417 protein-coding genes and 1 riboswitch (2 of these 418 only partly in view) are annotated in these 461,373 nt (G+C 53.1%); of the genes, 327 read left to right on the top strand and 90 right to left on the bottom strand.

Annotated elements, in window-relative coordinates:
* From BCV73_RS16665 to BCV73_RS16590, 17 genes are all read left to right on the top strand, one after another.
* Positions 1 to 1,512, top strand: the 3' portion of a protein-coding gene (locus tag BCV73_RS16665; protein ID WP_089547966.1) for a beta-mannosidase. The gene continues 1,083 nt to the left of window position 1, outside the view; only the last 1,512 of its 2,595 coding nucleotides appear in the window; its start codon lies off the left edge, out of view; the stop codon is at positions 1,510 to 1,512.
* An 18-nt stretch (positions 1,513 to 1,530) separates the two neighbouring features.
* On the top strand, positions 1,531 to 2,538 hold the full coding sequence (locus BCV73_RS16660) for a zinc-dependent alcohol dehydrogenase family protein (protein WP_089547965.1): 1,008 nt from the start codon (positions 1,531 to 1,533) through the stop codon (positions 2,536 to 2,538).
* A 235-nt stretch (positions 2,539 to 2,773) separates the two neighbouring features.
* Positions 2,774 to 3,628, top strand: coding sequence for a hypothetical protein (locus BCV73_RS16655; protein WP_089547964.1), 855 nt, complete (start codon positions 2,774 to 2,776; stop codon positions 3,626 to 3,628).
* Positions 3,582 to 3,740, top strand: coding sequence for a hypothetical protein (locus BCV73_RS35080; RefSeq protein ID WP_163876363.1), 159 nt, complete (start codon positions 3,582 to 3,584; stop codon positions 3,738 to 3,740). The genes BCV73_RS16655 and BCV73_RS35080 overlap by 47 nt, the downstream gene beginning before the upstream one ends.
* A 252-nt stretch (positions 3,741 to 3,992) precedes the next feature.
* A complete protein-coding gene (locus BCV73_RS16650) occupies positions 3,993 to 4,763 on the top strand; it encodes a DeoR/GlpR family DNA-binding transcription regulator (RefSeq protein WP_089547963.1) in 771 nt (256 codons plus the stop codon).
* A 144-nt stretch (positions 4,764 to 4,907) separates the two neighbouring features.
* The gene (locus BCV73_RS16645) at positions 4,908 to 5,714 is read left to right on the top strand and encodes an HAD-IIA family hydrolase (protein ID WP_089547962.1); all 807 of its coding nucleotides are present in this window, start codon (positions 4,908 to 4,910) and stop codon (positions 5,712 to 5,714) included.
* Entirely contained in the window at positions 5,711 to 6,880 is a 1,170-nt protein-coding gene (locus BCV73_RS16640) for a sn-glycerol-1-phosphate dehydrogenase (protein ID WP_089547961.1), read from the top strand. Before BCV73_RS16645 ends, BCV73_RS16640 begins: the two co-directional genes overlap by 4 nt.
* Positions 6,881 to 7,649: 769 nt before the next feature.
* A complete protein-coding gene (murQ, locus tag BCV73_RS16635) occupies positions 7,650 to 8,564 on the top strand; it encodes an N-acetylmuramic acid 6-phosphate etherase (RefSeq protein WP_089547960.1) in 915 nt (304 codons plus the stop codon).
* Between the two features lie 34 nt (positions 8,565 to 8,598).
* A complete protein-coding gene (locus BCV73_RS16630; protein ID WP_076171073.1) occupies positions 8,599 to 10,020 on the top strand; it encodes an ABC transporter substrate-binding protein in 1,422 nt (473 codons plus the stop codon).
* Between the two features lie 89 nt (positions 10,021 to 10,109).
* A complete protein-coding gene (locus tag BCV73_RS16625; RefSeq protein ID WP_089547959.1) occupies positions 10,110 to 11,012 on the top strand; it encodes a carbohydrate ABC transporter permease in 903 nt (300 codons plus the stop codon).
* A gap of 132 nt (positions 11,013 to 11,144) precedes the next feature.
* Positions 11,145 to 12,005, top strand: a complete 861-nt coding sequence (locus BCV73_RS16620; RefSeq protein WP_076171078.1) for a carbohydrate ABC transporter permease — start codon at positions 11,145 to 11,147, stop codon at positions 12,003 to 12,005.
* Between the two features lies 1 nt (position 12,006).
* Positions 12,007 to 13,209, top strand: coding sequence for an anhydro-N-acetylmuramic acid kinase (locus BCV73_RS16615; RefSeq protein ID WP_089547958.1), 1,203 nt, complete (start codon positions 12,007 to 12,009; stop codon positions 13,207 to 13,209).
* A 21-nt stretch (positions 13,210 to 13,230) separates the two neighbouring features.
* A complete protein-coding gene (locus BCV73_RS16610) occupies positions 13,231 to 14,199 on the top strand; it encodes a GNAT family N-acetyltransferase (protein WP_089547957.1) in 969 nt (322 codons plus the stop codon).
* Between the two features lie 4 nt (positions 14,200 to 14,203).
* Positions 14,204 to 14,908 (top strand): PIG-L deacetylase family protein, encoded by a 705-nt coding sequence (locus tag BCV73_RS16605; RefSeq protein ID WP_089547956.1) that lies wholly within the window; start codon positions 14,204 to 14,206, stop codon positions 14,906 to 14,908.
* A 100-nt stretch (positions 14,909 to 15,008) separates the two neighbouring features.
* Positions 15,009 to 16,148 carry an exo-beta-N-acetylmuramidase NamZ family protein gene (locus BCV73_RS16600; RefSeq protein ID WP_089547955.1) on the top strand — a complete coding sequence of 380 codons (1,140 nt, stop codon included), beginning with the start codon at positions 15,009 to 15,011 and terminating at the stop codon, positions 16,146 to 16,148.
* Positions 16,149 to 16,170: 22 nt separating this feature from the next.
* Positions 16,171 to 17,091 carry an N-acetylglucosamine kinase gene (locus BCV73_RS16595; RefSeq protein WP_089547954.1) on the top strand — a complete coding sequence of 307 codons (921 nt, stop codon included), beginning with the start codon at positions 16,171 to 16,173 and terminating at the stop codon, positions 17,089 to 17,091.
* A gap of 312 nt (positions 17,092 to 17,403) precedes the next feature.
* Positions 17,404 to 17,928: a DinB family protein gene (locus tag BCV73_RS16590; RefSeq protein WP_089547953.1), complete on the top strand. Its 525-nt coding sequence runs from the start codon at positions 17,404 to 17,406 to the stop codon at positions 17,926 to 17,928.
* 8 nt (positions 17,929 to 17,936) lie between these two features.
* On the opposite strand, the gene BCV73_RS16585 is transcribed toward BCV73_RS16590, so the two are convergent.
* Positions 17,937 to 18,551, bottom strand: a complete 615-nt coding sequence (locus BCV73_RS16585) for a DUF1796 family putative cysteine peptidase (protein ID WP_089547952.1) — start codon at positions 18,549 to 18,551, stop codon at positions 17,937 to 17,939.
* A gap of 156 nt (positions 18,552 to 18,707) precedes the next feature.
* Between BCV73_RS16585 and BCV73_RS16580 the strand changes: the two genes are divergently transcribed.
* Positions 18,708 to 19,241, top strand: coding sequence for a pyrophosphohydrolase domain-containing protein (locus tag BCV73_RS16580; protein WP_089547951.1), 534 nt, complete (start codon positions 18,708 to 18,710; stop codon positions 19,239 to 19,241).
* Positions 19,242 to 19,351: 110 nt separating this feature from the next.
* On the opposite strand, the gene BCV73_RS16575 is transcribed toward BCV73_RS16580, so the two are convergent.
* Positions 19,352 to 19,555, bottom strand: a complete 204-nt coding sequence (locus tag BCV73_RS16575; protein WP_076171102.1) for a hypothetical protein — start codon at positions 19,553 to 19,555, stop codon at positions 19,352 to 19,354.
* Between the two features lie 294 nt (positions 19,556 to 19,849).
* Here BCV73_RS16575 and BCV73_RS16570 point away from each other — a divergent pair, with 294 nt between their 5' ends.
* The 3 genes from BCV73_RS16570 to BCV73_RS16560 are packed head-to-tail and all read left to right on the top strand — an operon-like array spanning position 19,850 to position 24,150.
* Positions 19,850 to 22,096, top strand: coding sequence for a hypothetical protein (locus BCV73_RS16570; protein WP_089547950.1), 2,247 nt, complete (start codon positions 19,850 to 19,852; stop codon positions 22,094 to 22,096).
* A gap of 39 nt (positions 22,097 to 22,135) precedes the next feature.
* Complete coding sequence (locus BCV73_RS36135; protein WP_343219906.1) at positions 22,136 to 23,134, top strand: SMI1/KNR4 family protein; 999 nt, start codon at positions 22,136 to 22,138, stop codon at positions 23,132 to 23,134.
* A gap of 2 nt (positions 23,135 to 23,136) precedes the next feature.
* On the top strand, positions 23,137 to 24,150 hold the full coding sequence (locus BCV73_RS16560; RefSeq protein ID WP_089547949.1) for a phosphotransferase: 1,014 nt from the start codon (positions 23,137 to 23,139) through the stop codon (positions 24,148 to 24,150).
* A gap of 109 nt (positions 24,151 to 24,259) precedes the next feature.
* Here BCV73_RS16560 and BCV73_RS16555 read toward each other — a convergent pair whose 3' ends face one another.
* From BCV73_RS16555 to BCV73_RS16540, 4 genes are all read right to left on the bottom strand, one after another.
* Positions 24,260 to 24,967, bottom strand: a complete 708-nt coding sequence (locus BCV73_RS16555) for a hypothetical protein (protein ID WP_089547948.1) — start codon at positions 24,965 to 24,967, stop codon at positions 24,260 to 24,262.
* 184 nt (positions 24,968 to 25,151) lie between these two features.
* Complete coding sequence (locus BCV73_RS16550; protein ID WP_076171113.1) at positions 25,152 to 25,379, bottom strand: sulfurtransferase TusA family protein; 228 nt, start codon at positions 25,377 to 25,379, stop codon at positions 25,152 to 25,154.
* Between the two features lie 47 nt (positions 25,380 to 25,426).
* Positions 25,427 to 26,497 carry a YeeE/YedE family protein gene (locus tag BCV73_RS16545; protein ID WP_089547947.1) on the bottom strand — a complete coding sequence of 357 codons (1,071 nt, stop codon included), beginning with the start codon at positions 26,495 to 26,497 and terminating at the stop codon, positions 25,427 to 25,429.
* A 118-nt stretch (positions 26,498 to 26,615) separates the two neighbouring features.
* Positions 26,616 to 27,416 (bottom strand): helix-turn-helix domain-containing protein, encoded by an 801-nt coding sequence (locus tag BCV73_RS16540; protein WP_256992882.1) that lies wholly within the window; start codon positions 27,414 to 27,416, stop codon positions 26,616 to 26,618.
* Positions 27,417 to 27,639: 223 nt separating this feature from the next.
* Between BCV73_RS16540 and BCV73_RS16535 the strand changes: the two genes are divergently transcribed.
* The gene (locus tag BCV73_RS16535) at positions 27,640 to 29,106 is read left to right on the top strand and encodes a sulfatase family protein (protein WP_089547945.1); all 1,467 of its coding nucleotides are present in this window, start codon (positions 27,640 to 27,642) and stop codon (positions 29,104 to 29,106) included.
* A gap of 115 nt (positions 29,107 to 29,221) precedes the next feature.
* Here BCV73_RS16535 and BCV73_RS16530 read toward each other — a convergent pair whose 3' ends face one another.
* The 3 genes from BCV73_RS16530 to BCV73_RS16520 all read right to left on the bottom strand — a co-directional run bounded on the left by BCV73_RS16530 (position 29,222) and on the right by BCV73_RS16520 (position 31,937).
* Positions 29,222 to 30,184 carry a serine hydrolase domain-containing protein gene (locus tag BCV73_RS16530; RefSeq protein WP_089547944.1) on the bottom strand — a complete coding sequence of 321 codons (963 nt, stop codon included), beginning with the start codon at positions 30,182 to 30,184 and terminating at the stop codon, positions 29,222 to 29,224.
* A gap of 216 nt (positions 30,185 to 30,400) precedes the next feature.
* Positions 30,401 to 30,991: a YjgB family protein gene (locus tag BCV73_RS16525; RefSeq protein ID WP_089547943.1), complete on the bottom strand. Its 591-nt coding sequence runs from the start codon at positions 30,989 to 30,991 to the stop codon at positions 30,401 to 30,403.
* Between the two features lie 148 nt (positions 30,992 to 31,139).
* Positions 31,140 to 31,937 (bottom strand): lipase family protein, encoded by a 798-nt coding sequence (locus BCV73_RS16520; RefSeq protein WP_318670971.1) that lies wholly within the window; start codon positions 31,935 to 31,937, stop codon positions 31,140 to 31,142.
* A 79-nt stretch (positions 31,938 to 32,016) separates the two neighbouring features.
* Between BCV73_RS16520 and BCV73_RS16515 the strand changes: the two genes are divergently transcribed.
* Positions 32,017 to 32,379: a DUF488 domain-containing protein gene (locus tag BCV73_RS16515; protein WP_256992881.1), complete on the top strand. Its 363-nt coding sequence runs from the start codon at positions 32,017 to 32,019 to the stop codon at positions 32,377 to 32,379.
* A gap of 185 nt (positions 32,380 to 32,564) precedes the next feature.
* Here BCV73_RS16515 and BCV73_RS16510 read toward each other — a convergent pair whose 3' ends face one another.
* Entirely contained in the window at positions 32,565 to 33,497 is a 933-nt protein-coding gene (locus BCV73_RS16510; protein ID WP_256992880.1) for an AraC family transcriptional regulator, read from the bottom strand.
* A 56-nt stretch (positions 33,498 to 33,553) separates the two neighbouring features.
* On the opposite strand from BCV73_RS16510, the gene BCV73_RS16505 reads away from it, so the two are divergent.
* Together BCV73_RS16505 and BCV73_RS16500 are read left to right on the top strand one after the other, a co-directional pair.
* On the top strand, positions 33,554 to 34,861 hold the full coding sequence (locus BCV73_RS16505; RefSeq protein ID WP_089547941.1) for an ADP-ribosylglycohydrolase family protein: 1,308 nt from the start codon (positions 33,554 to 33,556) through the stop codon (positions 34,859 to 34,861).
* A gap of 178 nt (positions 34,862 to 35,039) precedes the next feature.
* Positions 35,040 to 35,864, top strand: a complete 825-nt coding sequence (locus tag BCV73_RS16500; RefSeq protein WP_089547940.1) for a sugar phosphate isomerase/epimerase family protein — start codon at positions 35,040 to 35,042, stop codon at positions 35,862 to 35,864.
* Between the two features lie 106 nt (positions 35,865 to 35,970).
* Here BCV73_RS16500 and BCV73_RS16495 read toward each other — a convergent pair whose 3' ends face one another.
* Positions 35,971 to 36,825 (bottom strand): helix-turn-helix transcriptional regulator, encoded by an 855-nt coding sequence (locus BCV73_RS16495; RefSeq protein WP_089547939.1) that lies wholly within the window; start codon positions 36,823 to 36,825, stop codon positions 35,971 to 35,973.
* Between the two features lie 198 nt (positions 36,826 to 37,023).
* Here BCV73_RS16495 and BCV73_RS16490 point away from each other — a divergent pair, with 198 nt between their 5' ends.
* From BCV73_RS16490 to BCV73_RS16480, 3 genes are all read left to right on the top strand, one after another.
* Positions 37,024 to 38,904, top strand: coding sequence for a beta-L-arabinofuranosidase domain-containing protein (locus BCV73_RS16490; protein WP_089547938.1), 1,881 nt, complete (start codon positions 37,024 to 37,026; stop codon positions 38,902 to 38,904).
* Between the two features lie 211 nt (positions 38,905 to 39,115).
* Positions 39,116 to 40,009, top strand: coding sequence for an AraC family transcriptional regulator (locus BCV73_RS16485; RefSeq protein WP_256992879.1), 894 nt, complete (start codon positions 39,116 to 39,118; stop codon positions 40,007 to 40,009).
* Between the two features lie 104 nt (positions 40,010 to 40,113).
* On the top strand, positions 40,114 to 41,124 hold the full coding sequence (locus BCV73_RS16480) for a phytanoyl-CoA dioxygenase family protein (RefSeq protein ID WP_089547937.1): 1,011 nt from the start codon (positions 40,114 to 40,116) through the stop codon (positions 41,122 to 41,124).
* Positions 41,125 to 41,243: 119 nt separating this feature from the next.
* Here BCV73_RS16480 and hmpA read toward each other — a convergent pair whose 3' ends face one another.
* Positions 41,244 to 42,464 carry an NO-inducible flavohemoprotein gene (gene hmpA, locus BCV73_RS16475; RefSeq protein ID WP_089547936.1) on the bottom strand — a complete coding sequence of 407 codons (1,221 nt, stop codon included), beginning with the start codon at positions 42,462 to 42,464 and terminating at the stop codon, positions 41,244 to 41,246.
* A 272-nt stretch (positions 42,465 to 42,736) separates the two neighbouring features.
* Here hmpA and BCV73_RS16470 point away from each other — a divergent pair, with 272 nt between their 5' ends.
* From BCV73_RS16470 to BCV73_RS16450, 5 genes are all read left to right on the top strand, one after another.
* A complete protein-coding gene (locus tag BCV73_RS16470) occupies positions 42,737 to 43,498 on the top strand; it encodes a sigma-70 family RNA polymerase sigma factor (RefSeq protein WP_089547935.1) in 762 nt (253 codons plus the stop codon).
* Positions 43,499 to 43,591: 93 nt separating this feature from the next.
* The gene (locus BCV73_RS16465) at positions 43,592 to 44,413 is read left to right on the top strand and encodes a VOC family protein (RefSeq protein WP_089547934.1); all 822 of its coding nucleotides are present in this window, start codon (positions 43,592 to 43,594) and stop codon (positions 44,411 to 44,413) included.
* Between the two features lie 4 nt (positions 44,414 to 44,417).
* Positions 44,418 to 45,215: a VOC family protein gene (locus BCV73_RS16460; protein ID WP_218828152.1), complete on the top strand. Its 798-nt coding sequence runs from the start codon at positions 44,418 to 44,420 to the stop codon at positions 45,213 to 45,215.
* A 4-nt stretch (positions 45,216 to 45,219) separates the two neighbouring features.
* Positions 45,220 to 46,005 carry a VOC family protein gene (locus BCV73_RS16455; protein WP_089547932.1) on the top strand — a complete coding sequence of 262 codons (786 nt, stop codon included), beginning with the start codon at positions 45,220 to 45,222 and terminating at the stop codon, positions 46,003 to 46,005.
* Entirely contained in the window at positions 46,002 to 46,505 is a 504-nt protein-coding gene (locus tag BCV73_RS16450; protein ID WP_089547931.1) for a GyrI-like domain-containing protein, read from the top strand. Before BCV73_RS16455 ends, BCV73_RS16450 begins: the two co-directional genes overlap by 4 nt.
* 166 nt (positions 46,506 to 46,671) lie before the next feature.
* Here BCV73_RS16450 and BCV73_RS16445 read toward each other — a convergent pair whose 3' ends face one another.
* Positions 46,672 to 47,481, bottom strand: a complete 810-nt coding sequence (locus tag BCV73_RS16445) for a phytanoyl-CoA dioxygenase family protein (RefSeq protein WP_089547930.1) — start codon at positions 47,479 to 47,481, stop codon at positions 46,672 to 46,674.
* A 134-nt stretch (positions 47,482 to 47,615) separates the two neighbouring features.
* Between BCV73_RS16445 and BCV73_RS16440 the strand changes: the two genes are divergently transcribed.
* The 5 genes from BCV73_RS16440 to BCV73_RS16420 all read left to right on the top strand — a co-directional run bounded on the left by BCV73_RS16440 (position 47,616) and on the right by BCV73_RS16420 (position 52,878).
* Positions 47,616 to 48,434, top strand: coding sequence for a helix-turn-helix domain-containing protein (locus BCV73_RS16440; RefSeq protein WP_089547929.1), 819 nt, complete (start codon positions 47,616 to 47,618; stop codon positions 48,432 to 48,434).
* 151 nt (positions 48,435 to 48,585) lie between these two features.
* Positions 48,586 to 49,740: a serine hydrolase domain-containing protein gene (locus BCV73_RS16435; RefSeq protein WP_089550282.1), complete on the top strand. Its 1,155-nt coding sequence runs from the start codon at positions 48,586 to 48,588 to the stop codon at positions 49,738 to 49,740.
* A 241-nt stretch (positions 49,741 to 49,981) separates the two neighbouring features.
* Positions 49,982 to 51,163, top strand: coding sequence for a hypothetical protein (locus BCV73_RS16430; RefSeq protein WP_218828151.1), 1,182 nt, complete (start codon positions 49,982 to 49,984; stop codon positions 51,161 to 51,163).
* 312 nt (positions 51,164 to 51,475) lie between these two features.
* On the top strand, positions 51,476 to 51,880 hold the full coding sequence (locus tag BCV73_RS16425) for a CBS domain-containing protein (RefSeq protein ID WP_076171166.1): 405 nt from the start codon (positions 51,476 to 51,478) through the stop codon (positions 51,878 to 51,880).
* Positions 51,881 to 51,924: 44 nt separating this feature from the next.
* Positions 51,925 to 52,878, top strand: a complete 954-nt coding sequence (locus BCV73_RS16420; protein ID WP_089547927.1) for an aminoglycoside phosphotransferase family protein — start codon at positions 51,925 to 51,927, stop codon at positions 52,876 to 52,878.
* 99 nt (positions 52,879 to 52,977) lie between these two features.
* On the opposite strand, the gene BCV73_RS16415 is transcribed toward BCV73_RS16420, so the two are convergent.
* Complete coding sequence (locus BCV73_RS16415; RefSeq protein WP_089547926.1) at positions 52,978 to 53,241, bottom strand: hypothetical protein; 264 nt, start codon at positions 53,239 to 53,241, stop codon at positions 52,978 to 52,980.
* 333 nt (positions 53,242 to 53,574) lie between these two features.
* On the opposite strand from BCV73_RS16415, the gene pdxK reads away from it, so the two are divergent.
* Positions 53,575 to 54,387 carry a pyridoxine/pyridoxal/pyridoxamine kinase gene (gene pdxK, locus BCV73_RS16410; RefSeq protein ID WP_089547925.1) on the top strand — a complete coding sequence of 271 codons (813 nt, stop codon included), beginning with the start codon at positions 53,575 to 53,577 and terminating at the stop codon, positions 54,385 to 54,387.
* Between the two features lie 147 nt (positions 54,388 to 54,534).
* On the opposite strand, the gene BCV73_RS16405 is transcribed toward pdxK, so the two are convergent.
* The 5 genes from BCV73_RS16405 to BCV73_RS16385 form a co-directional block, all read right to left on the bottom strand.
* A complete protein-coding gene (locus BCV73_RS16405) occupies positions 54,535 to 54,831 on the bottom strand; it encodes a YxcD family protein (protein ID WP_076171759.1) in 297 nt (98 codons plus the stop codon).
* A gap of 5 nt (positions 54,832 to 54,836) precedes the next feature.
* On the bottom strand, positions 54,837 to 55,274 hold the full coding sequence (locus tag BCV73_RS16400; protein WP_076171176.1) for a hypothetical protein: 438 nt from the start codon (positions 55,272 to 55,274) through the stop codon (positions 54,837 to 54,839).
* 132 nt (positions 55,275 to 55,406) lie between these two features.
* Positions 55,407 to 55,973: a PadR family transcriptional regulator gene (locus BCV73_RS16395; protein ID WP_089547924.1), complete on the bottom strand. Its 567-nt coding sequence runs from the start codon at positions 55,971 to 55,973 to the stop codon at positions 55,407 to 55,409.
* A 243-nt stretch (positions 55,974 to 56,216) separates the two neighbouring features.
* Positions 56,217 to 56,780, bottom strand: a complete 564-nt coding sequence (locus BCV73_RS16390; RefSeq protein WP_076171181.1) for a beta-class carbonic anhydrase — start codon at positions 56,778 to 56,780, stop codon at positions 56,217 to 56,219.
* Positions 56,781 to 56,828: 48 nt separating this feature from the next.
* On the bottom strand, positions 56,829 to 57,152 hold the full coding sequence (locus tag BCV73_RS16385; RefSeq protein WP_076171183.1) for an iron-sulfur cluster biosynthesis family protein: 324 nt from the start codon (positions 57,150 to 57,152) through the stop codon (positions 56,829 to 56,831).
* 123 nt (positions 57,153 to 57,275) lie between these two features.
* Between BCV73_RS16385 and BCV73_RS16380 the strand changes: the two genes are divergently transcribed.
* The 21 genes from BCV73_RS16380 (at position 57,276) to BCV73_RS34805 (ending at position 82,348) form a co-directional block, all read left to right on the top strand.
* Positions 57,276 to 58,793, top strand: coding sequence for a carboxypeptidase M32 (locus BCV73_RS16380; RefSeq protein ID WP_089547923.1), 1,518 nt, complete (start codon positions 57,276 to 57,278; stop codon positions 58,791 to 58,793).
* Positions 58,794 to 59,002: 209 nt separating this feature from the next.
* Positions 59,003 to 60,013: an ABC transporter substrate-binding protein gene (locus BCV73_RS16375; RefSeq protein WP_089547922.1), complete on the top strand. Its 1,011-nt coding sequence runs from the start codon at positions 59,003 to 59,005 to the stop codon at positions 60,011 to 60,013.
* 25 nt (positions 60,014 to 60,038) lie between these two features.
* Positions 60,039 to 60,809, top strand: a complete 771-nt coding sequence (locus BCV73_RS16370; protein ID WP_076171190.1) for an ABC transporter ATP-binding protein — start codon at positions 60,039 to 60,041, stop codon at positions 60,807 to 60,809.
* 26 nt (positions 60,810 to 60,835) lie between these two features.
* Positions 60,836 to 61,681 (top strand): ABC transporter permease, encoded by an 846-nt coding sequence (locus BCV73_RS16365; RefSeq protein WP_089547921.1) that lies wholly within the window; start codon positions 60,836 to 60,838, stop codon positions 61,679 to 61,681.
* 233 nt (positions 61,682 to 61,914) lie between these two features.
* Positions 61,915 to 62,892, top strand: a complete 978-nt coding sequence (locus BCV73_RS16360) for an aromatic acid exporter family protein (RefSeq protein ID WP_089547920.1) — start codon at positions 61,915 to 61,917, stop codon at positions 62,890 to 62,892.
* A 265-nt stretch (positions 62,893 to 63,157) separates the two neighbouring features.
* Complete coding sequence (locus BCV73_RS16355) at positions 63,158 to 63,718, top strand: outer spore coat protein CotE (protein WP_089547919.1); 561 nt, start codon at positions 63,158 to 63,160, stop codon at positions 63,716 to 63,718.
* A 114-nt stretch (positions 63,719 to 63,832) separates the two neighbouring features.
* Positions 63,833 to 65,092, top strand: coding sequence for a putative amidoligase domain-containing protein (locus BCV73_RS16350; protein ID WP_179232019.1), 1,260 nt, complete (start codon positions 63,833 to 63,835; stop codon positions 65,090 to 65,092).
* Positions 65,093 to 65,155: 63 nt separating this feature from the next.
* Positions 65,156 to 67,927, top strand: a complete 2,772-nt coding sequence (gene mutS, locus BCV73_RS16345; RefSeq protein ID WP_089547917.1) for a DNA mismatch repair protein MutS — start codon at positions 65,156 to 65,158, stop codon at positions 67,925 to 67,927.
* A gap of 57 nt (positions 67,928 to 67,984) precedes the next feature.
* The gene (gene mutL / locus BCV73_RS16340) at positions 67,985 to 70,090 is read left to right on the top strand and encodes a DNA mismatch repair endonuclease MutL (protein ID WP_089547916.1); all 2,106 of its coding nucleotides are present in this window, start codon (positions 67,985 to 67,987) and stop codon (positions 70,088 to 70,090) included.
* Between the two features lie 138 nt (positions 70,091 to 70,228).
* Positions 70,229 to 71,020, top strand: a complete 792-nt coding sequence (locus BCV73_RS16335) for a class I SAM-dependent methyltransferase (protein WP_089547915.1) — start codon at positions 70,229 to 70,231, stop codon at positions 71,018 to 71,020.
* Complete coding sequence (gene miaA, locus BCV73_RS16330; protein WP_089550281.1) at positions 71,010 to 71,990, top strand: tRNA (adenosine(37)-N6)-dimethylallyltransferase MiaA; 981 nt, start codon at positions 71,010 to 71,012, stop codon at positions 71,988 to 71,990. The genes BCV73_RS16335 and miaA overlap by 11 nt, the downstream gene beginning before the upstream one ends.
* Positions 71,991 to 72,009: 19 nt before the next feature.
* Entirely contained in the window at positions 72,010 to 72,249 is a 240-nt protein-coding gene (hfq, locus tag BCV73_RS16325; RefSeq protein WP_076171204.1) for an RNA chaperone Hfq, read from the top strand.
* Between the two features lie 192 nt (positions 72,250 to 72,441).
* Positions 72,442 to 75,141: a penicillin-binding protein 1A gene (locus tag BCV73_RS16320; RefSeq protein WP_089547914.1), complete on the top strand. Its 2,700-nt coding sequence runs from the start codon at positions 72,442 to 72,444 to the stop codon at positions 75,139 to 75,141.
* Between the two features lie 140 nt (positions 75,142 to 75,281).
* Complete coding sequence (locus BCV73_RS16315; RefSeq protein ID WP_076171208.1) at positions 75,282 to 75,839, top strand: ribonuclease FAU-1 family protein; 558 nt, start codon at positions 75,282 to 75,284, stop codon at positions 75,837 to 75,839.
* Positions 75,836 to 76,492 carry a YdcF family protein gene (locus BCV73_RS16310; protein WP_089547913.1) on the top strand — a complete coding sequence of 219 codons (657 nt, stop codon included), beginning with the start codon at positions 75,836 to 75,838 and terminating at the stop codon, positions 76,490 to 76,492. Before BCV73_RS16315 ends, BCV73_RS16310 begins: the two co-directional genes overlap by 4 nt.
* A gap of 84 nt (positions 76,493 to 76,576) precedes the next feature.
* Positions 76,577 to 77,575: an AAA family ATPase gene (locus BCV73_RS16305; protein ID WP_089547912.1), complete on the top strand. Its 999-nt coding sequence runs from the start codon at positions 76,577 to 76,579 to the stop codon at positions 77,573 to 77,575.
* Between the two features lie 48 nt (positions 77,576 to 77,623).
* A complete protein-coding gene (hflX, locus tag BCV73_RS16300; RefSeq protein WP_076171215.1) occupies positions 77,624 to 78,928 on the top strand; it encodes a GTPase HflX in 1,305 nt (434 codons plus the stop codon).
* Between the two features lie 22 nt (positions 78,929 to 78,950).
* Complete coding sequence (locus BCV73_RS16295; protein WP_089547911.1) at positions 78,951 to 80,204, top strand: methionine gamma-lyase family protein; 1,254 nt, start codon at positions 78,951 to 78,953, stop codon at positions 80,202 to 80,204.
* 87 nt (positions 80,205 to 80,291) lie between these two features.
* Positions 80,292 to 80,705 carry a MerR family transcriptional regulator gene (locus BCV73_RS16290; RefSeq protein WP_076171220.1) on the top strand — a complete coding sequence of 138 codons (414 nt, stop codon included), beginning with the start codon at positions 80,292 to 80,294 and terminating at the stop codon, positions 80,703 to 80,705.
* Positions 80,706 to 80,738: 33 nt separating this feature from the next.
* The gene (glnA, locus tag BCV73_RS16285) at positions 80,739 to 82,067 is read left to right on the top strand and encodes a type I glutamate--ammonia ligase (RefSeq protein ID WP_076171222.1); all 1,329 of its coding nucleotides are present in this window, start codon (positions 80,739 to 80,741) and stop codon (positions 82,065 to 82,067) included.
* 155 nt (positions 82,068 to 82,222) lie between these two features.
* The gene (locus BCV73_RS34805; RefSeq protein WP_143811875.1) at positions 82,223 to 82,348 is read left to right on the top strand and encodes a sporulation protein YjcZ; all 126 of its coding nucleotides are present in this window, start codon (positions 82,223 to 82,225) and stop codon (positions 82,346 to 82,348) included.
* A gap of 85 nt (positions 82,349 to 82,433) precedes the next feature.
* Here the strand turns inward: BCV73_RS34805 and BCV73_RS16280 are convergent, their stop codons facing one another.
* The gene (locus BCV73_RS16280; RefSeq protein WP_076171225.1) at positions 82,434 to 82,817 is read right to left on the bottom strand and encodes a DUF1259 domain-containing protein; all 384 of its coding nucleotides are present in this window, start codon (positions 82,815 to 82,817) and stop codon (positions 82,434 to 82,436) included.
* 220 nt (positions 82,818 to 83,037) lie between these two features.
* On the opposite strand from BCV73_RS16280, the gene catA reads away from it, so the two are divergent.
* The 6 genes from catA (at position 83,038) to BCV73_RS16250 (ending at position 90,250) form a co-directional block, all read left to right on the top strand.
* Positions 83,038 to 83,688, top strand: a complete 651-nt coding sequence (catA, locus tag BCV73_RS16275; RefSeq protein ID WP_089547910.1) for a type A chloramphenicol O-acetyltransferase — start codon at positions 83,038 to 83,040, stop codon at positions 83,686 to 83,688.
* A 227-nt stretch (positions 83,689 to 83,915) separates the two neighbouring features.
* Positions 83,916 to 85,268 (top strand): extracellular solute-binding protein, encoded by a 1,353-nt coding sequence (locus BCV73_RS16270; protein ID WP_076171230.1) that lies wholly within the window; start codon positions 83,916 to 83,918, stop codon positions 85,266 to 85,268.
* A gap of 134 nt (positions 85,269 to 85,402) precedes the next feature.
* Positions 85,403 to 86,293 (top strand): carbohydrate ABC transporter permease, encoded by an 891-nt coding sequence (locus BCV73_RS16265; RefSeq protein ID WP_076171233.1) that lies wholly within the window; start codon positions 85,403 to 85,405, stop codon positions 86,291 to 86,293.
* A 15-nt stretch (positions 86,294 to 86,308) separates the two neighbouring features.
* Positions 86,309 to 87,187 carry a carbohydrate ABC transporter permease gene (locus tag BCV73_RS16260; protein WP_084203932.1) on the top strand — a complete coding sequence of 293 codons (879 nt, stop codon included), beginning with the start codon at positions 86,309 to 86,311 and terminating at the stop codon, positions 87,185 to 87,187.
* Between the two features lie 68 nt (positions 87,188 to 87,255).
* The gene (locus BCV73_RS16255) at positions 87,256 to 89,085 is read left to right on the top strand and encodes a sensor histidine kinase (protein ID WP_089547909.1); all 1,830 of its coding nucleotides are present in this window, start codon (positions 87,256 to 87,258) and stop codon (positions 89,083 to 89,085) included.
* Entirely contained in the window at positions 89,060 to 90,250 is a 1,191-nt protein-coding gene (locus tag BCV73_RS16250) for a response regulator transcription factor (RefSeq protein WP_089547908.1), read from the top strand. Before BCV73_RS16255 ends, BCV73_RS16250 begins: the two co-directional genes overlap by 26 nt.
* 95 nt (positions 90,251 to 90,345) lie before the next feature.
* Here BCV73_RS16250 and lexA read toward each other — a convergent pair whose 3' ends face one another.
* Positions 90,346 to 90,972 (bottom strand): transcriptional repressor LexA, encoded by a 627-nt coding sequence (gene lexA / locus BCV73_RS16245; RefSeq protein ID WP_076171240.1) that lies wholly within the window; start codon positions 90,970 to 90,972, stop codon positions 90,346 to 90,348.
* Between the two features lie 323 nt (positions 90,973 to 91,295).
* Between lexA and BCV73_RS16240 the strand changes: the two genes are divergently transcribed.
* The 5 genes from BCV73_RS16240 (at position 91,296) to BCV73_RS16220 (ending at position 94,106) form a co-directional block, all read left to right on the top strand.
* Complete coding sequence (locus BCV73_RS16240) at positions 91,296 to 91,592, top strand: LysM peptidoglycan-binding domain-containing protein (protein WP_218828150.1); 297 nt, start codon at positions 91,296 to 91,298, stop codon at positions 91,590 to 91,592.
* Positions 91,593 to 91,693: 101 nt separating this feature from the next.
* Complete coding sequence (locus BCV73_RS16235) at positions 91,694 to 91,876, top strand: DUF896 domain-containing protein (protein WP_076171246.1); 183 nt, start codon at positions 91,694 to 91,696, stop codon at positions 91,874 to 91,876.
* A gap of 237 nt (positions 91,877 to 92,113) precedes the next feature.
* Positions 92,114 to 92,629, top strand: coding sequence for a hypothetical protein (locus BCV73_RS16230; RefSeq protein WP_076171250.1), 516 nt, complete (start codon positions 92,114 to 92,116; stop codon positions 92,627 to 92,629).
* 39 nt (positions 92,630 to 92,668) lie between these two features.
* Entirely contained in the window at positions 92,669 to 93,463 is a 795-nt protein-coding gene (locus BCV73_RS16225; RefSeq protein WP_089547906.1) for an HAD family hydrolase, read from the top strand.
* 229 nt (positions 93,464 to 93,692) lie between these two features.
* A complete protein-coding gene (locus tag BCV73_RS16220) occupies positions 93,693 to 94,106 on the top strand; it encodes a FixH family protein (protein WP_089547905.1) in 414 nt (137 codons plus the stop codon).
* A 90-nt stretch (positions 94,107 to 94,196) separates the two neighbouring features.
* On the opposite strand, the gene BCV73_RS16215 is transcribed toward BCV73_RS16220, so the two are convergent.
* A complete protein-coding gene (locus BCV73_RS16215; RefSeq protein ID WP_076171258.1) occupies positions 94,197 to 94,736 on the bottom strand; it encodes a 1,2-dihydroxy-3-keto-5-methylthiopentene dioxygenase in 540 nt (179 codons plus the stop codon).
* Positions 94,737 to 94,941: 205 nt separating this feature from the next.
* Between BCV73_RS16215 and metH the strand changes: the two genes are divergently transcribed.
* From metH to BCV73_RS16105, 22 genes are all read left to right on the top strand, one after another.
* Positions 94,942 to 98,358 (top strand): methionine synthase, encoded by a 3,417-nt coding sequence (gene metH, locus BCV73_RS16210; protein WP_481855839.1) that lies wholly within the window; start codon positions 94,942 to 94,944, stop codon positions 98,356 to 98,358.
* 102 nt (positions 98,359 to 98,460) lie between these two features.
* Positions 98,461 to 99,396 carry a ribonuclease Z gene (rnz, locus tag BCV73_RS16205; RefSeq protein WP_089547903.1) on the top strand — a complete coding sequence of 312 codons (936 nt, stop codon included), beginning with the start codon at positions 98,461 to 98,463 and terminating at the stop codon, positions 99,394 to 99,396.
* Positions 99,397 to 99,854: 458 nt separating this feature from the next.
* Positions 99,855 to 100,643, top strand: a complete 789-nt coding sequence (locus tag BCV73_RS16200; protein WP_076171769.1) for a TIGR01457 family HAD-type hydrolase — start codon at positions 99,855 to 99,857, stop codon at positions 100,641 to 100,643.
* Positions 100,644 to 100,715: 72 nt separating this feature from the next.
* The gene (gene mutM, locus BCV73_RS16195; protein ID WP_089547902.1) at positions 100,716 to 101,531 is read left to right on the top strand and encodes a DNA-formamidopyrimidine glycosylase; all 816 of its coding nucleotides are present in this window, start codon (positions 100,716 to 100,718) and stop codon (positions 101,529 to 101,531) included.
* Positions 101,521 to 102,378, top strand: a complete 858-nt coding sequence (locus BCV73_RS16190; protein WP_089547901.1) for a deoxyribonuclease IV — start codon at positions 101,521 to 101,523, stop codon at positions 102,376 to 102,378. The genes mutM and BCV73_RS16190 overlap by 11 nt, the downstream gene beginning before the upstream one ends.
* 41 nt (positions 102,379 to 102,419) lie before the next feature.
* Positions 102,420 to 102,761 carry a cyclic-phosphate processing receiver domain-containing protein gene (locus tag BCV73_RS16185; protein ID WP_076171273.1) on the top strand — a complete coding sequence of 114 codons (342 nt, stop codon included), beginning with the start codon at positions 102,420 to 102,422 and terminating at the stop codon, positions 102,759 to 102,761.
* The gene (locus BCV73_RS16180; RefSeq protein WP_089547900.1) at positions 102,758 to 103,078 is read left to right on the top strand and encodes a thioredoxin family protein; all 321 of its coding nucleotides are present in this window, start codon (positions 102,758 to 102,760) and stop codon (positions 103,076 to 103,078) included. Before BCV73_RS16185 ends, BCV73_RS16180 begins: the two co-directional genes overlap by 4 nt.
* A complete protein-coding gene (locus BCV73_RS16175) occupies positions 103,075 to 103,848 on the top strand; it encodes an ABC transporter ATP-binding protein (RefSeq protein ID WP_089547899.1) in 774 nt (257 codons plus the stop codon). Before BCV73_RS16180 ends, BCV73_RS16175 begins: the two co-directional genes overlap by 4 nt.
* A gap of 7 nt (positions 103,849 to 103,855) precedes the next feature.
* Positions 103,856 to 104,926, top strand: a complete 1,071-nt coding sequence (locus BCV73_RS16170) for a 23S rRNA (cytidine(2498)-2'-O)-methyltransferase RlmM (protein WP_089547898.1) — start codon at positions 103,856 to 103,858, stop codon at positions 104,924 to 104,926.
* Between the two features lie 214 nt (positions 104,927 to 105,140).
* Positions 105,141 to 106,625 (top strand): serine/threonine-protein kinase, encoded by a 1,485-nt coding sequence (locus BCV73_RS16165; protein ID WP_089547897.1) that lies wholly within the window; start codon positions 105,141 to 105,143, stop codon positions 106,623 to 106,625.
* Between the two features lie 34 nt (positions 106,626 to 106,659).
* Entirely contained in the window at positions 106,660 to 107,688 is a 1,029-nt protein-coding gene (locus BCV73_RS16160; protein WP_089547896.1) for an SAF domain-containing protein, read from the top strand.
* Positions 107,689 to 107,731: 43 nt separating this feature from the next.
* Positions 107,732 to 108,484 carry a hypothetical protein gene (locus BCV73_RS16155; RefSeq protein WP_218828149.1) on the top strand — a complete coding sequence of 251 codons (753 nt, stop codon included), beginning with the start codon at positions 107,732 to 107,734 and terminating at the stop codon, positions 108,482 to 108,484.
* On the top strand, positions 108,481 to 109,326 hold the full coding sequence (locus BCV73_RS16150; protein WP_143811874.1) for a P-loop NTPase family protein: 846 nt from the start codon (positions 108,481 to 108,483) through the stop codon (positions 109,324 to 109,326). Before BCV73_RS16155 ends, BCV73_RS16150 begins: the two co-directional genes overlap by 4 nt.
* On the top strand, positions 109,327 to 111,234 hold the full coding sequence (locus tag BCV73_RS16145) for an ATPase, T2SS/T4P/T4SS family (RefSeq protein WP_089547893.1): 1,908 nt from the start codon (positions 109,327 to 109,329) through the stop codon (positions 111,232 to 111,234).
* Positions 111,224 to 113,299: a hypothetical protein gene (locus tag BCV73_RS16140; RefSeq protein ID WP_089547892.1), complete on the top strand. Its 2,076-nt coding sequence runs from the start codon at positions 111,224 to 111,226 to the stop codon at positions 113,297 to 113,299. The genes BCV73_RS16145 and BCV73_RS16140 overlap by 11 nt, the downstream gene beginning before the upstream one ends.
* Before the next feature lie 14 nt (positions 113,300 to 113,313).
* Positions 113,314 to 113,796, top strand: a complete 483-nt coding sequence (locus tag BCV73_RS16135; RefSeq protein WP_076171305.1) for an ABC transporter permease — start codon at positions 113,314 to 113,316, stop codon at positions 113,794 to 113,796.
* Between the two features lie 29 nt (positions 113,797 to 113,825).
* Positions 113,826 to 114,239, top strand: coding sequence for a hypothetical protein (locus BCV73_RS16130; protein WP_089547891.1), 414 nt, complete (start codon positions 113,826 to 113,828; stop codon positions 114,237 to 114,239).
* Positions 114,232 to 114,786 carry a hypothetical protein gene (locus tag BCV73_RS16125; protein WP_089547890.1) on the top strand — a complete coding sequence of 185 codons (555 nt, stop codon included), beginning with the start codon at positions 114,232 to 114,234 and terminating at the stop codon, positions 114,784 to 114,786. The genes BCV73_RS16130 and BCV73_RS16125 overlap by 8 nt, the downstream gene beginning before the upstream one ends.
* Positions 114,773 to 115,765, top strand: coding sequence for a hypothetical protein (locus tag BCV73_RS16120; protein WP_089547889.1), 993 nt, complete (start codon positions 114,773 to 114,775; stop codon positions 115,763 to 115,765). Before BCV73_RS16125 ends, BCV73_RS16120 begins: the two co-directional genes overlap by 14 nt.
* A gap of 148 nt (positions 115,766 to 115,913) precedes the next feature.
* Positions 115,914 to 117,467 (top strand): ABC-F family ATP-binding cassette domain-containing protein, encoded by a 1,554-nt coding sequence (locus BCV73_RS16115; protein ID WP_076171317.1) that lies wholly within the window; start codon positions 115,914 to 115,916, stop codon positions 117,465 to 117,467.
* Between the two features lie 101 nt (positions 117,468 to 117,568).
* Positions 117,569 to 118,600, top strand: coding sequence for a thiazole biosynthesis adenylyltransferase ThiF (locus BCV73_RS16110; RefSeq protein ID WP_089547888.1), 1,032 nt, complete (start codon positions 117,569 to 117,571; stop codon positions 118,598 to 118,600).
* A gap of 147 nt (positions 118,601 to 118,747) precedes the next feature.
* Complete coding sequence (locus tag BCV73_RS16105; RefSeq protein WP_089547887.1) at positions 118,748 to 119,437, top strand: response regulator transcription factor; 690 nt, start codon at positions 118,748 to 118,750, stop codon at positions 119,435 to 119,437.
* Between the two features lie 43 nt (positions 119,438 to 119,480).
* Here BCV73_RS16105 and BCV73_RS16100 read toward each other — a convergent pair whose 3' ends face one another.
* A complete protein-coding gene (locus BCV73_RS16100) occupies positions 119,481 to 119,999 on the bottom strand; it encodes a C40 family peptidase (RefSeq protein WP_089547886.1) in 519 nt (172 codons plus the stop codon).
* Between the two features lie 277 nt (positions 120,000 to 120,276).
* Positions 120,277 to 120,918: a thiamine diphosphokinase gene (locus BCV73_RS16095; RefSeq protein WP_089547885.1), complete on the bottom strand. Its 642-nt coding sequence runs from the start codon at positions 120,916 to 120,918 to the stop codon at positions 120,277 to 120,279.
* Between the two features lie 178 nt (positions 120,919 to 121,096).
* On the opposite strand from BCV73_RS16095, the gene BCV73_RS16090 reads away from it, so the two are divergent.
* Together BCV73_RS16090 and BCV73_RS16085 are read left to right on the top strand one after the other, a co-directional pair.
* On the top strand, positions 121,097 to 121,750 hold the full coding sequence (locus tag BCV73_RS16090; RefSeq protein ID WP_089550280.1) for a trimeric intracellular cation channel family protein: 654 nt from the start codon (positions 121,097 to 121,099) through the stop codon (positions 121,748 to 121,750).
* Between the two features lie 21 nt (positions 121,751 to 121,771).
* Positions 121,772 to 122,236 carry a low molecular weight protein-tyrosine-phosphatase gene (locus BCV73_RS16085; RefSeq protein WP_089547884.1) on the top strand — a complete coding sequence of 155 codons (465 nt, stop codon included), beginning with the start codon at positions 121,772 to 121,774 and terminating at the stop codon, positions 122,234 to 122,236.
* Between the two features lie 195 nt (positions 122,237 to 122,431).
* On the opposite strand, the gene BCV73_RS16080 is transcribed toward BCV73_RS16085, so the two are convergent.
* On the bottom strand, positions 122,432 to 123,163 hold the full coding sequence (locus tag BCV73_RS16080; RefSeq protein WP_089547883.1) for an alpha/beta hydrolase: 732 nt from the start codon (positions 123,161 to 123,163) through the stop codon (positions 122,432 to 122,434).
* 259 nt (positions 123,164 to 123,422) lie between these two features.
* Between BCV73_RS16080 and pdhA the strand changes: the two genes are divergently transcribed.
* The 12 genes from pdhA to BCV73_RS16020 all read left to right on the top strand — a co-directional run bounded on the left by pdhA (position 123,423) and on the right by BCV73_RS16020 (position 136,643).
* Positions 123,423 to 124,490: a pyruvate dehydrogenase (acetyl-transferring) E1 component subunit alpha gene (pdhA, locus tag BCV73_RS16075; protein ID WP_076171332.1), complete on the top strand. Its 1,068-nt coding sequence runs from the start codon at positions 123,423 to 123,425 to the stop codon at positions 124,488 to 124,490.
* Between the two features lie 54 nt (positions 124,491 to 124,544).
* On the top strand, positions 124,545 to 125,525 hold the full coding sequence (locus BCV73_RS16070) for an alpha-ketoacid dehydrogenase subunit beta (protein WP_089547882.1): 981 nt from the start codon (positions 124,545 to 124,547) through the stop codon (positions 125,523 to 125,525).
* Positions 125,526 to 125,557: 32 nt separating this feature from the next.
* The gene (locus BCV73_RS16065) at positions 125,558 to 126,877 is read left to right on the top strand and encodes a dihydrolipoamide acetyltransferase family protein (RefSeq protein WP_089547881.1); all 1,320 of its coding nucleotides are present in this window, start codon (positions 125,558 to 125,560) and stop codon (positions 126,875 to 126,877) included.
* 3 nt (positions 126,878 to 126,880) lie between these two features.
* Positions 126,881 to 128,302, top strand: a complete 1,422-nt coding sequence (gene lpdA / locus BCV73_RS16060) for a dihydrolipoyl dehydrogenase (protein WP_076171339.1) — start codon at positions 126,881 to 126,883, stop codon at positions 128,300 to 128,302.
* Positions 128,303 to 128,595: 293 nt separating this feature from the next.
* Positions 128,596 to 129,465, top strand: a complete 870-nt coding sequence (locus tag BCV73_RS16055; protein WP_179232018.1) for an AraC family transcriptional regulator — start codon at positions 128,596 to 128,598, stop codon at positions 129,463 to 129,465.
* 163 nt (positions 129,466 to 129,628) lie between these two features.
* Positions 129,629 to 130,903, top strand: coding sequence for an ABC transporter substrate-binding protein (locus BCV73_RS16050; RefSeq protein WP_256992878.1), 1,275 nt, complete (start codon positions 129,629 to 129,631; stop codon positions 130,901 to 130,903).
* A gap of 63 nt (positions 130,904 to 130,966) precedes the next feature.
* Complete coding sequence (locus BCV73_RS16045; RefSeq protein ID WP_076171346.1) at positions 130,967 to 131,854, top strand: carbohydrate ABC transporter permease; 888 nt, start codon at positions 130,967 to 130,969, stop codon at positions 131,852 to 131,854.
* 16 nt (positions 131,855 to 131,870) lie between these two features.
* Positions 131,871 to 132,746 (top strand): carbohydrate ABC transporter permease, encoded by an 876-nt coding sequence (locus BCV73_RS16040; RefSeq protein WP_084203934.1) that lies wholly within the window; start codon positions 131,871 to 131,873, stop codon positions 132,744 to 132,746.
* 253 nt (positions 132,747 to 132,999) lie between these two features.
* Positions 133,000 to 133,794, top strand: a complete 795-nt coding sequence (thyA, locus tag BCV73_RS16035; protein ID WP_076171348.1) for a thymidylate synthase — start codon at positions 133,000 to 133,002, stop codon at positions 133,792 to 133,794.
* 37 nt (positions 133,795 to 133,831) lie between these two features.
* Positions 133,832 to 134,320 (top strand): dihydrofolate reductase, encoded by a 489-nt coding sequence (locus tag BCV73_RS16030; protein ID WP_076171350.1) that lies wholly within the window; start codon positions 133,832 to 133,834, stop codon positions 134,318 to 134,320.
* A 278-nt stretch (positions 134,321 to 134,598) separates the two neighbouring features.
* The gene (locus BCV73_RS16025) at positions 134,599 to 136,086 is read left to right on the top strand and encodes a glutamate synthase subunit beta (protein ID WP_076171352.1); all 1,488 of its coding nucleotides are present in this window, start codon (positions 134,599 to 134,601) and stop codon (positions 136,084 to 136,086) included.
* Between the two features lie 113 nt (positions 136,087 to 136,199).
* The gene (locus BCV73_RS16020) at positions 136,200 to 136,643 is read left to right on the top strand and encodes a GNAT family N-acetyltransferase (protein ID WP_089547878.1); all 444 of its coding nucleotides are present in this window, start codon (positions 136,200 to 136,202) and stop codon (positions 136,641 to 136,643) included.
* 122 nt (positions 136,644 to 136,765) lie between these two features.
* Here the strand turns inward: BCV73_RS16020 and BCV73_RS16015 are convergent, their stop codons facing one another.
* On the bottom strand, positions 136,766 to 137,551 hold the full coding sequence (locus BCV73_RS16015; RefSeq protein WP_089547877.1) for a TioE family transcriptional regulator: 786 nt from the start codon (positions 137,549 to 137,551) through the stop codon (positions 136,766 to 136,768).
* 212 nt (positions 137,552 to 137,763) lie between these two features.
* On the opposite strand from BCV73_RS16015, the gene BCV73_RS16010 reads away from it, so the two are divergent.
* The 3 genes from BCV73_RS16010 to BCV73_RS16000 all read left to right on the top strand — a co-directional run bounded on the left by BCV73_RS16010 (position 137,764) and on the right by BCV73_RS16000 (position 142,063).
* Positions 137,764 to 138,735 (top strand): ATP-binding cassette domain-containing protein, encoded by a 972-nt coding sequence (locus tag BCV73_RS16010; protein ID WP_089547876.1) that lies wholly within the window; start codon positions 137,764 to 137,766, stop codon positions 138,733 to 138,735.
* A complete protein-coding gene (locus tag BCV73_RS16005) occupies positions 138,732 to 139,553 on the top strand; it encodes an ABC transporter permease (RefSeq protein WP_089547875.1) in 822 nt (273 codons plus the stop codon). Before BCV73_RS16010 ends, BCV73_RS16005 begins: the two co-directional genes overlap by 4 nt.
* A gap of 248 nt (positions 139,554 to 139,801) precedes the next feature.
* Complete coding sequence (locus BCV73_RS16000; RefSeq protein WP_089547874.1) at positions 139,802 to 142,063, top strand: type IA DNA topoisomerase; 2,262 nt, start codon at positions 139,802 to 139,804, stop codon at positions 142,061 to 142,063.
* Between the two features lie 70 nt (positions 142,064 to 142,133).
* Here BCV73_RS16000 and BCV73_RS15995 read toward each other — a convergent pair whose 3' ends face one another.
* Together BCV73_RS15995 and BCV73_RS15990 are read right to left on the bottom strand one after the other, a co-directional pair.
* A complete protein-coding gene (locus tag BCV73_RS15995) occupies positions 142,134 to 142,898 on the bottom strand; it encodes an HAD family hydrolase (protein WP_089547873.1) in 765 nt (254 codons plus the stop codon).
* Positions 142,899 to 142,911: 13 nt separating this feature from the next.
* Positions 142,912 to 143,829 (bottom strand): ArsR/SmtB family transcription factor, encoded by a 918-nt coding sequence (locus BCV73_RS15990; protein ID WP_089547872.1) that lies wholly within the window; start codon positions 143,827 to 143,829, stop codon positions 142,912 to 142,914.
* Between the two features lie 121 nt (positions 143,830 to 143,950).
* Between BCV73_RS15990 and BCV73_RS15985 the strand changes: the two genes are divergently transcribed.
* From BCV73_RS15985 to BCV73_RS15965, 5 genes are all read left to right on the top strand, one after another.
* On the top strand, positions 143,951 to 145,138 hold the full coding sequence (locus tag BCV73_RS15985) for an MFS transporter (RefSeq protein WP_179232017.1): 1,188 nt from the start codon (positions 143,951 to 143,953) through the stop codon (positions 145,136 to 145,138).
* Between the two features lie 117 nt (positions 145,139 to 145,255).
* Positions 145,256 to 145,981: a phosphonate ABC transporter ATP-binding protein gene (locus tag BCV73_RS15980; protein ID WP_076171370.1), complete on the top strand. Its 726-nt coding sequence runs from the start codon at positions 145,256 to 145,258 to the stop codon at positions 145,979 to 145,981.
* Between the two features lie 50 nt (positions 145,982 to 146,031).
* Positions 146,032 to 147,357 carry an FG-GAP repeat domain-containing protein gene (locus tag BCV73_RS15975; RefSeq protein WP_218828148.1) on the top strand — a complete coding sequence of 442 codons (1,326 nt, stop codon included), beginning with the start codon at positions 146,032 to 146,034 and terminating at the stop codon, positions 147,355 to 147,357.
* Positions 147,350 to 148,048: a response regulator transcription factor gene (locus BCV73_RS15970; protein WP_076171376.1), complete on the top strand. Its 699-nt coding sequence runs from the start codon at positions 147,350 to 147,352 to the stop codon at positions 148,046 to 148,048. Before BCV73_RS15975 ends, BCV73_RS15970 begins: the two co-directional genes overlap by 8 nt.
* Complete coding sequence (locus BCV73_RS15965; RefSeq protein WP_089547870.1) at positions 148,045 to 149,493, top strand: sensor histidine kinase; 1,449 nt, start codon at positions 148,045 to 148,047, stop codon at positions 149,491 to 149,493. The genes BCV73_RS15970 and BCV73_RS15965 overlap by 4 nt, the downstream gene beginning before the upstream one ends.
* Positions 149,494 to 149,564: 71 nt before the next feature.
* On the opposite strand, the gene BCV73_RS15960 is transcribed toward BCV73_RS15965, so the two are convergent.
* Positions 149,565 to 150,785, bottom strand: a complete 1,221-nt coding sequence (locus BCV73_RS15960; RefSeq protein WP_076171381.1) for a glucose-1-phosphate adenylyltransferase — start codon at positions 150,783 to 150,785, stop codon at positions 149,565 to 149,567.
* A 196-nt stretch (positions 150,786 to 150,981) separates the two neighbouring features.
* Between BCV73_RS15960 and glgB the strand changes: the two genes are divergently transcribed.
* Both glgB and glgA read left to right on the top strand, forming a co-directional pair.
* The gene (gene glgB, locus BCV73_RS15955; protein WP_089550278.1) at positions 150,982 to 153,087 is read left to right on the top strand and encodes a 1,4-alpha-glucan branching protein GlgB; all 2,106 of its coding nucleotides are present in this window, start codon (positions 150,982 to 150,984) and stop codon (positions 153,085 to 153,087) included.
* Positions 153,088 to 153,099: 12 nt separating this feature from the next.
* Positions 153,100 to 154,530: a glycogen synthase GlgA gene (glgA, locus tag BCV73_RS15950; protein ID WP_089547869.1), complete on the top strand. Its 1,431-nt coding sequence runs from the start codon at positions 153,100 to 153,102 to the stop codon at positions 154,528 to 154,530.
* A gap of 113 nt (positions 154,531 to 154,643) precedes the next feature.
* On the opposite strand, the gene BCV73_RS15945 is transcribed toward glgA, so the two are convergent.
* Positions 154,644 to 156,392, bottom strand: coding sequence for an alpha-glycosidase (locus tag BCV73_RS15945; protein ID WP_089547868.1), 1,749 nt, complete (start codon positions 156,390 to 156,392; stop codon positions 154,644 to 154,646).
* A 467-nt stretch (positions 156,393 to 156,859) separates the two neighbouring features.
* Here BCV73_RS15945 and BCV73_RS15940 point away from each other — a divergent pair, with 467 nt between their 5' ends.
* From BCV73_RS15940 to BCV73_RS15925, 4 genes are all read left to right on the top strand, one after another.
* On the top strand, positions 156,860 to 157,669 hold the full coding sequence (locus BCV73_RS15940; RefSeq protein ID WP_089547867.1) for a transporter substrate-binding domain-containing protein: 810 nt from the start codon (positions 156,860 to 156,862) through the stop codon (positions 157,667 to 157,669).
* A 169-nt stretch (positions 157,670 to 157,838) separates the two neighbouring features.
* A complete protein-coding gene (locus BCV73_RS15935; protein WP_089547866.1) occupies positions 157,839 to 158,498 on the top strand; it encodes an amino acid ABC transporter permease in 660 nt (219 codons plus the stop codon).
* Positions 158,485 to 159,207 carry an amino acid ABC transporter ATP-binding protein gene (locus tag BCV73_RS15930; protein WP_076171392.1) on the top strand — a complete coding sequence of 241 codons (723 nt, stop codon included), beginning with the start codon at positions 158,485 to 158,487 and terminating at the stop codon, positions 159,205 to 159,207. The genes BCV73_RS15935 and BCV73_RS15930 overlap by 14 nt, the downstream gene beginning before the upstream one ends.
* A 238-nt stretch (positions 159,208 to 159,445) precedes the next feature.
* Positions 159,446 to 159,600: riboswitch (cyclic di-AMP (ydaO/yuaA leader) on the top strand.
* Positions 159,601 to 159,603: 3 nt separating this feature from the next.
* Positions 159,604 to 160,263, top strand: a complete 660-nt coding sequence (locus tag BCV73_RS15925) for a 3D domain-containing protein (protein WP_089547865.1) — start codon at positions 159,604 to 159,606, stop codon at positions 160,261 to 160,263.
* A 73-nt stretch (positions 160,264 to 160,336) separates the two neighbouring features.
* On the opposite strand, the gene BCV73_RS15920 is transcribed toward BCV73_RS15925, so the two are convergent.
* Positions 160,337 to 161,179, bottom strand: a complete 843-nt coding sequence (locus tag BCV73_RS15920; RefSeq protein WP_089547864.1) for a polysaccharide deacetylase family protein — start codon at positions 161,177 to 161,179, stop codon at positions 160,337 to 160,339.
* Positions 161,180 to 161,451: 272 nt separating this feature from the next.
* On the opposite strand from BCV73_RS15920, the gene BCV73_RS15915 reads away from it, so the two are divergent.
* The 7 genes from BCV73_RS15915 (at position 161,452) to mobB (ending at position 167,176) form a co-directional block, all read left to right on the top strand.
* Entirely contained in the window at positions 161,452 to 162,474 is a 1,023-nt protein-coding gene (locus BCV73_RS15915; protein ID WP_089547863.1) for an NADH:flavin oxidoreductase/NADH oxidase, read from the top strand.
* Positions 162,475 to 162,719: 245 nt separating this feature from the next.
* Positions 162,720 to 163,388 carry a PspA/IM30 family protein gene (locus BCV73_RS15910; protein ID WP_089547862.1) on the top strand — a complete coding sequence of 223 codons (669 nt, stop codon included), beginning with the start codon at positions 162,720 to 162,722 and terminating at the stop codon, positions 163,386 to 163,388.
* A gap of 110 nt (positions 163,389 to 163,498) precedes the next feature.
* Positions 163,499 to 163,903: a DUF350 domain-containing protein gene (locus tag BCV73_RS15905; protein ID WP_076171403.1), complete on the top strand. Its 405-nt coding sequence runs from the start codon at positions 163,499 to 163,501 to the stop codon at positions 163,901 to 163,903.
* 49 nt (positions 163,904 to 163,952) lie between these two features.
* Positions 163,953 to 164,459 carry a DUF4178 domain-containing protein gene (locus tag BCV73_RS15900; protein ID WP_076171405.1) on the top strand — a complete coding sequence of 169 codons (507 nt, stop codon included), beginning with the start codon at positions 163,953 to 163,955 and terminating at the stop codon, positions 164,457 to 164,459.
* 14 nt (positions 164,460 to 164,473) lie between these two features.
* Complete coding sequence (locus BCV73_RS15895) at positions 164,474 to 165,235, top strand: DUF4247 domain-containing protein (protein ID WP_089547861.1); 762 nt, start codon at positions 164,474 to 164,476, stop codon at positions 165,233 to 165,235.
* A 130-nt stretch (positions 165,236 to 165,365) separates the two neighbouring features.
* Complete coding sequence (locus BCV73_RS15890; RefSeq protein ID WP_089547860.1) at positions 165,366 to 166,640, top strand: molybdopterin molybdotransferase MoeA; 1,275 nt, start codon at positions 165,366 to 165,368, stop codon at positions 166,638 to 166,640.
* On the top strand, positions 166,637 to 167,176 hold the full coding sequence (gene mobB / locus BCV73_RS15885) for a molybdopterin-guanine dinucleotide biosynthesis protein B (protein WP_089547859.1): 540 nt from the start codon (positions 166,637 to 166,639) through the stop codon (positions 167,174 to 167,176). Before BCV73_RS15890 ends, mobB begins: the two co-directional genes overlap by 4 nt.
* Positions 167,177 to 167,271: 95 nt before the next feature.
* On the opposite strand, the gene xerS is transcribed toward mobB, so the two are convergent.
* Positions 167,272 to 168,354, bottom strand: coding sequence for a tyrosine recombinase XerS (xerS, locus tag BCV73_RS15880; RefSeq protein WP_089550277.1), 1,083 nt, complete (start codon positions 168,352 to 168,354; stop codon positions 167,272 to 167,274).
* A 186-nt stretch (positions 168,355 to 168,540) separates the two neighbouring features.
* On the opposite strand from xerS, the gene BCV73_RS15875 reads away from it, so the two are divergent.
* Positions 168,541 to 169,029, top strand: a complete 489-nt coding sequence (locus BCV73_RS15875; RefSeq protein ID WP_076171413.1) for a GNAT family N-acetyltransferase — start codon at positions 168,541 to 168,543, stop codon at positions 169,027 to 169,029.
* A gap of 192 nt (positions 169,030 to 169,221) precedes the next feature.
* Positions 169,222 to 170,112 carry an aldo/keto reductase gene (locus BCV73_RS15870; protein ID WP_089547858.1) on the top strand — a complete coding sequence of 297 codons (891 nt, stop codon included), beginning with the start codon at positions 169,222 to 169,224 and terminating at the stop codon, positions 170,110 to 170,112.
* A gap of 156 nt (positions 170,113 to 170,268) precedes the next feature.
* Here the strand turns inward: BCV73_RS15870 and BCV73_RS15865 are convergent, their stop codons facing one another.
* The gene (locus tag BCV73_RS15865) at positions 170,269 to 172,653 is read right to left on the bottom strand and encodes a helix-turn-helix transcriptional regulator (protein ID WP_256992877.1); all 2,385 of its coding nucleotides are present in this window, start codon (positions 172,651 to 172,653) and stop codon (positions 170,269 to 170,271) included.
* 365 nt (positions 172,654 to 173,018) lie between these two features.
* Between BCV73_RS15865 and BCV73_RS15860 the strand changes: the two genes are divergently transcribed.
* The 4 genes from BCV73_RS15860 to BCV73_RS15845 are packed head-to-tail and all read left to right on the top strand — an operon-like array spanning position 173,019 to position 178,310.
* Positions 173,019 to 174,008 (top strand): ABC transporter permease, encoded by a 990-nt coding sequence (locus BCV73_RS15860; RefSeq protein ID WP_244867195.1) that lies wholly within the window; start codon positions 173,019 to 173,021, stop codon positions 174,006 to 174,008.
* Between the two features lie 30 nt (positions 174,009 to 174,038).
* The gene (locus BCV73_RS15855) at positions 174,039 to 174,926 is read left to right on the top strand and encodes a carbohydrate ABC transporter permease (RefSeq protein WP_089547856.1); all 888 of its coding nucleotides are present in this window, start codon (positions 174,039 to 174,041) and stop codon (positions 174,924 to 174,926) included.
* A gap of 39 nt (positions 174,927 to 174,965) precedes the next feature.
* Positions 174,966 to 176,498: an extracellular solute-binding protein gene (locus BCV73_RS15850; protein ID WP_089547855.1), complete on the top strand. Its 1,533-nt coding sequence runs from the start codon at positions 174,966 to 174,968 to the stop codon at positions 176,496 to 176,498.
* 33 nt (positions 176,499 to 176,531) lie between these two features.
* A complete protein-coding gene (locus BCV73_RS15845; RefSeq protein ID WP_089547854.1) occupies positions 176,532 to 178,310 on the top strand; it encodes a glycoside hydrolase family 35 protein in 1,779 nt (592 codons plus the stop codon).
* Between the two features lie 172 nt (positions 178,311 to 178,482).
* Here the strand turns inward: BCV73_RS15845 and BCV73_RS15840 are convergent, their stop codons facing one another.
* On the bottom strand, positions 178,483 to 179,565 hold the full coding sequence (locus tag BCV73_RS15840) for a GntR family transcriptional regulator (RefSeq protein ID WP_089547853.1): 1,083 nt from the start codon (positions 179,563 to 179,565) through the stop codon (positions 178,483 to 178,485).
* 584 nt (positions 179,566 to 180,149) lie between these two features.
* Between BCV73_RS15840 and BCV73_RS15835 the strand changes: the two genes are divergently transcribed.
* From BCV73_RS15835 to BCV73_RS15800, 8 genes are all read left to right on the top strand, one after another.
* The gene (locus BCV73_RS15835; RefSeq protein ID WP_481855838.1) at positions 180,150 to 181,004 is read left to right on the top strand and encodes an ABC transporter permease; all 855 of its coding nucleotides are present in this window, start codon (positions 180,150 to 180,152) and stop codon (positions 181,002 to 181,004) included.
* 11 nt (positions 181,005 to 181,015) lie between these two features.
* Entirely contained in the window at positions 181,016 to 181,912 is an 897-nt protein-coding gene (locus tag BCV73_RS15830) for a carbohydrate ABC transporter permease (RefSeq protein WP_089547852.1), read from the top strand.
* A gap of 79 nt (positions 181,913 to 181,991) precedes the next feature.
* Entirely contained in the window at positions 181,992 to 183,623 is a 1,632-nt protein-coding gene (locus tag BCV73_RS15825; RefSeq protein ID WP_089547851.1) for a type 2 periplasmic-binding domain-containing protein, read from the top strand.
* 61 nt (positions 183,624 to 183,684) lie between these two features.
* Entirely contained in the window at positions 183,685 to 185,310 is a 1,626-nt protein-coding gene (locus BCV73_RS15820; RefSeq protein ID WP_256992876.1) for a DUF4185 domain-containing protein, read from the top strand.
* 67 nt (positions 185,311 to 185,377) lie between these two features.
* A complete protein-coding gene (locus BCV73_RS15815) occupies positions 185,378 to 187,003 on the top strand; it encodes a hypothetical protein (RefSeq protein ID WP_089547850.1) in 1,626 nt (541 codons plus the stop codon).
* A gap of 73 nt (positions 187,004 to 187,076) precedes the next feature.
* Positions 187,077 to 187,928 carry a sugar phosphate isomerase/epimerase family protein gene (locus BCV73_RS15810; protein WP_089547849.1) on the top strand — a complete coding sequence of 284 codons (852 nt, stop codon included), beginning with the start codon at positions 187,077 to 187,079 and terminating at the stop codon, positions 187,926 to 187,928.
* A 178-nt stretch (positions 187,929 to 188,106) separates the two neighbouring features.
* Positions 188,107 to 191,163, top strand: a complete 3,057-nt coding sequence (locus BCV73_RS15805; protein ID WP_256992875.1) for an alpha-mannosidase — start codon at positions 188,107 to 188,109, stop codon at positions 191,161 to 191,163.
* Between the two features lie 44 nt (positions 191,164 to 191,207).
* Positions 191,208 to 191,876 (top strand): SGNH/GDSL hydrolase family protein, encoded by a 669-nt coding sequence (locus BCV73_RS15800; RefSeq protein WP_076171442.1) that lies wholly within the window; start codon positions 191,208 to 191,210, stop codon positions 191,874 to 191,876.
* A gap of 550 nt (positions 191,877 to 192,426) precedes the next feature.
* Here the strand turns inward: BCV73_RS15800 and BCV73_RS15795 are convergent.
* The 3 genes from BCV73_RS15795 to chrB all read right to left on the bottom strand — a co-directional run bounded on the left by BCV73_RS15795 (position 192,427) and on the right by chrB (position 195,303).
* On the bottom strand, positions 192,427 to 194,013 hold the full coding sequence (locus tag BCV73_RS15795) for a PucR family transcriptional regulator (protein ID WP_089547847.1): 1,587 nt from the start codon (positions 194,011 to 194,013) through the stop codon (positions 192,427 to 192,429).
* 170 nt (positions 194,014 to 194,183) lie between these two features.
* Positions 194,184 to 194,720, bottom strand: coding sequence for a chromate efflux transporter ChrA (gene chrA, locus BCV73_RS15790; protein WP_076171446.1), 537 nt, complete (start codon positions 194,718 to 194,720; stop codon positions 194,184 to 194,186).
* Positions 194,704 to 195,303, bottom strand: coding sequence for a chromate efflux transporter ChrB (gene chrB, locus BCV73_RS15785; protein ID WP_089547846.1), 600 nt, complete (start codon positions 195,301 to 195,303; stop codon positions 194,704 to 194,706). Before chrB ends, chrA begins: the two co-directional genes overlap by 17 nt.
* 267 nt (positions 195,304 to 195,570) lie before the next feature.
* Between chrB and ggt the strand changes: the two genes are divergently transcribed.
* From ggt to BCV73_RS35440, 34 genes are all read left to right on the top strand, one after another.
* Positions 195,571 to 197,151, top strand: coding sequence for a gamma-glutamyltransferase (ggt, locus tag BCV73_RS15780; RefSeq protein ID WP_089547845.1), 1,581 nt, complete (start codon positions 195,571 to 195,573; stop codon positions 197,149 to 197,151).
* A 189-nt stretch (positions 197,152 to 197,340) separates the two neighbouring features.
* The gene (locus BCV73_RS15775; RefSeq protein WP_089547844.1) at positions 197,341 to 199,020 is read left to right on the top strand and encodes a CocE/NonD family hydrolase; all 1,680 of its coding nucleotides are present in this window, start codon (positions 197,341 to 197,343) and stop codon (positions 199,018 to 199,020) included.
* Positions 199,021 to 199,191: 171 nt separating this feature from the next.
* Complete coding sequence (locus BCV73_RS15770) at positions 199,192 to 200,559, top strand: amidohydrolase family protein (protein ID WP_089547843.1); 1,368 nt, start codon at positions 199,192 to 199,194, stop codon at positions 200,557 to 200,559.
* A 55-nt stretch (positions 200,560 to 200,614) separates the two neighbouring features.
* On the top strand, positions 200,615 to 201,319 hold the full coding sequence (wrbA, locus tag BCV73_RS15765) for an NAD(P)H:quinone oxidoreductase type IV (protein ID WP_089547842.1): 705 nt from the start codon (positions 200,615 to 200,617) through the stop codon (positions 201,317 to 201,319).
* Positions 201,320 to 201,550: 231 nt separating this feature from the next.
* Complete coding sequence (locus BCV73_RS15760) at positions 201,551 to 202,363, top strand: ABC transporter ATP-binding protein (protein WP_089547841.1); 813 nt, start codon at positions 201,551 to 201,553, stop codon at positions 202,361 to 202,363.
* A 91-nt stretch (positions 202,364 to 202,454) separates the two neighbouring features.
* Positions 202,455 to 203,333, top strand: a complete 879-nt coding sequence (locus BCV73_RS15755) for an ABC transporter permease (protein WP_089547840.1) — start codon at positions 202,455 to 202,457, stop codon at positions 203,331 to 203,333.
* A gap of 51 nt (positions 203,334 to 203,384) precedes the next feature.
* Entirely contained in the window at positions 203,385 to 204,167 is a 783-nt protein-coding gene (locus BCV73_RS15750) for a cysteine hydrolase family protein (RefSeq protein ID WP_089547839.1), read from the top strand.
* Positions 204,164 to 204,616: a cupin domain-containing protein gene (locus BCV73_RS15745; protein WP_089547838.1), complete on the top strand. Its 453-nt coding sequence runs from the start codon at positions 204,164 to 204,166 to the stop codon at positions 204,614 to 204,616. The genes BCV73_RS15750 and BCV73_RS15745 overlap by 4 nt, the downstream gene beginning before the upstream one ends.
* Before the next feature lie 17 nt (positions 204,617 to 204,633).
* Positions 204,634 to 205,842: an amidase gene (locus BCV73_RS15740; RefSeq protein ID WP_089547837.1), complete on the top strand. Its 1,209-nt coding sequence runs from the start codon at positions 204,634 to 204,636 to the stop codon at positions 205,840 to 205,842.
* A gap of 15 nt (positions 205,843 to 205,857) precedes the next feature.
* Positions 205,858 to 206,688 (top strand): creatininase family protein, encoded by an 831-nt coding sequence (locus BCV73_RS15735; RefSeq protein WP_089547836.1) that lies wholly within the window; start codon positions 205,858 to 205,860, stop codon positions 206,686 to 206,688.
* Positions 206,685 to 207,566: a fumarylacetoacetate hydrolase family protein gene (locus BCV73_RS15730; RefSeq protein WP_089547835.1), complete on the top strand. Its 882-nt coding sequence runs from the start codon at positions 206,685 to 206,687 to the stop codon at positions 207,564 to 207,566. Before BCV73_RS15735 ends, BCV73_RS15730 begins: the two co-directional genes overlap by 4 nt.
* A gap of 76 nt (positions 207,567 to 207,642) precedes the next feature.
* Positions 207,643 to 208,962: an FAD-binding oxidoreductase gene (locus BCV73_RS15725; protein WP_089547834.1), complete on the top strand. Its 1,320-nt coding sequence runs from the start codon at positions 207,643 to 207,645 to the stop codon at positions 208,960 to 208,962.
* A 93-nt stretch (positions 208,963 to 209,055) separates the two neighbouring features.
* Complete coding sequence (locus BCV73_RS15720; protein ID WP_089550273.1) at positions 209,056 to 210,378, top strand: 5'-deoxyadenosine deaminase; 1,323 nt, start codon at positions 209,056 to 209,058, stop codon at positions 210,376 to 210,378.
* 61 nt (positions 210,379 to 210,439) lie between these two features.
* A complete protein-coding gene (locus BCV73_RS15715; protein ID WP_089547833.1) occupies positions 210,440 to 211,399 on the top strand; it encodes an XdhC family protein in 960 nt (319 codons plus the stop codon).
* Positions 211,396 to 212,052, top strand: a complete 657-nt coding sequence (locus BCV73_RS15710) for a nucleotidyltransferase family protein (protein ID WP_089547832.1) — start codon at positions 211,396 to 211,398, stop codon at positions 212,050 to 212,052. Before BCV73_RS15715 ends, BCV73_RS15710 begins: the two co-directional genes overlap by 4 nt.
* Before the next feature lie 194 nt (positions 212,053 to 212,246).
* Entirely contained in the window at positions 212,247 to 213,209 is a 963-nt protein-coding gene (locus BCV73_RS15705; protein WP_179232016.1) for an FAD binding domain-containing protein, read from the top strand.
* The gene (gene pucD, locus BCV73_RS15700; protein WP_089547830.1) at positions 213,203 to 215,479 is read left to right on the top strand and encodes a xanthine dehydrogenase subunit D; all 2,277 of its coding nucleotides are present in this window, start codon (positions 213,203 to 213,205) and stop codon (positions 215,477 to 215,479) included. The genes BCV73_RS15705 and pucD overlap by 7 nt, the downstream gene beginning before the upstream one ends.
* Complete coding sequence (locus BCV73_RS15695) at positions 215,476 to 216,006, top strand: (2Fe-2S)-binding protein (RefSeq protein WP_089547829.1); 531 nt, start codon at positions 215,476 to 215,478, stop codon at positions 216,004 to 216,006. The genes pucD and BCV73_RS15695 overlap by 4 nt, the downstream gene beginning before the upstream one ends.
* Entirely contained in the window at positions 216,003 to 216,512 is a 510-nt protein-coding gene (uraD, locus tag BCV73_RS15690) for a 2-oxo-4-hydroxy-4-carboxy-5-ureidoimidazoline decarboxylase (RefSeq protein WP_089547828.1), read from the top strand. Before BCV73_RS15695 ends, uraD begins: the two co-directional genes overlap by 4 nt.
* Before the next feature lie 16 nt (positions 216,513 to 216,528).
* Positions 216,529 to 217,509: a factor-independent urate hydroxylase gene (pucL, locus tag BCV73_RS15685; protein ID WP_089547827.1), complete on the top strand. Its 981-nt coding sequence runs from the start codon at positions 216,529 to 216,531 to the stop codon at positions 217,507 to 217,509.
* On the top strand, positions 217,506 to 217,865 hold the full coding sequence (gene uraH / locus BCV73_RS15680; RefSeq protein WP_089547826.1) for a hydroxyisourate hydrolase: 360 nt from the start codon (positions 217,506 to 217,508) through the stop codon (positions 217,863 to 217,865). The genes pucL and uraH overlap by 4 nt, the downstream gene beginning before the upstream one ends.
* A 23-nt stretch (positions 217,866 to 217,888) precedes the next feature.
* The gene (gene allB / locus BCV73_RS15675) at positions 217,889 to 219,310 is read left to right on the top strand and encodes an allantoinase AllB (protein WP_089547825.1); all 1,422 of its coding nucleotides are present in this window, start codon (positions 217,889 to 217,891) and stop codon (positions 219,308 to 219,310) included.
* Positions 219,307 to 220,566 carry a Zn-dependent hydrolase gene (locus BCV73_RS15670; RefSeq protein ID WP_089547824.1) on the top strand — a complete coding sequence of 420 codons (1,260 nt, stop codon included), beginning with the start codon at positions 219,307 to 219,309 and terminating at the stop codon, positions 220,564 to 220,566. Before allB ends, BCV73_RS15670 begins: the two co-directional genes overlap by 4 nt.
* Positions 220,566 to 221,834 carry a pyridoxal-phosphate-dependent aminotransferase family protein gene (locus BCV73_RS15665; protein WP_256992874.1) on the top strand — a complete coding sequence of 423 codons (1,269 nt, stop codon included), beginning with the start codon at positions 220,566 to 220,568 and terminating at the stop codon, positions 221,832 to 221,834. Before BCV73_RS15670 ends, BCV73_RS15665 begins: the two co-directional genes overlap by 1 nt.
* A 303-nt stretch (positions 221,835 to 222,137) precedes the next feature.
* A complete protein-coding gene (locus BCV73_RS15660; RefSeq protein WP_089547823.1) occupies positions 222,138 to 223,193 on the top strand; it encodes an ABC transporter substrate-binding protein in 1,056 nt (351 codons plus the stop codon).
* A gap of 279 nt (positions 223,194 to 223,472) precedes the next feature.
* A complete protein-coding gene (locus BCV73_RS15655; RefSeq protein ID WP_089547822.1) occupies positions 223,473 to 224,327 on the top strand; it encodes an ABC transporter ATP-binding protein in 855 nt (284 codons plus the stop codon).
* On the top strand, positions 224,320 to 224,976 hold the full coding sequence (locus BCV73_RS15650) for an ABC-2 transporter permease (protein ID WP_089547821.1): 657 nt from the start codon (positions 224,320 to 224,322) through the stop codon (positions 224,974 to 224,976). Before BCV73_RS15655 ends, BCV73_RS15650 begins: the two co-directional genes overlap by 8 nt.
* Positions 224,973 to 225,338 carry a GntR family transcriptional regulator gene (locus BCV73_RS15645; RefSeq protein WP_076171496.1) on the top strand — a complete coding sequence of 122 codons (366 nt, stop codon included), beginning with the start codon at positions 224,973 to 224,975 and terminating at the stop codon, positions 225,336 to 225,338. Before BCV73_RS15650 ends, BCV73_RS15645 begins: the two co-directional genes overlap by 4 nt.
* A 260-nt stretch (positions 225,339 to 225,598) precedes the next feature.
* Positions 225,599 to 227,344, top strand: a complete 1,746-nt coding sequence (locus BCV73_RS15640) for a sensor histidine kinase (protein ID WP_343219904.1) — start codon at positions 225,599 to 225,601, stop codon at positions 227,342 to 227,344.
* Complete coding sequence (locus BCV73_RS15635; protein ID WP_179232015.1) at positions 227,337 to 228,767, top strand: response regulator transcription factor; 1,431 nt, start codon at positions 227,337 to 227,339, stop codon at positions 228,765 to 228,767. Before BCV73_RS15640 ends, BCV73_RS15635 begins: the two co-directional genes overlap by 8 nt.
* Before the next feature lie 181 nt (positions 228,768 to 228,948).
* Complete coding sequence (locus BCV73_RS15630) at positions 228,949 to 230,625, top strand: extracellular solute-binding protein (RefSeq protein ID WP_089547819.1); 1,677 nt, start codon at positions 228,949 to 228,951, stop codon at positions 230,623 to 230,625.
* Between the two features lie 93 nt (positions 230,626 to 230,718).
* Complete coding sequence (locus BCV73_RS15625; RefSeq protein WP_089547818.1) at positions 230,719 to 231,609, top strand: ABC transporter permease; 891 nt, start codon at positions 230,719 to 230,721, stop codon at positions 231,607 to 231,609.
* A gap of 22 nt (positions 231,610 to 231,631) precedes the next feature.
* Positions 231,632 to 232,516 carry a carbohydrate ABC transporter permease gene (locus BCV73_RS15620; protein WP_076171504.1) on the top strand — a complete coding sequence of 295 codons (885 nt, stop codon included), beginning with the start codon at positions 231,632 to 231,634 and terminating at the stop codon, positions 232,514 to 232,516.
* 16 nt (positions 232,517 to 232,532) lie between these two features.
* A complete protein-coding gene (locus BCV73_RS35440; RefSeq protein WP_218828147.1) occupies positions 232,533 to 232,676 on the top strand; it encodes a hypothetical protein in 144 nt (47 codons plus the stop codon).
* Positions 232,677 to 232,692: 16 nt separating this feature from the next.
* Here BCV73_RS35440 and BCV73_RS15615 read toward each other — a convergent pair whose 3' ends face one another.
* The gene (locus tag BCV73_RS15615; protein ID WP_089547817.1) at positions 232,693 to 234,069 is read right to left on the bottom strand and encodes a serine hydrolase; all 1,377 of its coding nucleotides are present in this window, start codon (positions 234,067 to 234,069) and stop codon (positions 232,693 to 232,695) included.
* A 750-nt stretch (positions 234,070 to 234,819) separates the two neighbouring features.
* Between BCV73_RS15615 and BCV73_RS15610 the strand changes: the two genes are divergently transcribed.
* From BCV73_RS15610 to BCV73_RS15600, 3 genes are all read left to right on the top strand, one after another.
* On the top strand, positions 234,820 to 236,151 hold the full coding sequence (locus tag BCV73_RS15610) for an ABC transporter substrate-binding protein (RefSeq protein ID WP_076171508.1): 1,332 nt from the start codon (positions 234,820 to 234,822) through the stop codon (positions 236,149 to 236,151).
* Between the two features lie 79 nt (positions 236,152 to 236,230).
* Complete coding sequence (locus BCV73_RS15605; RefSeq protein ID WP_089547816.1) at positions 236,231 to 237,124, top strand: carbohydrate ABC transporter permease; 894 nt, start codon at positions 236,231 to 236,233, stop codon at positions 237,122 to 237,124.
* Between the two features lie 2 nt (positions 237,125 to 237,126).
* The gene (locus tag BCV73_RS15600) at positions 237,127 to 237,960 is read left to right on the top strand and encodes a carbohydrate ABC transporter permease (RefSeq protein WP_076171512.1); all 834 of its coding nucleotides are present in this window, start codon (positions 237,127 to 237,129) and stop codon (positions 237,958 to 237,960) included.
* Between the two features lie 102 nt (positions 237,961 to 238,062).
* On the opposite strand, the gene BCV73_RS15595 is transcribed toward BCV73_RS15600, so the two are convergent.
* Positions 238,063 to 238,974 carry an EamA family transporter gene (locus BCV73_RS15595; protein WP_089547815.1) on the bottom strand — a complete coding sequence of 304 codons (912 nt, stop codon included), beginning with the start codon at positions 238,972 to 238,974 and terminating at the stop codon, positions 238,063 to 238,065.
* 110 nt (positions 238,975 to 239,084) lie between these two features.
* Between BCV73_RS15595 and BCV73_RS15590 the strand changes: the two genes are divergently transcribed.
* Positions 239,085 to 239,978, top strand: coding sequence for an AraC family transcriptional regulator (locus tag BCV73_RS15590; protein WP_089547814.1), 894 nt, complete (start codon positions 239,085 to 239,087; stop codon positions 239,976 to 239,978).
* Positions 239,979 to 240,002: 24 nt separating this feature from the next.
* Here BCV73_RS15590 and BCV73_RS15585 read toward each other — a convergent pair whose 3' ends face one another.
* Positions 240,003 to 240,893 carry a LysR family transcriptional regulator gene (locus BCV73_RS15585; RefSeq protein ID WP_089547813.1) on the bottom strand — a complete coding sequence of 297 codons (891 nt, stop codon included), beginning with the start codon at positions 240,891 to 240,893 and terminating at the stop codon, positions 240,003 to 240,005.
* 111 nt (positions 240,894 to 241,004) lie between these two features.
* Between BCV73_RS15585 and aroC the strand changes: the two genes are divergently transcribed.
* From aroC to BCV73_RS15555, 6 genes are all read left to right on the top strand, one after another.
* The gene (gene aroC, locus BCV73_RS15580; protein WP_089547812.1) at positions 241,005 to 242,060 is read left to right on the top strand and encodes a chorismate synthase; all 1,056 of its coding nucleotides are present in this window, start codon (positions 241,005 to 241,007) and stop codon (positions 242,058 to 242,060) included.
* 68 nt (positions 242,061 to 242,128) lie between these two features.
* Positions 242,129 to 242,905: a hypothetical protein gene (locus BCV73_RS15575; protein WP_256992872.1), complete on the top strand. Its 777-nt coding sequence runs from the start codon at positions 242,129 to 242,131 to the stop codon at positions 242,903 to 242,905.
* 11 nt (positions 242,906 to 242,916) lie between these two features.
* The gene (locus BCV73_RS36130; protein ID WP_343219903.1) at positions 242,917 to 243,615 is read left to right on the top strand and encodes a CD3324 family protein; all 699 of its coding nucleotides are present in this window, start codon (positions 242,917 to 242,919) and stop codon (positions 243,613 to 243,615) included.
* Between the two features lie 9 nt (positions 243,616 to 243,624).
* Positions 243,625 to 244,980 carry an ATP-binding protein gene (locus BCV73_RS15565; RefSeq protein WP_089547810.1) on the top strand — a complete coding sequence of 452 codons (1,356 nt, stop codon included), beginning with the start codon at positions 243,625 to 243,627 and terminating at the stop codon, positions 244,978 to 244,980.
* Positions 244,981 to 245,144: 164 nt separating this feature from the next.
* Positions 245,145 to 246,098 carry a phospho-N-acetylmuramoyl-pentapeptide-transferase gene (gene mraY, locus BCV73_RS15560; protein WP_089547809.1) on the top strand — a complete coding sequence of 318 codons (954 nt, stop codon included), beginning with the start codon at positions 245,145 to 245,147 and terminating at the stop codon, positions 246,096 to 246,098.
* 122 nt (positions 246,099 to 246,220) lie between these two features.
* Positions 246,221 to 247,813 carry an amidohydrolase gene (locus tag BCV73_RS15555; RefSeq protein WP_089547808.1) on the top strand — a complete coding sequence of 531 codons (1,593 nt, stop codon included), beginning with the start codon at positions 246,221 to 246,223 and terminating at the stop codon, positions 247,811 to 247,813.
* 566 nt (positions 247,814 to 248,379) lie between these two features.
* On the opposite strand, the gene BCV73_RS15550 is transcribed toward BCV73_RS15555, so the two are convergent.
* The 3 genes from BCV73_RS15550 to BCV73_RS15540 all read right to left on the bottom strand — a co-directional run bounded on the left by BCV73_RS15550 (position 248,380) and on the right by BCV73_RS15540 (position 254,282).
* Positions 248,380 to 252,213: a S8 family serine peptidase gene (locus tag BCV73_RS15550; RefSeq protein ID WP_089547807.1), complete on the bottom strand. Its 3,834-nt coding sequence runs from the start codon at positions 252,211 to 252,213 to the stop codon at positions 248,380 to 248,382.
* Between the two features lie 392 nt (positions 252,214 to 252,605).
* A complete protein-coding gene (locus BCV73_RS15545; RefSeq protein ID WP_089547806.1) occupies positions 252,606 to 253,238 on the bottom strand; it encodes a GyrI-like domain-containing protein in 633 nt (210 codons plus the stop codon).
* A 69-nt stretch (positions 253,239 to 253,307) separates the two neighbouring features.
* Positions 253,308 to 254,282 (bottom strand): helix-turn-helix transcriptional regulator, encoded by a 975-nt coding sequence (locus BCV73_RS15540; protein ID WP_179232013.1) that lies wholly within the window; start codon positions 254,280 to 254,282, stop codon positions 253,308 to 253,310.
* Positions 254,283 to 254,451: 169 nt separating this feature from the next.
* On the opposite strand from BCV73_RS15540, the gene BCV73_RS15535 reads away from it, so the two are divergent.
* The 4 genes from BCV73_RS15535 (at position 254,452) to BCV73_RS15520 (ending at position 258,582) form a co-directional block, all read left to right on the top strand.
* On the top strand, positions 254,452 to 254,799 hold the full coding sequence (locus tag BCV73_RS15535; RefSeq protein ID WP_076171542.1) for a hypothetical protein: 348 nt from the start codon (positions 254,452 to 254,454) through the stop codon (positions 254,797 to 254,799).
* A gap of 500 nt (positions 254,800 to 255,299) precedes the next feature.
* The gene (locus BCV73_RS15530; protein ID WP_089547804.1) at positions 255,300 to 256,745 is read left to right on the top strand and encodes an ABC transporter substrate-binding protein; all 1,446 of its coding nucleotides are present in this window, start codon (positions 255,300 to 255,302) and stop codon (positions 256,743 to 256,745) included.
* Positions 256,746 to 256,839: 94 nt separating this feature from the next.
* Positions 256,840 to 257,733, top strand: a complete 894-nt coding sequence (locus BCV73_RS15525) for a carbohydrate ABC transporter permease (RefSeq protein ID WP_089547803.1) — start codon at positions 256,840 to 256,842, stop codon at positions 257,731 to 257,733.
* Between the two features lie 15 nt (positions 257,734 to 257,748).
* Positions 257,749 to 258,582 carry a carbohydrate ABC transporter permease gene (locus BCV73_RS15520; protein ID WP_089547802.1) on the top strand — a complete coding sequence of 278 codons (834 nt, stop codon included), beginning with the start codon at positions 257,749 to 257,751 and terminating at the stop codon, positions 258,580 to 258,582.
* A gap of 183 nt (positions 258,583 to 258,765) precedes the next feature.
* Here BCV73_RS15520 and BCV73_RS15515 read toward each other — a convergent pair whose 3' ends face one another.
* Positions 258,766 to 259,302 carry a DUF1697 domain-containing protein gene (locus tag BCV73_RS15515; protein WP_076171551.1) on the bottom strand — a complete coding sequence of 179 codons (537 nt, stop codon included), beginning with the start codon at positions 259,300 to 259,302 and terminating at the stop codon, positions 258,766 to 258,768.
* Between the two features lie 68 nt (positions 259,303 to 259,370).
* A complete protein-coding gene (locus BCV73_RS15510) occupies positions 259,371 to 260,375 on the bottom strand; it encodes a tetratricopeptide repeat protein (protein ID WP_218828146.1) in 1,005 nt (334 codons plus the stop codon).
* 222 nt (positions 260,376 to 260,597) lie between these two features.
* Between BCV73_RS15510 and BCV73_RS15505 the strand changes: the two genes are divergently transcribed.
* Positions 260,598 to 261,173 carry a TetR/AcrR family transcriptional regulator gene (locus BCV73_RS15505; protein WP_179232012.1) on the top strand — a complete coding sequence of 192 codons (576 nt, stop codon included), beginning with the start codon at positions 260,598 to 260,600 and terminating at the stop codon, positions 261,171 to 261,173.
* Positions 261,174 to 261,303: 130 nt separating this feature from the next.
* Positions 261,304 to 262,011 (top strand): DUF2785 domain-containing protein, encoded by a 708-nt coding sequence (locus BCV73_RS15500; RefSeq protein ID WP_089547799.1) that lies wholly within the window; start codon positions 261,304 to 261,306, stop codon positions 262,009 to 262,011.
* Positions 262,012 to 262,113: 102 nt separating this feature from the next.
* Here the strand turns inward: BCV73_RS15500 and BCV73_RS15495 are convergent, their stop codons facing one another.
* Positions 262,114 to 263,055 carry a copper amine oxidase N-terminal domain-containing protein gene (locus tag BCV73_RS15495; RefSeq protein ID WP_089547798.1) on the bottom strand — a complete coding sequence of 314 codons (942 nt, stop codon included), beginning with the start codon at positions 263,053 to 263,055 and terminating at the stop codon, positions 262,114 to 262,116.
* 164 nt (positions 263,056 to 263,219) lie between these two features.
* Between BCV73_RS15495 and BCV73_RS15490 the strand changes: the two genes are divergently transcribed.
* A complete protein-coding gene (locus BCV73_RS15490) occupies positions 263,220 to 263,834 on the top strand; it encodes an NADPH-dependent F420 reductase (RefSeq protein ID WP_089547797.1) in 615 nt (204 codons plus the stop codon).
* Positions 263,835 to 263,899: 65 nt separating this feature from the next.
* Here BCV73_RS15490 and BCV73_RS15485 read toward each other — a convergent pair whose 3' ends face one another.
* Complete coding sequence (locus tag BCV73_RS15485; RefSeq protein WP_089547796.1) at positions 263,900 to 264,778, bottom strand: LysR family transcriptional regulator; 879 nt, start codon at positions 264,776 to 264,778, stop codon at positions 263,900 to 263,902.
* A gap of 107 nt (positions 264,779 to 264,885) precedes the next feature.
* On the opposite strand from BCV73_RS15485, the gene BCV73_RS15480 reads away from it, so the two are divergent.
* The 12 genes from BCV73_RS15480 to BCV73_RS35065 all read left to right on the top strand — a co-directional run bounded on the left by BCV73_RS15480 (position 264,886) and on the right by BCV73_RS35065 (position 276,285).
* The gene (locus BCV73_RS15480) at positions 264,886 to 266,172 is read left to right on the top strand and encodes an adenylosuccinate synthase (protein ID WP_089547795.1); all 1,287 of its coding nucleotides are present in this window, start codon (positions 264,886 to 264,888) and stop codon (positions 266,170 to 266,172) included.
* A 260-nt stretch (positions 266,173 to 266,432) separates the two neighbouring features.
* Complete coding sequence (locus BCV73_RS15470; RefSeq protein ID WP_089547793.1) at positions 266,433 to 267,107, top strand: SOS response-associated peptidase; 675 nt, start codon at positions 266,433 to 266,435, stop codon at positions 267,105 to 267,107.
* 282 nt (positions 267,108 to 267,389) lie between these two features.
* The gene (locus BCV73_RS15465) at positions 267,390 to 268,043 is read left to right on the top strand and encodes a TetR/AcrR family transcriptional regulator (protein WP_089547792.1); all 654 of its coding nucleotides are present in this window, start codon (positions 267,390 to 267,392) and stop codon (positions 268,041 to 268,043) included.
* A gap of 70 nt (positions 268,044 to 268,113) precedes the next feature.
* Positions 268,114 to 268,641 (top strand): hypothetical protein, encoded by a 528-nt coding sequence (locus BCV73_RS15460; protein ID WP_089547791.1) that lies wholly within the window; start codon positions 268,114 to 268,116, stop codon positions 268,639 to 268,641.
* A 1-nt stretch (position 268,642) separates the two neighbouring features.
* Positions 268,643 to 269,059, top strand: a complete 417-nt coding sequence (locus tag BCV73_RS15455; RefSeq protein ID WP_089547790.1) for an SRPBCC family protein — start codon at positions 268,643 to 268,645, stop codon at positions 269,057 to 269,059.
* A gap of 181 nt (positions 269,060 to 269,240) precedes the next feature.
* A complete protein-coding gene (locus BCV73_RS15450; protein WP_076171583.1) occupies positions 269,241 to 269,843 on the top strand; it encodes a nitroreductase family protein in 603 nt (200 codons plus the stop codon).
* A gap of 175 nt (positions 269,844 to 270,018) precedes the next feature.
* Positions 270,019 to 271,290 (top strand): WD40/YVTN/BNR-like repeat-containing protein, encoded by a 1,272-nt coding sequence (locus tag BCV73_RS15445; protein WP_179232009.1) that lies wholly within the window; start codon positions 270,019 to 270,021, stop codon positions 271,288 to 271,290.
* A 108-nt stretch (positions 271,291 to 271,398) separates the two neighbouring features.
* Positions 271,399 to 271,830 carry a DUF2500 domain-containing protein gene (locus tag BCV73_RS15440; protein WP_089547788.1) on the top strand — a complete coding sequence of 144 codons (432 nt, stop codon included), beginning with the start codon at positions 271,399 to 271,401 and terminating at the stop codon, positions 271,828 to 271,830.
* Between the two features lie 173 nt (positions 271,831 to 272,003).
* Positions 272,004 to 272,753 carry an SDR family NAD(P)-dependent oxidoreductase gene (locus BCV73_RS15435; RefSeq protein ID WP_089547787.1) on the top strand — a complete coding sequence of 250 codons (750 nt, stop codon included), beginning with the start codon at positions 272,004 to 272,006 and terminating at the stop codon, positions 272,751 to 272,753.
* Between the two features lie 219 nt (positions 272,754 to 272,972).
* The gene (locus BCV73_RS15430; RefSeq protein ID WP_089547786.1) at positions 272,973 to 274,763 is read left to right on the top strand and encodes a glycoside hydrolase family protein; all 1,791 of its coding nucleotides are present in this window, start codon (positions 272,973 to 272,975) and stop codon (positions 274,761 to 274,763) included.
* An 88-nt stretch (positions 274,764 to 274,851) separates the two neighbouring features.
* Positions 274,852 to 275,955: a hypothetical protein gene (locus BCV73_RS15425; RefSeq protein WP_089547785.1), complete on the top strand. Its 1,104-nt coding sequence runs from the start codon at positions 274,852 to 274,854 to the stop codon at positions 275,953 to 275,955.
* Positions 275,956 to 276,129: 174 nt separating this feature from the next.
* Positions 276,130 to 276,285 carry an SRPBCC family protein gene (locus tag BCV73_RS35065; protein WP_218828145.1) on the top strand — a complete coding sequence of 52 codons (156 nt, stop codon included), beginning with the start codon at positions 276,130 to 276,132 and terminating at the stop codon, positions 276,283 to 276,285.
* A gap of 163 nt (positions 276,286 to 276,448) precedes the next feature.
* Here the strand turns inward: BCV73_RS35065 and BCV73_RS15420 are convergent, their stop codons facing one another.
* From BCV73_RS15420 to BCV73_RS15410, 3 genes are all read right to left on the bottom strand, one after another.
* Positions 276,449 to 277,828 carry an ABC transporter substrate-binding protein gene (locus tag BCV73_RS15420; protein ID WP_089547784.1) on the bottom strand — a complete coding sequence of 460 codons (1,380 nt, stop codon included), beginning with the start codon at positions 277,826 to 277,828 and terminating at the stop codon, positions 276,449 to 276,451.
* Between the two features lie 145 nt (positions 277,829 to 277,973).
* A complete protein-coding gene (locus tag BCV73_RS15415; RefSeq protein ID WP_089547783.1) occupies positions 277,974 to 278,798 on the bottom strand; it encodes a carbohydrate ABC transporter permease in 825 nt (274 codons plus the stop codon).
* The gene (locus BCV73_RS15410; protein WP_244867343.1) at positions 278,795 to 279,736 is read right to left on the bottom strand and encodes a carbohydrate ABC transporter permease; all 942 of its coding nucleotides are present in this window, start codon (positions 279,734 to 279,736) and stop codon (positions 278,795 to 278,797) included. The genes BCV73_RS15415 and BCV73_RS15410 overlap by 4 nt, the downstream gene beginning before the upstream one ends.
* Before the next feature lie 244 nt (positions 279,737 to 279,980).
* Here BCV73_RS15410 and BCV73_RS15405 point away from each other — a divergent pair, with 244 nt between their 5' ends.
* The 4 genes from BCV73_RS15405 to BCV73_RS15390 all read left to right on the top strand — a co-directional run bounded on the left by BCV73_RS15405 (position 279,981) and on the right by BCV73_RS15390 (position 283,839).
* Positions 279,981 to 280,406 (top strand): cell wall hydrolase, encoded by a 426-nt coding sequence (locus BCV73_RS15405; RefSeq protein ID WP_076171610.1) that lies wholly within the window; start codon positions 279,981 to 279,983, stop codon positions 280,404 to 280,406.
* Between the two features lie 66 nt (positions 280,407 to 280,472).
* Positions 280,473 to 280,979 (top strand): spore coat protein GerQ, encoded by a 507-nt coding sequence (gerQ, locus tag BCV73_RS15400; protein WP_089547781.1) that lies wholly within the window; start codon positions 280,473 to 280,475, stop codon positions 280,977 to 280,979.
* A gap of 347 nt (positions 280,980 to 281,326) precedes the next feature.
* Positions 281,327 to 282,634, top strand: coding sequence for a hemolysin family protein (locus BCV73_RS15395; RefSeq protein ID WP_076171613.1), 1,308 nt, complete (start codon positions 281,327 to 281,329; stop codon positions 282,632 to 282,634).
* Between the two features lie 287 nt (positions 282,635 to 282,921).
* Positions 282,922 to 283,839: an ArsR/SmtB family transcription factor gene (locus BCV73_RS15390; protein ID WP_256992870.1), complete on the top strand. Its 918-nt coding sequence runs from the start codon at positions 282,922 to 282,924 to the stop codon at positions 283,837 to 283,839.
* A 163-nt stretch (positions 283,840 to 284,002) separates the two neighbouring features.
* Here BCV73_RS15390 and BCV73_RS15385 read toward each other — a convergent pair whose 3' ends face one another.
* Entirely contained in the window at positions 284,003 to 284,455 is a 453-nt protein-coding gene (locus BCV73_RS15385) for an SRPBCC family protein (RefSeq protein ID WP_089547780.1), read from the bottom strand.
* Positions 284,456 to 284,743: 288 nt separating this feature from the next.
* Here BCV73_RS15385 and BCV73_RS15380 point away from each other — a divergent pair, with 288 nt between their 5' ends.
* The 6 genes from BCV73_RS15380 (at position 284,744) to BCV73_RS15355 (ending at position 291,131) form a co-directional block, all read left to right on the top strand.
* Positions 284,744 to 286,498, top strand: coding sequence for an ABC transporter substrate-binding protein (locus BCV73_RS15380; protein ID WP_089547779.1), 1,755 nt, complete (start codon positions 284,744 to 284,746; stop codon positions 286,496 to 286,498).
* 81 nt (positions 286,499 to 286,579) lie between these two features.
* Entirely contained in the window at positions 286,580 to 287,536 is a 957-nt protein-coding gene (locus tag BCV73_RS15375; RefSeq protein WP_076171622.1) for an ABC transporter permease, read from the top strand.
* 15 nt (positions 287,537 to 287,551) lie between these two features.
* Positions 287,552 to 288,481: an oligopeptide ABC transporter permease gene (gene opp4C, locus BCV73_RS15370; protein WP_076171625.1), complete on the top strand. Its 930-nt coding sequence runs from the start codon at positions 287,552 to 287,554 to the stop codon at positions 288,479 to 288,481.
* 14 nt (positions 288,482 to 288,495) lie between these two features.
* Positions 288,496 to 289,479, top strand: coding sequence for an ABC transporter ATP-binding protein (locus tag BCV73_RS15365; protein ID WP_076171628.1), 984 nt, complete (start codon positions 288,496 to 288,498; stop codon positions 289,477 to 289,479).
* Positions 289,472 to 290,437: an ABC transporter ATP-binding protein gene (locus BCV73_RS15360; RefSeq protein WP_076171631.1), complete on the top strand. Its 966-nt coding sequence runs from the start codon at positions 289,472 to 289,474 to the stop codon at positions 290,435 to 290,437. Before BCV73_RS15365 ends, BCV73_RS15360 begins: the two co-directional genes overlap by 8 nt.
* A 178-nt stretch (positions 290,438 to 290,615) precedes the next feature.
* A complete protein-coding gene (locus BCV73_RS15355; protein WP_089547778.1) occupies positions 290,616 to 291,131 on the top strand; it encodes a hypothetical protein in 516 nt (171 codons plus the stop codon).
* Between the two features lie 77 nt (positions 291,132 to 291,208).
* Here BCV73_RS15355 and BCV73_RS15350 read toward each other — a convergent pair whose 3' ends face one another.
* Positions 291,209 to 292,021, bottom strand: a complete 813-nt coding sequence (locus BCV73_RS15350; protein ID WP_089547777.1) for a DUF4367 domain-containing protein — start codon at positions 292,019 to 292,021, stop codon at positions 291,209 to 291,211.
* Positions 292,002 to 292,589, bottom strand: a complete 588-nt coding sequence (locus BCV73_RS15345; protein ID WP_076171639.1) for an RNA polymerase sigma factor — start codon at positions 292,587 to 292,589, stop codon at positions 292,002 to 292,004. Before BCV73_RS15345 ends, BCV73_RS15350 begins: the two co-directional genes overlap by 20 nt.
* Before the next feature lie 281 nt (positions 292,590 to 292,870).
* On the opposite strand from BCV73_RS15345, the gene BCV73_RS15340 reads away from it, so the two are divergent.
* On the top strand, positions 292,871 to 295,153 hold the full coding sequence (locus BCV73_RS15340) for a histidine kinase (RefSeq protein ID WP_089547776.1): 2,283 nt from the start codon (positions 292,871 to 292,873) through the stop codon (positions 295,151 to 295,153).
* 59 nt (positions 295,154 to 295,212) lie between these two features.
* Complete coding sequence (locus tag BCV73_RS15335) at positions 295,213 to 296,217, top strand: aldose 1-epimerase (RefSeq protein ID WP_076171644.1); 1,005 nt, start codon at positions 295,213 to 295,215, stop codon at positions 296,215 to 296,217.
* Positions 296,218 to 296,316: 99 nt separating this feature from the next.
* Here BCV73_RS15335 and BCV73_RS15330 read toward each other — a convergent pair whose 3' ends face one another.
* Entirely contained in the window at positions 296,317 to 296,799 is a 483-nt protein-coding gene (locus BCV73_RS15330) for a zinc ribbon domain-containing protein (RefSeq protein ID WP_076171647.1), read from the bottom strand.
* A 293-nt stretch (positions 296,800 to 297,092) separates the two neighbouring features.
* Between BCV73_RS15330 and BCV73_RS15325 the strand changes: the two genes are divergently transcribed.
* Genes BCV73_RS15325 through BCV73_RS15315 form a run of 3 tightly spaced genes read left to right on the top strand, consistent with a single transcriptional unit; the run spans position 297,093 to position 299,675 of the window.
* Complete coding sequence (locus BCV73_RS15325) at positions 297,093 to 298,031, top strand: helix-turn-helix transcriptional regulator (protein ID WP_089547775.1); 939 nt, start codon at positions 297,093 to 297,095, stop codon at positions 298,029 to 298,031.
* Between the two features lie 21 nt (positions 298,032 to 298,052).
* Positions 298,053 to 298,751 (top strand): AlkZ-related protein, encoded by a 699-nt coding sequence (locus BCV73_RS15320; RefSeq protein ID WP_179232006.1) that lies wholly within the window; start codon positions 298,053 to 298,055, stop codon positions 298,749 to 298,751.
* Positions 298,752 to 298,775: 24 nt separating this feature from the next.
* The gene (locus tag BCV73_RS15315) at positions 298,776 to 299,675 is read left to right on the top strand and encodes a hypothetical protein (RefSeq protein WP_343219902.1); all 900 of its coding nucleotides are present in this window, start codon (positions 298,776 to 298,778) and stop codon (positions 299,673 to 299,675) included.
* A 100-nt stretch (positions 299,676 to 299,775) separates the two neighbouring features.
* Here BCV73_RS15315 and BCV73_RS15310 read toward each other — a convergent pair whose 3' ends face one another.
* The 3 genes from BCV73_RS15310 to BCV73_RS15300 all read right to left on the bottom strand — a co-directional run bounded on the left by BCV73_RS15310 (position 299,776) and on the right by BCV73_RS15300 (position 303,359).
* The gene (locus tag BCV73_RS15310) at positions 299,776 to 300,540 is read right to left on the bottom strand and encodes an SDR family NAD(P)-dependent oxidoreductase (protein ID WP_481855794.1); all 765 of its coding nucleotides are present in this window, start codon (positions 300,538 to 300,540) and stop codon (positions 299,776 to 299,778) included.
* A 174-nt stretch (positions 300,541 to 300,714) separates the two neighbouring features.
* Entirely contained in the window at positions 300,715 to 301,944 is a 1,230-nt protein-coding gene (locus tag BCV73_RS15305; RefSeq protein WP_089547774.1) for an aminopeptidase, read from the bottom strand.
* Positions 301,945 to 302,126: 182 nt separating this feature from the next.
* Positions 302,127 to 303,359, bottom strand: coding sequence for an aminopeptidase (locus BCV73_RS15300; RefSeq protein ID WP_089547773.1), 1,233 nt, complete (start codon positions 303,357 to 303,359; stop codon positions 302,127 to 302,129).
* Between the two features lie 159 nt (positions 303,360 to 303,518).
* Between BCV73_RS15300 and BCV73_RS15295 the strand changes: the two genes are divergently transcribed.
* The 5 genes from BCV73_RS15295 (at position 303,519) to BCV73_RS15275 (ending at position 307,563) form a co-directional block, all read left to right on the top strand.
* Positions 303,519 to 303,791: a hypothetical protein gene (locus BCV73_RS15295; protein ID WP_076171655.1), complete on the top strand. Its 273-nt coding sequence runs from the start codon at positions 303,519 to 303,521 to the stop codon at positions 303,789 to 303,791.
* Positions 303,792 to 303,847: 56 nt separating this feature from the next.
* Complete coding sequence (cdaS, locus tag BCV73_RS15290; protein WP_076171658.1) at positions 303,848 to 304,516, top strand: sporulation-specific diadenylate cyclase CdaS; 669 nt, start codon at positions 303,848 to 303,850, stop codon at positions 304,514 to 304,516.
* 201 nt (positions 304,517 to 304,717) lie between these two features.
* Positions 304,718 to 305,170 carry a signal peptidase II gene (gene lspA / locus BCV73_RS15285; RefSeq protein WP_240913151.1) on the top strand — a complete coding sequence of 151 codons (453 nt, stop codon included), beginning with the start codon at positions 304,718 to 304,720 and terminating at the stop codon, positions 305,168 to 305,170.
* Between the two features lie 203 nt (positions 305,171 to 305,373).
* The gene (locus tag BCV73_RS15280; protein ID WP_179232005.1) at positions 305,374 to 306,627 is read left to right on the top strand and encodes a DUF445 domain-containing protein; all 1,254 of its coding nucleotides are present in this window, start codon (positions 305,374 to 305,376) and stop codon (positions 306,625 to 306,627) included.
* Between the two features lie 27 nt (positions 306,628 to 306,654).
* The gene (locus tag BCV73_RS15275) at positions 306,655 to 307,563 is read left to right on the top strand and encodes an aldo/keto reductase (RefSeq protein WP_089550266.1); all 909 of its coding nucleotides are present in this window, start codon (positions 306,655 to 306,657) and stop codon (positions 307,561 to 307,563) included.
* Positions 307,564 to 307,691: 128 nt separating this feature from the next.
* On the opposite strand, the gene def is transcribed toward BCV73_RS15275, so the two are convergent.
* Positions 307,692 to 308,207 carry a peptide deformylase gene (gene def / locus BCV73_RS15270; RefSeq protein WP_089547771.1) on the bottom strand — a complete coding sequence of 172 codons (516 nt, stop codon included), beginning with the start codon at positions 308,205 to 308,207 and terminating at the stop codon, positions 307,692 to 307,694.
* A gap of 28 nt (positions 308,208 to 308,235) precedes the next feature.
* A complete protein-coding gene (locus BCV73_RS15265) occupies positions 308,236 to 308,475 on the bottom strand; it encodes a helix-turn-helix domain-containing protein (RefSeq protein WP_076171668.1) in 240 nt (79 codons plus the stop codon).
* 333 nt (positions 308,476 to 308,808) lie between these two features.
* On the opposite strand from BCV73_RS15265, the gene BCV73_RS15260 reads away from it, so the two are divergent.
* The 5 genes from BCV73_RS15260 to BCV73_RS15240 all read left to right on the top strand — a co-directional run bounded on the left by BCV73_RS15260 (position 308,809) and on the right by BCV73_RS15240 (position 316,574).
* Positions 308,809 to 310,503, top strand: coding sequence for a M3 family oligoendopeptidase (locus tag BCV73_RS15260; RefSeq protein WP_089547770.1), 1,695 nt, complete (start codon positions 308,809 to 308,811; stop codon positions 310,501 to 310,503).
* 319 nt (positions 310,504 to 310,822) lie between these two features.
* Positions 310,823 to 311,983: a type III polyketide synthase gene (locus BCV73_RS15255; protein WP_089550265.1), complete on the top strand. Its 1,161-nt coding sequence runs from the start codon at positions 310,823 to 310,825 to the stop codon at positions 311,981 to 311,983.
* Positions 311,970 to 312,704, top strand: a complete 735-nt coding sequence (locus BCV73_RS15250; protein ID WP_089547769.1) for a methyltransferase domain-containing protein — start codon at positions 311,970 to 311,972, stop codon at positions 312,702 to 312,704. The genes BCV73_RS15255 and BCV73_RS15250 overlap by 14 nt, the downstream gene beginning before the upstream one ends.
* 503 nt (positions 312,705 to 313,207) lie before the next feature.
* Positions 313,208 to 314,350, top strand: coding sequence for an NAD(P)/FAD-dependent oxidoreductase (locus BCV73_RS15245; RefSeq protein WP_179232004.1), 1,143 nt, complete (start codon positions 313,208 to 313,210; stop codon positions 314,348 to 314,350).
* 40 nt (positions 314,351 to 314,390) lie between these two features.
* On the top strand, positions 314,391 to 316,574 hold the full coding sequence (locus BCV73_RS15240) for an MMPL family transporter (RefSeq protein ID WP_084203946.1): 2,184 nt from the start codon (positions 314,391 to 314,393) through the stop codon (positions 316,572 to 316,574).
* Here the strand turns inward: BCV73_RS15240 and coaA are convergent.
* Positions 316,560 to 317,480, bottom strand: a complete 921-nt coding sequence (gene coaA / locus BCV73_RS15235; protein WP_076171678.1) for a type I pantothenate kinase — start codon at positions 317,478 to 317,480, stop codon at positions 316,560 to 316,562. The genes BCV73_RS15240 and coaA overlap by 15 nt on opposite strands.
* Positions 317,481 to 317,764: 284 nt before the next feature.
* On the opposite strand from coaA, the gene BCV73_RS15230 reads away from it, so the two are divergent.
* From BCV73_RS15230 to BCV73_RS15200, 7 genes are all read left to right on the top strand, one after another.
* Entirely contained in the window at positions 317,765 to 318,700 is a 936-nt protein-coding gene (locus tag BCV73_RS15230) for a sugar-binding transcriptional regulator (protein ID WP_076171822.1), read from the top strand.
* A 240-nt stretch (positions 318,701 to 318,940) separates the two neighbouring features.
* The gene (gene deoC / locus BCV73_RS15225) at positions 318,941 to 319,609 is read left to right on the top strand and encodes a deoxyribose-phosphate aldolase (RefSeq protein ID WP_089547767.1); all 669 of its coding nucleotides are present in this window, start codon (positions 318,941 to 318,943) and stop codon (positions 319,607 to 319,609) included.
* 170 nt (positions 319,610 to 319,779) lie between these two features.
* Positions 319,780 to 320,958: a NupC/NupG family nucleoside CNT transporter gene (locus BCV73_RS15220; RefSeq protein WP_089547766.1), complete on the top strand. Its 1,179-nt coding sequence runs from the start codon at positions 319,780 to 319,782 to the stop codon at positions 320,956 to 320,958.
* Positions 320,959 to 321,005: 47 nt separating this feature from the next.
* Complete coding sequence (deoB, locus tag BCV73_RS15215; protein WP_089547765.1) at positions 321,006 to 322,187, top strand: phosphopentomutase; 1,182 nt, start codon at positions 321,006 to 321,008, stop codon at positions 322,185 to 322,187.
* A gap of 49 nt (positions 322,188 to 322,236) precedes the next feature.
* Positions 322,237 to 322,944 (top strand): purine-nucleoside phosphorylase, encoded by a 708-nt coding sequence (deoD, locus tag BCV73_RS15210; protein ID WP_076171689.1) that lies wholly within the window; start codon positions 322,237 to 322,239, stop codon positions 322,942 to 322,944.
* A 63-nt stretch (positions 322,945 to 323,007) separates the two neighbouring features.
* Positions 323,008 to 324,309, top strand: a complete 1,302-nt coding sequence (locus BCV73_RS15205; protein WP_089547764.1) for a pyrimidine-nucleoside phosphorylase — start codon at positions 323,008 to 323,010, stop codon at positions 324,307 to 324,309.
* A 142-nt stretch (positions 324,310 to 324,451) separates the two neighbouring features.
* Positions 324,452 to 324,892, top strand: a complete 441-nt coding sequence (locus tag BCV73_RS15200) for a MarR family winged helix-turn-helix transcriptional regulator (protein WP_089547763.1) — start codon at positions 324,452 to 324,454, stop codon at positions 324,890 to 324,892.
* Positions 324,893 to 325,028: 136 nt separating this feature from the next.
* Here the strand turns inward: BCV73_RS15200 and BCV73_RS15195 are convergent, their stop codons facing one another.
* The gene (locus tag BCV73_RS15195) at positions 325,029 to 325,349 is read right to left on the bottom strand and encodes a DUF4190 domain-containing protein (RefSeq protein ID WP_076171824.1); all 321 of its coding nucleotides are present in this window, start codon (positions 325,347 to 325,349) and stop codon (positions 325,029 to 325,031) included.
* 231 nt (positions 325,350 to 325,580) lie between these two features.
* Entirely contained in the window at positions 325,581 to 326,399 is an 819-nt protein-coding gene (locus tag BCV73_RS15190; RefSeq protein ID WP_313957627.1) for an AraC family transcriptional regulator, read from the bottom strand.
* A gap of 290 nt (positions 326,400 to 326,689) precedes the next feature.
* On the opposite strand from BCV73_RS15190, the gene BCV73_RS15185 reads away from it, so the two are divergent.
* From BCV73_RS15185 to BCV73_RS15175, 3 genes are all read left to right on the top strand, one after another.
* Positions 326,690 to 327,748 carry a Gfo/Idh/MocA family protein gene (locus BCV73_RS15185; RefSeq protein ID WP_076171700.1) on the top strand — a complete coding sequence of 353 codons (1,059 nt, stop codon included), beginning with the start codon at positions 326,690 to 326,692 and terminating at the stop codon, positions 327,746 to 327,748.
* The gene (locus tag BCV73_RS15180) at positions 327,745 to 328,602 is read left to right on the top strand and encodes a sugar phosphate isomerase/epimerase family protein (RefSeq protein ID WP_076171703.1); all 858 of its coding nucleotides are present in this window, start codon (positions 327,745 to 327,747) and stop codon (positions 328,600 to 328,602) included. The genes BCV73_RS15185 and BCV73_RS15180 overlap by 4 nt, the downstream gene beginning before the upstream one ends.
* 63 nt (positions 328,603 to 328,665) lie before the next feature.
* Positions 328,666 to 329,538: a sugar phosphate isomerase/epimerase family protein gene (locus tag BCV73_RS15175; protein WP_089547762.1), complete on the top strand. Its 873-nt coding sequence runs from the start codon at positions 328,666 to 328,668 to the stop codon at positions 329,536 to 329,538.
* 98 nt (positions 329,539 to 329,636) lie between these two features.
* Here BCV73_RS15175 and BCV73_RS15170 read toward each other — a convergent pair whose 3' ends face one another.
* The 5 genes from BCV73_RS15170 to BCV73_RS15150 all read right to left on the bottom strand — a co-directional run bounded on the left by BCV73_RS15170 (position 329,637) and on the right by BCV73_RS15150 (position 340,319).
* Positions 329,637 to 331,313, bottom strand: coding sequence for a COG1361 family protein (locus BCV73_RS15170; RefSeq protein WP_089547761.1), 1,677 nt, complete (start codon positions 331,311 to 331,313; stop codon positions 329,637 to 329,639).
* The gene (locus BCV73_RS15165) at positions 331,310 to 337,621 is read right to left on the bottom strand and encodes a DUF7507 domain-containing protein (RefSeq protein ID WP_256992869.1); all 6,312 of its coding nucleotides are present in this window, start codon (positions 337,619 to 337,621) and stop codon (positions 331,310 to 331,312) included. Before BCV73_RS15165 ends, BCV73_RS15170 begins: the two co-directional genes overlap by 4 nt.
* A 613-nt stretch (positions 337,622 to 338,234) precedes the next feature.
* Entirely contained in the window at positions 338,235 to 338,870 is a 636-nt protein-coding gene (locus BCV73_RS15160) for a helix-turn-helix transcriptional regulator (protein WP_089547759.1), read from the bottom strand.
* 116 nt (positions 338,871 to 338,986) lie between these two features.
* Positions 338,987 to 339,226 (bottom strand): indolepyruvate ferredoxin oxidoreductase subunit alpha, encoded by a 240-nt coding sequence (locus BCV73_RS15155; protein ID WP_076171713.1) that lies wholly within the window; start codon positions 339,224 to 339,226, stop codon positions 338,987 to 338,989.
* A gap of 22 nt (positions 339,227 to 339,248) precedes the next feature.
* Entirely contained in the window at positions 339,249 to 340,319 is a 1,071-nt protein-coding gene (locus tag BCV73_RS15150; RefSeq protein WP_089547758.1) for an Mrp/NBP35 family ATP-binding protein, read from the bottom strand.
* A 454-nt stretch (positions 340,320 to 340,773) separates the two neighbouring features.
* On the opposite strand from BCV73_RS15150, the gene BCV73_RS15145 reads away from it, so the two are divergent.
* From BCV73_RS15145 to mnmH, 5 genes are all read left to right on the top strand, one after another.
* Positions 340,774 to 341,139, top strand: a complete 366-nt coding sequence (locus BCV73_RS15145) for a globin domain-containing protein (RefSeq protein ID WP_234489955.1) — start codon at positions 340,774 to 340,776, stop codon at positions 341,137 to 341,139.
* Between the two features lie 31 nt (positions 341,140 to 341,170).
* Positions 341,171 to 341,713 (top strand): NADPH-dependent FMN reductase, encoded by a 543-nt coding sequence (locus tag BCV73_RS15140; protein WP_089547757.1) that lies wholly within the window; start codon positions 341,171 to 341,173, stop codon positions 341,711 to 341,713.
* A 179-nt stretch (positions 341,714 to 341,892) separates the two neighbouring features.
* On the top strand, positions 341,893 to 342,918 hold the full coding sequence (locus BCV73_RS15135) for a M15 family metallopeptidase (RefSeq protein WP_089547756.1): 1,026 nt from the start codon (positions 341,893 to 341,895) through the stop codon (positions 342,916 to 342,918).
* Positions 342,919 to 343,136: 218 nt separating this feature from the next.
* Positions 343,137 to 344,192, top strand: coding sequence for a selenide, water dikinase SelD (selD, locus tag BCV73_RS15130; protein ID WP_089547755.1), 1,056 nt, complete (start codon positions 343,137 to 343,139; stop codon positions 344,190 to 344,192).
* Positions 344,193 to 344,203: 11 nt separating this feature from the next.
* Positions 344,204 to 345,298 (top strand): tRNA 2-selenouridine(34) synthase MnmH, encoded by a 1,095-nt coding sequence (mnmH, locus tag BCV73_RS15125; RefSeq protein WP_089547754.1) that lies wholly within the window; start codon positions 344,204 to 344,206, stop codon positions 345,296 to 345,298.
* Positions 345,299 to 345,748: 450 nt separating this feature from the next.
* Here mnmH and BCV73_RS15120 read toward each other — a convergent pair whose 3' ends face one another.
* Together BCV73_RS15120 and BCV73_RS15115 are read right to left on the bottom strand one after the other, a co-directional pair.
* The gene (locus tag BCV73_RS15120; RefSeq protein WP_089547753.1) at positions 345,749 to 346,930 is read right to left on the bottom strand and encodes an MGDG synthase family glycosyltransferase; all 1,182 of its coding nucleotides are present in this window, start codon (positions 346,928 to 346,930) and stop codon (positions 345,749 to 345,751) included.
* A 368-nt stretch (positions 346,931 to 347,298) separates the two neighbouring features.
* Positions 347,299 to 347,847, bottom strand: coding sequence for a TetR/AcrR family transcriptional regulator (locus tag BCV73_RS15115; RefSeq protein WP_163875822.1), 549 nt, complete (start codon positions 347,845 to 347,847; stop codon positions 347,299 to 347,301).
* Between the two features lie 145 nt (positions 347,848 to 347,992).
* Between BCV73_RS15115 and BCV73_RS15110 the strand changes: the two genes are divergently transcribed.
* Positions 347,993 to 348,757, top strand: coding sequence for an SDR family oxidoreductase (locus tag BCV73_RS15110; protein WP_076164369.1), 765 nt, complete (start codon positions 347,993 to 347,995; stop codon positions 348,755 to 348,757).
* 33 nt (positions 348,758 to 348,790) lie between these two features.
* On the opposite strand, the gene BCV73_RS15105 is transcribed toward BCV73_RS15110, so the two are convergent.
* Entirely contained in the window at positions 348,791 to 348,991 is a 201-nt protein-coding gene (locus BCV73_RS15105) for a hypothetical protein (protein ID WP_089547751.1), read from the bottom strand.
* Positions 348,992 to 349,218: 227 nt separating this feature from the next.
* On the opposite strand from BCV73_RS15105, the gene BCV73_RS15100 reads away from it, so the two are divergent.
* Positions 349,219 to 351,621: a YcdB/YcdC domain-containing protein gene (locus BCV73_RS15100; RefSeq protein WP_089547750.1), complete on the top strand. Its 2,403-nt coding sequence runs from the start codon at positions 349,219 to 349,221 to the stop codon at positions 351,619 to 351,621.
* A gap of 95 nt (positions 351,622 to 351,716) precedes the next feature.
* On the opposite strand, the gene BCV73_RS15095 is transcribed toward BCV73_RS15100, so the two are convergent.
* Positions 351,717 to 352,286: an LOG family protein gene (locus tag BCV73_RS15095; RefSeq protein ID WP_089547749.1), complete on the bottom strand. Its 570-nt coding sequence runs from the start codon at positions 352,284 to 352,286 to the stop codon at positions 351,717 to 351,719.
* A gap of 234 nt (positions 352,287 to 352,520) precedes the next feature.
* Between BCV73_RS15095 and BCV73_RS15090 the strand changes: the two genes are divergently transcribed.
* The 3 genes from BCV73_RS15090 (at position 352,521) to BCV73_RS15080 (ending at position 355,237) form a co-directional block, all read left to right on the top strand.
* A complete protein-coding gene (locus BCV73_RS15090; RefSeq protein ID WP_089547748.1) occupies positions 352,521 to 352,901 on the top strand; it encodes a potassium channel family protein in 381 nt (126 codons plus the stop codon).
* Positions 352,902 to 353,048: 147 nt separating this feature from the next.
* Positions 353,049 to 354,443 (top strand): protoporphyrinogen oxidase, encoded by a 1,395-nt coding sequence (locus tag BCV73_RS15085; protein ID WP_076164379.1) that lies wholly within the window; start codon positions 353,049 to 353,051, stop codon positions 354,441 to 354,443.
* A gap of 251 nt (positions 354,444 to 354,694) precedes the next feature.
* Positions 354,695 to 355,237, top strand: a complete 543-nt coding sequence (locus BCV73_RS15080; RefSeq protein ID WP_089547747.1) for an HXXEE domain-containing protein — start codon at positions 354,695 to 354,697, stop codon at positions 355,235 to 355,237.
* A 104-nt stretch (positions 355,238 to 355,341) separates the two neighbouring features.
* Here the strand turns inward: BCV73_RS15080 and BCV73_RS15075 are convergent, their stop codons facing one another.
* Both BCV73_RS15075 and BCV73_RS15070 read right to left on the bottom strand, forming a co-directional pair.
* Positions 355,342 to 356,367: a hypothetical protein gene (locus BCV73_RS15075; protein ID WP_089547746.1), complete on the bottom strand. Its 1,026-nt coding sequence runs from the start codon at positions 356,365 to 356,367 to the stop codon at positions 355,342 to 355,344.
* Between the two features lie 122 nt (positions 356,368 to 356,489).
* Positions 356,490 to 357,365 carry a TetR/AcrR family transcriptional regulator gene (locus BCV73_RS15070; protein ID WP_089547745.1) on the bottom strand — a complete coding sequence of 292 codons (876 nt, stop codon included), beginning with the start codon at positions 357,363 to 357,365 and terminating at the stop codon, positions 356,490 to 356,492.
* 232 nt (positions 357,366 to 357,597) lie between these two features.
* Between BCV73_RS15070 and BCV73_RS15065 the strand changes: the two genes are divergently transcribed.
* The 11 genes from BCV73_RS15065 (at position 357,598) to BCV73_RS15015 (ending at position 371,947) form a co-directional block, all read left to right on the top strand.
* Entirely contained in the window at positions 357,598 to 358,128 is a 531-nt protein-coding gene (locus BCV73_RS15065) for a sigma-70 family RNA polymerase sigma factor (RefSeq protein ID WP_089550263.1), read from the top strand.
* 101 nt (positions 358,129 to 358,229) lie between these two features.
* Positions 358,230 to 358,661, top strand: coding sequence for an NUDIX domain-containing protein (locus BCV73_RS15060; RefSeq protein ID WP_089547744.1), 432 nt, complete (start codon positions 358,230 to 358,232; stop codon positions 358,659 to 358,661).
* Positions 358,662 to 358,849: 188 nt separating this feature from the next.
* Entirely contained in the window at positions 358,850 to 359,479 is a 630-nt protein-coding gene (locus BCV73_RS15055) for a hypothetical protein (RefSeq protein WP_089547743.1), read from the top strand.
* On the top strand, positions 359,476 to 362,631 hold the full coding sequence (locus BCV73_RS15050; RefSeq protein WP_256992868.1) for an ATP-binding protein: 3,156 nt from the start codon (positions 359,476 to 359,478) through the stop codon (positions 362,629 to 362,631). Before BCV73_RS15055 ends, BCV73_RS15050 begins: the two co-directional genes overlap by 4 nt.
* Positions 362,631 to 363,281, top strand: coding sequence for a response regulator transcription factor (locus BCV73_RS15045; protein ID WP_076164392.1), 651 nt, complete (start codon positions 362,631 to 362,633; stop codon positions 363,279 to 363,281). The genes BCV73_RS15050 and BCV73_RS15045 overlap by 1 nt, the downstream gene beginning before the upstream one ends.
* A 217-nt stretch (positions 363,282 to 363,498) precedes the next feature.
* Positions 363,499 to 364,941 carry a hypothetical protein gene (locus BCV73_RS15040; RefSeq protein WP_089547742.1) on the top strand — a complete coding sequence of 481 codons (1,443 nt, stop codon included), beginning with the start codon at positions 363,499 to 363,501 and terminating at the stop codon, positions 364,939 to 364,941.
* A gap of 6 nt (positions 364,942 to 364,947) precedes the next feature.
* Complete coding sequence (locus tag BCV73_RS15035) at positions 364,948 to 366,393, top strand: hypothetical protein (RefSeq protein ID WP_143811871.1); 1,446 nt, start codon at positions 364,948 to 364,950, stop codon at positions 366,391 to 366,393.
* A 40-nt stretch (positions 366,394 to 366,433) separates the two neighbouring features.
* Positions 366,434 to 366,979, top strand: coding sequence for a YEATS-associated helix-containing protein (locus tag BCV73_RS15030; protein ID WP_218828144.1), 546 nt, complete (start codon positions 366,434 to 366,436; stop codon positions 366,977 to 366,979).
* A gap of 431 nt (positions 366,980 to 367,410) precedes the next feature.
* A complete protein-coding gene (locus tag BCV73_RS15025; protein ID WP_218828143.1) occupies positions 367,411 to 370,008 on the top strand; it encodes a winged helix-turn-helix domain-containing protein in 2,598 nt (865 codons plus the stop codon).
* A gap of 297 nt (positions 370,009 to 370,305) precedes the next feature.
* Positions 370,306 to 370,998, top strand: coding sequence for a hypothetical protein (locus BCV73_RS15020; RefSeq protein WP_218828142.1), 693 nt, complete (start codon positions 370,306 to 370,308; stop codon positions 370,996 to 370,998).
* Positions 370,979 to 371,947 carry an NAD(P)-dependent alcohol dehydrogenase gene (locus tag BCV73_RS15015; protein WP_089547738.1) on the top strand — a complete coding sequence of 323 codons (969 nt, stop codon included), beginning with the start codon at positions 370,979 to 370,981 and terminating at the stop codon, positions 371,945 to 371,947. Before BCV73_RS15020 ends, BCV73_RS15015 begins: the two co-directional genes overlap by 20 nt.
* Before the next feature lie 21 nt (positions 371,948 to 371,968).
* Here BCV73_RS15015 and BCV73_RS15010 read toward each other — a convergent pair whose 3' ends face one another.
* Positions 371,969 to 372,808 carry a helix-turn-helix transcriptional regulator gene (locus BCV73_RS15010; RefSeq protein WP_089547737.1) on the bottom strand — a complete coding sequence of 280 codons (840 nt, stop codon included), beginning with the start codon at positions 372,806 to 372,808 and terminating at the stop codon, positions 371,969 to 371,971.
* A 137-nt stretch (positions 372,809 to 372,945) separates the two neighbouring features.
* Here BCV73_RS15010 and BCV73_RS15005 point away from each other — a divergent pair, with 137 nt between their 5' ends.
* From BCV73_RS15005 to BCV73_RS14930, 18 genes are all read left to right on the top strand, one after another.
* Positions 372,946 to 374,964, top strand: coding sequence for a beta-galactosidase (locus BCV73_RS15005; protein ID WP_089547736.1), 2,019 nt, complete (start codon positions 372,946 to 372,948; stop codon positions 374,962 to 374,964).
* A 114-nt stretch (positions 374,965 to 375,078) separates the two neighbouring features.
* On the top strand, positions 375,079 to 375,261 hold the full coding sequence (locus BCV73_RS15000) for a DUF2524 domain-containing protein (RefSeq protein ID WP_076164415.1): 183 nt from the start codon (positions 375,079 to 375,081) through the stop codon (positions 375,259 to 375,261).
* Between the two features lie 384 nt (positions 375,262 to 375,645).
* A complete protein-coding gene (locus BCV73_RS14995) occupies positions 375,646 to 376,251 on the top strand; it encodes a DUF418 domain-containing protein (RefSeq protein WP_089547735.1) in 606 nt (201 codons plus the stop codon).
* 60 nt (positions 376,252 to 376,311) lie between these two features.
* Positions 376,312 to 376,953: a serine hydrolase domain-containing protein gene (locus BCV73_RS35820; RefSeq protein WP_256992867.1), complete on the top strand. Its 642-nt coding sequence runs from the start codon at positions 376,312 to 376,314 to the stop codon at positions 376,951 to 376,953.
* A gap of 116 nt (positions 376,954 to 377,069) precedes the next feature.
* Entirely contained in the window at positions 377,070 to 377,807 is a 738-nt protein-coding gene (locus BCV73_RS35815; protein WP_343220538.1) for a serine hydrolase, read from the top strand.
* Between the two features lie 72 nt (positions 377,808 to 377,879).
* Entirely contained in the window at positions 377,880 to 378,230 is a 351-nt protein-coding gene (locus tag BCV73_RS14985) for an MmcQ/YjbR family DNA-binding protein (RefSeq protein WP_089547734.1), read from the top strand.
* Between the two features lie 132 nt (positions 378,231 to 378,362).
* Positions 378,363 to 378,491 carry a DUF6254 family protein gene (locus tag BCV73_RS35810; RefSeq protein ID WP_219845392.1) on the top strand — a complete coding sequence of 43 codons (129 nt, stop codon included), beginning with the start codon at positions 378,363 to 378,365 and terminating at the stop codon, positions 378,489 to 378,491.
* A 256-nt stretch (positions 378,492 to 378,747) separates the two neighbouring features.
* On the top strand, positions 378,748 to 379,104 hold the full coding sequence (locus tag BCV73_RS14980) for a MarR family winged helix-turn-helix transcriptional regulator (protein WP_244169119.1): 357 nt from the start codon (positions 378,748 to 378,750) through the stop codon (positions 379,102 to 379,104).
* Positions 379,105 to 379,174: 70 nt separating this feature from the next.
* Positions 379,175 to 379,993: an SDR family oxidoreductase gene (locus BCV73_RS14975; protein WP_089547733.1), complete on the top strand. Its 819-nt coding sequence runs from the start codon at positions 379,175 to 379,177 to the stop codon at positions 379,991 to 379,993.
* A gap of 48 nt (positions 379,994 to 380,041) precedes the next feature.
* A complete protein-coding gene (locus tag BCV73_RS14970) occupies positions 380,042 to 380,524 on the top strand; it encodes an anthrone oxygenase family protein (protein ID WP_089547732.1) in 483 nt (160 codons plus the stop codon).
* Positions 380,525 to 380,793: 269 nt separating this feature from the next.
* The gene (locus BCV73_RS14965) at positions 380,794 to 381,966 is read left to right on the top strand and encodes a cation:proton antiporter (protein WP_089550261.1); all 1,173 of its coding nucleotides are present in this window, start codon (positions 380,794 to 380,796) and stop codon (positions 381,964 to 381,966) included.
* Between the two features lie 465 nt (positions 381,967 to 382,431).
* A complete protein-coding gene (locus tag BCV73_RS14960) occupies positions 382,432 to 383,382 on the top strand; it encodes an ABC transporter permease (protein ID WP_089547731.1) in 951 nt (316 codons plus the stop codon).
* A gap of 18 nt (positions 383,383 to 383,400) precedes the next feature.
* Positions 383,401 to 384,276 (top strand): carbohydrate ABC transporter permease, encoded by an 876-nt coding sequence (locus BCV73_RS14955; RefSeq protein WP_084203646.1) that lies wholly within the window; start codon positions 383,401 to 383,403, stop codon positions 384,274 to 384,276.
* A 38-nt stretch (positions 384,277 to 384,314) separates the two neighbouring features.
* On the top strand, positions 384,315 to 385,955 hold the full coding sequence (locus BCV73_RS14950) for an extracellular solute-binding protein (protein WP_089547730.1): 1,641 nt from the start codon (positions 384,315 to 384,317) through the stop codon (positions 385,953 to 385,955).
* Positions 385,956 to 386,212: 257 nt separating this feature from the next.
* Positions 386,213 to 388,066 carry a cache domain-containing sensor histidine kinase gene (locus BCV73_RS14945; protein ID WP_089547729.1) on the top strand — a complete coding sequence of 618 codons (1,854 nt, stop codon included), beginning with the start codon at positions 386,213 to 386,215 and terminating at the stop codon, positions 388,064 to 388,066.
* The gene (locus BCV73_RS14940) at positions 388,059 to 388,865 is read left to right on the top strand and encodes a response regulator transcription factor (protein WP_179232003.1); all 807 of its coding nucleotides are present in this window, start codon (positions 388,059 to 388,061) and stop codon (positions 388,863 to 388,865) included. Before BCV73_RS14945 ends, BCV73_RS14940 begins: the two co-directional genes overlap by 8 nt.
* Positions 388,866 to 388,886: 21 nt before the next feature.
* On the top strand, positions 388,887 to 389,240 hold the full coding sequence (locus BCV73_RS14935) for a hypothetical protein (protein ID WP_143811869.1): 354 nt from the start codon (positions 388,887 to 388,889) through the stop codon (positions 389,238 to 389,240).
* A complete protein-coding gene (locus BCV73_RS14930; RefSeq protein WP_089547726.1) occupies positions 389,218 to 390,420 on the top strand; it encodes a macrolide family glycosyltransferase in 1,203 nt (400 codons plus the stop codon). Before BCV73_RS14935 ends, BCV73_RS14930 begins: the two co-directional genes overlap by 23 nt.
* A 71-nt stretch (positions 390,421 to 390,491) precedes the next feature.
* Here BCV73_RS14930 and BCV73_RS14925 read toward each other — a convergent pair whose 3' ends face one another.
* From BCV73_RS14925 to BCV73_RS14885, 9 genes are all read right to left on the bottom strand, one after another.
* Positions 390,492 to 391,268: a glycerophosphodiester phosphodiesterase gene (locus BCV73_RS14925; RefSeq protein WP_089547725.1), complete on the bottom strand. Its 777-nt coding sequence runs from the start codon at positions 391,266 to 391,268 to the stop codon at positions 390,492 to 390,494.
* Positions 391,265 to 392,281: a CehA/McbA family metallohydrolase gene (locus BCV73_RS14920; protein ID WP_089547724.1), complete on the bottom strand. Its 1,017-nt coding sequence runs from the start codon at positions 392,279 to 392,281 to the stop codon at positions 391,265 to 391,267. The genes BCV73_RS14925 and BCV73_RS14920 overlap by 4 nt, the downstream gene beginning before the upstream one ends.
* Positions 392,278 to 392,748, bottom strand: coding sequence for a hypothetical protein (locus tag BCV73_RS14915; RefSeq protein ID WP_089547723.1), 471 nt, complete (start codon positions 392,746 to 392,748; stop codon positions 392,278 to 392,280). The genes BCV73_RS14920 and BCV73_RS14915 overlap by 4 nt, the downstream gene beginning before the upstream one ends.
* A complete protein-coding gene (locus BCV73_RS14910) occupies positions 392,745 to 393,590 on the bottom strand; it encodes an ABC transporter permease (RefSeq protein ID WP_076164456.1) in 846 nt (281 codons plus the stop codon). Before BCV73_RS14910 ends, BCV73_RS14915 begins: the two co-directional genes overlap by 4 nt.
* Complete coding sequence (locus BCV73_RS14905; protein WP_089547722.1) at positions 393,587 to 394,750, bottom strand: extracellular solute-binding protein; 1,164 nt, start codon at positions 394,748 to 394,750, stop codon at positions 393,587 to 393,589. The genes BCV73_RS14910 and BCV73_RS14905 overlap by 4 nt, the downstream gene beginning before the upstream one ends.
* Positions 394,751 to 394,801: 51 nt before the next feature.
* Positions 394,802 to 395,827: an ABC transporter ATP-binding protein gene (locus tag BCV73_RS14900; protein ID WP_076164460.1), complete on the bottom strand. Its 1,026-nt coding sequence runs from the start codon at positions 395,825 to 395,827 to the stop codon at positions 394,802 to 394,804.
* 33 nt (positions 395,828 to 395,860) lie between these two features.
* Entirely contained in the window at positions 395,861 to 396,685 is an 825-nt protein-coding gene (locus BCV73_RS14895; RefSeq protein ID WP_089547721.1) for an ABC transporter permease, read from the bottom strand.
* 34 nt (positions 396,686 to 396,719) lie between these two features.
* Entirely contained in the window at positions 396,720 to 397,724 is a 1,005-nt protein-coding gene (locus BCV73_RS14890) for a LacI family DNA-binding transcriptional regulator (RefSeq protein ID WP_089547720.1), read from the bottom strand.
* Positions 397,725 to 398,348: 624 nt separating this feature from the next.
* The gene (locus BCV73_RS14885) at positions 398,349 to 398,699 is read right to left on the bottom strand and encodes a helix-turn-helix domain-containing protein (RefSeq protein WP_089547719.1); all 351 of its coding nucleotides are present in this window, start codon (positions 398,697 to 398,699) and stop codon (positions 398,349 to 398,351) included.
* 134 nt (positions 398,700 to 398,833) lie between these two features.
* On the opposite strand from BCV73_RS14885, the gene BCV73_RS14880 reads away from it, so the two are divergent.
* The 28 genes from BCV73_RS14880 to BCV73_RS14745 all read left to right on the top strand — a co-directional run bounded on the left by BCV73_RS14880 (position 398,834) and on the right by BCV73_RS14745 (position 430,299).
* On the top strand, positions 398,834 to 399,472 hold the full coding sequence (locus BCV73_RS14880) for a nitroreductase family protein (protein ID WP_089547718.1): 639 nt from the start codon (positions 398,834 to 398,836) through the stop codon (positions 399,470 to 399,472).
* Positions 399,473 to 399,598: 126 nt separating this feature from the next.
* Positions 399,599 to 399,973 (top strand): winged helix-turn-helix transcriptional regulator, encoded by a 375-nt coding sequence (locus BCV73_RS14875; protein WP_076164472.1) that lies wholly within the window; start codon positions 399,599 to 399,601, stop codon positions 399,971 to 399,973.
* Between the two features lie 72 nt (positions 399,974 to 400,045).
* Positions 400,046 to 400,594 (top strand): cysteine hydrolase family protein, encoded by a 549-nt coding sequence (locus BCV73_RS14870; RefSeq protein ID WP_089547717.1) that lies wholly within the window; start codon positions 400,046 to 400,048, stop codon positions 400,592 to 400,594.
* A 346-nt stretch (positions 400,595 to 400,940) separates the two neighbouring features.
* Complete coding sequence (locus tag BCV73_RS14865; RefSeq protein WP_076164478.1) at positions 400,941 to 401,579, top strand: glycoside hydrolase family 11 protein; 639 nt, start codon at positions 400,941 to 400,943, stop codon at positions 401,577 to 401,579.
* A 158-nt stretch (positions 401,580 to 401,737) separates the two neighbouring features.
* Positions 401,738 to 402,580, top strand: coding sequence for a formylglycine-generating enzyme family protein (locus BCV73_RS14860; protein WP_089547716.1), 843 nt, complete (start codon positions 401,738 to 401,740; stop codon positions 402,578 to 402,580).
* Positions 402,581 to 402,748: 168 nt separating this feature from the next.
* The gene (comA, locus tag BCV73_RS14855; protein ID WP_089547715.1) at positions 402,749 to 403,615 is read left to right on the top strand and encodes a phosphosulfolactate synthase; all 867 of its coding nucleotides are present in this window, start codon (positions 402,749 to 402,751) and stop codon (positions 403,613 to 403,615) included.
* Between the two features lie 212 nt (positions 403,616 to 403,827).
* Positions 403,828 to 404,808 carry an aldo/keto reductase gene (locus BCV73_RS14850; protein WP_089547714.1) on the top strand — a complete coding sequence of 327 codons (981 nt, stop codon included), beginning with the start codon at positions 403,828 to 403,830 and terminating at the stop codon, positions 404,806 to 404,808.
* A 165-nt stretch (positions 404,809 to 404,973) separates the two neighbouring features.
* Positions 404,974 to 407,229 (top strand): ATP-binding cassette domain-containing protein, encoded by a 2,256-nt coding sequence (locus BCV73_RS14845; RefSeq protein ID WP_089547713.1) that lies wholly within the window; start codon positions 404,974 to 404,976, stop codon positions 407,227 to 407,229.
* A 74-nt stretch (positions 407,230 to 407,303) separates the two neighbouring features.
* Positions 407,304 to 408,188, top strand: coding sequence for a YwqG family protein (locus tag BCV73_RS14840; protein ID WP_256992866.1), 885 nt, complete (start codon positions 407,304 to 407,306; stop codon positions 408,186 to 408,188).
* 204 nt (positions 408,189 to 408,392) lie between these two features.
* Positions 408,393 to 408,689 carry a putative quinol monooxygenase gene (locus BCV73_RS14835; RefSeq protein WP_089547711.1) on the top strand — a complete coding sequence of 99 codons (297 nt, stop codon included), beginning with the start codon at positions 408,393 to 408,395 and terminating at the stop codon, positions 408,687 to 408,689.
* A 166-nt stretch (positions 408,690 to 408,855) separates the two neighbouring features.
* A complete protein-coding gene (locus BCV73_RS14830) occupies positions 408,856 to 409,827 on the top strand; it encodes a helix-turn-helix transcriptional regulator (RefSeq protein WP_089547710.1) in 972 nt (323 codons plus the stop codon).
* A 74-nt stretch (positions 409,828 to 409,901) separates the two neighbouring features.
* The gene (locus BCV73_RS14825; RefSeq protein ID WP_089547709.1) at positions 409,902 to 410,318 is read left to right on the top strand and encodes a RidA family protein; all 417 of its coding nucleotides are present in this window, start codon (positions 409,902 to 409,904) and stop codon (positions 410,316 to 410,318) included.
* Positions 410,319 to 410,622: 304 nt separating this feature from the next.
* Positions 410,623 to 411,354 (top strand): AzlC family ABC transporter permease, encoded by a 732-nt coding sequence (locus tag BCV73_RS14820; protein WP_089547708.1) that lies wholly within the window; start codon positions 410,623 to 410,625, stop codon positions 411,352 to 411,354.
* Positions 411,345 to 411,671: an AzlD domain-containing protein gene (locus BCV73_RS14815; protein WP_076164501.1), complete on the top strand. Its 327-nt coding sequence runs from the start codon at positions 411,345 to 411,347 to the stop codon at positions 411,669 to 411,671. The genes BCV73_RS14820 and BCV73_RS14815 overlap by 10 nt, the downstream gene beginning before the upstream one ends.
* 334 nt (positions 411,672 to 412,005) lie before the next feature.
* On the top strand, positions 412,006 to 413,760 hold the full coding sequence (locus tag BCV73_RS14810; protein WP_089547707.1) for a sensor histidine kinase: 1,755 nt from the start codon (positions 412,006 to 412,008) through the stop codon (positions 413,758 to 413,760).
* Complete coding sequence (locus BCV73_RS14805) at positions 413,757 to 415,442, top strand: response regulator transcription factor (RefSeq protein ID WP_089547706.1); 1,686 nt, start codon at positions 413,757 to 413,759, stop codon at positions 415,440 to 415,442. The genes BCV73_RS14810 and BCV73_RS14805 overlap by 4 nt, the downstream gene beginning before the upstream one ends.
* A 212-nt stretch (positions 415,443 to 415,654) precedes the next feature.
* Entirely contained in the window at positions 415,655 to 417,319 is a 1,665-nt protein-coding gene (locus BCV73_RS14800; RefSeq protein ID WP_089547705.1) for an extracellular solute-binding protein, read from the top strand.
* Positions 417,320 to 417,342: 23 nt separating this feature from the next.
* Positions 417,343 to 418,239: an ABC transporter permease gene (locus BCV73_RS14795; RefSeq protein ID WP_076164511.1), complete on the top strand. Its 897-nt coding sequence runs from the start codon at positions 417,343 to 417,345 to the stop codon at positions 418,237 to 418,239.
* 16 nt (positions 418,240 to 418,255) lie between these two features.
* Entirely contained in the window at positions 418,256 to 419,140 is an 885-nt protein-coding gene (locus BCV73_RS14790) for a carbohydrate ABC transporter permease (protein WP_076164514.1), read from the top strand.
* Positions 419,141 to 419,147: 7 nt separating this feature from the next.
* Positions 419,148 to 421,811: a glycosyl hydrolase gene (locus tag BCV73_RS14785; protein WP_089547704.1), complete on the top strand. Its 2,664-nt coding sequence runs from the start codon at positions 419,148 to 419,150 to the stop codon at positions 421,809 to 421,811.
* 5 nt (positions 421,812 to 421,816) lie between these two features.
* Positions 421,817 to 424,246, top strand: coding sequence for a family 78 glycoside hydrolase catalytic domain (locus tag BCV73_RS14780; RefSeq protein ID WP_089547703.1), 2,430 nt, complete (start codon positions 421,817 to 421,819; stop codon positions 424,244 to 424,246).
* The gene (locus BCV73_RS14775; RefSeq protein ID WP_089547702.1) at positions 424,243 to 425,043 is read left to right on the top strand and encodes a sugar phosphate isomerase/epimerase family protein; all 801 of its coding nucleotides are present in this window, start codon (positions 424,243 to 424,245) and stop codon (positions 425,041 to 425,043) included. Before BCV73_RS14780 ends, BCV73_RS14775 begins: the two co-directional genes overlap by 4 nt.
* Before the next feature lie 13 nt (positions 425,044 to 425,056).
* The gene (locus BCV73_RS14770; RefSeq protein WP_089547701.1) at positions 425,057 to 426,037 is read left to right on the top strand and encodes a DUF6528 family protein; all 981 of its coding nucleotides are present in this window, start codon (positions 425,057 to 425,059) and stop codon (positions 426,035 to 426,037) included.
* 109 nt (positions 426,038 to 426,146) lie between these two features.
* Complete coding sequence (locus BCV73_RS14765; RefSeq protein WP_076164524.1) at positions 426,147 to 426,644, top strand: DinB family protein; 498 nt, start codon at positions 426,147 to 426,149, stop codon at positions 426,642 to 426,644.
* A 210-nt stretch (positions 426,645 to 426,854) separates the two neighbouring features.
* The gene (locus BCV73_RS14760; protein ID WP_076164526.1) at positions 426,855 to 427,766 is read left to right on the top strand and encodes an SDR family oxidoreductase; all 912 of its coding nucleotides are present in this window, start codon (positions 426,855 to 426,857) and stop codon (positions 427,764 to 427,766) included.
* A gap of 213 nt (positions 427,767 to 427,979) precedes the next feature.
* A complete protein-coding gene (locus BCV73_RS14755) occupies positions 427,980 to 428,543 on the top strand; it encodes a TetR/AcrR family transcriptional regulator (RefSeq protein WP_076169224.1) in 564 nt (187 codons plus the stop codon).
* A gap of 505 nt (positions 428,544 to 429,048) precedes the next feature.
* Positions 429,049 to 429,930 carry an oxidoreductase gene (locus BCV73_RS14750; protein WP_089547700.1) on the top strand — a complete coding sequence of 294 codons (882 nt, stop codon included), beginning with the start codon at positions 429,049 to 429,051 and terminating at the stop codon, positions 429,928 to 429,930.
* A gap of 39 nt (positions 429,931 to 429,969) precedes the next feature.
* Complete coding sequence (locus BCV73_RS14745; RefSeq protein WP_089547699.1) at positions 429,970 to 430,299, top strand: antibiotic biosynthesis monooxygenase family protein; 330 nt, start codon at positions 429,970 to 429,972, stop codon at positions 430,297 to 430,299.
* A 64-nt stretch (positions 430,300 to 430,363) separates the two neighbouring features.
* Here BCV73_RS14745 and BCV73_RS14740 read toward each other — a convergent pair whose 3' ends face one another.
* Positions 430,364 to 431,239 carry a LysR family transcriptional regulator gene (locus BCV73_RS14740; protein WP_089547698.1) on the bottom strand — a complete coding sequence of 292 codons (876 nt, stop codon included), beginning with the start codon at positions 431,237 to 431,239 and terminating at the stop codon, positions 430,364 to 430,366.
* 169 nt (positions 431,240 to 431,408) lie between these two features.
* Between BCV73_RS14740 and BCV73_RS14735 the strand changes: the two genes are divergently transcribed.
* The 13 genes from BCV73_RS14735 to BCV73_RS14675 all read left to right on the top strand — a co-directional run bounded on the left by BCV73_RS14735 (position 431,409) and on the right by BCV73_RS14675 (position 446,596).
* Positions 431,409 to 432,203: an SDR family oxidoreductase gene (locus tag BCV73_RS14735; RefSeq protein ID WP_089547697.1), complete on the top strand. Its 795-nt coding sequence runs from the start codon at positions 431,409 to 431,411 to the stop codon at positions 432,201 to 432,203.
* Positions 432,204 to 432,321: 118 nt separating this feature from the next.
* The gene (locus tag BCV73_RS14730; RefSeq protein WP_179232002.1) at positions 432,322 to 432,975 is read left to right on the top strand and encodes a glycosyltransferase; all 654 of its coding nucleotides are present in this window, start codon (positions 432,322 to 432,324) and stop codon (positions 432,973 to 432,975) included.
* 216 nt (positions 432,976 to 433,191) lie between these two features.
* On the top strand, positions 433,192 to 433,893 hold the full coding sequence (gene ric, locus BCV73_RS14725; RefSeq protein ID WP_089547695.1) for an iron-sulfur cluster repair di-iron protein: 702 nt from the start codon (positions 433,192 to 433,194) through the stop codon (positions 433,891 to 433,893).
* A 457-nt stretch (positions 433,894 to 434,350) separates the two neighbouring features.
* Positions 434,351 to 438,025 carry a nitrate reductase subunit alpha gene (locus BCV73_RS14720; protein ID WP_089547694.1) on the top strand — a complete coding sequence of 1,225 codons (3,675 nt, stop codon included), beginning with the start codon at positions 434,351 to 434,353 and terminating at the stop codon, positions 438,023 to 438,025.
* The gene (gene narH, locus BCV73_RS14715; protein ID WP_089547693.1) at positions 438,015 to 439,550 is read left to right on the top strand and encodes a nitrate reductase subunit beta; all 1,536 of its coding nucleotides are present in this window, start codon (positions 438,015 to 438,017) and stop codon (positions 439,548 to 439,550) included. The genes BCV73_RS14720 and narH overlap by 11 nt, the downstream gene beginning before the upstream one ends.
* Entirely contained in the window at positions 439,543 to 440,121 is a 579-nt protein-coding gene (gene narJ, locus BCV73_RS14710) for a nitrate reductase molybdenum cofactor assembly chaperone (protein WP_089547692.1), read from the top strand. Before narH ends, narJ begins: the two co-directional genes overlap by 8 nt.
* Complete coding sequence (gene narI, locus BCV73_RS14705; protein WP_089547691.1) at positions 440,108 to 440,800, top strand: respiratory nitrate reductase subunit gamma; 693 nt, start codon at positions 440,108 to 440,110, stop codon at positions 440,798 to 440,800. Before narJ ends, narI begins: the two co-directional genes overlap by 14 nt.
* Positions 440,801 to 440,850: 50 nt before the next feature.
* Complete coding sequence (locus BCV73_RS14700) at positions 440,851 to 441,315, top strand: GAF domain-containing protein (RefSeq protein ID WP_089547690.1); 465 nt, start codon at positions 440,851 to 440,853, stop codon at positions 441,313 to 441,315.
* Complete coding sequence (locus BCV73_RS14695; protein ID WP_089547689.1) at positions 441,312 to 442,397, top strand: sensor histidine kinase; 1,086 nt, start codon at positions 441,312 to 441,314, stop codon at positions 442,395 to 442,397. The genes BCV73_RS14700 and BCV73_RS14695 overlap by 4 nt, the downstream gene beginning before the upstream one ends.
* Positions 442,394 to 443,041 (top strand): response regulator transcription factor, encoded by a 648-nt coding sequence (locus BCV73_RS14690; protein ID WP_076164548.1) that lies wholly within the window; start codon positions 442,394 to 442,396, stop codon positions 443,039 to 443,041. The genes BCV73_RS14695 and BCV73_RS14690 overlap by 4 nt, the downstream gene beginning before the upstream one ends.
* Before the next feature lie 160 nt (positions 443,042 to 443,201).
* Positions 443,202 to 444,755: a nitrate/nitrite transporter gene (locus BCV73_RS14685; protein WP_089547688.1), complete on the top strand. Its 1,554-nt coding sequence runs from the start codon at positions 443,202 to 443,204 to the stop codon at positions 444,753 to 444,755.
* Positions 444,756 to 444,798: 43 nt separating this feature from the next.
* On the top strand, positions 444,799 to 445,815 hold the full coding sequence (gene moaA, locus BCV73_RS14680; RefSeq protein WP_089550260.1) for a GTP 3',8-cyclase MoaA: 1,017 nt from the start codon (positions 444,799 to 444,801) through the stop codon (positions 445,813 to 445,815).
* 55 nt (positions 445,816 to 445,870) lie between these two features.
* Positions 445,871 to 446,596, top strand: a complete 726-nt coding sequence (locus BCV73_RS14675) for a YwiC-like family protein (RefSeq protein ID WP_089547687.1) — start codon at positions 445,871 to 445,873, stop codon at positions 446,594 to 446,596.
* A 148-nt stretch (positions 446,597 to 446,744) separates the two neighbouring features.
* Here BCV73_RS14675 and BCV73_RS14670 read toward each other — a convergent pair whose 3' ends face one another.
* Positions 446,745 to 447,638, bottom strand: coding sequence for a ketopantoate reductase family protein (locus BCV73_RS14670; protein ID WP_089547686.1), 894 nt, complete (start codon positions 447,636 to 447,638; stop codon positions 446,745 to 446,747).
* Positions 447,639 to 447,797: 159 nt separating this feature from the next.
* Here BCV73_RS14670 and BCV73_RS14665 point away from each other — a divergent pair, with 159 nt between their 5' ends.
* From BCV73_RS14665 to paiA, 3 genes are all read left to right on the top strand, one after another.
* Positions 447,798 to 448,376 carry a TetR/AcrR family transcriptional regulator gene (locus BCV73_RS14665; RefSeq protein ID WP_089547685.1) on the top strand — a complete coding sequence of 193 codons (579 nt, stop codon included), beginning with the start codon at positions 447,798 to 447,800 and terminating at the stop codon, positions 448,374 to 448,376.
* Between the two features lie 143 nt (positions 448,377 to 448,519).
* Positions 448,520 to 448,972: a MarR family winged helix-turn-helix transcriptional regulator gene (locus BCV73_RS14660; RefSeq protein ID WP_089547684.1), complete on the top strand. Its 453-nt coding sequence runs from the start codon at positions 448,520 to 448,522 to the stop codon at positions 448,970 to 448,972.
* Between the two features lie 27 nt (positions 448,973 to 448,999).
* A complete protein-coding gene (paiA, locus tag BCV73_RS14655; RefSeq protein WP_089547683.1) occupies positions 449,000 to 449,518 on the top strand; it encodes a spermidine/spermine N(1)-acetyltransferase in 519 nt (172 codons plus the stop codon).
* 28 nt (positions 449,519 to 449,546) lie between these two features.
* Here the strand turns inward: paiA and BCV73_RS14650 are convergent, their stop codons facing one another.
* A complete protein-coding gene (locus BCV73_RS14650; protein WP_089547682.1) occupies positions 449,547 to 451,127 on the bottom strand; it encodes an MFS transporter in 1,581 nt (526 codons plus the stop codon).
* Positions 451,128 to 451,600: 473 nt separating this feature from the next.
* Between BCV73_RS14650 and BCV73_RS14645 the strand changes: the two genes are divergently transcribed.
* Positions 451,601 to 452,563 (top strand): hypothetical protein, encoded by a 963-nt coding sequence (locus tag BCV73_RS14645; RefSeq protein WP_089550259.1) that lies wholly within the window; start codon positions 451,601 to 451,603, stop codon positions 452,561 to 452,563.
* Between the two features lie 88 nt (positions 452,564 to 452,651).
* Here BCV73_RS14645 and BCV73_RS14640 read toward each other — a convergent pair whose 3' ends face one another.
* Positions 452,652 to 453,827: a serine hydrolase domain-containing protein gene (locus tag BCV73_RS14640; RefSeq protein ID WP_089547681.1), complete on the bottom strand. Its 1,176-nt coding sequence runs from the start codon at positions 453,825 to 453,827 to the stop codon at positions 452,652 to 452,654.
* Positions 453,828 to 454,035: 208 nt separating this feature from the next.
* On the opposite strand from BCV73_RS14640, the gene BCV73_RS35060 reads away from it, so the two are divergent.
* Together BCV73_RS35060 and BCV73_RS14635 are read left to right on the top strand one after the other, a co-directional pair.
* A complete protein-coding gene (locus BCV73_RS35060) occupies positions 454,036 to 454,176 on the top strand; it encodes a hypothetical protein (RefSeq protein WP_163875666.1) in 141 nt (46 codons plus the stop codon).
* 228 nt (positions 454,177 to 454,404) lie between these two features.
* The gene (locus BCV73_RS14635) at positions 454,405 to 455,802 is read left to right on the top strand and encodes an FAD-binding oxidoreductase (RefSeq protein ID WP_089547680.1); all 1,398 of its coding nucleotides are present in this window, start codon (positions 454,405 to 454,407) and stop codon (positions 455,800 to 455,802) included.
* Positions 455,803 to 455,890: 88 nt separating this feature from the next.
* On the opposite strand, the gene dgoD is transcribed toward BCV73_RS14635, so the two are convergent.
* Positions 455,891 to 457,039, bottom strand: coding sequence for a galactonate dehydratase (gene dgoD, locus BCV73_RS14630; RefSeq protein ID WP_076164573.1), 1,149 nt, complete (start codon positions 457,037 to 457,039; stop codon positions 455,891 to 455,893).
* A 233-nt stretch (positions 457,040 to 457,272) separates the two neighbouring features.
* Complete coding sequence (locus tag BCV73_RS14625) at positions 457,273 to 458,172, bottom strand: helix-turn-helix transcriptional regulator (protein ID WP_089547679.1); 900 nt, start codon at positions 458,170 to 458,172, stop codon at positions 457,273 to 457,275.
* Positions 458,173 to 458,339: 167 nt separating this feature from the next.
* On the opposite strand from BCV73_RS14625, the gene BCV73_RS14620 reads away from it, so the two are divergent.
* Positions 458,340 to 460,937 (top strand): glycoside hydrolase family 38 N-terminal domain-containing protein, encoded by a 2,598-nt coding sequence (locus tag BCV73_RS14620; RefSeq protein ID WP_089547678.1) that lies wholly within the window; start codon positions 458,340 to 458,342, stop codon positions 460,935 to 460,937.
* A gap of 196 nt (positions 460,938 to 461,133) precedes the next feature.
* Here BCV73_RS14620 and nspC read toward each other — a convergent pair whose 3' ends face one another.
* A protein-coding gene (gene nspC / locus BCV73_RS14615) for a carboxynorspermidine decarboxylase (RefSeq protein ID WP_089550258.1) crosses the window boundary here: on the bottom strand, positions 461,134 to 461,373 show its 3' portion. It continues 888 nt past the right edge of the window; 240 of the gene's 1,128 nt are visible here — the last part of the coding sequence; its start codon lies off the right edge, out of view; it ends in the stop codon at positions 461,134 to 461,136.

The following is a 461,373-nucleotide window of genomic DNA, read 5'->3' as shown; positions in this document are numbered from 1 at the left end:
CGTTATTCCCGCCTGATGGACATGGCGAAGGCAGCGAACATGAACATGCTCCGGGTCTGGGGAGGGGGCATTTACGAGCGGGATATTTTCTATGATGAATGTGACCGCCTGGGAATTTTGGTATGGCAGGACTTTATGTTTGCCTGTGCCCTGTATCCCGACTATAACCGCAATTTTATGGATAACGTCGCGGAAGAAGTGCAGCAGGTCGTCAAGCGGCTGCGCAGCCGGACATGCCTGGCCCTATGGTGCGGCAATAACGAAAATGACTGGCTGTATGAGGCGCTTCATGCGAGCGGAGACATTCCGCATCCTTTTTACGGCGAGAAAATCAATCATGAACTGATGCCTGCGCTTCTGGAGCAGCTGGATCCTTCCCGGACATTCTGGCCGAGCTCACCTTACGGAGGGAACGACCATAATTCCCGTGAGGAAGGGGACACGCATAACTGGCAGGTCTGGCACGGCAATATTGAGCCGAGGGTATTCGGCGAGCCCCAGCTTCAGGACTACAGTGTGGAAGGGTTGTCGTTCAAGAAATTCAAGGAGGACCGCACGAAGTTCGCCAGCGAGTTCGGCATGCATGCTTCCGCCAATTTGTACACGCTGCAGCGGAACGTGCCGCAGACGGAGCTGGTGCTTGGCAGTGCGGAAATGATGAACCGCAACAAGGATATCAATCATCTCAAGGGCGTTATGCTGATGGAGGGATACACCGGGATTCCGGGCAACTTGGAGGAATACATCCATTTTTCCATGCTCACACAGGCCGAAGGCCTCAAATACGGTATCGAGCATTACCGAAGAAACAAGCCGGAGACGAGCGGGGCGTTATTCTGGCAGTTCAACGACTGCTGGCCCGGCACCAGCTGGTCCGTCATCGACTATTACGGTCTGCCGAAAGCGGCTTACCATTACGCCCGCAAGTTTTATCATCCGCTGCTGTTGACGGCAGAGTATACGCCCGGGGATGCGGAACTCGTGCTGTGGGGCGTGAACGATACGCGGGAAACTGTTTCCAAGACGGCGGAGCTGGTTGTCTGCGGCATGGACGGCCGTCAGGCATATGTCCGGACGTTCGCTGCAGAGATTGAGGCATGCGGGAAACAGCGCATCGCAGTGGTGAAGCTGGACGACCTGCTTCAAGGTCTCGACGCCGCTGAAGCCGTCTGCGTCGTGCGCTGGATGGACGGCTGCGGGGAAGACAACTTTTATTATTTTTGCGACCATAAAGATATGAACTTCCGGCCCGTTAACTTGAACGTTCAGGTGAACCCCGAGGAAGGAAGCGTAACGGTATCCTCCGACTATGCCGCCCGAATGGTAAGGCTTGAGATGGACGAAGCCTGGCTGGATTGGGAGGATAATTATTTCGACCTGCTGCCGGGACAGACGCGAATTATCCATGTCGGACAGAAGGAAGACAAGGGGATTCCGTGGAATACCTTGAAGGTATCGGCATTAAACGGTGCGTCGGTCGCGATGAATGGAAGACAGCCGGTTACGAAATGAGGAAGGGGAGAATTGGCGATGAGAGCTGCAGTGCTTGTGGAGCAGGAACAGATGGATGTTAAGGAGCTAGAGGCCCCGGAGGCTGGCACCGGCGAGGTGCTGATTCGGGTGCGCAGCTGCGGCATTTGCGGAACGGACCAGCACATTTACCACGGCCATCCGGGTTCGGCGGAAGTGCATCCGCCAATCGTACTTGGTCATGAGCTGTCCGGCGAGGTGGTGGCGGTCGGGCAGGGCGTAAGCAGCTTAAAGGAAGGGGACCGGGTTTCGGTCGATCCGAATATTTACTGCGGAAGCTGCGAATTCTGCCGCAGCGGCAGGCTTCACCTATGCGACCGGCTGCAGGCGGTCGGCGTAACGCGGGACGGGGGCATGGCCGAATGCTGCCTCGTGCCAGCGGAAAATTGTTATATTATCCCGGACGCGATGAGCTATGAAGAAGCAGCTCTGCTTGAACCGCTCGGCTGCGTGCTGCACGGTTTCCGCAAGCTCGATATCCGGCCGCAGCATCAGGTGCTGATCATCGGCGGCGGATTTATCGGGCAGATCTTCCTGCAGCTTGTTCGCGAATGCGGCGTTTCGCGGATTACGGTCAGCGAACCGGCATCCTATAAGCATGAGATGCTGCGCAGCTTGGGGGCGGATTCGGTCGTATCGCCACTCGATCGGGATACCGCGGACGCGCTTGCTTCCAGTGCCGATGTCGTGATCGAATGCGTCGGGCGGACGGATTCGGTACAGACGGCCGTTCGCGCCGCCCGCAAGGGAGGACAGGTGCTGCTGTTTGGCGTGGCTGCTCCGGATGCGGAGGCCGCCATCCGTCCTTTCGACATTTTTTCGAAGGAGCTGCGGATCATGGGTTCGTTCATCAACCCGTTCACCCACACGGATGCGATCCAGCTGGTATCCCGAGGCAAAGTCCGGCTCGCTCCTCTCATCAGCCACCGCTTCACACTGGAGCAGCTGCCGGATGTGATGCGGAATTACCCTCAGCGGGGGGTCAGCAAAGGCATCGTTCAAATCTAAAAGGTGAAAGCAGGTTAGCCGGAATAGACACTGATAGAATCGGTGTCTATTTTTCCATTTTTGGGTAATCTATGATTGTTATCGCCTAAAATTGATTTATTGACTGAAAAAAGAAAGATTACCAGCTTTGACCAAGCATTTTTGGTCATTTTTTCACGAACTAACATAATTGACCGTCCGTTAATTTAACTATATACTTCTTATAATATAAAGATTAGCGAAGGAGGAAATCGGATTGGAAGACAGATCCATGACCGTAAAGATTGAGATAGATACGCTGGTAACGATGCTGAAAATGGCCTTCTCCTTTGAGAATTGGGATAACATGATTAAAATTTCTACCGAGCTTTATGAGTCCGCTTACGAGATGTATGTCGAACAAAAGGAACGGAATCGCCGGCTTCAGGTTACGGAACGCCCGATCGTCTATTATTTCGGGTACAGCCATCTCATGAAGGGGCTTGCCTACCAAAAGAAGAAAATGTACCAAGAGGCAAAACAGTGCATAGCCAACTATGAAGATCTAAGCTACATGTCTGACGGTTCTCCTGCCAACAATCAGGCTGTCGAAAACTTCCGTTTTTTCGCAAGAGCCAATATGTTTACGCTTAACATTCTTTCAGGGAATTTGGACTGCCTGGAGGATTATTCAGCGTTTATACAGGAAAATCCATCCGAAACTCTCCCTGGACTAATCACGATTTTAGAGGCAGCAAATATACATAACTATGACGTCGATCATATCCTGGATATTCTTGTCGTCGAAGATTCGCAGCTTATTCCGATTGACCAAAATCCTGTAGATCTCTCCTATTATATTTCTTTTTTGTATTTGCTGGCGGTTTATAGATTTAAAAAAGAAAATCACGCAGAAGCGCTCGATAGGACTTTACAAGCTTTGACATTATCTGATAAACTTGAAGATGACAAAATTTTCAAAAAATGCGTCGCCTTATTCGAATCTTTCAGATCTCATGCTTCACAGTCTCAACTAGAATCGTACTCGTCTATCCAAAAAAACATTCTCAAAGGAGCGATTGAAGATGAAGAAGGTATTGTTTTCGACGGTAGTAGCATTAGGACTATTTAGTGTTAGTCTGCTGACGGCATCCGCCTTTACGACGCTGAACCACGGTGCCAACTATGATACGGCCAACCATGGAGCCAACTATTCGATCCAGAACCACGGTGCAAACTATTAATCGGTTTTGCTAGCGGAGGTTAAGATACTTTATAGACGATTTTGAAGAACAGCCCGACAGCTTGTTGGGCTGTTTTTTTGTTCCCCTTATGCCTATTTGTGTCGAAAGTGGTCTCCGAGCTGTTGAACGATGGAAGGGATCGAATGCAGACGGCCTGATGGCCTGACGGTCTTATGCTTCTGCTTGAATTGGCGTTTGTTGTTATATCTTGTCATTTGTATTTATAATGAAGAAAAACGGTTGGAGGTTACTATGTTTGCAACCCAGCGAAGAGAAAAAATACTGGAGGCGCTTCAACGCGACAAGCAAATTGTGGTGAAGCAGCTGGCTCGCGAGCTGCAGGTGTCTGAGGGGACCCTGCGGACGGATTTGCGGATGCTGGAAGAAGAGGGTGTCCTGGAGCGTACCCACGGCGGAGCGGTTCCGGCGAGGACCAAACCGGTGCCGGCCGAGCCCCGGTATCCGAGCCGCAGCGAGCTGAACTACGAGGAGAAGCGGGCGATCGGGACAAAGGCTGCCGAACTCGTAACCCGGGGCCAATGCATTATTCTGGATGCCAGCTCCAGCGTGCTGGAGCTGGCGAAGGCGCTGGTGGAGCATGATTATCTCACCGTCGTGACGAATGGACTGGAGGCTGCCACCATCCTGAACCAGAATCCGCGGATCAACGTCATTTTGATCGGCGGGATCCTCCGCTCCGGCTCCAAAACGATCGAGGGGGTTCTGGGAAAAAGCATTTTGGAAGGGATTCATTCCGACCTGTTCTTTACTTCGGCGGAGGGGCTGAGCGTCAGGGAAGGCATGACCGATTTCAGCCTGTACGAGGCGGAGCTGAAGAAGCTGATGATAGCGAGCTCGAGCAAAACGGTTGCGCTGGTGGACCACACCAAGCTGGGCCGGCGGTCGATCGCCACATCCGCCAAAATGGAGGACATCGACGTGCTCATCACCGATGAAGGGGCAGACCCGGAGTTTCTGCGTCAGCTGGGTACGACGGAAGTGTTGATCGCTCCCTATTTATAATACGCGGCCCGTGATCGTGTCTGACTGAATTTAAATCGTCATATATTGCCATTTAAAAACGTTCACAAAAGCAAACAATCGTTGACAAACGCAGACAATCACAGGGAGAATGAACATATAAGAACACGGCGGGAGGATCTGAAAATGAGTTTGGAAACGGTGGACGGTTTTATTATCGATTTGGACGGGACGGTATACCGGGGGGCGCAAGCCATTCCGGGGGCCAAGGAGAGCATTGCGCTGCTCCGATCGCAGGGCAAGCGGATGGTTTTCCTCAGCAACCGTGGGAACATTTCACGGGCGATGTGCCATCAGAAGCTTCTTTCCATGGGGATCGACGTGCCTGCGGAAGAGATTCTGCTTACTTCCACGGTAACAGCGCGGTACCTTCAGCAGCACCACTCTGGAAGCCAGGCTTGGGTGCTGGGGCCGGACGGACTGCGGGATGAACTGGTACTGGCCGGCATCGGTCTGGCTGAGAGACCCGAGAATGCCGACTGGCTCGTCATCACGCTGCACGAGGAGCTGACTTATGCGGAGCTGAATCAGGCGTTCCGGGCCGTGCGCAACGGCGCCCGCATCATCGCGACCAATGACGATAAATCGTTCCCCGGGGATGACGGGGAGTGCATCGACGTCGGCGGCATGATCGCCGCCATCGTCGCGACGGCGGGCCAAGAGGTCGAAGTGGTCATCGGCAAGCCGTCGGCCTTGATGGCCGAAGCGGCTTTACAGGTGCTCGGACTGCCGCCGCAGCAGTGCTTGGTGATCGGGGACAGCCTGGGCTCGGACATCCAGCTCGGCCGCCGGGCAGGCATCCGCACCGCGCTGGTGCTGAGCGGATCGGCAACAAGGCGGGATGCGGAGACGGCCGCAGAAGGCCCGGACATGGTCTGGGAGTCGCTGGCCGAGCTTCAGCATCTCTTGAAGGGAAAGGAAGGAATCAAATGACGGATTGGTTGAAGGATATCAGGGAAGCGGCGGGACGTATGGATGACGCGAATGAGCGCCTCGCCGACATTTGTCCGGTCGTGCTGGAAAGCGGTGCGATCCGGAAGGCGGGCGCATTTTTACAAGACCAGGATTACCGCCGCGTCATCGTCACGGCTGACAAGAACACCTTTGCAGCCGCCGGCGAACAGCTGATGGAATCCGTTACGGAAGCAGGGGTTAACGCAAGCGTTACGTTCATTTCCCCTGATGAGCAGGGCGATGTCATCGCCGACGAGCGGTCGATTGTGCAGCTGCTGCTTGACGTGAAATCCACTAAGGCGGATGCGGTGGTTGCGCTCGGATCCGGAACGCTGCACGACGTATCGAGATTTGCCGCATACTCGGCAGGTATCCCGTTTGTATCCGTGCCGACCGCCCCATCGGTGGACGGATTTAATTCCAAGGGAGCGCCGCTCATTATCCGCGGCGAGAAAATCACGATTCAATCGATCGGCCCGGCGGCGATTTTCGCCGACCTGGATATTTTGACGGCTGCGCCGCGGACGATGGTCGCCGCCGGCTTCGGGGACATGCTGGGCAAATGCACGTCGCTGTTTGATTGGACATTCGGGAGTCTGACCGCGGATGAGCCTTATTCCGAAATTGTGGCGGAGATGACGACCAAAGCGCTGCAGCAGTGTGTGGATCACATCGACGCGATCGCGGACCGCACGCCGGAAGGAATCCGGGTGCTGACGCAAGCTTTGATCGAGTCCGGTTTTGCCATGCTGCTGTTCGGCCAGTCGCACCCGGCTTCCGGAGCGGAGCACCATTTGTCCCATTATTGGGAAATGGCGTTTTTACGTGAAGGCAGAAGGGCGGTACTGCATGGGGCCAAGGTCGGCGTCGCCTGTGCGGAAATTTCGCAGCTGTACCACCGGCTGGACACGGAAAATTCCCTGCCGGTTGCTGAGGAGCAGTTGGAACGCGTCCGCGCGGAGCTGGCCAAGGTGCCGTCACCGGATACGCTGCGGGCCTGGCTGCGCAAGGTTGGCGGCCCCGCTTCTATTCAGGAGCTGGACATCGATCCGGAGCTGCTGAAGCGGAGCCTCGCGGAGGCCGACCAGATCCGTCCGAACCGCCATACCCTGCTGCGGGCGGTGAACGATCAGCGGCGAACGTGATTTCGATGGGAAAACGCTGCAGCGATCACGGTCGGGTGAAAAAAACGCGTGAATAATTGACTATACTTAAATGGGGGCCGCCGGTATGGCGGCTTTTTTGCGTTTTCATGGTTTGGGACAATTTGTTGTTTAGCTCCTCGCCAGGAAGGAACAGCCTGCGCGAGAGATGATTGTTTAGTTGTGTAAATGAAGGAAGCCGGAAGGGCGTACCGATGACTGTATATTTCATTCCATATCTCGAAATGTATTCGCTAGGCTTGCATTAATCCCTTCATCTAAGATGGAAAAGGCTCCTTCCTCATAGAGGAAGGGCCAATTTTGCGGTGAAATTTTATTTCGCGAACCAAGGAGCATATGTGTTGTATTCATTCGGTATGAGGAAAGTACGAGGTAGTGTTTACTGCTGAACCTAAGGCAGTGTAGTGTTGCCAAGCAGTGAGTTAATACTCACTGCTTTAAGTACTTCTGTACAGAGCAAAGCGATTGTACAGAGCATTGCCCCCTGCAGCAGCGAGTGTTTGGACGGGCGAACGTCTTTGGCTTTGTGCGAAGCACAAAACAAGATAGAGAGCCCGGCCAAACAGGAGCAGCCCCAAGAAAGCGAGACCGGCCAAACAGAGCAGCCGCAGCCTGCACTTTTTTACAATTACCATAAAAGAATATTATTACTTCCGAAATAAAATATTATTTCAAAAACCGTTGACCGGAATGAAATTTATCGTTATTATGAAATCAAGAAATAGAAGTCAACACGGATAGGGGGATGGCTATGGATGAGTATCTGGCGGGGTTAACGACAGAAGGGATCAACGATAAAACATTGAGTATAGATGAATGTTCAACCGAAGAGATGGTTCGCCTGATGAATGAACAGGATTCCAAGGTTCCGGCTGCAGTCGCTGCAGAGATACCGCAAATTGTAAGGGCGGTGGACACACTCCATCATGTGCTGAAGAATGGTGGAAGAATGTTTTACGTTGGGGCTGGATCTTCCGGCAGGCTCGGTGTGCTGGACGCTTCTGAATGTCCTCCCACGTTCGGCGTGGATCCCTTGCTGGTACAAGGACATATTGCCGGAGGAGACGGAGCACTGAGAACTGCTGTTGAGGGTTATGAAGACAATGCTGAGGAGGGGGTCGCTTTAATTGAAAGGTGCGGCGTGACAGACAAGGATGCGGTTATCGGCATCAGCGCCAGCGGAAGCGCGACATTCGTCATCGCTGCCTTGAAGAAGGCAGGGGAAATCGGAGCCGCTACGATCGGCGTCGTCAATAACAAAAATTCCAAAGTGGAGCACGTCTGCGACGTATGCATAGCACCTGTCGTAGGGCCGGAAGTGATCATGGGATCAACCAGATTAAAAGCGGGGACTGCACAGAAAATGGTCCTGAACATGCTGACCACCTGTACGATGGTGAAGCTGGGCAAGACCTACAACAATCTCATGGTGGACTTGAAAGCAAGCAATATCAAGCTGCGGGACCGATCGGTGCGTATCATAAAGACAGCAACCGGGGTCGATGACAAGACGGCACTTTCCTATTTGGAAAGCGCTTCCATGAATTGCAAGCTGGCGATTATGATGATCAAAACCGGCTTGGACGCCCAGGCGGCGGAACAAGCGCTGGATCAAGCCGAGGGGAGCCTGAAGAAGGCGATCCGCAATTTTTCGAAAGTGGTCTAATACCAGAGGATATCCTTGAGGAGGCATGTTGTTCATGAAGAAAAGAATGCGTGTATTAGCATCCGTATTTGCCGTAAGCATGGCACTGACCACACTGACGGCCTGCGGCGGCAAAGGCGATTCCAAATCGGCCGAAGCGTCCGATCCGAACGCGAAAGATACCATTACGGCGCTGCTGCCGCCGGTATCGGGCAATTTCCAGGACACCTTCGCGGACATTCAAAAGGAATTTACGGAGAAATATCCGAACCTGACGCTGAAAATCGAACCGGCCAGCTGGGAGGACATGACACAGAAGCTTGATACCCAGGTGAACGCCGGCAGCCCTCCGGACATTGCGTTTATCGGTTCCGACGGCATCTCCAAATACGTTGACCAAGGCATGGCGCTTGACATCAAGGACATCGCCACACCGGAAATGATCAACGATTACGACAAAGGACCGCTGGAATACATGAAGAAAGGCGACGGCCTGTACGGCTTCCCGGCTTATATGGAAGTCCACGCGCTGGGCGGTAACCGCGAGTTCCTCGAGAAGGCGGGCATCGACTGGAAAAAGGTACAGCAGCAAGGATGGACCTTCGATGAGTTCCGTGAAGCCATCAAGAAAGGCGTCGTTTCCGAAGGCGGCAAAACGTCCCGTTACGGCTTCGTATTTGCTACGGCCGGCGTCACTTCAAAAGACTACTTGGGCATTCTGATCAAAAATGCAGGCATGCCTTCCGCATTTACGCAAGATTTGAAATACGCGTACACCAGCAAAAACTATCTTGAAGTACTTAAGGATATCCGCGCATTGATCGACGACGGCTCCATGCCGAAGGAATTGAGCTCCATTGACGCGGGTAAACGCTGGAACATGTTCCTGACCGGCCAAACGATGATCACCGGTAAAGGGATGGCGACCTTCGAAAAATCCGCAAATACGAACAATGAGAAAATCAAAGCCAACGACGGCAGCGCGGTCAAAGGCAGCATTCCTGTGACTTATACGGTTCTCCCGGTTCCGTCTTTCCTTGGTGAAAAAGCCGTTTCCAGCGTAGCGGTTGACGGTTACGTCGCATTCCGCGGCAAAAAGGAACCAAGCGAAGCCCATAAGCAAAACGTCGTGAAGGCGCTGTACTTCCTGGCCAGCGGCAAAGTAGCCGCAACCACGAACAACGACCTGTTCGTCGCTCAAATTACGGAAAGCGGCAGAAAAGCGGCAGAAAGCATGCCGGTGGAACGCGACGCGGACAACAAGGCAGCCGTTGAAACGATGCTGAAGAACGCGGCGCCGGCCCGTCCGGACATCCCGGCTGAGCTGGAAGCCAAAGCCATCAAGCTGGAGGACGAAGTGATCGTTCCGAAGCTGCAGGCACTCATTGCCGGCGAGATCAAGCCGGAAGAGATGTACGATGCCGTCAAATCCGCCGCGGTTTCCGCGTTCGGTGAAGACGGAGTAGTGAAAGACTAATCCCTGAATCAAGCGGATAGCCGTGTGCGGGTCACGCGGCTATCCGATATATAGGCTGTAAGAAGGGATAGGAAAGGAGTTTCGCAAAGATGGCTCAACTAGCTAAACCGGCCAAAAGACGCAGAATTAGGGGAGACGGAGCCTGGGCGTATGCTTTTATCGCCGTTGCTTTGGTGGTCTTCGCCATGTTTACCGCTTATCCGGTCGTGAGCGCGTTTATTATCAGCTTCCAGAAATACAAGCCGATCGGCTCGGAGTATGTGGGGTTCGATAACTACATCGCCACATTCAAGGATTCCTTGTTTTGGAAATCGGTGGTCAACACGGTCGTATACACCATTCTAACCGTCCCCGTATCGTTAATCATTTCCTTCGCCATTGCGATTCTGATCCTGCCGCTGAAGAAAAAGCTGCAGACGACGTTCAAGGCGGTCTATTACCTGCCTGCAGTCGCTTCGGGTGTTGCGCTGTCGGTGGTATGGCTGTGGATCTTCGATCCGATGCCGGAAGGTATTTTTAACAAGCTGATCGGCTTGTTCGGCATCAGCAACCAGAACTGGCTTGGCTCCAGCGCCACGTCGATGTTCTCGCTGGTCCTGATGGCCTGGCTGTCCAGCCACGGCACCAGCATTATCATTTATTTGGCCGCGCTGCTCGGCATCGATTCCAGCTATTATGAAGCCGCCGATTTGGATGGCGCCAACTTTTTTCAGAAGCTGTGGTACATCGTCATTCCGAGCCTGAAGCCGACGACGCTGTTCCTGCTGGTTACCGGGGTTATCGGTTCCTTCCAGGTGTTCCAGAACGCGTATCTCATGACAGGCGGCGGCCCGGACAACTCGACGACGATGGTAGGTCTCCTGATCTTTAACAACGCCTTCAAGTACTTCGAATTCGGTAAAGCGGCAGCCCAGTCCCTCGTGCTCGCAGCGATTATCGCGCTGATCTCGCTGGTACAGTTCAAGTTTATGGGCAAAGACGTGGAATATTAAGAAATACGTCGCTAAGGCGTCATTTCACAGAAGACAGACCGCGCTTCGCGGAAGTTTTTCTTGCGAGATCAGGATGCTTAAGCGAAAGAAGTTATACTTTCTGATCTCTTAAGTAAGGAGGAAGATCCGAACATGGCACTTTACAGCGAACATACCGGAAAGCCGGCGGCAAAGCGCGCCAGAAACGGTGTGATCATTATCATTTTGATCCTATTTGCATTAGCAACGATTTTCCCCATTTATTTCATGATCATGTCGTCCTTTGGCGATCCGATCGAAGCGGGGGCGGCGAACTATTCCCTGTTTCCGACCAAATTCACGCTGGACTCCTATAAATTCTTTTTTGATTACAGCGAATATTCGTACCGCTGGCTGCTGAACTCGCTGATCGTGGCGACGACGGTTATGGTATCGAATGTGTTTTTCGCCAGCCTGGCGGGTTACGCGTTTTCCAAAATCAAGTTCAAAGGCAGAACGGTTCTGTTTACGATCCTGCTGATCGCCATGATGATCCCTTATCAGGTGACCCAGGTTCCGCTTTACATTTTGATCGTCAACATTTTCAATATTCAAAACACCTACAGCGCCTTGATTTTGCCGGGCCTCGTCACGGTCTACAACATTTTCTTGGCCAAACAGTTCATGGGCAGCATCCCTGGGGAAATCCTTGAATGTGCCAAAATCGAAGGCTGCAACCAGTTCCAGATTTATTTCCGGATCATCCTGCCATTGTCCAAAACGGTGCTGGCGGTCATGGCCATCCTGACCTTTATGGACAGCTGGAACACGTTCTTCTGGCCGTTCCTCGTGACAAACACGATGGATATGCAGACGATTCAGGTCGGTCTGAAAAACTTCCGGTTTGCGAATACGACCTATTTTGCGCCGATGATGGCGGGTGCCACCATTTCCGCGCTGCCGATGTTCATCCTCTTCTTCAGCCTGCAAAAGTACTTCCTGGAAGGAGTCACGGTGGGAGCCGTGAAGGGCTGATATGGGGACAAAGGGAGAAAAAGCGGAGCTCCGTCGTCCCCGGTATGCCGTTGGTCTGATGTCCGGGACGTCGGTGGACGGCATCGATGCGGCAGTCGTGGAAATCAACGGCAATCGGGAGGAGCCTCCAGGCGTGCGTCTGGTCGCTTTTGAAAATTCGCCTTACCCGGCGGGTGTCAGGGAAGACATTTTTGCTTTATTCGATCCATGCAACGCAACCGTTGACCGAGTTGGAAAAATGAATGTGCTTTTGGGAGAACTGTATGCCGAGGCGGCTTTGTCCGTGATTGGAAAGGCGGGGCTGTCCGCCGGGGACGTTTCAGTGATCGGTTCACACGGTCAAACGATCTACCACGCTCCAAGCATGGAGCCGTACCATGGCCGTAACGTGCATTACACCGTGCAGATCGGAGAAGGTGCGGTCATCGCGGCAAGAACAGGGATTCCTTGCGTGTCGGACTTCCGGCCGGCGGACATGGCTGTCGGCGGCCAGGGAGCGCCGCTGGTTCCCTTTACCGAATATTTGCTGTACCGGGAGGAACACCGGACACTGCTGCTGCAGAACATCGGCGGCATCGGGAACATGACGGTGATTCCGGCCGGATGCAGCCCCGGTGAGGTATATGCTTTCGACACAGGCCCGGGAAACATGATCATCGACGGGGTCGTGGAACGGCTGTATCCGGGACAATTAACGATGGATATTGGAGGAGCGATCGCACGGTCGGGCACCGCCGATCCGCGTCTGCTCGGCCGGCTGCAGCAGGAGGCTTACTATTCGCAGCCGCTGCCGAAATCAACGGGCCGCGAGCTGTTCGGCTCCTCTTATATAGATAAGCTTCTGCATGATGCCGAAGCGCTTGGCATGGAGGCGGAAGACATTGTCGCCACAGTGACGATGCTGACCGCCTGGTCGATCGGCGACGCCTATCGCAGATATGTGATGGCAGGCCATCCCGCCGAAGCGATGATCGTTGGCGGCGGAGGCAGCTACAATCCGGTGCTCATGGAATGGATCCGTCAGGAGATGGCGAAGGCAGGCGTACAAGTGCTGACTCAGGAGGCCATCGGCCATAACAGCGATGCGAAGGAAGCCGTAGCGTTTGCCGTTCTTGCGGATTACGCGATCACCAACCGGCCGAATAACCTTCCGCATGTGACCGGCGCTTCCAGACCTGTCGTCATGGGCAAAATCAGCTATTAAAGGGATGGAGGAACTAACCAGATGGTTGTAACCACTTGGAGTGACCAATATACCGGTGCTGTCATTGACTTGTGGAACACGGTAGCTGTGCGGGACGGCTACAAGGAGATGACGGAGGCAAGCTTCAGCGGCATATTTACGGATAATCGCTATTTCGATCCGGAGAACACGTTTGTTCTCGTGGAAGAAGGCGAAGTGAAGGGCTTTGCCTGCGGCTGCACCGGCGGCGATCTGCCGCTTGGAGATCATGCGGGGTACATCACCTGCATCGTGCTTGCCGACGAAGCCTGCACGGATGACAACTACAAGATGATGCTGGAGCATCTGGAAGGGCGCTTTCAGTCGCTGGGCAAAAAGCAGGCCGACGTGCTGTTTTTCAATCCGATGATGCTGCCCTGGTACATACCGGATACGCCGCGCCACGAGCATAACAATGCGCCCGGTGTGCCGACAGGCAGCAGGCTCCATTCGTTTTTGCTGGGCCAGGGATACGTCGAGAGGGCGCAGGAATGCGCGATGTATCAGAATCTGTCTTCGTTCTCGATCCCGCAAGAGGTTCGCGGGAAAGAAGAGAAGGCCAATGCCGAGGGATACACGGTTGAGCTGTTTGACCAAGGCAAGCATCACGGCGTTAAGGACATGCTGCAGGGCTTTGATAATCCGCTGTGGCAGAAGGAAATCGCCCAATCGACCGAAGACGGGGTGCCTGTCGTCGTGGCGGCGCGCCACGGTAAGGTGGTCGGATTTGCCGGTCCGGTTATCCGCCAGGAGAGCGGGCGCGGCTATTTTGCCGGCATCGGCGTTCATCCCGAGCATGAGGGACACGGACTCGGCAGCATCCTTTTTTTTAAGCTGTGCGAAGCATTTCAGCAGATTGGGACGGATTATATGTCCCTGTATACCGGCAGCACCAATCCGGCTATCCGGATTTACGAGAAGGCAGGGTTTAAGACGGTCCGGACATTTTCGATCATGAGAAGGGAGTTTTAAAGCGATGAGCGAACAGAAATTGACGATTATGGCGATTGGCGGCCATGTTGGGGATGCGGAACTGACGGCGGGCGGCGTGCTTGCCAGCCATTCCTTGAAGGGCGACCGCATCGTCACGCTGGCACTGACGGCAGGGGAACGCGGCGTGCCTGCGGGTCAGGATATGGCGGAGTACCGCCAGCAAAAGGTGAACGAGGCCAAGGCGTTTGCCGACATGCTGGGGGGCGAGTCCATCGTGTTCGACATTCCCGACGGCGAGCTGAAGGATACCGAGGACATGCGTCTGAGAGTATGCGACGAAATCCGGCGCGTGAAGCCGAACATCATCATTACCCACTGGAAGAACAGCATGCACAAGGACCATGCAACGACGCATAACATCGTGAACGATGCGCGCTTTTTTGCCGGCCTGGCGTCCTTTGAGCGGGAACTGCCCGCGTTTTTCGCCTCCAAGCTCTACTATGCGGAAAACTGGGAGGATGCAGTGGATTACAAGCCGTACGTGTACGTGGACTTTTCACAGGAGGCTTTTGACCTGTGGGTGAAAGCGGTATCGCAGCATTGGTTCGTCACGAACAGCAAGTCCTTCCCATATCTCGAGTACTATAAGCATCTGGCGCGCGTGCGCGGAATCGAGGCGCGTAAGGAGTACGCAGAAACGTTTATGATTCCGGCGGAAACGATGCGCCTGCGCCAAAGCGAACTGTAAGCGGAGCCAGGCATTTCATGCCCGCTTGTGACTGTGACGATACCTCGGTTACAGTCATTTTTTTAGGGACGTACACTAATTTCATTACCAGGAGGTCTCAATGATCGCTAACGGAATTGACCGGATCGAAGATTATGCCCATCTGCTCCAAGGGAAGCGGCTCGGGCTGATTACGTCACCGACGGGCTTAAACCGTAAATTTGAATCCACCATTCAAATCCTGCATGAGCGGTTCCAGCTGACGGCGCTGTTTTCGCCGGAACACGGGGTTCGGGGGGATCAGGCAGCAGGGGCGCAGGTTGAAACCTACCGGGACCCGATTACCGGCGTGCCGGTGTACAGCCTGTACCGCAAGGACTCCAAGCGGCTGAGCGCGGAAATGCTGGATGAAGTGGACGCCGTCGTTTACGATATCCAGGATGTGGGCGTGCGCTACTATACGTTCATTTATACGATGCTGTACGCCCTGGAGGATTGCGCCAATGCGGGAAAAGAGTTCATCGTCCTCGACCGGATCAACCCGCTGGACGGGGTGACGGTGGAAGGCAACGTCCTGAAGCCCGGCTTTGAATCGTTCGTCGGCAATTACCCGCTCGCCGTCCGCTATGGCTTGACAGCCGGCGAGGTGGCGTCGATGGCGAACGAGCAAATGGGCTGGAACGCCCAACTGCATATCGTTCCATGCGGCGGCTGGGACCGGAACATGCTGTTTCCCGAAACGGGAAACCTCTGGGTCATGCCGTCGCTCGGGCTGCCGCGCTTTGACAGCGCGCTCCTCTACCCGGGAACCTGTTTGTTCGAGGGCACGAACCTGTCCGAAGGACGGGGGACGACGGCGCCTTTTGAAATCGTTGGCGCACCGTTTGTTGAGGCGGAGAAGCTGGCGGACGAGATGAACGGCATGAAGCTGCCCGGCGTCATTTTCCGGCCGGTTTATTTCAAGCCGACGTTCTCCAAGCATGAGGGCGAGCAGTGCGGCGGCGTGCAGCTGCATATTACTGACCAGCGGGCGCTGCAGCCGCTCGAGACGGGAATCCGGCTGATGTATACGCTGAAGCGGAACTATGAAGCATTCGAATTTTTGCCGCCGCACAAGGGCAACAAGCTGCCGTTCATCGACCTTTTGGGCGGGGATGATCTGTACCGGAGCGAGCCGCTGGATCTGCCGGCCTTGCTGGAACAGTTCCGTGAGGAAGCTCGCTCGTTTGCTGACATGAAGCAGCAGTATCATATTTATTAGACAGACGAAGGAAGGGATGACGATGCAGTACGTAGCCGGGCTGGATGGCGGCGGAACGAAAACGGCGGTCGCCGTCGCCGATGAGAGCGGCGAAGTAATCGCCGCCTTCGAATCCGGCGGCATCAATTACAACGGGCAGGACGAGGCCAGCATCGAAGCCAGCCTGCGCGACATGCTTGGGCGGATCGGCGAGGCCACCGGCGGGCTGGACCGCTGCGCCTATCTGTGCATCGGTGCCGCGGGGGTCAGCAATCCCGCCGTGAGTGCCCGCCTGACCGCCAAGGTCAGGGAAAGCGGCTATGCGGGCGGCCTCCTGATCACCGGCGATCAGGAAACGGCATTGAGCGGCGCGCATGAAAGCGAGTACGGCATGATCCTGATCGCGGGCACGGGCTCGATCTGTTACGGCCGCAACGAACGTGGCGAGACCCATCGCACCGGCGGATGCGGTCACCTGATCGATGATGAAGGCAGCGGGTACGCGATCGGCCGGGATCTGCTGTCCGTTCTGGTCCGGGCCCATGACGGCCGGCTGCCGGAAACGGTCATTACGGACCTGGTCTACGGGAAACTGGGCCTGAAATCAATACGGGACATCATCGGCTACGTGTACGACCCAGCCCGGAGCAAAAAGGACATCGCCGCGTTGGCGCCGCTGCTGACCCGGGCATGCGAGCTCGGCGACCCTGCTGCTCTGGGCATTGCGCAGCGCAGCGCGGCTTCGCTCGCCGAGCTGGTAACGCCCGTTGCCGAGAAGCTGGCGCTGCAGACAGGAGCGCTGGCCATGGCCGGAAGCGTGCTGCTTAACAACGTGTATATCCGGGACGCTTTTCTGGAGCGGCTGCAGGAACGCTATCCGGAAATCACCTGCATCACGGCCAAAAGAGACGCGGCCAACGGTGCGGTGCTGATGGCGCTGAATCGTCTGCGGGGAGCAAAATAGCAACATGACCAACGGTGAACCGTGAAGTCGACCGCCAACCGGCGCCAATAGCAAAACCTCCTTTCCTTGCGGCATATGCCGGCATGATAAAGGAGGTTTTTTCGTTGTAATCCTTAAGATAATGATAAGTTTCTCATACCTTCGTTTGGAAATGAGTCGTCATGCCGGCTGGGCTCCATGTCAGTACCAACCATCATGACGGATACCTGAACGATCCGCAGGAAGCAGGATATTTCAGCAATACGGAAGAAATAGGTAGGCATAGAGGGGCGTATAATGCAAAGGAAAATCGGAATGAGGTGCGCATTACATATGGATGACTTTGAGTTGATTGAAGGATACCGCCTTGATTTGCAAAAGTATTCCGCCTGGCAGTTGCGGTACATTCCCGGAGCCGAGATCTGGTCGATCGGCCAGATGTACGATCATCTGATCGCCGTTGCCATGGAGTACCTCGACTTTGTCCAAATTTGTGCAGAGAGTACGGGGGAACAGCCGCTGGGCAGAACACCGGCTGGAGATGACGTGTTCCGGCGCGGCGGCTTTCCGCCGGTCAAGATCAAGCTGGAAGGAGCGCAGGCCGCCAGTCCGAATAACGCGTTAAGCGGCGAGGAACTGGACGAGGGGCTGGCTAAGGTGATGGCAAGAATGCGGGAGTGGGAGCTGAAATTGGAAGAGATTCATCCGGGCGGCAAAATCCGGCACGGCGGCTTCGGCTGGCTGAATGCCCAGGAATGGTACCGGCTGATCGGCATGCACTTCCGCCACCATTTGCGGCAGCAAACGGAGCTGGAAGAGCGGCTGCCAGCGCATCCCGGGGAAAATAAAAAAGGATGATAACCGGGTTAACTGCGGATCGAATAGGGAGCAAGCACCTTTTTCCAAGCTTCGGCATCCCCTTCCCAGGTCGACCCGGCGGGCATCCGAACGATGCGGATCCGCGGGTGTCCCGAATCGATCTCGGCTGTATCCGGATCACTGCTGTGCAATACAAATAAATATCGGAGATGTGGATTTGAGTAGCTGTTCTCGATCGTCTCGAATATACGGAAGGCATCTTCGGTATGCTTGACCGTCCGGATCAGCAGCACGTCTTGGACGGATGAGAGGCAGCGGTTGAAGCGTCCGATCCGGCGTTCCAGCCTGTCGCGGAATTCTGGATAATCGAAGAGCGGGGGCAGCTTTGGATCGTATTTAAAATCGTGAAAGGACAGGCAGTTGCTGGCCTTATCCCGAACATAGTGGCAGTTGACCGAATGGCTGTAGACCTCCAGGTTCGGCAGCAGCATAAACCGTTCAAATCGCGATTCAAGCACCTGGCAGAAGCCCGGGGTTGAGGCGAAGTTGAACCAGTCGAAAGGACCGGCAGCCGTGCGCAGCCCGCTCCTCCGCAGCTGGGAGGCGACCTGGCAGCTGCTGCCTAGACTGAATATGGCATCGAAGGACTTAACCATGGTCATGGTCAATTCCCCCTTTCTGAGTACAGGACTGAACCTATCATATTCGCGACGCTCTTTATCGGAAACGGCATGAATCTATTTTCTACCAAAATGCTGTGACGATAAATTTGCTATAATACTAGAGATTACACCGATAAAGGAGCCAGAGAAATTAACATGACGGAATCCAAAACGTTGGGAAAAACCCAATTTCAGCAGGTCCGCGAGTTTCATGTGGGCTTTGACTGCCCCGCTCCGGAAGAGCCGCAGGCTTTGAACGACAAGCTGGCGATGAACCGCGCCGCCTTTATTATGGAGGAAGTGATTGAACTGCTGCATGCCACGGCCGGCAATGACGACAGGTTCCAGGCATTTTTCGCCGAGCTGATGGAACGGGCGCAGGATACATACCGCAAGCAGCAGCAAAAAGCTTATCCGGAGGACAAGCTGATCGGCCAGATCGATGCGTTCACCGACATTCTGTACTTTGCCAACGGCGGATTCGTCGAAGCGGGCGTGGAGCCGGACCGGATTTTTGAGCATGTCCATACCGCCAACATGGGCAAGCTCTTTCCGGACGGAAAGCCGCATTATAACGACGTGGGCAAAGTGATCAAGCCGGACCATTGGGAGCGGGACTTCGCTCCGGAACCGAAAATCGCGGCGGAGATCACCCGGCAGATCGAGCTCGGTCCGAAGCGGTTCAAGTAAGGCTGCAGGGGATTGGGAACCAAGAGAAAAACGGCTCATGGCGGATGGAATATCCGTTCATGAGCCGTTTCCCTTTATCTAAGTATGACCACCAATTATGAAAGTAAAACTTAGTAGTTAGCGCCGTGATTGAACGGCTTGATTGCGTCCTTCGTGTCGTAATTAGCGCCGTGATTAAACGGCTTGATTGCATCCTGTGTGCCGTAGTTTGCACCGTGATTGAACGGCTTGATTGCATCCGCCGAAGCCACCGCCGCTAAGAGTCCGCTAAGAAGTCCAAGCAAGATTACTGTCGAGAGAATCGTTTTTTTCATCTTTTAATTCACTCCCATAGGTAATTTTATTAGACAACGGTGTAGTCAAATCTGCAAACCTCTGATTAGCTTGTCTACGACAATATTATCAGAAAATGTAAAAGTCTGTAAAGGGTTATCGACAAAAAAATTCAACTTTTTCTTTCCGTAATTCGTATAACAAGAAGAATGCTCCGGACAGCTGCAAAAGAAGCCGGAAATTGTCCGGTAGGGCGGTAAAAATATTGTCATTACCTGGCATTCGCAGCCGCGTCTATGATAAGTTCATAGGGAATGGATAAAGGGGAGGAATCGATGAAGAAAAGGATCAACCTGCTGAATCTCGTATTTTTTGTGCCCGCGGTCATTTTGAGCTTCGCGGTTTGGAACGATTACAAGCAGGACGTAGCCCGTGTTGAGGACCGTCTGCAGACGGTGGAGGGTTTGTTTTACCTGGATGGGGGGAGCAAGGTCATCAGCCTGACGGATGGCTCTGACGGTATGGATGCCATTCTTTACGATGCGGCGACGCATCAGGAAGTAACTACGATCCATTTGCGCTCCAACATACATAATCAGTTTGTAGGCTCCTATCAGAAAGGGAATCTTGTGATTGCTACGACGGATGACAGTTCCGGGCTGCAGTTGAACGTCATTGGCCCCGGCGGCCATGTGGAGGAGCTTGTTCAAGGTACGCTGGAGTTTGACGGCTTTTTAACATCGGCCGTTCATCATTGGAATGGCCGCATGCTGGTCGGAGGGGAAACGGCAAATGACACCTTCGTCGTCGGCGAGGTGAAGAACGGAGTATTCCAAACGGCTTATCTCAACGAAGACACCGGCCTGCCCGCAAGGCCGACGTCAATGTCCGAAGTCATGGGCAGTTTTAACGACAGCCGCGCCGTCCCCCTCTATGAACTGGATCTGAAAGATGGCAGCACCGCGTACGTCAGCGGCCTATTGAATGCACAGCACAAAGCGGCCATACGGATCAGGCCGGAGGGAGGATCTGGCTTTGACGCAGAGGATCTAGCGGAGCAGCAGTTTGCCGCACTTGCCGGTGTGGATCCTGCCCGGCTGTGGAGGACCGAATCCGGTGAACCGAAGCAGGTGCGGACCTACGATGCGGTCAAAGGTGATTGGGGGAGTGTCGTTAAGACCCCTGCTCCGATATATCAGGCTGCTGTCTTTCCGCTGAACGACCGCGAGACGCTCATCTTCGGTTCGACGGCAAAGGACGAACGGAAAGGCCAAGTCACCGGATATCTCTACGACCGGCAGATCCGGTCGTTTATAGACTTGTCCCAGCCATTGTCTAGCCTGGAACCGGAGGATGTAAGCAGCGGTACGCTGTCCTTTTTCAAGGAAACCGGAGATGCGACGCTGTACTTTACCGACGGAGAAAAGTCGGCCGGCTGGCTGAACGTTAAAGGGGGCACGCTTACCCGCATGACCGGCGAAGCGCTGCAAACCTGGCAGATGGCCGAAGGCGCCGACCGGATCTCCTGGACAAGCTTCGCTCATTATTTGAAGCGCGGCAATGCGCTTGTCATCAACTGGGCGATTTGGCTGCTGATCCCGCTGGTGCTGTTTGGTGGTCTCGGACTGCTGATCCGGATCATGACAGCCAGACAGAAGAAGTTTACGGCCGAAGGAACGATTGTGCAGGGAACGGTAACCCGACTGCAAGAGACCGGAACCTATGTAAACGAACAACCGATGATCCGCTTTGACATCCGTTTCGAGGATGAAGGAAGGATGAAGGAAACGAGCATTAAGAAAGTGGCTTCATACCTTCATGCCCCGCGCGTGGGCGATCCCGTGCTGATCAGCTACAGCCGCAAAAAAAATCGCGCGGTATTCGTGACCGGTGACGATCTGCCTCAAACCGCGCCCGAGGTCATCCGGGACGCCGTCCTGACGCGGATCGACAGCTATGGCAAGGCAGGCCGCGGTGAAGCGCTATTGCTTCATTTCGATACCGGCGGACAAACTTGGGCCATCCCGGTAGTGCAGGCGAACGGGTTTGTCTACCGGACCGGGGATAAGGCGGATCTCATGCAAATCGGCGGCGTCACCCGGCTGTACAATTACAACAGGACACGTGACATGAGAGGGGCGGACCAGCTGACGCTGGAAGGTGAGGTGATCCGGATCGAGCATATTCCCGTGGAGATCGTGAACAGACAGCTGATGCTGTTCGAGCTGCTGCTTTCCCATGGCGATCAAAGGTCGCGCAAGGTGAACAGCCAGTTCGTGCCGGTTCGTCTGCCAGTTGCGGTAGGTGCCGTCATCCCGGTGTCGGTGAACAAGGGGGAGTATGAACAAGAGCTTCGCCTCCTTCAGGGCAAGCAGGGCAGCGCCAACGTGACGGCAGTACAGTTTGATGGCACCGTCGGCGAACGGCCATTTGCCCGCATTACCGTTACAAAAAACGGAATTTCGTACCGAATTGAGCAGTCCATCGAACCGTTATACGGCGTGGAAGTCGGCGATGACCTTTGGATCGCTTATGATGAAGAGACAAGGGAAGCCGTGATCGTACAGTACGCCTCTGCGTAAATAAACATCGCCGGTGTTGGGAGAGGAGAGAAAACGACGATGAATAATGAAGATGCACAGCTGCTGCTGAAATGCCATGCTTTTACCCATAACCGCATAGAGCATTGGAAAATGGAAAACGGCTTTCTGGGCAGCCTAAGGCCCTTCCGCGGGGAGCTGCGCGAGGGGAACCTTCATGAGGTTATGGCCGCCTTGCGCACGCTGTCGGACGAGCTTGGCCGGGATCAGGTGAACCGGGAACTGATATCCAGCCTGTGGGGCCTCTACCATTTGGCCCGGGCCTGGGCTTTGGAGCCGGAAGGCATGCTGCGTTCGAACGGCCTGCTTTCGAAGGCACAGATCGAAACGATGGAAACGTGGCTGAACCTGATATCTTATGCCGTCATGATCCTGCTGGAAAATGGCGGTGAGGAGGAAGCGTTCCACGGTTACCGGGAATACGTGCGCAGCCGGGTTCTTCCCCTGAAAAAAGAGCTGGAAGCACTGCTCCCCGGCAAAATCCAGGACGAGGAAATCCTCGGTCTATATGATCAATATAGGGATCATGGCGGGGCGGCACCTTCGCGTCTGGATGAGTTTGAGAAGAAATTCAGCATCCTTCTGCCGGAGGATTTTCGCGCCTTTTATGAACAAAAAGACGGAAGCGGCTATGCCTTTCATATCCTGTATCCGGGTGAGGACGCGGAAGAGGCGGCTCCTTTTTATCTCATGTCCCTCGCCGAAATGGAGGACGTCAAGCGGTATTTCTGCGAGAGGGATGAACTGCTGGAGGAATATTATTCGCCGGAGGAGATCGCCAAGCTGGATCGCGAACTCAAGCCCTACCTGTTCCACCGCCAGTGGTACCCATTTGCGAGCATGGCCGGAGGGTCGCTGTATCTGATGCTGGACCTGGATCCGAGCGATGAGGGGACGTATGGGCAGATCATCAGCTACATCCATGATCCGGATTTCGTGTATTACACGGCCGACTCGTTCACGTCCCTGCTGCGTGAGTCCAACCGCAATCTGGCCCAATTGGAGGAAATCGAATACTGATCATGCTGACATCGATATTAAACCAATATCATTCCTCCTGGAGAGGAGAGATTACACAGGGAGCAAGCGGCTGGAACAATACGACCCGGTTTATTGAAGGAGCGGAGGGGCGCGGCGTCCTGCGAATTTACGAAACGCATCGGGACTTGGATAAAATCCGGTTTGAGCACGCCGTGCTGGCATCGCTTGCCCGGGACAAACTGGACTTCCGCACACCTGTACCGATACCTGCCCTGACGGGCGATACGATCGTCCAGCTGGATGACGGGAGCGGACGTTATGCTTGCCTGTTCAAATACATTGAGGGCATCCGACCCGAATCCACCGGTTTTCGGGCCGCGTATTCCTTCGGGGAAGCGGCGGGCTGCCTCTCCGAAGCGCTCAGCCGGCTCGTGGTTGCTCTGTCACCCGCCTACCGGCCCTACTATGAGCTGGCCCACTCGTATCCGGGGTGCAACCCGGAGCGGGTGGGGCAGTTCTGCATCGCGCCGCCTGAGCCCTTCTGCGGCTTGGAGGGCCCGCTTCGCAGGATCGGGGAAGCTCACAGGGAGGTCATCCGCGAACTTGAAGGGCTGGAGCGCCTGCCGCATCAGCTTGTGCACGGGGACCTGAATGTCTCCAATCTGCTGGTGGATGCAGACAAGCCTGAGCAGGTCACGGCGCTACTCGACTTTGAATTTTGCACCCGCGACGTACGGGCAATGGAGCCCGCGGTCATCCTTCCGGGGCTGCTTAGGGACGATCCCGCTACCGGCATGGAGGCGGCCGTTCAGTTTTGCCGCGGCTTCGGCAGCCGCGTCCGCCTGGCTCCGGATGAAATCCGGGCGATCCCGGTGCTGATGAAGCTGCGGAACGTGGACGTGTTCCTGCATTTTATGACCCGGTACGAAGAAGGTACGGACGGCCCCGAGGTGCTGCACGAGCAGATTCCGGCCATTGGTGCCGAACTCGCACGGCTTGAACGGGACAGAAGAGCGGTCGAAGCTCTGCTGGAACGATACCTGCGCCCGGAATGACAGCAAAGGCGATCTCCCCAGTTAATGGGAAGGTCGCCTTTATTTTCGGGAAGATCATACCTAACTTAAGAACCATTTGCCATTTTGCGATGATTGTAAGGGTCGTTTCCTATTCATGTGGAGCAGCAGACGTTGATGCTTGTCGACCAGGGCCTCGATCGAACGATAGGGATAAAAATTGTTGCGTGTATTTCTGTGCTTCTTCAAATCTCTTCCTGTTTCTGCAGTAGCGGGAAAGCATCATGAGAATCGACAGGTAGATGGTCTGCTCTTCCGGGCGCATATCGTCATGCTGATAAGCATCAAAGCGCTCCGTCAAAGGCGCGATATACTCATCGACGTTAAGATCCTGGGAAAGGGCACATTCTAATAGGGTCAGCAATCCGGATAACGTTTCGGACGGATGCTGATTTAGAAAATGGGCGTACTCCTCGAGTTTTGTAATATTTCCCGATAGAAGTTGTACAGACAGCGAATTGGCATAAGCATAAAAAGCATATTGGTCGAGTATCCGCTGGCTGTGTTCGCTTCCGTCCAAAAACCGGCAAAGATCTTTGTACTGTTCAATGCACTTCAGCGATTCCCCGTATTGCTTGTCTTTTTGATAGCCGATTCCCTTCATCAGCAGACTATATCCTATATAATAAATAATCGGTTTTTGTGCCTGTTTATTGTGAATAAATGCATGATACGCGTCGTTATAGAGCTGATCCGACCGCCGAATCAGAAGTGTCCAATTTTCTAATGAATAGGCGTTGTTCAAGGCAGATACGGCCGTATCCAAATTCATATCTCCATCATTTGCGCAATCGTCCATGGGGTCCTCCTAGCATTCCTATTTCTTCCAATGAGTAGAGTATATAAGGTAGGCCGGTTACGGTCAATTTATTGAAAAAAAGAACACCGGGCGTGGTCTCTGCGATTTTTGCGGTTCAACAATCCAATACATGCAAAAAGGCGGCCTCCCAATATGACGGAAGGTCGCCTGCTTATGCGTTACATTATTTCTTTTGCACCGTAATCGTCCAGGATGCATCGTCGATCTGTTCGAAATTCGTGACGGTGTGGCCGGCTTCTGCTGCCCAGCGCGGTATGGCTTCGGTGGCCTGCGTGCAGTCGAAGTCGATGACCAGCTCGTCGCCGCTGTTCAGCTCTTCGATCGCCTGCTTGGCTTCAATTAACGGGAACGGACAGACCATGCCCAGAACGGCTAGTTTTTGTTGTTTCATGGAAGTAACCTCCTTAAGATGTGACTAGTTTAACGTAAAGCTCCTAATTAGGTTGTCGTGGTTTGCAGCGAAGCGGACTGCTTCAGCTTGGCTTTGGTGCGAGGGCGGACGTACACGAAATAAGAAGCCGTCCATGTGCCCAAAATCATAAACACGAGGGATACCCAGCCCTGCCATGTCATCATGGCGGTCATGACGAGACCGTTACCGATCGAGCAGCCGCCTGCCCAGCTGGCGCCGAAGCCCATCAGGATGCCGCCGGCAAAGCTCGAAACCGCCGTCTTTGCATCCGGAGCGCGGAAGCGGAATTCCCGGCTGCCTTTGGCGGCGATAAAGGATCCGACAAGGATACCCAGCACCAGGAACATGCCCCAGTTCACATACTTATCGCTGTCTCCCGTAACCAAGTACTGCAAAATGTTAGCGGAAGGCGTCGTGATCCCAAGACCCGACATGCGTCCGGTGGCCTCGCTCAGCGGCCAGGCCAGCAGGGCGATCAGGCCGACTAGAATGGCGGTAAAGAACGGATGCCAGCGTTTTTCGAACAGCAGATGGCTGAGTCCGGAACGCTTCGGCTTCATCGCCGGAATGGCCACCTTCGGTTTGCGCAGTGTACGGATGACCATCACGATCGTAATGATAGCTAGAAGGGCGATAAACGGCCAAACCGAAATGCCGAAGGTGTCCGGAATGGAGTTGGCCGGAGCCTCTACTTTCTTGATTCCGTTATTGAGCGGCGCCAAGGCACCCGATTTCATCGTGGCGCTCATCGCCATATAGCCGAACAGTGCGATCCAGCTGCCGATCAGTCCTTCACCGGCCCGGTACCAGGTTCCTGTCGCACATCCCCCGGCCAAAATAATACCAATCCCAAATATAAACGAGCCGATCACGGTAGCCACCCAAGGGAACGTGCCGGCGCTGAATTCGATGAGTCCAAGCTGGATCAGCGCAAACACGCCGATGCTCTGAATCGAAATGGCGATCAGCAGGGCATAAAACATGCGGTTGTCCTTGGTCAGATACATGTCCCTGAATCCGCCTGTCAGGCAGAAGCGTCCACGCTGCATGACGAAGCCGAGCAGGGCGCCGCACAGCAGGCCTGTTAACATCAACATGACGTCATTCTCCTCCTTTTCGTATATACGAGTAATTCACTTTGTTTTATCGGTATTTATGATTCTAACAAACGGGCAGGAGAAGTCAATGGAGAAATGTTCCAATGAGGCTGACATATCACGTGATCGTGTTGATGAGCGGAGGCATGCCTGACCGCTGTGACTGTGTAACGTATTCGGTAGGGGAGAGGCCGCAGTATTTTTTGAACACCCGGTGGAAATACGAAGTATCGTAGTAACCGAGGTACTGCGATATGCCCGCGACCGTCATATTTGAGCCCAGCAGCAGGCTGCAGGCCTCCTGCATGCGCAGCTCATGCATATAGCGGATCGGAGACCGGCCATACACTTCTTTGAAGACGGCGGTTACGTAATTGGGGGAGCGGCCGATCAAAGCAGCCAGCCGGGCAATCTCGATCTGCTCCCGGTAATGCTCCAGCAGATAGGCTTTGACCGCTTCGGCATATTTCAGCTTGCTCGGTGTCAGTGCGGGCTGTTCGAGTTCCCGGGCAATCATACCAAGGAGCTCCTGCAATATTCCAAGACAGATGATGGAACGGTAGCTTTTCCCGCCCCGCATCTCTTCGTACAGCCTGTCGCAGCGGTGATAGGCGTACTGGCTTGGGGAGAGCCTGAACTTGATGAAATGTCCTTGATCCACGAACGGAATTCCCGTCTCAGCCCCGGGCTCGAATGTAAATAAAACGGTATGTTTTTGGTGGGGAATGCCGTCCTTGTTCTCTCCTGAACGGCGGGCTCCGCGGGGGATGAAGAGCACGTCCTCCGCTTCGGCAATCACAACACTGCCATTAATCTCATACCGGACCTGGCCCTGCCGGACGACGACCAGAACGTTGTACGGAATCGTCTCAAGGTTGGTCCTCCATTGGGGAATTTCATTGTCGAAATTTACACTCATGATTTGAAGCATGCGCTGCACCTCTTTATTCCAAAACTTAATAAAACCCTATCATAATGCAGACTTCTCGTAAAATATGTTTCCTTGCATTCGGCATAAATCTTATAAATTGCGATAGAAATATACATCAGATCAATGAAATGTACATGGACGCATATGGAGCGTCACGCCTATAATTCAGCTGCAAAGGCATTTCATATTATCCGGAGAGGACGGATGAACGATGAGAGTGTTACTGCTGGATTTGGATTCAACGAGACCGGACCACCTTGGCTGTTATGGCTACCACCGCAATACGTCGCCGCATATCGACCGGGTCGCGGCCGAAGGCGTACGCTTTGACAACTACTATACATCAGACGCTCCGTGCTTCCCGTCGCGTACGGCATTGATGACGGGCCGTTTCGGCATACATAACGGCGTCGTGGGACACGGCGGAACCGCGGCGGACGTCCGGTACGAAGGAGCTGACCGCGATTTCCATGACAAACTCGCGTCAGAGAGCTTCCCGGCGGTCTTCCGCCGCGCGGGCATGCGGACAGCCCTAGTCAGCCCATTTGGGGAGCGGCATTCCGCCTGGACCTTCTATGCAGGATTCAACGAAATTTACAATACGGGCAAGGGCGGCATGGAGTCGGCCGAGGAGGTCACCCCCGTTGTGCTGGATTGGATCGAGCGGAACGCAGACCAGGAAGACTGGCTGCTGTACGTGAACTACTGGGATCCGCACACCCCTTACCGGGCGCCGGCATCGTTTGGCAATCCGTTTCAGGACGAACCGCTTCCGGAGTGGATCACCGAAGAAGTGCTGGAACGCCACAAGCAAAAGGTTGGCCCGCACGGCGCGAACGAAATCAATATGTATAACAGCAGCACGTCGCCTCATTTCCCCCGCCATCCCGGCGACATTCAGAACATGGACGATTTGCGGAGGATGATCGATGGCTATGACTGCGGCATCCGGCATATGGATGACAACATCGGGATGATTTTCGATCGTTTGACGGAGAAGGGGGTCATGGACGACCTGGTGATCATCATCACCGCCGACCATGGCGAAAACATGGGCGAGCTCGGCATTTACGGCGAGCACGGCACCGCCGACCAGGGCACCTGCCGGATCCCGATGATCATCCGGTGGCCGGGGATGCAGAAGGGGATTTCCGATGATTCCCTGCACTATCATCTCGATCTGGTGCCGACCGTCGCTGAACTGCTGGGCGTTCAATCTGCGCCTAGCTGGGACGGCCGCAGCTACGCCGGTACGCTCCGCAGCGGAGAGTCCGGCGGAAGGGAGTACCTCGTCGTCTCACAGTGCGCCCACGTATGCCAGCGCAGCGTACGGTTCGGGGACTGGCTGTATACCCGCACGTACCATGACGGATATCACCTTTTTGACAAGGAGATGCTGTTCAATATTACCGAGGATGCCCACGAGCAGAACAACCTGGCTCAGGAACGGAGGGACTTGTGCAAGGAAGCGGTCTACTTGCTGAACGAGTGGCATGACGAGATGATGATGTCGATGAAGTTTGACGTCGATCCGCTGTGGACGGTCATTCAGGAAGGCGGGCCGTATCATGCGAAAGGGCATCTGCCGATGTACATCGAGCGGCTGGAACAGACCGGGAGAGGGCATGCCGTGGACGAGCTGAAACGCCGCCATCCGCGGGAGTTTGCACAGAAATAAGCGGTATGCGGCGGGAACGAAGACAAGGGGCTATCGATTGGCGATAGCCCCTTTCTTTATTGCCTGTCTGTGCTGACCATGCTGGCAACGGCAGTTTACCATGCATCGGCGCAGCTTAGTTCAAATCTTCGAGCAGCAGCGGTGCGATGAAATCGAGGAACACATTCGCCGGATGCCGCTCTTTTTTACGCTTGTCATCGGTCAGGACCACTACCGTCTCCAGGATGGGGACGATATAGATGAACTGTCCCGCATATCCGCGGGCGTAAAAATAGTCAAATGAAAGCGGGGATGCAGCAGCGGAATGACCACCAAGCCCGGCTCCAAAAGTATCCGTCCACCAATGCCAGCCGTAGAAGCCGCGGTTTGGCGGACCGGCGGGGATGGACGGCTGTACGGACCGGTTCACAAGCTCACGGGGGATCAGCTGCCGCTGCTCCCAGCGTCCCTGCTGCAGATACAGCTGCCCGAACTTCAGCAAATCCCCGGGACGGAGCCATAAGCCGTAGCCTCCGGTGTGGATCCCCTGAGGGTCGGACTCCCAGCGATAGTCTTCGATGCCCAGTGGTCGAAACAGATTTTCCTCGGCGTACCGGGCCGTTGACTTGCCGGCGGCTTGAACCAGGATCGCGGACAGAAGCTGGGAGCAACCCGAGCTGTACTCCATCCGGGTCCCAGGTGTTTCGGAAATCGGCTGCTCGAGCACAAATTCGACCCAATTGCCGGTTCTGGTCATGCGCGGAAACGATTTGATCCCGCCGAATTCGCTCCATTCAAAGCCGGCTGACATCGTCAGCAGATGCTCCAGCGTAATCTCCCGCTTGCGTGGATCGGAAGCGGAACGTAGCTGCGGGAAAAATTCGATGATCGGCGTCTCCGCACCCGGCAGGATGCCTTGGTCCATTGCGATGCAGATCAGGGCTGACAGAAAGCTTTTGGTGCAGGAATTGACCTTCGCCTTCTCGTCAGGGATGCGGGGATGACGGTAGTGCTCAAACACCAGCCTGCCGTTTTGGCTGATCAGGCAGCTTCTCAGGTCGACCGGTGCGATCATTGAAGCGAGTGCAGATATATTCATGGGAATCTTCCTTTGTTAAGTATGGCTTTTGTGGCATGACGCCGCTTATCCATTATGGCAAACTGACGCCTCCCGGACAAGGTTCGGACGATGCTCCAATGGCTATTTTCGATCGAAGGACCATCACGTATAATGAATACTTAGCCCGCTTGAACCTCATCTATACACGCAAAAAGACAGCGGCTTCAGGTGAACCACTGTCTTCGGCGAAGGCTGTTATTTGGTTAAAAGGTTAATATGATCAAGCTCCGTGCTGCTGTTGAAAATAAACTCAAGCTTATAGTTGCCGCGGTTGTACGTCAGCTTGGTCTGTGTCTTCTTCCCGGTTTTGAAGGTGGACACCGAACTTGGTGCATACCAGTTCTGCTTCAGCATCTTCATCGTAATGCCGCCGATATTGGTCTGGCGTTCGACGTTAGTGCCGAAGTAGCGCATTTCACGGATTTTGCCGAGCTTATAATGGATGGCGTAGCCGGGATTGCCCATATTCGCGCTGTATACATCGAAGCCATCGGCATCCTTCATCGGATTTTCGGGTTCCCCGATCTTGTGCAGGACATCCTGCCGGGTGCTCTTACCAACGCTGAGGCCGCTAACCGCCCCCGGGAACTGGCCTTTCAGCGCCGGTTTGTAGAAACTGTTCAGCGTCTGGAGTGCCTGCTTGGATGCGTAACCTGCATCGGCTGCCGCAGCAGCGTTTGCTTGATGTACGGAATATGTCGTGCCTGCGCCAACGGCTCCCAGGCCTACCATGCCGGCCACGGTTATGGCCATGATTGCTTTTTTTGCCGGTTTTGTGATGTTCATGCTGTATCCTCTCCTTGTAACTTCTGGGGTCTCTATGTTTTTATTACCCATTCTGCGTAAGATTCAATTCTTCTACAGCATAATAGAACCCTAAGGAGATTGGGTTACGATTCCGTGAAAGAATATGTCAATTTTGACACGGATGGCGTTAAAGGACGCGTTCAGGGAACGGACAGAAGCCAGGGTTGGCTGAGGACAGCATCTTGGTATATTCCGGCTGAAGCTTGGATAACTCGTTGAAATAGCTGGAGATGACGTGGTTCCCTCCAAAGGATCCGAGCTGAAAATGCCGGGGTGACAAGTTCTTTACATGGCTGTAATAAAATGTTTTGGACCGTTTCGGCAGTTTGTATACGGCAGGGGGCGCATGGGTCACGACATCAAACAGATTGGCGATGCGAAAGCTGTTGGGGACATAGCTGGCACAAGCCTTGGCAAAGGCCGGATCGCCTACCCGCGGTGAACCGAATGTGAACAGGTAAGGGGAGCGGAAGCCGGTATTGGCTGCAACATCGACCGCGCATAAGGTCGCCAGCGCCGCACCAAGGCTGTGACCGGTAATAAACAGCGTCTTTCCGCGGGATACCTTAGCCAGTGTCGAGATAATGCGGGTCCTTGCGGAGGCATAAATGTCCGTGAAACCCCGATGCGTCATACAGTCTTCTTTAATGTATTTGTATTTCTTCTGAGATGCGATCAGGTCCGCGATCCAGTTGGTCGTCGTGCTGGTTCCCCGAAATGCAATGATGACCTCTTGATCCGAATCGAGAATAAAACCGAAGCGTTCCCAGTCGTTCGTAATGGACCTGGCCTCAATCGTCTCAAGCCGTGTGTATGGAGAAGGGACGACAAACGCCCCGTCCGCATTCTCAAATTGAGCATAGGTCTGTCCGCAGATGGCCGCCAGAAAAATGGTACGCTGCTGCAAATCGTCTGCCTTGCTCATACGCATCCCGCCTTTCACTCCTACACTATATTAAGAGGGTAAGGATCGGGTGCTTGGGCATGAATAGTCTAATAAGGAGGTGTCCACCATTCCGATTCATATCAAACGGGTCTATGAAAAGCCTGAGGCATCGGACGGCAAACGAATCCTGGTCGACCGTCTTTGGCCAAGGGGACTCACGAAAGAGCAGGCCGCGGTCGACGAATGGATGAAAGAGATCGCGCCCAGTCATGAGCTGAGAAAATGGTACGCGCATCGGCTGGAGCATTACGAGAAGTTCAAAGAGCTCTACCTGCAGGAGCTGCAGCAGGACAAGCCTTCCCAGCTTTTACGGCAAATCCGGGAGATGGCGGAGGATTGCACGGTTACGCTGTTATATGCCGCGAAGGATACCACCATGAATCAGGCGATCGTGCTCAAAGAAATCATGGAAACGTCGTAAGCACCGCGGGCTGGCCGGATCGTTGTAGTCGTTTACTCTCTCGTATATCATTCCGGTGACCGTCATGGCGCCTCCATAAGCCCAAGGGCAGCAGGGGGCGCCATTTTGAGTTGGTTGAGCCGCGTCTCTAATTGTCTGCCAATCACAAATGATTTTGCCGCAGCACAAAATATTTGCTGCCTCTGTCATCTGTTTTTGGACCGCCATTGGCTCGGGGCTTCGCCCATCAGCCGCTTGAAGTGCCGGTTGAAGCTGGATAAGGTCGCATAGCCGACCTCCTCGGAAATAGCCAAAATGCTGCTGCCGCTATGGCACAGCAGGGCAGCCGCAACCTGAATGCGCACGTTGTTGATATAGTCCAGCGGAGCCATGCCCATGCATTTGTGGAAAATGCGCCGGAAATGGGTGACGCTGAGGCAGCATAGCTCGGCTAACCGGTGGATCGGGACCGGTTCCATATAGTGCTGGGAAATGTACTCGAGCGCTTTTGAAATTTGCTGCATCGCCCGCCGGTCGGTCCCGCCAGCCGCAGTTTCTGCTGTGCTGCTCTCTTGAAGCAGCAGCTGCCTGCCGATCAGCGTCAGGAGCGTCCAGATGTATCCTTTTACAGCCGATTCATATCCCGGCCCGTGTTTCTCCAGCTCCTTCATCGCGCGATCTGTCAGCCAGACGACCTCAGCGTGATCACCCGGGGTGACGATGTTGTTGAACCGGGAATACGTATCGGTTTTGACCCGGTCCCAGAATCCGGAAGACAGCTGGTCAGACGAAAAGAGGGCGTCCGCATCAATAAAGCAGAAATGCCACCTGCTTTCTTTTCCCTTTAAGCTTTGGGCAAGATGCAGCTGATTCGGAAAGATGATGCTCACATCCCCTTGGGTGTAAGGCAGGATTTTGTCTTCAACGAAAAAGACGCCTGAGCCTTCCAGACAGTAGCCGATCTCAATGCAGTTGTGAAAGTGCAAATACGTAATCTCGTTGTCTCCCTGGATATAATTGCTGAGCCAATCCACGGGGAAATCGGAAGGAAGCATATAAAGCTGGGAGACGACTTTATAATCAAATGGTCGATTCTGCACAGTTTTCAGTCCTTTTTCGGCGGAAGTCATTGTTTTCATTATAATAAACTATCCTTGAACGAAAATCATTGATCTTGGGAAAGGAGTTTATTGATATGGCTTATCCTAAGGAACCGAGGATCCACGAACTGGCAGGCAAAATTATTGAGTACGGGCGGCTCGCGCACGAATACGGAGGACGGGGCGTGGCCGATGCCTGGAACGACGTGGAAGAGAAGATGAAAGAAACGTTGGAGAGACTGCAGGGATTACCCATTGACGCCGAGCTTAAGGAGCGGGAGCCGGACGATCTGCCGTCCATTCGAGCGCAGCGTACTGAAGGACCAAGAAGGCTGTGGGCATCGTTTGACAAGTCGGTCTACAAGGAAAAGCTCGAAGGGGCGATGCTCGCCCGTTTTGCCGGATGCACGCTGGGGGCGCCGGTGGAATTCTGGGAAGTGAGCGACATGGAGAAATGGGCCGCATATATCGGGGATGCCTTTCCGCCACAGCATTATTGGTCCAAAATCAAAAATCCGAACGATCTCCGTTACGGCAAAAGCACCTTTTATGAATATACCTTGGAAGGCTTGTCCCAAGTCCCTGTCGATGACGACATTACTTATACGATCCTCGGACTGCTTATTGCCGAAGAGCATGGCCTCAACTTCACAACAGAGGATGTGGGAAAGAGCTGGCTCAAGTACCTGCCGGTTGCTTGTACTGCGGAGGAGGCTGCGCTCAACAATTTGAAGGCGGGCATCCCGGCGCTGCAAGCAGCTGACGTCAACAATCCGTTCTGCCAGTGGATCGGTGCGGATATCCGCTCGGATCCGTGGGCTTACATGGCTCCGGCGTACCCGGCGAAAGCGGCGGAATACGCCTATCGGGATGCTTATTTGAGCCATCGGCGGAACGGGATTTACGGGGAGATGTTTTTCAGTGCTGCGCAGTCCGCGGCGTTCGCCGTCGATCATCCCGATCAGGCGCTCCGCATCGGCTTGACCGAAATTCCGAAGGAATGCAGCCTTTACAAGGATGTGGAGTGGGCGCTTGCCGTAAGCGGTGAAATCCATGATTACAAGGAAGCCAGGGCGGCGGTCGATGAGCGCTTCAAGGGAATGTCGGGCGTGCACACCAACAACAACGCCTGCTTGACGGTGTTCGGCCTGATGATCGGGGGGACCGATGTGTCCAAGGTGATTTCGGAGACGGTTGCCATGGGACTGGACAACGACTGTACGGCTGCGACGGCCGGCAGCATCGTTGGCGCGATCGTCGGGAAATCCGGCGTACCGGAGCATTGGGTTGAGCCGTTTCACGATACGGTCACAACGTATATGACGAACGCGGAGAAGTTTCAGATCAGCGACCTGGTCGACCGATTTACCATCCTTGCCGGCAAAACACATCACGAATCGTAACTTGGCGACGTCGGCCGTAGTTCTTTGTAAGAACGATCCAGTGTGAATCCGTATGTGATCGAACAAAAGACATATCAAATCCATCCACGAATCATGCCCTTGGATCCATGGACAACTGGCGGAGGATCGGAAACAATGGGGGAAACGGTGTCCAATCAACCGGGAGAGGTGGAAAAGGATGAAACTCAAATTGATCAAGGCGTTGTGGGGCATGGAGGGAACGGGTACATTGGAAGAGCAGGTGGGGCGTATCGCTTCCGCCGGTTATGATGGCGTTGAGGCGCCCCTGCCGGCACCTGACGACGAACAGCGGTTTAAGGAGCTCCTCGCAAGCCATGGGCTTGATTACGTAGGGATGATTTTTACCGAAGGGCCAGACCACTATGCTTCTTTCGAAGCACAATTGGAACGGGCAACGTCGTTTGGGCCGATCCATGTTACTGCGCATTCCTTAAGGGACTATGTCCCGCTGGAGGAGCAGATCGATTATTTCCGGCGGGCCGTTCAGCTTGAGCAGCAGCTTGGCGTCAAGGTGGGCCATGAAACCCACCGGGGCAGAGCTTTATTTAATCCCTGGGATACGGGGAAGGTGCTGAATGCGGTCCCTGGACTTGGACTGACGGCCGATTTTAGCCATTGGTGCTGCGTTACCGAATCGACGCTGGAACATTTCGAGAGCGAGCTGGACCTGGCTATCGCCCGCACCGTACATATCCATGGGCGTGTCGGTTATGCGCAGGGCCCTCAAGTTCCGGATCCGCGGGCACCCGAGTACGCGCATGAAGTCGCTCGGCATTTTGACTGGTGGAACCGGATCGCCGATGCGAGGCAGCAAGCCGGTGCCTCCGAATTGACCTTTACGCCGGAATACGGTCCGCCGGGTTATCTTCACACGCTGCCTTTTACCAATCAGCCGGTGACGGATTTGTGGCAGGTATGTAAGTGGACGGTAGAACAATACCGTGAAAACTTTGAACGAACCCAATCCGTGAAAGCCACCTGACAAACATGAGTGAACCTATGTAAAAGAATGCAAAAAAGGCTGCCGCAGTGCTTCAACCGCATGCGGGCAGCCCTTTTGCCATGGATGCAGGTACATCTGGCCGAAATTATTTTCGGTAGAGCTGCCGGAAAGACTTCGGGGTATGACCAGTATATCTCGCAAAGCTCCTAACGAAATAAGGAAAGGATCCGAAACCCGTCTGCTCGGCGACGCGTCCGATCGGATCGTCGGTATGGATTAGAGTTTGCTTGGCCTGCTCGATCTTGTGCCGCATTAAATACTCCAGCGGCGTACAGCCGAACGTCTTTTTCATACATATAGCGATGTAGTTGGAATGAAAGTGCAGGGCTTCCGACATCCGCTTATAGCTGATGGGCTCCCGGTAATGCCGGCGAAGATATTCTCCCGCCAGTTCCGCCACCTTCAGATGTGGATTCTGTACTTCTCCCCCTTCCGTCTGCTGCAGCATGGACAGCAGGTCCTGAAAGCAGATCTGCTGCTTCCAGCGGGCGGATACAGTCTGTTCCGGGTGCAGCAGCATCAGCCTGCGGAGGAGCTCTTCCACTTGACTTGGGAGAAGCGGGGCTCCTTGCTGGGAAATATAGATTGAGAATTTCTCGATCTGATAGAGGGGATGGCCTTCAAATGCCGGTAAAGAGGAATCCTGCTCGGAAACTTCGTTCCAGCTGCCCAAGGTTTGAAAATGCAGCCAGTAAAAATGCGTTTCTTCCAAACAGGGCCGGGCGGTCCGGTGCGACCGGTCGGGCCGTAGGATGGCGTAATGTCCCGCCGGGACGGTGAGCATCGTAAGCTCTTCCTCCAGAAACAGGCAACCCCTCGTCACGAAGATCAGGTCAAAGACCCCGATGCCGCTGCGGTCCGGATGGATTCCGCCAATCGGGTAGATGTCCTCCCCGCAGGTAATGTAATGGGGCAGAGGCGGAGCGATGAATTGAAACATGGCGATCCTCCTTCCTTCGAATCGAATTGCTTCTATCATAAAGGATTGCATATGGCGAAGCCATATGTTTTGCCTGCATGATGAGGTTGTGATCGGACAAAAACATGTTGATATCCGGTATCGGTAAATAGCGGGGGACATGGTATATTTCATAGCGTTAGCCGAAGTAAACCGAAGATGAAAAGGGAGTGGCGAGCTATGAAATTCGTTAAAACCGCTTTTGAACAACTGCCGCTTGGCGCGGTTAAACCTTCCGGTTGGCTTAAGGAGCAACTGATGATTCAAGCAAAAGGTCTTACCGGGCATTTGGAGGAGCATTGGGCGGATGTCGGGCCCGAAAACGGGTGGATCGGAGGCAGCGGAGAAAGCTGGGAACGCGGACCGTACTACTTGGACGGACTTCTTCCGCTTGCCTATTTGCTAGAAGATGAAAGGTTGATCGCCAAAGCCAACCGGTGGGTTGAATGGTCGCTTGCGAGTCAACAGGACGATGGCCACTTCGGTCCGAAACGGATCGAAACTGTCAACCGTGAGGTCGATAAAAAGCACGATTGGTGGCATTACATGATCATGCTGAAGGTCATGATGCAGCATGAAGAAGCGACGAAAGATGAGAGGATCGTTCCCTTTCTGACGAAATTTTTCGGCTACGTCCGCCGCACCATTGAAGAGAATCCGCTGCAAGGCTGGGCGAAAACCCGGGGAGCAGAAATGCTGCTCTGCCTGGTATGGCTGTATAAAAGGACGCAGGATCCTTCGCTGCTGGAAGTGGCGGAGATCGTGGCCAAGCAGACGACAGACTGGTCCGATATTTTTTACGACTTCCCGTTCTGGCGCAAGGTAGAGGAGTGGGACTGGACGACGCATGTGGTCAATGTGGCGATGGGGATCAAGACGCCGGGTGTTTTGTACGAACTGACCGGTGATGCCGTCTTAAGGGAGGCTGTGCACCGCGGAATCGATTCGCTGATGACATACCACGGTCAGGCACATGGCATGTTTTCGGGTGACGAGTGGCTCTCTGGCACGCACCCGAGTCAGGGTGTCGAGCTGTGCGCCGTGGTGGAATACATGTTTTCGATGGAGCAGCTGACGCGGATATTCGGCGACGGCAGGTTCGGCGACATTCTTGAGAAAGTGGCGTTTAATGCGCTGCCGGCGGCAATCTCTCCGGATTGGACTTCCCATCAGTACGATCAGCAGGTGAACCAGATTTTGTGCAACGTCGCTCCCCGCAGCTGGGTGAACGGGCCTGACGCGAACCTATTCGGCCTGGAGCCGCATTTCGGCTGCTGCACCGCGAATATGCACCAAGGATGGCCCAAGCTGACGTCGCACTTGTGGATGAAGGACCATGAAGGCGGGCTTGCAGCCGTTTCCTATGCGCCGTGTACTGTCGAGACCCCGGTTGGCAACGGTTCCTTGGCCAAGCTGGCTGTCAGCGGAGAATATCCCTTCCGGGACCGTGTCTCCATTTCAATCACTTTGGAGCGCCCGGAAACATTTACGGTTTCCTTGCGGATCCCGTCCTGGTGTACACAGCCTGAAATCCAGATCAACGGTACACCGGTGAACGTTCAGACCGAGAACGGCTATGCCAAAATCAACCGCGAGTGGGCGAGTGGAGACAGGATCGAACTGACGCTGCCGATGGCCGTCAACACGACGTCGCGCAACCTTTATGCGGTCAGCGTAGAGAGGGGACCACTTGTCTATGTGCTGCCGGTCCGGGAGCAATGGCAGATGGTGCGGGAGCGTGAAATGTTCCATGATTGGGAGCTGTATCCGGGATCGGCCTGGAAATACGGCCTGTTGGCCGATACCGGCTTTGAGGTAACCGAGGCGGATATTCCAAGCCAGCCGTTCTCCGCGGATGGAGCCCCCGTGCGGATCACAGCATCGGGACAGCTGGTCAAAGACTGGAAGATGGAAGGCAACAATGCAGGCACACCGCCCATTCATCCCGACTGTAACGGTCAGCCTGTGGCGGAGCTTGAGCTGATCCCTTACGGTAGCGCGCGGCTGCGGATCGGTGAGTTCCCGCTCATCGGCAGCCGGAAGCGGTTCAAGGAGCAATAAGATAAGCTCTGCTAGACAGGGCTTCTCACCCTGCACGGCAAGGCGTGTGGAATCCGTCCCGGGTTCGCTCTAAAGAGAGAGATGCCGCAGGGCATGCGGTCATCTCTCTTTTTTGGGCTGCAGGGCGCGGTTTAATCGTGTATCATGCTATTAAAACGAGCGGTTCCGATCCGGCAGCGAGAGGGCCAGAAACTAGGGAGGTTGTGCATCGTTGCTTACATTACCCGTCATTCATGCCATGGGGGACATCGCCGTGAAGCCGGGATCCGTTCTCGGGATGCGTACGATCGACGATTTCGAATTGGTATACTTCCCGGCAGGAACCCGATCCGTTTATGAAATCGACCGGGGGCCGTTTGCGCTGGACCGTCCGGGAGTCGTGTTCACCTGCCCCGGAGAACCGCACCGGTACCGGTTTGATCCTAGCCTTCCCACAAGGCACTTATTCGTTCACTTCGAATTTGCTGCATTTCGGGAAGCCTTCTGCAGGCCGGACCACGATCGGGAACATTTCCGTGACTGGTCGGTCATTGCCGGAGGGAGCCTGATTCCCTCCATGCTTAAGCAGATGCTGAAGATCGCACATATCAAGCCGACCGGCTGGCAGCGAAGGGCGTCCGTTTTGCTGATGGGTGTCCTTGAGGAATGGCAGGCGATCGAGGAAGACGAGTCGATGTCGGCCGCTTCGCTGCCTGCTCCCATCATGCGGGCCATGGACTATATGGAGCAGCATCTTCACCGCCAGATTACCATTGAAGAAATCGCCGCCAGCTCGGGCTGGACCCATGAGCATTTCACCCGGATGTTCGTCCGCTGGATGGGCATTCCGCCTCAGAAGGCGCTGCTGGAACGCCGCCTCCGGAGAGCTGAACAGCTCCTTATTCAGGCAGAGCGGACCATCAAGCAGATCGCTTACGATGTCGGGTTTACCGATGAGCACTACTTCTCCCGCATGTTCAAGCGAACCCGTGGAATGACGGCCCTGGAGTTTCGTGACCGGTTCGCGGATCCGTTGTTCCGGCATTTGGCCGTCATCGAGGAAGAGGAGGCCGCGTATCCTTTGAACCGGCATTTTGTCGTACTGGATCACGGTGATTCCCGGTAAAGCGGATATCAAATCCGTCCACCGTTTTCCGTGTCCTCTCCATTGAGAACGCTTACGAAATCCTTCACACTTAAGATAATCAATGCGTGTGGAGGGGATCAACCATGGGGCAGACGTATGTGCCGAAAGCCAAATTAAGAGAGGACCGTTATTATGTAACGGTGGAAGAGTATAAGCAGTATCACAGGGACGGATTCGTCATCGTCCGAGGGCTGCTGGATCCGAAAGAAATCGAACAGTACGCCGTGTGGGCAGAACGGCTGCGGATCGAGAATGAAGGAAAGCGCGAGCAGGCATCCGAGGAGGATACTGACCCGCTCAAAGCGGAGTTCGCCGAAAAAACGCGGGTTCATATGATCTCCCGCCTCTATCCGGAAGGGGAGCAGCTGATGCTGCATCCCCGAATACTCGACGTGCTTGAGGCGCTTACGGGTCCGGATGTGTATGCCCTGCAGTCCATGATCTTTTTTAATCCTCCGGGAAAAGGGGGACAGGGATGGCATCAGGACGCATACTACATCAAAACCCATCCCGATACGCTGATCGGAGCCTGGATCGCGCTTGAGGATGCCGATGAAGAGAACGGCTGCCTGTGGGTGGTTCCCGGCTCCAACCATGAGCCGATTTATCCGCCGCCGGGAGATCATGGCGGAAACGTTCACGCCAGGGAGGCGTTTTCCGATCTCCATTCCGTGGAGCATGTCAGTCACCTGGATGACGAAGTCAACACGCTGTCGAAGGTGGTGTCCCATTATCCGGACCCGATTCCGGTTCCGTTAAAGCCTGGGGACGTGCTGTTCTTCCATTCACACCTGTTTCACCGCTCCTACCCGAATCGAACGACGGACCGTTACCGCCGATCGTATGTGTGCCATTACTGCAATGCCCGTTCGTTTGTTCCATGGGACCATGACGGCTACGAGGGCGACAGCGGGAATTACCGCCAAATCTTGGCGCGCGGACGGACGCATCTGGCATATGCCGAACCGCTATTCGATACGCCGGTTGATATTACGCAGCATGATGAGATTTCCGAGTCCACCAGCGTGACGATGATGGGGATGGACGACGGCATGATGATGCCGGTCGTTCAGGAAAAAGACGAACAGGACTGAACCCCGATACCTGGATTTTTTTGGAGTAATGATTCAAGCCTGCAGTATCTTTCATAGAAGAAGAGCCCGGCAACTTTGCCGCGCTCTTCTTTGTTTTGAAGGCGTCTGCCCCCAATCTGCTATTCTTCATCCAGTATGGCGATCGGACTGAAAGCTTCATAATGAATGCGCTCCTTAGGGATTTCCAGCTCTTTCAATGCTTGATTGATTGCTTTCATGAAGGAGACGGATCCGCAGAAATAATACAGCGCCGGCCCGGACGGAAGAATGGAGCGCAGCCACGCTGCATCAACATATCCCTTGTGTGAAAAGCTTTCTGAGCCCAGGTCTTTCTCGGTTGGAGAAGAATACGCCGTGAAGCAGCGCAGGTTCGGGTGGCTGTTGGCCAGCCTGGCAAGATGCTCCTTGAACGGATGGTTGTTCCCGTTCGCGGCCGCTTGCACAAAGGTTACTTCGCGGCCTGGAGATTGATCGGCAACGGTATTGATCATGCTCATCAAGGGAGTAACTCCGATTCCTCCGCCGATGAGGACTAGATGGTCGTCGGTATGGTCCAAGGTGAAATCACCTGCCGGCGCAGAAAAGAGGAGAGAATCCCCTTCTTGAATGCGGTCATGCAGATCGTTGGATACGATCCCGGCCGGCTTCCCCTCGTTCGAACGCTCCCGCTTCACGCTGATCCGGTAATAGCTTTTGCCCGGGGCGTCCGAAAGGCTGTAATGACGAATGTGCGTATACTTTTCGCCCGGAACTTGCGCTTTGATCGTTAGATATTGGCCGGGTTCAAAGCCAGCAAGAGCCTGTTTGTCCGAAGGCTCTAGGTAGAAGGAGGTCACATCGTCGCTTTCCGCTACTTTCCGGGTAACCGTAAAGCTGCGGAAACCTTCCCATCCTCCGGCTTGTTCTTTTGCTTCTTTATAAAGGTCCTGTTCGATTTGAATAAAGGCCTCGGCAATATATTCGTATGCCTTACCCCACGCACCGATAATTTCATCGGTAGCTGCACTTCCGAGCACCTCCTTGACTGCCTCGAGAAGCGTCTCTCCGACCAACGGGTATTGCTCCGGTTTTACGCCGATAGCCCGGTGCTTTTGGGTGACCCTGGTAATGACCGGCATGATGGCATCCAGATTCGTAATATGTTCACCCGCGGCGTATACCGCATAACCCAATGCCTCCTGCTGCAGCCCGCGCTTCTGGTTGGTCTGGTTAAAAAGGTTGTAAAGATCCGGAGCCTTGGCAAACAACAATTCGTAAAACTTTTTTCCGATTTGCTCGCTGTGCTGCTTAAGAACAGGAGCAGTCGATTGAACGATCTTGATCGTTTTAGAGTCAAGCATGTCTGTTGAGCCTCCATCCATATTTCATTGCCAACCATTAGCTTGACCGATTTCATTTTGCATTAATCAAAATTTTCCCAAACGACGGGGGGTAGAAATGCAATACAGGGAGGGGGCAAGAACAGAATATTTTTTTGAGAAAAAAGAGGAAAAAGCAAAATAGAGATAGAATATCTTGAATAGGAACATTTGTTTGCGTGGTGCTTTTTTATTAACAATCCCAAATAGGCAGGTCATATGCGACGTTGGGACAGGGGAGCGAGGTGAGTTATATGACGGAAACAACCCTTAATTCTTCCTTCCCGGGGGAATTTGCCGGATTATTGGCCGAAGTGAGACCCCAGCTGCTGCAGTACTGCCGATCGCTGACCCATCGGGAATGGGAGGCCGAGGACCTGGTTCAGGATACCATGGTCAGATTGATGAACCGGTGTATACAAATGCCGGAGATGACCCTTAGCAAGCCGTATATGTTTCGCACGGCCCGCAATCTTTGGATCGACCGCTGCAGGTCCAGCCGGAGGCTCGTCACCATGTCGGTCGAACAATTTGAATCGGCTTACGGAAGTGAAACGGAACCCTTCGCGGACAACCTGATCACCCGCGATCTGCTGGAAGAGCTGATGTACCGGCTGAAGCCGAAGGCTTTCGTCATGGTTCTTCTGTGCGACGTATTCGGGCTTACCGCCAAGGAAGCGGGAAACTGCATCAACATGGCGGAGGGGGCCGTTCAGGTTGCCCTTTCCCGGGCGCGCAAACGGCTGCGCCTGCTGGCGCTCCATACGCCGGAAGGGATTTGGAGCGATGCACGCTCGCCGCTGAGTCGGCCGGGCGATCCCAAGTCGGCAGCCAAGCTTCTGGAAGCGGTTGCCGCTGCTTTTATCCGCCATGATCCCCGCTTGATTTATGAAGCTTATCTCCGGGTGTACGAGAACGGCTGCCGCATTGCGGACATCCGGACCCGCGATGGTCGATTTTATTTTACTTTTCAGGATCCGGACGGCAATGTTTTTATGGTGAGCGAAACATTTTAATCAACATCTTAGGGGGAGTGTGTATGGTTGCAGGCGGCTTCATCGTTATATACACGTGAGGGCATGAATCACATAGAGAGGAGGTAGAGTTTCATGCCATCAGGCGGCGCTTCATTTGTATGCATCGACAGAGTCATTCTGCCGGTCCCTGATGCCAAGGCGGCTGCGGAATGGTACATCAACGAGTTTGAATTCAGGATCGGGCGCAGAGGCAGTAAGGAGATCGACTTGCGGATACAAGCTGGGGAAACATTGCTTACGCTGACGGAACATTCCGGAAACCAGCGTTATCAGCCGCTTATCCACCTGGACGCCTCTGGCCACGTTCCATGCTTCAACTTCTATTGTCATTGGGACGATTTGCACAGCGGCTGGCTTCGTTCCAGGAACATTTCGGTCACGTCAACGATGCAGACGGATCACATGAACGTTTGCGAGATGATCGACCCATCCGGAAACGTGACCGGGATCTGCCATGAAAAAAGCAATTCGCTCTTCTACACACCGGCTCCCGGACCGGTTCCCCCGATGTTTCATCGGATTCTCGCCGTTTTTCTTCCCGTTATAGATTTGGAGTCCTCGATCCGATGGTACGTGGATATGCTTGGTTTTGAGCTGGTAAACCATTGGGGGCAGGGGGCGGATCTCAAAATCGGCAGGGGAGAAACGATTGTCACAATGATTGTTATGGACGAAGAGCTGCACCGTCAAACGTTGCTGAGGCTGGACGGCCAGGCTTATTATTCGCTGCAAACGCCCAGCATTCACGATGCTTACCGGCAGCTGTCCCAATTAGGCGTCCCGGCCGGGTCATGCCGGGAACAGGATGGAGTCAACAGGTTTCACATTTGTTCTCCGGAAGGTTTAATCATCCGTATATCGGAAAAGGAGCTGATTCAAATTGTCTCAACATGAAGAAATGAATCGCACTACCGCGATCCCGTTCGAGAACCGAATTGCGAGCGTATTTGTGCATGTCACGAATCTTCGGCAATCTGCCGAGTGGTACAGCCGCCTGCTGGGTCTTCCGATCAAGGAAGAACGGTTAAACGGCGGACCGGTGTATTGGTTTGATTTTCAAGGTACGCACCTCATCCTGGATTCCAATTCGGGGAACAGGCAAAATCCGGATTGGAGGGAAGACATGATGCCGCGCATGATGTTCCCTGCCAAGGATATCGACGCTGCATACCTCTTTATTCGGAAACAAGGCACGCCTCTCTCTGAACCGGAAAGACACGGGCCGATGGCATACTTTAACTTCCGCGATCCGGAGGGGAACGTACAGATGGCATGCTGGGCGGAAAACCGCGAGGAAGACCTCTCTTTGGCAGGATTAAGCCGAAGTCCGATTTTGCCGAGAATCGGCGGCGTATTTGTTGACGTGAAGCTTATGCCTGCGGCTGCCCGGTGGTACTCGGGACTGTTTGGTGTGGAATATGATGAAGCGGCCGCCGAGCAGCGGATTTATTCCGTTCCGACGGCATCCGGTGCCGCGCTTCTGCTTGACCATAACCGTCATCTGAACGGGGAGTCGTTTTCGGAGCTGTTTTATTTCGAAACAGAGGATTTTGACGGGGCACTCCAATTTGTAAAGTCTAACGGCTTTGAGTTGGCCGGTGAACCGCAAATCTTCCCTGACCTGAGCGAATTTGCACTTCTGGACCCAGATGGGAACCGGATCATCATTGCACAAATGAACGAGGAAGGACATTGAAGGCATGCCAAAACAAATCAGCAGTTCGCTAACCGTGTTATCCGTTTCGGATGTGGCCCGATCCAAAGCCTATTACCGTGACGTGCTCGGCTTTGACGTGACAGAATGGTGGGCCCAGCGTGATGGATTATCCGGGCTAGCGCTCAAGCTTCATCAATCACCGGATCCTGCCCGGATTTATCCCAATCCTCCGGAACCCGGCTCCGAACTCGGAATCGACGTCTCGGCTTACGTTGACACCTGGGCAGCGCTGGACAGTCTGTATGAGGAGTTCAAGTCCAAAGGGGCCGTCTTCGCCATGGAGCCGACGATTTTTGCGGATGGCGGCCCGTGGAAGGAGTTTGTGGTCGAAGATCCGGACGGATATCACCTGGCGTTCGGAGGCGTGGACGGAAGCCGTGCCCACTGCAGCATCGACCCTCATATCCAATCTGTATTTTTATGGGTGAGGGACCTTAACCGCGCGGTGGAACGCTATTCACAGCTGTTGGGGCTTGAGGTGCGGAAACAGGACCGATATGGCCATCTTCATGTGTTTCGTCTTGACAACGGTTCAGAGCTCATGCTGGATTCCAACGGTATGGAGGATGTTCCTATAGCCGAGAAGGGGCCGATTCTTTTTAAACTAAGTACATATGACATCGATCAAGCCGCGAAGGAAGCGCAGGAGATCGGTTTCGACATCGTATACGGCATCCAGCGGCTTCCGCAAGTATCCTTCTTCAATATCAGAGATGAGGACGGCAACACGATCATGATTTACCAGGAGCATACGGGGGTGTCGTCATGAACATAGAAATCGTGGAAAGGCCGGAATTGAAGGCGGCCGTGCTGCAAATTCCGAGAGACGGACGCCTTGTGCGGGATGCCTGGGCCCAAGTGTCTGCAAGGCTTAAACATCACCCTGGGGTTGCGGATCGGGAGCATGGATACGTATTTATTCCGGAGTGGCAGTGGTCAACGGAAGTGACCACGTTATGGGTCGGCATGGTGGTGGACCATTTCGAAGGACTGCCTGCAGAACTTCAGCAAATCACCATTCCGGCGAAACGCTATGCCAAGCTCACCGTCCGTGGGAATCGAACTCATATGGAAGAAGCGTACGGCGCGTTGTTCGGTTGGTTTGAGCAAGGGCCTTATGAAAGGGATGTACGTGATGGCTCATTTGGATATGAAATGAACCGGCTTCAACCGGTAAATCCCTTTGAAATTCCTGCCGATGACATCGACTACTTTGATTATGATATTTATGCACCGATCAAGGACGAAACGAAATTACAGATATACTGATACCGATCGTATCGTGATTCTGCGGAACTGAAGGGGCAGACCCTCCAAGCGTTTGCTTGGGGGGGATCCGCTGTGAATACCGCCCCTGTCAGCGTGGCCAGAACGGCTGCTAATCTCGTAATTCATCCTGCACGCTTGTTTGCCACATGAAGAATTCATTGATTCATTAGTGCGGGTAAGCGGTGCCGAATTCGATGCCGCAAGGACCGCCGTCCGGATTGACATCGAGATCGACCTCACTTCCGTCCCTGCGGAACAACGGCCGATAAAATGAACTGATCTGGGTAGCGGAAGCGTTGGCATAATGGCAAATAAAAGCACGCCGGAAACGATTCTGCGATTTGTTGCGGTAAGACCCGTGGATCAGATTACCGTTGAAGAACAGAACGTCTCCCCGGTCCATGATGGCGGGAACGGCTTTCCTGTCTTTTGGCGGCTTGACCAGATGAGTCGTAAACGATTCGCTGGAGTCTGCTTCCTCCGGGCATACCAGCGCATAATCGCTCGTTTTGGGAACGATGAGCATTCCGCCGTTTTCTTCATCCGCCGGGTCGATGGCGGTCCAGGCCGCAATGCAGTTACCCGGTTCGACCTGTAAGTAGAAGTTGTCCTGATGCAGCGCTTGCCCGCGTGAGCCCGGCGGTTTGTAATAAAACATGCTTTGTGCCGCCAATGCTTCCTCGCCGTACAAATCGGCGAGCACATCCATCACGGGTTTATGCAGCATATACTTTTTTGCGGTAGCATTGAACCGGTGGGGATGCATGACGCGAGGATATCGCTTCAGCGGATCGCCAGCTTCCTGATCGAGCACCGGCTCGAAGTGTCCGGGTACGACGGTGTTGCCGATCTCTTCGAAGGTAGCGTCGATGTCTCTCAATTCATCCGGCTGAAAAAGCCCCTTTACGATTAAATACCCTTCCGTTTCAAACATTCGCAGCTGTTCTTCCGTCAAAACTTGCGGATTCGTCTGCATGGGGTGTCCCTCCCTGATTCGTAATGGATACTGATTGACAATAGCATACGGTAACTCTATGTTAAGGAGAAGACTGAAATCTGCTATTAAGTCACGGAATCCTGCTATCATCCGAAATGAGGGGAGGTGCGAATATGTCAGGGTTTATTCGTCAACCAGACGTCCTTGAAGGAACTGGCGCAGCGATATTCGGTGACCATTTTGAAAAAGATGACACCTACAGACTTCACCGGCCAGACGGGATGAGGGACTGGCTGCTGGTCTATACGCTTAGCGGCGAGGGTTACTTCCTGACACCCGGCGGAAAGAAGGGGTGCGGAGCCGGGCAGCTTGGCCTGCTCCGGTCAGGCGTGCCGCATGAATACGGGACGGTCCGCGGATCATGGTGGAATTTTTTATGGATCCATTATCCCGGACTCCCGGAAAACGCTTATCTGCCCGAAGATGACATCCTGATTGAAACGCTGTCCGAAGAACGCATCAAAGACCGGATCGAGCGGGCGTTTCGCAACGTCCTTCAGGATTCACGCGACAGATCCGTTTTGTGGAAGCCCTTGTGCGAGAACACGATTCGTGAAGTACTGCTTCTGCTTGCGCAGCGGACGAAGAAACGGTTTGATCCCAGAATCGAACAGACGCTGGGCATCCTCTCCAGCCGGATGAAGGAGGAGATCAGGGTTGATTTGTTGGCCCGGGAGGTGGGGCTGTCCCCTTCACGCCTGGCCCATTTGTTTAAGGCAGAGACGGGCCGCACCATTGTGCAGCATGTCAATCAAATGCGCATCCGTCAAGCGGCTTTGCTGATGAAACATTCCGGAAGGCTGGCGGTAGAAGCCGCCATAGAGGTCGGTTTTGGTAACTACAACCACTTTGCCGACCAATTTCGCAAATATTACGGAGTTACGCCCCGTGAGTACCGCAATCCGTCCCCTACGATGGACAAGGGCTTTTAACGTTGAAGACCGATGGTTGAATCGGGTAGTAAAAGAGTGGTATATATGAACGAGATAGGCGGCCGCAAGTCGGCGTTCTTGACCCAGCAATGCGGGAGGCGGCATGATGACACACTGCGGAGCGCTACATTTTGTGAAAGGGGAAATGGCTATGAGCAGTTTCGAACGTTTGACCCCGCTGTTCAAAAGGTATATGGAACAGGGAGGACCTGCCGGTTGCGCCTGTTTGGTGATGCGCAGAGGTGAAACGGTCTATGATGAGAAATTCGGATATGCGAATTTGGAAACGAAGCAGCTTATCCAATCGGACACCATCTATCGCATATATTCCATGACGAAAGTCATCACATGCACAGCAGCTCTCCAGCTGTATGAACGTGGATTGTACCTGCTTGATGATCCGCTGGAGGAATATTTGCCCGAGTTCAAGAACCCGTCGGTATTTCGTCAAGATGAAAGCGGTAACATGGTGGCCGGCCCAGCAGCGGGTCCGATTCGCATCAGGGATCTCTTTACGATGACGTCCGGTCTCACCTATGGCGGCAGCGGATCGGAAACGGAGCGGTTAACGGGGCCGATTTATCAACAAGCGCCGGCGTCGATGGACGTGCGTGCTTTCACCCGCGCGCTGGCGGAAGTTCCGCTCGCCTTCGATCCCGGAACACGCTGGCAGTACGGCCTGAGCCACGATGTGCTCGGGGCGCTGATTGAAGTGCTGTCCGGACAGACGTTCGAACAATACTTGAAGCGGGAAATATTCGACCCGCTGGGTATGAAAGACACCTCTTTCCGGATTAGTGAAGGCAAGCGGGATCGTCTTGCCGTGATGTACAATCTTGCGGAAGACGGAACGCTAACGCCCAACAACTCGCTCGAAACCCCGTATCAACCGGAATGCCGGTTCGAGAGCGGCGGGGGAGGGCTGTTGTCGACGATCGGTGATTACGCCCGTTTCGCACAGGCTCTCGTTCGTGGCGGGGAACTGGACGGCTACCGGCTGCTGAGTCCAAAGACCGTTCAATTGATGGCGACAAATCATTTAACCCCACAACAGATGAATGATTACAATTGGAGGCATTTAAACGGATATGGTTACGGACTTGGCGTTCGGGTGATGATCGATCCGGCAGCGGGCGGCACAGGCAGCTCGATCGGGGAATACGGCTGGGCCGGCATGGCCGGTTCCTGGGTTATGATTGACCCGCAGGAAGACTTGACCCTCGTGTATATGCAGCAGATGCTGCCGAGCCGCGAGCCTTATATTGCGAACCGGATCCGCAACGTCGTTTACAGCGCGTTGGATTAAACAACCTAGAGATACGTTTTCGGTCTTTTTAATATTTTTACTGCGGCTTACGTCATCCACTGGACGTAAGCCGATTCTATTTCCGGGAGATGGCATAGTAGGTACCTTATATTAGTCAAAATGTACTTGTGTATTGGTCAGTTTGGCAGGGGGCGATCCAGCCCTTTTGCCGCTTGTTGGAGAGCGAATCACCGCCCATAATGGAAACGGGTCCCAATTCTGACAAGGAGCTGATGAAATGATGATGACGATCACTAAACGGTCCAGTAAACCATCGAATGTCCGCAAATGGCTGTTAGGTGCAGCTGTTGGCCTATGGGGCATAATCGCCGGCAGCCATGTATTTGCGGAGCCGTCCGCCCAGAACCCACCGGAGATGCTTTCTTACTCAGACTTGAATGTTCATGCTGGTGAGGTTTTTGAGCACGGGACGAATGCGATTTCCTATGCCGGAATTGAAGGGGAACAGGTTGTCGTCCATTCGATCGGCGCCTATGGTCAAATCAAGAAGGAAATCAGCTTTCCCAAACATGAGCTTAAATATATCGCGGAGTTTCATCACACCCAGGATCAGGGGTATATCGCTGGAGGTGGATCACAGATATTAAAGGTAGGAGAAAAAGGGCAAAAGGAGTGGGCTTATACCCTGGAGAAGGCGGACAGTTATATCGTTTCGGTGGATCAACTGAAAAACGGAAAGTATGCGGCTGCAGTGGATACACCTGGAAGCACCTCCAATAGCCATATGCTACATTGGATCGTATTTTCCGAAGCGGGAAAAGCCTTGCATGAAGGAGATCTGGTAGACGTTGCCTTCGAACGGATTCATTCCGTGCAGCACACGTCGGATGGAGGGTTTCTCGTATCCGGCAGTGAGTACCGGGATGGGGAGAAGGGGCATGTGGTGCTGGCCAAATTCGCTCCATCGGGTCAAGTGAAGTGGAAGCAATCGATCGCGGTGGCAGACGATTCCCAGAACGTTGAAGTTTTGTCGCTCGCCGAAGGACATGACGGCAGTATCGTGGCCGCCGGCTATTATAACCATCCGAACCCGAACGATCCGATCCGGTATTTGACTACAGGCTTTGCGCTGTCGGTGGATCGCAGCGGCACGCTGCAATGGACAACGATACTTGATTCTGCGTTTGACCGCAGCATGGTGAACGATATCCAGCTTGCATCAGACGGCGGATTTATCGCGACGGGGAAGGTGAATGAGGATTGGCACGGGACGGTATCCCGACAAGGGATTTGGGGAATCGGTCCTGACGGGAATGCGACTTGGACGAAAGTGATTAACCGTGCCAGCTACAACGCCGGTGAACTCGTACAGCCTTTACAGAATGGGCAGACGCTGCTTATTGGCACTGCGGACGGAGCTTACAAACTAATAAAGCTTGGTGCCGCCGCCCTTCAGAACTAGTGAAATCCGCTGAAGTTTGACGATGTATACGCAAAAAAATGATCAAAACAAAGTGCCCATTCCATGGAGATATCGAAGCCGAATGGGCTTTTTGCTTATGCGGACTCTGTCTGCTTATTAGAGGTGCTCACTTCCCATTTCGAATGTCCGCGGACCGCGGCTTCATTTGTCTTGCGCAGGATCGAAAGTTTTTTCTTTTTTTCGAGTATGCTACACTTACAACAAAGGCACAGAGCGAGCGGCAAATCGCTCCTGTCCACTACAGACGCACTAGCAGCGGCGCAAATTGAATGAGAAGGGAGCTTTTGTTCGATGGAAATATCCGATTTTCTGTTCCCCAAAGACAAAGTGGCTTACATTCATTCTTCTTCCACAATGCAGGAGGCTATGGACAAGCTGGAGCAAAGCCAGTATTCGGCGATCCCCGTCATCGATGAAGAGGGGAAATACGCAGGCACGCTGGCCGAAGGGGATCTATTGTGGAAAATGAAGAATACCCCCGGGCTGAGCTTTCAAAATTTGGATACCGTCAAGGTCCATGAGATTAAGCGCCGGATTAAAAATGAATGCGTTTCAATCCATGCGCATCTGGAAGATATGCTGGAGTTGGCTGCCGACCAAAACTTTGTTCCCGTCGTAGATGAAAACGAGATCTTTATCGGCATCATCCGCCGCAAGGTTATTATAGAGTATTACACGAGTAACATTAGTGATTGATCATTCGGTCAGATCAAGACCGGAACAACGGGTGAATGAATCTTATGAACAAGTTCACTGCCATCCTGAGCAAGTATTACGGACTGGAGCAGGTGGAGGTTCTCCGGCAGAAGGGGGGATGGGCCGCGCTGGCCTATAAGGTGACGGAACCGGAAAGCCGCCGCTCCTACTTTTTGAAGGTATATGAAAAAGACAGATCGTCCACGCCCAAATGGTCCGCGCGGATTGATCAATATGTACCCATCACGAGCTGGCTTGAGCGGACTACAGGGCTGCATGGGAAAATACCTGTTCCGATGATGACGACCCATGGCCATTACCGTTGTGAAGATGATTATGGCATCTATCTCCTTTATGACTATATTGATGGTGAGACCATTGGGGACAAACCGCTAACACACGAACAAATTTGCCAGCTCGCGGCAATTGTAGCCGAGCTGCATAGCTGCGGTAAAGAGCTGCCTGTTCAGTCCGAAAAAATCGTGGAAAATTTCGAGCTGCCGTTTGCATTAAGCTTGAAAAATATCCTGATGACTAAGGGTGCCGGTCTTCCAGGCGATCTATATGATCTGCTGGGGCCATACCTTGAAGCGTTAAACCGGATGATCTTCAATGCTGATGAACTATCAGCCGTGCTAAAACAGAGCCACCTTCCGCTTGCGCTGTGTCATACGGATATCCATCCTTGGAATGTAATGCAGCCTCAAAGCCGCCGTCAACTGATGCTAATTGACTGGGAAGGCCTAAAGCTAGCTCCTGTGGAAGCGGACCTGATGTTTGTGGTTGACCAATCCTACTTTAATGAATTTATGCAGATTTACCGGCAATTTCATCCCGATTTCACGCTGAATGGCAGGACACTGACGTTCTACCAAATCAGAAGGAAGCTGGAGGATGTATGGGAGTTTATTGAACAGCTGTTATTTGACCGTCAATCACCGTCAGAACGAACATCGATCCTTCAGAGTTTAGAGAAAGAACTGCTGGAAATAAAATGATCCAACGATGACTGAAATTTTCATCTTGGATGTTGATATATTCATACACGAGCTGAAAAGAGGAGGAAGCCAACCGGCTTCCTCCTCTTTCATAAAAGATTAATTGCGCTGCAGCAGCAGGTACCCGCTGATATCGGAAGTCATTTTGCGGAATACGATTTTAAATCCTACATCATGATCCTGTAGACAAGCCAATGCAGTGCTGAGCAGCGCATTGGGTCTTAAGTCTTGCCTGCAGGGAGCGGCGCTGCCAATGACGCGAGCAGCGACGATTCTGCGTGCAGAACCGGGAACCAGCGGGTTTCTGGACCAGCTGATCAGTACAAGGTCCGGCTGCCGGACAGCCTTCACACGACGGGGCATAGCGTCTCACCTCTTTTCTAGTAGTTCGCTATATTCAATGCAGTGGAGATAGAAAACGTGCTAGACAGGAACCTCACAAGATAAGGGGATCTCTATCGCTTGCTTATATAAGGATAAAAGCTGCAATAGATTGGCATTGCTTTAAGTTTTCAGGGGTAGGTTCATCAGTTCCATACAGCTATTGTTGAGGGGATGCCAACGATCCGGCTATTTTGAATGCTTTGGGTACATCCTAAAATGGAGGCCGCAGGAATAACGCATTCGACAATTTTCTGGTATAATCAACTCAGTTTCAGAAAATAAGCATTCACGCAGAACAAAGGGGAAATTCACATGCCGAAGATTATGAAGACGTTAACCATTGCCGGCAGCGACTCCAGCGGGGGCGCAGGCATTCAGGCGGATTTGAAAACTTTCGAAGAGTACGGCACTTATGGATTCAGCGCGCTGACCACGATCGTGACTATGGACCCGGACAACGGCTGGCACCATAACGTATATCCGGTGGATTCGGCCTTGGTTGCGGAGCAGCTGAAGACGGTCTTTGCCGGTGGACCGGTGGACGCCATGAAGACAGGCATGCTTGGCAGCGTGGACATCGTCCGCGTAGCAGAGCAGGAGATCAAAAGCAATCAGCAGAAAAACGTGGTCATTGACCCGGTTATGGTCTGCAAAGGCGAAGACGAAGTGCTGAATCCCGAAAGCGCAGAGGCGATTCGCGACCTGCTTCTTCCGCTGGCCACGGTGGTTACGCCCAATCTGTTTGAAGCCGGCGTGCTGTCCGGCCTTGGCAAGCTGACCAGCGTCGAGGACATGAAGGAGGCGGCCCGCAAAATTCACGGCCTTGGCGCCCAAAACGTCGTTGTCAAAGGCGGCAAGGCACTCGGTGGGGACCGTGCGATCGACGTCTTCTTCGACGGCAAGGACTTTACCGTCCTGGAGACGGACAAGATCGAACCGGCCTACAACCACGGTGCCGGCTGTACTTTCGCCGCGGCGATTACGGGCGGACTGGCGAATGGACTATCTGTTGCAGATGCGGTGGCCAAAGCAAAGGATTTTGTGTCGGCGGCCATCCGAAGCGGATACCAGTTCAACGAATACGTGGGACCGGTCTTCCACGGCGGGTATCGTCTGAACCGATAATTTCAATGCCGATGGGCAGCAGGCTGCTTTGGAGCAATGAAGAAAAAGGATGCACATTCCCGGAATGTGCATCCTTTTTTATTTTGTTTTTATGACACCAAAAAGAAGGCCGGGCATCCAAAACGGACACCCAGCCTTCGCTATAAATTAATACGCCTGTTCAACCTCAACATCAACGTGAGCCGTGATTTCTTCATCCAAATCCAGCGTCACCTGCTCGCGGTAAGCCCGAATGTTATATTCGCTGTAGAGGTAACGCAGGATGGCTTCAATCATGTTGGACTCGACCAAATACTGGCTCCGTCCCTGTGCCCAAACCTCTGCGGAATATCCCGTTTCCTCGTCCCAGCTCAGCTCCACCTGCACATCCGTCGGACGGATCTGCTTACGCTCGGCGGTATGAAGACAAATCGCGTTCACGATTTCATCCATGGTCAGAATCAACATGATTAATACCGTCCATCATTCGGATTCGGTCGCTTCCGGTTGCGGTACGCTCGGTATCCGGCCCGGATGAGCGAGAAGAGAACGTAAATGGCCAGCAGGTTGATGATCAATCCGAAGAAATCGCCCATGAATCCCATGTTGCTGAACATGCCGCCGAACAGAAGTCCGGCCAATCCGCCGATCATGAGTCCCTTCATAAAGCTGCCGCCGCTGAAGAAGCCGCGTTTTGCCGTTGTGCCGGCTGTACTCGAGGTGTTGTTGGTCGACTTTTTGACGTTGCTGTTCGGCGTCGACTTGCTCGGCGTGTTCGTGTAGGATCTTGTGCCGGATTTAAATCCACCGCCTGCACGTCTGGCGTCCGCGTTATCCGGTACGGTAACGGCGAAGAAGAACGTAAACGCCAAAGCAATCAGCATCCACTTCTGTAAAGATTTTTTCATGGTTTGAAATATACCTCCCTGAGAATGGTGAAAGCATGTCTATCTCATAATACATTACGTACCAAATATCTTAAGGTTTCAAAATTAATTAAATTAATTTTTGCCGATAAAAGATGAATAATGTCTGATCGTTCAATTTGACGGTTTGACTAAAACCGGAGGCTCTGAATAATCGCATTCTCTCAATATGCCCAGAACCCAATTGCACCATTCCAAACCGGCTGCCGCATTAAAGATGCCTTTCTGGATCAGCAGGTGATCGTAAAACTCCCGGGTACCGAATTTCTTATGTTCCTCCGTCACTTTGCCCTGCATCGATTGGAACGATTCCAGCCGGCGGATGAAGTAAGATTTGCGGGTTTCCACGATATCGATGGCGTTATCCCTGTCGGTCATCCACATGCAGAAGGTTTTCATCGATAATTCGTCGCGGGTCACCGGATCGGGAAGCGGTTTGTACATCCATTCCTTGAGCTTGCGGATGCCGCTGTCCGTAATGGAGTATACCTTCTTATCCGGTTTGTCGCATTGTTTCACCCAATGGGAGCTCAGCAGCTCGTTCTCTTCCATCTGCGCCAGCAGCGGATAGATTTGGCTGTGCTTAGCCTGCCAGAACGGCTGAATCTTGAGCATCACATCATATCCTGATCCGGGTTCCCGTGCAAGGAAAGCTAGTAGTCCATAGGAAAGTGTATTCATTAGCATATCTCCTATACGTGAGATGGTCTTTTCAACCAAAGTGTACACTTAAACTGTATGGTTTTCAACCTGAGCTCATGACTGAAAAGCATGGACCGGAACGGAAAAAGAAAATGATGTTCGTCTAACACTGATAAATCGAGTTTAAAGGAGCCGGTTCGGCGCTGGACCGCTGCCCGCTGTTCACAAAATAGAAAAAACACGGATGATGATCATCCGTGTTTTTGCAAATCCAAGCGTATTCTACTTATCGTAACCGTCGACTACCAGCTCGAGATGGCCTGTTTTCGGATCGATGACCATGCCGTGAACGCTGCAGCCCGGCGGAAGAAGCGGGTGATTTTTGATCAGGCCCACGGTTCCTTTTACGCCTTCCTGTACGTTATCGAATCCACGCAGCCAATCGTTCAGATTGATGCCGGAGTTCTCCAGCGTCGACAGCACCTCATCGGAGATGCCGCGCTCCTTCATATGCTCGATCATGACGTCTGCGTTGAGCGCCGCCATGCCGCAGTCCAGATGCCCGACGACGATGACTTCGTCAGCTTTCAGTTCATACAGAGCGACGAGAACGCTCCGCATGACGCTGCCGAACGGATGCGAGATGATCGCACCGGCGTTTTTGATGAGCTTCACGTCGCCGTTGCGGACGTTCATCGCTTTGGGCAGCAGCTCTACGAGGCGCGTATCCATGCAGGTGACGATAACGAGCTTTTTCTCGGGAAACTTGCCGGTAATGTATTTTTCGTACTCTTTACTTTCTACGAACTGCTGGTTGAACTCCAAAATCTGCGAAACGGTTGTCATAATGAATTGCTCCTTCCATAGTTGGGTAATGATGCATGATGTAAGGCGTCAACGCTTATCCACTAGCCTGATATTTTGACCGTACAGCTGCCCGTCACCGGAAAGCCGGAACGATGGATAGTTTTTTTCGGAGTCAAGGTATAGTTGCTCTTCGAAAAAAACCGCCTGCAGGCGGTGAATAATAAAATGCAGATGATGACTCTGTATTTCCACATCATCGGCTTCTTTGGCGGAAACGATCCAGAGTGCCGGCAGCCCGTTGACGCCGCAGCCGCAGCCTTCGGAATCGTAGGCAAGCCGGATGATGGCTGACTCCGACCCGGCAAGCGACTCGATATGCTTTTTGGCAGTTTCGGTAACTTGGATAACCACGGCGGGTTTCAGGCTCCTTCCCTATGTAAAAAGGATAATAGCGTCTATTAAATATTGATTATACTTTCCAGTAAAAGTATCATCAAGAAGGAAGAAAAAATTCGGCGTGAGGTGAACCTAATTATGGAAAAAGAAGCAAAAGCGACATTGGACTCATTTCTCGGACTGGTCCGCAAAATCAGAGGCTATGACGAGGCCATCGGCTTGATGCACTGGGACTTGCGGACGGGCGCACCTCGTAAAGGAGCAGAGCAGCGTTCCGAGGTGATCGGGATGCTGTCGGCGGAAGATTTCAAACTCCGAATTTCGGATGAAATGGGCTCGTATTTGGAGGCGTTGACCCGTCCTGATACATATGAGGGGCTGGACGATATTTCCAGAAGGATCGTTGACGAGTGTAAAAAAGAATATGACGAGAACAAAAGCATCCCGGCGGAAAAGTTTCAGGAATTTATGGTGCTGTCATCCCATTCCCAGACGATTTGGGAGGAAGCGAAGGCGAAGAGCGACTTTGCCATGCTGGAGCCGAACTTGACGAAGCTCGTGGGCATGCTGAAGGAATTCATCGGATATTGGGGCGTCAAAGGAACGCCATATGACACGCTGCTGGACCGTTATGAGCCGGATATGACGGTTGAGAAGCTGGACCAGGTGTTCAGTAAGCTTCGTGACCGGCTGGTGCCGCTCGTGGAGGCGATTGCGGCATCTCCGAACAAACCGGATACGTCGTTCCTGGACCAGCTGTTTGAGCAGGAGCAGCAGGCGAAGATGAGCCGCTTCATTCTGGGCGAAATGGGGTACGATTTCGAAGCCGGGCGCCTCGATGAGAGCGTACACCCGTTTGCGACCGGCTTGAACCCGGGAGATGTGCGGATTACGACCCATTATTTGCAGGACGACGTGACGAGCGCGCTGTTCAGCTCCCTGCATGAAGGCGGTCATGCCCTCTACGAGCAAAACGTGAGCAAGGAGCTGGCCGGAACGCCGCTCGCCCAAGGAACGTCCATGGGCATTCACGAATCGCAGTCCCGCCTGTGGGAAAATATGATCGGACGCAGCCGCGCCTTCTGGGAACGCTACTATGCCGATCTGCAGCAGCATTTCCCGCAGCAGCTGAAAGACGTGCAGCTGGATGATTTCTACCGGGCCGTCAACCGCGTGGAGAACTCCCTGATCCGGATCGAATCTGATGAGCTGACGTATAACCTGCACATTATTATCCGCTATGAAATCGAGAAGATGCTGTTTAATGAAGGGCTTGAGGTCAAGGACCTGCCTAAGGAATGGAACGAGAAGTACGAGCAGTACCTCGGCATTACGCCGCCAAGCGACAGCCTGGGCGTCCTGCAGGACGTGCACTGGTCCGGCGGGGATTTCGGTTACTTCGCCTCCTATTCGCTCGGCAACATGTATGCTGCGCAAATCATGAACACGCTGCGCAAGGAGATGCCAGAGCTGGATCAGCATATTAAGGAAGGCAATCTGGCACCGATCCGCGAATGGCTGACGGAGAAGATTTACCGCTACGGCAAGAGCCGCAAGCCGTCCGAGATTATTTTGCAGGTGACCGGCGAAGAGCTGAACCCGGACTATTTGGCCGAATACCTCGAAACGAAGTATAAGGAAATTTATCAATTGTAATGCAGCGCAGGAACGCTTGACATCAGATCCAACCATCCAAGCGTAAGCACAGAAGCACCCCTGTCACTTCCGTAAAGAAGCCCCGAGGCTGCTTGAGGAAATGGCGGGGGTATTTTTGTGTTCGTCCGTGGCCATGTTTAACCCTTTGCTGGGCGCATGCATAAGATGGCATATGGCTGGAACGCGAAGAAGGATGGAGGACAATGACAATGAGAAAGAGTAAACGTGGATTCGCCCTGGTGCTTGCGGCGGTTCTCCTTTGCGCAGCCGTGCTGTCCGGTTGCTCCGGAAGCAAGGGTGACGTGAAGGTCAAAATCGGCGAAGTGACGCGCTCGGTATTTTACGCTCCGGGATATGTGGCGCTTGGGAAAGGCTTTTTTAAGGAAGAAGGACTGGATGTGGAGCTGCAGACGATTCCCGGCGGTGATAAGACGATGACGGCGCTGCTCTCGGGTGCCATCGATGTGGCTCTGGTCGGATCCGAGACGTCGATTTACGTATATCAGCAAGGTTCGGACGATCCTGTGATCAACTTCGGTCAGGTGACGCAGACGGACGGCACATTCCTCGTCTCAAGACAGGGTGAAGGAGAGTTGGACTGGAACCAGCTGAAAGGAAAAACCTTCCTCGGGCAGCGCAAGGGCGGCATGCCGCAGATGGCCGGCGAGTTTACGCTGAGAAAGCATGGCATCGATCCGCATCAGGATCTGAACCTGATCCAAAACATCGATTTTGCCAATATTGCTTCGGCGTTTTTGTCCGGAACGGGTGAATACGTGCAGCTGTTTGAGCCGCAGGCCTCGATTTTTGAAAAAGAAGGCAAAGGGCATGTCGTCGCCTCATTCGGAGTGGAGAGCGGACATCTGCCCTATACTGTCTTTATGAGCAAGCAGAGCTATATCAAGAAGAACGGCGAAACGGTTCAGAAATTTACGAACGCGCTCCAGAAAGCCCAAAATTGGGTCCAGCAGCACACCCCAGAGGAGATCGCCGACGTCATTCTTCCTTATTTTAAGGACACCGATAAGGATATCGTTGTCTCGGCGGTCAAACGGTATAAGGATCAGGGAACGTACGCGACAGATCCCGTCGTGGATGAGACGGAGTGGAACAACCTGCTGGACGTCATGAATCAGGCTGGCGAACTGAAAGAGAAGGTGCCTGCCTCCGCCATCGTGGACAACAGTTTTGCCGAAAAGGCCAAATCGTCCGTGAAATAATGGTTATGGAAAGGAGATCGTGCGCATGGAGCCGGTAGTCGAACTTAAAAATTTGACGCATGTATACGTTAACGACCGAGAAGCTTCGCTTGCTGTCGAAGGACTGAATCTGACGGTACATCCCGGAGAGTTCATCAGCCTGGTCGGACCGAGCGGATGCGGAAAAACGACGATTCTGTCCATGATCGCCGGGCTCTTGCATCCGACGAACGGCGAGGTGCTTGTCTATGGGCGGAAGGTGGAGGGGCCTTCCCCGGATGTCGGGTATATGCTGCAGCAGGATTATTTGTTCCCTTGGCGCACAATCCTTCAGAACGCGGCCATCGGGCTTGAGGTAACCGGGCGCCTGCAGCGGGAATCGATGGATCACCTGACGCAGCTGCTTGACGAAATGGGACTGGAAGGAACGGGGAGCCTATACCCGCAGCAGCTGTCGGGTGGGATGAGGCAGCGGGTTGCCTTGGTACGGACGCTGTCGACCGATCCCGGACTGCTGCTGCTCGATGAGCCCTTCTCGGCGCTTGACTATCAGACCAAACTGCAGCTTGAAGATTTAATTGCCGGGACGCTGCGGGAAAAGAACAAGACGGCAATTCTGGTCACGCACGATTTATCCGAGGCCGTGGCCGTCAGCGACCGGGTCGTTCTGCTGGGTAAAAATCCCGGCCGAATCCGCCGTACCTTTGAAGTGCCCGGGCACATCCGGGAGACACAGCCTTTCTATGCCAGAAAGGAGGAAGGTTTCAATGAATTGTTTCACGAAATCTGGCGCGAGATGGAGTCGGAGGAAGACTGACATATGGAAGAAGGGAGGCGGCGCGTATGAACAGTGTGCTTAGATCGGATGAAGTGATCCGGAGGGACCGGGGTTCCAGCCTCGATGCTCTGCATCAAGCTCATTTGCGCCGCCAGCGCAAGCTGCGGGCACAGGTCCTGTCCGTTCAGATGGCCATTCTGGTGCTGTTCTTTGCCTTGTGGGAAGTCGCCGGACGTTTGAAATGGATCGACGTGCTGCTGTTCAGCTATCCGAGCAAGGTGTTCGCGCAAATTTGGAAGGATGCGGTCAGCGGAGAGCTGTGGGGACATTTAGGCGTGACGGTGGGCGAGACGGTCGTCGGATTTTTGCTGGGAACGATCGTGGGGACGCTGCTTGCTGTCTTAATCTGGTGGTCGCCGTTTCTTTCAAAGGTGCTGGATCCGTATATGGTCGTGTTCAACAGCATGCCGAAGGTGGCGCTCGGTCCGATCTTCATCGTGATGTTCGGCGCAGGCTTTATGGCCATCACCATTACGACGCTGTCGATTACCGTCATTGTGACAACGCTGGTCGTTTATAACGCATTCAAGGAAGTGGACCCAAACCTGGTCAAGGTCGTCCGCACGTTTGGCGGAACCCGGAGGCAGATATTCAACCAGGTCATCCTCCCGGCGTCGTTTCCGACCATCATTTCCACGCTGAAGGTCAATGTGGGCATGGCGTGGGTCGGCGTGATCGTCGGCGAGTTTCTTGTCGCAAAAATAGGTCTCGGTTATTTGATCATTTACGGATTCCAGGTGTTCAACTTTACGCTGGTACTTGCCAGCCTGATTATCATCGCGGTCGTCGCCACGGCTATGTACCAGCTGGTCGTTTATATTGAAAGAAAGCTGCTTGCGCATCGGCAGTAGGGAGCAGCCTGGAAGGGCCGGGACTGCGGAGACGGGAAAGAGAAGATAGGTGCGGATATACTTGCTGTACTTGCTGTGGCATAGAGCCTTTGCCCTTTCCCGGACCGCAGCCTCACCGGCTTTTGATTAACATTGAATGTATTTCTGAAAATTTCATATCCATGTCACGTTGTGTGAAGCATCAAAATCAAGTACCATGAAATACGTCAACATGTATAGAGAGAGGCGGTTTCATGGGTTTTCGTATTATTAAAACGGCTATTGCGACGCTGATGGCCATTCTGGTCTCGGATGCCTGCGGCGTGACGGGACCGCTGTCGGCGGGGATCCTGGCCGTGCTCGGGGTCGATGTGACGCGAAAAAGGAGCCTGAAGACGGTATCCGCACGTTTTTTCGCCTCGCTGCTTGGACTGTTCTTTGCCTGCATTTTATTTGAACTGCTTGGTTTCCATTACTGGGTGCTCGCGATATATATTCTGATCGCCTTTCCGGCCATCACCCGGGCGAACTTCAAGGAAGGCATCGTTACGAGCTCGGTCGTCGTGTTCCGGGTTTTTGGCAGTGCGGAAGTCAGCACGGATGTCATCGTGACGCAAGTTGAGCTGCTCGTGATCGGGCTTGGCTCGGCCATGCTCGTCAACATGGTGTACATGCCCCCGGCTTCTGAGCAAATGACGTCGATCCGCAGGCGGGTGGATGAGCAGTTTTCAAAAATATTCAGACAGATCGCACTAACCCTTCGCGACCCTTCCTACGTATGGGACGGGCATGAACTCATCGCCGCGGGAAAAGCGATTCAGAGCGGCAAGGAAGCCGCGAGCCGGGAGATGGAAAACCAAGTGCTGCACCCTGACGAGTCGTGGACCATCTATTTTTATATGAGAAAAGAGCAGCTCGAGTCGATCCAAAATATGCTGCAGCTCATTTCCCACGTCTATCAGAAGCTCCCGCAGGCGGATGACGTAGCCGAGCTGTTCGAACAGCTCAGCCGGGACGTAACGGAGGAAAACTACACGGGACGCACGGAGAAGCTGCTGGTCGCCCTCGAGAAGGAGTTTAAAGAAATGGAGCTTCCGGCGACGCGGGAGGAGTTTGAAGTCAGATCGGCCATTTTGCAGCTGATTCGTGAGCTGGGACAATATTTGAAAATCGCGAAAAAAAATAAGACGCCGGCACCAGGAAAGTTGCGAAAACCCTCTGCCGGGTCCTGAAAACGCAAAGAAACCCCTTGGCAGCTGCCAAGGGGTTTTTATACAATGAAAGCCGCATAAAGTAGAGTGACGAAAAGTTTCAGACTAGATTATAAGGGCCGTAAAATGCAGGCCAGCCAAGGTATTTCGGCGCTCGCGTCATAGCATTATTCCTATTCTAGCCGGGCGATCACAATAATATTTCATTCATTTATGCTCGTTTAATCAACAAATGCCTATGTCCTGCATACACTTAAGTGAATGATTGTATGGAGGAGGTTCAAAGATGTCATTAAGCGATAAACATCAATGTAGAGAGATCATCACGAAAGCGATCTGCGGCAAGGGTCGTAAGTTCTCTACCGTAACACATACCGTGACTCCGCCTCATAATCCTACCAGTATTTTGGGGGCATGGATTATAAACCATCAGTACGAAGCGGTTGCCGCAGGCGACGGAATTGAAGTTATTGGTACTTACGATTGCAACATCTGGTATTCCTACGACAAAAACTCCCAAACTGACGTTGCCAAAGAAACGGTATCTTATGTAGAATTCGTACCGCTGTCTTACCTGGATCCGAAACACCGGGCTTCAACCGTCGAAGTCTCTGCGGAGGCCACGCAGGAGCCGAGCTGCGTTGAAGCCAGTGTCTCTTCGGGAGGCGGCAATGTCATCATCCGCGTGGAGCGGGAATTTGCGGTCGAGCTCGTCGCCGAGACCAAGGTGCGTGTTTTGGTGTGCAGCCGCGGCCATGGCGACTATGACGACAAAGAATTCGAGTTCGATGGCGACGATGGGGACTATGAGGATCTCGATCCCGATTCCCTTGATGATGAACTGTAATTCGTAGAGCAAGGAAAAGAGGTATGATGTACTATATGCCGGGAGAGCGGCGGCGAAGAGGGCGGATGCCCTCCTTTTTTTATTTTATTTTCAGCGGGTGAGGGGGGGATGAGGGTGACAGAGGAGGAAAAAGAAGCCCGGTATGCCGGCTGGCCCGACCGGGTCAAGCATGCCCGTCTGGTCCGTTCCGGCATCAGCTCCCTCCTGCTGCCGGAAGAGGACGCGGCTGCCCGGGAGTCCGCCCGATACCGGCGAAGATACGCCGTTAACGTCACTTGCCTGCAAGCCGTTGACTTGAAGCGCGTCGAGGGAAGCGCAGACGGCTTGCGTGTTCCCGTCGGTTCGGCCCACGCGGGTGAGGCACCGCTCATCGGGCTGTATGCCCGCCTGGAGAAGGCGGCGGTGCGGGCCCTTTATACGCTTGGTCTCGACTCGGGCGAAGTCGTGCTGGCTTCCTCCGGAGAGCGGAAGTTCGGCGTTGAGCGTGTCACGCCTTCCTCCGGAATCAAAGATCCGCGCATCAAGGCGCGTTATGACCGGGCGGAGACGGAGCTTGCCCGCCGGCTGCGGCGGGAAGAGGAGGAAGGGATCCGCCTCGTGATGGGCATGGATCCGGAGTTTGTGCTTGTGGATGCGGGCAGCAACGAGATGGTTCCCGCATCCCGGTTTTTGGACCGGGAGGGGGAGGTCGGCTGCGACGCCGTTCACGGCGAGGGCTTTACGACCTTCCCAATCGCCGAGCTTCGCCCGGATCCAAGCGGGGACCCCACCGGTCTGCTCAAGCGCCTGATGTTCACGATGCAGGCCGCCGGCCGGATGATCGGGGACCGGTCGCTCATCTGGCAGGCGGGGGGCATGCCCAGACCCGGTTTGCCGCTGGGCGGGCATCTGCATTTCAGCGGCATTGTGCTTACCCCGGAGCTGCTGCGGGCGCTGGATAACTACTTGACGCTGCCCGTCTCACTGCTCGAAGACGAGAACAGCCGGGCGCGGCGGCCCAAATACGGCTATTTGGGCGACTTTCGCCGCCAGCCGCACGGCGGCTTCGAATACCGCACACTGCCGAGCTTTCTTGTGTCTCCCCTGCTGGCCAAAGGGGTGGTGTACCTCTCCTATTTGATCGTCAGTCATTACAGAGCGCTGAAGATGCGGCCGCTGGACGCGAGCGAGCGGGTGCACCGGGCGTATTACCGGGGTGACCGCGAGGTGCTGAAGCCAGCTGTTCGGCCGCTGCTCGGTGAGATCCGGCAGCTGCCGGATTACGGCAATTACGCCGGCTCTATCGAACCGCTCCTGGCGCATATCGAGCGGGGAACAACGTGGAACGAGAGCAGGGATATCCGGCCGCTGTGGAACATTCCGGTCGAACCTTGATTCCCGCCCACTTACTTTCTGTTATAATAGGGCGTGAGCACAAGTGAAGTCTGGAGGTACCTCATGGCCAAGTATACGCCAATGATTGAACAATATTTGGAAATCAAGCAGCAAGCCCAGGATGCGTTTTTGTTTTTCCGCCTGGGCGATTTTTACGAAATGTTTTTCGAGGACGCCTTAAAGGCCTCCCGGGAACTGGAAATTACGTTAACCGGCCGGGAAGGCGGCGGGGACGAAAAAATCCCGATGTGCGGGGTTCCCTACCATTCGGCTGAGAGTTACATACAGCGGCTGATCGAGAAGGGCTACAAAGTAGCCATTTGCGAGCAGCTGGAGGACCCGGCGGTGACCAAAGGCATGGTCAAGCGCGGCATCGTCCGCGTCGTGACGCCGGGGACGATCATGGAAGGCAAAAACGTAGCCGACAAATCCAACAACTATTTGGTATGCGTGACCGAGACCGACCGCATGATGTCGCTGGCGGCCTGCGATCTGACGACAGGCGAGCTGTACGTGACTTCCATGCCCGCATCCGTGGAGTGGCTGCGCGACGAAATCGGCATCTACGAACCGGCGGAAGTGATCGGCGACCCGAAGATGCTGGATCTGATCAAGGCGGAACAGCTCCAGTGGAGCCGGCCGGTCGTCTACACGTCATGGGAGAAAAGGGAGGAGCAGACGGTCCGCGCGCAGTTCGGCGAATCGGCCTGGGCCCGGCTCGATCCGGAGCGGCAGGCATGTGTGGCCGTGCTTATTTCATACCTGAGCGAGACGCAGCGGCGTTCGCTCGGCCAGCTGACGCAAATTTCGCCCTATGAACCCGGCCATTACATGATTCTCGATCCGTTCACGCGGCGAAACCTGGAGCTCGTCGAGACGGTGCGCGACCGATCCAAGAAAGGGTCGCTGCTCTGGCTGCTGGACCGGACCGAAACGTCGATGGGGGCCCGGCTGCTGCGCAGATGGATTGACAAGCCTCTTCTGCACCGCGGGCCGATCGAAGAGCGCCTGGAAGCCGTGGAGCATCTCTACAACCAGTTTATCCTGCGGGAAGACCTGCGGGCTGCGCTGAAAGACATTTACGATCTGGAGCGGCTGGTCGCAAGAATCGCTTTCGGCAATGCGAACGGGCGGGACCTGAACGCCCTCAAGCTGTCGCTGGCGCAAATTCCTTCCTTGAAGGAGCTGTGCGCGTCGTCAGCGTCTTCCACCCTGCGGAAGCTGGCGGCGGAGATGGACGAATGCCGCGATCTTTATGAAGCGATCGACGCGGCGATCGTCGACGATCCGCCCGTATCTGTGAGGGACGGCGGCTTGATCAAGCCGGGCTATCACGATCATCTGGACGAGCTCAGAGAAGCCAGCGTGAACGGCAAACGCTGGATCGCCGAGCTTGAGGCCAAGGAGCGTGAAGCGACGGGCATCCGCTCGCTGAAGGTCGGATTCAACAAAGTGTTCGGGTATTACATTGAAGTGACCAAATCGAATCTGGGCACCCTCCCGGAAGGCCGGTACGAACGGAAGCAGACGCTGGCCAATGCCGAGCGGTTCGTAACGCCGGAATTGAAGGAGAAAGAGGGGCTTATTCTCGAAGCCCAGGACAAAATGGTGGACCTCGAATATTCCCTCTTCAGCGGACTAAGGGACCGGCTGAGCGCGGAAATCCCACGGCTGCAGGCACTCGCCGAGAAGGTCGCCGTCACCGACGTCTATCAGTCGCTGGCAGCCGTCAGCGCGGAGCAGGGCTTTGTGAAGCCCAAGCTGACCGAAGGTTATGACCTGGTCGTAGAGAACGGGCGCCATCCTGTGGTCGAGGCGGTGATGAAGGACGCCTCCTTCATTGCCAACGGGACCCGTCTGACCCGGGAGGAAGCGGCGATTTTGCTCATTACCGGGCCGAATATGGCAGGAAAGAGTACGTATATGCGGCAGGTGGCGCTGATCTCGATCATGGCGCAAATCGGGTGTTTCGTGCCGGCCAAGGCGGCGGAAATTCCGCTCGTGGACCGGATCTTTACCCGAATCGGAGCGGCGGATGATCTGATCGGCGGCCAGAGCACGTTCATGGTGGAAATGGCCGACATTCAGGTCATGACCGAAAAAGCGACGCCGCGCAGCTTGATCATTATCGACGAGCTGGGCCGGGGAACGTCGACCAGCGAAGGCATGGCCATCGCCCAGGCGGTGATCGAATATGTCCATGATACGATCGGCTGCAAGGCGCTCGTATCGACCCATTTTCACGAGCTTGCGCATTTGGAGGACAGCCTGCAGAGCCTGCGCAATTACTCCATGGCGGTGCAGGAGAGCGGCGACAAGGTTCACTTCCTGCGGAAGCTGATCGCCGGGCCTGCCGGCAGCAGCTACGGCATATACTGCGCCCGGCTGGCCGGGCTGCCGTCGTCCATTATTGGACGGGCATACACGCTGCTGCAGGGCCTTGAGGAAAGCGCGGCCCAGACCGCTGCGGCCGCAGAAGCGACCAAGGCTGAACCGCCGGTACAGCTCAGGGAGCGGGCGGATGCTGGCGAATGGGAACGTTCGCTGACGGATGCGGAAGCAGGGCATGCCGAACCGGCCGTCGGAGCTTCCGTTCAGGAGACGGCTTCAGGCCGGGGAGAGTCAAGCGTTGCGGAAGTCGTACAGCTCTCGATATTCGGGGATGAGGAGCTGGAGCCGGTGAAGCGAAGCGCTGCCGCTCCTGAACCGCAGCCGGTTCATCCAGCGGTAACGCAAATCCTGGAATCGGTGAAGAGCGCCGACGTCATGAACATGACGCCTCTGCAGGCCATGCAGCTGCTGAACGAGCTGAAAATGAAGGCAAAGGATCTGTAAACAAGTGGGACAAGGCCGATTGTCCGTTCATATCTTTTTTTGAAATGGGGGAACGGTATGGCGAAAATTCGCGTTTTGGACGAGCACATAGCCAACCAGATAGCGGCCGGCGAAGTGGTTGAGCGTCCCGCCTCGGTTGTGAAAGAACTGGTGGAGAACGCCATTGATGCCGGAAGCTCTCGAATCGAAGTCACGGTAGAGGAGGGCGGGCTTGAAAGCATCCGCGTAACCGACGACGGCTCGGGGATCGAGCCGGAAGACGTTAGCACCGCCTTTTACCGCCATGCGACGAGCAAAATCGAAAACAGCAGGGATCTGTTCAACATCACGAGCCTCGGGTTCCGCGGCGAGGCGCTGCCGAGCATCGCCGCCGTGGCCAAAGTGGAATTGGTCACGGCGAGCGCCGATAACGGGCTCGGGCGGCGAATCGTCATCGAAGGCGGCAGGCTCCTGATCGAAGAGGACACGGCGGCGCCGAAGGGAACCGACTTGACGGTCCGGGAACTTTTCTACAACACGCCGGCCCGGTTAAAATATATGAAGACGATCCAGACGGAACTGGGGCATATTTCCGATTACATGTACCGCATCGCCCTGTCGCATCCGGAGATCGCGATTACGCTGCGGCATAACGGAAACGTGCTGCTGCAGACCGTAGGGAACGGGGATCTGCTGCAGGTGGTCGCCGCCATATACGGCCGGCAGGCCGCCAAGGCGCTGCTGCCAATCCATGCGGAGAACCTGGACTTTACGATCGACGGGTACGTCAGCCGTCCGGATTGGACCCGTTCGAACCGGAATGGGATCTCGATCATCGTCAACGGGAGGTACATCCGCAGCTACGGCCTGAATCAGGCCATTCAGCGGGCGTACCATACGCTGCTGCCGATCAACCGCTACCCGCTCGCCGTCCTGGAAGTCAAGATGCATCCGTCCCTGGTGGACGTCAACGTGCATCCGGCCAAGCTGGAGGTGCGCTTCAGCAAAGAGCAGGAGCTGTTCCCGTTCGTGGAGAGCAGCATCCATCAGGTGCTCCGGCAGGAAGTGCTCATTCCGCAGCCGGTTAAGCAGAGCATCGGCGATAAGGATAAAGGATCGTTTATTCAGGAGCAATTTAACTTCTCCAAAAGCCCGGTCCCGCAGGCCGGTCCGATAGACGGGCTCATGGACGGCGGGGAAGTCCCGCTGCCGCAGGATCCCGGCCCAGCCGGTCACACCGGAAATTCGGACGCTAACGGCTCCCTCACTCCGGTGAGCGAATCAGGCAGCTTGCCGGTGAAGTCGCCTCTAGTTGCCGGGCCGGAAAGCGCCGGCACGGGCCTCTCCGGCCCGCGTGCACAGGCACCGGCGCAGCAAGGCTATTCCGGTCAGAGCAGCCCGAATGCAGGAAGCGTGCGCAACCCCGGTGAAGCTGCCTATGCGCAGCAGAAGCTTCCGTATTCTGCGCGCGAGACGGTACGCGAAAATACGGTTCCCGGCTACCGGCTGAACTTGTCGCAGAGCGGGCGGGTATCGCAGAGCTCGAATCCAGCGCTGGCCAGCCGGCTGCTGGCGAGCACCGAGGCGCCGCCCGAAATTCCGCCTTTTCCGGAGCTGACGCTGATCGGCCAGCATCACGGGACGTACCTGATCGCCCAGAACGCGGACGGGCTGTTCCTGATCGACCAGCACGCAGCGCATGAGCGGATCAATTACGAATTCTATTACGAGAAATTCGGCCGTCCGGCTGATGCTTCCCAGGAGCTTCTGCTGCCGATCACGCTGGAGTTTACGCCGTCGGAGTCGGAGCAGCTGACGCAGAAACTGCACTGGTTCGAGCAGGTCGGCGTATATCTGGAGCATTTCGGCGGGCAGACCTTCCGCGTGGTTTCCCATCCATACTGGTTCCCTAAAGGGGAGGAGAAGGCGCTGATCGAAGAGATGGCCGAATGGGTCCTCAGCGAGCGGAGCATCGATCTGGCCAAGCTCCGCGAGACGTCGTCCATTCTCTGCTCCTGCAAAGCTTCAATCAAGGCGAACCAGAAGCTGACCGAGCAGGAAGCGACGACGCTGCTGGACCGCCTTGCGGCTTGCCGGCAGCCTTATACCTGCCCTCACGGGCGGCCGATCGTCGTTTCCTTTTCGACCTATGACCTGGAAAAACTGTTTAAGCGCGTTATGTAACGCGGCAGGCGGTTCAACAACGCGGGCAGCGGAAAGTGACGGAGAAGGACGGTTCATAAAACGAATTAAGGTGTATAACTAAACCAACAGCGCATTTGCTTGGCTGGTGCCCGATTTTATACAGGATTGGAGATTGTCATGATTATTACGACGGGGGATAAAGCGGCTGAATCGATCGTAGGCAGGGCGGTCGCCCTGGCCAACGAGACGGGGGGCAAATATGTCCCGAGAAGCCACACCCCATTAACAAGAATGGCCAAAATGCACGGCGATGACGAAATCATCGTCGTGCTGGACGGTGGAGCGAGGCTTGTCAGGCCGGGAAGTCCGCCGATGGATTTTCATCCCAGCATGGGCTTTGTCCGCGCCAAGCGGCTGCTCAAGGGCGAGAGCGACCCGATGCTGGATGCGGCGTCGATGACTGCGGGGGACACGGTGCTCGACTGTACGGCAGGCCTCGGGTCGGATTCGCTCGTATTTGCGGTCCAAGGAGGGCCCGGCGCGCATGTCACAGCGGTTGAAAGCTCGCCGGCACTGGCGGCGATGCTTGCCGAAGGGCTGGCCCACTACCGTTCCGGCCTGGCTGAGGTGGATGACGCCATGCGCCGGATCCGGGTGGCCTGCGGCCATCATCTGGACGTGCTGCGCAAGCAGCCGGACAACAGCATGGACATCGTATACTTCGACCCGATGTTCCGCGAGCCGTTGATGGATTCTTCGTCCATCAGTCCGCTGCGCGGGTTTGCCAACAGCGACCCGCTGCAGCCGGAGAGTATCCGCGAAGCTGTCCGGGTCGCGCGCAAGACCGTTGTGCTGAAGGAGAAAAAAGGCAGCGGCGAATTTGCCCGTCTCGGCTTCGTGCCGGTCGACCGGCCGCATTCAAAAATTTCGTATGGAGTGATATGTGTTGACCGACCGCTTGACAACTGAGACGAAGCCGCGGCTGCTGGTGCTGATCGGCCCCACGGCCGTCGGCAAAACCAAAATGAGCATTGAGATCGCCAAGGCGCTGGGCTGCGAGATTATCTCCGGGGATTCCATGCAGGTCTACCGCCAGATGGACATCGGGACAGCCAAAATTACCAAAGAAGAGATGCAGGACATCCCTCATCACCTGATCGACATACACGAGCCGGACGAAGCCTACTCGGTCGCCGAGTTTCAGGATGAATGTTCCCGGCTGATTGCGGATATCCATGCCAGGGGCAAGCTGCCTTTTATCGTCGGGGGAACCGGTCTGTACGTGGAATCGGTCTGCTACGGTTTTCAGTTTGCCGAAGCGGGAGAGGACAAGGCGTTCAGGCAGGAGCAGGCCGACTATGCGGAGCGTTACGGTGCCGAGGCACTTCATGCCCGGCTGGCGGAAGTCGACCCGGAGAGCGCCCTGAGGCTGCATCCCCATGACCAAAGGCGCATTATTCGGGCGCTTGAGATCTATCATTTGACGGGCATCCCTCTTTCGGCCCAGTTGAAGAGCCAAACCCGGGAATCGCCGTATCAATTATGCCTGGTCGGTTTGACAATGGATAGGCAAATGCTATATAAACGTATTGAAGCCCGTATCGATGAGATGCTGGAGCAGGGTTTGGTAGAAGAGGTTTCTTCTCTGCTGGATAAGGGCTACGGACCGGATCTGGTCTCGATGCAGGGACTGGGTTACAAACAGATCATCTCATATTTGCAGGGTGAAGCTACCCTGGAAGAGGCTGTTGCAATTTTGAAGAGAGATACGCGCAGGTTTGCCAAACGCCAGCTGTCCTGGTTCCGCCACATGAAGGAAATCCAGTGGGTGGACGTCACGGACACGGGAAATTTTCTCGCGAATTTCGCCGCAATCCGTGATATAATAGCAGGAAAGTTTCTCTTAAATCTTGAATATACTTCAAAACAATCTAATTGAATCGTTGGGGGTACGGCTAATGAACAAATCCATCAATATCCAAGATACATTTTTAAACCAGCTTCGCAAAGAAAACATCCCTGTCACCATTTTTCTTGTGAACGGATTTCAAATCAGAGGCTTAATCAAGGCGTTTGACAACTTCACCGTCGTGGTGGATACGGACGGCAAGCAGCAAATGCTGTTCAAGCATGCGATTTCAACGGTTACGCCTCAACGCAATGTATCCCTGATGCAGGAAACCCAGAACGAGGTATAATTTAACAGGACAAGCCTCATAGCTGAAACTTTTTCAAATGACTTTCGTTAAAGAGTATAGAATGGCGGGGATGCGGGTAAATCCGTTATTAGACGTTCATTCTGTAAGCATAGGAAATGGAGCGGAGCAACCTGCAAGGGTTGTTCTTTTCATTCCGAGCTTAGAAATCAGAAAGGGAGTCAGGAGGGTACCATGGACAACAACAAGCTGTCGAGGTCTGATAGAAACAAAGAACAGCCCAAGACAATGAAAAAGACAACCAAGAACAAGAAGAAAAAAATATCCGGAAAGCGCGTGTTTTGGACGTTATTTTTCACCTGTGCATTTGCTATCTTCTGTGCGCTTGCCGGATATTTGTATATTACGGTCAACGGGGAGCGCCTGCTGCAGGCGAACAAGGATAAGCTGACCGTACACGAAACATCTAAAGTATTCGACCGCAACGGCAATCTGATGGGGGAGCTGTCCCTGCAGAAGAGCGATCCGGTCCAGAGCGAGGATATTCCGAAGCTGCTGAAGGAGGCTTTTGTGGCGACAGAGGACAAACGCTTCTATGAGCACAGCGGCGTCGATCTGTGGTCGATAGGCCGGGCAGCCGTCAAGGACGTCATCGCCAGATCCAAGGTCGAAGGCGGCAGTACCATTACGCAGCAGCTCGCCAAAAACATTTTTCTGACCCGGGACAAAACGTTCTTCCGGAAGGCGACCGAGGTGTCCATCGCCATGGCGCTGGAACGGAACATGAACAAGGACGACATCATTACGATGTACTTGAACCGGATCAATTTCGGCGGGCAAATCTACGGAATCAAGGAAGCGTCGAAGTATTATTTCGGCGTAAGCGATTTGAATCAGTTGAAGGTTTGGCAAATGGCCACCTTGGCGGCTATGCCAAAGGGTCCTTCGAAATACAATCCGGTGCGCAATCCGGACTTGTCCATGCAGCGCCGCGCCGTCGTGCTGAACCTGATGGCCCAGGAAGGGTACATCACGCAGGAAGAGGCCGACGCTGCGAAAAAAGTCGAATATACGTATAAACCGCCGAAAAAACAGCTGCAGTATCAGAACTTCATGGACTATGTCATGAATGAGGCGGAAGACGTTACCGGGCTCAGCGAAGACGATCTGAACATCGGCGGATACAAAATTTATACGACGATGGATGCGAATGCCCAGAAAGTGCTGGAGAAAGAGTTTGCAGACGAATCGAACTTCGAGAAAAGCCCGGATGACCAGCCGGTGCAGGGCTCCATGGTCATCATGAACCAGGAGTCGGGAGCGCTCGTCGCTCTGCTCGGCGGACGGGATTATACGCGCGGCGGCTACAGCCGTGTCACGAACAGCCGCAGGCAGCCGGGGTCGGCCTTTAAGCCGATCGTCTCGTACGCGCCTGCACTGGAAAGCGGCAAGTTTGATATGTACTCGTCGCTCAGCAACAAGAAGCAGTGCTTCGGCAGCTACTGCCCAGGCAACCTGCACGGATACTCGGATACGATCGGCATGGCCGAAGCGATCCAGAAATCCGAGAACATTCCGGCTGTATGGCTGCTGAACCAAATCGGGGTAAATACCGGCTTCAAATTCGCGGAATCCCTCGGCATTCAGCTGACCGAAGATGACAAGAACCTTGCGATGGCGCTCGGCGGTATCAGCAAGGGAACGAACACGCTGGAAATGGCTCAGGCGTACAGCGCCTTTGCCAACGGCGGCAAGATGAACGAGGCGTACTCGATCAAGAAGATCGTCGACAGTGACGAAAAGCCGGTTTATGAGCATAAAGACAGCGCTAAGAAAGTCATGAGCGAAAACACCGCATACCAAATGACCGAAATGATGAAAAAGGTCGTTGAAGACGGTACGGGCCGGAAAGCCAGAATCGACCGTCCGGTAGCGGGTAAGACAGGCACAACGCAAAGCGGTTATACCGGTGTCAAATCGAACCGCGACGTATGGTTCGTCGGCTACACGCCTGAACTGACCGCTGCGGTTTGGATGGGCTATGACAAGCCGGACAAAACGCATCTGCTGCACAACAGCAGTCCGCTGGCGGCGGCTTTCTGGGGCAAGGTCATGGACCAGGTCGTGAAGGACTTCCCTCAGAAGGAGTTCCCGGTTCCGGACAAAGTCAAAGAACAGGAGCCGGTGAAGGAACCTGAGCAGGATCAGAACCAGGGCCACGTAAGCGGCTTGAGCGCCGATTACAACATCGACACGCAGACGGTTACGCTGGGCTGGAACGGCGTAGATTCCGGCGACGCCCAGTACCGTATCTACCGCAAAGAATCGTCCGAAGCGAACTACTCGCTGATTCTGGATGGCGTAGCCGGCACGACGGCCCAGGATATGGGAGCACTGCCGGGTATGACGTACGAATACTATGTCACGGCATACTTCCCGGATTCGGGTACCGAGTCGGATCCGTCCAATACGGTGCAGATCACGATCGATACACCACCTGATGAACAAACCCCGCCTGATCAGAACAACGGAGATAACGGTCAGGACGGAAACGGTAACCCGGATAACGGCAATACCGACAACGGCCAGGGCGGAGATAACGGCGATATGGGTAACGGAAATGGGAGCGATAACGGTAATAATGGAAATTGGAATGACGGCGGCCCGGGCAATAACGGCAATGGAAACGGCAACGGGAACGGCGGTTCCAATGGCAACAACGGCAGTGGCCATGGAGGCGGCGCCAATAACGGCAGCGACGGATCTAGCGGGGATACAACCGGCGATAGCGGCACAGGTACGATAACCCCGCCAGAGAACGGCGGAACGACCGACAATGGCAGCAGTGACGGAACAGGGAGCACCGACGGAACGACCTTCCAAAACCCGGGTGATTCCAGTTCCGGCAACACAGGAACCGTGACCACTCCGTAACCGAATAGAATAAGTTTTGTTTTAGACCCCTTTCATTTGGGGGTCTTTTTTTTGCTGCCCGCACATCTGTCAGGCAATATTTTGAGTGTGATTCCCAAATGTGATAAGCTGAAGACACCATATTGGAGAGGGAATTTTCCATGAAACGAAAATTTGGAGATCGAGCGAACTGGCGCCGGATTTCCCGCCGCCGCTTCGCCTGCCGTTATGTTGAGAGCGATGCATTCACAGGCTATATTACGCTGTACACGATTTACAACCTGAAAGAGCCGCTCTGGAAAAACTACGGAAATCACACTTACCGCATCGCGGATAAAGGATACTCATGGCTGCAGTACTTTCCACATAACAGCCATTATATTGTCACGGCGATGTTCGACGAACGGAGCGAAATTATCCAATGGTACATCGACACCTGCAAAACGCAGGGGGTCACGGAACAAGGCGTGCCTTGGTTTGACGATTTGTATCTGGATGTGGTCGTCCTTCGAAACGGAGAGGTGTTCCTGTTGGATGAGGACGAACTGGATGATGCGCTGACCCGTGGGGATATCACCAGGGAAGACTACCAATTGGCAATCTCAACGGCGAAGAACGTAATGAAAGCCATTGATGCGCATCAGTTTCCGTACTTCCTCATGTCCCTTGAGGACCGGAAGAGACTATTTGACAACGGTGAATTCCGGAGGAAGTCATGAACGTCCGCAGCGGGGGGCCGGTGGCCGTAACCAAGCATAAGAAAATGTCCGTGCTTCGGAAGCTGCTCATTGCCTTCGTCGTTCTGGTCCTGCTCGGATTGCTGTGGGTCGGGTATGCATGGCGGCTCATGAACGGGGCCCACAGCTCCGTACCGGCATCGGCAAGCGATGTCGGCATTATTCTCGGCGCATCGATGTGGGGGGACTCGCCGAGCCCCGGTCTCCGGGAACGCTTGGACGAAGGGCTCCGCCTCTATCAGGAAGGCAAGTTTCCGTATATTATCGTCACCGGAGGCCTGGACCGGGCGGATTACAAGTATACCGAAGCCGAAGGCATGCGGAATTACCTGGTGGACCACGGCGTGCCGGCTTCCGCTATTATTCTGGAAAACAAGGCGACGAGTACCTATGAAAATTTGCTGTTCAGCCGGGAGATTATGAGAGAGCGGGGATGGCAAAGCGCCGTCATCGTTACGCATCAATACCATGGCATGCGCTCATTGGACATTGCGAAATTTTTGGACTACACCCGACCGGCCCTTGGTTTAACAGAGTCCAGAACGCTTCAGATGAAGTATCACAAGCCGCGGGAAGTGCTGGCCTACACCAAATGGAAGCTGGATGAGCTGCTGCTGCTGACAGGCCTGAAATAGATGGGAAACTGCTAATAACGCCTGGGCAAGTAGAATACATTGAATAGAGAATACATCTCTGTAGATAAATGAGGTGATGGATGCATGAACGGGCGTATAGCGGCCGCGAACGGCCGGCCGGAGGGCAGGCCATCCAGACAAATCAATGTGATTTTGCGCAGCCAGGAGCCTCCTGTCGTCAGCAGCGCCGTTCCGGAGAAGGAAACGGTCCCTGCCCAGAAGAATACAGCTCAGCACAGCCTGTATCAGGAAATTCAAAAAGAGCTGGATCAGCTGGTAGGGCTGGACAGCATCAAGGATTTCGTGTTTGAAATTTACGCCATGCTCCAAATCGCCCATATGCGTCAGGAAGCGGGGCTGGCCAGCGGCGGACATGTATATCATATGGTGTTTAAAGGGAACCCCGGCACGGGTAAAACCACAGTAGCACGAATCATCGCCAAGCTGTTTCAAAAAATGGGTGTGCTGAGCAAAGGCCACCTGATCGAAGTGGAACGCGCCGACCTTGTCGGTGAGTATATTGGCCATACCGCGCAAAAAACCAGGGATTTGGTCAAGAAGGCGCTTGGCGGCATTCTTTTTATCGATGAAGCGTACAGCCTGGCCAGAGGCGGTGAGAAGGATTTCGGCAAAGAGGCGATCGATACGCTGGTCAAGGCGATGGAAGACCACAAAAATCAGTTCATTCTGATTCTTGCCGGATATTCCGAGGAGATTGACTTTTTTCTGCAAACGAATCCGGGGCTGCCGTCGCGTTTTCCGATTCAGGTCGATTTCCCCGATTATACGATCGATCAGCTGATCCAGATCTCCGAGCTGATGGCCAAGGAGCGGGACTACATCCTGATGCCGCAGGCGATACTAAAATTGAGGCAGCACCTGATTCAGGAGAAAGGCGAAAGCGAGCACGCCTTCAGCAATGCGAGGTACGTACGCAACACGATCGAGAAGTCCATCCGGAATCAGGCTGTACGGCTGCTGAATCATTATGCGCACAGCAACCCGGGTAAGCTGGAGCTTATGACGCTCCGGACCGAGGATTTTAAGCTGGAAGCCAAAGGCGCGCCCGGCAGTTTGAACTGATCTTTATTTTGCAGCAATAGACGCTGAAGCGAAAAGGAGCAGATCATCATGGCAAACCAAACGTATGACACGAATCATGAAATTCCGGACCGGGCCGTACTGGTCAGCCTGGTGACCGATGAGGTGAAGAGATCCGGCATGAACACGGAGCACTCGCTTCAAGAGCTCGTCCGGCTGGCCGAGACGGCCGGCGTGGAAGTGCTGGAAATGCTAGTGCAGAACCGGGATGTGCCGGATGCGAGATGGTTTATCGGCAAGGGCAAGGTGGAAGAGCTGAAGCAGGCCCTGGAAATGCATGGCGGCAATACGGCCATCTTTGATCAGGAGCTCTCCGGCGCCCAGGTCCGGAACCTGGAGGAGGCCCTCGATGCCAAAATCATCGACCGCACCCAGCTTATCCTGGATATTTTCGCCCAGCGCGCCAAAACGCGCGAAGGGATTATCCAGGTGGAGCTGGCTCAGCTGACGTACCTGCTTCCACGGCTGTCCGGACACGGCAAAAATCTTTCCCGTCTCGGCGGAGGAATCGGGACGCGGGGACCGGGGGAAAGCAAGCTGGAGACCGACCGCCGGCACATCCGCGGTCGAATCGGCGACCTGAAACGCCAGCTTGAAGAGGTTACCAAGCACCGGAAGCTGCACCGCGGCCGCAGGCAGAAGAGCGGGGTGGTCCAGGTCGCGCTGGTGGGCTACACGAACGCGGGAAAGTCAACGCTGCTCAAACAGCTGACCAACGCTGACGTCTATATCGAAAACCAGCTGTTTGCGACGCTGGATCCAACCTCGCGCATCATGAAGCTGCCCGGCGGCAGCGAAGTGATCCTGACCGACACGGTCGGCTTCATCCAGAACCTCCCGCATGACCTCGTCGCCGCGTTCCGCGCCACGCTGGAGGAAGTGAATGAGGCGGATCTCGTGCTGCACGTCGTAGACGCATCGTCGGAGATGCGCGATGAACAAATGCGGGTGGTGGATTCTATTCTGGAAGAGCTGGGGGCGGCTGACAAGCCGCAGCTGATCCTTTTTAACAAAAAAGACGCCTGCACCCCGGAACAGCTGGAGATGCTGCCGTCCGGGACGGGTTATTTAAAAATCAGCGCTTTTGCGGAAGGAGATCTGCTGGCTGTTCGCGAAGCAGTACAGACGAGGTTGACGGGAGATACATTAACCTTCCGCGTACCTGCCGGACGCGGTGATATATTATCCCAGCTGCACCGGGTCGGCGAAGTGATTGGCCAGGATGCCGACAATGATGATATGATTTATACGGTGCAGGTGCACAAGCCTGACTATGAGAAGTACGGTTACATCGTAGAGAGCTATAAAGAACAGGTCAGACCTTCTGACCAATGAGAAGTGAGGAGAAACCGGGAACATGGTAACATTTGCAGACGAACTTATACAGTGGAAAGATACAGCCGAGCGGCGGATCGAAGATCAGCTCCGGACGGTGGACGGAATCGTGGACCATAATCAGTGGAAGGTCATCGAAGCGTTCCAGCGCCATCAGGTGAGCGATTTTCATTTCGCCGGCTCAACCGGTTATGCCTATAACGACCGAGGAAGAGAAGTGCTTGACTTGGTGTATGCGGACGTATTCGGAGCCGAAGCCGCTCTGGTACGCCCGCATTTTGCTTCCGGGACCCATACGATTTCAACGGCCTTGTTCGGGGTGCTCCGCCCGGGCGACGAGCTGTTCTACATTACCGGACGGCCGTACGATACATTACATAAGGTGATCGGCCGCAAAGGGGATGGTACGGGCTCCTTGGCCGATTTCGGGATTACTTACCGCGAAGCTGCCCTGGCTGCGTCAGGAGACGTAGACTGGGAGGCAGTAGAGGCAGGCATTTCCGGCTCAACGAAGGTGATCGGCATCCAGCGGTCGCGCGGATATGACTGGCGTTCCTCGTTCACGGTGGAGCAGATTGGCGAAATGGTCCGGCGCGTAAAGCGAATCAAGCCGGATGTGATCGTGTTCGTGGACAACTGCTACGGCGAATTTACGGAGGAAATAGAGCCGACGCAGGTCGGAGTAGATCTGATGGCGGGGTCGCTGATCAAAAACCCCGGCGGGGGTATTGCCGAAACCGGTGGCTATATTTGCGGCAAACAAGCCCTCGTTGATCTTGCAGCCTATCGGCTGACCGCCCCGGGCATCGGCGGTGAGGTGGGAGCGATGCTGGGAACGACCCGGGGGATTTACCAGGGGCTTTTCCTGGCGCCGACGCTTGTGGGACAAGCGGTCAAGGGCAGCATTTTCGCAGCCGCGATGTTTGAGCAAGCGGGGTTCGAGAGCAAGCCGGCATGGAACGAGAAGCGCACCGACCTGATCCAGGCCATTTCCTTTACCGGATCGGATCATTTGATCGCTTTCGTTCAGGGGATCCAGCGCGCAGCAGCGGTCGACAGCCACGTCGTACCCGAACCGTGGGACATGCCCGGCTACGAGCATCCGGTCATTATGGCGGCCGGGACGTTCATTCAAGGGGGAAGCCTGGAGCTGTCTGCAGACGCGCCGATCCGCGAGCCTTATATCGGATACATGCAGGGCGGACTCACCTATTCACACGTCAAATATGGCGTAATGATGGCGTTACAGACGATGAAAAATCGAAAATTATTGTAAGTTTATCTGACACGTTATTGACGTGTGATATCATGAAATGTACAATGGAACATGAGAAATAGTTCATGTGGAAGGTTGAGATGAGTCATGGGTGATGAAATTCGCAGAAACATGGCATTATTCCCGATAGGTATCGTCATGAAGCTGACCGATTTGTCCGCGCGGCAGATCCGGTATTACGAACAGCACAATTTGATCGTGCCTGCGCGCACCTCCGGCAACCAGCGGTTGTTCTCGTTTAACGATGTGGAGAGATTGCTGGAGATTAAGGCGCTCATTGAGAAGGGCGTCAACATCGCGGGAATCAAGCAGGTCATGAATCCTGTGTCCAAAGAGTCTGAGGAAGCCACTGTCCTTAATGCCGACACCGAGGTAAAGCGCAGAGAACTGTCGGAATCTCAGCTGCACCGTTTGCTGAAGCAGCAGCTGGTATCTGGTAAGAGACCGGGTCAGGTCTCATTGATTCAAGGCGAGCTGTCCCGGTTTTTTAATAAAAAATAACAGGAATCACATGTGAGAAAGGGAGAGGATATCGTGAGTTATACTAAAGAGGATATTCTGCGTATTGCGGAGGAAGAGAACGTCCGTTTTATCCGTCTTCAATTCACGGACTTGCTGGGAACGATCAAAAATGTGGAGATTCCCGTCAGCCAGCTGAAGAAGGCGCTCGACAATAAAATGATGTTCGATGGATCTTCTATCGAAGGTTATGTGCGCATCGAGGAATCCGATATGTACCTGTATCCGGATTTGGACACTTGGGTCATTTTCCCTTGGGTGACGGAAGACCGCGTTGCGCGTCTCATCTGTGACATTTATATGCCGGATGGCACTCCGTTTGCCGGAGACCCTCGCGGTATTCTGAAACGCAACCTGAAAGAAGCGGAAGCGATGGGCTACACGTCCATGAACGTAGGTCCGGAGCCGGAATTTTTCCTGTTCAAGACCGACGAGAAAGGCAATCCGACGACGGAACTGAACGACCAGGGCGGATATTTTGACCTGGCCCCGACAGACCTCGGCGAGAACTGCCGCCGCGAGATCGTATTGACACTGGAAGAAATGGGATTTGAAATCGAGGCTTCCCACCACGAAGTGGCACCGGGACAGCACGAGATCGACTTTAAATACGAGAACGCCGTGAAGGCAGCAGACCAGATCCAAACGTTCAAACTGGTCGTTAAAACGATTGCCCGTCAGCATGGTCTGCATGCGACCTTTATGCCGAAGCCGCTGTTCGGCGTGAACGGTTCCGGTATGCACTGCCACCAGTCGCTGTTCAAAGGCAACGAGAACGCCTTCTACGATGAGTCCGACGAGCTGGGCCTGAGCGCCACCGCCCGCTATTACATGGCAGGCGTGCTGAAGCATGCCCGCGCTATGGCAGCCATTACGAACCCGACGGTCAACTCTTACAAGCGTCTCGTTCCAGGTTATGAAGCTCCGTGCTACGTGGCTTGGTCCGGCAGCAACCGCAGCCCGATGATCCGGATTCCGGCTTCCCGCGGTTTGAGCACACGCGTTGAAGTTCGTAACCCGGATCCTGCAGCGAACCCGTACCTGGCGCTTGCTGTTATGCTGAGAGCCGGCCTTGACGGCATCAGCAACGAGCTGAAGCTGCCGGCGCCGATCGACCGCAACATCTACGTGATGTCCGAAGAAGAGCGCATTGAAGAAGGCATCCCAAGCCTGCCGGCCGACCTGAAAGAAGCCCTCGGCGAACTCATCCGCGACGAAGTCATCATCGACGCGCTCGGCGAGCATGCCCTGGCTCACTTCTACGAGCTGAAGGAAATCGAATGGGATATGTACAGAACGCAAGTTCATCAATGGGAACGTGATCAATACATCACGCTGTACTAAGAGTGGACAATCCCCTGCACCTGACCGGTGCGGGGGATTTTTTTGCGGCTGACAGGCCGCTGCCCAATCTCACTGTTCTTACCATTTAGCCTATACCTCTTTATGCTTTTCGCCATATGAATATGGTGTACCTTATAAATCAAGGAGGTTATCACATGAGCGATGGCGTTGGAGGCGTTGGAGTAGGATACGGTTATGGTGGTTTGTGGGGCGGAGGCGTAGGAGCAATCCTGGTCCTCTTCATCCTGCTGGTCATCATCACAAAAGCCTTTATTTACTAAAATAAAGGAACTGAAAGCCCGTTGGCATCTGCCGGCGGGCTTTTCTTGTCGTGACAGGCATCATCCTTTCAGCGATGCACACAGATCACTTTTTCAGCACATGTAAAGCCGCTCGTAATTTTCTGGCAAACGTAACGGGGTTCTCGACTGTTTCCAAATGAAGGTACATCAATCTCGGCTTTTCAAAGAGCCAGTGATTGTGGATGGCGGTCACTTTAAAACCCTGCTTGCGGGCGGCACTGGTAAAGCGCTGGACTTCCGACTGAAGCAGCGTGATTTCCGCTGTGTTGAGCGTTGTGCCGTTTTTCAAAGATTGGATCGTGATTTCGTGTTCGGTTTCATAGTTTCTGCCGAGAATTTTGGCATTCAACTTTCTTTCGATCATGATGGAGCAGCTTTTTCCGTCCGATGTGCCTTTGCCCCCGAGAATGGCGGCCAACCGGTCGCACAGCGATTTGGAGATGTTCATAAGCGGATTTCTCCTTTCCTCTCTCGTTGCTCTAACTTATGCAATAGAGCGGTTAAAAGGTAAAGCAGGAGTCTATAACTCTATAAAATTGTTTTGTTGTCCTGCGAAATTGGATACAATGGCATAGTAACCAATCCTGCATATGGAGTGAGTGTCGTGGTGAAATCCGTTGATTTACCCTCCTAAAATCGCGAAATACACATTTTAGGAGGGTTCATACATGAAATTTATTCCGATCCAAACCGGGCAGTGGGACAGACAGCCTTATTTTGACCACTATTTCAAACAGAACCGGTGCACCTTCAGCATGACAGCCAACATCGAGATCACCTTGCTGCTGGGCGAGCTGAAGAAAAGGGGGATGAAGCTGTACCCCGCCTTTTTGTACATGCTGTCCAGAATCGTAAATGCGCATGCGGAGTTTCGGATGGATATTCGGGACGAGCAGGTTGGCTGCTGGGAGCAGATGAGTCCGTGTTATACGATTTTTCATCCGGAAAACCATACCTTCTCCGCGATCTGGACGGAGTACAGCAGCAGCTACCGGAGATTTATGGAACTTTACCGGGAGGATCAGCTGCGTTATGGGGAGAGTATGGGGCTGTTTACGAAAAAAGACATGCCGCCTCATACCTTCTCCGTATCCATGATTCCATGGGTCAGTTTTACCGGCTTTAACCTGAATCTGGATCATGGCGGAAGCTACCTGCTGCCGATCATCACAGGGGGCAAGTATTTTCGGGAAGGGAAGCACGTTCTGCTTCCGGTTTCGCTGCAGGTGCATCATGCCGTCTGTGACGGGTATCATGCCGGGATGTTCCTGCAAGAGCTGCAGCAGCTCGCCGACACCTGCACCGATTGGATGGATTGAGGGATGTACACGCTATAAATGAGGATGAAAGGATTCTCAGGGGACCCTTACAGGGTTCCTTTTTTTGTCGATTGTTCAGCAATGCCTCGTTTATAATATTGCATTGTCTGGGGCAATCATTTAAGGGGACCTTTAGAAATTAAACCTATTTCCTGAATTTCTCACCTCCCTTTTCGAGTCGAATCGCGGCATAATGAACCCATACCAAACAAAAAGGGGATAACAAGATGGCAAAGATGTCGAAATTATTAAGCATCGTGCTTACAGGCACCTTGGCGCTTAGTCTTACGGCTTGTGGAAGCGGTAACAAGGAGGATTCTGGCAGCAGCGCATCGGGCGCAGCCGGCTCCAACAGCAGCACATCCGACACATCGAAGGATAAGAACATTACGATTACTTTCCAAAACATCTATCCGGACCCGACGGATCCGAAGAACAAGATCATGAACAAGATTGTGGACCAGTATGAGAAGGATCATCCGAATATCAAAATCGAACTGGATTCGCTCAACACCGACCAGCAGAAGCTGAAGCTGAAAACGCAGGCGGCCTCCAAGGAAATTCCGGACATTACGGTCGTGAACCCTGCGGCGCAAATGCAGCCTTTTGTCGATGCCAAGCTGCTGGCTCCGCTTGATGACATGCTGGCCGAGAACGGTCTGAAGGACACGTTCCAGGACGGGCTGCTGGACTGGTACAGCTTTGACGGCAGCACGTATGCGGTACCAGACGGCAACAACATCGGCGTGGTGTACTACAATAAAGAACTGTTTGAGAAGGGCGGCGTGAAGGTTCCAAGCACGTTTGAGGAAATGGTCGACGTCGTCAAAACGCTGAAATCCAAAGGCATCCAGCCAATGGCTATCGGCGAGAAAGACACCTGGACGGGTTCGTTCCTGTTCATGAACATGCTGCTCCGCACGAACAACGGCCCTGGATTCCTGAAGGACGTTCTCGACAAGAAAAAGACATTTGAAGATCCAGCCTTCGTAGAGGCGGTAGACGCGTTCCAGAACCTCGTGCAGGCTGGAGCTTTCCAGGAAGGTGCAACATCCTTCGACTACAATGCCGGCGAGAACCTGTTCAAAACCGGTAAAGCAGCGATGTACTACATGGGAACTTGGGCAACGGGCGGCATTGAATCGTCATCCGTTAACGGCAAAGTCGGCGTCTTCAAATTCCCGACGATCGGCGGCAAGGGCAACCCGGACGAATTCATGCTGGCACCAGGCAGTGGTTTCGCTATTGCGGCGGACAGCAAGCATCTTGCCGAAACGAAGGAGTTCCTCAACTACTTCATGCTGAACTTCCCGAAAGAAGCCTTTGAAGCTAAAGGCGCGGTCGGGATCGGCCAGAAAGTGGACGGCGACTTCAAGGCTGCAGGATATTCCGACATGGCGATGGACGTGCTGAACATGTTCAAGGATGTCAAAGGCGGAGACCTGGCGTTTGACAACACGATGAATCCGGGCACGGCCCAGGTTCACCTCTCCAGCATTCAAAACCTGTTCGCTCAGAAGAAAAATTCGGCAGACGTGGCCAAAGAGCATCAAGCCGGGTTCGAAGATAACAATCAATAATCAACGGATACAAATCCAGCTTTTTATAGAGAGAACAGGTATTTAAACATGAAGGGGACGCATTTCGGATGCCGTTCCCTTCAATTCCCATGAGGAATATTGCAGCCAAGAAGGAGAAGGAGGAGAGGTAAGTCGTGAACGTGCTGAAGGTCTCCCGCTGGACGATTGCCGCGTTTGTGCTTCCTTGCTTAATCATCTATATCGGTATTGTGTTTGTTCCCATCCTCGTATCCATGTACAGCGGTATGCTGGACTGGAACGGGATCGGCGAATCGACGTTCGTGGGTCTGGCCAATTTCAAAAAGCTGCTGTTCCACGACTCGGTATTTTGGCCGTCGGTGCGGAGAACGTTGATGTTTGCGGTGTTCTCCATGGCCGAGATTCCGATCGCACTGCTTGTAGCCATACTGCTGAAGCGTTACGTGCGAAAACCGAATTTTTTGGTTTCCAGTTACTTTTTACCGGTCATCTTGTCCGTGGTCGTCGTCGGCCAGCTGTGGAAAACGATCTATAACCCGGCTTCGATGGGCGGTATGCTGAATCAAATCCTGGATGCAGTCGGACTGCATTCCTGGGGCAAAGCCTGGCTCACCGATCCTTCGGTCGCTATGTATTCGCTGTATTTCGTCGCCCTGTGGCAGTACCTGGGTTACCACACCCTCATTCAATTTACAGGCATCTCGAATGTCCCGGACGATGTGTACGAAGCGGCCCGTATCGACGGTGCCGAAGGCTTTAAAGCGGATTGGCACATTACGTTTCCGCTGATTGTCCCGATTTTCAAAATTTCCATCGTGCTGGCCTTCATCGGCTCGCTGCAGGCTTTCGACATGATCATGGTCATGACGGGCGGCGGACCGGCGCATGCTACGGACGTCATTTCCACACACATGTACAATATGTCGTTCACGTCCATGAAATACGGTTACGGCAGCTCGATCGCCGCATTCCTGGTGGTGCTCTGTCTGGCCGCCACGTTCTGCATCAACTTCATTTTCAACAAACTGGAGAAACGATACTCGTAAAGGAGGAAACCGCCAATGAACACAAGTACAGCCGTCGCTTTGAACAAGCAGGTGGCCGTAACCAGACGCAAACGGTTTTCCGTTACGAAGGCCATCGTGTTTCTGGTGCTGGGCATTCTGTTTGTAACCCAGGTGTATCCACTGTTGTGGCTGCTCCTGTATTCCTTGAAATCCAATGAAGAAATTTTGTCGGGCAGCTTCTTTGCCCTTCCGCATTCGCCGCAGTGGGCCAATTACAGCGCTGCGCTGGAGGGCAACTATTTCCGCTATTTGTTGAACAGCATCTTTGTCACATCCGTGACGATGATTGCGGTCATTATTCTCAGCTCCCTGTGCGCCTATGCGATCAGCCGTTTCCGGTGGCGTTTTGGCGGGGCGGTCATGGTCGTATTCTTGATCGGAATGATGATCCCGATGCAGGCGACGCTGCTGCCGCTCATGATCATTTTCAAAAACATGCATATTCTGAATACGCATCTGTCGATCATTTTGCCGTATGTGGCATTTTCCATGCCGATCGCCATCTTTATTCTGAGCGGGTTCATGAAAACCATTCCGCATGAAATCGAAGAATCCGCGGTGGTGGACGGAGCGGGGATCGGACGCATATTCTCGAGCATCATCCTGCCGATTTCGGTTCCGCCGGTAATGACGGTGTGTATCCTGACATTCATCAACATCTGGAACGAATATATTTTGGCTGCGACGTTTATCTCATCGGAAAAGCTGAAAACACTGCCGTTCGGCGTCAACAGCTTCGTCAGCCAATACTCGGTCAACTACGGGGCCATCGGCGCATTTCTCGTGCTGGGCGCGCTTCCGGTCATCATTATCTACTTCCTGCTGGCCGACAAGATCACCCAAGGTATGGTAGCAGGAGCAGTAAAAGGTTAGTAGGGCAAAGACGGTTTCTGTGATAGAATGACAAATGGATGACCGGATACGAAAGGGGAACTGTATCTGTGGGGCGACATTTTCGTTCGATTCACAGCCGTCTTTTTCTGCTGTTTCTATGCTGCATGACCGGCATATTGATATTGATCAGCGTCGTGTATTATTACCGCACGATTTCCATTATTCATACCAAGGTGAATGACATCGCCGAGAAGAACATCTCGCAGACCGCCGGGCTGTTCAACTCGCTGCTTCAAGGCTACAACAGTCTCTCCAAGTCGCTCAACAGCAACTACGAGCTGACCCGGCTGCTTCAGGAGACCCATGTGAAAGAGACCGTCGCCATCGAAAACGAACGAACGATTACGAATATTATCGGGGCGGCTTACTATTCAAGGAACGATATTACAGGCATCCATATTCTGACCGACAGGGGCAAAGTGTACAGCTATGAGCGCCAGTTCGCCGGGGTCATCGACAACAATTACGCCCAGACGTCCTGGTACAACGAGTTGAACGCCTCGTCGGGCAATATGGTCTGGCTCGGGATGATGCCGGGATCGCCGATCAACACGCTGCAGCAGAAAGAGAACGTCTTTGTGTTCGGCCGGAAGCTGTACGATCTGAACACGCACAAGCAGCTTGGCATCATGGTCATCGAAGCGAATCCTTCGTCCATCATGGAGGCGATGTCCAATGTGACGATCAGCCCGGGCAGCCGCGTGTACCTGATCGATCAGAACAACAACATCATCGCTTCGACCGGTAAAAAAGGGACGGAGGCGCTGGACTTTGCCAGCATTCCGAAGCCAGGTGCCGAGGACGGTATTCTGGTGGATGACAGCTCAAGCCAGCTGGTGGTCGCTGCCAATACGCCCATGGCGGGCTGGACGATCTACGGTTTTACCCCGAAGCACGACATTCAGGCGGAAGTGAACCAGACGACCCAATACCTCGTTATCGTTCTGATCGTGCTGATTATCGTCTCCACGGTTCTGGCCACGCTGGTATCGCGCAACATTGCTTCCCCGCTGAAGCTGCTGATCCGGGAAATGAAAAAGGTGGAGATGGGCAATTTCAGCGGTTCGGTTAATGTCGACTCGTTTGACGAAATCAACAGCCTGGTGTCTTCCTTCAACCGGATGGTGCACCGGATGGATGAGCTGATTGAGACGATCAAGGTCACGACCGTCAGCGAGAAAAACGCTCAGCTGCAGGCGCTGCAGTCCCAGGTGAATCCGCATTTTTTGTACAACACGCTGGACATGATTTACTGGATGCTGGATGAAAAAGGGAATGAACGCCTTAGCAGGGTCATTCTGTCACTGTCGCAAATGTTTCGTTACAGCAGCAACTGGGAAGAGGCTTCCCGGACGACGCTGCGTCAGGAATTGGAACAGATCCGGCATTATTTGACGATTATCGAGAACCGGCTGGAGGATAGGCTTGTACCGAAGATCGATGTGGATCCACAGTGGATGGACGTCACGCTGCCGAAAATGACGATTCAGCCGATTATTGAAAACGCTGTAAAATATGGACTGGAGCCGCTGGATCGGCAGGGCATGCTGCTCGTTACGGCGGAGCAGGTCATGGACGATCTCCATGTCGTCGTTCGGGATAACGGGAAGGGAATGAACGAAGACACGCTGATGCGGGTCAGAAGCTTGCTGGAGGGCGGCAACCGCACGTTGCCCAAAGCGGAGGACAGAGACGGCCCCGTGCTTCGCCGTGGCATCGGTTTGAGCAATGTGCATGAGCGGATCCGAATGATGTTCGGCAGTCCGTACGGTTTATACTTGGACAGTCAAGAAGGGGAAGGAACGACGGTAACCATCCGTTTACCAATCCGGCACCAAGGAGGAATGGAAGATGAACATTTTAGTCGTGGACGATGAGCATGTGATCCGTGACGGAATTAAGCGCACCATCCACCGGGCCTATCCGCAGCATTATGTTCACCTGGCGGCAAACCCGGAGGAAGCGGTTCAGCAGCTGCGCAGACACCGGATTGACCTGGTGCTGACCGATATCCTCATGCCGGGAATGACGGGTCTTGAATTGATGCAGCTGTGCCAAGGCAGTTATCCGCATATCAAATGGGTCATCATTTCGGCTTATTCCGAGTTTTCCTACGCCCAGGAAGCCGTCAAGCTTGGGGCTAAGGACTATATGCTCAAGCCGATCGGGAAAGAGCTGCTGCTCTCCATGATTTCCGGACTTGCTCAGGAGATGGACCGGGAGAATGAAATCGTGCGCGAGGCGGAGCTGCTGAAGTCTAACCTGAAGTATTTGCGTGAGGCTGTGTTTCAGCGCTGGGCGAGCGGACTCGATACCGGGCGCCTTGACGTCGCGTCTATAATTGAGAGCTACCCCGCATTCCAACTGGTAATGGTTAAGATGGAGAGCGACGCGCCGGTGCATCTGGAGCATTTTATTATTGAAAATGTGCTTGGTGAGCTGATTGAAGCGCACGGCTGCGGATTTGTGACAAGCATGGACGAAACGAGCCTGATCGGCCTCGTCTCGCTGGGGGAAGAGGGAGGCATGAAACGTCTGACGGATGAGCTGCGCGCTAACTTGAAACGATGCGTCAAGGTGCCTTTCCAGATTCAGTCGACGGGACTTATCACAGACATTCACCGGGTGCCGGAGGAAGTGCGGCGGATGCGCCAGGAATCGGCATCGCTGGAGTACGAATACAACAACCCGGGCGGTAACCGAGCGATCGAGGTTGCGGTGCAGTACATCAAAGCGCACTATCATACGGATCTGTCCCTGGAAAAGGTAGCTTCGGTCGTGTTCCTGAATCCGGTCTATTTCAGCCAGCTGTTTAAGCAGAAGACGGGAAGCGGCTTCAAGGAATACATCACCAATCTGCGGATCGAACAAGCCTCCAAGCTGCTGCTGCAAACGCATTTGAAGCTGGCCGACATTTCGGACAAAGTCGGATATGTGGACGTCAAGCATTTTACCCAGGTATTTCGCAAAAAAACGGGAAAAACCCCGACGGAGTACCGTCTGGAGCAAACGGCGGATTCCCGTGAGGTGTGTCCCACCTGAATCATCCTGCCTTGATCCCAACGCCGAAAAGAGCCCTTGACCTTCCTGAGTAAGGAAGAGCAAGGGCTCTATTGCTGCTTGTCCAGCATCATCTGCTAGTGAATATCGCGGAACAGCCCGACGACTTTGCCCAGAATGGTGACATGGTTCAGACGCAAAGGTTCGTAAGCCGGGTTCTCCGGTTGAAGCCGGATATGGTCCTTCTCCTTGTAAAACGTCTTCACGGTTGCTTCATCCTCATCCGTCATGGCAACGACGATGTCCCCGTTATCGGCTGTCTGCTGCTGTCTCACGATGACGTAGTCACCGTTATGAATGCCCGCCTCGATCATACTGTCCCCAACGACGGAAAGCATAAATACTTTCTCATCTCCAACATAGTGCTGCGGCAGAGGGAAGTAATCTTCAATGTTCTCCGTTGCCGTGATCGGCACCCCAGCTGTGACCTTGCCTACTACGGGAACTCTGGCGATCGTATGCGTGAACAGATTGCTGCTCTCGGATTCTTCTTGTCCCAACAGTTCGATGGCACGAGGCTTCGTAGGGTCTCTGCGGATCAAGCCTTTCTTCTCCAGTCGGTCCAAATGGCCGTGTACGGTCGAGCTGGAAGCCAACCCTACCGCCTCACCGATCTCTCGGACGGACGGAGGATAACCCTTGGCGCGGACTTCATTTCTGATAAATTCCAATATCGCTTGCTGCCGGCTAGATATCTTTGACATTCCCCATCAACCCCATTTAGTAACGTTTGGTAAAATTATAACATAGAACTGCCGTTCGTACAAACATAAGTTCTAAATGATTTTGCTTTGATAGAGCGGGATTTTCGCGGCTTCTGAATGAAGGAAGCCCGCCTCTAAAAACATAGGAACAATTGTTCGAAAAAAGTATTGAACAAAACAAATGTTCGTGTTATATTGTTCTCATAAAACAAGAACAAACGTTTGGAGGCGTAATATTTATGCTGAAACACACTACATACCAAAGTATTTATAATAACCCATCCGTTAACCCATCCATCAATGAAGCTATAGCATCTCCTTGGTTGAAGAAAGTCCAGTCCATCGTGCCAGGCCCTGCCTTGATCAAACTGATCCTGGCGGCCCTGATTATTTTGGTGGGATGCACAGGTGTCGTTCGCGTATTCGCGGGAACCTCGGATGATGTTCGGTTAGAGAAAAATGTCATCGTTCAGCAAGGCGATACGCTGTGGGGAATCGCTTCTGCCCATAAGCCGGAAGACATGGATATCCGCGCATACATTATGGCGGTGAAGAAGTATAACGATTTAACCAGCAGCGAAATTCAAGCCGGAGAAGTATTGGCACTCCCCCAATATTAATAGAAGATAAATGATCAAGAGCTTGGAAAGGTGTGAACCTTGACAAGCTCTTTTTATCATGGCAAAGTTAGGTATGACTTGAATATTGGAGGAGTAATTGTATGGATATCGACAGCGTTGTAGAGAGAATTAATGAGCTTGCGCGCAAGCAAAAGGAATCCGGTTTAACCGAAGAGGAAATCGAAGAACGGGCCAAGCTTCGTGAGAGATACCTTCAGAATGTCCGCAGAAATTTCAGACAGCAGCTGGACTCGATTGAATGGGTGGATGAAGAGAAGAAATAACACCCGCTGCTGGATTAGACTCATACATTCGATTATGGTATAGACTGACTCAAGGTTTTGTATGGCTCACTACCGAGAACAGAATGCTTCTATGTAAGCGCACCAAGTTTTCCTTCATTTGCTTTCTATTATATAGAATGTGAAACTACAGGAATAATTGCTGTAAGCAGTATTGGGCCGTTATATATGAGGAAGTAAATAACGATATAGCCGAAAGCATTTTGAGGAGGTTCGTGAATGGCCCGTTCATGGGAAAGACAGGTAAGAAAAAATTCAGCGCAGCTGAACAAGCAGAGAAAGAAAGAGGGAAAGCCATCCATCTATAGCACGGGAGGTCCATCGGCTGACATTTATAAAGGAAGAAACTATGTACTTCCGATTACGATGGTCGCTCTGGCCGCGGTTTACTTCCTGCTCGGAATGCTCGGACAGGAGGGTACGGCGGGAAACAGCGGCATGACCTGGATCATTATGGCCATGTACGTGTTCCTGGGCTTGATGATCTTTTTGCGCAGGCCTTTCCTGCGTGTGGAGAAAAACGCCGTATCGACGATCAAGTTCAACCGGGATCGGCGACTGACCGCAGACAATATCGCCAAGATCAAACTGGCCAAAGGTTCTGTCGTGATTGAGCCGAAGGGCAAAGGCGGCAATTGGGTGTTCACGCGCCTGATCAACCGCTACGATACCGATGCCATAGGGGAACGTCTGGAGCGTTTTGCGCAGACCCATAATATCCCTTTGGAAAAATAAACAAATATAAGAGATAGCAGATGGAGAGGATGGAAGAGGATGCCGGTACAAGCTGTTTTTTTCGATTTGGACGATACGCTGTTGTGGGATGAGCGCAGCGTGAAGGAATCCTTTGAAGCGGTATGCGAGACGGCCGCCATGGCGAAGGGCATTGACGCCAAGGAGCTGGAGGAAGCGGTCCGCAATGAGGCAAGGGCGTTATATCAATCCTATGACACGTTTGCCTTTACCCAAATGATTGGAATTAACCCGTTTGAAGGACTGTGGGCCAACTTCAGCGCAGGCGAACAACCTGAATTTCGCAGACTTGAGGAGCTCGCTCCAGGCTATCGCAAGGAATCATGGCGGCGCGGTCTGCTGAAGCTTGGGGTTGACGATGAACAGCTGGCCGGAGAATTGGCCGAGCAATTTGCCGCCGAGCGTCGCTCCCGCCCCCATGTATATGAAGAGACCTTCCAAGTGCTGGACGAATTGAAAGGAAACAAGAAGCTGCTTCTTCTGACGAACGGCTGTCCTGCGCTCCAGCAGGAGAAGATCGCCGGCGTTCCTGAGCTTGCCCCATATTTTGACGAGATCGTCATTTCCGGTACATACGGCAAAGGCAAACCGGATCCGACCATCTTCGAACATGCGCTTTCATTACTTGGATTAACACCGGAACAGACGCTCATGGTCGGCGACAAGCAGACAACCGACATCAAAGGCGGAAACAGCGCCGGACTGACCACGGTATGGATCAACCGCACCGGTAAAGTAAAAGATCCGTCCATTGAGCCTGATTACGAAATCAAGCATCTGTCTGAACTGCACCGCATCATCGCCGAACGTTCTTGAGTCGGTCTTATATGCTAGCCTGCCAAGAGGGGAATCCCTTCGTCCGGCAGGCTTTTATTATACCTTGTGTATATGAATGCCCCGCTTGCTGAGCAAGCTTGACCCTTTCCGGTCAATTTGTTCCATTTTGTTAACAGATGGATGGTTTGGGTGAGGCGATAATTATGTATAATGATGAAGAATATGGACAAACAGCTTACATAGATAGACGTATAGGGAGTGACTTCGCTTGAGAAAGTACGGTTTTGTTGCTCTGCTGCTGCTGGCGGTATGGAGCATAGCAGGCTGCGGCAGCGGCGGCGGTGGTCATGCGGGCATGGACATGAGCGAGAGCATGATGGATCCGGTGCAGGTGGACCTTAGCTGGACGCCGGAGCAGGCCAAGGTAGGTAACCAAGTTACCATCGAGGTGAACGTAACGCAAAAGGATAAACCAGTCGATAAGGCCGATGAGGTTATGATTGAAATCTCGAAGGAAGGCGACACCAGCAACCATGAAAAGGTGGCCGCCCAGAATGCCGGCGGAGGGAAGTATACACTCGATAAAACCTTCGATCAGGCGGGCACCTACAGCATCACGTCACATGTTACGGTGGGACCACAGCATACGATGCCGACGAAAAAGCTGACCGTGGCGGAATAATCAGCATCATGATTCGTTTGATAACGACAAGCAACCCCCGTTCTTCCTGGCGAAGGCGGGGGTTGCTGCATATATCGCTATATTTATGGATTAGGACTGAAAGCTTGGGTCCTGAACCGGATGGGCGACCCAGCCGTTTTCCTCGATAAAGAGGCGGACGGCGATAATTTTACGGTTGTCCATCAGCGTAAAGAAGTGGTTTGTATTTTCCGGAACGGAGATGACATCACCGGCTTCGAGCTCGACATTGAAGTAGCCGATGTCGCCTGCGCCCTTGATTACGAATATTCCTTTGCCGCCGACGATTGCCCGGATTTCGTCTTCCGTGTGGGTATGAACCTCTTCGAACTTATTCAGCAGGTCTTCCAGGTTCGGCGTAGCGTCGGACAGCGTGATGACGTCCCAGATCTTGTAGCCGCGGCGGGCCGCCAGATCACGGATCTCCTCATCGTAGGTATCCAGGATTTGCTTTTTCTGCTCGTCGTTCAGTTGAAAATTGGTTTGAAGCTCCAGAGGCAGCTTGGAAGCATCCCATTTTTCATAAAGAACGTTTTGATTGTTGAGGAACTCACGAACATTATCGTCGCCGGTAATCCGTTCGTTCGTATTGCGAATCACGATTTCAGCCATCTCTAAACCCTCTTTTCCACTTGGATTAATTCATATTATAACGAACGATACTTTTGTTGTCGATTATATATTACACGAAAATCAGGAGCAAAACCCTGCCTTAAGGCATTTCTTGCACTTTTCTAATAAGGGCTATTCTGATAAACTAAGATTTAACGTTTGGCAGGGGGGACATACAGTGAACAGACCTGACTTGAAGGAATTAATGAAAGAACGAATATTGATATTGGACGGTGCCATGGGTACCATGATCCAGCAGGTCGACCTTGGCCCTCAGGATTTTGGTGGAGAAGAGCTGGAAGGCTGTAATGAAATGCTGGTCATTACCCGTCCCGATGTGATCGAACAGATCCACGAGAAGTATCTGGAAGCCGGGGCGGATCTCATAGAGACGAATACGTTCGGCGCTACCTCGGTCGTATTGTCTGAATACGATATTCCCGAGAAGGCGCGGGAGATTAATCTGCTTGCTGCGGAAATTGCCCGCAGAGCGGCGGATAAATTCAGCACGCCGGACAAGCCCAGGTACGTGATCGGCGCGATCGGCCCGACGACGAAGACGCTGTCGGTAACCGGGGGCGTAACTTTTGAAGAGCTCGTGAGCAGCTATGAGGAGCAGGCGGTTGCCCTGATCGAGGGCAACGTCGACGCCCTGTTGCTTGAAACGAGCCAGGATACACTGAATGTTAAGGCCGGCAGCATCGGAATCCGGAATGCCTTTGCAAGCACTGGGATCACGCTGCCGATTATGATTTCCGGTACGATCGAACCGATGGGGACGACCCTGGCCGGGCAGAACATTGAAGCGTTCTACATTTCGCTGGAGCACCTGAATCCGATTTCGGTCGGCCTTAACTGTGCGACAGGTCCGGAATTTATGCGCGATCACATCCGTTCGCTCGCCTCCATGGCCAAAACGGCGGTCAGCTGCTATCCAAATGCCGGACTTCCGGACGAGAACGGGCATTACCATGAATCTCCGGAGTCTCTGGCCCGGAAGATGGAAGACTTTGCGGAGCAGGGCTGGCTCAATATTGCCGGCGGCTGCTGCGGAACGACTCCGGATCATATTCGGGCGCTGAACGAGGTCATGAAGGGTTACCAGCCTCGTCAAATGGAAGGGAGCCATCCGCCGGCGCTGTCCGGAATTGAGCCCGTGTACATTGAGTCGGACAACCGGCCATATATGGTGGGAGAGCGGACCAACGTGCTCGGCTCCCGCAAATTCAAGCGCCTGATCGTGGAAGGGAAGTACGAGGAAGCTTCGGAGATCGCCCGGGCCCAGGTCAAAAACGGAGCGCACGTCATCGACGTCTGCGTGCAGGATCCGGACCGGGATGAAGCGGAGGATATCAAACAGTTCCTGGAGCTGGTGGTGAAAAAGGTCAAAGTGCCGCTCATGATCGACACGACCGATCCGAAGGTCATCGACCTTGCGCTCAAATATTCTCAGGGCAAAGCGATTATTAACTCCATTAACCTTGAAGACGGTGAAGAAAAGTTCGAACATGTGGCTCCGCTCATCCACAAATACGGGGCTGCCGTCGTGGTGGGGACCATCGATGAGAGCGGACAGGCCATTGACCGAAACGACAAGCTGAATGTGGCCAAGCGATCCTACGATCTGCTCGTTCATAAATACGGCATTCCCGCTGAGGACCTGATTTTCGACACGCTGGTGTTCCCGGTTGGTACCGGTGATGAGCAGTACATCGGTTCCGCCAAGGAAACGATTGAAGGGATCCGTTTGATCAAGGAAGCGATGCCGGAGTGCCATACGATCCTTGGCATCAGCAACGTCTCGTTCGGTTTGCCGGAAGCGGGCCGCGAAGTATTGAACTCCGTTTTCCTGTACGAGTGTACGAAAGCGGGCCTGGACTATGCCATCGTGAATACCGAGAAGCTGGAGCGCTATGCCTCGATTCCAGAAGCGGAGCGGAAGCTGGCCGAAGATCTGATTTACAATACGAACGATGAAACGTTGGCCGCGTTTGTGGCGGCGTTCCGGAATAAAAAGGTCGAGAAGAAAGAGAAAATTTCGAACTTGTCGCTGGAAGAACGGCTGGCTACCTATATCGTTGAAGGCACCAAGGAAGGGCTGATTCCCGACCTGGATGCTGCGCTGCAGAAGTACGGCGCCTTGGAGATCATCAACGGGCCGCTCATGGACGGCATGTCCGAAGTCGGTCGTCTGTTCAACAACAACGAGCTGATCGTGGCGGAGGTGCTGCAGAGCGCCGAGGTGATGAAAGCGTCCGTGTCCTATCTGGAGCCTTTTATGGAAAAGAACGAAACGTCCGTCAAAGGGAAGATGCTGCTGGCCACCGTTAAAGGCGACGTGCATGATATCGGTAAAAACCTGGTCGAGATTATCCTCTCGAACAATGGTTACCAAATCGTCAATTTGGGTATAAAAGTACCACCGGAGACGATCATCGAGGCTTACCGGAAGGAGCAGGCCGATTTGATCGGACTATCCGGTCTGCTGGTGAAATCCGCACAGCAAATGGTCGTGACCGCGCAGGACTTGAAAAATGCCGGCGTGAAGGTGCCGATTATGGTTGGCGGAGCGGCATTGACCCGCAGGTTTACCAAAACGCGGATCCGGCCGGAGTATGAAGGCATGGTCGTGTACGCAAAGGACGCCATGGATGGGCTTGACCTGGCAAACAAGCTGATGGATCCCGAGCAGCGCAGTCTGATGCAGGCTGAAATGGACGCGGAGCTCGAAGCGCTATTGGCGGAAGCTGAAAAGCCGGTTGAGCTGCCGGAACTGACCCGTGCGGCCAAGTCCAACGTGTCGACGGATGTCCCGGTCTTTAACCCGCCCGATTTGGAGCGGCACATCATCCGCAACTATCCGATCAGCCACATCATCCCATACATGAACATGCAGATGCTGCTTGGCCATCATTTGGGGTTGCGCGGTCAGGTCGAGCAGCTGCTGGAGAAAGGTGACGAAAAAGCGCTGGATTTGAAAGCAACCGTCGATGACGTACTGGATCAGGCCGCCCGTGAGGGGATTATCCAGGCGCATGCGATGTACCGCTTCTTCCCTGCGCAGTCGAGGGGCAACGACATTGTCATTTACGATCCGGAGGATCATACCAAGGTACTGCATACGTTTACGTTCCCGCGCCAGAACGTGGCACCGTTCCTCTGCCTCGCCGATTTCCTGAAATCGGTCGACAGCGGCAAGATGGACTATGTCGGCTTCCTGGTCGTCACCGCGGGACAAGGCATTTCGAAGCTGTCTTCGGAGTGGAAGGATAAAGGGGACTATCTGAAGTCCCATGTCCTGCAATCGGTGGCCCTTGAGACTGCCGAAGCTCTGGCCGAGCGCGTTCACCATATGATGCGTGATACGTGGGGCTTCCCTGACCCGGCCGATATGACGATGAAGCAGCGTCACGGGGCACGGTATCAAGGCATCCGCGTCTCCTTCGGATATCCGGCATGTCCGGATCTGGAGGATCAGGAGCCGCTCTTCAAGCTGATGCAGCCGGAAGATATCGGCGTACATCTGACCGAAGGCTTTATGATGGAGCCTGAAGCTTCGGTGTCGGCGATGGTGTTTGCCCATCCGGAAGCACGGTATTTTAATGTCGACAAGGTAAAATAATATATATTCGGTTCATAGCCGAACCGAAGCAAATGTCAGCAAAACCCTCCGATTGTTCGGGGGTTTTTTGCTGGCGCATTCTTGGAAAGAAGGTATAGCGTTATGGAACTGGAGTTTTTGGGTACCAATGCGGGGGTTCCTTCTCTGCAGCGGAACGTGACATCGATGGCGCTTCGGATGTACGAGGAGCGGCGCAGCTTCTGGATGTTCGATTGCGGCGAAGGCACGCAGCATCAAATTCTGCGGTCTTCATTAAAGCTGAGCAAGCTGGAGAAAATTTTCATTACCCACCTGCACGGTGATCATATATTCGGTCTTCCCGGGCTGCTCTCCAGCAGGTCCAACCAGGGCGGCACCACGCCCTTGCAGCTGTACGGACCGCCGGGGATCAAAAAATACATAGACACGTCACTTACCCTCAGCCAGTCGCGAATCGAGTTTGAACTTGAGGTGAATGAGCACACAGGGGGAGTCATTTTTGAAGACGGGGAGGTCCGGGTTGAATCCCGTCTGCTGGAGCACCGCATTGACAGCTATGGATACCGGATCATGGAAAAAGACAAGCCAGGCAGCTTGGACTTGAAACGGATGGCCGAGTACGGGTTAAAACCGGGGCCGATTTACGGCCGTTTGAAGCGCGGGGAGAGCATCGACCTGGAAGACGGCCGGGTGCTGACACCGGCAGACGTGCTTGGTGCGCCGAAGAAGGGGCGCGTCGTTACGATCTTGGGCGATACCCGCCCTTGTGCCAACGTTCTGCCGCTGGCCGAACAGGCGGATCTGCTCGTTCATGAGGCCACGTTTCTGCATGAGCTTCATGAGACCGCACACAACTACCATCACAGCACGGCGCTTCAAGCCGCAGAAGCTGCCCGCGACGCGGGGGCCAAGGAGCTCATAATTACGCACTTCAGCTCACGTTACAAGGATATGGAGCACCTGCAGCCTCTATTGGCGGAAGCCAGGTCACTCTTTCCAAAAACGCTGCTGGCCGAAGAATTGGTGCTGTTTCCGGTGACCCGCCACGAAGAACAGTGAAGACATAGGGCAGGCGATAATGGTATGAAGGCTCCGGGCGAGCCTTTTTTCTTTAAGATTATAGAATTTATAAATTTCAGCGAAGCTGAACCATTCTATAATCGCAAGAAAAACTTCAGCTAAACGCGGTCTGTCTTCTTTGAAGGTACGTCGATAGACGTTTTTCTTACTGCAGCGGTTCATTTCCCGGATAATCATTATTTTCCGGGAAAGCGCAGGAAATGACACAACTTAGCACAATTGGACTTCCCGTGATAGGTTTCAGGGTAAACGCATGACGAAATAATGGAGATAAACGTCCTTGTCGTCGTGCTTCCGGTTGCCACATTCCTCCGTTTTCTTTTACAATGGAACAAGCTGGGTTACAGGAAGCCTGAAAATCGACCGTTGCAGCGGGAGCCAGGCTTTTCACAGCCAAAAGTTTTACTAGATGAAACGAGGTATGTCCATTGAACACGCTGAAAACTACCCGCGGTCTGCTGATTGACCTGGACGGAACGTTATATCATGGGAAACATATGATACCCGGAGCGGACATTCTGATTCGAACGCTGCAATCGCGGGAAATCCCTTATTTATTCGTGACGAACAATTCTTCGAAAACGCCGGAAATGGTGGCTGCTCATTTGAACGAAATGGGTGTTCCCGCCGACAAAGAGAAGGTTTGCACCTCGTCACTGGCCGCTGCGCGGTATATCGCTGAAGAATCTCCTGGGGCCAGAGTGGCTATGCTAGGGGAAGATGGGCTTCGGCAGGCTTTGATTGAGGAAGGGCTCAAGCTCGTCGACGATGCGCCTGAATTTGTCGTGCAAGGGATCGACCGCTCTTTTACTTACGATACGCTCGCCCAGGCCGTTCGCTGGATCCGTGAAGGTGCCCGCTCTGTGCTGACCAATCCCGACCTTCTGCTTCCTTCCGATCACGGGCTTGTCCCGGGGGCCGGATCGCTTGGAGCAGCAATTGAAGCGGCTTCCGGTGTCAAACCGGTGATTATCGGGAAGCCTTCGAGCCACTTGATGAAATATGCTACGGATCGGCTGCAGCTGTCCCCGACCGAAGCCACTGTGATCGGTGATAATATGCGTACGGACATTGCGGCAGGGGCTGCCGCGGGATGTCAGACGATTTTGGTCCTGACGGGGCTGACGACGGAGAGCAACTTGCAGATGCACGTCGATGCAGCCGGCATCTCTCCGGACATCATTTGCCGTGATCTGACCGAGCTGACTCAGCTGTTATGTCCTTGACACCTTCAGGGACCAATTTATATACATTTACATGAACATCCGTGATGGATTTTGAAAGGATAGATGAACAAGATGCCGGAACTGCCGGAAATGGAAAATTACCGAAGATTGCTGTCAGAACTGATTATCAATGCTCCGATTACGAACGTGGTCGTCAACCGGGAGAAATCCATTAATGTTCCCGTTGAAAGCTTCAAAGAGGAGCTGCTTGGTACGAGAACGATTTTTGTGGAGCGGCGCGGAAAGCACCTCATTTTCCACCTGAACAACGGCCGCAGGCTGCTCCTGCATCTGATGCTGGGCGGCTCGATGTATTACGGAACCGAAGAGGATCGCCCGAAACGTACTACCCAGATTGAAATTTCGTTTGGGGACCGGACGCTGTATTTTATCGGCCTTCGGCTAGGCCATCTTCATCTGCATTCGGCAAAAGAAGTCGATGAGCTGTTCGCTCCCCTCGGACCGGAGCCGCTGGACCGCCGGATGACCCCGGAAAAGTTTGCAGGAATATTGCAGGGGCGGCGCGGATCTTTAAAATCGCTGCTGGTCAACCAGCATGTCATTGCCGGCATCGGGAACTGCTATGCGGATGAAATCGCGTATGAAGCCGGTCTTCTGCCTTCGGTGAAGGTTCAGGACTTGACGGAAGCATCGGTTGCGAGGCTGTATGATGCCATGCAGAAAGTGCTGCGTGAAGCCCTTGAAGGCGGGGGCTATATGGATACTCCGTTTATGGTGGGAGATCAGTTAACCGGCGGCTATGACGATCAGTGCAAAGTGTATGACCGTGAAGGGGAAGCATGCTACCGCTGCGGCGGTACGATCAACAAATCCGAATTAAACGGGCGGAAGGTTTTTTATTGTCCGTCCTGCCAGCATGAGCAGTAACCAGCTGCTCATCGGCTGCCATGTCAGCACGCGCGGCGGTTATGGGAGAGCTGCCCGGCGGGCATGGGAAATCGGAGCGAGATCGTTTCAATATTTTCCGAAAAATCCCCGCAGCATGTCGATCAAAACGCTGGATGTATCTGCTGCGGCGGACTGCCTTACCTTTTGCCGGGAGCACGGCATGCCAAGCATCGCCCACACCCCGTATCCGATCAACATCGCAATCGGCGACAGCCGGGGCCGGGAGCTGTACGAGCTGACCGTCAAGTCGCTGCAGAACGATCTGATCATCGCCGAGGCTTGCGGCACGGTCGGCATCGTGGTCCACTTCGGACATTTCAAAGGGCGCGATGCATTACAAGGCTACAAAAATATAATACAATGTTTAAACGAGACGCTGTCAGGCTGGCAGGGCAGCGCGAAGATTTTGCTGGAAAACCAGGCCGGCACCCCGGGCTCAATGGGCATTACGCTTGATGAGCTGGTAAACATCAGGCGGCTGAGCGATTACCCGGAGAAAATCGGCTTTTGCCTGGATACTTGCCATGCATACGCATCAGGCGTGTGGGATCCGCGTACGACGGATGCGCTCGTTGAGCGGGGCAGAGAGCTTGGATACTGGAGCGATCTGGCCGCAGTCCACCTGAACGATTCCAAATACCCGCTCGGGTCGGGAAAAGACCGCCATGAGCGGATCGGTCAGGGGTATATTGGCGAGGAAGCCTTTCAGGCGCTGCTGTCATATCCGGAATTCCATGGCAAGGCGCTCGTACTGGAGACGGACGCAGGCGAAGACGGTACGCACCGCGGCGATATCGCCAAGGTGAAAAGCTGGCCGATCGAATAGCCGTTTCGTTTTGTTTTTTTTAGGGAAGGAGGGACCCGAGCGTGATCCATCTGTTTTTGGATGACTACCGCCGTTGTCCGCAAGGCTTTACCCTCGCTCGCAATGCGGAGGAATGCCTTCTGATGCTCAAGGAGTGCGAGGTTGGCATATTATCGCTTGATTTTGACTTGGGACCCGGGGAAATGACCGGCAAGGACGTGGTCAAGCATATGATTACGGACGCCTTATTCCCGCAGGAGATTTATTTGCATACGTCGAGTATGTGGGGGAAAAAGGAAATGTATGAGCTGCTCTATCATCATAAGCCAGAGCATGTCGTGCTTCATAATGGCCCAATGCCTCCGGATGTGCTTGAGCGGATTGCGGGAGGGGAAACGCAATGAGGCATCTAAGTGAGCAGGAGCTGCTTAAGGAGCTTTGGACTAAGGGGCAGCCGCTGGCCGTCTTTTTGTATACTCCTTTCTGCGGCACGTGTAAAGCAGCCAGACGAATGCTTGAAGTGGCGGAGCATTTGCTGCCGGAGGGCATCGTGGCGGATGCGGATGTGAACATGCTGCCGCAGGTCGTTCAGCAGTATCAGATCCGCAGCGTGCCTGCGCTCCTCGTCACCGACGCGAACCGCAGCTCCAAACCGTCCATCCGGTACAACATGGGCTCCGTGGAGGACCTGCTGCAGGAAATTAGGGGAGTGATATCATGATTTCGATGAAGGACGTGACGCTGAGAAGAGAGGACAACCTCATTCTTGACCATGTGTCTCTCGAAATAAAACCCGGGGAGCATTGGGCGATTCTCGGGAGAAACGGCTCGGGTAAAACGACGATGCTGGAAATGATGACGGGTTATCTTTTTCCCAGCTCGGGTACAATTGAAGTACTGGGTAATGTATATGGCGAGTGCGATGTCCGGGAAGTGCGCAAAGAAATCGGCTATATCAGCCCTTCGCTGATCGAAAGGCTGTCGCTCAGCGACCCGGTGTGGGAAGTAGTGGCCACCGGAGCGTACGCTTTTTTGCGGTTTTATCAGGAGATTCCGGCGGACGTAAAAGAGAAGGCTTATAGTCTGCTGAAGGATATGCACTTGGGAGGACATGCGGAGCATCCCTTCGGCACGCTCTCCCAGGGCGAACGGAAAAAGGTACTGCTGGCACGCTGCTTGATGGCAGACCCCAAGCTGCTGATCATGGACGAGCCGTGTGCGGGCCTGGACTTATATGAACGGGAAAAGATGCTGAACGAGGTTGACCGGCTTCGCCAGCGGAATATGAACGTAGTGTATGTGACCCACCATGTGGAAGAGATCGTGCCTCTATTCACCCATGTGGCGCTGATCCGTGACGGCAAAATCGCCGGTTCCGGTCCAAAGCAAGAGGTGCTGACTAACGAATTGATCAAGCGGACTTACGACATTCCTGCCAAACTGGAATGGGAAGAAGGACGTCCATGGATTAAAGTGATTTCTGGAGGGTAAACCCATTTTGACTGATCATAACTTATCGAATAATGAAAATAGCGAGGAATCGGGATATTCCATCTCAAGATTTATATGCACGGCAAACCACGGCTTCGCTCCTTATGCCCAGGAAGAGCTGCGCCGCAAATTCGGCAGCCTAAAAAGCCGCGTGCTCGTGTCGGGAGAAGTGTTCCTGTTAACGCTAAATGAAGAAGCCGGCCGGGCCGTAGACATGATTATCAGCAGCCCGCCGATCTTTCTGCGTCACATCCAGCCTGTGCAGCTGGAGCAAAATGCAGAAGACATGGATCAGGCGGTCCGTGAGGTCAGCGCCTTCCTGCGGAACCGGAAGGAGCTTCATGGCGCAGCCGTGTCGCTTCAGGTTCGGAAAGCCGACGACAGCCTGTGGCAGGACAGCGCGGGCAAACTGCGCGAAACGCTGGCCGAGATGCTGAGCGACCTCGGGGCGGATTTCGTCGTGCAGGATCCGGAGTGGATCATTTCTATTTTTGCCGCCGGAAGCATGCTGCACGCCGGGGTTTCACGGCCATCCGACAACTTGTCGGATTGGAGCGGCGGAGCAATCCGCTTTCAGCGTGAGGAAGGACAGATCTCCAGGGCCAAATTCAAGCTGCTCGAAGCCGAACACAGCTTTGGCATCGATTTCACCGCTTTTCACAAGGCGATTGACATCGGAGCGGCGCCTGGAGGCTGGACGTCCTTTTTGCTGGAGCGCGGTTTACAGGTTACAGCCGTGGACCCGGCGGTCATGCATGAGTCGCTGCAGGGGCATCCCGCGCTGCGTATCCTCCGGAAAAATGCCTCAGAGGTACAATTCAAGGATGAGGAATTTGATCTTCTTGTATGTGATATGAGCTGGAGTCCGAAACAGATGGTGAAGCTGGTGAAGGAGCTGCTGCCAAGCCTGGCTGCGGGAGGAACGGCGGTTGTAACGGTGAAGCTGATGCATAAGAAACCGATGGCATTAATTGATGATGTTATTTCGTCGTTTGAGCAGGCTGAGATGCAGGTTCAGAGAGCCAAGCAGCTGTTTCACAATCGGGACGAGATCACACTTTATATGATTAAATATTAAGGTTGTTAAGATGTAGTACTGTTTTCCAGTATTTGGAGCAATGATGCAGTTTGGAAAATATTTCTTGCGAGATCCGACAATTTATTTTATACTAGTACCAAAATTAACCAAACGATAATATAGGGAAAGCATCCCGGAGTACGATCGTGGCCCAGGCCACGTCGTCATCCGAGGGTGCTTTCCTTTTTTGTCGTTCAGAAAGGTTGTGTATACGATGAGTCATCCTTCCAGGCTGCGTCCCGGACAAAGGATTGGAGGGAGGTATGAAGTAATCGCCAGCATTGGTGAAGGGGGTATGAGCCGGGTATACCTGGCAGCGGACCTGAAGCTTCCAGGCAAGCAGTGGGCCGTCAAGGAGACACCGTCGAGGCCCGAGCTGCTTCAGGGCTTGCAGGATGAGGCTGAGCTTCTCATCTCATTGAACCATCCCCGTCTCCCGCGAATCGTCGATTTTTTCGCATCGGATGAAGAAGGGTTCGCTTATTTGGTCATGGACTTCATTCAGGGTGTCACGCTCGAGAAGTATTTTAAGGAGAACCAATACAGGCTCCCGGCTGGAACTATTCTGCAGATCGCAAATCAGCTGCTGGAAGTGCTGGAGTATCTGCATGAGCATGAACCCGCGGTCATTTTTCGCGACTTGAAGCCATCCAACATTATGCTTGCCCGCCAGCTGGAAGTCCGATTGATCGATTTTGGGATCGCCAGAAATTACAAGCAGGATCAATATCAGGACACCGTTAAGCTCGGTACGGTCGGATTTGCGGCCCCGGAGCAGTATGGATTGGGGCAAAGCGACGCAAGGTCGGACTTGTACGGCTTGGGCGCCTTGATGCTGTATTTGTCCACCGGCGGCAAATGCAGCGAATGGAAGGAAGGGGTACAGGAACTGATCCGCCCCGATATTCCGAAAGGCATGATCCCTATTATCCGCCGCTTGCTGAGCATTGAACCCGAAGACAGGTACCAATCGGCCAAGGAGGTACGTTCGGTCCTGGATTCCATCGGGATGCTGGGTACAGGATCGGTGGGACTGAAAGCGGGGAGGAAGCCGGGATTTCCGGGAACGCTGGTGATCGCGGTCATGGGGGCCGGCAGCGGCACGGGGACAACCCATACGGCGATTGCCGTCGCGCATTATTTGGCCCGAAGCTACGGCAAAGTGGCCCTTGTCGAGATGAATCTGCAATCTCCGGCGTTCGGCCGGATTCAGAGAATCGCGGCCGGCAGGACAGATCGCGTGCAAACGGGTGAGCGCAAGTTTGAGGTGCAGGGCGTGGATTACTGGCGGCAAACCGGGAGGGCTGACGTGATCTCCCTGCTTGGTGGAAGTTACGACTTTGTGGTGATGGATCTGGGAGCTTATTTCGGTAATGACCGGCTGGAGGAATTTCTGCGTGCGGAAATTCCCATTATTGTCGGATCGGGAGCGGAGTGGAAGCACCAGGATTTGGTCGGGCTCGTCCAGCAATTGTCCAGTCATCCGCAGCATAAGTGGATGTACTTTCTTCCGCTCGCACCGCAGGACGCTGTGCACCGGCTGCGGCGTACGCTGGGCACGTCCCGGGTATTTTCCATCCCGCTTCAGGTGGATCCTTTTGACCAATGCGATGAGATGGACCGGGCATTTGTCCGGATATTCCAAGGGCTGCTGCCGGTCGCGGAGCGCAGACGAAAGTTCAGGTTTGGCTTAAGCTGAGAGGCGACGATGAAGGAGGGAGTAATCGGGAAGTATGTCAAAGTTAAGGCAGCGAACGAAACACTTGATTTATGCAGGCCTGGCAGGCGCTTCGGCGATGGGGCTGCTGTTTGCAGGCTATGCGGTCTGGAACGCGATGGAGCACAACAAACGGGAGGGAGCGATAGTGCGCCACTACCAGCGGCAAATCGCCGATTTGGAGGAGGCTCAGCTCCAGTCGCAGAAGTCGATGGCATCCGGGTGGACCATCTCCCGCGATGTTGCTCCCGGAGAGACGATCAAGCAGGGCGATCTGATTCAGATCAGGCTTCCGCTCGAGGCTGCCCCTGGCAACCTGATCACGGACAAGGACGGAGCTGCGGGAAGGACGGCCAAGATCGAGCTGGGCAAAGGTACGCCTCTAACCGAAGCGATGCTGTATGAAGGCCAGCCGACCGCACCGGATTTAAGAAACCGGGAGATGAAGGCGGTCTCACTGCCCTCCAACCTGAGGCAAGGCGATTCCGTCGACGTACGGATCCAGTTTCCTTCCGGTCAGGACTACATCGTGCTGTCCAAGAAAAAGATAGATAAGCTTGCTTCGCCAACGATGTGGATCAAGATGAACGAGCAGGAGATTTTGTCTTTGTCGAGCGCCATGGTGGATGCCTATTTGCATGATGCCGCATTATATGCGCTCACTTACGTTGAACCGGAAATGCAGAGCAGGGCGGTCCCGACCTATCCGGTAAATAAAGCCGTGATGAAACTGATTGCGAGCGACCCTAACATCGTAAACAAAGCGGAGCAGACGCTGGCTGAGGCCGTGCGCACAGCGCTGGAGAGCGACCTTGCCCGCGCGGATGCACAATCCCCGGGGAACGGCTCATTTTCGGCGTCGGAATATTCTTCAGGGTATGGTCAGGCCACAGGATCTTCCTCCGGCACGCCAAGCTCGTTCCAAACGAACGGTTCAACCCCTGCCGGGGAGTCAGAGGACTCGTTTACGTTGGACCAACCACAGCAGAACAAGCTGCTTGAACAGGCAGTGAAAGAGGGTGGAAGTTCAACGGATCAACCATAGTTAAGAGCAGCCGGAGCTGTATGTAAGCAAAGCCACACGATGCGTGAACTTTTTAAAAAATCGACTGGCCAGGGGTGATGAGGTGAAGACGTGGATCTTTGCCGGGATATGCGACAAGAGCGAGCTTTTGCTCTATGTGTGCATGCTGCTTCGTGCGGCAGGGCAAAAGGTATTGCTGGTGGATGCGACCGAGAAGCATAAATATCCGCTGTATATCGGACAGCTGGACAAACCGCTGTCTGTAACGGAATTTTCCGGCTTTGATGTCGCTTCAGGTTTTGCGGATGAATCCGAACTGAGGGAACATCTATCGATAGTCGGGACATCGATCGAGCAATACGACGTAGTTGTGTTTGATATGGAGCAGGCGGAATTTTGTCCCCGTGATTCCTGGGAAAGCGCCGCTGCATTGGTATGGGTCAGCGATTATGAGATTTGGACGCTGGAGCAGGGAAGGGATTGGTTGGAAGACCTGTTACGCGGGCATCTCGGCAGTACGCCGCAGGAGTTCTATAAAGTGTACGTCCGGGCAGTGGATGATTTTTTTGACGAAGGGTACGCGGAAGGATATTTCGGCAGCCTCCCTGTGCTATGGAAGGAAGCATCTGTCGTCATCCCGTGGGTCGAGACGGATTATGCTTTGAAGCTGCAGAACGATCATACCCGGAAGGTACGGATCAGACGCCTAAGCCGAATATATAAAAAAAATCTATGCCTGCTGATGAGACTTCTGACAGATATGGAACCGAAAACAATTCATCGCGCCTTACGGAGCGCAGAAAGGAGCAAAGTATGAGTACAGTAGCATTTTGGAGCCCGTTAGAGGGAGGGAGCGGAAGTTCGGCGCACGCAGCAGCGGCTGCGGCTTGCCTTGGTTTGGAATATCGCCTGCGCGTCCTTCTCGGTCACGGTGGTACGGCGGGGGAACGTGTGGAAGGGGCGTTCCGAAGCAGCAGGCTGGTGCTCGACCATTCCCTCGTGTCGTTTCACGATCACGGTATGGACGCGCTGGAAAGGCTTGCGGTTAACCGGCGTTTATTCAGGGACAATTTCCGGGATTACACGATTCCTGTGCTGCCTGAGCGTCTCGACCTCGTCCAGGGAAATGACCGTCGGGGAGGAACGCTGCCGGGTTATCGAGGGCAATCGGTGCAGTCCATCGTAACGATCGCCAACCAATGTTATGATCTGGTGCTGCTGGATGCCGGGTGCGGGATGGTGGCAGCCGGGGATCCGGGGGACGGGACGATGCTGGAGCAGGCGGATCTGATCGTCATCAGCCTGACGCAGAGCGTTCAGGGATTGGAACACTTTTTCAGCGGGAGACACTATCCCGACCAGTTAAAGGATAAGCCGGTTATCCTTGTCCTTGGGCGCTACGACAAAGAATCCCACTGCACGCTTCACAACATTAAACGCAGATTCGGGTATAAGGGCATTCTTCATGGTGTTCCTTACAATACGGATTTCATGGATGCGTGGAACATGCATGGTGTCATGAACTATATGCAGCGCAGCCGCAATCTGAACGATCGGCACCCATCGGCACACTTCTACGGCAGCATAAGGCAGCTGGCCAAAGACCTGATGAATATGCTTGAAATACCCGCTTTGAAAATGGTGGGAAGGGGAGCTTAAATGTTTTCCGGACCGCTGTTCAACATATTGTTTATGGCAATCATTCTATTATTTGCAGCTCTTTTCATTTACTTGAGATGGCTTGATCTGCGCAAACGGCCTTCTGTATCCGGGACAACCGGCGTTGAATTTACGATCGAAGCGATGACATCCTTCGTCAAACAGACCCTTCATGAGCTGACCCACAGTCAACTAACCGACCTGGGACTGCATGAAGAAGAATACAAGCGCAGGCTGAATCAGCGCAGTGAACTGCGCAAAGCGCTGAAGAACTGCATTTCCGGAGATGTTCATGAAAAGCAATACGTGAAGCAGTTTATGGCCGATTTGCTGGTCAAAAGTTATGGGGTGACGGAGGGCAACATAGATCAGGCGATTCCGTTTGCGGATCCGAGGCTTTTGAACGTACAGGATCAATTCGAAATCATCTTTTATTTATACAAACTGCAGTATGGCCAGGACGCGCTGTCGATGATGCTCGAACTGCATGGTCTAGCCGACCTGCGCGTGCTTCCTGGTTATGGGGATGAGCCAGTTTATGCTGTAACCGCCAGCGATGTGGAACAAATGTATACTAATGAATCCCGAAGCCTGACGTTTTCGGAGAAGCTGGAGATTGTCGTTCAGCGTATTTACCAGCAGTTTAAAGGGTTTTCGGTTATCGATGAGCTCAGGGATCAGCGGATTGACGGCGTCAGCGGCGGTGTGAGCGGTATTTTGGCTGACGAGTCATTCGCCGCCTCCTATGGACTGGACCCGCTGCGTATGCTGCAAGCTTCGGTTCAGCCGGATCGTAAAGCCAGAATGACCGAAAGCGTGTGGATATTTTACAGGGGCAAAACGATTCATATGGCCTGCCTGTCCTTCGGGACAGAGCTTGAGCTGAAGCGTGTCTGCCAGAATATTTATAAATACAATCACCCCGGCCAGCTGTCGGAAGCTAACGGCTACAAAGTAAACGAAATGAAGGACGGGTCGCGCGTCGTGGTGGTCAGGCCGCCGTTTTCGGAGTCATGGGCTTTTTTCGTCCGTAAGTTTGACATCCGCAGCGCGACGCTGGAGCAGCTGGTTACCGGGGAGAACGCCCAGCTTCCGATCCAAATGCTGCGCTATCTCATGAAAGGGAGCCGAATTACGGCCATCACGGGAGCCCAGGGCTCTGGTAAGACGACGCTGCTGATGGCGATGATCGAGCATATCTACCCGACCTATACACTCCGGGTGCAGGAAATGGCGTTCGAGCTCCACCTTCGGAAGATCTACAGCCGCAGAAACATTTTATCGTTCCGGGAGACAGATCGCATTACCGGACAGGAAGGTTTGGACCTTCAGAAAAAGACGGACGGCACGGTCAATATATTGGGCGAGGTGGCCAGCGACGGGGTTTCCTCCTGGATGATCCAAATGTCCCAGGTCGCCAGCTTGTTTACCGTATTTACACATCACGCCAAGACGTTCCGCGATTTGATCTTCTCCCTGCGGAATTCCCTGCTGAAGAGCGGCGTGTTTCACCATGAAGCCGTTGCTGAACAGCAGGTGGTTCAAGTTATCAACTTTGACATTCATTTGAAACGGGATGCTGCCGGCAAACGGTACATCGAACGGATTACCGAATGCATTCCCAAGGAGAAGGAGCCGCTGGGCATGATTGAAGGGGGCGCCCACGGGAGTGTCAGGAAGATGCTAGGCCAATTTATGCAACTGCAGGCGGAATATTACCGCCGCGTTCATGACCAGAGCTCCTTTTCCTTCCGGAACATCATCGAGTTTCGCGACGGTGGATATGTGGCTGCAGAACCCATTTCCGAGAGGAACTTCAGGGAAATGGCCGAGCAGATGAGTGTGGAGGATGCGGTCATGTTCAAGGAATTTGCTCAGACGAACTGGGGGAATGGATATGGGAGTTAGGCGTCTGCTGTTCCTGGTTCTGATCATTTCTCTGGCGTTGTTTGCAGTAGTCTATGCCGTCATGATGTGGCTGAATAACAGGTCGAGGAGGAACCGGCTGGAGCTGCTGAGCGATCCTGCACGTCCGAAGGATGAATGGATGCTGCGCAAACGATGGCAGCAATTTCTTCAAACCGCTTATATCGTAGGTTGTTCTGTACCGCTTCTTTCAGCCTATATCCACAAAGTAAGGAAACGGGTAAGCGGCGTTCATGCGTATGAGGAATTTTATCTCCGCCATGAGGTCATGAAGGTTACGCTATCCATACTGGGGACACTTGGTATTTCAGTTGCGGTGCTGTTTCTGCTGAACCCAAGCTTAAGTTTCCTTCTGCTGGTTCTGCTTACTGCGGTGGTGATCAACAGCCTGTTGATCGACATGGTGGTTAACCGGCTGGAGCGGCGGCTGCTCGTCCAAATGCTCGATCTGTTTTCGGACATCCGCCACCGGTATCATCAGCACGGGATGGTGGATGAAGCGCTGCAGGAGGCGGCTGAATCGGCAGAGGACGAGGCAGGCCTTCATACCCGAAAAATTGCCGAGGCGCTGATCAGCAACAATCCTTCCGAAGAATTGGAAAAGTACTATGAAGCTACACCCAACCGTTTTTTAAAAGCATTTGCCGGTATTTCTTACATGATCATGGAGTTTGGCGACAAGGTGAAGGAGCAGGGCTCCATCTATTTGCAGGGACTTAGCGGGCTGACGAAGGAAATCCATCTGGAAATTTTGCGGCGAAGCAAGCTCGATTATTTGTTAAAAGGCCTCAACGTGATCGCGTTAGTTCCCCTGTTTTTTACCAAGCCGATCGAGCGATGGGCCAGAAGCAGCTTTCCCGCGATGGATGAGTTTTATATGAGCAAGCTCGGGTATGCGGCCAAAATTCTCATTTATATCGTGATTATCCTGTCGTTTGTTTTGCTGCAAAAGCTTCAGCAGAATGATGAAACTACATACCGGGCGGGAAGAAACAGCCGCCCATGGGAGAAAGCAATATCGCGTGTTCCGTTATTCCGGGTTATGGCCGCATGGGCTGCCCCCCATCCGGGAAGCGCTGATTATTCCAAAGTGGTCCGCTTGATGAAGGAAACCGGAACCGAGCTGACCTATGAATGGTTTTACATCCGGCGGGTCGTCTACAGCCTCATTGTGTTTGCGGTTACGCTGACGATGACTTTGTATCTTCATCAGATGTCCAGGCATCACATCATGTACGATCCGGTGGTTCAGGACAGCTTCTTCGGGCAGACCACCATCACCCAGCAAGAGGAAGGCAAGCGTCTCAGCAGCCGGGACCTAGAGATCATGAGAAGGGTGAACATGTCGCCGGAAGCTACCTATGCGGAGATTGCTGAACAGCTGCAGCAGGCTGAAAGCAAAGGTCTCGGCAAAGACGAGCTTGTAGACTCGGCTAACCGGATCCTCGGCAAGCTTCAGGCTTATCACAACGAGTATTTTAAATGGTGGGAGCTTGTGTTGTGCCTCTTCGCCGGCATGCTTGGATACGAATGGCCTTTCTGGCTGCTTCTGTTCCAGAGGAAGCTCCGCTATATGGACATGCGGCATGAAGTCTACCAGTACCAGACTGTCATTTCGATGCTGAGGGAGATGGACCGGATTTCGGTGGAGGAAATTTTGGAGTGGATGGACCGTTTTGCCGTCATATTCAAAATTCCGATTCAGAAGTGTCTCATTCATTATGACCACGGCGGGGAAATGGCTCTCCAGCAATTGAAGGAGGAGGTGCGGTTCACCGAGTTTCAAAGAATCGTGGACAAGCTGCTCCTTTCCGTGGAGAAAATACCGATCAGCCAGGCTTTCGACGATTTGGAAGGCGAGATGTCCTTTTATTTTGAGCAGCGAAAACAGGATTATGAGCGGATCATTGATACAAAAGCGGGTCTTGGCAGGCTGATCGGCTTTGCACCCATGTACTCCTTGATTTTCATCTATTTGGTCATCCCGCTGATTGCGATGAGCTTCATGCAGATGAACATCTATTACGAGCAAATTCAAAAAATATAAGGAGATGTAAACCTATGAACAACGCGTCCAGTGCATTAAAAGTAGCCGCAGGCATTTTTCTGACGATCGCCCTCATTACGATTGTCGTCATTCTGTTTATATCGGCGCAGGAAGCCACAAAAACCGCGCAAAACAATTTCTCGGACATCCAGACCGAGCTGTCCCAGGCTTCGTTTACGGTTTACGACGGAACAAGCATCAGCGGTTCCCAGGTGACGAATGCACTGCGAAAGTTCAAGGATAAGGACCAATTCGGCATTTTGGTGAAAACGGGCAAAAACAGGCAGGGTCAGTGGTACGGCAATCAGCTCAACATCAGCGCCGATATTGCGAGCGACAATTACGGTTCGGTGATCAATACAGGGCAGCGTGTAGGAAACTTGACGGAAACTGCCAACGAGTCCAGCAATGAGTATGTCAATCCAAGCGGAAAGTTTAAGGCAAGCATCGTGAAGGACAGCTCCAATGTGGTACGGGGACTTATATTTGAACAGTAGGCAGGGACGGTGAAGGAGTGGCTTAGGTTATGAATCAGCATGCAGAAAGCATGATTTCCGTCAGTTTAGCCTTCATTTTGTTTATCAGCGCCTGCATCTTCGCTCTAGGCTTAACCGGAGAACTGAACCGTACCGTGAACGGGGTAGGGCGCGCCGCCCAAGGACAGTTGAGAAGCGTACAGCCCGTATTGGAAGCATCGCATGAGGATTGGGTAAGCGGCTCTCAAGTTGTGTTCAGTATGATGGGGCTTAATGATCCGGGTGTCCGGATTTCGGTTGACGGTGCAAATGTTCCCGGAGGTTCGTGGGAGGATGGGTTTGATTTCTCAATGATCGAGACCGGCGTGATGTACTCCGTTGCTTATGAGTGGGACGGCTCCGGCGTCCTGACCGGCATCCATTTTGAGAAGTCGGAGAATAGGGAGAAGACCAGCCATGAGTAACGCCATCTCGAAGTTTGCGGCGGTGCTGCTGGCCGTGATCATTATGTATATTTATCCGGCAGCGGAAGCTTCGCAGCGGCAGGACGACCTGTCCCGCATCGTCGTCTATAATGCAGTGACGCAGTTCGTGGATGCCGTAAGGAACAAGGGCTATATCAGTCCGGTGATGTATGAGCAGTTTCTGGAAGAAATTCAGGCGACGGGCAACGAGTTCGACGTGCAGATGGAGCATCTTCACAAGAAATATCATCCGGAATATATCGACGCGGCTGACCCGGGTACGTTTCAAAACAAGTTCAGCACCGTTTATGACGGATATTATACCTCTGACATTATGGATCATATATTTCCCAACACTACGGTTCCCAAAGACGATGAATCGAGAGTCTACAAGCTCACGGCCGGAGACTTTTTTAAAGTTACGGTCAAAAATGTGAACCGGACGGCGGGAACGGTTATGTTCGATTTCGTGACAGGGGCATTGACCGGTGAGGCCGCAGTGATCGCTTTTCCGTATGGAGGCATGGTACTTAATGAAGATTACTGATTTTTGCCTCGTATTCATCGTCATATTCTTTCCGGTCTTTTTGATCATGGGTTACCACGTTCAGGATCAGCGGAATGTTCGTTTTACCGAGCTGAAGTATGTTACAGCCTTGAGAACAGCCGTTCAGGACGCGGGGAGCATGCTGAACGTCAATGAGCGGCAGGAGTTTGAGTCAGGCTACGGCTCGGCGAAATTTTTTAAAGCGGATAAGGAGCTTGCCCTTGATACGTTTTACCATACACTGTATGCCAATTTGGGGATCGAAGAGGATGCGGCTGCCCAGCAGGCGCTGGACCGTTACATTCCGGCCGTAGTTGTGATCGATTACGACGGATACTGGGTGTACGCGGAGGAGGAATATAAGGGAGCTGACGGCATGGCATATGCCAAGCATCTATGGCTTCCGAAAAAGCCGTATAGTTACAGCGACCGGGCAGGCAATATGGTCCATTTTACGCTCGATAATGTCGTAGAAGCTTATCAAGCCGGCTCGGGCACATGGATCCGGGGACTTCAAAGGGAGCTCGGACCGACTTCGTCCATTCCTTTGCTGCAAGATGGGGTCAGGTATGAGCAGGTAAGAAGAACGACTATCGTTCAGGCGATCGAGGACGATCTGGCCAATGTTATTAACAGGCATAATGAAAAGGCAGTCCGAAACGGCGCATCGTACTTGTTTACGCTTCCGCTCATTTCGCAGGAGGAGTGGAATAACTCGATCGACGATATCGGCATCTTGGCGTTTATCCAAGGCATCCCTATTGGCGAGCAAGCACTGAACAATTACGCGCTGGGCAGCGGACGTTTGGTCAGGTCCAACGTTATCAAGGCGGGGGTGGATCACCGAACAGGTATCCGTTATTATTCCCGAGATGACTGCGCCGATGATTTGGACGCTGCGGAGACCTTCACGAGCGCCAAAGAAGCGGCTGCAAACGGCTATTTTGAGAAACCGTGCACACGGGCTTTTGAGCCGTAATGGTTTCTGCAATTAAGAAACCATGATTTCGTGGATTTCTGTTTTACGGCCGGCTCCTTCTTATGATAAAATGATGTCTTGAATGTCATTTCAATAACTTGATGCTAAAAATGAATTTTTATCATAGATAGGAGCGCAAAAAGCAGCTATGAGCTTATTGACAGTCGAAAACGTCTCCCACAATTTCGGGGAACGCACGTTGTTTAAAAACGTATCCTTCCGCCTCCTGGCCGGCGAACATGTAGGTCTCGTCGGTGCCAACGGTGTCGGAAAGTCAACCTTGATGAATATTTTGACGGGGCAGCTGCTGAAGGACAGCGGCAAGGTGGAATGGACGCCGAAGGTCCGCTATGGCTATCTGGACCAGCATACGAAGCTGACGCCAGGCAAAACGATCCGCGATGTGCTAAAGGATGCCTTCCTGCCGCTGCTCGAGCTGGAAAAAGAGATGATGGAAATCACCGAGAAAATGGCCGATGCGTCTCCCGAAGAGCTGGAGCTGCTGCTTGAGCAGATGGGCGATATTCAGGAACAGCTGGATATCGGCGATTTCTACATGCTCGACGTCAAGGTGGAAGAGATGGCAAACGGTCTTGGCCTGAATGCGATTGGGCTGGACCGGGATGTGGCCGCGCTCAGCGGTGGTCAGCGCACCAAGGTGCTGCTGGCCAAGCTGCTGCTCGAGAAACCGAACGTTCTTCTTCTCGACGAGCCAACCAACTATTTGGACGTGGAGCATATCGAGTGGCTGACCCAGTATCTGAAGGATTATCCGCATGCCTTTATCTTGATCTCCCACGATACGGAGTTCATGAACCAGGTCGTCGATGTCATTTACCATCTGGAATTCGCTAAACTGACACGGTATTCGGCCAATTACGAGAAGTTTTTGGAGATGGCGGATATTTCAAAAAATCAGCATATCGACGCCTATGAGAAGCAGCAGGAATTTATCAAGAAGCAGGAAGACTTTATCCAGCGGAATAAGGCGCGTTATTCGACCTCCGGCCGGGCGAAGAGCCGGGAGAAGCAGCTGGAGCGCATCGAGCGGATCGATCGTCCGGAAGAAGCGGCCAAGCCGGTGTTTAACTTTAAAGAGGCACGGGCCAGCGGCAAGACGGTGTTTGAAGGGATCGATTTCGAGATCGGTTATACCCACGCCCTGCTTCCCAAAATGAGCATGACGATCGAACGCGGAGAAAAAATCGCTATCGTCGGCTGCAACGGCGTCGGCAAATCGACGCTCCTGAAGACGATCATGGGTAAAATCCCGCCGATCAGCGGCAAAACGTACCTTGGCGATTTTCTGTATCCGGCCTACTTTGAGCAGGAGGTCCGCCCCGGCAACATCACGCCGATTGACGACGTATGGAATGAGTTCTCGTCTTTGAACCAGCACGAAGTCCGTGCTCACTTGGCCCGCTGCGGCCTGAAGAACGAACACATTACGCGTCCGCTCAATATGCTCAGCGGCGGCGAGCAGGCGAAGGTGCGGCTGTGCAAGCTGATGATGCGTGAAGCGAACTGGATCCTCTTTGACGAACCGACAAACCATCTTGACGTCGTGGCCAAAGCCGAGCTGAAGCGCGCCCTTCAGGAATTTAAGGGGACGGTGCTGCTCGTTTCCCACGAACCGGATTTTTATGAGGATTGGGTCACCAAAATTTGGAACGTGGAAGAGTGGTCCGCGCAGCGGGCTTAACTGCTTTGTAAATATCGAGCACTCGCAACGACAATAACCAAAAGCATATGATAGCCGCTTTCCTTCGGGATTGCGGCTTTTTATGGAAGGAACGATGAGCGATGCAACATACAGGAGACCGTTACTCCCGGCAGGAGCGGTTTGCCCCCTTGGGCAGGGAAGGCCAGCAGAGGCTGGCGGGCAGCCACGTTCTCATAATCGGCGCGGGGGCGCTTGGCACTTCGATCGCCGAGACGCTGGCCCGTTCCGGGGTGGGCCATCTCACGATCGCCGACAGGGACTACGTGGAATGGAGCAATCTTCAGCGGCAGCAGCTGTTTTCCGAGGAAGACGCCCGGCGGCGGCTGCCGAAGGCGGTAGCGGCCAAGCAGCGTCTGGAGGCGATCAACTCTGAGATTGTCATCGACAGCCACATTATGGACGTGCGCGTCGATGAGCTGGAGGAGCTGGTCCGCGGAGTGGATCTGATCATGGACGGTACCGATAATTTCGATACCCGTCTCCTGATCAACGATCTGGCTCACAAGCATGACCTTCCCTGGATATATGGGGGCTGTGTCGGCAGCTATGGCATCACCTACACCATTCTTCCCGGCAAGACGCCATGTCTGAATTGCTTGCTGGGCACAGTCCCGCTCGGTGGAGACACCTGCGACACAGCGGGCATCATTCCACAGGCTGTACAGATGGTGACGGCCCATCAGACTGTGGAGGCTATGAAGCTATTAAGCGGGCATCCCGAGGCGCTATCGAACAAACTGGTGTCCTTTGACCTATGGCGCAACGAGTGGATCACAATCGGCGTTGACCATGCAAAAATGGAGGATTGCCCAACCTGTGGACATCAGCGGACATACCCCTACCTGTCAGCCTCGAATCTGGAGAAAACCGACGTACTCTGCGGGCGCGACACCGTCCAAATCCGTCCAGGAAGCAAGCGGTTCCTCGATTTGGCGGAAACGGCCGACAGGCTGTCCAAGCTCGGAGAGGGCATCGTCGACGCCAACCCTTTTCTGGTCTCGTTTCAATTGGAATCGAAGCGGATGGTCATCTTTGCCGACGGGAGGGTGCTGGTGCACGGCACCAAGGATATTCCCGAGGCCAGGTCGCTGTATCATCGGTATTTTGGGTAGAAGGTATCATTTTCAAATTCAGGCCATTCCGTACTCCGGAATGGTTTTTTATTTTGTGGCCACCCTAAAGGGAAGCAATCGGCGTGCTCGCCGGAGCAAGCGGTACTGACCGCACGTCATTAATACTAAAAAAGTCGGTGGGCTGACATGCACGAAAGCATCCTGGCTATGGGGCTGGCGAGGGAAAGTGAGGTCGTTGACGCTCTTCTGGAAGAGCGGTTCGAAATATATATTGCCGAGGACGAAGAAGAAGCTGCTCAATACGCGCGCAGCCATCCGGTCGACCTGCTGCTCATGGATTTGACCGACTCCGCTGTGCCTTTAACCCGGCTCATTCGCACCGTCCAGCGTGAGCAGAAGGGCCGGCGGTTCCCAGCCGTCGTTTTGACGCCGTCCGATATGGACCTGCCTGTGTCCAGGCTTTTCCGTGCAGGCGCAAACGACGTGCTGAAAAAGCCTGCCGACACCGACGAACTGCTGGCCCGGATCCACAATTTACTGTCGCTGTTCGGGCTGATCGAAGAGCAGTACGGACAGACGGTCACCATTGCCGACCTGGACATCGAACCCAAGAGCCGGACGGTAACGCGCGGTGGAATCCCTATTGAACTGACCGCAAAAGAATATGACCTGCTGCTGTATCTGGCCAGGCACGTCAACCAAGTGTGCAGCCGTGAGGACATCTTGAAGTATGTATGGGAATTCGAATTTCATATGGTGACCAATGTCGTAGATGTATATATCCGGCATTTGAGGAAAAAGGTTGACCGCGGATTTAAGCAAAAACTGATTCACACCGTGCGCGGAGTGGGTTATATAATAAAAGAAGGCCAATAGTCCTACAGGACTACCAGCCTTCCACGTTGATTTCTTTTATAACCTACAGTACGCGGCGTGCTTTCAGATAAGTTCTCTTCCAGTTGCCGGAGTTCAGATTGGAAATCGTTACGCCGGGAGAACCGTACGTGTGCAGAATTTTACCGTTGCCGGCATACACCGCCACGTGAGTTACGTTATGTCCGTTGGCTCTGCTGCCGCTGGAGAAGAACACAAGATCTCCGGGCTTCAGGTTTGCTTTCGATACGGCTTTTCCGACTTTGGATTGCGCCACAGAAGTACGCGGCAAGTTTACGCCGTACTTCTTAAAGATATGCTTCATAAAAGAAGAGCAGTCAAAATTTCTTGTTGTGCTGGTCGAAGCGCCGAACTTGTATGGAGTACCCATATATTGTTTACCGTAATTTACGACTTTTTGACCAGTCGTTGTCGATGTCGTTGCAACTTGAGTGTTAGCTGCAGAGGCTTCCGTTACCTGTGCGCTCGTTGCGATCATTCCACCAAAACCTATAGATGCACATAACCCTACGGTTACTACTTTTTGGATCAGTTGTTTGTTCATGTTGTATTACCTCCAAATTTCGTTTTCTCTCAAGCTCGTCTCCGAGTATAACAGCTTTGAAACAACCTAAATTCTGGATGATGTGTAACAAAACGTTGTGGCTGTAAGGGAAATGGGCTTTTATTAAAAAACGATTAAAAGTTACAAAAAATTAAGAAATACATTTACCCATCCTTGAAGCAAATAAAAAAACCCTTGATAAATCAAGGGTTTTCATTGTTTTTTGCAATTTTCATATCGGTTACAAAATTGTTGTCAAACAAAAGCTGCTGCTATTTTAATCACTGCTTTGGATGACCAGCAAGAGTCCGCCTTCCACGGTGATTGTGCCTTGGGAACCGGTTAATTGGTTGCTGATGCCGAGGGATTCTCCCATTTTAAGCGTGGCGTTGTCCAAGGGGTATTGGAATCCTGTTAATGTAATTCCGGTCACTTCGGGAGTCATAGGCAGCAGGGAAACATACTTATACCCTCTGTCCTGGACCTCAATGGAAGAGCCGGTGAGTGTCATATAATTGTTACAGTCCAGCAGGGCGCAGGAGATGTGGTGCTGCAATACCCGGTTCATCATCTGGATATTGGCTAACGTGTGGTCGAGCCTCGATCCTGTCACTCCCATCAGCAGAATGATATCCGGCTGTTCTTTGATGGCAAGGTCCAGCGCAAGCTCCGTATCGGTCAAATCCTTGTCGATGGGATCGCAATCAATGAGCTGCTTGCTGCCGCTTCTAACCTTTTGCAAATCGGCCGGAGATATGGAGTCAAAATCGCCTACAGCCAGATCAGGCTTATAATTGTTTTCTATTAAAAATAACGCTCCCCGGTCGGCACCGATCAAAAAGTCGGAAGGCCTGATTTCCTTCAAGTACTGCTTGTGCAGATCGCCTCCGGAAAAGATCAATACCCGTTTCTGTTCCATCCTATTTACCTCCGATTGTCGCATTGACGGCTCTTGGCAAGCCCTTTAATTCGCTGTTTATCGAAAGGGCTTGGAAGTTATTCTAGTATAAATCAGAATAGATGGTTGCACAATTCGGCCGGCAGCGGCTACAATGGATGACAGCATATGTTAGGGAGAGGTCAGAAATAAAGTGGACATGCACGTTTTTGAACTATTCAGCATGATCGGCACCATCGCTTTCGCCATGTCCGGTGCGCTCGTAGCCATGGAGGAAGAGTACGACATTTTGGGAATCCTGGTTCTCGGCCTGGTGACTGCCTTCGGCGGCGGGGTCATCCGCAATGTGCTGATCGGTGTGCCGGTGACGACGCTCTGGAGCCAGGGACTGCTGATCAAATTGGCGATCGTGGCGGTGATCGTCGCTTTCCTGCTGCCTGTAAACTGGATTAGGCACTGGAAGAGGGCGGAGGCGCTGCTGGATGCGGTGGGATTGTCAGCCTTCGCGATCCAAGGCGCATTGTATGCAGCCAACATGCATCATCCGCTCAGCGCGGTCGTTGTTGCCGCCGTGTTGACAGGCATTGGAGGAGGAATTATCCGGGACCTGCTCGCCGGAAGGAAGCCGCTTGTGCTTCGAGATGAAATATATGCCGTATGGGCGATGCTGGCCGGAGTAGCCATCGGACTGCATTGGATCCAGACTACACTGGAAGTGATCGTTTTGTTTGCGGCGGTGGTGGTGTTCCGGATGCTGTCTGTTTTCTATAAATGGAAGCTCCCGCGGCGTTCGCTGCAGCCATCTGCCATACAGCCCGTCATCCGCGACGAACGGCACAAGGAATCAGCATAAAGCTAGGAGGACGAGACTGACATGATTTCCGTTTTATTTGTTTGTTTGGGCAACATTTGCCGCTCACCGATGGCTGAGGCGATCCTGAGACATAAAGTGGGCGAGGCAGGGCTGGATGGAAAGATCAGCGTGGATTCCGCCGGCACGGGGGACTGGCACCTCGGCAAGATTCCACATGAAGGAACCCGGCGGATGCTGGATCAGTACAAGATCAGTTATGCGGGAATGAAGGCGAGGCAGGTCGCGAGCAGCGATTTCGAAACTTTCGACTACATCGTCTGCATGGATGACAGCAACGCGACGAACCTGCGCAAGCTTCCGGGGGGAGAACAGGCGACCGTCCTGAAGTTTATGGACCTGCTGCCGGATCATGAGCTTCGCGAAGTGCCGGACCCTTATTATACGGGGAATTTCGAGCTGGTTTACGAATTGATGGACGCGGGCTGCCAGGTACTTTTGGACAAAATATGCCAAGAAAAGCTATAATAGAAAAGACACGCCCGAACGAGGCTATGATCAAAAAGGAAAGCGGCAGGCGCACTGCCGTTTTTTCAGGCTGGAATTGAAAGCGTAACCACTTGCGGGGATAAAAAAGGTGAACGTCGGCTGAGCTGTGGCTGCTGCATTAGCATTCATACCGGAACATGTTCACCTTTGTGCTGTTCAATAGAGGGTAATGGGTCAGGCGCGAAGAAAATAGAGCAGTGCATCCGGCAGTTCTTTTTGCCAGAAGCCCCAAATATGCTTGCCGTCTTTCTCGGTATACCGAACGGTTGCACCGCGGTCCAACAGCAGTTCTTTCATGCTTCGGTTAATCTCGACGAAGTTGTAGACTCCAAGGTCGCTCTCGAAATGGGTTTCCTGCAGGCCGACGATCATGTAGACATCGAGCCAGGACAAGTCATCGTTTTCGGCTACGATTTCCTGGGTGTCCGTATAGTAAGCGCCGGACAAGCTGATAATCCGGTGGAACATCTCCGGATAGTTCATAGCCAGGTGGAGCGAAACGCATCCTCCCAGCGAGTCGCCGGCCAGCACGCGCTGCCCGGGGTCTTGCCGCACGGGATATTTTTGCTCGATGAAGGGAATAATTTCTTCGGCAAAGCACCGGGTGTAGGCCTCGAACCGGCTTCCGAACGGCGCATATTCTTCGGTTCGCACGGAGGTGTCGACCTCGACGCCTACGACGATGAAGGGTTCGGCGAGATCATCCAGAATCAGCTGATTGGCGATGGTCGCGATCCGGCCGAAATTAAAAAATTCCTCGCCATCCTGGCAGTAGACGACCGGATAGCTGACGACCTCGTGGTAGCCGGGCGGCAGATACACGCGCAGGTTACGGCTTTCGTTCAAAAAGCGGCTCTCCAGTTGTTCCTTGTGAATGGTTCGTTTCAAGTATTTTGAATCCGTCATTCATGATCACCTTTCGTGCGGTTAATTTTTGCAATCGGGAAAACAATAAGTTACTATAACCCATGTTTGCCGATTTTGTACCTGTTCCAGTCAAAGCTTTCTGTCTGTTATACAAAATACATTCGCCTGTTATACATACAAAGCGCAAATATTTTGAAATTTAATCCGCAATAGCTTTGACGAAACGAATAAAACAGGTGTATAATAATTCTATAACAGCGGAACTTGATATTCAAATTTTTTTGTTGAGGTGAAGAGAATGAGCAAGGTTCCTTATGAAGTGTACACCGAGGAAGTCGAAGCGCTTTCCGTGCTTTCTCCGGACGGTGAAATTGTTAATGAAGCGAAAATGCCTAAACTTACTGATGATCAGTTAAAAGAAATTATGTACCGTATGGTATTTACACGTACTTGGGATGACCGTGCTGTTAACCTTGGACGTCAGGGCCGTCTCGGCTTCTACGCACCAGTTTCCGGTCAGGAAGCGACGATGGTCGGCAGTGAATTCGCGCTGGAGAAAGATGACTTTATCTGCCCGGGCTACCGCGACATGCCGCAGATCGTATGGCACGGACTTCCACTATACCAAGCATTCCTGTACTCCCGCGGACATCAAGAAGGCGGCCGCATTCCTGAGGGCGTTAACGTCTTGATGCCACAAATTATTATCGGTGCGCAAATTTTGCACGCGATGGGTATTGCCATGGGCTACAAGCTGAAGAAGCAGAAGCAAGTGGTCATTACGTACACAGGTGACGGCGGATCTTCCGAGGGCGACTTCTACGAAGGCCTGAACTATGCCGGACGCTTCAAACTTCCTGTCATTTTCTTCGTACAAAACAACGGCTACGCCATTACGACTCCTTTCGCAAAACAAACGGCAGCCTTGTCGATCGCACACAAAGCGGTTGCAGCCGGTATCCGCGGCGTAAAAGTCGACGGTATGGACGTACTTGCCGTTATTAGTGCTGTTCAAGAAGCTGCTGAGCTAGCACGCAACGGCGAAGGCGCAACTTTGATCGAAGGCGTAACTTACCGGTACCGTCCGCACTCCTTGTCCGACGATGCAACCAAATACCGCACGAAGGACGAAGAAGGCGAATGGAACGCGAAGGATCCGATCACGCGCCTCGGCAAGTACCTGGAGAAGAAAGGCCTGTGGTCGGAAGAAGACACGGCCCGCGTGAAAGAGGAAGCCAAAGCGAAAGTAAACGAAGAGATCAAAAAAGCGGAACAGACTCAAAAAATGACCGTTCCCGGCCTGATCGACAGCATGTTCGAACAAACACCGAAACATTTGGAAGAACAAAAGGCCGATTTCCAATAAATCGTTTGATCCGTTTTGCGTAGTTTAACGAATGTTTAAGGAGGAAATGAAGCAATGGCACAAATGAATATGAAGGAAGCAATCCGCGATGCGCTGCGCGTGGAACTTAAGCGTGACCCGAACGTGATTGTGTTTGGTGAGGACGTAGGTAATGTCGGCGGCGTATTCCGTGCGACGGAGGGGCTGCAAAAAGAATTCGGAGAGGAACGCGTCTTTGACACGCCTCTGGCTGAATCCGCGATCGGCGGCCTGGCTGTAGGCCTCGGGATCCAAGGCTTCCGTCCGGTAGCCGAAATCCAGTTTGTCGGCTTTATCTTTGAAGCGCTCGACCAAATGTTTGTACAGGCTGCCCGCATGCGTTTCCGTTCCGGCGGACGCTACAACGCGCCGATCGTATTCCGCACACCGTTTGGCGGCGGGGTTAAAGCGGCTGAGCTTCACACCGATTCCCTGGAAGGTTTGGCCGTTCAAACACCGGGTATTAAAGTGGTAGTGCCGTCGAACCCTTACGACGCCAAAGGCCTCATGATTGCGGCGATTCGCGACAACGATCCGGTGTTCTTCATGGAGCACTTGAACCTGTACCACGCGTTCCGCGCCGAAGTTCCTGAAGAGGACTACGTCGTTGAGCTGGGTAAGGCTAACGTGGTCCGCGAAGGTTCCGACGTGACGATCATCGCCTACGGCATGATGGTTCATACCGCTACGAAAGCAGCGGAAGAGCTTGAGAAAACAAATGGCATCAAAGCCGAAATCATCGACCTGCGTACGCTGAATCCTTTGGATATCGATACGATCGTTGCATCGATCAAGAAAACTAACCGTGCCATCGTCGTACAGGAAGCGCAAAAAACTTCCGGCGTAGCGGCTGAGGTCATTGCTCAAATCAACGAAAAAGCGATTCTTCACCTGGAAGCTCCAGTACTGCGCGTAGCTGGACCTGACACGGTATATCCTTTTGCCCAAATCGAAGATACATGGCTTCCTACACCGGCTCGAGTCATCGCTGCAGTCAACAAAGTCATGGAATTCTAAGAATCGCAGTCATTCAATAGGGAGGTAGTAACGTGGCAAAATTTGAATATCGGTTCCCCGAACTGGGAGAGGGCTTGCATGAAGGCGAAATTATCAAAATGCATATCAAGCCCGGCGATAAAGTAACAGACGACGACATCATTATGGAAGTGCAGAACGACAAGGCGGTTGTAGAAGTGCCTTGTCCGGTTAACGGCACAGTACAGGAAGTATTCACGAAGGACGGACAGGTGTGCCGTGTGGGCGAAGTAGTCGCCATTATCGATGCGGAAGGCGAAGTGCCTGAGCAGGAAGCTCCTGCCGGCGATCACGGCGCCCAAGAAGCAGACGCAGCAAAAGGCAGCGCGGATACAACTTCTTCCCCTGCAACAAGCAGCCCTGCTGATGCCAAAGAAGGCGGCGCTGACCAAGCTCCGGCTCCTGCAGCTCCGAACAAAGAAGTGCTGGCTACGCCAAGCGTGCGCAAGTTTGCGCGTGAGCAAGGCGTTGACATCACGCAAGTGAGCGGAACGGGCAACAACGGTAAAGTGACTAAAGAAGACGTCGAAGCCTTCAAGAACGGCGGCGGTCAAGCGGCAGCACCTGCAGCAGCTAAGGCAGATGAGAAGGCAGCAGCACCTGCAGCGGCAGCAGCAGCTGCGGATCCGCGTGCTGAAGAAGAGCGCGTACCGTTCAAAGGAATCCGTAAAGCGATCGCTAACGCCATGGTGAAATCGGCTTATACAGCTCCGCACGTTACGATCATGGACGAAGTGGACGTAACCGAGCTGGTGGCATTCCGTACCCGCATGAAACCGATCGCCGAGAAGAAAGGCACGAAGGTCACTTATCTGCCGTTCATCGTCAAAGCGCTTGTGGCGGCCAGCCGTCAATTCCCTGCTTTGAACGCGACGATCGACGAAGAGAACAACGAAATCGTCTACAAGAAGTACTACAACATCGGTATCGCAACCGATACGGACAACGGTCTGATCGTACCGGTCATCAAAGATGCCGACCGTAAGAGCATCTGGATGATCGCTGACGCGATCCGCGACCTTGCGGCACGCGGCCGTGACGGCAAACTGGCTCCGGCAGAAATGAAAGGCAGCACGATCTCCATCACCAATATCGGTTCCGCTGGCGGCATGTTCTTTACTCCGATCATCAACTTCCCTGAAGTGGCGATCCTGGGTACCGGACGCATTACCGAAAAACCTGTCGTGAAGAACGGCGAAATCGTGGCAGCTCCGGTTATGGCCCTGTCCCTGAGCTTTGACCACCGCATCATCGATGGTGCTACAGCCCAAAACTTTATGAACTATATTAAATCACTGCTCAGCAACCCTGAGCTGCTGGTTATGGAGGTGTAAGATATGGTAGTAGGTGACGCTTCTCTCGATATCGATACATTAGTGATTGGTGCTGGTCCCGGCGGTTACGTGGCAGCCATCCGTGCTGCACAGCTAGGACAAAAGGTTCTGATTGTGGATAAATCCGAAGTGGGCGGCGTGTGCTTGAACCGCGGATGTATCCCTTCCAAAGCCCTGATTGCAGCTGCTCATCAATATGAGTCTGCCGTTCACGGCGAATCTTTCGGCGTAACTGCTGAGAACGTGAAAGTGGACTTTAGCAAAACCCAGGAATTCAAAAACGGCGTTGTGAAAAAGCTGACCGGCGGCGTTGCCGGCCTGCTCAAAGGCAACAAGGTTGAAATTTTCAACGGCGAGTGCATGTTCATCAACGAAAACGAGGCCCGCGTGTTCAACGAACACGAGTCCCCTCGCTACCGTTTCAAAAACTGCATCATCGCTACCGGCTCCCGTCCGATCGAGCTTAAAGCGTTCCCGTTCGGCGGCCGCATCCTGTCTTCGACAGAAGCGCTGAGCCTGCCTGAAATTCCGAAGAGCATGGTTGTCATCGGCGGCGGATACATCGGTGCCGAGCTTGGCCAAATGTACTCTAAATTCGGAACAAAAGTAACGATCATCGAAGGACTGGATTCCATCCTGAACGGATTCGATCCGGACATGACGAAACTCGTTGTGAAGAGCATGACCAAAACCGGCGTGGAAATCATCACAAACGCCAAAGCGGAAAGCGCGACTCAAACCGACAGCGAAGTTACGGTGAAATACTCCGTGAACGGCGAAACGAAAGAAGTGACTGCCGACTACCTGCTCGTTACGGTTGGTCGCCGTCCAAACACCGACGGAGAGCTCGGACTCGACCTGATCGGTATCGAATTGGATGACCGCGGTCTGATCAAAGTCGATCATCAAGGACGTACGAACAAGCCGCATATTTTTGCAATCGGCGACATCGTTAAAGGCCCTGCGCTGGCACACAAAGCTTCCTACGAAGGTAAAGTAGCGGCTGAAGCCATCGCCGGACATCCGTCCGTCGTGGACTACAAAGTCGTCCCTGCTGTTGCATTCGTCGATCCTGAATGCGCGAGCGTAGGCTACACCGAAAAAGAAGCAAAAGAAAAAGGCTACAAAGCGAAAGCAGCGAAGTTCCCGTTTGCGGGCAACGGACGCGCCTTGTCCCTCAATGCTGCGGACGGCTTCGTGAAGCTGGTGTTTGACGAGGAAACTCAGCTCGTGCTGGGATGCCACATCGCCGGGGTGGAAGCTTCCAACCTGATCGCTGAGCTGGGCCTCGCTATCGAAATGGGCGCCACGCTGGAAGATATCGCTTTGACGATCCATGCGCATCCAACGCTGGGCGAAATCGTGATGGAAACTGCCGAGCTTGCGCTAGGCAATCCTATTCACGTGATCGCACCACGCCGCTAAGTTATCATCATATAAGAAGTAACTCAAGGAAAGAGCCGCCTCATGTGGCTCTTTCCTTTTTTTTATAGAAGGGACTTCGTCATTTCAGGCATTAGCGCCAAAGGAGCCGGATCCATTAACCGCTGCAAATAATCATCTAGAAGGGGCTGTTTTGCAATCCACCCATATCATATTAAGAGGGATATGTTGTTTTTCTAATTATGGGATCATCTGGGTGATGATGCTGACCGGTCTAGGATTTTGCTACAATGGAAAGAGCAGAACGTTTCATTCTAGGGAAGGTGGGGGATGTAATGGGAACGATGACCTCATTTCTGGAAAGAGGACTGATGGACGAAGATTTTCCGATTCGTGTGGTTCAGACAGAAGAAACGTTTCTTTTTGCGCCGCATTGGCATGAAGAAGTCGAAATTGTATATGTGGCCGAAAGCGGGGCGCGCATCGAACTGAACCATCACTTATGTGAGCTGAAGAAAGGGGAGATTTTGATGATCAAGCCGGGTGAAGTCCATTCTTTTCTGCCCGGCACCGGCAAGCTGCTGATTATCGTATTTCGCATGCACTTTTTAACAGGAACGAACCCCAGCGGCCCGGATGAGCAAAGCTTAAAGTCGCTCGTTTCGCACAATACCGTCATTCCGGCACATCAAGTGCAGAAGGCAAATTTGGCGCTGATGATGAAAGCGATTGCTGAAGAAGAATCGGGCAGGCAGCCCGGTTATAAATGGTCTATGAAAGCAAGGCTGTACGACCTGATCGTTCGTTTGATCCGGCTCAAGCCGGGGCAAATGGAGGATGATTATCCAGGTGGCGCCAGCTCCGAGAGCAAAAAATTCGCCTTTATTGAGGCGGTGTGCGAGTACATGGAAAGGCACTACGACCAGCCGCTGAAGCTGGATGACATTGCCGACCATACGAACTTTAACAAATTTTATTTATGCAAGCTGTTTAAGGAAGCCCGCGGCATGACGGTTATGGATTACTTGAATCAATACCGGATTGCACAGGCTAAATGGGAGCTGCTTGGCGGTTCTGAATCCATTCTGCAGATCGCTGTGCGGAACGGATTTAACAATCTGAACTCGTTTAACCGCATTTTTAAAAAGTACAATGGCTGCACGCCATCCGAATTTCGCAAGCGAAGCGGCAGGACTGCGCAATAAATGAACAATCCAGACCAATATCCGATGAGCCCGGCCGGCAAAAATCCCATAAAATGATAACAAACTTAGATGTAAGCGTTTCCTTTTTAATCGTGGATGAGGGGGGACTAGTTGTTATCCTGGGATTGACCAACATCAAGCGAAAAGCAAAGGACGGGTGCTCATGAGAAGAAATCATTGGGGATATACCTTTATGCTGAGTCTGCTGGGCTTGTCCATCCTGCTGGCCGGGTGTACGGTCTCGGGCAAAGGAACGGGCTCAAGCCAGGAAATTACCGTATGGAGCTTTACCGATGAGGCGAATTACGCCATTGATAAGTTTGAGAAGAAGTACCCCGGGGTCAAGGTGAACTTCGTCAACATCCCCGGCAACTTTTACATCACCAAGCTGAAATCCGCCTTGCAGACGGCTTCCAAAGCACCGGACGTGTTCATGCTCGAAAACGGGAACATCCGTGAGCTGATCGACGTTCCCTACCTGGAGAACCTGTCTGCGGCTCCGTACGATGCAAACAAGCTCATTCCTGAGCAGTATCCCTTCGTGCAAGCCAACGAAAAGGACTCTGAAGGGAACGTCAAGGCACTGGGTTACCAGGCGACACCTGGAGGCATTTATTACCGCCGGGACCTGGCTAAACAATATTTGGGCGCAGACGATCCGGAGGAAGTCAGCAAGCAAATTGACTCCTGGGACAAAATTTTCGACATCGGCGAAAGGGTTGCCAAAGAAAGCGGGGGCAAAGTGCACGCCCTGGCGAATTGGAACGCCATTTCCGTCTCATATGAAGGAATTCCATGGGTCAAGGACAACAAGCTTGTCATCAACGACGCTTACCTGAAGGTGCTCGATATGGTGAGGGAAGCGCGGCAGCGGCATGTGCTGGCCGAATTTGACGACGGGAGCGCCGGATATGCCGCTTCCATGCAAAAGGGCGAGGTGATGTTCTATCCGGGCGCAAGCTGGGCGCTGCAATACACGTTCAAGGCGAATGCACCGGATACGTCGGGAAAATGGGGACTTGCGCACGGCCCGGCCTCGTTCAGCTCCGGGGGAACGTATATCGCTATGTACAGCAAAAGCAAAAACAAGGATCTGGCGTGGAAATTTATCCACTTCTACAATTTCGACCACGAGTTTTTGACCGAGCTGGCCCATGACCAAGACTACTTTACGAGCAATCGGGTGGTGGACGACCAGCTGGCTCCGACGCTGACTTCCGCTTACCTGGGGAACCAGAAGCACTTCGAGTTCTTTTCCGAGGAAGCGAAAAACGTGCCGAGCTATCAGCGGACGCCTTTTGATACAGTGATCAACAATGACATTTACAAAAATGTGCTGCAGCTGTACCTGAACAACAAGATGAAGACGAAAGAAGAAGCCATCCAAAGAATTAAACGGGACGTCAAGCTCAGGTACCCCGAGCTGGAGGTGGATTGACGCTTAGCGGTTGATTATTCGGCTGCGACAACGTTGGAACAACCTATACCAGGAGGTGCGTCCATGTTTGCCAAATCGATACGGAAGGACCATTACGGTTATTTTTTCATTGCACCGTTTTTTATCATCTTTCTGCTGTTCGGATTGTATCCGATCCTATACTCGCTGTATATCAGCTTTACGAACTGGGACGGGATCCGGACGCCGGAATTCGTGGGGCTGGGTAACTACGTTGCGGTATTCCACGACCCGATATTTTACAAAACCTTTCTCAACACGCTGTTTATTTGGGGCGTGTCCGTCATCCCTCAGCTGACCGTATCACTTGTGCTCGCTTTTATTTTAAACGAGAAGTTCGTCAAGGGAAGAAACATATTCCGTGCCGTCTACTTCTTCCCGCATATCGTCACCGCAGCTTCGCTGGGGCTGCTGGTAAGCCTGATCTTCGACTGGCAGTCGGGCGGGCTGAACCACTTTCTCGTCGAGAGCGGAATCATCCACGATCCGATCAACTGGAAGAACAATGCCTGGTTCATGCGGCTGATCGTGTCCTCGATTTTGTTCTTTCAATACTTCGGCTACTCCATGATCATTTATTTGGCCGGACTGCAGGGAATCGATCCTTCGCTGACCGAGGCCGCCCAAATCGACGGGGCCACGAAAAAGCACGTTTTCCTGCACATCACGGTTCCGATGCTGAAACCGATCATTTTGTTCCAGGTCATTACCTCGATCATCGGCGGGATGCAGATCTTCGATCAGCCCTTTACCCTCACCAATGGCACGGGAGCGCCAGACCGCGCATCCATGACCAGCATTATGTACCTGTACAACGTCGCGTTTCAGAGCACGCGGTTTGGCTACGGAGCCGCCATCGCGTTTTGCCTGTTCATCATTATCATTCTGTTCTCCGTCCTGTCGTTTGTGCTGACGAACCGGAAGAAGGCTTGAGGAAGGAGTCGATAACATGGAAGCGATTAGACCGATCCGGCGGGAACTTCCGTATGCCGCCAAGCCGAAACGCCGCCTATCCGCCGGCATGGTGCTGCTGTATATTTTTCTGATCGGGTTTGCCATCATCTGTATCATCCCGTTTTATCTCATGCTGATCTACTCCAGCCACAGCAATGCCGACATCGCCTCATCGTTCATCTTTCTGCCGGGGAAGGATCTGTGGGCGAACTACAGCAACATGGCCGCAAAAATCAACATTTGGCGGGGATTCATGAACAGCTTCTTCATTGCGGGGTCCACGACGGTGCTGTCTCTGTACATCGGGGCGCTGACGGCCTACGGCTTCGCCAAATTCCGGTTTAAAGGCAACAAGCAGCTGTTCTTCGCTCTGCTGGCCACGATGATGGTGCCCGGGCAGCTGGCCCTGATTGGGGTATACCGGCTGTTCAGCACATTCGGCCTGCTCGACAGCTACGCGGCTATCATTCTGCCGGCGGCAGCGAACGCCTTTAACGTCTTTTTCATCAAGCAATTTATCGACGGAAGCATTCCGGACGAAATCATCGAATCGTCGCGGGTCGACGGTGCGGGCGAGTTCCGGACGTTCAACCAAATTATCCTGCCGATTCTGGGTCCTGCGGTTTCCGCACTCGGCATCTTTACGTTCATCGGCTCCTGGAACAACTTCCTCGGCCCGCTCGTCCTGTTCTTCTCGCAGAGCAAATATCCGCTGCCGGTACTGGTCGCGCTCGTGCAAGGTTATTACGGGATGGACTACGGTCTGTTGTACCTGGGTGTGGCGATTTCCATCGTCCCGATCATCATCGTGTTTGCGGTCTTTTCCAAGCAGATCATCGGGAGCGTGGCGATCGGAGCCGTTAAAGGGTAACGCAGCGTCTGTCATATGAATAATCTCGAGATGATGAAACGGCAACAAAGCTTTGGCATGGGACGGTTCTTGGGGGAATACCCTGGGAACCGTTTTTTTTTGTAGTGAGTTCCCGTACGCGGCAAGCGGGCGGATTCTGGTCACTGGGGATGGACTTTTTTAGGTGTTTATCAACCATGCCCCCACATGGTAAACTAGAATATACACAATCAACAGATATATAGACATTCGGCATTGAGAGGAAGGATACAAAGTGCGAAACTATTTGGAGCTGCTGCAGGACATACTGGAACACGGTACCCCCAAGGAGGACCGGACCGGAACCGGCACGATTTCCGTCTTCGGACGACAGCTGCGGTTCGATCTGTCCCAGGGGTTCCCGCTGGTGACGACGAAGCGCATCCATTTGAAATCGGTCGTCCATGAGCTGCTGTGGTTTTTGAGCGGCGATACGAATATCCGGTACCTGAAAGAAAACGGCGTTTCCATATGGGACGAGTGGGCTGACGAGAACGGGGATTTGGGACCGGTGTACGGCTCTCAGTGGAGGAACTGGGAGGCACCGGACGGCACCCATATCGACCAGATTGCGAATGTGATCGAATCGATCAAGCGGAATCCGGATTCCCGCAGACATATCGTGAGCGCATGGAATGTGGCGGAGATTGAGAACATGAAGCTTCCTCCTTGCCATTTCGTATTCCAATTCTATGTGGCCGGGGGCAAATTGTCCTGCATGCTGACGATGCGTTCGGTCGACACGTTCCTCGGTCTGCCGTTTAATATTGCCAGCTACGCGCTGCTGACGCATATGGTGGCCCAGCAGTGCGGGCTTGAAGTCGGCGAATTTATTTGGTCCGGCGGCGATGTGCATATTTATTCAAACCATTTGGAGCAAGTCAAAACCCAGCTGGAGCGCGAGCCATTTGAGCTGCCTCAGCTTGTGATCAAACGGAAACCCGAATCGATTTTCGACTATAAGTTCGAGGATTTCGAGTTCGTGAATTATCAGCATCATCCAGGCATTAAGGCGCCGGTCGCCATCTAGCCGGCTTTCATTTTATGTTGAAGGGAGCTTTTTGACCATGACAATGACGTTTATCTGGGCCATGGGCTCAAACGGAGTAATAGGGCGGGACAACAAGCTTCCTTGGCGGCTTCCGCGGGATATGGCTTTTTTCAAGGAAAAGACGATGGGCAAAACGGTCCTCATGGGCCGCAAAACGTGGGAATCCTTCGGCGGTAAGCCGCTGCCTGGACGCGACAACGTCGTCCTGACCCGCGATCCGGATTACGAGGCACCGGGAGCCCAAATCATTCATACGATAGAAGAAGCGGTTGAGCTCGGCAAGAATAAAGAGATCATGGTGATCGGAGGAGCCGAAATTTACTATAAGCTGCTTCCGGTAGCGGACTGCCTGATCGTCACCCGGATCGACGAGACGTTTGAAGGCGACACCTACTTCCCTGAAGTAGACTTCGGGGACTGGATTCTGCAAGAAGAGATCGAAGGGATCACGGATGAGAAAAACCCGTATTCCTACCGTTTCTGCACCTATATCCGCAAAAGTTAACCGAAATTCATGTTATCATGACATGTGATCTCGATGTGAAATAGTACAAATAATTATGCGGATAATCCATTTAATATTCAAAGTTTCAAATGATACTATAATTGAAATATCTATGTAGAATGAACTTGAGCGTATGATGCTCTAACACGAAAGCTGCGCCGTGGTCAAGGGATAATACATGCACAGGCTCGGGTTCAATCTATCTACGTGTCGTTAATGTGATAGATAGGAAGTAACTTTCAACAAGATAGAAAAGAACGGATGGGGGAAAATGCGTCATGTCAACACCAACAGGCTTTATGGAGTACAGCCGCCAGCTTCCGGCGGATCGCGATCCTGCAGAGCGGATTAAGGATTGGGAAGAGTTCCATAAACATATGTCCGAAGAAGAACTGCGCACCCAGGGCGCACGCTGTATGGATTGCGGAACACCTTACTGTCATACGGGAATCGATATGGCTGGAGGCACCTCGGGCTGCCCGGTCAACAATTTGATTCCGGAATGGAACAACCTCATCTACCGCGGCTTGTGGAGAGAAGCGCTGGAGCGCCTGCATAAAACGAACAACTTTCCGGAGTTCACCGGCCGGATTTGTCCTGCTCCATGCGAAGGCTCTTGTACCGTCGGCCTGATCGGCCAGCCGGTAACGATCAAGACGATCGAGCAGGCCATTATTGATAAAGGATTTGAAGAAGGATGGGTTGTGCCGAACCCACCGGAGAAACGTACAGGCAAACGCGTGGCGGTCGTGGGCTCGGGCCCGGCAGGACTGGCCGCGGCAGCACAGCTGAACAAAGCGGGCCACAGCGTGACGGTGTACGAGCGTGCGGACCGCATCGGCGGCCTGCTGATGTACGGCATCCCGTCGATGAAGCTCGACAAATCCGTCGTTCAGCGCCGTGTGGACCTGCTCGCAGCGGAAGGCATCCAGTTTATTACGAATACCGAAATCGGCAAGGACATTCCTGCACAGCAGCTCGTTGACGACTACGATGCAGTCGTGTTGTGCGGCGGAGCTACCAAACCGCGCGAATTCAACATTGAAGGCAGCGATCTGAACGGGGTTCATTATGCCATGACGTACTTGAACGGTACGATCAAGAGCTTCCTGGACTCGGGTCTTGCCGACGGGAACTACATTTCCGCAGAAGGCAAAGACGTCATCGTGATCGGCGGCGGCGACACCGGTTCGGACTGCGTCGCAACAGCACTTCGTCATGGCTGTGCAAGCGTAACGCAGTTTGGCACCCATGAGAAGGCGCCGCTGGAGCGCGATCCGATCAACAACCCTTGGCCGCAGTTCCCGAACGTATACACACTGGATTACGCCCAGGAAGAAGCGAAAGCGGTCTTCGGCAGCGATCCGCGCGAATTTTCCATCATGACTACCAAATTTGTGGGTGATGACGAAGGAAACCTCCAAGAGCTGCACACCGTTCAAATTCAGCGGATGGTGGACGAAACCGGGCGTAAAATCTACCAGCCGATTCCGGGAACGGAGCGGGTATTCAAAGCGCAAATGGCGCTGATCGCCATCGGTTTCGACGGACCGGAGCAGACGATTACCGAACAGCTCGGCCTTGAAACGGACCGCCGCTCGAACGTAAAGGCGCGGAAGGGTAAATACAACACAAACGTGGACAAAGTTTTCGCAGCCGGCGACATGCGCCGCGGCCAAAGCTTGGTCGTATGGGCCATCAACGAAGGCCGCGAAGCTGCCCGTGAAGTGGACAAATATTTGATGGGCTCGACAGTGCTGGTATAAGATCGCCGGCTCATAATCCGGGTATGATAGGACAGCAGCTCCGCATTGTTGGCGGGGCTGCTGTTTTTTCTGTATCAGGTCAAATACCGATGTAAGTTAGGAGGCAGCAATCGATGGGACAAATAACGGCTTATCTGGAAGAGGATCATGATTATTTGGTAGAGTTGTGGTACCGGGCGGTTCGTGAGACGCATACTTTTTTAACCGAGGCAGATATCGCGTTTTACCGCCGGATTGTAGACGAGCAGGCGCTGAAGCACGTGGAGGTGTGGGTGGAAAAGGATGACAGCGGCGTCCCCTTGGGCTTCATTGGGCTGGACGGCAGTATGGTGGAAATGCTGTTCGTCGATCCCGACCGGCATGGACAAGGCATCGGCACCCGTTTACTCCGGTATGCGGAGCAGCTGAAGGGAAGCCGGCTGCGGGTCGACGTCAACGAGCAGAACGATGGGGCATACGCGTTTTATCAGCGGTATGGATTTGTACGGACGGGACGGTCCGAGCTGGACGGCTCCGGACGGCCGTTCCCGCTCCTGCATTTGGAGCTGAAACGGTAAACGGGCAGGCTCAACCTGCCTCTTTAAAAACATCAAGCTCTCCTAAGGTCAGGGATTATCAAATCGGGAGCTGCTGATACATATTTAAGTTAATAAATGCATCCGAAGTGAGGGCTCCCTTTTCATGGAGCTTCGCCGGGTGCTTTTTCCGCTTTGGCTTTTTGGAAATAATCAAACCACAAGCCTTTAATGTAGTCTACCGGATCGATCAGTCCTTCTTCGATGCACAGCTCGACCAGCAAGTGAACCCCGAAGAACTGCCGCCGGTTCCGGTCATGGATACTCGATAACGCCTCCAGCGTCACCTTCTTCGCTTTTTCAACGCTGTGCTGCTCGACGCCCTGCACAATTTCTTTCATGTTTTCCAGCACATAAACCGTCTTCCTTAATGTGCGGATCAGCAAAATTTGCCGGACATGCGTAGGGGTAAACAGCCTGTACCCGTTTTCGGGATCCCGTTCCGGCTGGATCAGCCCTTCTTTTTCCCAATGCCGGATCGCCGAGGGCTGCACATCCGTAAGTTCAGCTGCTTCGCCGATCGTCATGCGGCCCTTCAATCGTTTGCCCGAGAAAAGCGGCAGTTCGGGATCCTGGAGTAAGGCCAGGGTCTGTTCGGCAACCGTTTTTTCATGCTGGAGACGAGCCTGCTCCTGATTGACGAGCCAGAAGGCTCCGTCCATGTCACGCTGTTGAATCAAGCGAAGCACTTCAGAGGTAATCCCGACGCCGAATCCTGAAAACATAGCCCGCAGGCAGCGGAAATAGGCCAGGTGCAGCTGCGTGTACAGGCGGTACCCGTTATCCGACCGCTCCGGCTCGGGGACCACCCCCCAAGATTCATAGTGGCGCAGGGCGCTTGTGCTGATATACAATTCCCTGGCGATTTCGATCGGCTTATAATAACGCATTTCCCTTCCCCCTTATGCGCTTGGACTATCTTCACTCCCCCAAGGATAACATGCCGGCAAACACTGCACAAAAAGCTTTAAGTGACATGATAATGTTCTGTTGCAGGGTTACTGTGATTTCGAGCGAAAATTTAAGCCTGCCTTCCCATTTGCATGAGTGTTATAAAATTTGGGTGTAAGTTGAATTTCAATCGCAAGGTAGGAGGTAGAACATGGAACAAGAAGCAGCCGTTGACGTGCGCGGGCTAAGGAAAGCTTACGGCAAGGAGGATGTTCTGAAGGGATTGGACCTGCGGGTTGAGCAGGGAACCGTGTACGGCGTACTCGGCCCCAACGGGGCAGGCAAGACGACGCTGATCAGCATATTGTCCACGCTGCTCGCGCCGGATTCCGGTTCGGTCCGGATCTTTGGACTCGACGTCGTGCGGGAAGCCGATGCCGTGCGCCGAAGGATTGGGCTCACCGGGCAATTCGCCGCGGTGGACGAGGGGATGAGCGGCCGCGATAATTTGGTCCTCTTCGGCAGGCTGGCGGGTTATTCCGCCAAAACGGCCAAAGTGCGGGCCGAACAGCTGCTGGATGCATTTGGCCTGACCGATGCGGCCGGGCGTTCGGCCGGAAAGTATTCGGGGGGCATGCGGAGGAGGCTGGATATTGCCGCGGCGATGCTCGTCGCCCCGGACCTTCTGTTTTTGGACGAACCGACGACCGGTCTGGATCCGCGGAGCCGCAGCGAAGTGTGGGATATCGTGCGCGCTTTGGTGGACCATGGCACAACCGTGGTGTTGACGACCCAGTATCTGGAGGAAGCGGACCAGCTTGCGGACCGCGTGGCAGTGATCGGCGAGGGCGCCGTCATCGCCGAAGGCACGCCCGCCGAACTAAAGGCTTCCATCGGCTCAGGCTCGATTCAAATCCGGCTGGCCGACCCGAAGCAGCGGGGAGAAGCCGAGCAGGTCCTGCGGCGCGTGCTTCAAACAGAAGCCAGGCTTCATGCGAATCCCGCCGAACTGTCGGCTCAAGTCTCCGATCCGCGGCAGGCTGCACTGGCGCTGACGGAACTGAGTGAGGCAGGCATTTATACGCACCAATATTCGCTTGGAGAGCCTAGTCTTGATGAGGTTTTTCTCACGCTGACCGGCAGGAGCGCTCAAGCAGAACCTTTGAAGGAGGAGAACCGATGAGCGAACCACAGTCCAGAATGCTGGCCGCCCTGAACCTGAGGGAGCGTCCGCCGCGGCCGAGCGCGCCGCAGGCGGTAATGACCTTTATTTGGCGCTCATGGCGGAAAACGAGCGGCAACGCGGCATATTTAGCGATCGATTCGATCATTTTCCCGGCGGTCTTTCTGCTGATCTTTACGTATTTGTTCGGCGGCGCCATCTCCGGATCAACGGGAAATTACCTGCAGTATCTGCTGCCGGGCATGATGGTGTATACCGTCACCACCATGACGGTGTACATCGGCATCAATCTCAAAACAGATATCGAACGCGGTGTCTTCAACCGATTCCGAACGCTTCCGTTCTGGCAGCCCGCTGCGATCATCGGCACGATGGCCATCAACCTCATCTCCTTCGCCGTGGGACTCATCACGACGTTAGGGCTCGGAATGCTGCTCGGATTCCGCCCGGAAGCGGGATTGCCTGGAGTGCTCCTGTCCATGCTGCTCGTCATGCTTTATGCTTTCAGTTTCAGCTGGATCTTTGCCTGCCTGGGACTGACCGTACGGAAAACCGAATCGCTCACGACGATGTCCTATCTCGTGCTGTATCCACTCATGTTTACGAGTAACGTGTTTGCCGATACGTCCACCATGCCGGATTGGCTGGGTCCGGTCGTTGCTTACAACCCTGTCAGCCTGGCTTCTTCATCGGCCCGGGCATTGATGCACGGTACGGCGGATACAGCTGCCCTGACCACCACGCTGATAAGCTTGGGATGTATCATTGCCGTATTTATGCCGCTTGCATTTCAGCTTTACCGCAAAAAAAGCAAGTGACCGAAACCAAAGAAAACATCGCCAGGGAATGGCAACGCTTTGGTTGTAACCCTCCTTGATCCTTGGAGCGGGAAGCCCGCCGCTAAGAGATGACTCTCCAAAGGCTTTCCCGCTTGCATTGAAAAACGGGCCTCCCGTATGCTATCATAATTTAGAGTCAATTCTATCAGAACGTGGAAGTTATCCATGAATAAACCGGCCGGGAGCAGCTATTCTCGGCCTTTTTCCATGCGGGGAGCGAATGATTGTTGAAAACTCTAGTCATAGCAGAAAAACCGGATATGGGGCGCAACATTGCCGCGGTCATTGAGCCGAGGGCGAAGAATGCCCGTTCCTATCTGGAGGGGGAGCAGTATATCATTACCTGGGCCATCGGACATCTCGTCGGTTTGGCAGAGCCGGATGCCTATGATGACCGGTACAAGAAATGGAACTTTCGTGATCTGCCGATCATGCCCGACCAATTCAAAATCGTGCCGCATTATAAAACGAAAGACCAGCTGAAAACGATCGGGGAGCTGGCAAAACGCTGCGACCGGATCGTTAATGCCTGCGACGCGGGGCGGGAGGGGCAGTACATCTTTGCGCTGATTCAGCAGCAGCTGAAGCTGAAGCAGCCCGTCCGTCGGCTGTGGATTTCGGACCTGACCGCGGAGAGCATCGCCCAGGGCTTCAGGGAGCTGCGCGCCGCCGAGGAATTCGAAAATTTGACGCAGGCCGCCAGGGCCCGCAGCGAGGCCGACTGGCTTATCGGCATGAACGCGACCCGGGCGTTTACGACGAAGCATAACACCCTGCTGTCCGTCGGACGGGTTCAGACGCCCGTGCTGGCGCTCATTTATGACCGGCAGAAGGAAATCGAGTCGTTTGAATCGCTGACGTATTACGAGGTCAAGGCTCATTTTCGCCAAGAGGCGCTGGAGTACACGGGAACGTGGCAGGGGGACCGGCTGACCTCCAAGGAGAAGGCCGAGGCGATTGCCGCCAGGGTCAAAGGGAAGGAAGGCAAAATCGCCAAATACGAAGTCAAAGATACGAAGGAGTATCCTTTTAAGCTGTATGACCTGACGCTGCTGCAGCGGGACGCAAACGCCAAGTTCGGCTTCTCCGCCAAGAAGACGCTGGACATCGCGCAGGCATTGTATGAACGGCATAAAGTGATTTCATATCCGCGGACCAACTCCAATTACGTCAATGAGCAAAATATTGAAGGGATGCATAAGGCGCTGCATATGCTGAAATCCACTTCATATAAGGAACAGGCTGAAGGGGCCAACGCATCTCTGGTACACAAGAACAACAAGGCGATCTGCAATCCGGAGAAGGTCGAGGATCACCATGCCATCCTGCCGACGCTTAAGCGGCCCGGCCAGCTGGGCAAGGAGGAACAGCAGCTGTACGACCTGATCATTCTGCGGTTTTTGTCCCAGTTCTATCCGCCCGCCTTGTACAAGCAGCATACGGTCCTGACCGAGGTGGAGGGGGACCTGTTCAAAACGAACGTGAAGGAGCTGCTGTCGCTGGGATGGAAGGTGCTGATGCCGAGCACCGATAAGAGCGGGAAGAAAACGAAATCCGCAAAGCAGGAGGAAGAGGAAGAAAATCTGGAGTGGAATGACCGGGCTTTCGATCTGGATCCCGAGAAGCCGGTGAAATGCGGCAAGAGCGAAGCCAAAGAGAAAGCTACGCAGCCGCCGAAGAGCTATACGGAGGGCACCCTGCTGAAGGCGATGGAAAGCGCGGGCCGGACGATTGAAAACGACGAGCTGCGGGACGCGATGAAGGACAGCGGTCTCGGCACGCCGGCCACCCGGGCGGCGACGATCGAACGGCTGAAGAAGGTCGGATATATCGCTATGCAGGGCAAAAAGATCACGATTACCCAGAAGGGCAGGACGGCGGTCGAGCTCATTCGCCAGGCAGGCGTCGAGCTGCTGACTTCTCCCGAGATGACCGGACAGTGGGAGCGGCGTCTGCATCAAATATCCAAGGGCGAGGCAGCCTCGGTTAAATTTATGGACAATGTCCGCAAATTTACGGTCTCCATCATCGAGAAGGTTGGTGTCCAGCAGGCGGCGCCATCTTCGCTCTTCGGTACGGATCAGGAGCAGGGCCGGGGAAAGCCGCGCTCAAGGTCGGCGGCAGGGAAGGGCAAGCGGGGGACAGGAACCGCTTCGCGAACGGCCCGCACGGAAACGGCCGCTGCTGCCGCGCCCCCCGCACCGCCGGGGGAACGGCTGACACATGGGCCATGTCCGCGGCCGGGCTGCCACGGCCAGATAATCGAAGGCAAAAAGGGTTACGGCTGTACCGCATTCAAAGACGGATGCGGATTTGTGATCTGGAAGGAGTTCTCCGGCAAAAAAATCAGCGCCAACATGCTGAAATCGCTGCTGGCTTCCGGCCGTACGCAGCTGCTGTCCTTCAGCGGAACCGGGGGACCGTATAAAGCGCGGATCGTGCTGCAGGATCGAAGTTCCGGTAAGCTGAGCATCGAGCGTTCGACTTAAATCAAACCAAAAAGAACGGACCCTGGCGGGCCCGCTCTTTTTTTGCCTATTTTGTATCGAGGCGGCACATTCACTGTCTCAAGGCGTTTGCAGAAGTTACGATGCTCTTGCTGTGGATAACCTCGGGAACTTCCTCGATGCTTGTGACCGTGTAAAGGGAGCTGTCCGGCTTCTTCTGCAGCTCCACCATGTTATAAATCCATTCGTTCTGCTGTTTGATATAGATGCTGTGGATTCCTGCCGATAATGCCGGCATCACATCGGTGCGCAGGGAGTTGCCGATCATCCAGGTGGAAGGACGGTAGAAGCCGCCCTGCTTCAGGATGTTCTCCAGCGTCGCTTCGTTTTTGTGCTGCGTAATGTAGATCCGGTCGTCAAAGTACTGGCTCAGCTTCATCTGGTCAATCTTCCGCTGTTGTATCGCCGTTTCTCCGCCGGTGTACAGGTACAGATGATGTCCCTGTGATTTCAGCGACTCCAGCGTCTCTACCATGCCCGGATAGGGCTCCACTTCCTGCTCGTACACGCTCAGGCCGAGCTCCATCAGCTGTTTTTCTTCGTCCGGCTGAACGGGGCGGTTAAACTTGCGGCTGAAGAAGCGGTATGTTTCGATCAGCGATTTGGGGAAGATGCCGCTGCTGAAGCCAGCTTGGCTGACGGCCGCAACGTCGATTTCGATCTGCTTGCTGCGAATCTCTTCTGTCTTGATCTGGTGGGGCTCAAACCATTGTTGCACCCATTCAAAAAACTCCCCGAGGACGATGCCGAAATACTTGTTGCAGTGGATCAGCGTGTCATCCAGATCGAACAGAATATGCTGCTCAGGTGCTTTCACGTTAGGTCACTCCTTAAAGACGGATGTAGGACTCCAGAAACATCTGAAGCTCCGCCGCTCCGTCCGGACGAATGCTGAATTTCTCGGTGTTGTAGGAACCCAAATGGATGCGCAGCAGACCCGCTACCCTGAGGATCATCAAATGGTGCTTAAGCAGCTCCTGGGTCTGGTTCAGATCCCGCATCATATCGTCCAGGGAACGCGGCTTCTCCGCCGCATACCGCAGCAGGCGCAGCCGCTTCGGATCAGCCAGCGCATGCGTCATGCGCAGCAGGCAGGTCGGCGGCTCATCCTCCTGTTCTTCAGGGACGTCAACAGGATACTGGATCAGCATCATTTTCCGGTAAAAGCAGTAAGCGTTGATCGGGCGGTTGTGCACGGTCGGGAATAACACGATGGTTTCCAGCCCGGGAACATCTTCAACCACCAGTCCGCCGGAAGCGTACTCTACCAGGCTTTGAGGCTCCATCTTGGTCAGCAGCATGCGCTTCTCCTCCGCATCCTCTTCGATCAGCGGGATAATGGCGGGTTCCTCATGCTTGAAATAATGCTCATACCATAACTCGAGCAGCGGTGTATATGAATCACGAATTCGTTCAGCTTCCTTTACGGTTAAAGAAGGCAGGTAAGGGGAGGCGGCTTGGTACAGCACCTCTGCCGGCGTTTCATGCAGGCAATCCAAAAAGGCGCGGACGGTATCGCCGTTTGCGCGGTGAATCGCCCAGGCATACAGCACGTCGTAATCGTCGAATGGCCAAGCTGCGGCCGGGCCTAAGGCGGACGTCACTTCAGGTGGAAGCTTGCCGCTCACTTCACCGATCCATTCGGGCCCGATGTCGAGGTTGCGAATCCATTTCTTCGAAATGTACACCATAAAGCTGCTAAGCAGCTCGTAAATCGGTGAAACGTCAACCTTTACTTCATAGTTCATGAAACCAATAACCTCCTATGAAATCTGTGCGCTCATTCCATTATGGCTTGTTGATAGCAGGGTTGTCCACTATAATGTTCAGGGAGTTTGAACGGATTTGCACTCAAGGAGGATATTTTCATTGTCAACACAGAACGACAGCAATCGCGGATTATCTATTCATTACCTCATTCTGATCACCGTGATCGTTGCAGCAGGGCTCAGTCAGGGGCTGCTGCTGCCGGTCCTGTCCATATTTTTGGAGCAAATGGGCGTATCGTCTTCCGTCAACGGATTAAACGCAGCCGCCCTGTACGTCGGATCGTTCGCCATGACGCTTGTCGCCGAGCGGACGCTGGGCGCGCTTGGCTTTAAGAAGCTGGTGAGTGCCGGCCTCGTGCTCGTGCTCGTCTCCGTCATATTGTTTCCGCTTGTGCCGAGCGTGAAAGTGTGGTTTGTCTTAAGGCTGCTCGTCGGCATCGGAGACAGCGCCGTTCATTATGCTGCCCAATTATGGGTGCTGATGGTCACGCCGGCCGAATACCGGGGACGAAACCTCTCGCTGTACGGCATGTCGTATGGCCTGGGATTCAGCTTCGGGCCGCTGGGTATCCAGCTCCTGAAGTATGGAAATGCGGTGCCCTTCATCGTGCTGGCGCTGCTGATGCTGCTCGTGCTTGTGCTGGTCTGGGCGAAGCTGCCCGATTTCCGCCCGGAGCGGACGGAAGGGGAGGCGCAGCCTCCGCGGCGCTTCCGCCGAAGCTATGCACTCGCCTGGTACGCCCTTCTACCCGCACTGCTGTACGGGTACATGGAAGCCGGGATTAACAGCAATTTTCCGGTCTACGGGCTACGAACAGGGATGGGCGAGTCCCAGATCGCGTTCCTGCTTCCGTTCATCGGCATCGGCGGATTGATTCTGCAGCTGCCGCTCGGCATGCTGAGCGACCGCTTCGGCCGCAAAAACGTGCTTATCGCCTGCGGCCTCATCGGCGGCGCCGCTTTTATGGCCGTGCCGCTGGCAGGAACGGCGACAGCCTGGCTCGTTCTGCTCCTGTGCGTGGCGGGGGGCATGGTCGGCTCGTTTTTTTCGCTGGGCCTGGCCTACGCGGCGGATATTCTACCGAAGGCGCTGCTTCCCGCAGCGAATGTCGTCGCATCCTTTCATTTTAATATAGGCAGCATCGCCGGGCCGAACATCGGGGGGATCCTGATGCAGTATGGGTGGAACGGAGGCGTGTTCGTTGTGATGGGCCTCGCCTTCGCCTTATTCGGCGCCGTCGGCACCGCCTTTCGGACTTCGGGTGGACGCAGTCAGGAGCCGCTATAGAATAGTTTTTCCCAAAAGGTTCAATAATGTGCGAAAACTCTATATAATCGATATAATAGAAACGTATTGTTCAAAGCCAAGAAGAGATAGAGATCACAGGACAAGAGGAGAAATGTCATGATACGAATTCAGCATTTAACCAAGTCAGTCGGTGTGGACAGAATTCCGATACTCAAAGGGGTATCCCTCGATATCCAGAAGGGCGAGCTTATCGCCGTTGTCGGTGCCAGCGGAAGCGGCAAAAGCATGCTGCTGCGGTGCTTGGCACTGAAGGAAAAATGGGACGGAGGGACGTTTGTCATCGACGGCCAGGATGTGCTGAAGGAACCTCTCGGCGGAAAACGAAAAATTAGACGCGAATGGGCATACTTAGAGCAGAATCCCCAGCTCTATCCGAACCGGACCGGCCTGAAGAACGTGCTGATCGGCCAAGCCAGTCAGACGCCGCTTTGGCGCATGGTGACGGGGATGGTCCGCTCGGACGATTATATGGGCGCGATGGACGTCATCGAGCAGATGGGTCTCTTGGATAAAGCCCGTATGAAGGCGGGCACGCTGAGCGGCGGAGAAAAGCAGCGCATCGCCATCGCAAGAGCTTTGGTTCATGGGGCCAAGGTTATTCTCGCCGATGAGCCGGTGGTCGGGCTGGACCCGAAATCGGCGGAAAGCGTAATGGAAACGCTGAAAAATCTATGCGAGGAGGAGCGCGTCACCGTCATTTCCGTGCTTCCGATTGAGCTCGCCGAGAAATTTGCCACCCGTATCGTCGGGCTGTCTGGCGGGGAGGTCGCATTCGACATCCGCGGCCGCCGTCTGACGATGAGGGAAAAAAATATGATTTAGACTTTGCGCCCGTTTGCGGGCTTGGTATAGAAAAGAGTGATGCAATGCATTTGTTGAAGACAAACTGGATACGTGCTGCAGCTGCGGTCCTGCTGACGTTTGTGCTGGGCGGCTGCACGTTTATCAGCGACCCGGTCAGCTTGATGAAGACGCCGATGCTGTCTGCGGATAAAGAGACGCTGAGCTCGATCATCCACGCGCAGCTTCCCGATGGAGCGGATCTCATCCGCTCGAGGGAAGAAACCGACACCAACCTGATCCATTTCGTCGATCTGGACGGAGACAAGGTCAACGAGGCGGTCGTATTCTACGAAACGCCGGATCAGCAGGTGGTCATCCACTGCATGATTTTCAAGCTGGTCAACGGAACGTGGACGAAGGTAACATCTTTCGACGGAGAGGGCAGGGTACTGGAATCTCTTCAGTTCAAGGACCTGAACAATGACGGCAAACCGGATATTATCGCCGGATATTCCAGAAGGGACGAAAACCCTGTGAACCGTTTGTACGTCTATACGTACGCGGAGGGCAGCATCAAGAAAGACCTGATGCAGGATTACACCAATTTCGTCATTATGGACCTGAACGGGGATAAAAAGAACGACCTGACGATTATTAGCCTGAAGCAGAATGATCAGGCTTTTGTGGCGACATACCAGTATGAAGAAGGCAGCTATGTCGAAATTGACAAGCTGGATATGGATCCGTACGTTTCGAATTATTACAATATTGTCGCAGGTAATGTCTATAAGGATCCAGAAGGTAGAGCCAAGGAAGGCATTGTGATCGACACCTCGATCGGCGGGGGAGACGCCTCTTATTCCAACATCATCGTGATGGAGGACGGGAAGCTGAAGTCCGTGTTCGGAGGCAATCAGGACACCACATTCAAGGATCTGCCGGTCAAGAGCGGCGACGTGAACAATGACGGGATCATCGAAATCGGATCCGTAGAGCCGCCGATCGGCTGGAACTATTTCAAGCCCGATGAAATTCCGAACTTCTTCGTATATTCGCAGTGGGACGGCAAACAAGGACTAAAATTCGTCGCCGAGCAATATCGTGATTTACAGAACGGCTTCGAGCTGGGCTTCTTCCCGCCGGAGTGGCATAACAAGGTGACGGTGGACACCAAGTCAATCAAGAACCAGTATTTGCGCTTCGTGATGGTCGATACCGGCAAAACGGTGGCCGAGATCAAATTTTTCACCCTGGCCGAGTGGGATAAACAGCATGATGAATGGAAGTACCTGTACCGGACGAACGACAAGGTGATCGGCTACAAGAAATACGGGGACTTTGATATCGATAACAGCAAGAAGCAGCTGAAGAACGAGGTACCCCCGATTGAAAGGAAGGAAAAGATCAGTGAGTAAAGTTTTAATTTTGGAAGACGAGGATTCCATCCGCAGTTTTATTGTGATCAACTTGAAACGCAACGGCTTCGATGTGCTGGAGGCGGCAAACGGGAACGAGGCGCTCGATAAATTGACGTCCAATCCCGATATCGATATCGCACTGCTGGACGTTATGGTTCCGGGGATCGACGGTTTTGAGGTGTGCCGCCGCATCCGGGAAACGAACGAACGGATCGGTATTATCTTTTTGACAGCGAAAGTGCAGGAACAGGACAAGGTGTACGCTCTGTCCGTCGGCGCGGACGACCATGTGAGCAAGCCGTTCAGTCCGACCGAACTAATCGCACGGATTCAATCGCTGCTGCGCCGGGTGAACGTTCACCGCGAAACGACGGCGAAGGTCAGCTTTCACTCAGGTCCGTTCAGCCTTGACCTGATCTCCAAGCAGTTCAAGAAGAACGGGCATGCGATCGAACTGACGCCGACGGAATTTTCGCTGATCCAATTTTTCCTCGAAAAAGAAAATACGCCTCTCAGCAGGGACGTACTGCTCGATCATGTATGGGGCAAAGAATATATGGGCGATCCTAAGATCGTGGACGTGAATATCCGCCGTCTCCGCCAAAAAATCGAGGAGAATCCGTCGGACCCCGAGTTTTTACAGACCGTATGGGGCCACGGTTATAAATGGAAGGGTCAGGGACAATGATCAAGAAAGGCATACGCAGGCAGATTGTCCTGCACTACTTTATCGTAGTGTTCTCGGCGCTTCTGCTGGCGGAAGTCATTTTTTTATTAGCCATACGAACGTATTACTATGACAGCATTTATAGTCATATTAAAAACCATATCGACAATGTGGAGGATTATTATTACCAGCGGATCAACCCGGGGCTTGACGGGAACCGCGACCTGGCTTCCATGCTGACCTACTACGATCTGAACTCGGCCAATGTGCAAATTCTGGATCCCCAGGGTAACGTGCTGATCAACTCTTCCGAGTTTCAGCCCGATATGTCTGTGAAGACGGCCGATATTTCCCAGGCGCTGTCCGGCAACGTCGGCCGTTGGGTCGGGCGTCAGGCCAGCACCGGCGAGAATGTCATGGCCGTGTCGAAACTGGAGCAGAGCAGCGGGCAGGATGGCTATATCGTCCGTTATGTCACCTCGCTGGAAACGGTCAACGATAAATTGTTTAATCTAACCATGCTTGCCACGGGCGTAGGAGCGGCTGTACTCGCCATCGTGCTCGTATTCAGTATGGGTCTTGCCAACTCCATCGTGCAGCCGTTGAACACGATTACGGCCGTCTCCGCCGAGATGGCCCGCGGCAAGTTCAACCAGCGGATCAAGGGCGACTACAAGTACGAGCTTGGCGAGCTGGCATCCACGCTGAACTATATGGCCCAGGAGATCGTCCGGAGCAATCAGGTCAAGGACGATTTCATTTCGTCGATTTCGCACGAGCTGCGGACGCCGCTGACGAGTATTAAAGGGTGGAGCGAAACGATCAATTCGGGAGGCTATGACCCCGAAGAGACCCGGATCGGCATGGAGATCATTACGAAGGAGACTGAGCGCCTGATTGGCCTCGTTGAGGAAATCCTCGACTTCTCCAAACTGCAGCAGAATGAGATGAAGATTGCGATTGGCCGGGTCGACATCAAAGAGCTGCTCCAGGAAATCATGTTGAACCTGTGGACGAAGGCGGAGAGCAGGCAAATCGAGCTCCGGCTGAAGTCCGAGGACAGACCGCTCGTGGCCGGGGACGCGAACCGCTTGAAGCAGGTGTTCCTGAACCTGGTGGACAATGCGATCAAATTTTCGCATGAGCATTCGGCAATCGATCTGGTCGTGTACTTTGAAGGCGACAATGTCGTAACCGAAGTGAGGGATACGGGGATCGGGATCAGCGAGGATCACTTGGTCAAAGTGCGCGACCGGTTCTTTCAGGTGGATCCGCTTAACGGCGGCACCGGTCTTGGACTTGCCATCTCCCAGCAGCTGGTTGAGCTTCATAAAGGAATTTTGCTCATCCAGAGCACGTTGGGAGAGGGGACGACGATCGTCGTGTCCCTGCCTCGGCTGCCGGAGAATACTGCTCTAACGGACGGTGCACCCGAGCTGCCTCCCGCAGACGAAAAGCTTTCATGAAGTTCATACACATCAAAGAGCGAACTCCCGGAAAAAAGGAGTTCGCTCTTTATATATTCACACATATTGTATTAAGAGGATAAGCCTTCGGCACGCAGGCGTCCGGTTTTCTCGTATACATCCTGCAGGAGTCGGGAAGGCTGGGTACGAATGCTTGGTTTCGGCATAACGGTTTCGTAAGGGCCGACTACTGTCACCTGACCCGGCGTTCCTTTGATGACCGCGCCGTCTTTAATGATCGCTCCTTCGCCAATAATGGCATGCTCGATCTGCACGTTGCGTCCGATCCGGACGTTCGGCATCACGACGCTGTCCTTAATCTCGGACATTTTGCCGACTTCTACACCACAGAACATCACGGATTGATGCGCTATCCCGTCCAATGTGCACGTTTCGGATATCAGGCAGTTGGTCGCCATCACGCTGCGGTTCCGTGTCGATCCGAGCTTCGTACGCCAAGGACGGGTGTACATTGGCCATTCACTGTTATGCAGCTTCCAGTCCAGATCGTCGGACAAGAGGTCCATGTGTGCTTCCCAAAGGCTGGCAACAGTGCCGACATCTCTCCAATACCCGTCAAAGCGATACGCGAACAGTTCATCCTGATCCGCCAGCATCTTCGGAATAATATCCTTGCCGAAGTCATGGCTTGAGGCATCATTCGCGGCGTCCTCCATCAAATGTCTGCGGAGGTACTCCCATTCAAACAAATAGATGCCCATGGATGCCAGGTTACTTTCGGGTTCGGCCGGTTTCTCGGCAAAGTCCGAGATGCGCAGCGATTCGTCCACGCTCATGACCCCGAAACGGCTGGCTTCCTCCCAAGGCACCTCCATGACAGAGATGGTGGCTTTGGCGCCGTTCTTTTGATGAAATTGAAGCATTTGATTATAATCCATGTGGTAAATATGGTCACCGGACAAAACCAGTACATGTTCCGGCTGGTGACGGTCAATATATTCGATATTTTTATAAATGGCATCAGCAGTTCCCAAGTATTCCGAGGATCCTGTATTGTAAGAAGGCAGCAGGGTGATTCCGTCCTCTCCATTTTTTTGGAGGCCCCATGGTTCGCCTTCCCCGATATGCAGATGAAGCGATTCAGCCTCGTACTGCGTCAGCACACCGATGGTGTCAATGCCTGAGTTTACGCAGTTACTGAGAGGAAAATCGATAATACGGTAACGGCCGCCGAACGGAACAGCGGGCTTTGCCAGTTTCGATGTCAGAGGTGATAATCTGCGCCCTTCACCTCCGGCAAGCAACATGGCGATGCATTCTTTTCTCTTCATGTCGTTTCCTCCCATTCAAAATTGTAAATGTAGTACATAAATAAACGACTATCGCCCATCTGAAACGATTATATTGAAATATCACTGAAAAATTACAATTTTATCTTTCAGCGGTCATTTTTATTTTCATTTTGGCTACAATGGGGTAATGGTTTACATGCACTATATTCCTAAAGCAGGTGATCATTTGGAGAACATGAATAAGGCGCCGGGTCAGCCGCTGTCCGCGGAAGACATCTATTTGTTTCATGAAGGGACCTCCTATCACAGTCACAGGATGTTGGGCGCTCATCCTGCTGTGGAAGAAGGCGAGGAAGGCGTCCGGTTCACCGTCTGGGCGCCCCATGCCCAGGCTGTAGGCTTGGCGGCAGACTGGAACAACTGGAACGGAGAAAAGGATTCGTTATATAAGATACCCGATTCAGGTTTTTGGACTCGCTTTTTCCCCGGAATCCGTTCAGGTACTTTTTACAAATATGACATGACCGGACCTGGCGGAGAACGGTTTCTGAAGGCCGATCCTTATGCGTTTCAGTCGGAGCTGCGCCCGGCCACCGCGTCAGTGGTCACGGATCTTGCCGGATATGTATGGAATGACGGTCCCTGGCGTAGAAAGAGAAAAGCACCTTACCGCAAGCCGCTGAACATATATGAGATCCATTTCGGTACGTGGCGGCAGAAAGAGGACGGGACTTTTTATACATACCGGGAAATGGCTGATCTTCTTATTCCTTATTTGAAGGAAATGCACTATACCCATGTCGAGTTTATGCCGCTTGCGGAGCATCCATACGATTTATCTTGGGGATATCAGGGAACGGGCTATTTCGCCGTGACGAGCCGCTATGGGACGCCTCATGACTTTATGTATTTGGTGGACGCCCTGCACCAGGCCGATATCGGCGTTATCCTGGACTGGGTGCCATCCCATTTCGCCAAGGATGCCCACGGACTCCGCCAGTTTGACGGGACGCCGCTGTTTGAATACAGCGATGCCTATAAAGCAGAAAAACCCGGCTGGGGCACGCTCAGCTTTGACTTCGGCAAACCGGAGGTCCGCTCGTTTCTGATTTCCAACGCGTTGTTCTGGCTGGACGTGTTCCACATTGACGGGCTCCGGGTTGACGCGGTCACCAGCATGCTGCGGCTTGATTTCGAAAAGCAGGAAGGACAGTTCCAGCGCAACGAGAACGGTGGTCTTGAGAACACCGAGGCGATCGCTTTCCTGCAGCAGTTGAACACCGTGGTGTTCAGCTATTTCCCAAATACGCTGATGATGGCTGAAGAATCCAGCGCCTGGCCCGGGGTTACCGCACCCGTGCACGAAGGCGGGCTGGGCTTTAATTACAAATGGAACATGGGCTGGATGAACGACACGCTGGATTATGTGGAAACCCCGTTTGAACAGCGGCCCGGGCGGCATCATCTGCTGACATTCCCGATTGCTTATGCTTATTCTGAGAATTATGCGCTGCCTTTATCCCATGATGAAGTTGTTCACGGCAAAAAATCGCTGCTCAGCAAAATGCCTGGGGATTACGGGCAGAAGTTCGCCGGGCTTCGGCTGCTGCTTGGGTACCAGATGACCCATCCCGGGAAAAAGCTGTTGTTCATGGGCGGGGAGTTTGGCCAGTTTATCGAATGGAAGGACCAGGAGCAGCTTGACTGGCTGCTGCTGGATTACGAGAGCCACCGCAGTTTGCTTCGGTATACCGCGGAATTAAACCGGCTATATCTGAACGAACCGGCGCTGTGGGAGCGGGATCATGAGCTTGAAGGGTACCAATGGATCACGCCGCATGACAACACGCAAAGCGTCATTTCGTACCTCAGAAAAGGGAAGAAAGCCGGTGACACCCTTGTCGTCATTATTAATTTTCAACCGGTGCGGCGCGAGCATTACCGAATCGGGATTGCCAAGTCCGGCACGTACGTGCCCGTGTTCTGCAGCGAGGATTCCCAATATGGCGGAAGCGGCGAGTTTAACGCCGAACCCGTGCAGACGGAGAAGATCCCTTGGCATGAACAAACGTGCAGTCTGGAATTAACACTGCCGCCGCTCAGTATGCTGATATATAAAAGGGAGCAGCCTCGTACGAAAAAGGCGGTTCCTGGTAAAGAGAGTAAGCCAAGCAAGCGAAGTGCCGCGTCAAAGTCCGGAAAACCCGGTGAAACCACCCGGGTGTCGGCGTCCAAAGCCAAGGAAGGGTTAAAGATGCCTACTGCAGAGACAAAGAAAAGATCGGGCAGAGGCACCGGAAGGAAACCGGTGACGGAAGACGGCCCGCGGATCAATGAATAGGAGGCAGGAGAGATGAAAGTCATATTTGCAGCAGCGGAATCGACACCGTTTATTAAAACAGGGGGTCTTGCCGATGTCATCGGCGCGCTGCCCAAAGCGCTCAAGCGAAGCGGCGCGGATGTGCAGGTCATTTTGCCCAAACATAAAGGGATACCACAGCAATTTAAAGATGAAATGCAGCATTTCACGGAAATCAAAGTGCCGGTCGGCTGGAGAAATCAATACTGCGGCATCGAAAAGCTCGTGTGCGACGGCATTCCAGTATATTTTCTCGATAACGAATACTATTTCGGACGGGATAGCGTGTACGGATACATGGACGACGGCGAACGCTTCGCCTTTTTCAACCGGGCCGTGCTTGAAGTGCTTCCGCTGATCGGTTCCGAGCCGGACGTGCTCCACTGCCATGACTGGCATACGGCGCTTATTCCGGTGTTGCTGCAGGCGCACTACCGCCATAACGAGTATTACCAGCACATCCGTACCGTGTTTACGATACATAATTTGCTGTACCAGGGAATTTATCCTTACGAGGTACTTGGCGAACTGCTGGAGCTGGGGCATCAATATTTTACGCCAGAAGGCCTTGAGTTTTACGGAAATGTCAACTTTATGAAAGGCGGGATCGTATACGCCGATCACGTGACGACAGTGAGTCCGACCTACGCCAGGGAGATTCAGACGGCCCATTACGGATATGGGTTGGAAGGGCTGCTGTATTCGCTCGGTGACCGGCTGAGCGGGATCGTAAACGGAGTAGACACGAAGAGTTACAATCCCGCTAACGATACGAGCCTCTATGTAAAATACCGGTCGAACCTGGCGAAAAAGAGAGAAAACAAAGCAGGGCTCCAGCAGGAGCTCGGCTTGCCGGTTAAACCGGACGTGCCGCTCATTGCAATGGTGACCCGGCTGGTGGAGTCCAAGGGAATGGATCTCGTGACGCGGGTGCTGGACGAAATGCTGGATCACGACGACTTCCAGTTCGTCTTGCTCGGCACGGGCGACTCCGCCTACGAGCATTGGTTCCGCGAAGCGGCAGGGCGGCATCCGGACAACATGTCGGCGCAGATTACGTTCAGCGACGCCCTGTCACGCAAAATATATGCAGGCAGCGACATGTTCCTCATGCCGTCGAAGTTCGAGCCATGCGGCATCAGCCAGCTGCTGGCGCTGCGGTACGGCAGCATCCCGATCGTTCGCGAGACCGGGGGGCTGAACGACACCGTGCAGTCTTACAACGAGTTTACGGGCGAGGGCAACGGTTTCAGCTTCACGGCGTTCAACGCCCACGACATGATGCATACGATCCGCCGCGCAGCAGCGTTTTACCAACAGCCGGAGCATTGGAGCAAAATCGTGAAGAATGCCTTTGCCGGGGATTACAGCTGGAACATGTCCGCCAAGGAGTATATGGACATTTATGAACGCGTCACCGTTTAAAGCAAACGGAGCTGGTCCAGGCCGGCTCCGTGGTCATATTCACAGCCGCTAAGAATCCATATGGAAAAAGCCTTCCGGAACTCCGGAAGGCTTTTCGTTATGAAGAAACCGATTTATTTGGTGAGATTTCGGTACAAAATCCGGTACCCGTAAGGGTCCAGACTGACGTTCATCGTTCCGTTCTGTGTAGGCACATTGTCGCCCGATAAGGCGTCCTTCCAGTCATTCGTAACCATCGGGTGGGACAGCACTTGCGGCTTGTCGGTGTTGTTCATCCAGATCGTGAAATGAACCCGGCTGTCCATGCGCTCGTAAATAATGTTGGGATTGCCCGGTTCCGCCTTCAAAAAGCGGAAGCGGCCTTCGCGGAGCGCTTTGTTTTTTTTGCGCAGACCGATGAGCAGCTTGTAAAAATCGTACAGCTCGCGGTCCTGCTTCTTCGGATCCCACTCCATGCATTTACGGCAGTCCGGATCGCCGCCTCCGGTAAGGCCCACCTCATCACCGTAGAAGATGCATGGCGTCCCCATGAACGTGAACAGGAAGACGACCGCCAGCTTCATCCGGCGCTTGTCGTTGCCGACTCGCGTCAAGAGGCGCGGCGTATCATGGCTGCACAGCATGTTGAACACCACTTCGTTCGTCTGCTGCGGATAGCGCATCAGGATGGTGCCCATTTTGTTGGCGAACGTCAGTCCGTCCATGCCTCCGTTGAAAAACTCCAGCACCTTGTCGGCAAAAGGGTAGTTCATGACAGAGTCGAACTGGTCACCCACCAGCCAGGCGAGGGAATCGCTCCACACTTCTCCGACGATATATGCGTCCGGATTGGCGTTTTTGACGACCATGCGGAAGTCCCGCCAAAAATGGTGGTCGACCTCGTTCGCCACGTCCAGCCTCCAGCCGTCCAGCTTGATTTCCTTAATCCAGTACTCGGCAACGTCCAGCAAATACTGCTTCACCTCGGGATTGGCCGTGTTGAACTTGGGCATATTGCCAAAGAAACCAAACGTGTCATACGTGGCGATCCCGTTCTCAACCCGAGCCGGAAACTGGTTGATATGAAACCAATCGGCGTATTTGGACTTTTCCCCATGCTTCAGGACGTCCTGGAACGGTGGAAACAGTTCGCTGCAGTGGTTGAACACGGCATCGAGCATGACGCGGATCCCTTTGCTGTGACAGGCTTCCACGACCTGCTTGAGCAGCTCGTTGTCCCCAAAATGCGGATCAACCTGCTTATAATCGACGATGTCGTATTTATGGTTCGACGGCGACGTGAACAAAGGTGTGAAATATATCGCATTAATGCCCAGATCGAGTAGGTCGTCCAAATGATCCAGGACGCCCTGCAGGTCGCCGCCGAAGAAATTGTCTGTTGTCGGCTGTCCTCCCCAAGGCTGTGTCCCTTTCGGATCATTCCTTGGATCCCCGTTTGCAAAACGTTCCGGCATAATTTGGTAAAAAATAGCATCCTTTGCCCAATCCGGCACCTTAAATACGTCGATCTCATGTATGTAAGAAAATTCGTAATAGCCGCCCGTCGGCGCCGGACAATTTCGGTACAGCCCGTTGTCGAGCATGTAAATCGTTTCTTTGCCGGAAGTGATCCGGAACGCATAGCTAAGACGCTTGTATTTAGGCAGCACGGCAGCTTCCCAATAATCGAACATCTCGTCGGTCGCGGCTTTTTCCATCGTAATTTCAAAATAGGTCGAATCCCAGTCGTATTTGTCTCCGGTCATCGCAACCACCGTATCCACGTCGTTTCGTTTGGTGCGGACACGCAGATGTATCGTCTTCGGATCGTATGCATAGGCCCATTTGTCCCGGGGGACATGGTATAAAGCTTCCAGCAGCATGACTACACCTCCATCAAATATCTAGCTATTTAATACCTCATTCCCGGAATGATGAACCATGGCTGCCGCCTTAATCTGACGTTTCGGTGAACTTTTTGCGTAGGAGTCCCCATTGCGTGTAATTACATAATAAGAAGCTTTTCTTTCAAAGGGTGCAGGTTTTTGAAGGGATTTATGCATCGGATTAGGAAGGAGACGGGCCTTGAAACGGTAAATACATATTTATTCCGAAAAAGAAGGGGAGGTGACTAAAAGAAACAATAGAACTAGGAATAAATGGTATTAAAAAGCTATAATCCGCATTATTCTGGCTATTTTGAAATGTATTGACCACTGTATGAAAATGTCATTGCATAATCATGCATTTTTATTGTATGATTAGAACCGTGGTTTTTCGGGCTGGGCCGGATACGGATCATGCCTTTGAACAACAATAAGTATCATTGAAATGGACAGGAGAGATAGATATGAAAAAATGGGGTATTCTAACGGCATGCATTCTGCTGGCAGGCTCCCTGCTTGCCGGATGCGGAAGCAAACCTTCGACTGAGGGCGGCACGGCAGCGGGCGAACAGCCGGCCAGCGGCAAGACGATCGTGCTTGGTACTAGCGCGGACTTCCCGCCGTACGAATTTCATAAAATGGTGAACGGCAAGGACCAAATCGTCGGCTTCGATATCGAAATCGCCAAGGAAATCGCCAAAGACATGGGGGCGCAGCTTGAAGTCAAGGACATGAGCTTTGATGCGCTTCTCGGCGAGCTGTCCACCGGCCGCGTAGATTTTGTCATTTCCGGCCTTACACCAAACGAAGAACGCAAGAAACAAATCGATTTTTCGAACAACTACTATAAGGCGGAGCAGGCCGTTGTCGTCAGAGAGGCTGACAAAGACAAATACAGCACGATGAAAGCTCTGGAAGGAGCTTCGCTCGGCATTCAGAAGGGTTCGATCCAGGAGGACATCGCCAAGACGATTCCGGGGGCGAAGATCACCGGCCTGGGCAAAATTTCCGACATTGTGCTGCAGCTGAATTCGAGCCGCGTGGATGCCTCCATCATGGAGAAACCGGTTGCCGAAGCATACATCAAGAACGTCAAAGGATTGGTAATTGCGGATGCGGTTCCTGATTATAAGGAAGACGGCTACGCGATCGGGATCAAAAAAGGCAACACCGAGCTCGTGAACCAAATCAACAAAACGCTGGACCGTCTGAAATCCGAAAACAAGATTGAGCAGTACGTCGCCGAAGCGAGCGATTTGGCTGCACAGAAATAGAGGTTAAGCTGTCTGTTCTCATTTTATACATCGGATAAAATAGCGAAGCGAATTCGCTATTTTTTCTGTTCAATGATGGGTACCTTGTTTCAAATATGTCCCGATCTGTTGTATACAGGGGAAGGATGGGACAGGCAGGTATGATGACAAAGGAGGTTCTTGGGTCTTTATGTATATGTTCTCCGTTTTTTGGGATTACCGGACGTATTTTGCGACAGGTATCCAGTATACACTGCTCCTGGCCGCCATCGGCGTCATCTGCGGCTTCGTGCTGGGCATTATTATATCCTTGATGCGGATGTCCCGTTTTTGGCTGCCGAAGCTGATCGGTTCGGTATGGGTGGAAGTTCTCCGCGGTACCCCGATGGTTGTTCAGCTGTTTATTATTCACTACGGCCTTGTGGCTTTCGGGATCAAACTTACGCCGATCGAGTCCGGTGCAATTACGCTGTCCATTAACAGCTCCGCGTACCTTGCGGAAGTGTTCCGTGCCGGAATCCAGGGGGTGGACCGGGGCCAGTCGGAAGCGGCCCGTTCCCTGGGAATGACGCGCAGCATGACGATGCGGTACATCGTGCTGCCCCAAGCTGTAAAAAGCGTGCTGCCGGCCATCGGCAATGAGTTTATTACGATTATCAAGGAATCATCCATCGTATCGTTTATCGGCGTCACCGACTTGATGTACCAGTCGGGGGCTATCCAAGGGATTACGTATGATTACCTCAGTCCGCTGCTGGTCATTGCGGCCATCTACTTCATTATGACGTTTACCCTGTCCAAGCTGCTGGGGGCATTCGAAAGGAGGCTGAATACCGATGATCAGCGTTAAAGATCTGCGCAAATCGTTCGGCAAGCTGGAGATTCTGAAAGGGATCGACATCGACATCGCCAAAGGCGAGGTCGTCGTCGTGATTGGCCCCAGCGGCTCGGGGAAAAGCACCTTTCTCCGCTGCCTGAATCTGCTCGAAACGCCAACAGGGGGGCAGATCACGTTTGAAGGCGAGCCGATTACGGACAAACGCCATAACATCAATGCCACCCGCGAAAAAATGGGCATGGTGTTCCAGCATTTCAACCTGTTCCCGCATAAATCGGTGCTGCAGAACCTCATGCTGGCCCCGGTTAAGGTGAAAAAGCAGCCGCCGGCCGAGGCGGAACGGATTGCCCTTGACCTGCTGCGCACGGTCGGATTATCCGACAAGAAGGATGCGTATCCGTCCCAGCTGTCAGGCGGGCAGAAGCAGCGGATCGCCATCGCGCGGGCGCTGGCCATGCAGCCCCACGTCATGCTCTTTGACGAGCCGACTTCAGCGCTGGACCCGGAAATGGTCGGCGAAGTGCTGGAGGTCATGAAGAAGCTTGCGGAGGGCGGCATGACGATGGTTATCGTAACCCATGAAATGGGGTTTGCCCGGGAAGTCGGCGACCGGATCGTCTTTATGGACGGCGGACAAATCGTCGAGCAGGGGACGCCTGCGGAAGTGTTCGGTAACCCGCAAAACAGCCGCACGAAAGATTTTCTGAGCAAGGTTCTTTGACAAAGTACCTGCATATAAAAATGATAAAGCCCTGGACGAGAATATTACTCATCCAGGGCTTTTTATGTACCTTTTCATGAATAAATTGTTAAAATGAATGAGGATTTTGTAACTATTTTAAAAGGAATTGAGCTGCTGCTCCCTTGCTTAAGTCAGCTAACAACCCTAAATAAAGCCTGATAATTCAAGGCTTTTGGATTGGTAACATTTTCATGCGCACAGGTTACAAAATTGTGATATATTTGTTGAGCCGAAACTTTTCTAAGGTAAAGTGCGGGGGATGTAATTTGTGTACATAGTACGCTTGGGGTGAATCGCACCAATAGGGCGTAGGGTTGTCTCCTCAATCCGAATCCGACAGCTAACTTCGCAGGCATCACGACTTAAGGAGGAACCATGAAAAGATTTAAAGGAATCAAGACACTTGCAGCCATCATCGGCATTTCTCTGGCGGTACAAGCGGTACCCACGTTTGCGGACTCGGTCCATGTAGCGAAGGATGGAGACACCTTCTATACATTATCTAAACAATATGGTGTTAATTTGAATCAGCTGATGAATGCAAATCCGAGCGTAGAAGCAACCAATATTTATCCAGGCCTGAAATTAAACGTTCCAGGAGCAAGCACAGCCAAGGCATTTGCCGCAGAGGACAGCGGCTCGATCATCACGGCAGCTTCTCTGAACGTCAACGGCGATGACAAAGTCGTAGAAGCATGGGGTAAAACCTTCAATTACTCCAAAACGCTGGACGTCCGAGCTACGGCTTATTCATCTGCCGCTAGCGAAAACGGCAAGTGGGGTGCAGTGGACTACTTCGGCAACCCGCTGAAGCTGGGAACGATCGCTGTTGACCCTTCCGTTATCCCGTTGGGAACGAAAGTGCTGGTTACCGGTCACAGCTTCCAGGGCCTTCCGAAGAAAGCTTTCGTAGCGACAGCTAAGGATACCGGCAGTGCGATTAAGGGGAAACGCATCGACATTTTCGTGCCGGGCAGCCCGGAAAGCGTTAGTGCCTTCGGGTTCCAGGACGTTGAGCTGTACTTCATTAAATAGTTCAAGCTTTTCATAATAACACGGAAAAACCGGCTTTTGTACTCAAGCCGGTTTTTTTTGTACGCTCAGCGCGTTACTTGTCTTTTGGAACGTGAAGTAACCTCGGCAGCGTGACGAATGAATAGCCTTTATTTTTCAAAGTCTGAATAATGTCCGGAAGGGCATCGATCGTACCGCTGAGATTGGACGTGGTTCCGCCTCCCGCATGCTGAAGAATGATCGAGCCTTGCCCAACGGTGGACAGCACGTTGCGCTTGACCGCTTCCTTGCTGATTCCTTTCCAATCCAGCGAATCGACGTTCCAGTTTACGATTTTGTAGCCCTGCTGCTTGGCCCAGCGCAGTTGGCGTTCCGTGATGTCTCCATAAGGCGGCCTGATCAGCTTGGGCTTATAGCCGACGATGCCGTAAAGCGTGTTCTCCGTCCGCTTAATCTCGGCTACATATTCGTCCATCTCCAATTTGTGAAACACGGGATGATTATAGGAGTGGTTTCCGATCACATGTCCTTCACGGACGATGCGCTCGACCAGCTCGGGATGCTTCTTCGCCCGGCTGCCCATCACAAAAAAGGTGGCTTTAATATGATGGGCTTTGAGCACATCCAGGATCTGAGGAGTAAATCTGGGATCCGGCACGTCATCAAAGGTTAGGGCCACCTCTTTGACGCGCGGACCGTGAATTTTGAACGTTTCGGGATATTTTTTGATCAGCTGGCCTAGCGTAAGGATCTGCTGTTCCTTCCGCTTTTCTTTCGCCTCCCGGCTGCTGGTTTCCCGTGCAGGTTCGGAACCTGACGGATGTTCCGGGGGTTCACCGCCTTGAGCGGCGGCTGCTGGCCACCCGGACTGCCAAGGACAGATCAACAACAAGATCAGCAGGGAAGACAGCAATGTGCATAACAGCTTCTTTTTCATCCGTCTCGACTCCTTTCCACCGCGGACAAACAGCGAAAGCATGATTTATCCTTGTTATGTCCATAAGTTGATGCAATTATGTTGCTTTAAATCAGATGCTGGGCCACATTTTCATATCGTTCGGCAAAGGGTGTATAATAGAACTGATGGATTACGGTCGCTGTACATTGGCCGTAACCGCGAGGTATGGACGATAAACGGCGGCGCTGCAATCATATAACCCTGTTGTCATATAGGCTTAATCACATACAACAAAAAGGAGACACGAAGCAATGGCAGATCTATTTACACCTTATGTGCTTAAAGGATTATCTCTGAAAAACCGGATTGTTATGCCTCCGATGTGCCAATATTCGGTACAGGCTGAGGACGGGATCCCTAACAATTGGCATTATGTCCATTATATATCCCGCGCAGTCGGCGGAGCCGGATTGATTATCGTAGAGATGACGGGGGTTCACCCGGACGGACGGATTACGAACCGGGATACGGGAATATGGGATGACGGGCAGATCCCTGCTTACCGCAAAATCGTCGACGAAGTGCACGCCCATGGCGCAAGGATCGGCATCCAGCTGGGCCATGCCGGCCGCAAGGCGGAGGACGCGAACCCGCCCGTAGCCCCATCGGCCATCCGTTTTGACGAGAAATATAAAATTCCGAGAGCTTTGTCCACCGAAGAGGCCCAGAGTCTGGTTACCGCCTATGGGGAAGCGGCCCGGCGCGCGGTGGAAGCCGGCTTTGATACCGTGGAGATACACGGCGCTCACGGCTATTTAATCCATCAGTTCCATTCTCCGCTGACCAACCGAAGAGACGATGCGTATGGAAAAGACCTGGCCTTGTTCGGAGAAGAGGTTGTTAAAGCCGTCAAGAAGGCGGTCCCTGAAGACATGCCTGTTCTGATGAGAGTGTCAGCCAAGGAGTACGTGGACGGCGGTTATGACGTCGATTACTGCGCGGAAATCTGCCAACGATACCGGGATGCGGGCGTGGACGTATTCCATATTTCCTCCGGCGGTGAAGGTCATATCGGATCGAACGGCGGACCGAAGGCCGGCTCGGGGTACCAGGTGGAATTGGCGGAGCAAATGAAGGCAAAGCTGGATGTACCGGTAATCGCTGTCGGCCGCTTGGAAAATTACGAGGAAGCGCAGCAGGTGGTGCTGGAAGGAAAGGCGGATCTGGTCGCAGTCGGCAGAGGCATGCTGAAGGATCCTTACTGGGCGCTTCATGCGGCCCAAGAGTTGAACGGAGAACAGAAGATCCCGAAACAGTACTTGCGAGCTTTTTAACCTAGGCATTGCGGAAATGAAGCTAATCAAGCATTCACAACAAAACGCTGGAGTCAGATCCGTAGGATCGGCTCCCGCGTTTTTTAAACGGTAAACATACCCTTGAATGAAGACTCCTTGCTGCTATATTATGGAAGATGAACAAACGCCGAAAAAATTTTGGCGATTTTTGAAACGGTCCTAAAACTGCTGCGTAAAAGAGTATCAAGAAGAACACATTAACCTTTCAGGAGGAACAAGAAACCATGGCTATTTTCAAAAGACTGCGCGATTTAACAATGTCCAATATTAATGCGATTATCGATAAGGCAGAAGACCCGATCAAGATGACGGACCAATACATCCGCGATATGACCGAAGATTTGGAAGACGCGGAGAAGGCTGTAGCCGCTCAAATCGCCATCGAGAAAAAATTCAAGCAGCTGTACGAAGAGCAGCAGGCGCTCGTTGAGAAGCGTACCCAGCAGGCACACACCGCAGCCCAGGCACAAAACGTTGAGCTGGCCCGCCGTGCGCTGGAAGAGAAAAAATCGGCTGAGCAGAAAATGAACGAATACAAAGCAAGCTACGACCAGAACAAGGCTTCGGCCGACAATCTCCGTGCCAAGCTTGAGGAAATGCGCAAGCAGCTCACCGAAATGAAGAACAAAAGAGAGACGCTGGTAGCCCGCTATAATGCGGCCAAAGCGCAAACCGAAATCAACAAGGCGATGAACGGCTTCAGCACGGATTCTGCGACGAACGGCATGAAGCGGATGGAAGAGAAGATGCTGCAGATGGAGGCGCAAGCCGAAGCCAGCAACGAAATGTCCGCCAAAGGCAAATCGCTCGACGATGAGTTCGAACAGCTCGGTAAGGACAAAGAAGTTGAAGATGAGCTGGCAGCGCTCATGAAGCAGTACGAGAACAAATAATCTGCCATAAACCGGGTATGATGAATAGCGAAGGGGAACATTTGTCATATTTCTCCTTCGCTTTTATTATGTATGAGTGAGACGTTGAGAAGATGTGGAGGCTAAGGTAGATGGATTTTAATATCATTAAAGGGATTCTGGTATGGACAGGTTCCGGGGCGATCCTGCTCTTTATTTTGATGTTTGTGGATTCGCTGTTTACCAAGTACAAAGATTTTGAAGAAGTGAAGGCGGGCAACATGGCGGTCACCTCGCGCCTGGTCATCAAGCTGCTGTCCCAGGGTTACATTCTGTCCGTTTCGATTCGGACCTCGAATAACCTGCTGGAAGCGCTTGTCGTATCGATCGTCTCCTTCTTGATCTTACTCGTGCTGGAAGCGATCGTGCGCGTCTTGATGAGATGGTGGGCAAAGCTTGACCTGGATACAGGTACACAGCAGGGCAAAGTGGGTTACGGCCTGTTTGCCGGTACAATCCATTTGGTTGGCGCCCTCATCATTACCGCCTGCCTGTAGCACGACCCCAATATATATTAAAGTTTGATTACCTAAGGAGTTATAGCATATGAGTGTATTTAAAAGAATCGGCAACCTGTTTGCCAAGCCGGAACCGCCGAAACCGGAGAAAAGCATGCTGGCGCTCATGCCGGGAGATATTTGCGAGGTATCGCTGGTCACGTACGAAGTCATTGGACGCGTGCACAACCGCGGAAGAAACGCCGTTCTGCTCACGCTCCGGGACGGGAACACGATCGCTTACCTTCATATTGAAGAGCGCGAGACCGTGGAGTATGAATTGTACGCTCCGATCGACGGCCGGCTTGACAATCCTGCAGAAGTACCGACCGAGATCGACCTGGACGACCGGGTTTACTATATGGAAGAAGAATACATCGGTCATGTGTTAATTCAAGGCAAAACCCCGTTTACGCAAGGGGGAGAGCAGCACGTATGGCAGTACCAATCCGACGATTATCATCTGCTGCGGATCGAGTGGCAGAACGGACGCTTTATGCTGTATGAAGGAGAGAAAGTAATCCCAGGTGATGTGAAAGTCATCCGGGCCAATTAGAGGTGGGGCACATGATGGGTAAGAAGAGAAGCAGGTTTCTAGGCCTGAAGCTTCTGCTTGTCGCCAGCCTTGTGCTGTCTCTGCTGACCGGATGCGGCATCGGCTCGCCAAACGTCAAGGAGACCTATCCGCTGGAGTCGGTGAACCGCGACGGTAACGCTACGTCGTATGTGTATCGGGCCGCAGACAAGACGGTTCCCGAGGTTGCGAAGGAGATGACGGACGAGAAGAAGCCCGACCAGATGTCGCCGGAAGATGCTGACCGGATGTTCCTGGTGTACGGTAACGAATGGTACCATCTGCAGAAAGATACCGCCAAGCCAAGCGATACGCTGATCGAAATCGACTCGCAGCAGTATGTGCAGCGGAATTACGATTCAAGCTTTCTTCAGGGCTATCTGACGGCCGCGCTCATCGGACAACTCTTTGATTCGTTCGGCGGGGGAGGCTCTTACCGGGGGTATACGAGCAGAGACATTTATCAGCCGAAGCAGGGAACGTACCATACTCCGACGACCAACGATAAAAAGGTGGCGCCGCCGCTGACGGTTGAGAAGAAGGGCTCGATTCTCCGCCGCGGCAAAAACAGCGACACGAATCCGAGCGTCGGTTCCGGAGGCAGCATTTTTGACCGGAAGAAAGATACCAAGACTCCGAGCAGGGGCAGCATTTCAAGGGGCGGCAGCAGCGGCTCCGGCCTGTTTGATGCACCGAAGCGTTCGTATACGAAGCCGAAAACCCGCGTCGGGTCAGGCAAGATCACAAGGCGCAGGTGACGGCTGGCCGCAAGCGAATAACCTGATGCCGTGTTCACGGCGGACGAAAACGCACGAAGCATGGATTCGTGCGTTTTTTTGTGTCATGATAGACAGTGGAGACATTCAGCAACGGAAGGATGATACATAAATGGATCAGACACGAACCGATTACGATAAATTTCACCGGAAACCGATGCAGGTCAAGGATGCCCAAAGGCTGATCGCCGGGTATGTAGAGGCAGGCGCTGTAGAAACGGTACCGCTGGCGGAGAGCGTCGGGCGCTTTCTGGCCGAGCCCGTTACCGCCCCGCATCCGTTTCCGCGGTTCCGCCGCTCCGGAATGGACGGGTACGCGATTCGGTCTGCTGACACGGCTTCTTGCAGCTCGGACGATCCGGTCTGGCTGGAAGTCATCGACGAGATTCCTTGCGGCAGCGTGTCCAGCCAAGTGATCCGTCCGGGGACGGCTGCGCGGATCATGACGGGCGCCGAAGTGCCGGACGGCGCGGACGCCGTCGTCATGCTGGAGATGACGGAGCAGCAGGAAAAGGACGGACGTGCCCGGGTTGGACTGAAGCGAAAAATCCAGGAGGGGCAAAACATAACCCCGATCGGCCTGGAGGTTCAGGAAGGACAGCTGCTGCTGAGCCCGGGGACCCGGATTTCGGCCGGGGAAATCTCGGTGCTGGCGACGTTCGGCATTCACCGTGTCCCGGTGTACCGCAAGCCGCGGATCGCGATTTTCTCGACGGGGTCGGAGCTGCTGTCCGTCGAAGAGCCGCTGCAGCCGGGGAAAATCCGCAACAGCAACACGTACATGCTCGCGGCCCAGGTGCGGGAAGCGGGGGGCGAGCCCTTTATCTTGGAAGCCATTATGGACGATTTGCAGCTGGCACAAGCACGGGTCGAGTCGGCTCTCCGGGAATATGATGCCGTCGTGACCAGCGGCGGTGTGTCAGTCGGCGACTACGACATTATGGGCGACCTCGTCCGCGGCGGCGGGGTGGAGATGCTGTATAACAAAATCGCCATGCGTCCCGGCAGCGTCACAACGGCGGCCGTAAAAGACGGCAAACTGCTCTTTGCGCTGTCGGGCAATCCCGGCGCCTGCTTCGTCGGCTTTGAGCTGTTCGTCCGGCCGACAATCCAGGGCATGATGGGAAGAAAGGATGCCTACCTTAAGGAGTGGACAGCCGTCCTGGACGTCGACTATACGAAGGTGAACGCCTTTACCCGCTACGTTCGCGGAAGAATGGAAGTCCGCGATGGATTGGTGTATGCCGTTCCGGCAGCGGTGGACGAATCGAGCGTCATGGTGACGATCAAGGACAGCGATTGCCTGATCGTCATTCCGCCCGCCAAGGCAGTCACACCGGCAGGATCCAAGGTGCAAATTTTGCTGCTTAAAGAGGGATCGAGATGAGCCGGCAAGATGTGAAACCGCCCGTCTGGCAAATCGTCGGGTATAAGAACAGCGGCAAGACGACGCTCGTCTGCAGTCTCGTCGAGAGGCTTGCGGCCAAAGGCATACGGACAGCGGTGATTAAGCATGACGCTCACGATTTCGACATCGATCATCCGGGAACGGACTCGTACCGGCACCGGAAATCGGGGGCGGGTGCAGTCGCCCTTGTGTCCTCGCAGCGTACGGCCGTGATCGAGGAAGCGGAAACCGGGCTGGACGAGCTCATCAAGCGGTTTTCCGCATACGACATGATTTTAGTGGAGGGCTTCAAGCAGGCGGAGTACCCCAAACTCGTGATGGTCCGCAGCCAGGAAGATCATTCGCTCGTTTCCGAATTAACATCCGTGAATGCGATCGTCTCCTGGCTTACCGATGACAAGGTGAGGGGGAACATGGATGTGCATCCGGGTTCCGTTCCGGTATTTGGCGTCAATGACACCGGCCGGATCACGGAATGGCTGCTTCACCATAGTAAGCACGGTACGACGGAATGAACGGAAACTAACCGTTTTGCAATAAAAAACAGCACGCCCTTCCTGATATACCGGATGCGGCAGTGCTGTTTTTATTGTGGCCTCGCCTAAAGCCGTTACGGTTCAAGCCTACGCTCAATCGCCTCGGACATCGTTTTGTCCGTGAGATGGGCGTACACCTCCGTCGTTTCGGTTGAGGCGTGGCCGAGCTGTTCCTTCGTTTTGTAAATATCGTTTTGCAAATAATAGTCGGTGGCAAAGGAATGCCGGAGCTTATGTACGGTGAGATAAGGCTTGCCGAAGCGCTTGGCATACTTGATGATCATCGCCTGGATCGCCCGCTTGGTCATGCGTCCGCCTTCCTGATGCCCGTTCGGAAGCGCTGCAAACAGCGCTTTTTCCCGCTTGGGCACCTTGTATCTGGACTGACGCAGGTTAAGGTACTGGGCCAAATCATCCCTTGCCTGCTCGCGGAAATAGACCGGGGTCTTGAACGTCTCGTCGTTATTGCCCTTCCGGTACACATACAGCATCTTGTTGTTCATGTCCAGATCATCGACATTCAGGTTAACGACCTCGGACACCCGAAGCCCCGAGTTCAAAATCAGGCTGGCAATGCAGGCATCGCGTTCCTTATTCAGCTCATGGGCGTAGAGCGCCTGCTTGTTATTGGCGACATCCTTGGCGTAGCCGTCCATAATATAACCAATAAACTCCAGGAGCTCGTCTTCCTCGAGGATCTTCCCTTTTAGTTTGGCGGCCGTGTCTTTCGGTTTGTGGATCCGTTTGATCTCCACCTTCGCCATAATGTTGCGCTTCAGGAGCGGATAAAAGTTGTCATCCTCGGCAATTTGGCTTAAGTAATGAAACAGGGAGCGCATGGAAGAAAGCTTGCGGGAGACGGTAATTTTGGAGTTGGCACTCTCCCGGCGGGTCGTTAAATACAAGCGGTAGCTGACGACGTCTTCCATCCGCAGCACCTCCAGCTCTTCCAGCGTTACCTTGCCGATGTCCGGCGCAGCGGACAATCCTTCGGCCCGGAGCCAGTTGAAGAACGTTTCGTAATCCCGGATATATTCAAGCAAAGTGGACGGCGACAGATCAGGCAGCTTGTAATCGATAAATTGCTGGACGTACCAAGGCATGGTCAGCACTTTGTCGTCGAGCTTTTTCCGGTCTTGTTCCTTTTGAACATTCATCGTCATCCCTCATCTTTCCTTTTCTTCGTATCTTTTTATATTAACACAATGGGCGAACAGATGTCCGCTTCAATTACGTATATGTCAGGAAATCCGTCCGTGTATAACCTTGCCCGTCCGTTGACAAAGTTATATAGTGGAAATGAAGTTTAGGATCGTGAACAGGAAAATAGGAAGGTGAAGTTAATGGAGTTCAGGCTGGACCTGGTTCCGCACAAGCGCAGGCAAGTGATCTACAATTTGATGCAGCTGTATATGTACGATTTTTCCCGCTACCAGGATATCGTGGTGGACGATAACGGCAAATTTCCCGAGTACCCGGGAATCGACGAGTACTGGCGTAGGGGAACCGGCAAGCATGCTTTTTTGATTTCGTACGATAAGGTGCCTGCCGGTTTTGCGCTGGTGGACCGGCTGTACGACCCGATCGAAGGCGACTTTTACATGACGGAGTTTTTTATTATGCAAAAATACCGCCGCACCGGCATGGGAACCTGGGCTGCGCAGTCGCTGTTCGATCGGTTCAAGGGCAGATGGAAGGTGACCCAGATCAAAAACAATCTGCCGGCTCAGGCCTTCTGGCGGAAAGTGATCGGCAGCTACACGAACGAGCGGTATTCGGAAAAGGTTCACCCGCAGTATGGCAATATCAGCCAATATTTTAGCAGTTTATAGATGGAACTGAATACATAGGCTCTCGTTGGCAGGGAAGCGAGCATTTCTTGAATCGGAGCGGGCCGGGGAGGAAGAACCGTCCACGCCAGCGGTTTGGCGGCCCTCCGTTTTGGGTAAACATCTCATATACTGCGTAAAAGTCACTTCGTATCTATGAACGTATCCAATTATGAAACCAGGGAGGATTTCATTATGGAAAGACGGGCATTCGGCAAGACAGGCATGGAAGTGAGTATTTTGGGCTTTGGCGGCGCGGAGATCGGCAAGGAAACGGACCTTTCCAAAGTCGAGCAGCTGCTGGGCAGCGCGCTTGATGCGGGCCTGAACATGATCGATACGGCGGAGTGCTACGGCGACAGCGAGGAGCTGATCGGCAAAACGATGGCGAACCGCCGCAGCGAATATTATTTATTCACCAAGTGCGGACATGCTTCCGGCTTGGATTATAAAGATTGGGACCCTGAGCTGCTGGAGAAAAGCATCGACCGCAGCCTGAAGCGGCTGCAGACCGATTATGTCGACTGCATCCATCTGCATAGCTGCTCGGAGGATGTGCTGAGACAGGGCGCGGTGATCGAAGTGCTGCAAAAGGCCAAGCAGCAGGGAAAGACGCGGTTTATCGGATACAGCGGCGATTCGATTGACGCATTGTATGCGGTGCAAACCGGCGTGTTTGACAGCTTGATGGTGTCGCTCAATATCGCCGACCAGGAAGTGATCGACCTGACGCTGCCCGAAGCGCGCAAGCGGGGAATGGGGATCATCGCCAAGCGGCCGATCGCCAACGTAGCCTGGACTTACGACAAGCTCCCCGAGAACGCCTACCCGTATAAATACTGGCAGCGGCTGAAGGAGCTGCAGTATGACTTTCTGCGGGACAACGAACAGGCGGTGGCGGATGCCCTTCATTTTACACTGGATACGCCTGGGGTGGATACCGCGATCGTGGGAACGAACAAGCCCGGGCGCTGGTCGCAGAACGCTGAGATGCTTGCAAGCACGAGCCTGAGCCATGACAAGTACCAGGAGATCCGGGCGCGCTGGAAGGAAGTGGCCCCGCGGGACTGGGTGGGTCTGACGTAAAGTAGATCAGTTTGACGTAAGGCAGTCAAGTTGAATGGAATCATGAAAAAGCACTACGAACTGGAATCATTTGCCCGATAGAGAAGGCTCCCTTGGAACACTTCAAGTTCCGGAAGGGAGCCTTTTTTGCATGCCTGGAGACCGGGAGAACCACTCTTATTCAGCCTTTCCGAGCTTCGTTTCGCTAAATTGAAGACGGTACTGCCCTGGAGTCATTCCCTCAAGCTTTTTAAACATCCGGTTGAAATACGGCGGCTGATAGCCTACGGATTTGGCGATTTCGTTCATTTTGAGGTCGGTCGTCAGCAGAAGCTTTTTGCAGCGGCCGATTTTGAGCGCCGTTAAATAATCAATGTAATTCGAGCCGGTCATTTGGCGGAACGCCTTGCTGAGATGCGACACGCTGACTCCGGCCTCCATGGCGAACGTCTCGAGGGAGATATCACACATGTAATTGTCGTGAATGGTTGCCAGCACCTGATCGACGATATCCTTCATGGCATGCTGGTAGCTCTTAGACAGCATGTCGATGTACGGCCGAATTACCCTTTTGCCGAACCACTGGATACACGCCTCAGCGTCCCTCAGCGTCCTCAGTTCTTCTTCCAGCTGGACGCCGTCAAAGAGGGCGTACGGGTTATGTCCCGACTGCAGCATGGACCGGTACAGGCTGCTCTTCAGGCGCATCAGTCCCTGGTGGACAACCCATTCGGGCGCGCCTTCATTTTTCAGCGCGGTCACGAACCGCTCCAGGATGTCCGCTGCCTCGCGTTCCAGCCCGAGGTTCAGTGTATGCGTAAATTCCTGCTCCAGATCGTACGGAAAATCGACTTCGGGATTCGCCTGCTCCAGCACGGCGGTTGCATCCAGCAGTTGGCTCTCCGACGTAAACGTGCGGTAGCTGAGCGCTTTGCGCGACTGTTCCAGCAGGTAAGGAATGTCCATCCACAGCGACGCTGGGCCATTCACGACGATCGTCGACGGCATGCGCAGCACATGCTCCAGCGCACGGAGCATATCCCCGCCAAGCCGAAGCAGTTCATCCCGCGCATCCATGGCGGAGGTTTCCGGAAATATCAGCACCGCGGCAATCGAACCGTCGAGCAAATCGAGCGTATGCACATAGGTTGCCGACGCCTCCGACATTTCGCCGACGATGTTGATGGCCGCGTAGGTGATGAGCTGGCTGTCCTTTTCTGTCAGGGGGGCCTTGTGACCGTCAAGTCCGTGCAGCTGGCAGACCACGACCGAAAACAGGCAGCCTGTCACGTCGAGCTGCAGGGCGCGAAGCTTTTCAATCATTTCCGTCTCCGATAAATGAGCGGCTTGTCCCAGGACAAACTGGTTGATCAGCGCTTCCCTGACTTTGGGAGTGGATTGATCCAGCCGGCTCTGCAGCGACTCGTTGGCAAACCGGTACTGCTGCCATTTTGCCTCAATGTAGGCCATTTCGTCGGACGGGTCGGCGTCTTCATCCGTTTTGCCGTCCCTGACCAGATCCATCACTTTGCGGAACGGCTGGTAGAAGCGGTTGGACGCAAACCAGCTCAGCCCGAGCGCGGCGATGAGAGACAGAACCCAGTAGACGACCACCACATGCGTATAGGCACTGTTGGGCGCGGTGACTTTGGATGACGGGGTACCCGTCACAAAGGTCCAGATCCGGTTCATTTTCTCAAAAGAAACCGCATTCATGAGGAACTGCTCATGATCCGCACGGATTTGAAAGCGCGACTGGCTGTCATACGTGCGCTTGGTCGAGCCGAGCTGTTCCATAATCCGCGGCAGCAGCTCGGGATACGACTTGGCGGCATCCGACTGACCAATGACCACGTCGCTGCCATCGAGAACATAGGCGGCCTGGTCGGGTGTCACGTTCAATTGAAGCATGGCCGGGTTGACGTAGAGGACAAGCGCCCCGTAAGAGGTTTGGCCGTTAAAAGGCAGCTTCATGACGATCGCATGCTTGGAGCCGCTGCGCCCAAACGGCCGGGTGAGATGATTCGTCCAGAAAATACCCTTATCGCCGTTCATGAGACTGTTCCAAACGGCACGATCCGCCGGATCGTCCAGCGTGCGCAGGCCGAGGACCGGCTGCAGCAGCACATTCTGCTTCGGTATGTACAAATAAGCCTGATCGATCAGCGATTCCCCGTTTTCGATCAGCGACATCGTGTCCAGCAGCTCCTGGGTCTTTTCGAACTCATCGACATAGTTCATGTCCGCGATCGCAGGCTTAAAGATGGGGTTGGCCATCATGTGCAGGGCGTACTGTACCAGCTGGGCGAACTGGCCGTCGATTCTGCGCACCGATTCCCGCAGCATGATCTCGTTATTTTGCTGGTACTGCTGGATCAGGTACCGGTTGCCGACATACCCGCCAATGCAGCTGACGATCGTGATCGGAATACAGGTCAGCAGGATCGCAAGCGCGATGCTTCTCCAGTACACGGTCCCTCTCGATGCGAACCTTTTCGCCAAGTAGTCTCTCAACATGGTATCCACTCCCGCTCGTTTGCTTCCGCCCTGAATCTTGATCATGACGATAGTATGTCTATCATAACGAACGGCAGCGGGGTTGAATAGACCTGTAACCCATGAATTTCCGCCAGTCAAAAAAGTGCAATCCCCAGAAACGGACACGCGGAAATGATTGATCGCAAGCGGCCTCAGCCATTTCGATTATTGAAATGGGCATGACCATGGGTGAGGCGCCTGTTCTAGCGGGAAAGAAAATCGAATTGCCGGAAATCCGGCCGCTCTCTAACATGATTCACATAAGCGGCGATAGGGCGGCAGGCTCACAACCTCCGGATGGAAATCAACCTGGGCAGCAGCCAGTCATCCCGATTGCCGCGGACCGGCAAGCAGGGGACCGACATTTTTGACGAAAGAGAGGGAGCGCGATGAGCGAAACATCGATGAGCGGGCAGTCCGAGCGGCGATCCGCCCCGGGGAAATCTGCCCCACTAAGGGAGATCACGCTGAAGAAGCGGAGGCTGTGGCCGGATCTTCGGCGCGACAAGTATTTGTATTTACTGGCCATGCCGGGTCTGCTGTTTTTCATTATTTTTAAGTACATCCCCATTACGAATCTGGTCATTGGCTTCCAGGATTATTCTCCTTACCTTGGGATCATGGGCAGCAAGTGGGTCGGATTTGAGCACTTTGTCCGCTTCTTCTCCAACCCTGACTTTTGGATGCTGCTCCGCAATACGCTGGGCATCAGTCTGATGAATCTGGTGTTCTTCTTCCCGGCTCCGATTATTTTGGCGCTGATGATGAACGAAGTGAGAAATCAGATCATGAAGCGGTCGGTTCAGTCGCTGATCTATATTCCGCATTTTTTGTCCTGGGTGCTGATTTACGGGCTGACGTATTTGATGTTCTCCCAGTCAGAAGGGCTGATCAACAAGCTGCTGGAGGCAAGCGGGAGGAGCACCGTCGATATTTTATCGAATCCGCATTATTTCTGGGGCATGCTGACGGTTCAGTCCATTTGGAAGGAAGTAGGGTGGGGTACGATCATCTTCCTCGCGGCGATCGCGGGCGTCGATCCCCAGCAGTATGAAGCAGCTGTCATGGACGGTGCCGGGCGGTTCCGCCGGATGTGGCATATTACACTGCCCGCGATGCGCAATGTCATTATGATCTTGTTCATTTTGCGCCTCGGCACGATTATGGATACCGGCTTCGAGCAGGTGTATCTGATGATGAACGCGGCGGTAACGGAGGTGGCCGAAGTGTTCGATACCTATGTATACCGGGTCGGCATCCGCCAAGGCGAATTTAGCTACAGCACGGCCATCGGCCTGTTCAAATCGGTCGTCGGCGTCGTCCTGGTCGTCCTTGCGAACAAGGCGGCTAAACGCCTGGGTCAAGACAGCTTGTATTAAGGTAAAACTTCGAAAGGAGAGTTGCAGCGGATGGAACTGCCCCTGACCTGGAAAGACCGCCTGTTCAGCCTGTCCAACGGCGGGCTGCTGATCCTGTTCAGCCTGGCCATGGTGTTTCCGATTTATTATACGATTGTGCTTTCGTTTACGGATCCGACGGAGTATTATACGAGGGATTTGATTTTGTGGCCGCATCACTGGTCGCTGGATGCATACCGCTATCTGCTGAGCAACGGCTTGTTCGTCAATTCGGTGCTGATCAGCCTGTTTCTGGCGACCGTGGGCACGCTGCTGAGCTTGCTGGTGACCGGGGGACTGGCCTATGCCATCTCGGTCCGCCGGCTCCGGTTCCGCAAGACGATGATGGTCATGATCCTGATTACGTTTTTGTTTACGCCGGGACTTGTGCCGCTGTACATGGTGGTCCGAAACCTCGGCCTGATCGACAGCGTCTGGTCGCTGATTTTGCCGTCGCTGACGAGCGGCTGGTACGTGCTGCTGATGAAAGGCTTTTTCGACAGCATCCCGGACAGCCTGGAAGAGGCCGCGCGGATCGACGGCTGCACCGAAATCAGCGTGTTCTGGCGGATTATTATTCCGTTGTCGCTGCCGGCGGTGGTCGCTTTCGGGCTGTTTTTTGCGGTGGGGTACTGGAACACCTATTTCAACGCGATCATGTTCATCAATGAGCAGAACAAATGGCCGCTGCAGGTGCTCCTGCAAAATATGCTCGTCGATCCGACGACGATGGGCGGCGGCGAAAACGCCAATATCAGCGTTACCATGAACCGGCAGATGCCGACGGAGACGCTCAAAATGGCCGCCGTGGTCATAGCGACGGTTCCGATTATGCTCGTATATCCGTTCCTCCAGAAGCACTTCGCCAAAGGGGCGATGGTGGGCTCGGTCAAGGAATGAAGATATAGTACAGGGTAAATCCAAAGGAGGTTATTCTCTATGAAAAGACAAGCAGAACAGAGAGCAAGGCAATGGTTCATCAAAACGCTCGTTGTGGCGGTGGGCACCAGCCTGCTGCTGTCCGCCTGCGGCGGCGGGGGTAAAAGCGGTTCGTCGGATTCTTCGGCCCCGACCAAGATACAGATGCAAACGCTGAATTACGCGACAGAGTTTATCGACAATACGAATCCGATCTGGAAGGAATTTGAGAAGCGCACGAACACGCAGCTGGATATTACCTGGCTGTCGCCGACAACGTCCGAGGAGAAGATCAATGTCATGCTGGCATCCGGCGATCTGCCGGAGGTGACGTTCGTGGAATCGCTGCTGAATCCGCAGCTGCAAAAAATGATAGGCCAAGGCGTGTTCTGGGATCTGACCCCGTTCATCAAGGATTACCCGAATCTGAGCCAGCCCGCGCTCGCCGAAATGTGGACGGATTCGAAGGTCGACGGCAAAAATTACAGCATTCCCCGCTATTACCCGAGCTATGGAGGAGGGGCGTTCCCGATTCTGCGCAAGGACTGGATGGACAAGCTGGGACTGCAGACCCCGACCACCATGGACCAATTTTTCGACGTGCTGAAGGCGTTCAAGGAGAAGGATCCGAACGGAAACGGCCAGGCGGACGAAATTCCGTATGCCGCCAACAGCGATACGATGGGCTTTGTGTATGGAGTGTTCAATGGCGTGCAGGGTGCCTGGAAGCTGAAGGATGACAAGCTGGTGCCGACGATTACGGAAGACGCGTCGCGGGATGCGCTCCTCTGGATCAAAAAAGCGTATGACGCCGGACTGTTCCCGAAAGATTTCGCGATCCTGAAGTACTCCCAGACGGTCGACCTGATCCGCGGCGGCAAATCGGGCGGCACGTCGCAGTCGATGAACCACGCCTGGGTGACGGGCTCCAAAATCAGGGAAGTGGTGCCGACGGCCGATTACATGCCGATTACCTACCTGCAAAACGCGGAAGGGGAGAAATATACGCCATCCGGATCGCCGTATTACGGCGTGTACCTGATCCCGAAAAAAGTGCCGGAAGCCAAGGTGAAGAAAATCCTTGAATTTTTCGATTACGCTTACGGCAAGGAAGGCAATGAGCTGGCAACTTACGGCATTGAGGGCGTCGACTACACGGTCGAGAACGGCCGCAAAATCCCGACGCCACAGGCAGCCAAGGACCAGGTGGGCGACGGCAACATGAACAACCTGATCCACCTGATCAGCGACGATATGTCGATCGGAGCGGTCGGCATGCCGGACGACGTATACAACCGTAATGTGGAAATCGTCAATGAGCGCAAACAAATCAAAACGCCGAACCCTGGCAACGAGCTGTACTCCGAAGCCTACAATAAATACTATCCGGAAATTTCGAAAAAAGTGAGCGATATGCGCACCAAAGTGATCATCGGCAAGGATACGATCGAAAACTACGACAAGCTCATCGAGCAGCTCCGAAGCGATCCGACGCTGAAACAGGTTGCGGATGAGATGACAGAGGCTTATCATAAAAAAATGGAAAGCAAGTAACCTCCAAATCCCATTCATGAGAGAGGCGAAACGATGAGTGTACTAAGTGTTCAAGGCAAGCAGTTTGTGTGGGACGGCGAGCCCATCCGCCTGGTTTCCGGGGCGATCCATTATTTTCGGGTCGTTCCCGAGTATTGGCGCGACCGGTTAACGAAGCTGAAGGCTTGCGGCTTTAACACGGTGGAGACCTACGTGGCCTGGAATATCCATGAGCCCAGAAAAGGGGAGTTCGTGTTCGATCACGGGGCGGATCTCGTCCGCTTCGTCGAAACGGCCGGTGAACTTGGCCTGCATGTCATCGTAAGGCCCAGCCCGTATATTTGCGCCGAATGGGAATTCGGCGGTCTGCCCGCCTGGCTGCTCAAGGAACCGGGCATCCGGCTGCGCTGCAATGACCACCGGTATTTGAGCCACGTCGATGCTTATTATGACGTGCTGATTCCGAAGCTGGTTCCGCTGCTCAGCACGAACGGCGGGCCGATCATTGCGATGCAGATCGAGAACGAATACGGCAGCTATGGCAATGACAAGGCGTACCTGAACCATTTAAAGAAAGGGCTTACATCCCGCGGTGTGGACGTGCTGCTGTTCACCTCGGACGGGCCGGGAGATTTTATGCTGCAGGGCGGCATGGTGGAGGGTGTGCTGGAGACGGTCAACTTCGGGTCCCGTGCGGTTGAAGCCTTTCAGGAACTGGAAGCCTATCAGCCGGAGAAGCCGTATATGTGCATGGAGTTCTGGAACGGATGGTTTGACCATTGGGGCAAGCCGCATCATACCCGCGCTGCGGCGGATGCTGCGCGCTTGTTCGAGGACATGCTAGCGGCCGGCGCTTCGGTCAACTTCTATATGTTCCACGGCGGGACGAACTTCGGCTTTTACAACGGCGCGAACTGCGGGGAAGAAGGGTACGCGCCGACCGTCACCAGCTATGATTATGATTCTCCGCTGAATGAATGGGGAGAGCCGACAGAGAAATTTTATGCGGTCCGGGACGTTCTATCGAAGTACGTGGACCTGCCGGAACTGCAGCTTCCCGATCCGATCGAGCGGAAGAGCTACGGCGAGGTCCGCCTGACCGACCGGGTCGGCTTATTCGACTCGCTCTCCGACCTGTCGAACGCGGTGGAGCGGGCTGTGCCGGAAACGATGGAGCAGCTGGATCAGGACTACGGCTTTATCCTGTACACGACCTTCGTCTCCGGGCCGCGCGGCGAAGCCGACCTGATCCTGCAGGAGGTGCGGGACCGTGCACTCATTTTTGTCGACGGGGAGTACCGGGGCGTCGTGCAGCGCTGGGATGAGCAGCGCAGCCTGAAGCTGACGATCCCGGCCGACGGCGCGAAGCTGCAAATTTTGGTAGAGAACCTCGGAAGGGTCAATTACGGGCCGTACATGCACGACCCGAAAGGGATTACCGAAGGGGTCCGGTTAGGCAACCAGTTTTTGTTCGGATGGACGATCCACACGCTTCCGCTGAACAACCTGGACCAGCTGGCCTTTGTTCCGCATCTGAAGGAAGAAGAGGCCGCCGGCTTGGATGCTGCAAGCCAGAATACCCCTACATTTTACAGAGGCACCTTTGAGGTAAGCGGAACCGCCGATACCTTCTTGGACGTCACAGGCTGGACAAAAGGCGTCGCTTATATTAACGGGTTTAACCTCGGCCGGTACTGGGAGGTTGGGCCGCAGTCCACACTGTATATCCCGGCACCGCTGCTGCGCGAAGGCCGGAACGAAATCATACTGTTCGAGCTGCACGGTACGCGGCAGCCGTCCGTCACGCTGGCGGATCAGGCAAAGCTGGGTTAAAGCGAACAAAGTTAATTCCTGCGAGAAAGACAGTATTATATGAACTTATCTTATAGAGTAGGAAGACATCTTCTGAACGGGAAAAGGGAACGGCCTTAAGCGGCCGTTCCCTTTTTGATTTGTGGTTGGCTCAATTCATTATGTGAAAAATTCATAATAGAAAAGCAGAGCGTCATGGCTCTACGTTGGACCGGATCGACTCGCGGATGACGAGCTCCGTGGACAGCAATATTTTTTTGGATCCGCCGGACAAATCTTTGCTGCTCTCAAACAGCAGTTTTGCCCCTTCATAGCCCAGCATCTCGAAGGGCTGATTGACGGTGCTCAAAGATACTTTGGCATATTTCGAGCTTTCTACGTCATCGAATCCCATGATCGATATTTGCTCCGGAATGCTGACCCCTTGCTGCGTAAGCTGCCCGATCACTTCGAGCGCGCGTCTGTCGTTGACGCAAAACAGGGCGGTAATCCCGCCTCTTTGAATTTGCTGCAGCAGCTTCGCATAATCTAATTCCCGCTGAAGAAACAAGACATCGTCATCCGGCCCGAGCGAAGCGTCTGCCATGGCATGGCGGTATCCGTTGTACCGTTCGACCTCGGTACTCAGATGAAAATCATATGCGGCGAAGCCGATCTTCCGGTGGCCCTGGGCGATTAAATACGCAACAGCCTCATAAGCGCCGTCATGGTTATTGCATGTAATGCAGTTGACCGGATAACCGGCAGGAAAGCGGTCGAGCATGACGAACGGGATCGACTTCTTCCGGATTTCGTTGAGGTACTCCCTTGCCGCGTCGGGATTGGCGGAATAAATCAGCAGCCCGCGGTTCTCGGACTGAATCAGCTTCAGGATCAGCTCCCGCTCCTGTTCGACATCATTTTCCACAAATTCAATGATAAGTTTGCATCCCTGCTGGTTCAGAAAGGATTGCACGCCTTTGATAATCTTCATATACGAACTGTCGTACATATCGTTGCCGGAAATGATAAAGGTCACGTAATTGGACGTTTGGTTGACTGGTTCTGCCGGATTGGCGACAAAGCTGCCTTTTCCCCTGATCCGGTAGATGACGCCTTCATTGACGAGCTCCGCCAATGCTTTCCTTACCGTAATGGAGCTGACATCCAGCAGCTTGGAGAACTCCGATTCGCTCGGAATCCGGTCATCCTTGCCAAGCTCGTTATTCTCGATTTGCGACAGTACATAATCTTTCACCAGCTGGTACTTGGGCAATGTTGTATCGTTCTTGCTCATGCAGGGTCACCTCTTATATAGACATATACTTACTTATAGTGCGTTGTTTGTTAAATAGTATACCAAGTAGTGCGTACTAACTCAACTTTATTGTATGAATCTAGGTTAAGCAGATGGGGTATCTATGCGATTTATCTTGAAATTTGTTGATTTTATCCGGAAATATCAGATTTGTACTGGTGTGAATGGATAGTATACTAACAACGTTGTATTAAAAACATAAATCTATATATTGACGACCAAATTAGTATGTGTTATCCTTCGCTTAGCATAATAACTCCGGGGAAAATGCATATGGTTTTACCTGCTTGATGAGTACGTTTAAGTTATGTCTAACCGTCTTTACCGTTGTAGTGACTCAAGCTTGCACACCTAATTGAAAGCGTTTCGATCTCGGGGAGTAGGTATTTAACAGCATGTATTGAATGCGCTTTCAAAGATGAACGTATCCGATGCGGTTTTTCGGTGAAGAACGGCCGGAGTTCAAGCGATGATTTGAAGTAACTAGAAAAGGGGTGTTTATGTTGGCGGCAACCAATAAAAAGCGATGGTCCAAACTGTGGAAACACCGATATCTGTACCTGATGGTGTTGCCCGGTATGATCACGGTGCTGGTCTTCAGCTACTTTCCGATGTATGGAATCACCATCGCCTTCAAGGATTACAACGCATCAAAGGGGATCATGGGAAGCCCTTGGGTCGGCTTTAAATATTTCACCACGTTTTTTCATGACCCGATGGCCTTCCGCGTATTAAAAAACACGCTGCTTCTGGGGCTGTATACGCTGCTGTGGTCGTTCCCTGCGCCTATTATCCTCGCTTTGTTGTTTAACGAACTGAGGAATAAGCATTTTAAAAAATTCGTCCAAACCGTTTCTTACTTCCCGCATTTTATTTCGGTGGTGATCGTTGCAGGGATGCTGAAGGACTTTACGGCGAGAGACGGCCTCTTCAACCAAATCATTACATACTTCGGCGGCACCCCGATCATGTTTCTGCTGGAGCCGGGATATTTCCGAACGATCTTCATCTCTTCCGGCGTATGGCAGGGAGTTGGCTTTGGAACAATCATCTACCTTGCCGCTTTGAGCGGGATCGATCCGACCTATTACGATGTGGCGGAAGTGGACGGAGCGAGCCGGTGGAAAAAGATCGTGCACATTACCTGGCCCTCGATCAAACCGACGACGATCATCCTGCTGATTTTCGCCTTGGGCGGAATTCTCGGATCCGATTTTCAGAAAATTATTCTGCTGTATTCGCCTGAAACTTACAGCGTGGCTGACGTCATTGGATCGTATGTATACCGTCAGGGGATCCTCGGCGCAAGATACGAGTATACCACGGCCATCGGATTATTTATGTCGGTCATCTCCTTTGTCATTTTATACATTTCCAATTGGGTCAGCCGCAAAGTCTCGGAGACGAGTTTGTTTTAGGGGGGATAATCTTGAGAAAAATCAGCTTCGGTTCCAGAGTGTTTGACGCCTTTAATATTTTCATCATGCTGTTGATCCTTGTCGTTGTGCTGTACCCCATTCTGAATATTATCGCTACCTCCTTCAGCAGCGGGAAGTACATCGCCTCGGGAAGCGTTACGATTTGGCCGAAAGGCTTTACCGTACAGGCTTACGCAGACGTATTTAAAGACTCGCTCATTTATAAGGGGTATCTGAATTCCATCCTTTACGCGGTAGGTTCTACCGGTATTATGCTGCTGTTTACCTCGCTGCTGGCTTATCCGCTGACCATTCCCGGATTTGCGGGAAAGAAATTTATCACCATCTTTCTGATGATCACGATGTTTTTCAGCGGGGGCTTAATTCCTACTTACCTGCTGATGCGCAGTCTGCATCTGCTTGACACGGTGTGGGTGATGATCCTTCCCGGCGCGGTTGGAGCTTACAATGTGTTTTTGTTCCGGACCTTCTTTTCGAATGTGCCGGCAGAGCTGAAAGAATCGGCGGTCATGGATGGAGCCAACGATGTCGTTGTCCTGTTCCGAATCGTCCTGCCTTTGTCGAAGGCACTGCTTGCGACATTTGCCTTGTTTGGTCTGGTAGGAAGCTGGAACAGCTGGTTTGAAGCGCTGATCTATCTGAAGGATCAGGATAAGTATCCGCTGCAGATGATTTTGCGAAACTATTTGTTTGCGCTGGATACGAACGCGATCCAAGGCAGGGTGGGCGCCGGTAACGTGGCTATCAATTCATCGGGATCCTCACTTGATCCGAAAGCGATCCGAATGAGCGTCATCATCATTACAATGTTCCCTATTATGGCGATTTACCCATTCTTTCAAAAGCACTTTACGAAAGGGGTATTGGTGGGAGCGATTAAGGGCTGACAGATATTTTCAACATGGATGTAAGAGGAAAGATTCTTTTACGCCATATTTAATAAACAATGTTATAGGAGGAATTGGGATGGTTAAAAAAGCAAAAATGCTCAGCCTGATCCTGGCTTGCATGCTGGCCTTTTCCGTCACGGCCTGCTCCAAGTCCGACGAGACTTCCAAGGATTCTGCGGATGGCGACACGTTATCTTTTTCCGTAACGCTTCCGTCGAGCGGGGTGGACAACGAGAACAGCATGATCGGCAAGGAATGGAAAAAGCAGATGGAAGCCAAGCTGGGCAAAAAACTGAATATCAAGTTTAATTATATTCCGTCATCGGAATATGACGAAAAAGTAAAGCTCATGATTGCGAGCGACGATTTGACGGATTTTTTCGTCACGCCATTATTTTACGATATTACGGACATGGCTGAACAAGGCCAAATTCTTGAGCTCAGCCAGTATAAGGATATAATGCCCAACTATATGAACTATCTCAGCAAAGTGAAGAACGGCATGGCGCGTGTGACCAACTCTGAAGGAAAAATGTACTCTTTCAAGGAAACTTCGACGCCCAGATTTCCTCAGGATAAAGGCTTGCTGATTCAAAACGTATCCGCCTACAGATACGATGTATTCAAGGAGAAGAACATCAAAATTCCGGAAACGCTGGATGAATTTTATGACGCGGCCAAAAAGCTGAAACAGCTGTATCCCGATAAGTACCCGGTGGATACGAAGTGGAACAGTTTGAGATCGCTCTTCTCGGCGAATCACATCAAGGACGACATTTACTGGGATGGCAGCAAATACGTGTACGGCATTTTTAATGAAGGATATAAAGACGCCCTTCAGTTCGCGAACAAGCTGTATTCGGAGCAGCTGCTGGATCCCGAGTACACGATCGATACGGACGACACGATCCGGAAGAAGGCGATGAATGGCGATACTTTCATGTGGCTGACCCAGTGGTTTACGGAGCCGGGAGATTACACAAGAAACGCGGATGACGGCAAAATATTTGCAGTTTCGCTGTACCCGGACAATCCGAAGTACGGAAAGGCGTGGCAGGAAGCGACAAACGGAAATACCCCGGACCTGGGCTGGGCCACGTTCTGCATCAGCTCCAAAGCCAAAAATCCGGAAGAATTAATCAAGCTGATCGATTTACAATATTCCGACGAAAACATCAGGCTAGTGACTTGGGGAATTGAAGGAACGACCTACAAAATCGGAGAAGACGGCAATCCGACCTTTATGGATTCGTTTAAAACGGCGAAGGATCCATGGCTGGAAGGGGATAAGTACGGGATCCGGGCAAGCAAAAATTATAACCCGGGTTTGCAAATGGTCAACGATGCCAGAGCATTCGTAGATTTTGCCGCAACGGATTATACCGTATTTAACGGCAAGTATGAGGAAGTCCCGCTTGAAAAGTCGCCTTATCTGACAAGTCTGCCAATGCCGAACAATGATTATGTCCCTTCGTGGTACAGCGAGCCGGCCATCCAGTTCACACCGGACGAAAGCCAGGAAATATCCGAGATCATGAATCCGATCAAAACATTCGTTACGGAAGAGCAGGCAAAGTTTGTTGCCGGGAAGCAGAGCTTTGACAACTGGCCGAAATTTATCGATCAGGTTAAAAAAATGGGCGATATCGATAAAGTGTTGAAAATTTACAACGATGCGGCCCAAAGAGTCCTGTCCAAAACGTCCTAACCAACAGCATCGAGACCATTCCACCAATGACAAATCGACAAGAAGTCGGGAGGAAGCCGAGATGGTATTGAAGATGAACATGTGGAAGCAGGCGGGTGCATGGACCTGCGCCGCGCTGCTGTTAGTTACAATGGCACCGGGTGTTACGCCGGCCCAGGCTGCAGGAAACAGCGCCGAGCAAAAAGCAGGCAGCACGTTGAAAGAGGTACAGGAGCCGTTCATGATCAAGGTCGTGGATGCCGAGACGGGCCGGGGCATTCCGCTTGTGGAGCTGAAGACGACGAATAACATTTTGTATTATACGGACAGCGCAGGCGTCGTGGCATTCGACGAACCGGGGTTGATGGATACGACGGTCTTCTTCCATATGTCCAGCGACGGCTACGAAATTCCCGCCGACATGTTCGGCAACCGCGGGCAGGCAGTCGAGGTTACGCCTGGCGGTAGTGTCACGCTGCAGATGAACCGGGTCAACATCGCCGAGCGGCTGTACCGGGTGACCGGCCAGGGCATTTACCGTGACAGTCTGCTGCTCGGTTTGAATACGCCGATTCAACAGCCCGTCATCAACGGTCTGATTATGGGCCAGGATTCCGTGCAGACGATCGAATACAACGGGAAGCTGTACTGGTTCTGGGGCGATACGGACAGACCCGCGTACCCGCTGGGAAATTTCCGCACGACGGGTGCGACATCGGAATTGCCGCAAAACGGCGGACTTGACCCGGATGTCGGCGTGAATCTGGAGTATTTTACCAAAGAGGACGGATTTGCCAAGAGCATGGTGCCGACGCTTCCCGACGGGGGAAACATGGCTTGGATTTTCGGTTTGATGACGGCAAAGGACAGCACGGGAAAAGAGCGTCTGCTAACTGGATACACGACGCTAAATCCCGACATCGTTGCGCGCGGCATCCTGGTCTTCAACGATCAGACGGAGCAGTTTGAACAGGCCGTCCAGTTCCCTTCCAAGGACGATTGGCGCCATCCGGGCGGTCAGGCAACCTATTACGAGGAGAACGGCAAGGGCTACTGGCTGTTTACCGAGCATCGGATTCCGAACTTACGTGTGGCCGCCAGCTACGACGCCATCACCGACTATACTCAATACGAGTCGTTTACGTGCCTGACGCCGGGAGCGGCTTATGACGGCGCGAATACGTCCCTCGAGCGCGACCAGAACGGCAAGCTGGTATGGGGCTGGAAGAAGAACACCCCGGTGCTGACCCAGGATCAAGAAAAAGAATTAATCGGGTTTGGCCTGATCAAGGCGGACGACCCGCGCTACTATCAGCTGAAAGATGCCGATACCGGCGAAGAGGTTTCGCTGGCCCAAAGCTCCGTCGAATGGAACGATTACCGGCAGCGCTACGTGATGATCGGACAGCAGGTGATGGGCAAAACGTCGGTTCTCGGGGAAATGTGGTACGCGGAAGCAGACTCGCCCCAAGGACCCTGGACGAATGCCAAGAAGATCATTACGCATAACAACTATACCTTCTATAACCCGGCCCAGCACAAGTTCTTCTTTAAAGACGGCGGACGCGTCATTTACTTCGAGGCGACCTATACGAATACGTATACAGACCATACTCCAACACCGCGCTACAACTACAACCAGGTCATGTACAAGCTGAATCTTGACGATCCGCGGCTTGGTCTTGAGCCAGTTCAGAACCGCAAGTGACGGCTGATGCGGAAGCGGACATGATTCGCCGATCCCAATAGGGCACTCCGCCCAGGAGGTAAACGAAATGAAATGGAAGCCTTGGAAAAGCGCGGGCATCTGGACCTGTGTCATGCTGACGGTCATGACGGCGCCCGGCGCCGTGGTGGCGGCTCAGGCGGAAGGGAATAGCGCCATGCCGGATGTAAGCAGCGCTAAGAAAATGGTTCAGAAGCCGTTTATGATCAAGGTTGTGGATGCGCAGACGGGTCGCGGGATCCCGCTGGTCGAGCTGAGGACGACGAACAATATGTTGTACTATACGGACAGCGCCGGTGTTGTGGCTTTCAATGAGCCGGGCTTGATGGATCAAACGGTCTTTTTCCATATGTCGAGCGACGGCTATGAGGTGCCGACAGACATGTTCGGTTACCGCGGTCAGGCTGTTGAAGTGACGCCTGGCGGAAGCGTAACGCTGAAAATGGACCGGGTCAACATTGCTGAGCGGTTGTACCGGGTCACCGGTCAGGGCATCTACCGGGACAGCGTCCTGCTCGGCCAGAAGCCGCCGGTCAAGGAGCCGCTCCTGAACGGGCTCGTGATGGGTCAGGACTCCGTCCAAACGATAAAGTACCGCAATCGGCTGTACTGGTTCTGGGGCGATACAGACAGACCCGCTTATCCCCTCGGGAACTTTCGTGTGACGGGTGCCACTTCGAAGCTGCCGGAAAAAGGCGGTCTCGATCCCGATACCGGCATCGATTTGGATTACTTTACGAAAGAGGACGGTTTCGTTAAAAGCCTGGTTCCCCAGCTGCCTGACGGTGCCGGCATCGCCTGGGTGTTCGGCTTGATGACCGCCAAGGACGGCAGCGGGCAGGAACGCCTGCTCGCCGGTTACAGCACGCACAATCCCGAGCTCAGCGCCTTCGGCATTCTTGCCTTTAACGACGAGAAGAAGGAGTTCGAGCAGGTCGTTCAGTTCCCTTCCAAAGACGATTGGCGCCATCCGGGGGGCCAGGCGGCTTATTACGAGGAGGACGGCAAGGGCTACTGGCTCTTTACCGAACACCGGATGCCGAACCTGCGCGTGGCGGCAAGCTATGATGCCATCACCGACTATACCCAATACGAGTCGTTTACGTGCCTGACGCCGGGAACGACTTACAACGGGGCCCAAACATCCCTTGAACGCGGCGCGGACGGCAAGCTCGTATGGGGCTGGAAAAAGAACACCCCGCCGCTCACCCAGGTTCAAGAGAAGGAGCTGATCGATGCCGGGCTGATTCAGGCGGACGATCCGACCTACTTTCAATTAAAAGACGCCGATACCGGCGAAGAGGTTCAAATCGCTTCAAGCTCCATCGAATGGAACGATTACCGGCAGCGTTACGTGATGATCGGGCAGCAGATGCAAGGCAAGTCCTCCGTGCTCGGAGAAATCTGGTACGCGGAAGCTCCCGCGCCTCAAGGACCTTGGACCACGGCTAAAAAGATCGTCACGCATAACAACTATACTTTTTATAACGTGGCCCAGCATAAGTTTTTCAATAAGGAGGGCGGCCGGATCATCTACTTCGAGGGCACGTATACGAATACGTTCACCAATCATGTCCCGACGCCGCGTTATAATTACAATCAGGTCATGTATAAGCTAGACTTGGCCAATCCGAAGCTTGGGCTGACGCCGGTTCAGGGAACGAGTGGTTCATAGAGCGCCGGGCTGCTCAGGCAGATTGCAATATGGGATGGAGATTTTTTCAAACAACAGTGAGGAGGAATATCACATGCTGAAGGGATTGACGCTTGCCGGTTTGGGAGCAGTCGAAAGTGATGAGAGGTTCATCGAATTGGCGGGTGAGGGCGGTTTTCAAGCGGTTGACATCGATGCCCGGGGATTGATCGAGCGGCTGGGAACAGAGGGGGCTGCGGCTAAGCTTGAGCGGCACGGAGTCGTCGTCGGCGCGATCGGCCTGCCTGTGGAATGGAGGGCGGGCGAGGACGAGTTCCTCGCCGGGCTGCCTGGCCTGACGGAAGCTGCTGCCGCAGCCCGGGCGCTGGGCTGTACGCGCTGCTGCACGTACATTCTGCCATCGACCGACGCCAAACCGGCGCACTTCATGGCGGTCGCCACCCGGCGCCTCCGCATCTGCGCCCAAATCCTCGGCGCCTATGGCATCAGGCTCGGACTGGAATTCGTTGGTCCGCATCATCTGCGGACGGCGTGGAAATACCCTTTTATCTGGACGATGGAAGAGACGCTGGACTGGGTCGAAGCGATCGGCGAGCCGAATGTCGGCCTGCTGCTGGATGCGTATCATTGGTATACGAACGGTCTCTCCGTAGACGACATCGAGCGGCTGCAGCCGCAGCAGATCGTTCATGTGCATATCAACGACGCACCGGATCTGCCGGTCGAGGCCGTGCTGGATAACGGGCGTCTGTACCCTGGGGAAGGCGTCATCGACCTGGAGGGCTTTTTGAGAGGGCTGCAGCGCATCGGATATGACGGTATCGTATCGCAGGAAGTGCTGACGCCGGCCATGCCGGAAGACACGCCGGAACAGCTGATTCGCCGCTCCAAAGCCGGGTTCGATCGCGTATTCTCCGCTGCCGGAATCGGTGCGGGAGGCAGATGAGTCCGATGGAGCGGGCGGTAACATCGTATTTTGTAGACGGATACCACGGCGGGATTCAGGGGCATATGCCCCTTGGATCCTGACCAGACCTCTCGTGTGAACCTGTCGCTGCAGCAGCATGGTCTCGCCACGCTCCGGTACAGCGGCATCCGCTGCAACCCAGATCAAATCATAGGATGTGATCCGTCATTTGGATATGAGAAAAGAGATTCTATACCATGTTGAGAAGCTGCTGAAGGATAAAAACCGCTACATGTATACCGTGGTCTCGCCGGTCGATTTTACCTGCTTTGTCACGAAGGAGCGGCTATCCTGCGTGGAAATAGAGAGTAAACGATTTGAGGCGATCGAGCCGGGCGACCGGTGGGGCGGAGACTGGACGTATGCATGGCTTCGCTCATCGGTTACCGCTCCCATGGAATCCGAGGGCAAACGCTTGGTCATCCGGGCCGATTTCGGTTCGGAGGCGACGGTTTACGTGAACGGAATCGTACGGGGGGCGCTGGATCTTCAGCACCATGACGTGACGTTGACACGCATCGCTAAGGCCGGCGAGCGGTTTGAAGTCGCTGCCGAGGCGTATGCCGGCCATTCGGGCATCCAGCCGGTGCTTGGGGAATCGCAGCTTTGCCTTTTTGAAGAGGAAATCTATCAATTTTATATCGATTTGGAATGTTTGGTTCAGGTCAGAAATCATATCGATCCGGATTCGCTGCGCGCGGCGGAAATCGACCGCGGGCTGACGGAGGTCGTCCGGACGATCGACTGGGGGCTTGCGAAGGATGCGCTGACGGATAACGTTCGCAAGTGCCGGCAGCGGATGGCGCCACTCCTGGAATGCGTAAACGGATCGACGGCGCCTTTGCTGTACCTCATGGGGCAGTCCCATCTCGATATCGCCTGGTTGTGGCCGATGGAGGAAACGAAGCGGAAAATCGCCCGGACGATGTCCAATCAGCTTGCCCTCATGGAGGAATATCCCGATTACCGCTACGTCCAGAGCCAGCCGTACTTGTTCCAGCTTGCCAAGGACCTGTATCCCGAGTTATACGCGCGCATCCAACAAGCGGTGAACGAGGGCCGGATCATTCCGGAAGGCGGCATGTGGGTGGAATCCGATACGAATCTGCCCGGCGGGGAGAGCCTGATCCGGCAAATACTTCACGGCAAGCGCTTTTTCAAGGAGGAGTTCGGCAAGGAAAACGAAATGCTGTGGCTTCCCGATGTGTTCGGATACTCCGGCAACATGCCGCAAATTATGAAGGGCTGCGGGCTCCGGTACTTTGCTTCCGTGAAAATGTTCCAGACGTACGAGAACGTGTCGGACCCGTTTCCGTACAATACCTTTCTTTGGGAAGGGATTGACGGCTCGCAGGTGCTGACCCATCTGCTGGATTATGGCGATTTTCCGATTCGGGTCAATCCTTCGTTTCTCATCAGGCAATGGAATGATCGGGTGCAGAAGGACGGCATTGCGACAAGACTTGTACAGTTCGGCCACGGCGACGGCGGCGGCGGGGCGAACCGGGACGACTTGGAATTCCTCCGCCGGCTTGAAAATTTGGAGGGCGTGCCGCGCACGGTGCACGGCTCGCCGATCGACTATTTTGAGGATCAGATCGAAAGAGGTGTTCCGGATGCCAAATATGTCGGGGAGCTGTACTATCCGGCGCACCGGGGAACCTATACGACGCAGGCTCAGATCAAGCGGCTAAACCGGAAGGCGGAGGTCGGGCTTCACGAGGCCGAAATATGGGGTGCCGCAGCCAGCCTGCTTCAGCACCGGGCCTATCCGTACGAGAAGATGGACCGGTTGTGGAAGAAGCTGCTGCTGCATCAGTTCCATGATATTTTGCCGGGCACGTCCATTCACCGCGTCCATGAGGAAGCGCAGGCAGAGCTGACGGAATTGAACGGGCAAGTCGATGCGATGGCTTCCGGCGCAAAAGAGGTGCTTGCGGGTAGCGGACGTTCCGGTGTTACGGTGTTTAACTCGCTCTCCTGGGCAAGGAAAGAGCTGGTTGTCCTGCCCGAAGGCGTAGAAGGTATCGCGGACCGGGACGGAAAAACGCTCCCTGTGCAGCGGCATGACGGCAAACGTTACGCCGAAGTCGAGACGCCGTCTGCGGGATGGGCGGCATACTCGGTTACTGCGGGTGACGTAACGCTGGAAGCGCTGGGACTAGCTGTCTTAACGGCTACGAAGTCGCATCTTGAGAACGAATACTTAGCCATTGGGATAAATGAATACGGTGAGATCGTCAGCATCCTGGACAAGGAAACCGGAACGGAATGGACGGTGGGACATTGCAACGCCATGAAGATGTACCGCGATCAGCCGTCGGCGTTCGATGCGTGGGAGATCGACCGCGGCTATCAGACTGCTCCGGTCGCGTTGGTTGAGAAGGCCGAAGTCTATGTCACTGCTGAGGGGCCCCTGTTTGCCAATATCCGCGTTGAGCGCATGCTTCATCGATCCAAATTAATTCAGGATATCCGGATCCGGGCCGGCAGCCGCCGCGTTGAGTTTCATACGACGGTACATTGGCATGAGAAGAACAAAATGCTGCGGGTCGATTTTCCTGTACGTGTCCATGCGAACGAATCGTTACAGGAAATTCAGTTCGGTTACGTCAAACGGCCGAATCATGCTTCCAGGCCCCACGATGCCGACCGGTTCGAAGTATGCCAGCATAAGTGGGCGGTGCTTGCGGAGAGTAACCGCAGCTTTGCGCTGCTGAACGATTGCAAGTACGGGATCGCCGTGCAGGACAACACGATGAGCTTGACGCTGCTTCGTTCGCCGACGCATCCGGACGAAACGTCGGATCAGGGAACGCACAAGTTTACGTACGGATTCTTTGTATGGAACGGGTCATTTCTGGACAGCCCCGTCGTTCAGGAAGCGTATGAGCTGAACTATCCGGTAAGCCTCGTGCACAGCGGAAACCAGGCGGGTCATAAATCTTTCCTGCAAACGGATCAAGCCAGCGTAATTACAGAGACGGTCAAGCTTGCCGAAGACGGATCGGGAGACTGGATCATCCGGGCCTATGAGTGCAAAGGTGCCACCGTATCATGCGGATTCACCTTTAACCTCCCTGTCAAAACAGCGTACGAAACCAATATGCTGGAGGAAGTGACGGCCGATCTGCTGGCTGCTGAAGGGAAGCTGAAGCTGGACTTTCGCCCTTTTGAAGTGAAAACGATTCGGCTTGTGCTGCTTGATGCGTAGAAAAAGGTGTAAAAGGAAAACAAAAGATGGGAGGAAGCGCGAAGATGAAGATGGACAAAGGACAGCGCCTGGTCATGATCGGCGATTCGATTACGGACTGCGAGCGTAAATTCCCTTACGGAGAAGGGTTGTTTCAAGGCGTAGGCAAAGGGTATGTGTCGCTCGTGGATACCTTGCTTCAGACAGCGTATCCGGAGCTGAACCTGCGGGTCACGAACATGGGAATCGGCGGCAACACGGTCAGGGATTTGAAAGAAAGGTGGCAGACGGACGTACTGGATCTGAAGCCGGATTGGCTGTCCATTATGATCGGTATCAACGACGTGTGGCGGCAGTTCGACCAGCCGGCGATTCCGGAATCGCATGTGCTGTTGGAAGAGTATGAACATACTTTGGTGGAATTGGCGGAGCAGGCGCTCCCCGGCCTCAAAGGGCTTGTCATCATGACTCCGTTTTATATCGAACCGAACTCCGGAGACGGGATGAGACGGCGGATGGATGAGTACGGCCGGGCGGCCCAGAGGGTTGCCGAGCGCGTCGGTGCGTTATTCGTGGACACACAAGCGGTGTTTGAGCCGATGTTGGGCTACGTACATCCTACTGCAATCGCATCGGACCGGGTGCATCCGAGCCTGACCGGCCACATGCTGATCGCACGAGCCTTCCTGCAGGCAATCGGCTTCGATTGGAAGCGTATGAGCGGTGAGGTTTGACTTCGATAACGGTCAGGAGATGAAAGAACAGATTCAGAATCAAGCATCGGGAAGTGATCGCAGCTGGCTACGATGTTAATATGGCATTATGTGAAAAATTCACAACAACCTCAGCTTAAGGGGCGAGCGTATTTCATACGCTTGCCTTTTCCTGCTTATATACTCCGGTTTATTTACTGATAGCTAAAACGGTCATGTTTCTTTGGCGCCGATCACGAAGGAAGAATACGAAACAACGGTGAACGTGCTCAGCCGCTTGATCCGACACATGAACGCGACGATCACTAAGGACTAACCGGATTAAATATATTAAAAAATCAATATATGAAAAATTCATAATAGTAAACATGATCATATTCGTATCTAGACCATACCTGCTTAAACCATCATTTCTGCGGATCTATACCGGTAAAAAAGGCGGCTTGCGCCTGATATTTACCGCCTTATCGCAAAAGCATCCTCCTGACCGGAGCGGCCGGTCTAAGGGGATGCTTTGTTGCGAATTTATAACGTGCTTGCTTGTGGGGCAGCGGGACCGTCCCGCTTCCGTTTACGTGCGCAGCATATCCCGGAACATTAGGACCAGTTTCAGCCGCAGTAGATGGTGATAATCCTTGAAGTCGACCTGAAGCAGTTCACTGATTTTCTCGAGCCGGTAGGCGGCGGTGTTGCGGTGTATAAACAGCTGCTTGGCGGTTTCGTGGATCTGTCCGTTGTTCGCCATGTACAGCTCCAGCGTTCGCAGCAGCTCTTGGGCGGAGTCGGGGGCTCGGTCCTGAAGCGGGGCCAATGCCATTTCGACGAACTGCCGCATTTTATGAACCGGAACGGATTGGAAAATATAAGAGATTTCCACGTTGGCAAACTCGACGACAAAAGCGTCCAGGTTGAGCCGGGCGGCCGTGTCGCGGGCGTTCTGGCATTCACGGTAAGCCGCTTCCAACTGATCGGGCCGGGTTTTGATATGGCTCACCGTCATGCGCAGATGCCTGCCGGCTTTGGCGGCCTGCTCGAAAAAGACACGTGTCAACAGCTGAGGCAGCTTGCCGGAGCTTCGCGGGAGCTCAGAAGGAAAGATCGAGAGAATGGTGTCCTCGAGTTGAAAATGCAAAGGTGATAAATCCTTGAGCATCGGATGATAATGGAATTCCTGCTTGACACTCTTGAGCAGATGGTCGGCCCGGCCGGTGTATTCGGGATCGCATGTGGTAAGCACGCATTGGAAAGAACCGGTCCCGAAAGGGATGCCGTGGCTGGAAGCACAGGCAACGAGCTCTTCGGCGGAGACTTGCTGCTTGAGGTAGTTTTTCAGCATTGCCGCAAATTCGTTCTGGGTGGATTGGGTGAGATCGTTGCGTTCGACCGCGTTCAAATGGTAGCCGATAATTTCGGCCGCCTGATGGTACAGCCCTTCCTCCTCCTTCATCGGAATGCCGGGAGGGAGCCGGAAAATCGCCCGGCTGTTAAAATCATGGTCCTGGCCGGGGCTTTTCAGGGGCACGCTCAGCAGTCTTCCCTGCTCGCAGCGGAGCCACTGCGGCGTATCTTTGAGCTGGCGTTTTTTGAGCAGCTGCATTTCGTCTGTGGTCAGGGTGCTGAAGAGCGTTTGGCCGCGCATGCCGGTGACGGCCAGAGGCACGCCGAGAATCTCGCGGATCCGGTCAAACAGGCGGCCCGTATCAACAGGGGATAGGGCGAAGCGGATGAGCTCCTTTTGTTTGTCCAGGACGTTTTGCAGGAGGAGCGTGTTCTTTTGCAGTTCGGCATTGAACAAGCCTTTCATTTGATCCGAGAACGTAAACGGAAAGGGAAGCTCGATAAGGGGAAAACCGAGGCGGTCTGCTTCCTGAAGCATTTCGTCGGGGACCGAAGCCCAGAACCGTCCAAGCTTGATACCAATTCCCGCCGCCCCTTTGTCAACCAGCTTCTGCAGCAGGCGGACTCCATCCGCGGGATTGTCCTTGATTAAATAAGCCGTCGTGAACAAGATATCCCCTTCCCGGACCCAGTCCGAAATATCGGGTGCATCCATCACGTTGACCGATTTGACGATGCGGTTCAAACCGCTGCGGCCTGCGGTCAGTTTACCTTCAGAAAGCGGGTAAATGGTGAGTGCATCTTCGATGGTCAAATACATACAGTCATCATCCTTTCGCAACTGAACTCTGTCGAAACCCGAAACGTACAAGGTAAGCCCTTGGGAAAGGGCTGTACCGGATTGAATTCAATCATCGGGAAAGGCGGTTACTGCAACAGGGGATAGAATCGGACGGCCGTCCGGGTTTGCCAGGGCTACGGAGGGGAGGACTATCTCCCCAGAAAGATGCCTCCGTAAACAAAAGCGCCCACGATGACGAGCGCAGGATGAACTTTGCGGCGCTGCATCAGCCAGTACGAGATGAGGGCGATAGCGCCGAATTGGATCCAGCCGATGGAGAGTATCGACTCTTTGGAGCTTTGAATGGTGAGCTGCAGCATCATGACGGCAATGACAGGCTGCACGAGCAGCGTCATGCCCTTGACGGCCTGGGACTGCTTGTATTTCTGCAAAATTCGCATCAATACGATCAGGGCGACCGCGGAAGGCACGACGGTGGCGGCTTCGGCGGCAAGCACCCCCATCCATCCGGCCGCATCATAGCCCACGTAAGCGGCGATCTTCGTCGCGATCGGTCCGGGGAGCGAATTGCCGAGAGCGAGCATGTTGGAAAATTCGGCGCCCGACAGCCAGTGGTAATGCGGCACGATCTCCCGGTACATGAGCGGGATGGAGGAGGGGCCGCCGCCGTAGCCGAATACGTTGGCTAGAAAGAAGCCGATGAGGAGTTCAATCCATGTCTCCATGGCGGCGTTCCTCCTTCCGCTTGCGGGCTTCTTTCAGCTTGCCCATAACTTTAAAGTGTACCGAGCCATAGGCCAGCGCGATTGCAATCAGGATCGCCGGGTGCAGCTGCACCCACTCCAGCAGGACAAACGCGATGACCCCGCAGGCGAGCGCCATATATTTGCCAAGGCCTTTGACTGCCTTTTCGCCGAACTCGTAACACATTTGACCCAGCATGACGGCCACGACCGGAACGACTGCTTCGATCATGCCATGGATGATGCGGGACGAACTGAATACGTCGATAAAGGAGACTAGGGCGATCATCGCAACCGCAGTGGGTAGAATATGGGCGAGCAGCCCGACCAGCGCACCGAGCGTTCCTTTCAGGCGGTAGCCGAGATAAGCGGCCAACTTGGTCGCAATCGGACCGGGCAGCGTGTTGGCGATGGCCAGCACCTCCCCGAATTCCTCATCAGCCATCCACCTGTACCGGGAGACGGCCTCGTGCCGGATGAGGGGGACGGTCGACGGACCGCCGCCATACCCGAGAATTCCGGTCCGGAACATGGCGAGGGATAATTCTGCGTATGTTTTCAGCATGGTGCACTTCCTTCCTTGTCTATCAACTATTCTGACATTTCATCTCGGATTCGGGTAGGATGCGAGGGTCGCATTCTATAGGCACAGCTCTGGCATCATGGGAAAGGGAGCTGGACCGTTCCGATGCTGATGAACATCCGTGCGGCACTGATGTTATTTAAATTTACACTATAACGGTTTTCCTTCAGGATGAAAAGTAGTTATTGCCAAAAAATCCTGCTGCATGTTAATTTAGTTAACAATTTAAGGATGCAGGAGGGATGAGTGATGAGGCAGGCTTCAATCGGCACGAAAACGATGGTGGTCAGCCCCCATGCACTGGCATCGGCCGCGGGTGCCCGAATATTGGATAAGGGCGGGAATGCCTTCGACGCTGCGGTTGCCGTCAGCAGTACCCTGGCGGTCGTGTATCCGCATATGACCGGGCTGGGCGGCGATTCATTCTGGCTGTTGTACAGTCCCGGAGAGGGTGCAGTCCGGGGTTACAACGGAAGCGGCCGCTCGGGGTATAGGGCAGTGCCGGAAGCATATGCCGGCGAGCAAGCCATCCCGACGCGAGGGATCCGCAGCGTACTGACCGTTCCCGGCATGGTGGACAGCTGGAGCGCCATTCTGCGCGAGTATGGTACCCTGCCACTTGGGGACGTCCTCGAGCCGGCAATGACTTACGCCGGAGCGGGCTATCCGGTATCCCGCAGCCAGTACGCCAATACGAAGCTGTGCGCCGGGCTGCTGGCAGCGAATCCCTATTCGGCTGCAGCGTATTTGCGAGGCGGCGGTGTCCCGCCGGCAGGCACCCGCTGGATCCAAAGCGGCTTGGCCCAAAGTTTGCGCCGGATCGCGTCGAATGGCCGGGACGAATTTTACCGGGGCGGATTAGCCCGGGACATCACGTCATACATCCGGAAGTCCGGCGGGCTGCTGTTGGCGGACGATTTCGCCGATCATGAGGGCAATTGGGTTACCCCGCTCACCGGTTCCTATCGCGATCTTGAGCTGTATCAGCTTCCTCCGAATTCGCAAGGGTTTACGGGCATCGTGATCGCCCAAATGCTCGAACATTTTGATTTTAACAGTATTCCGCACGGTTCGGTAGCATTTTACCACGTCCTGGTCGAGGCGGTGAAGCTGGCTTTCCGCGACCGCAACCTCGAGCTCACCGATCCGGATTTCCGAAATATTCCGGTGGAGCGCTTTCTGGATAAGGCCTACTGCAGGGAATTGGCGGGACGCATAAGCCGCGATTTGGCCGCTCCGCTCACCGCCGAACCGCTCGGCAGCGACACGGCGTATGCCGCCGTAGTGGACGGGGACGGCAACGCCGTTTCTTTTATCCAAAGCCTGTACTTTGAATTTGGATCGGGCGTGACGGCTGGGGAAACGGGCATTCTGCTGCAGAACCGCGGCTCATTTTTCTCCCTGGACGAGTCTTCCGCCAACCGGCTTGAACCGCGGAAACGAACGTTTCATACCCTGATGCCTGCCCTCGCGCTCAAGGACGAGAAGCCTTATTTGCTCTACGGCACGATGGGAGGAGAAGGGCAGCCGCAGACGCAGACGGCGCTCCTGACCCGGATCGTCGATTACCGAATGGACCCTCAGGAAGCGATTAACGAACCTCGATGGGTGTGGGGAAGAACATGGGGCGAAGCCTCCACGGAACTGAAGATGGAAGCCAGGGTGGGGGAGCAGGTGCTCGGTGGGCTTGCTGCCATGGGGCATGAGGTTCGAAAAATCGGCGACTGGGATGCCTTGACCGGGCATGCGCAGGCGATCCTTCTGGACGCTCACGGTTTTCGGATCGGCGGCTCGGACCCCCGCTCCGACGGAGCGGCGATCGGCTGGTAGTTCACCATATCATAAAGAAGTTATGAAATATGACATAGATAAACGGGTTCCTTGTGGCCGATGTCCAAACATCGGCCTATTTATTGTGCTTCGTCACAAAGATGCCTTCTGAACCGTTGTAGACTCCTGTATTGTTTGTTATAAAATGTAACATCTAACGAAAAACAGAATCGCAATGGGGGGACAGCTGTGGAATTCGGACATGTGAAAGTGGAGAGGAAAGCAGCCTGCGTCATGCGGGACGGCATCACGCTGTATGCCGACATTTACCGTCCGGCGGAGGAAGGAACATACCCGGTACTGCTGATGCGGCAGCCGTACGGCCGGAAAATCGCCTCAACGGTTACATACGCCCATCCCGTTTGGTATGCTGCGCGGGGGTATATCGTCGTCATTCAGGACGTACGGGGGCGCGGGGATTCGGAGGGAGAGTTCACGCCATTCGTGAGCGAAGCCGAAGACGGCTATGATACGGTCGAATGGGCTGCCGGGTTGGAAGGGGCCAGCGGAAAGGTCGGCATGTACGGCTTTTCCTACCAGGGAGCGACGCAGTGGGCTGCCGCTTCGCAGCATCCGCCGCATTTGGCTGCCATCGCGCCTGCGATGACGGCGGCCGACCTGTACCACGGCTGGATGTACACATTCGGCAGCTTTGATCTGCAGAGCTGCCTGCCCTGGGCCTATCAGCTGGCCAGGGATACGGCGAGAAGGAAGGGCGACACGGAAGCCGAAGCGGCGTGTTCCCGCGTAATGAGCGATCCTTCCGGTGTGCTGGCCCAACTGCCGTTGGCCCAGGGGCACCCGCTGCTCGAAGCTTACCTCCCCGCTTATTTCGATTGGCTGGGTCATCCCTCGTATGATGAGTATTGGTCCCGGCTGAACTGGCTGGACGCCTTCAAGGAACAGCCGGTTCCGGCGCTGCATATCGCGGGCTGGTACGATTTTCTGCTGGAAGGTACGCTGCAGTCTTACAATGCACTGCAAGCACAGGAGAGCAGGCCGGACTGCTTTCACCGTTTGGTGGTCGGGCCATGGACGCATATTCCGTGGGGCCGCAAAGCAGGCGGAACGGACTACGGACCGAAGGCGGACGGCAATATCCACCTGGAACAGCTTGCCTGGTTCGACTATTGGCTGAAGGGCGAAGGCGGTTCAGCACTGAAGGAGCGGCAGCCGGTCCGTTATTATGAAGCCGGCAGCGGCGTTTGGGTCGAAGCCGAAGCGTATCCGGCCGGAGCGGAGGGCGGCAGCCGGTGGTATTTAACCGGAATGCAGCTGCCTGCGAACGGGGCTTCCGGCGGCGGCCTACTCGCTGCGGATGCAGGCGCGGAGCCCGGCCGGGCGGCGGATGTTTTCGTCTACGACGCGCGCCTGCCGATGCCGCTTCGCTCGGTGCTGCCGCAGGACCGGAGCGCACAGCAGGACCGCTTCGAAATCCTGGTGTATACCGGGGAGCCTGCCGGCGCGCCGCTGCGGATCCTTGGCGCCCCGGAGGTAACCGTCTCCTGCCAGGTGATGGACGGTCCTACCGACCTTATCGCCATCCTCACGCAGGTCACACCAGCGGGCGAAGCGAGGTTTCTGTCCGTGGGGCGCACGGAGATCGGCGCATCCGACGGCATCAGCGGCTGGGAGACGGCGACGATCCGGATGCGGCCGCTGGCCGCCGAGCTCCCGGCCGGTTCGATGCTCCGGCTGGAGCTGAGCGGCAGCGCATACCCGCTGCTGCTTCGCCACCCCAACGGCATTCCGCTGCAGGAAGCCGCAAGCCAAGGGCCGGATGCGCTGCAGATTGCCACAGTGGCGGTGGATGCCAGTGGAGGCGCCTCGTGGCTTCAGCTGCCGATTTTTGGTGACACCTCGGAATAAAGCGGACTATGAAATGAACCATTGCGGGACAAACGGAGCGGGAGCTTGCATTCAAACGCTTATTGCCCAGCCGGGTCGAACGCATACGCCCTTTATGTCCTCAGAGCCTGGCGCACGAGAGTACAGAAGTAGATAACATAAATACCGACGGATGAAAGGAGCGGGATTGATATGGAACAAGAAGTGGTGATCTTCAACGCCTCCCTGCCGCTGCAATCGGAAGAGACGCTGTACACGCTGGCCATCGGCGGCGGAAAGTGGACGTCGGTGACGGCCCAAACCGGTGAAGTGGAGGCTCCTGAAGCGGTGTGCCTGGACAAATGGAACGGATCCTCTGCGGATGCGCGGCTGCTGCTCGACGCAAAGGGGAAAATCGTTCTGCCGGGTTTCGTGGATGCCCATATGCATCTGGATAAAGCTTTTTCGCTCCCGCAGGTCGGGAATGTCTCCGGCACGCTTGGCGAAGCGGTCGTCAATTACGCCGCAGCCGCCCCAAGGTTTTCCAAGGAGGAGATCAAAGCACGCATCATGCGCTCGGCGCTGCAGTCTATTTCTTATGGAACGGTAGTGCTGCGCAGCCATCTCGATTTTCACATCAAGCATGGAAAAGACGTCGCGATGCGCACCATCGAAGCTGCGCTCGAAGTCAAAGAGGAGCTGAAGCCGTATGCTGAGCTGCAGCTGTTCCCGCTGCTCCCTTATTTTGAGCTCAGTGAAGCGGCGCTGGATACGGCCGAGGAATCTGTTGCGATGGGCGTGACGGGATTGGGCGGCTCCCCTCATCTTTCTCCCAACCCGGAGCCCGACATCGACAGGCTGTTCGCCTTGGCCGATAAGCTGGGCTGCCCGGTTGATCTGCATACGGACGAGAGCGACGATCCGAACCAGCGGACGGCAATCCATATCGCCCGGCGCGCGATGGAATACGGCTGGAGGGGAAAGGTCACGGCAGGGCATTTATGCTCCTTAGCCGCCATGAAGGACGAGGATGCCGCCATGATCATTGGACTTATGGCCGAGGCAGGCATGGGCGCCGTTACGCTTCCCGGCGCGAATCTGTACCTGCAGGGCCGGCATGACGCCTTTCCGGTGCGCAGGGGAGTCACCCGAGTCAAGGAGCTGCTGGCGGCAGGCATTCCGCTGGCTGCGGCTTCAGACAATATGCATGACCCGTTTCATCCGTTCGGAAGGGGCGACCTGCTGCTGATCGGCCTGGTCACCGCCTATGCCGCCCATATGGGCAGTCCTGCCGAGATGCGCGAAGTGCTGCGGATGATCACCGAATACCCGGCCAGGGTAACGGGTGCTGACGGTTACGGCATCCTGCCGGGGAACCCGGCCCATTTTGTGGCGCTCGATGCCAGGACGCCGGAGGAACTGCTGACCATGCTGCCGGAACGCCGCTGGGTATGGCGCGGCGGCACCTGCCTGAAAGCAGCCCCGGCGAAGGAGAAATGGAGCTCCGCATTGTTACAGGGCTATTGGGAAGACTCGTGCGAACGAGTCGACTTTGTCCAGAAACGTGCGCTCACGCTATGATTCGATCCGTTTGAAGGCATGCTCCGTTTCCACTATGCAATGAGGAGGTATGAGGATGAGCCGCACATTGGTGCTTTATTACAGCGCATACGGCCATGTTTTGGACATGGCGCGGGCAGCCGCTGATGGAGCGCGCAGGGCGGGAGCCGATGTCCGCATCTGCCGTATTCCAGAGCTGGAGTCAGAGCGTAACCGGACCCCTTATCAGGATAAGCACTCCACCGGGGAGCCAGGCGAAACTTCGCAGCTGAAGACCCGTTTTAAGACGGTAGACCGCTTCGCCAAATACGAAGAAACAATGCGCCGGCAGCAGGACATACCTGTGGCCACGAACGAAGATTTAAGATGGGCGGACGGCATCGTCTGGGGATTTCCGACGTATTACGGCTCCATGCCCGCGCAGGTCAAACTGTTTCTGGAATTTGCCGGGGACCTGTGCGCCGACGGGAGCCTGGAAGGCAAACCGGCGGGTCTGCTGACGAGCACCGGATCGATCCATACCGGGCATGAAGCAAATGTGCTGACGTCGATGGTGCCGCTATTTCATTTCGGCATGATCATGGTCGGGCTGCCCTATTCCGAAAATCCGGAATACTTGACCGCCGATCCGATCGGCTGCTCTCCTTACGGAGCTTCCACATTGGCGGGTCCTGACAGCAGCCTCAAGCCAGATGAACGCGAACTGGTAATGGCCGGCCGGCTCGGACGGCGCGTGGCGCTGTGCGCGAAGGCCCTGAAGGCCCAAAGTTTTTTAAAATAACCGGTAACGGCAGAGGGTGGCATCGAACGCCGAGGTATTTCATAAAAGTCCGGATGAATTCCGGGCTTTTTTTGTGTTAGATAACATAACATTTATGATAATACATTTCGTAAATAAACCCAAAAGAATTACGCATTATTGTAATTGACCACAAAAACAACGGATATTTATTGAGCGGCATAGGCATAGATGTTATTTATTATTACATAAAAGATTAGAGGAGGGCTGGAAATGTATACAGCACAGCAAACCGCAGCAAATCCGCAGCCGCCCGGAAGTTCCGGCGCTCCCGAGCTTTTGGTCGGCATGGACCAGATCGGCAAGGTATACCCGAATGGAACGATTGCCGTTCAGCAGGTCAATCTGCAAGCGGGGGAGGGTGAGTTCCTCTGTTTTGTCGGACCGTCGGGATGCGGAAAATCGACCATGTTTAACATGATTGCCGGCTTGACCGAGCCGTCGACCGGCCAGCTTTCGGTCCTCGGTACGACGCCGCGCGAAGCGCGGAAGCAGAACGAAATCGCTTTTGTGTTCCAGGAGCACACCCTGCTGCCTTGGGCGAAGCTTCTGGACAACGTGACGATGCCGCTGACCCTCCGCGGCGTTCCGAAAAAGGCTCGCAACGAAGAAGGCGAACGCGTGCTGGAATTGGTTGGGCTCAAGGATTACCGGAAAGTACTGCCGAGACAGCTCTCAGGAGGCATGAAGATGCGGGCGTCGATCGCCCGTGCGCTCATAGCCCGGCCGAAGCTGCTGCTGATGGACGAACCGTTCGGGGCGCTGGACGAAATCACCCGCCAGACGCTGCAGGATGAACTGCTGGGCATTTGGCGTCAGGATCAGAAGATGACCGTGCTTTTCATTACCCATAACGTGTTCGAAGCGGTGTTTTTATCCACCCGGGTTGTCGTCATGACGCCGCGGCCGGGGAAAATTTCCGATATCGTGCCGATTGAGGCGCCGTATCCGCGTACGGATGAATTCCGGACCACGTCCGAGTTCGGCAAATATGTGCGCAGCATAACCGAAGTGCTGAATCACTGAGGCTCGCAGAAGCCGGTGCTTGCTTTCCTGGATAATGCGAAATTTAGAGGTGCATGGAAACATGCCACTTACGAAAGGAGTCGTTGGGGTCATGGAAAAAGCAGCAGTGAGCGCGGTTACCGATGCGGCGAAACAGGCTTCGCCGGCCGCGCCTATGGTCAGGAGGAGTGTCGGCAGCGGCAGCCACGTCTGGGGGAAAATGGTGTCTCGGGTCGTACCGCCACTGAGCGTATTCGTCTTCGTCGTCTTTGTATGGGAAATGGTACTGCGGCTGACCGGCACCCCGGAGTACTTGCTGCCCAAGCCGTCCGATATCGTTCAAGCGGTGTCGCAGAACGGGCACAATCTGGTGGTGTCGGTGAGCACGACCATCATGGAGGCGGTCTTGGGATTTGCCCTTAGCGCCATTCTCGGCGTGGCTGTTGCCATTTTGCTTGCGCTGTCCAAAACCGTCGAACGGAGCGTGTACCCTTACGCGATCATTTTACAGACGATCCCGATCGTGGCGATTGCGCCCATTATCGTCATCTGGTTTGGGGCCGGCATGAACGCCATCGTTATTATCGCCTTTCTGATCAGTTTCTTTCCGATTTTGTCCAATACGCTGATCGGGCTAAACTCGACCGAGCAGAACATGAAAAATCTGTTCTATCTGTACAACGCCACGAAGATGCAGACGATCTGGAGGCTCAGACTTCCGGCAGCGCTGCCCTACATTTTGGCCGGCTTTAAAATCTCCTGCTCCCTGTCGGTTGTCGGGGCCATCGTCGGCGAGTATATCGCAGGCATCGGCGGGCTGAACGGCGGGCTCGGTTACGCGATTACGGTCGCGGCGACGCGGATGCAGACGGCGTATTTGTTCGCCTGCGGCTTGTCGGCCGCCGTGGTCGGCATCGTCTTTTTCCTGCTGATCAATGCCCTGTCGAACCGACTTCTGCGTTCCTGGCATGACTCGGCCATTACCGGCTAACTGCATCCGCCAAGCCGAGCGGCAAGTTTGCAGCAAAGGAGGGGAGTTCCCATGCACAGACTGGGGAATTCGAAAAATTACTGGAACGTGTCGGAGGAACTGGCCGATTTGTCCAGGAGCGATCCCAAACCGCTCGTCACCGTGACCCTGCCGGCGCTGCCGCAGCGGATCACGCTGGATCTCGCCAAAACCGCCCTCGTCATCATTGATATGCAGAACGATTTTTGCAGCCCGGGCGGGTGGTTGGACTCGATTGGAGTCAATACCGCCCCGCTGCTGGCTCCCGCCAAGCCGCTTCAGCGGCTGCTTCCGGCCCTTCGCGAACAGGGGGTTCCTGTGCTGTGGGTCAACTGGGGCAATCGGGAGGACCGGATGAACTTAAGCCCTTCGGTGCTCCACGTATATAATCCCGACGGTGTCAGCCATGGGATCGGCAGCCCGCTGCCGGATACAGGCTCGAAGGTGCTGGAACAGGGGAGCTGGGGAGCGGCGCTGATTGATCGGATGGTACCGGAGCCCGGGGATATCCGGGTGGATAAATACCGTATCAGCGGTTTTTGGGATACGCCGCTGGACAGCATTCTCCGCAATTTGGACGTGAAGACGCTGCTGTTTGCCGGCGTTAACCTCGACCAGTGTGTGATGCATACGCTTCAGGACGCCGTATGCCTCGGATATGACGCCATTCTGCTGGAAGACTGCTGCGCGACAAGTTCTCCGGCTTACTGCACGGAGGCCGCCTTATACAATATCAAACAGTGCTATGGCTTTGTTGCCGGTTCCGAGGATCTGCTGCAGGCTTGCACACGAAAAGAAAGGGATGAAGTGATATGATCGATGGTCTGGTTCTGGGGCATTTCGAGCATTGCGAGGTACGCAAAATTTCAAGCAAGGATTCCAACAAGTTTGTCATGCTGTGCGACGGGACGCAGGTGCCGTTCGTGTCCGTAGTGGAAATTTTCGACGCCGGCGGACAGACGCCGCCGAACGAGCACAGCGGAGCGTATGAGTATTTTTACGTGCTGGCCGGAGAAGGGATTGCCATCGTTGGCGATATAGAAACCGGGATTCGCACAGGTTCGTTCTTCGTCGTTCCGCCCGGCAACAACCATCAGGTCAAAAATACCGGTGAGGGCAGGCTCTATGTTCTGACGACCATGGTGCCCGACGAGAAGTTTTCCGATTTAATCAAGTCAGGTCCGGCGGCAAGCCTGGACGAGGAGGATTTGGCGGTGCTGCGCGGAGCGGCTTTCCCGGGAGCGGCCGCTCCCGCGAACTCATAACGATTGGAGGAACTCGTATGCAGCCAGAATGCACGCCGTGGATTCGGTTGGGAACGGAGGCGAGACACGCGGAAGGCGGTCTCCTTCAAGGGCTCAACTTTGCCGTAAAGGACGTGTTTGCCGTAGCAGGACACACCAATGCTGCCGGCAATCCCGATTGGCTTAACACGCACAAGCCTGCCGTGAAGCATTCGGCCGCCGTGGAACGTCTGCTCGGCAGCGGAGCAAAGCTTCATGGAATGACTCACACCGATGAGCTGATGTTCAGCCTGAACGGGGAAAATGTGCATTACGGCACGCCGCCGAACCCTATCGCTCCAGGACATATTCCCGGCGGTTCCTCAAGCGGCTCGGCGTCCGCCGTTGCCTCCGGGGAAGTGGACTTCGGCCTTGGCACCGATACGGCCGGTTCGGTGCGGATTCCTTCCTCTTTTTGCGGTATTTGCGGATTTCGCCCGACGCACGGCGGCGTGCCCATGGACGGCGTCATCCCGCTGGCTCCGGCCTTTGACACGGTCGGCTGGATGGCACGCCGGGCAAGCACCTTGCTGCAGGTCGGCCGCGTGCTTCTCGAGAAACCGCTCGATGACGGCGGGAAATTCGCCCGAATGATGCTGCCTGTTGAAGCGTGGGCAGCTGCCGAGCCCGGCTGCGCCGAGTCGCTCCGCAGTGCGCTTGAATCATTAGTACCGATTGGAGCGTTTGAATCCATCCGTTTGACGGACGGGGAACTCGCGGCGTGGGCCGGCATTTTCCGAACGATTCAGGGGTACGAAATATGGTCTGCCCATGGCGCATGGATCACGGCGCAGCATCCCCGATTCGGTCCCGGCATCGCCGAAAGATTTGCATGGACCGCCACGATTACCGAGAGAGCGTACCGGGAAGCGAGCCAGCTTCAGCAAGCGATTGCTGCCCGGCTTGAGGCGCTTCTCGGAAGCGAAGGCGTGCTCGTTCTCCCGACAGCGCCTTGCGGAGCCCCCGTGATCGGGCTGCCCGGCGAGGAAATTGAAATGACGCGCACGCGGATTCTGCAGCTGTCCTGCATCGCCGGGCTGGGCGGGCTGCCGCAGGTTACACTGCCGCTGGCAAAGACGGACGGTCTGCCGGTTGGGCTGTCGATCATTGCAGGCAGAGGACAGGACCTGAAGCTGCTTCGATGGGCAGCGGATTTCGAGGCATCGATGCAGCCCGCGTCTGTGGCCGTGATCAACCAAATCCAATAGCAAAGGAACATGCCGATGTTTACACGATACGAAGGAGCAGCCTGGGAGGAGAGATTCCTGCCAAGGCTGACCAGCAAGCAGATTAAGGAGCTTCCCAAGGAAAGCACGCTGGTCATTCTGCCGGTCGGCGCGATCGAACAGCATGGACCGCATCTGCCGGTCATGACCGATACGCTGATCGGGGAGGCTACGGTGACCCTGGCGCTCGAAAAGCTGAAGCCCGATGCGCGGGTGTGGCTGCTGCCGCCAGTTTCGTACGGCAAAAGCAATGAGCATCTCGGCCTACCGGGAACCATTTCGCTGTCGGCAACGACCCTGCAGAGCGTGATCCTGGATATCGCGGAAAGCCTGCGGCTGAGCGGTTTCCATAAGCTGCTGCTGTTTAATACGCATGGCGGCAATACCGACTTGCTGAACGTGGTGTCCCGGGAAATCCGTATTCGCCACGATATGCTCGTCTTTTATTTATCGCCCTCCTCCCTGGGAGGTGCGGAAGATCTCATGCCCGCCGATGAACTGGAATACGGCATTCATGGCGGGGACTACGAAACGTCGATCGTGAAGGCCATCAAACCGGGATGGGTGCAGGATCAATGGCTCGTCTCGGAAACCCCGTCCATGACCGGGCAGAAATTTTTGACCCTTGAGGGGAAAATACGCTTCGCCTGGCGGATGGCGGACATTTCCGACAGCGGCATATGCGGCGATGCGACCCAGGCGACGGCAGCCAAAGGCAGCATCATTCAGGAACGGGTGACCGACATTCTAGCGGAGGTGTTTCGTGAGCTGAGCGAATTCGAGTTCAGCGATATCCGGGCCAAGGCGGAAGCGGGAGCCGAGCGATGAGGCTCGTAACTTTGGCGGGAAGCGGGCCAGGCAGCGCGGGCATCGTTGCAGGCAATCGGGTATTTCCCTTAACCGGGATCAATGAATCGCTTGGAACGGCTTGGCCGACGACCGTTCTGGAACTGCTGCGGACCGGCGAGGCGGCGGCACTGTCCGGATGGCTGCGGGAACGAGGGCAGGAGGTGCTGACCGCCATTCCCTCCGTTCCCCTGGAGCAGGCACATCTTGGCCCCTTGTATCATGGTGCGGTCAATGTCTGGGGCGTTGGCGCGAATTTCCGGAAAAAGGCCGCAGATATGGCCGTGGTGCCGCCGGAGCAGGAGCCTATCTGCTTCTTGAAGCCGGCAAGCACGATGATCGGCCCAGGCGAAGTTATTCTTCTTCCGGACGGGGCCGGACGCATTACCGCCGAGGCGGAAATCGGCCTGGTGATCGGTAAGACCTGCAAGCACGTCAGCCCCGAAGAGGCGCCGCACGTACTTGCCGGCATCGTTCCGACGCTGGATATGACTGCCCAGGACATCCACGCCCGCAACCCGCGGTTTCTTGGCCGCTCGAAAAGTTACGACACCTTCTTCAGTTTCGGACCGGAGCTGGTCGGCATGGACGAAATCGGGGATCTGGATGCACTGGATATACAGACCGTGCTTAACGGATCGGTCCGGTACAGAAGTAGTGTATCCGATATGATCTATTCCCCATGGTTGATTCTCTCGTATTTCTCGCGGATGATGACCCTTTATCCCGGCGATATCATCATGACCGGAACACCGGGATCGGTAGACATCCAGGATGGGGATACGGCCGAATGCCGGATCGGCTCCCTGCTTCCCTTGCGGAATCCGGTCGTTCAGGAACGGATTAGCACCGTTTTTTGAAATCGAAAGATTGTCCTCACGAAATTGTTCTTCTATATGGAGTAAGCTGTGAATACAAAGAAAGCGGGTGGTTCTCATGTCAATGGTATGGAAGCCTGAAATGCCTGAAGCGTTCAGCGCACTGAGGCTGCTTACCGACGAAACGGCGGTCGAAAAGCTGTCGAAGGATTTTTATTGGTATTCCCCCGTGCTGAGCGGAAAACTGAAGGACAAAAAAGCGGATGCCGTTCTCGTGCCAGCTACGGTCGATGAAATCCGTGAAGCGCTGCGCATTGCTTACCGGCATCGGATCCCCGTCACTGTCCGCGGAGCGGGAACCGGGAACTACGGACAGGCGATCCCGCTCGAAGGCGGCCTGGTGCTGGACCTCAGCGGCATGAACGAAATCTTGGAGATTGGCAGCGGCTATGCCCGTGTACAGTGCGGCGTCAAGCTCGGCGTCCTGGAGAAGACGGCCCGGGAGCAGGGACAGGAGCTGCGGATTTACCCGAGCACTTTCGCCAAGGCGACCGTCGGCGGATTTGTGTGCGGCGGCTCCGGGGGCGTCGGGTCGATTACCTGGGGCGACCTGTGGGACGGCAACGTGCTGGAGGCGACCGTCCTGACGATGGAAGAGGAGCCGCAGGTTTTCCGAGTCCACGGCGAGGATCTCAAGGACTATATTCATAACTACGGGACGACGGGCATCGTCACCGAGCTGGTCATTCCTTTGGCACCCCGGACCGAGTGGGCACAGGTGGTGGTGAACTTCGATCGCTTGGAAGACGCGGTCCGATTCGGGGAAGTGCTGGCGGAGGAAGCGGCCATCCCCAAACGGCTGATCACGCCGATGGAGTGGCCGATTCCCTCCTTCTTCAAGCCGCTGGAAAAAGTGCTCGCACACGGCAAATCGGTGGTTTTTACCGAAATCGCCGGGCATGCTGCCGAAGCGCTGCCGGCACTCGCCGCAGCTTTCGGCGGGGAAATCGGCTATGTCATTGACCCTGAGAAGTACCGCAAATCGATCGGGCTGTCCGATTTTACCTGGAACCATACGACGCTCTGGGCGCTGAAGCGTGATCCGGCTTATACCTACCTGCAAGCAGGTTTCAAGCGGGACTGCTACTTGGAGCAGATCCGGACGCTGAAATCGATGTTCGGGGACGAAATGCTGCTGCATTTTGAATGGATCCGCTCGAGGGGCAAACTCCAACCGAACGGCCTGCCCGTCGTCCGCTACAGCACGGAAGAACGGCTGTACCATATCATAGACACCTGCCGGTCCATCGGCGTGGAAATTTATGATCCCCATACCTGGCTGCTGGACAATGGTGGACGCGGGGCAATACCCGGCATGCAGGAACGTAAGAGGCATAACGATCCGCTCGGTCTCCTGAATCCGGGGAAAATGGGCTGAGCAGCCCGGCGATACGAGGAAGAATCGTGTCCGGGAGAAGCGGCATCCGTGCGGCATCTCTCGGACTTTCCGTACAAGAAGGGGGAAGCGCCTTTGACAACGACGATCATACGCAATGCCATCATCATGACAATGAATCCGGCCGACGAAATTATCCATGGCGATGTTCGGATTGAGGACAACCGCATTACTCATATTGGACCCGGCGCGCCGAGCGAAGCCGACCGGGTGATCGAAGCCGGGGGCAAAGTATTGCTGCCCGGCTTTGTGCAAACGCACATCCATTTATGCCAGACGCTCTTTCGCGGACGGGCCGACGACCTGGAGCTGATTGATTGGCTAAAACAAAAAATTTGGCCGCTCGAAGCCGCGCATGACGAGGAGTCGGTGTACTATTCGGCGCTGCTTGGCCTTGGAGAGCTCATCCGCAGCGGGACGACGACCATTCTCGATATGGAGACCGTACACCATACCTCTATGGCTTTTCAGGCGATCGAGGAAAGCGGCATTCGGGCGTTTTCCGGCAAAGTGATGATGGATCACGGCGATGAGGTGCCCCTTGCGCTGCAGGAGGATACGGAACGTTCCCTCCGGGAAAGCGTCGATTTGCTGCAAGTGTGGGACGGGGCTGCCGGAGGGCGGATCCGTTATGCGTTCTGTCCGCGTTTTGTCGTCTCCTGCACAGAGCGCCTGCTGACCGAAGTCCGGGATTTGGCAGAGCATTACGGTGTTCTGGTGCACACGCACGCGTCGGAAAACCGGGGCGAGATCGCCATGGTCGAGGCCGAACGGGGGATGCGGAACGTGATTTATCTGGACCATATCGGCCTTGCCCGACCGAATCTCGTGCTCGCGCACAGCATTTGGCTCGATGACGAGGAAAAGCGGATCATCCGTGAGCGCGGCGTCAAAGTCACCCACTGTCCGGGTTCCAACCTGAAGCTGGCATCGGGGATTGCAGAAGTGCCGGAATTGATGCGAAGCGGTATCCCGGTCGGCCTCGGCGCGGACGGAGCCCCGTGCAACAACAACCTTGACATGTTTCAGGAAATGAGATTATCCGCATACATGCAGAAGGTGGGGCACGGTCCGACGGTCATGAACGCGAGGACCGTGCTGCGAATGGCCACGATTGGCGGAGCGGAAGTGCTTGGCATGGAACAGAAGATCGGAAGCATTGAGACGGGAAAACTTGCAGACCTGATTTTGCTGGACCTGGAAGATTACCATGTCTATCCTTCCTTTGACGCGGATTGGTTCTCACGGGTCGTCTATGCCGCCACCCGCGGGGATGTTGAAATGGTGATGATCGACGGTCATGTTGTGATGGAAGGAAGGCAGGTGCTGACCCTGGATAAGCCGCGGGTACTCGACGGAGCGAACCGGGCCTTGCAAAAGCTGCTCCGAAGATTGTAATCCTACTTCAAGGTACAGGATCACTGTATTTATAGGAAAATGCATGTAAGGAGGAGTTCGGATGGAGACGGAAAGCATTCTCCGGTACGTGCAGAAAGAAGAGGAGATGGCGGTGCTTGCGAGCCTGGTATCGGTGCGCGGCCATGCTTACCGCAAGTCCGGAGCCATGATGCTGATGACCGCGGATGGGCACCGCATCGGCAGCATCAGCCCCGGCTGCCTGGAAGCGGATCTCGCTGCACGGGTTCCCCGGATTCTCGAGTGCGGCCGGTTCGAATGGGTGAGTTATAACACCGAGCCTGGCGTCGACCTGATCTGGGGAGAGGAAATGGGCTGCGGAGGCGAGCTGGTCATATTGCTGGAGCCGATCGAAGGCCGTCTTCTTGCGGTGCTTCTGGAAGCGGCCAAAATCGTCCTACAAGGGACGGCTGTCCGGCTCGTTCGGGAACTCCGCCCGGATCAGGAGATGGATTACCGGCTGGAGGAAGACGGCCCCATACAGGATTCGGTAGCAGGGCGGAGAGTGTTCTTCTATGCGACCCGGCTGGCTCCGAGCCGCCGGCTTATCATTTTCGGCGCCGGGGAGGAAGCGGCGGCGCTGGAGGCGATGGCGCGCTCCATCGGATTTGCGACAGTGGTGGCGGATTGGCGCGAGGATTGGTGCAGCAGGGAGCGGTTCCCGCTGGCCCGAACGGTTGTTGGCGATGCCGGCAGGATCGTTGAGGAGCTGTGCATCGGCATCCGCGATTACGTCGTCCTTGCCAGCCATCATTTGCGCCGCGACCGGGAGATGCTGCAGCGCATTCTTCCGCTGCAGCCGGAGTATGTCGGCGTCATCGGCTCCGCTCGGAAGATCGGGCTGCTCTTTGGTGAGCTGCCGATCCCGGACTTCGTGGATGCTCCTGCAGGTCTTCCCATTGGTGCGGAAGGCGCCGCCGAAATCGCCGTCAGCATCGCGGCCCGGCTGGTGAAGTGGAAGAGCGGCGCTGAGGCGGCTGTTCGGGAGAGGCGGCATGCATGAGCATCATGGGCGTATACCTTGCGGCGGGAAGCAGCCGGAGAATGGGCTGCCTCAAGCAGTCCTTGGAGCTTGCACCAGGTATGCATCTGGCCGGCAGCGGCTTGGCGGCACTTCGGGACAGCGGCCTGAGCGGGTTGATCGTAGTCGTTCATCCCGAAGACCCGCTGGTATGGCTGGACGCCGGCCTCCCGGCAGACCAAGCGGACGGCCTTAGCATTGTCGTCGCTGTCTGCCTGGAAGCGGATCAAGGCATGGCGCTCTCGCTGCAGTGCGGTATCCGTGCTGCTTCCGATGCAGGCGCCGATGCTGTGCTTGTGGCGTTGGCCGACCAGCCGTACGTGTCGCCGGCTTGGCTGATGCAGCTGATCGACGCGTGGCGATCAGCTCCCGGGCTGGATTATGTGATAAGCGAGGCGGGAAGGGAGGCGATGCCCCCCGCGGTTCTGTCGGCAACGATGTTTGAGGCGGCTGCCGGGCTGAAAGGGGATCAGGGGGCGAAGCGGCTTCTGGATTCTTCACGGTTTCAAGGGCTCCGCTTGGCCCCTGCCGATCCTTTGATTGTTCTGGATATCGACACGCCGGAAGATTGGGCGGAGGCAAAACGAATATGGACGCTTCAGACGAAGCAGCATCTCTCTGTGTGTAAGAAATAATGACATATACCTGATGAGTCATGCCCAATTTTGGCATCGGGCACAACGCAAATGAACCGGATTGTGCATGGCTCCTAAATCAAAGTCAAGTTTATTTACACAATCACGGTGCCGGCGTATAGTGTGAAAAACCAACCAATCGATTCCATTTAAACACCAGGATGCATTCAAGACACTATAAAGGAGAGATGGCCATGGATGCTACCTTCAACCCGGTGATGAATGCACCGACTGTATGGCATCCGGCAGATGCCCGGGAAGCCTATTTGCTGAAACGCCGTTTTGGTCAGCAAGCGGACTATGTCGCTGGCGGCACACTCCTCCGTACGGAATGGGAGGCCGGAACACGGAGCGTTTCCCCGCATTGGATCGACCTGCAGCGTGTGACCGGCTTACGGGAGGTGTTCATGCAGGCCGGGGGATTATGCATCGGTTCCCAGGTGACCCTCGGGACATGCCGGAGACATCCGAGCCTAGCCAGCCTTTATCCTTTGGTAGGGGAAGCCATCCGCAACACGGCAGCGTCGTCCGTACGAAACGTGGCGACGCTCGGAGGTAACGTATGCTCCGGCGTGGGGGACGTGCTGCCGGCGCTGCTCCTCTATGACGCAGAATTGGAATGGCAGGATGAACACGGCCCCGTGGCGCCGCTGCCTTTGACGGAATGGCTGGAGCTTCGTGCCGCCGATGCCTTGGACCCTGACCGAATCCTGCTGACGATCAGGCTTCCTGCAAGGGCGGATGTGACCGGGATCCAACAGGCATCGGGCGTCGATAACAGCTTGCCTTCGCTGCCTCGGATCGCGGTTTATCACAAAGTAGGGAGACGCGAAGCCTTCTCCCCGTCGCTCGTTACGACGGCAGTGTCTGCGGAAATCGATACCGCCGGCTGTTTCCGGCAGGTGAAGATCGCGACAGGCGGCGGGAAAGCAAAGCCTGCCCGCCTTGGCGCCCTTGAAGCATGGCTGGAAGGGAGCAAGGCAGACCAGTGCGGGCTTCCGGACGTTTATGAACGGGTCATGGAAGAGTACAGACCGGCTGGCGATATATTCGCCGGAGAATCCTACCGCCGCAAGACGGCAGCATCGCTGATCACCGCAGATTTGTGGCAGCTGCTTCAACAGACTGCATCCGAAGGAGGGGAGACGCTATGCTGAACCGATCCAGCAGCGGAACGCGCTGGAGGGTGCGTCCGGATGGCCCGGATAAAGTGACGGGGCAGCTCAGGTATTTGACGGACATGAGCGCGCCGGATATGCTATACGGCCGGGTGCTGCGTGCGGCTTATCCGCATGCGGCCATCCGGTCCGTGCGGACGGAACGGGCGTTGGCGCTGCCCGGCGTGGAGGCGGTCCTGACCTGGAAGGATGTGCCCGGGCTGAACCGTTTCGGTATCGCCCGAGCCGATCAGCCAGTCTTCTGCGAGGACCGGGTCCGGTATACGGGCGATGCCGTGGCGGCCGTCGCAGCGGCTACGCCGGAAGTCGCCGAATACGCCCTTCAGCTGATCGAGGTGGATTACGAGCCGCTCCGGGTTCTTACCGAGCCCGATGAAGCTTTGGCCGAAGGTGCGCCGCAGCTTCATCAGGACGGCAACCAGCTTCACCGGAGCGAGTACCGCCGTGGCGATGCCGACGAGGCGTTCGGGATGTGCGCTCATATCGTGGAGGCGACCTACCGGACGCCGCGCCAGATGCACACCTATATGGAAACGGAAGGCGGGCTGTTCGTTCCGGGAGAAGACGGGAGACTTACCGTCTACTCTCCCACACAGCACGGCCTGATGGACCGGCTGCAGCTGGCGCGGATTTTGGCGGTCCCGCCGGAGTCGATCCGGGTCGTGTCCAGCCCGATCGGGGGCTCCTTCGGCGGGAAGGACGAATTAAACGTCCAGCCGTACGGGGCGCTTCTCGCCAGGGTGACGGGCAAACCGGTGAAGATTCACCAATCCCGCATGGAATCGGTACGGGCCGGCCTGAAGCGCCATCCGATGACCATCCGCATGAAAACCGGCACGGACGCATCGGGACGTATCCTTGCCCATCAGGTCAGGGTTCTGGCCGATACGGGCCCTTACGCCACGCTGGGAGCGGAGGTGCTGAACTTTGCGACGGAGCATGCCGTTGGTTCTTATGCCTTCGGCGCCGTCGATGCCGTAAGTATCTCGGTGTTCACAAACAACGGCATGTCCGGCGAGTTCCGGGGATTTGGCGGCAATCAGGCGCTGTTTGCGCTGGAGGGCCAGATGGACCGTCTCGCCGAGGCGCTCGGGATGGACCCATGGGAATTCCGCCGCATCAACCTGCTTCCGCCGGACGGGACCGGACCCTTCGGCCAGCCGATTTCGGTGACTGGCGGGGCACTCAAAGTATGGAATACCTTGAAGAAATCACGGTTGTGGCAGGAACGGGAACATCTCACGGAAAGCGGGAACCGGCCGCCTTGGATTCAGACCGGCGTCGGAGCTGCTTTCGTCATGCATGGTGCAGGCCTTGGTTATGGCATTCCCGACCCGTCGGGCGGCCGGCTTCTGCTCGCGCAAGACGGGAAGGTGGAGGTCGCGTTCGGTTTCGAAGAATGCGGACAGGGGCTGCTCGCGACGCTGGAGCAAATGCTGGTCGAGATGTACGGTCTGGATGCTTCCGATCTCAGGCTCGTCATCGGGGATACCGATGCGGTGCCCGACAGCGGCTCCAGCACTGCGTCCCGCGCGACCAGCATGATGTGGCAGGCACTGAAGCGTATGCAGAAGCCGTTTACAGATCGGCTGCTGGCCGCCGCTGCCGAAGCTGCGAGCGTGTCGGCGGAATGTCTCCGGGTCGGTAACGGAGGGATTTACGACATTTACACGCAGAAGCGGGTGATGACGTACCAGGAACTGGCCGCCGCCGGGAAGGATCCCATCCGTGCCGAAACGAGTTTTGCATACCCTGTGACCCCTACCGAGCGGATCGGAGCTCACTATTTATATTCGTATGCCGCGGTTTGTGTCAGGATCGAGGTGAACCGGTTGACCGGGCGCATTCGACTGCTGGACCAGTTCCATGCCGTGGCCGCAGGCCCGGTCATGAACCCGCAGGGTTATCTCGGCCAAATCGAGGGAGGGAGCGGGATGGCGCTAGGCTTTACGCTGAGTGAGGATGCCGTCATGGAGGAGGGAATATACAAAACCGGCAACCTTGACACCTATCTCATTCCGACCGTAACCGACTTGGCTGGTCCCGTCGTAGTGCTGCCGATCGAGGATCTGCCGGAAGGCGACGAGCACGGACCGAGAGGAGTTGGCGAGATCGGCTCTGTCGGGCTTGCGCCGGCCATCGCAGCCGCTGTCCGGCAGGCGACGGGAGTTTGGCTGGAGAAACTCCCTGCGAATCCGGCTTTGCTTCAAGATGCATCCTTCCTTGGGAGAAAGGGGGAGACGGTATGAAATCCGAAAAGGATCGTATCCGGCTGAAGCCGTGGACCTGCGAGATCAATGGCGGGCGGGTGTCGTTAAACATATCGCCGTCCAGACGGCTCCTCGACATTCTCCGCGACGATTTGGGCATGACCGGGACGAAACGGTCATGCGACATCGGTCGGTGCGGCGCCTGTATGGTGCATATGGACGGCGTGCCGGTCAACAGCTGCCTGATCCCTGCGTATCAGGCGGAGAGCCGGTCCATTACGACGATCGAAGGCATCGGACGGGATGGACTCCATCCCGTACAGCAGGCCTTTTTGGAGGAAGGGGGCTTTCAATGCGGTTACTGCACGCCGGGAATGATCATGACCGTCATTGCGCTGCTTGATGAACATCCCGATCCAGAGCCGGAGCAGGTAGAGGAAGCGCTGTCCGGCAATCTGTGCCGTTGTACGGGATACGCGGCGATTCTAAGGTCGGTCCGGAGAGCATCGGAACGGATTATCTGGGAAAGGCGCGGTCCCGGAGGGAAGGAGGATGCGCGCGTATGATCACGATCAACGAACTGAACGAAGGGACGGCCGAAACGTTCGTCCAGCACCTGGGCGGCGTCTTCGAGCATTCGCCTTGGGTGGCACAGCAGGTATGGGAGCTGCGGCCGTTCGCATCGGCTGCGGAGCTGCACGAGCGGATGATGGAGCAGGTGTATGCAGCGTCTGAGTCCCAGGTGCTGGCGTTGCTTCAGGCGCACCCCGACCTTGCCACGCGCATGCAAGTCACAGCATTTTCGGCTCAAGAGCAGCGGGGCGCGGGTTTGGATCAGCTGACCGGAGAGGAATACGAAGCCTTTGCATCCATGAATGCACAGTATGTAAGAAAATTCGGTTTTCCTTTCATTATGGCCGTAACCGGATGCACCAAAGACGACATCGCGCAAGCGATGCGGCAAAGAATGGATCATGATCCAGATCGCGAATGGACGCAAGCGCAGCGCGAGATTGCCCGAATTACGCGAATCAGGCTGGAGCGGATCGTAACGGATCGCAGCCAGGAATAGAAAGGATGACCTAATCATGCTGAAAATAAACTCCGGACGCACGCTTTATTACGGAAAAGGAGACGTCCTTGTTTACAGGACTTACGCAGAGCCATTGGAAGCGGCCCCAATACCGGAATCTCCCTTTGTGGGGGAGGATAATATTTTGTTTGCCCATAACATTCGTTTTGCGGTCAGCGGTGACGCTCTGCTGACTTCGTTCACCGACGGGGACAACGCGCAGCTGGTGGCCACCGATTCCATGAAAAATTTTATTTTGCGCCAAGCTGCAACCTTTGCAGGAGGGACGACGGAAGCGCTGCTGCATTTTTTGGCCGTACGGTTTATGGATACTTACAGCCATATCGACACCGTGCGGCTGTCGGCCAACCGGATTCCCTTTCTTCCTCTGCCGGTGCCGGGCCCCGGAGGGTTTCTGGATAACCGTCTCGTGTACAGGCGTTCCTACAACGATCATGCCTCCGCGGAGATGAAGCTGGCGCGCGGCGCCGAGGGGTATGATCTCGACGAGGCGTGGAGCGGCCTGTCGGACCTGCAGCTGATCAAAGTCAGCGGCAGCTCGTTCTATGGCTTTATACGCGATGAATACACGACGCTGCCTGATGCCTATGACCGGCCGCTCTTTATATTTCTCGATATCCGCTGGAGATATGAAGACCCGCAGGATGCGATCCATCCGGAGGCAGGCAAGCATGTGCCCGTCCAGCAGATACGTGACATTGCCCAGAACGTCTTTTATGAATTCGCGACCCCGTCGATCCAGCATTTGATCTGGTTGATCGGGCAGCGGATTCTGATCCGGTTTCCGCAGCTGGCCGAGGTCCGATTTGAAACGAGCAACCGGACATGGGAGACGGTCGTGGAACCTGCGGACGGCTTGTCATCCGGGGTCTTTACCGAGCCGCGCCCGCCATTCGGCTTTCAGGGCTTTTCGATGACCCGGGAAGATCTAATTGCCGCACCGGAGCCGGCTGAAGGCACCGTCAGTTCCGGATGAGCGGGCGGATTTCGACACATGTGCTCGATACGTCCCGCGCGGTGCCTGCAAGCGGCCTTAAGGTAGAACTCCGGCTGCTGGGGCGGGAAGCGGAAGGGGGACGGCTGCTGGCATCCGGTATAACGGGAGCTGATGGGCGTCTTTCGCAGCCGCTGTGGGACGGCGATTTGGTACCCGGGGGCGAATACGAGCTGACGTTTTGGGTTGGCGATTATTTCCGTCAACAGGCGGCGGCCGACGGGATTTCGTTTCTGGACCTTGTTCCGATCCGGTTCAGGGTGTCTAACGGCAATGAAAATTACCATATTCCACTGCTGCTGGCGCCGGGAGGGTACAGCACGTACCGCGGAAGCTGATAGAAAAAAGGGGGGGGCGAAGCATGGATGCGCACGAAGAATGGATCATACGCGGCGGAAACGTCGTGCTTGAGGACGAAGTCGCAAAGATGGATATCGCCATCCGCGATGGAAAGATCGCCGAAATCAAAGACCGCATCACGGGGATGTCCGCTTCGAAAATCGTAGAAGCGGACGGCCAGATCGTCATGGCCGGCGTGGTGGATATGCATGTCCATCTCAATGAGCCGAACTTTGGACATTGGGAGGGGTTTGAGACGGGCTCTGCCGCGCTCGCAGCCGGCGGCTGCACGGCGTACGCGGATATGCCGCTGAACGGAAACCCGCCGACGGTTACGTTGGATGCGCTGCGGCACAAAGAACGATTGGCGCAAGGCCGGTCGGCGGTGGATTATGCCTTGTGGGGCGGACTGGTGCCAGGGCGAATGGACCAGCTGCGAGCGCTGGCCGATGCCGGCGTCATCGCATTCAAGGCGTTCATGTCAAATCCCGGCGGGGAAGGGGAGGGACGATTCCGTGAAGTAGGGGCGGACGAACTGAGGGAAGGGATGCGGCATATTGCCGGTCTCGGTGGCCTCCTTGCACTGCATGCCGAAAGCGACGAAATGACGTCACGCCTGACCGCCGAGGCCCTTGCCGCAGGGCGGACCGATGCGGCAGCTTATGCTTTGACCCGCCCGGTTGAAGCCGAACTCGAGGCGGTAGCCTCCGCACTTGCCCTTGCGGAAGAGACGGAATGCCCCCTGCACTTTGTTCATATCAGCAGCCCCGAAGCGGTGGATCTGATTCAGGATGCCAAACAGCGCGGCCTTGACGTAACGCTGGAGACCTGCCCGCATTATCTGACCTTGAGTGAGGAGGATATGATCCGCATCGGACCGACGGCCAAATGTGCGCCGCCGCTCCGTTCGGCCTTTCTAATAGAAGGCATGTGGGAACGTCTTAAGGCGGGTGCGATTGATTTCATTGCTTCCGACCACTCACCCTGCCCGGAAGCGATGAAGGCCGTAACCGAAGGTGACGGCTTCTTTGGAGCATGGGGCGGCATCGCCGGTGCCCAGAGCACCCTGCTGCTAATGCTGGAGGAAGGTTGGATCAAGCGGGGAATTCCGCTTCCGCAACTCTCGAAGTTGTTGTCGGAACGTCCGGCCGGAAGATTTGGCCTGGGCCGCCGCAAAGGCAAAATTCAGGTGGGAATGGATGCCGACTTGGTGCTGATTCAGCCATCGTCTCCGCACGTCTTGCGCAGAGAGGATCTGCTGCAGCGCCACCGGCACAGCCCATATATCGGCAGGATTTTCAGCTGCTCCGTAGCTGCGACTTACTGCCGGGGCCGCCTGGTCTACACGTCGGAGGGAGGAATCGTAAGTCCGGGTGCCGGCCGGCGGCTGACACCGCTGAAGCCGCACACTGCCGGCCGCAGCGGGGAGGTTGTGGCGCCATGAATATTGCCGCTGAATCGGGTGCTTTTGCCGATATGATGCGTCTGCTGGAAGATCTGGGCCGGATCGGGCGCGAACCCGGTGGCGGCGTCACCCGGCTGCTGTATTCGCCGTCCTGGCAGGAGGCGCAGCGGCTGCTGGCCGGCCGCATGGCAGATGCGGGGCTGGAGGTGCGTTATGACCGGGTCGGGAACCTCTACGGCCGGCTGCCGGGTACCCGTCCCGATCTACCCGTGGTTCTGACTGGCTCCCACGTGGATACCGTCCGCGCCGGCGGAGACTACGACGGAGCCGGCGGAATCGCCGCCGGAATCGCCGCGCTGTCCTATTTGAAGCGGAGGTTCGGGATGCCTGTCCGTACGCTCGAAGTGGTCTCCTTCTGCGAGGAAGAAGGCAGCCGGTTCCCCTTAACGTATTGGGGCTCGGGCAGTATTGGCGGCCGCTACCGGATCGGCGATGGAACCGGCATTTACGATGCGGAGGGGGTATCGCTGGATGAAGCCATGAAAGCAGCTGGCTTCGGACACGGGAGCCAACCCGACTGCCGCCGGAGGGACATCGGCGATTACGTTGAGCTGCACATTGAACAGGGCGTCGTGTTGGAGGCAGCCGGACGGCGAATCGGCGTGGTCGAAGCGATCGTCGGACAGCGCCGGTACGGGATCGCGGTGACCGGCAACAGCAACCATGCGGGAACGACGCCGATGCCCTACCGAGCCGATGCGCTGGCCGGAGCGGCCGACATGATCGTCCGGGTGGAGGAAATGGCGAAGCGGGCCGGTAACGGAGTGGTAGCGACCGTCGGGCGGATCGAAGCCTGGCCCAATACTCCGAACGTCATTCCCGGCGAGGTACGCTTCTCCTTGGATATCCGCCATACCGAGAGTTGGATGCTGAACGAGTTCAGCGAGTCCGCTCTTGAAACGTTCCAACGGATAGCCGCCGCAAGAAAGCTGCAGGTGAAGGCCGACTGCTGGCTGAAGACAGAGCCTGTCCCGATGGACGGTACGCTGGCGGGACGGATCGAGCGGCTGTGCATGGAGGCGGGGCTTCCGTACCTGCGCATGGTCAGCGGCGCGGGACACGACGCGCAAATGATGGCCGCCGTCAGCCGCGCGGCCATGCTGTTCGTTCCGAGCCGGGGCGGGATCAGCCATGCCAAGGAGGAATACACGGAGCCGGCTCACCTTGCGGAAGGAACGGCAGTTTTAGCTGCCTGCCTGCATGAGCTTGCCTATACGACAGGAGTGGATGGATGATGAATAGGGTACCCGGAGGAAGCTGGAATGAATTTGTGCCGATTTCGCGCATCATTATGACGCCGGGGCCGGTAGAAGTCGACCCTCGCGTGCTGCGGGCCATGTCTTATCCGATTCTTGGTCAATTCGATCCGGCATTTACGGAGCTGATGAATGAAACGATGGGAATGCTTCGCGAATTGTTTCGCACGGACAACCGGTGGGCGTATCCCGTCGACGGGACGTCGAGGTCCGGGATTGAGGCCGTGATGGCAAGCCTGATCGAGCCGGGTGACAGGGTACTCGTCCCGATCTATGGGCGTTTCGGCCACCTGCTGCACGAAATCGCCGAGCGGTGCGGCGGCCGGGTCATTACACTGGAGAAGCCGTGGGGTACTGTGTTCGACCCTGCCGAATTGATCGAAGCCATCGGCCGCGAGCAGCCGGATGTCGTCGCCATAGTGCACGGGGAGACTTCCACGGGCCGGATGCAGCCGCTGGCCGGGATCGGCGAAGCCTGCCGTCGCCACGGCGCGCTGCTGATCGTCGACGCCGTAGCAACCATTGGCGGCACGGCGGTCGATACGGACGCATTGCAGCTCGACGCGGTCATCGGCGGCACGCAAAAGTGCCTGTCCGTTCCGTCAGGCATGGCGCCGATAACGTATAACGACCGCGCAGAGCGGAAAATTGTTGCCCGCAAACGCATTGAGCGGGGACTGCGCAGCAATTACGCTCCCCTCCCGTTACAGGAGGTTCTGCCGGGGCCTAGTCCTATCCAGAGCAATTATCTGGATTTGGCCCAGCTGCAGGATTACTGGAGCCCCAAGCGGCTGAACCATCATACGGAGATGACCTCCATGCTGTATGCGCTTCATGAAGGGCTTCGCCTGGTACTGGCCGAGGGACTGGAGGCGCGTTTCAAGCGCCACCGCCTGCACGAATCCGCGCTGATGGCCGGGCTGACCTCGATGGGACTATCCATGTACGGCGACCCGCTGTCCAAGCTGCCGATGGTGACCTGCGTGCAAATTCCGGAGGGCGTAGACGGGGAAACGGTACGTGCGATGCTGCTGCACCAATTCGGTATCGAAATTGCCAGCTCCTTTGGACCGCTCGCAGGTCAGATTTGGCGGATCGGCACCATGGGATACAGCTGCAGGCAGACGAATATCCTGCACCTGCTGGGTGCGCTGGAGGCGGTACTGCTCCGGGCCGGCATCAAGCTGCCAGCGGGTGAAGCGGTGCAGGCGGCATTAGACGCGTATGAAGAAGCGCGAGTAGGTTAAGTTCAGAAACCATCCATCCGTTTGCCTTTCGACTAAGGGTGTCGAAAAGCGCAAACGGCTTTTTTGGATTGTGCCAATGGAATTTACGGGGCCCGGGCGGGTAAAGACAAATACAATTTTAGTCAGGTTCATGTAAGTATAATTCACAATATAGACGTAGTAATGTTAGGGGATAGGCGTTCGTTACACATTTAATTTGATTTTTTGTTCGTAATTACAAAACGGCGGCATATTTGTTGACGCTAATTTGACGTATCTCCTATGATAGGCATAGAAAGTCAAGTCCTAAGGGGGATGGGTAACATGGCAACGAAAATGACAGCGAACAAACGCAGTGTTAAGAAGATGATGGCATTGTCCTTATGCGCCGTATTGATGACGGGAATGCTGGCCGCCTGTTCGGGGAAAACGGCAGCTCCGGAAACAGCATCCTCCGGGGAAAAGACGGGGACGGCTTCAGCAGAGCCGAAGCTGGAGAAATCAACATTGGTTCTCAACTGGTTCGCCGAACCGGAACACGGAGGTAATTTCGCGGCCGTCCAGCAAGGCTTCTATAAGGACGCTGGGCTGGACATGACGCTGACGCCCGGGGGTCCGCAGGTATCCTCCACACAGATCGTAGCTTCCGGCAAAGCCGATTTCGGCATCGCGAACGGCGACGACATTCTGGTTGCAAGGCAGGAGGGCATTCCGATCGTAGCCATCGCCGCCTCGTTTCAGAAGAGCCCGCAGGTGCTGATTTATCACAAGGAAGCGGGAATCCAGGACTTCTCCAACCTGAACGGACATGCGGTTTACGTCGCTCCGACGGCGAGTTTCTGGCTGTACATGAAAAGCAAATATAAGCTGGATCAGGTCAAGGAGCTGAAGTATACGGGATCGTTGGTCAATTTTGTGAACGACCCTAACGCTTTGACGCAGGGATACATCACATCCGAGCCTTATACTTTGGAAAAACAGGGAGTGAACGTCGGCACGCTGCTGATCGCGGATTCCGGGTATAACCTTTACGCCAACGTCTATTTTACGACCGAGAAGATGATCAAGGAGCATCCGGACAAAGTCAAAGCGTTCGTTGAAGCTACGGTAAAAGGGTGGGATTACTACAAGAACCACGCCGAGGAAATCAATCCAACCATCCACGAGCAAAACCCGGATATGGATCTGGATATGATGAAGTACAGCGCCGAAAAGGAGATGGATCTCGTATTCGGCGGTGACGCGGCGGAGCAGGGCGTCGGTACCATGACGAAGGAGCGGTGGGAAGAGGTGCAGAAGCAGCTTATCGAAGTCGGCGTTTTGAAGGAAGCGGAGCCGATCGCCAACGTTTTTACCACCGAGTTTTTACCGGCCAAATAAAGCAACTCCGGCCATTCCGCCGTATCCTTCCTCTGCCAGTCCAGAACAAGGATCTGCCAATATTAACCCTTTAGACCTAAAGAAAGCAGCGCCGATGCGGCGATGCTTTTCTTTTTTTTTGAAGGCGATACAACCTTTGAAGAGCGACGGGCGGTTTTAAATTCACGCCTTTTGGATAAAAATCTTTTCAACATTCCGCATTCCGTCCATTGACTTCATCCATGCTGCGATGATATATTGTGCATACACGATATACACAATTTATCGAGGAGGAACGGTATGCTGGCCTTAGACATTCGAAACTTAAGCAAAAGTTATCCGAATTTCCAGTTGAAAGACGTCTCATTTCAGCTGGAAAAGGGATATATTATGGGTTTTATCGGCGCCAATGGGGCGGGAAAGACGACGACGATCAAATCGATTTTGAATCTGATTCATACCGACAGCGGCGAAGTGTGGATATTCGGCAAGAACATTGCCGAACACGAAATCGAATTGAAGCAGGACATCGGATATGCGTTTGGCGGCATCGATTTTTATACCCGGAGCAAAATAAAAGCCTTGACGGAAGTGGTGAAAAAGTTCTATACCAACTGGGATGATGAAATTTATTCGTATTATTTAAGAAGATTCAAATTGGATGAAAACAAAAAAATCGTCGAGTTGTCGACAGGGATGAGAGTGAAGTACAGTTTGGCCCTTGCCTTATCCCATGGCGCAAAGCTTCTGATTCTCGATGAACCGACAAGCGGGCTGGATCCGATAGCCAGAGACGATCTGCTCGATCTTTTTCAATCGCTCGTCGCCGAGGGTGAAATCAGCATCCTGTTCTCAACGCATATTACATCGGATTTGGAAAAGTGTGCGGATTACATTACCTATATCCATAACGGGCGAATCATCAACAGTGCCGTGAAAGAAGAGTTTATTGAATCCTACCTTTTACTGAACGGTAGCGTGAGTCAACTGGACCTGGTGAAGGCACAGCTGATTTCGTACAAAACGAATTCGTTCGGCTTTACGGGATTGATCCATGCCAAGGACTTCGATCCTTCCTTAGATGTGAAAGCGGCCCGGCCCACTCTTGAGGAGATTATGATTTATTTCGCGAAAAAGGAGGATATGTATGTATAACTTGGTAATGAAGGATTTAAAATTGGGGATCAATCCGTTGTTTTTTTTGGTGCCTGTCGTTTTGGGCGCGTTGATGCTCATACCGGGCTGGTTGTATTTTATCGTGCTGCTGTATTTTTGCTGGATCACGGTCCCCAATACTTTTGGCCAGTTCCGGTCACAAAACGATTTGATGTTTACTTCGATGATGCCTGTCACCAAAACAGACATGGTCAAGGCCAGGGTGCTTGTCATTGTCATCCTGGAAATGCTCCATATGCTGATGGCCATCATTTTTGGTATCATCAATATTCGTCTCTATGGGGAAATACACAACGTTTTCTTCGGACCGTATCCGGGTTTTTGGGGTCTGTGCTTTGTGATGTTTGCGGTCTTCAACGTGTTCTTTATCCCCATGTTTTACAAGACGGCGTATAAATTTGGCGGGGCGGCGCTGGCGGGCATTACCGGGGCGATGATTTTTGCCGGACTCGCGCAATGGATCGGAATCCAGAATTCCTATGTGTCCGACATGTTTAATGGCAGCGGCGTCCACAATGTGGCACTTCAAGCATCCTTGATGATCGCCGGAATCGTTATTTTCATCGCACTCACTGTGATTGCTTACCGGATTGCGGTTAAACGTTTCCACAAAGTGGAGATCCAATGAACATTGCGATTTCGAACAACTCCGAAAAACCGATCTACCAGCAGCTTTTCGAACAAATCAGCGCCCAAATTTTGAAAGGGGAACTGGAAAGCGGATATAGTTTACCGCCGATCCGGCAAGCGGCCCAGGAGCTGCGGGTTAGCGTCATCACCGTAAAGAAAGCCTGGGAAGAACTCGAGCGATGCGGTTTGATCAACACGGTCACGGGAAAAGGGTGCTTTGTCGCCGATTTCTCACCTGAAGACAAGCTGCGTCTACGCGATGAAATGATTTTGAAGCAGATGGTAAACGATACGGCATACTACAAATCCTTCGGCCTTACCCTGGATGAAGTGATGGAACTGATGAAGAAGATTTATTAAGCACCGCCTGATTGAGCTTGAAAAAAGTCACCGTAAAAGCCCAGCGGAACAGCGAATGAACGATCGCCGTTTCTGCCGGGCTTTTTTTGCCGTTGTCTACGCAGCTACCGCATGCAGAGTATTTTCCTGGGCTAACGCGATAAATCGTTAATGCATGCCTGGCTTCGCCTGTGTTAACCTACATCTGATCTTCTCCCATTTCATTTTCCAAGACCTGAAGGAGGGGCCAAGCCAAGCATGAGAAAAGAGGGACTGCCATGATGAATGCCGTGAAAACAAGGTGGAAGGCGCGTATCTATCATTATTTGACCTTGAAACGAAGGATTATGATCATTTTTCTGTTCAGCTCATTGATTCCGTTTGTCAGCATCGTGCTCATCTCGTATTTCACCATTTACTCCATCCTCACCAACAAAATCCAAAACGGTATCCAGAGCAACCTCAAGCAGGTCGAGCTCTCCCTGGAAAACTCCATCAACAACCTCAACCATGTGTCGCAGCAGTTCGCCGTAGGCGGAAGCGTCGGAAACAAGCTGAGTGAAATGCTGTCGGCAGAGGAGCCGTTCGAACGGGCGAAAACGCTCAGCGATTTGAAGGAGGAGCTCGGCCTGATTACGTTCACCAACCCTAGTATCGGACTGGCCATGTATTATTTTATGAACGACCGTCACTATGAACTGGAGAATACGGGCGTCAAGGACAGCTTCGCTCCAGAGAAGCTCCCCCTGCTGGCCCAGTACAGCCAAATTTCGTACTACGGACCGCATGTGAGCAACAGCCGTTTTGACAACCAATACGTGCTTTCGGCCATGCGCAAAGTGGATCTGCCTAACCTGGACGGCGTGTACATTTACATGGAGACCGGCTTCAAGCTGACGCAGAACATATTGAATAATGATGCCGTCGGCGGGACGGCTTCCCATGTGTTTGTGGATAACGACGGGCGGATCGCCTACAGCGACGCCCCGGATTCGTTCCAGGTCGGAACGAAGTTTCCGCATTTCGACCAGGCCAAGTCGTCGGGCACGGAACAAGGCTATTACTGGTTTAAAGAAACAAGCAATCAAGGCTGGAGCATCGTCTCGTTAACGTCCAAGGCGGACTATAACCGCGAAATGAACCGCTGGTTCGTGCAGATCGGCCTGTTTTCGCTGCTGTTTCTCGGCATGAGCCTGCTGCTGGGTTGGCTGTTGTGGAAAATGGTGTACCGCCCGCTTCGCGGCTTTCACCGGGAAATCGAACAGATGGCCGACAGCCGCATCGGCAGTCCGGCCGCCCGCACCCATATTCCGGAATTCGACCTGCTGGTGCGGCGGTTTCAGCAAATGAAGCATCAAATTTGGGAATTGTTCCGGGAAGTCGAGGCCAAGGAAAAACGGCGCGCGGATCTGGAGGTGGAGAAGCTGCTGTATCAGATCAACCCGCATTTTCTGATGAACAGCCTGGATACCGTCCGCTGGATCGCGGTCATGAATGGGCAGGAGGAAATCGACAGGCTTGTCTCTTCCTTGAACAAACTGCTTCATTACAATCTGGGAAAGCTCGGCCAGACATCCACCATTCAGGAGGAAATCGATGCGGTAAAGCAGTACTTGATTTTGCAGCAGATCCGCTACGATTTCCAGTTCGACGTCCATATCCACGTTGATCAGGAGGTGCTGGATGTGCCCATTCCCCGGTTTATTTTGCAGCCGCTCGTCGAGAACGCCCTCTATCACGGATTGGACGACGACGGCTATATCCAGGTGGATGTACGGCAGTTGGATCAAATCGAGATCTCCATCCGGGATAACGGAGCGGGCATTCCCGAGGACAAAATCGAGGCGCTGCTGTCCGCGGAGGGCGGTAACCGGAGTGCCGGCATGGGCATCGGGATGAGTTACGTCAACCGGATCATCGGGATGCATTACGGCGAAAGGGCTAAGCTCGGTGTATCGAGCAGGCTCGGAGAAGGGACGACGATCAAGCTTAGCTTACCTAATGAAGGAGGTGCGGATCATGATTAAAGTGCTCGTGGTCGATGACGATAAACTGGTCCGGAAGGGGCTCATTTCGGTGATGCCCTGGCAGGATTTCGAGATGGAGGTGATCGGGGAGGCGAACAACGGAGCAAAAGCGCTGGAATTTCTGGACAATCATGAAGTCGATCTGCTGCTGACGGATCTGGAAATGCCGGTTATGTCCGGCATGGAGCTGATGCGCTTGGTGCGTGAACGGCATCCGGAGGTTTACATTGCGGTGCTGACCCTGCATCAGGATTTCGAATACATCCAGGAAGCGATCCGGCTGGGAGCGATTGATTATATCGCCAAGGTCCAGCTGGAGAAGGAGCGGTTCGAGGAGGTGCTTGGGCGGATTCATCGCCGCATCACAGAGCAGGAAGGGCGGCTTCGGAAGCTGCGCATACTGCCTGGGGCAAGCAGTCCTGACGAATCCTTTGCTACGGACCGGGGTTATGCGCTGCTGTCAGTGGTCCGCGATCCGGAACAAGGTGCTGTGGTGGAGTGGGCGGTCCGGCATGCGGAGCATTTTGCTGAATTGGGGCGCCAAGTCTTGTTCTTTACCCTCGGGGGAGGAGAGAAGGAGGAGGAGGGACTGGATGAACTGGTACGATTGGCTTCAGCGGAAGCCGGGTGGACGCTGATCCGGTTAAAGGGTATCCAGGGCCGAATGCCTGCCGAAGTCCATGACCAGGTGCGGAGGTACTGCGAAGGGGAGTTTTTTTACGAGTATGACCCGGCCGTAAAGGTCATGGATCGATCCTTGTCAGCGCTCGTGCAGATCGTGAATCCCGTAAATGATGATCTTACACTCACCGTAATGGCCCAGTGGCTCTCGCCGGGCTGGATCTACCGGGAAGGTTTGTTTCAGGCAAATCTGCAGGAGCTGAAAGAACTGCGGCTGCCGCAGGCGGAGCTCTCGGGGCGGCTGTACGTGCTGGCCGACCGGTTGGACCAGCTGGCCGGTAAAACCGGAACGACTCGCATTCGCCTGCCCGCCCCGCTGAATTCCTGGTTCGAAGTCGTAGCATGGTTTGACGGCGTTCGCAAGCAGCTTCGCGAAGAATGGGGCAGGGCGCCGTATTCACCCGAAGTCGTTCAGAGCGTGATGACGGCCGTATCCATGCTGCACGAGGAGCTGGGCCAGCCGGTGACGGCGGCGGACATCGCCCGCAGGGTCAGCATGAGCCGCAGCTATTTCAGCCAGTGCTTCAAGGAAATTGTCGGGACCAACTTCAACGCCTACCTGCGCCGCATCCGTCTGGATCAAGCTAAACATTACTTGCGGAATACGACCAAAACCGTCCTCTGGATCGCGCAGCACGTCGGCTATGAGGATGAAAAGTATTTCAGCCGTTCTTTCCGGGAGTATACCGGGCTGCTGCCGAGCGAATATCGGAATCAATCGGATCTGGATAGAAAAGGGTAGAGAAATGTCCTCCGGCAAGTAGGAAATTCGTCGAAAACGCTTCAGTGAAACCGCTGACATCCTCCCGATTTGAAGTCAATTGTCTATCTCAACCTGAAACTTCCGTCTAACCGGGAAAAGCGGAATCCTGTGTTACCTTAAAGGTGCAAGCAAACCAAGAGCGAAAGAAGGGGCGAAGAAGATGAGAGCAAAATCCATGATGAGCCTGGCGATAGCGGGCCTGATGCTGGTTCTGTCGGCCTGCGGCAGCGGCGGCGCTTCGGAGAAGGAAGCCGACGTATCCAAAGATCCGGTGGACCCGTTCGGCAAGTACAGCGAAACCGTTACGATCAACATCGGCAAAGAGGTGGACTCGGCAGATAAGAGCCTTCCGCCAGGAGACTCACCGGAAAACAACGTGTATACCCGGTACGTCAAAGACAACCTCAATATCGATACGAAAATTATTTGGCAGGCCGGCGTCGGCAAGGATTATCAGCAAAAGGTAAATCTGGCCATCGCCAGCAACGACCTTCCGGATGCGCTCGTCGTGACGGACACGCAGCTGCGGCAGATGGTCAAGAGCAACCAGTTGGCCGACCTGTCGGAAGTATACGAGCAGTATGCCTCCCCTGTGCTGAAAAAGATCATCGATTCGACGGATGGGCTTGCGATGAAATCCGTCACCTTCGACGGAAAAATGTATGCGCTGCCAAACGTGACGGCGGAATCGGACATGCAGCATATTATGTGGATTCGCAAAGACTGGCTCGACAAGCTCGGTCTCGAGGTCCCGCGTAACGTCGATGAGCTGGAGAAGGTCGCCAAAGCCTTTGTGGAACAGGATCCGGACGGTAATGGCAAAAACGACACCATCGGCATCAGCGGCCCGCAATCCGGCGGACTGCTCAATGCGGATTTCATCAATCCTAACAACAACAACTACGGATTTGATCCGATCTTCGGCGCCTATCACGCGTATCCGGGCTTTTGGCTGAAGGGTGCGGACGGGAATCCAACCTACGGATCCATCGAACCCGAAACGAAGGAGGCGCTCGCCAAACTCCGGGACCTGTATGCCAAAGGGCTGATCGATCCGGAAATGAGCATCCGCAAGGACGCGCAGGAGCTGATCAAGAACGGCACATCCGGAATCTACTTCGGGCTGTGGTGGGCAGGAGGGTACGGCCCGCTGGCGGACGCCATCAAAAACAATCCGAAAGCGAACTGGCAGGCCTACACACTTCTCGACAAGAACGGGGAGTTCACACCTCATATGGGAACGCCGTCCAACCAATATCTCGTTGTCCGCAAAGGCTACAAGCATCCGGAAGCTGCGATTAAAATGGAAAACCTTTTGCTCCGGGACGAATCCAAATTCGACGTCAGCGTCGGCATCGGGAATTACCCGCTGCGCATCGTGTTCGCGCCAATGGACGAAATGTACGTGACCTACAACGCGATGAAGGAAGTGCTGGCCGGCACCAAAAAGCCGGAGGAGCTCGATCTGCCGGGCTACAAGCTGCTGAAGGCCGATGCCGAGAACATTAAGAAGGTGAAGCTCGAACCATACGATAAAATGGACATCCAGTATTGGGACCCGAATGCGGATCTGGGCGCCTGGAAGCGGCTCTACTCCACCTTGGTCGGCATTGCGCCGCTGATGGAGCCCTATAAAAAGACGTACAGCCTGACTTATTCCCAAACGAAAACGATGGAGAGCAAGTGGGCGACGCTCGACAAGATGGAGAAGGAAACGTTTCTGAAAATTATTATGGGAGCAGCCCCGCTGGATACCTTTGATCAGTTCGTGAAGGACTGGCGGAAGCAGGGCGGAGACGACATCCTCAAAGAAGTCGCGGAAATCGCGCAGCAGTAGGCTTTTAACGCTCCAAGGAAAGGCAGGTGCCGGGATCCGTCTCGGCGCCTCCCCTATTTAAGCATATGACCCGGAAAAGGAAGGAGCTGCAAGATGATTAACAAGGGATTCGCCAAGCACTATTACTTGATGCTTCTCCCCGGAATGATCTGGCTGACCTTGTTCAGCATCGTTCCGATGTTCGGCATCGTTATGGCTTTTCAGGATTACAACCCGGGCCTCGGAATTCTGCATTCGGAATGGGTCGGTCTTGAAAACTTCAAATACATGTTTTCCTTGAACGACAGCGTCACGATTCTGGTCAACACCCTGGTGATCGCCGTGCTCAAAATTGTAGGTAATCTGATCATCCCGCTCGTCTTTGCCCTGCTGCTGAATGAGCTGAGGCTGCGGTATTTGAAGCGCTGGATTCAGACGATCGTATACCTGCCGCATTTTTTGTCCTGGGTTATCCTTTCGGGGATTTTGCTCGATATCTTCGGCTACACCGGTCCGGTGAACCAAATCTTGTCGGTGTTTCATATCAAGCCGGTCCTGTTCTTCGGGCGGGCGGACCTGTTTCCGGCCCTCATCGTGGGAAGCGACGTGTGGAAGGAATTCGGGTTTAACACGATCATTTATTTGGCCGCGCTGACCGGCATCAACCCGGCTCTGTACGAGGCGGCTGCGATTGACGGGGCAACCCGGTTCAAGCGGATGCTGCACGTGACGCTTCCCGGCATCGTCTCGGCGATCGTGCTGCTCTCGGTGCTCAGCCTTGGCAACGTGCTGAACGCGGGCTTTGAGCAGATCTTCAATCTGTACAACCCGCTGGTCTATTCCAGCGGCGACATTATCGACACCTGGGTCTACCGGACGGGGCTGGTCAATCTGCAGTTCAGCCTGGCGACCGCCATGGGCCTGCTCAAATCGGTGGTCAGCTTCCTGATGATCACGATCTCCTATTATCTCGCTTACCGGTTTGCCAACTACCGTATCTTTTGATGACAAAAGGAGTGCATGTTCAATGGTAAAAGACAACACGGCAGGCTCCCGGCTGTTTGATATTGCGCTGATCGTGATCCTGGTAGGCATTGCAATCTTATGCATCCTGCCCATCTGGTACACCCTTGCCGTATCCCTCAGCAACAATGCAGCGGCAAGCTCGGGCCGGGTCGGGCTGTGGCCCGTCGGTTTCAACCTCGGTTCTTACCAGGAGCTGATGGGAGACCGCAAATTTTTTAACTCGTTCTGGATATCCGTGCAGCGGGTCATCCTCGGGGCGGGGCTGAACTTTGTGGTCATTCTGCTGATGGCGTATCCTTTATCGAAAAATGCCAAAGAGCTGCCGTATCGCAATGTTCTCATGTGGATCCTCGTGTTTACGATGCTGTTTAACGGCGGACTGATTCCTTGGTACATGACGGTAAAGTCGCTGGGGCTCATAAACAACATTTGGGCGCTCGTTCTCGGCAACAGCGTACCGGTATTCAGCGTCATCCTTGTCATTAACTTTTTCCGCAATCTGCCTAAAGAGTTGGAGGAGGCAGCACTTGTCGACGGTGCGGGTCCCTGGCGGATGATGATCCAGATCTTTGTCCCGCTCGCGGGGCCGGTCATTGCTACGGTGACGCTGTTCAGCATCGTGTACCATTGGAACGAATTTTTTAACGGGCTCGTGCTGATGTCGGCGGCGGACCATTATCCGCTTCAGACGTATATCCAGCAGATGGTGGTGGTGATCGATGCCAACACGATGACGGCCGAACAGATTCAGCGGATGAGCGAACTGTCGAACCGGACGCTGAATGCGGCCAAAATTTTCATAGCGATGATTCCCGTGCTGGTCATCTATCCGTTTCTGCAGCGGTTCTTTATTACGGGGATCACGCTGGGATCCGTGAAGGAATGAGGCGGACGCTGGCAAAATGGATCAGGGAACAGCCGCTGACCCAGTATCGTCCTTGCGTGCTAAGCCAGACGAAAAAGCAAGGAATAAAGACAAAAGGGATGCCCTTACGCCGATTGACGGCAGGGCATCCCTTTATATGTTGAATAAAGCAGCAGCTTAGATGAAGCCTGACCGGATCAGCGAGTAAAGCTCCACATGCCGGTGATGAATCGGGACCCGTCCTGCCGGTTTGCAGGTTGGTCCGTCCTTCGCGCTGCAGCAGGCTCCATCATTCCTAATTGGAGAGCTTGGCTGACATAACCTGCGGCCCAGGAGGGAACGGTGCCTTCGTTAGCTTCGGGAGCTTCCCCTGACGCGGAGGCTTCGCGGTGAATGAACATATAGGCGCGAACCGCAATCGCAGCCATTTCGGCGTGCGTGATTACCGCCGTTCCGTCAAACCGGCCCTCACCGGTTCCGCGAACGAGGCCAGCTTGACGGGCTGCGGCGATATCGCCTGCAAACGGATTGTCGTCACGGATATCGTGAAATTGGCTGGATTGATCCGCAGCGGATGCCAAGCCAAGTTCCCGGGCGACCAGGGAAGTGAACTCCGCGCGGGTGAGCGGACTGCCGGCGGATGCTTCCTGATCCTTGACCTGCTCGCTGTAGATGGCTCTGGCGGCCTTTTGCACGATGGGATTGCCGATCCGCTGCGCTTCGTCGAAATCATGGGTTGTCGTTACCTGCAGCAGCACGGAGACGGCGAGCTCATGCCCCGGTACCAGGAAATACCCGGCATCGTGGGTGACGTTGGCGTTTTCCCCGGTTTTATGGGCGATTGGCGCATTGGGCAGCGCAGCTCCAAATTTGGTGTTGACCTCCTGCCGGGCCATCCAGGCGATGATCTGGTTTCTGGAGGAGACGCTGAGGAAGGAACCCTGATAGATTTGGCCGAGCAGCTCCGTCAAATCCGCGGCGTCGATGTAATTGTCCTGGGCGGGGGAGGGGGCAGCCGCAAACATTTTGCGTCCAAGGTGCATCGTCCGCAGGTCCAATTGGTCCATTAGCTGCTGGACCCTGTCCATGCCGACCTTGTCGATGAGCACGTTGGTCGCCGTGTTGTCCGACTGGGTGATCATCAGACGGGCAAGGCGTTCCAGCGTAAGGTCCTGCGGAAAGCTTTCGGTCTGCAGCGATCCGCTGCCGCCCACGACGTCTTCGGGCGTTACCCTGACCTGATCGGCCAGGGACAGCTCGCCCCGGTCAACCTGCTTCATTAATGCGGATACGACGGCAAGCTTGATCGTACTGGCCGGCATGTAGGGTTCCCGCGACCCAAGCAGCAGCGTTTCATGCCCGTAGTAGCCGCTGAGGTCGCGGATGCCGACCGACATGCGAATCCCGTCCTTCTCCGCCTGCTGGAGGATGGGAGTCAGGGCTGACGCGATAGCAGATAAGCCTTTTTCCGGAGAAGCATCGGACGCTGCCGGAAGCAAGCTGGTCAGCAGGGCAGTAGCGGCAATCGTCGTCATTAGCGTTCTTCTTAATACCGGTTTCCGTCTGCGGGTCATCAAACATCCCTCCACAAAAGAAATGTTATATAAAATGACATGATCGGTTGATGTATACCTCTTATTATAAATGGATGTAATATTAGTTTACAATCTGTTTTTGTGAGCGTTCACTTTTTGTTCATAACATTCTGTCGATGCCGTGGATTTGACAAAATTACTTACATAAACCCGAAAAAAAGCGGTGCGCAGACTCTGTTTTTTATTTTATAAAAACATAAAATAGTAGGGACGTTAGAAGAAACGTGCGGAAAAATGTCGATTGGTTGGGGTGGAATGCAGACAATGAGGATAACGATCAGCTAAGTAAAGGGATAAAAGAGCTAGTTTGGGCAGCTAAATGAAGAAAAGGACGTATTGGAGCTAAATGTGACTCCTGTTATTATGTTTTAAAAAAATATAAAATGTTTTAGATTTTATATTTACAACTCCATTTCCTGTATGTTATTTTATACTTGCAAACGGATTCATTCAATATGTATTGAATTATTTTAGAAAACATTAAAACCGAGGAGGTCATCTTCGCAGCAACCTATCGAAGCTGCCCCGGTTCAGCTTGCGGGAGGCGCCCGGAAGAATGGTTCCTGAGATGAGGAGCCGCCGGACCCGGCAGGAGAGTTGAAATCAGACACAAATGAAAGCGCTTTATTCATGTTTTTAGGTCACCCGTTCTTGGTCAGTCAGATTTGTTTTGTCCTGCAAGTGCTTGGCGGCAAGAAAAATCAATGAAGCTTAGGGAGGATCCTGGATATGAAGAAAAAATGGCTGATGCTGCTGCTGGTCGTCACGATGACGACGATGTTGTGGGGATGCGGCAAGTCTTCCAATAGTGCGGAAGGCAAAACGTCCGTCCTGGACGGAGGGGCCGGCGACACGGCAACCGAGCTGTCCTATTGGACATTTGTGGAGCTGCACGGGCAGCATTTCAAGAAGATGCTGGAGAAGTGGAACGCGGCGAACCCGGACCGCCAGATCAAGCTGAACGTCACGGTCATGCCGTATGACGACATGCATAACAAGCTCTCGATCGCGGTACAGACAGGCGTTGGGGCACCGGATATTGCAGACATTGAGATCGGCAAGTTTCCCGATTTTCTGAAAGGCACCCCTCAGCTGGAGCCTCTGAACGACGTGGTCGAGCCTTACAAAGATACCATCGTCCAGTCCCAGATCGATATGTACAGCAAGGAAGGAAAGGTTTACGGACTCTCGACCCACGTCGGTGCGTCGGTTGCGTTCTATAACACCGAAATTCTAAAGGAAGCCGGTGTGGACTACAAATCGATCGTCACCTGGGACGATTTCAAGAAGGCAGGCATGCAGGTGTACGAGAAGACCGGCAAATACATGGGCACGGCGGATACGAGCGCCGGTTGGGAGGCATCGATGATGCTGGCTCAGCAGAAAAGCGATTTTACCGATGATGCGGGCAATCCGATCGTCAATTCGGACGCCATGGTTAAAGGATTGAAGGTGCTGAAAGACCTGCAGGATAACAACGTCATCGCCACAATTGCCGGCGGACAGCCGGACACGGAGGAAGCCTACGGCGAGTTTAACGAAGGAAAATATGCGACGGCTTTCATGCCGCTGTGGATGATGTCGCGTTACACGAACTACATGCCTGACCTGTCCGGTAAAATCGCACTTGCGCCGATTCCGGTCATGGAAAAAGGAATGCCGCGCTCTTACGGCGGAGGCGGAACCGGTACCGTCGTCACCAAAACGGCCAAAGACGTTCAACTGGCCAAAGACTTCATTGCTTACGCCAAGCTGTCCCTCGACGCGAACATCGAAATCTGGAACACGCTCGGCTTTGACCCGATCAATATGGACGTATGGAATATGAAGGACGTGACGCATAATCCAGAAAACCAATTCGTGAAATATTTCGTCAACAACCCGTTTGACGTGCTGAACGATATCAAGGATGAAATCCGTCTGATCAAATCGACGCCGGCTTCGCCGACGATCAACAACGTGCTGTACACGACGACGCTCAACGAAATTTTCGAAGACGGACGGGACATAAAGGAAGCGCTGGACGATGCGCAGGCACAGATCGAACAGGAACTGAAATAGCCCGCCGGCATGCCCGGAATCAGAGCTGCTCTTGTCTTTTCGGGGAGCGGCTCTTTTTCAAACAGAAAGGAGTAGAGACATGATCAAGCGTTTTATATATTCGCAAAAGGTCGCCCCGTACGTGTTCGTATTCCCGTTTGTCGCCATTTTTCTGGTGTTCTGGGTTTATCCGCTGCTCAGCTCGTTCGGCATGAGTTTCCAGCATGTCACCCTGGGGCAGGAGGCCGAGTGGACAGGGATGGACAACTATCAGAAGCTGATGGGGGACGGCGTGTTCCTGAAGTCGATCGGCAACAGCGCGCTGTATATGGTGCTGACGCTGGTCATTCTGATTCCGTTTCCGATGCTGCTTGCGGTGCTGATCAACAACAAATGGATGTGGGGCCGCGAATTTTTTAAGTCGGCTTTCTTCTTTCCTGCACTGACATCCGTGGTGGTGGCGGGGACGATCTTCCGCCTGATGTTCGGGGAGATGGAAGGGTCGCTGATCAACAGCGTCCTTGGTGTCTTCGGTATCGAGCCGGTGAAATTTCTGAAAGGGCATCTGACCGGTTTTGTTGCGCTGCTCGCCCTGGCGACCTGGCGGTGGACGGGAGTTAACATCCTTTACTTCCTGTCGGGTCTCAAAAATATTCCGGAGGAATACTACGAAGCCGCCTCGATCGACGGCGCCTCTGCATTCCAGAAATTCACGAGAATCACGATGCCGCTGCTGAAACCGACCACAATATATGTGCTTACGATCAGCATTTATGCGGGACTGGCCATGTTTATCGAAAGCCTCATGCTGTGGAACGGCAACAACTCGCCGAAAAACATCGGCCTCACGATCGTCGGCTACTTGTACCGCCAAGGGATCGAGAAGAACAATCTCGGCTACGCCGCCGCGGTCGGCATTGTGCTGCTCGCCGTGACGATGATCATTAATCTGACGCAGCTGGCGTTCTCCGGCATGTTTAAGAAGGAGGATTAGGGATGAAAAAGAACACCGCGCTCAACATCGTCCTCGTCGTCATTTTCGCCGTCATCTGCTTCCTGATCCTGCTGCCGTTCTACGCTATTACGCTCGCTTCCTTCAAGCCCGGCGAAGAGCTGATCCGGTACGGATTGAACCTGAAGCTTGATTTCTCGGTCATGAGTCTGGACAACTTTGTCTTTTTGTTCACGGGGGATCACGCGTATTTTACGTGGTTCTTCAACTCGCTGCTGCTGACCGTGGTGCAGGTCGTTCTGACGCTGCTGGTCAGCGCAACGGTAGCTTACGGCTTTGCCGCTTATGATTTTAAAGGAAAAAATATCCTTTTTATCTGCGTACTGCTGATCATGATGGTTCCCTTTGAAATACTGCTGCTTCCTTTATACACGCTTACTTTTAACCTTGGCATGATGAACTCCTACTCGGCGATTATTTTGCCGGGCATTGCCAATGCGGCGACGATCTTTTTCTTCAGACAATACCTGTCCGGAATCCCGAAAGAGATTATCGCCTCCGGCCGGGTGGACGGTGCAAGCGAGTACGGCATTTACGCCAGGCTGATCCTTCCTGTCATGAAGCCTTCCTTCGCGGCGATGGCCATTCTCAACGGCATGAACAGCTGGAACAACTTTTTGTGGCCGTTTATGGTGCTGAGCGATTCGCACAAGTATACGCTGCCGATCGGTTTGAAGACGCTGCTGACGCCGTACGGCAACAACTATGACCTGCTCATCGTCGGCTCGTTCTTTTCGATTCTGCCGATCTTTATCCTGTTTGTGGCCTTCCAAAAGTACTTCATCGACGGCATGACAGCCGGTGCGGTGAAAGGGTAGATTCGTTTCGGAAATAGCTGCATACGACCCGCGAGTACCGGCAAATTTGCCGGTTTTTCTTTTGAACTACATATGAGAAATTCGATATATGAAAAAATCACACTAGTCGGATGAAGGTTTCTTAACCCATGCCAGAAGCAAAATCAGTCCGATGATACACGACGTACCCAGCCACTGAAAAAAACCAAAAGGCTCTTTTAACCAAAATACGGTTGTAATCACGGCGGCCAGCGGCTCCAAACTGCCTAAAAGGCTCGTTTCTTTGGGTGATAGGCTTTGTAAGCTTTCGATATAAAACCAAAATGCGACCATCGTGCCGAAAATGACCACGAAAGCAAGGTATAGATAGGCGTCGATCGTCAAGCCTGTAAAGTCGGTGTGCCATGGCGGATGGATCACACTTAAGCCCAAACCTCCGATGATCATCGCCCAGCCGACAATGACGAGGGAATCGTATTGCTTCAGCAGCGGAACGGCATACAAGGTGTAGAACGCCAAGGCCGCGCCTGATAAAACACCCCAAACCACGGCTGGAACTGGCACGGAAAGCTCCGAGATTGAGCCGTTGGTTAATAATAAGAAGCAACCCGCTAAAGCTAGGATCACGGTGAGCAAGTCTTTTCGCGTGAAAACCATTTGCTTCCGCAGCATTAAATAGAGGATGATCATGACAGGTGCCAAATACTGCAGCAGTGTTGCCACAGCGGCATTTCCATGTTGAATCGATGCCATATACGTATATTGAACCGATAGCATGCCAACCCATCCGAAAACAATGAGCCGCAAAGCGGTCCGACGGTTTCTCCATACCCCAACGATTTGCGAGCGGTCTTTGACCCAAAATTGAATGGTTAACAGTAAAATACCGGCGATGAGCAGGCGTACCGTGACCAGTCCGTTAACATCGATTGCGGTTTGCTCAAAGAGCTTTTTGGCGACGGTGCCGCTCACTCCCCAAAATATCGCTCCTGTAATGACAAGAAATAACCCTTTTCTTCTAGCTGTTGGATTCATCGATCGATTCTCCGCTTCTAATATAATAATAGTGTTATAATAGGTAAAAAATCTCGTTCGGAATACCGGAATTGGATATAAAAATATAACAATATTGAGGTGGGAGTTATTTGCAAATTAAAGATTTCAGGATTGGCGGCAATTTGAAGGAATTAACCGAGCACCGGACGGTCGTGCTTCCGGTTGCATGCTACGAAACGACGATTAACCAAAACATACACGGACATATTCCGCTTCATTGGCATGATGAATTGCAATTCGTTCGGGTTGTCCAAGGGGAAGCCGAGTTCCAAATTAACGAAGAGAAGCTCGTTGTCCGGCAAGGGGAAGGGGTCTTCATCAACAGCGGCTGCCTGCACATGGCGGAAGATCGGAACGCATCGGGCTGCGTGTATATTTGCCTCAATGTCTCACCTGACTTTGTCGTATCACGGGAGCTATATGCAGCCTATGTGGCTCCGTATATTCAAGCGACGAATCTGCCTTATTTATACATCGATCCTAATCAGGCTTGGGGCGCCAATATTTTAGATGCCTTGGTGAACATTCATCAATGGATTCAGCGTCAACCGCCATACTTTGAACTGGATATGACGATGCAGCTGGCTTTCATTTGGAAAAACCTGATCCTGAACGGATTTCAACTGCAATATGATCAGGTGGAAGCTCTAAAAAACGAGCGGATGAAGCAGATGTTGAGCTGGATCGATAACCATTACGCCGAAAAAATCGCGTTAAATGATATTGCCAGAGCCGGTCAATTGAGCCGCTCGGAATGCTGCCGCTATTTTAAGCGAATGCTCCATACGACTCCGCTGAATTATGTGACTGATTACAGACTTCAGAAAAGCGCAGTCCTTCTGCAGCGAGCCGATTCCAGCATTACCGAGGTGGCCTACCAAGTTGGATTTAACAGCACCAGCTACTTTATAGAAAAATTCAGAAAGGCAATGAAGATGACACCCCTTGCTTACAGGAAATCAAAAATGGATGCACGTTCATAATCGGAACGCGGCGAGGACAGCCGGTCAAAGAGGCCGGCTGTTTTGTATGTTCAAAAAGGCCTCTGCAGCGAGCGACAGAGACGAATGCTTTCTGACAGCTACGCCTACGTGTCGGTCCGGCAGCGGAACTTCCATAGAAAGCTCCAATAAAGCACCCTCATTGATCTTTGAAGCTACAAACGCTCTCGGTAAAATAGCTGCGCCATACCCCCGCTCAGCAAACTCAGCCAGCATATCCAAGCTGTTCAGCTCGAAATCGGCCGCCGCTTCCACGCCTTGGGATTGAAACCAGGCTTCGATATAGGAGCGGGTTGCACTTCCCTGGGACAGCATTAACAGGGGAAGCTCGGCCAATTGTGCAGCGGACAAGGGGGCTTCTGCCAGAGCGGCAAAGGGTTTCCCCGCCACCACACCATACGGCGAGACAAAAGTATCCACGACCTGAATTTCCGCATCCTTCACCGGAAGATAAACGTAGCCCAGATCAAGTAAGCCCTGCTGTAACTGCTCCAATATCTGACCGGTCTTTTGCTGCGAGACTTGAACCCGGATGTTGGGGTATTGGGACCGGAAAATATCGAGTAGAGGAACGATATAGTCGCGGATGATCGCTCCGTTGGCACCGATCCGCAACCGCCCTTCGTTCAGCTGTCCCAACTGCTTCATGTATCGTTCGGCGTAATCCAGTTTATCGAATACTTGTCTGACTTGATCGTACAAGGCATGCCCTTCTTCTGTTAAAACGATTCCTTTGGATAAGCGGTCGAACAGCTTAACTCCAAGCGCGTCTTCCAGCTGCTTGATCGCATAACTGACGGAGGGCTGTGTCATATTTAAGCGCTGGGCGGCTTTCGTCATATTCAAGGTTTCCGAAGCGTGAAGAAAAATCCGGTACCATTCCGTGTTAATCATCATTTGGCATCAATCCATTCTATGGCAAGAGTCGAATATTACAATTTCATTTATTACAAGTATACCTCTAAACTAGTACATAACGACACTACATGATATATGAGGGGGATTTTTATGCCGGGAAGTACTTTTGGTGAACGGTTTAAAATGACGACGTTTGGTGAATCGCATGGAGAAGCCATTGGCGTCATTATTGAAGGCGTCACTCCAGGCCTTGAACTGAACGAGGACGATATTCAGGTTCAGATGGACCGCAGAAAGCCGGGACAGTCTTCGGTCACAACGCCGCGTAAAGAATATGATAAGGTCCGGATTTTATCCGGTGTGTTTGAAGGCCGGACAACAGGGACTCCGCTCAGCGTGATGTTGAACAATACGGACATGCGTCCGTCCGCATACGATGACATCAAACAGATGTATCGCCCGGGGCACGCGGACTTTTCTTACGATCAGAAATATGGCATTCGGGACTACCGGGGCAGCGGGAGGGCTTCCGGAAGGGAAACTGCGGCACGGGTTGCGGCCGGAGCGGTTGCGCGGAAACTGCTGGAACGGCGGGGAGTCTCCGTCATGGCCTACACGACCGAGGTCGCCGGAATCCGCTGCGAAGCCTTCCATCCCGATGCCATCGAACGAAATCCTGTTCGCGCCTGTGATCCTGAAGCGGCGGCGAAGATGATTGAGCGGATCGAACAACTCGCGGCAGAGGGCGACAGCTGCGGCGGCATCGTTGAATGCCGGATCAGCGGCGCTGCGGCAGGGCTTGGGGAGCCTGTGTTTGATAAGCTGGACGCTGATCTGGCCAAGGCCATGCTTTCGATCGGCGCGATCAAAGGGATCGAGTTCGGAACCGGTTTCCAGGCGGCATCCATGCTGGGAAGCGAACACAACGATCAAATGGACGAGAACGGGTTCATCACGAACCATGCCGGAGGCGTTATCGGTGGAATCAGCACCGGGGCCGACATCATTTTCCGGGTTGTCGTGAAACCGACTTCGTCGATTTCCAAGCCCCAGCGGACTGTAGATACGGAAGGAAACGAAAGGGAAATCACAACGATCGGAAGGCATGATCCGTGCATCTGTCCGCGGGTTGTACCCGTGATTGAAGCTATGGCCTGTATGGTGATCGAAGATCACTATAAAAGACAAGCGGCGCTGCTGTACTAGCCTCATTCGAGGGTAAAGTTGACTTAACCTATTCATTGCCTATATCCGTTACATGATCAAGTGGTATGATGACGACAGATCAGGGGCGCGCAGCTGATACTGAAACATCAATCATTTGTGTATGTAAAGGAGATCTGCACATGAGTAAAGATCATATCATTAAGTCCATGCTTTCCGAACAGGTGAGCATGACACCAAACGGATTTCTCGCCGATGCGTTAAATCCGCAGCAATTTGCCAAAGTCTACGAATTGTTTTTTGACAGCATCTTAAAAATCAGCGCATCAGATATAACTGGCGTCGAAGGCTACGGTGAGTTCAATGAGAATTGTAAAACGGAGTACAGCACCTGCAGGGAGTTTCTCGTTGACACATTCGCAGATGATAAAGAAGGATATTGGTATCATTGGAAGGAGCTCTATGATACGACGCTTCTGGATCGTGAATTTGTCGAAAAATACTTGATGGAGATGGAAGTCAGAATCGAGTATTGTGAAGGCAGACGTTATTTAGTAAACAATAATACGTTTTTTGAAATTATGATTACCGATGGAAAAACGCAGGTTGGTTTCCCGGACTGGAGCCGGTCCGGGATTTGCGATTTCCTTCTGGATTTTGCCATTATGGACTTAAATAAGCCCTATTTGAACATCCCTGAATTGTTATTCGAATTTTGCGGTAAACGAAACATCGTCATCCCGGATTTTAAAGAAAGATTTTTATGTATGGCGTATTATAAGGGAATCGATGTGTTGCGGTGGCATGCGTCGATCGATGACGAGGAATCGTGCATGTCCATCATGAAATCCATCAGCGAACTGAAGGATCGAATTTACGCTATATAAAAGGTGATCGTATGAAATATGAAAATGCCGGCGAGGTCCTGCCTGAGGAGCTGCTGAAAGAAATCCAGAAATACGCCGCCGGGAAACTGCTGTATATACCGAAGGGTGAGGAGAAAAAAGGCTGGGGAGAAACGTCCGGCTACCGGGATCGCCTGCAGAGGCGAAATGTGATGATCCGCAACAAATATGCCAACGGGATGACGGTTTCGGAGCTTGCGGACGAGTACTTCTTATCCCTGGATTCCATAAAGAAAATCATTTATTCGAAGAAACATGACAGGCATATCACTTATGCTCCGACTGTACGCTCGGCAGTACAATATGCGAATAACGGGCTGCTGGAAGAATGGATTCAGTGCTACCTGATGCTTACGAGGCAGGTGGCTTCGGCTCTGCATGATTATTCAGGAGAGAAGAATCATTATTTTGGCGTCGTCAAGTTTCCATTACGCCTGATCCAGATGGATGGAATAAAGCTAGAGGCAGATGATTTGGATGAAGCAGATGATCACGCTGCGGATCTTCCGCCTCTTCTTATTGAATATGAAAGAGGCAAATTTTACTGTATCGAACAGAAAGGATTGTTCGCCAGACTAAAACGGCGAAAAGTAAATGCTTATTCCACAATCATTGTCTTAAAGGAATCGGCCGATTATAAAAGGTTCATGAAGCACTATGGTCACGCGCTGTTTTTTATAGATCATGCATAATGAGCGAAGATGCGGAAAAATTTACAATTTAATGAGAAGGAATTTATCCTGGGCCCCGAGAATGCTTATTTACCACAATCGAAGGGGCTACAGGGAATGCATATCGAATCCAACCTAATCCTCAATGTATTCATTATATTACTGCCTATCATGTTCTACCGTTTTGTGTGTAAATCGAATAAAACCGTGCTCTATTTCCTGCTGTTTCTTATACCTATAATTATTACAATGTCATTCCCCGTCAAAGTGTTTAATACGTTTTTAGACTTGCGGGGAATACCGCTTGTGGTGGGCTCCTTATACGGCGGGGTGTACAGCGCCTTACTGTTATTCGCCAGCGCAATTATTTATCGACAAGTATTGGGTGACATTCATATTGTTTATTATACGCTGTCCCTATTGCCTACATTGGTGCTCGTATGCCTGGCGATTCCAGCATTTAACCGTGGGAGCTTCATGAAGCGGATGCTGATCGTGTTGGGCCTTTGCTTTTTTCTACGGATTACCGTCTTAAATATTTATTATTTGCTGGATAGCAATCCATCGTATTTCCTGCACTCCTTTGTGCCATCCTTGCCAATCGTTCTGATGCAGTGCGCGATATCGGTTCTATTGGTGTACATATTGGAAACGGTCCGTCGCGACGTCAAAATTCAAGAAGAGATGATCGAAGCCGAGAAGCTGAAGGTCGTCAGCGAAATCGCCGCATCGGTCGCTCATGAAGTCCGAAATCCGCTCACGACTGTGCGGGGATTTGTTCAACTATTGGGTGAGCCGTCCTTAACGGATCAGAAGCGTAAAGAATTTTCCCTCATTACCCTCGTGGAATTGGATCGGGCGGGATCGATCATTTCCGATTACCTGTCGTTAGCCAAACCTCAAAACCAGAAATTGGAACCGATTTCACTGAACGAAGAGTTCTTGGAAACCTCCCATGTGCTGAGCTCCTATGCTAATCTACAAAATGTGAAAATGGTCACCGAATTTCATTCATCCGGTACCATTTATGGAGACAAATCCAAGTTAAGGCAAGCTATCATTAATCTGTGCAAAAATGCGGTTGAAGCGATGCCTGACGGCGGTACATTAACGATTAAATACTTTGTGGACGAAAGCGACAACAAAGCCAGAATCTATATCTCGGATACAGGTGTAGGCATGACGAAAGAGCAGATTCAAAGACTGGGATCCCCTTATTACTCCACCAAGTTAAAAGGCACGGGGCTCGGAACCATGGTCACTTTCAATATCATACGCGAGATGAACGGACAGATTTCGATTGAAAGCAAGGAAGGCGAAGGAACTACTTTTATCATTACATTGCCGCTGTATACCGTAAAAGAGGACGCTGACCATAGTAAGTAACGGATGATGTAGAAGGTACATATCAAGGTACATATTTTCCATAGATGGCTTTCACAAGCAAGATGATCGCTAAGAGATTTTGACTTCGGGGAATGTTTGTCTACTTATCCGAATTATTTATAATGTAAGGAAACCATATTTTTTAATGAGAAGGGGTTCGTCATATGTATGGAATTATGGCTGTTTCCGGCTTATCTTTCCTTCTGGTTGCCGTACTGACGCCATTGCTGATTTGGACCTTGCGCAGGCTGAAGCTGACGCAGCCGATCCGCGCTGAGCTTCCGGCAGATCATCAAGCCAAACGCGGTACACCGCTGATGGCCGGATTAATCCTGCTGATCGGGGTAGCGATTTCGCTGCAATCACAACCGGCATCCCTTATGCTGCTCCTGTGCGCTGCGTTTCTGTTGTTCAGCTCGGTCGGCTTTCTTGATGACTTTAAAAAAGCCTTCTGGCAAGACCCGGCCGGCATCTCCGGCCGTACGAAGCTGGTGCTTCAATTTGCTTTTACGGGAATTCTGTTGTATGTACTGCTCCATTCGTTTGGCGTATCGAGTGATATCGCGTTGTTTCAAGGATATCATCTGCAGCTGCCTGTTTACGTATATGTGGCCATCATACTGCTGTTTGTGGTAGGTTCTGCGAATGCGATCAACTTTACGGATGGATTGGACGGGCTGCTGATCAATGTGGCGATTCCGACTTATTTTTTCTTCTTTTTGATTTCGGACAAACCTGAGGTACAGACTTTTTCGTTGGTCATGATCGGCTGTCTGCTTGGACTTTTTCTTTACAACATCTATCCGGCAAGGGCGTTTATGGGGGACACGGGATCGATGGCGATCGGAGGGTCGCTTTCCATTTTGGCCGTCATTGAAAAGGTTGAAATATTGATCCCGATCCTGTTTTTTATCTATCTTGCGGAGCAGTTGTCGGTCATTTTGCAGGTATGGTATTACAAAAAGACGAAGCTGCGGTTATTTCGAATGACCCCGATCCATTTCCATTTCAGTCTGAAATATGGATGGAGCGAAAACAAAATTGTTACGATCTTCGGTTTTATTTCGTGGATTTGTGTGCTGATATGCTGGCTGATCTGGAAATACGTCATGCATTGAGCGATAGATTCATCTAAATGAGGGAGCAGCGGTCAAGGGACCGGCTGCTTTTTTTGTGCTATTCTTGTAGCAGTCAGACATATCGATGATTGAGCAATGTAAGCGATAGAGGAGGGAGCGTCATGGCCAAGTGCTGGACGAACGGAACCATCTACACGATGGAACAGGAACATAAGACGGTAGAAGCGGTATTGACCGAAGGAGGACGCATCATAGATGCTGGCGATACGCGGGAACTGAAAGAGAGATTTCACGGCCGGATCGACGAGGTGATCGATCTTGGCGGGGGCACCCTGTTCCCGGGATTTGTGGACAGTCATATTCACTTGATCGGTCACGGGGAGACCTTTCTCAAGCTGCAGCTTTCCGGTCTGAAGCGCCGGGGCGAGCTGCTGGACAAGATTGCCGGACAAGCCCGGCGCCTTCCGCCAGGCACGTGGATCATCGGGGAAGGATGGAACGAAAATGAGTGGGAGGAAGCGCTTCTCCCGACAAGGGTGGAGCTGGACCGGGCCGCCCCGAATCACCCCGTGATGCTGCGGCGCGTCTGCCGGCACGTGCTGACCGTCAATACACTGGCCCTGCAGGAGACCGGCGTTAATGAAGACACAGAGGTGCCAAGCGGCGGCGTCGCGGAAAAAGGCAGTGACGGACGCTTAAACGGTATTTTTAAGGAGCAGGCCCAGGATTTGATCCTGCATCGGATGCCCGGCGTGACTCAGAGCTACCTGGAGACTGCACTGACGATGGCCATTGAAGACTGCTGGAGACAGGGAATCACCGGCTGCCATACGGAAGATCTGAGCTACTATGGCGGCTGTACCCGAACGCTGCAAGCGTTCCAAAAGGTCATTATGGAGGGGCAAAAGAAATTCAGAACGCATCTTCTGATCCACCATCTTGCGCTCGATGAATGGCTTGAGGAAGGAAGGCACCTTGTGCCGGAATCCGAGTTCCTCGAATACGGGGCGATGAAGCTGTTTGCGGACGGATCCCTGGGCGGAAGAACGGCCTTGCTCAGCCGCCCCTACGCAGATGATCCAGCCACGAGCGGCGTGGCCGTTCATTCGGATGAGGAGCTGGACCGGCTGGTGGCCAAGGCAAGAAGCGCTGGGCTTGCGGCGGCTGCGCATGCCATTGGCGACGGGGCCGCAGAGAAGGTGCTGCACGCATTGGCCGCACATCCATGCCCGGCGGGCAGGAGGGACCGGCTGATTCACGGGCAGATTTTGCGGGATGAGCTGCTGGCGCAGCTGAAGGAGCTGCCTGCTATCGTCGACATTCAGCCGAGCTTTGTCACCTCTGATTTTCCGTGGGTGCTGGACCGGGTCGGCGATGCGAAGGGGCTGCATGTATACGCTTGGCAGACACTGCTTCGCAGCGGGATTCCTTGTGCCGGCGGATCAGATGCGCCGATCGAAAGCGTCTCGCCTCTTCTTGGCATATACGCTGCCGTAACCCGTATGAAGCCGGGGGATGCTCAAAAGACCGTGTATGGTTCAGATGAGCGGCTCAGCATGTTTGAAGCGATCTCGCTGTATACGACAGGCAGTGCCTATGCAGCAGGGCATGAATTAGACCGGGGACGGATTCAGCCGGGATACGCCGCTGATTTTACCGTTCTGGAACGGGACCCGTTCGGCGAACCGCCGGAAACCATTTTGGAAAATAAAGTTCGGATGACGGTTGTCGATGAAACGATCGTCTACGGATAGCCTGGTGGGAAGGAACACGGCCGTTGAAGGCGAAAGAAGTGTACTTTTGCAGCTAGGTCAACTTAAAACTGAGTAAATTGAAGTTTTTAGTTCCAAAAACTCATTATATGAAAAATTCACAATAGAAAAATCATCACAACACCGACCCTAGATGATCCGAGCTATATCACCATTACAACGTACTTAACAGCAGATCATTTGGAAAAAAGGAGCTGCAAAAAACCAAAATTAATATGATGTTAACTTAAAGATCAAGCGTAAATGTGGTTATTCGAGCACTCCGATTATAACGGCTTAAATATTCTGATGGAGAAAGGTTCCGAGGGGTACTTTGTTTCACCGTGCTCGACTGGGAGGAAGCTTTTGCCTGGAACCGGCATGCAGATCTGGGCAATATGTGCGTTATGAGGCGAACGGTTCGTGGATCGAACAGCACTTCATAAAGGCTTACGAGGTGGAGGAGAATAAAATATCCAACTTTACAAAAAAAGACACAGGCGTTTTGGAGAGTTACTCCAAGACTGCCTGTGTCTTTTTCAAAAGCGAATCAAGTCTTATTCGAATGTTTACTTTCCTTGGCTTTCAGTATTGGTATCTGCACTGGCTGCTGCATTGCTGTCTGCAGCTGGTGTTTGGTTTGTTGCTCCTGTGTTTGCGCCCTCACCGGCAGGACTTGAACCCTGTTGTGCGCCATCACCCGACTGAGCCGGTTGCTGGCTGTTATCCGGCTGCTGGGAAGGATCGGTTTCTGGTGAAGCTGGCTGGTTATCTTCCGTAACTGGACTTTGATCAGGGCTCTGGGTTCCATCCGTGCTTTGAGAACCGTCCGGGCTTTGTGCCTGGTCTGGGCTTTGATCTTCATCCGTTGTTACGTTGTCATCAAGATTTTGTGCATCGTCGGAATTGGAGCCTTTGCCAGGTTTTTTGCCGCCGGTGACTTCTACGCTGGTACCGGTCAATTTTCCGGATAGAACGGGCTGCTGATTTGAATCGAGCATCGTGACGCTGCTGATCTCAAAATCGTAGTTGCCTGCATCCGAAGCGGTGAAGGAGAAATCCACCAGGGTACCACTTTTGACTGGTTTGTTGAATTCAATGCCGAACACGGCCCGTTTTTTGCCAGTCTGTGCCAAAGATGCTTCCGCATCGGTTGCCGTGACATCATTTTGGATTTTAACCTGCTTGGAAGAAGGTGTAATCTTGTTTAGTTTTAATTTAGCATCGTAAGTTACCTCAACCGTCATAAATTGCACGGCTTGTTTACCTTTGAATTCGACGGAAACGTTAAAGGGTTTACCTGTTTTGATCTTGCCTTGCTTGGCAGACAATTCTACATCTGTGCTTGGGGTCTCCTCCGGCTTGTATTTATACTTATAGGATTTGGCCGCTTTAGCTGTTCCGTTGCCGGCATCGTCAGAAATATACAGGTCGATGTTGTTCGTTCCGTTCTCAAGCGGAACTTCTACGGTGTAATTACCGTACTCGTCGATTGTTCCCTGATATTCGTTATCTTTGCCTTTTACGGAATTGACCGCCTTCACATGGATCAGATCCTGCAGATTCGTGCCGTCGTAGAAGTAATCCAGCAGCAAATCTCCGTTAATCGTTCCTTGAAGCAAGCCGACGTTCGGCTTATCCGGATTGACGACCAGTTCATCCGGCACCGAGGCATCCGGTGCAGTGTTGTCGACCAGGAACTGCGACAGCGAGTCGGTCACTACTTCGGCGGTTTTGTCGCCTTCCTCGACCGTTACCGGAACGATGCCGTATATACCTTCCGGATCAAGGTACACGCGTTTCTTTCCTGGTGTGGTAGCGATATCCACCTTGCCGTCCCATTCATAGGAGTAATAGAACGGGTCCAGCTTGTTCTGGAAGTCGCGGTCATAGATATATCCTACGTACTCGCCGTTCCCTTCGTCATCAAAACGGTAGACGTCGAATTCGTAATCCACCAATTTTTTATTGAGTGCATAATAAAGGGTTGAGCCTTTGCCTTCGTTGGTGCTGGACAGGTAAATCGGATCGAGTTCTACGTTCGAAATATCGGCCAGGTTATAAGTTTCGCCGACATACACGCTGAACGGCACATGAAGGACATGCCCGTTTCCGGCTTGTGTAAAGATCAGCTGACCGTCATACAGGCCATCTGCGGTTCCTTCCGGAATGTTCAGGGATACGTTCAGATCGGCAGTCGATTGGCCTGCAGACAAGCCTACCGAATCCGCTGCCGGCGTCAACACTGGCCCTCCGCCGTGATTCCATTTAACATCAATCGAATAGGACTGATCCGTATTCGCGATATTTTCCACCGTCAGCTTGCGGGTGACGTCCGCTCCTGTACCCTGCAGACCGAAAGAAATGCTGCCGGAGTACGAGGTTTGGTGGGTATCGTCCTGAAGCTGAGCCGGAAGCGATTCTTCCACCTTAACGATGGCATCCGCCTCGGAAGAATTTTTCAGGTCAACGCGGCCGGCGCCTTGCTCGTTGGTGCCATACTCACGGTTATCCCGGTCTTTAATCAGAACGGCATTGTTCGTAAGCAGAGCCTTCACGTCATCCGGCTTCAGCTGAAGACCTTCTTCGCGCGTCTTTTCCAGCATGAGGGCAGCCGAGCCCGCCACATGCGGAGCGGCCATGCTTGTGCCTTGCAGTTCCTCATAAGCGTTGGTATAGTCGCCGCCAAACGCTGGAATGGAAGACTTGATGCCCACGCCAGGCGCGGTAATGTCCGGCTTGATCGTATAGTTCGGCAGAGCAGGACCTCTGGAGCTCAGGTCTGCGAGCAGGTCGACTTCGGCTTTATAGCCGAACGTTACGTGGTTATTGCCTTTGGCAATCTCGCTCTTCAGCTTCTGGCCGCTTTCCTGGCTGATCGTATAAGCCGGCACGACGTCTTCGGCGCCATTTAGCGTAGCTCCGCCGATTTCGCCTGGCACGTTATTGTAAATGATGACGGCCACGGCGCCGTTGGCGGCCGCGTTTTGCGCTTTCTCAGCGAAGGAGATTTCTCCGCGCTGCACAAACGCCGTTTTGCCCTTGACGTCAATGTTGGCGTAATCGGAAGTACGGCCAAGGCCGGCGTCCACAAGCTCCAAGTCCGCGCCTTCCGTTTCCAGCTTCGGCGATGTCGCCGCCAGCTGGGCGTAAGTAATGCCGATGGTGTCGGATGTGAAAATCGGCGTTTGGAGCGGCGGCGTCGAGGCGCCAACGGAAATGACCAGCTGTGCCGCAGCCGGGCTGCCAACCGTTTCCGCATCCGGTCCTTCATTACCGTTGGAGATAACGACGGTGACTCCCGCCAGCGCCGCGTTGTCCGCTGCGATGGCATCCGGCGTATACGAGTTGTTCATATTGGAACCCAGCGACAGGTTAATGACATCCATTCCGTCGCTGACCGCCTTTTCAATCCCGGCAATGACGTTTTCGGTCGAGCCGCTGCCATAAGGACCGAGTACGCGGTATACGTACAGATCCGATCCCGGCGCTACGCCGCGAACCCAGCCCTTGCCCGCATCGGGGTGCTCAGGGTCGCCCCGTCCTGCAACGGTTCCGGAGACGTGCGTTCCGTGATACGTATCATAGGTGTTGCCATTGCTGTCGAGCGGCTTGCTTGGATCCGGGAGCGTCTCCATCGGATCGGCATCGTTGTCGACAAAGTCATAACCGCCTTTATAGGCGTCCTTTAAGCTCGGATGATTGTAGTCGATACCGGTATCAATGACGCCGACCTTAACGCCTTCTCCGTCATATCCCGATTCCCACATGTCTTCCGCACCGATCAGCGGAGCGCTTTCATCCATGTTCGGCGTCATTTCATGCCCGTCCGCAACCGGCAGGGCGTGCATTTCCTCATTCGGGAAGACCGCTTTGACGTTCGGCAGTGTCAGCAGCTTGTCCACTTCGTTCGCCGGGAGCGTCACGGAATAACCGTTAAACACTTTGGAATATTCCCGTTTGAATTTGGCGCCGGTTTTCGATAAAGCTGCCGATTTAAAGGCGCTGTGCTCCTGATTCAAAATGCTGTTGTAACTGCCGAGGGATGAACGGGCCTGTGCTCCCGGTTTGGCCTCATAGACCTTAAGCGGATCGTTCTTCAGCTGAACGATGACCGTTACCGGTTCGCTGCTGTCCGAAGGATCTACGAAGTTTTGGGGCTCATCCGGCGCCGCAGCCGCCAGGCTTTGAACAGGGGATGAAGTACCTTGGGCCGGAGGGTTAAGCTTCCAGTCCCCTTGGCGCAGGGAAGATTCCAGATGAATGGCCGAATGGTCGGCCGAACGTAGATCGGGTGCAGCAGCCGCCGACACGCTGGCGTTCGGATAGGCGACACCAATAGCCAGCAAGGCACTTAACAACAGCGTCGAATAAGTACGGATGGTCGATGAACCTTTTTTCAAAAGATGTCCTCCTTTATCGAATGAGATAGAAAATCATGCCGAAAAAACGATCCTCCTTTGCGCGAAACTAATTGAACACTAGTAAAATACATTTTTCATTTTACAATTTTTGCATTCTATTGGGATGAGACAAAAGGTTGATAGGTACTTTGGGCAGTGTGGGCGTTTGCTGTCGAGGAGAGGTGTCGAAATGCTCCAAAACTGCGCTTTCTGTGGCACAACGGATATTTTTTGCCTTATCCCATCAGTTAGATAGGTTTATAGAATCGTTATCGTAGGACTAAAGAAAGAGGGAAATGCGAAAGACCGAAAGACAAAAATCCTCTTGATCTCCCATGAGACGGGAGGCCAAGAGGATCGAAAAGTCCCCCTGCGGGGCTCTGGGGACCTGATCAGTTCTCCTGCTGGGTGACAGGATGCCGCAGGATAGTTCTCATTTTATGGGGGGGTGTTCTGCGCGGATCCGACAAATAAATTTCGTGATGCCGCCCTTTAGGTGTCAGGCGCTGGGCCTCGATATACTCGAAAATCTGCCGGATCGTTTCCGGCTCGGCACTGAACGGACCGACATGCAGCATCTGCACACAATCGCCCTCATACAGGCGTTCGAAGCTCAAGAAGCGAAGGGGGGCAAGATGCGGTTTCTTGTTCACTGCCAGCATCCGGGCTTCTTCGAATCGTTCGCCCGATACATAGTCCGGCATCCGGATCAGCAGCTTCCACATCCAATCCTCCCTGGAAGCGTACATGGCGTCTTGTCCGGAATGGGACCTTGCCCACCAAAGCCCTTCGAGTTTGGCCACGGTAAAATCCTGGTCCTCCTGTTTACACATCCCTTTTATGCCATAAGCTACGGTATAGAGGGCTTCGGTCGCTTCAGCAAATCCTGGTCCGTTTGGATCTCCCTCACCGTCAATCGTGAGATAGGGGATCTCATCAAAATAGCATTTTTGCGGTTCTTGAGGCGCGGAATAATACGAGGGGTTCGCTTTGGTCAAATCCAGCTTGCGGTTATCCAGTTTCATAAGGTTATACTCCTTTCTTGTATTACAGGATAACCGCATCATACGACAACTTCCCTGACAGCTAGATTGTCAGGGAAGTTTAGGGCATGTATGATGTTCGGCAATTTCGTGACAAAGTTCGGCGATCCGTTCTCCCAGCAGGGATGGTTCCAGCACAGATACCAGCGTACCGAAGGAAAGAAGAAGGTGGGGCATATAGGTCAGCATCACGGAGGGCGGCATTTCAAACCGAAGCTCCCGGTCCATGTGTTTGGTCAGAAACGGCTGCACGAAATATTGATTCCCGATGGACTCCAATACATCCGAATCGCCGCCAATTCGCACCGTAACCCAGGATGCATCCGTTTTCGAATAACCGGCCAAGGTATCCCTGGCCAGCTCAATAAACGTAACATCCTCCGGCCTCGCAAACGTTTCTTCCGTTACCTCCAGCTGCTCAATCCGGTCGACGCGAAACATTCGGACAGAACCCCGCAGCTCACAGTAAGCGGCGACATACCAGCGGTTCGTCCGGTAAGCCAAGCGGTAGGGATGGATGCGGCGCATCCGCTCAGCATCTCCAGTCGTGTTGGCATATTGAATGCAGCACACACGGGAATGGGCGGCCGCTTCTTCAAGGTCGGAAAGTAACCGCTTAATCTCCCGGCTGGTTGAATAGGGGACGGCTTCCAGCCCGGCCTGATGGCGCCTTAATTGTTCTCCTTGGTCCTCATTCAGCCGGTGGCTGATTTTATCGAGCGCATGTTCCAGAGCCTCCGCAAACGGATACCCTGCCTGGGAGGCGATCCGCGCGCTGTGAGCCATCGCTTTCAATTCATTGGTGTCAAAAAACAGCGGCGACTCCCGAAAGGAGTCCGGAAGCGTGAATCCGCCCCCATGACCCGGTTCCGCGACGACCGGAACGCCGCTCTGGCATAGGAGGTCAACATAACGGTAGACGGTGCGGACGCTGACTTCCAACGCTTCGGCCAATTGTTCCGCCGTCATTTTACCCCTCGACCGCAAAAGCCACAGCAGCGACAGCATGTAATCCAGTTTGGGCATATGATGAGCCAGCCTTCCATTTTTTATAGTAAAAATGCAAATAAATGGGATATTCATCCGTTCCCCATTTGTATGATATTCCCACAGTACCATGGGCACGTCCGCGATGCAAAATCCATCCTAAAACCGCTTCGGCGCACATATGGTGTAGGTAGAAGGGAGTGGGAAGATGGACAAGATCGTAGACAGGTATTACCTGCTGAAGCAACGGCAGAGAGAAACGGAGCAGGAATTGAAGCAGCTTCGCGAAGAAATTACCGCTTATTGTGAGAAGCAGCAGGCCGAGCAGCTGGAGATTGGTGCCTACAAAGTGAAGCTGGTATCGCAAATCCGCAAGGAATACGACGACCAGAAGCTGTACGAAGCGCTGCCGGACCCGGATTTGTGGCGGCTGATGTCCAAAGCGGACGGATCGAAAATTTCCAGTCTGGTCCGCCTGCGTGTTATCCCGGAAGAGAGGCTGGAGGATACGTACGAGGTCAAGCAAATCAAGCTGCTGCATGTGGATAAAATATAACTTCGAGATAGGAGACTGCCCGGGTAAGGGCAGTCTTTTTATTGATCCCGTATAGCTTCTCACACCAAGCCAAACAGCCTCTCCGAAGAGAAGCTGTTAGTTGTGTACCATATCGCAATCGATCGCAGCCTGCCGCTTACGACTTCAACAGACGTTACTTCTTCTCAAGCATCCTCCTCTTTTTGAAATGTCAACTAAAATTCATGCCCATTATAGATATCACTTACATTTGGTGGCAATCAATGATTCGTGCAGTGGGTGTGCAATACGCGGAACGGGGAGAAGGTGTTGAAATTGTTGATGCAGCAGCGGATTGGTTTGTTGAAAGCGGAGACCGAAGAGATTTGCGGGTGTCCTTTAAGTGAAATGGTTCTGTCCGGCTATCCCCAAAATGTTGTTATGAAAACCTGAAATGCTAATACACATACATAGTAAAGCGCTTTACTCCAAGGCTTCAAGGCAGAGATCCCAAGGCTTTACATCAAAAAGGAGGGGCAAGCATGGTCAAAGGGAAAAAGAAATGGCTGCTCGGATCCACCGCGCTCTTCTGCGCGTTAACGGTGGCGATGGCAGGCTGCTCAAGCGGCAGCGGCGGCACGAAGACGGCGGAGCCGGGAACGGATACGACTACGACCACGACTACCGGCAATACGGATTCTTCAGGCGAAGGAACCGCCAAGACGAAAACTACGATATCGATCACTTACCGGGACGACGGAATCGGGGAGAAGGGCACGTTCTACAAATGGCTGAAAGAGCTGTCCGAATCGTATCCGAACAAGGATGTGGAAATCAAGCCGACACCGATTCAGGCGTCCGAAGGGGATTATTTTGCCAAAGTGGCTCTGGCGCTGAAGTCCAAGGACACCGCTCCGGATATCGTTACGGAGGATACGTTTATCCTCAATTCCGATGCCAGTGCCGGTTACCTGGAACCGCTGGATGACAAAGTCAAGGCTTGGGAGGACTGGACGAACGGCTCCTTTATCGAGGCGATGAAAAAAGGGGTTACGGCCAGCGACGGCAAGGTGTACGGAGTACCGTACAACACCGATTCGCGTGGACTGTGGTACAACAAAGAGATTTTCAAACAGGCGGGACTTCCCGAGGACTGGCAGCCAAAAACGTGGGACGACGTTCTGAACGCGGCCCGGACGATCAAAGAGAAAACGAAAGATGTCGTGCCGATCTGGATGAACATGGGCAAGGCGACAGGGGAAGCTACCTCGATGCAAACGTACGAAATGCTGCTGTACGGCACCGGGGAGCGTCTCTATGACAACGATACCAGCAAATGGATCATCAAAAGCCAAGGCATCATCGACGCGTTGACTTTCATCCAGACAGTGAACAAGGAGAAGCTCGGACCACCGCTGTCCAAAGTGCTGAACGGCCAGGCGGGCAACACCGCGTCCCGCGAATATTTGCCGAAAGGCAAGCTGGCGATTTCGCTCGACGGATCGTGGATTACCGGCAACTACTTTGATACCGGAGCTGCGCCATGGCCGGAGTATAAAGACGTGCTGGGCTTTGCCCCGATGCCGACCAGCAAAGGCCAGGATCCGGGTTCCATTACGCTCGCCGGCGGCTGGGCGCTGTCGATTCCGAGCAATGCGCAGCATAAGGACGAAGCATGGGACTTCATTAAGTACGCTTTGAACAAGGACAACACGAAAAAGCTGGTCATCGCTTCCGGCAACATTACCGTCCGTGCGGACGTCGCCAAGGATCCCGAATATACGGCTCAGCCGTTTAACGGCATCGCCACGGAATACCTGCAGCATGCCGAATTCAGACCGGCGCAGGACAAATATCCGGAAGTGTCCACGCAGATCCAGACGATGGTCGAAAGCGTCGCCACCGGAACCTCGCCTGCGGATGCAGCGAAGAAGTACGCGCAGGACGTAACCCGGATTGTCGGTGAGGACCATATCGTAGAGAAGTAACGGATCAAAGCTTGCTCATGCTGCTGCTTCCGGCGGGAAAAGCGCGTGGGCAAGCGGTTTTATTTTCAGCTTAGGGGAAGGAGACGTAACCTCGATGAGCAGTTTGACCGTATCTTCGGTGTACAAAAAAAGAAAGTCGTATACATGGCTCTACTTCCTGCTTCCTTCAATCGCGATCATGCTCGTGTTTTTCATTTATCCGATCCTGTTAACGTTTTTCTATTCATTCACCAACCTGGCGTTGACGGGGGAAGCGGCCAAGGAACTGAAATTCGTCGGCTTCGACAACTATGTCCGCATGTTCCATGACCCCACGGTCCGGGTGAGCATTTGGAACACGCTGATCTTCCTGATCGGCTCGGCTGTCATCGGCCAGCAGGTGCTCGGATTTATCATTGCGCTCTTGATGAAGCACAAAAATCGGCTGTTTCGCCGGGTCATCGGCACGATCGTATTGGCTGGGTGGGTCACGCCGGAAATCGTCTGCGCGCTGTGCTTATACAGCTTTTTCGGCGATGAAGGGACGCTGAATGCCATTCTCTCCTTCGTCGGGATCTCCGATGTAACCTGGCTTTATACCGTACCGATGCTGACCATCATTTTAGCGAACATTTGGCACGGCACCGCCTTTTCGATGCTGGTATTCCAGGCTGCACTCGACGACGTGCCGACGGAGATCGAAGAAGCAGCCGTCGTCGACGGCGCCTCCCGGCTGCAAATCTTGTTCCGGATCACCATCCCTTACATAAAGGACACCATTCTGACCAATATGATGCTCGTCACGCTGCAGACGCTGGGCGTTTTTGGCCTGATCTATGCGATGACGGGCGGGGGACCGGGAACGTCGACGACGACGCTGCCGATTTTTATGTACAACCAGGCTTTCGTCAATTACCAGCTCGGGTACGGCACGGCCATATCGCTGCTGCTCCTCCTGCTGGGCATCGTGCTGAGCTTGTTCTACATCCGCTCGATGAAAGAGCAATAAATAAGGAGACTTCGTATGAACGCGAAACAACGCAATCTCGTCTACCGTATTCTGCCGTATTTGATCCTTACCGTCATCGGGATCTGCTTTTTGCTTCCGCTGCTGTGGGTGCTGGTCGCGTCCATCGATCCCAATGCGCTGCAGTCGCTGAAAATGCCAACTCGTTTCACCGGTGCGAACTACGGCGCCGTGATTACGAATGGCGAGAACCAGCGCGCTTTCCTGATCGGTCTCTTCATGTCGCTCGGCCAAGCCGTCATCGTTGTCATTCTCGGTCTGCTGGCCGCATACCCACTGTCCCGGTATCAAATGAAATATAAGAAACCGTTTATGCTGACCATTCTGTTCATGACCTCGCTGCCGATTACGGCGGTCATGGTTCCCGTGTATCAGCTGTTTCTCAGCCTGAAGCTGTACAACAATATCTTTGGCGTCATTCTGTTCTATGTCGCTTCCTCGATGCCGTACGGCATTTGGATGCTGAAAAATTTCATGGATTCCGTGCCGAACGATATGGAGGAGGCCGCATGGGTCGACGGCGCGTCGGTGTTCACCGGCATTCGCAAAGTCGTAGCCCCGCTCATGATCCCCGGGATCTGCACCGTGGCTATCTTTACGTTCTCCGGAAGCTGGGGCAATTTCTTCGTCCCTTACATCCTGCTGCAATCTCCGGAAAACTTTCCGGCGTCGCTCAAGCTGTATCAGTTTTTCGGCCAATACGGCATGGCGGATTACGGCAAGCTGGCGGCATTCTCCGTCCTTTATGCGCTTCCGTCGGTCGTGCTGTATATTTTGTCGCAGCAGTTTATGTCCAAAGGGTTTGGGCTGCAGGGAGGTACAAAGGGGTAAACGGTGCATTTTGTATTAGATGGGCAGGGCCGAGTCTACTTGCCGGGTCTATGTTACAAGACGTGAAAAAGCAGGCAGCGGAACGGGAACGTTCCTTTGCCTGCTTTTTTTTGGTAAAGGGGGGTGTTTCCGGCGTGATCGTGTCCTCTTAGAAAGATTTCCAATGGACGGGCAGCCGACTGCTTACAACGTTTTGGCCAGCTCGTTCAGCTTATTCATCGTATTCCAGTTTCGCGACGTAGCCGGAGCGTCAGCCTTGGACAAATTCGCGGCAAGCTTGGAGTCCCGGATACTTTGCCGAAGCATCAGGTATACAACATCGCCGTCGGTGTGGAAGTCATCTCCGCCTTTGTCTAAGGCCGCCAGCTTGTCCAGCGCTTCCTGGCTGGGCTGTGTGGTGCGAATAGAGACATGGATGCTTTCACCTTCGCCCAAAGCAGAGGCGTCATATGGACATCCCGCGATGATCTTCTGCATTTCCTCCGCAGATTTCAGGGCGACCGATACCGGCTTGCCGATCGCCTTTTCTAAAAACTGCTCCATTTTGGACTTCAGTCCAAGCGGCTCTTCATCGCTTTTAAATAAGACGTTCCCGCTTTGAATATACGTTTTAACATCGTGGAAGCCCATGTCCTCGAACATTTTCTTGAGCTCGGTCATTTTCACCAGATTATGTCCGCCAACGTTAATGCCCCGCAGCAGTGCGATATATACTGTCATCCATCGGCCGCCCCCGTTTCGTTTTTTATCCAGTATACCATATATTTACTGGAATTCCGCTTAGGGATTCACGTGTGATCGCTCAGTCGTTCCAGCCTTTCCTCTGCTCTGTGAACAGAAAGTGGGAGCTTGAGTTCATGCCCTAAATAGAGAGCTTTTTCATAATAAGTACGGGCGGTATCAGCCCTTTGTTGGGTGAGTTCAATATCGCCAAGGGTGAGGCAGGTGGAGGAAACGGCTCTTAGATAGCCCATCCCCTCTCCCAAGCGGATGGCTGTTTCAGCATGCTGCCGAGCCGTTTCGATCTGGCCGCGTTTCAGGTAAATGTCGCTCAGCAGCAAATGATCCAGCGGCAGATGGGGCTTGAACCCTGCTGTTTCTCGCATCAATAAAGCGTGCTGTGCAAACCTTAACGCTTCGTCCAGGTCTCCGGATTGAAACGCATGGAAAGCAAAGTGGCGTGCAGGCTCGCTCTGCTCTAAAGGAAAATGATGTTCCTCAGCGATTCGGGCTGCCTGGGCGTAATAATTCAGGGCCATCTCTTTCTTTTGCCAGCGTTCATACACGGTACCGATTTGAAAATACGATTCGCTTATACCGCGGTTGTCCTGAAGCTCGACCCTCAGCTGTAATGCCTGCTCATGGTAATTCAGAGCCTCCCTATATTGCCCTGTGGTGTTCTCGATCGTTGAGCTCGCATTGAGTTCAACAAAATAGTGAGCCGTACCAAGGAAACTTAGCGCATCGGCCAGGCCTTTTCGATCATTGGATTGCTCAGCGAGACGCCTGGCTTCGTTCAATATGGAAAACATAGCTTCCGGATCGACGTTGGTGTAGACATATTCATTGGCTTGTATTTTACCAAGCTGCAGCAAAATCGGAAGACGCAGGTCCTGCACCTCAAGGATGCCGGTTATCGGGAGAAGCTGATTTAGGATGTGCAGCGCCTCCTTGGACCGCCCATTCCAAAAGTATGCCGTGGTGATTTCAACAAGTTCTGTTATCGCGTTGTTGAATCTGCCGTCAAGATCACTTTTTGCTTCATGCATTGTGTCCGCTGTATATTCTTCCACCATTAAATTTCCCCTTTCATAGTTGAACGTAGATATTCACAAGAACATAAGGTGATATCCCTTTCTTCGCAGAAGTCAGTTGAGATATGATTATTTTAGGTCGGCGCAAGGAAGTGAACCATATACAAATCGCTGCCAGTGTTCAGTTTTGAACAGTAAGGAAGAATTGTTCAGCAGTAGGTCATTGATCATGAACGATATCCAACTATGGGAGGGATAGATATGGCATCCACAGATAAAAACGGTGATCGCAGAATCAACCGCACACGTCAGCTGCTTCGGGAAGGTTTCGTCGAGATGATCCGGGAAAAGGGCTTTTCCGCCATGAGCGTGCAGGACATCGCGGAAAGGGCGAATGTGAGCCGGGGGACGTTTTACATCCATTACACGGATAAATATATGCTCCTGGAACAGGTCATCCGGGACAACTTCGGCAAGCTGCTGATGAATGCCGTTTCGCCGAATTCTCCGTGGAACCGCGAAACAGCACGAAAGATCGTGATTGCCGTTCTTCAGTGCTTTGAGGGTAAATATAGCCACCGGCAGCCATCCAGCAGGGTACCGGTTTCAATTTTGGAGGAGACCATCCATGAAGAATTAACCCGTTATATCTCAGGGTTGATGAGGAATGATCCTGGATATCCGCTTGATGATCCATTGCAGCTTAAGGCACGGGCAAGGGCCGTTAGTTGGGCTATTTTTGGTCCGGCCATTCAGTGGGCGCGGGAGCCGCGGACAATGTCCGAAGAACAGATGGCAGAGGTTATTTTGTCCGTGGTGGAAGTGGGGAGGAGGTAGCCTTGAAAAGGCGGCTTGAGGAGTTAATAGCCATATCAAAGGAGTCGATGACGCGTGAATTGGCCAACGAAATGATCTCCTTTATGCTGGAGAACATCGGTGCGACTGATCCCCGGCTTGAGACGAGCTCATATACAGAACACTAGCCCGACGGATACATAACGATTTTTTTAACGAAGACCAACCGGAGCATATTCTTACTAAAGCTATTGATGATAACCATTTATTTTATCAAATTGGTGAAGTGTGCACAGATTCGGTGTTTAAACGTTCATTTTCGGCACTTGCTGCTGCTACTGTATTACAGAAAGACCAGATTGAAGTCCGACTTGACCGAGATACCGTAAGCAGGCTCCTTGAACGGGACTGCCAGTATCTCGAAATGGAGCAGGATACGAGAGGATATGTGGAAGGGAAGGGTTGGGCTCACGCGATAGCACATGGGGCGGATTTATTGGCAGCGGCCGTAAGACATCCACTTAGTCCTGGTGATGAGGCGGATTGGCGAATATTAAATGTTATGGGCCAAACCCTGTACAAAGGAGACGTTTACACAGACGACGAGGACGAAAGATTGATCCAAGTTTTAATAGCTCTACTTCATCGAAAAGATCGTAGAGAAGTGGATCTCGGCCTTTGGCTGCAAGGGATCGCTCATGATCTAGTTCGGATTCATGCTGATGAGGGAGCCACGTTATACTTTTTTCGCTCAAGAACGAATGTAATGAACTTTTTCAAGACATTGTATTTTTATCCGGCTGGTGAGGAGTACCGCAAAAATCTTGAAGGCCACATATTGATGCTTCAAAATATGATTAAAAAGCAAAAGTGCACTTAAACGAGTTCATTCGAGCTGAAATTCGGCAGAATGGCTGAGTTAGGTGCACTTTTGATTTATAGACTCCGCATGAATATCTATATGAAGCTATATTTGCTACGATCATTTCTTCACATCTGTCCGGACCTCATCGGGGAGCTTTAGAGTAAGGGTTCCGGACTGCTCCCGAATCTCCCCGTCTTGCGTCATCTTATATGCCAGTTTGTTCAGCTTTCCATCCGGATCCAGACGTCCCGCCGTGTACGTATTGATGTTCACAATGCTCCCTTCGCGGTAATAAAAATAGGTCGTATCCTTCCAGGGTAACGGTCCGGTTGCGTCCGTAAATTTCTGCTGTGCAAACAGCTCCTCCACAGGTCTCACGCCCGGCGAGATGTGCGCCTGCCAGGTGACGATCTGCATTCCACCTTTTAACTCGATCCTAGACACCAGGTTGTCGGAGATGACGTAATACCGGGTGCCCACCCCTTGAGGGAAGAGAAGGATGGTGCTGAACCCTTCGGAAGTATGCTCGCTGCTCAAGGCTTCATGCTCATAATGCAGGCGACTGTTCATATCGAGCATCATCCGGCGGGCGTCGGCCAGGTCACCTGAATTCAGCACAGCCAGCTGCATCGGATTCAGCGGAGACTGAAACGATACCGTCGTGCCCTTCACCTCTAGACGGTACCCCAGCCATTCGCTCCACAATCGCAGCGGTACATACATTTGATTGTGAATTTTCTGCATAGGCACGTCCAGCTTGATTTTCGTCGACCCATCTCCCTGTTTCACCACAGCTGCGTTTTTACCAAGCGGAATCACTACCTTCTCCGACCATTTGCGGACGGTCGCTGTTTGGGTTTTGGCATCCCAGGAAACCGTTGCATGGATGGAATTGGCTAAGGTACGCAAGGGGACCAGCACCCGTCCGTCTTTCAGCACAGGTGCTGCATTCGGAACTTCTACATTTTCCATATATACCTTGTCCGGAACAGCCGCGTAAGCGGACGAGCTTGACATGAGCAAGAATGCCGCAGTGATCGCCCCAATCATCTTTTTCATACAAAGTTCACTCCTTTTTATCTAAGACGTCTGAATAGGGGAAGAGGTTACCCGGATTAAAAATGTTGATGTCATGACTTGCGCTGGAGACGGCTCCAGCGATTAGAATGCTTGAGAGAGGGGCTTGCTCCCCCTCAATCTATCCATCGAAAAGGAGAATGACCATGAAAATAGGTGTGATCGGAACCGGACACATGGGTGGAACGCTCGGAAAAAAATGGGCCGCAGAGGGGCATGAGGTAATGTTCGGCACTCGGGATCCGCATCATGAGCGAATTCAAGCTCTGCTTCAGGAGGCCGGCCCTCAGGCACAGGCGGGAACCGTGCGGGAAGCGGCCGCTTTTGGCGAAGTCATCCTGCTGGCCGTGATGGCGGACGATGTGGAAAGGGTGCTGGCGGAAGCCGGGGCTCTGACCGGCAAAGTTTTGATCAACTGCACCATCCGTTTTGACGGGCAGTCGGCCGATTTGGAGGTGCGTAGACTGGCGCAGGAGGCCAGGGTTGTCCGGGCATTCCATACCCTTACTTGGGAAGTGCTTGCCCAGCCCCGATACGAGGAGGGCAATGCCACCGTTTATATCAGCGGGGAGGATGCCGAAGCAAAGGATACGGTTGCCCGGTTGTCCCGCGACATCGGGTTGGATCCGGTGGATGTCGGCGATTCCGAAAACATGGAACGGATAGATGCCGGGATCGGCATGCTGTGGCAGGCACTGTCGCCCTTGTTCGGACGCGATTTCGGCTTTCGCCTGCTCCGGCGGGAGTCGATGGATGCTTAAATCCGGGAGCGGGTCCATCATTACTCATCCGTGAACTTTATATCAGGCAGTATTCCAGTTTTAAGCTACGACAAAAAGCCAATAAACCGTTTGGATGCAGCCGAAAGAGGAACGTTTTTGAGCGTCGCAATCCCGATGTGCCGAAGTGGAATCGGAGGTGTCAAAGGGATCTCCACCAGTTTGCCCGAGGCTAACTCTTCGGTGATGAATTGGCGCGTAATGAAGGTGAGCCCAAATCCGCTCTGGGCAAACTGGACTAAGAGATCGAGGCTGCCAAGCTCGAATTCGGGATGAAGGGTCGTGCCATGCGCCCCGGCGTAGCTGTCAAGAAATCGGCGCGTACTTCCACCCGGTTCCAGAAGCAGCAGCGGGTACTGGTGAAGCTCCGCCAAAGGCAGCGGCTGCCGTGCTAATTCCGCATACTTCGGATGCCCGACAAGGCAGTCCTGCTGGGGAGCGCTTGGCCGAAAATCGATTTTGGGGTCGTCCGCAGGCAGATTCACGATCCCAAAGTCGATTTTTCCTTCTTTTAACAAGGTGATCGTCTCCGGCGTCGTCCGGTTCGTGACATGCACCCGGATGTCCGGATACTGCTGGTGGAACTGTTCGAGGCATGGCAGCAGGTAGTGTTTGCACAAGGTGTCGCTCGCTCCGATATGGATTTCCCCAAGCAGCAGATTTTGCATCTCGGCCATCTTTTTCTCCCCGATGTCCAGCATCTGCATGGCCTGTTCCACATAGCTGTACAACACTTCGCCTTCTGCGGTTAATGTGACTCCTTTTGCTGACCGGAAAAATAAAGCCCCGCCAAGAGCACCTTCCAATTGCTTTAACGTATGGCTGACCGCAGGCTGGGTAATATGCAGCTGCTCTGCCGCCTTTGTCAAACTGCCAAGCTTGGCCGTCCAGTAAAAAACACGGTACCATTCCATTTGAATATTCATTGTCATTACCTCAATTTATATCGATCATTATTAATATCAATTTTACTTATGTAACTAATCCAAATTATAATGATCGCTGTAAAGGAAAACAAGAGGAGGCCAAACCATTGACCGTAACCGCGATTGTTGGAGCCAACTGGGGCGATGAAGGAAAGGGCAAGATGACGGACGTGCTGGCAGCCAAATCATCTTACGTGGTGAGATATCAGGGCGGAAGCAATGCCGGGCACACGATTATTAACGAATACGGGAAGTTCGGCCTGCATATGCTGCCTTCCGGCGTATTTTATCCGCATGTGACGAACGTGATTGGAACGGGAACGGCGCTGGACGTAAACGTGCTGGTGAGCGAACGGGAAGCTTTGCTGTCAAGAGGCGTCCCCGAACCGAAACTGGCCATATCGGATCGGGCGCAGGTCGTCCTGCCGATTCACCGGCTGCTGGATGAGCTGGAGGAGGAACGGTTGGGGGCGCGGAGCTTTGGTTCGACAAAGCAGGGGATTGCTCCATTTTATGCTGATAAGTACGCCAAGCTCGGTGTGCAGGTAGCCGATCTGTACGATGAAGAAAGACTTCGGCGCCGGCTGCAACAGATGCTGGAAGCCAAAAATGTTCTGCTGACACATCTTTATGGCCATCAGCCTCTAACTCCGGAGGATCTCATGCCTGAATTACTGGAACAGGGCGAGAAGATTCGTCCGTTCGTGTGCGATACGGCCCAGATGCTGAATGAGGCTAACCGCAAAGGGGAAGGCATTTTGCTGGAAGGGCAGCTCGGAGCGCTGCGGGACCCGGATCACGGCATTTACCCGTTCTCCACGTCCTCCTCATCGTTAGCGGGATTCGCACCGGTTGGTGCCGGCCTTCCGCCGTATGCCATATCCCAAGTGGTGGCGGTGGTCAAAGCTTATTCGAGCTGCGTCGGTGCCGGCCCGTTCGTGACCGAGCTGGCAGGCGAAGAAGCGGAGGAGCTGCGTCGGCGCGGGGGCGATGCGGGCGAATACGGCGTATTAACCGGACGTCCGAGACGCGTGGGCTGGTTCGATGCGGTAGCAACCCGCTACGGCTGCATGATCCAAGGAGCCACCGAGATCGCGTTAACGAATCTTGACGTACTCGGGTACCTGGACCAAATCCCTGTATGTATCGGGTATCAGCTTGCAGACGGGACGGTAACCGACCAGTTTCCAGTGAGTGCGAAGCTGGATGAGGCCAAGCCGGTTCTGCAGCATCACAAGGGCTGGAAATGTGACATTACCGGCATTCGTTCCTTTGAAGAGCTGCCTGAGGCGGCGAAGCGGTATATTGAGATCATCGAAGTGACCGCAAGGGTGAAAGTAAAATACGTATCCGTTGGGCCTAAACGAGACCAGCTGGTCACACGTAATCTATAGAGCTTGATCGATCCTCCGATGGAGCTGCTTCAGCCCGAACTCTTTGGGCGGCCTGGAAGCGGCTGCTTCATAAGAAAGATGATAAAGAAAATAATCACGCGAGAGCCTGACCGAAACTCCGGCACTGTTTTCCGAGTAACCAAACGTCAGAACGGTTCCCTCCGCGAAGGGGGCCGTTTTTTTTGCTGTGCAAGCGGCGGGCACATGAATAATTTCCCTCCAATGGCAAACAATACGGGGTAAAGGGAGGCTGATGCTTCATGTGTCAACGTTTTTCCATGGCCGCCGAGCTGCCGGAGGTTCAGGAGCATTTTCAAATCGAACGGGTGATGTATTACTATAAAAACCGCTACAACATCAGTCCGACGCAGCATATGCCGGTGGTGCTCCAGCAGGACGGGGCGCGGATTCTGGATGAATTCCGCTGGGGCTTTATCCCTTATTGGGGAAAAGACGCAATCAATGCGGATCTCAGGAATGTGCACCAGAACCCCAGCTACCGGAAAATGGTGGACAAGCAGCGCTGCGTGATCCCCTGCAACGGATTTTACTACTGGAAGAGGGAAGGCAAGAAGTCTTATCCTGTCCGTGTAGTGATGAAAAACCGCGGCATGTTCGGCGTGGCCGGATTGTATGAAATATGGCGGGATACCCGTGGAGAGCCGCTGCGCACCTGCACCTTGGTCATGACGGATGCCAATCCGCTAATCGGTGAATTCGACGCCCGGATGCCGGCGATTCTATCTCCCGGGGACATGGAGCGCTGGCTGGATGAAAATACGATGGATCTGGACGCGCTGGATCCGATTCTGCGTACCCATTCAGCGGAAGAGATGCATGCGTACGCGGTCACGCCGCTTATCGACAATGACACGCACGACACGGAGGAATGCATCCAGGAAATGAACCTGGAGCGGGCCTGGGTGAAACGATAATTTTTTGCAGTTTATCACTGCTTACGAAAAAGCCTTGCGGCTGAGCAGCGGGAGGGGATCTATCGCCTTTTCGAGCTGAATCAGCCCTAAGGCTTTTTGAGTTTGCGGCCAATAGCCGGCAAATTGACAACCCGATATGCTTCTCCTATAATTTCGACTAGTATCTATATTGAATGAACTGAAGAAATGAATGTTATAGGCATATTTGGCCGTTATCATAGGATGTTCAATTGCAAATACTTTGGTTCAATCTATCTAAGCCAACGAAAAGGTGGACGTATCATGTCTCCGCGCACCAAAAAACAAAATGAGGAAATCCGCAGGCAGCGGCAGCAGGAAATATTGCAGGCAGCCATGCGTGTATATGTTGAGAAGGGGTATGCGGCTTCGGAAGTCAGCGACATTGCGGATCGGGCCGGGCTCGCCCACGGACTTGTATTCTATTATTTTAAAAATAAGAAAAACCTGTTCAGAGCGCTGTATGAGCACATGATGGAGGAATCCCGGCGCTATACCGATGCATTTTTTGCACAGGATCTTCCCGTGTTGGAGCTGCTCGAAACCTATGCGCAAATCGTTTGCGAACGGGTTCTGGAAAATCCGGTGATGTCCCGTTTTTACATGCGGATCAGTCACGATATCCATTTCCTCTATACCCCGGACGAGATTTCACCGTTTGATTGGGTGAAGGGATTTATGCTCCCGATGACCCGCACAATTGACAGAGGCATCGCGGAGGGTGAGATCCGGAAGGGTGACGCACACTTGATGGCGATGCAGTTTTGGGGTTCGGTGAGCCAGGGGATGGCTTATTTGGATCAATCCAAGCAGGAGATGGAAGCCCAAGGGATGCCGGATGCCGAGGTCAACATAAAGCTGACCAGGATGCTCCATCAAATCGTAGATTCATCGGTTTCCTTGATCAAAGGAGGCTGATGTTTTTTTTGATTTTAATATTGACTTATAAATCAGTCAAAAATAAAATGAAGGCAAGGAGAGTGATATTTTGAAATTAGTGGAAATGAAGAAGCAGGCATTTGATGCGTTAACCGATGCAGAGCTTGTTCTGGCTTGTACCGAACCAGCAGTCAGCGCGTTGCAGGGAAAAGAGGGTGCCGATAAGGCAAGTGTGATTCGATCGCTTCATCCGGATCAGCAGCAGGTGTTCATGATCAGGCTGCTGTACCCCGCATGCCATTCGGAACTGGACTTCCAAGCCTGGATCCGGTATTTGCTTGATACGCCTGGATACTGGCAGGGCGTTCAAGGCGGATTGCATTTTTTTGGCGAAACCGAATTAATCCGGACGTTGGAGGTAACCAAGCAAGCGATCGAAGGAAACGTCCCCCTTTCGCGCACGAATGCCGCAATCCCTCATCCAGAAATCTCTCCTTTATATGAACAATTCAAATCTGCATTCGACGACACCATACAGCGGATCAGCCGATACATTCGGATTCGTCCGGGTTCATTCGTACAATTCGTTTCATCGAATGTTCAGTCGGCCCACCCATGGAATGGAGGCGGATGCTGAGATGGCAACGATTTATAAAGAAATTTGGATTGAGGCATCTCCGGAACTCGTGTGGGATGTCGTCCGTGACGCCGGCGCAGTGCATAAACGGTTCGTGCCGGATTACACGGCTGAGACGCATTTTGACGGGGTGAACCGGCAGATCCATTTCAGCAACGGCAATATCGTGAAAGAGCTGATCGTCACCCGGGATGATGAGCAGAGAAGAATGGCTTATGCGGTAGTGGAAACGAAAATGCCGCTGCAGCATCATCATGCTTCGTTTCAGGTATTTGAGGACAGCGGGGGCCGGTGCCGTCTTGTGTGGATTACGGATTTTTTGCCCGACCAGCTGGCAGCTCAAATCCAGATCCGGGTCGACCGGGGAGCAGAGGTTATGAAGCGAACCATTGAAACCGAAGCACGGAACAACGTGTAACTAACAGGCAGGTCCATTCGTGATATCAGCGGATGGGCCTGCCTTTTTGATGCAAACCATCCCAGTGGGTCCGCATATTAAAAAAGCAGACTGGGAAAGTTAACCGGTAACGGCCAAAGTACATATTCCTTGGTCTAGGCACATTGTCGCCAGATATATAACATGGAGGTAAGAAAGAGCGATGCCCAAGGATTTTATCGAAGCACTGAAAAGAAGACGTTCCATCTATACCATCAGCAAACAGAACGTGACCACCGATGAGCGTATTCAGGAAATCGTGGAGGACGCAGTCAAGCATGCGCCTTCCTCGTTCAATTCCCAAACCTCCCGCGCGGTCGTTCTGCTCGGGTCCAACCATGACCGCTTATGGGATATTACGGAGGATATTTTGCGCGAGGTCGTCAACAATCCGGAGGCGTTTAAATCGACTGAGCAAAAGATCGGTTCGTTCCGCAGCGGCTACGGCACCGTTTTATTCTATGAAGACATGGACGTCGTCCGCAAATTTCAGGACCAATTCGCCGCCTACAGCGAAAACTTCCCGATATGGTCGAATCAAACCTCGGGGATGGTGCAGCTGATCGTTTGGACGGCGCTTGAGCTTGAAGGCTTCGGCGCTTCGCTTCAGCATTACAACCCGCTGATCGACGAGCGTGTCCGGGGTGAATGGAATCTTCCCGAATCCTGGAAGCTGATCGCCCAAATGCCTTTCGGCAAACCGACGGCGCCGGCAGGGGACAAGGAGTTCCAGCCGATCGCGGAGCGCGTAAAAGTGGTTCGCTGATCCATTGCGCTCATACCAGTAAACAATACCCGGTGTCCTTCATGAGGATGCCGGGTATTGTTGTATACCATTGCATACCAGTCGTATCCGACTGGCGTGAGCACCTCTTTATGTTATAATATTTATTTTAGAAGATGACTTGAGTGTAAGGGTCCTCAGCGAAGGAGGAATGAGAATGAAACGGTGGAAACAATGGACGGGCATGGGTCTCCTGTTCTGTTTATTGCTCTCTGCCTGCACATCAGAGAAGGAAGAACCCGCGTCTGTACCTGTCCCGAATCCCGAGCCTGCAGAGCTGGGGCAAACGCTGACCGTGGTGCCGACAGAATCAGCCAAGGCCGCTGCGGAAGATCCATCCCAATACCAAATACAGACCCGCTTGACGGACTTCCAGCTCCTAAGCGGGACGACGGGTATCGCGTGGGGACTGACGAGAAATGAACTGCGGATGTACCTCACGGAAGACAACGGAAAAACGTGGGTCAACATTTCGCCGGCTTCCAATGTACAATTTCCCGACAATTTAAAATATGGAAGAGACCTGTATTTCAAGGACCGGATGAACGGCTGGGTGGTCCGCAGCGCTTCCGGCACGTCGGAGACGATCGTGCTGCATACGTCGGACGGAGGCGGTTCCTGGAAAGTAGCCTCCATCCCGGACAAGAACAAGGTGACCTCGATCTTTTTCGATTCCGATCATGTCGGCTGGATTATGCTGACTGCGGAATCATCGACAGGCAAACAGGATAAAACGCTGTATAAAACCGAAGACGGCGGAGCCAAATGGAAAATGCTGATGCATAATTATATCAGCAGCAATCAGACGTCGACGCAGGGTGCTATCCCGCCGCTCGGCTATGCGATGGGCATGACCTTTACCAGCCCGGCAAAAGGCTTTGCGATGATTCAGGAGCTGGGGGTCCCCAAGCTGTACCGTACACAGGATGGGGGCGGCGAGTGGAGTGAAGGACCGGCGTTTTTTAACCGGGACAAGCTGGCGTCCTGCAGCGGATTTATTCCGTCAAGCCCGGAATTTTTCGATACGTCCAATACGGAAGGCTGGATTCCCGTCGGCTGCCAGGTTGGCGATTCAGCTAAATACAACGGCTTTTTCACGAAAGACCAAGGCCAGACCTGGACTTTTGCCCCTTTTAACCTCGGTTGGAATAAGGGGGTAAACCAGTCGCTTCGTCCTTCATTTATTAATTCTACACAAGGCTGGGCTCTGGTCGGCAATCTAATGTACCACACCGAAGACCAAGGGAAGACGTGGATGCCGCTGCCCGCAAGCCGCGTGCTGACCAGTATATTAAAGGAATATCCCGAAGTCGGTAAGCTGCAGTTCAGCTCCCAGCGCGTCGGCTGGATGCTCGTTATGAAAAATGACGAAATGCGATCGCGGCTCCTTCAGACGATTGATGGGGGAATTACATGGAAAGTGCTCTGATCCCGTAAGATTGGCATCAAGTTCTTCAAATGGACGCATATACTGTTAATGACCATGCTATGCGTGTCACTGTGAAGCTTGAAGCTGGTGGATGGAAGGGGGAAGAGCATGGGAGATACGTCTTTCTGGATGTTCGATTTCTTCGGAAAGGTCATGCCGATCTTTTTTGTCGTTGTTATCGGAATTATTGTACTGTCTGCCGGAAAAGGTATTCTGCAGTGGGGGCGCAACAACAAGCAGCCCGTGCTCACCGTGGATTCCCGGATTGTCAGCAAACGCAGTCAGGTCAGCCATCATCAGCATCAAGATACCAATGACCATCTATCCAGCTATACGAAAACGACCTATTACCTTACTTTCGAAGTGGAGAGCGGCGACCGGATGGAGTTTACGGTCAGCGGCGAACAGTACGGTTTATGCGCCGAGGGTGACGCCGGCCGTCTTACCTTCCAGGGAACGAGATACCTGGGATTTCAGCGCTACATGCGCGTATCCGGAGAAGAAGGCACCCCGGGCGCTTTTCGGAGGATGAACCCATAGTTTCGGAACACGAATCCAAAGAATTGAATGGATGCGTCTTCGGCAGATCGCTCTGCCGTAGGCGCTTTTTTTCTGATTTGCGCGGACGGCGTGCAGCACGGACGTTTCTTGATTCCCCGGCTGCGTTAAGGTTAAATAGAGACATTGAGATTAGATCTAAAGGAGGAATGGTCATGTCATTCGAAGGAAAAGTCGTCGTAGTGACCGGGGCGGCGCAGGGAATCGGAGAAGGGGTTGCACGGGCTTTTGCCCGGCATGGCGCGCGGGTCGTCCTGGGCGATCAACATGAGGAGAAAGGTGCGGCAGCTGCCGCCTCCATCCGCCAGGACGGGGGACAAGCTGTGTTCTGCCCGTGCGACGTGCGAAACGAAGCGGATATCAAGCGGCTGATGCAGACGGCGCTGGACGAATACGGGAGACTTGACGTCGTGATCAACAATGCCGGCGTGTCACGCTGGAAGTCGCCGTACGATCTGACGGTGGACGAATGGGATGACGTGCTGAACACGAATGTCCGCAGCTGTTTTCTGGCGACCAGGGAAGCGGCCCGGATTATGAAGGAGAAGGGGAATCATGGATCTGTTGTGAACATGGCGTCGACCCGTTCACTCATGTCGGAGCCGAATTCCGAGGCGTATGCCGCCTCCAAAGGAGCGATCGTGGCCTTGACCCATGCGATGGCCGTCTCCCTTGGGCCGGACGGGGTCCGTGTCAACTGCATCAGCCCGGGCTGGATCGAAACGGGAGACTACTCCGCCCTGCGGGAGGAGGACCACAGTCAGCATCCGGCGGGACGAGTAGGTAAACCGGATGATATCGCCCGGGCTTGTCTATATTTGGCAGATCCGGACAATTCATTTGTAACCGGGACCCACCTCGTAGTCGATGGGGGCATGACCCGCAAAATGATATATGAACCGTAACTTTTCGACTAATCAAAAGGTACTAATCCTTTCCAATTTTTCTCTATAGCCTTGTAAAAGGTAAAAATTAACTGGAGAATTTAGTTCCTTCTATGCAGTCGGGAAACCTGCTGCCTGTGGTGAGCCCAGCCTAATAAGGACTTGGGCTCATCTCTTTTTTCGACATCAATGCTATAATTACTCCGTTCTGCTAGAGATCTATAGGAATGGAGGGAAATTATGATTGTCAAAAGTTCTCGAATCCTGCTGACCGCGCTGATGTGCCTTTCGGCTTGGCTGCTGATGGGGTTTTCTTCCCCGTCCGGACCGGTCAAAGCCACATGGGTATGGCAGACGGAGCTGATCGAGGATGGCGGGAAGAACCTGCTTGACTTTGCCCAAAACCAAGGAATCAACTTGATTTACTTACAGATTAATCGGGACATGCCGGCAAGCGAATATGAAACTTTCATAAAAAATGCTCATGCTGACAACATTGCCGTGCATGCGCTCGGTGGTGACCCGGGTTGGGCACAGACCAAGCACCGAGACCGGCTTGTGGGCCTGGTGGATTGGGTAAACGATTACAACAACGCTGAAGCGTCTGACGCCCAGTTCGACGGTATCCATCTGGACATCGAACCTTATGTTCTTCCGGAATGGGGCACCGACCCGGAAGGCGTCATCGGGACATGGATCAATAATATACAAGCCTTCCTGGATGCAGCGCACGCATCCGGCTCCAAGCTGGACCTCGGGATCGATCTCCCGTTCTGGTTTGACGGGTATACCGTCCCGGACCAGGGCGACGAGAAGCTGACCGAATGGTTTATGAAGTCGTTTGACCATGTGACCGTTCTGGCTTACCGCAATACGGTTGATTCGGAACACGGCATCGTGGAACTGGCCAGGGACGAGATGGAATCCGCCCAGCGGCTCGGCACCAAAGTCCTCGTGGCCGTGAATACGAAGCAAATGCCCGGTGAGGAACATACGTCCTTCTACGGAAGCGGTAAAAGCGAAATGGATCAATCGCTTGCATCGCTGTCGAGCGCGCTGGAATCCTATACCTCGTATGGAGGCATCGCGATTCACGACTTCCGCAACTGGGAGAACATGCCGGACGGCGGAGAGCCGGGAGGCACCAAACCGGATCCCGCACCTAATCCAGATCCGGAACCTGAGACACCTTCGGACGGCCAAGTGCCGGACCCTGATCCCGTTGACAGGGATAAGCAGGTACGAGGTACATACGTATGGGAAGCCAATCAGGTCATGGAACACGGCCAGGAAATTATCGAATTTGCCAAGGAGAAGAAGCTGAACTGGCTGTTCGTCCGCCTGGACCTTCAGCAGCCGGTCGAAGCGTATCGTTCGTTTGTGAAGGAAGCCTCGGCGGCTGGCATCGAAGTTCACGCCATGGGCGGTCACCCGATTTGGGCACTGACGGAGAGCCGGCCGAAGATGATGAAACTGGTGAATTATGTGAAGAAATATAACCAGGAGGTGGCAGGGGACGAGCGTTTCCACGGTATCCATCTGGATATCGAGCCGTACGTGCTGCCGGAATGGAGAAAGGATCCGGACCACCTCCTTGAGGAATGGACAGGGAATTTGAGCGCTTTTGTCCAGGAAATCAAAAAGGATTCGAATCTGCAGGCCAGCATGGATTTGGCCGTTTGGCTGGACAAATACAAGGTCCCCGGCACGGATGAATCCATCAGCAAGTGGATGATCGACAAGATGGATTTTGTATCCCTGATGGCATTCCGCGATACGGCGAGAGGAACGAACGGGATCGCAGCCGTCTCCAAGGAAGAGATCGCCTTTGCCAATGAGCTTGGCAAGCCGATTCTCATCTCTGTTGAAATGAAGGACAGCGGGGAAGGGAACCATATTACTTTTGCCGAGGAAGGATCCGCCTACATGGAGGAAGAACTCGCGAAGCTGCCTGGGCTGCTGGCCGACTCGCCGTCCTATACCGGAAACGTTGTTCACGCTTACGACTACTGGAGAACCGCGAAGCCTTAACCTGTTTCCCTAGGCATTCACACAGATCTGCCGCCATGCATAACATAGGATGTAAACATTTTCGGACGACAAAGGAGTGTTGACCCGTATGGCGGATCAAGTGAAGCATTATTTTGCGAGGGGAAATACGGCGGACGGTTTATATACGCTGTTTGATTCGGTGCTGAGCGGCTTGGATACGGTCTTCGTACTGCAGGGCCGGGCAGGGACGGCGGTCTCGGCATTTCTCTCGGAGCTTGCAGAAGCATGGAGCCAAAAGGGCTGGAGCCTTCACTATATTCATCATCCGTTGAACCGAGACTGGCTGGAAGGCCTCATCCTGAAAGATATCGGCATCGGGGTTGTCGACGGCAACGCCTGGAGCGCCGATCCGGTTCTCGAAGGAACCGAAATCCGCATGATCGATCTGGAGGATGCGATTTCCACGGGGCTGCTGAACGAGCATGCCGGCGAAATGGAAGAAGCCGAGCGGCAAACGAGCGCGCTCTACAGCGAAGCCTACGATACGTTCCAAAAAACGCTGCGGATCCATGATGAATGGGAGGCCTTCTATATCCAGAATCTGGACCGGGCCGTCATGGACCGGCTTGCCGAAGAGTGGGCGGAAGAACATCTCGTTCCGATCCGGCCAAGACGCGCCCATGCCGTTCACCGCTTCCTTGGTGCGGCTACCTGTGAAGGGGCTGTCGATTATGTTCTGAATTTAACGGATGGCCTGGAGAAGCGCGTCTTTGTCAAAGGCCGTCCGGGTTCCGGCAAATCGACACTGTTTAAACGCCTTGCCAAAGCGGCGGAGGAGCGAGGGGTGGACACGGAAATCTATCACTGCGGCTTTGATCCGAACAGCCTGGACATGATTATTTTCCCGCAGCAGAGCCTGGCGATCTTTGACAGCACGGCGCCCCATGAGCATTTTCCGAGCCGTGAGGGCGACGAAATTCTCGATGTTTACGAACTGGCGATTACGGCGGGAACCGACGAACGGTATGAGGAACAGATCGCCGAAATTCGCGGCCGCTACTCCCGCTCGATGAAGGAAGCGATCGCCCTGCTGGCCACAATCAGAGAAGTTCAGGAGCCCGTTCTGCGAATTTATGACCAGGCAGTCGACCGGGAGGCCATCCGCCGTTTGGCCGAAGGAATCTCGACTGAAGTGGATGCCTTGACGAACTCGTCGGTCGTTGGCGATTAATTACGGTTATCCGCGTCTTTGCATCATAGGAAAGCCCCGGTTTCCAAATCATTGGGAACGGGGCTTTTTGGTGCATGGCTATCCTGCAGCGGCTTTACTTGACTTGCAGGGGACAATACGCCCCGGAACAGCCCGGGCGTCGTCACCTTCGAGCTGCAGCCCATGGGTCCGGTTGTGAAGCTGATTCTCCGGCACGAGAACTTGCTGGACAGCGACTTTGTTGATGAAGAACGGACCTTTGAAGGGTATAACAACGGCTGGCCGGCGATTCTCAGCAATCTCAAAACCTTTTTGGAAACAGGTGAGACGATGCCGCCGATTTCTCTATAACGGCTTGCGGACAATGATCTGGATAATGTTCCCTGCAAAAGACATAACGAAAGCCGGAGTTCTCAAGAAGAGAACTTCCGGCTTTTCCTGTTTGTTTCTGCTATAAGTGCTGTCTTCGCCAACATAAGAGGGTCATGCTAAGGGTTCAAGCTATTAGTTGACCTTAATGGCCAACCGTTTTGTTATATTCCTCGATCTTGCTCGTAATTTCCTTGGCGGCATCATCCAATGCCTGCTTGGACGTTTTCTTGTTGTTAAGCACTTCCTCGATCGCCGTTTCCGTCAGCTGGCGCGCTTCGGGGAACACACCCATCACCGCGCCCTGGGTAGCGAGGCTTGGTTCGGTTTGGTGCAGCTGATCTACCGCCGTCTGGAACTGCGGGTACTGCTTCATATTGTCTTTCACGTTCTGTTCGTCATAAGCTTTGGTCGTGATCGGGAAGTAGCCGGTATTGATATGCCATTCCGCTTGAGATTTCGGCTCGGCCAGAAATTTAATGAACTCCCAGGCTGCTTTTTGTTCGGCTTCCGGCCGATTGTTCAGGATCCAGTTGCTCGCCCCGCCGACAATGACTCCGCCTTTCGTTGCGGTGTCCGGCTTCGGCAGGAAGGCGGTGCCGACTTCAAACTTGTCCCCAGCAGCCTTAACGATACTGCGCAGCGAAGCCGTGGAATCGAGCGTCATGGCGATTTGGCCGGCGGCAAATGCCTTGGACGTATCATCCGTCTTGCGACCGAGGTTCAAGAGCGACTTGTCGTCCACCATTTGCTTCCACCAATCGAGCGTCTTGACGGCCGCGTCACTGTTCAGCTGCGAGGCGGTGGCCATACTCGTTCTGCCGTTGCCGTTGTTCAGGAGCTCTGCGCCCTGATTGGCCAGCAGCTGCTCCATAAACCAGCCGTAAATCGCGAAGGAACCGCCGGCTTGTCCCTGCTTGGTGAGCTTCTTCGCCGCTTCCGCCACTTCGGCGTACGTGGCCGGCGGCTTCTCAGGGTCCAGTCCGGCTGTTTTGAACGCGTCTTTGTTGTAGTACAAAATCGGGTTGGACGTGTTAAACGGCATGGAGTACAGCTTGTCGTCAAATTTGTAATAGTTCAAAATGTTCGGTTCGAGGCTGGAAATGTCAAATTGGTCCGCATCAATGAACTGCTGTACGGGTGTAATCGCCTTGGTATCGATCATGAAGCGGCTTCCGATCTCGTACACCTGAATCAGGGAAGGACCGCTGTCCGAGCCGAGCGAAGCTTTGAGCTTGTTCAGGCTCTCGTCGTACGTCCCCTGGTATTCCGCCTGAACGACGATATCTTTATGAGAAGCGTTAAATTCATCCACCAGCTGCTGTGCCGCTTTTCCCACATCCCCGCTCATGGAGTGCCACCAGACCACCTTTACAGGACTGCTGCCGCCGGAAGCGGAAGCCGCGGCATTTGCCGTATCTTCCCCGGAAGCTTGGCCGCCGCTGGATGTTCCGCATGCCGCCGTAAGCAGCATCATGCAGGACAGCAGCATCATGGCGAGTGATTTCTTGCCGAATGGTTTCATCTTCAACAATCTCTCCCTTTTTGAAATCGTTAATTTTTATCGGAAATTATAAGCCGGCCGGAACGCCAACCGGCTTATAACAACGATCCGGTTCATTGAGTGTAAATGGACTGAATGTGCGTCGATAGACGTTTGGCTAAAGTTATTAGCCTTTGAGCGCACCTGCGGTAATTCCCCGCACCAACGGCTTCAGACCGATGATCAGGAGCAGGAGGGACGGCAGCAGAAGCACCACGATGCCGGCCATGACGACGTTCCAGGCGGTGACTTCCTCAAACTGCAGCATGCCGATGCCGATCTGTACGGTCCGCATGCTTTCCTTGTTTGTAATGAGCAGGGGCCACAAATAATTGCTCCAATTCGTCAGAAAGGAATAGACGGCAAGGGTCGCCAGGGCCGGCGCCGACAAAGGCAGCACCAACCGGGAAAAGATGCGGAGATGGCCGCAGCCGTCCATTTTTGCCGCCTCGAACAGTTCTTTCGGCAGCTGCAAAAAGTACTGTCTGAGCAGGAACGTGCCGAACGCCGAAGCGATAAAGGGAACGATCAAGCCTTGATACGTATCGACCCAATGCCAGCTGCGGACGGTCAAATAATTGGGAATCATCGTGACTTCCCATGGAATCATCATCGTCGACAGAAACAGGGAGAACAGCAGCGCCTTGCCGGGAAAGCGCAAGAACGCGAAGGCATACGCCGCCAGGCTGGCCGTAATCAGCTGGCCGAGCATGATGGCCGTGGCCACGACGAAGCTGTTGCCGATGAACCGGGCCACCGGAATGGTCTCGAACACCTGAACGAAGTTGGCGAAATGCAGTCCAGACGGAAGCAGCCTGGGCGGGTACGCCGCTGACTCAGCGCTGCTCATGAAGGCTGACGACAGCGTGTACAGCAGCGGAAACAAAGTCGCCAGAGACGCCAGGATCAGGAGAAGGTACAGCAGCGGCTGCTGGATTCTGCTAAGGGTCATTGGTAATGCACCTTCTTTTCGCCGAATTTAAACTGCAGGATCGTCAGCGCCGTGATCAAGACGAACAGGATCAGCGCCTGCGCACTGCCGCTACCGAAGCGATAGTTGATGAATGCATCCTGATAAATGTTATACACAAGGACGTCGGTGCTGTTCATCGGGCCGCCTTTGGTCAAAATGTTGATTTGGGCAAAGGATTGGAACGCGCTGATGATCGACACGACCCCAACGAAGAAGAGGGATGGGGAGATCAGCGGCAGCGAGATCCGGAAGAACGTTCGAACCGATCCGGAGCCGTCGATCTTGGCACTTTCGTACAGGTCGTCCGGAACGCCCTGCAGGCCGCTCAGCAGCACGATGTAGTTAAAGCCGAGGTTCAGCCAGACGGTCATCATCGCGATCGAGGGCAGGGCCCACTTCGGATCGGTCAGCCATTGGATCGCCGGGATACCGAGAAAGCTGAGCCCGTAATTCAGAATGCTGAGGGTCGGGTGGTACAGAATCATCCAGATGACAGAGCCTGTTCCGACCGAGACGGCCATCGGCAGAGAAAAGATGAAACGGAAGATCTTCATGCCTCTAAGCTTCTGGTGGGACAAGGCGGCAAGCAGCAGGGCGGCCGCCGCACCGGTCGGCACGGTGAACAGGATGTATTTTACGGTGACCCACAGGCTGTTATAGAACTGGTCCGAGCTCAACACGGCCTTGAAATTGTCGATTCCGACGAATTCGGCAATCCGGCCCTGCGGATCCGTCAAAAACAAGCTCAGGTAGACGGATTTACCAAGGGGGTAAAACAGGAAGATGCCGAAAACGATAAGAGAAGGAGCCAGGAAGCAATAGGCCAGCAGCCGTTCTTTCCAGCGGGAAACGCGCAGCGATTTCAGCGGGATGGCCCCGGCACGGGCGCGGGATCGGGGAGGATTGGGTAGCGTCATGTCTTTTTCCATCAGCCTGGTTCGACCTCACTTTATAAGGATGTGGACTTTCCTTACCCAGTATAGAGAGGCGTTGTTAACGGGAAATCAGACGAATGTAAAGCTTTCCTGCGGGACGGACAACTTTGTCAAATGCTTGTAAATGAGCTGCAAGAAAGGACAAGAAGCGCAATTTTTCTGGTCACCAACTGGGCGGATGCACATACACTGTAGAGGAAAACATCGAAGCAAGGAGGATGGACCTTTGGCTGTCATCAAAACCAATTCGGAGCAAACCAGGCTTCTGGCACGGCTTATGAGAGCGGAAGCGGAATCTGAGGGAGACCTGGGCATGCTGATGGTCGGCAATGTCGGGGTGAACCGGGTGCTCGGCAACTGCCTGGATTTCAACAATATCCGCAGCATTCGGGATATGGTGTTTCAAAGTCCCGGCGGGTTTGAGTCCACGCAAAAAGGGTACTTCTATCAAAGAGCGAGAGACGCCGACATCAGGCTCGCAAGGCGGTCGATTAACGGTGAAAGAACCTGGCCGGCATCCAATGCGCTGTGGTTCTTCCGTCCGACGGGAGAATGCCCGCCGACCTGGTTCAACCAGCAACAAACCGGACGTTTTAAATCCCACTGCTTCTTCAGCCCAACCGCCGCGGATTGCCCACGAGTCTATGGATAGACCTTCAAGCTGCATATGGGACATGGTTTTCCAATTTGCCATATATAAAGGAGGATGCAAAACACAATGATAACGCAACCGTTCCGACCTGTTACGTATTCTGGAGGAGGTTATCCCGGGGTCTCCGGCATGGGGCCGATGGGCCAGCACGGAATGATGGGTCCAATGGGGCAGCAGGGGATGATGGGTCATCAGGGGATGATGGGACAGCCCGGAACTACGGGAACCGTTCCTCCGCCAGTGACCAGCGGCAGCCCGATGACACAGACCGGCGCTGTCATCCAGGCACCGCCTTCCCAGCAGTTTGAGCAGTCGTACGTTGAGAACATACTTCGCCTGAATCTGGGCAAAACGGGCACCTTTTACATGACATACGAAAACAACTCGCAGTGGAATGCAAAAATATTCACCGGCGTCATCGAGGCGGCAGGCCGTGACCACATCATCATCAGTGAACGTTCGACAGGCAAACGGATTATTTTGCTGACGATCAACCTGGACTACATCACATTTGACGAGCCGCTGATCTATCAATATCCGGGTGTTATCGGCAACCCGCCGACAACCCGTTAAACCGCATTTCGCCCATAAAACCTATAGCAAATGACGAAAAAGCCGTCCCTGGTGTCTGAATTGACAAGGGACGGCTCTTTTAGCCTGGCAACCGCTCGATTGCTTGAAATATCAGGCCGTCCCTGAATGATGCAGTCATACCTTGCCGTTTGACTGTGTAGTGTATAATTATATAATTAAGTATAGTGTATAAATTAAGCTAAAGATTTCGTTTATTTGAAGGGAGATGAATCCATTGGGAAGTTGACGGCCTATTCGCAGCAGTGGATAACGGTGGTTCACCATTTTAACTTACGAAGGAGGTGTACCTATTTGCCGGTCAAGGATGACGGTGAATAGGAAGCAGATTGGGAGACCCCTTACCGAGTTTGATATGGGTTTTTATACTCGTATTATTGAACGGTTTTTTTGTATCGGTTGAATTTGCCATGGTCAAGGTCCGGAGCAGCCGGGTAGAGACCTTGGTGGAAGAAGGACGACGAGGCGCGGTGTATGCCCGCAAGATCGTCAACAATTTGGATGCGTATTTGTCCGCATGCCAGCTGGGCATTACGCTCGCTTCGCTGGGGCTTGGATGGCTCGGCGAACCGGCGGTCGCGACGCTTCTCAGACCTTTGCTTCATTCGCTAGGTTTTGGCGAAGCAGCCGTACACGGCATTGCGGTCGTCATTGCATTCCTGCTCATTACGATTCTCCATATTGTGCTTGGAGAACTGGCGCCGAAGACGATGGCCATCCGCAAGGCGGAATCGGTCGTGCTCATGTCGTCGGCCATCATGATCTATTTCAACAAATTGATGTACCCGTTCATTTGGGTATTGAACGGATTGGCAGGCAGCCTGCTGCGGGTGTTCCGTGTCGCCCCGGCTTCCGAGTCGGACTCGGCGCATACGGAGGAAGAAATCCGCATTCTGATGAAAGAAAGCAACAAAAACGGACTCATTGACAATACGGAAATGGCACTGGTTGATAACATATTCGAATTTGCGGAAACGACCGGACGGGAAATCATGATTCCCCGAACGGAGATGATCTGTCTGAATACTCAGCTGTCCCGGGAGGAGAATCTCGAGATCGCTTATGAAGGCATGCGGACCCGGTACCCAGTCTGTGACGGGGATAAGGACCATATCATCGGCTTCCTGCACATTAAAGACTTATTACATTCCACAACGCTTGAATACAATACTTTGATACGTCCGATCCTGACTGTGCCCGAATCCATCCAGATCAGCGCATTGCTGAAACTGATGCAGCGGGGCAAAACCCAGATCGCCATCCTGATTGACGAATATGGAGGCACATCCGGGCTGGTTACCCTGGAAGACATTATGGAAGAGATCGTCGGTGAAATTCAGGACGAATTCGACGAGGAACGTCCGGGAATCGAGAAAATCCGCGACGACGAATATTCGATTGACGGATTGATGCTGATTGAAGAAATTAACGAACGCTTTGGTCTGGAGCTGGATACATCCGATTACGATACGATCGGCGGCTGGCTGTACTCACGCATCGAGGCGATTCCTCCGCAGCGAGGACTGTCGGCAGAACTGGACGGCCACATTTTCATAGTGGAAGAAACGGATAATAAGCGCATTTCAAGGATTAAGCTCCTGAAGCCAGAGGTCATGGTCGAGGAAGCGGGCGCGTAGAGTTGTAACATATAGGGAGAAGTTCACGGGAGCAGTCCGCGGATTGGCGGGTGCTTTCTAAAGGGCACAGTGCTGCGGCGCTGTGCTCTTTATATTCACAGGTTGGGTCTTCAATTTTTCTTAGTAAATCGATAAGAAATCCTTATATTGAGTTCCATTATGTGCTGAAAAGGCAGCATTTCGAACGAATGCCGGTTGGACTATCGCACGGTGATTCGTTAAAGGAGTGGAACATCACGGAGCATTCACGTTATAATGATTACTAATTTGAGAGGGGGAACCGAGGATTGGATTACCGCATTGACATCAAATTCGAGCCCGTACATGAATTTATGAACAGCCTTCATACCTATATTTGCCGGGCGTCCTACAAAAAGATCGATCTGTCCCCTTCGTGGGCAACGGCCACCAAAAAACAGCTCAAGCCGGAATTTGCCGCCATGCTGGACGAGATGCTCGTGAATGGCGACTGGTGGAGCTTTGCTTACCTGCTGGGCCTCCTCGTTCCGGAGGGCAGGGGCGTCGAGGGATTCCTGGACTGGCTGGAGAACCTGGCGATTCAGGACCTGGTCCAGCTGTTTACGGCGAACGGCAATGAGTTTCCGGACGAGGATCTGGAGGTTTTCCTGGCCCGGACGCGGTCGATGTTTGAGCAGTGGTACGAGCAGTACTTCCGGAACGTGGATCCGGCCATTCTGCAGGCGCTGGAACGGGAGAAAGAGGAGCGGCTGCAGCAGCTGACGGACGCGGACCGGGCGGATTTTGTCGACGAGACGACCAACGGCATGCTGTTCAAACCGGTGGACAGCGCGGACGAGCTGGTGCTCATTCCGCAGTACCATTTTCAACCGGTCAACATGGTGACTCATTATGGACGGAAAATTTACTGCCATTATAATTCCCGCATTTATTTGGGAGACGATGATTATATTCCGACCCATGACCTGCGGATGATCCGCAGTCTCGGCGAGAAAAGCCGGCTTAAAATTTTGCGCTTTCTGCATGGAGGACCGCGGACGTTTACGGAAATCGTCAGTCATGTCCAGCTGTCCAAAGGCATTACCCACGACCACATCTCAAAGCTGCGCACCGCCGGGTTGATCTACGCCCATTTTGAAGGGGAGAACCTGACCGAATACAGCCTGAGAAAACGCGCCATCCATCAGATGCAGGAGCGGCTGCTCGGGTACATAGAAGAAGGCTGAAGCTTCGATACCAATTGGAACAGCAGAACATGAGGGACCGGACCATAGTACACGAAGGGGTCATTCGGCAGCAGGGTCGTATAGACAGATACGAGCAGATATCATTATAAAAAATAGCCTGGCCGTAGATGTTACGGAACCAGGCTATTTGTACGTTAACCATTTACGGCCGGCTAAGTATATGATCTTCGGACTCTATTGCCGCTTTGAGCTCGTCCAGCAGCTGAAGCCACGTACGGACATGCCACTGCCTTGCAGCCATGCCTTGCGGGGTATTTTTCCATCCGATATGCATCACGCTGAGGCGGGTAAGGTCCTCCAGCTGTTTGAAATTGACCTGCACCATGGTTAAATCCCCGTCCAGATTCATCGTCTCCGCAAAAATTTCAGGTCCTTTCCACTCAAACTGCAGCACCCGCGGTTTCTCATATTTGAGCAGCTTGCATCCGGTCGGTGTCTGATCATTCGGGTTAGGGTACAGCTCGTATCTGCCGCCTTCCCATGGTTCAATCCGTGCTGCAGGAGCCAGCCACGCCTTAACGCGGTCTTCTTCCGTCCAAGCCCTCCATACCAGATCCAGCTCTTTTTCAATGAGTATTTCGTGTTTAATGGTCACTGTAATGAAGTCTCCTTTGGCCAGTCGTCAATGAATCTATGATTTACCTTATCCTAGCATATTTTTAAGGCCGAAGTCATGCCAAAACGGGAACAAACAGGGGACATCTCCTCAACGTTGAAACGGGCTATTTCCCTTACAGAAAACGCATATGACAAACTTTCAGAAAAAAACTTTTAGTTCTCTATTTACAGAACTCGAAATGGTTTCTATAATAACGATATCATCTACAAATATAAATCATACTTAATTCATCGGAATGGTGAGTAAAAACGGGAGGTTATGATGATGAAAAAAGGAGTGTACTTGCTAACTTCGCTGTTGATCGTCGGATCAATGCTGGTTACGGCATGCTCGAACAATAGTGATGACACGGGTTCATCCAGCGGAACGGCTCAAACGGAGCAGGGTACAAAAGATACAGCGGCTTCGTCCGATGCCGGAGGAACCTCTGCACTGACCGAGCCTTATACGGCAGCCGACTTGTCCAAACTGCCCGATGTGGCCAAGCAGCGTACGGACACGATTATCGTGGCGCTGACCGACCCAAGCGGTGCGTTCACACCTTATTTTACCCAGAGCGGTTATGACGGCAACGTCAACTCCCTGCTGTTCGGTTCGCTGGTGACGGTGGACGATAAGGGATTGCCGGTTCCGGACCTTGCAGAGAAATGGGACATTTCCGAAGATCAGAAGACGATTACATATCATCTGCGGAAGGATCTGAAATTCAGCGACGGTTCGCCAATGACGGCTGACGATGTTGCGTTTACATGGACGATCCTGTTCGACCCGTCCTATGACGGCGATTCGATCATCCCGAGCACGATCGCGATCCAGGGAGCGCAGGATTACAAGTCTGGCAAGGCGAAGAGCATTTCCGGCATCAAGGTGGTCGATCCACAGACGATTTCCGTCACGCTGGATAAGCCGAACGCAACGGCGCTCGTCACGCTCGGCTCGAACATTTTGTCCAAGGCATACTACGGCAAGGATTATAAGTTCGGTGACCTGAGCTACATCAAAAACCTGCATCAAACGCCGGTCGGCAACGGCCCATACAAGCTGGAGAAATTCATTCCAGGCCAGGAAGTCCGTTTTGTCGCCAATGAGAACTACTATAAAGGCAAGCCGAAAACAGAGCACTTCATTTATAAAACGTCCGAAGGCGATGCCTGGCAGTACCTGGAGACCGGAGAAATTGACTACACTTCGTTCCCGGCCACAACCGAAAATATCGAGAAGCTGAAGTCCCTCGGCTTCACCAATATTTTGCCTTACACGGCCAGCAACTATGGTTACCTGCAGGTCAACCTGGAACACGAAGCGCTGAAGGATAAAAAGGTACGCCAAGCGATCGCTTACGGCCTTGATCGTCAAAGCATCTACGTGGACGCGAACGAAGGTGCCGGGGCAGTAGCCAACATTCCGGCTCCGCCGATCTCCTGGGCTTACACCGAAGACGGCATTAACCCGTACAAATTTGATTCGGAAAAAGCCAAGCAGTTGCTGGACGAAGCCGGCTGGAAAGTGGGCGCAGGCGGCATCCGCGAGAAAGACGGCAAGAAGCTGACGATCCACTACCTGGGCTCGAAGAGCAAGCAGACGGATATCTTTATTCCGGTGGCTAAAGAGAACTTCCAGGCGATCGGCGTCGACTTCCAGCCGGAAGTGTTCGCCGACTTCAACTCCCTCGTGTCCAAGGTGGAGAGCGGGGATTACGATCTCGTATCCTTCTCGACTCCGCTGCTGCAGGATCCGTCGGACGGCGTCATGCAGTTTATCGACGGCGAGATCAAAGCCTACGACAATCCGAAGGTGAAAGAGCTCTATGACAAAGCGCTCGCGACTTCCGACATCGAAGAGCGCAAGGCTATCTACAAAGAGCTGTTCCAGCTGCTGAACGACGAGCTGCCGGTCATCTTCACGAACTACAAGAAGACGGTGTACGGTTACAACGGCCGCATCGAGAACCTGAAGGTCAGCCCGTTCGTCGGACTTGCCAACAGCTTGCCTGACTGGTCGCTGAAGCCGGTACAATAATCAGAAGGACCCACAATGGAGTCCCCCGACCGCGAAGCAGCCGCTTCTGCGGCGGGGGACCATGTAATTAGGAGGCGAATGATGGGCACTTATTTGACAAAGCGTATCATTTACATGATCGTCATCCTGTTTGCGGCATCCTTTTTGATCTTCAGCCTCTACGCGCTGACTCCGGGGGATTTCATCAGCAGCAACATCAAGCTGAGCCCGGAACGTAAAGCGGAGTTAAGGGAGATTTACGGACTGAGCAAGCCGCTGCTGGAACGGTACGGCATATGGATGAACAACGTATTTCACGGAGATTTCGGTTTCTCGCTGGCGCAGCAGCAGCCGGTGCTGAAGCTGTTTAACCAGTATATTTGGAACTCCTTCCTGCTGGCGGTCGTATCCACGTTTTTGACCTGGGTTATCGCCGTGATCATCGGGGTCGTTTCCGCTTATAAGCAGTATTCGTGGTTTGACACGATCGTGATGGTGGCTATTTTTGCTGCCATGTCGATCCCTTCCTTCTTCATAGGCCTGTTCCTGATCAAGATTCTGGCCGTCGACCTGAAATGGCTGCCGCCGGGCGGGATGTTAACGACGGGAAGCAACGCGACCGGATGGGCTTATATTAAGGAAGTTATCCATCATATGACGCTGCCTGTGATCGTCATGACGCTGCTCGGCGTCGGCTCGCTGACGCGCTATTTCCGCAGCAATATGATCGATGTCATCAAGCAGGATTATATCCGCACGGCTCGGGCGAAAGGGCTGAAGGAAGACAAAGTGCTGTTCAGACACGCTCTGCGTAATGCGCTTTTGCCGGCCATCACCCTGGTTGGCTTTGAACTGCCGGCTCTGTTCGGCGGATCGATTATTATCGAAAAAATCTTTAACTGGCCGGGGATCGGCCAGCTGTACATGCAGTCCTTCAGCCTGCGGGACTATCCGCTGCTCATGGGCTTCACGATGCTGCTGGCGATTCTGACGGTCATCGGCACGCTGCTGTCGGATGTGCTCTATCACATCGCCGATCCGCGCGTGCGGCTGCATTAGGGAGGGGAGACGCTTATGGCCATTAACAGTACACCAATGACCGATGCCGTTCCGGCTCCAACAACGACGCCGAAGTCTTCCTCCTTGTTTAAACAGTCGATGCGGAGGCTGTTGCACAACAAGCTGGCGATTTTTGGACTTGTCGTCGTGGTCATCATGTTTATCGCTTGTTTCCTGGGGCCTGTATTTTCGCCTTATGCCGATAACAAGATTCATATGAATGTGATGAACAAAGCGCCAAGCATGAAGCACTGGCTCGGTACCGATGCCCTCGGGCGTGACGTGCTTACGCGGGTACTTCAGGCCGGCCGCATTTCCTTGACGGTAGGTCTGGCTTCCATGTTCCTGTCCGTGTTTATCGGTGCGCTGCTCGGCGCGATCGCCGGCTATTACCGGGGAATCGTGGACCAAATCATTATGCGGATCGCCGATTTGCTCCTGACCATTCCGGGACTGCCGCTGCTGTTTATTTTCGGCGCGCTGCTGTCAGAATGGAAGGTGCCGACGAATTACCGCATGTATATCGTTATGCTGATGCTCGGCCTCGTCAACTGGCCGGGGCTTGCCCGGATGGTCCGGGGGCAGATGCTCAGCCTCCGCGAACGCGAATTCATGCAGGCCGCCGTGGTGCTCGGTCTGCGCGACCGCCGCAAGCTGTTCAACCACCTGCTTCCGAATATCGTTCCGCTCCTGATCGTCATTGCGACGCTCAATATCGGCGGTTCGATCCTCAGCGAGTCGGTGCTGAGCTTCTTCGGCCTCGGCGTCATGCCGCCGACACCGACCTGGGGGAATATGATCGACGCGGCGAACAATTTGATCGATTTTCAGGAGCATCCATGGCTGTGGATTCCTCCAGGATTCTCTATTTTTATTACGGTCATTGCCATTAACATATTTGGAGACGGACTCCGGGATGTGCTGGATCCCAAACAGAAGAGGTAGGTGAACAGCGTTCTATGAAAGATCTCATTAAAATCGACCATCTGCGCACGCATTTCTTCAGCGACAAAAACGTGATCAAAGCCGTAAATGACGTCAGCCTGCGCGTCCGGGAAGGCGAAACGGTATGCGTCGTCGGCGAGTCGGGCTGCGGTAAAAGCGTTACCGCCATGTCCATCATGGGTCTGATTGAGGAACCGGGAGGTAAAGTGGTTGGCGGAAGCATTGAGTTTGACGGCCGGGACCTGCTGAAGCTCAGCAAAAACGAGCTGCGTACGATCCGCGGGAATGACATCTCCATGATCTTTCAGGAGCCGATGTCTTCGCTGAACCCGGTTCTGAAAATTGGGCAGCAGATTATGGAGCCGCTTATGGTGCACCAGAAGCTGAGCAAGAAGGAGGCCCGCGCCCGTGCGATCGAACTGATCGAGCAGGTGGGGATCTCGCGGGCAGAGCAAATCGCCGATTCCTATCCGCATGAATTGAGCGGCGGTATGCTGCAGCGGATCATGATCGCGATTGCGATCTCCTGCGGTCCGAAGCTGCTGATCGCCGATGAGCCGACGACGGCGCTGGACGTTACGATCCAGGCTCAAATTCTGGATATGCTGCGCGAATTTAAAAAGAAGTCGAACATGTCGATGATGCTGATCACCCATGATCTGGGCGTTGTAGCCGAAATGGCGGATTACGTCGTTGTCATGTACGCCGGTAAAGTCGTGGAAGAAGGCGAAGTGGTGAAGCTGTTCGAGTCGCCGAAGCATCCGTATACGCAGGGGCTGCTCAAGTCCAAGCCGATCATTAATCAGCGGCAGGATGAGCTGTATTCGATCCCGGGGCAGGTGCCGAATCCGCTGGATCTGACCGAATCGTGCTATTTCCATGACCGCTGCGCGCACTGCATGGACATTTGCAGAACGAAACAGCCGGCGCTTAAGGAAGTTGCGGATCAGCAAAAAGCCGCTTGCTGGCTGTATGAGGAGGCGGTTGTTCATGTCTGATGCATTGCTTGAAATCAGCCATTTGAAAAAATATTTTCCGATCCAGAAAGGCCTTCTGAACCGGACCGTCGGTCACGTGAAGGCCGTTGACGATATCAGCATCACGATCCGGCCGGGTGAAACGTTCGGGCTGGTCGGCGAGTCCGGCAGCGGCAAAAGCACGGTTGGCCGCACGGCCATCCGCCTGATCGAGAAGACGTCAGGAGAGGTCAAGTTTAAAGGCATCAATATTTACGACCTCCCTCCCGAGGAACTGCGCAAGCTCCGGCCGAGCATGCAGCTGATTTTTCAAGATCCGTACAGCTCCCTGAATCCGCGGATCCGCGTCGGAGACGCCATTGGCGAAGCGCTGCTGGATCACGGCCTGGTGCCCAAAGCCGAGATTCGCGACCGGGTGCTGGAAGTGCTCCAATCCTGTGGATTGTCCTCTTACCATATCGACCGGTTCCCGCATGAATTTTCGGGCGGTCAGCGGCAGCGGATCGGCATAGCCCGGGCACTGGTGCTCAATCCGGATCTCATTATTGCCGATGAGCCCGTCTCAGCGCTGGACGTATCCATCCAGGCACAGATCATCAACCTGTTCCGCAAGCTGCAGGAAACGCGCGGGCTGGCGTACTTGTTCATTTCCCACGACCTCAGCGTCGTGGAGCATTTATGCACGCGGATCGGCGTCATGTACCTGGGCTCCATGGTTGAGACGGCGACCCGGGATGAGCTGTTTAAAAATCCGCTGCATCCGTATACGAAGGCGCTGCTGTCAGCCGTGCCGGTTCCGATTCCGAAGCTGAAGCGGGAGCGCATCGTGCTGAAGGGCGACATTCCGAGCCCTTCCAATCCGCCTTCGGGCTGCAAGTTCCACACGCGCTGCCCGTTTGCGGTGGCCCGCTGCAAAGAAGAGGTGCCGGAATTCCGCGATGCGGGCGGCGGTCACTTCGTTGCCTGTCACCTGGTGTAACTGCCCCTTGTTAGGGGAAGGGAAACCCCCGTTTCGATCGAAACGGGGGTTTTTTAGTGCTTTTAATGAAAATGTGAGAAAAACCAAAGAAAATGATGAAAAAATGATGAAACCTCTGAAAGGAGACCGCCGTTAATAGTAGTGAAATTCAATATTTCCTAAAGGAAAGGTGAGAGTCATGACGAAGAAATGGATCAACCACAAACTGCTAGCCATTATTGCCGCCACTACCGTACTCAGTGTGCTTCTCTCGACCGGGGCGGGTGCCGAACCAGCCGGATCCGATGATGCGGACATTTCCGCAGCCGCCGTAAAAGAACCGGGAGCCTTAACCACTCCTCCGCCTCCTGAACACTTCATCACGAGCTTCGCGTCTTTCACATACTTGAACAACTGCTATGCGTCGGCCTCGCTCGTCAATAGCACAACCGTGGCTTTAAAGGCCAGTACTTTCGCCAAACAGAGCGTTGACAAGATTGGTGTCGATCTAACCCTGCAGCGCTGGACCGGATCCGCATGGGTCGATATGGAAACGAGACGGTTCCTGGACACTGGAAACAGCACTATATCCGGGGATTACAACGGTACGGTGATCACGGGATATTATTACCGCGCCAAAGCCTACCATACCGTATATCAAGGATCCGCTTTCGAACAGACCACCACGTATTCCCCACAAGTGTTGGCCAAATAGGATAACAAATAAAAGTGACCGCCTGCGGGCGGTCACTTTCTGGTCACGTTGATAGGGGGATGCCAACAAATCATTCATTAGGGAAGCGGCTCAACCAGGTTGAGAATTTCCTCTTTACTCGCCGTGGTTATGATGTACAGCTGCACTTTATTATATTTCATGATCAGCGAATTCATGTTGCTTTCGGTATAATAGGCTTCATAACCGTTCTTGAGCTTGATCTTGACAGGTTCTCCGTTCGTGAAATAACCTGTGCTGGAATTCGGAAGAATTCGGCTCACAGTAATGAACAGATTATCGTCTTCCTTTGGCCCGGTATAAAGCATAGTAATTTCGTTATATTTCTTTGTTTCGAGATCTTTTGCTATGACGGTGGATTGCTTGAAATGATAACGCTCCGGAATTCGGCCGCTAAAATCCGGAATGGTAAAGCTCAATTCTTTCTGCACTTCACTGAGCGGGCGCGTTGTTGGGACACCCTGTTCCGAAGAAATGATTTTCCCATCCCATGGCGGCGGTTCCTTCTCTCCGTCCATATAATTTGGCGGTGGAGGGGTTTTCGCGATCCCTCCCGTATCAGACTGATCGTCTTGGAGAAAAACCACATTCTTAACGCCGTCTCCCCAGTCAACAATGGAGTCGAGCAGCGGAGAAATGGCCTTCGTCACGGCTGTGGAACTGAAAATGACCGCTCCGGCCACGAAAGATGCGGCCACCACACCGCCAAGCTGAAGGTGCCGATTACGTCTGCGGGAACGGTTCACTTCGTTCAGCCGGGCTTGAACCTTGTTCCAAGATGCCTTCTTGCTATCTTCGGACGTCAAGGAAGTTGAAGAGGCTGCCTTCTCGAAGGCGGAATCGAACCAATCTTCAAATTTTTCGCTTTTCATCCTTTACCCCCCACTCCTTAAAGAGCATTTTCTTGATACTTTCACGTGCCCGGTACAGACGTTGTTTGACGGCATCCTCGGTAACTTCAAGCAGATCGGCGATTTCCCGGTACGACAGGCCCTTGCGCCAGCGATACTCGACCAGAACCCGGTATTCCGGTTTCAATTCTCTTAAATACTGAATAATCGATTCTTCCATGAATTTCGTTTCTACCGTATTTTCGATCGACACCGTCGGCTGCGCAATCTCTTCTTTATACATAAAGACACCTTCCACATCGACTTGGTTACGGTACTTTTTATTTTTTCGTAAATAATTTATGGTCGTGTTGCGCGTCACGACTTTGAGCCAGGCTTTCAGCTTGGCTTCATTTTCAAACACGGGTTTGCTTTTGATGATCTTAATGAAAGCATCCTGGATAATATCTTCCACCACGGAATGGTTTTTCACGATATACATGATCATGCCATAGGCATAATCGTAGTACTCATAATAGATTTCTTCCTGTAAATCCCGGCTGAGATCGTTGTAATCCGTAGACACAAGAAGCCGGATCATGTTCGGCATGGTTTTCCCCTCTTTCCCATTCGCCCGTCTCTCGTCTGTTTTATCTCATCTTTCCCATTTTACATGATATGTCCAGTTTAGCCTATTCTTTCATGTGAAACGGATACGGAAGAGACAGGGTGAATCAGGCTTAAATAGCCGCTTTTTCTTCCAAAAAAGACGCTAGATCGGGCAATACCAATACAGGGTGATCCAAAAAGGGCGGTGAACGATTTTACAAAGATGGCTGTGAACAGGTAAGATTCAGCACATATCAACAAAGTGCAGAAGGGGCTTGAGCCATGGGGGACTACAGACGCAAATCGCCGGAAGAAGTTCTCGAAGAAATCCAAAGACTGCGGCGGGGGCGGCTCAAAATCATCATCGGGGCGGTGACCGGTTCCGGGAAAACCTATCATATGCTCCGCGAGGGTCAGACCCTGAAATCCCAGGGGATTGACGTCGTCATATGCGCGGTGTCCACGCTGCAGCGTACGGAAACGAAAAAGCAGCTCGCCGACCTGGAGAGGGTGCCCAGCATTCACTGGAATGAAGGAGAAACGGAGCACAAGGATTTGAATCTGCCGGGCATTGTTAGCCGAAATCCTGAAGTTGTGCTTGTGGACGGATTGGCTCATCGAAACCGCAAGGACGCCGAACATCGAACCCGGCTGGAAGATATCCAGTTTCTGCTGAATCACGGCATCAGCGTCATCACGACCGTCAATGTGTATGAAATTGAAAGCATTCATGAACTTGCCCGCAAATGGACCGGGGTAGAGGTCAGGGAAACCGTTCCGCTAACGACGCTGGGTATGGCCGATGAGGTTCGGCTGATCGACGTTTCTCCGGAAACGCTCATCTCCCGGTTGAACGAAGGCCATCTGCAGAGCAGCCGGGACGGGGCGTCATTTACCCGCAAGGATTTGGCCCTCCTTCGGGAGCTTGCGCTGCGCTTGATGGCCGACGATGTGAATCAGTCGCTGGAGAAGTTCCGCGAGCACGAGGGCATCAGCGGTCCTTCCGGTGCCTCGGAGCGTATTCTGGTGGCGGCGCAATACCATTGGAACGGTTCGATCTATGTGCGGCGCGGACAGCAAATCGCAAAGCGCCTGAACGGCGAACTGCTCGTCGTTGTCTTTACGCGGCCCAAGCCGTCACTGTCACGCGAGCAAGAGGCATTTAAGCGTTCTTTGCACAAAATGGCGGACAAGACGGACGCCAAGCTGGAGGAGCTGCCTTTGTCGGCTCCAAGACGGTTTGCCAAGTCGCTGATCCGGTATGCTTTTGATAAAAAAGTGACCCGCATCGTGCTGGGGCATTCCCGGAAAAACCCCTGGCAGGAGCTGTGGCAGGGTTCAGTGACGAACGGCATTCTGAAGCATGCGCATGGCATCGACGTGTTCTGGGTAGCCGACCGCACGGCGCAAGGGGAACCGCGGATTCTGCCGGCCCGCCGAACGCAAAACAAGCAGGGGAAGGGGTATCACCGGCTCAGCCGTGAGGAAATGAACGAGAAAGTGAAGCGGATCGAGCGCGGCCGGTTCAAAATTTATATCGGCGCGGCCCCCGGCGTAGGCAAAACGTACACCATGCTTCGAGAGGGGAATGACATATTGGCCAAGGGAACGGATGTGGTTATCGGGTGGCTCGAGACGCATGGGCGCGCGGAGACGGCGGCGCAGGTCGGCAGTTTGCCTGTTATCCCACCGAAGGAGATTTCCTATAAAGGCACTACGCTGTACGAAATGGATACAGAGGCGCTGCTGGCAAGAAGTCCGGAGCTCGTGCTTGTCGATGAGCTGCCTCACACCAACATGCCAGGCAGCCGTTTCCGCAAACGGTATGAAGATATTTTGCTTCTGCTGGAGAACGGGATTTCGGTCATAACAACCTTGAATGTTCAGCATCTGGAGAGCCTCAACGATGCCGTCGAGCGCATCGCCGGCATCCGGGTCTCCGAGACGGTACCGGACACGCTGCTGTCAATGGCCGATGAGGTGGAGCTGATTGACGTTACGCCGCAATCGCTGCAGGAACGGATGAGGGAAGGGAAAATTTATGCGGCGGACAAGGTCGATCAGGCGCTTGGTTCCTTTTTCCGAACGGGGAACCTGATTGCACTAAGGGAGCTTGCGCTCCGGGAACTGGCCGACGATGTGGACGAGCGGCTGGAGTCGTGGCAGCGGAATATGTCCCTTCGCGGACCCTGGAGAAAGGAGGAGGTGATCTTTGTGTGTATCCTCCCCGGGACCTCTGCCGAGCGCCTCATCCGGCGCGGATTCCGGATCGCTTACCGCCTCAAGGCCGCGCTTCACGTGACTTGCGTCCGCATGGAAGGCCGGGATTGCGACCTGGGGCGGTGGCAGGGGCTGACCGAAAGCCTGCAGGGGCATTTCGGCATTCTTGAAACAGACGGGTGGAAAGAACTGCCGGCCAAAGTGCTGGGGCAGGCCGAACAAATTCATGCAACCCAGATGATTCTAGGACGCTCAGAAGAAGGAATCATGACAAGATATGCACGCCGAAGAATGCTGAAACGGCTGATTCACGGGGCAAGCCGGATCGATGTGCTTCTCGTATAATGCCACAAATGGTATATTAGAAGAACATTCCTTTTAATCATGAACAGGAGGAGAACAAGTTGACACAATTTGCGGCATTTGAAGGCGATTTTAATGGGGAAAAGGCGATCTGGCTGAAGCATGGAAAATACGAAGCGGCAGTGCTGCCGGAGATCGGCGCCAATCTGATTTTATTCCGGGATACCGAGCAAAACTTCAAGTTTTTGCGGGAACCGGAAGCCGGTGAAATGGAAGATTTCAAGGCGAATCCGGGTGTCTACGGCATTCCGGTACTGTTTCCGCCCAACCGTTACGATGGCGGCAAATTCGAATGGGAGGGCAAAGTCTACCAATTCCCAATCAATGAAGAAGCCACGGGCAACCAGCTGCACGGATACATGCATACGATCCCATGGACCGTGGATTACATAACCAGCGACGATTATGAAAGCGCAGTCGTTGTATCCCAGCGCGTAGGAGAAGGGCATTTGTATAAAAAGTACCTGCCTTTCGATTTCACGATTACGCTGCGATATTCCCTGAACCGGGAAGGGCTGCGGCAGCAGGTCACGATCACCAATGACGGCAAGGAAAAAATGCCTGTGCTGCTGGCGTTCCATACGGCGGTCAATGCCCCGTTCGTGCCGGGAAGCGAAGCGAAGGATTACCGGGTTAAAATTACGATCGGCCAGCGGCGAGAGCTGGATGACCGGATGCTGCCGACAGGTGCTTTCCAGCCGCTGTCTCCGGAAGAGGAGCAGCTCAAAGGAGAAGGCGTGTTCCCTTACTTCACCGAAATGGACTTCCATTATACGGCTGAACCGCAGGACGGACGCAATCGGATGGAACTAACGGATACACGCACTGGGGACGTGCTGATTTACGACGTGGGTACCAGCTATAAGCACTGGATGGTTTGGAACCAGTTCGCCGGCGGCAAATTTTTCTGCCCTGAGCCTCAGATCAACCTCGTCAACGCTCCGAATATCAAAAACATTCCCGCAGAAGAGATGGGACTGTTCGGCTTGACCCCGGGCGAGAAGTGGGAAGAGACGAGCTTTCTGTATGCGCTCAAAAGAAATTAAGCATCGCGGCCGGGCTTCCTGATCCGCTCTTGAATAAACGACAAAACGCCGTGTCCCTACTGCAGTGAGGGATACGGCGTTCTCTGATTTACTGATAAATTACTCGTGCTGAAGCTTATGACCGCAGCTGCGGCAGAAATGATCCGAAAATGAGGCCGGTTCTCCGCATTTGGTGCAGTAGGCGCTTTTGGGAATCGAGCTCGAAACGGCTGCCGGCTGAACGACCACCGTATGGAACTGCTGTCCGCAGAACGGGCAGTAGGTCGCGTCCGCGGGAAGCATTTTGCCGCATCCGCATTCCTTCAGGTTTTGCAGGTGCTGGATTTTCCGCTGCAGCTCTTCCACTTCTTCTTCCAAGGCAAAAATGGCCTCCCGGTATTTCTGGATCTCCGCGCTGGGGATCGTGCCGTCCGGTTTCTCCAAGGATTGATGGACGATACGGCCGATTTCCGTATAATTTTTTTCGATTTCCTTTTCCTTCGCCGCCGCTTGAAACTTCAGGGTTGTGGATTCAACCGTGTTCTGCGCTTTCTTGCCGGCATCCGAAACGCCCTGCTTGATTTTGTTGAAAAAGTTGGACATGACGGGTATTCTCCTCCTTACGTCCATGTTCTGATGAAGCCGCCGCGTCGGTCACAGCGTGTCTTCATATCCTGTCCAGTCGTTTGACTCGCTTTTATGCTATTGTATGGCTCTTCCCAATGCATTATAACTGAGCCGGGGCCGAAGGGAAAGTCCTGCCAGCGCCTTAAACCGCGTCATTCGACAACTTTTGCATAATGTTGAAAAAGAAAATTCGGCCAAACATTAGTGACATCCAAGTTGTCACCAATAGGCTGATACAATGATTCTACAGCGTGAAGAGGGTGAAAAACATGAACCGTATGGACCGCCTGATGGCGATACTCATCGCGCTTCAGCAGGGAAATCAGACGGCTGCGGGGCTAGCCGCCAAGCTTGAAGTGTCGCGGAGGACCATTTTGCGGGATATGCAGGCCCTTTCCGAAATGGGCATCCCGCTTGCCGCGGTGAGCGGTCCCCAAGGCGGCTATTATCTAATGGAGGGCTATCAGCTGCCGCCGCTGACGCTTAATTCCCGCGAAGCCCTCTGCCTGCTGTTCGCGCTGGAAGGGCTGACCCGTTACGCGGACACGCCATTCAATTCGGAGCGGTGGACCGTAATGGACAAAATCAAGGCCATCCTGCCCCGGGAAACTGCGGAGACGGTCCATCCGATGCTGGATCGCCTGGAAGTGGAGGTGCCCAAGCGTAAGTATACCGTTCCGCACTTGAACGAGCTGCTGGATTATGCCTCCAGCAATCAATGGGTATCGGTGTTTTACCATTCGATGAACAACCGCCGCAGGCTGCTGATCCATCCGCTGAGGATTTACGCCGCCAACGGGTTTTGGTACTGCGATGCCTATTCGCAAACCCACGGGGAGCAGCGGATCTTCCGGATCGACCGGATGACGGAGCTTCGTCCGGAAGACCCGCTTGAAGTTGGTGAAGGCGATGGCGATCGTCATCAAGGAAAGTCGGAGCCGCAAATGGTCCATATCCGGGCGAAGCTGACCTATCGCGGAGTGCTTCAGGTCGAGCGGGACGAGCATGTCGGAGAGAAAATCAGCGCGGTCGGAAACGAAGAGTGGCTGGCGGATTTTCATCTGCCGGTGTCGGAGTGGCATTGGGCCGTGCAGCTTTTTTATGCGCTTGGTACAGAGGCGGAGGTGCTTGAGCCCGAGGCTCTTCGCCGGGAGGTATGCGCCAAGGCTGCGGGTCTGCTGGCTGCCTATGAGGCAAACCATACATAAGATGTTGGAGGAGATGATCTGGTGCTCAAGGAAAATGAACAAAAACCGCTGCACATCGAACGGTACGAGGACGCTTGCGATTTGATCGCCCGTGTCGGCATCCTGCCGCTGGCCGGCTTGATCCCGGGACATCCGTCCCTGGACGGGGTCACTCCCAGGGAGAATTGGCATACGGGAACCGAACGGGATCCTTGGCTGTGGCGCGCCAGGTTTCCCGGCGACGGGACGGCGGCTTACGGCAAATTCATCAAAAAGAAGGCGGTGCTGATCGCGGCGGATTGGTTTCCGCTGGTGCTGCGGCTGCTTGGTAGTGAAGAGGATCCCGAGAAGCGTTACCGAGACGGCTTGCTATCCAAGCCGGCATGGGAGCTGTACCAGCTGATCCGGGAAGACGAAGGGATCGAGACGAGGGAGCTGCGGGCCCGCGCGGGCATGAAATCACCGGACCGGAAAAAGGAGTTTGACCAAGCACTGGCGGAGCTTCAGGGGCAGCTCGCCATCGTCATTTCCGGTGTCAAGGAGAAGCGAAACCTGCTCGGAGAGAAAAACGGCTGGAGCAGCACCTCCTACCAGACGACAGAGGATTGGATGCGTCAGTATGGTATCGAGCGGTTCCAGGGAACGAGGGAGCAGGCGCAGTCTGAGCTGAAGTTGAAAATGGAGGATGCCTGTACACCGGTGTCAGCAGCGTACATGCATAAAGCGTTCGGCATCCGTTAATCAGAATTAAAGGAGGAACTGTTGATGGGAGCAATGGAAGGAAGGGCAGCCCGTCTGGAAAAAGCCAGAGCATTCGTGCTTGCCAACGCGCGGCTGCTGGACCGGCGGCGTTATGAAATGGGGCTCGAAGGAGGTTCCGCGGATGGGGTTATTGCTGCGCTCAAAGCCTATCAAAACCCTGATGGCGGGTTCGGGAACGCCTTGGAGCCTGATATGCGCACATCCGCAAGTCAGCCTGTGGCGGTGGAGCAGGCGCTCTGGATCATGGACGAGGCGTACCGGTTTGATGCGGATATCATCGCGGGAATCGCGGCATATCTCAAATCGATTACCGTCCCGGCCACCGGCGGTTTCCCCCGGGCACTGCTGTCCGTTAATGATGCTCCACATGCTCCTTGGTGGATAACGGAGGACGACCAGCAGGCATCGCTGAATCCAACCGGAAATATTCTTGGTCTGCTCTACAAGCAGACGGCTGTGAACGATTTCAAGCAAGAGGCATGGTTCACGCGAAGCGCGGAATTCATTTGGAACCGGATTCCCCAGGCTGATCAGACGGATTATCATGACCTGCACCAATGCATTACCTTTTTGCAATATGCCCCCGATCGGGGAAGGGCATCTGCGTTGCAGGAGGAGTTGAATCGCTGGCTCCGGCAGCCGGGCGTCATCGAGCTTGATCCCCGGGCGGAAGGCTATGTCCATAAAGTGCTGGACTGGGCGCCTGTTCCGGCCAGCTACGCCGCGGAGCTGATCTCCCCGGCGGATATCGAGCGTCACCTGGACGATTTGGAAGAACAGCAGGAGGCCGATGGCGGATGGAAGGTGTCGTTCCCATCCATCAGTCCGGGCAATGGGGCGGAATGGAGGGGGCTGATCACGGTCAACCGGCTGATCACACTGCGCGCATACGGCAGGCTGTAGCTGCGTCATTTCAGGGAATGATATATGGCAAAAAAGCAAAAGGACAGCATTCGGCTGTCCTTTTACTGTCCATGCTTTGATAAAGTCTAGTATGTAGCATCTAAATAGCCGGCATGACGTTGCCGCCGTTCACCGGAATGTAAGCCCCGGTGATAAAGCTCGACAAGTCGGACGCCAGAAACAGTACCGCATTGGCAATTTCCTGGTCGGTGCCCCGGCGCTTGAGGGGAACGCTGCTCGAATACCCTTCGCTGACCTCGGTGTTATTCTCCCGGTCGCGGTCGCTGATGGTCCAACCAGGAGCGACCTGATTGACCGTGATGTTATGCTCGCCGACCTCCTTTGCAAGCACGCGGTACACGCCGTCCATGCCGCGCTTGCCGGCAACGTAAGCGGACTGGCCGGGGAAGTTCTGCATGGAGCACTCGGTGTTGATCCCGATCATCCGACCTTGCTTGCGCTCGATCATGGACGGGATGAAGGCTTTGGCCAAAAGGACGTTCTGCAGCACGCAGGATTCGAACTGGCTCCGGTAATCTTCAGCCGGCTGATTCAGCACGCTGGTCCATTCATATTGAATGACAGCGTTTGCGACAACGATGTCAATGGCCTGCCACTCTCCCAGCAGGCGGTCTCTCATCACCGTAACCGATTCGGCATCGGTGATGTCAGCCTGAACGGCGATGCAGCGCCGGCCCAGCGCCTCAATTTCCTGCTTCAACTCCAGCGCTTTCTGTTCGTTGCCGCGGTAGTGGACGGCTATGTCGGCCCCGGCACGGGCCAGTGTACGGGCCATGACCCGTCCAAGCTGGCCGGAGGCGCCGGTAATCAAAGCGTTTTTCCCCGTAAGATCTATAGATATCATTGAATGACTCCTCTCCCTTGGTAGGTAAATTCGTACAAATCGTACCACCGGGATCCGGGAGCGTCAAATGGAATCCATGTTTATACCTGAACGGGAGGTTGGGAGGGGGCGGCATTTTGTAAACAAAAAAAGCACCCCGTCGGTCATGCGACTGTCAGGGGTACTGCCAGAGAATTAAGCCCAGTTTCCGTTGACAAACACCGGCTCTTCTTTGCCATCATGGGTGATTCCGGTAATGTTCATTTCGGGAGAACCCATCATGAAGTCGACGTGTGTGATGCTCTGGTTCATGCCATGGGACTCAAGCTCTTCCTGGGACATCGTCTTACCACCCTGTATATTGAAGGCGTAAGAGCTGCCGATTGCCAGGTGGCAGGAAGCATTCTCATCAAACAAAGTCGTATAGTACAGGATGTTGCTTTGTGAAATCGGAGACTGGAACGGTACAAGGGCTACCTCGCCAAGATAGTGGGAGCCTTCGTCCATCTCGATCAGGCGTGCGAGCGTGTCCTGGCCTTCTTCCGCTTTGTAATCTACGATACGGCCGTTTTCGAAAGTCAGCGTAAAGCGGTCGATGATGTTGCCGCCGTAGCTGAGCGGTTTGGAGCTGCTCACGGTTCCGTTCACGCCGGTTTTGAGCGGGGCTGTAAACACCTCTTCAGTCGGGATGTTGGCGACAAACGCCGTACCCTGCTCATTGACACTGCCCGCCTGGGCCCATATATGGCCTTCGGGTAGCTCGATCGTCAGGTCCGTGCCCGGTGCCGTAAAATGCAGCTTTTGATACTTCTTGGCGTTCAGCTCATCCGATTTTTTCTGCAGCGTATTGATATGCTCTTCCCAAGCGGCGATCGGATCTTCGCGGTCCGCGCGGCACGCATGGAAGATGGCGTCCCACAGCTTGCCGACCTGCTGATCCTTCGGCGCATCCGGGAACACCTTCGCGGCCCAGTCCGGGGAAGGGAAGGCAACGCCCGTCCAGCTCATTTTATCCGCCTGCTGAAACTGGCGGTATTTAGCCATCGCCTGACCATAAGTGCGCTGATAATCGGCGATTCTTCCAGGCTCTACTCCTTTGAGCAGGTCGGGACTGGAGGAGAGAACGGTCAGAAAAGCGGCTCCGTTCTCAGCGAGCTCGGTCATTTCGCCCGCATACCAAGTCGGGGCTTCAAGGAAAGATTCCGCCGGTGCCAGATCGTACCGGAGCCGGGTGACCGCCTCGTCGGTATAATTGACTTTGACGAGCTTGGCACCGATCTCATACGCCTTGCGGACGATCAGGCGAACGAGCGGGGCGGCGTCGATCGTTGCATTCACGACCAGCGTTTGTCCGGGCTGCACGTTTGCACCGATTTTGACGGCAAGCTCGGCATAATTGTTTAATTTGTCTTCGAACGAGAGCATAGGCTCTACCTCCACATATGTATTCAATTCTTCCCCATTATAAATTAACCACTGGATAAATAAAACACCTGACTACAAAAGAGCCCTCCTGTCATCGCTTCAGGAAGGCTCTTGCGGCTCCAATATTTCATCGTATGCAGAACAAGGATTCACAGCATTAATGGACCGATTGGAGTCAGTCCTTAAAATGCCCAGTTTCCGTTTTTAAATACAGGCTCTTCCGAACCGTCAGCGTTAACGCCGAAAATGTCCATTTCCCCCGAGCCGATCATAAAGTCGACATGGGTCACGCTTGTGTTCAGACCGCGCTCAGCAAGCTGCTCCTGATTCATGTCCTTGCCGCCTTCAACACAGAAGGCGTAGGCGCTGCCGATCGCCAAATGGTTGGAGGCGTTTTCGTCAAAAAGCGTATTGAAGTACAAAATGTTCGACTCGGAAATCGGTGATTGATGCGGAACCAGCGCAACCTCGCCGAGGTAGTGCGCGCCTTCGTCCATTTCGACGAGATGCTCCAGCGTTTCCTGCCCCTGTTCGGCGCTGACGCTTACGATCCGGCCATTCTCAAATGTAATGGAGAAGTTGTCGATGATGTTGCCTCCATAGCTCAGCGGCTTGGTGCTGCGCACCGTGCCGTTTACGCCCGTCTTCAGCGGCGCGGTGAACACTTCCTCAGTCGGCATATTGGCGACGAAGCTGTGTCCTTTCTCGTTGATGCTCTCGCCGGCTGCCCAAATATGTCCTTCCGGAAGCTCGATGGTCAGATCGGTTCCCGGTGCGATATAGTGGAGCTTCTTATATTTTTTGGCGTTCAGGATGTTCGATTTATCCTCCAGCGTGGCCAGATGCTGTTTCCAGGCACCGACCGGGTCTTCCTGATCGATGCGAACTGTATGGAAAATCGCTTCCCACAGCTTCTGCACCCGTTCGGATTCGGGAGCGTCAGGGAACACCTTAGCAGCCCATTCCGGCGAAGGGACAGCCACGATTGACCAACTGAACTTGTCCGCCTGCTGGTAAGCGCGGTAAGGAGCCATCGCCTGGCCGCGTGTTTTTTGGTTCATGGCGATCCGTTCCTGCTTGATCCCCTTCAGCAAATCCGGGTTTTCGGCAATCACGTGCAGCACGGCAGCTCCGTTTTCCACGAGTTCGATCATTTCCCCTGCAAACCATTTCGGTGGAATCGCGAAAACTTCATCGTCGGCCCGTTCATACTGCAGACGGGTAACGATTTCGTCGCTCCAATTGACTTTGACGAGCTTGGCGCCCGCATCATACGCTTTTTCCACGATTAAGCGGACAAATTCCGCCGACTGGATCGATGCGTTGACGACCAGCGTTTGGCCCTTCTGGACGTTGACGCCTACACGGACGGCAAGATCGGCATATTTGTTTAATTGACTGATGAAATCGGTCATGGATTCATCCCTCCAGATACTGGTTATCAACTGACACAAGTAGTATTGTACTAAATTGTTCCGCATAATGAAAACATAAGCCCTGCCGTATGATGGAAACGGCCTCCTCCATGGTATACTATAGTATCAAATACACCACTTAGAAGGAGCAATGGATTCATGGACTTTACAATTATCGAAGCCGGGATGAAGCTGGACGAGGAACGACACTACGTGGGGCACACCATTTTCACTTTGGAGGGGCATAAGTCCAAGTATGAGGTTACCTTTTTCAGCAAGAAGGGCGATGATTGGGATTACAGCCTGAACTATGCGGACGAATCGGGCATCGAAGAGGAGATGCTTCAGGCCGATGCGCGGCTGGAAGAGGACGACGACCTGTTTGATGCACTGCTTGATGCCGCGATGGATACGATGGAAGACGCCGAATAGTCGGAAGGCTGAACGGAGCAGTCTATATTTTAAGTCATAAGGAAAGGTGAGCCGACGTGAACAATGAAGATGAGCTGGGTCTGTCTGAAACGATACAGGTCCATCTGAAAAAGAGCCTGTCCACTATAAAGGCGGAAATCGAGAGCATGCTGGCGACGATCGACCAGAAGGAATGCTGCATTTTGAATGAGTTTGAGCAGATCCACAGCGTCTTTACCGACATGCAGATGACGGCCGCATCCTATTATCTGAATGCGTATCTGTCGCCTTATACAGATCGCTACGTAGCGTTGTCCACGGCGCTGCAGCATCTGTCGGAGCGGAATCACGGGGCGCTCATCGTCGTCAAAAGAAACGATGCGCTCCCGCCGCTGGTGCATTCCGGCATACCGGTTGGGGCAGACGTGTCGCATACCCTGCTGGAATCGATTTTTTATCCGGGGGGACCGCTGCACGACGGGGCAGTGCTGGTCGACAAGAACCAAATCGTCTCCGCCGGCAATGTGCTCCCGGTTTCCAAAGCGCTGCGCGAGGGGAAACTTGGAACCCGTCACCGGGCTGCGTTGGGGCTGTCAGAAATATGCGATGCGCTGATCCTTGTCGTTTCGGAGGAGACGGGCAGGGTTTCTTTTGCGCTGAACGGAACGCTCTACCCGGTGCGTCCGGGGGAAATGGATTCGCGGCCGGTGTTCAGCCCGGATGTAGCCGTCCCTGGAGGGGATTGAGGCAAGTTCGTGGCAGCCAGCAGATGCAGGATGAGAGTGAAACTTGTGTACGCAGAGCGATCTGACGCATAATGGACATACAGGCATGCTGCATGACTCCATCAGAAAGGGTCAGCATCGGCGTCTCTACCCATTTTGTTCCTTCGCTGAACAAGGGGAAATGAGACAACGGACGCAGAGGGAAAGAGGTGCATCATTATTTTGTTTTACATCATATCGCTGATCGTCATTGCGATCGACCAACTGAGCAAGCTCTGGGTCCGCTCATCCATGGTTGTCGGAGGTTCGAGGCCTTTTCTTGACCCGTACGTTCATTTTGAGTACTACCAAAATACCGGAGCCGCGTTCAGCTCGTTCCAGGGCTACGGCAAGTTATTTGTCGTATTTGCGGTGTTTGTTACGGCCGTCATTATCTATTACCGGACCAAAGGCGTGCTTAAAGGGACATGGATGGAGCTGGCCACGGGCTTTCTCGTCGGCGGGGCGATCGGCAATGCGATCGACCGGGTGCTGTTCGGCAAGGTTACCGATTTTATCGTCCTCGGCCGCATGACAGGCATTATGAATATCGCGGATATCGCGATTAATATCGGCATCGTGGCCATTATTCTGTCCGTGATCTTCCGCCGCGAGCCCAAGCAATCTTATTCCTGATGCCCTGTTAACCGGACATTTGGAATCATGATGTGCAGACAGCAGACTCCCGGGAAGCCGGGAGTTTTTCGCGAGCCCGGGTTTTTCGGCTGTAAACGAAACAAATGGGCTACAATATGGTTAATAGTTTGATAGCGTGATCGGTCATTGAAGCAAGTCGAATCGACGCCATCATGGTATACGTACATATGGAGGTATGCAGATTGAAATCCAGATATTTGGCCGGGTATTCCCTGGCTGTTATGGGCGCGGGCTTTCTCGTCATGCTTTTCCTGCCGCAAAATTCGTGGGTTAAGCTGCTGCTGGGAGGCTTTGAAGCCGGGCTCGTCGGCGGATTTGCCGACTGGTTTGCGGTCACCGCCTTGTTTCGCCATCCGATGGGGATTCCGATCCCACACACGTCGCTGCTGCTTAAAAACCGCAACAAAATCGTCAATTCGCTCATTTCCGCATTGGAAACCGAACTTTTGAATAAGGAAAGCATCACGTCCAGACTTCGGCAGGTGAAGCTGTTCCAGTCTGTGTCGACCGGGCTGTTCAAGCTGATCCGGCGGAAAGAGGTCCGCGTGAAGCTCCTGTCTTCGCTGGAGCAGGCCGTTCGCGAACTGCCGCTGGAGAAAGCGGCCCCGCACATCCGGGACATGGTGCTTCGGTACATTCATAGCCGGAACATCACCGAATTGTTAAACCGTGTGGTCAAAGAGACGGAAGCGCACCAATTGGACGAGAAGGTATTGGACTACGGACTGCTGTACGCCGCAGAATGGGTGAACAACCCGGATAACGAAATGATGCTCGGCAAGCTGGCGCATGCCAAACTGGACGAGCTTCAACTTGGAGGAATGAAGGGCTTTGCCGTGCAGGCCATGCTGGGCTTTATGAACGAGGAGAAAATGGGAGCGATTCTGAAGAAGCTGATCCTCTCGGCATTGCTTGAAGTGGCGAATCCGGAAAGTCCATACCGGGAACGGGTTGTCCAAGGCATCCGGGAGCGTTTGGCCCAAGTAGCCGACAGTCCGGAAACGGAAAGCCGCGTAAAGGGTTGGCTGGATGACAAGCTGAGCTCTGAGAACGCGGAAGCATGGATTGCCGGCCAGCTGAACCATTTGCGTGAACGTCTGCTGCAGTGGATGGAAGCCGAACGGGAGCGCGGCGGGCGTATATGGATTCGTCTGTTCCGATGGTGCCATGATTTGTTGCAATCCAAGGAAGAGTTAACCCACCGGTGGGAACAAGGGGTTCTGGCAATGATCGTTCAGCTGGTGGAATCCAATTATTACCGGATCGGCGTGCTGGTTCGGGAAAATCTGGACAAGCTTGACGATCAGACGCTTGTCAACATGCTGGAGGAGAAGGTCGGCAGTGACCTGCAGTGGATCCGGGTCAACGGCGCGATTTGCGGATTCGTGATCGGCATCGTGCTGAGCGCCATTCATTTGTTGATTTTAAACGGGTAATTTCAGGGGAAGGGACAGGTGAAATTAATGAAAAGGAACCAATTGGGAACATCGGAACTGAACATCAGTGAGATCGGGCTGGGCTGCATGTCCTTGGGAACCGATGATGCGCAGGCTGAGCGAATCGTTCACGCGGCACTGGAGCGGGGCGTGAATTTTTTGGATACCGCAGATCTCTACGACAGCGGCAGAAACGAAGAAATTGTCGGTAAGGCGATCCGCGGACGCCGGCAGGACGTTGTTCTGGCGACGAAGGTAGGAAACCGGAGAATTCCTGGTAAAGAAGGTTGGGTATGGGACCCTTCCAAAGCGTATATCCGCTCTGCGGTAAAAGAAAGCCTTCGCCGACTCCAAACGGATTATATCGATTTGTACCAGCTCCATGGCGGTACCCTGGACGATCCGATTGACGAGACGATCGAGGCGTTTGAAGAGCTGAAGCAGGAGGGCGTGATCCGCTATTACGGCATTTCGTCGATCCGTCCGAACGTGATCCGGGAATACGTAAAGCGTTCCGGAATCGTCAGCGTCATGAGCCAGTACAGCATTCTTGACCGCCGTCCAGAGGAAGAGGTGCTGCCTTTACTGGCCGATAACCATATCAGTGTCATCGCCCGCGGTCCGGTGGCTTCCGGTGTCCTGACCGAGCAGGGCGGAGCGAAAGTGGCGAAGGGGTACCTGGATTACACCCCCGATGAACTGATCCAGATCCGCGAGCAATTGCAGCGCCTGGTCAAGAATGACCGGAGTATGGGGCAGACCGCGATCCGGTACGCCTTGGCGAATCCGGTAGTGGCGACGGCCATCGCGGGAGCAAGCTCCCTGGAACAGCTGATCCACAATACTGCGGCTGGAGACGCTCCGGCGCTCACCGACGAGGAGATCGAACGGATCCGCAGCTTTAGTAAGGCGAATCAGTATACAGCGCACCGTTAATAACATTATTTTTCCTTATAAAAAGGAGCCGTCCCCGGGTCGTGAATGACCTTTGGACAGCTCCTTATTTTTATGTGGGGACTTATAAAGAGACTTTATGGGATGTCAATAAGAGCATAGAAGTGCAGCTAAACGTTCTGAGTCAGCTTTAAGGCAGCCATCAAATCCGCTCTGCGTTCCGTCCGATTGACAAACAGCTCCCCGTTTTGGATATGATCAATGTACAAAATCCCGTCGAGATGGTCCATCTCATGCTGAATGCAGCGTGCCAAATAATCCTCTGCCTCCATTACAATCGTTTTACCCTCACGGGTTAACGTACGGATCTTCACGTATTTCGCCCGCTTCACGATACCGGTATACCCGGGGTAGGATAAGCAGGCTTCAGGTCCGGTTTGCTCCCCGGCTTGCTCGAGCATCACCGGATTGATCAGCTCAATGAGCCCGTCCCCGCAGTCCATGACGATCACCCTGCGGAGAATGCCGATCTGCGGTGCGGCCAGGCCGGCTCTGCCTTCTTCCGCGTACAGGGTATCCGCCATATCATCCAGCAGCTTGTGAATTCTCGGCGTTATTTCCGTAACGGGTTTGGCTTTTTTGCGGAGAATCGGATCTCCGAAGGGAAGAATTTCTTTTTCCGGCATGCTTGTTACCTCCAGTTTCAATCAACGTCTAGGCCCCTCTAACGTTCGATGGGGTATGATGCCATAAGTCGCTAGGAGTGCAGTCGAGAGCCGTGCACAGCGCATCCATCGTATCGGCCTTGATCTGCTTCGGATTGCCGTTCAGCAGGGCGCTGATCGAGGGGGGAGACAGCTCGTAGCCGGCTTTGTCTTTCAGTAAACGGGCCAGTGCGGCTCCCGTCCAAATTCCGCGTTCTGCCATCACTTGGCGCAGCATCCATATGAGCATCGCTTTCAAACCACCTTTGTATGTTCAGTATATGTATATTCAACCATTTAGGTGATGCCTAATATTTTTAGGTATGAACTAATATAACACAACCGATGGCAAAAGGGAAGAACAAGGATATAAGCATAAGGGCGGTTATTATTGGGCAATTATCGTAACCTTGCTATGGATTCCTCTGTAAAATATAGCCATTCCATGCAGGGAAGCTTGTAGAATTTTGACTAACGGTAAGTGCTTTCACGAACATTAAATTTTTTTTGACGTATCTGTTGTCTAAGCCTGATTCTCTAGTATAATGGTAACGAAAGCCAATCAAGAAGGGATGCGTGATGCATGAAGTTCAGCGAGTACGAATACAAGCGGCCAGACGTGAAAGAAATTGAACAACGGTTTAAACAACTGATCCAGCATTTCGAGCAGGCGGCTTCCTTTGAAGAGCAGGACAAGGCCATGTCCGATATCAACAAGCTGCGCAGCGAATTCGAAAGCATGGCAGAGATTGCCGTCATTCGCCATTCCATCGATACGAACGATGAATTTTACAAGGCCGAACAAGAATACATCGATGAAGCGAGTCCGGTCTATCAAGAATACATAACCGATTATTATAAAGCGCTGGTAGAGTCCAAATTCAGAAGTGAACTCGAAGCCAAGTGGGGAACGCAGCTGTTCAAGCTTGCCGAGCTGGCGCTTAAGGCCTTCCATCCGGATATCATCGAAGATATGCAGCTCAATAACAAGCTGGCCACCGAGTACAGCCAGCTGATTGCCTCTGCGAAGATTCCGTTCGAAGGCGAGGAGCGGACGCTATCCCAGCTGCTGCCGTTTGAGTTGTCGCCGGACCGCGACCTGCGCCGGAGAGCGTCGGAAGCGAGATATTCCTTCATGGCGGAGCATGAGCAGGATTTTGACCGGATCTACGATGAACTCGTGAAAACCCGGACGCGCATGGCTCAAAAGCTCGGTTATAAAAATTACGTTGAGCTTGCCTATATCCGCATGAACCGTACGGACTATGACGCCGACATGGTGGCCAACTTCCGGAAGCAAGTGCTGGAACACATCGTACCCGTAGCCCAGAAGCTGAAGGAACGCCAGCGCGAGCGGATCGGCGTCGATTCCCTTCGAATCTATGACGACAATTTCAGCTTCAAGACCGGGAACGCGACGCCAAAAGGGGATGCGGACTGGATTCTGGAGCAAGGGAAGAAGATGTACGCGGAGCTGTCTCCGGAAACCGACGAATTTTTCAAATTCATGGTAGACCGGGAGCTGATGGATCTCGTCAGCAAAAAGGGCAAGCAAAGCGGCGGATACTGCACGTTCATCAGCAAATACGAATCGCCGTTCATTTTCTCCAATTTCAACGGCACTTCCGGAGATATTGACGTTCTCACGCACGAGGCCGGCCACGCCTTCCAAGTCTATTCCAGCCGTCATTATCAGGTGCCGGAATACCTGTGGCCTACGTATGAATCGGCCGAAATCCATTCCATGAGCATGGAGTTCTTCACGTGGCCTTGGATGGATAACTTCTTTAAGGAAGACACGGAAAAATACCATTTTGATCATCTGTCCAGTGCGCTTCTCTTCATTCCGTACGGCGTATCCGTCGACGAATTCCAGCACTTCGTGTATGAGAATCCGGACGCGACGCCGGAGGAGCGCAAACGCGCTTGGCGTGAAATCGAGAAGAAGTATTTGCCGCACCGGCAGTACCCGGACAACGAATACCTGGAGCGGGGCGGCTTCTGGCACAAACAGGGGCATATCTTCCAGGCGCCGTTCTATTACATCGATTATACGCTGGCGCAAATTTGCGCGTTCCAGTTCTGGAAGAAGATGAACGAGGACCGCGAAGCGGCATGGGCGGATTACCTGAGACTGTGCCAGGCGGGAGGAAGCCGTTCCTTTACCGGGCTTGTAGAGCTTGCCGGACTGCAGTCGCCGTTTAAAGACGGCACCGTTGCTTCGGTGATCGGCGTCATTGAGAACTGGTTGAACAGTGTGGACGACAAAGCGCTGTAAAAGTACGTAATTGCGATTAAAAATGTAAAAAGCAGGCATGGGGGATTAGCCCTATGCCTGCTTTTTGTATATCCCGTAATTTTGGTGCACACGTTTTCCGCTGTCCGGAATCGGGTAAGCATCAGTAGCAGGAGGGTGGTTTTCCTTTTGAAGCCGGAGATTTCTGCACAAAGCGATCCATCCGGTTTATACCACCTAAAGCAGGCAAACAGGTATTTGTCCTCACGGAGCATATGCGTTATTACGGTGAATATACTTGTTCTAAGGCTTATGTGCGTAAATGGGACGTAAATGAATGAATGGAGGTGATCTTTTGACGATGGTCAGTGAACATGGTGCAGGCAGGGCATTGATTCAGGGCATCGGTACGGCGCTTCCGCCTCACCGCCTTTACCAGGATGACGTATTTGCCAAAATCGAAGCTTCGTTAAGGGAAGATCCCCACGCGCTAAGGTGGGCGAAAAGAATATTTAAGCAATGCGGAGTCCAGGTCAGGTACACCTGTGAGGAGGATTTCCTCAAACCTGCCGATCAGTGCACGTATCTGTCCACGGACAAGCAGCAGGCTGCCCCTTCGACCTCCAAGCGGATGGAGGTGTACCGGAGAGAATCGGTCCCTTTGGCGGAGAAAGCAGCGGAAGAAGCCATGCGTGATGCGGGGGTGGAGGCTTCCGGAATTACTCACATTCTGACGGTAAGCTGTACCGGTCAATTTCTTCCCGGATTAGACACCGTCTTGATTCACCGGCTTGGATTGTCTGCGCGGATTCAGCGGATCCCGCTTACCTTTCAAGGTTGCGCCGCCGGTTTGAGGGCGATTCAGTTAGCACAGCAAATCGTGTCTGCCAGCCCGGCAGCGGTGGTACTCATCGTTTGCGTCGAACTGTGCACCATTCATTTGCAGCCTTCGGGATCCCGTGAAGCCTTGTTCGGTGCTTCGTTTTTTGGGGACGGGGCTTCGGCATGCATCGTCAGGTCCGGTGAAGCCGACCAACAGGGAGGGTTCCAACTCGACGGAGGACACTCTGTGCTCCTTCCGGACTCCGCAGACGAAATGATTTGGGAGGTCGGGGACACCGGTTTTGATTTATACCTCTCCCCCAATATCCCCAAGCTGCTCAGAACGTTCCTGCGGGATGAAGTGGACCGGCTGCTGGACGGAGGAGCACTTCCGCCGTTATGGGCGATTCATCCGGGAGGACGGGGCATCGTAGATGCCGTCCAGGATTTATTCGGGCTGGAGGACAGCCAGACCGAATTCAGCCGGAACGTGCTGCGGGACTTCGGGAATTTATCCTCGGCGACGCTGCTGTTCGTTCTAAAAGGGATGAGAGAGCGTTTGAGGGAACAAAGCGAGGGTGAACGGTCCGGAGTAACCCTGGCGTTTGGCCCGGGCCTGACTGCAGAACTTCTTCGATTTACGTATGTTCCTTCATTCGTTACGAAACAGGAGTCAAGTTATGAGTATGCCGGCCTTTAAGCGGTTAAACCGGCGGGCCGTGGAAGAGGAATACATGGACGACTTCAGCACGGGCGGTGACGAGCTGCTGGAAGCGCTGCGCCATTTGCGACGACTGAACCGGATCTTTGGTGCTTCGTCTCCATCCTTATATGGGTTCAAGCAATTGTGGCGTCAATCCGGCCGGCCGGACAGGGTATCGGTGCTGGATATTGGCGCCGGCTCGGGAGATGTGAACCGCCGCATTCTGCGCTGGGCTGCCCGAAACGGGGTCGATGTCCGGATTACATTAGTGGACATTACGGAAGAAGCCTGCGAGGAGGCCAGAAACCTGTACCAAGGGGTACGGAATATTACGGTCAGACGCTGCGATTTGTTTGACCTTCCGGAAGGTAGCGCCGATATCGTCATGTCATCGCAGTTCCTTCACCACTTTGACGACGTCCGGCTTCCCGAAGTGGTGGGGCAGATGCTGAAGGCATCCCGTCTGGGCGTCGTGATCAGCGATATTCACCGGCACTGGATTTCGTGGTCCGCCGTTTGGGTCGTGGCGCACCTGGTTTCAGGCAACCGTTATATACGGCATGACGGGCCTTTGTCGGTTGCGAAGGGTTTCAAGTCCTCCGATTGGATCAGGCTGAGACAGCGGCTGCAGGAGCGGGATGGGCAAGCGGACCTGCTGTACAGCTGGAAGCCGTTATTCCGTTATGTGGCCGTTGTTCATAAAACGGGAAAAGTATAAGTACGTGTTAAAAAAGGTCGGTTTTCAGCACCGAAGTTTACGCTTTCGATGTGTGTTTTTTCAAAACACTTGAATTGGATGAAGCTAGGGACTGAGGAGCAGAGCTACACGTTTTCGTAGAAAACGACTTCGTAAGCATCTGCCTGTAGTGGGTACGTGAGCACCGGAAGGCCCGGCTGAATTCAAGATTCGATGCCGAATCAGCTTCCCGATTTACTTCGTGTTAGATATAGAATTTATTCGTTATCAGCAGAGCTGATGAAATTCTATATCGCAAGAAAACCTACATTTTAATCGCGGTCACTCATCCTTGATTGGCCTCGATTGGTTTTCTTATAATATCAGAAAATATAAACATTCAGAGCCTTTGCTTCCTGATATTGCAAGAAAAGTTACCTTTAAACGCGGTCTGTCTTCTTTGAAGGTACGTCGATAGACGGTTTTCTTATCAAAAGCGGACTTTTTGAACAACCTCTATAAAACAGCGAAAGGAGATGATTCCCATGCAGGATGCGGTCATCATCGGAGCTGGCCTAGCCGGCTGCAGTTTAGCTATCCGGCTGTCCGCCCAAGGGTGGAAGACCGTGCTCATAGACCGTCAGTATTTTCCCCGTCATAAGCCATGCGGGGAATTTCTGTCTCCGGAGGCGAGGGAGACGCTGGCCAGCCTTGGTGTAGCGGAGGCTGTCGAGCGAATGGAGCCGAATCCGATTGACCGGGCCCGCCTAGTGCTGAGGCATGGACAGGTGCTGGAAGCAGCGCTCCCCGGTACAGGCTGGGGCATCAGCCGGTATACGCTGGATGCCGGCCTGCACCGGGCTGCACGGGAGGCAGGCGTGGAAATACGGGACGCGACGACGGTCACAAGCATTCATGCCCGTGAGGATGGAGGCGGATATATCGTCGGGACCCGGACCGGTGGACTCAGCGATACGCTGGAGGCAAGGACAGTGATTGCCGCCTGGGGCTGTCACCGCCGGCCGGATTTGATCGATTATGAAGAAGTGGGGCAGGACGGACATGCCTACATCGGAATTAAAACGCATATGACCGGGCTCGCAGGGACGGAAGCCGTGGAACTATATTTGGTTCCCGGGGGCTACATCGGGATCGCCCCTGTGGAAGCGGGCACCTATAATGTAGCCGCGCTTCTGCGGCGGGACCGGTTGAAAGGCGCGGGAGTGAAGATGAAGGAGCTGCTGGAATTTGCAGCAAGCGGCAATCCCCTGCTTGCCCGCCGATTGTCGGAAGGAACGCCGACGGACGGGACGATGATCTCGACCGCGCCGGTATATTTGTCCCGCCGGCCCCAGCCCTGGCGGATGATTCCGCATGCCGGAGATGCCTGCGCCATGATTCCGCCGCTCTTCGGAGACGGGATGAGCGCCGCCCTGCGCTCCGGCATTCTGTGCGCCTCGTTTGCCGACCGCTATTTGCGGGGCGAGCTAAGCATGCAGGACTGGGAGCGGCTGTATACCGAGGCTGTACACCGTGAATTCAGCGGTATTTTGCGAAAAGGGCGCTACTTGCAGGCGATCAGCGGCCGGCCCTCTGCCGGAAGGATTCTGTCAGGCTTTGCCCGGCTGTTCCCGCCGGTCGCCGATTCATTGGTCAAAGCGACACGGCTGAAGAACACGATGTCTTAGTTAGACTGCAGACCGCATGCCGACAGGAGGAGGGAATCGGGTGATTTACCGTTTCATAACCGGACTTGCTCTCCGCTATCCTGCGTGGGTGCTGGCGTGCTGGACTGCGCTGCTCGTCCTGTGCGGTTCGGCAGCGATATCACTGCCTTCCATCCTGAAGGATCACGGGCTGCGTACGGAGGGAACTTCCGCACAGGTCGAGCGGATCCTGTCGGAAGATTACCAACTCCCCAGTGAACCGGCCGTTGTCGTCTTCGAACGGGAGCCCGGAGTCTCCCGCGCTTCGTTTGAATCGGGAATCCAGGCGGTATTGGAACATCTCCGTCGGGTGGACGGCAGCCTGACCGTTATTTCACCGCTGGAGCATGAGGGGATGATGGACAACCAGGCCGCCTATGCCCTGTTGGGGTTGAACACCCAGCATCAGACCGCCGGGAAGGGGCTTGACGCCATTCGCTCAGCATTGCCCGAGCCGCCTGGTGTGAAGATCACGCTGACCGGCAAGCCTGTCGTGCAGGACGATGTCAACCGGGCGAGCATGCATGACTTGAAGAGGGCGGAGATGATCGGTCTGCCGCTGGCCTTTCTGATCTTGTTCTACGCGTTCGGCGGCTGGATCTATGCCCTCATCCCGATCGCAGCAGGGTGCACGGCCGTAGGCGTTTCGATGGGGATTCTTTATTGGCTTGGGAGCGGCCTGCAGCTGGAGCTGTCCAACTTCGTGCTGAACGTCATACCCATGGTCGGCCTGGCGCTCGGCATCGATTTTGGACTGATTCTTGTCAGCCGCTTCCGTGAGGAATGGAGGGCATCCAGCGGCCGCGTGGAGCAGGCACTGTCGGTCACCATTAGGCAGGCTGGCAGGGCTGTGCTCTATTCGGCCGCCTGCGTGATCCTGGGGCTCATCGCCATAACATTCATCCGGATGCCGATGTTCCGATCGGTCGCCATCGGGGCGATGGTCGTCGTTTTTGTATCGGCCTTGGTGAACTTAACGCTTGTCCCTGCCTTTTTGACCTTATGGTCACCGGTAATCCCGATTCGGCGGGGTTCCGCAGCGGCAGCAGCCACCTTCAAGCCCGGACTGATGCAGCGATGGACCGGCTACGTCATGCAGAGGCCTGTCCGGATGACGCTGGTGTCCGCAGCGCTTCTGCTGACAAGCATCCTGCCGATACGCTACTTGCAGACCTCCGTTCCAGATGCCGCCTCTCTGCCGTCAAGCTATGCTTCACGGCTTGGTGCCGAACTGGTGGATTTCCGTTTCAACGCCCCCTTTACCTCGGAGATCCCGATGGTGGTGCTGGGACGCGGAGATGTCTTGTCGGCAGTGGAATGGAGCGCAGCTTACGAGCTGTGGCAAAGGTTGAAGACGGACCGGGATGTGCTCCGGGTTGACTCCATCTTTTCCAATATCCCCAAGTTCAATGATCAGCCGGGGGTCTTGTTAAGCCCCAGAATGCTGCAGCAGCTGCCACAGAATACGAGTCAACCGTTCGTTCGTGAGGGCAGCCTGTTGATGTCAGTAACGCTTCGGCCAGGCATGGATGATAAGCAAACCGAGGCATGGCTGCAGAAGTGGGAAATTCAGGGACAGAATGAGAGGGGTATTCGGATACTGATTGGGGGAGAAGCCAAGTACCGGCTGGAAGTAAGCGAAGAGATCAAAGCCAGGCTTCCTTCGGTGCTTTTTTGGATGGCTATAACCAATTTTGTGGTGCTGTTCGCAGGTTTTCGTTCGATTATCATACCGGTCAAAGCACTGCTAATGAACCTGCTCAGCCTTACAGCGTCGTTCGGGGTGTTGGTGTACTTTTTTCAAGATGGAATGCTGGGGGGCGGATCAGGCAGCATCGCTGTCATGATCCCGGTATTTATCTTCGGATTGGTGTTCGGGGTTAGTATGGATTACGGCGTTTTCCTGCTGTCCCGAATGACCGAGGTGTATCATCGCACAGGAAATGCGGAAAAAGCGATAGCTGCGGGACTCTCTTCCACGGGAAAAGTGATCACCTCAGCGGCAGCCATCATGATCGCCGTCACTTTGCCGTTTACCGCAGGGGACGTGGAGGGAGTCAGGCAGCTTGGGTTCGGTATCGCTGCGGCGATCCTGATCGATGCGACCCTGATCCGCTTTATGCTCGTTCCAGCGTTAATGAAGCTGATGGGGCATGTCAATTGGTGGCTGCCGCATCAGCTTCGCCGCTGGTTATTTACGGAGTAACACCTGCTGGATCTGATGATCCGGCCCTTTTTTTAAGATGAGCTTGGCACGCGCCTTCGTAGGCAGAATGTTCTCCATTAAATTTTTCAGATTGATCGTTCTCCAGATTTCCGACGCGTTCTGCACGGCTTCCTCTTCGGAGAGACTGGCAAATTTGTGAAAGTAGGACCTTGGATCTTGAAAGGCGGTATCGCGCAGCAGTTGGTAACGCTCGATATACCAGCTGCGGATATCCTGCTCCTCGGCGTCGATGTAGATCGAGAAATCAAAGAAGTCGCTGATAAAGACCGGCGCCTCTGTATTGACCTGAAGGACGTTAATCCCTTCCAGTATGAGGATATCCGGCTGGTCAATCAGCTGCTCCTCGTCCGCCAGAATATCATAGGCCAGGTGCGAATAGACCGGGGCCTTCAGTGCAGGCTGTCCGGATTTGACGCTGCTGATAAACTGCATCAGCTTTTTGATGTCGTAGCTCTCCGGAAATCCCTTTTTGTTCATGATGCCTTTTTCCTCAAGAACGCGGTTCGGGTACAGAAAGCCGTCCGTCGTGACCAGATCCACGCGCGGATGCTCCTGCCATCTGGACAGCAGCGTTTGCAGCAGGCGTGCGGTCGTGCTTTTGCCTACGGCTACGCTGCCGGCGATTCCGATGATATAAGGCGATTTGGGCGCTCGGATGCCGGTGAAGGTGTTCATCTTTTCTTGAAGCTGCTGGAAAGCACTTACATACAAATGAATGAGGCGGGTCAGCGGAAGATAAATGTCGCGCACTTCCCGCAGCGAAATTTTCTCGTTCAAGCCTTTGAGGCGTTCAAATTCCTCTTCCGTCAGCGGAAGCTTCGAGTCCTCTTGTGCCGCCTTCCAGTCCTTCCGGTCAAATGTATAATAAGGGGAGTATGTGTTCATGGTACACTCGCTTTCTAAACAAAGTAGGGCCATGCCAAACCAGCTCCTGTCGTTTCAAGAGTATGTAAACGGGAAGTGAATCCCAAAATAAACTGTGACATTGCGCGTTACTAATGCGAACTGAATTATAGCATGTTAAGCGGCTTAAATAAACCTTAGGGTTAAAAATGGATACCAGAAAAACCGTTCAATCGACAAAAGGGTTTGGGCTTTCGGGAACAAGAGGTATAATAGGATCAGTGCAAGCCAAATCATGCGAGAGCGGGACAAGTGAGCTGAGGACGATGGACATTGAAAGACAAAGATTAGCAATCGAGGCAGCCAGACTGTATTACCAGTCCGATTACAGCCAGCAGGATATCGCCGAGCGGCTTGGCGTTTCCAGGCCGACGGTATCGAGATTGCTTCAGCATGCCAAGGAACAAGGATACGTGCGGATCGAAATTGTCGACCCTGGCGAAGATTTAAACGTACTGGGCCGGAAGCTGAAGCGCAAATACGGCTTGGATACGGTACAGGTCTGTTATTCCCCGTTAAATCAGTACGAGGAAATCAAGAAGCATATCAGTAAAAAGGCAGCCGAATTCCTCCACGAGATCGTCCAGGACAAGGATATTATCGGGGTCACTTGGGGGACCACCATGCATGCTGTCGCGCTTCAGCTTGCGCCCAAGCAGGTAAAAGGCGTCGAAGTCGTGCAGCTGAAGGGCGGTGTCAGCCATTCCCACGTCAACACCTATGCGGCAGAGACGGTGAATCTGTTTGCGGAGGCGTTCCAGACGGTAGCGAGATACCTGCCGCTGCCGGTCATCTTCGACAACATCGAGCTGAAGCGGATCGTGGAGGAAGACCGGCATATCAGCCGGATCATCGAGCTTGGCAAACAGGCGAACATTGCCGTGTTCACGGTCGGTACGGTGAAGGAAGACGCGCTGCTTTTCCGGCTGGGGTATTTTAACGAGCAGGAGCAGGAGCTGCTGAAGAAGTCAGGCGCCGGAGACATCTGTTCACGTTTTTTTGATGAGACGGGCCAGATCTGCAGCGAAGAAATCAATAACCGTACAGTCGGAATCGACCTTCACGAGCTTCAAAAGAAGGAAAAGTCCATTCTGGTAGCCGGTGGAGAACGCAAGGTGGAGGCCATTCAAGCGGCCCTCGCGGGCAATTACGCGAACATTTTGATCACGGATCAGTTTACAGCGCAGGCTCTGATCTCTTAGAAAATCATTCATTTCATATCGATTGCTTTTTTTGAATTCCGTCCGGATTACATAGGGCGGATTTTTTTTGTGCACATTACGGGAGTGGGCAGAACGATTTGTGAACATAATTTCACGATCTATTTACATATGTTCAGGCCGGTGTTATGATAGTCGTGCAGCTTGAAAGAAAAGCTTTTCAATTCCAGGGAATTGGATAAATAAAAGAATAACCCATCATGAATCAAGGAGTGGATCAGAATGAAAAATTTGGCGGGAATGATCGATCATACCCTGCTTAAGGCAGATGCCACCCGGGCCGAGATCAGTAAGCTGATTGACGAGGCGAAGAAGTATGAATTCGCATCGGTGTGCGTAAATCCGACCTGGGTCAAATTCGCTGCAGAACAGCTGAAGGATTCCAAAGTGAAGGTTTGTACGGTCATCGGTTTTCCTCTGGGAGCCACGACTTCGGCCGTCAAAGCATTTGAAGCGAAGGACGCGATCGCTGGCGGCGCCACGGAAGTCGACATGGTTATCAATATCGGCGCGCTGAAGGACGGCGAGGACGATCTCGTGGAAGCCGACATCAAAGCGGTGGTAGATGCCGCTGCCGGCAAGGCTCTGGTCAAAGTCATTATTGAAACCTGCCTGCTGACGGACGAAGAGAAGGAACGCGCAAGCCGCTTGGCGGTTAAGGCGGGAGCCGATTTCGTAAAAACTTCGACGGGCTTCTCCACGGGCGGTGCTACGCCGGAAGACGTTCGCTTGATGCGCCAAACGGTAGGCCCGAACATCGGCGTCAAAGCATCCGGCGGCGTACGCAACCTCGAGGACATGAACAAAATGATCGAAGCGGGCGCAAGCCGTATCGGTGCCAGCTCCGGCGTCAAGATTATGGAGGGCGGCCAATCCTCGGCTTCCTATTAATAAGGAAGAGAAGAATCTCGCGCTGAAGCAAAAGTGTGAATGAAATGAACGGAAGCGGTTCACATCGGAATATGGCAAACCGGGCGGGAAGCTTCCGTTTCTATTAATACCAAGCCTGTAAGCGCTTAATAGATTTGGTTTCATAAAAAATTTCAACTGGGGAGACAGCTATGAAATATTTGATTGCGGTACTAGGGTTACTTGTTGTTTTCGCCCTGTCTTTTGTGGCCAGCAACGACAAGCGGAAGATCCGCTACCGCCCGCTGGTGATCATGATCATTCTCCAGATTATTCTGGGGTACATTCTGCTCAACACCGTCCTCGGCACCGTGCTGATCAAAGGCTTTTCCGGTATTTTTGAAAAGCTGCTGGTCTATGCCGGAGAAGGGGTCAACTTCGTGTTCGGCGGTATCGCCAACGAAGGACAGGCGCCGTTCTTCCTCGGCGTGCTGCTGCCGATCATTTTCATATCGGCACTGATCGGCATCCTGCAGTATTTTCGCATCCTGCCGTTTATTATCCGGTACATCGGCCTCGTGCTGAGCAAAGTGAACGGGATGGGCAAGCTGGAATCGTATAACGCGGTCGCTTCCGCGATCCTGGGCCAATCCGAAGTGTTCATTTCCGTGAAAAAGCAGATCGGCCTGCTGCCGAAGCACCGGCTGTACACGCTCTGCGCCTCGGCCATGTCCACCGTTTCGATGTCGATCGTAGGCGCCTATATGACGATGATCGATCCGAAATACGTGGTCACCGCGCTGGTGCTGAACCTGTTCGGCGGGTTTATTATCGCTTCGATTTTGAACCCATATAAGGTGACTAAGGAAGAAGATGAACTTGTCGTTCAGGATGAAGAGAAGCAGTCCTTCTTCGAGATGCTGGGCGAATACATTATGGACGGTTTCAAAGTCGCCATTACGGTTGCTGCAATGCTGATCGGCTTCGTCGCCTTGATCGCCCTGATCAATGGCATATTTGACGGCATCTTCGGCATTTCGTTCCAGGAACTGCTGGGCTACATCTTTGCACCGTTTGCCTTTGTTATGGGCGTTCCATGGAAGGAAGCGGTGGAAGCGGGAAGCATAATGGCCACCAAAATGGTGTCCAACGAGTTTGTTGCCATGCTGGAACTCGGCAAGCATACCGCATTGTCCGCACGTACGACAGGCATCGTATCCGTGTTCCTCGTTTCCTTTGCGAACTTCTCATCCATCGGCATTATCGCTGGTGCGGTCAAAGGCCTGCATGAGAAGCAGGGTAACGTCGTCGCGCGTTTCGGCTTGAAGCTGCTGTACGGGGCGACGCTGGTCAGCGTCTTGTCCGCGATCATCGCCGGACTGTTTCTATAAAAGACTTGCGTCATGTATACTCAAGGATGAAGGAGTGATAGAAACTTATGCCAAACTTTAAACGTATCCACCTGATTGTTATGGACTCCGTGGGGATCGGCGAAGCGCCGGATGCCGCCCAGTTCGACGATTTTGACGTCGATACCTTCGGGCATATCGCCCGTGAGCGCGGCGGCTTGAACATGCCGAATATGGGCAAGCTCGGCCTGTCCAATATCCGCGAAATCGAAGGGATTGCCAAAGCGGACAAGCCGCTGGCGTATTATACAAAAATGCAGGAAAAATCCGCAGGGAAAGACACGATGACCGGCCACTGGGAGATCATGGGGCTGTACATCGATACGCCGTTCCGGGTGTTCCCCGATGGCTTTCCGGACGAGTTGATTCAGCGTATCGAAGAGAAGACAGGCCGCAAAGTCATCGGCAACAAGCCGGCGAGCGGCACTGAAATTATCGACGAGCTCGGGGAAGAACATATGAAGACGGGAGCGCTCATCATCTATACCTCGGCGGATTCCGTGCTTCAAATCGCGGCTCACGAAGAGATCGTGCCGTTGAAAGAACTCTATGAAATTTGCGAATTCTGCCGGGAAATTACGCTGGACGATCCGTACATGCTGGGCCGGATTATTGCCCGTCCGTTCGTGGGCCAGCCCGGATCCTTCAAGCGTACCGCCAACCGTCATGACTATGCGTTGAAGCCGTTTGATCGCACCGTGATGAACGAGCTGAAGGATGCGAATTTCGACGTGATCGCGATCGGCAAAATATCCGACATTTATGACGGGGAAGGCGTGACCAAGGCGATCCGCACCACATCTAACATGGACGGCATGGACAAGATCATCGGTGTTATGGATGATGACTTTACAGGACTCAGCTTCCTGAACCTGGTGGACTTTGATGCGCTGTACGGCCACCGCCGCGATCCGCAAGGATACGGGCAAGCCTTGGAAGAGTACGATGCGCGTCTGCCGGAAATGTTTGCCAAGATGTCGGATGACGACCTTCTGATCATCACAGCGGACCACGGCAACGATCCGACATACCGCGGCACCGATCATACGCGTGAATACGTCCCCCTGCTGGTATACTCGCCGCGCTTCGCCAATGGTGGCAGTGAGCTTGCGCTGCGGAAGACGTTTGCCGATATCGGTGCAACTGTAGCCGAGAACTTTGGCGTCACGATGCCGAAATACGGCACCAGCTTTCTGGGAGACCTGAAGTAGCACGATTTTACAATATACATGAATCCATGACCTATGGGGAGGAAAAGAAATGAGCACTCATATTGGAGCCAAGGCAGGAGAAATCGCAGAAACGATCCTTTTACCGGGGGATCCGCTGCGGGCCAAATTCATCGCGGAAACGTATTTGCAGGATGTGCAATGCTACAACGAAGTGAGAGGCATGCTCGGTTTTACAGGCACGTACAAGGGGCAGCGTATTTCTGTGCAGGGAACCGGGATGGGGATTCCGTCGATCAGCATATACGTCAATGAACTGATCCGCGAGTACGGTGTTAAAAATTTGATGCGCGTCGGCACATGCGGCAGCATGCAGGAGCATGTTCATGTGCGTGACGTCATCCTTGCGCAGGCTTCCTGCACCGATTCCGGCGCTAACCGCCACCAATTCGGAGGATACGATTTTTCGCCGATCGCAAGCTTTAACCTGCTGAAATCCGCGTACGATAAAGGGATTGAAAAAGGCTTGAAGCTGCATGTGGGCAACGTATTCAGCTCCGACATCTTCTACCGTGACGATAAATCCATCGTTGAGAAGCTGATGGAGCACGGCGTTCTGGCCGTTGAGATGGAAACGACAGCCCTGTACACGCTGGCAGCCAAGTTTGGCGTCAATGCATTGACCCTGCTGACCGTTAGCGACCACCTTCTGACCGGTGAAGAAACGAGTGCCGAGGAGCGCCAAACGACGTTTAACGACATGATGGAAGTGGCTTTGGAAACGGCGATCGGACTGTAAAGGCAGCATTCTTTCATCCCATTCACAGACTAACAATCCCATGGAAAGCGAGGCAGACATCCGATGAGAATGGTTGACTTGATTGAGAAGAAACGGGACGGCGGCGAGCTGTCCACGGAAGAAATTAATTTCATTATTGATGGATATACCAAAGGGGATATCCCCGATTACCAAATGAGCGCGTGGGCCATGGCTGTATTTTTCCAGAACATGACGCAGCGCGAGCGCGCCGATCTCACCATGGCTATGGTGAATTCCGGCGACACGATTGACCTGTCCGCCATCGAAGGCGTTAAGGTCGACAAGCACTCCACCGGCGGTGTGGGCGATACGACGACGCTGGTGCTGGCACCGCTCGTAGCGGCGCTGGACATTCCGGTGGCCAAAATGTCGGGCCGCGGTCTGGGCCATACCGGCGGTACGATCGACAAGCTGGAGGCAATTGAAGGCTTCCACGTGGAGATCGACCGCGAAGAATTTGTTCGCCTGGTGAATCAGGACAAAATCGCCGTCATCGGGCAGACCGGCAACCTGACGCCGGCCGACAAGAAGCTGTATGCACTGCGCGACGTGACCGGCACGGTCAACTCGATCCCGCTGATCGCTTCCTCGATCATGAGCAAAAAAATAGCCGCAGGCTCAGACGCCATCGTGCTCGACGTTAAGACGGGCGCCGGCGCTTTCATGAAAACGGTGGACGATGCCAAGGAACTGGCTCACGCCATGGTCAGCATCGGCAACAACGTCGGCCGCAAAACGATGGCCGTCATCTCCGACATGAGCCAGCCGCTCGGCCTCGCGATCGGCAATGCGCTGGAAGTAAAGGAAGCCATTGATACGCTGCAAGGCAAAGGACCGAAGGATCTCGAAGAGCTCTGCCTCGCCCTGGGCCGCCAAATGGTGTTCCTGGCGAACAAAGCCAGCTCCCTGGAAGAAGCCGAAGAGAAGCTGAAAGAAGTCATCAAGAACGGCAAAGCGCTGGAGAAATTTAAGGAGTTCATCAAGAACCAGGGCGGCAACCCGGATGTCGTCGACCATCCGGAGAATCTCCCGCAGGCCAAATACCAGATCGAAGTACCGGCGAAGGAAGACGGCGTAGTCGCCGAAATCGTCGCCGACGAGATCGGTACGGCGGCCATGTGGCTGGGTGCCGGCCGCGCGACCAAGGAATCCGAGATCGATCTGGCCGTCGGCCTGATGCTGAACAAAAAGATCGGAGATTCCGTGAAGAAGGGTGAGTCGCTCGTCACGATCCATGCGAACCGCGAAAACGTGGACGACGTCATCGGCAAAATTTACGAAAATATCCGAATCTCCGATCATGCCGAAGCGCCAACCTTGGTATACGGCATCATCACAGAATAGGCCCTACAGGCTGGAGCCTGGAACTTGCTGAAGTTCCAGGCTTTTTATATGGCTCCTTGGTTTCATTGACCAAGCCGATAAATCCAGGTATACTTCAGCATATGTAGTTGATTAGTAAACAATTATTTCGAGGTGAAGAGTAATGGAGGAGACAGGCAGTGTTTCCAGGTGGATATCGGTGCTGCACCGCCAGTTTCAAATCTATTTGAACCGGGAATTGAAGGAGCATGACATTAATTCGTCGGAGTACATTTTCCTGGTCAACTTGTATATCGAGGACGGGGTATCGCAGGAGAAGCTGTCGGCCAACCTGTTTATCAACAAAGCGGCGACAGCACGGGCCATCAGCAGGCTGGAGGCGCTCGGTTATGTCAAGCGGATCCGGGATCCTCAGGACAGCCGGGCATATTTGGTGACCCTGACCGAGAAAGGGCTGGAGAAGCGGAAGTTTATCAGGTCGAAGCTGAAGGCGTGGACGGAGATCATTTCGAGCGGCCTGAGCTCCGAGGAGACCGATGACATGATCCGCAAATTAAAAATCATGTCCGCCAATGCGGTCGCGGAGACGAAGGGATTGACATAAATCAGGCGGCCGAGCAACGCTGCGCTCTGACATGGAACGCCAAACAGCGCAGAAAAACGCATAAAATTTTTAAAACAGAAAAAGGAATGGGCTACGGGATGCCTCATTCCTTTTTGTGTACCCGTTTGGACGGGAGTTATGCCGTTTTCACTCTTGGTACGGTAGACATAACGTCATATAAAGTGGACGAGTCGATATCCGACCCGAAGAACGCGACCGCGAGCACGACGAAGAGCAGAATCAGGCCCCATAGGAGCACGCCGATAATACCGCACACGAGCCCGGCAATCGCCATGCCTTTTCCTTGTTCATACCCCCGTTTGAGTTCCTTAAAAGAAAGGGCGGCAAAGATGATCGCCAGAATCCCCAGGATAAATCCTATGTACAAAATCATTACGCTTAGGATGCCGAGCACCATTGAGGCAATGGCTTTGCCATTCGTCTTGGGCGGCGTCATTGGCGGCTGCGGCTGAAAATGTTGATACGGGTCTGGTGAATGTGGATCCAACTGTGATTTCCTCCTCCTGCATTTGGCAGAATGCTTTATGTTTATATATTCTGCTTAACATGTCTATTATCACTTAGCCGGACCTATTTGTCGATATTTTTTCGGGACGAAATTCCCAGATTTGACGCACTTTTGCCTGTTTTATCCGAACACAGGAAGCATTCATGAAGCCAGTGCTTTCTATACGCTGAAGCTCTTCCGCAGCTCCGAGGGGGATACATGCTTGTATTTTTTGAAGGCCCGGCTGAAATAATAGATGTCCTTGAAACCGGAAGACAGGGCAATCTCCGAAATGTTCATTCTGGAGTTGCGCAGCAGGTATTCGGATTTGTTGATCCTAAGCGTGTTGACGTATTCGGTTACCGTCCGCGCCGTAAGCTCCTTGAACAGGCGGCTGAAATGAAAACGGCTTAGTCCGGCCAGCCCGGCCAGCAGATCGACGGACAGTTCTTCTTGGTAATGCTCCTCAATATATTGAAAAATAGGGGTAAACCGCTCCAAATTTTTCAGCCTGTACAGGCTCTCTTCCGGAGAAAGCGTATCTTTGCCGTAGCGGCGCAGCAGTATGGCGAGCAGACGATACAGATAGGATTTGATCGACAGCTCATAGCCGAGTTCCCGTTCGTCCATTTCCCGGATCAGGGACGTGGCGCACTCGGTAATTTCCGGATCGCCGGAAATTTTGCTTGCGAACATGATCTGGTTCTGCGTTATCGGCGTAATAAACTTCGTTTCGACAGCGTCCGGTGTCTGGCTCTGCAGCAGCTTGATATCGACGATCATCGCATAATAGACCAAATCATCGGACAGGCATACCCCGTAATGCAGGTCGTTGCTGTTCACGACCACCATCTCACCCGCTTGAACTTCATAAGGAACCGAGTTCAGCTCGATGAGCGCGGAGCCTTTGGTAAAATACAGAAACTCCATATGATTGTGCCAATGGTGGGTAAACAGCGTTTTCCCGTATTCCTTGGCGGTACAATAATGGATTTTCATCGGAAAAAAACGGTCTGGCATATCCATCGGCTCCAGCAGAGCAAGGGGTCTATCCATCCAAGTCACCTCAAAATCGCACAATAAGATAAATTATTAGCATAGCTCTTCATGGCAGTTCCGCCTGTTCTTATTATAATTCAATATATATAGGTTGAACTAATTTTTTTACACCTTAATGCCCTGATCGTGCTTGCCTTTTTATGGGTGACATTCACGCGCAGGAAGGGCTGCACGGGTTCAATCTACATTTGGAAGCCAAATGCGAGAACCAAAAGGAGAGTTGAAAACGCATGGATAAAGTAAGAGTAGCTGTAATCGGAGCAGGGTCCATTTCGGAGTCCCATTTGAACTCGTATCAAAACAACCCGGAGGCGGAGATCGTGGCGATCTGCGATTTGAACGGGGAAAGAGCCAAGGCCGCTGCCCAGAAATACGGAGCTCAGAAAACATATACCGACTATCATGAACTGCTGGCTGACCCTGAAGTCGATGCCGTGAGCATCTGCACGTGGAACAACCAGCATGCCGAAATCAGCATTGCGGCCGCCAAAGCGGGCAAGCATGTCCTGGTGGAAAAGCCGCTGTGCAGAACGGTTGAGGAAGCGCTTCAGATCCAGGAAGCCGCGCATGCTGGCGGAAAGGTGTTCCAAGTAGGCTATGTGCGCCGCTTTGACCCGAACGTCGCAGTGCTGCAGAGCTTTATGGAGAGCGGCGAAATCGGTGAGCTGTACTACGCCAAAGCCTCGCTCCTGCGCCGTGTAGGCAATCCGGGCGGCTGGTTCGCCGACAAGGAGCGCTCCGGCGGCGGGCCGCTGATCGACATCGGCGTGCACGCAATTGACCTGTGCTGGTATATGATGGGCAAGCCGAAAGTGAAATCGGTGTCCGGCAATGTATACCATAAGCTGGGCAACCGCAGTCATGTGAAGAACTATTCTTTTTACAAAGCGGCCGACTATGACGCCAGCAAAAACACCGTAGAAGATATGGCGAATGCCTTGATCCGTTTTGAGAACGGAGCGTCGCTGCTCGTGGACGTAAGCTTTTCCCTGCATGCGAAGCAGGATGAAGCAGCGATCAAGCTGTTTGGTACGAACGGCGGCTTCGAAATCGATCCGGCTCTGGTCATCGTCACGGAGAAAAACGATACGATCCTGAACATCGAGCCGCAGGTGGACCATAAAGGCTTTAACTTTGCCGCCGCGTTCCAGAACGAAATCAATCATTTTATCGAAAATATTAAAAACGGCACGGAGCCGATCGCCACGGTCGACGACGGCGTGGAAATGATGAAGATTCTGAACGGCATTTACGAATCCTCTGAGAAGGGAGTCGAAATTCAGCTATGAAAATCGGAGTAAGCACATACAGCCTGTACCGTCCGATTCAATCGGGTGAAATTACGGTTCTGGGCGCGATTGAGAAAATCGCCGAGATGGGCGGAGAACACGTGGAAATCGTTCCGATCGGATACACCTTGACCGGGAACCCGGAGCTGGTGGATCAGATCGTGGCCAAGGCGAAGGAAGTCGGGATTGACGTATCCAACTATGCGATCGGCGCTAACTTCGCTGTGGACACCGAGGAGGCTTACCGTAAGGAAATCGAGCGCGTCAAAGGAGAAGTGGACATCGCCGCACGCCTTGGCGTGAAGCTGATGCGCCATGACGTAGCCAGCCGCCAAGACACGTCCATCAAACAGTTCAACCAGGAGGTTGGACGTTTGGCGGAGGCATGCCGCGAAATCGCCGATTATGCGGCGCAGTATGGCATTACGACAAGCGTGGAAAACCACGGCTATTATATCCAGGCAAGCGACCGGGTACAGACGCTGGTTCAAGCCGTGGACCGGCCGAACTTCCGGACGACGCTGGACGTGGGCAATTTTATGTGCGCGGACGAAGATCCGGTGGCTGCCGTCAAGAACAACATTCCTTATGCTTCCATGGTGCACATCAAGGACTTTTATCTGCGGCCAGCCGCCCTTAATCCGGGTGACGGATGGTTCCGCACGGCCAGCGGGAATTTCCTGAGAGGCGCCATTGCGGGGCACGGAGACATCAACCTGCGCGAATCGATTCGGATCATCAAGGAATCCGGATTTGACGGGTATTTCTCGATCGAGTTTGAAGGAATGGAAGACAGCTTTCAGGGGACAAAAATCGGCCTGGAGAACGTCAAACGCTTCTGGAACGAGGTATAGGCCGGGAATCAAAGCAGCCAATCTTTTAAATGATTCAGCATAAACAAGGGAGAGGTGACTGGAATGAACAATAAAATCGGCGTTATTGTCGACAGCTTCCGGGTCGGGGTCCGGGAAGGACTGGCCAAGGCGAAGAAGGTAGGAGCGGACGGCGTGCAGATCTATGCCGTGAGCGGTGAAATGGACCCGGCTAACCTGTCTGCGGCGCAGCGCAAGGAACTGAAGAGCTATATCGAGTCCCTGGGACTGGAAATTTCGGCGCTGGTGGGCGACCTCGGCGGATACGGTTTCCAGGATAAGACGGTCAACGCGGAGAAAATCGAGAAGTCCAAGCGGATTCTCGATCTGGCGGTAGAACTCGGAACCAGCGTAGTAACGACACATATCGGACTTGTTCCGGAGGACAAGAACAGCGAAATCTACCAAACGATGCACGATGCATGCGAGGAACTGGCTTCTTATGCCACCAGCATGAACGCTTTCTTTGCGATCGAAACAGGCCCTGAGCCTTCCGCACGACTGAAGGATTTCCTCGACGGACTTGGCTCGAAAGGCGTATCCGTCAACTTCGACCCGGCAAACATGGTCATGGTGACCGGCGACGATCCGGCTGAAGGGGTGCACAACCTGAAGGATTACATCGTACATACCCATGCCAAAGACGGGATCCGTTTAAAAGAAGTACCTGCTTATTACATCTATGAGACACTTGGCTTCGAGCCGCCGGCCAACGAGAACAATACATTTGTTCCTGGGGAAGGGCAGTATTTCCGCGAAGTGCCGCTGGGCGAAGGCAGCGTAAACTGGCAGAGCTATTTGCAGGCGCTGAAAGATATCGGCTATCAAGGATACTTGACCATTGAGCGCGAGGTCGGGGAGGATCCGGAGGCGGACATTTCCAAAGCGGTGCAATTTTTGAAGCAGTTCCGGGGATAATCAGCCACTTGGCAATGTATGAACCACTCCTCGAAAAATGAACGAATGACAAAACAGCGAATGCGATCGATAAGATCGGCATTCGCTGTTTTTTGCTTTTACTCATCTTCTGTGTTGACGGCAATGCTGAGCGTCTCGGATACCCATTCCCGTTCATAGACGCATCCGTCGACTTCCGCCAGGGTCCGGAACAGAAAATAGCCGTTTATTTCTTCAAGCTGTCCGTCCACCGGATCGGGAACCTTGGCTGTATACCTGAACGTCAGTGAACCGCCAGGGTCCACGGAGCCCAACAGGACATCCTGGGGAGGATTAACCGCTTTGCCGTTTACGATCACGGTGCCTGCCTGAAAAAGAATGGGATCCTGCATCCAGCCGATGAGAACCACGGACGCTCCTAAGCTTCCACTGTTATACAGTTTGACGGTAATCAGCAGTTCATCCCCTGGCTCAAGTACGTAATGGGCGGCATGAGCCGTTGCGGTCAGGCTGGGGGCAAGCAGCTCAACCATGGCCGTCTCGGGTGAGGTGCGCTGGCGGACGATCCGGCCGTCGGGCAGGTGGAAGGCGTAAGATACGGTTGCTTCGTTTGGTACGCGTAACGGGCCTGCAGACGGTATAAACGGGTCAACGCTCGCTTCATAAGTGATGATTACTTGCTGCCCCGGAGAAAGGGTCCCCAGGAAAAGCCCATCCATCAATGGTGACCCTTCCAAGTTTTGACCATTTAGCCGGACGCTGCCCGGAACGAGGGATAATCCTTCGGGAAACGCATCCTGCAGCGTTGCATCTACCGCTTGGCTGCTCGTATTTTGCACTGTACATTCGTAACCGATCATACAGCCGATGGTTGCCCGGTTTCTGTTTGACTTCTTGCTGAGACTGACTTCAGGGTCGATCACGATCACTTGAAGCTCATTGGCCATGGCCTTATACTCCATCCCATCAATGTAATACTTCAAGCAGCTTTGGATGACCGCGGAATCGGTGTCCACCTTCCCGACTCTTAAGCTAACCCTGATGCGGATGGAAGCGCCGGGAGCGATTGTCCCGATCGGAATTCCATTTTCGGGCTGCACGTCCGGATACAGGACGCCATTGATGACGACACTGCCCTGTACAAATGTTAATCCCGGTGGGAGCGTAATAAAGATCACCGCTTTGGATAGCGGTACACTCCCTTGATTCGTCACCAGAAGTTCGTAGAACAGTATATCCCCGATAAACGTTTGGAAGGTGCTGACGTCGGCGATTAGCGATACGGAGGAAGGTAGCACGGTCAGCGTCACCGGGTTGGAGGCGATGGAGCCGCGTACCGTTCTTCCCCCGAGGGATTGGAACGAGTATTCAGCACGTCCTTCATTGGTGATTTGCAGCGATGGGGGGATCGCCACCACGATCGCCTGAAACACAACATACACCGAAGCATCAGGCCCCAGCATGCCGAGATCGATACCTGAACCGGGTTGAGCTCCCGGGACGGGGGCGCCGTTCTTCAAGACACTATTCGGAATAAACGACAAACCGGCTGGCAGCGGATCGTACAATATCAAGCCGGCTTCGCGATTGCCATCATTGCGTATTGAAAAGCTGTAGGTCACCATTTGGTTCAGCGAAACGACGCTATTATGGACAAACTTGCTGAACTTCAGCAGCGGGCCGATCCATGGGGTATCGACGGTATTGGAGTAGGCTACCGACTCGGCTCCACCAACGCTAAAGCGGACCATGGTTTGATTTTTTAAAATAAAATCAGATGTCAGCCCGGACTTCATAGGGTCGTCACCTGTACCTGGAACGTCACGATCACGGTGTCTCCAGCCCCGATGATGCCGACTGTGATGCCTGTATTCGGATTGGCGGTCGGTCTAGGCGTTCCGGCGACCGTAACACTGCCTGGTACAAACGCCGAACCTGTCGGTACCGGGTCAACAAGCACAACGTTGTTGACGGCTTCGATTCCGTTATTTGTAACGGCAATAGAGTACGTAATGATGTCTCCGACGACCGCGTCAACGGACGGTGTGCTTTTGACGACGGAAACGTCAGGCGACGAGACCGGAATCGTCAGCACGTTGGATAGGGAAGTTCCGGTAACGACCACCCCGTCCGGACGCGTAAAAGAGAAGTTTACGGTTGCCTGGTTCACGAGCTGCTGCGGGTTTGGCAGAGTATCGACCGTCACTTCCATGGTAACGGTCACTTGGACGGTTTGGCCAGGATTGATTGTGCCGACGGAGAATCCGGTTGACGGGTCCGCACCTGGCAGCGGCACGCCGTTTACCTGAATACTGTTAGGGACAAAAACAGCTCCATTCGGAACAGGGTCGGTTAATGTTCCTGCCGCCGCAATGTTGCCTGTATTCGTCAGCGTTACCGTGTAGACGATCGTATCTCCAACCGTGGCGTTCGTCGTATTGGCCGTTTTGTTGGCACTGATCATTGCCTGATAGACAGGGACGGACGTAACGTTGGAGAACGCGGTGCCGGTGAATGCGCCAGAGTTGAACGTTACGGACGATTGGTTGGTCAGGTTGCCGTCGTCAGGGATGGACAGGACGGTTACGTTAAACGTCACGGTTACTACTGCACCAGGGGCGATCGTACCCAGCTGAATGCCAGCCGCCGGATTGGCCGAGGGCTGGGCAGTTCCGTTAACCGTTACGCTGCCCGTTACAAACTGGCTCCCTGCGGCGATCATATCCGAGAAGACTGCATTGGTGACATTTTCAATTCCATTGTTGGTTACAGTGATGGTATAAGGAACCACCGTGCCCACCGAAGCTTCAGCAGCACCGGAAGCTTTGACGACGGCGACGTTTGGCGCAGATACCGGAATCGACAGCGTATTGGAGGCAAAGGAGCCATTGATGACCCGGGAGTCCGGAAGCGTGAAGGTAAAGGCTGCGGTCGCTTGGTTGGTCAGCTGCTGGGTTGGCGGTACCGCATCAATAACTGCCGAGAACGTGACGACGGCACCTGTCACGATAACACCAAGGGGAATTCCCGCGGCCGGATCGGCTCCCGGCATCGGCTGGCCGTTGAGAATTACGCTGTTTGGCACAAAAGTCGTTCCGGCAGGTAGTGTGTCCGTTAAGGTGACGGCCGCGCCGAAATTGCCTGCATTGTTCATACTAACGGTAAATACGACCGTATCACCGACGGTTGCATTGGTCGTGTTGGCGGTCTTTTGCGCGGTGAAGATCGGCTGAAATACCGGAGTGGTAACGGTATTGGAGAAGGTGACCCCAGAGAAGGTACCCGACGTAAAGCTGACCGAAGACGTATTCGCGAGCTGAGCGGGCGTTGGAAGGGAGGTCACCGTGATGTTAAAAGACACGGTAACCGTGGCCCCCGTAGCAATCGTGCCGATGATGATGCCTGTGGCCGGATTGGCCGCAGGCCGGGGTGCACCGTCGACCGTGACGGAACCGGGCACTAAGGCGGCACCTGGCGGAATCGGGTCGGTGAACAAGACACTGCTGACCGTTTCAATACCGTTGTTTGTGATCGTCGTCGTGTAAGTCGCCGTATCGCCGACCGTCAGCGCGGTTGACGGCGTGCTTTTGACGACCGTAACGTTGGGAGCGGATACCGGGATGGTCAGTATATTGGATACGGCTGTCCGGGTAAAGGAACGGCCGTCCGGAAGAATAAAAGTGCCTGAGACGGCGCCTTGGTTTACAATCTGCTGCGGGGATGGCAGCGAAGTGATATTAACCGAAAATACGGCTGTCGCCGCCTGTCCCGGATTGACGACGCCGACAGGTATGCCCGTGCTAGGACTTGCCCCCGGAATCGGTGCCCCGTTAACCAGAACGCTGTTTGCGACGAAAATAGTCCCTGACGGAATGTTGTCCGTTAACGTGATCTGAGCAGGATAATTTCCCGTGTTTCCGATCGAGAACGTATACGTGACGGTATCGCCTACAGTGGCATTTGCGGTGCTTGCCGTCTTGGCCACAGTTGGCACGGCGTTGAATACCGGAGTTGTCACGCTGTTGGAGTTGGCAAGTCCCGAGAAACTCCCTGACGTAAACGTGACAGTTGCCTGATTGCTTATGATCCCGCTGACGGGAACGGAATTTACGGTGATGCTGAAATTTACCGTGGTAGTGGCGCCGGGATCTAGTGGTCCGAGCGAAATGCCTGCGGACGGATTCGCTGTTGGGGCAGGCGTGCCGTTAATCGTTACACTGCCGGTCACAAATGACGCGCCCGCCGGAATACTGTCGGTAAACTGGACGTTGTTGACCGTTTCGATTCCTTGATTGGTGACCGCCACAGAGTAGACGATGGTATCCCCAACGGTCGTCGAAGTCGTGGCCGTCGTTTTGACCACACTCACGTTCGGCGCGGATACGGGAATCGTAACGGTGTTGGATAATGCCGATCCACTTAGCGTCCTGCCGTCAGGCGGCGTATACGTAAAATTGGCCGTCGCCTGGTTCGTGATGAATTGCGGGCTCGGCAGCGAGTTGATCACCACCACAAACGTCACAACTGTGCTTGCTCCGGGCGCGAGAGTCCCTAGATCGATGCCGGCTGCCGGGGACGCGCCCGGTATTGGAAATCCGTTTACGATGACGCTGTTGGGAGTAAACGTAGTCGAAGCCGGAATCGTATCCGTCAGCGTAACCGCTGCTCCGAGATTGCCGCTATTACTGACCGTTACCGTGTACGTAACGGAATCACCGACGGTGGCATTGTTCGTATTGGCACTTTTGGTCACAGCGATTTGCGGTTGTATGACAGGTGTCGTCGTAATGTTCGAAGACGCGGTTCCTGAGAACGTGCCAGATGTAAAGCTTACGGTTGACTGGTTGTTGATTTGCGATGGAATCGGCATGGTTATCCTCACCTCAAAAGTTACGGTAGCCGCAGAACCAGGGGTCAGGGTACCGATTGAAATGCCCTCGGACGGAACTGCTGACGGGCGCGAAGTACCGTTAACAATTACGCTTTGAGGAATAAACGAAGCGTTTGAAGGGACGTTGTCGATCAGATTGACGTTGCTGACATTGGACGTTCCGTTATTCGTGACCGTACTTGAAAAAGTCAGAACGTCCCCAACGACAACATTCGGCCTCGAGGCTGTTTTGACAACGCTAACGTTCGGAAGCGCTACAGGAATCGTTACTGTATTGGACGCTGCAGATCCCGTAACTTGCCTGCCGCCCGGTAATGTATAGGTATAGGATGCCGCCGCCTGATCCGTAAGCTGTCTCGAAGCGGGCAGGGAAGTAATCGTAACAACAAAACTGACCGTTACCGCAGTGCTTGCCGCGAGAGAACCCAGAGGGATTCCGGTCACGGGACTAACGCCCGGAACGGGATTGCCGTTAATGAGCACGCTGTTTTCAATAAATACAGAGCCAGGCGGAATGTTATCGGTCAGCGTGACGGCAGCAGCCGTGTTGCCGATATTACTTACTTGAAACTGGTAGGAAAACGTTTCTCCGACCGTGGCGTTTAGCGTACTGGCCGATTTCACGATGTTGATGAGCGCCAAGAAGACGGGGATGACCAGCGTGTTGGACAGGGAGGTACCGCCAAAGGTGCCGGACGTAAAAGCGACGCTGGCCCGGTTACTCAGCTGCCCTGTGCCTGTCAGGGAATTGACGCGGACTTGGAACGTTACGACGGCAGAGGCCCCTGCACCCAAAGATCCGACGGACACGCCACTCGCGGGATTTCCGCCGGGAACCGGGGTTCCGCCTACCGTCACGCTCCCGCTGATCAACGATGTCCCCTCTGGTATCGGGTCCGATACGATGACATTGCTCACAGGCCCGATCCCGTTATTGGTCGCTGTAATGGTGTAGGTTATGACGTCCGATACGGTTGCTGCCGACGTGTTGGCGCTCTTGACCACCGTCACGTTTGGCGCCGAGGCCGGAATCGTCAACGTGTTGGAGGTTGCCGATCCCGACAGGCTGCGCCCGCTTGGCAGCTGGTAGTTATAACTGGCTGCTGCCGTATTGGCCAGCGACGGTGGAGAAGGGAGCGAGTTCAGCACGACCTGGAAAGTGACGGTAACGGAGCCCCCTGCTCCTACGGTCCCTGCGTTTATGCCTCCGGTTGGAGTGGCCCCTGGCACTGCCGCCCCTCCAACCGTAACCGAGTTCGCTACGAAGCTGGTTCCTGAAGGAATGTTATCGGTCAGTGTAACCTGGGCTGCCCGGTTCCCGCTGTTCCGGACCAAAAGCGTGTACGTAATCGTGTCGCCAACCGTGGCGCTTGAGGTTGAGGCGCTTTTGGCAATCGTGATGACCGGCTGATAGACGGGGGTCGTCATCGTGTTCGAGACCGCCGTCCCTTGAAAGGCACCTGAGCTGTACGCTACGGTCGACTGGTTCGACAAGGCCCCGGATGCGGGGACGGATTGAACGGCAATCTGAAAAGTTACCGTAACGGAGCTTCCTGCTGCCAGAGTTCCCAGGGATACGCCGCTGGCGGGATTAGCTGATGTCACCGCTGTGCCGCCGACGGTTACACTGCCGGGTACGAAGGCGGCACCGGAAGGGATGGCATCGGTGAATACGGCATTCGTTACGGCTTCTGTACCGTTATTGGCTACTGCAGACGTATAGGTCAGTGTCTCTCCTACAGCAATATCCGAGAAATTAGCGCTCTTCGTAACCGTAATATTCGGCAGGGTTACCGGGAGCGTGAGCGTGTTCGACGATGCAGAACCCGATATCGTTCTTCCCGCTGAAGGCGTGAACGTATATGCAGCAACGGCCTGGTCGACAAACTGTGGTGGAGAAGGCAGAGAGTTCACCTGTACCCGAAACGTTACCGTCGCAGATGATCCCGCACCAATACTGCCAATCGCAACGCCTGCCGCCGGATTCGCCCCTGCAATGACGGTTCCATTAACCGTAAACGTGCCGGTAACGAAGGAACTGCCTGTCGGGATGTTGTCGGTGAGCGTGACATTTGCGGCGATATTTCCGGAATTGGCCACCAAAATGGTGTATGTAACGGTGGAGCCTACCGTCGCATTGGTCCGGTTGGAGCTTTTGGTCAGCGTAAGGGCCGGCGACACGACGGTAACATTGACCGCATTCGATGGGATTACGCCGGTAATCGTCGACCCGCCGGCAACGCTTTGGAAGGAGAAGGAGGCGTTCGCTGTGTTGACTAACTGGTTGGAGGATGGTTGTGCCGTTACCGTTGCCCGATAAGTGACCGTTGCTGAAGTGCCGAAGTTTAACGTCCCTAGTGGTGCTCCTGCAACAATATCGTAGGTCGGACGGGATACGCCTCCAACTGTTACGCTGCCGCTGACGAAGCTCAGTCCCGCCGGCAGTGTATCCGAAAGGACAACACTGTTGGCATTAGCGGTACCTGTATTGCTTACCGTCACCGTATACGTGATGACATCGCCGACAACGGCAGTCGTCGTGCTGGTGCTCTTGGCTGCGGTAATGGCCGGCGCGTTGATGTCCACTTGAATGGCATTCGCGTTTACCGCATAAGCATCTCCTGAGGTCGTGAGGATCAGTACGGCTGATGACTGGTTGTTGACAAGCCGGGAGGAGACGTCGACATTCGTGATATCCCAGCCCTGACGGCCCCCAATGATGTTGCTTCCGGGCGCTCCGTTGGTCTGATTGCGGGTCCCGAACGTCCCGGTCGTATTCAATTGGCCGGCATCGTTGTTAATCTGGGATGCGAAAAAGTTGTTGGCAAAGTTGTTGGGGCCCGACAAGGCGGAAGCCGTGTTAGATGTTGGGCCGAACAACGCCTGATCTCCGGTCCGGTTGGCATCGCCTTCCTGGGCGCTGAACAGCGCTCTGCCCCCCAGCGCGCCCGAAACCGGGGTAGCAAACCCCGTCAGGGTCGTCGTAACCGGGTCGGAGTTGGCCTGAACCAGCACGGCGCCCGCACGGATCGACATGTTCCGGAAGGGAAGGGAGGGATTCTGGTAAATGACGCCCAGCGTCCATCCGGCGTGATTTCCTGTAGGATCGTTAGCGATGACGATGGTTCCCACAACGCCGCCGGTCGTATAAGTACCTGCACCTCCTTGCTGAACCAGCGATGTAACATTCGCGGACCGGACGTACGCCGTCATTCCGTTTCCGAAATCTATGGAATTGGCGGTTGCCGGATCGGGAGTAACGCTGTTCGTTCCTGCCGGCGTAATAAACGTAACGGGATTGTTAATTGAGCTGCTGAGATTAACGCTGCCTGAAATAATGTAAGATCCGCCCCAGATCAGTTCGGCATATAATACCGTACTTCCAGTGGGAAGGGATAATACAGCTGAAGAGCTGTTGCTCTGAAAAGCGTTCGTCGTTCCTGCCGGATAGCTTCCAAAAACCGAGCTGGTGTTGGTCGTCGCAAACGCGCCAATACTGTCGAGCGTTCCCGGAACGCCCGTCGTGTCCGATCGGCTGAGCCCGAGGGTATTCCCGGTAAACGTGATCGCTCCCGTAGCATTGAAAGTTGCTCTAACGATTAGAGGAATATGATCACCCCCTTTGTGTCAAATCCGGAAGAGACGAAAGAAAGGACCTGAATAACAGAATGGCACAATTCAAGGTATGAAGAATGAACCGGGGGTATGTGAAATTGCGGGGCTGAAATAAAAAACTTATCATTCCGATCGCACAAAAAAGATCCGCAAGCTTATCCACACACAGCGATCTCATCCCAAATGAGAGGTTTGTGGCAGACCTTGCGAATCATCGGTGGGCTTTGCGGATTTTATAGACACATTTTCGGTCGCCCATGGCGAGGCACTCGTCGCGGGATACCTCGGCCCCGAGCAGCGATTCGAACAGCTTCAGCTCGCAGTCGCATGCATGATTGTATTTTTTCGCAATTTGCGATATCGGACAATTATGCTCGAATAAGGTATATTCATCTTCATTGTTTTTTTGAAGCTCAACCATATAGCCGTTTTCGTTTTGAATTTCGGCCAGCTGTTCGACCTTTTCGGCAAAGTCCTTGCCTTCCATTTTACCGGCATGGTTTTTCAGCAGCGATTCGCCCCGACGGTCAAAGAGGTGGTTCACCATTTCCGTCCCTGCATCCTGCTCGAGTTCCCCGAGAAGATCCAGCGTAAGCGAATGATACTTGTTGGGAAAAAAGTCTTCAGCCTGCTCTGTCAGACGATAGATCGCGGAAGGCCTTCCCATCGGCTGCCGAATCGTCTTGGATTCGATCAAGCCTTCTTTTTCTAGCGTGTTGATATGGCGTCTGACCGCCATGCTGGTGATACCAATAAACTCCGTAATTTCCTTTGCACTGAGTTCGCCTTTGGTTTTCAGCATCTGCAGTATTTTGTCCCTGGTTGAAATATCCAGCTGTTGATTCATGTTAACACCGCCTATTCACTGATCCGGGCCATACATTTCTTTGTAAAAATGAATTCAAAGTATAAACAGCCTGTCGATTTGGAAATCAACAGGCTGAACCAATCGCAAATCGTCAATTATTTGGATTTGTAGAAGTTTTCCGCTTTTTGGATCATATGTTTTTCTTCTTCCGGAAGATCGGTATCATAGTATACCGCACCTACCGGGCAGGCAACTTCGCAAGCACCGCATTCGATGCAAATATCCGAGTCAATAAAATATTGATCCGGACCTTCCTCGATACAATCGACAGGACATACATCCACGCAATCAGCCGCTTTTTCGTCTATGCAGGCCGAAGTAATTACATAAGACATTTGTTTCACCCTTTCAAATTAATTAAATATCATGGTTAATAATTCTCTGAGCTAAATTCATAAAAATACGCCATTGCTCGCTGTCATCCCCGAATACGGCCGGGGACTTCTCCGGGTCCGCCGACTGGCCGGGCGCAGAAAGCGGGATCTCGGCCAGCAGCTTGGTGTTGAGCTGCTCCGCGAGAGCAGCTCCGCCGCCTGTGCCGAACAGATCATGCCGCTGACCGGAGGGGTCGGTAAAATAAGACATGTTCTCGATGACTCCGAGGATCGGATGGTTGGTCTGAATCGCCATCTCACCGGCCCTTGCAGCAACATGATTGGCAGTAGGGTGGGGCGTGGTCACCAAAATTTCCGAGCACTGCGGAATTTTATTGTGAACATCCAAGGCAATATCACCTGTACCCGGAGGAAGGTCCAACACGATGAAATCGAGCTGACCCCATTCCACTTCATTCAGGAACGTGCTGAGCATCTTGCCCAGCATCGGGCCGCGCCAGACGACGGGCTTGTTGCCTTGTACGAAAAATCCGGTCGAAATAACCTTGATTCCGTGCCGTTCTACCGGTACGATTCGGTTATTATGCTTCTTCGGAAGATCATGAATTCCCATCATTTCCGGAATACTGTAACCATAGACATCCGCGTCGATGATTCCTACGCGTTTACCCTGCTTGGCCAGTGCCGCAGCCAGGTTGACGGTTACCGTTGATTTGCCGACGCCGCCTTTGCCGCTGGCGATCGCGATGAACGTCACGCCAGAATCGGCGGCGACGAGCGGGGAATTCATCAGCGTTGGTGCACGGCGTACCGATTTATTCAGCTTAATTGCTATAATATCATTTTTTTCTTCATTTGAAATGGCTTTAAACCGGATATGCACGTCCGCGATGCCGATTCCCTTCAAGGCGCTGACAATCTGTTCCCCGATGCTCTCTTTGCTTGCGGACAGGTCGGGATCCAGAAGGACCGATAGAGCGGCATGATCCTTATTGATTGTAATATCGCGGATCAAGCCGAGCTCAGCAAGGGGGCGCTCATGCTCATGGTCTTTCAAATGGGTCAGGGCAGCGACCAGGTCTTCTTTGGTCATGGTTGATCACCTTCATTCTCTATCTATGATAGATTGAACTGGTGCATGAAACGTAAGTTTCTTCAGTCCATTCTATCCCTATTACAGTATGGCTCAAAGCAGCAGTACAGACCTCCTGTAGATAAAACCGGCGATGTCTAGCCCTTTTACGGATCTGTTCCCGTCGTGTTTTCCCATTACAGAACAGGTATGTACTATTATCAGAGTAATTGTAGTTCACACGGGTAATATAGTCAACATATATGTATATAAAGTAAAGAATATTTACGGAACAAGTATTGACAAAGGGAACGCTCAATTATAATAATTAGTATACGTTTATGTTTACTAATTAGGGGGTCACACCCGTGAAGGGAGGTTCAATTCCCCATTGGACTCGAATATGAATCAGGATCCCGGACAACGGGCGGATCAGGGGAACCGGGAAGCGCGCCCGACGTCTTTTTATGAGCAAATGGGCGGCGCAGACACGATGAAGGCGCTGGTGGAAGCCTTTTATCCCAAAGTGGTGGAGCACCCGCTGCTTGCTCCGCTGTTTCCGGAGAATATATTGCCTGTCATGAAGAAGCAGGAAATGTTTTTGACCCAGTATTTCGGAGGACCTCAGTTATACACGATGCAGATGGGCCATCCCCGCATGCGGGCTAGGCATCTTCCGTTTGCCATCACGCCAAAGCGCGCGGAAGCTTGGATCGGCTGCATGCAGCAAGCCATGGAAGAGGTTATTGAGGATGAAATGCTGCGCCAGCAAATGATGGAGCGGCTTGCGATGACCGCATTCTTTTTCGTCAATACGGATGAAGGTGAAGTCGAATATTAAGGAAACTACAAACAGAAAAGGAGTTAACATCATGAAGCTGGTTGGAATATCTGGCGCGATCATCGGCAGCAAGACGGCTCTTGTGGTGAACAAAGTGCTGGAAGAGGTCAAGAAGCAGTATCCCGATGTGGAGACGGAGCTGCTCGATATGAAAGATTACGATGTGCAGTTCTGTGACGGACGCGATCCATCGGCATATACTGGCGACACGAAAAAAGTGATCGATGCGGTCATTTCCAGCGATTTTTGCTTGATCGGCACACCGATCTATCAGGCGTCGATGTCCGGCGTGCTGAAAAACCTGTTCGACCTGATTCCGGTCACGGCGCTGCAGCAAAAGGTCGTAGGATTCGTCGCCACAGGCGGAACGTACCAGCATTATCTGGTGATTGAGAACCAGCTGAAGCCGATCGCTGGATTTTTCCGTTCTTATGTGGCACCAGGCTATGTCTACGTCCATGATGATCATTTTAACGAATATAAAGAGATTACGGATCCGAACGTGTTGGAGCGGATTGAGCGGCTGGCCCACGAGCTTGTCTTTATGCAAAAACGGCTGAAAGGTTCGGAATAAGACCTGTCCCCTAAGGAGCGTACATATTTTAGCGTTGGATGAGTCCTGATCGAAAAGATCGGGGCTTTTTTTGTCGTATCTTCCTCCAATATGTCGTATAATAGATCCGGGTATGATAGATTTATAGACTGATAGAAAGCCGTGGTCTTGAATCACGCGGTATTATTTGAGGTGAACAGATGCGAAAATGGGCAACATTGATCGTCGCGGTCATCATTGTCGGCGGCGCGCTGATCTATTTTGCGAACAGCAGAGGAACGGCCAAGGATGAGGCGACCGTACAGAATCCTCCGGCTCTCGCCCAGCAGGGCGGCGGAGACCAAAGCGATAATGGCGGTACAGTAGATCCGGAAGGCACGAGCGGAGACGGAGATACTGCATCGGATAACGGCAGCACATCGGATACGGAAGGCACGAGCGGTACCGGCAGCGATGCAACGGGAGGCGACGGTGACGGCACGACCGGTCAGAATGCCGGACAACCGGATGACGGCAAGGATTCCGCTGCAACCGGCGGCAATTCAGGCCAGGATACTGGAAAGGGAGCAGACGAGCAGACTGGCGGTGCGCCTTCCAGCAGTGATTTTGTCAATACGTACGACGTTGAGCATGTCGTATCCAATCCGACGAGCGATACGGTACTCGTCAACAAAACGTACCGTTTGCCGGAAGGTTACGTTCCGCCGGATCTCGTCTATCCGGATGTGCCTTTCACGTTTTCAGAAAAAATAGATAAGCGCAAAATGCGCAAAGTGGCTGCAGACGCTCTGAAAGAGCTGTTTGACGCTGCCAAGCAGGACGGCGTATACTTGGCCGGTGTATCGGGCTACCGTTCCGAATCCCGTCAGACGACGCTGTATAATAACTATGTGGATCGGGACGGCGTCAAAGCGGCGGATACCTACAGCGCTCGTCCGGGCCACAGCGAGCATCAAACCGGTCTGACCATTGACGTGTCGGGAACCGATGGCAAATGCGCCGCAGAGAGCTGCTTTGCCGGCACGAAGGAAGCGAAATGGCTGGCTGACCATGCTTACGAATATGGCTTTATAATCCGTTATCCGGAAGGAAAAGAATCGATTACCGGCTACAAATACGAGCCGTGGCATATCCGCTACGTCGGCAAAGACATTGCCGAAAACGTGACGAAGAAGGATATCACGCTCGAGCAGTACTTTGGAAGCGCGGTTCCGGTATCCAGATAAAGCAGGCTGCAATAAACAGCAGAAAGTTATGAAGGGAGCCCAGTTTATGCTTCTGATCATGACATTCTGCTGTTCTTTGTTGGGTTTGTCCAAATGGAAGCTGTATCGCACCAAGGCAAGGCTCATTTGCGTTTTTTTTCAGCGATGTGTACGATGGAATTTGCGGGTTTAACAAAATATCAGGCTGATGCCAATGATGAATATAGAAGGGTTGTGTCATGATTATGGATTCCGATTTGAATATTAAATTAACATCTTATTCCAGCAAGGGCGGATGCGGCTGCAAAATCGGCCCTGCCGATCTGAGCCAGGTGCTTCGCGGCCTGCCGCCGGCAGCGCATGATCCGAATCTGCTGGTCGGGCTCGATACGAGCGATGACGCCGGTGTATACAAGCTGAATGACGATTTGGCGCTTGTACAGACGCTTGATTTCTTCACGCCGATCGTGGACGATCCGTATTCTTTTGGTCAAATCGCCGCGGCGAATGCGTTAAGCGATATTTATGCGATGGGCGGAAAACCGCTGACGGTGCTCAATATCGTCGCCTTCCCAATCTCCACGCTGGATAAACGCGTGCTGACCGAAATTCTCCGCGGAGCGGGGGACAAAGTCAAGGAAGCGGGCGCCACGCTCGTTGGCGGACATTCAATTGACGACAAAGAGCCGAAATTCGGTTTATCGGTCACCGGACTGGTGCATCCTGATAAAGTAAGAAGCAACGCGGGAGCTCGGCCCGGAGACAAGCTCATCCTGACCAAGCCGATCGGCGTGGGCATCATGACTACTTCGATCAAGAAAGATCAGCTCACCCCGGAAGAAATCCGGCGGGTGACGGAAGTCATGTCGACGCTGAACAAGAAAGCGGCAGAAATTATGGACGGCTATGAAGTCCATGCCTGCACCGATGTCACCGGGTTCGGCTTAATGGGCCACTCGCTTGAGATGGCCAAAGGCAGCGGGGTGGAAATCCGGATTCGCAAGCAGGAGGTTCCCGTCCTGCCGCGGGTTCGTGAGCTTGCGGAGCAGGGACTGGTTCCAGGCGGATCCAAAAATAACTATGCGCATGTGCAGGACCATGTGATTTTCCCGGAAGCGATGGACGAGACGGACCGGTACATTTTGTGCGACGCGGTTACCTCCGGCGGCTTGCTCATTTCCGTAGGCCCGGATGAAGCGGAGCGTCTGCTTCAGGAGCTGGTGGATGCCGGCGTGGAAGCGAAACTTATAGGTGAGGTTACCGCAAAACATAGCGGGCAAATTGTGATTGAGTAAGGAGCTGTATCATGTTTCAGGATATACAGATCGAGAAGCTTAATGAACTGAGAGCGAAAAATGAAATCACCGTCATCGATGTCCGGTCCCCGTCCGAGTATGCGGAATCAACGATTCCGGGAAGCATCAACATCCCTTTCTTCAATGATGAAGAGCGGGCGGAGATCGGCACGCTGTACAAGCAGGTGAGCACCCAGGCTGCAAAGGAGCGGGGCCTCGAGATTGTGTCCGCAAAGCTGCCTTCCTTCGTAAAGCAATTTGCTGAAATTCAAGGGAATAAGGCGGTATTCTGCTGGCGCGGCGGCATGCGGAGCCGTACGACGGCAACGGTGCTGTCCCTGATGGGCATTCATGTGCACCGGCTTGAGGGCGGCTACCGGACTTACCGGAAATGGGTGGTCGACACGCTTCAGAGCATGGATTTTGCTCCGGACGTGTACGTGATCCATGGCAACACCGGTACGGGGAAAACCTTGATTCTCCGGCAACTGCAGGAGAAGGGCTACCCGGTCGTTGATCTTGAAGGGATGGCGGGGCACCGCGGTTCCATTTTCGGCGAGATTGGCCTGAAGAGCAGCAACCAGAAGACCTTCGATGCCCTGCTGGTGGAGTCCCTGATCCGATATCAGGATTCTCCGTACATTCTGCTTGAGGCGGAGAGCAAGCGGATCGGAAAGGTGGTCCTGCCTGAATTTCTGGTCCAGAAGAAAGAGCTGGGGCGGCATATCGTGCTCGAAGCGCCGGTCGAGCTGCGGGTGAAGCACATTTTGGACGATTACCGCCCGTGGGAGTATCCTGCGGAAAGCCTGCTTGCTTTCTCAAAGATCAAGTCGCGGATTCATACACCGATCGCCCAGGAAATCGAATTCAGCATGCAGCAAGGAAATTATGGGGCAGCCGTGAGACTGCTGCTGGAATACTATTACGATCCGAGATATGCGCATACGACCGAGGCCTACGGTGAAGCTTTCCATCAGGAACCGGTACTTGCCATCGGGTCGGTTGAGCAGGCGGTACAGCTGGTCGAGGAACGGATTCAGAGAGACCAGGAGCTTATCCAGGCAGCGGCGGAAGATGTACAAGTGAAAAAGCATCAATCCGTATAAAATGTTAGGAATAGGAAGGGCCAGGGGACTGGTTCACCACGTGTAATGCAAAAAGAAGGAATGCGCTGATGAGCGCATTCCTTCTTTGTTTAAGAGATCAGAAAAGTATAAGTTTCGGAGCTTCTGCTTCCTGATCTCGCAAGAAAAACGTCAGCTAAACGCGGTCTGTCTTCTTTGAAGGTACGTCGATAGATGTTTTTTTTAAGAGATCAGAAAAGTATAAGTTTCGGAGCTTCTGCTTCCTGATCTCGCAAGAAAAACTTCAGCTAAACGCGGTCTGTCTTCTTTGAAGGTACGTCGATAGACGTTTTTTTTAAGAGATCAGAAAAGTATAACTTTCGGAGCTTCTGCTTCCTGATCTCGCAAGAAAAACTTCCTCTAGACGCGGTCTGTCTTCTTTGAAGGTACGTCGATAGACGTTTTTCTTATGATCGTAAGCACGGAACTGCATTACATGCTGGCCCAGAGACTGCGTCGCAGCTCCGCCGGTCTTGCGCCGGCCGTGCGTGCGTTCAGCAGTTCTACGAGCTCCTCCGCGCACCGTTCCGGCCGGTAAACCTCGCGTGGAGCGGAATGGTACGGGCTCATGCGGAAGCCGTGAGGTGCGGCAGCGGTACCGCCGGTGCTGATGGCATGCAGCCACCGGTCCAGGACAAGCGGGCTCAGGACTTCCCCATAGCCGCCGCTGACAAAATATTCGCAGTTTTTCTCCTCTTGGCCCGGAATCGACTCACAGAACAGCATGGGCAGCCCTTTGGCCATCGCTTCGGTGCAGGTCATCCCGCCCGGCTTTGTAATGAGCAGGTCGGAGGCATCCATCCATTTGCTGACTTCCTTCGTCTGCCCGATCACTACGATATTCGGATGCGAGAATGCAGGCGAGCTCTTTAATTTGGTTAGCAGCTTCTGGTTATTCCCGACACAGAACACGAGCTGTACGCGGTCCTTCCACTGGGCGAGCTGGTAGAACAGCTCCTTGTTTGCGACCAATCCCCAGCCTCCGCCCATAATGAAGACTGTCGGCATGTTTTTCAGCTTCAGCTTCCGCCTTACAATCGCTTTATCTTCCTTCGTCCAAAACGTTGGATGGACCGGGATGCCGGTTACGTTCACGCTGTTTGGATGAACCCCGCGTTTCAACAAAATCCGGCGGACGGATTCCGTCGATACGAGAAACTGGTCCACCTGACGGTTCATCCAGGAGCCGTGTGCGTCGTAATCGGTAATGACCGTGCAGAGCGGAACGTCCAGTCCGGAAGCCTTCAGCCGTCCGATGATTGCGCTGGGGATCGGATGGGTGCAGACGATGAGGTCGGGTCTCAGCTGACGGATCACATCAGCCGTATGATTGTAGAACAATTTATGGAGCGCCAAAGCGGTCAGACGCTTCAGCGGTTTGTCATGCTGTTTTCGATAAAGCATGCCGACAAGGGCCGGATTGGTGCTTACCGTGAGACGGTAAGCCGACAAGATCCATGGAGCTACGGTAGGATTCAGAAAAGAGCCAAGCTCAATCACCTTCGTATGCACATTGGGTTGAATTTCCTTCATGCCAGCAGCCAGCGCATAACCCGCCTGGGTATGACCGCTGCCGAATCCCTCGGATAATATGAGTACACGCTTCTTTTGCACGATTGTTCACCTTCTACCTAGATTAATTTTGGGCTTCGCTAGAGAGCGAGCCTCGTTTCTATAAAAAAGTTTGCTTATGTTATAAGTGGGTAAGCTTATGTAATGAACCTGCTATAGTAACAGTGTATGCTTTCATGCGTTCAAACAAAACGGCCCGTGGACCAGTCTCAAACTGGACTTAAGTCGGGGGGGCGCTGCTCACGATCCACTTCACTGCCGTTGACCAGTGACATCATATTCATTAGACGCTTGAGAGCCACGGCAGCCCTGCAAATGGATTATAGAAAATGGATTCATAGGTTCGTGATCAAGTTTGGCTAGCATTCATTGAGAAGGGTGCAGAAGGGGATAAAGGTCGGTCCTACGGGTTACGCCTCCGGCCGATTCAGCGGATACAGCGCGGCGCGCGTAAGCCATAGGGCCATCTCCTCAGCTGTCTCTTGCATTTGATGGTTCAGCCAATAGTAAATGAGCCCCATCATCCCGCCGGAGGAGAAGGAAGCCTGGAGCGCGTCTGTCGTGAAAGCGAGCAATTCGCTCTTGATCACCTGGTCCAGCTGGACAGGGAAATCCTTAACATTCATCATGATGGTGTAGAATGCCGCATGCTGACGGATATGCTCAAACAAGGCAACGGCTGAAGAAATCGGTTTACCGGATTCCTCATAATCCTTCCTGGCCGACTCATGGGTATAGGAAGGATTGCGCATCGCGCTGCGAAGCGCCGTAAGAATGCCGGATGCGGTTTGGTTCAGCAGGTCATCCTTGTCGTAATAATGAAGATAGAAGGTCGAACGGTTCACGCCCGCTTTTTCCACAATGTTACGGATGGTGATTGAAGCGTAGTCCTTTTCCGCCATAAGGCTGATTAAAGCCTCGGATAGATAGTGCTGGGTGTAGGTGACTCGTTTGTTCATATGTCTAATATCCTCCAGATGATATTGAAAACGCTGTAAAATAGACATTTTCGGCCAGATTGACGTTTGATCGCTAAATTGGACGGGCGCTATAATGATTATAGACAATGTGTTGTCTAATTCAAAGGTTGGAGGTAGGTTGGTCATGAAGCTACAAGACAAAGTAACGGTTATTACAGGTGCCGGATCAGGAATGGGAAAGGAAATGGCTCTTTTATTCGCTAAGGAAGGCGCCAAACTGGTTCTCGCTGATATCTCCCAGGCCTCTCTTGACCAAGTCGTTGCGGAAATTCAGCAGCAGGGCGGTACCGCAGTTGGGGTCATCGCGAATGTTGCCAAGGAAGAAGACGTGCAGAACATGATCGATACCGCAGTGAATCAGTACGGATCGCTGGACGTGCTGGTCAACAATGCGGGAATTATGGATAAAATGGTGGCAGCGGCCGAAGTAACCGACGAACTTTGGGAGCGTGTCTTCGCCGTAAATACGACAGGCCCGATGCGGGCGATCCGCAAAGCGCTTCCAATTATGGTCAAGCAGGGAAAAGGCGTCATCGTCAATACGGCATCTGTCGGCGGATTGTTTGGATCCCGGGCAGGGGCAGCTTATACGGCGTCCAAGCATGCCGTGATTGGATTGACCAAAAATGTCGGCTACCAGTACGCGAAGCTCGGCATTCGCTGCAACGCGATCGCTCCGGGCGGTGTGGAGACCAACATTATGTCCGATACGCCTAGTATGGATATGAACGCGCTTGGTGTGCAGCAAGCGATGGCAGGCATGGGCGTGAATCCAAGAACCGGCAAGCCGGATGAAATCGCAAAGGTCGCTTTGTTCCTCGCCTCGGACGATTCCAGCTTTGTAAACGGTACGGTCATTACAGCGGACGCCGGCTGGACGGCTTATTAATCCCGCTTCGTCCCGGATGGTTCGATTCATACGCTAAATGTATATTCTCTGATTTCCCATTAAAAAAGCGCCGTCGTCCGTGCCTTTTCGGCACCACGATCGGCGCTGTTCTGCTTTCTTATTGCTGACTACCTGTGTCACCGGTTTGCGGCTCCAGGATTTACGCCCCCCGAGAACCGGATCGCTGGAAACCTTTTGCGGCTTCCCGGAATCGATCGTCTTCATTCTTTTCATCTGTAGATTCCTCCATCGTTTTCATGTTCGCCTGGAAACCGGTGTCTAACTTCACGGTAAATCTAAGCTTCCGGCGTTTAACTGATTATAGCATAAACGGTCTTTCTGCTTAGCACAAGATGCTGCGGCACAAAATTTTCCTGAAAAATCCAAATTGGAAGCCAATTCTCTAACGTCCCATGTTATAATCAAAATGGTTTATATTGGTATAATAGGGAGGAAGAAGGATGGACGAACAACAACATGCCGCGGGCATGCCAAAAAATCAGGCAAAGGAGAGGAGCTTAAGAAACACATCTGTAGCCAAAAAGGTGCTTGCAGGCACACTTGGACTCAGTCTGCTGCAGGTGCCTTTGTTGGCATCAGCGGATACAGCCAGCGGAACTTCCGTTGCGAAGGATTCGGTAGTTTCAGCGTCCCAGGACAGCGGCTCCGCAGCCTCGAAGGGACTCAATCCGGCAGACGCCAAAATTACGAAAGCCCAAGCGGAATCGCGTATTAGGTCTTTGTTTCCTGAATTGAAGGATGCAAAGCTGAACGGAGTAACCTATGGTGAGCAGAACGTGTACCCATCCAACACGAAGAAGGTATGGGAGCAGAATTGGACGATTCAACAGGGGAACCACTCGATGGGCTTCAGTACCGAAGTGGATGCGATTACAGGAGATATTCTCAGTTATAGTTATCCATATATGTACCCGTTAGACGATTCCAACACAGCCTATTACCCGCCGGCGGTTTCCGAGCAGGAAGCTCAGAAAATCGCCGAGGCGTTTATACCCAAAGCGGCTCCTTCCATTAAAGCAGGTACGATGAAACCGTCAAACCAGAACCTCTATTCATCCAACAAGGCGTTGTTCGGACCGGTTCAGTATTCATTTTCATACACGATTGACGTCAATGGGATTCCTGCCGACAATGAGTCTGTGAGCCTGGATGTGGACGGCAACGGAAATATCGTCCGCTTTAACCGCATTACTTACCAGGGGGATTATCCAGCGGCCAAAGCCACCATCAGCAAGGAAGATGCGGAGAAGAGACTTGAGCAGGGCTTGTCCGTAACGCTGGCATACATACCGTCCACCTCGCTGTACGATACGTCCGCCAACCGGGAATGGAAGATCGGTTATGTTCCAGACCGGACATTGGAGCCGATGGATGCCAATTCCGGGAAGCGGATCGATACCATTTTTGGCAAGGATTTGGAAGGCCCAAGCCAAGCGGTTAGCTACACCGCTTTAAAGGCTTCCGGTAAATTGTTCACCCCGAACAAAGGCGGGCAGCTGACCTCGGACGAAGTGCTGCAGTGGCTTCAAGGCATTGCCCCGGGCCCGGATTACCAGATCCAATCCAATCTCAGCAATTATTGGGGCGGCAACGGTAAGCAAGTCTGGAGCTTGAATTGGAACAAAAGAACTGCCGGAATAAACCGCGATGACAGCAAGTACGCGTACGTGGACGCCGACACAGGGCAGCTGCTGAGCTACCATGAGTTCCAGTATCCGGATGCCGAACCGGCCAAAGCCACCGCTCCGTCCGTGACGGAAGCCCAGGCACAAGCCAAAGCCATTGAACTGGTGCTGGCCCATTATCCGAATGCCGCCGAAGCTCTGAAACTGTCAGACGCCAAATCGGTGAATACGGCAACAAAGACGGTTTATCAATTTGTGTTCCAGCGTTTCTACAAGGACTTGCCTGTTAACGGAATGACGGTGAGCGTCTCCATTGACGGCAGCGGCAAGCTGCTAAGCTACAATGCGGATACCTACCTGTCGGATAAGGATATCAAAGCGTTAGATACCCTGACAGCAAAAGTTGATGCGAAAAACGCACAGCAGCGCCTGCTGGACGATCTCAGCGTGGAGCTGCGGTACATCAGCAGCGGCGGTTACACAGTGGATAACACGTACGTGGAACCGACTGTTCGATTGGCGTATGTTCCAACGCTGAACGGAGACCGGAACGTAGGATATATCGAAGGGATTACAGGGAAAACCGAAGCATCAAGTCTGCTGCCCATTTCGAACAAGGACAAGAGCGCTGCGCTTCCGAGCGATGCGGCAAACCACGCGGCAAGCAAGGATTTGGCGACGCTGCTCGAATACCGCGTATTGTCGCCTGGTGAAGATGGCTTGCTCCATCCCGACGCGGAGCTGACTTTGGGGGACTGGATCCAAATGATGGCGAAAGGGGTTTACCCGGATCAAGGCTATTATGGGGGCCAGTATCAACCGATCTTTACCGACGTTCCAGCCGACAGTCCGATCGCTGGAGCGGTACAGCTGTTCTTGGATAAAGGCTGGCTGAAAGACGTGAAATCGTCGGAGCTGCATCCGGAGCAGAAGCTGACCCGTGAAGCGGTGGCCACCAGTCTGACCACGGCTCTGCATTACAACCGTCTGTCCAAGTTCTTCCAGCAGGATGCACAGGCGTTGTCCCTCTCCGACGCGAATGCGATCCAGGACAAAGGCGCCGTTGCGCTTATGCTGAAGCTCGGACTGATGGACGCCGTGGGGGGCAAATTCGACCCGGCGAAGCCGGTCACCAAGGCTGAAGCGGCGACCATTATGGTCCGCTTGGCACATCTCCAAAGCAAAGTGGATACTCCGCTTAACCAAAGACGATACTAGTCATTTACGTGATCGAGCCTGGTGTTGCCATTACCCGGGTTGCCACTTGAACAACAGCCGCAGTCTCCGGACTGCGGCTGTCTGTATGTTAAGGCTTATTTAACGTAACTTTTAACGGCAGGTGCTTCATATTTACTCATCATGTCCAGCAATACAGACACATTTGGCTCAATGATGGCCATGGATTGGTACTGCGGCTGCATGAACTGTTCCCGTACCATATGCTCAAACAGGGAGATCATCGGATCGTAATAACGATTCACGTTCAGCATGCCAATGGGCTTGCGGTGAATGCCGATCTGGGCCCACGTGAACGCCTCGAAAAACTCCTCCATCGTGCCCGGTCCACCCGGAAGCACGAGGAATGCGTCGGCGAGCTCCGCCATTTTAAACTTCCGGTCATGCATCGTGCCGACCACGTGAAGCTCGGTCAACCCTTGATGCGAAATTTCCCGGTCTACCAGCACCTGTGGAATGACGCCGATGGTCTGTCCGCCTTCGGCAATAACCGTATCGGCCAGTACGCCCATGATCCCTACGCTGGATCCCCCGTAAACCAGGGTTAACCCGCGGCGGACCATTTCTTTGCCCAGCTCGACTGCCGCTTCCCGATACGCCGGCGACGCACCGTAACTTGATCCGCAATACACAGCTAAATGTTTCATAACATAACTCCCTTCCTACGAGTCTTCTCTGTTTAGGTCTTTTTCATTATAAATGATTTTCCGGACCCATGGTCGTGAAAATCTCCTGCGTTAGGTTAAGCCAAAGTAAAAAACGCTACCCCAAAGTTCGTGCTCAAGTCACGGTTTATTGGATGGCAAAAGGGGAATATTAAGGGGGAATCACCACCCGAACGCGGACTCATTTACCAATATCTATGACAAGGCGGAACAACCATGATATCCTTTGTCTTGACCTTGAAACGGCTGCTGACCGGACTGTTTCATGCGTTTAAACTGAAAAATTTCCAGGTTTTCTTTGTCTTGATTGTTCTGCTGCTTGTTTCTGGCACGATTTTTTATACTACGGAAGAAAACTTAGCCATCATAGACGCACTGTATTTCTGTATCACGACGCTAAGTACGGTAGGTCATCCGGACTTCATGCCCAAGACGGGACTCGGCAAAATTTTTACGATGATTTATATCGTTGTGGGCACCGGCACCTTTATGGGGCTGCTCAGTTATGTCGCTTACGGAGTCGTTCAGAGCAATCAAAAGGACGGCGATATTGATACGGAACGTGACCGTTTTAAGAAGAAAGCTAAGCATAAATAATATGAAGCAGGCGAAAATCTCCGCGGGATTCCGCGGTTTTTTTGTACGATTAACGTCACGAATGGGTAAGTCCGGGTACGAAGCACTATGTTATAATTTACGGGAAGGTTGAACATGCAGTCATCTTGGAAGCAGGAGTGAAGCGTCTTGAAAACAGTCGTCATTATCGGCGGGGGGATTACGGGGTTGTCGGCCGCGTATTATTTGCGCCGGACCTTAAATCAATACAGCGGGCAGACGGAGCCGGCGAACATCATTCTCGTTGAAGCGGAACAGACGCTGGGCGGAAAAATGCGGACCGTATACGACGGCGGTTTTACGATGGAATCCGGCGCCGATTCGATCGTGACCCGGAAAACGAATGTGGCTCCACTGATTCAGGAACTGAACCTGGCGGATCAGGTCGTCTATAATGCGACGGGAATTTCCTACATCTATACGGACGGCAGGTTGAAGCAGATACCGAAGGATGCCGTCTTTGGGATTCCGACCAGCATCGAATCGCTTGCCACAACCGAGCTGGTATCCGCGGAGGGCAAGGTGGAAGCCCTGAAAGACCTGTATACCCCCAATGAGCATTTCACAAAAAATGATTCGGTCGGTGCGTTTCTGGAAGCCTTTCTTGGAAAGGAGTTCGTGGAGAAGCAGATCGCGCCCGTCTTGTCAGGCGTTTATTCAGGCAAACTGAGCGATTTGACGATCGCATCAACGCTGCCTTACTTGATCGATTATAAAAACGAATACGGAAGCCTGATCAAAGGGCTGTCCGAAAATCGCGCAAAATTTCAAAGCGGCGGGCAAAAAAAGTTCATGTCCTTCCAAAACGGTGTTTCAGCGTTGATTGATGCCTTAGAGCAGCAGCTGACCGGAACGGAGATCGTGAAGGGGGTACGGGCCGAATCCGTCGCCAAGGATGGAAGCCGTTATGCGGTGACGCTGGCAGACGGCCGCGTGATTGATGCTGACTATGTGGTGCTCGGCACGATGCACTATGCGGCGCAGCAGCTGCTTGCGGATCCGGTATTGGACCAGGAGTTCAACCAGCTGAAGAACAGCTCCATGATCAGTGTTTACGTCGGTTTCGATCTTCCGGATGCCGAGCTGCCTGCAGACGGCACGGGCTTTATTACGGCCGATGGCAGCGACATTACGTGCAATGCCTGCACATGGACAAGCCGGAAATGGGAGCATACCTCCCGTGAACGTAAGCTGCTCGTCAGACTCTTTTACAAAAGCAGCAATCCACGCTATGATGAGCTGGTTCAGCTAAGCGAGGGAGAGCTGCTGAACGTTGCGCTGGAAGATATCCGTAAGAGCCTGGGGATTACCGGCGATCCGGTCACCCACGAGGTCACGAAGTGGCATAATGTGATGCCGAATTATCATATCAAGCACCACAGCATCGTCAAGGATCTGGAACAGAAAATGGCCGAGCGGTTCCCGAACATCTATCTGGCCGGATGTTCCTATTATGGCGTCGGCATTCCGGATTGTATCGCTAACGGCGAGCAAACGGCATATAAAATCGCTGCACAACTGTAGGCTTAAAAACGATCAAAAAGCGAATACAAGCGAATAGAGCGAATATGCGCGAACAGCCGCCCGAAAGGGCGGCTGTTTTAACGATAGACATGCATCCAATTCCATTTTCCCTGCCAAAGTGAATAGAATTCAGCTCTAGCATTGCCTTTCACATCAAAGGCTTGGAGAACGATACGCTGCTTGAGCATTTTCCCGCCTAGCCCGATAATATATTTAGCTAGACTTTGGCAGAAACGGGGGAGAAGCTTGTTATGTTAGAAGCTATCGACGAAGCAGTGAGCATCAATTCGCTCATTTGGTTGTTTCTTGCTGCATTTATGATTCATGATTTTGAAGAAATCATTACGGTGGAAGGCTGGATGAGGCGAAATTATGATCAGGTCAGCCGGATCGTCCCTGACCGCGCGGGCCGGATCCTCAAAGATTTTTCCAATATCACCGGTTCCCAGTTTGCCGTAGCCGTATTTTTCGAGTTTATCTTGTTTATCCCATTTACATACTTGGCCGCTGAGCATCGTTGGATGCTTTTGTTTACAGGCTTTAATACGATTATGCTTATCCATGTATTTACGCATGTGGGGCAGAGCATATACCTTCGGAGATATACGCCTGGCGTGGTGACCGCGGTGCTGGTTACACTGCCATATTCAATGTACTTATTTTACCGCCTGCTGGATGCAGGCTTGGTAAATGGCTCAGACCTCGCCTGGAGCATCCCCGTTGGTGCTGCTACCGTGCTGCCTGTCGTGTGGATCGGTCATCAGTGTGCGCGACGGATTACGCCGAACAGGTAAGGGGGATGGACGACTCTGTTAGGGTATTTTGACCTGAGCACGTTTCGTTCTGGCTCATCCGTTCTCTGGCAGCAAAAAAGGAGCCCTAAGGCTCCTGCCGGAGATCAGTTTCGAATCCCGTTCACCGGTGTCATCTGGAGGAAATAAAACTTTCCTTTTTTATTAATCTTTCCGGTAATGGTGGCTGCGCCTTTCTTTGTAAAGATGTATTCGTTCTTCTTGATCTGCACCGAGTACCCTTTCATTTGAATCCCGAACACAGCCTTGGCTTTGGGCTTGATCGCGGAAAGGGCCTGGTTTTTGCTGAGAACGGGCTTGGCAAAGGATTTGGCGAAGTCCTGGTCGTTCGTCCAATCCTGGCCGAGTAAATTTTGGATCTCCCAGACCTTACCGGTTTTTGCCCCGATAACGACGTGATTGTTATCCTCATCGTCCCGGAAGTTCCAGACAAATTTCTTGTCCCCGGTTTTTTCGCGCAGCACATATTCGAACGGTTTGGTGAGGCTGATGCCCAACGTCTTCAGGGACTGATTCGCTTTATTGGCAAGCTGTGCTTTGACGGAGGCTAATGAATAAGTCATGCTGGCCGATATTTGGTTCCCTTGATCCAGATCGATGTACAGGCTCTGGTTGTTCCCCCACAGAACCCAATAATTTCGGGGAGCATTATCCTGGTAAGGGGAGTAAACTCGCCAGATGGCTTCTGTTTTGAACTTGTGATCCGTGTCATAGGTTTTCAAGAAGGCAGCCGTTTTATTGGCCAGGGCTGCACCGATAACCGCATTGGTATTCGAAGATTTATAGATGATGCTGGTCGATTCCACCCGTTTCTTTGCCGGATTATACTGCTGGTTAAACTCGGCATCGATTTGACCGCTGAGTTTTCCGTAAATAAACAGGGGCTGGCCGTTTGCATCCTTATCCACGCTCGTAAATTCGATCTTGGTGCTGCCTGAGAGTTTGTTCAGAGCTTTTGTCAATTGAGCTTCAACTGCAGGATCCAAGCTTACGGAAGATGCTTCGATTTGCGCTTCAGCAGGCATGGATTGGGGTGCCGCATAGATCGGGGCAGCAGACAGCAGCAGCGAAAGGGCGGCGGCCGATAAGGTGATAGAACTCCATTTTTTCATTTGTTGTTTTCCCTCCTGTGTCTTGTATCCAAATGGTTTAGGTATTCATGCACTAGACGTCGTGAAATATGAAAATGTTTCAAGATATGGATTTTTTTATAAATATTTATTGAATTTATAGCTTAAATCAAGGGAAGAAGCTGCTTCGCATAAAAGGAAAGCTCGCTTTCCGATTCTAAATCGCGAAGGAGTGCAAGCTGAAGAAAACGTCTCGGCTGGTCCTTCGCGGATTCTTCCCGAAGCATGGCGGCGACCTCCGCCAGTTCATTCTTTCGCTGGTTCGGTACGGCGATATCCGGAATGATCGATGCTATTTTTTGGATCAGCGCATCTTTTCTCCCTTCGCGGGATGCAAACAGGCCCTTGAGATCGATTTGGGAATATTCCGTCATGAGCTCGTCGGTAAGCAGGGAGGGAACCGGCCGTTTTGCCAACCCCTCCATCAGATCGTCCATCCGCTCAGCGATGAACACAGCTAACCTTTTTTTGTCGATTGGCAAATAACCGAACAACAGGTGAAAGGTATACTCTCGAATTAGACCGCTCAGCATTGCAGTGGCATCCCACTTCCACTCCTCGATGCCAGGCCCGTACCGGCGGAGCAGAATATCTTGATAGTACAGGAACATGCTCCTTCTCATTCCGTTCAGAACGCTTTCGATTTTATCGTTATTAACCGGAGGCAGCTCGTTATGGTCACGCGAAATATAGTACCCGTGCTCCACATAAAAATCGAACTGATAGGCAAGCTCCTCCAGGTAGGTTTCTTTCGTCGGCAGCTGCATTTTCCGGATATGATCGACCGCATCGATCATGTCCTGCTGGCGCTTCTCCAATATGCTGATGTACAGTTCCTCTTTCGAACTGAAATGCTTGTACAGCGAGCCTTTGGCGATGCTGCAATCGTCGGCGATATCCTGTATTGAAGTCGCCTGGTAACCTTTTTCCGCAAAAAGCCGGATTGCCGACTCCAAAATTTTCTCCTTCAGCACACTCATTCGTGCCGCCTCCTTCGTTGGCGCTCAATCACTACTCATGTCTAGCTCAGATACGTTTCCAAACGCGATGTCCGGTTACGGGAATGACCGTCAAGTTCTTGTAAAAACTAATGAGTCACATTACAATTATCTTATCGGCCTACAACATTTGTGTCAAATCCAAGTCACGCTTTATATGGCCGATCCATCTTAATGATGGTGCTTGAAAAGGAGAGAAAACAAGTTGCTGGATATGGTAGTGGAAGTCAAAAAAGCTCAAGAGGGCGATCTCGATATTTTTGTCAAGCTTATACGCCAACTGGAATCACGGCTGTACGGCTTGGCCAAGTCTATTGTGAAGCGTGATGAGGATTGTGCGGATGCAATCCAGGAAACGCTGCTTAAAGCATATAAGTCGTTAAATACGTTGAAGAAGCCCGAATTTTTCAATACTTGGATCATCCGGATTTTGATCAACGAATGCAATCAAGTGCTGCGGCTCCGAAAAAGAACCATTGTGATGGGGGAGCTGCCCGAAACGAACTACCCAATCGCTGCTCATGGCGCAGATCATCAAACGAGCGACCTGCAGGAGGCGGTTGACCGGTTAAACGATACGCTAAGACTGGTTGTGCATTTGTTTTATTATCAGGACCTGTCGGTCAAGCAAATCGCGGAAATCCTTGAAATTTCGGAAGGCGCCGTCAGGGCAAGGCTGCATCGGGCAAGGGGTGTACTTGCGGATTGGATGAACTCAATGAGAATGAACTTTGCGGGGATTTGAAAAACGATAATAATCACTCAGAAACGGTAAGAATAGATACTTATACAGAAGCATCGTATAGATAAAATAAATGATCCACGCCAGGAAAGGAACATGTTGATATGCCTGCAACATCCGTCGGAGTCATCATCACGAACCGTACCGTATTCCTCGCCTGCCATTCCACGGGCAATACGTTTTACGATCTGCCAAAAGGTATGCCAGAGGAGGGAGAGACACCGGAGCAGACCGCATGCCGGGAAGTCCGGGAAGAAAGCGGCCTTAACATTCAACCGGATCAAATCAAGGATTTAGGCGTGTTCCCGTATAACCGAGCCAAAAACCTTCATCTATTCTTATGGACAACGGAATCTCTCCCCCCGATAGAGGTAATGGCCTGTACCTCTACGTTTATTGACCGATACAGCGGTCAGGTGAAGCCGGAGGTAGACGGTTATGAATACATCGGTTTCGATCAAGCCGATAACATGATGACCGCGAATATGGCACGCGTAATCCGTGATGCGGAGCGGCGTATCCGGGAGATGTCCTGAGTTTAATCTTGACGACGAAACCGCCTCTGCGCAGGCGGTTTTTTTGCTGCGTGTTCACGTCCTCTGCGCAGCTTTCTTGAGTAATGGTAACACCCGGTTCTATCAAGTTATTGACAATTGTCAGGCTGGGTTTACTATAAACATGGAAGGAAAAAATTAGGTATTTCGTATACCGGCAGGGGGTCTGGATGAAATTGTTAACGGTTACTTATCAAGAAATTGAACCTAAGCTGCAAACGGGGGATATTCTGCTGGCACACGGCGTCGCCAAAGGCAGTCAGCGGATCGAAGAGCTGGAGCATTGTCCATGGTCGCACGTGGCGATGGTGGTTCGGGCACCGGACGGTGAAGCGCTGCTGTGGGAATCCACGTCACTGGATAATCTGGAGGATACTTGGCTGCATGTCAAGAAATCCGGTCCCCAGCTCGTTAAGCTTCGTGACCGCCTGTCTACGGATGTCGGGAACCATTATGACTCGATTTTCGCGATCCGGCAGCTTCAAGCTGATCGTACACCGGAGATGCAGGCGATGCTCGATCGCTTCATTGAAGAAGTGCATGGTGCAGTTTTTCCCGATAAGAAAAGAATGTATTGGGAAATTATAGAGGGAAAGTTCGGGATAACATCTTCATTCCGCGACTTTTTTTGCAGCAAATTGTTAGCTGAAACATATATCCAGCTCAAACTGCTGTCCTCCACCAAAGCGCCTAACAGTTACGAACCTAGAGATTTCACATCGAAGCATCGTTTGTCATTGCTTGGAAACGCCAGACTCGGCGACGAAATTTACTTGGACGCCTCTTCGTTTCGTGCATGAGTTGGCGTCGCCGCATCAGGGCTGCCGTCTTTGCTGTGCTGGTCTTCACTGCAGCATGGAATCCGGCGGTAATCACCGCTTCGTCTTCGCTGACTGTGAAGAACGGCGAAATGCAGCTGTCCGGATGGGACTTTAGAAGCGATGGATCCGTCGAACTGAGCGGGACTTGGGAATTTTACTGGAAGCAGCTCCTCTGGCCGGATGATTTGCAGAGCACAACGCCACCAGAGGTCAGCGGATATGTGGAAGTCCCCGGCTACTGGACGAATCACAGGCTGAACGGATCACCGCTTCCGCCGGACGGGTATGCAACGTATCGTATGGTGATTCGCGGGCTTGACCCGTCGGACGATGTGGCCATTAAACTGCGGAATATGTATTCTTCTTACGCTTTGTGGGTGAATGACGAACTGGAGGCTTCATCCGGACAACCCGGAACGACGCCCGAAAACACATCTCCACAGTATGGTGCCTCCATCGTCATACCGGTTGAACCCAGCCCGGAAGGGAGCTTGACACTGCTGATCCAGGTGTCCAATTTCACTTATCCCAAGGGAGGAATCAACAATTCCCTCGAGCTTGGGGATGCCAAGCTGCTTCAGAAGGAGAGGTCAGGAGAGCTGGTTCAGGACAGCCTGGTCATCGGGGCGCTGCTTGTCATGGGAATCTACCATCTGTTCTTGTATGGATTCAGGCGAAAAGATGTGACCCCGCTGTATTTCGGGTTGTTCTGCATGTGCATTGCCTTTCGAACGATGCTGGTCGGTTCGAGATACATTCTGGAGATCCTTCCCGGTTTTTCGTGGGAATGGTTCGCCAAAGCCTCCTATTTAACGGTTTACGTGGGCGAATTTTTCTTGATCTCATTTATTTATTATTTGTTTCCTCAATATTTGTCGCGTTCCGTTCGACGCGTTACCCAAATGTTCACCCTCATCTTGACAGTGCTTGTGCTTACCACGGATATACGGATTTACGATTATTCGCTGCTGCCCTTTGAGATTTATTCGATCGGCCTCGTGCTGTACGCCATTTATGCTTCTTACCGGATCGCCCGTCAGCGCCAGGAAGGGTCTCTGCTGCTCATTCTCGGGTTTAGTTTGATCTTCGTGACCGCACTGAATGATACGCTGAACCGGAAAGGCATTCTCGATACCCCGGCACTGCTGCAATTTGGCGTACTTAGCTTTGTTTTTATGCAATCCCTGCTTATATCCAAAAAATTTTCCCGTGCTTTCTCCCAGGTCGAGAGCTTATCGGAGCGCTTGTTAACGCTGGATAAGCTGAAAGATGAATTTTTGGCCAAAACATCTCATGAACTCCGGACACCGCTGCACGGCATTATCGGACTGGCGGATTCGCTGATCGACGGAAGCTCCGGCAAGCTCCCTCTGCCCGTGATTGAGCTGCTGCGGCTCATGAAAATCAGCGGGCAAAGGCTGGCCCATCTGGTGAACGACATCCTGGATTTCTCCAAGCTCAAACATCAAGAGATTACTTTGCACAAAGTAACGGTGGATTTGCGCCTTGCCGTCGACCTGACCCTTCAAGTCCTTAAGCCTCTGGCCGTAAACAAGGGACTCCATATGGAAAATAAGCTGCCGGACGATCTGTATGTAATAGCGGACGAGAACAGGCTCCAGCAAATATTGCATAACTTGATCGGCAATGCCATTGCGTATACGGAATCCGGAACCGTCACGATCACGGGACGCAAGTCGCACGGTCAAGCCAAAATTCAGATCAAGGATTCGGGAATCGGCATTGCGGAGTCGGACTTGTCCCGCATTTTCGAATCGTTTGAGCAGGTCCGTCCCATGAACGGTCCTCAGCAGGGCGGTACCGGTATTGGGCTGTCTATTACGAAGAAGCTGATTGAACTGCATGAAGGCGAGATCGAAGTGGTGTCCAAATTGGGCGAGGGCTCAACGTTCAGCTTTACGCTTCCGCTGGCGATGCCGCAAACGCCGCGGATTCAGCCGAGGACGGCGCTCACTTCACAGGACACCGGGGTGCAGGATCGGCATACGGATTGGAGCATGATCCGGACTACCGCGGAACCCGCGGAAGCCCAGATGAATCTGCCTTCAGTGCTTATCGTCGATGACGACCCGATCAACGTCCAGGTGCTGCTGCAATTTCTCGGAGGGAAATATGCGCTTAAGTCAACGGGAAGCGGGCAAGAAGCCGTGGAATGGATCAGGAACGGCTACAAGCCGGACATCGCTCTGCTGGATGTGATGATGCCGTTTGTGTCAGGGCTTCAGGTGGGCCAAGAGATACGCCGGCATTACAATTCCGGGGAGCTGCCGATGATTTTCCTCAGCGCTAGGAGTCAAATGACCGACCTCGTTGCAGGCTTTGAGCATGGCGGCAACGATTATCTTGTGAAGCCGGTCGACAAACAGGAGCTGCTGGCCAGGCTGGAATTGCATCTGCAGCTGGTCCGCTGGAACCAGACCCTGGAGCGCGAGGTTGAAGCAAGAACGATTGAGCTGGAGCATTCCCTGGAGGAGCGGGCAAGAGCGATGTCCGAAGTCTCAGTCCTCGCCGAGCGTAACCGGATTGCCGGCGAAATCCACGATCATGTGGGGCATATTCTTACGGCGAGCATCGTTCAGCTTCAAGCCGGTCTGAAAATGTTATCCATGAGCGCCCCTGAATCGGTCGACAAATTGAATCTAGCATCAGAATTGGTTCGCAAAGGGCTCCATGAAATGAGGAAATCGGTACATATGCTGGGCGAGGAAGCAGCGGCCGCATCCTCGTTCCAGGATTCCCTGCTGCAGATCATAGAAGATTCGGAAAAATACGCTGAGGTGACACTGGAGCACATCATTGAAATCACGGATGGCCGTTTGGAACCGGAAGCGGAAAAGCTGATCCGCCATGCGCTGCAGGAAGGAATCACGAACGGCATCAGGCATGGCCGGTGTACGCATTTTCGGTTCGAGCTGGTGGAAGAGGACGGCTCGGTCCGGTTCACACTGGAGAACAACGGCTTGCCATTTGCATCGGATCGGCTAGGTTTCGGTCTGACCATGATGCGGCAAACGATTCGCCGAAGGGGTGGAACCTTCCGGATCGGCACCAATGAAGGTGCAGGCTGCCTATTGGTGCTCACCCTGCCAAGTAGAAGGGAGGATCAATGATGTCAAAATTAACGATACTTATCGCAGAAGATCAGACGCTTGTGCGGGAAGGCCTTGAGACCATACTTAATCTGGAATCCGACATAGAGGTTGTAGCAACAACCGACAACGGCCAAACCGCCTATGAGCTTACTAAGAGCTTGAGGCCGCAGCTCGTGCTGATGGACATCGAAATGCCGGTGATGAACGGGATTACGGCAACCCGGCTGATTAAGGAGTCGAGCCCGGAGACGATTGTTCTGATTTTAACGACGTTTACCAATGAAGATTATATTATTGAGGGTCTTGCGAGCGGAGCGTCCGGCTACCTGCTCAAAGACTTTTCATCCGACAAACTGATTCACTCATTGAAAGAGGCGGTTCGGGGCGAACTGATGCTGCCCTCCAAGCTGGCGGCCAAGTTTGCTGCCCGTATGCGCACAGCAGCAGCCCCCAGGCAGCCCGGAATCGATTATGGGCTGACCCCGAGGGAGCTTGAGATCGCCAAGCTGATTACGGCACATAAGAACAACCGGGAAATTGCCGATACGCTGTACATCACCGAAGGGACGGTGAAAAACTACATCAGCGTGATCTATGAGAAAATCGGGACGAATGACCGGACCAAGGCCATCCTGCTGCTGAAGCATGCCTTGGAGGCTGTAAACTAAATGAAAATGAAGTTCTCACGAGCACCGTTTCCTCTTCAAAGGAAGCGGTGTTTTTTTATTCCATAAGTATATCGGTGAACCAGGATCCCGTACAGTTACTTTCGTCATATCCCGGTCATATGACAAAATGTACACTTCAGTCACTTATCGACAGCAAGGAATGCCCGTTATGATGGAGGCGTTGAGAGCATAACCGAATCGAAGGAGGAATTTAAAAGTGACGACGGTGAACACCAATTTAAACGGAACGGACGCTGGTTCAATCTTTGATCCAAATACGACGGATCCGGATAAGCTGAAAATGCAGGCGGACGCGATGCTGTTCGTATCTGACCTGCAGGTCAACCAGGTGCTGAAGCAGCAGTGGACTTCGCTCTTGGCCAATATCAAATCGAAAATCGACGAGAATCCCCCGGCCGGCAGCGACAAAGAGACCGTATATAAGGAAAAGCTTAAAATCATCAACAACTTTTTGGCGCAAAAAGGGTATGAAACCACTTCAGTGTATGTGCTTGAGCTAACCCGTACCGATTTTTACGAAGACCATGTGAAGGAAAGCGAACCGAATGCGGAGTCCGACCGTTTCGTCCAGGACATCCTGGCGAAGACCGCGCTTCTGGCCGGCTGGCAGGATGCGATGCAAAAGGCAACGGATACCGATACGTCAGCGCCGGATCAATTCCTGGCTCAGCACGGCTATAATTGTACCGCGAAGCAGGTCAACGCTTCTTTTAAGGCGATGCGGAATGTAGACATGAAGTTCTGGACAGGTATTTATGGCAATACGGTGATGACCACATCCGACGGCAAAACGGATACGGGACCCGTAGTCATTATTTACGACAGCCTCGACGGGATCTCGATTGGCAGCGATATGCTGGATAAAGATTTGAATAAAGTCACTTACAAGGACGGCATACTCAGCTGGACGAAGGATGACTTTACGGTGAATCATTCGGGTCAGCTGACATTCAGCCAGGTTACCCGGGCAGCCAAAGACGATAAAGATGCATACGTCGGCAATGAGTTTTTCGGTACGATTACGTATTCCAACAGCGACGGCACCGAAAAGAAGGAAAGCATATTTGGACGGATCGGCAAGCCGCCGGAAGGTTCTTCGGGCAGTCACGACGGAAATCGGAAATCGTGCCCTACTCCGCCATCCGTACAGCTGTCCGTCGTTGATAAAGCGATGAAATACCTCGGTTACTTTATGGCTGCGGTGTTTGTCGTGGATTTCATCGCCTCTGTACCTAAGCGGTTTAAGGCCATATCGGAATTCGTAGAAAAAATCAAAAAGCCGAACGAACCGAATAAACCGGAAGTCGAGAAGAAGCTCGACAGCACCAAAGAGGAAATCAAGGAATCCAGTGATCCGAAAGCGCTCGAGGAGAACGGTTCGTTTGTGGACAATATCGACAATGTGCAGCCGGAAAATTTCAACAATGAGCAGGGACTCGACTTCATTAATAACGAGCAGCTGCCGCCGGCAAGCGATGTTCAGGCGATGGAGCAAGGCATTGAAAACATGAACGAAAACGGAGAAATCAATCAAAACGAGGAAAATGTTCAAGAGGATCCAAATCCGGTTGACGATAAATTTAAAGGCAATGAGGAAAACGAATTTGAGGGCTTAGCTGAGCTGTTTGGGGAGGCGTAAATGGTGATGAGCAATAATGCGGTGGCGCAGGACCAGGCACGTTTTTGGCAATTGTTCGTTCAGGCGATATCCGGGCATCTGCCGGGCAGCGATCCGAAAAATTTCATAGCGGCGGCCGGGCGTGTGGACTCCCATCTCGGCAGCGACGAAGAGGTCGTCGCGCTGACGGACGCGTATAATGTAGGCAATACGATCCCTTCCTGGGGGTTAACGTGGAGCGGCGCGTTCAATAATAAGCTGTTCGATATTTACCAGCAATGGGTCCGGGATATCGTCCCTGCCGGCAGCGGCGATTCGGGAAGCGGCGGCTCGTCTTCCGACGGCGGCACGGCCGATCCGCTGGACACGCAAATCGAGGATCTCCGGTCGAAAATCGCGCTCCTCAGCAGCGACGTTTCCAAAATCAACCAAGGCATCTATTCGGACTGGCTGAACGAAGTTTGTGCGGAGCTCGACTCAACGGGAAAAGCGTGCAGCGTGTATTTTACCAACCCGCCGGATCCGACCTGGGCTAACTTCCGAACCCAGCAAATGGGAACCGAAGATTATAAGGCAAAGGTAGAATCGCTGCAAACGACATACGGCGCCCTGCTTGGCGGAATGACTGAACAGCTGAACGCTCTGCTGCTGAAAAAGTTCGGACCCGGCTACCAGGAGCTGGCCGATGCGACCGAAGCGGTCGCACTCGCCGATCCTTTCGAGCCTCATTCAGCGGATGAGCTGCAAAAAACGGCTCAGTTTCAAATGACGATCAAGGAGAACGATACGACAGCAAGTGTTCCCCGGTTTAAAACGAGCGAGCTTAAAGACGTCCGGCAATGGCTTATCAAGCAAAATGGCATCGCTACGAAGAACGGAGGTCCGCTGTTCGCAGAGCAGGCAAACGTACAAATCGCATTAAATGATCAGCAGCAGACCGAAAGGGACAGCTCATGGAAATTCAGTGCCAACGTGGGCATTCCCATCGACTGGTTCTGGCTTGGCGGAAGCACCAATGATTCCGGATCCACACAGTTTAAAGAGGATTATTCTTACGATATTCTGATCACGTATCAAGATGTGATTACCGTGAATATCAACCCGGGGGATTGGTTCTTCGAAGGACTGCTGTCCACGTATAAGGATTACACCAACTGGCCGCAGGGCAGTATGTTTGCAGGTAAACCGCTCTGGGGCGAATCCGGACTCATGAATATTGTCGTCAAGGGAGTTGTCCTTGGATACGCGCCTTACTTGAGATTCTCATCCAAAGACTGGACCAACACAACGACGCAAACCCAATGGTCTGCCAAAGCGACGTTTGGCATCGGCCCGTTCAACTTCGAGTCGGCGTCCGCTTCCGGTTCCGACTATAGCTCGATGACGACCCAGCTTCAGGACGGTTTCGAAGTTCGCGATACGAGCGGAATTCCGAAAATCATTGGTTTAATTGTGGATACCCCCAATGGATGATCCATCCACTCCGATACATGCTCCCTTAGCTTCATCCCCGATGCTGGATTCAGCCCCTATGGCCGTTCAGCAGCCGTCTTCCCAAGAGGCGGCTGCTCCCCAGCCAACGAAGGAGCCGCTATGGCTGATCAATGTCGATGCGGCGTTTAAGGTCGGCTGTCTTGTGGCATTGCTGCTGATCTTGTGGTATTTGGCACGCCTTGTCTTTTTTCAGGCGCTGTCGGAAGGAGAGATTTATTTTCTGACCATGACGCTGTGCGGGTCCGTTGGAGGTGTAACCAGCTTCCTGCTGGTTAAAAACACGGATACTGATACCGGGATGCACTTTAGGGACAATAAGTCGTTCTACCTGCTGGTCACCGCGGTGTTCTGCGGAAATATTGCTTCCTTTTCCGTACCGCTGTTGCTGAATTTCATTCAATTGGAGAATGTTATCAGCACGCAGGTACCGCAAATATTTGTATTCATCGGGGTGTGCCTGATCGCAAGTACGTTTTCCGCACGGATTATAGGCAGCATTTCATCCCGGATCATTAAATTGAATGAACAATCAACGATTAATATCAATAATGATAAGCAAGGGTAAAGCGTTAAGTGATAGGAGAGTGCTGGCATGCTGCGGCGCTCTTCTTTTTTTGTCTGCCGTCAGCATCACAGCGGATTCTAATCGGTTTTTAATCTTGTTCTTTTATAGTGTAGTGATACGAATGCTGGAAAGATAGCAGAGGTCATCGTCGTAGAACCATACACTGAAAATGTAAAAGCAGCCGTTTATCCGTTTAATTTTTAGTGGTGGAAACATCCGATTAAAGATATCATGATGGATATAAATCATAGAATGGGGCCATCTCGGATGCGGATTGATATGAGCAAAAATGGGTTGAACGAGGGATTATATCGATGAATATTCCGGAACTTCCTGTATTATCTACTAAACTATACATCCCGCAGCCACGAACGCGGCTCGTCAGTAGGCCGCGCCTGATTGAGCGGCTGAAGGCGGGGATAGGGCGCAAGTTGACCTTAATTTCTGCTTCCGCCGGCTTTGGCAAGACGACACTGATCAGCGAATGGGCTGCCGGTTGTGAACGGCCTGTCGCTTGGGTGTCTTTAGACGAAAGGGATAAGGATCGTCTGCGTCTGCTTACGCTCCTAGTCGCTGCGTTGCAGACAATAGAGCAGCATTTCGGAGAAGCCGTAATGCGTGCAATCCAATCCCAACCGCCACCGGAAGCCGAATCGTTGCTCACAATGCTGCTGAATGAAATTTCAACAATGCCGTTTGAATTCGTCCTTGTGCTGGACGATTATCATGCTGTAGGAGACAGGCAGATCGATCATACCCTCGCGTTCCTGGTCGAGCATTTACCGCCGCAAATGCACCTGGTGATCGCGACTCGGGAAAACCCGCAGCTTTCCCTCAGCCGGCTTCGCGCCGGCGGACATTTAACCGAATTGCACGACACGGACCTGCGCTTTACTGCAGGCGAAGCAGCCGAGTTCCTTAATCAGGTGATGGGGCTGCATCTGTCAGCAGAGGATATTGACGCGCTGGATCATCGTACCGAGGGCTGGATTGCGGGGCTGCAGCTCGCGGCTCTATCGATGCAGGGACGTAAGGACATTCCCGCTTTTATCCGTTCCTTCGCCGGAGACAACCGGTACATCGTCGACTATCTGGTCGAGGAGGTTCTTCAGCGTCAGCCAGCTGATGTCCGCAATTTCCTGCTTCAGACCTCGATTCTGGATCGGCTGCATGGCCCGCTGTGCGATGCCGTTACCGGCCAGAACGAAGGGGGAGATCGACTTCAATCGCTGGAGCAGGGCAGCTTCTTTATCGTGCCCCTGGATGACAGGCGGCAGTGGTATCGCTATCACCATCTCTTTGGTGAAGTGCTGTCCATACATTTAAGAACGGATCAGCCTGACCTCATTCCTGAACTGCATCGGCGGGCGAGTGAGTGGTATGGAAGGCACGGTTCCTACGCTGAAGCAATAGGGCACGCGTTGGCTGCCGAAGACTTCCCCCGAGCGGCGGATCTGATCGAGCAGGCTTGGGCACCCATGCGGAGGAGCAGGCAGGAATCCGCTGTGCTCGGGTGGATTCAGGCGCTTCCCAAGGAAATCATTCGCCATAGGCCCGTTCTCAGCGTTGAATATGCATGGGCGTTACTTGCCGTCGGCCAGGTCGAAGGGGCAGAGGAACGGCTGCGCGATGCCGAACGGTGGCTGGAGAATTCCTCATTGGATAGGACGCCGGAAACTTCAGCAACCGATATGTGTTACGTAGACGAGGAGGAATTTCGCCGCCTTCCGGGCACCATTGCCGGATACCGCGCCGCTTATGCCCAGGCCACGGGGGATATACCCGCCGCCATTTTTTACTCTAAGAGGGTCCGTGACCTCGTTCCGGCGGATGATCATTTAAGGCGCGGCGCGGCAGCCGCGCTCCTTGGTCTTGCGGCATGGACGAGCGGAGATCTTCAGGAGGCGTACCGGATGTTCAGTGAGGGAATGGCGAATGTCCGGCGGGCAGGGAACATCTCGGACGCGATCGGGGGCTCCATTGCTCTGTCCGATATAAACATAGCGTTGGGGCGGCTTCGCCAAGCCATGGATATCTTTCAGAATGGATTACTGCTTGCTGCGGAGATGGGTACTCCTGAAACACGGGGCACAGCGGACATGTACGTCGGAATGAGCGAGCTAAGCCGGGAGCAGGGGGACTTGGACGCCGCTATGCAGCATCTGCATAGAAGTCAGGAGTTGGGTGAGCCAATGGGACTGCCCCAATATCCGTATCGCTGGCGGGTAGCTATGGCGCGTATCCGGCAATCGCAAGGAGACTTGGATGGCGCGCTTGAACTGCTTCAAGAGGCTGAGCAGCGGTATGTCGGTGATTTTTTTCCCAACGTGCGTCCGATATCGGCCTTGAAAGCACGCGTGTGGCTCGCTCTGAATAGATGGAGTGAGGCTGCGGAGTGGGTACATGAGCAGGGTCTCTCCACAACGGATGACCTGCACTATCTGCGCGAATTTGAGCACATAACCCTGGCCCGGGTACTTTTGCACCGGCATCCAAGTAACCTTGCACCTATTCAGGAAACGTTGGATTTCCTGGAACGCCTGTCCCAAGCAGCGGCAAACAGCGGAAGGACGGGGAGCCAGATCGAAATTTTGATCCTTCAAGCCCTTGCTCATCACAGCCAGGGTGACATGTCTTCCGCACTTGCATCGCTGGAACGAGCACTGACACTGGCAGAGCCGGAAAGGTACGTTCGGATGTTTGCAGACGAGGGCCAACCGATGGCCGCATTGCTGGAAGCAGCATGGAATGGAGGGATCTGTCCAAACTATGTGCGGCTTCTTCTGCTATCCTTTGGCAAGGAGGGAAGCGGATCGGCTGCGAAAAAGGCAGTTGGAGAGCCGCTGAGCGAACGGGAGCGGGACGTGCTGCGTCTGCTTAAAACCGATTTGAGTGGGCCTGAAATCGCGCGAGAGCTCCATGTCTCGCTGAATACGCTGCGAACTCATACCAAAAACATTTATGACAAGCTTGAGGTGAACAACCGTCGGGCAGCCGTTAGGCGCGCCGAAGAGCTTGATGACTTGTGACATAGCGATTTCCGTATAGCTCCGGACCTGGAAGAAGGAATAAGCCCAGGATCGGGGCTCTTTTTTATTTCGCTTACTTCGAATGAATATACCGTGACCATCTAAAATCACCACATCTGGTGATGCCATCTCACCACATGATCCTGTATCTTCAATTTAGGAACGGAGCTGCACGATGAAAGGAGACTGACCACGACATCAGATCAATAAAGCACAAGAAGGCTGACAGTAAATATACCGGAGTGAACAGAACTTGCTAATCGTCGACAAGAATAAAAACAAAAAGGAGAAAACGATATGAACATCACAGCTTCTCACGTCATTCGTTGGAGCGGTTTATCCGCCATCTTGGCGGGCATTCTTTTTATCGTCATCCAGGCAATTCATCCGCCTGAACTTCTATCATCCGTTACCACAATGGCTTGGGCCATCGTCCATTACTTGACCCTCGCGATGTCTCTGCTCGGACTGCTCGGCATAACCGGAATTTATACAAGGCAAGTCCATGCAGCCGGGTGGACCGGATTAGTCGGTTTTCTCCTGTTTGGTCTCTTTTGGACGGCTACAACGGCTTTCACCTTTGTAGAAGCTTTTGTTTTACCGGTTATCGCTGCGGATGCACCGAGTTTCGTGGAGGGGTACTTAGGGATTTTTGCCGGATCATCAGCCGTGTCCAACCTTGGCCTCCTGCCTGGAGTAGCACCTGTAGGTGGTGGGCTGTATGTGCTCGGCGGTCTGCTGCTTGGCATCGCTACGTTCCGCGCCGGGATTCTCCCGCGCTGGACAGCTGTTCTGTTGGCTTGCGCCGCTGTGTCGACACTGGCTTCATCACTGCTTCCACACCCGCTGGATCGGATATTGGCGGTCCCGATGGGAATCGCTCTCGCAGGTATGGGTTATGCGGTTTGGTCAGAACGGAGTCTTGAAGCAGCGCAGCAACGGGTCCGAAACCAACACAGGGGGAGAAAAAATGAGAGCCATCGTAAATGAACAATACGGACCTCCACATGTGCTTCAGCTCAAGGAAGTGACCAAGCCGGCCCCTAAAGCCGGCGACAGATTAATCAAGGTCTACGCTACAACCGCTGCAGCAGGAGATTGGCGATTACGCAGGGCGGACCCTTTTCTGGCAAGACTGTTCAACGGATTATGGAGACCGAAGCGCATCCGGATTCTCGGATTTGAATTGGCCGGTGTGGTCGAATCCACGGGATCAAGCGTTACCCGCTTCAAGCCAGGGGATGCCGTCTACGCAGCCTGTGGCAACAGCTTTGGGGCATATGCGGAATACAAATGCCTGCCCGAGGAGGGGAGCGTTGCGCTAAAGCCGGAGAATATGACGTTTGAAGAGACGGCTGCCGTTCCGGTTGGCGCCCTCACTGCGCTCCAGTTTCTCAGAGAAGGGAAAATAAAAAGCGGCATGCGCGTACTCGTATATGGTGCTTCAGGCAGCGTCGGGACGTATGCCGTGCAGCTGGCAAAGCACTTTGGAGCGGAAGTCACCGGAGTATGCAGCGCTTCGAATGCAGAGCTGGTGACGTCAATCGGAGCCGATCGGGTTTTGGATTATACGAAACAGCAGCTGCCTAATGACGGCCCGCCTTACGATATTATTTTCGACACGGTGGGAAAAAGCCCCTTTAGTGTATGCGTCAAGCTTCTGGCATCAGACGGTGTCTACCTTCGGGCTTATCATGTGAACCCGGTGATCATCGTTCGCGGGCTGTGGGCCAGCTTGACGAGCAGCAAGAAGGTGATTGGCGGAAATATGAAGGAAAACGCGGAAGATTTGGTGTTTCTGAAGGAACGGATCGAAGCGGGTCAGCTCCGGGCGGTTATCGACCGTCGTTACCGGCTGGAGCAAGCCGCCGATGCACATGCCTATGTTGAGCAAGGCCACAAGAAAGGCAACGTAGTTCTAACCGTCTGTGAGGATTGAGGCGTCTGTTAATAACGCGCATCACTTGACGTGAACACCACGAAGTTCCCGAAACTGCTCTGGCGTCATGCCTTCGTTTTTGCGGAAACGCTGAATAAAGTACGTACTGCTGGCGAATCCGACCGTCTCCGCGACCTTTTTCACGGTCCAACCGGTTGAAATCAGCAGGGATTTGGATTGAAGAATACGGCATTCGTTCAAAAATTCGATCGGCGTTTTGCCGAACAAACCGTGAAACTGCCTGCTGAAATGGGAGGGACTGTACTCTGCCTGGCTCGCCATTTGCTCGAGCGTAAGGGGCTGATGGCTGTGAGTGCGAATCCACTGCGCCGTCTCCATCAGCTTGGTGCGCATCCCCGGCTGAGGACGTTCTTCCGAACCGTCTACGTACATGATGAACTCGGCAAGCATCTCGTACAGCATCGCGGACAACCGCGCTTCGCCGTCTTGCAGCGGGTGAATGCCGGTGGCCAGGAGATCCGACCACAGCCGGTCAAGCCGGTCCGCGCCCTCCCACGAAAATACCCATGCCTCCCGTTCACCTCTCCCTTGAAGTAACGTACGAAGACCAGGACCCGTAAAATGAACCCACCGGATATCCCAAGGCTCGTCTTGATCGGCATAATACCGCTGGGGAACACCGGGGCCGCATAGAAAGCCGGTACCTTGGCCAAGTTCCAGCATAGTTTCACCGACTTGAATATATCCTTTACCGCCGCGGACGATATGCCAGTTATAGGTGGAGAGTCCGTGCGTCCGGTTTTCACTGTGTGACGGCTCATCTGCATAATGCCCAAACGATTCGGGATAACAAATGAGGTTTGTAAAGCGCGGGCTCGGAATAAAATAATTGATTCTCATATCTCAGCTTCCTTTTAGCATAATTGTTATACGTGATTATCAAAATCTTACGATTTAAGCCTTATATAATTAATAATATAATGGGTCCAAGAAGATGTATTCAAGCAAAATAATGATACATATTGGAGGAGATACCCATGTATTTCGGCGTGGATTATTACCCAGAGCATTGGCCCGAAGAACGTTGGGCCGTCGATGCCCGAATGATGCGGGAAGCGAATATCAACATTGTCCGGCTGGCGGAATTCGCCTGGGCCAAACTGGAGCCGGAGGAAGGACGGTACGACTTTGCATGGCTCGACCATGCCATTGAAGTGCTCGCAAGGGAAGGGATCAAGATCATTTTGGGAACACCGACGGCGGCGGCTCCCAAGTGGCTGATGGACAAATATCCGGATATGTACCCCGTCGATGTCCATGGACTGACCAAAGGCTTTGGTACACGGAGGCATTATTGCGTTAATCATCCGGTGTATCAGAAGTATTCCGCAACCATTGCCCGGGTCATGGCCGAGCATTACAAAGACAATGAGCACGTTGTTGCTTGGCAGATCGATAACGAATTCGGCGGTCCGTGCTACTGCCAGAGCGATCTGCATGCCTTTCGGATCTGGCTCCGCGAAAAGTATGGGACCGTCGACAAGCTAAATGAAGAGTGGGGAACCGTGTTCTGGAGCCATACTTACCGCAGCTGGGAAGAAATTATGCTTCCCACGTATGCCGCAAGCGACGGCTTCAGCCAAGGCGGTTCCGGCGGATTGATGTCTACCCCATATAACCATAATCCGGGTATGCAGCTCGATTACCGCCGATTCTATTCCGATTCGACGGTCGCCTATCAACGGCTCCAAATTGAAGAAATTCGTGCATGCAGCTCCCTGCCGATCACCCATAACTTGATGGGTCATTTCAGCGAGATTGATTACTTCGATTTAGGCAAGGATCTTGACTTTATTTCTTGGGATAACTATCCGAATAATATGTGGGGCAAATCTTCGCCTCTGACCGTGGCCATGGCCCATGATCTGATGCGCGGCATCAAAAATCAAAACTACTGGATGATGGAACAGCAGAGCGGTCCGTGCGGCTGGCACTCGTTGGGCGATACGCCGGAGCCGGGACAACTCCGTTTATGGACCTATCAGGCGATCGCGCATGGAGCGGATGCCATGGTCTATTTCCGCTGGCGGGCCTGCACGGTTGGCATTGAACAGTATTGGCACGGCATCCTTGATCATGACGGCGTCGGCCGGAGACGGTACCGGGAGATCACCGCGATCGGACATGAACTCAAAGAGCTGTCACCCCTGTTTGTAGGGGCCGCCAACAACAATACCGTAGCCCTCATTAAAAGCTATGATCAAGTGTGGAGCCACCGCGCTCAGCCTCATAACCGGAACTTCAGTTATGAAGCTCTGCTGGCAGGCTACTACGATGCAGTTGCCGGGCAGCACGTCGGCGTAGACGTGGTCAGCGTGGAAACTGACTTTACGCCGTACAAGCTTGTTCTGATGCCGGCATTCAATTTGATGACGGAGGAGATCGCAGACAAATGTGAGGCATATGTGGCAGGCGGCGGTTCGCTGCTCATCACGTTCCGGTCGGGAACACGTACATGGAATAACCGCATGACGACTTTGACACTGCCTGGCTTGTTCCGGAGACTGGCAGGCGTTGAACTGGAAGAGTATGACTCGGTTAATTTCGGCCGGACCGTATCCGTGAGAGGACAGTTCGGGGACGGTACCGCTTCCATGTGGTGCGATGTGCTTAAGCTGGAAGGGGCTGAGAGCCTCGCGGATTATGAGAGTCATTATTACAGCGGAACACCGGCAGTTACTGTTCACACCTATGGTAAAGGGAAGGTTTATTACGTCGGGTGCGACCTGGATGACCGGGCGATGGAGAGCTTGATGAAGCTGGTTCTGGGAAGGGAGGGCGCTGTCCCATCCTTGCCCCAAAAATATGATGGAGTCGAGGCAGTAGAAAGAGAAAAGGATGGCAAACGCTACCTTATGCTGCTGAATCATCGCAGTGAATCCGTTGAGGTAGAACTGGGGAGCACGTATATAGATGCCCTGAGCAAGCAAACCATGGAAGGCCGCATTCTCCTGGAACCTTACGCCGTGCATGTGCTTTTAAACCAAGGGATCTAGAGTGTGATGCGTAAAGGAACATAACCCATTTCTACGCTGCCCCCATTCTGAATAATTTCGGGTGAATCCTCCATAATAGGGAAGTACATCCAAGAGAAAATGGAGGAAAAGCATATGCTCGAAAACCTGGAAAGTAACTATGACTGCAGCAATGCCGGGGAGGATTTGCATCAGCTGAAGCAGGAGCTCGCCTCGCTCCGGGGCATGGGCAAGGAAGACCCCAAGACGCAGGAAGATATTAACCGCCTCGAGAATCAGATCGCATTTATTATGAACAAATGTGACATTAATCATTAGTTTGGCAGCAGCACTCCTAAACCCGGTATGTATCTATACCGAGTCGAGGGGTGCTTTTTTTCATGAATTAAGCTTGCGGAAAATACATCGTTTGCGGCACCCGGCATTGCCGTGATTAAAGACGGTCGTTCCTATTAGGGATGATCGTCTTTTCGTATGAGGAAATGATTCCCTTACTAAAGTGTAAGGCATATGTAAGGCTTTCTCTATTCAAATCATTTTCAAGGAACCGGATTTTATATTTTCATTTCACCGGCAAAGGCGAGGGGGGACAACGCGGTCGTTCTGTTCATAAGGCGGCTTGCCGCGCTGCTGGTCTTCGGAGTCGCTCATTTTATTTTTCAACCGGGAGAAGCGCTGCATGTTTATGCTGTCATCGGCTTTTTGTTGATTCCGTTTTATAACCGAAAGCCTGCTTTCAATTTCGCCGCAATGCTGGCCGCTCTTGGGCTGAGCCTCGTTCTGGGTGAATATGCCGTAACGCTAGCGATGTTTTTGCTGGGGCTTTTACTCGGACAAATCGGATTTTTTATGAGGATTGACGAATTTGTGCCCCAATTACGGCTGACGGCATGGGTCTGCCTCGCACTGACTCCGGGGGCGATTTACCTGCAGTACAGAACATTCCCGACGAGCTGGTATGAAGAAGGAGCGAATGTAGCCGGCTTGGTCATGGCAGCCTTCTATGTCTCGACTTTTCTGCTTTTGCACCGGAACCGGCGCATTCTGCAGTTGCTGAAACCGTTGGCTGCTTTCGGCCGAACAGCATTAACGAACTATCTTGGCCAAACAGCCATCCTTGTGGTGATTCTATTCTTGTTTGATCTGAAGCAGAAGGTCAGTGTGTCGGAAACAACTCTCATCGCACTTTGCATCTATACCGTTCAGATTCCGCTCAGTTCCTTCTGGCTCAAACGGTTTCGTATGGGGCCTATGGAATGGCTATGGCGGCTGCTGACTTACGGTAAAAGGATACCCATCAGAAAATAAGTAAATCGCAATCGACACATGAAGCCAGGCAGATGTCAATGAACTAGGGAGAGAAAAAGAATGAACGCATTGAAATCATGGATCAAAATGGGCTTGTTATTACTTGCAGCCGTTATGACAATCAGCAGTATCGCTCCAGGAATCGTGTGGGCGGAGTCAAACGAAAAGATCCGGAAGATCGAACAGTATGTTAAAAACCAGCAAAGCATCAGTAAAATACCTGGAATCTCTTTGGTGATTGTCGAGAAAGGGGAGACGGTGTATCAAAAAGGCTTTGGATACGCGAACGTAGAGACGAAAACTCCCGTAACATCCGAAACCTTATTTGAACTCGGTTCGACGACCAAAGCTTTTACCGGTTTAGCGATTTTGCTGCTGGAGAAGCAAGGGCTGCTGCATCGGACGGATGATGTTCAAAAATACATCCCATGGTTAGAGTTAACTTATCACGGTGAGCCGCAAAAGATAACGATTAACCAGCTGCTGCATCATACCAGCGGCATCCCCTCCAATACGATCACCCGGATCCCTGAAAGCAAAGCGGACAACGCGCTTGAGCTGACGGTAAAAACATTGCAGGGCCAGACGCTGAACCGAAAGCCGGGGAGTTCCTTTGAATACGCAACGATAAACTACGACGTGCTGGGCCTAATTATCGAAAGGGTCTCCAACCTGCCCTATGATCAGTACATGAAGCAGTAAATTTAAGATCGGATTGGCATGACTAGCTCGTTCGTAGGTGTACCGTCGACTCAACCAGACCATATGGCTTCCGGCTATAAAATCAGATGGATGAATCATAGGCATTTACATCTCCGATTTATCGGGGCAACACCCCTGCGGGTTATATCGTCAGCAATGCGAATGATATCGCGAAATGGATCAAGCTCCAGCTAAAGAGCGCTCCTGAACAAGTCATCGATCCCAAACTGATTGAAGAGTCGCACAATCCGGACAAGTCGGTAAATCCTTTTGACCAGAATACGTATTATGCCAACGGATGGGCTGTCATGAGAAAAAGAAAGGAACAAGTTATTTTTCATGCCGGTGAGAATCCGTCATTTACGTCGTATTTTATTTTACAGCCGGATCAACAGATGGGTGTGGCGATTCTCGCCAATATGAACACGAGTTTCACAACGGCAATTGGACAAGGCGTGATGGAATTGTGGAAGGGGCAGACTCCGGCGGAGAATCATACCGACAGCTATCAACTGCTGGATCGCATCGTGAGTATCCTCGAAATCATCGTCGTTTTATTCGGTGTATTATGGGTTGCCCTGTCAGCTCGAATCGTCAGAAAGCTTGCCGTTAAACAACGCAGGAGAAGTCCTTTAACCGGAAAAAGAAAGCTGCTGCTGCTCATCCATATTTGTATGGTTGCTGCCGTTCTAATATTTATAAGCATGCTGCCGACGATCCTGCTTGGAGGATTACCTTGGGCATTCATTCATGTATGGGCGCCGACGTCTATTCCTGTATTTCTTTATAGCATCGTCACGGCGAGCATCTTTTATTTTATCTACGGATTGCTTCTACTCTTCACAAAAAAATGAAAAAGTTTTGACGCTCGATTATAATAAGAAAAAAAGTCGAATTGTAAATAATCAAGCATGTGAGGGAATCCGATGACGATCGATGAAATCATTGAATACTGTCTATCCTATCCGGCCTGTTATGAAGACCATCCGTTTGGAGCAGAATGGACCGTAATCCGCCATAAAGGGAACAAAAAGAGCTTTGCGCTGATTTTTCATCACAACGATCACTTGTGCGTAAATTTGAAATGCGAACCGAGCCGGGCCGATTTTTTGCGCAGTGTGTTCCAAGAAGTGACGCCGGCGTATCACATGAATAAGGAGCACTGGAATACGGTGATTTTGGATGGGGACCTCCAGGATGATGATATCCATGAGATGGTAAAGCACAGCTATGAATTGACGAAGCCCAAGATCCGATTAAGAAAGGCTAAACAATGAAGTGCGCTGCTTGAACGCCGTCATGAGTTGTTCCGGGATTGAGACTGTTTCTTTTCACGAATGAACAGGGCCATGGAATGACAACATAAGGAAGTGGTATACAACTCACTTTTCCAGAGGAGGATATCTGTCATGGCTCACCAGAAAAGAAGAAATGAAGCAGCCTGGAAGTCACGCAAGCAAGAACAGCATCCCCATGGCAAAATCAAATCGCTGAAGGAATTGTCCAGCGAATATGATGAGGAGCATACTGCGAAGTAGGGAAGAGGAGACTGTACGGGCCAATGTCCGGCAGTCTTCCTTTTTGTCCACGATGGCAATAAGGCACTAACGGGCCATTGCTCAAAATGTGCAAGTCACTTCACATTTCCAGTCTTTACAAGTTGGAAAAAGTGTATTATATTTGTTTGTGCAAACATTAATTTGAACATTGAATCGAGGCAGCGACATGTTGGACACTTATTTTAAAGAATGCTTATATTTTACAGCCAATCGCCTCAGCAGGATTATTACCAAGATGGCCGAAGATGAATTTGCACCAAGTGGACTAAACCCCACTTCTGCATTTCTGATGCTGACGGTGCTGGAGAAGGACGGCATTTCCCAGAAGGAAATCGGCCAAAGCCTCCATCTTAAGCCTTCCACCATTACGCGGCTCATCGAGAGCCTTCAAGCCAAAGGACTGCTCAGCAGCCGCCAGGACGGCAGAATGTCCTTGATTTACGCAACAGACCGGGGAAGAGAGATGGAGAGTCAAATCCATGAATGTTGGCAAAAGCTGCGGCAGCGTTATAACACGATATTAGACAGTCAGGACGATGAACTCTCGCTTCAGCTGAACGAGGTAAGCAACCGCTTGGAAAGTGCCGAATGACATGAGCATTCGGTTTTTCAATCGCACAACATTTGCTTGTGCAACTAAATAAAATATTGGAGGAGATTGAATGAATCAGCCGGTTCTTATCGTAGGTGGTACGGGGAAAACAGGGCGTCGGGTATCAGAGAAGCTGCTGCAAAAGGGAATACCGGTCCGTTCCGGATCACGTTCCGCTGAGCAGCCCTTTGATTGGAGCGATTCGTCCACATGGGAGCCTGTACTGCAAGGGACAAGGGCAGCGTATATTACCTATTATCCGGACTTGGCCGTTCCAGGTGCTGCTCAAGCGATCGGTTCGTTCGCGAGATTGGCCGTAGAAACCGGCGTGCGCCGATTAATTCTTTTGTCCGGCCGTGGTGAGGAGGAAGCCCAGCGGAGCGAACTTGCGCTGGAGAATTCCGGCGCCGACTGGACGATCCTCCGCTGCAGCTGGTTTTGCCAGAATTTCAGCGAGAGCTTCCTGTATGACATGGTACAAGCGGGAGTGGTAGCACTGCCGGCAGGAAGCGTGAGAGAACCGTTCATTGATGCAGACGATATTGCAGATGCAGTTGTCTCGGCTTTGACAGATGACCGGCATATCGGGCAGCGGTATGAATTGACGGGTCCGCAGGCGATTACTTTTGCGGAAGCTGCGTCCTTGATCGCTCAAGCCTGTCAGCGGAATATTCGGTATGTCGAGCTTACTTCCGAACAATTCCTATCCATGCTTACCCAACAACAAGTACCTGAAGAGTATATAACACTGCTGTCTTATTTGTTCTCCACCGTGCTGGATGGCAGAAACGAGATTCCGGCGGATGGCGTGAAGCAAATACTAGGAAGAAAGCCAAGGGATTTCTTCGACTTTGCACGGCAAGCGGCTGCAGACGGAGCTTGGGGTTAAAACAGCAGTTTATTAAAGTGGTCCATCAAATCGTAGGAGGACATATCCGTGGTGAATTTTTTATATTATCTGACCTTCGCGTCTACGTTAGGATCCGGATTGCTGGCCGGCGTATTTTTCACCTTTTCAGCATTCGTGATGACGTCGCTTTCCCGGCTTCCAGCAGAGCAGAGCATATCTGCCATGCAGTCGATCAATTCGACGATACTGCAATCGTTGTTTATGCTCGTTTTTATGGGGACCACCATCCTAAGCGTCGTTTTGGGCGTTGCTTCGTTCTTCAAATCGGGGAACCATAGCGCGGTCTATGTCATCATTGGCAGCTTGTTTATTTTTGTCGGAGTGTTTCTGGTAACGGCCATCTTCAATGTCCCGCTTAATAATTCTCTAGCAGCTGTAAGTCCGGGGGCTGCCGAGGGAGCGCAAGTATGGAGTGATTATATTGCCGGCTGGGTACCCTGGAATCATGTAAGAACGATTTCCTCCATCGCTGCGCTGATTTCCTTTATGATCGCTGTTCGTAAATGGTAATCCTGTTCACATCAATGCAATTCCGGGATGATAGAGGTTAAACAACAGTTTATTCTTTGGTGGCAGATTGCATAAATGCCTCAAATCATGTATAATATAAGAAATTCATACATCGGAACACTGGAGGAGCCTGTCACGACAGGCTCTTTCTGCGTTTTTATAGGAGAGCCCTGTCGTTGACGGGCTCTTTTTGTGCTTTTTTCCGGATATGGATGGCTGAATTCAAGGCTGGTCACAATATATTCATACTCGAAGGAGGCGCTTAAATGTTGGAAATTATGCTATACTTGGCTATTATTTTGCTCGCTACCAAACTGCTTGGGGACTTGTTCGTCAGGCTAGGTCAGCCTGCTGTTCTAGGAAAGCTGCTTGCTGGCATTCTTATCGGTCCCGCTGTGCTTGGCTGGATTCATCCAAATGAATTTATATCCATTTTCTCTGAAATCGGCGTACTGCTGTTGATGTTTATGGCGGGTCTGGAAACCGATTTGGAACAGCTGCGAAAAAATTGGAAGTCGGCGTTCGCCGTAGCGGTTGGAGGCATTATACTGCCGTTTATCGGCGGCTATGGAGCCGCATCTGTTTTTGGCCTGAGCAATAACCAGGGACTATTCCTGGGCTTGCTGCTTTGTGCCACTTCGGTTAGCATATCGGTTCAGACGCTGAAAGAAATGGACCGGCTGAACACAAAGGAAGGCACGACGATCCTGGGTGCAGCGGTTGTGGATGATGTCATCGTCGTCGTCCTGCTGGCTGTGATGATGAGCTTGCTTGGCACCGGTCACGACATCTCCCTTGGCCTGCTCATTGGCAAAAAGCTGCTGTTTTTTATCGTTGCCATCGTTGTCGGTTGGCTGGCCGTCCCTTGGTTCTTGAAGTTATTTGCACCTCTGCGCGTAACAGAAGCCGTCATCAGCGGAGCGCTTATCGTTTGCTTTGCCTTATCGTATTTTGCCGATCTCATGGGGGTAGCAGCCATTATTGGCGCTTTTGCGGCGGGCATCGCCGTTTCCCAGACTCCTTTCAAGCATGATGTGGAGGACCGTCTGGAGCCGGTGGCTTATTCCATCTTCGTCCCCGTATTTTTTGTCAGCATCGGTCTCAACATTACGTTTGAAGGTGCTGCTAATCAACTGCTGTTCATGGGCGTCATTACAGTCGTGGCCGTTCTGACCAAACTGCTCGGAGGCGGGCTGGGCGCCAAGCTCACCGGGTTTAACGGCCGTTCATCTCTCGCGATCGGGTCGGGAATGATTTCTCGCGGAGAGGTAGCTCTCATTATAGCGGCAACAGGTCTGGAGTCCGGACTGCTGCAGCAGAAATACTTCACCTCCGTTGTCATTGTTGTGATTTTGACGACGCTTATTACGCCGCCTTTGTTGAAGATGTTTTTTTCGGACGGAAAAAAGAGAGGAAACCAAGCGTCAAAGGAGAATGGATAAATGGAACCTGCATCGCATGGAAGATAACTTTGGAGGTCCCCTAAGGAACTTGATAAGGCTTAAAATGTTGGTCACAAAACGATCCCCGCTTGTTGAGCGGGGATCGTTGCGGTTGGAATCAGGATGACCTGAAGCAGCTGATAATATCTAATTCATATCGTGCTGGCCGTTCAGTCAGGCTGCTATTACTATAATCTTAGAAAATCATTGTCAGATTTCCGACTTTTCCCCGGTATTATCATCCTTCGCTCCGGTTTTCCACGTTCAAGGAAGCCGGTATTCTTAAATATGTAAGCACTTCCATTCTGGAAGGCAGCGGCGGAACAGGAATCGGTGTGCATCCCGCAGACCGCCGTTCTTGCAACGAATGGATTGGCGCAACTGGCAAATTCACAAGCGGCAAGTGTACAACCGGGAGAGGTAAATGCGGATTGCCGGAGCAGAAAGAAGGATGGAGGAGGGACGATGGAAATCGTTACTGCGGGAATTCCCGCTAGAACGGAAAAGCCGCGAAGGCGGCTGCTAATGACGATATGGAAATACAAATGGCTGTACGCCTTGCTGCTGCCTGCACTGGCCTGGGTCATTGTGTTCGATTACTTGCCTTTGTACGGCATCAGCATCGCGTTCATGGACTACAACGTCATCCAGGGATTCGGGGCCAGTAAGTGGGTGGGTTTCGCACATTTCCGGGAGCTGTTTGCGTCGGAGATGTTCCTGAACGCTTTTCGCAATACACTGCTTATCAGCCTGTACAAGATGATCAGCGGATTTATCTGTCCCATTTTGTTAGCGCTGTCGCTAAACGAAATTCGGACCAAGTGGTTCAAGAAGACGCTGCAGACGGCCGTCTATCTGCCGCGTTTCGTGTCCTGGGTTGTCTACGGCGGTATCATTACGCTGCTGCTTTCGCCGGAGACCGGCGTGATCAACAAAATCGTCGAGTGGTTTGGCGGCAAACCCGTATATCTGCTCGTCGAGCCTGCGTATTTTCGGATCATTCTCGTCGTCACCGATGCCATGAAAGAGATGGGCTGGGCAGCGATCATTTATTTGGCCGCCATCGCCGGGCTGAATCCCGAAGTGTACGAAGCCGCGGTGATGGACGGAGCGACGAGGTTTCAACGCATCATCCACATCACGCTCCCCGGCATATCGAGCACGATTATCGTCATTTTCATCCTCAGGGTCGGCTATCTGATGAGTGCCGGGTTGGACCAGGTGCTCAACCTGTACAACCCGATGGTGTTCGAAGTTGGCGACATTCTCGACACCTACATCTATAGGGTAGGCATCGAGCAGTTCAGCCTCAGTCTCGCGGCGGCGGCAGACGTCATCAAGGGAATCATCGGCTTCGCCATGGTGCTGATCGCCAATCAGATCGCGAAGCGAATCAATGATTCCGGCATTTTCTGACAAAGGAGAATCCGAATCGTGAAGCTCACTCGAGGCGAATCCATTTTTATCGCTACCAACTATTTCGTACTGTCGCTCATTACGCTCATTATCATGATTCCGTTCTGGTATGTTCTATGCGTGTCCGTAACGCCATACTCGATCTTCAGCGAAAAGAACGGTCTGGTGCTGTTTCCGACATCGCTCAGCTTCGATTATTTCGCCTACTTGCTCAAGAAGGGATCTCTCATCTATAACGCTTATGGGGTGACGATCCGTAATACAGCCGCCGGTGTCCTGCTAGCGCTTATGCTCACGGCTGCGGCTGCTTACTCCCTGGCGGAGAAGAAGCTGCCCGGCCGGCGGATCATCATGCTGATCTTCGTGTTCACGATGTTGTTCAAGGGCGGTTTAATTCCGACATATATCACGATCAAAAATTTAGGTCTGCTGAACACGGATTACGTACTGATCTTGGTCATGGCCTATAGCGCCTTTAATATGATCATTATGAAATCCTTCTTCGAAGGTATTCCAGACAGTCTGAAGGAATCTGCTGCAATTGACGGGGCATCCGAGATCAGGACGCTGCGTTCGATCGTTCTCCCGATGTCGATGCCGGTCATTGCCTCGATCGGCTTGCTCTACATGGTGACGTACTGGAACGATTTCTTCAATGCGCTTCTGTATGTCACGGACTGGCACAAAGCGCCGGTGCAGCTCGTATTGCGCACCATCATCGCGAGTTCCAGCCTGCCGCCTGAATTGCTCGAAGCGGCAGGGAGAACGCCGCCGCCCACGATCGGAATCCAGATGGCGGCCATTGTCATCGTAGCGCTGCCGATGATGGTTCTGTATCCGTTCATTCAGAAGTATTTTGAACAGGGCATGCTGATCGGTTCAGTTAAAGGGTAATCAACCATTTAAGTGAAATTACAGGGGGATGTCTGTATATGTCAAAGACAGTTAAACATTGGGGTTACGGCGTACTCGCCGCCTTTCTCTTGGGAACGCTTACGCTGTCGGGATGCGGCAGCAACAACGATGGAGGCGGGAGCGCAAGTCCCGAGCCGGGAAATCCGTCAGGTACGTCTGAAGCGACTGCGGAACATTCGCCTTACGAGCTGAAGTGGCTGAAGGCACAGGATATTTCACTGCCATATGACCCTTCTAAGGACGCGGTGAAACAAGCGATCGAGGCCAAGCTGAATATTAAGATCATCCCGGAGATGGTCGATGTCCAGCAATACAAAACGAAGCTGAATCTGAAGATGGCGAGCAGCGACATTCCTGACGTGACGAAGATCGATTTTGCCGATGACTTTCAGAAATACGCGCAGCAAGGCGCTTTCGTTGATCTGACCGACCTCATTAACGAAAAGGACACGCCGAATATTATGAAGGAAGTACCGCCGGATGTGTTCGAGCAGGCGAAAGTGAACGGCCGCATTTACGGGATTCCGTATCAGGGCGGGCCGGGGGCGGGGTATCGCTGGGACTTGGTTATGCGTAAGGACTACGTGGAGCAGGCAGGCGTACCCGTCCCAAAGACGCTTGACGAATATTATAACCTGCTGAAAAAGGTCAAGGAGCAGCATCCCGAGGTCATTCCGCTCGGCGGTTATACGTCCCAGATCGGACAGGTAAAATTCGCGAACAATTCCTTCGACAACGTGTTCGGCGCGTTCGGCGTCACACCCGGTTTTTTCACAGAGAGGGATGGAAAATTCAGCAACTATGACATCGATCCCCGGATGCGGGACGCGCTGCTGTTTCTGCAGAAGATGTACAAGGAAGGGCTTATCGACAAGGAGTTTTCAACGATTAAGGAAGAACAGCTGCGGGCAAAGATTTTCAGCGGCAAGGTGTTCTCCTGGATGGGCTGGTGGTCGACGGCCAGTGATTACGACACGCAGATCGAGACCAATGAGCTGATCAAGAGCGGCAAACTGGCCAAGGACGGTTCACTCCCGAACCAGGCTGAGGAGCCCTTCAAATACTTGACTTTGACCGGGTCACTGCTGGGGACGGACGGTACGGCCGTTGCGCCAATGGGGGCACCGTTCTCGCAGATGAATGCCATTAGCGCAAAAACAAAAGATCCGAAGCGCGTACTGTCGATCATCGAGGATTCGCTATCCGAGGAGAACGAGATGTTGACCGTCTGGGGCATTGAAGGCGAAGACTATTCCCTCGTAGACGGGAAGCTTAAGACGAACACGACCCTCGTCGACCCGAAGACACAGCAGGATCCCAATGGCAACTTCAGAGGCACGCAGAGCTACCTATTTGCTCCTGGCCTGAAGGGCTGGCCGCATTACCTTGAGTCGCTGCCGCTGCGGTTCTCCGAAGCACTCGGAGTCGCGATCAACAATGAGCATCAAATCACCGACGCTTCCAATTACCTTGAATCGCCGACGAAAATCGCCAAGCTGACAGAGCTGGATACGATGCGTGACTCGGTATTCACCCAAATCATTATGGGTGCCGACATCAAAAAGTTCGACGAATTCGTAGAGAAGTGGAAGTCGCAAGGGGGCAATCAAATTTTGAGCGAGTTAGAAGCTTCCTATCAGAAAAAAGCAGGCAAGTAAAAACGTGAACTTCAGCAGCCTTCCTGGTGTAATCCGGCCATGCCGGAAGCATTGGGGAGGTGCTTTGCCGTTTGAATAGAGAACGTCTCGGTTTCAGGGGAACGCAGCGGGTAAAAGCCGCCAGCATCTCACGATATTGCAGGAAATTTAGGCGGAGAGAGGGAAGAAGCTAAATAAAGCGTACGCCTCCACGATGATTACAGATTGTGATTTACTTGGAGGTTAAAGAAAACAATTTGGCAAGGGAGGATTTGGTGATGGTCACGAATAAGCGCCACACCAGCTTGCTGGCCCGGATCAGTCTGCCGGTCTTTGCGCTGGTCGTGACGGTCATCGCCCTGTTCGCCGCTTCGGCAAGCTACATTCTCATCCGGGTGCAAAATGAACACACGCGTCAGATGGCGGAACAATCGATGAAGTTCGTGCACCGCAATCTGGAATATCAGCTGGACACGATGAACAATATGGCCGCGTTTCTGCTGTCCAACCAATCGATCGAAAATTTGCTCGAGACTGAGCATTCAGCGCCCTACGAAGCGGTCAACGACTTCTTCACCCTGCAGACGAATTTGCAAAATCTGTCTCTCTTATCACTGCTGAATGATGCCCATTCCGGCAGTATCGTTCAACAGACATATGTCGTCGCCGTCGCGTTGGAGCCGGAGAGCGGCCTGTATACCCTCGCGACCGACCACTTCGACCCGGTGACCGGCATTTACAAATCCACCGACCTGCAGAACGAGAGCTGGTATCGTGATCTGATCTCCGGAGGGCGTCGCAACGTCTGGTGGGGACAGAAGGCCGGACGCTCGGGGACAGCGATGATCTATTCGGCGACCAAGAAAATTAGCACCAAGGACGGCCGCGTGATCGGCACCTTCATGATCGGGGCGGATACCGGAAGCATCCGGAGCCTGTTCGAGAACGCTGCACTGACATCAGGCTTTCACCTTTTGGTGGATGAAGAAGGCCGCGTCATTTACAGCGAACGGTATGCATTTCTTGAACCGGCCGGCGGGCTTCCGTTCGTTCGATCGGCCAACTGCGATGGAAGCTCGGCCGACGCGAAAGTCGAAGGGACGGTGCACCGTGTCACGTGCGTAAAAATGGACAATGGCTGGAAGCTTTTGACCGCCGTTCCAAAGAGCCACTTCGGAAGATACACGTTAGCCATCTCGGCGATCGGCGCTTTGGCTGCGATGGCAGCCGTACTGATCGCGGGACTGTGGCTGCGGCGTATCGTCATACGGGTAACCGTTCCGATTACCCGGCTCGTTAACGCTGTTCAGCGTCCCGAAGTGCTTGCATTCCGTGAGCCGCTGCCTAAATTGAAGTCAGGCATCCACGAAGTCGAGACGCTGAACGAGAAATTCGCGTCCATGCTGGTTACGCTTCACGGTCTGATCGAGAAGAGCTTTGAGGAGGAGATTGAGCGCCGCCAGCTTCAGTTGGAACTGCTGAATGCCCAGATCAACCCTCATTTTCTATACAATACACTCGACCTGATCAATTGCCGTGCCATTTTGGCCGGAGACCGGGAGACGAGCGCGATCGTGCGTTCGCTGGCCAATGTGTTCCGATTCGGTTTGAACCGGGGCCGAACGTGGATCTCCTTGGACAATGAGATCAAGCAAGTAGAAGCCTATTTACACATCCAGCAAATGATGCACGACGATCTGCTCGCCGAGTCTCATATCGCTTCCGACCTGCAGGACATCGTCATTCCTCACTTTATTCTGCAGCCGCTTGCGGAGAATGCCATCGTTCACGGCTTTGCCGGGCGAACGGACGATTGCCGTATCGCGATTACCGCCTACGAGGAAGGGAATACGCTTATTCTGCGTGTCGAAGACAACGGAAAGGGCTGCAACGTAGAGGAGCGCAACCGTATGCTGCGGGAGCAAGAGGCGGGGGAACGCAGTTTAACCTCGGACTCGTCTGCCGAGAACGGTTATGGAACGCTGAACGTGCATCGGCGGATACAACTGCACTGCGGGCCAGGCTTTGGGCTGCGCTACGTGCCCGTGGACGAAGGAACTTGCGTTGAAGTTGTACTCCCGCTGCGTTCCCATGTTCAAATCGATCCTGAGGAGGAACCGCCTGATGTATAAACTGCTGATCGCCGAGGACGTCAAACTCGTCCGGGAGACGCTGTCACACTCCATCGACTGGGAGCGGCTCGGCATTGAACTCGTCGGAGCCGCCAAGAACGGAGAGGAAGCGCTCGAATGGCTGAAGCGCGATCCTCCGGATCTGCTGCTTACCGATATCGGCATGCCGAAGGGGAATGGCCTGGAGCTGATTGAGGCGTTCCGGGCCAGCAAGCCGGACACGAGGTGCATCATCCTGTCGGGGCTGAACGAATTCGAGTACGCGCGGCAGGCGATCAAGCTGCAGGTGCAGGAATACATCATGAAGCCGATCGATCCGGAGGAGATCGAGCGGGTATTCGCCAGAATCGTGGCGGAGCTGCACAAGGAGCGGGAGGAACAGCGTGGTGTCGAGCTTATTGAACAAAGGCTTCGGGATCGCCTGCCCAATTTGGCCCAGACATTGCCAATGGCTGAGTGGACCGGCAGCATCAAGAAGAAGAAGCTCGTCGAACAAGCGATCCAGACCATTCGTGAAAATTATTCGCGGAAGGATCTGTCGCTTTGGGACGTTGCAAGTGGGGTTGGCCTTAGCGAGAAGTATGTAAACGCGCTGGTCAAGGAAGTGACCGGCATGACGATCAACCATTGGATCGTCAAACTGCGTATGGAAGAGGCGGCCCGGCTGCTGAAGGATCCCGCAAATCGGATTTACGAGGTGTGTGACCGGATCGGTTATGTTGACCAGGACCATTTTCGCGAAACGTTTAAGAAGCAGTTTGGACTGACCCCTACAGACTATCGAAACAACTACATATAAAGGAGCGAAGAGGGAATGCAAATGGAGCAAACGGACCTGAAGGCTGCGGCGGACCGCGTCTACCGCTATCTGATGTTCAGCAATCCGGAGAGCTGGGGCGGACACGAATGGGCTGAATGGGCGATGGACCGGAATCGCTGGGATTGGCCAGGGGCTCGTTCTGCTGCTGTTTGTGGAGAAGCTGCGGATGATCGCTTAAGCATGACGATGTCGCTGGATGGATACATTAATGACGCGAATAGGCGAAATCTGGTTGACTTGCAGAGCATCCCCAAGAAGACGAGGCTTGTTGAAACAGACCAGCCTACTGACATAAGGTTTACCATTGTAATACAAGAAAGGAGTATTGAATATGGCACGCGTTCTATTTATTAATGCCGGATCAGAGGGGCATATCAATCCGACGATTGGCGTTGTACAGGAGCTGACCTCGCGCGGGGAAGAGGTTGTGTACTTTTGCATCGAAGCTTATAGGGAGAGGTTGGAGAAAGCGGGAGCGGTCGTACGGACAATTGACGACCAGAAATTTATCAAAGCCTTTATCTCCGGCGGAAGAAACTATTTGCTGGAAAGGGTCAACGGTCTCTTGCTGACGGCTGATGTCGTGATCCCCAGCGTTCTTGAACAGATCCAGGGAGAGCATTTTGACTATATCATCCATGACTCCATGTTCGGCTGCGGACGTCTGCTGGCGGAGATCCTTAAACTTCCTGCCATCAGCTCTTGCAGTACTTTTGCAGAGTCCAAACCATCTTTCGACCATACGATGGAACAATTTTTCAACGATGTCCCTGAAGAAATCACTAAACCGATCAACGATAAGTATCAAAGCCTGACGGCCATGATCCAGCAAAAATACGGCGTCGAGATCCATTCTCCTTACGAGGCGTTTTGTAACCCTGCATCACTTACGATTGTCTATACAGCAAGAAAGTTCCAGCCGGGAGGGGAAACATTCGATACGTCGTATAAATTTGTGGGCCCATCCATCACTTCGCGGTCCATGGAAGATGACTTTGACCTTTCTGAAATCCAGGGGAAAAGCCCGATCTACATTTCACTGGGCACCGTCATGAACCAGGCGCTGGATTTCTATAAGCTTTGTTTTGAAGCATTTGGAAATTCCCATCATACGATTGTCATGTCGATCGGGAGTAAGACCCCGATATCCGATTTAGGAGACATCCCGGATCATTTCATCGTCAAAAGTTATGTTCCGCAAACGGAAGTGCTGCAGCACGCCCAGCTATTTATTACACACGGCGGGATGAACAGTGCCCATGAAGGCCTTTACTTCGGGGTACCGCTCATTGTCCTCCCGCTCAGCGCGGATCAGCCGGTCATCGCGGGGCAAGTCGCCCGGACCGGTGCGGGCATGACCTTAGACATGCAGAGCTTGACGGCCCATCAGCTGCGGGAAGCGGCAGACCTGGTATTGAGCCGAGGTTCTTTCAAGGAAGCAGCCGCAAGGATGGGCGAATCCTTTCGCAAATCTGGTGGTTACCGGCAAGCGGTCGATGATATTTTCGAATTTAGAGATCGGCATTCGGACTAAGGCGAAAGATCTCCGTTTATCCGCTGCGGATGGAGCGGCAAAATATGATCGTAAAGCAAAAGGTCCCGGAATTATTCCGGGACCTTTGTTGTTTCCGTGGTCAGACTTCTCTTGAGCCGGACCAAAGCATCGACGTTCCGCGTCGTAATGGAGGCGATTCCCATACTTGCGAACCGCTCCATCAATGTCTCCTCATTGACGGTCCAGACGAAAACCGGGAGCGAGCGGGCTGCAGCCTGTTCCAACAGTTCCTCCCTGACCAGCTGGTACGGAACATTGAGGCCGATACAAGCTGCGGCAGCTGCATCCTCACAGGTACGACGGACTGCATCCGTATACTCTTGGGTTAGAAAAAGCTCCATGTCGACATTGAGCAGCTTTCTAAGCTCCGGATGCGTTTGCTGTACAAGCATGGCCCGGTCGGGTCCGCAGCCTGTCAGCAAGACTTGGTCCGCCATCTTGTAGTGATAAATGAGCGCCGCAGCCGCTTCGACGCTGTCATCGGTTTTGAGATCCAGATTCGCGGTGATACCGGCAGCCTGGACCCTGGCCAGCATCTCATCCAGCCTTGCGATCGTCATCGTCCCGGATTTGCCGGCGTAGTCTACGCTGAGAACCAGCTCCTGCAGTTCTGCCATACTCATTTTCGAAATATGAATGAGCCTGCCGTCCTCCGTCCGCCATTCATCGTCATGGGCAAGCACGGCGATCCCGTCCCTGGTGACTCGGACGTCTTCTTCAATAATGTCCGCACCAAGCCGGATGCCGGTCTCGATCGAGGATAGCGTATTATCGAGCGTACCCATACAGCCGCTGTGAGCCGTGATCAGTGGAAATGGTGCTGTCATTGCGCGGTTTCACCTCCCGGTTCATCAAAATAAATGGGGTTGGTAAAGGCAATCATCGTGCGGACCCCGCGGATTGTTCCCCACAGCTCCGCACGCACCCACCGCAATCCTTCGCGTGAAAGCGTCACATTGCAGCCCTTGCTATCTGCAGCATAGGGGAGTTCCGATACCATACCAAGATTGCTGTGAAAGCGCAAGGTATAGATTTGTTCCGGCAGCTCCCAATGCTCTTTCCGTGCCTCGAAATCGGCAGCTGCCTGCAGTTCGATCGTGTGATCCGGCGAAGTTCCTTCTGGGACGGCATCCCCTATGCCGTAAAGTTGGCCGCCGAAATGGACGCCAAGATCGAGCCGCGGACCAAGGGTGACGGAGGCCCTTCCAGCGGAAAGGGCAGCGACCGCCTTATCGGTGATCGAGCCACCATGCTCTTCCATAAGCAGATACGTGACGGACAGCGGTTCATCCGTCTGTTCCTGGCGGTGCCAATCCCGGCCGGAAGTCGCCGCGATCCGGAAGCCTTCGTTCAGCTTGTCGGTCCAGAGGCGAAATGCGCGGGCGTTGTTATTTTTCAGCGGGGCAAAGGTCGTGGACCACACTTCGATATAATCAAGGTCATTCCAGTCGCGGAGCTCGAATTCCCAATAGCAGCCAGTGCACATGGGACTGCCGGGGCGAAAAGGGTGGGCCATGCCGGCGATACCGCCTTGCTCGTGCACTCGGGCGAGTCCAGCGTGAATGTCACCAGGACCTACCGGACGCCAATCGATATAGTCCTTCACGCCAAGCGTCACCATATGTCCGAAAAAGGTGGTCCATTCCATGCCTTGAATGATGTTCATGCCCGTCTGCTGCTCAACCGTCTCTTTATTCCATAAGCCGGACATCGTGTTGTGATCCGTCAGGGCGATGCAGTCAAATCCAAGAGCTTTTGCTCCGGCAGCCAATTCTTCCAGGCTCTGACTTCCGTCACTATGGAAGGTATGGGTATGAAGTTCACAAGCCATCCAGTTCATCCGTGATCCTCCTCATGCCAGATTTGCAGCGAGTAACGGCAGTCGTCCGTCACGATGGCATGCAGGCTCAGGGTAACTGTCCACATGCCGGCCTGCAGCGCCCCTTTGCTCAGACCTGGAGACGATTCAAGCCTGGAAATAAACAGATACTGCTCCGGATCATGGCGGTGGGCGGCCCCGCGGTGGCCGGAAGGATCGTCAACGGACAGCGTGATCAAATTTTTGAGCGGAAGGTGGGACTGCCATTTGGACTTGGCCTGTTCCCCGAGTTCATCTTCAACATATCGATCAAGGCCCTGCTCAATCAGCATTTTCGCCTTGGCGCCATCCTCTAGATTTTTCGGATTATAGGAAAAGTCGATTTTCATCCGCCCTCCGGTTTTGGCCAGAAAAAAACGGTAAGCGATATGCGTCTTGGAGCACTCCGGCGTTACAGCTCCCTGTACGTTAACGAGTAAAGTATTCATGATGAACGCACGCTTTCTTCTTTGATCATGGAGCGGATATAGAAATATCCGACAAAAGAGCAAAGCAGGAAGGTAAAGAAAGCTGTGGCCGCCGCCAGCTGGCGGTCTTGAAACACACTGAAAATTTGCTCCATAGACACGCCCAGCATTTGCGGCGCATTGGGTCCAATCAGAAAGGGAGCGGTGAAGGAACCGATCACACCCATAAATACAAAGGTAAGGGCGACGAGCAGCGTCTTGAACGTCAGCGGCAGAATAAGCCGGAAAAAGATTCTCATCCGTCCGGCCCCCACATCCTTTGCGCTTTCAATGACCGCATCGGGTACCCCCGACAAGGCTGAGCCGAGCAGCATCGTCGTAAACGGAATATTAAACCAAAGATTCGCGAGAATGATGCCCTTCATGTCAAATATAATCCTTGGAAAGCTGTCCGTACCCAGATGGTACAGGATCCTTGCCATCCAGCCATGGTTGCCGAGAAGCTGAATCAGGCCGTACGTCGCAATGACCGATGGGATAAAGATCGGTATCATGTAGGTGCGCCGGATCCACCGTACCGCAAAGCCGTTATTGAACCGCATATACACAGCCAGCGAATAGCTGATAAGCAAAACCAGGATGGAGGAAACAATGGTAATTTCCAAGGTGAAAATAATGTTGGAGCGCATCAATTTGTCCGTGAACAAATAGGTGTAATTGGATAAATCATACCCACCGTTATCATTCTTCAAGCTTTCGCGGAGTGAACTAATGATCGGGATGACGACAATCAGCACCAGCACGAGAAAGGAAGGAAGGACCATGGAAATGCCCAGGATCCCTCTTTTGAATGATTTACTCATTGTGCAGCCACTTCGCTTTGCCAGCGTTTGTTAATGTCTTTGTCCAGATCGCCAATATTGAACGAACGGAATCCTTCGGAAGCACCTTTAAAGGAATCCTGAACCTCCTGAGACATGTTCGTCAGCTTGATGCCCGGGAAGCCGTGCATTTTATCGACGACGACATTCTGGGCTTCAGGCGACAGCACAAAATCAAGGAATTTGTACACAGCGTCTTTCTTCTCGGATAACTTCGGTACCATCAAGTAAGTCGGACCGCCGTTAAATCCAGGTGTGATTTGCGTAATTTTTGTCGTTTCCGGGAGCTGTCCTTTGTCCAGCTGATCCAGCACCATGTCAGACCAGGCCGGAATCATGTCGACTTCGCCGCTCGTCAGCAGATCAAGCGTGCCTTGGTTTTTCTTCGGATAGATGCCCTTGCCGTACATGTATTTGCCCAGATCCTTCAAGAGAGAGAACCCTTGATCCCATTGGCTTTCAATGCTGGGATCCGTGTTGTGAATCGCGTCTTCGGGCAAAAATTTATAGATGCTGGTCGTGACGAAGGAGCTTCCTGCACCGCCTGTCGACGGATCGTTGTAGGCAAACCGCTCCGGATGGCTGCGGATCCACTCATACACTTCGTCCAGCGTTTTCGGCACATCCTTGACGGTTTCGCTGTTATAGGCAAGGACAACCGCCGAGGAGCGATAAGGGATCGCGAGGTTAGACACATCGTTCAGCGTGTTTTGGTCCACGTTGTTCAAATTCGGAATATGGTCCGTGCTTAAATTGTCCCATAAATCGTCCTTTTGCCCTTTGGTCACCACGCCGAGGCCATCTTCAAAGAGGTCAATATCACCCGAGCCTTTGCCGGATTGCTTCGCGGCAAGGATGCGGTCATAGGTCGGCTGCGCTCCGGTACCCGACGGCACGTAGACGGCTTTAACCTTGATGTCGGGATTCTTTTCTTCGAACATCGGAATCAAATTTTTCCACAAATCGTCCACGTTCTGCGATCCGGAATAATAAAACGAAAATTCGACCTGTTTGCTTGACGTACCTGTACCTTCAGCAGCCGAACTCGCGCCGCTGTCCTTACTGCTGCCGCAGCCGGACAGCAGGGAGGCCGCAAGGACAAAGGAAGTAACAAATGCAAATGCCGATTTCTTATTCAACATGGAAGTAAACCCTCCTATAAGTTTGTAAAGTTGGTTGATTCCAATTACGCCTTACGGATACGCGATAACCTTCGCAAACTGAACGGAAACGGACTGCCCGTTAGACAGTTCATTGATTTGATCGCGCGCCTGGAAGGCGCGGATGGTGCCATAACCTTGTACATCGACGGAAACTTCGGCATAATGCCCGAGGATCATGATTTGCTTGACTGTGCCCGGCAGACCGCTGCCGCCGGCCTGATCCAGAATTATATCTTCCGGCCTTACAGCAACCGTGACATTGCCCGAAAGACGGGAGGGGTTCGGGAAGCGGATAGAACCAACTGTAATTTGATCTGCGTCAATCACCCCCTTTACGAAGTTCATTTTCCCGATGAACTGGGCCACATAGAGCGACTTCGGCGCATCGTAGATCTCCTGGGGGGAGGCAATTTGTTCAATGTTGCCGTGATTCATAACGACAATCCGGTCCGAAATCGATAATGCCTCTTCCTGATCGTGGGTGACAAAAACCATGGTCAGGCCGGTATTGGCCTGGATTTCCCGCAGTTCTTCGCGCATCTCGTGCCGAAGCTTCGCATCCAGTGCCGAGAAAGGCTCATCGAGCAGCAGGACGGCGGGATTCAGCAGGAGCGACCTGGCAACGGCAATCCGCTGCTGCTGGCCTCCGGACAGCTGTGCTGGGAATTTGCTGCCGGCTCCCGGAAGACGAACCAGTTCCAGCACGTCCTGAATCGCTTTTTCCCTGTCCTTCTTTTTGATTTTGCGGATTTTCAGGCCAAACGCGAGGTTATCATGGACCGACATATGCGGCCACAAATTGTAGCCTTGAAATACCATGGAGGTTGGCCGTTTCTCCGGCGGAACCTTGACCACGCTCTTTCCTTCGATCAAGATGTCTCCCGAGTCCGGCTCCAGAAAACCGCCGATGCTGCGCAGCACCGTGGTCTTTCCGCATCCGGAAGGCCCGAGCAGGGTGATCAACTCTCCTTTCTGCACGTCCAGCGAGATATCCGATACGCCATCGCCGGTTTTATAGCGTTTGGACAGGTTTTGAATCGATAACTGAATGTTCATAGGGACCTCCTTAATACATCTATCGCTATCTATTTATTTGATCTGGAAACCGCTCGCAAGCACGTCCGCACTGACGAAACGCTGGGCAGCCACCAGCAGAATAATGGAAGGCGCTGTTAAAATGATGGAGAACACCGCGCCGGCATACGCCGGGTAATCGCTGATGATCGAATACATGACGATCGGCATTGTTTTGAAATCGGGAATACCGACCAGGAAGGTGCCCTGTGCTTCATCGAGGGAATTCAAAAAAGTAAAGATCGAAGCCACCAGAATCCCGGGCAGGGCCATCGGCAGCGTAATGCTGCGGAACACGCGGAACGGGCTGGCGCCGACGTCTCTCGCAGATTCTTCCTGCGCCGTATGAACGTTCCGGAACGCGGAAGTCGGGATCCAGGTCATGAACATCAGCACATTAATAATGTGGATCAGGATGACTCCAGCCAGCGTGTTCATCAGACCAAACTTATAGAACAGCACGGCGATCGACACGTACAGGCCCATTTTGGGGAAAGCATGGGTAAGGAGGAAGGAGAACAGGAAAAACCGGCTTAACGGAAAACGGATCCGGGCAAATGCGTACGCTGCCGGGATGCAGAGCACGATCGATATGCCCGTCACCAGTGCTGCGATCACAAAGGATAGCCCGATGGATTTGGCGATGTCCTGCTGCTGAAAGACGAAGGTCCACCATTTGAGCGACCAAACGGAGGGAAGCAGATCGGGATAATTCCATTTGCCTGTGAAGGCCAGAATCGCCAAATTGAGCAGCGGCCCCATAAAAAAGATGACAAACACGACAAGTGCAACAAATTCAAAGATTTTCTTTGGTCCGATGGCTTTTAAATACCAGCGCATGGATCAATCTCCTTTCGATTTTACTTATATGGATTTAAGTAGATTGACGAATAATCAGTTCGGGCACCAGCTCAATGTCCAGCTCGTTAACCGGCTGCTGATCAATCAGCTTGTCCAGGAGGGTGCAGGCGGTTCTGCCCATCGCTTCCGTGTCCACCTTGATGGTCGTTAGGGAAGGGGTATAAATGGAGGCGACGTCGATGCCATCAAAACCGATAACAGCCACTTGGTCGGGAATGCGGACCGATTGCTCAATCAGAAATTTCATCGCACCGAGCGCAATCATGTCATTCGTCGCAAAGAGGGCCGTATAGCCTCCTGACTTGAAATCAGGCCAATGCTGCCGCATCATTTCGTATCCTTGCTCAAAGGTGGATGCCTGCGGGTAGGCGAGCGATGACGGATCGAGAGGAGATCCAATTCCATTCAAATAATCGCGAAAGCCGTGCAGCCTTAAATAATGGCTCCGGTGGGTCTGCGGTCCGGCCAACACGAAGATTCGCCTGTGCCCTAGACCAGTCAAATATTCGGCTGCCATCATGCCTCCGTCCTGATCCCGGTTAACGACATGTACCACATTGTCGACATCGGTAGATCCGTTCACCATGACGTAAGGAATGCCGAAGTTGTGAATATAATCGATCACATTTTGCTGCAGCCGGCTGATCAGAATGAGTCCGTCTACGCGTTTCTCCAGCATAAAATCGGCGGATCGAAGGGACATCTCATGATCTGTCGTCACAAAGACGGAATAGTTCATGCGGGCCGCGGTCGCCAGAATGGCATCCACAATTTTGCCGTAAAACGGGTGGGAGGCAATCGGGTATTCCCTGCGGTAAATCAGGACTCCGATGTTGTGCGTCCGCTGGGATACCATGGCCCTGGCTACCGCGTTCGGCTTATATTGCAGTTCTTCAATGACTTTAAGCACCGCGTCCCTTGTTTCCGGGTGGATATAACCTTTTCCCGAAATGACTCTGGATACGGTTGACTTGGACACCCCGGCTAACTGGGCAATTTCCCGGATCGTATGACTCATGTCTAACCCCGCTTTCTGAATGTGAGACCGTTCCCACATCCCAAGATTAACTCGTGAATGTAAGCCGCGTATGAAACGAATTGGCGATCATTATAAAAGCCAATCTCGATGAAAGCCTTTTAATAATCCATATTTAGGGAAAATGACATTAGAACCGCTTCGTTAAGCTTTACATCCGGAAGGAGCAGCATCGTGCCCGGAACGCTTCAAGGCCCAATACATGAATGCTTAAGCTCATTTCGGTTCGATCCAGAACGAGAGGAGTTGGCTAAACGTTGATTTTGTAAAATGTCGAATTGTAAAACATTCGTAAAATGGATTTCTGATGTCGTGGAACCCATTCGATCGAACCAAAACTGTCGAAATCGGACCATTCAAAGAGAAGCCAAGGGCTTCCCTTCTATGAATGTTTAGACCAGGTTCGCATTTGAGATGGTGAAATGAAAGTGATATGAAAGGGGGAGTTTACTCTTTGAAAATAAGCATGCCGGGTAAGAGGGAGAATGAAGGAACTGCAGCAGGTAAGGGTAGATGAAGACGGGTTGTATAATGCTGCGAAAAGAGAAAGGGGAAGCATCTAAATCTATCGGAACTCGTTGCGGTAGGAGGCGACTTAATGGTTTGTTACCAGGTGCAGTCCTGAGCCGACTGCAGGGAGTCTTGAAGAAAGTGTTTTGCGTCGTCCAATTTTTTCTGTAATTGTTCAATTTCATTCATTTTCTCTTTGATGATGTCCAACTGTTGCTCTCGCGCAAGTTCTTTTCGGGAAAGGATATCCTTAATCTCATGAATCGAAAAGCCGGCTGAGAGTAATGATTTTAGACTTAACACGAATGGGATTATTTGTTCGTCATAGGCCCGGTAATTATTTTCATCTCTTACCAAGTAGGTCTCCGGGATAATCCCCTTTTTTTCATAGTATCGGAGGGTTGAAATCGGCAAATCCACCATTTTGGAAACGTCGCTAATCTTCATCGAAATCACGCCTAATCCTTTCTTGCTATGAACTATAGTTCATAGTTTATGCTTTCCTCATGATAACTTAATGAATTTCAAAGGGTCAAATGAGTTATCAGAATAGACATCAGAAAAAGAGGAGAGGTATCCATATGACCACTACGATGAATAACAACGATTTTACCCATATTATGAAAGAGAGACGTTCGATTCGTGCCTATGACCCCGCTTTTAAAATATCCAGAGAAGAGCTTAAAGAGATCATTGAAGAAGCTGCCACAGCTCCATCTTCAGCAAATTTGCAGCCTTGGCGCATCGTCGTCGTTGAAAGCGAAGAAGGGAAAAATACGCTGCGGCCTTTGATCCGCTTCAATACCCAGCAAAATGACACATCTTCTGCCATGCTGCTGATCTTTGGGGACATGAAATCTTATGAGTATGCGGAAGAGATTTTCAATGCGGCGGTGGAACAGGGGAAAATGCCGCCGGAAGTCCGGGACCGGCAATTGGAAAGCATTCTTACGATCTATCCTACGCTCCCTAAAGAAGTTGTTAATGATATTGTAAAAGTGGATAGTGGATTGCTGGCCATGCAGCTCATGCTCACCGCCAGAGCTCATGGTTATGATACCAATCCCATCGGTGGATTTGAGACGGATCAAATCGCAGCTGCTTTCGAATTAGATCCGGAAAGATATACTCCGGTACTCATTCTTGCCATCGGTAAAGCGGAAGAAGAAGGGTATGAGTCCGTTCGTTTGAGCGCTGATAAGATCACCTTTTGGAAATAAGCAGTTTATGTTTTGCCGTAAAATAAACAAAGGCCTGGGTTACGAATCCAGGTCTTTGTTTGTTATTATGAAGAAGAACGAATGAAGATCTGACCCAGACAGAGAACATGGATGGAGGTGAATTTCATGATGATTCGGGAGCAGTGCACCTGCCCATTAGAGGTTGTCCATGACATCATCAAAGGGAAATGGAAAACGATGATCATTTATCAATTGAAAGACGGAAATACGTCCCTGGCCCAACTGGAACGGGATATTGACCAGATCACCCAAAAGATGCTGCTGCAGCATCTTAAAGAACTGATTTCCAGCGGGATCGTGGATAAAATCAAAACGGAAGGGTACCCGCTGCATGTAGAATATTTTCTGACGGAGCGGGGAAGAAGGCTGTTGGATGCGGTACTCATTATGCAGGAGATCGGAATTGATTATATGGTGGAACGGGGACAGACGGAGCTTCTGGACCGCAAAGGCATCCCATACCCACAAAAAAGTGGGTAATTCACCATTCATGATACCGATATTATAATGCGGTAAGAAACTACTCTTATAAATTAAAGGAGACCATGACCCATGAATACCGCATTCATAATGGTAGACATTCAGAAGGATTATTTTAAAGGAGGCCGAAACGAGTTATTCCGTGCTGAAGAGGCACTAACCCATGCGCAGGAAGCTTTAACTCTGTTCCGGGGCAAGAAGTTACCGATCGTTCATATTCAGTGTATTCTTCTCGATGACAACGCCACATTTTTTCTTCCCGGTACGGAAGGGATTCAACCGCATGAAGGCATTTTACCCGAGCCTGGCGAAAAAGTGATCATCAAGCATACGCCGGACAGCTTTTTCCAAACGGAATTACAGCAGCATCTTGAATCGCTGAATGTAACCCGGTTAGTCATTTGCGGCATGATGAGCCACATTTGTATCGATTCTACGGTAAGAACCGCAAACCGTCTGGGATATGAAGTTCTCGTGCTTGATGATGCCTGCACAACCAGAGATTTACTCTGGGATGGTACCGCGATTCCTGCACAAACCGTTCATCATACGTTTATGGCATCCTTGGACGGCACTTTTGCTCAAGTGATCCCAACCAGCAGTCTCTACGAGCGGATCTAAGCTTCATACATAGACTTTAATTAGTCGACACGTACAATAGATTCAAGGGGTTACCAAAAATATTCTCTATTAACGTACTCATGGTCCAAAAGCTTGAAAAAGCGTGGTCCATGGGTATTTTTAGTGCCTATTTTTCCAAGATGGTCCGTCGGTTTCTAAAAATTGTAAGAAAATCTATATATCATGTTTAATTTGTGAAGTGTTATGTAACCGCTATCATTTTATAATTTTCACAGAAAGGAGGAAAGGAAAAAGAGAAGGACTAGCCATGTAAAGCGCAGCAGAGCCAAGAGAATTCAATGGCAGACGGTTGTAAGGTGCAAAAATAAACATGAGGAGGCAGTTTATGTTGAAACGGAGCAAAAAATGGTTAACGGTCGTTCTTGCAGCTTCCATGAGTCTTGGGTTATTTGCAGCTACCTCAAATGCAGCCACGACGGACTATTGGCAAAATTGGACCGATGGCGGGGGCACGGTGAATGCCGTCAACGGATCCGGCGGAAATTACAGCGTGACCTGGCAAAATTCCGGGAACTTCGTTGTCGGCAAGGGCTGGAATACCGGATCGCCTAACCGGACGATTAACTATAATGCCGGCGTCTGGGCGCCGTCCGGAAATGGATATTTGACGCTCTATGGATGGACGAGAAATTCCCTCATTGAATATTACGTCGTGGACAGCTGGGGAACTTACCGGCCAACCGGAACCTACAAAGGAACGGTGACGAGTGACGGGGGCACCTATGATATTTATACGACCATGCGGTATAACGCGCCATCCATTGACGGCACACAAACCTTCCAGCAGTTCTGGAGTGTCCGGCAATCGAAAAGAGCGACCGGGGTCAATTCTTCCATCACGTTCAGCAATCACGTCAACGCATGGAAGAACGCAGGCATGAATTTAGGCAGCAGCTGGGCTTATCAGGTATTGGCAACGGAGGGATACCAGAGCAGCGGTAGCTCTAACGTAACCGTGTGGTAATCAGCATGAAGCTGCTTTTCATAAGTTATACACTTTAATCAATCCAGACATGTTGAAGGCCGTTTGCCATCAGACGAACGGTCTTCGACGTTGACGGATACCGGCATCGGTCCGCCGCGGTCTGTCTTTTTCCTATTCGTCCTAAAGGAGAAATCCCTATGAGAAAGCTATGGGTTTGTATTTTACTAGCAGCTATGTTTTTGGCCAGCGCTTGTTCACAAGAAGAAACGGGCAAGCAGGAAGATATGGTGTACGTTAAAGGCGGGACTTTTAAGAGCAGTGGCTCCAACTATACTGAAACAAGCATGACCCTTTCAGACTTTTATATCGGCAAATACGAGGTTACACAAGCGGAGTGGGCCAACGTCATGGGTGGCAACCCCTCAGCATTCAAAGGCGATCAGCTGCCGGTAGAGATGGTAAGCTGGTATGACGCCGTGGAGTATTGCAACAAAAGAAGTATCCAGGAGGGCTTAAAACCGTTTTACAACATAGACAAGGATCGTAAAGATCCGAACAACATAAACGAAAACGATCAAATAAAATGGACCGTAACGGTCAATCAAGGCGCGAACGGTTACCGGCTGCCTACAGAAGCAGAGTGGGAATATGCCGCAAGCGGAGGTCTGGAGGGCAAAGGTTTCAAATACAGCGGAAGCAATAAAGCCGAGGATGTCGCATGGTATTGGAGAAACGCCGGGGATAAATATTTATCAGGGGATTGGAACTGGCCGGTCATTGAGAGCAATCATAACCGGACAAAATCGGTCGGTACCCGGAAATCCAACGAGCTGGGTCTTTACGATATGTCCGGCAATGTAAGGGAATGGTGCTGGGACTGGTATGGCGACGGCACGGTTCGTCAAGGCGGTTCCTTCCGGGTTGTGAAGGGGGGCGGCTGGATCGGGGATATCAGCAACACTGAAGTTTCATTTCGAGGGAAATTCGATCCCAACGGGTACGGACCCGATCAGGGTTTTCGTGTCGTCCGCGGGAAATAGGAGGGAAAGCCCTCTTTTTTTTGTTGAGGAGCCAACCGCCTAATTCTCCGAAGCATTCGTCATGGAATAGATCACTCGGACCTGGGCACGTGTCATGCGTCCCCCGCATATGATATGCATGTCATGGGATTCAAACGACAAACCAAAAAGAATTGAGGGAGATCCAACATGAACAACTCCATGCGTGCGGTGTGGCCCAGGGAGTTACGTGACCCGAGCGGGACCCGCTTCGATTCCGACAAGGAAAAGAAAGATGCAGCCGTCTCTCGGGATCCGGACCGGGGATTGACGATGGTCATTGATAAAGGCCTCGGCAGAAATACGTTCGCAGATGTGATCGAAACCGCCTCACCTTACATCGACTGCATCAAATTTGGATTTGGAACGGCACCGCTGTATAGGACGGATATGCTTCTGTATAAAATCGACCTTGCCAAACAGCACGGCATATCCGTAATGACAGGCGGCACTTTGCTGGAAATTGCCGTTCAGCAGGATATCGTGCCTGCGTTCTTTGATACGGTGTGCAATCTTGGTTTTAATGCGCTCGAAGTATCCGACGGTACGATTGAACTGTCCCGCCAAAAACGCACGGAGCTGATCCAGGAAGGAAAGAAGCGCGGACTGCGGGTCTTTTCCGAATTTGGAAAGAAGCTGTCCGGTTCCTTGATTGATGCCGCTATTCTTGCAGATACTGTGGAATTGGATCTGGCTGCAGGCGCCGAATATGTAACGGTCGAAGCCCGCGAGTCGGGAGTCAGTGTCGGCATTTTCGATAAACACGGGGAATGCAGGGAAGATGTGGTGGACGACATCCTCAAATTCGTTCCGGATCACCGGACACTGATTTGGGAGGCGCCCCTTAAAAACCAACAGGCCATGCTCCTGCGCAAATTCGGATCCAATGTTCACCTGGGAAATATCGCTCCGACCGAAGTCATGGCTCTCGAGACACTCCGGCGCGGACTTCGCCAAGACACGTTTGAGTTCGGCCTCAAGGAGAAAACGCCGGATGAATTTTGTTATATGATTTAAAAATGACTGCGGCCGCGTAAATCGCGGCTTGTTTTTTTGTGAGGACATCTCTAAATCCTATAAAGACCATAAAAAATAATGAACAATCTCGACAAATCCGTTCAGTATGAAACAAATCCCGTACATTTAACAATTGCATGTTCGTTCATGGGAATTATAATGGAAGTCGACGATGAGCGCTTACATAACAATCCGAAACGGAGGCCTGATTTATGGATTACATGAAGCTTGGTAATACGGGGATGGATGTCTCGCGGATATGCCTTGGTTGTATGAGCTTCGGCGAAGTGCAGCCGGGAGGGCATCAATGGGTGCTTGATGAGGAGCAAAGCCGCCTGATCATTAAAAGGGCGCTGGAGCTCGGGATCAACTTTTTTGATACAGCGAATGTCTATTCCGGGGGAACCAGCGAAGAGATCACTGGACGCGCATTAAAGGATTATGCGAATCGGGACGAGATTGTCCTCGCTACAAAGGTCTGGGGGCGGATGCATCCAGGCCCCAACGGTGGGGGGCTCTCCCGGAAGGCGATCATGAGCGAAATCGATAAAAGCCTGAAAAGACTAGGCACCGACTATGTAGATCTTTACATTATCCACCGCTGGGATTACAACACGCCGATTGAAGAAACGATGGAAGCCCTGCATGATGTAGTGAAGGCCGGAAAGGCAAGATATATTGGTGCTTCCGCCATGTATGCGTGGCAGTTTCAAAAGGCGCTGTATACGGCAGAGAAACATGGCTGGACGCGCTTTGTCTCCATGCAAAATCACCTGAACCTCATTTATCGCGAAGAGGAACGGGAGATGATGCCGCTGTGCAAGGATCAAAAAATAGCGGTGACCCCTTACAGTCCATTAGCATCGGGAAGGCTGATCCGCGATTGGTCGGAAACGACGCATAGATCGGAGACCGATCGAGTCCAAAAATCCAAGTACGATGCGACGGCGGATGTAGACCGGCTGGTCGTAGAGCGAGTAGCCTCGATTGCAGAGAAACGCGGTGTACCCCGTATCCATATCGCGCTAGCCTGGCTGCTGCAAAAGGAATCGGTAGCTGCTCCAATCATAGGGGCGACGAGAATCGGCCAGGTTGAAGATGCTGTAGGTGCACTATCCGTTAAATTATCTCCGGAAGAGATTGCATTTCTGGAAGAACCGTATGTTCCGCATCCGGTCGTTGGAGCGCAGTAAAAAACGAAAAGGCAGCTCACTTGCTGAGCTGTCTTTTTTGTGGATCAGCAATTTATTCCATTTAATACGACTCCTTTTGCACGATTCATAGACTTTCTTTGGGCAATGAATGGTACAATACGAATGGAATAAATAGAAATGATCACGAACGGAAGGATGTTAGCCATGAGCGAATCGAATCAGGAATATATCGTCATCTCGGCTGCGAGGGAAAACAATCTCAAAAACGTTTCCCTGCAAATACCCAAACGGAAAATTTCGATCTTCACCGGGGTATCCGGATCAGGCAAGTCATCGATCGTTTTCGATACGATTGCCGCAGAATCTACGCGATTGTTGAATGAGAATTTCAGCATGTTTGTACGGACGTTCCTGCCCAAATATCCGCAGCCGGATGCGGATGCGATCGAAAACCTGAGCATGGCTGTCATAGTCGATCAGAAGCGGCTGGGCGGAGGTTCCCACTCCACAATGGGAACCATTACCGATATTTCACCCATACTCCGGCTGCTTTTCTCCAGAGTGGGTCAGCCTTATGTCGGAGGAGCGAACATGTTCTCGTTTAACGATCCGCAAGGCATGTGTCCCGAATGTAACGGAATTGGCCGCAGCCTCGGCGTCGACATGAGCAAAGCGGTGGATATGTCCAAGTCGCTCCGGGAAGGGGCCATTATGCTGCCGGGATATACAGTGGACGGATGGGAATGGAACATGCTCATCCAGTCGGGTTCCTTTGATCCGGATAAGAAGCTCAGCGACTATTCGGATGAAGACTTGGATCTGCTGCTGTATGGCAAGGCAAGGAAAGTGAAAATGGATTTCGCCGGTAAGGCAACCAATATTACTGTCGAAGGCGTCATTGAGAAGTTCACCAACAAATACATCAAACAGGACGTGAAAACGAAGTCCGAGCGCACGCAGCAGACCGTTGCTCCGTTCATGACCGAGGGGCCCTGCTCCAGCTGTCACGGCGCAAGGCTTAGTCAAGCGGCGCTGGGCTGCAAAATTAATGGACACAACATTGCGGAGCTGTCTTCCATGGAAGTCGGGCATCTCATTCGCGTAATTCGCGAGATTGACGATGCCGCGGCGGCGCCGATGGTCAAGTCGCTGACGGAACGGCTGCAGCATCTGGTGGATATCGGCCTTGATTATTTGACGCTGGACCGTGAGACAGATACCTTATCCGGCGGAGAGTCGCAGCGCGTCAAAATGGTGAAGCACTTGAGCGGGAGCTTGGTAGATGTCACTTATATTTTCGATGAGCCCAGTGTCGGACTCCATCCTCGCGATGTGCACCGGTTAAATGAGCTGCTTCAGAAGCTGCGCGACAAAGGCAACACGGTGCTGGTGGTTGAGCATGATCCCGATGTCATCAAAGTAGCGGATCATATCGTCGACGTCGGACCCCATGCCGGCAGCCGCGGAGGAACCATCGTCTATGAAGGAAGCTACCCCGGTCTGTTGGAATCCGGCACATTGACGGGAACTCATATGAAGCGTCAGCTCCAGCTCAAGCAAGATTGCAGGCATCCATCCGGCAAGCTGTCCATCCGGAATGCCAATCTGCATAACTTGAAGAACGTAAATGTCGATATACCAACCGGGGTTCTGAACGTTATAACCGGCGTCGCCGGCTCTGGGAAAAGTACCCTTATTAACGACGTATTCCTCAGTCAGCATCCGGACGCCATCGTCATCGACCAATCGGCAATCGGCGTGTCGACACGCTCAAACCCTGCGACCTATACGGGCATACTGGACGATGTTCGCAAGGCATTTGCTTCCGCGAACAAGGTGAGTCCAAGCTTATTCAGCTTTAACTCCAAGGGGGCCTGCGAGAATTGCCAAGGGCTGGGCGTCGTGTACTTGGATCTATCATTCTTCGAAAGCGTGAAGCTGCCATGCGAAGTCTGCGGAGGGAAACGGTTCAAGGAAGAAGTGCTCGAATACAAGCTGAATGGCAAGTCCATAGCCGAAGTGCTGGAGATGACGGTCGAGCAGGCTTTGGAATTTTTCCAGATCAAAGAGGTCGTCCGCAAGCTCCAGGCCATGAGTGACGTGGGACTGAACTACATCACCCTCGGCCAGCCGCTCAGCACGCTCTCTGGCGGGGAATGCCAGCGTATCAAACTGGCTAGCGAGCTGCACAAGAAAGGCAGCATCTACGTGATGGACGAGCCGACGACCGGCCTGCATATGTCGGATATCGGCCACCTGCTTGGGATCATGAACCGCCTGGTGGATACCGGAAATACGGTGATCGTCATTGAGCATAACCTTGAAGTGATCAGCCAAGCGGACTGGATCATCGATATGGGACCGGACGGAGGCAGCAAGGGCGGACAGGTGGTGTTCGAAGGCACGCCGCAAGAGATTATCCATGCGGAGCAGTCGATCACGGGAAAATACTTGAGGTAACCATCCAATAAACAAACGACGGCTTGATTATAAGGTATTCAAATCACATCACAGCAATGGGGAGGTGGCAATCGGTGTTAAGTGAGAACAACGAAAATAAACTAAAGCGGGTCATCCATGAACAGCAATTCGGGCATGCATTGGATTATCTAATGGAGACCGTTCGCCAAGGCATTCGTTTGAGCAAAAGTAGGGTAGAAGATTACAAGGCAGCCGGATGTTCCAGGATCGGTGGTGATCCGGATCTCCCGGCTGATGTGGAATGGCCTGTGGATTCAAAGGGAACTCCCATGACGTTCCTTGCCCAGCTTAGGCTGCGTGAGCTGATGGGTTATGACGAAGCTTCCCGACTTCCGGCAAACGGCGCGCTTTATTTTTTCATTGGAATCGATGAACCGGCCTATGACATTGAGCATAAAGTGCTCTATTTGCAGGAGGAGCAGCTTCAAGCAGCGCAGCGGCGGCATGCACCGGAAGTGACGGCACTCGAAGATGCATTTACGGGTTATCAGGTGTCGGCAAGGTCCACTCTGGAGCCGCCTAATTACGGTTATGTGGATTACGAACAGGTGGAAGACGATGAGCATGATTACGAGCATTACGAGGAGCTTTGCTTCGAGCTGACCGGATACAGCTCTATTGACCTGGCGACGATGTTCGGCTATCCCGGAACCCAGCATGGCGATTGCGAATACGAAGCGGCACTGAAGCTGTTGACCGGCGAAAAATACAACTATTCCGAAACGGAGGCGCTGAAGCAGATCACCCGGCACCTGAACGGTGACCCGGATCGGGCGCAGCAGGAAATCAGGGATACCCTGTTGCTGTTGGCACTAGATTCGGACGATGATGTAGGTTTTTGCTGGTGGGATGCCGGCGAACTGCAGTTTTTCATCCGGAAGGAAGATTTGCTGGCCGGCAATTTTGATCGTACATACTGTTCCCTTTATTCGAGTTAGGGGGCAGCGGTTCGAGTAGAATAAAGCATAGAAATTCGAAAGAAATGACCAAATCCTGCCTGCAGAAGGCTGCGCAAGTCGATGCCTAAAGATTTTAACGATTGGGAAATAGCAAATTTAGAGGATATGCTTACCCGATTGCAGTAATAATATAAGCCAATACTGAATAGGCACTATAAAACATCAAGGAAGGAAGTACACATCATGATCATCGTTCATGCCAAACTTGAGATCTTGCCGGAGCAAGAGGAACGCTTTTTGAAGGAAGCCGAAAGCCTGCTTGCTGCTACCAGAGCGGAAGAGGGGAATATCAGCTATGAATTATTCAAATCCGTGGAGCACGAGCACTATTATACAATGGTGGAGATTTGGAAGGATTTTGGAGCCGTTCAGGCGCACAACAGCAGCGACCATTTCCAGGCATTCGTACAGACGGCCAAAACGCTACTGGCTTCTCCAATGGAGTTGAAAGTTTTTCAGGGCGAGCCTGTGCAGGCTTAACGAAAGCGAAGTGAATCAATCCCTAACCTCCCCAATGTGGAGGTTGGGGATTTTTTGTTATCTGTTAAAATGTCATTCAGCGGCAATCCCTTACAAAGAGACTTCCTCCGCACTCATTTCAACGGTATACTTTTGGGAGAATACGGTTTGGAAGGAGTACCTCATCTTGGCAAAATGGGATAATATGCTGTCCATCCTTTGGATGCTTAAATCCAGAAAAAAGCTGACCGCCGCGCAAATAGCGGATCAATTGGAGATCAGCGTTCGGACGGTTTACCGCTATATCGATGCATTAAGCGCCAGTGGCGTTCCGATTGTTGCTGATTCAGGGCATGACGGAGGGTTCTATATATTGGAGACCTTCAGGGAAACGCCTTTATTTTTTCGGTCGGTAGAACTCAAGGCGATCGTAGACGCATCGAAGTTTGCGAAGGGGGTCGGGTATCCGTATACGGATGAACTCGAGCACGCCCTGGAAAAAATCGAACACAGTTTGAATGAAGAACAAATGCTGGATCTACAGCGTCTGACGAGCGGCTTCAGTGTAATCTCTTCCGCGTCCCATCCGGGTATTGTTCCTATGCTCCGACAGTTGGAACAGGCCATTTTGGATGGACAGACGCTTCTCATCGCTTACCGTAAAGAAAACTCCGATTCGGCCAAAGAGCGGAGTATCGATCCCTATGGGTTGACCTTACGCAGAAACGAATGGTATCTTATCGCATTCTGCCACCAATCTTCCGAAATTCGGACTTTCCGTGTGGACCGGGTCGAGAGTGTGTTCCGGACGGAATCCTTTTTCACCATGCCGGAGAACTTCTCCACAGAGGACTATTTCCGCGAACAATCGCACAAGGAGCGAGAAGCGGAAGGACCGATGGTGTTAATCCGAATTGAAGGAGATACGAGGAGTCTGGATGCGATATGCAGCCACTGGCATATGCATCACTATTTGACGGAACGTACCGACGCCGAAGCGCGGTTCCTCATCGACACCCCAACGATTGACAAATATCTTCCGAGATATCTGCTTACCTTTGGAACAAGCATCCGGGTGTTGGAGCCGATCGCGTTGAAAAATCAAATCAAAGCAATGGCCAGGCAAATCGCCGAACTGTATGCGGATGATGAAAATTGAGCTTCACTGACGGGGGCTGTCAGTGAAGATGCCTATAATGAATGTAAAACATGAATCTTAAAGGAGGAAGATGAATGTCTACATTCAGAATGGAGCATAAAAACCCGGAGGGGTTATTCCAATCCAAAGCATTCAGTCAGGCGATTACAGTAAGCGGAAAGGCAAAGACGATTTATATCGGTGGGCAAAATGCCGTTAATGCGTCAGGCGAACTCGTCGGCCCCGGTGATTTGGAAGTACAGACCAAGCAGGCGCTGCATAATATCGCAACGATTCTAGCATCTGAACATGCAAGTTTCGCCAATTTGGTTAAACTCAATATTTATTTAGTCAGCGGCAGCGATCCCCGAGTTGGCTACAAAGCTTTTCTGGAGGTAGCAGGTGAATTAGAACATCCTCCACTGGTCACGGTTCTATTTGTTTCGGAATTTGCCCGCCCATCCGTTCTCCTTGAAATCGATGGGATTGCCGTCATTGAAGATAACGATTAAGCAGCGGATCAATCAGACTCGGCTCCATTTCGTACTGGGTACGAAGGGGGGCCGGTTTTTTTGATTTTACTTGGGTTGCAGGATCAACAGAAGAGGGGCAGGAAAGCCCGAATGGAATCTGAAATTATCTCAACTCCATCCAAGTTTAATACACCGCACCCGATATATTGTGTGTTATAATGTACAAAAAGGATGGTATAACGCACGAATTGACCGGGCTGTGACCACACTTAGAGACGTATCGTTATTTTATTTTCCGGCTCAACAACGAACATCACAGTAAAGAATTGAGAGGATAAAAGACGTGTCAGAGAATGTTCAACATCATCAACAAGAAATCGAAGTGAAAGAAGACAGCTTGCTGCAGGGGATCAGAGACTGCATCCCCACGCTGCTGGGTTACTTAAGCATTGGATTCGCCGCAGGTGTTGTAGGCAAAACCTCCGGTTTATCCGTCCTCGAAATTACCTTGATGTCCACCCTGATTTATGCCGGCTCGGCACAATTTATTATGGCGGGCATGATAGCGGCGCATGGGTCGGCGGCAGCCATCATTCTAACGGTATTCATCGTCAATTTGCGCCACCTGCTGCTCAGCGCAGCGATGTCGCCTTATTTCCGCCACCTGTCCGCATTCAAGACGATGTTCGTCGGCGCGCTGCTTACAGACGAAACCTTCGGGGTCGCCATGAATAAGGCGATGAATCGCAGCTCACTCAGTGAAAAATGGATGCACGGCCTCAATATTACCGCATATTTGAATTGGATCATCGCCACCATTGCGGGAGCGTTTTTCGGGAAGTGGATTACCGATCCTGAGAAATACGGACTTGATTTTGCACTGACCGCCATGTTTATCGGACTGCTTGTCCTCCAGATGATCAGCAGAAAGATCATCCGGAAAGATCTCATCGTAGCCGTCTGCGCGGTTCTGATCGTGCTCGGAGCGGGCTCCTTTGTATCCGGGAGTGTGGCCGTTATTATAGCAACCATCGTGGCGGCTGCCATTGGAATGGTGGTGGAAAAATGGAAATAAGATGGCACATCCTGCTGGCGATCATGGGCGCCTCGGTCGTCACACTTCTTCCGCGCGTTCTTCCGCTCGTGTTGCTGAGCCGTATGCAGTTGCCTGAGTGGACCATGCGCTGGCTCAATTACGTACCTGTTGCCGTTATGGCGGCATTAATCGCGCAGGAGCTGTTCACGACAGACGGAAAGGTCCATATTTTACAACATTACGTTGAAATTTTGGCTGCCATCCCTACCTTTGCGACGGCGATCCTGACGCGAAGCTTATTAGGAACGGTAGTGGTGGGCATTCTTTCCTTAATGGTACTCCGGTTTGTGCTGTAAGCGGATGACGGGGAACGAAACTGCTCAAAGAATAAGACTGTCGGTGATTTTCATTTACCGGCAGTCTTTTTCATGGTCATTTGGCGTATATCCGGAAAGAACTCCAAATCGGACAACAGAACACGAATTATTATTATGGTGATTTTCTGGAACACAATCTACAATGAAGGCGCAAGTCTCGGATTGCAATAAAACAACCTCCGACATCCATCAGCTGGTATACAGCCGGCGGATGTTTCTTTATCTTTTCTAAATATTCCTGCGGCGATAGAATGAATGTTGAGATCCTTACCATCATTGTCCATGGCGGACAAGCTGAAAAGCGGGGGTGCCCATGTCGTTGATCAAACGTCCCAAACTGAGCATTTATTTGAGGCTGGTGCTTACTTTTCTGTTTATCGTGGCTCCTCTCTATGCAGTCAGCGCCCAGATGAACCGGGTCGGGCAGAACTCCGTCAAGGAGGAAATCTCCAGCTCCATGCTGGCTAAAGTACATTTTTACTTGGCTTCGCTGGACCAGGACTTCAGTAAAACGATCAAGCTCGGCAGAGAGTATATTACGGACGATGATATCGGTAAGCTCAGCGTGGCTGCCTCGATCATGCCGGATTACGAGCGCACGAAGGCGATGCTGCGCCTGCAGAAGCAGATGCTGCTCCTGAAGGCATCCAGCAGTTACATCACCAATGCAAGCATTCATATTTCGATGCTGGATCGGACCATCTCATCCAACAGTGGTGTGGATATCATCCCCAAGGATGAATTCAACGTGCTGAGCACATCGGAACAACGCGGGTATTCGCCGTTTATCGCCTGGAAAAACCGCTTGTTTATCAGTATGCCTTACCCCGAAAACATTCTGTCCGAAGAAGACCCCTCTTATCTCGTCGATATAGAAATTGATCAAAAGGAGATCGTCAAGGCGCTGGGTGACATGATTGACAACGCTCAAGGCGGCGCCCTGCTGATCGACGACCGCAACCAATGGAGCCTCTCGAGCCTGCATCGTCCTGAGACGGAAACGGGCTTGCGTGATTGGGTTACGGGTAAAATCAGCTCCGGGTCCAAGAAAGGGGTAGAGTCGATTGAAATCGGATCGAAAGTCTATTTTATCAGTTATGAACACTCCTCGACCATGAATGCTGTCCTTTTGACCTATTTGCCTCAGGACAGCGTACTGGGACCTTTGAATACCTACCGGTTCTGGTTTCGCCTTTTTTCCATCATTTCGATTTTTATCATTGCCTATTTTTCCTACATCATTTATCGATTGATACATCAGCCATTGCGGACATTGGTGAAGGCGTTTCGTTCGGTCGAACACGGGAATTTCAACCATGTGGTTTCCTACCGTTTCAAGGATGAATTTTCATACCTTTACATTCAATTCAATGCGATGCTGGAACATATCCGCGTGTTGATTCACGAAGTATACGAGCAGAAATACCGGGCAAAGGTGTCGGAGTTCCGGCAGCTGCAGTCGCAGATTAACCCCCACTTTTTATACAACAGTTTCTTTACGCTCTCACGCATTGCCAAAAACGAGGATTACGAAGGTGTGACTACGTTCGCTCAATACCTGGGGCAATACTTCCAATTCGTCACGCGCGACGGCGACGGGGAAGTGACGCTCGAGGCGGAATGGATGTTTGTCAAGACGTATGTCGATATTCAATCGTTCCGGTTTTCGAACCGTATTTCCGTACAGCTGGGTGAGCTGCCGTCTGCTTACAAGAAGCGGGAAGTTCCAAGACTGATTCTTCAGCCGATCGTCGAAAATGTGTATAACCATGGGCTAGTGAACAAAAAGAAGGACGGCATGATCGAAATCACCTTTGAAGACGCCGCCAATTACATTGTGATCGCTGTGGAGGATAATGGGGACGAATTGACGGATGAACGTTTAAGAGAGCTGCAGTCCAAGCTTGGGTCGGAACAACCCCCGCTTGAGACGACAGGACTGGTCAATGTCCATCGAAGAATTCAAATCAAATTCGGTGATCGCTATGGTCTCCGGATGTCAAGGGGCAAGCTGGGCGGGTTAAGGGTCGAAATGACAATTCCTTCGGAGGGTGAGGACAGAATATGAATCGTTTGCTGATCGTTGATGACGAACCCATTATCGTTGACGGAATCTATCGTCTTCTGCAAGAGGAAGAAGAACTGCAATTGGATCTGCACCGCGCGTATGGCGGGGATGAAGCCTTGGAGAAGCTGAATGCGATCCGGTTTGACGTCGTGCTGTCGGATATATGGATGCCCGGGATGACCGGCCTTGAGCTGCAGGAGCATATCAACGAGAGATGGCCGGCCTGTAAAATCATTTTTTTGACCGGGCACCCGGATTTCAATTACGCGCAGACGGCCATTCGCAATCAGTGTATGGATTACATTCTCAAGACCGAAAGCGACGAAATGCTGCTGCGCAGCGTCCGAAAGGCGATCGAGCTGCTGCAAACCGAACGAATGAATGCCGGATTTCTCGATAAAGCTTCGGAGCAGTTTCAGCTAGCCGTACCGGCGCTGCAGAGAGAAATTCTTCAAGGATTTTGCGAAGGAATCCAGCCGCTGAAATCGCTGAAGCCCGAGCTGCTGAAGAGTCTATCCATTCCGCTTACGCTTGACGGGAAGGTCATGCTGGTCATGGGGAGGGTCGACCGCTGGCCTATTCAAATGACAAAGGCTGCGGATAAAGCGCATATGATGTTTGCCATCCATAATATTGCGAAGGAATACCTGTCTTCCTGTGCGCTTCAATCCGTCGATGTAGAGCATAACCGCTTTTTCTGGCTGATCCAGCCTAAAGTGCTGTTGGAATGGGGTTCAACTCATGCAGCAGCCCCTGAGGATGAGTGGTCCCGAACGATCAGGTTTGTTCATGGCACCCTGGAAATGATCCAGTCGACGAGCCTGGAGCTGTTGAAGATTCCTCTTTCGTTTGCGGCTGCAAAAGAAGGGGTGGAATGGAGAGAAATCCCGGCCCGATATCAGAAGCTGCGCGCAGGCCTAAGCCGCGGGCTGGGAATCGGCCAGGAGACCATCCTGATCGAAGGCCAGCAATCGGGAGATTTTTCGGTGGATGAAAGCGAAATTCAGAAGCAAACGATACGTCAATTGATTCGAAAATGGTCGGGGAACGACTACGTCTCCGAAGAGGAGAAGCAGGAAATGTATAAGCTGCTTTCCTTACTTTCCGATATGATGGACCCGTTTTACGAGGATGTTGGTTTTTTTCTCGAAATTTACTACGCCATCGCTTCGCATCTGTTGACTCAATTAAACCGGTGGTCTGTGGATCATGCGGCGCTAGAAGAAGTAGAGATGGACCGGCTGTCTCATTATCAGCTGCACGCGACCAGAAAAGACGCATTCCATTATTTGATTCATGCGGCGCTGCGGCTGATCGAAGTGCGTGATGATGAGAAAAAGGAGCATACAAATCAAGTGGTATCCAGGTTGAACCGCTATGTAGAAGAACATCTGGACTCCGACTTGTCCCTGACGACGCTCTCGGATCTTGTACATCTGAATCCCTATTATATGTCGAGATTGTACAAACAAATGACCGGCGTGAATTTGCCTGATTATATCACCGACGAACGGATCAAAAAAGCAAAAGAACTGGTCGTCGAATCCTATCTGAAGATGCATGAAATCTGCAAAAAAGTAGGGTTTGAATCCCCTGCCTATTTTACGCGGATTTTTAAAAAGAAGACGGGCAGTACGCCCCAGGAGTTCAGAGAAAAGCACCAGCCGACCAGATTTAAATAAATGATGCAGCTGGTGTTTCGCAGCAGTGCTCCATGTCGTGCAATTCGAGCAAGTAATGTGCAATTCTTATTATGGGATGGCTAAATACGTCACTTTATAATATGGGTAAGGCCTAGAATCACCGGTCGACAGGCCGCTTGTCCAGAGCTCGGCAAGTGGTTACCCGTGGATTACGAGGGCTGAAAAGCGATAACAGAAATGGGAGGGTACTCATGAAGTCAGTCAAAGCTATGCTGGCGCTTCTCACGGTCAGCTCCATGATTGTCGTATCGGCCTGCGGTTCTTCCACAAACGAATCTTCGGATACCAAGCCAGATGCCGGCTCGGATAAGGCTGCTTCCACAGCAGCTTCTGCAGGGCCGCTCAGCAAGTACACGTCGCCAATCGAAGTGACTACGGTGAGAACCGCGGATGCTTCGGTAAAGTTTGCCGGCAGCGATACCCTTGAGAATAACGAGTGGACCCGTGCCTATAAGGACGAACTTGGCATCAATCTGAAATTTAAATGGATTGCTACCAGCGGTGATGATGCGACCCAGAAAATGAACGTCATGATTGCATCAGGAGATCTTCCCGACATTATTCCGGTTAACGCAAATCAGCTCAAACAATTGGTAGACGCCGATATGATCGAAGATTTGTCGAGTGTTTATGAAAAGTATGCAACTCCGCTGGCCAAACAATTTATGGATGGTGCACAGCTCGATTCCGCTAAATTTGATGGTAAGCTGATGGCCATTCCGAATACGAACTCGTCCATTGATGGAGCGAACGTCCTTTGGGTACGGACCGACTGGCTCAAGAAGCTGAAGCTGCCGGAGCCGAAAACGATGGATGACGTCTATACAATCGCAGAGGCCTTTGCCAAGCAGGATCCTGATGGAAACGGAAAAAACGACACCTTCGGACTGGGGATCAACAAGGGCATTGTCGGCGGCGGTATCATGGGTCTGGGCGGCTTCTTTAACGGTTTTCACGCTTATCCCGGAGCGTGGATTAAGGATAGTTCCGGCAGCTTAGTCTATGGTTCCATCCTTCCTGAGACAAGGGAGACGCTGCTGAAGCTGCAGGAAATGTACAAAGCGGGGCTGCTGGATAAGGAGTTTGGCGTGAAGGACGGAAACAAGACGGGCGAGGATGCGGTTGCAGGAAAAATCGGGCTGTATTACGGAGCGATGTGGAACCCGATCAATCCGCTCCAGAAAGGTAAAGACCTGGATCCGCAGATGGAGTGGGAGGCCTACAAAATCGTCTCCGTTGATTCCGATCCGGCAAGGCCGCAAGTCGGAAATCCGGTATTCGCGTATTATGCAGTCAAAAAAGGCGCCAAAAATCCCGAAGCGGTCATGCAGATGGTCAACTTGTTTATCGAGAAGGGTTGGGGCGAGAAGGCGGATTTCAGCCACTTCTTCAGTTCCCCGGATGGCATCGAGCTGTTTAAGCATGCGCCGTTCAATGCCTGGTCTCCAACGAAAAACCTGGATGTACACCTGTCTGTCATCGAGAGCTTAAAAACCGGGGACACATCCAAGCTGAACGGAGAACAACTGACGACTTATGAGAAGATCAAGCAATTTAATAACGGTGACAACAAGCAATGGAATCAGGCGAGGGTGTTCGGCGAGTCCAGCTCATTCGCGGTCATCAACCAATATCAAAAGGAAAACCTGCCGCTCATGAACGAGTTTTTCGGAGCACCGACCAAGAGCATGGGGGACAAGAAAGCGACGCTGGATAAAATGGAACTGGAGACATTTACCAAGATTATTATGGGCGAACCGATCAGTACGTTCGATAAATTTGTCGAGGATTGGAAAAAGCTTGGCGGAACCGATATGACAAATGAGGTTAACGAGTGGGCCAAATCGGTCAAGTAAATCAGAGAAGGGCAGGCGATGAAATGACATTCAAGAAATGGAGGCATGAACTGCCGCTTCACTTTATGCTTCTGCCGGCGCTTGTCCTCCTTGCCGTGTTCAGCTATTGGCCGATGGTAGGCATCGTCATCGCTTTTCAGAAATTTTACCCGAATAAGGGCTTTTTCGGCTCGGATTGGGTCGGCTTAGACAATTTTCTCTACGTGTATCATCTTCCCGGCATCTCCCAAATCGTATTCAACACGATCTTTATTGCCGTCATGAAAATTATCGCAGGCCTTGTGGTTCCGATCACGGTGGCGCTCCTTCTGAATGAGATGGCGAGAGAGAGGATCAAGCGGATGATCCAGACACTGATCTATTTGCCCCACTTTTTGTCATGGGTCATCTTGGGAGGCGTTTTGATCGATGTGTTGTCGCTGAAGGGGATTCTCAATCAGTTTCTCGGATGGTTTGGAATGGACCCGGTTTATTTTCTGGGCGACAATCACTGGTTTCCGTATGTGCTGGTTGCCACGGATACGTGGAAGGATTTTGGCTTCGGTACGATTGTATATTTGGCAGCGCTTACCGGAATTGATCAGTCGCTGTACGAAGCGGCAGAGATCGACGGTGCAAGCCGTTGGCGGCAGACACTGAACATAACGATCCCCGGTATTTTGCCGGTCGTCGTCCTGATGACGACGCTAAGTCTGGGAAATGTGCTGAATGCCGGATTCGACCAGGTGTTCAATCTGTACAGTCCGCAGGTGTATGAAAGCGGGGATATCATCGACACGTTCGTATACCGGATCGGATTGATCGATGCACAATACAGCGTGGCGACGGCCGTAGGCTTATTCAAATCCGTGGTGTCCCTTGTGCTGATCTCTTCATCATACCTGTTGGCTTACCGGTTTGCCGGATACCGGATCTTTTGACGGAGGAGGGGACTTCATGGTTCAAAAACGGGGGATCGGCCGCACCTTGTTTGTGGCTTTCAATTACACGTTTCTTCTCGCTATCTCCGTCCTGTGCCTGCTGCCGCTTGTTCACGTGCTTTCAGTATCATTTAGCTCCAGTGCAGCGGCGATGGGCGGATTGGTCAAATTATGGCCGGTTCAATTTACGCCGAACGCTTACGAATACGTATTGAAAAAGCCCGAATTTCTAACTGCGTTATGGATTACGTTGAAACGTGTCGTGCTTGGCGTTTCCATCAGCATGTTTCTCACCATTCTGACCGCATATCCGCTGGCAAAAGAGAAATCGAAATTCAAATGGAGAACGATGTACGCGTGGCTGCTCGTCCTGACGATGCTGTTCAACGGCGGCCTCATCCCCTGGTATATGACGATAAAGTCCCTGGGGATGCTCGATTCGATTTGGGCGCTCGTATTACCGGGGGCGGTTCCGGTTTTTAATGTGATCCTGCTGCTGAATTTTTACCGGGGGCTGCCCAAGGAACTGGAGGAGTCCGCCTTTATGGACGGAGCCGGCCATTGGACGACGCTTTGGCGCATTTATGCGCCGCTGTCTTTGCCGGCGCTGGCGACGATCGGGCTGTTCACAATTGTCAGCCATTGGAACAGCTGGTTTGACGGTCTCATCTTGATGAATTCACCGGAAAATTACCCGCTCCAGAGCTATTTGAGAACTATTATTGTTGGCCAGGACCTCACGATGCTGACTTCAACCGATTTGTCGCTGCTTCAGGATTTATCGGAGCAAACGGTGAAAACGGCCCAGATTTTTCTCGGGGCACTGCCGATCATTCTGGTGTACCCGTTCCTGCAGCGCTTCTTTATTAAAGGGATAGTTATGGGCAGCGTGAAAGGATGACGAAACAATGACAACGAACATGCGTGTACCTGATTCATGGAGCCATCACTTTCTGGAGCCTCCGAAGTTGACAGGAACCTTATTTTGGCTGCATGGCACAGAAAGTCCCGAAGAACTCCGGAAGACATTCGACTTGGCCGTCGGGTCGGGAATCGGAGAGCTGACGCTGGAGTCGAGACCCCATTGGGACTATCTTGGGCCGAAGTGGTGGTCGGATTTGAAGCTGATTCTGGGATGGTGCCGGGAAGCCGGGGTAAGTGCCTACCTGTTCGATGAAAAATGGTATCCGAGCGGCGTGGCCGGTAATACGATCCAGAAGCTCGACCCGGCGTTTCGGCGCTCGTCGATCCGCCTCCAATATATACGCTACCGCGGGCCGCTGAACCGGGTAAGCCTGATGCCTCCATGGACGCACCGGAGCCGGTCCGTTGTGATGAGCGTCTTTGCTTACCCGATGTCGGAGGGGGTGATCGGTTACGAGCAGGGTGTTGATTTGACCGAACGCCTGCACCGCCCCGATTCACCGCACATGCACGGGATCGTGCACGGCATCCACTGGGACGTCCCTTCGGGAGAGTGGATCGTCTGCTTTGTCATCGAAGATAAGACCGATAACTACATCGACCCCCTTCACCCGGGAGCCGTGAAAGCTTTCATTGACCGTGTGTATGAATCGTCGAAAAGAGAAGTCGGGGCGTATTTCGGCAATCCGGTCCGAGGTTTTTTCTTTGACGAACCGGCCTATTTCAATCATGAACAGGAAATACCTTGGGGCTATGAGCTGCGTCGACGGTTTATTGAAGCGAAAGGATACGATCCGATACGATTTTTGCCGGCATTATGGCTGAAAGGGGAGAGCAAGGGCAGCGAATGTTTCATTTACGATTACTATGATTTTCTGAATAAAGCATACGCGGATACGTACTGCCGACCGATTCACGAATGGTGCCGCAATCATGGGCTGAAATATATCGGGCATTGGTACGAACACGAAGCGAGCCCGAATCATGGGGAAAGGTACATGTTCCATGAGCGGACTACGGAGGGACCGGGCGACTTTTTTGAAGTTTCCCGGTTTGCAGACGAAGGCGGGATTGACGTCGTTTGCAACCAGATTATTCCGGGCCACCGGAATCGGGATTACTGGGGGCTGCCTAAGCTGGCCAGCTCCGCCGCCCATATCTATGGATTGAAAGACGATTTGGCCATGTCGGAGACATTTGGGGCCTACGGCTGGCATCTGGGCCTCAGAATGATGAAGTGGCTGACCGATTGGCAGGCCGTGCGGGGGATCAATCATTTTATACTGCATGCTTTTAACCCGAAATGGCCCGATCTGGATTGCCCGCCTTATTTCTATGACGGGGGGCTAAATCCGCAGTGGCCTTATTTTCCGGCCTATATCCAGTATGTGAACCGGCTCTCTTATTTTTTTCGCGAAGGCAAGCATGTCGCATCGCTGCTGCTTCTATATCCAGGGGCTCTCGGCCATGCCGGCGAATCGACCCCGATCGAGGATGTCCAGCAGGTGCTCCAGGAGAATCAATACGACTACGATCTCGTACCACAGGATGAGCTGCTGCTGTCCCGAATCGCCGGAGGCCGGCTGGAGATACGTAGCGAGAGCTACGCAGCGGTCGTTGTTCCCGGGACGGAGGTCGTAACGGAAATGCTGCTTCATAAGCTTCATGAGGTGGTTCAGTCGGGCGTTCCCGTGGTGTTTGTAAATCATCAACCGACGGGGGTGTTGAAACGTAAGCAGGAAGCAATGCCGCTGTCACCGTTCCTGTCAGGGCCGGGTATGCATCTGGCTGGCAATCCGTCCGATTTGCCGGAATTGCTTCGCCACAGCGGTATATCCGCGCAGCTCTCTTTTGAAGGAAGCGGCCGGGAGAACCTGCGCATCCTTCACCGGATAAGGGAGGACCAGTCTCTATGGATGGTCAGCAATGAAGATGTAGAAACCGTTGTTGACGGATGGATCCGCCTGCCAGGGGAACCGGATGTAAACGCCCTGCATGCCTGGGAGCCAATAACTGGCGAACGATGGCATCTGCGGTCACGGATTTCACCAGACACAGCTAATGAGCGGGAATTTCACCTGCGGATTCCGCCTTACCGTTCGCTGATTCTGATTCCGTCTGTTCTCGACGTCCAGGAAGAAGTGCAGGTTCCCGTTCCGGCGGCCTATATCCGCAGCGGGCAGCAACACGGCGTCATCGATATAGACAGCGCGCAGATTCACTTTGACTGGCAGGGAGAAGCGAGGAGCGGGTTACCGTCGTGGCTCCGCTTGGATCCTTCTTATTCCGGTACACTTGCATATACCTGGACCATGGATATGCCGCCGTCCGAGCTGGAGGCTTTGAACCGGGTTATTCTGGATCTCGGTCAGGTGGAGGAAATTGCGGAGGTGGAGGTGAACGGCACATCAGCCGGATTCAGCTTTGTTCCGCCATATCGCTTTGATGTGATGCCATGGCTGGCCCCCGGCTTGAATCGGTTTAAGGTACGCGTAACCAATGTCGTATCGAACCGCATGAGCAAGGCGGAAGTACTCGAGGACGCGGGCCCGGATTGGAAAGAGCGCCGTGAACAGTTCTCGATCCCGGAGGATGGCGGGCTTCTCGGCCCGGTTCGGCTGGAATTCCATCATATCGATTGGAAGTGAACGCAATGGATATCGTCAGTAAACTTACGGACGCTTGGTGGTTATCTCCCCGGGGCTCGGATGCAGATCACGTAAATGAACATAACGCTGCACGCAACGAGGTTGCCTATTTCCGCCGTTCGTTTTCACTGGTCAAACCGGCCACGCTTGTGCTGTCAATCAGCGCCCACAGCCGCTACCGCTTATGGATCAACGGGCAAGCCGTTCTTTCTGGTCCTTGCAAGGGGGATCGCTGGCGTCATTACTACGAAACGATTGACGTAAGCTCATACCTGACTGCAGGCGACAACGTCCTTGCCATTAAAGTGGTGGCATACAGCCCATATGAAGCGCAGCCGCCAGGCTGGGGTGGACCCTTTAGCGTAACGTCCAACGCAGCAGGCCCTTGCCTGATCGCCAGCGGACGCTGCGTTGCGGAGGACGGGGAAATATTGGCGGATCTTGCAACAGGCAAGCCTGGGGACGAATGGCTGGTCTGTTTGGATGACGCGGTTTCCTGGGAGGCGTATGGGCCCACCCATTTTATGGGGGGAATGGAGCGGGTCGATGGCGCGCGGCTGCCTCGTCAGTGGAACTTCCCGGGGAATACGGAGAATGGGGTATGGCATATTCCGATCCGAAGATGGAAGGCGGATGGCAGACCTTACGGCATCATTCCGCCGTTTCCGCTGATGGAGCGTCCCATCCCGCTCCTCTATGAGACGAGTCGCCGGTTCAGGAGTGAAGTTGATGTAAAGAAAGGAAACGGTGAGCTGTTTTCGTTCATTGAAGGCGCAGCGGAGCCGCAGCCGGCTGTCATCCCCCCGCATTCGAAGCGGAAGGTGGTTCTTGACGCAGGCGAGCTTATGACAGGTTATATCATCCTTCCCTTGTCAGGCGGGCAGGGCAGCCGGGTTACACTGTTGTATGCCGAAAGCTTTTCCAAGCATCGGGAAGGCGGCTTCCCGCTAAAAGGCAAGCGGGACGATGCAATGCGGTATGATCTGATCGGGCAGCAGGATGTGTACCTTCCATCAGGCGGCAGGGAGACTTACGAGCCGTTCTGGTTCCGGACCTTCCGCTTCATGCAAATTGAGGTGGAGACCTGTGACGATCCATTGGTCATTGACTCCCCGGAGATCCGGGAAACGGGATATCCGTTGAATGTCCAATCATCGGCTGTGTCCTCCACCGCCTGGATTCGTCCATTATGGGACGTAAGCGTCAGAACACTGCAGCGATGCATGCATGAAACCTATGAAGATTGCCCTTATTACGAGCAATTACAGTATGCCATGGATACCCGGCTGCAAATTCTTTTCACCTATGCCGTCAGCGGGGACACCCGCTTAGCCCTGCGGGCGATCGACGATTACCATGCTTCACTTCTGCCGGAGGGGATTCTCCAAGCGCGGTATCCATGTATGGAGTCGCAGGTCATTCCTGCCTTTTCGCTCCATTGGATTTTCATGGTTGAAGATTATTACTGGCAAACCGGTGATCCGTCGGTTGCCGTGCGTTACCGGGCTACGATCGACTCGGTTCTGGACTGGTACGACCGTAAGCTCGGGCCGCAGGGACTCGTACACCGGTTAGGCTACTGGGAATTTATCGATTGGGTCGAAGCATGGGATGAACTGCACGGCGCGCCGACGGCGACCCTTACCGGTCCTTCTACGATCCATAATCTCCTGTATGTCTATGCGCTTCAGTCCGCGGCAAGATTAAGCCGACTCGGGAATCGCTTTGAGGTTGCAGACGAATATGAGGCGCGGGCCGGGCATGTGCTCCAGGCTTTGCAGCAGTTATGTTGGTCGGAATCTTCAGGATTGTACCGTGAAGGTCCCGAATGCGAACAGTACAGCCAACACGCCCAAATCTGGGCCGTCCTGACCGGCCTCGCTTCCGGAGAGCAGGGACGGCAGTTAATTCGGCGGATGATGGATCGGGATGATCTGCTGCAGTGCTCGTATGCGATGTCTTTTTATTTATTCAGGGCGATAGAGAAGGTAGGACTATACGAAGAGACGGAGCAGATGTGGAAGCCGTGGCGGGACCTGTTGGAACTGAACCTGACCACCTGGCCCGAGGACCCCTTCATGCAGCGCAGTGACTGTCATGGCTGGGGCGCCCTGCCTCTGTATGAATTCACCCGCTGTTTGCTGGGGGTGAAGCCCGGAGCACCCGGCTGGGAAACGATCCGGATCGAACCCCATTGCTTGTCGCTGCAGGATATGCGGGGGCAAGCGATAACCCCAAAAGGAATGGTTCGAGTGAATTGGTTCATCGATGACGGCGCCATTCATATTTCCGGCGAATCGCCGGAAGGTACGCCGCTTCTCGTTGCTATGCCAGATGGCAGCAGCTGCAGTATGCCGCAGGGTGGAGCTTTCCGTCTGTCATGCCCCGCTGCTGGAAATTCTGAAACGAGTTTGGATCGGGAGGGAAATGCATGAACCGCAAACCGGGAAATTGGAAGCTGGGCACCTCGTTCAGCCTGGCCAACCCGATCGATTTGAAACAAGCGGCCGAATCTGGGATCCAGTGCATCGAACTGACGTGGCAGCCGCTGGATATTTTCGATACGGAAGTCAAAATGAAGTGTGATGAGGTGGTAGCCGCTGCCCGGCGTCTTGGAATCGACGTCTGGTCGTTGCACATTCCTTTCGGCACGGCGTGGGACCCGTCCAGTCTGGATCAGGACACCCTGGAACAAGTCGTCGCCAAAGTCCGGCATCTATTTCGTTATGCTGCGGACTGGGGGATCGGGACGCTGGTATACCACCCTAGCTGGGAGCCGGTTCCACCGGAAGAAAGAGCGCTCCGTTTAAAAACTTCCAAACAAACGCTCGTTCTGCTTGCTCAAGAAGCGGCCGCTAGCGGGCTTCGTCTGGCGGCGGAGTGCCTCCCGCGCACTTGTCTCGGGCATTCGGCGGATGAAATGGAGTATTTGACCGAAGAGAATCCGGAGCTCGGCGTATGCTGTGACGTCAATCATTTATTTAAGGAAAAACCGCAGCACTTCATTGAGAAGCTGGGCGGCCGGATTGTGACGACGCATATTTCGGATAATGACGGAACGGACGAAAAGCATTGGATGCCGGGAACAGGTAACCTGGAATGGAATGAAATCCTTAATGCATTTGCTGCAGCAGGCTACCGGGGACCCATGATGCATGAAGTCAGAAACCCGAATCCGGAGGCCATCACGGTCAATTGGCACCATATCCTTGGTGCAAGTTCTAACCCATGAGGAGGTTATAAACATGAGTATTCGAAAATTCAGCATTAGGTCCCGCCTGCTGCTTCTGATGATGACCGCGGTAACGTTCACGATGGTGAATCACCATGCTTCAGCCGATCCCGGTCTGCACAAGGATTATTGGATTGCCGTGACGGATCAGGGTTCGGAGGAAATTCGTGTTTACGATCCCGAGAAGGAAGACTGGAACCAGTCCAACGCACTGAAATGGTCTTGGGCGCCCACGGATAAAAACGGTTTTGGCGGACTGCTGCAAGGCTGGGGTCTGCCATCCGACGTGAAGCTGCGGGAAGGTAAAACGGGGGGCAAATTTATGGTTGTGACCGACTCCAGAGGGCTTGCAGCGCTTGTTCCGTATCCTTCCGGCAACAGCAGAGCATGGGGCGTCATCGTAGGCGGCAACCCGCATGCAGCCGAGCTGCTGCCGGACGGCAACGTAGCGGTTGCAGCGAGTGCCGGCGGTTGGGTGCGGGTCTATACGGCTTCGCAGGGAGCCGATTCTTCAACGTATACCGAATTTTCGCTGCCTGGTGCGCACGGCGTGCTGTGGGATCCGGCTCAAGACGTACTGTGGGCTGTCGGCGACTACGACTTAATTGCCTTGAAAGTGAAAGGAACACCGGAAGCGCCTATTCTGGAGGAGGTTCACAGAAAGCGGCTGCCCACCAATTGGGGCCACGACCTCTTTGCGGTCTATGGAGATACCGACAAGTTGTGGGTGACCTCTAATACGCAGGTGTATCAGTATAGCAAATCCACGGATTCCTGGTCTGAAGATTATCCGGGGGCCGCTGAGATCAATCACCATTGGGTGAAAAGTGTAGGCAACCAGCCTTCCGGGCAAGTGGTGATGACCAACCAGAAGGAAGGAACTAAGTATACTTGGACCACGGATGCGGTTGACTTGTACCAGCCGGCAGATCAGCGTCTCGTTACAGGCGGAGCCTTCTATAAAGCCCGGATTTGGAATTCGGATTATCAATAAAAACGAATGTGCGGGGAGGAGCCAAGAGCTCTTTCCCGCTTTTTACTCTCACCTTTCCTCTTACAGGGTGTTATAGTATGCTTGTCTTATAAGAAAGGAGAGGGAATTCATGGTAAAACAATTGATTATCGGTGATGCAAAACATGAGTTGGCCATTACGCGCCGCATCCTGGAGCGCCTGCCCGAGGAGCATATGACATGGAAGCCGCATGAGAAATCGATGACGCTTGGCGGACTGACCACGCACCTGATCAACCTGCTGAACTGGCAGGTCGCGATTTTTCTTAGCCCGGAATTGGATTTATCGACCGTGCCGCTTCGGCGGGAAGCTCTGACAAGCCGTCAGGACATCCTGGATGAATTTGATGCAAACGTCGTCAAGCTGGAACAGCTGTTAGACGAATGTGACGAACAAGCACTTGGCGAGGAGTGGACCTTGCGTAACGGCGACCATATCATCCTTCGCCAACCTCGTGCCAACGCTCTCCGTACTTTCGGATTAAGCCATATGATCCATCACCGGGCGCAGCTCGGGGTATATTTGCGGCTTCTCGATATTCCGGTACCAGGCCTCTATGGTCCTTCGGCCGACGAAAATGGCAATTAATATAGAAGACTAAGATTGCAGTCGCAGAGCTTCGGCGTGAATCGCCGTACGCTGCGGCTGTTTTTTTGGCCGAATGTTATGATGTCTTCCTGGCGACAATGTAGTTCGTCTCATGCGAAATTCTCCTTTTATATACGACAAGGTTTGACGTAATTGGGATATATCATGGACATTGAACATTAGATCAACGATAGGAGAGTGATTCGTCATATGAAACCACTACGTGGAAAAGTTGCTTTGGTCGCTGGAGCAACACGAGGCGCCGGCAGAGGCATTGCTGTCGAATTAGGGGCAGCGGGGGCAACCGTATACGTCACAGGAAGAACGACGCGCCAACAACGATCCGAATACAACCGTCCTGAAACGATTGAGGAAACGGCAGAACTGGTAACTGCTGCGGGAGGACAAGGAATAGCCGTTCAAGTCGATCATCTCCAGCCTGAACAGGTCCAGGCCCTTATCGCCCGTATTGAAAAAGAACAGGGAAGATTGGATGTTCTGGTCAATGACGTATGGGGCGCTGAAAATTTGGCAGACTGGAATGTGCCTGTATGGGACCACTCCCTTGAACGTGGATTTCGTATGCTTCGCCTTGGCATCGACACGCATTTGATTACAAGCCACTTTGCACTGCCGTTGTTGATCAGAAATAAGAACGGGCTGGTGGTCGAAATGACGGATGGTACCGCTGAGTACAATTATAAAAATTACCGCATATCGATGTTCTATGATTTAGTCAAGAACTCAGTCATTCGTATGGCACAATCACTTGCGCATGAACTCGCACCCTATCAGTGTACCGCGGTGGCCATGACGCCGGGTTGGATGCGTTCTGAAATCATGCTGGATCATTTCGGTGTGAAGGAAGAAAACTGGCGTGATGCTGCCGAAAAGGAACCCCATTTCATCATATCGGAATCTCCGCGTTATGTAGGCCGTGCGGTTGCAGCATTAGCTGGCGATCCGGAAGCTGCCCGGTGGAATGGGAAGTCTTTGTCAAGCGGTCAGCTCGCAAAAGTCTATGGTTTCACGGACCTCGACGGTTCGCAGCCAGACTGCTGGCGGTACCTTGTAGAAGTTCAGGAGGCAGGCAAACCAGCAGATGCCTCTGGATATCGATAATCGCTGTTAGTTTGATGTCAAGAAAAGCACACTTTAAGAGCCGCATAAACTGCGGCCTTTTTTTCGTTTAACAATATGAGGAATCTCGGATATCCGACATACATCTTGACCCTTCTCGGCAATCATGTCATGCCGCACAACATCGTTATTAGGTGGTGTGAACTTGACATCTCCCTCAAGCCCGTACTAATGTTGTTTCAAGAGGTGGAATACATGAGCAAGAAGCAGGACATAATGGCGGCCACGCTGGATTTGATCCATGAAGAGGGGCTGCAGTCGGTAACCTTTTCCAAAATATTTAAGAAAGCCAACGTAGGTTCCGGCACGGTATATAACTATTTTGCCAATAAAGAAGAGTTGGTGAATGCGGTTTACAAAGAAGCGCGGACACATATGGGGGAGTACCTCCTTCGCGGTTATAACCCGGATGCCAGTCTGTATGAACGATTTAAATGCTTGCAGCTGAACAGGTTGAAGTTCGGCATCGATTCACCCAAAGAGTTTCTGTTTATCGACAGCTTTTCCTTCTCCCCGTATATTTCGCCGGAGCTGCGGAACATGGGCGATGCCCTCCATTCGAGTGACGTGGTCATTTCTTTGATCGTTGAGGGTCAGAAGCAGGGAATCATGAAAGAGATGGACCCCCATTTATGCCATCAGCTCATCCATGGGATCATTTCTTCCATCGTGAAAGGGTACTATATTCAGAAATATCCATTAGACGAGGTCCAGGTTCAGCAAGTGCTGGAAGCCTCATGGAAAGCTATACTCGTGTAGAAACAGCCTTTTTGGACGCTGCGGTCCTTAAAAGGCTGTTTTCATGTTGTCTTGACTCCTCCGATTCATGAATTTCTTATCAAATATAACTTCAGCTGCCCTCATCTGTTATCCACATCGGCTCTTTTTGGGGACTTTACCGTGTCGTTTCCGGCGAACACAAAGTGCTGAGAATCGGAATGTATATTCCAATCTGGGCAATATCAGTACTTTGAAACCAAAACACTTGATTGGAATTTATATTCCATATTTCTTATTTTCCTTATCTACTATGTGGATTGTAATACAATAAAACAGGGGAATGATCCAGCCTTCCACACTTTAAGAACTTACCGTTCATCATGTTTACAGAACAATTTCAGTGATCTAACCTTCGGATTGTAAATAGAGTCAAACTTGTTCGAATGGAATGTATATTCCAAAAACTCTTGACTTACGAAAATGTCTGAGTTATATTTGTTTTGGAACAAACATTCCAAACCTATGTTGAGGAGGCATTTTTGATATGAGTAAAGTTTGGCTGATTACAGGCAGTTCCCGGGGATTTGGACGCAGTCTTGCAGAAGCGGTACTGGCAAAAGGAGATCAGTTGGTGGCAACAGCCCGCAATACAGAACAAATCGCCGATCTTGCAGCACGATATGGCAGCCAAGTCCACATCGTTGAGCTGGATGTAACCCGGTTCGAGCAGGCTGAGGCTGCCGTGCAAGCCGCCTTCGAAACGTTTGGGCGTTTGGATGTACTTGTGAATAATGCGGGATACGGCAATATCTCTTCGATTGAACAAACTCCGATGGATGACTTCCGGGCTCAATTGGAAACGAACCTGTGGGGTGTTATTAACGTAACGAAAGCAGCGCTGCCGCACCTGAGAGAGCAGGGTCACGGACATATTGTCCAGTTCTCCTCGATCGGCGGCCGCATCGGCGCGCCCGGTCTAGGACCATACCAAACGGCAAAATGGGCGGTAGAGGGCTTCTCTGAGGTGCTTTCCAAAGAAGTTGGCCCCCTTGGTGTAAAGGTTACGCTGATCGAACCGGGCGGTTTTCGTACCGATTGGGCAGGTTCATCAATGAAGCATATCGAGCCTATCGACGATTATAAGGACACGGTCGGTAACCATTTGAAGCATGCCCGGGAGACTACCGGCAGGGAGAACGGTGATCCGGATAAAGCTGCGCAAGCGATCATTTCTATTGTTAATGAAGATAACCCGCCGCTCCGCTTACTGCTTGGAAGCGATGCCGTTGCGATTGCGAACGCGGTGGATAAGGGCAAATTGGAAGAAACCAAGCGTTGGGAGAAACTAAGCCTGTCCACGGACTACCGGGCAAAAGAATTGGATCCGGAGGTTTCGCGCATGATTCAAGCGCTTCCGGAGTCATGATATAAGCGAATCCACTTATAACAACAGGGAGTTGACATCTTGACTCAAATATCATGGAATAACCAGGTTCTGACACTGATCAATGTATTTACCGTTGATCCGGCAAATCAGGAACGGCTGATCAAACTGCTGACCGACGCAACGAATGTTTCCGTCCGACACGCCCCAGGATTTATAACATGTATTCTCCATCGAGGTACGGATGGAACGAAGGTTACGATGTATTCCCAATGGAGAAGCGCAGAGGATTATCAAGCCATGCGAAATGACCCTAGGCCGCTTCCGTATCTGCAGGAAGCTTTGAAAATAGCGAAGTTTGAGCCGGGGATGTACGAAATTGTCACGACATTTGAAGCAGTCGGCGAATAAAAGACGATAAAAAAGATACCGTGCACATCGCGGTATCTTTTTTCTGATCCATCAACAACGTCCTTCACTTGGATGCTGTATCCATATACTCAATAAACCTCTTGGCAGCTGGCGATAAATAGCGGTCTTTTCGCCACTTCAGTCCGACTTCCCAATCCCAGCCTTCCTCCTGAATAGGGATCCATACCAGACCGTCTAACATAAGCCCTAATGTTTGCGGCAGCACCGACACGCCCAGACCCGCTTTAATAAAACCAGCCACGGTAATCAAATCTTCGGCGTCATAAGTGGAGGCCAGTTCAAAATTCGTATGCTGAAAACGGGAGGTGATGGTCGCCTTAAGGCCGCAATTTTTCTTGAGTCCCACAAAAGGCTCACCGGATAATTCAAACAAGCTTAGGCTGGAGCGGCTTGCAAAGGGGTGAACTGCGGAAACAACGATAAACAGCGGTAATTTGCGGATCACAATCCACTCATGATTGTCCAGCGTCGTTTCCCTCGAAGTGATCATCATGTCCGCCGTACCCTTATCCAAATACTCATCGATATCCCCGTGATCTCCTTGGTACAGTTCAAAACGGACCTGGGGATGATGAACCTGGTAATCCCGAACCATAGAAGGGACCAAATCCACGCCCAAAATATTCAAATAGGAGATGTGAATCACACCCGTTTCGGGATTGGACCACTCCTCAATTTCCTGTATGCCGTTTTGGATGTTGTTCAAGGCCGTCTCAACCCATCTGCCGAACATTTTTCCATAGCGATTTAATTCGACATTCCGGCCGTTTCGCTCGAAAAGGGGAACTCCCAGTTCGGTCTCCAGCTTGGCAATCGCGTGGCTTAAGGCTGGTTGCGTAATATTCAATGCCTTCGAAGCCATCGTCATATGCTGCAGCCGGGCAACGGTTAAAAAGTATTCGAGTTGTGTCAGCTCCATCTTGGCACCCGCTTATATAAATTTTATTCATAAATTTAATGAAAACTATAAATTAGACGCTGAGGTCCGTCAAGCTTACAATAAGGTTGTTCTCAGGGGACGTTCACTGTACCAAGCGGCGTTCTTGATTTCTAACCAACCCAATCATTTATGCTCAGGAGGAAACAACATGGCTGTAACTTATGCAAATCCAATGACGGAATATCAAGGCAAAAAAGTGCTGGTAACCGGCGGTACAAAAGGGATGGGGGAAGCTATCGCAAAAAGATTTGCATCGGCTGGTGCTGAGGTAATGACAACAGCGCGTTCTGTGCCAGCGGACCTTGCTGATCCGGAACGGTTCGTGGAAGCTGATTTATCCTCAATGGAAGGAACGGCAAAGGTCGTCGAAGCCGTTAAAGAGCGGTTCGGCACGATCGATATCGTCGTCAATAACGTCGGGGGGAGCAGCACACCTCCGGGAGGTTTTCTTGCGGCAAGTGACGAACATTGGCTCGAAGCACTAAACTTGAATCTTTTGGCTGCTGTACGCTTGGATCGGGGACTGCTCCCGTTGATGCTCGAAAAAAGGAAGGGAGTCATCATCCATATCTCATCCATCCAGCGGGTATTGCCCCTGGTTGAATCTACAATTCCTTATGCAGCTGCAAAGGCGGCACTAAGCAACTACAGCAAAAGCCTTTCAAAAGAATTCTCTCCACAAGGCATTCGTGTAAACCGCGTTGCTCCCGGCTTTATTCAAACGACTGCAGCAGACGCGATGATGGAGAATATCGCACAGGTAACAGGCAGCTTCGAAAGCGCACTCCAATCGGTCATGGATGCATTGGGAGGAATTCCCGTTGGACGACCTGGATTTCCGGAAGAGGTTGGCGAACTTGTCGCTTTTCTGGCGTCAGAACGTGCCGCCTCAATTACGGGCGCTGAATATGTCATTGATGGAGGAACTGTCCCTACCGTCTAATTAGAAGGAATCAACGAAGCAATCAGAAATGAAGCTGCTCCTCTGTATAAAATCGGGTATTTTTTATCCATATTAAGACAGCCTGATATATTCCAAACGTATAGAGGAGCAGATAACAGTGAAAAACAAACGGCTTAAGGCTTTACTTATAACCTTGACGCTTATTTTCAGCGTGATTCAGATCGCAGCACCTGCACAAGCCAGGGTGGATGGGAAGAAGAATTCGGTTTGTATCAGCCCTAAAATGGTGCAGCTGAAAACCGATATGCAGAAAGCTTGGATCGACCATACCATTTGGACGAGAAGTTATATTGTCAGCGCCATTTCGAACCGTCCGGATCAGCAGGACGTATTGGATCGGCTCCTGCGGAACCAGCAGGACATCGGAAATGTGATCAAACCCTATTACGGGGAAGCTGCCGGTAATAAGCTGGCTGAGATTCTCAGAGAACATATTCTCATTGCAGGGAAAATTGTCGCCGCCGCCAAAGCGGGTAACCAGGCGGATGTGCAAAAGCTAGAAGCGGATTGGCATCGTAACGCCGACGATATCGCCAAATTTTTAAGCGCTGCGAATCCGAATTGGTCGTTTAAAGAGCTGCAGGATATGCTGTACACGCACCTTCAGCTGATCACGGAAATCGTCCTTGACTGCCTCAAGGGAGACTGGAAAGCGGATATCGCGGCAACCGACAAAAACGAGATCCATATGATTCATTTGGCGGACATCCTGACAGAAGGCATTGTTAAACAGTTTCCCGAGAAATTTTAAACAACCTAAACAGGCGATGCAAATCAATTTAGCTTTTCATATCCTCCGTTCGGGAGGGTGTGGGAAGCTTTTTTTCTGCCGTGGATGTTTTCACATTTCGTTTGCTTTTGGTATGACTGGAATCACAAGGCAGGCTTCGAAGATTCCTTATACTGGGGCTGTAAATGATTTCTGCATCAAGATATCGGAATGAATCCACTACAGGAGGTCCTTTCAATGAGTCAATTAACGCTTCAAACGCACGTTGCCGACATCGTCACAGCCGTACCGCAGTCAGCCGATCTGTTCCGCGCATTGCGCATCGATTTTTGCTGCGGAGGCAAAATCCCTCTGGAGGAAGCAGCGATTACACGGAAGCTCGATTCCAGCGCGGTTCTGGAACAGATCCGGACACTGGAGACGAAAATGGCGGAGTATCAGGACAGCCGGCCGGGAGATCTGGCGGAACCGGAGCTGATCGAATACATTCAGAACAAGCATCACGCTTTTTTGCGCGAAGAACTTCCCGCGTTAACGCCTTATGTGACAAAGCTGGCCCGCGTCCATGGAGAACGTCATCCGGAGCTGCTGCGGGTGCAGGAATTATTCGCGGATTTGAAAAGTGAACTGCAGGAGCATACGGAGGACGAAGATCACAACGTATTTCCGCAGATCCTGAAATCTATGGCGAATCCGAATCCGCAGCATTTGGCGGAACTTCGGCCGCTGCTGTCCGGGCTGGAGGAGGAGCATGAGCAGGCTGGAAATCTGCTGAAAGAGCTGCGGGAAGTAACCGGCGATTTCGCCCTCCCGGCAGATGCCTGCGGCACGTATCGGCTTGTCTACCAGCGGCTTGGACTGCTGGAAAAGGACACCTTCGAGCACATCCATTTGGAAAATAACGTGCTGTTCGAGCGGATTCGCGAGCGGTGCAGCTGATCCGGATAACGGTAGTTTAGAAGCCCCTTTCTTCACAAGGTGAAGAGGGGGCTTTTTTTGTGGGGGGAAGATCTTTAAGGTTTTCGCTTTCGTAACTGTATCTCCAAACAGGGAATGGATTCGGGGTGGAAAGTTTACGTGCCGCCTTTGAATCCGTGTTCCTACATCCCTATCAAATCTAGGGAACGCGGATTTAGGCAGCGGCTGGAACCCGGAATCCATCCACACACCATGGACAAGTGTAGAAGGTACCTCCCGAGTTTTAAAATAGCCTTTGTACTCCACAAAAGGCAAGCTCCAGCTCCCTTCCTCCAACCAACCAAGGGATTTCTCGCCCCGATATAGGAGTTTCCCTGATACCAAACGCAGCAGCAGACTCTCATAATTAAGTCATACGAATGGACGACACATTGATTCCCCGATCATGGTCATTCACGTAAAGGAGTTGAACCGTCCTATGAAACGGAAGAAGGGACTGAAGTTCTTCAAACGATTGGAAAGCTATTCGGACAACTGGTCCGTTCTTGAAGAGAAAAGCCGGGACTGGGAGGACATGTACCGCAAGCGCTGGTCCCATGACAAAGTCGTGCGCACGACGCACGGCGTTAACTGTACAGGCTCCTGCAGCTGGAAGGTGTTTGTAAAAAACGGCATCATCACCTGGGAAAATCAGCAGATCGATTATCCGTCCTGCGGACCCGATATGCCGGAATTCGAGCCGCGCGGCTGTCCGCGCGGAGCCTCGTTCTCCTGGTACGAATACAGCCCGCTCCGCGTGAAATATCCGTATATGCGCGGCAAGCTGTGGCACATGTGGAATGAAGCGCTGAACCAGCATGGCGACCCGGTCGCAGCCTGGGCCAGCATCGTGGAAGACCCCGAAAAAGCAAGAACCTACAAAAAAGCGCGCGGCAAAGGCGGTCATGTACGCGTCTCTTGGGCGGATGCGACCAAGCTGATCTCCGCGCAGCTGATCTATACGATCCGCAAATACGGACCGGACCGCATTGCCGGCTTCACCCCGATTCCGGCCATGTCGATGATCAGCTACGCATCGGGAGCGAGATTCATTTCCCTGCTCGGAGGCGAAATGCTGAGCTTTTACGACTGGTATGCCGACCTGCCGCCGGCTTCCCCGCAAATTTGGGGCGAGCAAACCGACGTGCCGGAATCCAGTGATTGGTACAATGCCGGCTACTTGATCATGTGGGGCTCGAACGTGCCTTTAACGCGGACGCCGGACGCACACTTTATGACGGAAGTGCGCTACAAAGGCACGAAGGTCGTATCGGTAGCGCCGGATTATGCGGAGAACGTCAAGTTCGCCGATAACTGGCTTGCCCCGAATCCGGGAACGGATGCGGCGGTCGCTCAGGCGATGACGCATGTCATTTTGAAAGAGTTTTATCAAGATCGTCAGGAACCGATGTTCCTGAATTACGCCAAGCAGTATACAGACATGCCGTTCCTTCTTCTGCTGGATGAGCATGAGGGCAGATATAAGGCCGGTCGATTCCTGCGCTCAAGCGATCTGGGTGATACGACCCCGCATGCGGAGTGGAAGCCGGTGATTTACGACGAAAACAAAAATGAAATCACGGTCCCGAACGGTACGATGGGACAGCGCTGGGAGCCAGGCAAGAAGTGGAACCTGATGCTGGAACGCGAGGACGGATCGGTCATTGCGCCAGCGCTTTCCGTGGAATCCCTGGGAGCAGAGCGGCAGACGATTTGCTTCCCGTTCTTCGACAATAACGCCAACGGCACGTTCGAACGCCAAATCCCGGCGAAGAAGATTCAGCTCGCCGACGGGACCGAACGCTTCGTGGCAACGGTATACGACCTGATGTTAAGCCAATACGGTATTGTCTCAACCGACAGCGAGTCACAGGGGGGCGGATACGACGATGCGGATTCCTTCTACACCCCGGCCTGGCAGGAAAAGATTACCGGCGTGAAGGCTTCAATCGTCGTGCAGATTGCCAGGGAATTCGCGCAAAACGCGCTGGATACCGGCGGCCGTTCCATGATCATCATGGGCGCGGGCATCAACCACTGGTTCAACAGCGACACGATCTACCGCTCGATTCTGAACCTGGTCATTTTGACGGCTTCCCAAGGCGTGAACGGCGGCGGCTGGGCACATTACGTCGGCCAGGAAAAATGCCGCCCGATCGAGGGTTGGTCCACAATCGCCTTCGCCAAAGACTGGCAGGGGCCGCCGCGGCAGCAAAATGCGACGTCGTTCTTTTATTTTGCGACCGACCAGTGGAAGTACGAAGAAATGGGTGCCGATTCCTTGAAATCGCCTACGGGCGGGGACATCCGTTACCAGCATCCGGCGGATTATAACGTCCTTGCCGCGAGACTCGGCTGGCTGCCGTCCTATCCGCAGTTCAACAAGAACAGCCTGGCGTTCGCGGAGGAAGCGGCCAGCCATGGGAAGACGACCAACGAGGAGATCGTGAAGCATGCGTTAACGCAAATCGTCTCTGGAGATACCAAGTTCGCCGCCGAAGATCCCGATGCGCCGGAAAACTTCCCGAGATCGCTGTTCGTATGGCGCTCGAACCTCATATCCAGCTCCGCAAAAGGGCAGGAGTATTTCATGAAGCATTTGCTTGGCGCTTCGGACAGCCTGCTCTCGACGCCGAACGAAGACGAGAAGCCGGAAGAAATGGTGTGGCGCGAAGACGTGGAAGGCAAACTGGACCTGCTGGTCGCGCTCGACTTCCGGATGACCTCGACGCCGATGTATGCCGACGTGGTGCTGCCGGCAGCGACCTGGTACGAGAAAACCGACCTGTCCTCCACCGACATGCATCCATTCGTCCATCCGTTCAATCCGGCGGTGGATCCGCTGTGGGAATCGCGCTCGGACTGGGACATTTACCGGACGGTTGCACAAACCTTCTCGGAGATGGCCAAAACGCATCTTCCCGGCGTATATAAGGACCTCGTGGCCAGCCCGCTGGCGCATGATTCGATCAGCGAAATCGCCCAGCCATACGGCAGGGTGCTCGATTGGCGCAAAGGCGAGATCGAAGCGGTTCCGGGTAAAACGATGCCGAACCTGACCGTTGTCGAACGCGACTATACGAAAATTTACGATAAATTCGTGACGCTCGGCCCGAGCCTGGCGGCAGGCAAAATCGGGGCGCACGGCGTCAGCTTCTCGGTGGCCGAGGAGTACGAAGAGCTGAAGCGCATGAACGGAAGCTATGACGACGACACGATCAAAAACGGCCTGCCAAAGCTGCATACCGCCAGAAATGCGGCGGACGCCATTCTTCATATCTCTTCGGCGACGAACGGCAAAGTATCACAGCGTGCCTGGGAGTCGGCGGAGAATGACACCGGCATGAGCCTGAAAGACATCTCCGCGGACCGCGCGGCGGAGCGCATCACGTTCCAGAGCATCACGGCCCAGCCGCGGGAAGTCATCCCGACGCCGGTGTTCAGCGGCTCGAACAAAATGGGGAGAAGATATTCGCCGTTCACGACGAACATCGAGCGGCATGTGCCCTTCCGGACGCTGACGGGCAGACAGCATTTCTATATCGATCACGAAATTTTCCTGCAATTCGGCGAAGCGCTGCCGGTCTATAAGCCGACGCTGCCGCCGATGGTATTCGGTCCGCGCGACAAACAGATTACCGGCGGTAAAGACACACTCGTGCTCCGCTATCTGACGCCGCACGGCAAATGGAACATCCACAGCACATACCAGGATAACCTGCACATGCTGACGCTGTTCCGCGGCGGGCCGACGGTATGGATCAACAATGACGATGCGGCGGCAAACGACATCCAGGACAACGATTGGCTGGAAGTCTACAACCGCAACGGCGTCGTCACCGCCCGTGCCGTCGTCAGCCACCGGATGCCGAAAGGCACGATGTACATGTATCATGCGCAGGATAAGCACATCAACGTGCCAGGCTCGGAAATCACGAAGGACCGCGGCGGCAGTCACAACGCACCGACGCGAATTCACGTGAAGCCGACCCAGATGGTCGGAGGTTACGCCCAGCTCAGCTATGGATTCAATTACTACGGACCGATCGGCAATCAGCGGGATGTGTATGTGGCTGTCCGCAAAATGAAAGAGGTGAATTGGCTTGAAGATTAAAGCGCAAGTCGCCATGGTCATGAATTTGGATAAATGCATCGGCTGCCATACGTGCAGTGTCACCTGCAAGAGCACCTGGACGAACCGTCCTGGCGCGGAATATATGTGGTTCAACAATGTGGAAACGAAGCCGGGCGTCGGCTACCCGGTACGCTGGGAGGACCAGGAGAAATACAAGGGAGGCTGGACGCTGAAAAAGGGCAAGCTGCAGCTGAAATCCGGCAGCAAGCTGTCCAAAATCGCGCTCGGCAAAATTTTCTACAATCCCGATATGCCGGAAATGAAGGATTACTACGAGCCATGGACCTATAACTATGAGCATCTGACCAACTCCGGTGAGAAGAAGCATCAGCCTGTGGCCCGCCCGAAATCGGCGGTGACCGGCGAAACGATGAACCTGGAATGGGGCCCGAACTGGGAGGATGATCTGGCAGGCGCCCATGTAACGGGTCCGAAGGATCCGAATATCGAAAAGATCGAGGAAGAGATCAAGTTCAACTTCGAGCAGACGTTCATGATGTATTTGCCCCGCTTGTGCGAGCACTGCCTGAACCCCAGCTGTGTGGCGTCCTGCCCCTCGGGCGCAATGTACAAGCGGGACGAGGACGGCATCGTGCTCGTGGACCAGGAAGCTTGCCGCGGCTGGCGCTACTGCATGACCGGCTGCCCATACAAGAAGGTGTACTTTAACTGGAAAACGAACAAGGCCGAGAAATGCACCTTCTGTTTTCCAAGAATCGAAGCAGGGCTGCCGACGGTATGCTCGGAGACCTGCACCGGCCGCATCCGGTATTTGGGTGTGATGCTGTATGACGCCGACCGCGTGCAGGAAGCGGCCTCAACGCCGGATGAAAAGGATCTGTACCAGGCGCAATGCAGCCTGTTCCTTGATCCGCATGATCCGGCGGTGATCGAGCAGGCGCGCAAAGACGGACTGTCCGAGGAATGGATCGAGGCAGCCCAAAACTCGCCGGTCTATAAACTCGCCATCGAATACAAGCTGGCCTTCCCGCTTCATCCGGAGTACCGGACGCTGCCGATGGTATGGTACGTGCCGCCGCTCAGCCCGATCATGAACTACTTTGAAGGCAGGGATTCGATCGAAAATCCGGACATGATCTTCCCGGCCATCGAGGAGATGCGCACGCCGATTCAGTACCTCGCCAACCTGCTGACGGCAGGGGATACGACGACGGTGAAGGATGCTCTGCAGAAGATGGCAATGATGCGCTCCTACATGCGGGCCCAGTCGTCCGGAGCCGAATTTGACGAAGCGCGGCTGGCACGGGTCGGCCTGACGGCAGGTCAAATGAAGCAGATGTACCGGCTGCTTGCCATTGCCAAATACGATGACCGGTTTGTTGTACCGACATCGCACAAAGAAAGCCATATGGATGTGTACCGCTCCCAAGGCCTCGAAGGCTTCAGCATGGGATGCAGCGGCTGCGGACCGGTAAGCCCACAGGGCAAAACCGGCAAGGAACTGTACGAAGAAAATTTCTATGGGGGGATCTGGCGTGATTAATCTCGAAAAGCTGCAGAGCCATCAAACCGTATTCGGTTTTTTCGCTCAAATGCTGACTTACCCGGAGAAGCTGGATTTCCACCCGTCCGTGCTGGCGGAGTCGCTGGACTCCAAACATCCGGCCTATCCTTCGGTCCGTACTTTCTGGGACCTGATGCATGAATACAGCATGGAGCAGATCGAGGAGATGTACGTTCAGACGTTCGATTTTCAGAAAAAAACGACCTTGTACATGACCTTCCATAAATTTGAGGACAGCCGGGACCGGGGACAAATGCTGGCCAAGCTAAAGGAAACGTATCAGCTGTTCGGTCTCGATATCGCCGGATCCGAGCTGTCCGATTACCTGCCACTCATGTGCGAATTCGTCTATGCGGCCAACTGGCAGGGGCATGAAAAGCAAGCGGCAGAGAGCCTGGATCTCATGCTGGCGGTCATGGAGGACGGCACCTACCATCTGCTGAAGGCGCTGGAGAAGTCCGGCAGTCCGTACGCTCATCTGATCCGCGGCCTGCGCGAAACATTTAAAGCATGTATCCAGCAGGAAACGGAGGCGCATGAGCATGATTAACCAGTTTCTATGGGTCATATTCCCCTATGTGTGCTTCGCGGTGTTTGTCGTCGGACATATTTACCGGTACCGTACCGACCAGTTCAACTGGACGGCCAAGTCCAGTGAGTTTATCGAGAAAAAGCAGCTGAGGGTGGGCAGCCTGATGTTCCATCTGGGCATCATCCCCGTGATCGGAGGCCATGTCGTCGGCCTGGTCATTCCCCAATCGTGGTTGGAAGCGGCGGGAGTCAGCGACCATATGTACCATATCGGCGCGGTATATATCGGCAGCGCCTTTGGCCTGCTGACCTTGGGTGGCATGATTCTGCTGACCTCGCGCCGGTTCACGATCCGTCATGTCCGCCGGCTCAGCTCCGCGTCGGACATGATCGTCAATGTGCTGCTGCTGTTCATCGTCTTCATGGGCATGTACAGTACGCTGGTGACGAACGCTGTCCAGCCGGAGTTCAACTACCGGGAGAGCACTTCTGTCTGGTTCCGGGATTTGTTTATGCTGCGCCCGGATGCGGCGCTGATGGTAAATGTGCCGCTGTCGTTCAAGATTCACATTCTGGCCGGATTCGGGATTTTCGCGCTGTGGCCGTTTACCCGGCTCGTGCACGTATGGAGCGTTCCGTTGAATTATGTAGGCAGAAGATATATCCTTTATAGGAAGCACCGCAATTATGAATCGTAGACCAAAGAAGGCGAACAGCCTTCTTTTCTACATCAAGGGGAGCTATGGCCATGAAGAATCAGCCGAACTATCAATACCAAGCGGAAATCGAAAAGCTCCGGGACCGGTTTCAATTCGATTTCGTGTCCCTGGCTCTGGTTCAGCCGGCTGAGGACCGATTCGTATTGACCTGGCAATATGCCTCCGGCAACATGAACGATCGCTATAAGCGGATTATCCTGCATTCAGGGAAAGGCATTGCGGGCATCGTGTTCAAAACCGGCAAGCCGATGCTGATCCAAAATGTGAACACCGATATCGAATCCCGGGATTTGTTTAATTATCCGATCATCGTGGCGGAGCAGCTGAAGAGCCTCGGGGCCATCCCGCTGTGGGAAGCAGCGCGGGTTCAAGGCGTCTTGCTGGTGGGCTACCGCGCGGAGAACCGCTTGACCCAAGCAGCCTTCGACCAGTTCCAGGAGGGACTTGGCAGGGAATTTGGCGCTTTTCATGCAGGGGAGGTGGGACAGCCTTGATTCGGATGACAGATGAACATTTAAATGACCTGCTGAAGAAGATGTATGCGAACAGCATGGAGGCGATCTTTTTTATCGATGAAAAAGGCAGCGTCGTCGCCATGAACCCGGCCGCGGAGAACATTCTGGATATCGACGTGATCGAACGGATGCAGTCCGGCGTCGACGATTCCTTCTGCCAGGCCTGCAAGGGCTACACGGATGAAAAAGACCAGATTTCGTGCTCCAAATGCTATTTGGACTATCCGAAAGGGGATTTTTCCTCGTTCCAGGTCTATCTCCAAACCCGGGGCGAAGGCGTCGTCCCTTATGCAGCCAGCTATCATACCATTGACGAGGAGCGGGGAATCCGCGTGCTCATGCTGTTGGACCTGACTAAACAGCAGAAGACGCAGGAAATGCTCCAGCGCTCGAATCTGCTGAAATACGTCATTAAAGCGCAGGAGGACGAGCGAAAGCGGATTTCCCGGGAACTGCATGACAGTGTCGCCCAGGAGCTGCTCAGCTCGCTTGTGGACCTGCGCGTGGTCAAATATATGGAGGTTGGCGAAGATGTACTGAAGAAGCTGCAGCAGACCGAAGTGTCGCTGACCCGGCTGCTGGACGACATCCGCCATTTGTCCGTGGAGCTGCGGCCGGCCTCGCTCGATGACCTGGGGCTGGAAGCGGCATTCCGCTCGCATTTCAAATGGATCGAGAAAAACTACGGCCTGCTCGTCGATTTCTCGGCGGAGCTGTCCGCAGCCCGATACGGCAGCGAGATCGAGACCGTGGTCTACCGCGTATGCCAGGAAGCCGTCCTGAACGCGCTGAAATACGCCGGTACCGACGAGGTGCATGTCCGGCTATGCGAAGAGGACGGGATCCTGCAGCTGACCGTCAAGGATGACGGAACCGGATTCAATATGAATGAGAATGAAGCCAAGGGCACCGGCCTCGGCTTATACGGGATGCGAGAGCGCGCCGAGCTTGTCGGCGGCCAGTTCATGCTGTATTCGGCCATCGGCGGAGGGACGAAGGTGGAGCTGCGCATTCCGTGTGCAGAGGATAACGAGAGGGAGAGGGAGACCGATACACGATGAAAATTGTCATAGCGGATGATCATGCGGTGGTCCGGAGCGGCTTTTCCATGATTCTGAACTACCAGGAGGATATGGAAGTCGTCGCGACGGCCGCTGACGGCATGGAGGCTTACGCCATGGTAGCCAAGCACCAACCGGACGTGCTGCTGATGGACCTCAGCATGCCTCCGGGCGAGAGCGGCTTGATTGCCACGGGCAAGATCAGCAATGATTTTCCGAATACGAAAATACTGATCCTCACCATGTATGATGACGACGACTATTTGTTCCATGTGCTGAAAAACGGCGCCTCCGGTTACGTGCTCAAAAACGCGCCGGATGAAGAGCTGGTCTCGGCCATCCGGATGGTGCACAAGGGAGGAACCTACATCCATCCGCAAATGGCCACGTCACTGGTTCGGGAGTATATTAAAAAGGACAGCGAGAGCGCGGACAACGATCCGTTTAACAGCCTCTCCCCCCGGGAAATCGAGATTTTGCCGCTCATCGCCAAAGGCTACGGCAACAAAGAGATTGCGGAGAAGCTGTATGTCTCCGTCAAAACGGTGGAGGCCCATAAGGCCAAAATTATGGAGAAGCTGAACCTGAAAAGCCGGCCGGAGCTGGTGGAGTATGCACTAAAGAAAAAACTGCTGGATTTCTAGCATTTTTAAGGATACCGGGTGTTCCAGCAACAGGATATAGGGAAGTTCCCCTGACGAATTCAGGGAACTTCCCTATTATCTTTGTGAATATCGTCACGTACAATAAGGCATGGGGATCAATGAAGTCAGCCATTTATCATGTTCAGAAAAGGTGGTTGAAATGATCAAAAAAGCGCAGCTGCCGCTGCAGACGATGAATTTGGTGCTTGGATTTATGGTATGGGTCATCATTTCCGCATTGCTGCCGTTCATTCGGGAGGACATATCCATCCCGGCGGACCGGCTGGCGATCTTGACCGCAATCCCGGTAGTGCTGGGCTCGGTGCTCCGTTTGCCGCTGGGATACTACGCCAACGTCCTGGGCGCACGGATCGTGTTTATCGCAAGCTTTATTCTGCTGCTGTTCCCGGTTTATTTTATCAGCACGGCCACATCCTTTACGCATCTTGTGATCGGCGGCCTGTTCTTGGGTATCGGAGGAGCCGTCTTCTCGGTCGGTGTCACCTCGCTCCCTAAATATTATTCGAAAGAAAAGCTAGGCTTGGTCAATGGAATTTATGGAATGGGCAATGTCGGTACAGCCATTACCACCTTTGCCGCACCTGTCATTGCTACGCAAATCGGGTGGGCGCGTACCGTCCAGCTGTATTTAATTCTGCTGCTCGCGTTTGCGGTGCTGAACGTATTCCTGGGTGACCGCAAAGAAATGAAGGTCAAAACGCCGCTCATGGAGCAGATCAAAGGCGTCTATAAAAACGATAAGCTGTGGTATTTTTCATTGTTCTATTTCATCACCTTCGGTTCGTTCGTTGCGTTTACGGTTTACCTTCCCAACTTCCTGGTTACGAATTTTGAGCTGGCGAAGGTGGATGCGGGGATGCGCACGGCCGGTTTCATCGTGGTGGCGACCTTCCTGCGACCGGTGGGCGGGTGGCTGGCTGACCGTTTTAAGCCGCTGTTCCTGTTAATGGGTGTATTCGTCGGGCTTACGATTGCAGCCATCATCTTGGCGTTCTCTCCGTCGATCGGCCTCTATACCGTGGGTTGCTTAACCATCGCGGTAGGCGCCGGACTAGGCAACGGGATCATTTTTAAACTGGTGCCGCTGTACTTCAACAAGCAGGCGGGGATCGTGAACGGGATCGTGTCGATGATGGGCGGCCTTGGGGGCTTCTTCCCGCCGCTGATGCTTTCCTTCATTCATTCGGTGACCGGGCAGTATTCAATCGGGTTCATGGCGCTATCCCAGGTAGCGCTCGCCAGCCTCGTCATCGTTGTCTGGATGTTTTATCAAGATAAACTGGCCGTTTCCTCTGAGGTATTCAATTCCACAGGGCAAGGCATTCTCGTGACGGACCTGAGCGGAAAGATCCATGCCGTGAACCCGGCATTCACGAAGCTGACGGGCTACACGGAGGAGGAAGTGATCGGCAAAAATCCGAGCATCCTGAAGTCCGGCCGTCAATCCGGTGATTTCTACAGCACCATGTGGGCGGAAATCAAGGAGCGGGGAAGCTGGCAGGGGGAGATCTGGAACCGTCGAAAAAATGGCGAGGAGTATTTAGAGTTATTAATTATTAATGCAGTTAAAGATGGTGCCGGAGACGTTATCCAATATGTCGGAACGTTCAGCGATATTACGAACAAGCCTACAAACGACCGCTATGGAGGCGGAAGCTCAAAGCTGAAAAGCAGTCCGCAGCTGCAAGGATAAAGCGGGCTGAAGCATGTACGGCTATACGAAGGAGGAAGGAAACATGGCGGCGAACCCCCATTTGGATCAGCTGGCTAGACCGATGCGCGACCTGCGGATTTCCGTGACGGACCGATGCAATTTCCGCTGCACATACTGCATGCCGAAGGAGATCTTCGGGGATGATTATGCCTTCATGCCCAAGGAGCAGCTGCTGTCATTTGAGGAAATCACACGGGCAGCTAAGTTATACGCTTTGCTTGGCGTCCGAAAGATTCGCCTGACCGGCGGTGAGCCCCTGCTGCGCCGTGGACTTCCCGAGCTCATTCGTATGCTTGCTGCTATTCCGGGGATTGATGATATCGGGCTGACGACGAACGGTCTACTGCTTGGGGGGCAGGCAGAGAGCCTCTATCATGCCGGGCTTCGCCGGGTGAATGTAAGCCTGGATGCGCTCAATCCGGATCGCTTCGGCCTTATCAACGGAAGGGGGATACAGCAGTCTGTCATTATCGCCAACATGGAACGCGCCCGCAGCGTCGGAATTGAGGTTAGAGTAAATATGGTCGTGCAGAAAGGCCTCAACGATCAGGAGATCGTCCCGATGGCGGCTTTTTTCAAAAAACTCGGCATCACGCTCTGCTTCATCGAATTTATGGACGTGGGAAACGACAACGGCTGGCGTATGCAGCAGGTCATGACGAAGCGGGACATCTTCGAACGCCTGGGTGGCGATGCCGAGCTGACGCCGGTCTCTCCGCGTTATCCCGGGGAAGTGTCCAAACGGTACCGCTACAGAGACGGGGAGAGCGAGGTTTGCTTTATCTCGTCCGTATCGGAGGCATTCTGCTCTTCCTGCACACGGGTCCGTTTGTCTTCGGACGGTAAAATGTATTCCTGTCTGTTTGCCTCCAAAGGGTTCGATCTCCGAAGCCTGCTGCGATCCGGCGCATCGGATGAACAGCTGCTTGCGGCCATCCGCGGCGTGTGGGAGAAGCGGGAAGACCGGTATTCGGAAGAGCGAACGGAACAAACGGCGATGAGCCGGAAAAAGATTGGTATGTCCTATATCGGCGGCTGAGCGGCCTGAACCCAAAGTCGTGAACAGCCAGCCATGGAAAAGGAGCAGAAGGCGTATGAAAAAAATAAGCATGGTCATTCCACGGGAGCACGGGGGCTGGGCGATGGTCAGCATTCCCTTTATCATCGGCATGATGGCGGCGAACCCCGTTCTTCTGCATCTCCCCTTGTTCCTTGCCTGGCTGTTCCTGTATTTGTCATCCTATCCGCTGCTGCAGGCTTTAAAAAAGACGACCAAGCGGACCTGGTGGCTTAAATGGGGGGCAGGTTATGCGGCGGTGGCCCTTCTGTGCCTCATTCCGGTGCTGCTTCAGGAGTTATGGCTGTTCTGGTTCGCTCCGGTACTTATCCTGCTTCTCGCCGTAAATATCTGGCATGTGCGGCGAAAGTCCGAGCGGGCGCTGCTGAACGATATTTGCGCCATTCTGCTGTTCTGCACCGCCGGCGCGGCGGCTTATCTGCTGGGTGGCGGAACATGGGGCAGGGAACTGGCGGAGGTTCTGCTGTACAACTTCCTGTACTTTATGGGAACCGTTTTTTTCGTTAAATCCGTATTTCGTGAGCGGAAAAATAAACGGTGGACCATCTATGCGAAGGTATATCATCTCATCGCGCTGATACTGCCGCTGCTTTTGCTCAGCCCTTGGATGTGCTTGCCATTTGTTTATCCGCTGATCAAGACATGGATGTACTCCGGCAAACCGTTAAAGCCGATGAGCGTAGGCATCATGGAAATTGTCGGTTCCGTGCAATTTGTAATTCTAACGCTGATCCTGCTGTAAGCGAAAAAAGCCGTCCGAAAACGCAGCAGTACCAAATTCATCTAAAATGCCTATTTGTTATGAAGAGCGGCAGACCAGGGCTCGTAAGTCCTAGACTGCCGCTTCTTGTTGCATGGGATTAACCGTAACCTGGCTAGCCGATCTGGTGTTATTGCCCCACAGAAAACTTTTCATGAAATTTCTCATCTAACAGCATAATTTCTGCTCTTTGACTGATAGCATGATCCCCGAGCATGACATCAATGATAAAATCATTGCTCAGCATCTGGCGGTACATCGCAGTAAGATCTTGTTCCGGCATTTCCCCCATGGCCTTCGTTTCGGTCGGTATGACCGGGATTCCGGCCAGCTCGACCAAGCGAAGATTTTGTTTAATATCAGCCGCGATCTTGCTGAGCGTGCGTTCGCTTCTTGCAGTCTCCAGATCGACCACACCCTCGTCCGTATAGAAACGCTTGTTGCCCACGGCAACCGCAGCATGCGAAACATGGAATGCATACATATCATGTTGGATCTCATAATGCAAACCCGCCGTTTCAAGTATTTCGGCCAGTTCTTTGACCCTTTCGCTTACTTGTCCATTGATTTCACCAAAAATGGTCCCTTGATGTTTTTCCGAGCCAAATTGGGCGTATAGTACATCCTCTTTCATGTCTCCACCTGCCCCAGGAAATCCGGGGAGCAGTCGGTCACCCACGATATCAAGCCAGGATTCATAACTGACGGTGTTGGTCAAAGTGACAATCGTTTGGCTCTGGTTATTTTTGATCGCAGACAGGGCGGATTCGGCTTGATCAAACCGTACCGGAACAAAGATAAAATCGTAAATATCGTCGTCCTCAAGCTTCCCGATCGTCTTGATCGACATTTGTTTTATCGTGCCGTGATCGTTGTAGTGCAGCCCGTTCTTTTGAATGGCTTTGAGTCTCTTTCCCCGAGCCAACAGTGTGACATCCAGACCCGATTGGGCAAACCGGAGCGCGTATATGCTGCCAACGATACCTGCGCCAAATATTAAAAGTCTCTTTTTTATCGTATTCAACAAGATCTACCCCTTTCATGAATTAGTCAGAGATTGCTTAAGCAACATCTGTTGGGTAAGATGATAGTATGGCAAGCTTCTGATTTCAATCAGCAGATGAAGCAGAACGTTGCGTAGACAACACATTTTGAAATTTGATGTTTTAACAGGAGGCTGGATATGGTAAATCAACAGGATCCGAGGGTATTGCGCACACGCCAGTTAATCAGGGAAGCGTTCAGGGAGCTGCTCCGAAAGAAAGATTTTGATTCCATAACCATTAACGATATCGCACAAAGAGCAACGATTAACCGCGCTACCTTCTATGCGCATTATGAAGATAAATACGCTTTGCTGGAAGAAATCACGGAGCAGGCTTTTCGCGATCGAATTCCTGATCAAGTGCTGAATGCACGCGACTTTACGGATGAAATCTGTGACGGGCTGATCATGATGACTTACCACTACATTATGGATTTTTATCAGATATGCAGAATGGATTCCAAACCGATTGCATCGCTCGTCGATGAGAAAATCAAGCAGCTGCTGCAGCAATCCATTGAGAACATTTTACGGAGAGGGTATCTTCATTTTATGGAAGACAGACAAACGAAAATCATCTCGGCGATGACTGCCTCTGCGATTTATGGCGCTGCGCATGCTTGGTTAACGGTGGGAGAGAATGACCGAACCGATTTACTTGTGGGCATTGTTCGCCCCTATGTCATGAACGGCCTGGATCTGCCGAAAGCGCCTTAAGGTTACGCTCTAAACAATCTGATGTTGTATTTACTAATAACTACTTAAATCATTCGCACATTTCATTTTGTTGCAAATGCAATAAAAATAATATAATATGGATCAAGAACGATTGATCAGTTGAAAAGGATGAGGAGCTGCCCATGAAAGAAATTCTGCGTGAAATCGGAATGATTGCCAGGGCGTTGGATTCAATTAGCAACATCGAATTTAAGGAATATGACCTGACGAAAGGGCAATATTTGTATCTTGTCCGGATTTGCGAGAGCCCGGGGATCATTCAAGAAAAGTTAGCCGAAATGATTAAGGTAGACCGGACTACCGCAGCCCGTGCCATACAAAAGCTTGAAACGAATGGCTTTATTGAGAAAAAGGCGGACGAGCATAACCGAAAGATCAAAAAACTTTTTCCGACGGAAAAAGGGCAATCGGTGTATCCTTTTATCCAAAGAGAACATGATCATTCGAATCGGGTCGCGTTAGCGGGATTTTCGGAAGAAGAAACAGATACCATTTTTCAACTTCTGCAAAGGGTTAGAAAGAATATCGAAGTGGACTGGGAATACGTCAAAAAGGGGAACAAGAGGGGTTATTGATTTTCGACAAAGGAGCCTTCGACTAACATGACAGTAAGCATAACCAAGTGCAGCCGTGAAGATTTACCGCGGCTCCGGGAAATCAGCATCGAAACATTTACGGACACATTTAAAGACCAGAATTCACCGGAGAATTTGAAAGCCTATTTGGAGAAGGCATTTAATGAGGAACAGTTGGAAAAAGAATTGGCTCATAGCTCTTCGGAGTTCTATTTTGTCTATTTCCAAGATGAACTTGCCGGATTATTAAAGGTCAATATGAATGATGCCCAGACCGAACCCATGGGCGATGATTCGCTTGAAATTGAACGGATTTATATTCGAAGCCAGTTTCAAAGAAAAGGGCTTGGCCAATATTTAATCAACCAAGCGATGGATATCGCTAAAACTCACAACAAAAAGAGATTGTGGCTCGGAGTTTGGGAAAAGAACGAGAACGCCATTCACTTTTACAAAAAGATAGGTTTTGTTCAAACCGGTGCGCACTCTTTTTATATGGGTGATGAAGAACAAACGGATTTTATTATGCAAATAGCCTTGGCCTAATGCCAAGGCTATTCTAGATCATTATTCATTAGAGCAGGGAATGCTCTGTTTCGGGAATACGTTCGGCTTGGACAGGTTGGTTCTCTCCAATCGGCCGTAAGTGACGGAACTGGATCGCGACCAAAACGATGATACCAAGCATGATGACTCCACTAACCGCTGCAATCGCGTGAAACCCGCCCATAAAAGCTTTGCTTGCCCCCTCGACGAGCGAAGTACCGGCTTCTACTGTGAGACTTTTTGCTGTCTCGATCGCCCCGGTCAAACTGTCGCGTGAGAGTTGTGCAGAGGATTCCGGGAGGTTGGCAGGGATCGAGCTCGTCACCTGGCTGCGGTATACGACGGTGCCGATGCTGCCCAAAACGGCAATGCCCAGCGCAAACGCAAATTCTCCGCTTGTTTGCAGCATGGCTGCGGCCGATCCTGCCTTTGCCGGCGAGACCGAGCCGATCACCAGATCGCTGGACAGGCTCGGTAATGGAGCAGCACCCAAGTTGAACAGCACATACCCGATGACAAGATAGGTGAGGCCGGAATCACTGCCCACCTGAGTGAGGAACAGACATCCTGCCGCGGAGATCAAAAGGCCTGCTCCGATCAGGCGAGCTGGGCGCACCAGTCGTGCGGCAAGCGGTGAGAGTAACATCCCGGCCATGGAGGCGATGGCTCCGGGGAGCATAAATAACCCTGCTTCAAGCGGAGACAGCCCCTTTACGAATTGCAAATACTGCCCGATATAGAGCATCGTTGCTCCCGTAAATGTGATGCCGAACATGCCTCCAAGCGCGGAGCTGAATCCCCGGTTCGCAAATAGACGCAGATCCAGCAATGGACTGGTCAACCTTTTCTGCCTCGCAATAAAAAATGCGCCAAAGATTAAGCCAGCGAATACAAGCAGTAATGGTACAATTTGCAGGCCGTATTTGGCTATTTGTTTAAGTCCATAGATGACCGGCAAAATAGCAAGCAACGACAACAAAACACTTGTTACATCCAGAGGGCCGGTTTGGGGATGACGATATTCCGGCAGCAGAACGGGTCCGGTAAGGACCAAAATCAACATGATGGGCAAGGAAAGCAGGAATACCGAGCCCCACCAAAAGTGATTTAACAGCATGCCGCCGAAAACCGGACCAAGCGCCATGCCGCCCATGGAGCACATCATCCATATGCCAATGGCGAGAGAGCGCTGCTTGGGATTGCGGAACATGCTGCTGATTAAAGCTAAAGTCGAGGGAGCGACCGTTGACCCGGCGATTCCCAGCAGCGCACGTGCTCCAATCAGAGTCCAGGTGTTTGGAGCAAAGGCGGCTAATAAGGACGCTGCCGCAAAAGAGATTCCGCCGATCATCAGCAGCTTCCTGCGGCCGATCCGGTCTCCCAGCGAGCCCATCGTGATTAGAAATCCGGAGAGCATAAATCCGTAGATGTCGATGATCCATAATTGCTGAGCGCTATCTGCGCCCAGGTCGGCGCTGATATGCGGCAGCGCGAGGATCATCACGGAGAGATCAATCGAGACCAGAAGGGCGGGCAGAGCCAGTACGGCAAGTCCGATCCATTCCTTTAGGCCGGCGTTCAGCCCATTGCTGTATGATGTGCTGCTCATTTTGAACCCACTCCTCGTCTTGCATCCTTAAAAAACGGTGTGCTGTGTTGAAGTTGCCGTTTCGTCATCATCATCGATCTCCCTTTTTAATTTTTTGCCGGCAATTGAATCTTAGGACATGACGCTGCGTAAGGTTCAAGGAGAAATTTTACATCTGAGTACCAGCTATGAAACGGGTCTGATGATGAGAATACGTTCTGAGGTAACGCTACAAGTATTTTACTTGAATCACAACAACCAGGGGGACAAAAGGATTAGGCCCAGAACTACCCTGATTTAGGACTATAATGACTTGAATGAGCATGGATTCAGGTTAAACTACAATAGAACGATCCATTCCTTGCCGGAATTCCATTAAACAGCTGCTCTATATTATGGAGGTTGGCAGGTAGGAAACTGATTTCATTCATACAGACAACATAACATCAATTTTATGGAGGTGTCCGTGTATGAAGTGGAGGTTTACGGAAAGGATGGCAGCAATAACCCAGATTTGGAGGAGCAGCAAACGTCTGACTTTATTTATCGCTATTCTTCTCTGCGCATCCATGCTGGTGCCTGTTGCAGCCAGTGCAGCATATTACGACACGTATTCCACCGTCGCCACGCTGGGCAATGCCAATGATTGCTATGCCGCTCAGGGATTTGCCGTGGGATCAACCTACGTCTATTCTGTAAAAGTCAATGGCGACAACAATAAAGCGGTCATTTATCGCACCAAAATGAGTGACGGCACCACAACGCTCATGACCAACGGGGATAACGGATCTTCTTACGCAACCTATCTCGGCCATGCCAATGATGTCGTTCTCAGCTCCAACGACGGCAATTATTATATGTTCGTCGTCACCATGAACGCTGGCAGTATGAGTCTCGTGAAACTGAAATATGTAGGAACGACTTACTACAAAGTAGGCAATTACACTATTAAATACGATGGTGCAGACAAGGCGATGTCGGGTGTGAAAATTACGAGCAAAGACGCGAGCAGCATAAACTTTTTATTCAAATCCGGACGAGCCTTGTACAGAGGTTCGCTGCCGCTAACCGCAACCAGTGGAACGATCAATGTCACGAATAGCTTCTCACTGAATATTGAAGATGCCAAGGTCAATGGCAGCACGATATCCAATATCACTTCGTATGCTTTCCAAGGCTACGGTTATTATAACAACACGATCTATGTTCCGATGACCTATAAAAACGTCAGCATTGTGCTCGTTTATCGTAATATTTCTACGGCTTCGGGTACTATCCAAGCGGATCCCAATCTATCGTTCCGCGTGACGTCTTCGGCATTTCCTGATCTGTTTGAAATTGAGGGTGTCGGAGTGGCGAACGGAGATAAGCTATGGTTCAGCACCAACCGAAGAACCGCACCCGGCGATACGGCGCATGACGGCGTGCACTATTTTAACGATTTCAGCGCTTCCTGATGGGGAGCTGTCCACCTATAGACCATTCTTCGTAAAAAAATAGAACCGCGCATGGAGCTCTGCTCCCGTGCGGTTCTTTCGTTTGCCCTTACAAGGTGCTGAACACGATATTACGCAGCTTGCGCGTAATTGGCATCGTGCCGCCATCTTTTTTCTGGATCATAAACAAGATCGTCAGTCCGTCCCGTGGGCTGTTGCTGAAGTAAGCCCCCAGCCAGCCGTCCCAGCCGTATTCGCCCGGGCTGCCGATAAATCCGGCTTTTCCGGGGTCGGTCATGATGCGCATCTGGTTGCCATAGCTGTGGCCGCGCAAGGTGTGCCACGTATCGAAGCCTTTTTGCTGCCACTCGGTTAATGCCGCCGACGTCATATATTGAACCGTTCTTGGCTTTAACAGTTGAACACCGTTGAAGCTGCCTTGATTCATCAGCATCGTCGTGAATTTGGCAGCATCGTCAATCGTGGATGCCAAGCCGGCTCCGCCGGACTCGTATGCCGGATCACGGTCCAGCTGATGGGCGATGCCAAGATGGCTGTGCGAGTACAGCTTTAAGCCGCCTTCGCCATCATCCTGATAAGTTTTCACAAGACGGTCTCTTTTTGCTTCAGGCAGCCAGAATCCGGTATCCTTCATGCCCAGCGGCTCGAATATTTCCTTTTTCAAAAATTGTCCGTACCGCATACCGCTCACCGCTTCTACAACCGCACCAAGCACATCGGCCGACGTTCCGTACTGCCAGTACGAGCCCGGCTCGAACGAAAGCGGGATCTGGCCCAGGCGGTTCGCGAACTCCAGCGTGCTCATCGGGTTATCACCGTTCAACCGGCTGCCCAGTTCCTGGAACAATGCATCCGTTTGCTGTCCGCCTTGGTTGGTTCCGCCATATACCAATCCAGATGTCATATTCAATAAATCGTGAATGTTGACTTCCCGGCCGGCCGGAACCAGTTCGCCGTTTTTCTCAACCTGCTGGTTTTTGAAACCCGGAATGTAACGGCTTACAGGATCGAACAAGTCGATAGCCCCACGCTCCAGCAGCATCATGATGGAGGTGGAAGTCACCGGCTTCGTCATCGAATATAACCGGAAAATCGAATCCCTTGTTATCGGGCGCCCCGACTCAAGGTCAGCTAACCCGTCTTCATGGTAAAAAACTTCGTTTCCGTCCTTGAGCACCATGAAGTTCGCGCCGGCGATCTCCTTGTTATCAATACTTGCTTTCAGCGTATTTTTCAATAAGTTGGTAATGTTTGGTTCCAGCATGCCTCTGATGACTCCTTCTCGAATAAGTTCACTGCAACGATTGCGGATTTGAAACAACTCGCTATTGAAAATATTAAGCGCTTTTGGAGCGGTTGTATAGTGCCGGGTTCAAAGCAATCTGCAAAAAGGACCCGATTTTAAGTTCGGATGAAGTAACAGGGTATGAAAACAAGGTCAGGCGCTCATGTTATGGATGGAGGTGAGCGTCATGACTGGAAGAAACAACAAGCCGAAAAACGACGGCCCTGCATCTTCGCCAGAACGGCTGGATCAATTCGGAGAGAAGCTGGCTGAAACCGGGGGAAATCAACCGATGAATCCAGGCAAGAAGAGTGGCAAGAACTGCTGAGTGAAGCAGTACCGCAGAAAAACGGCTTCCGTAAAGCGGAGCCGTTTTTCTTTCCTGCATGTTGATTCGCTAAATACACGACATCTGAGGTGACATGATTTTCGGAAAAAGCTAAGGTTACTATCCAAAGCGCCTATAAGGCGGATGCCGTTGCCAGGTCAATTGCCCCGACATAGGAATAAGCAGATGAGTACAGCTTACTCCATGATCGAGGATGGTGGACATATAATGACACAAAAGCGGAATACAGCCGGTACCCCATTGACCGGAAGAATCGTGGTGCCTGGCAATCCGTCTTATAATGCGGCCAGAATGGAATACAACAGGCGCTTTTCCAAGTTTCCACGGATCATCGTGTTTTGCCAACGAACGCAGGATGTCATCAACGCAGTCAAATGGGCTCGTGAGCGGGGCGTACGGTTTAGAGTCCGCAGCGGGAGGCACAGCTATGAAGGATTTTCGTCTGTTAATGGCGGGTTAATTATCGATGTAAGCGAAATGAATAGCGTGAAGGTGGATCGCAAAAACAAGGTGGCCCGCATACAAACAGGCAATCCCCTTGCCCGTGTATACAGAAAACTGTGGAACAAGCGCGTAACCCTGCCGGGTGGAACGGCGCCAGATGTGGGCATTGCCGGGCTTACCCTGGGAGGCGGAATCGGGCTGCTCTCGCGAAAGTATGGACTTACCTGCGATAACCTGAAACAGGTGAAGATGGTTGTGGCTTCAGGACGGCGCGGGGCGAAGCCGATCATCGCCAACGAGAAGAAACATTCCGATCTGCTCTGGGCATCACGAGGGGGCGGGGGAGGGAACTTTGGGATTGCTACCGAATATACGTTTCGGGTAAGGCCCATCGAGAACGTCACCATCTACAGCATCACCTGGAAATGGCGCGATCTGGAGAAGGTATTTTCGGCTTGGCAGCGCTGGGCTCCTGCGGTTACGAACCGCTTAACTTCAACCATCGAGGTCGCCGCGAAACAGGTGGGGACCATCGTGTCTACCGGACAGCTGCTGGGAAGCGCGGAAGAACTGCGGCGATTAATCCAACCTTTGCTGCAAACAGGAACCCCGGTAAAGGTGATGGTAAGGACAGTCCCTTTTATCGAAGCAACCCAATTTTTTGCTGCAGGGGATCTCAACCTGGAGCCGAAGTTTAAAATTACCGGAGCATTCGGGTTTAAGCCGCTGCCTCGCGAAGGCGTGCGAGTGATTCGTGATTTTCTGTCCCATGCGCCTAATCAGCATGCTACTGTGTGGTGTCAAAGCTTAGGCGGGGCAGGAAGTGCGGTAAGCCGGATATCCCCGACTGCGACGGCCTATCCACATCGGAAGGCAGAGACAGTCTACGAGCTATCGGCAAGATGGAGGAACGACGGCGAGCAGCAGCGGAATATCCAGTGGGTGACAAGATTCCGCAAAGCGTTGCGTCCCTTTGTCAAAGGGGATTACGTAAACTTCCCCGATCTGCAAATCAAAAACTGGCCCAAGGCGTATTATGGAGTGAATGTTAACAGACTGAAGCGGGTCAAGCGGAAATATGACCCCCATAACGTATTCCGATTTGCCCAAAGTATCCCGGTAGGGAAGAAGTCCCGCGGTCAAACTGAACACACTCGATAATGTTGAAACAAATAAAGATCGCTCCCCATCATGAGAGGAACGATCTTTTTGATTTGTTTATCTTTTGATGAGATATGCAATAGCGGTTCTACCACTCGGCTACGCTTCCGTCCTTGTGGCGCCACAGCGGATTTTGCCATTGATGGCCTATTTTCGCCATTTCGCGCACCTTTTCTTCGTTAATCTCGATCCCTAAGCCTGGGCCGTCCGGGATTTTAACGTAACCGTTTTCATAATGGAAAACAGCGGGATCGATCAAATAATCAAGCAGATCATTTCCTTGATTGTAGTGGATACCTAAGCTCTGCTCCTGGATGAAGGCATTGTGTGCGGTGGCATCGACCTGTAAGCAGGCGGCCAGTGCAATCGGACCTAACGGACAATGCGGAGCAGCCGCGATATCGTAGGCTTCCGCCATGCTGATGATTTTCTTGCATTCCGTGATGCCGCCGGCGTGGGATAAATCAGGCTGAATGATATCCACGTAACCGCCGGACAGCAGATGCTTAAAATCCCATCTTGAGAACATCCGCTCTCCCGTCGCAATCGGAGTGGAGGTTAGCGAAGCGATCTCTTTTAATGCCTCATTATGTTCAGGTAACACAGGCTCCTCTAAAAACATGGGTCGAAACACTTCGAGCTCTTTAGCCAGTACTTTTGCCATGGGCTTATGTACGCGGCCGTGAAAATCGATTCCGATTCCGATGTGGTTCCCGACAGCGGTCCGAATCGCCGCTACGTTTTCCAACACTTTCTCAACCTTGTCAAAGGAATCGATGTATTGTAACTCTTCAGTTGCATTCATTTTGACGGCTTGAAACCCTTTTTTCACACACTCCAGCGCCATTTGTGCCGTTTCGCTTGGGCGATCCCCGCCGATCCAGGAATACACTTTCATCGAGTCCCGGCAAGCGCCGCCGATCAACTGATAGACAGGTGCATGATAGAACTTTCCTTTAATATCCCACAGTGCCTGGTCTATGCCGGCAATCGCACTCATCAGGATCGGGCCGCCGCGGTAGAATCCGGCACGGTACATCACATTCCAGTGATCTTCAATGCGCAAAGGGTCCTTGCCGATTAAATAAGTCATCAGCTCCTCGACCGCCGTTTTTACCGTTGCGGCTTTCCCTTCAATAACAGGCTCTCCCCAACCCGCAATGCCCTCATCCGTTTCGACTTTTAAAAATAACCAGCGTGGTGGTACAAGGAATAATTCATAACCTGTAATTTTCATTCATAACCCACCTTATTTCATATTTTTAATGAGCCGCAGAAAAGATTTGCTTTACGTTATCAGATCATCTCACCTCGCATAATGTTCTTTCCGTTTAGAGTCGAAATCTGCAAATTACGCTGCGATGAACTTGGCTGTATACCAAGAGTATACTAAAAAGTCCGCCAAAAGCGGTCTTTTTTTAATTAGCATTTCGAACAAGAGGGAGCTCGCTGGCAGAGTCACGCCCCTGACTATGGTACAAAAACTTCTACCTGCCTCAATCCCTCGCTGATATAAGCTGCGCGGTACTCTTTTGGCGGCGTTCCCGTTAACTGCTTGAACAGCTTAGAGAAATAATGAACCGACGAGAAGCCGTATTTCTCGGAAATTTCCGTGATGCTCAAATGGGAGAACCGCAGATCATCTTTGGCACGGTTAATCCGGAAATGGTTCATATATTGCGTGGGTGATAAGCCGGTGGCCTGATGGAATTTTTCGAAAAAATAGCCGCGGCTGATGTCAAGCTCCCGGAAATACACTTCCAGCGGCTTCACGCTGCCGGTCATCAAATCCTGATCCAGCCGTTCTAAAAGATGAAGCATTCGCGGATCGGGGATATTGTTCTCATTGAGAGCGAAGTTGAGGAAGTACTCCATGAACTGCTGAAAATTGGATTGAATCTTCAGGCCCCGATAATAGGTTCGCTCGTTTATGTATTCATTGTTATTAAAATAAGTCTCAAACCCATCCATCCAGATTCGCAGCTTGCTTACCGTCATCAATTCGGGAATTGGCACAGGAAACGCAGGCCCAATGAGCGAAGGCTGCAGTTGAGAAAGGTCGAAACAGATCATGTTGGGCGTCGAGAAGGCTTCTCTGCGATCGATATACATCCAATCAAAATAGCAGCAATAGTGAACCATTGGCTCTTCCAAATCTGCATACCAGTCGTGAAGCAAGCCCGGCGGCATGTATACAAGAGAACCGGGAACGACCGGGTGGTCTTCTCCCCGAAAGCGAATGATGCCCTTACCCTCGCTGATCAGATAGAGCGAAGAAGCGTAGCAAGTACGCGACAGGCTGTTCTGGCCTCTGGAAAATGGATATAGGCAGGCATGGTAGACGTAAGGATGAAGATTGGCAAAATCCATTACAGACCATCTCCTTTTCTCCGAAAATAGGCATGACGATTGTATAAAAGATATACGTTTCTGTAAATACGCAGCCTACAGAACTTGATACAATTTTTAAGAGATGTATCATTTAACCCTGAAGATGAAGGATGACGAATTCATAAAGTTTTAGGAGCGTGACAGGAATGGCGAAAATCAAAGAAATATTGTGTTTGCACCATAGTCACCTGGATATCGGCTACACGCATCCCCAGCCGTTACTGCTGGAGCTGCAGAAAGACTATATTGATGAAGCAATCCGGCTGTGTCTTCAATCGGAGCATGAGTCCGAGGACTCAAAATTCCGCTGGACCTGCGAGGCCACGTATCCCGTGATGCAGTGGCTGGAGACAGCCGCCTCTGAGCAAATTTCCGATTTCCGCAGATTGCTGCACAATGGACAGATCAGTATAGCTGCACTTCCGATGCATACGACGCCGCTTGTACATACGGATCAGCTTGCACGAATGCTTCAGCCGGTTCGCGAGCTGCGGGAGCGATTTGGCGTCTCCATCAAAACGGCAATAAATCATGATGTCAACGGGCAGCCATGGCCGCTCTGCCAGGTATTGCTCGATGCGGGAATCGAGTTTTATATTACAGGGATTAACGTCCATTTCGGGGGCATACCGCTGCCACGTCCTGCCGTGTTTAACTGGACAACCCCCGACAACCGCCAGCTGCTGACGTTCCTGGGCGAGCATTATTCTCTGTTCAGCCAGTTTTTCCACACGAGTCAGGATGATACCCAGCTGATGGCGCAAGGGATTAGGGACTATATCGACCGTTTGGAAGGAGGGGACTATCCATACGATTTCGTGTACTTAACGGCTACCAATCCGCCGCTGTATGACAATAACTGCCCGGACCCGAACCTGCTGTCGCTGATCCGCCGATACAATGCAGAAGGACATGACCAGAAGGTGATTTTCGCGACCCCGGAGATGCTTCTGGAACGGGTTCGCCGGATGCCGAAAGAACAAATCGAGACTCATTCGGGCGATTGGACAGACTACTGGAATTTCGGTGCGGGAAGTTCCGCGAAAGAAACTAAGATCGTTCGCCAAACGAAGCAAAATCTGAAGAAGGCGGATTTTCTTGAAGCGATCCAAGGGGCTCCAAACCTGCAGTACACGAAAGCGAAAACCGAGGCATGGGAGCAGGCGCTGCTGTATGATGAGCATACCTGGGGTTCTTGGGGCTCGGTTAACCTTCCTGACCATCCGCTTTCGATTTCGATGCAGCTGCACAAGAGGGTGACGGCGTACAAATCGGCAGATCTGTCTGCTTACGTGTATGCCAAACAAATGGAAACGGTTGCAGCGAACCCGCTGCAATCCCATGAGCCTGGCGGAGTCATGCTGGTCAACACCTCAAGTGAAACGCAGTATGCAGAGGTCAAGGTCCCTCAATATTACCTCGGCAGCGGTCGTCATTTAGCCGCTTCGCGCGTCATGGATTTCTTGCCGTACATGCAGGAGGTACAGAGCTATAAATCGTATGGAACGGTAGAGATGGCGCCATTTTCTTGGAAAAAGATCCCGTTTGCCCAGTTAGAAGCCCGGCTGGCCACCTCGTCCAACCGTATTTCGGTTACGGAAGAGATGATCGAAACGCCATTTTACCGGATGACATTCAACCCTGTCAGCGGAAGAATTGTGCAGTTATTCGATAAGATACATCAGTGGCCTATGCTCGACGAAAAGAGCCCATGGACGTTATTTGAGTTTGTTCAGGAGTCGATCGACGGGCGCCACAATCCTGAGCATCGAAGCACCTTGTTCCCGCGGGATGTCGACAAAGGGAATCGCAGCATATCCGTCTGGAATCATGAATGGAAAGCAAAGCGTGCCGGTGCCAACCGGCTGCAAGCTTATTCGGTCGAACAAACCAGTGATTCGGTGACGTATGTCTTGCAGCTTGAAGCGCCGGGGGTTTCCCGGCTGGAACAGCGGATTACCTTTTCTGCCATCCATCCCCGGATCTGTCTTTCCGCGTCCATGAATAAATCGGATATAAGGACGCCTGAGTCGATCTATTTCGCCTTTCCGCTGCAGATGGATCAAGGCTGGCGCGCCCATTATGATACAGCCGGCTTGTTAGTCGAGCTTGACAGGGAGCAGCTTGGCACCGCATGCCGGGACTGGGTGACGGTTGACCAGACGGTATCCATCTATGATCAGCAGAAGGGGATCACCTTAGCTTGTCCCGATGCACCGCTCGTTCAAATCGGCGATTTTCATTTCGGCAAGGAGAGTAAGAAGATCGGCCGCCAGGAAAATCCGCTGCTGCTTGCATGGGCCATGAACAATTATTGGGATACCAACTTCTGGGCCAGTCAACCTGGAGAGATCGTTTTGCATTATGAGCTAAGTCCGTTCGGGCAATTTGATCCCGTTGAGGCATATCGTGCGGGCATAGCCGCTGCGGATCCTATAGCCATGAATGCGGCGGTGATGTGTGATCGGGAGGAAGAAGGGCAGTGGTTTAGCCAGTCAAGCGGTACGGTCGTCCTGCTATACGTGAAACCGGCTGCGGATGGGAATGGGTTTATTCTGACCCTGCGAAATGCCGGAACCGAGCCGTCCGAGTATACCTTTAGCGTAATGGATAGAGAAGTCGAGGCTGCCTGCTTGGTTAATCCGCTGGAGGAAGTGGTTCGCCACATTCCAAGCAGCGGTAAAGATGCACAAATGATCATGCAGCCAGGGGAATTAGCCTATTTGAAGGTTATTCTTAAGTAAGTCTATACGAGGCTTTATCTTAAAAAGAAAACGTTAAACCAAAAAGCCTTAACCCTTGTGAGAGGGTTAAGGCTTTGTTTAAGAGATCAGAAAGTATAAGTTTCGGAGCTTCTGCTTCCTGATCTCGCAAGAAAAACTTCCTCTAGACGCGGTCTGTCTTCTTTGAAGGTACGTCGATAGACGTTTTTCTTATTCATCAAGCAAGTCTCATCTTGAAATCCTGATAGCCGAACTCGCGCACGACGCGGCAGCTGCCGTCTTTCTCCTGCACGGCGATGGCCGGCAGCGGCATGCCGTTGAAGGTATTCGTTTTGACCATGGAGTAGATCGCCATGTCCTCGAATACCAATCGGTCGCCGCTCTGAAGCGGCTGATCGAAGGAGTAGTCTCCGATGACGTCGCCCGTAAGGCAGGTCGGACCGCCGAGTCGGTAGGT

It is taken from the genome of Paenibacillus sp. SSG-1 (assembly GCF_002224835.1).
Classification (GTDB): domain Bacteria; phylum Bacillota; class Bacilli; order Paenibacillales; family Paenibacillaceae; genus Paenibacillus_AQ; species Paenibacillus_AQ favisporus.
This window is presented reverse-complemented; position numbering and strand designations above follow the sequence as displayed.

Coding starts and splice junctions, on each gene's coding strand:
- BCV73_RS16660 (WP_089547965.1), top strand. CDS start 1,531: ATGAGAGCTGCAGTGCTTGTGGAGCAGGAACAGATGGATGTTAAGGAG.
- BCV73_RS35080 (WP_163876363.1), top strand. CDS start 3,582: ATGAAGAAGGTATTGTTTTCGACGGTAGTAGCATTAGGACTATTTAGT.
- BCV73_RS16650 (WP_089547963.1), top strand. CDS start 3,993: ATGTTTGCAACCCAGCGAAGAGAAAAAATACTGGAGGCGCTTCAACGC.
- BCV73_RS16645 (WP_089547962.1), top strand. CDS start 4,908: ATGAGTTTGGAAACGGTGGACGGTTTTATTATCGATTTGGACGGGACG.
- BCV73_RS16640 (WP_089547961.1), top strand. CDS start 5,711: ATGACGGATTGGTTGAAGGATATCAGGGAAGCGGCGGGACGTATGGAT.
- murQ (WP_089547960.1), top strand. CDS start 7,650: ATGGATGAGTATCTGGCGGGGTTAACGACAGAAGGGATCAACGATAAA.
- BCV73_RS16630 (WP_076171073.1), top strand. CDS start 8,599: ATGAAGAAAAGAATGCGTGTATTAGCATCCGTATTTGCCGTAAGCATG.
- BCV73_RS16625 (WP_089547959.1), top strand. CDS start 10,110: ATGGCTCAACTAGCTAAACCGGCCAAAAGACGCAGAATTAGGGGAGAC.
- BCV73_RS16620 (WP_076171078.1), top strand. CDS start 11,145: ATGGCACTTTACAGCGAACATACCGGAAAGCCGGCGGCAAAGCGCGCC.
- BCV73_RS16615 (WP_089547958.1), top strand. CDS start 12,007: ATGGGGACAAAGGGAGAAAAAGCGGAGCTCCGTCGTCCCCGGTATGCC.
- BCV73_RS16610 (WP_089547957.1), top strand. CDS start 13,231: ATGGTTGTAACCACTTGGAGTGACCAATATACCGGTGCTGTCATTGAC.
- BCV73_RS16605 (WP_089547956.1), top strand. CDS start 14,204: ATGAGCGAACAGAAATTGACGATTATGGCGATTGGCGGCCATGTTGGG.
- BCV73_RS16600 (WP_089547955.1), top strand. CDS start 15,009: ATGATCGCTAACGGAATTGACCGGATCGAAGATTATGCCCATCTGCTC.
- BCV73_RS16595 (WP_089547954.1), top strand. CDS start 16,171: ATGCAGTACGTAGCCGGGCTGGATGGCGGCGGAACGAAAACGGCGGTC.
- BCV73_RS16590 (WP_089547953.1), top strand. CDS start 17,404: ATGGATGACTTTGAGTTGATTGAAGGATACCGCCTTGATTTGCAAAAG.
- BCV73_RS16585 (WP_089547952.1), bottom strand. CDS start 18,551: ATGACCATGGTTAAGTCCTTCGATGCCATATTCAGTCTAGGCAGCAGC.
- BCV73_RS16580 (WP_089547951.1), top strand. CDS start 18,708: ATGACGGAATCCAAAACGTTGGGAAAAACCCAATTTCAGCAGGTCCGC.
- BCV73_RS16575 (WP_076171102.1), bottom strand. CDS start 19,555: ATGAAAAAAACGATTCTCTCGACAGTAATCTTGCTTGGACTTCTTAGC.
- BCV73_RS16570 (WP_089547950.1), top strand. CDS start 19,850: ATGAAGAAAAGGATCAACCTGCTGAATCTCGTATTTTTTGTGCCCGCG.
- BCV73_RS36135 (WP_343219906.1), top strand. CDS start 22,136: ATGAATAATGAAGATGCACAGCTGCTGCTGAAATGCCATGCTTTTACC.
- BCV73_RS16560 (WP_089547949.1), top strand. CDS start 23,137: ATGCTGACATCGATATTAAACCAATATCATTCCTCCTGGAGAGGAGAG.
- BCV73_RS16555 (WP_089547948.1), bottom strand. CDS start 24,967: ATGGACGATTGCGCAAATGATGGAGATATGAATTTGGATACGGCCGTA.
- BCV73_RS16550 (WP_076171113.1), bottom strand. CDS start 25,379: ATGAAACAACAAAAACTAGCCGTTCTGGGCATGGTCTGTCCGTTCCCG.
- BCV73_RS16545 (WP_089547947.1), bottom strand. CDS start 26,497: ATGTTGATGTTAACAGGCCTGCTGTGCGGCGCCCTGCTCGGCTTCGTC.
- BCV73_RS16540 (WP_256992882.1), bottom strand. CDS start 27,416: ATGAGTGTAAATTTCGACAATGAAATTCCCCAATGGAGGACCAACCTT.
- BCV73_RS16535 (WP_089547945.1), top strand. CDS start 27,640: ATGAGAGTGTTACTGCTGGATTTGGATTCAACGAGACCGGACCACCTT.
- BCV73_RS16530 (WP_089547944.1), bottom strand. CDS start 30,184: ATGAATATATCTGCACTCGCTTCAATGATCGCACCGGTCGACCTGAGA.
- BCV73_RS16525 (WP_089547943.1), bottom strand. CDS start 30,991: ATGAACATCACAAAACCGGCAAAAAAAGCAATCATGGCCATAACCGTG.
- BCV73_RS16520 (WP_318670971.1), bottom strand. CDS start 31,937: ATGAGCAAGGCAGACGATTTGCAGCAGCGTACCATTTTTCTGGCGGCC.
- BCV73_RS16510 (WP_256992880.1), bottom strand. CDS start 33,497: ATGAAAACAATGACTTCCGCCGAAAAAGGACTGAAAACTGTGCAGAAT.
- BCV73_RS16505 (WP_089547941.1), top strand. CDS start 33,554: ATGGCTTATCCTAAGGAACCGAGGATCCACGAACTGGCAGGCAAAATT.
- BCV73_RS16500 (WP_089547940.1), top strand. CDS start 35,040: ATGAAACTCAAATTGATCAAGGCGTTGTGGGGCATGGAGGGAACGGGT.
- BCV73_RS16495 (WP_089547939.1), bottom strand. CDS start 36,825: ATGTTTCAATTCATCGCTCCGCCTCTGCCCCATTACATTACCTGCGGG.
- BCV73_RS16490 (WP_089547938.1), top strand. CDS start 37,024: ATGAAATTCGTTAAAACCGCTTTTGAACAACTGCCGCTTGGCGCGGTT.
- BCV73_RS16480 (WP_089547937.1), top strand. CDS start 40,114: ATGGGGCAGACGTATGTGCCGAAAGCCAAATTAAGAGAGGACCGTTAT.
- hmpA (WP_089547936.1), bottom strand. CDS start 42,464: ATGCTTGACTCTAAAACGATCAAGATCGTTCAATCGACTGCTCCTGTT.
- BCV73_RS16470 (WP_089547935.1), top strand. CDS start 42,737: ATGACGGAAACAACCCTTAATTCTTCCTTCCCGGGGGAATTTGCCGGA.
- BCV73_RS16465 (WP_089547934.1), top strand. CDS start 43,592: ATGCCATCAGGCGGCGCTTCATTTGTATGCATCGACAGAGTCATTCTG.
- BCV73_RS16460 (WP_218828152.1), top strand. CDS start 44,418: ATGAATCGCACTACCGCGATCCCGTTCGAGAACCGAATTGCGAGCGTA.
- BCV73_RS16455 (WP_089547932.1), top strand. CDS start 45,220: ATGCCAAAACAAATCAGCAGTTCGCTAACCGTGTTATCCGTTTCGGAT.
- BCV73_RS16450 (WP_089547931.1), top strand. CDS start 46,002: ATGAACATAGAAATCGTGGAAAGGCCGGAATTGAAGGCGGCCGTGCTG.
- BCV73_RS16445 (WP_089547930.1), bottom strand. CDS start 47,481: ATGCAGACGAATCCGCAAGTTTTGACGGAAGAACAGCTGCGAATGTTT.
- BCV73_RS16440 (WP_089547929.1), top strand. CDS start 47,616: ATGTCAGGGTTTATTCGTCAACCAGACGTCCTTGAAGGAACTGGCGCA.
- BCV73_RS16435 (WP_089550282.1), top strand. CDS start 48,586: ATGAGCAGTTTCGAACGTTTGACCCCGCTGTTCAAAAGGTATATGGAA.
- BCV73_RS16430 (WP_218828151.1), top strand. CDS start 49,982: ATGATGACGATCACTAAACGGTCCAGTAAACCATCGAATGTCCGCAAA.
- BCV73_RS16425 (WP_076171166.1), top strand. CDS start 51,476: ATGGAAATATCCGATTTTCTGTTCCCCAAAGACAAAGTGGCTTACATT.
- BCV73_RS16420 (WP_089547927.1), top strand. CDS start 51,925: ATGAACAAGTTCACTGCCATCCTGAGCAAGTATTACGGACTGGAGCAG.
- BCV73_RS16415 (WP_089547926.1), bottom strand. CDS start 53,241: ATGCCCCGTCGTGTGAAGGCTGTCCGGCAGCCGGACCTTGTACTGATC.
- pdxK (WP_089547925.1), top strand. CDS start 53,575: ATGCCGAAGATTATGAAGACGTTAACCATTGCCGGCAGCGACTCCAGC.
- BCV73_RS16400 (WP_076171176.1), bottom strand. CDS start 55,274: ATGAAAAAATCTTTACAGAAGTGGATGCTGATTGCTTTGGCGTTTACG.
- BCV73_RS16395 (WP_089547924.1), bottom strand. CDS start 55,973: ATGAATACACTTTCCTATGGACTACTAGCTTTCCTTGCACGGGAACCC.
- BCV73_RS16390 (WP_076171181.1), bottom strand. CDS start 56,780: ATGACAACCGTTTCGCAGATTTTGGAGTTCAACCAGCAGTTCGTAGAA.
- BCV73_RS16380 (WP_089547923.1), top strand. CDS start 57,276: ATGGAAAAAGAAGCAAAAGCGACATTGGACTCATTTCTCGGACTGGTC.
- BCV73_RS16375 (WP_089547922.1), top strand. CDS start 59,003: ATGAGAAAGAGTAAACGTGGATTCGCCCTGGTGCTTGCGGCGGTTCTC.
- BCV73_RS16370 (WP_076171190.1), top strand. CDS start 60,039: ATGGAGCCGGTAGTCGAACTTAAAAATTTGACGCATGTATACGTTAAC.
- BCV73_RS16365 (WP_089547921.1), top strand. CDS start 60,836: ATGAACAGTGTGCTTAGATCGGATGAAGTGATCCGGAGGGACCGGGGT.
- BCV73_RS16360 (WP_089547920.1), top strand. CDS start 61,915: ATGGGTTTTCGTATTATTAAAACGGCTATTGCGACGCTGATGGCCATT.
- BCV73_RS16355 (WP_089547919.1), top strand. CDS start 63,158: ATGTCATTAAGCGATAAACATCAATGTAGAGAGATCATCACGAAAGCG.
- mutS (WP_089547917.1), top strand. CDS start 65,156: ATGGCCAAGTATACGCCAATGATTGAACAATATTTGGAAATCAAGCAG.
- mutL (WP_089547916.1), top strand. CDS start 67,985: ATGGCGAAAATTCGCGTTTTGGACGAGCACATAGCCAACCAGATAGCG.
- BCV73_RS16335 (WP_089547915.1), top strand. CDS start 70,229: ATGATTATTACGACGGGGGATAAAGCGGCTGAATCGATCGTAGGCAGG.
- hfq (WP_076171204.1), top strand. CDS start 72,010: ATGAACAAATCCATCAATATCCAAGATACATTTTTAAACCAGCTTCGC.
- BCV73_RS16320 (WP_089547914.1), top strand. CDS start 72,442: ATGGACAACAACAAGCTGTCGAGGTCTGATAGAAACAAAGAACAGCCC.
- BCV73_RS16315 (WP_076171208.1), top strand. CDS start 75,282: ATGAAACGAAAATTTGGAGATCGAGCGAACTGGCGCCGGATTTCCCGC.
- BCV73_RS16310 (WP_089547913.1), top strand. CDS start 75,836: ATGAACGTCCGCAGCGGGGGGCCGGTGGCCGTAACCAAGCATAAGAAA.
- BCV73_RS16305 (WP_089547912.1), top strand. CDS start 76,577: ATGAACGGGCGTATAGCGGCCGCGAACGGCCGGCCGGAGGGCAGGCCA.
- hflX (WP_076171215.1), top strand. CDS start 77,624: ATGGCAAACCAAACGTATGACACGAATCATGAAATTCCGGACCGGGCC.
- BCV73_RS16295 (WP_089547911.1), top strand. CDS start 78,951: ATGGTAACATTTGCAGACGAACTTATACAGTGGAAAGATACAGCCGAG.
- BCV73_RS16290 (WP_076171220.1), top strand. CDS start 80,292: ATGGGTGATGAAATTCGCAGAAACATGGCATTATTCCCGATAGGTATC.
- BCV73_RS34805 (WP_143811875.1), top strand. CDS start 82,223: ATGAGCGATGGCGTTGGAGGCGTTGGAGTAGGATACGGTTATGGTGGT.
- BCV73_RS16280 (WP_076171225.1), bottom strand. CDS start 82,817: ATGAACATCTCCAAATCGCTGTGCGACCGGTTGGCCGCCATTCTCGGG.
- catA (WP_089547910.1), top strand. CDS start 83,038: ATGAAATTTATTCCGATCCAAACCGGGCAGTGGGACAGACAGCCTTAT.
- BCV73_RS16270 (WP_076171230.1), top strand. CDS start 83,916: ATGGCAAAGATGTCGAAATTATTAAGCATCGTGCTTACAGGCACCTTG.
- BCV73_RS16260 (WP_084203932.1), top strand. CDS start 86,309: ATGAACACAAGTACAGCCGTCGCTTTGAACAAGCAGGTGGCCGTAACC.
- BCV73_RS16250 (WP_089547908.1), top strand. CDS start 89,060: ATGAACATTTTAGTCGTGGACGATGAGCATGTGATCCGTGACGGAATT.
- lexA (WP_076171240.1), bottom strand. CDS start 90,972: ATGTCAAAGATATCTAGCCGGCAGCAAGCGATATTGGAATTTATCAGA.
- BCV73_RS16235 (WP_076171246.1), top strand. CDS start 91,694: ATGGATATCGACAGCGTTGTAGAGAGAATTAATGAGCTTGCGCGCAAG.
- BCV73_RS16230 (WP_076171250.1), top strand. CDS start 92,114: ATGGCCCGTTCATGGGAAAGACAGGTAAGAAAAAATTCAGCGCAGCTG.
- BCV73_RS16225 (WP_089547906.1), top strand. CDS start 92,669: ATGCCGGTACAAGCTGTTTTTTTCGATTTGGACGATACGCTGTTGTGG.
- BCV73_RS16215 (WP_076171258.1), bottom strand. CDS start 94,736: ATGGCTGAAATCGTGATTCGCAATACGAACGAACGGATTACCGGCGAC.
- metH (WP_481855839.1), top strand. CDS start 94,942: ATGAAAGAACGAATATTGATATTGGACGGTGCCATGGGTACCATGATC.
- rnz (WP_089547903.1), top strand. CDS start 98,461: ATGGAACTGGAGTTTTTGGGTACCAATGCGGGGGTTCCTTCTCTGCAG.
- mutM (WP_089547902.1), top strand. CDS start 100,716: ATGCCGGAACTGCCGGAAATGGAAAATTACCGAAGATTGCTGTCAGAA.
- BCV73_RS16190 (WP_089547901.1), top strand. CDS start 101,521: ATGAGCAGTAACCAGCTGCTCATCGGCTGCCATGTCAGCACGCGCGGC.
- BCV73_RS16180 (WP_089547900.1), top strand. CDS start 102,758: ATGAGGCATCTAAGTGAGCAGGAGCTGCTTAAGGAGCTTTGGACTAAG.
- BCV73_RS16175 (WP_089547899.1), top strand. CDS start 103,075: ATGATTTCGATGAAGGACGTGACGCTGAGAAGAGAGGACAACCTCATT.
- BCV73_RS16165 (WP_089547897.1), top strand. CDS start 105,141: ATGAGTCATCCTTCCAGGCTGCGTCCCGGACAAAGGATTGGAGGGAGG.
- BCV73_RS16160 (WP_089547896.1), top strand. CDS start 106,660: ATGTCAAAGTTAAGGCAGCGAACGAAACACTTGATTTATGCAGGCCTG.
- BCV73_RS16150 (WP_143811874.1), top strand. CDS start 108,481: ATGAGTACAGTAGCATTTTGGAGCCCGTTAGAGGGAGGGAGCGGAAGT.
- BCV73_RS16145 (WP_089547893.1), top strand. CDS start 109,327: ATGTTTTCCGGACCGCTGTTCAACATATTGTTTATGGCAATCATTCTA.
- BCV73_RS16140 (WP_089547892.1), top strand. CDS start 111,224: ATGGGAGTTAGGCGTCTGCTGTTCCTGGTTCTGATCATTTCTCTGGCG.
- BCV73_RS16135 (WP_076171305.1), top strand. CDS start 113,314: ATGAACAACGCGTCCAGTGCATTAAAAGTAGCCGCAGGCATTTTTCTG.
- BCV73_RS16130 (WP_089547891.1), top strand. CDS start 113,826: ATGAATCAGCATGCAGAAAGCATGATTTCCGTCAGTTTAGCCTTCATT.
- BCV73_RS16125 (WP_089547890.1), top strand. CDS start 114,232: ATGAGTAACGCCATCTCGAAGTTTGCGGCGGTGCTGCTGGCCGTGATC.
- BCV73_RS16120 (WP_089547889.1), top strand. CDS start 114,773: ATGAAGATTACTGATTTTTGCCTCGTATTCATCGTCATATTCTTTCCG.
- BCV73_RS16115 (WP_076171317.1), top strand. CDS start 115,914: ATGAGCTTATTGACAGTCGAAAACGTCTCCCACAATTTCGGGGAACGC.
- BCV73_RS16110 (WP_089547888.1), top strand. CDS start 117,569: ATGCAACATACAGGAGACCGTTACTCCCGGCAGGAGCGGTTTGCCCCC.
- BCV73_RS16105 (WP_089547887.1), top strand. CDS start 118,748: ATGCACGAAAGCATCCTGGCTATGGGGCTGGCGAGGGAAAGTGAGGTC.
- BCV73_RS16100 (WP_089547886.1), bottom strand. CDS start 119,999: ATGAACAAACAACTGATCCAAAAAGTAGTAACCGTAGGGTTATGTGCA.
- BCV73_RS16095 (WP_089547885.1), bottom strand. CDS start 120,918: ATGGAACAGAAACGGGTATTGATCTTTTCCGGAGGCGATCTGCACAAG.
- BCV73_RS16090 (WP_089550280.1), top strand. CDS start 121,097: ATGCACGTTTTTGAACTATTCAGCATGATCGGCACCATCGCTTTCGCC.
- BCV73_RS16085 (WP_089547884.1), top strand. CDS start 121,772: ATGATTTCCGTTTTATTTGTTTGTTTGGGCAACATTTGCCGCTCACCG.
- BCV73_RS16080 (WP_089547883.1), bottom strand. CDS start 123,163: ATGACGGATTCAAAATACTTGAAACGAACCATTCACAAGGAACAACTG.
- pdhA (WP_076171332.1), top strand. CDS start 123,423: ATGAGCAAGGTTCCTTATGAAGTGTACACCGAGGAAGTCGAAGCGCTT.
- BCV73_RS16070 (WP_089547882.1), top strand. CDS start 124,545: ATGGCACAAATGAATATGAAGGAAGCAATCCGCGATGCGCTGCGCGTG.
- lpdA (WP_076171339.1), top strand. CDS start 126,881: ATGGTAGTAGGTGACGCTTCTCTCGATATCGATACATTAGTGATTGGT.
- BCV73_RS16055 (WP_179232018.1), top strand. CDS start 128,596: ATGGGAACGATGACCTCATTTCTGGAAAGAGGACTGATGGACGAAGAT.
- BCV73_RS16050 (WP_256992878.1), top strand. CDS start 129,629: ATGAGAAGAAATCATTGGGGATATACCTTTATGCTGAGTCTGCTGGGC.
- BCV73_RS16045 (WP_076171346.1), top strand. CDS start 130,967: ATGTTTGCCAAATCGATACGGAAGGACCATTACGGTTATTTTTTCATT.
- BCV73_RS16040 (WP_084203934.1), top strand. CDS start 131,871: ATGGAAGCGATTAGACCGATCCGGCGGGAACTTCCGTATGCCGCCAAG.
- BCV73_RS16030 (WP_076171350.1), top strand. CDS start 133,832: ATGACAATGACGTTTATCTGGGCCATGGGCTCAAACGGAGTAATAGGG.
- BCV73_RS16025 (WP_076171352.1), top strand. CDS start 134,599: ATGTCAACACCAACAGGCTTTATGGAGTACAGCCGCCAGCTTCCGGCG.
- BCV73_RS16020 (WP_089547878.1), top strand. CDS start 136,200: ATGGGACAAATAACGGCTTATCTGGAAGAGGATCATGATTATTTGGTA.
- BCV73_RS16015 (WP_089547877.1), bottom strand. CDS start 137,551: ATGCGTTATTATAAGCCGATCGAAATCGCCAGGGAATTGTATATCAGC.
- BCV73_RS16010 (WP_089547876.1), top strand. CDS start 137,764: ATGGAACAAGAAGCAGCCGTTGACGTGCGCGGGCTAAGGAAAGCTTAC.
- BCV73_RS16005 (WP_089547875.1), top strand. CDS start 138,732: ATGAGCGAACCACAGTCCAGAATGCTGGCCGCCCTGAACCTGAGGGAG.
- BCV73_RS15990 (WP_089547872.1), bottom strand. CDS start 143,829: ATGAACTATGAAGTAAAGGTTGACGTTTCACCGATTTACGAGCTGCTT.
- BCV73_RS15980 (WP_076171370.1), top strand. CDS start 145,256: ATGATACGAATTCAGCATTTAACCAAGTCAGTCGGTGTGGACAGAATT.
- BCV73_RS15965 (WP_089547870.1), top strand. CDS start 148,045: ATGATCAAGAAAGGCATACGCAGGCAGATTGTCCTGCACTACTTTATC.
- BCV73_RS15960 (WP_076171381.1), bottom strand. CDS start 150,785: ATGAAGAGAAAAGAATGCATCGCCATGTTGCTTGCCGGAGGTGAAGGG.
- glgB (WP_089550278.1), top strand. CDS start 150,982: ATGAATAAGGCGCCGGGTCAGCCGCTGTCCGCGGAAGACATCTATTTG.
- glgA (WP_089547869.1), top strand. CDS start 153,100: ATGAAAGTCATATTTGCAGCAGCGGAATCGACACCGTTTATTAAAACA.
- BCV73_RS15945 (WP_089547868.1), bottom strand. CDS start 156,392: ATGCTGCTGGAAGCTTTATACCATGTCCCCCGGGACAAATGGGCCTAT.
- BCV73_RS15940 (WP_089547867.1), top strand. CDS start 156,860: ATGAAAAAATGGGGTATTCTAACGGCATGCATTCTGCTGGCAGGCTCC.
- BCV73_RS15935 (WP_089547866.1), top strand. CDS start 157,839: ATGTATATGTTCTCCGTTTTTTGGGATTACCGGACGTATTTTGCGACA.
- BCV73_RS15930 (WP_076171392.1), top strand. CDS start 158,485: ATGATCAGCGTTAAAGATCTGCGCAAATCGTTCGGCAAGCTGGAGATT.
- BCV73_RS15925 (WP_089547865.1), top strand. CDS start 159,604: ATGAAAAGATTTAAAGGAATCAAGACACTTGCAGCCATCATCGGCATT.
- BCV73_RS15920 (WP_089547864.1), bottom strand. CDS start 161,179: ATGAAAAAGAAGCTGTTATGCACATTGCTGTCTTCCCTGCTGATCTTG.
- BCV73_RS15915 (WP_089547863.1), top strand. CDS start 161,452: ATGGCAGATCTATTTACACCTTATGTGCTTAAAGGATTATCTCTGAAA.
- BCV73_RS15910 (WP_089547862.1), top strand. CDS start 162,720: ATGGCTATTTTCAAAAGACTGCGCGATTTAACAATGTCCAATATTAAT.
- BCV73_RS15905 (WP_076171403.1), top strand. CDS start 163,499: ATGGATTTTAATATCATTAAAGGGATTCTGGTATGGACAGGTTCCGGG.
- BCV73_RS15900 (WP_076171405.1), top strand. CDS start 163,953: ATGAGTGTATTTAAAAGAATCGGCAACCTGTTTGCCAAGCCGGAACCG.
- BCV73_RS15895 (WP_089547861.1), top strand. CDS start 164,474: ATGGGTAAGAAGAGAAGCAGGTTTCTAGGCCTGAAGCTTCTGCTTGTC.
- BCV73_RS15890 (WP_089547860.1), top strand. CDS start 165,366: ATGGATCAGACACGAACCGATTACGATAAATTTCACCGGAAACCGATG.
- mobB (WP_089547859.1), top strand. CDS start 166,637: ATGAGCCGGCAAGATGTGAAACCGCCCGTCTGGCAAATCGTCGGGTAT.
- xerS (WP_089550277.1), bottom strand. CDS start 168,354: ATGAATGTTCAAAAGGAACAAGACCGGAAAAAGCTCGACGACAAAGTG.
- BCV73_RS15875 (WP_076171413.1), top strand. CDS start 168,541: ATGGAGTTCAGGCTGGACCTGGTTCCGCACAAGCGCAGGCAAGTGATC.
- BCV73_RS15870 (WP_089547858.1), top strand. CDS start 169,222: ATGGAAAGACGGGCATTCGGCAAGACAGGCATGGAAGTGAGTATTTTG.
- BCV73_RS15865 (WP_256992877.1), bottom strand. CDS start 172,653: ATGATCAAGATTCAGGGCGGAAGCAAACGAGCGGGAGTGGATACCATG.
- BCV73_RS15860 (WP_244867195.1), top strand. CDS start 173,019: ATGAGCGAAACATCGATGAGCGGGCAGTCCGAGCGGCGATCCGCCCCG.
- BCV73_RS15855 (WP_089547856.1), top strand. CDS start 174,039: ATGGAACTGCCCCTGACCTGGAAAGACCGCCTGTTCAGCCTGTCCAAC.
- BCV73_RS15850 (WP_089547855.1), top strand. CDS start 174,966: ATGAAAAGACAAGCAGAACAGAGAGCAAGGCAATGGTTCATCAAAACG.
- BCV73_RS15845 (WP_089547854.1), top strand. CDS start 176,532: ATGAGTGTACTAAGTGTTCAAGGCAAGCAGTTTGTGTGGGACGGCGAG.
- BCV73_RS15840 (WP_089547853.1), bottom strand. CDS start 179,565: ATGAGCAAGAACGATACAACATTGCCCAAGTACCAGCTGGTGAAAGAT.
- BCV73_RS15835 (WP_481855838.1), top strand. CDS start 180,150: ATGGTGTTGCCCGGTATGATCACGGTGCTGGTCTTCAGCTACTTTCCG.
- BCV73_RS15825 (WP_089547851.1), top strand. CDS start 181,992: ATGGTTAAAAAAGCAAAAATGCTCAGCCTGATCCTGGCTTGCATGCTG.
- BCV73_RS15820 (WP_256992876.1), top strand. CDS start 183,685: ATGGTATTGAAGATGAACATGTGGAAGCAGGCGGGTGCATGGACCTGC.
- BCV73_RS15815 (WP_089547850.1), top strand. CDS start 185,378: ATGAAATGGAAGCCTTGGAAAAGCGCGGGCATCTGGACCTGTGTCATG.
- BCV73_RS15810 (WP_089547849.1), top strand. CDS start 187,077: ATGCTGAAGGGATTGACGCTTGCCGGTTTGGGAGCAGTCGAAAGTGAT.
- BCV73_RS15800 (WP_076171442.1), top strand. CDS start 191,208: ATGAAGATGGACAAAGGACAGCGCCTGGTCATGATCGGCGATTCGATT.
- BCV73_RS15795 (WP_089547847.1), bottom strand. CDS start 194,013: ATGTATTTGACCATCGAAGATGCACTCACCATTTACCCGCTTTCTGAA.
- chrA (WP_076171446.1), bottom strand. CDS start 194,720: ATGGAGACATGGATTGAACTCCTCATCGGCTTCTTTCTAGCCAACGTA.
- chrB (WP_089547846.1), bottom strand. CDS start 195,303: ATGCTGAAAACATACGCAGAATTATCCCTCGCCATGTTCCGGACCGGA.
- ggt (WP_089547845.1), top strand. CDS start 195,571: ATGAGGCAGGCTTCAATCGGCACGAAAACGATGGTGGTCAGCCCCCAT.
- BCV73_RS15770 (WP_089547843.1), top strand. CDS start 199,192: ATGGAACAAGAAGTGGTGATCTTCAACGCCTCCCTGCCGCTGCAATCG.
- wrbA (WP_089547842.1), top strand. CDS start 200,615: ATGAGCCGCACATTGGTGCTTTATTACAGCGCATACGGCCATGTTTTG.
- BCV73_RS15760 (WP_089547841.1), top strand. CDS start 201,551: ATGTATACAGCACAGCAAACCGCAGCAAATCCGCAGCCGCCCGGAAGT.
- BCV73_RS15755 (WP_089547840.1), top strand. CDS start 202,455: ATGGAAAAAGCAGCAGTGAGCGCGGTTACCGATGCGGCGAAACAGGCT.
- BCV73_RS15750 (WP_089547839.1), top strand. CDS start 203,385: ATGCACAGACTGGGGAATTCGAAAAATTACTGGAACGTGTCGGAGGAA.
- BCV73_RS15745 (WP_089547838.1), top strand. CDS start 204,164: ATGATCGATGGTCTGGTTCTGGGGCATTTCGAGCATTGCGAGGTACGC.
- BCV73_RS15740 (WP_089547837.1), top strand. CDS start 204,634: ATGCAGCCAGAATGCACGCCGTGGATTCGGTTGGGAACGGAGGCGAGA.
- BCV73_RS15735 (WP_089547836.1), top strand. CDS start 205,858: ATGTTTACACGATACGAAGGAGCAGCCTGGGAGGAGAGATTCCTGCCA.
- BCV73_RS15730 (WP_089547835.1), top strand. CDS start 206,685: ATGAGGCTCGTAACTTTGGCGGGAAGCGGGCCAGGCAGCGCGGGCATC.
- BCV73_RS15725 (WP_089547834.1), top strand. CDS start 207,643: ATGTCAATGGTATGGAAGCCTGAAATGCCTGAAGCGTTCAGCGCACTG.
- BCV73_RS15715 (WP_089547833.1), top strand. CDS start 210,440: ATGGAGACGGAAAGCATTCTCCGGTACGTGCAGAAAGAAGAGGAGATG.
- BCV73_RS15710 (WP_089547832.1), top strand. CDS start 211,396: ATGAGCATCATGGGCGTATACCTTGCGGCGGGAAGCAGCCGGAGAATG.
- BCV73_RS15705 (WP_179232016.1), top strand. CDS start 212,247: ATGGATGCTACCTTCAACCCGGTGATGAATGCACCGACTGTATGGCAT.
- pucD (WP_089547830.1), top strand. CDS start 213,203: ATGCTGAACCGATCCAGCAGCGGAACGCGCTGGAGGGTGCGTCCGGAT.
- BCV73_RS15695 (WP_089547829.1), top strand. CDS start 215,476: ATGAAATCCGAAAAGGATCGTATCCGGCTGAAGCCGTGGACCTGCGAG.
- uraD (WP_089547828.1), top strand. CDS start 216,003: ATGATCACGATCAACGAACTGAACGAAGGGACGGCCGAAACGTTCGTC.
- pucL (WP_089547827.1), top strand. CDS start 216,529: ATGCTGAAAATAAACTCCGGACGCACGCTTTATTACGGAAAAGGAGAC.
- uraH (WP_089547826.1), top strand. CDS start 217,506: ATGAGCGGGCGGATTTCGACACATGTGCTCGATACGTCCCGCGCGGTG.
- allB (WP_089547825.1), top strand. CDS start 217,889: ATGGATGCGCACGAAGAATGGATCATACGCGGCGGAAACGTCGTGCTT.
- BCV73_RS15670 (WP_089547824.1), top strand. CDS start 219,307: ATGAATATTGCCGCTGAATCGGGTGCTTTTGCCGATATGATGCGTCTG.
- BCV73_RS15665 (WP_256992874.1), top strand. CDS start 220,566: ATGAATAGGGTACCCGGAGGAAGCTGGAATGAATTTGTGCCGATTTCG.
- BCV73_RS15660 (WP_089547823.1), top strand. CDS start 222,138: ATGGCAACGAAAATGACAGCGAACAAACGCAGTGTTAAGAAGATGATG.
- BCV73_RS15655 (WP_089547822.1), top strand. CDS start 223,473: ATGCTGGCCTTAGACATTCGAAACTTAAGCAAAAGTTATCCGAATTTC.
- BCV73_RS15650 (WP_089547821.1), top strand. CDS start 224,320: ATGTATAACTTGGTAATGAAGGATTTAAAATTGGGGATCAATCCGTTG.
- BCV73_RS15645 (WP_076171496.1), top strand. CDS start 224,973: ATGAACATTGCGATTTCGAACAACTCCGAAAAACCGATCTACCAGCAG.
- BCV73_RS15640 (WP_343219904.1), top strand. CDS start 225,599: ATGAATGCCGTGAAAACAAGGTGGAAGGCGCGTATCTATCATTATTTG.
- BCV73_RS15635 (WP_179232015.1), top strand. CDS start 227,337: ATGATTAAAGTGCTCGTGGTCGATGACGATAAACTGGTCCGGAAGGGG.
- BCV73_RS15630 (WP_089547819.1), top strand. CDS start 228,949: ATGAGAGCAAAATCCATGATGAGCCTGGCGATAGCGGGCCTGATGCTG.
- BCV73_RS15625 (WP_089547818.1), top strand. CDS start 230,719: ATGATTAACAAGGGATTCGCCAAGCACTATTACTTGATGCTTCTCCCC.
- BCV73_RS15620 (WP_076171504.1), top strand. CDS start 231,632: ATGGTAAAAGACAACACGGCAGGCTCCCGGCTGTTTGATATTGCGCTG.
- BCV73_RS35440 (WP_218828147.1), top strand. CDS start 232,533: ATGGATCAGGGAACAGCCGCTGACCCAGTATCGTCCTTGCGTGCTAAG.
- BCV73_RS15615 (WP_089547817.1), bottom strand. CDS start 234,069: ATGACCCGCAGACGGAAACCGGTATTAAGAAGAACGCTAATGACGACG.
- BCV73_RS15610 (WP_076171508.1), top strand. CDS start 234,820: ATGAAGAAAAAATGGCTGATGCTGCTGCTGGTCGTCACGATGACGACG.
- BCV73_RS15605 (WP_089547816.1), top strand. CDS start 236,231: ATGATCAAGCGTTTTATATATTCGCAAAAGGTCGCCCCGTACGTGTTC.
- BCV73_RS15600 (WP_076171512.1), top strand. CDS start 237,127: ATGAAAAAGAACACCGCGCTCAACATCGTCCTCGTCGTCATTTTCGCC.
- BCV73_RS15595 (WP_089547815.1), bottom strand. CDS start 238,974: ATGAATCCAACAGCTAGAAGAAAAGGGTTATTTCTTGTCATTACAGGA.
- BCV73_RS15585 (WP_089547813.1), bottom strand. CDS start 240,893: ATGATGATTAACACGGAATGGTACCGGATTTTTCTTCACGCTTCGGAA.
- aroC (WP_089547812.1), top strand. CDS start 241,005: ATGCCGGGAAGTACTTTTGGTGAACGGTTTAAAATGACGACGTTTGGT.
- BCV73_RS15575 (WP_256992872.1), top strand. CDS start 242,129: ATGACGACAGATCAGGGGCGCGCAGCTGATACTGAAACATCAATCATT.
- BCV73_RS36130 (WP_343219903.1), top strand. CDS start 242,917: ATGAAATATGAAAATGCCGGCGAGGTCCTGCCTGAGGAGCTGCTGAAA.
- BCV73_RS15565 (WP_089547810.1), top strand. CDS start 243,625: ATGCGGAAAAATTTACAATTTAATGAGAAGGAATTTATCCTGGGCCCC.
- mraY (WP_089547809.1), top strand. CDS start 245,145: ATGTATGGAATTATGGCTGTTTCCGGCTTATCTTTCCTTCTGGTTGCC.
- BCV73_RS15555 (WP_089547808.1), top strand. CDS start 246,221: ATGGCCAAGTGCTGGACGAACGGAACCATCTACACGATGGAACAGGAA.
- BCV73_RS15545 (WP_089547806.1), bottom strand. CDS start 253,238: ATGAAACTGGATAACCGCAAGCTGGATTTGACCAAAGCGAACCCCTCG.
- BCV73_RS15540 (WP_179232013.1), bottom strand. CDS start 254,282: ATGCCCAAACTGGATTACATGCTGTCGCTGCTGTGGCTTTTGCGGTCG.
- BCV73_RS15535 (WP_076171542.1), top strand. CDS start 254,452: ATGGACAAGATCGTAGACAGGTATTACCTGCTGAAGCAACGGCAGAGA.
- BCV73_RS15530 (WP_089547804.1), top strand. CDS start 255,300: ATGGTCAAAGGGAAAAAGAAATGGCTGCTCGGATCCACCGCGCTCTTC.
- BCV73_RS15525 (WP_089547803.1), top strand. CDS start 256,840: ATGAGCAGTTTGACCGTATCTTCGGTGTACAAAAAAAGAAAGTCGTAT.
- BCV73_RS15520 (WP_089547802.1), top strand. CDS start 257,749: ATGAACGCGAAACAACGCAATCTCGTCTACCGTATTCTGCCGTATTTG.
- BCV73_RS15515 (WP_076171551.1), bottom strand. CDS start 259,302: ATGACAGTATATATCGCACTGCTGCGGGGCATTAACGTTGGCGGACAT.
- BCV73_RS15505 (WP_179232012.1), top strand. CDS start 260,598: ATGGCATCCACAGATAAAAACGGTGATCGCAGAATCAACCGCACACGT.
- BCV73_RS15495 (WP_089547798.1), bottom strand. CDS start 263,055: ATGAAAAAGATGATTGGGGCGATCACTGCGGCATTCTTGCTCATGTCA.
- BCV73_RS15490 (WP_089547797.1), top strand. CDS start 263,220: ATGAAAATAGGTGTGATCGGAACCGGACACATGGGTGGAACGCTCGGA.
- BCV73_RS15485 (WP_089547796.1), bottom strand. CDS start 264,778: ATGAATATTCAAATGGAATGGTACCGTGTTTTTTACTGGACGGCCAAG.
- BCV73_RS15470 (WP_089547793.1), top strand. CDS start 266,433: ATGTGTCAACGTTTTTCCATGGCCGCCGAGCTGCCGGAGGTTCAGGAG.
- BCV73_RS15465 (WP_089547792.1), top strand. CDS start 267,390: ATGTCTCCGCGCACCAAAAAACAAAATGAGGAAATCCGCAGGCAGCGG.
- BCV73_RS15455 (WP_089547790.1), top strand. CDS start 268,643: ATGGCAACGATTTATAAAGAAATTTGGATTGAGGCATCTCCGGAACTC.
- BCV73_RS15450 (WP_076171583.1), top strand. CDS start 269,241: ATGCCCAAGGATTTTATCGAAGCACTGAAAAGAAGACGTTCCATCTAT.
- BCV73_RS15445 (WP_179232009.1), top strand. CDS start 270,019: ATGAAACGGTGGAAACAATGGACGGGCATGGGTCTCCTGTTCTGTTTA.
- BCV73_RS15440 (WP_089547788.1), top strand. CDS start 271,399: ATGGGAGATACGTCTTTCTGGATGTTCGATTTCTTCGGAAAGGTCATG.
- BCV73_RS15435 (WP_089547787.1), top strand. CDS start 272,004: ATGTCATTCGAAGGAAAAGTCGTCGTAGTGACCGGGGCGGCGCAGGGA.
- BCV73_RS15430 (WP_089547786.1), top strand. CDS start 272,973: ATGATTGTCAAAAGTTCTCGAATCCTGCTGACCGCGCTGATGTGCCTT.
- BCV73_RS15425 (WP_089547785.1), top strand. CDS start 274,852: ATGGCGGATCAAGTGAAGCATTATTTTGCGAGGGGAAATACGGCGGAC.
- BCV73_RS15420 (WP_089547784.1), bottom strand. CDS start 277,828: ATGAAACCATTCGGCAAGAAATCACTCGCCATGATGCTGCTGTCCTGC.
- BCV73_RS15415 (WP_089547783.1), bottom strand. CDS start 278,798: ATGACCCTTAGCAGAATCCAGCAGCCGCTGCTGTACCTTCTCCTGATC.
- BCV73_RS15410 (WP_244867343.1), bottom strand. CDS start 279,736: ATGACGCTACCCAATCCTCCCCGATCCCGCGCCCGTGCCGGGGCCATC.
- gerQ (WP_089547781.1), top strand. CDS start 280,473: ATGATAACGCAACCGTTCCGACCTGTTACGTATTCTGGAGGAGGTTAT.
- BCV73_RS15380 (WP_089547779.1), top strand. CDS start 284,744: ATGAAAAAAGGAGTGTACTTGCTAACTTCGCTGTTGATCGTCGGATCA.
- BCV73_RS15375 (WP_076171622.1), top strand. CDS start 286,580: ATGGGCACTTATTTGACAAAGCGTATCATTTACATGATCGTCATCCTG.
- opp4C (WP_076171625.1), top strand. CDS start 287,552: ATGGCCATTAACAGTACACCAATGACCGATGCCGTTCCGGCTCCAACA.
- BCV73_RS15365 (WP_076171628.1), top strand. CDS start 288,496: ATGAAAGATCTCATTAAAATCGACCATCTGCGCACGCATTTCTTCAGC.
- BCV73_RS15360 (WP_076171631.1), top strand. CDS start 289,472: ATGTCTGATGCATTGCTTGAAATCAGCCATTTGAAAAAATATTTTCCG.
- BCV73_RS15355 (WP_089547778.1), top strand. CDS start 290,616: ATGACGAAGAAATGGATCAACCACAAACTGCTAGCCATTATTGCCGCC.
- BCV73_RS15350 (WP_089547777.1), bottom strand. CDS start 292,021: ATGAAAAGCGAAAAATTTGAAGATTGGTTCGATTCCGCCTTCGAGAAG.
- BCV73_RS15345 (WP_076171639.1), bottom strand. CDS start 292,589: ATGCCGAACATGATCCGGCTTCTTGTGTCTACGGATTACAACGATCTC.
- BCV73_RS15340 (WP_089547776.1), top strand. CDS start 292,871: ATGGGGGACTACAGACGCAAATCGCCGGAAGAAGTTCTCGAAGAAATC.
- BCV73_RS15330 (WP_076171647.1), bottom strand. CDS start 296,799: ATGTCCAACTTTTTCAACAAAATCAAGCAGGGCGTTTCGGATGCCGGC.
- BCV73_RS15325 (WP_089547775.1), top strand. CDS start 297,093: ATGAACCGTATGGACCGCCTGATGGCGATACTCATCGCGCTTCAGCAG.
- BCV73_RS15315 (WP_343219902.1), top strand. CDS start 298,776: ATGGGAGCAATGGAAGGAAGGGCAGCCCGTCTGGAAAAAGCCAGAGCA.
- BCV73_RS15310 (WP_481855794.1), bottom strand. CDS start 300,540: ATGATATCTATAGATCTTACGGGGAAAAACGCTTTGATTACCGGCGCC.
- BCV73_RS15305 (WP_089547774.1), bottom strand. CDS start 301,944: ATGCTCTCGTTCGAAGACAAATTAAACAATTATGCCGAGCTTGCCGTC.
- BCV73_RS15300 (WP_089547773.1), bottom strand. CDS start 303,359: ATGACCGATTTCATCAGTCAATTAAACAAATATGCCGATCTTGCCGTC.
- BCV73_RS15295 (WP_076171655.1), top strand. CDS start 303,519: ATGGACTTTACAATTATCGAAGCCGGGATGAAGCTGGACGAGGAACGA.
- BCV73_RS15275 (WP_089550266.1), top strand. CDS start 306,655: ATGAAAAGGAACCAATTGGGAACATCGGAACTGAACATCAGTGAGATC.
- def (WP_089547771.1), bottom strand. CDS start 308,207: ATGCCGGAAAAAGAAATTCTTCCCTTCGGAGATCCGATTCTCCGCAAA.
- BCV73_RS15265 (WP_076171668.1), bottom strand. CDS start 308,475: ATGCTCATATGGATGCTGCGCCAAGTGATGGCAGAACGCGGAATTTGG.
- BCV73_RS15260 (WP_089547770.1), top strand. CDS start 308,809: ATGAAGTTCAGCGAGTACGAATACAAGCGGCCAGACGTGAAAGAAATT.
- BCV73_RS15255 (WP_089550265.1), top strand. CDS start 310,823: ATGGTCAGTGAACATGGTGCAGGCAGGGCATTGATTCAGGGCATCGGT.
- BCV73_RS15250 (WP_089547769.1), top strand. CDS start 311,970: ATGCCGGCCTTTAAGCGGTTAAACCGGCGGGCCGTGGAAGAGGAATAC.
- BCV73_RS15245 (WP_179232004.1), top strand. CDS start 313,208: ATGCAGGATGCGGTCATCATCGGAGCTGGCCTAGCCGGCTGCAGTTTA.
- coaA (WP_076171678.1), bottom strand. CDS start 317,480: ATGAACACATACTCCCCTTATTATACATTTGACCGGAAGGACTGGAAG.
- BCV73_RS15230 (WP_076171822.1), top strand. CDS start 317,765: ATGGACATTGAAAGACAAAGATTAGCAATCGAGGCAGCCAGACTGTAT.
- deoC (WP_089547767.1), top strand. CDS start 318,941: ATGAAAAATTTGGCGGGAATGATCGATCATACCCTGCTTAAGGCAGAT.
- BCV73_RS15220 (WP_089547766.1), top strand. CDS start 319,780: ATGAAATATTTGATTGCGGTACTAGGGTTACTTGTTGTTTTCGCCCTG.
- deoB (WP_089547765.1), top strand. CDS start 321,006: ATGCCAAACTTTAAACGTATCCACCTGATTGTTATGGACTCCGTGGGG.
- deoD (WP_076171689.1), top strand. CDS start 322,237: ATGAGCACTCATATTGGAGCCAAGGCAGGAGAAATCGCAGAAACGATC.
- BCV73_RS15205 (WP_089547764.1), top strand. CDS start 323,008: ATGAGAATGGTTGACTTGATTGAGAAGAAACGGGACGGCGGCGAGCTG.
- BCV73_RS15200 (WP_089547763.1), top strand. CDS start 324,452: ATGGAGGAGACAGGCAGTGTTTCCAGGTGGATATCGGTGCTGCACCGC.
- BCV73_RS15195 (WP_076171824.1), bottom strand. CDS start 325,349: ATGACGCCGCCCAAGACGAATGGCAAAGCCATTGCCTCAATGGTGCTC.
- BCV73_RS15190 (WP_313957627.1), bottom strand. CDS start 326,399: ATGAAAATCCATTATTGTACCGCCAAGGAATACGGGAAAACGCTGTTT.
- BCV73_RS15185 (WP_076171700.1), top strand. CDS start 326,690: ATGGATAAAGTAAGAGTAGCTGTAATCGGAGCAGGGTCCATTTCGGAG.
- BCV73_RS15180 (WP_076171703.1), top strand. CDS start 327,745: ATGAAAATCGGAGTAAGCACATACAGCCTGTACCGTCCGATTCAATCG.
- BCV73_RS15175 (WP_089547762.1), top strand. CDS start 328,666: ATGAACAATAAAATCGGCGTTATTGTCGACAGCTTCCGGGTCGGGGTC.
- BCV73_RS15170 (WP_089547761.1), bottom strand. CDS start 331,313: ATGAAGTCCGGGCTGACATCTGATTTTATTTTAAAAAATCAAACCATG.
- BCV73_RS15165 (WP_256992869.1), bottom strand. CDS start 337,621: ATGACGGCGTACGTCCGGTCCGCGAATGTTACATCGCTGGTTCAGCAA.
- BCV73_RS15160 (WP_089547759.1), bottom strand. CDS start 338,870: ATGAATCAACAGCTGGATATTTCAACCAGGGACAAAATACTGCAGATG.
- BCV73_RS15155 (WP_076171713.1), bottom strand. CDS start 339,226: ATGTCTTATGTAATTACTTCGGCCTGCATAGACGAAAAAGCGGCTGAT.
- BCV73_RS15150 (WP_089547758.1), bottom strand. CDS start 340,319: ATGACCAAAGAAGACCTGGTCGCTGCCCTGACCCATTTGAAAGACCAT.
- BCV73_RS15145 (WP_234489955.1), top strand. CDS start 340,774: ATGGGCGGCGCAGACACGATGAAGGCGCTGGTGGAAGCCTTTTATCCC.
- BCV73_RS15140 (WP_089547757.1), top strand. CDS start 341,171: ATGAAGCTGGTTGGAATATCTGGCGCGATCATCGGCAGCAAGACGGCT.
- BCV73_RS15135 (WP_089547756.1), top strand. CDS start 341,893: ATGCGAAAATGGGCAACATTGATCGTCGCGGTCATCATTGTCGGCGGC.
- selD (WP_089547755.1), top strand. CDS start 343,137: ATGATTATGGATTCCGATTTGAATATTAAATTAACATCTTATTCCAGC.
- mnmH (WP_089547754.1), top strand. CDS start 344,204: ATGTTTCAGGATATACAGATCGAGAAGCTTAATGAACTGAGAGCGAAA.
- BCV73_RS15115 (WP_163875822.1), bottom strand. CDS start 347,847: ATGAACAAACGAGTCACCTACACCCAGCACTATCTATCCGAGGCTTTA.
- BCV73_RS15110 (WP_076164369.1), top strand. CDS start 347,993: ATGAAGCTACAAGACAAAGTAACGGTTATTACAGGTGCCGGATCAGGA.
- BCV73_RS15105 (WP_089547751.1), bottom strand. CDS start 348,991: ATGAAAAGAATGAAGACGATCGATTCCGGGAAGCCGCAAAAGGTTTCC.
- BCV73_RS15100 (WP_089547750.1), top strand. CDS start 349,219: ATGGACGAACAACAACATGCCGCGGGCATGCCAAAAAATCAGGCAAAG.
- BCV73_RS15095 (WP_089547749.1), bottom strand. CDS start 352,286: ATGAAACATTTAGCTGTGTATTGCGGATCAAGTTACGGTGCGTCGCCG.
- BCV73_RS15090 (WP_089547748.1), top strand. CDS start 352,521: ATGATATCCTTTGTCTTGACCTTGAAACGGCTGCTGACCGGACTGTTT.
- BCV73_RS15080 (WP_089547747.1), top strand. CDS start 354,695: ATGTTAGAAGCTATCGACGAAGCAGTGAGCATCAATTCGCTCATTTGG.
- BCV73_RS15075 (WP_089547746.1), bottom strand. CDS start 356,367: ATGAAAAAATGGAGTTCTATCACCTTATCGGCCGCCGCCCTTTCGCTG.
- BCV73_RS15070 (WP_089547745.1), bottom strand. CDS start 357,365: ATGAGTGTGCTGAAGGAGAAAATTTTGGAGTCGGCAATCCGGCTTTTT.
- BCV73_RS15065 (WP_089550263.1), top strand. CDS start 357,598: ATGGTAGTGGAAGTCAAAAAAGCTCAAGAGGGCGATCTCGATATTTTT.
- BCV73_RS15060 (WP_089547744.1), top strand. CDS start 358,230: ATGCCTGCAACATCCGTCGGAGTCATCATCACGAACCGTACCGTATTC.
- BCV73_RS15055 (WP_089547743.1), top strand. CDS start 358,850: ATGAAATTGTTAACGGTTACTTATCAAGAAATTGAACCTAAGCTGCAA.
- BCV73_RS15050 (WP_256992868.1), top strand. CDS start 359,476: ATGAGTTGGCGTCGCCGCATCAGGGCTGCCGTCTTTGCTGTGCTGGTC.
- BCV73_RS15045 (WP_076164392.1), top strand. CDS start 362,631: ATGTCAAAATTAACGATACTTATCGCAGAAGATCAGACGCTTGTGCGG.
- BCV73_RS15035 (WP_143811871.1), top strand. CDS start 364,948: ATGAGCAATAATGCGGTGGCGCAGGACCAGGCACGTTTTTGGCAATTG.
- BCV73_RS15030 (WP_218828144.1), top strand. CDS start 366,434: ATGCTGGATTCAGCCCCTATGGCCGTTCAGCAGCCGTCTTCCCAAGAG.
- BCV73_RS15020 (WP_218828142.1), top strand. CDS start 370,306: ATGAACATCACAGCTTCTCACGTCATTCGTTGGAGCGGTTTATCCGCC.
- BCV73_RS15015 (WP_089547738.1), top strand. CDS start 370,979: ATGAGAGCCATCGTAAATGAACAATACGGACCTCCACATGTGCTTCAG.
- BCV73_RS15010 (WP_089547737.1), bottom strand. CDS start 372,808: ATGAGAATCAATTATTTTATTCCGAGCCCGCGCTTTACAAACCTCATT.
- BCV73_RS15005 (WP_089547736.1), top strand. CDS start 372,946: ATGTATTTCGGCGTGGATTATTACCCAGAGCATTGGCCCGAAGAACGT.
- BCV73_RS15000 (WP_076164415.1), top strand. CDS start 375,079: ATGCTCGAAAACCTGGAAAGTAACTATGACTGCAGCAATGCCGGGGAG.
- BCV73_RS35820 (WP_256992867.1), top strand. CDS start 376,312: ATGAACGCATTGAAATCATGGATCAAAATGGGCTTGTTATTACTTGCA.
- BCV73_RS14985 (WP_089547734.1), top strand. CDS start 377,880: ATGACGATCGATGAAATCATTGAATACTGTCTATCCTATCCGGCCTGT.
- BCV73_RS35810 (WP_219845392.1), top strand. CDS start 378,363: ATGGCTCACCAGAAAAGAAGAAATGAAGCAGCCTGGAAGTCACGCAAG.
- BCV73_RS14980 (WP_244169119.1), top strand. CDS start 378,748: ATGGCCGAAGATGAATTTGCACCAAGTGGACTAAACCCCACTTCTGCA.
- BCV73_RS14975 (WP_089547733.1), top strand. CDS start 379,175: ATGAATCAGCCGGTTCTTATCGTAGGTGGTACGGGGAAAACAGGGCGT.
- BCV73_RS14960 (WP_089547731.1), top strand. CDS start 382,432: ATGGAAATCGTTACTGCGGGAATTCCCGCTAGAACGGAAAAGCCGCGA.
- BCV73_RS14950 (WP_089547730.1), top strand. CDS start 384,315: ATGTCAAAGACAGTTAAACATTGGGGTTACGGCGTACTCGCCGCCTTT.
- BCV73_RS14945 (WP_089547729.1), top strand. CDS start 386,213: ATGGTCACGAATAAGCGCCACACCAGCTTGCTGGCCCGGATCAGTCTG.
- BCV73_RS14940 (WP_179232003.1), top strand. CDS start 388,059: ATGTATAAACTGCTGATCGCCGAGGACGTCAAACTCGTCCGGGAGACG.
- BCV73_RS14935 (WP_143811869.1), top strand. CDS start 388,887: ATGGAGCAAACGGACCTGAAGGCTGCGGCGGACCGCGTCTACCGCTAT.
- BCV73_RS14930 (WP_089547726.1), top strand. CDS start 389,218: ATGGCACGCGTTCTATTTATTAATGCCGGATCAGAGGGGCATATCAAT.
- BCV73_RS14925 (WP_089547725.1), bottom strand. CDS start 391,268: ATGACAGCACCATTTCCACTGATCACGGCTCACAGCGGCTGTATGGGT.
- BCV73_RS14920 (WP_089547724.1), bottom strand. CDS start 392,281: ATGAACTGGATGGCTTGTGAACTTCATACCCATACCTTCCATAGTGAC.
- BCV73_RS14915 (WP_089547723.1), bottom strand. CDS start 392,748: ATGAATACTTTACTCGTTAACGTACAGGGAGCTGTAACGCCGGAGTGC.
- BCV73_RS14910 (WP_076164456.1), bottom strand. CDS start 393,590: ATGAGTAAATCATTCAAAAGAGGGATCCTGGGCATTTCCATGGTCCTT.
- BCV73_RS14905 (WP_089547722.1), bottom strand. CDS start 394,750: ATGTTGAATAAGAAATCGGCATTTGCATTTGTTACTTCCTTTGTCCTT.
- BCV73_RS14900 (WP_076164460.1), bottom strand. CDS start 395,827: ATGAACATTCAGTTATCGATTCAAAACCTGTCCAAACGCTATAAAACC.
- BCV73_RS14895 (WP_089547721.1), bottom strand. CDS start 396,685: ATGCGCTGGTATTTAAAAGCCATCGGACCAAAGAAAATCTTTGAATTT.
- BCV73_RS14890 (WP_089547720.1), bottom strand. CDS start 397,724: ATGAGTCATACGATCCGGGAAATTGCCCAGTTAGCCGGGGTGTCCAAG.
- BCV73_RS14885 (WP_089547719.1), bottom strand. CDS start 398,699: ATGAAGATTAGCGACGTTTCCAAAATGGTGGATTTGCCGATTTCAACC.
- BCV73_RS14880 (WP_089547718.1), top strand. CDS start 398,834: ATGACCACTACGATGAATAACAACGATTTTACCCATATTATGAAAGAG.
- BCV73_RS14875 (WP_076164472.1), top strand. CDS start 399,599: ATGATGATTCGGGAGCAGTGCACCTGCCCATTAGAGGTTGTCCATGAC.
- BCV73_RS14870 (WP_089547717.1), top strand. CDS start 400,046: ATGAATACCGCATTCATAATGGTAGACATTCAGAAGGATTATTTTAAA.
- BCV73_RS14865 (WP_076164478.1), top strand. CDS start 400,941: ATGTTGAAACGGAGCAAAAAATGGTTAACGGTCGTTCTTGCAGCTTCC.
- BCV73_RS14860 (WP_089547716.1), top strand. CDS start 401,738: ATGAGAAAGCTATGGGTTTGTATTTTACTAGCAGCTATGTTTTTGGCC.
- comA (WP_089547715.1), top strand. CDS start 402,749: ATGAACAACTCCATGCGTGCGGTGTGGCCCAGGGAGTTACGTGACCCG.
- BCV73_RS14850 (WP_089547714.1), top strand. CDS start 403,828: ATGGATTACATGAAGCTTGGTAATACGGGGATGGATGTCTCGCGGATA.
- BCV73_RS14845 (WP_089547713.1), top strand. CDS start 404,974: ATGAGCGAATCGAATCAGGAATATATCGTCATCTCGGCTGCGAGGGAA.
- BCV73_RS14835 (WP_089547711.1), top strand. CDS start 408,393: ATGATCATCGTTCATGCCAAACTTGAGATCTTGCCGGAGCAAGAGGAA.
- BCV73_RS14825 (WP_089547709.1), top strand. CDS start 409,902: ATGTCTACATTCAGAATGGAGCATAAAAACCCGGAGGGGTTATTCCAA.
- BCV73_RS14815 (WP_076164501.1), top strand. CDS start 411,345: ATGGAAATAAGATGGCACATCCTGCTGGCGATCATGGGCGCCTCGGTC.
- BCV73_RS14810 (WP_089547707.1), top strand. CDS start 412,006: ATGTCGTTGATCAAACGTCCCAAACTGAGCATTTATTTGAGGCTGGTG.
- BCV73_RS14805 (WP_089547706.1), top strand. CDS start 413,757: ATGAATCGTTTGCTGATCGTTGATGACGAACCCATTATCGTTGACGGA.
- BCV73_RS14800 (WP_089547705.1), top strand. CDS start 415,655: ATGAAGTCAGTCAAAGCTATGCTGGCGCTTCTCACGGTCAGCTCCATG.
- BCV73_RS14795 (WP_076164511.1), top strand. CDS start 417,343: ATGACATTCAAGAAATGGAGGCATGAACTGCCGCTTCACTTTATGCTT.
- BCV73_RS14790 (WP_076164514.1), top strand. CDS start 418,256: ATGGTTCAAAAACGGGGGATCGGCCGCACCTTGTTTGTGGCTTTCAAT.
- BCV73_RS14785 (WP_089547704.1), top strand. CDS start 419,148: ATGACAACGAACATGCGTGTACCTGATTCATGGAGCCATCACTTTCTG.
- BCV73_RS14780 (WP_089547703.1), top strand. CDS start 421,817: ATGGATATCGTCAGTAAACTTACGGACGCTTGGTGGTTATCTCCCCGG.
- BCV73_RS14775 (WP_089547702.1), top strand. CDS start 424,243: ATGAACCGCAAACCGGGAAATTGGAAGCTGGGCACCTCGTTCAGCCTG.
- BCV73_RS14770 (WP_089547701.1), top strand. CDS start 425,057: ATGAGTATTCGAAAATTCAGCATTAGGTCCCGCCTGCTGCTTCTGATG.
- BCV73_RS14765 (WP_076164524.1), top strand. CDS start 426,147: ATGGTAAAACAATTGATTATCGGTGATGCAAAACATGAGTTGGCCATT.
- BCV73_RS14760 (WP_076164526.1), top strand. CDS start 426,855: ATGAAACCACTACGTGGAAAAGTTGCTTTGGTCGCTGGAGCAACACGA.
- BCV73_RS14755 (WP_076169224.1), top strand. CDS start 427,980: ATGAGCAAGAAGCAGGACATAATGGCGGCCACGCTGGATTTGATCCAT.
- BCV73_RS14750 (WP_089547700.1), top strand. CDS start 429,049: ATGAGTAAAGTTTGGCTGATTACAGGCAGTTCCCGGGGATTTGGACGC.
- BCV73_RS14740 (WP_089547698.1), bottom strand. CDS start 431,239: ATGGAGCTGACACAACTCGAATACTTTTTAACCGTTGCCCGGCTGCAG.
- BCV73_RS14735 (WP_089547697.1), top strand. CDS start 431,409: ATGGCTGTAACTTATGCAAATCCAATGACGGAATATCAAGGCAAAAAA.
- ric (WP_089547695.1), top strand. CDS start 433,192: ATGAGTCAATTAACGCTTCAAACGCACGTTGCCGACATCGTCACAGCC.
- BCV73_RS14720 (WP_089547694.1), top strand. CDS start 434,351: ATGAAACGGAAGAAGGGACTGAAGTTCTTCAAACGATTGGAAAGCTAT.
- narI (WP_089547691.1), top strand. CDS start 440,108: ATGAGCATGATTAACCAGTTTCTATGGGTCATATTCCCCTATGTGTGC.
- BCV73_RS14700 (WP_089547690.1), top strand. CDS start 440,851: ATGAAGAATCAGCCGAACTATCAATACCAAGCGGAAATCGAAAAGCTC.
- BCV73_RS14690 (WP_076164548.1), top strand. CDS start 442,394: ATGAAAATTGTCATAGCGGATGATCATGCGGTGGTCCGGAGCGGCTTT.
- BCV73_RS14685 (WP_089547688.1), top strand. CDS start 443,202: ATGATCAAAAAAGCGCAGCTGCCGCTGCAGACGATGAATTTGGTGCTT.
- moaA (WP_089550260.1), top strand. CDS start 444,799: ATGGCGGCGAACCCCCATTTGGATCAGCTGGCTAGACCGATGCGCGAC.
- BCV73_RS14675 (WP_089547687.1), top strand. CDS start 445,871: ATGAAAAAAATAAGCATGGTCATTCCACGGGAGCACGGGGGCTGGGCG.
- BCV73_RS14665 (WP_089547685.1), top strand. CDS start 447,798: ATGGTAAATCAACAGGATCCGAGGGTATTGCGCACACGCCAGTTAATC.
- BCV73_RS14660 (WP_089547684.1), top strand. CDS start 448,520: ATGAAAGAAATTCTGCGTGAAATCGGAATGATTGCCAGGGCGTTGGAT.
- paiA (WP_089547683.1), top strand. CDS start 449,000: ATGACAGTAAGCATAACCAAGTGCAGCCGTGAAGATTTACCGCGGCTC.
- BCV73_RS14650 (WP_089547682.1), bottom strand. CDS start 451,127: ATGAGCAGCACATCATACAGCAATGGGCTGAACGCCGGCCTAAAGGAA.
- BCV73_RS14645 (WP_089550259.1), top strand. CDS start 451,601: ATGGCAGCAATAACCCAGATTTGGAGGAGCAGCAAACGTCTGACTTTA.
- BCV73_RS14640 (WP_089547681.1), bottom strand. CDS start 453,827: ATGCTGGAACCAAACATTACCAACTTATTGAAAAATACGCTGAAAGCA.
- BCV73_RS35060 (WP_163875666.1), top strand. CDS start 454,036: ATGACTGGAAGAAACAACAAGCCGAAAAACGACGGCCCTGCATCTTCG.
- BCV73_RS14635 (WP_089547680.1), top strand. CDS start 454,405: ATGACACAAAAGCGGAATACAGCCGGTACCCCATTGACCGGAAGAATC.
- dgoD (WP_076164573.1), bottom strand. CDS start 457,039: ATGAAAATTACAGGTTATGAATTATTCCTTGTACCACCACGCTGGTTA.
- BCV73_RS14625 (WP_089547679.1), bottom strand. CDS start 458,172: ATGGATTTTGCCAATCTTCATCCTTACGTCTACCATGCCTGCCTATAT.
- BCV73_RS14620 (WP_089547678.1), top strand. CDS start 458,340: ATGGCGAAAATCAAAGAAATATTGTGTTTGCACCATAGTCACCTGGAT.